The organism is Variovorax sp. ISS6 (genome assembly GCF_056523145.1).
The window spans coordinates 1012420-1463131 of sequence record NZ_JAWRZC010000002.1 but is presented as its reverse complement, the minus strand read 5'-3'; the positions used below and the strand labels follow the sequence as shown (position 1 = coordinate 1463131).

General features: G+C 66.5%; 427 protein-coding genes, 1 tRNA gene and 7 pseudogenes (2 of these 435 running past the window's edge). 205 read left to right on the top strand and 230 right to left on the bottom strand.

The window, feature by feature from the left end; all coding sequences use genetic code 11:
* Positions 1–1208, top strand: partial view of a PAS domain-containing protein gene (locus tag AC1HIL_RS38485; protein WP_479669604.1) — the 3' end only. Its footprint begins 1945 nt before the window's first position; 1208 of the gene's 3153 nt are visible here — the last part of the coding sequence; the start codon falls outside the window, past its left edge; its stop codon occupies positions 1206–1208.
* A 22-nt stretch (positions 1209–1230) separates the two neighbouring features.
* Here AC1HIL_RS38485 and AC1HIL_RS38480 read toward each other — a convergent pair whose 3' ends face one another.
* The 7 genes from AC1HIL_RS38480 to AC1HIL_RS38450 form a co-directional block, all read right to left on the bottom strand.
* Positions 1231–2844 carry a patatin-like phospholipase family protein gene (locus AC1HIL_RS38480; RefSeq protein WP_479669605.1) on the bottom strand — a complete coding sequence of 538 codons (1614 nt, stop codon included), beginning with the start codon at positions 2842–2844 and terminating at the stop codon, positions 1231–1233.
* Between the two features lie 273 nt (positions 2845–3117).
* Positions 3118–4767 carry an ankyrin repeat domain-containing protein gene (locus AC1HIL_RS38475; protein ID WP_479669606.1) on the bottom strand — a complete coding sequence of 550 codons (1650 nt, stop codon included), beginning with the start codon at positions 4765–4767 and terminating at the stop codon, positions 3118–3120.
* A gap of 148 nt (positions 4768–4915) precedes the next feature.
* On the bottom strand, positions 4916–5461 hold the full coding sequence (locus AC1HIL_RS38470) for a nucleotidyltransferase family protein (RefSeq protein WP_479669607.1): 546 nt from the start codon (positions 5459–5461) through the stop codon (positions 4916–4918).
* Positions 5462–5534: 73 nt separating this feature from the next.
* On the bottom strand, positions 5535–7910 hold the full coding sequence (locus tag AC1HIL_RS38465) for a TonB-dependent siderophore receptor (RefSeq protein WP_479669608.1): 2376 nt from the start codon (positions 7908–7910) through the stop codon (positions 5535–5537).
* A 102-nt stretch (positions 7911–8012) separates the two neighbouring features.
* Positions 8013–8975, bottom strand: coding sequence for a FecR domain-containing protein (locus tag AC1HIL_RS38460; RefSeq protein WP_479669609.1), 963 nt, complete (start codon positions 8973–8975; stop codon positions 8013–8015).
* A 5-nt stretch (positions 8976–8980) separates the two neighbouring features.
* Entirely contained in the window at positions 8981–9466 is a 486-nt protein-coding gene (locus tag AC1HIL_RS38455; protein ID WP_261206237.1) for a sigma-70 family RNA polymerase sigma factor, read from the bottom strand.
* 131 nt (positions 9467–9597) lie between these two features.
* A complete protein-coding gene (locus AC1HIL_RS38450) occupies positions 9598–10497 on the bottom strand; it encodes a LysR family transcriptional regulator (protein ID WP_057589988.1) in 900 nt (299 codons plus the stop codon).
* A gap of 93 nt (positions 10498–10590) precedes the next feature.
* Here AC1HIL_RS38450 and AC1HIL_RS38445 point away from each other — a divergent pair, with 93 nt between their 5' ends.
* The 4 genes from AC1HIL_RS38445 (at position 10591) to AC1HIL_RS38430 (ending at position 17097) form a co-directional block, all read left to right on the top strand.
* Positions 10591–11367, top strand: a complete 777-nt coding sequence (locus AC1HIL_RS38445) for an enoyl-CoA hydratase-related protein (RefSeq protein ID WP_479669610.1) — start codon at positions 10591–10593, stop codon at positions 11365–11367.
* Positions 11368–11407: 40 nt separating this feature from the next.
* The gene (locus AC1HIL_RS38440) at positions 11408–12388 is read left to right on the top strand and encodes a Bug family tripartite tricarboxylate transporter substrate binding protein (protein WP_479669611.1); all 981 of its coding nucleotides are present in this window, start codon (positions 11408–11410) and stop codon (positions 12386–12388) included.
* The gene (locus AC1HIL_RS38435) at positions 12385–13575 is read left to right on the top strand and encodes a CaiB/BaiF CoA transferase family protein (protein WP_479669613.1); all 1191 of its coding nucleotides are present in this window, start codon (positions 12385–12387) and stop codon (positions 13573–13575) included. The genes AC1HIL_RS38440 and AC1HIL_RS38435 overlap by 4 nt, the downstream gene beginning before the upstream one ends.
* Positions 13576–13869: 294 nt before the next feature.
* Positions 13870–17097 (top strand): amidohydrolase family protein, encoded by a 3228-nt coding sequence (locus tag AC1HIL_RS38430; protein ID WP_479669614.1) that lies wholly within the window; start codon positions 13870–13872, stop codon positions 17095–17097.
* Between the two features lie 40 nt (positions 17098–17137).
* Here the strand turns inward: AC1HIL_RS38430 and AC1HIL_RS38425 are convergent, their stop codons facing one another.
* Positions 17138–18580, bottom strand: a complete 1443-nt coding sequence (locus AC1HIL_RS38425) for an N-acyl-D-amino-acid deacylase family protein (RefSeq protein ID WP_479669615.1) — start codon at positions 18578–18580, stop codon at positions 17138–17140.
* Complete coding sequence (locus AC1HIL_RS38420; RefSeq protein ID WP_479669616.1) at positions 18580–19572, bottom strand: Bug family tripartite tricarboxylate transporter substrate binding protein; 993 nt, start codon at positions 19570–19572, stop codon at positions 18580–18582. Before AC1HIL_RS38420 ends, AC1HIL_RS38425 begins: the two co-directional genes overlap by 1 nt.
* 95 nt (positions 19573–19667) lie before the next feature.
* Between AC1HIL_RS38420 and AC1HIL_RS38415 the strand changes: the two genes are divergently transcribed.
* From AC1HIL_RS38415 to AC1HIL_RS38400, 4 genes are all read left to right on the top strand, one after another.
* On the top strand, positions 19668–20603 hold the full coding sequence (locus AC1HIL_RS38415) for a LysR substrate-binding domain-containing protein (protein ID WP_479669617.1): 936 nt from the start codon (positions 19668–19670) through the stop codon (positions 20601–20603).
* 174 nt (positions 20604–20777) lie between these two features.
* Complete coding sequence (locus AC1HIL_RS38410) at positions 20778–21188, top strand: hypothetical protein (protein WP_479669618.1); 411 nt, start codon at positions 20778–20780, stop codon at positions 21186–21188.
* A gap of 573 nt (positions 21189–21761) precedes the next feature.
* On the top strand, positions 21762–22487 hold the full coding sequence (gene gph, locus AC1HIL_RS38405) for a phosphoglycolate phosphatase (RefSeq protein ID WP_479669619.1): 726 nt from the start codon (positions 21762–21764) through the stop codon (positions 22485–22487).
* Positions 22488–22615: 128 nt separating this feature from the next.
* The gene (locus AC1HIL_RS38400; protein WP_208509366.1) at positions 22616–23110 is read left to right on the top strand and encodes an arsenate-mycothiol transferase ArsC; all 495 of its coding nucleotides are present in this window, start codon (positions 22616–22618) and stop codon (positions 23108–23110) included.
* Between the two features lie 9 nt (positions 23111–23119).
* Here AC1HIL_RS38400 and AC1HIL_RS38395 read toward each other — a convergent pair whose 3' ends face one another.
* From AC1HIL_RS38395 to AC1HIL_RS38365, 7 genes are read right to left on the bottom strand one after another with little or no spacing between them, the layout of a single operon-like run.
* Positions 23120–24217, bottom strand: coding sequence for an ABC transporter substrate-binding protein (locus AC1HIL_RS38395; protein WP_479669620.1), 1098 nt, complete (start codon positions 24215–24217; stop codon positions 23120–23122).
* A 49-nt stretch (positions 24218–24266) separates the two neighbouring features.
* Entirely contained in the window at positions 24267–25133 is an 867-nt protein-coding gene (locus AC1HIL_RS38390) for an ABC transporter permease (protein ID WP_479669621.1), read from the bottom strand.
* Positions 25134–25149: 16 nt separating this feature from the next.
* Positions 25150–25968 (bottom strand): ABC transporter ATP-binding protein, encoded by an 819-nt coding sequence (locus tag AC1HIL_RS38385; RefSeq protein WP_261206264.1) that lies wholly within the window; start codon positions 25966–25968, stop codon positions 25150–25152.
* Complete coding sequence (locus AC1HIL_RS38380; RefSeq protein ID WP_479669622.1) at positions 25965–26756, bottom strand: alpha/beta fold hydrolase; 792 nt, start codon at positions 26754–26756, stop codon at positions 25965–25967. The genes AC1HIL_RS38385 and AC1HIL_RS38380 overlap by 4 nt, the downstream gene beginning before the upstream one ends.
* Positions 26753–27169 carry a VOC family protein gene (locus tag AC1HIL_RS38375; protein WP_479669623.1) on the bottom strand — a complete coding sequence of 139 codons (417 nt, stop codon included), beginning with the start codon at positions 27167–27169 and terminating at the stop codon, positions 26753–26755. Before AC1HIL_RS38375 ends, AC1HIL_RS38380 begins: the two co-directional genes overlap by 4 nt.
* A gap of 4 nt (positions 27170–27173) precedes the next feature.
* On the bottom strand, positions 27174–28775 hold the full coding sequence (locus AC1HIL_RS38370; RefSeq protein ID WP_057590000.1) for an FAD-dependent monooxygenase: 1602 nt from the start codon (positions 28773–28775) through the stop codon (positions 27174–27176).
* Between the two features lie 2 nt (positions 28776–28777).
* Positions 28778–29368 carry a GAF domain-containing protein gene (locus AC1HIL_RS38365; RefSeq protein WP_479669624.1) on the bottom strand — a complete coding sequence of 197 codons (591 nt, stop codon included), beginning with the start codon at positions 29366–29368 and terminating at the stop codon, positions 28778–28780.
* Between the two features lie 69 nt (positions 29369–29437).
* Here AC1HIL_RS38365 and AC1HIL_RS38360 point away from each other — a divergent pair, with 69 nt between their 5' ends.
* From AC1HIL_RS38360 to AC1HIL_RS38350, 3 genes are all read left to right on the top strand, one after another.
* Positions 29438–30415 carry a LysR family transcriptional regulator gene (locus AC1HIL_RS38360; protein WP_208509359.1) on the top strand — a complete coding sequence of 326 codons (978 nt, stop codon included), beginning with the start codon at positions 29438–29440 and terminating at the stop codon, positions 30413–30415.
* A gap of 133 nt (positions 30416–30548) precedes the next feature.
* Positions 30549–31709: a FecR domain-containing protein gene (locus AC1HIL_RS38355; protein WP_479669625.1), complete on the top strand. Its 1161-nt coding sequence runs from the start codon at positions 30549–30551 to the stop codon at positions 31707–31709.
* Between the two features lie 80 nt (positions 31710–31789).
* Positions 31790–34231: a TonB-dependent siderophore receptor gene (locus tag AC1HIL_RS38350; RefSeq protein WP_479669626.1), complete on the top strand. Its 2442-nt coding sequence runs from the start codon at positions 31790–31792 to the stop codon at positions 34229–34231.
* Positions 34232–34271: 40 nt separating this feature from the next.
* On the opposite strand, the gene AC1HIL_RS38345 is transcribed toward AC1HIL_RS38350, so the two are convergent.
* Positions 34272–34712 (bottom strand): hypothetical protein, encoded by a 441-nt coding sequence (locus tag AC1HIL_RS38345; protein ID WP_479669627.1) that lies wholly within the window; start codon positions 34710–34712, stop codon positions 34272–34274.
* A gap of 55 nt (positions 34713–34767) precedes the next feature.
* Here AC1HIL_RS38345 and AC1HIL_RS38340 point away from each other — a divergent pair, with 55 nt between their 5' ends.
* Positions 34768–35220, top strand: coding sequence for a PaaI family thioesterase (locus AC1HIL_RS38340; protein ID WP_479669628.1), 453 nt, complete (start codon positions 34768–34770; stop codon positions 35218–35220).
* A gap of 9 nt (positions 35221–35229) precedes the next feature.
* Here AC1HIL_RS38340 and AC1HIL_RS38335 read toward each other — a convergent pair whose 3' ends face one another.
* From AC1HIL_RS38335 to AC1HIL_RS38315, 5 genes are read right to left on the bottom strand one after another with little or no spacing between them, the layout of a single operon-like run.
* Complete coding sequence (locus tag AC1HIL_RS38335) at positions 35230–35712, bottom strand: MarR family winged helix-turn-helix transcriptional regulator (RefSeq protein ID WP_479669629.1); 483 nt, start codon at positions 35710–35712, stop codon at positions 35230–35232.
* A gap of 51 nt (positions 35713–35763) precedes the next feature.
* Positions 35764–38100, bottom strand: a complete 2337-nt coding sequence (locus AC1HIL_RS38330) for a penicillin acylase family protein (protein WP_479669630.1) — start codon at positions 38098–38100, stop codon at positions 35764–35766.
* A complete protein-coding gene (locus tag AC1HIL_RS38325; protein WP_057590009.1) occupies positions 38097–38489 on the bottom strand; it encodes a Rid family hydrolase in 393 nt (130 codons plus the stop codon). The genes AC1HIL_RS38330 and AC1HIL_RS38325 overlap by 4 nt, the downstream gene beginning before the upstream one ends.
* Before the next feature lie 48 nt (positions 38490–38537).
* Complete coding sequence (locus tag AC1HIL_RS38320; RefSeq protein ID WP_296740814.1) at positions 38538–39239, bottom strand: aspartate/glutamate racemase family protein; 702 nt, start codon at positions 39237–39239, stop codon at positions 38538–38540.
* A 13-nt stretch (positions 39240–39252) separates the two neighbouring features.
* Entirely contained in the window at positions 39253–40242 is a 990-nt protein-coding gene (locus tag AC1HIL_RS38315; RefSeq protein WP_422098674.1) for a Bug family tripartite tricarboxylate transporter substrate binding protein, read from the bottom strand.
* Positions 40243–40302: 60 nt separating this feature from the next.
* Here AC1HIL_RS38315 and AC1HIL_RS38310 point away from each other — a divergent pair, with 60 nt between their 5' ends.
* Positions 40303–41382: a helix-turn-helix transcriptional regulator gene (locus tag AC1HIL_RS38310; RefSeq protein ID WP_479672809.1), complete on the top strand. Its 1080-nt coding sequence runs from the start codon at positions 40303–40305 to the stop codon at positions 41380–41382.
* Positions 41383–41401: 19 nt separating this feature from the next.
* On the opposite strand, the gene AC1HIL_RS38305 is transcribed toward AC1HIL_RS38310, so the two are convergent.
* On the bottom strand, positions 41402–41806 hold the full coding sequence (locus AC1HIL_RS38305) for a hypothetical protein (RefSeq protein WP_261206297.1): 405 nt from the start codon (positions 41804–41806) through the stop codon (positions 41402–41404).
* Between the two features lie 245 nt (positions 41807–42051).
* Here AC1HIL_RS38305 and AC1HIL_RS38300 point away from each other — a divergent pair, with 245 nt between their 5' ends.
* A complete protein-coding gene (locus AC1HIL_RS38300; protein WP_479669632.1) occupies positions 42052–42429 on the top strand; it encodes a helix-turn-helix domain-containing protein in 378 nt (125 codons plus the stop codon).
* 74 nt (positions 42430–42503) lie between these two features.
* Here the strand turns inward: AC1HIL_RS38300 and AC1HIL_RS38295 are convergent, their stop codons facing one another.
* Positions 42504–43139, bottom strand: coding sequence for a TetR/AcrR family transcriptional regulator (locus AC1HIL_RS38295; RefSeq protein ID WP_057590036.1), 636 nt, complete (start codon positions 43137–43139; stop codon positions 42504–42506).
* A gap of 96 nt (positions 43140–43235) precedes the next feature.
* Here AC1HIL_RS38295 and AC1HIL_RS38290 point away from each other — a divergent pair, with 96 nt between their 5' ends.
* Positions 43236–43811, top strand: coding sequence for a peroxiredoxin-like family protein (locus AC1HIL_RS38290; RefSeq protein ID WP_479669633.1), 576 nt, complete (start codon positions 43236–43238; stop codon positions 43809–43811).
* A 19-nt stretch (positions 43812–43830) separates the two neighbouring features.
* Here the strand turns inward: AC1HIL_RS38290 and AC1HIL_RS38285 are convergent, their stop codons facing one another.
* The gene (locus AC1HIL_RS38285) at positions 43831–44739 is read right to left on the bottom strand and encodes a LysR family transcriptional regulator (protein ID WP_208512720.1); all 909 of its coding nucleotides are present in this window, start codon (positions 44737–44739) and stop codon (positions 43831–43833) included.
* A 142-nt stretch (positions 44740–44881) separates the two neighbouring features.
* Between AC1HIL_RS38285 and AC1HIL_RS38280 the strand changes: the two genes are divergently transcribed.
* The 4 genes from AC1HIL_RS38280 to AC1HIL_RS38265 all read left to right on the top strand — a co-directional run bounded on the left by AC1HIL_RS38280 (position 44882) and on the right by AC1HIL_RS38265 (position 49069).
* Positions 44882–45433 (top strand): cupin domain-containing protein, encoded by a 552-nt coding sequence (locus AC1HIL_RS38280; protein ID WP_209542178.1) that lies wholly within the window; start codon positions 44882–44884, stop codon positions 45431–45433.
* A 20-nt stretch (positions 45434–45453) separates the two neighbouring features.
* Entirely contained in the window at positions 45454–46287 is an 834-nt protein-coding gene (locus tag AC1HIL_RS38275; protein WP_479672808.1) for an alpha/beta fold hydrolase, read from the top strand.
* Positions 46288–46331: 44 nt separating this feature from the next.
* The gene (locus AC1HIL_RS38270; protein WP_479668568.1) at positions 46332–47318 is read left to right on the top strand and encodes a tripartite tricarboxylate transporter substrate binding protein; all 987 of its coding nucleotides are present in this window, start codon (positions 46332–46334) and stop codon (positions 47316–47318) included.
* A 317-nt stretch (positions 47319–47635) separates the two neighbouring features.
* Positions 47636–49069, top strand: a complete 1434-nt coding sequence (locus tag AC1HIL_RS38265; protein WP_479668569.1) for a hypothetical protein — start codon at positions 47636–47638, stop codon at positions 49067–49069.
* Positions 49070–49116: 47 nt separating this feature from the next.
* Here AC1HIL_RS38265 and AC1HIL_RS38260 read toward each other — a convergent pair.
* Positions 49117–49255 (bottom strand): annotated as a pseudogene (locus AC1HIL_RS38260) (PepSY domain-containing protein); the annotation flags it as partial.
* A gap of 217 nt (positions 49256–49472) precedes the next feature.
* On the opposite strand from AC1HIL_RS38260, the gene AC1HIL_RS38255 reads away from it, so the two are divergent.
* From AC1HIL_RS38255 to AC1HIL_RS38225, 7 genes are all read left to right on the top strand, one after another.
* Positions 49473–50705 (top strand): MFS transporter, encoded by a 1233-nt coding sequence (locus AC1HIL_RS38255; protein WP_479668570.1) that lies wholly within the window; start codon positions 49473–49475, stop codon positions 50703–50705.
* Positions 50706–50908: 203 nt separating this feature from the next.
* Complete coding sequence (locus tag AC1HIL_RS38250; protein WP_479668571.1) at positions 50909–51556, top strand: GspH/FimT family pseudopilin; 648 nt, start codon at positions 50909–50911, stop codon at positions 51554–51556.
* Positions 51553–52122 (top strand): type IV pilus modification protein PilV, encoded by a 570-nt coding sequence (pilV, locus tag AC1HIL_RS38245; protein ID WP_413764806.1) that lies wholly within the window; start codon positions 51553–51555, stop codon positions 52120–52122. The genes AC1HIL_RS38250 and pilV overlap by 4 nt, the downstream gene beginning before the upstream one ends.
* Positions 52122–52901, top strand: coding sequence for a PilW family protein (locus tag AC1HIL_RS38240; RefSeq protein WP_479668572.1), 780 nt, complete (start codon positions 52122–52124; stop codon positions 52899–52901). Before pilV ends, AC1HIL_RS38240 begins: the two co-directional genes overlap by 1 nt.
* Positions 52898–53515, top strand: a complete 618-nt coding sequence (locus AC1HIL_RS38235) for a pilus assembly PilX family protein (RefSeq protein ID WP_479668573.1) — start codon at positions 52898–52900, stop codon at positions 53513–53515. Before AC1HIL_RS38240 ends, AC1HIL_RS38235 begins: the two co-directional genes overlap by 4 nt.
* Entirely contained in the window at positions 53512–56847 is a 3336-nt protein-coding gene (locus AC1HIL_RS38230; RefSeq protein WP_479668574.1) for a pilus assembly protein, read from the top strand. Before AC1HIL_RS38235 ends, AC1HIL_RS38230 begins: the two co-directional genes overlap by 4 nt.
* Positions 56848–56879: 32 nt before the next feature.
* Complete coding sequence (locus AC1HIL_RS38225; RefSeq protein WP_479668575.1) at positions 56880–57332, top strand: type IV pilin protein; 453 nt, start codon at positions 56880–56882, stop codon at positions 57330–57332.
* Between the two features lie 69 nt (positions 57333–57401).
* Here the strand turns inward: AC1HIL_RS38225 and AC1HIL_RS38220 are convergent, their stop codons facing one another.
* The 11 genes from AC1HIL_RS38220 to AC1HIL_RS38170 all read right to left on the bottom strand — a co-directional run bounded on the left by AC1HIL_RS38220 (position 57402) and on the right by AC1HIL_RS38170 (position 69241).
* Complete coding sequence (locus AC1HIL_RS38220) at positions 57402–59066, bottom strand: amidase (protein ID WP_479668576.1); 1665 nt, start codon at positions 59064–59066, stop codon at positions 57402–57404.
* Positions 59066–59689: an ANTAR domain-containing response regulator gene (locus AC1HIL_RS38215; RefSeq protein WP_296731569.1), complete on the bottom strand. Its 624-nt coding sequence runs from the start codon at positions 59687–59689 to the stop codon at positions 59066–59068. Before AC1HIL_RS38215 ends, AC1HIL_RS38220 begins: the two co-directional genes overlap by 1 nt.
* Positions 59689–60807, bottom strand: coding sequence for a transporter substrate-binding domain-containing protein (locus AC1HIL_RS38210; RefSeq protein ID WP_296787004.1), 1119 nt, complete (start codon positions 60805–60807; stop codon positions 59689–59691). Before AC1HIL_RS38210 ends, AC1HIL_RS38215 begins: the two co-directional genes overlap by 1 nt.
* Positions 60797–62233, bottom strand: coding sequence for an amidase (locus AC1HIL_RS38205; RefSeq protein ID WP_479668577.1), 1437 nt, complete (start codon positions 62231–62233; stop codon positions 60797–60799). The genes AC1HIL_RS38210 and AC1HIL_RS38205 overlap by 11 nt, the downstream gene beginning before the upstream one ends.
* Positions 62220–62435: a hypothetical protein gene (locus AC1HIL_RS38200; protein WP_479668578.1), complete on the bottom strand. Its 216-nt coding sequence runs from the start codon at positions 62433–62435 to the stop codon at positions 62220–62222. The genes AC1HIL_RS38205 and AC1HIL_RS38200 overlap by 14 nt, the downstream gene beginning before the upstream one ends.
* 2 nt (positions 62436–62437) lie before the next feature.
* The gene (locus tag AC1HIL_RS38195) at positions 62438–63448 is read right to left on the bottom strand and encodes an alpha/beta fold hydrolase (RefSeq protein WP_057591003.1); all 1011 of its coding nucleotides are present in this window, start codon (positions 63446–63448) and stop codon (positions 62438–62440) included.
* A gap of 43 nt (positions 63449–63491) precedes the next feature.
* Positions 63492–64187, bottom strand: a complete 696-nt coding sequence (locus AC1HIL_RS38190; protein WP_057591004.1) for an ABC transporter ATP-binding protein — start codon at positions 64185–64187, stop codon at positions 63492–63494.
* Positions 64171–66024 carry an ABC transporter permease subunit gene (locus AC1HIL_RS38185; RefSeq protein ID WP_479668579.1) on the bottom strand — a complete coding sequence of 618 codons (1854 nt, stop codon included), beginning with the start codon at positions 66022–66024 and terminating at the stop codon, positions 64171–64173. Before AC1HIL_RS38185 ends, AC1HIL_RS38190 begins: the two co-directional genes overlap by 17 nt.
* A 13-nt stretch (positions 66025–66037) precedes the next feature.
* Entirely contained in the window at positions 66038–66904 is an 867-nt protein-coding gene (locus AC1HIL_RS38180) for a branched-chain amino acid ABC transporter permease (protein ID WP_057591005.1), read from the bottom strand.
* A 12-nt stretch (positions 66905–66916) separates the two neighbouring features.
* Positions 66917–68164, bottom strand: a complete 1248-nt coding sequence (locus AC1HIL_RS38175; RefSeq protein WP_296731588.1) for an urea ABC transporter substrate-binding protein — start codon at positions 68162–68164, stop codon at positions 66917–66919.
* 303 nt (positions 68165–68467) lie between these two features.
* Positions 68468–69241 carry an SDR family NAD(P)-dependent oxidoreductase gene (locus tag AC1HIL_RS38170; RefSeq protein WP_479668580.1) on the bottom strand — a complete coding sequence of 258 codons (774 nt, stop codon included), beginning with the start codon at positions 69239–69241 and terminating at the stop codon, positions 68468–68470.
* Positions 69242–69355: 114 nt separating this feature from the next.
* Here AC1HIL_RS38170 and gcvA (AC1HIL_RS38165) point away from each other — a divergent pair, with 114 nt between their 5' ends.
* The 22 genes from gcvA (AC1HIL_RS38165) (at position 69356) to AC1HIL_RS38060 (ending at position 96871) form a co-directional block, all read left to right on the top strand.
* Positions 69356–70261: a transcriptional regulator GcvA gene (gene gcvA / locus AC1HIL_RS38165; RefSeq protein WP_479668581.1), complete on the top strand. Its 906-nt coding sequence runs from the start codon at positions 69356–69358 to the stop codon at positions 70259–70261.
* Positions 70262–70339: 78 nt separating this feature from the next.
* Positions 70340–71056, top strand: coding sequence for a TetR/AcrR family transcriptional regulator (locus AC1HIL_RS38160; protein ID WP_296731597.1), 717 nt, complete (start codon positions 70340–70342; stop codon positions 71054–71056).
* Between the two features lie 76 nt (positions 71057–71132).
* Positions 71133–73031 carry a hypothetical protein gene (locus AC1HIL_RS38155; RefSeq protein WP_479668582.1) on the top strand — a complete coding sequence of 633 codons (1899 nt, stop codon included), beginning with the start codon at positions 71133–71135 and terminating at the stop codon, positions 73029–73031.
* 49 nt (positions 73032–73080) lie between these two features.
* Complete coding sequence (locus tag AC1HIL_RS38150; protein ID WP_479668583.1) at positions 73081–73587, top strand: hypothetical protein; 507 nt, start codon at positions 73081–73083, stop codon at positions 73585–73587.
* A 62-nt stretch (positions 73588–73649) separates the two neighbouring features.
* Positions 73650–74309, top strand: coding sequence for a hypothetical protein (locus AC1HIL_RS38145; RefSeq protein ID WP_296731607.1), 660 nt, complete (start codon positions 73650–73652; stop codon positions 74307–74309).
* Positions 74310–74777: 468 nt separating this feature from the next.
* Positions 74778–82262, top strand: coding sequence for a non-ribosomal peptide synthetase (locus AC1HIL_RS38140; protein WP_479668584.1), 7485 nt, complete (start codon positions 74778–74780; stop codon positions 82260–82262).
* Between the two features lie 10 nt (positions 82263–82272).
* Positions 82273–83586: a glycosyltransferase gene (locus AC1HIL_RS38135; protein WP_479668585.1), complete on the top strand. Its 1314-nt coding sequence runs from the start codon at positions 82273–82275 to the stop codon at positions 83584–83586.
* Positions 83587–83622: 36 nt separating this feature from the next.
* Positions 83623–83823 carry an MbtH family protein gene (locus AC1HIL_RS38130; protein WP_479668586.1) on the top strand — a complete coding sequence of 67 codons (201 nt, stop codon included), beginning with the start codon at positions 83623–83625 and terminating at the stop codon, positions 83821–83823.
* A gap of 28 nt (positions 83824–83851) precedes the next feature.
* Entirely contained in the window at positions 83852–84019 is a 168-nt protein-coding gene (locus tag AC1HIL_RS38125; RefSeq protein ID WP_479668587.1) for a hypothetical protein, read from the top strand.
* 57 nt (positions 84020–84076) lie between these two features.
* Positions 84077–85012, top strand: coding sequence for a LysR family transcriptional regulator (locus tag AC1HIL_RS38120; RefSeq protein ID WP_209542202.1), 936 nt, complete (start codon positions 84077–84079; stop codon positions 85010–85012).
* Positions 85013–85182: 170 nt separating this feature from the next.
* A complete protein-coding gene (acuI, locus tag AC1HIL_RS38115; protein WP_479668588.1) occupies positions 85183–86190 on the top strand; it encodes an acrylyl-CoA reductase (NADPH) in 1008 nt (335 codons plus the stop codon).
* Entirely contained in the window at positions 86187–88316 is a 2130-nt protein-coding gene (locus tag AC1HIL_RS38110) for an acetate--CoA ligase family protein (RefSeq protein WP_479668589.1), read from the top strand. Before acuI ends, AC1HIL_RS38110 begins: the two co-directional genes overlap by 4 nt.
* A 12-nt stretch (positions 88317–88328) precedes the next feature.
* On the top strand, positions 88329–89147 hold the full coding sequence (locus AC1HIL_RS38105; RefSeq protein WP_479668590.1) for an enoyl-CoA hydratase/isomerase family protein: 819 nt from the start codon (positions 88329–88331) through the stop codon (positions 89145–89147).
* 34 nt (positions 89148–89181) lie between these two features.
* On the top strand, positions 89182–89949 hold the full coding sequence (locus AC1HIL_RS38100) for an ABC transporter ATP-binding protein (protein ID WP_209542205.1): 768 nt from the start codon (positions 89182–89184) through the stop codon (positions 89947–89949).
* Positions 89946–90785, top strand: coding sequence for an ABC transporter permease (locus AC1HIL_RS38095; RefSeq protein WP_479668591.1), 840 nt, complete (start codon positions 89946–89948; stop codon positions 90783–90785). Before AC1HIL_RS38100 ends, AC1HIL_RS38095 begins: the two co-directional genes overlap by 4 nt.
* Positions 90786–90822: 37 nt before the next feature.
* Positions 90823–91926 (top strand): ABC transporter substrate-binding protein, encoded by a 1104-nt coding sequence (locus tag AC1HIL_RS38090; RefSeq protein ID WP_479668592.1) that lies wholly within the window; start codon positions 90823–90825, stop codon positions 91924–91926.
* An 18-nt stretch (positions 91927–91944) separates the two neighbouring features.
* Entirely contained in the window at positions 91945–92730 is a 786-nt protein-coding gene (locus AC1HIL_RS38085) for a class II aldolase/adducin family protein (protein ID WP_479668593.1), read from the top strand.
* Positions 92731–92859: 129 nt separating this feature from the next.
* Complete coding sequence (locus tag AC1HIL_RS38080) at positions 92860–93645, top strand: alpha/beta fold hydrolase (RefSeq protein WP_479668594.1); 786 nt, start codon at positions 92860–92862, stop codon at positions 93643–93645.
* A 40-nt stretch (positions 93646–93685) separates the two neighbouring features.
* Entirely contained in the window at positions 93686–94366 is a 681-nt protein-coding gene (locus AC1HIL_RS38075) for a heavy metal response regulator transcription factor (protein WP_479668595.1), read from the top strand.
* On the top strand, positions 94363–95763 hold the full coding sequence (locus AC1HIL_RS38070; protein WP_479668596.1) for a heavy metal sensor histidine kinase: 1401 nt from the start codon (positions 94363–94365) through the stop codon (positions 95761–95763). The genes AC1HIL_RS38075 and AC1HIL_RS38070 overlap by 4 nt, the downstream gene beginning before the upstream one ends.
* 203 nt (positions 95764–95966) lie before the next feature.
* Positions 95967–96521, top strand: coding sequence for a hypothetical protein (locus AC1HIL_RS38065; RefSeq protein ID WP_479668597.1), 555 nt, complete (start codon positions 95967–95969; stop codon positions 96519–96521).
* Entirely contained in the window at positions 96518–96871 is a 354-nt protein-coding gene (locus AC1HIL_RS38060; protein WP_057591022.1) for a hypothetical protein, read from the top strand. The genes AC1HIL_RS38065 and AC1HIL_RS38060 overlap by 4 nt, the downstream gene beginning before the upstream one ends.
* Positions 96872–96874: 3 nt before the next feature.
* Here AC1HIL_RS38060 and AC1HIL_RS38055 read toward each other — a convergent pair whose 3' ends face one another.
* Genes AC1HIL_RS38055 through AC1HIL_RS38040 form a run of 4 tightly spaced genes read right to left on the bottom strand, consistent with a single transcriptional unit; the run spans position 96875 to position 101389 of the window.
* A complete protein-coding gene (locus AC1HIL_RS38055; protein WP_479668598.1) occupies positions 96875–97870 on the bottom strand; it encodes a quinone oxidoreductase family protein in 996 nt (331 codons plus the stop codon).
* Between the two features lie 14 nt (positions 97871–97884).
* On the bottom strand, positions 97885–98970 hold the full coding sequence (locus AC1HIL_RS38050) for an isocitrate/isopropylmalate dehydrogenase family protein (RefSeq protein ID WP_479668599.1): 1086 nt from the start codon (positions 98968–98970) through the stop codon (positions 97885–97887).
* A gap of 13 nt (positions 98971–98983) precedes the next feature.
* On the bottom strand, positions 98984–100360 hold the full coding sequence (locus AC1HIL_RS38045) for an MmgE/PrpD family protein (RefSeq protein WP_479668600.1): 1377 nt from the start codon (positions 100358–100360) through the stop codon (positions 98984–98986).
* A gap of 51 nt (positions 100361–100411) precedes the next feature.
* Entirely contained in the window at positions 100412–101389 is a 978-nt protein-coding gene (locus AC1HIL_RS38040) for a Bug family tripartite tricarboxylate transporter substrate binding protein (RefSeq protein WP_296724501.1), read from the bottom strand.
* A gap of 103 nt (positions 101390–101492) precedes the next feature.
* Between AC1HIL_RS38040 and AC1HIL_RS38035 the strand changes: the two genes are divergently transcribed.
* Together AC1HIL_RS38035 and AC1HIL_RS38030 are read left to right on the top strand one after the other, a co-directional pair.
* Positions 101493–102440: a LysR family transcriptional regulator gene (locus AC1HIL_RS38035; RefSeq protein WP_479668601.1), complete on the top strand. Its 948-nt coding sequence runs from the start codon at positions 101493–101495 to the stop codon at positions 102438–102440.
* A 175-nt stretch (positions 102441–102615) separates the two neighbouring features.
* Entirely contained in the window at positions 102616–102867 is a 252-nt protein-coding gene (locus AC1HIL_RS38030) for a hypothetical protein (protein ID WP_057591029.1), read from the top strand.
* 40 nt (positions 102868–102907) lie between these two features.
* Here the strand turns inward: AC1HIL_RS38030 and AC1HIL_RS38025 are convergent, their stop codons facing one another.
* Positions 102908–103783 (bottom strand): LysR family transcriptional regulator, encoded by an 876-nt coding sequence (locus AC1HIL_RS38025; protein ID WP_296724515.1) that lies wholly within the window; start codon positions 103781–103783, stop codon positions 102908–102910.
* Between the two features lie 76 nt (positions 103784–103859).
* Here AC1HIL_RS38025 and AC1HIL_RS38020 point away from each other — a divergent pair, with 76 nt between their 5' ends.
* The 5 genes from AC1HIL_RS38020 to AC1HIL_RS38000 are packed head-to-tail and all read left to right on the top strand — an operon-like array spanning position 103860 to position 108762.
* Positions 103860–104729, top strand: coding sequence for an HpcH/HpaI aldolase/citrate lyase family protein (locus AC1HIL_RS38020; protein ID WP_479668602.1), 870 nt, complete (start codon positions 103860–103862; stop codon positions 104727–104729).
* A 31-nt stretch (positions 104730–104760) separates the two neighbouring features.
* Positions 104761–105735 carry a tripartite tricarboxylate transporter substrate binding protein gene (locus AC1HIL_RS38015; protein ID WP_413764835.1) on the top strand — a complete coding sequence of 325 codons (975 nt, stop codon included), beginning with the start codon at positions 104761–104763 and terminating at the stop codon, positions 105733–105735.
* Between the two features lie 8 nt (positions 105736–105743).
* Positions 105744–106901 (top strand): CaiB/BaiF CoA transferase family protein, encoded by a 1158-nt coding sequence (locus AC1HIL_RS38010; protein WP_479668603.1) that lies wholly within the window; start codon positions 105744–105746, stop codon positions 106899–106901.
* Positions 106901–107803: an amidohydrolase family protein gene (locus AC1HIL_RS38005; RefSeq protein WP_296724529.1), complete on the top strand. Its 903-nt coding sequence runs from the start codon at positions 106901–106903 to the stop codon at positions 107801–107803. The genes AC1HIL_RS38010 and AC1HIL_RS38005 overlap by 1 nt, the downstream gene beginning before the upstream one ends.
* The gene (locus tag AC1HIL_RS38000) at positions 107800–108762 is read left to right on the top strand and encodes a Bug family tripartite tricarboxylate transporter substrate binding protein (RefSeq protein WP_479668604.1); all 963 of its coding nucleotides are present in this window, start codon (positions 107800–107802) and stop codon (positions 108760–108762) included. The genes AC1HIL_RS38005 and AC1HIL_RS38000 overlap by 4 nt, the downstream gene beginning before the upstream one ends.
* Positions 108763–109002: 240 nt before the next feature.
* Here AC1HIL_RS38000 and AC1HIL_RS37995 read toward each other — a convergent pair whose 3' ends face one another.
* Together AC1HIL_RS37995 and AC1HIL_RS37990 are read right to left on the bottom strand one after the other, a co-directional pair.
* Positions 109003–110532: a tripartite tricarboxylate transporter permease gene (locus AC1HIL_RS37995; RefSeq protein WP_093354916.1), complete on the bottom strand. Its 1530-nt coding sequence runs from the start codon at positions 110530–110532 to the stop codon at positions 109003–109005.
* Between the two features lie 10 nt (positions 110533–110542).
* Positions 110543–110968: a tripartite tricarboxylate transporter TctB family protein gene (locus tag AC1HIL_RS37990; RefSeq protein ID WP_057591037.1), complete on the bottom strand. Its 426-nt coding sequence runs from the start codon at positions 110966–110968 to the stop codon at positions 110543–110545.
* A 215-nt stretch (positions 110969–111183) separates the two neighbouring features.
* Here AC1HIL_RS37990 and AC1HIL_RS37985 point away from each other — a divergent pair, with 215 nt between their 5' ends.
* A complete protein-coding gene (locus AC1HIL_RS37985) occupies positions 111184–112371 on the top strand; it encodes a hypothetical protein (protein WP_479668605.1) in 1188 nt (395 codons plus the stop codon).
* Between the two features lie 21 nt (positions 112372–112392).
* Here AC1HIL_RS37985 and AC1HIL_RS37980 read toward each other — a convergent pair whose 3' ends face one another.
* Positions 112393–113208, bottom strand: a complete 816-nt coding sequence (locus AC1HIL_RS37980; protein ID WP_057591039.1) for an MmyB family transcriptional regulator — start codon at positions 113206–113208, stop codon at positions 112393–112395.
* A gap of 303 nt (positions 113209–113511) precedes the next feature.
* Between AC1HIL_RS37980 and AC1HIL_RS37975 the strand changes: the two genes are divergently transcribed.
* Positions 113512–114417 carry a helix-turn-helix transcriptional regulator gene (locus tag AC1HIL_RS37975; RefSeq protein WP_479668606.1) on the top strand — a complete coding sequence of 302 codons (906 nt, stop codon included), beginning with the start codon at positions 113512–113514 and terminating at the stop codon, positions 114415–114417.
* Positions 114418–114444: 27 nt separating this feature from the next.
* Here AC1HIL_RS37975 and AC1HIL_RS37970 read toward each other — a convergent pair whose 3' ends face one another.
* Positions 114445–115599, bottom strand: a complete 1155-nt coding sequence (locus AC1HIL_RS37970; RefSeq protein WP_479668607.1) for a helix-turn-helix transcriptional regulator — start codon at positions 115597–115599, stop codon at positions 114445–114447.
* A gap of 196 nt (positions 115600–115795) precedes the next feature.
* Here AC1HIL_RS37970 and AC1HIL_RS37965 point away from each other — a divergent pair, with 196 nt between their 5' ends.
* Both AC1HIL_RS37965 and AC1HIL_RS37960 read left to right on the top strand, forming a co-directional pair.
* The gene (locus AC1HIL_RS37965) at positions 115796–116833 is read left to right on the top strand and encodes a phosphate/phosphite/phosphonate ABC transporter substrate-binding protein (protein WP_479668608.1); all 1038 of its coding nucleotides are present in this window, start codon (positions 115796–115798) and stop codon (positions 116831–116833) included.
* 81 nt (positions 116834–116914) lie between these two features.
* A complete protein-coding gene (locus AC1HIL_RS37960) occupies positions 116915–117553 on the top strand; it encodes a CHAP domain-containing protein (protein ID WP_479668609.1) in 639 nt (212 codons plus the stop codon).
* 23 nt (positions 117554–117576) lie between these two features.
* Here the strand turns inward: AC1HIL_RS37960 and AC1HIL_RS37955 are convergent, their stop codons facing one another.
* Both AC1HIL_RS37955 and AC1HIL_RS37950 read right to left on the bottom strand, forming a co-directional pair.
* The gene (locus tag AC1HIL_RS37955; RefSeq protein WP_422098631.1) at positions 117577–119148 is read right to left on the bottom strand and encodes a lipase family alpha/beta hydrolase; all 1572 of its coding nucleotides are present in this window, start codon (positions 119146–119148) and stop codon (positions 117577–117579) included.
* A gap of 12 nt (positions 119149–119160) precedes the next feature.
* Positions 119161–119955, bottom strand: coding sequence for a CHAP domain-containing protein (locus AC1HIL_RS37950; RefSeq protein WP_413764846.1), 795 nt, complete (start codon positions 119953–119955; stop codon positions 119161–119163).
* Positions 119956–120195: 240 nt separating this feature from the next.
* On the opposite strand from AC1HIL_RS37950, the gene AC1HIL_RS37945 reads away from it, so the two are divergent.
* Complete coding sequence (locus AC1HIL_RS37945; protein WP_422098630.1) at positions 120196–120954, top strand: hypothetical protein; 759 nt, start codon at positions 120196–120198, stop codon at positions 120952–120954.
* Positions 120955–121132: 178 nt separating this feature from the next.
* On the opposite strand, the gene AC1HIL_RS37940 is transcribed toward AC1HIL_RS37945, so the two are convergent.
* The 4 genes from AC1HIL_RS37940 to AC1HIL_RS37925 form a co-directional block, all read right to left on the bottom strand.
* Positions 121133–121510, bottom strand: a complete 378-nt coding sequence (locus AC1HIL_RS37940; RefSeq protein ID WP_422098629.1) for a hypothetical protein — start codon at positions 121508–121510, stop codon at positions 121133–121135.
* On the bottom strand, positions 121507–122079 hold the full coding sequence (locus tag AC1HIL_RS37935; RefSeq protein WP_479668610.1) for a hypothetical protein: 573 nt from the start codon (positions 122077–122079) through the stop codon (positions 121507–121509). The genes AC1HIL_RS37940 and AC1HIL_RS37935 overlap by 4 nt, the downstream gene beginning before the upstream one ends.
* A gap of 141 nt (positions 122080–122220) precedes the next feature.
* Complete coding sequence (locus AC1HIL_RS37930) at positions 122221–123249, bottom strand: hypothetical protein (protein WP_057591047.1); 1029 nt, start codon at positions 123247–123249, stop codon at positions 122221–122223.
* Between the two features lie 281 nt (positions 123250–123530).
* Entirely contained in the window at positions 123531–124463 is a 933-nt protein-coding gene (locus AC1HIL_RS37925) for an AraC family transcriptional regulator (protein ID WP_479668611.1), read from the bottom strand.
* Between the two features lie 19 nt (positions 124464–124482).
* On the opposite strand from AC1HIL_RS37925, the gene AC1HIL_RS37920 reads away from it, so the two are divergent.
* Positions 124483–124635, top strand: a complete 153-nt coding sequence (locus AC1HIL_RS37920; RefSeq protein WP_172705394.1) for a hypothetical protein — start codon at positions 124483–124485, stop codon at positions 124633–124635.
* Between the two features lie 120 nt (positions 124636–124755).
* On the opposite strand, the gene AC1HIL_RS37915 is transcribed toward AC1HIL_RS37920, so the two are convergent.
* From AC1HIL_RS37915 to AC1HIL_RS37880, 8 genes are all read right to left on the bottom strand, one after another.
* The gene (locus AC1HIL_RS37915) at positions 124756–128115 is read right to left on the bottom strand and encodes a glycosyltransferase (protein ID WP_479668612.1); all 3360 of its coding nucleotides are present in this window, start codon (positions 128113–128115) and stop codon (positions 124756–124758) included.
* 132 nt (positions 128116–128247) lie between these two features.
* Positions 128248–128550, bottom strand: a complete 303-nt coding sequence (locus tag AC1HIL_RS37910) for an I78 family peptidase inhibitor (RefSeq protein ID WP_479668613.1) — start codon at positions 128548–128550, stop codon at positions 128248–128250.
* 67 nt (positions 128551–128617) lie between these two features.
* Positions 128618–129028: a hypothetical protein gene (locus tag AC1HIL_RS37905; RefSeq protein ID WP_261206424.1), complete on the bottom strand. Its 411-nt coding sequence runs from the start codon at positions 129026–129028 to the stop codon at positions 128618–128620.
* A 1-nt stretch (position 129029) separates the two neighbouring features.
* Positions 129030–129785 carry a hypothetical protein gene (locus AC1HIL_RS37900; RefSeq protein WP_479668614.1) on the bottom strand — a complete coding sequence of 252 codons (756 nt, stop codon included), beginning with the start codon at positions 129783–129785 and terminating at the stop codon, positions 129030–129032.
* Positions 129786–130086: 301 nt separating this feature from the next.
* Entirely contained in the window at positions 130087–131073 is a 987-nt protein-coding gene (locus AC1HIL_RS37895; protein WP_479668615.1) for a hypothetical protein, read from the bottom strand.
* Between the two features lie 44 nt (positions 131074–131117).
* Positions 131118–132227 (bottom strand): hypothetical protein, encoded by a 1110-nt coding sequence (locus tag AC1HIL_RS37890; protein WP_479668616.1) that lies wholly within the window; start codon positions 132225–132227, stop codon positions 131118–131120.
* Between the two features lie 165 nt (positions 132228–132392).
* The gene (locus tag AC1HIL_RS37885; protein WP_261206432.1) at positions 132393–132533 is read right to left on the bottom strand and encodes a hypothetical protein; all 141 of its coding nucleotides are present in this window, start codon (positions 132531–132533) and stop codon (positions 132393–132395) included.
* 2 nt (positions 132534–132535) lie between these two features.
* Positions 132536–133057 (bottom strand): helix-turn-helix domain-containing protein, encoded by a 522-nt coding sequence (locus AC1HIL_RS37880; protein ID WP_479668617.1) that lies wholly within the window; start codon positions 133055–133057, stop codon positions 132536–132538.
* A 97-nt stretch (positions 133058–133154) separates the two neighbouring features.
* Between AC1HIL_RS37880 and AC1HIL_RS37875 the strand changes: the two genes are divergently transcribed.
* The 6 genes from AC1HIL_RS37875 to AC1HIL_RS37850 all read left to right on the top strand — a co-directional run bounded on the left by AC1HIL_RS37875 (position 133155) and on the right by AC1HIL_RS37850 (position 138762).
* Positions 133155–134138, top strand: coding sequence for a Bug family tripartite tricarboxylate transporter substrate binding protein (locus AC1HIL_RS37875; protein ID WP_479668618.1), 984 nt, complete (start codon positions 133155–133157; stop codon positions 134136–134138).
* A 5-nt stretch (positions 134139–134143) separates the two neighbouring features.
* Complete coding sequence (locus AC1HIL_RS37870) at positions 134144–134794, top strand: glutathione S-transferase family protein (protein WP_479668619.1); 651 nt, start codon at positions 134144–134146, stop codon at positions 134792–134794.
* 17 nt (positions 134795–134811) lie between these two features.
* Entirely contained in the window at positions 134812–135606 is a 795-nt protein-coding gene (locus AC1HIL_RS37865; protein WP_057591087.1) for an aldolase, read from the top strand.
* A gap of 15 nt (positions 135607–135621) precedes the next feature.
* Positions 135622–136314, top strand: coding sequence for a glutamine amidotransferase (locus AC1HIL_RS37860; RefSeq protein ID WP_413764866.1), 693 nt, complete (start codon positions 135622–135624; stop codon positions 136312–136314).
* Positions 136311–137021 carry an MOSC domain-containing protein gene (locus AC1HIL_RS37855; protein ID WP_413764867.1) on the top strand — a complete coding sequence of 237 codons (711 nt, stop codon included), beginning with the start codon at positions 136311–136313 and terminating at the stop codon, positions 137019–137021. Before AC1HIL_RS37860 ends, AC1HIL_RS37855 begins: the two co-directional genes overlap by 4 nt.
* A gap of 100 nt (positions 137022–137121) precedes the next feature.
* Positions 137122–138762, top strand: coding sequence for a hypothetical protein (locus AC1HIL_RS37850; protein WP_479668620.1), 1641 nt, complete (start codon positions 137122–137124; stop codon positions 138760–138762).
* 9 nt (positions 138763–138771) lie between these two features.
* On the opposite strand, the gene AC1HIL_RS37845 is transcribed toward AC1HIL_RS37850, so the two are convergent.
* Positions 138772–140445, bottom strand: a complete 1674-nt coding sequence (locus AC1HIL_RS37845; RefSeq protein ID WP_479668621.1) for a tannase/feruloyl esterase family alpha/beta hydrolase — start codon at positions 140443–140445, stop codon at positions 138772–138774.
* 259 nt (positions 140446–140704) lie between these two features.
* Entirely contained in the window at positions 140705–141352 is a 648-nt protein-coding gene (locus AC1HIL_RS37840) for a TetR/AcrR family transcriptional regulator (protein ID WP_479668622.1), read from the bottom strand.
* 206 nt (positions 141353–141558) lie between these two features.
* On the opposite strand from AC1HIL_RS37840, the gene AC1HIL_RS37835 reads away from it, so the two are divergent.
* From AC1HIL_RS37835 to AC1HIL_RS37810, 6 genes are read left to right on the top strand one after another with little or no spacing between them, the layout of a single operon-like run.
* A complete protein-coding gene (locus AC1HIL_RS37835) occupies positions 141559–143025 on the top strand; it encodes an ABC transporter substrate-binding protein (RefSeq protein WP_479668623.1) in 1467 nt (488 codons plus the stop codon).
* Between the two features lie 5 nt (positions 143026–143030).
* Positions 143031–143996, top strand: coding sequence for an ABC transporter permease (locus AC1HIL_RS37830; protein ID WP_479668624.1), 966 nt, complete (start codon positions 143031–143033; stop codon positions 143994–143996).
* Between the two features lie 11 nt (positions 143997–144007).
* On the top strand, positions 144008–145204 hold the full coding sequence (locus AC1HIL_RS37825) for a M20 aminoacylase family protein (RefSeq protein WP_479668625.1): 1197 nt from the start codon (positions 144008–144010) through the stop codon (positions 145202–145204).
* Positions 145201–146112, top strand: coding sequence for an ABC transporter permease (locus AC1HIL_RS37820; protein WP_479668626.1), 912 nt, complete (start codon positions 145201–145203; stop codon positions 146110–146112). Before AC1HIL_RS37825 ends, AC1HIL_RS37820 begins: the two co-directional genes overlap by 4 nt.
* 20 nt (positions 146113–146132) lie before the next feature.
* Positions 146133–147137, top strand: coding sequence for an ABC transporter ATP-binding protein (locus AC1HIL_RS37815; protein ID WP_479668627.1), 1005 nt, complete (start codon positions 146133–146135; stop codon positions 147135–147137).
* The gene (locus AC1HIL_RS37810; protein ID WP_479668628.1) at positions 147134–148126 is read left to right on the top strand and encodes an ABC transporter ATP-binding protein; all 993 of its coding nucleotides are present in this window, start codon (positions 147134–147136) and stop codon (positions 148124–148126) included. The genes AC1HIL_RS37815 and AC1HIL_RS37810 overlap by 4 nt, the downstream gene beginning before the upstream one ends.
* 13 nt (positions 148127–148139) lie before the next feature.
* Here the strand turns inward: AC1HIL_RS37810 and AC1HIL_RS37805 are convergent, their stop codons facing one another.
* The 3 genes from AC1HIL_RS37805 to AC1HIL_RS37795 are packed head-to-tail and all read right to left on the bottom strand — an operon-like array spanning position 148140 to position 152275.
* Complete coding sequence (locus tag AC1HIL_RS37805; RefSeq protein ID WP_479668629.1) at positions 148140–150089, bottom strand: AMP-binding protein; 1950 nt, start codon at positions 150087–150089, stop codon at positions 148140–148142.
* 24 nt (positions 150090–150113) lie between these two features.
* A complete protein-coding gene (locus AC1HIL_RS37800) occupies positions 150114–150926 on the bottom strand; it encodes an enoyl-CoA hydratase-related protein (RefSeq protein ID WP_057597094.1) in 813 nt (270 codons plus the stop codon).
* Between the two features lie 2 nt (positions 150927–150928).
* Positions 150929–152275, bottom strand: coding sequence for an aminotransferase class III-fold pyridoxal phosphate-dependent enzyme (locus AC1HIL_RS37795; protein WP_057597089.1), 1347 nt, complete (start codon positions 152273–152275; stop codon positions 150929–150931).
* A 176-nt stretch (positions 152276–152451) separates the two neighbouring features.
* On the opposite strand from AC1HIL_RS37795, the gene gcvA (AC1HIL_RS37790) reads away from it, so the two are divergent.
* Complete coding sequence (gene gcvA / locus AC1HIL_RS37790; RefSeq protein WP_479668630.1) at positions 152452–153396, top strand: transcriptional regulator GcvA; 945 nt, start codon at positions 152452–152454, stop codon at positions 153394–153396.
* A gap of 23 nt (positions 153397–153419) precedes the next feature.
* Here the strand turns inward: gcvA (AC1HIL_RS37790) and AC1HIL_RS37785 are convergent, their stop codons facing one another.
* From AC1HIL_RS37785 to AC1HIL_RS37760, 6 genes are read right to left on the bottom strand one after another with little or no spacing between them, the layout of a single operon-like run.
* Entirely contained in the window at positions 153420–154697 is a 1278-nt protein-coding gene (locus AC1HIL_RS37785) for a TRAP transporter large permease subunit (RefSeq protein ID WP_057597086.1), read from the bottom strand.
* 28 nt (positions 154698–154725) lie between these two features.
* Positions 154726–155229: a TRAP transporter small permease gene (locus tag AC1HIL_RS37780; protein ID WP_057597085.1), complete on the bottom strand. Its 504-nt coding sequence runs from the start codon at positions 155227–155229 to the stop codon at positions 154726–154728.
* Between the two features lie 41 nt (positions 155230–155270).
* Positions 155271–156203 carry an amidohydrolase family protein gene (locus AC1HIL_RS37775; RefSeq protein WP_479668631.1) on the bottom strand — a complete coding sequence of 311 codons (933 nt, stop codon included), beginning with the start codon at positions 156201–156203 and terminating at the stop codon, positions 155271–155273.
* The gene (locus AC1HIL_RS37770) at positions 156200–157192 is read right to left on the bottom strand and encodes a TRAP transporter substrate-binding protein (RefSeq protein ID WP_413764873.1); all 993 of its coding nucleotides are present in this window, start codon (positions 157190–157192) and stop codon (positions 156200–156202) included. Before AC1HIL_RS37770 ends, AC1HIL_RS37775 begins: the two co-directional genes overlap by 4 nt.
* Before the next feature lie 58 nt (positions 157193–157250).
* Complete coding sequence (locus AC1HIL_RS37765; RefSeq protein WP_479668632.1) at positions 157251–158228, bottom strand: Bug family tripartite tricarboxylate transporter substrate binding protein; 978 nt, start codon at positions 158226–158228, stop codon at positions 157251–157253.
* A gap of 30 nt (positions 158229–158258) precedes the next feature.
* Positions 158259–159398, bottom strand: a complete 1140-nt coding sequence (locus tag AC1HIL_RS37760; protein WP_479668633.1) for an iron-containing alcohol dehydrogenase — start codon at positions 159396–159398, stop codon at positions 158259–158261.
* Positions 159399–159673: 275 nt separating this feature from the next.
* On the opposite strand from AC1HIL_RS37760, the gene AC1HIL_RS37755 reads away from it, so the two are divergent.
* The 4 genes from AC1HIL_RS37755 to AC1HIL_RS37740 are packed head-to-tail and all read left to right on the top strand — an operon-like array spanning position 159674 to position 163687.
* Positions 159674–160453, top strand: a complete 780-nt coding sequence (locus AC1HIL_RS37755) for an enoyl-CoA hydratase/isomerase family protein (protein ID WP_479668634.1) — start codon at positions 159674–159676, stop codon at positions 160451–160453.
* Positions 160454–160488: 35 nt separating this feature from the next.
* The gene (locus AC1HIL_RS37750) at positions 160489–161715 is read left to right on the top strand and encodes a CaiB/BaiF CoA transferase family protein (protein ID WP_082322222.1); all 1227 of its coding nucleotides are present in this window, start codon (positions 160489–160491) and stop codon (positions 161713–161715) included.
* A gap of 36 nt (positions 161716–161751) precedes the next feature.
* On the top strand, positions 161752–162750 hold the full coding sequence (locus AC1HIL_RS37745) for a Bug family tripartite tricarboxylate transporter substrate binding protein (protein WP_479668635.1): 999 nt from the start codon (positions 161752–161754) through the stop codon (positions 162748–162750).
* Between the two features lie 28 nt (positions 162751–162778).
* Positions 162779–163687: an amidohydrolase family protein gene (locus tag AC1HIL_RS37740; protein ID WP_479668636.1), complete on the top strand. Its 909-nt coding sequence runs from the start codon at positions 162779–162781 to the stop codon at positions 163685–163687.
* Here AC1HIL_RS37740 and AC1HIL_RS37735 read toward each other — a convergent pair.
* Positions 163675–164601 (bottom strand): transcriptional regulator GcvA, encoded by a 927-nt coding sequence (locus tag AC1HIL_RS37735; RefSeq protein ID WP_422098612.1) that lies wholly within the window; start codon positions 164599–164601, stop codon positions 163675–163677. The two genes, AC1HIL_RS37740 and AC1HIL_RS37735, sit on opposite strands and share 13 nt — an antisense overlap.
* Before the next feature lie 184 nt (positions 164602–164785).
* Here AC1HIL_RS37735 and AC1HIL_RS37730 point away from each other — a divergent pair, with 184 nt between their 5' ends.
* The 4 genes from AC1HIL_RS37730 to AC1HIL_RS37715 all read left to right on the top strand — a co-directional run bounded on the left by AC1HIL_RS37730 (position 164786) and on the right by AC1HIL_RS37715 (position 168942).
* Complete coding sequence (locus AC1HIL_RS37730) at positions 164786–165196, top strand: thioesterase family protein (protein ID WP_479668637.1); 411 nt, start codon at positions 164786–164788, stop codon at positions 165194–165196.
* Positions 165197–165351: 155 nt separating this feature from the next.
* On the top strand, positions 165352–165879 hold the full coding sequence (locus AC1HIL_RS37725; RefSeq protein WP_296728988.1) for a PPC domain-containing DNA-binding protein: 528 nt from the start codon (positions 165352–165354) through the stop codon (positions 165877–165879).
* Between the two features lie 121 nt (positions 165880–166000).
* Entirely contained in the window at positions 166001–167575 is a 1575-nt protein-coding gene (locus AC1HIL_RS37720; RefSeq protein ID WP_057598079.1) for a metallophosphoesterase family protein, read from the top strand.
* A complete protein-coding gene (locus AC1HIL_RS37715) occupies positions 167572–168942 on the top strand; it encodes a cytochrome-c peroxidase (RefSeq protein ID WP_479668638.1) in 1371 nt (456 codons plus the stop codon). Before AC1HIL_RS37720 ends, AC1HIL_RS37715 begins: the two co-directional genes overlap by 4 nt.
* A gap of 181 nt (positions 168943–169123) precedes the next feature.
* Here AC1HIL_RS37715 and AC1HIL_RS37710 read toward each other — a convergent pair whose 3' ends face one another.
* Positions 169124–170101, bottom strand: a complete 978-nt coding sequence (locus tag AC1HIL_RS37710) for a DMT family transporter (protein WP_479668639.1) — start codon at positions 170099–170101, stop codon at positions 169124–169126.
* A gap of 72 nt (positions 170102–170173) precedes the next feature.
* On the opposite strand from AC1HIL_RS37710, the gene AC1HIL_RS37705 reads away from it, so the two are divergent.
* A complete protein-coding gene (locus AC1HIL_RS37705; RefSeq protein ID WP_057597190.1) occupies positions 170174–170662 on the top strand; it encodes an Lrp/AsnC family transcriptional regulator in 489 nt (162 codons plus the stop codon).
* 853 nt (positions 170663–171515) lie between these two features.
* Here the strand turns inward: AC1HIL_RS37705 and AC1HIL_RS37700 are convergent.
* The 3 genes from AC1HIL_RS37700 to AC1HIL_RS37690 all read right to left on the bottom strand — a co-directional run bounded on the left by AC1HIL_RS37700 (position 171516) and on the right by AC1HIL_RS37690 (position 176902).
* Complete coding sequence (locus tag AC1HIL_RS37700; protein ID WP_479668640.1) at positions 171516–171884, bottom strand: DUF2958 domain-containing protein; 369 nt, start codon at positions 171882–171884, stop codon at positions 171516–171518.
* A 1109-nt stretch (positions 171885–172993) separates the two neighbouring features.
* Entirely contained in the window at positions 172994–175306 is a 2313-nt protein-coding gene (locus tag AC1HIL_RS37695) for a ParB/RepB/Spo0J family partition protein (RefSeq protein ID WP_479668641.1), read from the bottom strand.
* Between the two features lie 1329 nt (positions 175307–176635).
* Complete coding sequence (locus tag AC1HIL_RS37690) at positions 176636–176902, bottom strand: type II toxin-antitoxin system Phd/YefM family antitoxin (protein WP_057597187.1); 267 nt, start codon at positions 176900–176902, stop codon at positions 176636–176638.
* A 280-nt stretch (positions 176903–177182) separates the two neighbouring features.
* Between AC1HIL_RS37690 and AC1HIL_RS37685 the strand changes: the two are divergent.
* Positions 177183–177431 (top strand): annotated as a pseudogene (locus tag AC1HIL_RS37685) (IS5/IS1182 family transposase); the annotation flags it as partial.
* Here AC1HIL_RS37685 and AC1HIL_RS37680 read toward each other — a convergent pair.
* A complete protein-coding gene (locus tag AC1HIL_RS37680; protein ID WP_413764885.1) occupies positions 177413–177817 on the bottom strand; it encodes a hypothetical protein in 405 nt (134 codons plus the stop codon). The pseudogene AC1HIL_RS37685 and the gene AC1HIL_RS37680 overlap by 19 nt on opposite strands.
* Positions 177817–178200, bottom strand: a complete 384-nt coding sequence (locus AC1HIL_RS37675) for a hypothetical protein (RefSeq protein ID WP_479668642.1) — start codon at positions 178198–178200, stop codon at positions 177817–177819. The genes AC1HIL_RS37680 and AC1HIL_RS37675 overlap by 1 nt, the downstream gene beginning before the upstream one ends.
* Positions 178201–178368: 168 nt before the next feature.
* Between AC1HIL_RS37675 and AC1HIL_RS37670 the strand changes: the two genes are divergently transcribed.
* The gene (locus tag AC1HIL_RS37670; protein ID WP_479668643.1) at positions 178369–178689 is read left to right on the top strand and encodes a hypothetical protein; all 321 of its coding nucleotides are present in this window, start codon (positions 178369–178371) and stop codon (positions 178687–178689) included.
* Positions 178690–178969: 280 nt separating this feature from the next.
* On the opposite strand, the gene AC1HIL_RS37665 is transcribed toward AC1HIL_RS37670, so the two are convergent.
* The 4 genes from AC1HIL_RS37665 to radC all read right to left on the bottom strand — a co-directional run bounded on the left by AC1HIL_RS37665 (position 178970) and on the right by radC (position 181810).
* Complete coding sequence (locus AC1HIL_RS37665; protein ID WP_479668644.1) at positions 178970–179200, bottom strand: hypothetical protein; 231 nt, start codon at positions 179198–179200, stop codon at positions 178970–178972.
* On the bottom strand, positions 179197–179613 hold the full coding sequence (locus AC1HIL_RS37660) for a type II toxin-antitoxin system VapC family toxin (RefSeq protein WP_082322257.1): 417 nt from the start codon (positions 179611–179613) through the stop codon (positions 179197–179199). The genes AC1HIL_RS37665 and AC1HIL_RS37660 overlap by 4 nt, the downstream gene beginning before the upstream one ends.
* Before the next feature lie 2 nt (positions 179614–179615).
* Entirely contained in the window at positions 179616–179885 is a 270-nt protein-coding gene (locus tag AC1HIL_RS37655; RefSeq protein WP_057607292.1) for a type II toxin-antitoxin system Phd/YefM family antitoxin, read from the bottom strand.
* A 1280-nt stretch (positions 179886–181165) separates the two neighbouring features.
* Complete coding sequence (radC, locus tag AC1HIL_RS37650; RefSeq protein WP_261206501.1) at positions 181166–181810, bottom strand: RadC family protein; 645 nt, start codon at positions 181808–181810, stop codon at positions 181166–181168.
* Between the two features lie 380 nt (positions 181811–182190).
* Here radC and AC1HIL_RS37645 point away from each other — a divergent pair, with 380 nt between their 5' ends.
* Positions 182191–182511 (top strand): type II toxin-antitoxin system ParD family antitoxin, encoded by a 321-nt coding sequence (locus AC1HIL_RS37645; RefSeq protein ID WP_064262423.1) that lies wholly within the window; start codon positions 182191–182193, stop codon positions 182509–182511.
* Positions 182508–182843, top strand: coding sequence for a type II toxin-antitoxin system RelE/ParE family toxin (locus AC1HIL_RS37640; protein ID WP_057607293.1), 336 nt, complete (start codon positions 182508–182510; stop codon positions 182841–182843). The genes AC1HIL_RS37645 and AC1HIL_RS37640 overlap by 4 nt, the downstream gene beginning before the upstream one ends.
* 511 nt (positions 182844–183354) lie before the next feature.
* Here the strand turns inward: AC1HIL_RS37640 and AC1HIL_RS37635 are convergent.
* A complete protein-coding gene (locus AC1HIL_RS37635; protein WP_261206508.1) occupies positions 183355–183750 on the bottom strand; it encodes an ATPase in 396 nt (131 codons plus the stop codon).
* A 656-nt stretch (positions 183751–184406) separates the two neighbouring features.
* On the opposite strand from AC1HIL_RS37635, the gene AC1HIL_RS37630 reads away from it, so the two are divergent.
* Positions 184407–185018 (top strand): type IV toxin-antitoxin system AbiEi family antitoxin domain-containing protein, encoded by a 612-nt coding sequence (locus AC1HIL_RS37630; protein WP_057596805.1) that lies wholly within the window; start codon positions 184407–184409, stop codon positions 185016–185018.
* Positions 185015–185860: a nucleotidyl transferase AbiEii/AbiGii toxin family protein gene (locus AC1HIL_RS37625; protein ID WP_261206510.1), complete on the top strand. Its 846-nt coding sequence runs from the start codon at positions 185015–185017 to the stop codon at positions 185858–185860. Before AC1HIL_RS37630 ends, AC1HIL_RS37625 begins: the two co-directional genes overlap by 4 nt.
* Positions 185861–186281: 421 nt before the next feature.
* Here AC1HIL_RS37625 and rraA read toward each other — a convergent pair whose 3' ends face one another.
* The 7 genes from rraA to AC1HIL_RS37590 form a co-directional block, all read right to left on the bottom strand.
* On the bottom strand, positions 186282–186785 hold the full coding sequence (rraA, locus tag AC1HIL_RS37620) for a ribonuclease E activity regulator RraA (RefSeq protein WP_261206512.1): 504 nt from the start codon (positions 186783–186785) through the stop codon (positions 186282–186284).
* Positions 186786–186838: 53 nt separating this feature from the next.
* Positions 186839–187660, bottom strand: a complete 822-nt coding sequence (locus AC1HIL_RS37615; RefSeq protein ID WP_261206514.1) for an SDR family NAD(P)-dependent oxidoreductase — start codon at positions 187658–187660, stop codon at positions 186839–186841.
* Positions 187657–188439 (bottom strand): SDR family NAD(P)-dependent oxidoreductase, encoded by a 783-nt coding sequence (locus AC1HIL_RS37610; protein ID WP_261206516.1) that lies wholly within the window; start codon positions 188437–188439, stop codon positions 187657–187659. Before AC1HIL_RS37610 ends, AC1HIL_RS37615 begins: the two co-directional genes overlap by 4 nt.
* Positions 188436–190070, bottom strand: coding sequence for an AMP-binding protein (locus AC1HIL_RS37605; RefSeq protein ID WP_261206518.1), 1635 nt, complete (start codon positions 190068–190070; stop codon positions 188436–188438). The genes AC1HIL_RS37610 and AC1HIL_RS37605 overlap by 4 nt, the downstream gene beginning before the upstream one ends.
* A 4-nt stretch (positions 190071–190074) precedes the next feature.
* Positions 190075–191340 carry a thiolase family protein gene (locus AC1HIL_RS37600; RefSeq protein WP_261206520.1) on the bottom strand — a complete coding sequence of 422 codons (1266 nt, stop codon included), beginning with the start codon at positions 191338–191340 and terminating at the stop codon, positions 190075–190077.
* A gap of 112 nt (positions 191341–191452) precedes the next feature.
* Positions 191453–192514 (bottom strand): Bug family tripartite tricarboxylate transporter substrate binding protein, encoded by a 1062-nt coding sequence (locus AC1HIL_RS37595; protein ID WP_261206521.1) that lies wholly within the window; start codon positions 192512–192514, stop codon positions 191453–191455.
* Complete coding sequence (locus AC1HIL_RS37590; protein ID WP_057596813.1) at positions 192511–193215, bottom strand: TetR/AcrR family transcriptional regulator; 705 nt, start codon at positions 193213–193215, stop codon at positions 192511–192513. Before AC1HIL_RS37590 ends, AC1HIL_RS37595 begins: the two co-directional genes overlap by 4 nt.
* Before the next feature lie 215 nt (positions 193216–193430).
* Here AC1HIL_RS37590 and AC1HIL_RS37585 point away from each other — a divergent pair, with 215 nt between their 5' ends.
* The 3 genes from AC1HIL_RS37585 to AC1HIL_RS37575 all read left to right on the top strand — a co-directional run bounded on the left by AC1HIL_RS37585 (position 193431) and on the right by AC1HIL_RS37575 (position 195499).
* Complete coding sequence (locus AC1HIL_RS37585) at positions 193431–194204, top strand: 3-hydroxybutyrate dehydrogenase (protein WP_261206525.1); 774 nt, start codon at positions 193431–193433, stop codon at positions 194202–194204.
* A gap of 96 nt (positions 194205–194300) precedes the next feature.
* Positions 194301–194711, top strand: coding sequence for a helix-turn-helix domain-containing protein (locus tag AC1HIL_RS37580; protein ID WP_261206527.1), 411 nt, complete (start codon positions 194301–194303; stop codon positions 194709–194711).
* Complete coding sequence (locus tag AC1HIL_RS37575) at positions 194708–195499, top strand: hypothetical protein (RefSeq protein WP_413764890.1); 792 nt, start codon at positions 194708–194710, stop codon at positions 195497–195499. Before AC1HIL_RS37580 ends, AC1HIL_RS37575 begins: the two co-directional genes overlap by 4 nt.
* A gap of 40 nt (positions 195500–195539) precedes the next feature.
* On the opposite strand, the gene AC1HIL_RS37570 is transcribed toward AC1HIL_RS37575, so the two are convergent.
* Positions 195540–196526: a LysR family transcriptional regulator gene (locus AC1HIL_RS37570; protein ID WP_314733627.1), complete on the bottom strand. Its 987-nt coding sequence runs from the start codon at positions 196524–196526 to the stop codon at positions 195540–195542.
* A gap of 96 nt (positions 196527–196622) precedes the next feature.
* Between AC1HIL_RS37570 and AC1HIL_RS37565 the strand changes: the two genes are divergently transcribed.
* The gene (locus tag AC1HIL_RS37565) at positions 196623–198077 is read left to right on the top strand and encodes an amidase (protein ID WP_479668645.1); all 1455 of its coding nucleotides are present in this window, start codon (positions 196623–196625) and stop codon (positions 198075–198077) included.
* 414 nt (positions 198078–198491) lie between these two features.
* On the opposite strand, the gene AC1HIL_RS37560 is transcribed toward AC1HIL_RS37565, so the two are convergent.
* Complete coding sequence (locus AC1HIL_RS37560; protein WP_057596818.1) at positions 198492–198788, bottom strand: type II toxin-antitoxin system RelE/ParE family toxin; 297 nt, start codon at positions 198786–198788, stop codon at positions 198492–198494.
* Positions 198776–199078: a CopG family ribbon-helix-helix protein gene (locus AC1HIL_RS37555; RefSeq protein WP_261206535.1), complete on the bottom strand. Its 303-nt coding sequence runs from the start codon at positions 199076–199078 to the stop codon at positions 198776–198778. The genes AC1HIL_RS37560 and AC1HIL_RS37555 overlap by 13 nt, the downstream gene beginning before the upstream one ends.
* A gap of 447 nt (positions 199079–199525) precedes the next feature.
* Here AC1HIL_RS37555 and AC1HIL_RS37550 point away from each other — a divergent pair, with 447 nt between their 5' ends.
* From AC1HIL_RS37550 to AC1HIL_RS37540, 3 genes are all read left to right on the top strand, one after another.
* Complete coding sequence (locus AC1HIL_RS37550; RefSeq protein WP_413764892.1) at positions 199526–200035, top strand: sigma-70 family RNA polymerase sigma factor; 510 nt, start codon at positions 199526–199528, stop codon at positions 200033–200035.
* Complete coding sequence (locus AC1HIL_RS37545) at positions 200032–201048, top strand: FecR domain-containing protein (RefSeq protein ID WP_413764893.1); 1017 nt, start codon at positions 200032–200034, stop codon at positions 201046–201048. The genes AC1HIL_RS37550 and AC1HIL_RS37545 overlap by 4 nt, the downstream gene beginning before the upstream one ends.
* Before the next feature lie 118 nt (positions 201049–201166).
* A complete protein-coding gene (locus AC1HIL_RS37540) occupies positions 201167–203686 on the top strand; it encodes a TonB-dependent siderophore receptor (protein ID WP_479668646.1) in 2520 nt (839 codons plus the stop codon).
* 118 nt (positions 203687–203804) lie between these two features.
* On the opposite strand, the gene dmpG is transcribed toward AC1HIL_RS37540, so the two are convergent.
* From dmpG to AC1HIL_RS37480, 12 genes are all read right to left on the bottom strand, one after another.
* A complete protein-coding gene (gene dmpG / locus AC1HIL_RS37535) occupies positions 203805–204857 on the bottom strand; it encodes a 4-hydroxy-2-oxovalerate aldolase (protein WP_203206431.1) in 1053 nt (350 codons plus the stop codon).
* Positions 204858–204867: 10 nt separating this feature from the next.
* Positions 204868–205821: an acetaldehyde dehydrogenase (acetylating) gene (locus AC1HIL_RS37530; RefSeq protein ID WP_209542296.1), complete on the bottom strand. Its 954-nt coding sequence runs from the start codon at positions 205819–205821 to the stop codon at positions 204868–204870.
* Between the two features lie 17 nt (positions 205822–205838).
* Positions 205839–206639: a 2-keto-4-pentenoate hydratase gene (locus AC1HIL_RS37525; RefSeq protein WP_261206547.1), complete on the bottom strand. Its 801-nt coding sequence runs from the start codon at positions 206637–206639 to the stop codon at positions 205839–205841.
* A gap of 488 nt (positions 206640–207127) precedes the next feature.
* Positions 207128–208756 (bottom strand): acyl-CoA synthetase, encoded by a 1629-nt coding sequence (locus AC1HIL_RS37520; protein WP_296734666.1) that lies wholly within the window; start codon positions 208754–208756, stop codon positions 207128–207130.
* A 166-nt stretch (positions 208757–208922) separates the two neighbouring features.
* The gene (locus AC1HIL_RS37515; protein ID WP_261206554.1) at positions 208923–210095 is read right to left on the bottom strand and encodes an alcohol dehydrogenase catalytic domain-containing protein; all 1173 of its coding nucleotides are present in this window, start codon (positions 210093–210095) and stop codon (positions 208923–208925) included.
* Positions 210096–210137: 42 nt separating this feature from the next.
* Positions 210138–210851 (bottom strand): ThuA domain-containing protein, encoded by a 714-nt coding sequence (locus AC1HIL_RS37510; RefSeq protein WP_261206556.1) that lies wholly within the window; start codon positions 210849–210851, stop codon positions 210138–210140.
* A gap of 3 nt (positions 210852–210854) precedes the next feature.
* Positions 210855–211208, bottom strand: coding sequence for an NIPSNAP family protein (locus AC1HIL_RS37505; protein WP_209542299.1), 354 nt, complete (start codon positions 211206–211208; stop codon positions 210855–210857).
* A gap of 1 nt (position 211209) precedes the next feature.
* Entirely contained in the window at positions 211210–211956 is a 747-nt protein-coding gene (locus AC1HIL_RS37500) for an SDR family oxidoreductase (RefSeq protein ID WP_203206425.1), read from the bottom strand.
* Positions 211957–211966: 10 nt separating this feature from the next.
* On the bottom strand, positions 211967–212896 hold the full coding sequence (gene kce, locus AC1HIL_RS37495) for a 3,5-dioxohexanoate:acetyl-CoA acetone transferase (RefSeq protein ID WP_203206424.1): 930 nt from the start codon (positions 212894–212896) through the stop codon (positions 211967–211969).
* A 25-nt stretch (positions 212897–212921) separates the two neighbouring features.
* The gene (locus tag AC1HIL_RS37490) at positions 212922–214679 is read right to left on the bottom strand and encodes a CocE/NonD family hydrolase (RefSeq protein WP_261206564.1); all 1758 of its coding nucleotides are present in this window, start codon (positions 214677–214679) and stop codon (positions 212922–212924) included.
* A gap of 176 nt (positions 214680–214855) precedes the next feature.
* On the bottom strand, positions 214856–215824 hold the full coding sequence (locus AC1HIL_RS37485) for a Bug family tripartite tricarboxylate transporter substrate binding protein (protein WP_203206422.1): 969 nt from the start codon (positions 215822–215824) through the stop codon (positions 214856–214858).
* Between the two features lie 108 nt (positions 215825–215932).
* Complete coding sequence (locus AC1HIL_RS37480) at positions 215933–216898, bottom strand: LysR family transcriptional regulator (protein WP_203206421.1); 966 nt, start codon at positions 216896–216898, stop codon at positions 215933–215935.
* 636 nt (positions 216899–217534) lie between these two features.
* Here AC1HIL_RS37480 and AC1HIL_RS37475 point away from each other — a divergent pair.
* From AC1HIL_RS37475 to AC1HIL_RS37465, 3 genes are all read left to right on the top strand, one after another.
* Entirely contained in the window at positions 217535–218740 is a 1206-nt protein-coding gene (locus AC1HIL_RS37475; RefSeq protein ID WP_413764896.1) for a beta-ketoacyl-[acyl-carrier-protein] synthase family protein, read from the top strand.
* A 61-nt stretch (positions 218741–218801) separates the two neighbouring features.
* Positions 218802–218966, top strand: coding sequence for a hypothetical protein (locus tag AC1HIL_RS37470; RefSeq protein ID WP_203206419.1), 165 nt, complete (start codon positions 218802–218804; stop codon positions 218964–218966).
* 71 nt (positions 218967–219037) lie between these two features.
* Positions 219038–219307, top strand: coding sequence for a type II toxin-antitoxin system Phd/YefM family antitoxin (locus tag AC1HIL_RS37465; protein ID WP_203206418.1), 270 nt, complete (start codon positions 219038–219040; stop codon positions 219305–219307).
* Between the two features lie 303 nt (positions 219308–219610).
* On the opposite strand, the gene AC1HIL_RS37460 is transcribed toward AC1HIL_RS37465, so the two are convergent.
* A complete protein-coding gene (locus tag AC1HIL_RS37460) occupies positions 219611–220360 on the bottom strand; it encodes a glucose 1-dehydrogenase (protein WP_261215279.1) in 750 nt (249 codons plus the stop codon).
* Between the two features lie 101 nt (positions 220361–220461).
* Here AC1HIL_RS37460 and AC1HIL_RS37455 point away from each other — a divergent pair, with 101 nt between their 5' ends.
* Positions 220462–221070: a TetR/AcrR family transcriptional regulator gene (locus AC1HIL_RS37455; RefSeq protein WP_203206416.1), complete on the top strand. Its 609-nt coding sequence runs from the start codon at positions 220462–220464 to the stop codon at positions 221068–221070.
* Between the two features lie 1375 nt (positions 221071–222445).
* Here AC1HIL_RS37455 and AC1HIL_RS37450 read toward each other — a convergent pair.
* Complete coding sequence (locus AC1HIL_RS37450) at positions 222446–223321, bottom strand: helix-turn-helix domain-containing protein (protein ID WP_203206415.1); 876 nt, start codon at positions 223319–223321, stop codon at positions 222446–222448.
* A 207-nt stretch (positions 223322–223528) separates the two neighbouring features.
* On the opposite strand from AC1HIL_RS37450, the gene AC1HIL_RS37445 reads away from it, so the two are divergent.
* The 9 genes from AC1HIL_RS37445 to AC1HIL_RS37405 all read left to right on the top strand — a co-directional run bounded on the left by AC1HIL_RS37445 (position 223529) and on the right by AC1HIL_RS37405 (position 232186).
* Positions 223529–224599 carry a cyclase family protein gene (locus tag AC1HIL_RS37445; protein ID WP_296742506.1) on the top strand — a complete coding sequence of 357 codons (1071 nt, stop codon included), beginning with the start codon at positions 223529–223531 and terminating at the stop codon, positions 224597–224599.
* 6 nt (positions 224600–224605) lie between these two features.
* Positions 224606–225289, top strand: coding sequence for an amino acid ABC transporter permease (locus tag AC1HIL_RS37440; protein ID WP_057595192.1), 684 nt, complete (start codon positions 224606–224608; stop codon positions 225287–225289).
* A 9-nt stretch (positions 225290–225298) separates the two neighbouring features.
* Entirely contained in the window at positions 225299–225967 is a 669-nt protein-coding gene (locus AC1HIL_RS37435) for an amino acid ABC transporter permease (protein WP_479668647.1), read from the top strand.
* A gap of 3 nt (positions 225968–225970) precedes the next feature.
* Positions 225971–226708 carry an amino acid ABC transporter ATP-binding protein gene (locus tag AC1HIL_RS37430; protein ID WP_057595189.1) on the top strand — a complete coding sequence of 246 codons (738 nt, stop codon included), beginning with the start codon at positions 225971–225973 and terminating at the stop codon, positions 226706–226708.
* A gap of 53 nt (positions 226709–226761) precedes the next feature.
* On the top strand, positions 226762–227547 hold the full coding sequence (locus tag AC1HIL_RS37425) for a transporter substrate-binding domain-containing protein (RefSeq protein ID WP_479668648.1): 786 nt from the start codon (positions 226762–226764) through the stop codon (positions 227545–227547).
* Positions 227544–227876 (top strand): NIPSNAP family protein, encoded by a 333-nt coding sequence (locus AC1HIL_RS37420; RefSeq protein WP_057595187.1) that lies wholly within the window; start codon positions 227544–227546, stop codon positions 227874–227876. The genes AC1HIL_RS37425 and AC1HIL_RS37420 overlap by 4 nt, the downstream gene beginning before the upstream one ends.
* A gap of 10 nt (positions 227877–227886) precedes the next feature.
* Positions 227887–229455, top strand: a complete 1569-nt coding sequence (locus AC1HIL_RS37415; protein ID WP_057595185.1) for a UxaA family hydrolase — start codon at positions 227887–227889, stop codon at positions 229453–229455.
* A gap of 68 nt (positions 229456–229523) precedes the next feature.
* On the top strand, positions 229524–230735 hold the full coding sequence (locus tag AC1HIL_RS37410; RefSeq protein WP_479668649.1) for a fumarylacetoacetate hydrolase family protein: 1212 nt from the start codon (positions 229524–229526) through the stop codon (positions 230733–230735).
* Between the two features lie 14 nt (positions 230736–230749).
* A complete protein-coding gene (locus AC1HIL_RS37405) occupies positions 230750–232186 on the top strand; it encodes an aldehyde dehydrogenase family protein (protein ID WP_479668650.1) in 1437 nt (478 codons plus the stop codon).
* 106 nt (positions 232187–232292) lie between these two features.
* On the opposite strand, the gene AC1HIL_RS37400 is transcribed toward AC1HIL_RS37405, so the two are convergent.
* A complete protein-coding gene (locus AC1HIL_RS37400) occupies positions 232293–233144 on the bottom strand; it encodes a DUF5991 domain-containing protein (RefSeq protein WP_479668651.1) in 852 nt (283 codons plus the stop codon).
* Positions 233145–233679: 535 nt separating this feature from the next.
* Here AC1HIL_RS37400 and AC1HIL_RS37395 point away from each other — a divergent pair.
* The 5 genes from AC1HIL_RS37395 (at position 233680) to AC1HIL_RS37375 (ending at position 241417) form a co-directional block, all read left to right on the top strand.
* Entirely contained in the window at positions 233680–235965 is a 2286-nt protein-coding gene (locus AC1HIL_RS37395; RefSeq protein ID WP_479668652.1) for a DUF6351 family protein, read from the top strand.
* 98 nt (positions 235966–236063) lie between these two features.
* Positions 236064–237044: a tripartite tricarboxylate transporter substrate-binding protein gene (locus tag AC1HIL_RS37390; RefSeq protein WP_479669635.1), complete on the top strand. Its 981-nt coding sequence runs from the start codon at positions 236064–236066 to the stop codon at positions 237042–237044.
* Between the two features lie 128 nt (positions 237045–237172).
* Positions 237173–239179: a sensor histidine kinase gene (locus tag AC1HIL_RS37385; RefSeq protein WP_479668653.1), complete on the top strand. Its 2007-nt coding sequence runs from the start codon at positions 237173–237175 to the stop codon at positions 239177–239179.
* Positions 239176–240531, top strand: a complete 1356-nt coding sequence (locus AC1HIL_RS37380; RefSeq protein ID WP_057597126.1) for a sigma-54-dependent transcriptional regulator — start codon at positions 239176–239178, stop codon at positions 240529–240531. The genes AC1HIL_RS37385 and AC1HIL_RS37380 overlap by 4 nt, the downstream gene beginning before the upstream one ends.
* A gap of 202 nt (positions 240532–240733) precedes the next feature.
* On the top strand, positions 240734–241417 hold the full coding sequence (locus AC1HIL_RS37375) for a hypothetical protein (RefSeq protein WP_479668654.1): 684 nt from the start codon (positions 240734–240736) through the stop codon (positions 241415–241417).
* A 77-nt stretch (positions 241418–241494) separates the two neighbouring features.
* On the opposite strand, the gene AC1HIL_RS37370 is transcribed toward AC1HIL_RS37375, so the two are convergent.
* Positions 241495–242370 carry a c-type cytochrome gene (locus tag AC1HIL_RS37370; protein ID WP_479668655.1) on the bottom strand — a complete coding sequence of 292 codons (876 nt, stop codon included), beginning with the start codon at positions 242368–242370 and terminating at the stop codon, positions 241495–241497.
* 74 nt (positions 242371–242444) lie between these two features.
* Here AC1HIL_RS37370 and AC1HIL_RS37365 point away from each other — a divergent pair, with 74 nt between their 5' ends.
* From AC1HIL_RS37365 to AC1HIL_RS37345, 5 genes are all read left to right on the top strand, one after another.
* On the top strand, positions 242445–242891 hold the full coding sequence (locus AC1HIL_RS37365; protein ID WP_479668656.1) for a c-type cytochrome: 447 nt from the start codon (positions 242445–242447) through the stop codon (positions 242889–242891).
* Positions 242888–243856 carry a cytochrome c oxidase subunit II gene (gene coxB / locus AC1HIL_RS37360; protein WP_479668657.1) on the top strand — a complete coding sequence of 323 codons (969 nt, stop codon included), beginning with the start codon at positions 242888–242890 and terminating at the stop codon, positions 243854–243856. The genes AC1HIL_RS37365 and coxB overlap by 4 nt, the downstream gene beginning before the upstream one ends.
* Positions 243857–243864: 8 nt before the next feature.
* Positions 243865–246390, top strand: coding sequence for a cytochrome c oxidase subunit I (ctaD, locus tag AC1HIL_RS37355; protein WP_479668658.1), 2526 nt, complete (start codon positions 243865–243867; stop codon positions 246388–246390).
* Between the two features lie 169 nt (positions 246391–246559).
* On the top strand, positions 246560–246838 hold the full coding sequence (locus AC1HIL_RS37350; RefSeq protein WP_057597130.1) for a CopG family ribbon-helix-helix protein: 279 nt from the start codon (positions 246560–246562) through the stop codon (positions 246836–246838).
* Positions 246838–247113, top strand: a complete 276-nt coding sequence (locus tag AC1HIL_RS37345) for a type II toxin-antitoxin system RelE/ParE family toxin (RefSeq protein WP_057597131.1) — start codon at positions 246838–246840, stop codon at positions 247111–247113. The genes AC1HIL_RS37350 and AC1HIL_RS37345 overlap by 1 nt, the downstream gene beginning before the upstream one ends.
* A gap of 550 nt (positions 247114–247663) precedes the next feature.
* Here the strand turns inward: AC1HIL_RS37345 and AC1HIL_RS37340 are convergent.
* Positions 247664–248752, bottom strand: a complete 1089-nt coding sequence (locus tag AC1HIL_RS37340) for a sensor histidine kinase (RefSeq protein WP_479668659.1) — start codon at positions 248750–248752, stop codon at positions 247664–247666.
* A 470-nt stretch (positions 248753–249222) separates the two neighbouring features.
* On the opposite strand from AC1HIL_RS37340, the gene AC1HIL_RS37335 reads away from it, so the two are divergent.
* On the top strand, positions 249223–251310 hold the full coding sequence (locus AC1HIL_RS37335) for a TonB-dependent receptor (RefSeq protein ID WP_479668660.1): 2088 nt from the start codon (positions 249223–249225) through the stop codon (positions 251308–251310).
* 15 nt (positions 251311–251325) lie between these two features.
* On the opposite strand, the gene AC1HIL_RS37330 is transcribed toward AC1HIL_RS37335, so the two are convergent.
* From AC1HIL_RS37330 to AC1HIL_RS37315, 4 genes are read right to left on the bottom strand one after another with little or no spacing between them, the layout of a single operon-like run.
* On the bottom strand, positions 251326–252522 hold the full coding sequence (locus AC1HIL_RS37330; protein ID WP_479668661.1) for a HupE/UreJ family protein: 1197 nt from the start codon (positions 252520–252522) through the stop codon (positions 251326–251328).
* The gene (locus AC1HIL_RS37325; protein ID WP_479668662.1) at positions 252509–253696 is read right to left on the bottom strand and encodes a hypothetical protein; all 1188 of its coding nucleotides are present in this window, start codon (positions 253694–253696) and stop codon (positions 252509–252511) included. The genes AC1HIL_RS37330 and AC1HIL_RS37325 overlap by 14 nt, the downstream gene beginning before the upstream one ends.
* Positions 253693–253977: a hypothetical protein gene (locus tag AC1HIL_RS37320; RefSeq protein WP_057598174.1), complete on the bottom strand. Its 285-nt coding sequence runs from the start codon at positions 253975–253977 to the stop codon at positions 253693–253695. Before AC1HIL_RS37320 ends, AC1HIL_RS37325 begins: the two co-directional genes overlap by 4 nt.
* A gap of 13 nt (positions 253978–253990) precedes the next feature.
* Entirely contained in the window at positions 253991–255490 is a 1500-nt protein-coding gene (locus AC1HIL_RS37315; RefSeq protein WP_479668663.1) for a DUF4331 domain-containing protein, read from the bottom strand.
* 651 nt (positions 255491–256141) lie between these two features.
* Between AC1HIL_RS37315 and AC1HIL_RS37310 the strand changes: the two genes are divergently transcribed.
* Complete coding sequence (locus AC1HIL_RS37310; protein ID WP_261212828.1) at positions 256142–256657, top strand: fasciclin domain-containing protein; 516 nt, start codon at positions 256142–256144, stop codon at positions 256655–256657.
* 138 nt (positions 256658–256795) lie between these two features.
* Here AC1HIL_RS37310 and AC1HIL_RS37305 read toward each other — a convergent pair whose 3' ends face one another.
* From AC1HIL_RS37305 to AC1HIL_RS37295, 3 genes are all read right to left on the bottom strand, one after another.
* A complete protein-coding gene (locus AC1HIL_RS37305; RefSeq protein ID WP_216087378.1) occupies positions 256796–257068 on the bottom strand; it encodes a hypothetical protein in 273 nt (90 codons plus the stop codon).
* A gap of 112 nt (positions 257069–257180) precedes the next feature.
* A complete protein-coding gene (locus AC1HIL_RS37300; protein ID WP_479668664.1) occupies positions 257181–257459 on the bottom strand; it encodes a hypothetical protein in 279 nt (92 codons plus the stop codon).
* Between the two features lie 117 nt (positions 257460–257576).
* Complete coding sequence (locus AC1HIL_RS37295) at positions 257577–258200, bottom strand: cysteine hydrolase family protein (RefSeq protein ID WP_479668665.1); 624 nt, start codon at positions 258198–258200, stop codon at positions 257577–257579.
* Between the two features lie 150 nt (positions 258201–258350).
* Here AC1HIL_RS37295 and AC1HIL_RS37290 point away from each other — a divergent pair, with 150 nt between their 5' ends.
* From AC1HIL_RS37290 to AC1HIL_RS37280, 3 genes are all read left to right on the top strand, one after another.
* Entirely contained in the window at positions 258351–258908 is a 558-nt protein-coding gene (locus AC1HIL_RS37290; RefSeq protein WP_479668666.1) for a DUF421 domain-containing protein, read from the top strand.
* Positions 258909–259010: 102 nt separating this feature from the next.
* Positions 259011–259775 (top strand): meso-2,3-butanediol dehydrogenase, encoded by a 765-nt coding sequence (gene budC / locus AC1HIL_RS37285; protein WP_479668667.1) that lies wholly within the window; start codon positions 259011–259013, stop codon positions 259773–259775.
* A gap of 40 nt (positions 259776–259815) precedes the next feature.
* The gene (locus AC1HIL_RS37280; RefSeq protein ID WP_057591441.1) at positions 259816–260430 is read left to right on the top strand and encodes a UdgX family uracil-DNA binding protein; all 615 of its coding nucleotides are present in this window, start codon (positions 259816–259818) and stop codon (positions 260428–260430) included.
* A 274-nt stretch (positions 260431–260704) separates the two neighbouring features.
* Here the strand turns inward: AC1HIL_RS37280 and AC1HIL_RS37275 are convergent, their stop codons facing one another.
* From AC1HIL_RS37275 to AC1HIL_RS37245, 7 genes are all read right to left on the bottom strand, one after another.
* Positions 260705–260839, bottom strand: a complete 135-nt coding sequence (locus tag AC1HIL_RS37275) for a DUF4142 domain-containing protein (RefSeq protein WP_172705510.1) — start codon at positions 260837–260839, stop codon at positions 260705–260707.
* An 87-nt stretch (positions 260840–260926) separates the two neighbouring features.
* A complete protein-coding gene (locus AC1HIL_RS37270; RefSeq protein WP_479668668.1) occupies positions 260927–261091 on the bottom strand; it encodes a hypothetical protein in 165 nt (54 codons plus the stop codon).
* A gap of 54 nt (positions 261092–261145) precedes the next feature.
* Positions 261146–262327 (bottom strand): cardiolipin synthase ClsB, encoded by a 1182-nt coding sequence (clsB, locus tag AC1HIL_RS37265; RefSeq protein WP_479668669.1) that lies wholly within the window; start codon positions 262325–262327, stop codon positions 261146–261148.
* Positions 262324–262476, bottom strand: a complete 153-nt coding sequence (locus AC1HIL_RS37260) for a hypothetical protein (protein WP_172705509.1) — start codon at positions 262474–262476, stop codon at positions 262324–262326. Before AC1HIL_RS37260 ends, clsB begins: the two co-directional genes overlap by 4 nt.
* A 115-nt stretch (positions 262477–262591) precedes the next feature.
* The gene (locus AC1HIL_RS37255) at positions 262592–263374 is read right to left on the bottom strand and encodes a MauE/DoxX family redox-associated membrane protein (protein ID WP_479668670.1); all 783 of its coding nucleotides are present in this window, start codon (positions 263372–263374) and stop codon (positions 262592–262594) included.
* Positions 263375–263389: 15 nt separating this feature from the next.
* A complete protein-coding gene (locus AC1HIL_RS37250; RefSeq protein ID WP_479668671.1) occupies positions 263390–265771 on the bottom strand; it encodes a phosphoketolase family protein in 2382 nt (793 codons plus the stop codon).
* A gap of 24 nt (positions 265772–265795) precedes the next feature.
* A complete protein-coding gene (locus tag AC1HIL_RS37245; RefSeq protein WP_479668672.1) occupies positions 265796–266158 on the bottom strand; it encodes a PRC-barrel domain-containing protein in 363 nt (120 codons plus the stop codon).
* Between the two features lie 336 nt (positions 266159–266494).
* Between AC1HIL_RS37245 and AC1HIL_RS37240 the strand changes: the two genes are divergently transcribed.
* Positions 266495–266983 (top strand): hemerythrin domain-containing protein, encoded by a 489-nt coding sequence (locus AC1HIL_RS37240; RefSeq protein ID WP_057591445.1) that lies wholly within the window; start codon positions 266495–266497, stop codon positions 266981–266983.
* Between the two features lie 58 nt (positions 266984–267041).
* Here AC1HIL_RS37240 and AC1HIL_RS37235 read toward each other — a convergent pair whose 3' ends face one another.
* The 4 genes from AC1HIL_RS37235 to AC1HIL_RS37220 form a co-directional block, all read right to left on the bottom strand.
* The gene (locus AC1HIL_RS37235; RefSeq protein ID WP_261212662.1) at positions 267042–267254 is read right to left on the bottom strand and encodes a hypothetical protein; all 213 of its coding nucleotides are present in this window, start codon (positions 267252–267254) and stop codon (positions 267042–267044) included.
* Positions 267255–267376: 122 nt separating this feature from the next.
* Entirely contained in the window at positions 267377–269629 is a 2253-nt protein-coding gene (locus tag AC1HIL_RS37230) for a xanthine dehydrogenase family protein molybdopterin-binding subunit (RefSeq protein ID WP_479668673.1), read from the bottom strand.
* 23 nt (positions 269630–269652) lie between these two features.
* Positions 269653–270693, bottom strand: coding sequence for an FAD binding domain-containing protein (locus AC1HIL_RS37225; RefSeq protein ID WP_479668674.1), 1041 nt, complete (start codon positions 270691–270693; stop codon positions 269653–269655).
* Positions 270690–271214 (bottom strand): (2Fe-2S)-binding protein, encoded by a 525-nt coding sequence (locus AC1HIL_RS37220; protein ID WP_479668675.1) that lies wholly within the window; start codon positions 271212–271214, stop codon positions 270690–270692. The genes AC1HIL_RS37225 and AC1HIL_RS37220 overlap by 4 nt, the downstream gene beginning before the upstream one ends.
* A 269-nt stretch (positions 271215–271483) precedes the next feature.
* Here AC1HIL_RS37220 and AC1HIL_RS37215 point away from each other — a divergent pair, with 269 nt between their 5' ends.
* From AC1HIL_RS37215 to AC1HIL_RS37195, 5 genes are all read left to right on the top strand, one after another.
* Entirely contained in the window at positions 271484–271951 is a 468-nt protein-coding gene (locus AC1HIL_RS37215; RefSeq protein ID WP_479668676.1) for a PA2169 family four-helix-bundle protein, read from the top strand.
* A 2-nt stretch (positions 271952–271953) separates the two neighbouring features.
* Positions 271954–272166 (top strand): hypothetical protein, encoded by a 213-nt coding sequence (locus AC1HIL_RS37210; protein ID WP_479668677.1) that lies wholly within the window; start codon positions 271954–271956, stop codon positions 272164–272166.
* Between the two features lie 148 nt (positions 272167–272314).
* Positions 272315–272458 (top strand): hypothetical protein, encoded by a 144-nt coding sequence (locus AC1HIL_RS37205; RefSeq protein WP_479672807.1) that lies wholly within the window; start codon positions 272315–272317, stop codon positions 272456–272458.
* Positions 272459–272567: 109 nt separating this feature from the next.
* On the top strand, positions 272568–272825 hold the full coding sequence (locus tag AC1HIL_RS37200; protein ID WP_057591451.1) for a hypothetical protein: 258 nt from the start codon (positions 272568–272570) through the stop codon (positions 272823–272825).
* 5 nt (positions 272826–272830) lie between these two features.
* Positions 272831–275125 carry an FdhF/YdeP family oxidoreductase gene (locus AC1HIL_RS37195; protein ID WP_479668678.1) on the top strand — a complete coding sequence of 765 codons (2295 nt, stop codon included), beginning with the start codon at positions 272831–272833 and terminating at the stop codon, positions 275123–275125.
* Positions 275126–275141: 16 nt separating this feature from the next.
* On the opposite strand, the gene AC1HIL_RS37190 is transcribed toward AC1HIL_RS37195, so the two are convergent.
* Both AC1HIL_RS37190 and AC1HIL_RS37185 read right to left on the bottom strand, forming a co-directional pair.
* On the bottom strand, positions 275142–275333 hold the full coding sequence (locus AC1HIL_RS37190) for an aminoglycoside phosphotransferase (RefSeq protein WP_479668679.1): 192 nt from the start codon (positions 275331–275333) through the stop codon (positions 275142–275144).
* Between the two features lie 2 nt (positions 275334–275335).
* On the bottom strand, positions 275336–275749 hold the full coding sequence (locus AC1HIL_RS37185) for a DUF2934 domain-containing protein (protein WP_479668680.1): 414 nt from the start codon (positions 275747–275749) through the stop codon (positions 275336–275338).
* 301 nt (positions 275750–276050) lie between these two features.
* On the opposite strand from AC1HIL_RS37185, the gene AC1HIL_RS37180 reads away from it, so the two are divergent.
* Positions 276051–276533, top strand: a complete 483-nt coding sequence (locus AC1HIL_RS37180) for a low affinity iron permease family protein (protein WP_479669636.1) — start codon at positions 276051–276053, stop codon at positions 276531–276533.
* A gap of 423 nt (positions 276534–276956) precedes the next feature.
* Here the strand turns inward: AC1HIL_RS37180 and AC1HIL_RS37175 are convergent, their stop codons facing one another.
* The 6 genes from AC1HIL_RS37175 to AC1HIL_RS37150 all read right to left on the bottom strand — a co-directional run bounded on the left by AC1HIL_RS37175 (position 276957) and on the right by AC1HIL_RS37150 (position 280610).
* On the bottom strand, positions 276957–277388 hold the full coding sequence (locus tag AC1HIL_RS37175; RefSeq protein WP_479672806.1) for a hypothetical protein: 432 nt from the start codon (positions 277386–277388) through the stop codon (positions 276957–276959).
* Between the two features lie 74 nt (positions 277389–277462).
* Positions 277463–277840, bottom strand: a complete 378-nt coding sequence (locus AC1HIL_RS37170; RefSeq protein ID WP_479668682.1) for a hypothetical protein — start codon at positions 277838–277840, stop codon at positions 277463–277465.
* A gap of 144 nt (positions 277841–277984) precedes the next feature.
* Entirely contained in the window at positions 277985–278194 is a 210-nt protein-coding gene (locus AC1HIL_RS37165) for a DUF3606 domain-containing protein (RefSeq protein WP_261212675.1), read from the bottom strand.
* A 50-nt stretch (positions 278195–278244) separates the two neighbouring features.
* Positions 278245–278481 (bottom strand): hypothetical protein, encoded by a 237-nt coding sequence (locus tag AC1HIL_RS37160; RefSeq protein WP_479668683.1) that lies wholly within the window; start codon positions 278479–278481, stop codon positions 278245–278247.
* A 289-nt stretch (positions 278482–278770) separates the two neighbouring features.
* On the bottom strand, positions 278771–279217 hold the full coding sequence (locus AC1HIL_RS37155) for a response regulator (protein WP_479668684.1): 447 nt from the start codon (positions 279215–279217) through the stop codon (positions 278771–278773).
* A 16-nt stretch (positions 279218–279233) separates the two neighbouring features.
* The gene (locus AC1HIL_RS37150) at positions 279234–280610 is read right to left on the bottom strand and encodes an RAD55 family ATPase (protein ID WP_479668685.1); all 1377 of its coding nucleotides are present in this window, start codon (positions 280608–280610) and stop codon (positions 279234–279236) included.
* Positions 280611–280823: 213 nt separating this feature from the next.
* Between AC1HIL_RS37150 and AC1HIL_RS37145 the strand changes: the two genes are divergently transcribed.
* The gene (locus AC1HIL_RS37145) at positions 280824–281150 is read left to right on the top strand and encodes a hypothetical protein (protein WP_479668686.1); all 327 of its coding nucleotides are present in this window, start codon (positions 280824–280826) and stop codon (positions 281148–281150) included.
* A 33-nt stretch (positions 281151–281183) separates the two neighbouring features.
* On the opposite strand, the gene AC1HIL_RS37140 is transcribed toward AC1HIL_RS37145, so the two are convergent.
* From AC1HIL_RS37140 to AC1HIL_RS37130, 3 genes are read right to left on the bottom strand one after another with little or no spacing between them, the layout of a single operon-like run.
* Positions 281184–281537: a hypothetical protein gene (locus AC1HIL_RS37140; RefSeq protein ID WP_057598656.1), complete on the bottom strand. Its 354-nt coding sequence runs from the start codon at positions 281535–281537 to the stop codon at positions 281184–281186.
* A 7-nt stretch (positions 281538–281544) separates the two neighbouring features.
* Positions 281545–281763, bottom strand: coding sequence for a hypothetical protein (locus AC1HIL_RS37135; RefSeq protein WP_057591464.1), 219 nt, complete (start codon positions 281761–281763; stop codon positions 281545–281547).
* Positions 281760–282509, bottom strand: coding sequence for a Crp/Fnr family transcriptional regulator (locus AC1HIL_RS37130; protein ID WP_057591513.1), 750 nt, complete (start codon positions 282507–282509; stop codon positions 281760–281762). The genes AC1HIL_RS37135 and AC1HIL_RS37130 overlap by 4 nt, the downstream gene beginning before the upstream one ends.
* 184 nt (positions 282510–282693) lie before the next feature.
* On the opposite strand from AC1HIL_RS37130, the gene AC1HIL_RS37125 reads away from it, so the two are divergent.
* From AC1HIL_RS37125 to AC1HIL_RS37115, 3 genes are all read left to right on the top strand, one after another.
* A complete protein-coding gene (locus AC1HIL_RS37125; protein WP_479669638.1) occupies positions 282694–285117 on the top strand; it encodes a catalase in 2424 nt (807 codons plus the stop codon).
* A 71-nt stretch (positions 285118–285188) separates the two neighbouring features.
* A complete protein-coding gene (locus tag AC1HIL_RS37120; protein ID WP_261212683.1) occupies positions 285189–285878 on the top strand; it encodes a glycosyltransferase family 2 protein in 690 nt (229 codons plus the stop codon).
* 580 nt (positions 285879–286458) lie between these two features.
* Complete coding sequence (locus tag AC1HIL_RS37115) at positions 286459–287331, top strand: SDR family oxidoreductase (RefSeq protein ID WP_479668687.1); 873 nt, start codon at positions 286459–286461, stop codon at positions 287329–287331.
* A 245-nt stretch (positions 287332–287576) separates the two neighbouring features.
* On the opposite strand, the gene AC1HIL_RS37110 is transcribed toward AC1HIL_RS37115, so the two are convergent.
* The 4 genes from AC1HIL_RS37110 to imuA form a co-directional block, all read right to left on the bottom strand.
* The gene (locus AC1HIL_RS37110; RefSeq protein ID WP_479668688.1) at positions 287577–287945 is read right to left on the bottom strand and encodes an H-NS histone family protein; all 369 of its coding nucleotides are present in this window, start codon (positions 287943–287945) and stop codon (positions 287577–287579) included.
* A gap of 519 nt (positions 287946–288464) precedes the next feature.
* Entirely contained in the window at positions 288465–291584 is a 3120-nt protein-coding gene (locus AC1HIL_RS37105) for an error-prone DNA polymerase (protein WP_479668689.1), read from the bottom strand.
* 9 nt (positions 291585–291593) lie between these two features.
* Positions 291594–292961: a Y-family DNA polymerase gene (locus AC1HIL_RS37100; protein ID WP_479668690.1), complete on the bottom strand. Its 1368-nt coding sequence runs from the start codon at positions 292959–292961 to the stop codon at positions 291594–291596.
* Positions 292903–293745 (bottom strand): translesion DNA synthesis-associated protein ImuA, encoded by an 843-nt coding sequence (gene imuA / locus AC1HIL_RS37095; RefSeq protein ID WP_479668691.1) that lies wholly within the window; start codon positions 293743–293745, stop codon positions 292903–292905. The genes AC1HIL_RS37100 and imuA overlap by 59 nt, the downstream gene beginning before the upstream one ends.
* Before the next feature lie 463 nt (positions 293746–294208).
* On the opposite strand from imuA, the gene AC1HIL_RS37090 reads away from it, so the two are divergent.
* A complete protein-coding gene (locus tag AC1HIL_RS37090) occupies positions 294209–294661 on the top strand; it encodes a carboxymuconolactone decarboxylase family protein (protein ID WP_057591514.1) in 453 nt (150 codons plus the stop codon).
* A gap of 16 nt (positions 294662–294677) precedes the next feature.
* On the opposite strand, the gene sigJ is transcribed toward AC1HIL_RS37090, so the two are convergent.
* Positions 294678–295616, bottom strand: a complete 939-nt coding sequence (sigJ, locus tag AC1HIL_RS37085) for an RNA polymerase sigma factor SigJ (RefSeq protein ID WP_412179335.1) — start codon at positions 295614–295616, stop codon at positions 294678–294680.
* A gap of 792 nt (positions 295617–296408) precedes the next feature.
* The gene (locus tag AC1HIL_RS37080) at positions 296409–296648 is read right to left on the bottom strand and encodes a hypothetical protein (RefSeq protein WP_057591516.1); all 240 of its coding nucleotides are present in this window, start codon (positions 296646–296648) and stop codon (positions 296409–296411) included.
* Between the two features lie 528 nt (positions 296649–297176).
* Here AC1HIL_RS37080 and AC1HIL_RS37075 point away from each other — a divergent pair.
* Both AC1HIL_RS37075 and AC1HIL_RS37070 read left to right on the top strand, forming a co-directional pair.
* Entirely contained in the window at positions 297177–297461 is a 285-nt protein-coding gene (locus tag AC1HIL_RS37075; protein WP_296732632.1) for a hypothetical protein, read from the top strand.
* A gap of 64 nt (positions 297462–297525) precedes the next feature.
* Positions 297526–298569, top strand: a complete 1044-nt coding sequence (locus AC1HIL_RS37070) for a relaxase/mobilization nuclease domain-containing protein (RefSeq protein WP_296732635.1) — start codon at positions 297526–297528, stop codon at positions 298567–298569.
* A 102-nt stretch (positions 298570–298671) separates the two neighbouring features.
* Here AC1HIL_RS37070 and AC1HIL_RS37065 read toward each other — a convergent pair whose 3' ends face one another.
* On the bottom strand, positions 298672–299451 hold the full coding sequence (locus AC1HIL_RS37065) for a response regulator transcription factor (RefSeq protein WP_296732637.1): 780 nt from the start codon (positions 299449–299451) through the stop codon (positions 298672–298674).
* A 132-nt stretch (positions 299452–299583) separates the two neighbouring features.
* On the opposite strand from AC1HIL_RS37065, the gene AC1HIL_RS37060 reads away from it, so the two are divergent.
* From AC1HIL_RS37060 to AC1HIL_RS37015, 10 genes are all read left to right on the top strand, one after another.
* On the top strand, positions 299584–301236 hold the full coding sequence (locus AC1HIL_RS37060; protein WP_296732640.1) for an FAD-dependent oxidoreductase: 1653 nt from the start codon (positions 299584–299586) through the stop codon (positions 301234–301236).
* Positions 301237–301239: 3 nt separating this feature from the next.
* Positions 301240–301446, top strand: coding sequence for a DUF2783 domain-containing protein (locus AC1HIL_RS37055; protein ID WP_296732642.1), 207 nt, complete (start codon positions 301240–301242; stop codon positions 301444–301446).
* Positions 301447–301465: 19 nt separating this feature from the next.
* Complete coding sequence (locus AC1HIL_RS37050; protein WP_296732645.1) at positions 301466–302044, top strand: VOC family protein; 579 nt, start codon at positions 301466–301468, stop codon at positions 302042–302044.
* A 22-nt stretch (positions 302045–302066) separates the two neighbouring features.
* A complete protein-coding gene (locus AC1HIL_RS37045; RefSeq protein WP_479668692.1) occupies positions 302067–303029 on the top strand; it encodes an MBL fold metallo-hydrolase in 963 nt (320 codons plus the stop codon).
* Between the two features lie 15 nt (positions 303030–303044).
* Positions 303045–304034 carry a fumarylacetoacetate hydrolase family protein gene (locus AC1HIL_RS37040; RefSeq protein ID WP_479668693.1) on the top strand — a complete coding sequence of 330 codons (990 nt, stop codon included), beginning with the start codon at positions 303045–303047 and terminating at the stop codon, positions 304032–304034.
* 14 nt (positions 304035–304048) lie between these two features.
* Complete coding sequence (maiA, locus tag AC1HIL_RS37035) at positions 304049–304699, top strand: maleylacetoacetate isomerase (protein ID WP_479668694.1); 651 nt, start codon at positions 304049–304051, stop codon at positions 304697–304699.
* A 66-nt stretch (positions 304700–304765) separates the two neighbouring features.
* A complete protein-coding gene (locus AC1HIL_RS37030; protein WP_479668695.1) occupies positions 304766–306094 on the top strand; it encodes an MFS transporter in 1329 nt (442 codons plus the stop codon).
* Positions 306095–306141: 47 nt separating this feature from the next.
* Complete coding sequence (locus AC1HIL_RS37025) at positions 306142–307701, top strand: fumarate hydratase (RefSeq protein WP_479668696.1); 1560 nt, start codon at positions 306142–306144, stop codon at positions 307699–307701.
* Positions 307702–308070: 369 nt separating this feature from the next.
* Positions 308071–309276, top strand: coding sequence for an MFS transporter (locus AC1HIL_RS37020; protein ID WP_479669639.1), 1206 nt, complete (start codon positions 308071–308073; stop codon positions 309274–309276).
* A 63-nt stretch (positions 309277–309339) separates the two neighbouring features.
* On the top strand, positions 309340–310101 hold the full coding sequence (locus tag AC1HIL_RS37015) for a glucose 1-dehydrogenase (protein ID WP_261217541.1): 762 nt from the start codon (positions 309340–309342) through the stop codon (positions 310099–310101).
* 7 nt (positions 310102–310108) lie between these two features.
* Here the strand turns inward: AC1HIL_RS37015 and AC1HIL_RS37010 are convergent, their stop codons facing one another.
* The 4 genes from AC1HIL_RS37010 to gcvA (AC1HIL_RS36995) all read right to left on the bottom strand — a co-directional run bounded on the left by AC1HIL_RS37010 (position 310109) and on the right by gcvA (AC1HIL_RS36995) (position 314638).
* Positions 310109–311281, bottom strand: a complete 1173-nt coding sequence (locus AC1HIL_RS37010) for an alpha-D-ribose 1-methylphosphonate 5-triphosphate diphosphatase (RefSeq protein ID WP_479668697.1) — start codon at positions 311279–311281, stop codon at positions 310109–310111.
* A 71-nt stretch (positions 311282–311352) separates the two neighbouring features.
* Positions 311353–312954 (bottom strand): L-lactate permease, encoded by a 1602-nt coding sequence (locus tag AC1HIL_RS37005; RefSeq protein ID WP_479668698.1) that lies wholly within the window; start codon positions 312952–312954, stop codon positions 311353–311355.
* A gap of 50 nt (positions 312955–313004) precedes the next feature.
* Positions 313005–313607, bottom strand: a complete 603-nt coding sequence (locus tag AC1HIL_RS37000; protein WP_479668699.1) for an HD domain-containing protein — start codon at positions 313605–313607, stop codon at positions 313005–313007.
* A gap of 131 nt (positions 313608–313738) precedes the next feature.
* Complete coding sequence (gene gcvA / locus AC1HIL_RS36995) at positions 313739–314638, bottom strand: transcriptional regulator GcvA (protein ID WP_479668700.1); 900 nt, start codon at positions 314636–314638, stop codon at positions 313739–313741.
* Positions 314639–314813: 175 nt separating this feature from the next.
* Here gcvA (AC1HIL_RS36995) and AC1HIL_RS36990 point away from each other — a divergent pair, with 175 nt between their 5' ends.
* The 4 genes from AC1HIL_RS36990 to AC1HIL_RS36975 all read left to right on the top strand — a co-directional run bounded on the left by AC1HIL_RS36990 (position 314814) and on the right by AC1HIL_RS36975 (position 319101).
* Positions 314814–316493, top strand: coding sequence for a Na/Pi cotransporter family protein (locus AC1HIL_RS36990; protein ID WP_479669640.1), 1680 nt, complete (start codon positions 314814–314816; stop codon positions 316491–316493).
* A gap of 34 nt (positions 316494–316527) precedes the next feature.
* Positions 316528–317490, top strand: coding sequence for a bifunctional enoyl-CoA hydratase/phosphate acetyltransferase (locus AC1HIL_RS36985; protein ID WP_479668701.1), 963 nt, complete (start codon positions 316528–316530; stop codon positions 317488–317490).
* Positions 317491–317547: 57 nt separating this feature from the next.
* On the top strand, positions 317548–318225 hold the full coding sequence (locus tag AC1HIL_RS36980) for an SGNH/GDSL hydrolase family protein (protein ID WP_479668702.1): 678 nt from the start codon (positions 317548–317550) through the stop codon (positions 318223–318225).
* Positions 318226–318828: 603 nt separating this feature from the next.
* On the top strand, positions 318829–319101 hold the full coding sequence (locus AC1HIL_RS36975; protein WP_479668703.1) for a hypothetical protein: 273 nt from the start codon (positions 318829–318831) through the stop codon (positions 319099–319101).
* A gap of 675 nt (positions 319102–319776) precedes the next feature.
* On the opposite strand, the gene AC1HIL_RS36970 is transcribed toward AC1HIL_RS36975, so the two are convergent.
* Positions 319777–320079: a putative quinol monooxygenase gene (locus AC1HIL_RS36970; RefSeq protein WP_422099451.1), complete on the bottom strand. Its 303-nt coding sequence runs from the start codon at positions 320077–320079 to the stop codon at positions 319777–319779.
* A gap of 486 nt (positions 320080–320565) precedes the next feature.
* On the opposite strand from AC1HIL_RS36970, the gene AC1HIL_RS36965 reads away from it, so the two are divergent.
* The gene (locus tag AC1HIL_RS36965) at positions 320566–321153 is read left to right on the top strand and encodes a lipocalin family protein (RefSeq protein WP_479668704.1); all 588 of its coding nucleotides are present in this window, start codon (positions 320566–320568) and stop codon (positions 321151–321153) included.
* A 249-nt stretch (positions 321154–321402) separates the two neighbouring features.
* On the opposite strand, the gene AC1HIL_RS36960 is transcribed toward AC1HIL_RS36965, so the two are convergent.
* Positions 321403–322935 (bottom strand): sensor domain-containing diguanylate cyclase, encoded by a 1533-nt coding sequence (locus tag AC1HIL_RS36960; RefSeq protein ID WP_479668705.1) that lies wholly within the window; start codon positions 322933–322935, stop codon positions 321403–321405.
* Positions 322936–323276: 341 nt separating this feature from the next.
* Between AC1HIL_RS36960 and AC1HIL_RS36955 the strand changes: the two genes are divergently transcribed.
* The 3 genes from AC1HIL_RS36955 to AC1HIL_RS36945 all read left to right on the top strand — a co-directional run bounded on the left by AC1HIL_RS36955 (position 323277) and on the right by AC1HIL_RS36945 (position 325904).
* Positions 323277–323933: a sigma-70 family RNA polymerase sigma factor gene (locus AC1HIL_RS36955; RefSeq protein ID WP_479668706.1), complete on the top strand. Its 657-nt coding sequence runs from the start codon at positions 323277–323279 to the stop codon at positions 323931–323933.
* A complete protein-coding gene (locus AC1HIL_RS36950) occupies positions 323933–324598 on the top strand; it encodes a ChrR family anti-sigma-E factor (protein WP_082322163.1) in 666 nt (221 codons plus the stop codon). The genes AC1HIL_RS36955 and AC1HIL_RS36950 overlap by 1 nt, the downstream gene beginning before the upstream one ends.
* Positions 324599–325091: 493 nt before the next feature.
* Positions 325092–325904: a transglutaminase domain-containing protein gene (locus AC1HIL_RS36945; RefSeq protein ID WP_422098568.1), complete on the top strand. Its 813-nt coding sequence runs from the start codon at positions 325092–325094 to the stop codon at positions 325902–325904.
* A 207-nt stretch (positions 325905–326111) separates the two neighbouring features.
* Here AC1HIL_RS36945 and AC1HIL_RS36940 read toward each other — a convergent pair whose 3' ends face one another.
* From AC1HIL_RS36940 to AC1HIL_RS36915, 6 genes are all read right to left on the bottom strand, one after another.
* Positions 326112–327356 carry an MFS transporter gene (locus AC1HIL_RS36940; RefSeq protein ID WP_479668707.1) on the bottom strand — a complete coding sequence of 415 codons (1245 nt, stop codon included), beginning with the start codon at positions 327354–327356 and terminating at the stop codon, positions 326112–326114.
* The gene (locus AC1HIL_RS36935) at positions 327353–327907 is read right to left on the bottom strand and encodes an isochorismatase family protein (protein WP_261217563.1); all 555 of its coding nucleotides are present in this window, start codon (positions 327905–327907) and stop codon (positions 327353–327355) included. Before AC1HIL_RS36935 ends, AC1HIL_RS36940 begins: the two co-directional genes overlap by 4 nt.
* Before the next feature lie 13 nt (positions 327908–327920).
* Positions 327921–328373, bottom strand: coding sequence for a MarR family winged helix-turn-helix transcriptional regulator (locus tag AC1HIL_RS36930; protein ID WP_409976602.1), 453 nt, complete (start codon positions 328371–328373; stop codon positions 327921–327923).
* 291 nt (positions 328374–328664) lie between these two features.
* Entirely contained in the window at positions 328665–329087 is a 423-nt protein-coding gene (locus tag AC1HIL_RS36925; protein WP_261217565.1) for a hypothetical protein, read from the bottom strand.
* 229 nt (positions 329088–329316) lie between these two features.
* On the bottom strand, positions 329317–329583 hold the full coding sequence (locus AC1HIL_RS36920; protein WP_261217566.1) for a hypothetical protein: 267 nt from the start codon (positions 329581–329583) through the stop codon (positions 329317–329319).
* A gap of 407 nt (positions 329584–329990) precedes the next feature.
* The gene (locus tag AC1HIL_RS36915) at positions 329991–330206 is read right to left on the bottom strand and encodes a hypothetical protein (protein WP_261217568.1); all 216 of its coding nucleotides are present in this window, start codon (positions 330204–330206) and stop codon (positions 329991–329993) included.
* Between AC1HIL_RS36915 and AC1HIL_RS36910 the strand changes: the two genes are divergently transcribed.
* The gene (locus AC1HIL_RS36910; protein WP_479668708.1) at positions 330205–330516 is read left to right on the top strand and encodes a hypothetical protein; all 312 of its coding nucleotides are present in this window, start codon (positions 330205–330207) and stop codon (positions 330514–330516) included. The genes AC1HIL_RS36915 and AC1HIL_RS36910 overlap by 2 nt on opposite strands.
* A 368-nt stretch (positions 330517–330884) precedes the next feature.
* On the opposite strand, the gene AC1HIL_RS36905 is transcribed toward AC1HIL_RS36910, so the two are convergent.
* The 3 genes from AC1HIL_RS36905 to AC1HIL_RS36895 form a co-directional block, all read right to left on the bottom strand.
* Positions 330885–331217 carry a hypothetical protein gene (locus AC1HIL_RS36905; RefSeq protein WP_261217573.1) on the bottom strand — a complete coding sequence of 111 codons (333 nt, stop codon included), beginning with the start codon at positions 331215–331217 and terminating at the stop codon, positions 330885–330887.
* Positions 331218–331666: 449 nt separating this feature from the next.
* A complete protein-coding gene (locus AC1HIL_RS36900; RefSeq protein ID WP_261217575.1) occupies positions 331667–332035 on the bottom strand; it encodes a hypothetical protein in 369 nt (122 codons plus the stop codon).
* Between the two features lie 71 nt (positions 332036–332106).
* Positions 332107–332784, bottom strand: coding sequence for a TetR family transcriptional regulator (locus tag AC1HIL_RS36895; RefSeq protein ID WP_057591499.1), 678 nt, complete (start codon positions 332782–332784; stop codon positions 332107–332109).
* Between the two features lie 145 nt (positions 332785–332929).
* Between AC1HIL_RS36895 and AC1HIL_RS36890 the strand changes: the two genes are divergently transcribed.
* Complete coding sequence (locus AC1HIL_RS36890; protein ID WP_479668709.1) at positions 332930–334984, top strand: carboxylesterase/lipase family protein; 2055 nt, start codon at positions 332930–332932, stop codon at positions 334982–334984.
* A 96-nt stretch (positions 334985–335080) separates the two neighbouring features.
* Entirely contained in the window at positions 335081–337150 is a 2070-nt protein-coding gene (locus tag AC1HIL_RS36885; RefSeq protein ID WP_479668710.1) for a carboxylesterase/lipase family protein, read from the top strand.
* A 63-nt stretch (positions 337151–337213) separates the two neighbouring features.
* Here the strand turns inward: AC1HIL_RS36885 and AC1HIL_RS36880 are convergent.
* Positions 337214–337672, bottom strand: a pseudogene (locus AC1HIL_RS36880) (NAD(P)(+) transhydrogenase (Re/Si-specific) subunit beta); the annotation flags it as partial.
* A gap of 34 nt (positions 337673–337706) precedes the next feature.
* Positions 337707–338336, bottom strand: coding sequence for a TetR/AcrR family transcriptional regulator (locus AC1HIL_RS36875; protein ID WP_057591503.1), 630 nt, complete (start codon positions 338334–338336; stop codon positions 337707–337709).
* Positions 338337–338656: 320 nt separating this feature from the next.
* Between AC1HIL_RS36875 and AC1HIL_RS36870 the strand changes: the two genes are divergently transcribed.
* The 3 genes from AC1HIL_RS36870 (at position 338657) to AC1HIL_RS36860 (ending at position 341953) form a co-directional block, all read left to right on the top strand.
* On the top strand, positions 338657–339130 hold the full coding sequence (locus tag AC1HIL_RS36870) for a nuclear transport factor 2 family protein (RefSeq protein WP_057591504.1): 474 nt from the start codon (positions 338657–338659) through the stop codon (positions 339128–339130).
* A 23-nt stretch (positions 339131–339153) separates the two neighbouring features.
* Positions 339154–340590 (top strand): MFS transporter, encoded by a 1437-nt coding sequence (locus AC1HIL_RS36865; protein WP_057591505.1) that lies wholly within the window; start codon positions 339154–339156, stop codon positions 340588–340590.
* 340 nt (positions 340591–340930) lie between these two features.
* Positions 340931–341953 (top strand): alpha/beta hydrolase, encoded by a 1023-nt coding sequence (locus AC1HIL_RS36860; protein WP_479668711.1) that lies wholly within the window; start codon positions 340931–340933, stop codon positions 341951–341953.
* A gap of 62 nt (positions 341954–342015) precedes the next feature.
* On the opposite strand, the gene AC1HIL_RS36855 is transcribed toward AC1HIL_RS36860, so the two are convergent.
* From AC1HIL_RS36855 to AC1HIL_RS36670, 38 genes and pseudogenes are all read right to left on the bottom strand, one after another.
* Positions 342016–342561 carry a cytochrome b gene (locus tag AC1HIL_RS36855; protein WP_479668712.1) on the bottom strand — a complete coding sequence of 182 codons (546 nt, stop codon included), beginning with the start codon at positions 342559–342561 and terminating at the stop codon, positions 342016–342018.
* Positions 342558–343625 (bottom strand): catalase family peroxidase, encoded by a 1068-nt coding sequence (locus tag AC1HIL_RS36850; RefSeq protein ID WP_479668713.1) that lies wholly within the window; start codon positions 343623–343625, stop codon positions 342558–342560. Before AC1HIL_RS36850 ends, AC1HIL_RS36855 begins: the two co-directional genes overlap by 4 nt.
* Before the next feature lie 367 nt (positions 343626–343992).
* Entirely contained in the window at positions 343993–345417 is a 1425-nt protein-coding gene (locus AC1HIL_RS36845) for an NAD(P)(+) transhydrogenase (Re/Si-specific) subunit beta (protein WP_057591509.1), read from the bottom strand.
* Positions 345414–345743, bottom strand: a complete 330-nt coding sequence (locus tag AC1HIL_RS36840) for an NAD(P) transhydrogenase subunit alpha part 2 (RefSeq protein WP_057591510.1) — start codon at positions 345741–345743, stop codon at positions 345414–345416. Before AC1HIL_RS36840 ends, AC1HIL_RS36845 begins: the two co-directional genes overlap by 4 nt.
* A gap of 24 nt (positions 345744–345767) precedes the next feature.
* Positions 345768–346898, bottom strand: coding sequence for a Re/Si-specific NAD(P)(+) transhydrogenase subunit alpha (locus tag AC1HIL_RS36835; RefSeq protein ID WP_479668714.1), 1131 nt, complete (start codon positions 346896–346898; stop codon positions 345768–345770).
* Positions 346899–346972: 74 nt separating this feature from the next.
* Positions 346973–348163 carry a beta-ketothiolase BktB gene (bktB, locus tag AC1HIL_RS36830; protein WP_479668715.1) on the bottom strand — a complete coding sequence of 397 codons (1191 nt, stop codon included), beginning with the start codon at positions 348161–348163 and terminating at the stop codon, positions 346973–346975.
* Between the two features lie 37 nt (positions 348164–348200).
* Positions 348201–349259 (bottom strand): phosphotransferase, encoded by a 1059-nt coding sequence (locus tag AC1HIL_RS36825; protein WP_057590440.1) that lies wholly within the window; start codon positions 349257–349259, stop codon positions 348201–348203.
* Entirely contained in the window at positions 349256–350464 is a 1209-nt protein-coding gene (locus AC1HIL_RS36820) for an acyl-CoA dehydrogenase family protein (RefSeq protein WP_479668716.1), read from the bottom strand. Before AC1HIL_RS36820 ends, AC1HIL_RS36825 begins: the two co-directional genes overlap by 4 nt.
* A gap of 13 nt (positions 350465–350477) precedes the next feature.
* Positions 350478–351224: an SDR family NAD(P)-dependent oxidoreductase gene (locus AC1HIL_RS36815; protein WP_479669641.1), complete on the bottom strand. Its 747-nt coding sequence runs from the start codon at positions 351222–351224 to the stop codon at positions 350478–350480.
* Positions 351225–351227: 3 nt separating this feature from the next.
* Positions 351228–351863: a glutathione S-transferase family protein gene (locus AC1HIL_RS36810; protein WP_479668717.1), complete on the bottom strand. Its 636-nt coding sequence runs from the start codon at positions 351861–351863 to the stop codon at positions 351228–351230.
* Between the two features lie 52 nt (positions 351864–351915).
* Positions 351916–352536: a TetR/AcrR family transcriptional regulator gene (locus AC1HIL_RS36805; protein WP_057590444.1), complete on the bottom strand. Its 621-nt coding sequence runs from the start codon at positions 352534–352536 to the stop codon at positions 351916–351918.
* A 59-nt stretch (positions 352537–352595) separates the two neighbouring features.
* On the bottom strand, positions 352596–353360 hold the full coding sequence (locus AC1HIL_RS36800; protein WP_057590445.1) for an SDR family NAD(P)-dependent oxidoreductase: 765 nt from the start codon (positions 353358–353360) through the stop codon (positions 352596–352598).
* Between the two features lie 19 nt (positions 353361–353379).
* Complete coding sequence (gene kce / locus AC1HIL_RS36795) at positions 353380–354318, bottom strand: 3,5-dioxohexanoate:acetyl-CoA acetone transferase (protein ID WP_057590446.1); 939 nt, start codon at positions 354316–354318, stop codon at positions 353380–353382.
* 48 nt (positions 354319–354366) lie between these two features.
* A complete protein-coding gene (locus AC1HIL_RS36790) occupies positions 354367–354996 on the bottom strand; it encodes an NIPSNAP family protein (RefSeq protein ID WP_057590447.1) in 630 nt (209 codons plus the stop codon).
* 43 nt (positions 354997–355039) lie between these two features.
* Positions 355040–355789 carry an ABC transporter permease gene (locus AC1HIL_RS36785; protein WP_057590448.1) on the bottom strand — a complete coding sequence of 250 codons (750 nt, stop codon included), beginning with the start codon at positions 355787–355789 and terminating at the stop codon, positions 355040–355042.
* A complete protein-coding gene (locus AC1HIL_RS36780; RefSeq protein ID WP_479668718.1) occupies positions 355786–356556 on the bottom strand; it encodes an ABC transporter permease in 771 nt (256 codons plus the stop codon). Before AC1HIL_RS36780 ends, AC1HIL_RS36785 begins: the two co-directional genes overlap by 4 nt.
* Positions 356553–357338 (bottom strand): ABC transporter ATP-binding protein, encoded by a 786-nt coding sequence (locus AC1HIL_RS36775; RefSeq protein WP_479668719.1) that lies wholly within the window; start codon positions 357336–357338, stop codon positions 356553–356555. Before AC1HIL_RS36775 ends, AC1HIL_RS36780 begins: the two co-directional genes overlap by 4 nt.
* Positions 357328–358266, bottom strand: a complete 939-nt coding sequence (locus tag AC1HIL_RS36770) for an ABC transporter substrate-binding protein (RefSeq protein WP_479668720.1) — start codon at positions 358264–358266, stop codon at positions 357328–357330. The genes AC1HIL_RS36775 and AC1HIL_RS36770 overlap by 11 nt, the downstream gene beginning before the upstream one ends.
* Positions 358267–358316: 50 nt before the next feature.
* Positions 358317–359360 (bottom strand): zinc-dependent alcohol dehydrogenase family protein, encoded by a 1044-nt coding sequence (locus AC1HIL_RS36765; protein WP_203208314.1) that lies wholly within the window; start codon positions 359358–359360, stop codon positions 358317–358319.
* Positions 359360–360373: an NADP-dependent oxidoreductase gene (locus AC1HIL_RS36760; RefSeq protein WP_422098551.1), complete on the bottom strand. Its 1014-nt coding sequence runs from the start codon at positions 360371–360373 to the stop codon at positions 359360–359362. The genes AC1HIL_RS36765 and AC1HIL_RS36760 overlap by 1 nt, the downstream gene beginning before the upstream one ends.
* Before the next feature lie 606 nt (positions 360374–360979).
* A complete protein-coding gene (locus AC1HIL_RS36755; RefSeq protein ID WP_203208312.1) occupies positions 360980–361777 on the bottom strand; it encodes an alpha/beta fold hydrolase in 798 nt (265 codons plus the stop codon).
* 15 nt (positions 361778–361792) lie between these two features.
* The gene (locus AC1HIL_RS36750) at positions 361793–362542 is read right to left on the bottom strand and encodes an enoyl-CoA hydratase/isomerase family protein (protein ID WP_479668721.1); all 750 of its coding nucleotides are present in this window, start codon (positions 362540–362542) and stop codon (positions 361793–361795) included.
* Positions 362543–364192, bottom strand: a complete 1650-nt coding sequence (locus AC1HIL_RS36745; protein ID WP_203208310.1) for a GMC family oxidoreductase — start codon at positions 364190–364192, stop codon at positions 362543–362545.
* Positions 364170–365363 (bottom strand): CaiB/BaiF CoA transferase family protein, encoded by a 1194-nt coding sequence (locus tag AC1HIL_RS36740; RefSeq protein ID WP_479668722.1) that lies wholly within the window; start codon positions 365361–365363, stop codon positions 364170–364172. Before AC1HIL_RS36740 ends, AC1HIL_RS36745 begins: the two co-directional genes overlap by 23 nt.
* A complete protein-coding gene (locus AC1HIL_RS36735; RefSeq protein WP_479668723.1) occupies positions 365360–366220 on the bottom strand; it encodes an IclR family transcriptional regulator in 861 nt (286 codons plus the stop codon). Before AC1HIL_RS36735 ends, AC1HIL_RS36740 begins: the two co-directional genes overlap by 4 nt.
* The gene (locus tag AC1HIL_RS36730) at positions 366217–368595 is read right to left on the bottom strand and encodes a molybdopterin cofactor-binding domain-containing protein (protein WP_479668724.1); all 2379 of its coding nucleotides are present in this window, start codon (positions 368593–368595) and stop codon (positions 366217–366219) included. The genes AC1HIL_RS36735 and AC1HIL_RS36730 overlap by 4 nt, the downstream gene beginning before the upstream one ends.
* Positions 368596–368606: 11 nt before the next feature.
* Entirely contained in the window at positions 368607–369113 is a 507-nt protein-coding gene (locus AC1HIL_RS36725) for a (2Fe-2S)-binding protein (RefSeq protein WP_479668725.1), read from the bottom strand.
* Entirely contained in the window at positions 369110–369994 is an 885-nt protein-coding gene (locus AC1HIL_RS36720) for an FAD binding domain-containing protein (RefSeq protein ID WP_479668726.1), read from the bottom strand. Before AC1HIL_RS36720 ends, AC1HIL_RS36725 begins: the two co-directional genes overlap by 4 nt.
* 41 nt (positions 369995–370035) lie before the next feature.
* Positions 370036–371190 carry a thiolase family protein gene (locus AC1HIL_RS36715; RefSeq protein WP_203208304.1) on the bottom strand — a complete coding sequence of 385 codons (1155 nt, stop codon included), beginning with the start codon at positions 371188–371190 and terminating at the stop codon, positions 370036–370038.
* Entirely contained in the window at positions 371187–371594 is a 408-nt protein-coding gene (locus tag AC1HIL_RS36710; protein ID WP_395347268.1) for a Zn-ribbon domain-containing OB-fold protein, read from the bottom strand. Before AC1HIL_RS36710 ends, AC1HIL_RS36715 begins: the two co-directional genes overlap by 4 nt.
* Positions 371595–371630: 36 nt before the next feature.
* Entirely contained in the window at positions 371631–372260 is a 630-nt protein-coding gene (locus tag AC1HIL_RS36705; protein ID WP_479668727.1) for an SRPBCC family protein, read from the bottom strand.
* Positions 372261–372267: 7 nt separating this feature from the next.
* Entirely contained in the window at positions 372268–373512 is a 1245-nt protein-coding gene (locus AC1HIL_RS36700) for an ABC transporter substrate-binding protein (protein ID WP_479668728.1), read from the bottom strand.
* 37 nt (positions 373513–373549) lie between these two features.
* Positions 373550–374680 (bottom strand): branched-chain amino acid ABC transporter permease, encoded by a 1131-nt coding sequence (locus AC1HIL_RS36695; RefSeq protein WP_209547304.1) that lies wholly within the window; start codon positions 374678–374680, stop codon positions 373550–373552.
* 1 nt (position 374681) lies between these two features.
* Entirely contained in the window at positions 374682–375578 is an 897-nt protein-coding gene (locus AC1HIL_RS36690) for a branched-chain amino acid ABC transporter permease (protein ID WP_479668729.1), read from the bottom strand.
* A gap of 18 nt (positions 375579–375596) precedes the next feature.
* Positions 375597–376388 carry an ABC transporter ATP-binding protein gene (locus AC1HIL_RS36685; RefSeq protein ID WP_479668730.1) on the bottom strand — a complete coding sequence of 264 codons (792 nt, stop codon included), beginning with the start codon at positions 376386–376388 and terminating at the stop codon, positions 375597–375599.
* Positions 376385–377209, bottom strand: a complete 825-nt coding sequence (locus tag AC1HIL_RS36680; protein WP_479668731.1) for an ABC transporter ATP-binding protein — start codon at positions 377207–377209, stop codon at positions 376385–376387. Before AC1HIL_RS36680 ends, AC1HIL_RS36685 begins: the two co-directional genes overlap by 4 nt.
* Before the next feature lie 7 nt (positions 377210–377216).
* Complete coding sequence (locus AC1HIL_RS36675; protein WP_203208296.1) at positions 377217–378680, bottom strand: aldehyde dehydrogenase; 1464 nt, start codon at positions 378678–378680, stop codon at positions 377217–377219.
* Positions 378681–379116: 436 nt separating this feature from the next.
* Positions 379117–380179, bottom strand: a pseudogene (locus AC1HIL_RS36670) (aldo/keto reductase).
* A gap of 201 nt (positions 380180–380380) precedes the next feature.
* On the opposite strand from AC1HIL_RS36670, the gene AC1HIL_RS36665 reads away from it, so the two are divergent.
* Positions 380381–381268 (top strand): LysR family transcriptional regulator, encoded by an 888-nt coding sequence (locus AC1HIL_RS36665; RefSeq protein WP_479668732.1) that lies wholly within the window; start codon positions 380381–380383, stop codon positions 381266–381268.
* Between the two features lie 452 nt (positions 381269–381720).
* Here AC1HIL_RS36665 and AC1HIL_RS36660 read toward each other — a convergent pair whose 3' ends face one another.
* Genes AC1HIL_RS36660 through AC1HIL_RS36635 form a run of 6 tightly spaced genes read right to left on the bottom strand, consistent with a single transcriptional unit; the run spans position 381721 to position 388372 of the window.
* Positions 381721–382497 carry an enoyl-CoA hydratase/isomerase family protein gene (locus AC1HIL_RS36660; protein ID WP_479668733.1) on the bottom strand — a complete coding sequence of 259 codons (777 nt, stop codon included), beginning with the start codon at positions 382495–382497 and terminating at the stop codon, positions 381721–381723.
* The gene (locus AC1HIL_RS36655; protein WP_479668734.1) at positions 382494–383312 is read right to left on the bottom strand and encodes an enoyl-CoA hydratase; all 819 of its coding nucleotides are present in this window, start codon (positions 383310–383312) and stop codon (positions 382494–382496) included. The genes AC1HIL_RS36660 and AC1HIL_RS36655 overlap by 4 nt, the downstream gene beginning before the upstream one ends.
* The gene (locus tag AC1HIL_RS36650) at positions 383309–384502 is read right to left on the bottom strand and encodes a CaiB/BaiF CoA transferase family protein (RefSeq protein ID WP_479668735.1); all 1194 of its coding nucleotides are present in this window, start codon (positions 384500–384502) and stop codon (positions 383309–383311) included. Before AC1HIL_RS36650 ends, AC1HIL_RS36655 begins: the two co-directional genes overlap by 4 nt.
* A gap of 23 nt (positions 384503–384525) precedes the next feature.
* Complete coding sequence (locus AC1HIL_RS36645; protein WP_057590457.1) at positions 384526–385584, bottom strand: ABC transporter ATP-binding protein; 1059 nt, start codon at positions 385582–385584, stop codon at positions 384526–384528.
* 30 nt (positions 385585–385614) lie between these two features.
* On the bottom strand, positions 385615–387345 hold the full coding sequence (locus tag AC1HIL_RS36640) for an ABC transporter permease (RefSeq protein ID WP_261211891.1): 1731 nt from the start codon (positions 387343–387345) through the stop codon (positions 385615–385617).
* Entirely contained in the window at positions 387329–388372 is a 1044-nt protein-coding gene (locus AC1HIL_RS36635) for an ABC transporter substrate-binding protein (protein ID WP_208507283.1), read from the bottom strand. Before AC1HIL_RS36635 ends, AC1HIL_RS36640 begins: the two co-directional genes overlap by 17 nt.
* Positions 388373–388497: 125 nt before the next feature.
* Here AC1HIL_RS36635 and AC1HIL_RS36630 point away from each other — a divergent pair, with 125 nt between their 5' ends.
* From AC1HIL_RS36630 to AC1HIL_RS36615, 4 genes and pseudogenes are all read left to right on the top strand, one after another.
* Positions 388498–389481, top strand: a complete 984-nt coding sequence (locus AC1HIL_RS36630) for a quinone oxidoreductase family protein (protein ID WP_479668736.1) — start codon at positions 388498–388500, stop codon at positions 389479–389481.
* Positions 389482–389498: 17 nt separating this feature from the next.
* Positions 389499–390278 carry a glutathione S-transferase family protein gene (locus AC1HIL_RS36625; RefSeq protein WP_479668737.1) on the top strand — a complete coding sequence of 260 codons (780 nt, stop codon included), beginning with the start codon at positions 389499–389501 and terminating at the stop codon, positions 390276–390278.
* A 49-nt stretch (positions 390279–390327) separates the two neighbouring features.
* Complete coding sequence (locus AC1HIL_RS36620) at positions 390328–391011, top strand: GntR family transcriptional regulator (protein ID WP_057590462.1); 684 nt, start codon at positions 390328–390330, stop codon at positions 391009–391011.
* Between the two features lie 165 nt (positions 391012–391176).
* Positions 391177–391386, top strand: a pseudogene (locus AC1HIL_RS36615) (acetyl-CoA hydrolase/transferase C-terminal domain-containing protein); the annotation flags it as partial.
* 278 nt (positions 391387–391664) lie between these two features.
* Here AC1HIL_RS36615 and AC1HIL_RS36610 read toward each other — a convergent pair.
* Positions 391665–391868: a hypothetical protein gene (locus tag AC1HIL_RS36610; protein ID WP_479668738.1), complete on the bottom strand. Its 204-nt coding sequence runs from the start codon at positions 391866–391868 to the stop codon at positions 391665–391667.
* Between the two features lie 43 nt (positions 391869–391911).
* Positions 391912–392130 (bottom strand): type II toxin-antitoxin system VapB family antitoxin, encoded by a 219-nt coding sequence (locus tag AC1HIL_RS36605; protein WP_479668739.1) that lies wholly within the window; start codon positions 392128–392130, stop codon positions 391912–391914.
* Positions 392131–392585: 455 nt separating this feature from the next.
* On the opposite strand from AC1HIL_RS36605, the gene AC1HIL_RS36600 reads away from it, so the two are divergent.
* The 6 genes and pseudogenes from AC1HIL_RS36600 (at position 392586) to AC1HIL_RS36575 (ending at position 397099) form a co-directional block, all read left to right on the top strand.
* A complete protein-coding gene (locus AC1HIL_RS36600; RefSeq protein ID WP_479668740.1) occupies positions 392586–393953 on the top strand; it encodes a type II toxin-antitoxin system HipA family toxin in 1368 nt (455 codons plus the stop codon).
* Positions 393946–394314, top strand: coding sequence for a helix-turn-helix domain-containing protein (locus AC1HIL_RS36595; protein WP_479668741.1), 369 nt, complete (start codon positions 393946–393948; stop codon positions 394312–394314). Before AC1HIL_RS36600 ends, AC1HIL_RS36595 begins: the two co-directional genes overlap by 8 nt.
* Positions 394315–395074: 760 nt before the next feature.
* Positions 395075–395299 (top strand): annotated as a pseudogene (locus tag AC1HIL_RS36590) (YXWGXW repeat-containing protein); the annotation flags it as partial.
* Positions 395300–395426: 127 nt separating this feature from the next.
* Positions 395427–395552 (top strand): hypothetical protein, encoded by a 126-nt coding sequence (locus AC1HIL_RS36585; RefSeq protein ID WP_479669666.1) that lies wholly within the window; start codon positions 395427–395429, stop codon positions 395550–395552.
* Positions 395553–395873: 321 nt separating this feature from the next.
* On the top strand, positions 395874–396122 hold the full coding sequence (locus AC1HIL_RS36580; RefSeq protein ID WP_413764958.1) for a GlsB/YeaQ/YmgE family stress response membrane protein: 249 nt from the start codon (positions 395874–395876) through the stop codon (positions 396120–396122).
* A 110-nt stretch (positions 396123–396232) separates the two neighbouring features.
* The gene (locus AC1HIL_RS36575) at positions 396233–397099 is read left to right on the top strand and encodes an alpha/beta fold hydrolase (protein ID WP_479668742.1); all 867 of its coding nucleotides are present in this window, start codon (positions 396233–396235) and stop codon (positions 397097–397099) included.
* A 567-nt stretch (positions 397100–397666) separates the two neighbouring features.
* Here the strand turns inward: AC1HIL_RS36575 and AC1HIL_RS36570 are convergent.
* Positions 397667–397843, bottom strand: a complete 177-nt coding sequence (locus AC1HIL_RS36570; RefSeq protein WP_216087313.1) for a hypothetical protein — start codon at positions 397841–397843, stop codon at positions 397667–397669.
* A gap of 331 nt (positions 397844–398174) precedes the next feature.
* Here AC1HIL_RS36570 and AC1HIL_RS36565 point away from each other — a divergent pair, with 331 nt between their 5' ends.
* Entirely contained in the window at positions 398175–398663 is a 489-nt protein-coding gene (locus AC1HIL_RS36565) for a hemerythrin domain-containing protein (protein ID WP_261211787.1), read from the top strand.
* An 860-nt stretch (positions 398664–399523) separates the two neighbouring features.
* The gene (locus AC1HIL_RS36560) at positions 399524–399856 is read left to right on the top strand and encodes a hypothetical protein (RefSeq protein ID WP_479668743.1); all 333 of its coding nucleotides are present in this window, start codon (positions 399524–399526) and stop codon (positions 399854–399856) included.
* Between the two features lie 241 nt (positions 399857–400097).
* Here the strand turns inward: AC1HIL_RS36560 and AC1HIL_RS36555 are convergent, their stop codons facing one another.
* Both AC1HIL_RS36555 and AC1HIL_RS36550 read right to left on the bottom strand, forming a co-directional pair.
* A complete protein-coding gene (locus AC1HIL_RS36555; RefSeq protein ID WP_296736420.1) occupies positions 400098–401006 on the bottom strand; it encodes a ParB/RepB/Spo0J family partition protein in 909 nt (302 codons plus the stop codon).
* Entirely contained in the window at positions 401003–401929 is a 927-nt protein-coding gene (locus tag AC1HIL_RS36550) for a ParA family protein (RefSeq protein WP_479668744.1), read from the bottom strand. The genes AC1HIL_RS36555 and AC1HIL_RS36550 overlap by 4 nt, the downstream gene beginning before the upstream one ends.
* A gap of 753 nt (positions 401930–402682) precedes the next feature.
* Here AC1HIL_RS36550 and AC1HIL_RS36545 point away from each other — a divergent pair.
* The 13 genes from AC1HIL_RS36545 (at position 402683) to AC1HIL_RS36485 (ending at position 416078) form a co-directional block, all read left to right on the top strand.
* A complete protein-coding gene (locus AC1HIL_RS36545) occupies positions 402683–403018 on the top strand; it encodes a TrbC/VirB2 family protein (protein ID WP_479668745.1) in 336 nt (111 codons plus the stop codon).
* Positions 403019–403027: 9 nt separating this feature from the next.
* Positions 403028–403417, top strand: coding sequence for a VirB3 family type IV secretion system protein (locus tag AC1HIL_RS36540; RefSeq protein WP_479668746.1), 390 nt, complete (start codon positions 403028–403030; stop codon positions 403415–403417).
* On the top strand, positions 403414–405915 hold the full coding sequence (locus AC1HIL_RS36535; RefSeq protein WP_479668747.1) for a VirB4 family type IV secretion/conjugal transfer ATPase: 2502 nt from the start codon (positions 403414–403416) through the stop codon (positions 405913–405915). Before AC1HIL_RS36540 ends, AC1HIL_RS36535 begins: the two co-directional genes overlap by 4 nt.
* Positions 405908–406642, top strand: coding sequence for a TrbJ/VirB5 family protein (locus AC1HIL_RS36530; protein ID WP_479668748.1), 735 nt, complete (start codon positions 405908–405910; stop codon positions 406640–406642). Before AC1HIL_RS36535 ends, AC1HIL_RS36530 begins: the two co-directional genes overlap by 8 nt.
* Positions 406643–406903: 261 nt before the next feature.
* Positions 406904–407950, top strand: a complete 1047-nt coding sequence (locus AC1HIL_RS36525; protein WP_479668749.1) for a TrbL/VirB6 family protein — start codon at positions 406904–406906, stop codon at positions 407948–407950.
* A 167-nt stretch (positions 407951–408117) separates the two neighbouring features.
* A complete protein-coding gene (locus AC1HIL_RS36520) occupies positions 408118–408846 on the top strand; it encodes a VirB8 family type IV secretion system protein (RefSeq protein ID WP_479668750.1) in 729 nt (242 codons plus the stop codon).
* Positions 408846–409685 carry a TrbG/VirB9 family P-type conjugative transfer protein gene (locus AC1HIL_RS36515; RefSeq protein ID WP_479668751.1) on the top strand — a complete coding sequence of 280 codons (840 nt, stop codon included), beginning with the start codon at positions 408846–408848 and terminating at the stop codon, positions 409683–409685. Before AC1HIL_RS36520 ends, AC1HIL_RS36515 begins: the two co-directional genes overlap by 1 nt.
* The gene (gene virB10, locus AC1HIL_RS36510) at positions 409682–411031 is read left to right on the top strand and encodes a type IV secretion system protein VirB10 (protein ID WP_479668752.1); all 1350 of its coding nucleotides are present in this window, start codon (positions 409682–409684) and stop codon (positions 411029–411031) included. The genes AC1HIL_RS36515 and virB10 overlap by 4 nt, the downstream gene beginning before the upstream one ends.
* Entirely contained in the window at positions 410994–412139 is a 1146-nt protein-coding gene (gene virB11 / locus AC1HIL_RS36505) for a P-type DNA transfer ATPase VirB11 (protein ID WP_479668753.1), read from the top strand. The genes virB10 and virB11 overlap by 38 nt, the downstream gene beginning before the upstream one ends.
* Positions 412105–414048 carry a type IV secretory system conjugative DNA transfer family protein gene (locus AC1HIL_RS36500; protein WP_479668754.1) on the top strand — a complete coding sequence of 648 codons (1944 nt, stop codon included), beginning with the start codon at positions 412105–412107 and terminating at the stop codon, positions 414046–414048. The genes virB11 and AC1HIL_RS36500 overlap by 35 nt, the downstream gene beginning before the upstream one ends.
* A gap of 27 nt (positions 414049–414075) precedes the next feature.
* A complete protein-coding gene (locus AC1HIL_RS36495) occupies positions 414076–414825 on the top strand; it encodes a hypothetical protein (RefSeq protein WP_479668755.1) in 750 nt (249 codons plus the stop codon).
* 63 nt (positions 414826–414888) lie between these two features.
* Positions 414889–415800, top strand: coding sequence for a TraX family protein (locus AC1HIL_RS36490; protein ID WP_479668756.1), 912 nt, complete (start codon positions 414889–414891; stop codon positions 415798–415800).
* The gene (locus AC1HIL_RS36485) at positions 415797–416078 is read left to right on the top strand and encodes a YlcI/YnfO family protein (protein WP_479668757.1); all 282 of its coding nucleotides are present in this window, start codon (positions 415797–415799) and stop codon (positions 416076–416078) included. Before AC1HIL_RS36490 ends, AC1HIL_RS36485 begins: the two co-directional genes overlap by 4 nt.
* 203 nt (positions 416079–416281) lie before the next feature.
* Here AC1HIL_RS36485 and AC1HIL_RS36480 read toward each other — a convergent pair whose 3' ends face one another.
* Genes AC1HIL_RS36480 through AC1HIL_RS36470 form a run of 3 tightly spaced genes read right to left on the bottom strand, consistent with a single transcriptional unit; the run spans position 416282 to position 419170 of the window.
* On the bottom strand, positions 416282–417367 hold the full coding sequence (locus AC1HIL_RS36480) for a carbon-nitrogen hydrolase family protein (RefSeq protein ID WP_479668758.1): 1086 nt from the start codon (positions 417365–417367) through the stop codon (positions 416282–416284).
* A gap of 53 nt (positions 417368–417420) precedes the next feature.
* On the bottom strand, positions 417421–418938 hold the full coding sequence (locus AC1HIL_RS36475; RefSeq protein ID WP_479668759.1) for a sodium:solute symporter family protein: 1518 nt from the start codon (positions 418936–418938) through the stop codon (positions 417421–417423).
* A 4-nt stretch (positions 418939–418942) separates the two neighbouring features.
* Positions 418943–419170: a hypothetical protein gene (locus tag AC1HIL_RS36470; protein WP_479668760.1), complete on the bottom strand. Its 228-nt coding sequence runs from the start codon at positions 419168–419170 to the stop codon at positions 418943–418945.
* A 251-nt stretch (positions 419171–419421) separates the two neighbouring features.
* On the opposite strand from AC1HIL_RS36470, the gene AC1HIL_RS36465 reads away from it, so the two are divergent.
* Entirely contained in the window at positions 419422–420393 is a 972-nt protein-coding gene (locus AC1HIL_RS36465; RefSeq protein ID WP_479668761.1) for a helix-turn-helix transcriptional regulator, read from the top strand.
* Positions 420394–420412: 19 nt separating this feature from the next.
* Here AC1HIL_RS36465 and AC1HIL_RS36460 read toward each other — a convergent pair whose 3' ends face one another.
* Positions 420413–420538: a hypothetical protein gene (locus tag AC1HIL_RS36460; protein ID WP_479668762.1), complete on the bottom strand. Its 126-nt coding sequence runs from the start codon at positions 420536–420538 to the stop codon at positions 420413–420415.
* 21 nt (positions 420539–420559) lie between these two features.
* On the opposite strand from AC1HIL_RS36460, the gene AC1HIL_RS36455 reads away from it, so the two are divergent.
* Positions 420560–422404, top strand: a complete 1845-nt coding sequence (locus tag AC1HIL_RS36455) for an ATP-binding protein (RefSeq protein WP_479668763.1) — start codon at positions 420560–420562, stop codon at positions 422402–422404.
* Between the two features lie 55 nt (positions 422405–422459).
* Here the strand turns inward: AC1HIL_RS36455 and AC1HIL_RS36450 are convergent, their stop codons facing one another.
* From AC1HIL_RS36450 to AC1HIL_RS36440, 3 genes are read right to left on the bottom strand one after another with little or no spacing between them, the layout of a single operon-like run.
* Positions 422460–422810, bottom strand: a complete 351-nt coding sequence (locus AC1HIL_RS36450) for a hypothetical protein (protein WP_479668764.1) — start codon at positions 422808–422810, stop codon at positions 422460–422462.
* Complete coding sequence (locus AC1HIL_RS36445; RefSeq protein WP_479668765.1) at positions 422807–423097, bottom strand: DUF3253 domain-containing protein; 291 nt, start codon at positions 423095–423097, stop codon at positions 422807–422809. The genes AC1HIL_RS36450 and AC1HIL_RS36445 overlap by 4 nt, the downstream gene beginning before the upstream one ends.
* Before the next feature lie 18 nt (positions 423098–423115).
* On the bottom strand, positions 423116–423721 hold the full coding sequence (locus AC1HIL_RS36440; RefSeq protein ID WP_422098469.1) for a DNA-3-methyladenine glycosylase: 606 nt from the start codon (positions 423719–423721) through the stop codon (positions 423116–423118).
* A 148-nt stretch (positions 423722–423869) separates the two neighbouring features.
* On the opposite strand from AC1HIL_RS36440, the gene AC1HIL_RS36435 reads away from it, so the two are divergent.
* Positions 423870–424091 (top strand): hypothetical protein, encoded by a 222-nt coding sequence (locus AC1HIL_RS36435; RefSeq protein ID WP_261211759.1) that lies wholly within the window; start codon positions 423870–423872, stop codon positions 424089–424091.
* Positions 424092–424201: 110 nt separating this feature from the next.
* Here the strand turns inward: AC1HIL_RS36435 and mltA are convergent, their stop codons facing one another.
* Positions 424202–425593 carry a murein transglycosylase A gene (mltA, locus tag AC1HIL_RS36430; RefSeq protein ID WP_422098467.1) on the bottom strand — a complete coding sequence of 464 codons (1392 nt, stop codon included), beginning with the start codon at positions 425591–425593 and terminating at the stop codon, positions 424202–424204.
* 744 nt (positions 425594–426337) lie between these two features.
* Positions 426338–427123 (bottom strand): hypothetical protein, encoded by a 786-nt coding sequence (locus tag AC1HIL_RS36425; protein ID WP_479668766.1) that lies wholly within the window; start codon positions 427121–427123, stop codon positions 426338–426340.
* 169 nt (positions 427124–427292) lie between these two features.
* Here AC1HIL_RS36425 and AC1HIL_RS36420 point away from each other — a divergent pair, with 169 nt between their 5' ends.
* Positions 427293–427703 (top strand): hypothetical protein, encoded by a 411-nt coding sequence (locus AC1HIL_RS36420; protein ID WP_057596354.1) that lies wholly within the window; start codon positions 427293–427295, stop codon positions 427701–427703.
* A gap of 470 nt (positions 427704–428173) precedes the next feature.
* The gene (locus AC1HIL_RS36415; RefSeq protein WP_479668767.1) at positions 428174–428728 is read left to right on the top strand and encodes an Rrf2 family transcriptional regulator; all 555 of its coding nucleotides are present in this window, start codon (positions 428174–428176) and stop codon (positions 428726–428728) included.
* A 264-nt stretch (positions 428729–428992) separates the two neighbouring features.
* On the opposite strand, the gene AC1HIL_RS36410 is transcribed toward AC1HIL_RS36415, so the two are convergent.
* From AC1HIL_RS36410 to AC1HIL_RS36400, 3 genes are all read right to left on the bottom strand, one after another.
* Positions 428993–429295 carry a hypothetical protein gene (locus AC1HIL_RS36410; RefSeq protein WP_479668768.1) on the bottom strand — a complete coding sequence of 101 codons (303 nt, stop codon included), beginning with the start codon at positions 429293–429295 and terminating at the stop codon, positions 428993–428995.
* Positions 429296–429580: 285 nt separating this feature from the next.
* A complete protein-coding gene (locus AC1HIL_RS36405; RefSeq protein WP_479672822.1) occupies positions 429581–430309 on the bottom strand; it encodes a hypothetical protein in 729 nt (242 codons plus the stop codon).
* A complete protein-coding gene (locus AC1HIL_RS36400) occupies positions 430224–430967 on the bottom strand; it encodes a hypothetical protein (RefSeq protein WP_479672805.1) in 744 nt (247 codons plus the stop codon). Before AC1HIL_RS36400 ends, AC1HIL_RS36405 begins: the two co-directional genes overlap by 86 nt.
* 617 nt (positions 430968–431584) lie before the next feature.
* Here AC1HIL_RS36400 and AC1HIL_RS36395 point away from each other — a divergent pair.
* From AC1HIL_RS36395 to AC1HIL_RS36385, 3 genes are all read left to right on the top strand, one after another.
* Positions 431585–432781, top strand: a complete 1197-nt coding sequence (locus AC1HIL_RS36395) for a ParA family protein (protein WP_261211752.1) — start codon at positions 431585–431587, stop codon at positions 432779–432781.
* Position 432782: 1 nt separating this feature from the next.
* Complete coding sequence (locus AC1HIL_RS36390; protein ID WP_479668770.1) at positions 432783–433823, top strand: ParB/RepB/Spo0J family partition protein; 1041 nt, start codon at positions 432783–432785, stop codon at positions 433821–433823.
* 2896 nt (positions 433824–436719) lie between these two features.
* Positions 436720–436974, top strand: a complete 255-nt coding sequence (locus tag AC1HIL_RS36385) for a hypothetical protein (RefSeq protein ID WP_479668771.1) — start codon at positions 436720–436722, stop codon at positions 436972–436974.
* Between the two features lie 391 nt (positions 436975–437365).
* Here AC1HIL_RS36385 and AC1HIL_RS36380 read toward each other — a convergent pair.
* Both AC1HIL_RS36380 and AC1HIL_RS36375 read right to left on the bottom strand, forming a co-directional pair.
* Positions 437366–437506 (bottom strand): annotated as a pseudogene (locus AC1HIL_RS36380) (DapH/DapD/GlmU-related protein); the annotation flags it as partial.
* Between the two features lie 1282 nt (positions 437507–438788).
* Positions 438789–439298, bottom strand: coding sequence for a hypothetical protein (locus tag AC1HIL_RS36375; protein ID WP_479668772.1), 510 nt, complete (start codon positions 439296–439298; stop codon positions 438789–438791).
* A 201-nt stretch (positions 439299–439499) separates the two neighbouring features.
* Here AC1HIL_RS36375 and istA point away from each other — a divergent pair, with 201 nt between their 5' ends.
* From istA to AC1HIL_RS36355, 4 genes are all read left to right on the top strand, one after another.
* Positions 439500–440993 carry an IS21 family transposase gene (gene istA, locus AC1HIL_RS36370; RefSeq protein WP_479668773.1) on the top strand — a complete coding sequence of 498 codons (1494 nt, stop codon included), beginning with the start codon at positions 439500–439502 and terminating at the stop codon, positions 440991–440993.
* On the top strand, positions 440990–441793 hold the full coding sequence (gene istB, locus AC1HIL_RS36365) for an IS21-like element helper ATPase IstB (RefSeq protein WP_479668774.1): 804 nt from the start codon (positions 440990–440992) through the stop codon (positions 441791–441793). Before istA ends, istB begins: the two co-directional genes overlap by 4 nt.
* Before the next feature lie 734 nt (positions 441794–442527).
* Positions 442528–442824 (top strand): hypothetical protein, encoded by a 297-nt coding sequence (locus AC1HIL_RS36360; RefSeq protein ID WP_479668775.1) that lies wholly within the window; start codon positions 442528–442530, stop codon positions 442822–442824.
* A 636-nt stretch (positions 442825–443460) separates the two neighbouring features.
* On the top strand, positions 443461–443970 hold the full coding sequence (locus AC1HIL_RS36355; protein ID WP_479668776.1) for a type II toxin-antitoxin system RelE/ParE family toxin: 510 nt from the start codon (positions 443461–443463) through the stop codon (positions 443968–443970).
* Between the two features lie 446 nt (positions 443971–444416).
* On the opposite strand, the gene AC1HIL_RS36350 is transcribed toward AC1HIL_RS36355, so the two are convergent.
* Positions 444417–445223 carry a hypothetical protein gene (locus tag AC1HIL_RS36350; RefSeq protein ID WP_479672804.1) on the bottom strand — a complete coding sequence of 269 codons (807 nt, stop codon included), beginning with the start codon at positions 445221–445223 and terminating at the stop codon, positions 444417–444419.
* A gap of 273 nt (positions 445224–445496) precedes the next feature.
* On the bottom strand, positions 445497–445970 hold the full coding sequence (locus AC1HIL_RS36345) for a hypothetical protein (protein ID WP_479668778.1): 474 nt from the start codon (positions 445968–445970) through the stop codon (positions 445497–445499).
* A 91-nt stretch (positions 445971–446061) separates the two neighbouring features.
* On the opposite strand from AC1HIL_RS36345, the gene AC1HIL_RS36340 reads away from it, so the two are divergent.
* From AC1HIL_RS36340 to AC1HIL_RS36330, 3 genes are all read left to right on the top strand, one after another.
* Positions 446062–446847: an SOS response-associated peptidase gene (locus AC1HIL_RS36340; protein WP_479668779.1), complete on the top strand. Its 786-nt coding sequence runs from the start codon at positions 446062–446064 to the stop codon at positions 446845–446847.
* A gap of 889 nt (positions 446848–447736) precedes the next feature.
* The gene (locus tag AC1HIL_RS36335; protein WP_479668780.1) at positions 447737–448540 is read left to right on the top strand and encodes a helix-turn-helix transcriptional regulator; all 804 of its coding nucleotides are present in this window, start codon (positions 447737–447739) and stop codon (positions 448538–448540) included.
* Positions 448541–448629: 89 nt separating this feature from the next.
* A tRNA-Ile gene (locus tag AC1HIL_RS36330) sits at positions 448630–448698 on the top strand.
* Here AC1HIL_RS36330 and AC1HIL_RS36325 read toward each other — a convergent pair.
* On the bottom strand, positions 448677–449153 hold the full coding sequence (locus tag AC1HIL_RS36325) for a hypothetical protein (RefSeq protein ID WP_479668781.1): 477 nt from the start codon (positions 449151–449153) through the stop codon (positions 448677–448679). The genes AC1HIL_RS36330 and AC1HIL_RS36325 overlap by 22 nt on opposite strands.
* A gap of 14 nt (positions 449154–449167) precedes the next feature.
* Complete coding sequence (locus tag AC1HIL_RS36320) at positions 449168–450670, bottom strand: type IV secretory system conjugative DNA transfer family protein (protein WP_479669643.1); 1503 nt, start codon at positions 450668–450670, stop codon at positions 449168–449170.
* On the opposite strand from AC1HIL_RS36320, the gene AC1HIL_RS36315 reads away from it, so the two are divergent.
* A protein-coding gene (locus AC1HIL_RS36315) for a hypothetical protein (RefSeq protein ID WP_479669667.1) crosses the window boundary here: on the top strand, positions 450555–450712 show its 5' portion. It continues 793 nt past the right edge of the window; the window shows 158 of its 951 coding nt (coding positions 1–158); its start codon is at positions 450555–450557; its stop codon lies off the right edge, out of view. The two genes, AC1HIL_RS36320 and AC1HIL_RS36315, sit on opposite strands and share 116 nt — an antisense overlap.

The following is a 450712-nucleotide window of genomic DNA, read 5'->3' as shown; positions in this document are numbered from 1 at the left end:
CCAACACCCAGCTCGAGGAGCGCGTGAAGGCGCGCACCGCCGAGCTCGAGCTCGCGCACGAGCGGTTGCACCAGTCGCAGAAGATGGAGGCCGTGGGCCAGCTCACCGGCGGCATCGCGCACGACTTCAACAACATGCTGGCGGTGGTCATGGGCTCGCTCGAGCTGCTCAAGCGCCGCATGGGCGACAGCGACCCGCGCGCCCAGCGCTACACCGAATCGGCCATGGACGGCGCGCGCCGCGCCGCCGTGCTGACCCAGCGGCTGCTCGCCTTCTCGCGCCAGCAGCCGCTGCGGCCCGAGGCCATCGACGCCAACAAGCTGGTGGCCGGCATGTCCGACCTGCTGCGCCGCGCGCTCGGCGCCGAGGTGCAGCTCGAGACCGTGCTGGCCGGCGGCCTGTGGCGCGCGCACGCCGACCCGAACCAGCTCGAGAACGTCATCCTCAACCTCGCGGTGAACGCGCGCGACGCCATGCCCGAGGGCGGCCGCCTCACCATCGAGACCCAGAACGCCCACCTCGACGGCCACTATGCGACCACCCACCTGGGCGTGCCCTCGGGCCAGTACGTGATGATCGCCGTGACCGACACCGGCATGGGCATGAGCGAGGAGGTCATCGCCAAGGCCTTCGATCCCTTCTTCACCACCAAGGGCGTCGGCAAGGGCACCGGCCTCGGCCTGAGCCAGGTCTACGGCTTCGTCAAGCAGACCGGCGGCCACGTCAAGATCTATTCGGAGGTCGGCCATGGCACCACCGTCAAGGTCTACCTGCCGCGCTTCGCCGGCGCCGGCGCGGACGATCCCGATGCCGAGCGCGCCGACGAGGTGCCGCTCGGCGAGATGCAGGAGGTGGTGCTGGTGGTGGAGGACGAGCCGGCCGTGCGGCAGTTCAGCGTCGACGCGCTGACCGAGCTCGGCTACCGCGTGCTCGAGGCCGACGGTGCCGCCGCCGCCCTGCGCCAGCTCGAGGCCCATCCCGAGATCGCGCTGCTGTTCACCGACGTCGTCATGCCCGAGGTCAACGGCGCCAGGCTCGCCGAGGAAGTGCGCCGCCGCTGGCCCGCGGTGAAGATCCTGTTCACCACCGGCTACACGCGCAACGCGGTGGTGCACAACGGGGTGCTCGACGCGGGGGTGGAGCTGATCGGGAAGCCGTTCACGCTGGAGGCGCTGGCGGTGAAGGTGCGGCAGGTGCTGGAGGGCTGAACCCGCCAGCACCCCGCTCGCGCTAGCGAGCGGCCGACAGCTGCTGGTCGCCCGGCGGCAGGAAGCAGAACGCCATCGGCGTGTCGTGCTCGTAGTCCAGCGGCACCCCGTAGCAGTCCTCGGTGTGGTCGATCTCGACGCCGATGCAGATGGGCACGTACGAGTCCGGATTCACGCTCGGCACGTCGGCGGGCGCGGCCTTGTTCTGGATGAAGAAGTAGCCGAGCTCCTCGGTCGACACCAGGCTCCAGAGCTGGCGGTCCCGTGCGGCGTCCTGGCGCGCCTGGACGATCAGCTTCGGCGCGACGCCGGTATCGCCGCCCGACAACGTCATGACGAAGCCCGTTCCCATCGCCGTCTCCAGGTACCACCAGTCCTTTTCGGTGGAGGGCACGAACTTCCAGAGCTGGTTCTTCACGCTCGGGTCCGTCATGGGTTTGCGGCTGTAGGCGATGACCTGCGCCCCGGACGCATTCGATGCGTCCTTGATGTCGAGCACGCGAACGATGTTGCCCTTGTGGCGGATGAAGAACTCCGTCTTCAGCGGATCGATGTGGCTGGCCTTCTGCGCCGCCGTCTTCGCGGGCGCCGACGAAGAGCGGCCCACGGCCGGGCCTGACGCCACCACGTCCCGCTTCCAGTAGGCATCGATCAGCGCCAGCGCGCCCGTGATGTCCACGCTGTTGCCATGGCGCTGCAGCAGCGAGAGCGCCTGGTCGTTGGTCGAGTTCTCGGGAATGAAGCACGGCAGCCTCGGATTGAGGTTCACGTAGCGGTCGCCCAGCAGCATCTTGGCGATGTTCGGCATGAGCTCCGTGGAAGTCCCGTTGAGGCTCATGTCCAGCACCGGCGACGCGCCCTTCTGGTTCATGAGGAAGGGCGTGATGTTGTCGAAGGGGTTGCCGTCGCCATTCATCCACTGCGAGGCGCCCCAGTCGTGGGTATCGCTCTGCAGCCAGTAGGGCATGTAGCCGGTTCCGATCGTGATCGCGGCGATCTGGTCGAGCGTGTAGCCGTTGCGCACCGCGAGGGCGATCGCGGCGACCGTGGGGTCGTGGTTGAAGAAGGCGCCATCGACATTGCCGTTCATCGAGCCGAGCTGCCCCGGCATGGCGCCGCTCGAGGTCGCCGCATGCGCGATCAGGGTCTCGGCATTGCCCTCGAGGCCGTCGAGCCTGTCCCGCTCCGTGCCGAGCATGTTGGTGAACATCATCGGCTTCCACGGGGTGGGCATCATCTTGCCGTCATGCTGGTCCGGCTCGACGCCGCCGACATTGAACGAGACGAGCAGCACGTCGTGCCGCGCATTGGCGATCGGTGTCGTGCCATGGAGCTCCTCCTGGCTGGCCAGCACCTCGTCGATCGAGTAGGCGGGCTTTCTCGGATCGGGATTCATGGCGTTGTAGAAACTCAATTCCTTGCCGGTGAACAGCTTGATCAGATGCTCGGGCTTCTTGCCCGCCAGCAATTCGCTGCTGATGATCGCGCCGGTCGAGCAGCCCGCGAACATCTTGGTCTGGTCCAGCAGCGCCGTGTCGGCGTTGTACAGGCGCTGCAGGATGGTGGCCGAGAGCAGACCACGGATACCGCCACCGACAAACGAGATGATTGTGTAGAAGCCAGGTTTAGTCGACATCACGAATCTCCTTTGAGTTGACCCCAATTGGGGAATCGCAGTGTCGATTTCCGATATTGGATTTGCACCTTACTTTTTCTTGCAACCGCCCTTCGAATACCGCTGGCTCGCGCCTTCGATGAGGACAAACGTATAGCTACGGATTCCGGTGAAATTGCGTGCAATTGCCTCTGGCATTCGCACGCGAAATCTATTTCAGCGAGCTATCGGGTGTAAGAAGTTTCCAATAGCCGCTCTTTCGGAAAGGGCCATCTCGTTCCCGATCTTCGTCACTCATCCGGGCGTCGCGGCGAGCAGGAATTCCGTGACCTCTTCCGAGAACGCCTTGCGCGTCCCGTCGATCAGCACCGTATCGGCACTGGCCGGATCGGGTCGCGCGGTCGGCATGCCATGCGCGACCAGGGCCTCGGCGCAACCCAGCCAATCGCCGCCCTCGACGGGCTGGTTGTACGAGGCCCATGACAGCGAGCCGATGGCGTTGTCGCCATAGCCGTGCTTCTCGGTCCAGCTCGCGCCGTGCTCGAGCAGGAAGCGCGCGAGCGCGGCATCGCCACGGAACACGGCCTGGTTCAGCGCCGAGGCATCCCAGTCGCCGCCGCGCGCGGCGATCGGCCAGCCGCAGCGCACCATGGTCCGCACCGCATCGCCGCAGCCTTCCTGCGCCGCGAGTTCGGACAGGAGGCGAAGCTGCGATTCCGACAGCGTGTCGACGAGGCCGGGATGCACGGCCTGCAGCGCGCGGGCGGCCGGCTCGTCGGCGCGCGCGCAGGCCGCGATGAAAGCTTCCTGCGGCGCGTCCTGTGCCTCGCCACCGGTGCCTTCGAGCAGGCGCGCCACCTCCACCAGCCCGAAGCGTAACGCCAGCGTGCGCGCATCGATGCCCTCGCGCGTGCGCGCCGAGGTATCGGCACCCGCGGCCAGCAGGGCTTCGATGTGGGCCGGCGAACGGCGACGGCGAATCGCCCACAGCAACGGCGTGCCCCACTCATGGGTCGGCGCGCTGCCGGCGCCCTCGTTGGCATCGCCGCCATGGGCGAGCAGCAGCTTCAGCGCCTCGACATCGTCGAGGTCGAGCACGCGGTAGAGCGCGTTGGTGCCGGTCACGCGCGCGCCCGCCGCGAGCAGCAGCGCGGTGCAGGCGCGGTTCTCGAGCGAGTGGTAGAGCGACTCGTTGTCGTCGGGATCGGCGCCGGCATCGAGCAGCAGCCGCGTGGTTTGCGGATCGCGTTGCTGGCCGGCCGCGCCGAACAGCGCCGTGAGCCGCTCGTCCTCGTTCGGCGCGGCCAGCGAGGCGGGCGGCCAGCGGTTGCCGATGGACTGGTCGGCATCCGCGCCGGCCTCGAGCAGCAGGCGCACGCAGGCGCGCATGCGGTCGCGGTACGCCGGCAATTGCAGGAAGGCCGAGTGCGTGACGGCCACCAGCGGCGGCAGCTTCAGCGGCCCGCCCGCGCGATGCACCCATGAGGGATCGCGCGCGATCGCGGCGCGCAACGCGGCCTCGTCGCCGACGGCGCAGGCCAGCCAGGGATCGTCGCCGAGCAACCGCGGCGTCTCGGCGAGCAATCGCTCGGCCACCGCGGGCCGCGCTGCGTTGTTGCCGCCGGCCACGTCGCCCGCATAGACCAGGGCCAGCCAGTGCCGCAGCGCCCTCGCGGGATCGGCCACGGCGGCCTGGCGCGCGAGCACGAAGCCCTGCAGGTCGGCCCAGGAGACGAAGCCGTATTCGCGCGCGATGCACGACTGCGCGTCGTGCAATCGCAGGTCCATCGCGGCAATGGCCGCGTCGCTCCTCGCGGCCGCGGCCGGCAGGTGCGCGCGGAACTGCGCGATGGCCGCCGCGTCGCCCTGGCGGTAGGACGACAGCAGCGTCTTGGCTTGCTTCTTGAGATGGCCCAGGTCGGGCCGAGGGGGGATGCGCTTCACAGGAACCTCCGTGCATCGACGCCGAAGACCCGCAAATTCGGCTGCACAAAGGACTGCTGGTTGCTCAGCGTGCGAAAGCAAGTGGGTTCAACCCTTCCCGCGGGCCCGGGCGCGGCTTGCAACCGCGGGCCGCATGTTAGCGCATCGCTCAGGGCTCGATGCGAAGCCAAGGCCAGCGTGCGAGGTACGAGGCCGCCTTGCGCTCGAACAGTTCGCGGTGCGGCACCAGCGGATTGATCGTGAGCACGCCCTCGTACAGCAGTTCCAGGCCGTTCGGCGCATAAAGCTCGCCGGGCCGCACGCCGACGCAGGTGGCGGGCACGAGGAAGCGGTCGATGCCGTCGCGCGCGCTGTGCAATGCGTCGTAGCGCTCGCCGAAGTGCGACTCGTACCAGAGATGCACGCGCGCCTGGTTCGCCACCTCGACCTCGATGCCGAGGTCGCCGAGCAGCGCATCGGCACGCGCCTGCACGCGCGCCTCGCCGGCCTGGCTCAGGTCCTCGGCATCGAAGTAGAACAGGTCGTAGTCCTTGATCCGCGCTTCCGGCGCGTCGCCCGAGCGCAGGTTCCAGACGGTCTGGAACAGGCAACCCGCGACCAGCCAGCCGTCGGGCAGGGCCAGCGCATCCCAGCGCTCGAGGATGGCGCGGTTGTTCGGGTTGCGGCGGATGTCGTCGAGGAAGCGGTCGTGCATGGAAACGGGGAATCGGCTGCGATCGGAAGCCCGGCATTCTGCGCCGTCCCGTGCACCGGATCCGCGCGCGACCTCAATAGCTCGCGCGCAAGGTCAGCCGCACATTGCGCGGATCGCCATACACGCTGTAGAAGCGCGAAGGCAGCCGCGCGTAGTAGACGCGATCGAACAGGTTGTGCACGTCGAGCGTCAGCGACAGGTTCCTGTTGAAGCGGTAGCCGACCTGCGCATCGGCCACGGCATAGCCGCCCTGCACGGCCGCGCCGCGGTCGGTCTTGCTGACGGCGCGCACGCCCAGGCCCACATGCAGGCCCGCGACCGAAGGCTGCTGGAACTCGTAGCGCGTCCAGAGCTTGACGGTGTGCTTGGGCTCCTCGCTCGAGAAGGGCTTGCCGGCGTTGCTCGGGTCGTCGGCGTAGCGCGTGTCGAGCCGGGTGTAGCCCGCGTAGAGGTCCCAGCCGCGCGCGAGGCTGCCCGAGACCTCGGCCTCCCAGCCCTTGCTGCGGACTTTGCCCTCGGCGACGAAGAAGCCGGGGTTGTCGGGATCGGTGACGGCGCGGTTGCGGTCCTCGATGCGGAAGGCGGCCAGCGAGGCGTTGAGGCGGCCGTCCATGAAGCTGCCCTTGGTGCCGATCTCGAACTGCCGGCCCACGCGCGGCAGCAAGGCGGCATTGCCGACCGCGAGCTGGGTCTGCGGAATGAAGATGTCGCTGTAGCTGCCGTAGACCGAGATGTCGGGCCGCAGTTCGTAGACCAGGCCGCCATAGGGCGAGAACTTGTGATTCACGCCGCCGGCATCGCGTTTCCACGTGCCGGGCGTGGGCAGCAGCGTCTGGCTCTCGCTCTGGTAATGGCTCACGCGGCCGCCGAGCACCAGCGTGAGCGGGTCGGCGAGCCGCAGCCGCGTCTGGCCGTAGAGGCCGCTCTGCTCGCTGCGCATGTTGCTGCCGAAGCGGAACGGGATCGGGCGGTCGGGGACGTAGAGGTTGTAGATGTCGACCTGCGGGATGCCGACCGAGCCCGAGAGCGAGGTCTCGTCGCGCTTCGAGTGGTTGGCGCCGATCAGCAGGTCGTGCTTGCGGCCCCACAACTTGAAGCTGCCCGCGAGGTTCAGGTCCAGCCCCTGCCAGGTGGTCTCGCCGCTCTGGGCCTGCAGCGTGTAGGCCGCGCGGTTGTCGAGGCGCACCAGGCCGTTGATGTAGCCGTAGCGCGAGTCGCCGTCGATGCTGCGCCGGATGTAGGCGGCCTTCGCGACCCAGTCGTCGTCGAAGCGGTGCACGAACTCGGCATAGACCTCCTTGGCGGTGCCCGAGCTGCCGCTCCAGTCGGTGCCGAAGAAGGTCTTGCGCGGCGCATTGAGGAAGCTGCCATTGGTGTAGGTGCCCGGGCCGTAGTCGATGCCGCGGTCGTGCTGTGGCTGCACGCTGCCCGACAGGCTCAGCGTCGAGCGCGGACCGAGGTCTGCCTCGACGATCGCATAGCCCAGCGTGTGGCGGCTCGTGCCCTGGGTGCGGAAGCTGTCGCCGCCCTCGGAGGACAGCAGCGCGCGGCCGCGCACCGTGCCGGCCTCGTTGAGCGGGCGGCTGATGTCGATCTCGCCGCGGTGCTGGTTCCACGAGCCGGCCGACAGCAGGCCCGAGATCGCGGGCTCGGCCAGCGGCCGCTTGCGCACCAGGTTCACGGTGCCGGCCGGCGTGCCCGATCCCTGCAGCACGCCGGCGGGGCCGCGGAACACCTCGACGCGGTCGTACATCGAGAGGTCGAACTGGCGCAGGTACTGGATGCCGTTGTTGAACGGCAGGCCGTCGTACTGCACCTCGGAGGCATAGCCGCGCGACTGGAAATAGGCGGTGCCGTCGCCGTAGGGAATGGCGGTGACGCCGACGGTCTGGCGCAGCGCGTCCTCGACCGTGGTCATGTTCTGGTCGTCCATCTGCTGGCGCGTGATGACCGAGACCGAGTTCGGCACGTCCTTCCACGGCGTGGGCGTCTTGCCGGCCACGGTCACGGCGCGGGCGGCATAGGAGCCGCTGCCTTCGGTGAGCGCGCTGCGCTCGCCGCGCGCGGTCACCACCACGGGGGCGAGGCCGCCGTCGCCCGATGCCGCGGCGCCATCGGTGGCCGCCTTGCGCAGGCGGTAGTTGCCGGGCGCGACCGGCACCGCCTCGAGGCCGCTGCCGGCCAGCAGGCGCCGCAGGCCCTGCTCGATGCCCTGGCCGCCTTCGAGGCCGGGCGAGCGCAGGCCCTCGGTCAGCGCGGGATCGAAGGACAGCGTGATGCCGTTCGCGCTCGCGAAGCCGTAGAGCGCCTGGCTCAATGGCCCGGGCGCGATGGCCTGGGTGGATGGCGCGTCGGCGGCCCGGGCGATGGCGGGCGGCAGCGCGGCGGCGAGCGCCGCGGCGAAGGCGATGGCGGTGAAGCGATGGCGCGAAGCGAAGGAGGAAGGCATGGCGGGTCCGGTCGACAAGTCGGTGAAAAGGTGTTGCTTTCTGACTTGTCGAACGAGCGCAGAAAAAGGGACACGCAGCGCCGCGATGCGCGCGCGCCGCCCTTACCCCGGTGCGCGCGCCCCGACCGTGACCCAGTAGCGCGTGCGCGTTCGGACCTGCACCGGCAGCGTCTGCGCCAGGGTGGCGAGCACTTGGTCGGTGTCGGCGACCTGGAACACGCCCGAGATGCGCAGGTTCGCGACCTCGGGCGCGCAGTGCAGCACGCCGGAGCGGTAGCGCGAGAGCTCGGCGAGGAAGTCCTCGAGCCGTTGCCGGTCGGCCACCAGCGCGCCCTGCGACCAGGCATCGGCACCGGCCGCGATGGCGCGCGGCGTGCCGGCGGCGTCGCGCGTGAAGTCGACCTCCTGGCCGGCGCGCACGACGACGCGGGTCGCGTCGGTTGCGCGCGGCGCGATCTCGACCGCGTGCTCGAGCACCGCCACGCGCGTGCGCTCGTCGCCGCCGCGCACCGTGAAGCGCGTGCCGAGCGCGCGCACCCGGCCCTGCGCGGTCTGCACGAAGAACGGCCGCGCGGGCAGCCCGGCGGCATGGCTGGTCTCGACCAGGATCCGGCCCGCGCGCAGCAGCACCACCCGCTCGCGCTCGTCGAACACCACGTCGGCCGCGCTGCCGGTGTCGAGCAGCAGCCGGGTGCCATCGGCCAGCACGAAGCCGCGCCGTTCGCCGACAGCCGTGCGGTACTCGGCGGCGAGCTCGACGCCCCAGGTGCGCCAGGCCAGCCAGGCGGCAGGACCGCCGGTGGCCAGCAGCACCGTGGAGCGCAGCAGCACGCGGCGGCGCAGGCGGCGCGCGCTCTCGAGCGTGGGCACGCCGAGTCCCGTCGGCACGCGACCGAAGGTGCGCGCCAGTTCGTCGGCGGCCTGCCAGGCGCGTTCGTGCTCGGGCGCCTGCGCGCGCCAGGCATGCAGGGCGCGGTGCCCGGCCTCGTCCATCTCGCCGGCATGCAGCTTCACGAGCCAGTCCGCGGCCTGCAGCACCACCGGGTCGGCGCTGCGCGGGCGCATGGCGTTCAAAGCATCGAGGCGATGCATTGGGCAAAACCCGCGCGCATGTCGCGCTTGACGGTACGCACCGACACCTCGAGGCGCTGCGCGATCTCCTCGTAGCCCAGGCCCTCGAGCTGCGACAGCAGGAACACGGTGCGCGTGCGCGCGGGCAGCGCGTCGAGCATGGCGTCGATGCGGTGCAGCGCCTCGATCACGAGCAGGCGGTCCTCGGGCGAGGGCGCCAGCGGCTCGGGCATGGCGGCCAGTTGCTCGAGGTAGGCCTGCTCGAGCGCGCGGCGGCGGAAGTGATCGACCAGCAGCCCGTGCGCGACGGTGCGCAGGTAGGCGCGCGGCTCGTGCAGCTGCTGCGCCTTCGAGGGCGCGGCGACCAGCGCGAGGAAGGTGTCGTGCGCCAGGTCGGCCGCGTGGTGGATGTCGCCGAGCTTCCTGCGCAGCAGGGCCTGGAGCCAGCCGTGGTGGTCGGCATAGAAGGCCTCGACGGCTTGCATTGGAGTGGCGCGCGGGCCCATGGCGACGGTGTCTACACAAGAGAGGGCGCGAGGGCCCTACGATGCAAATGAGAACTATTATTATAAACAGACACCTGGCACCGGCGGCATGGAAGCGCGCGAGCGCCCGCTCACTTCAGCAACGGAAAGCTCTGCGGCAACACCGCGAGCCAATGCCGCGCGGCCACCGACAGCCGCGTGGTGCGGCGACGGATCAGCGAGATCCGGTGGCGGAAGCTCGCGAGGTCGGAGATCGCGATCCGCCGCATGCCCCACTGCTGCGCGATGTCGGCGGCATAGCCCGGCACGATCAGGAAGCCGGCGCCCTGCCGCGCGAAGCCCAGCGCCGCCGTGAGCGAACCGACCTCGATGTGGTTCTCGAAGCGCAGCTGCGTGCGCGCGAAGATCTGGTCGAGCGTGCGGCGGATGCTGTAGGAATCGCGCAGCGAGATGTAGTTGTAGGGCAGCAGCTCCGCGGCCCGGATCGAACGCCGGCGCGCGAGCGGATGCGCGTCGTCGACGATGGCATACATCGCGTCCTCGATCGCCACGGTGGCCTCGAGGCCGCTGATCTCGGAATCCGTGGCGCAGAAGCCGATGTCCACCACGCCCGAACGCACGCGGTCGAGCGTCTCGTCGGTCGAGCATTCGTGGATCTCGAAGTCGATGCCGGGATAGCGCTGGCGGTAGCTCGCGATCGGCCCCGCGAGCAGGCCGTAGTGCATCAGCGGCGAGGCGGCCACGCTGACCTTGCCGCGCTCCAGCGTGATCAGCTCGGTGATGCTGCGCTTGGCGGTCGCCATGGTGGCCGTCACGTCCTGGGCGAACTCGAAGAACTCGCGCGCCGCATCGTTGGGCACCACGGTGCGCGTGGTGCGCTCGAACAGGGGCATGCCGAGCTGGTTCTCGAGCTCGGCGACCATCTTGCTCGCCGCGGACTGCGAGATGTGCAGGCCGTTCGCCGCCACGGTGAAGCTGCCGGCCTCGTAGACGGCGAGGAAGACCTGCAACTGGCGAAAGGAGATATTCATTCCGTCTTCTACTGAATGCAGTAGAAAAATTCCATTGTGGCATGGGACTTCGCCGCGCAAGATGCGCCGGCTCACACAGACCAGAGACATCCCATGCATCCCTCCGACACCCGTCCCCAATGCCATGTCGCCCGCACCGCCGAAGGCGTCGTCACGGTCCGTTTCGACAACGGCCGGCTGAACCTGCTGACCGGGGATGCCGCCCACATCTACGCCGACACGCTGCAGGAACTGGCCGCCGACGAGACCACGAAGCTGCTCGTGATCCGCGGCGGCGACAGCGCCTTCCTCGGCGGCGCCGACATCAAGTTCCTGAAGGACGCCTCCAGGCGCGACATCGATGCCTACATCCGCAGCGTGTGGCGGCTGTGCGAGACCATCCGCGACATCCCCTTCGCCACGATGTCGGTGATCTCGGGCTACTGCCTGGGCGCCGGCATGGAGGTGGCCGCCGTCTGCGACATCAAGCTGGCCGCGCGCGACGCCAGGTTCGGCATGCCCGAGGTCAAGCTCGGCGTGCCCTCGGTGATCCACGGCGCGATGCTGCCCGGCATGATCGGCGTCACGCGCACGCGCGACCTGCTGCTCAGCGGCCGCATCATCCCGGCCGCGCTGGCGCTCGACTGGGGCCTGATCACCGACGTCGCGGGCGAGGACGACCTCGATGCCGCCCTCGCGCACTGGCAGGCCGAGATCGAGGCCAACGGCCCGCTCGCGATGCGCATCCAGAAGAAGCTGATCCGCGACTGGGAGCGCATGCCGCTGCAGGAAGCCATCAACGTCGGCATCGCCGGCCTCGTGAGCGCCTACGAGAGCGACGAGCCCAAGCGCTACATGGAAGCCTTCCTCGCGAACCGCAAGCGCCGCTGAGACGGCACCGGCGAGCCCACGAGACATCCAAGGAGACACCATGAAGTTCAAGCCCCTGCGCCGCGCCCTGTGCGCCCTGTGCGCCCTGTTCGCGCTGCCCTTCGCCCTCGGCGCCGCGCATGCCGACGACTATCCCTCGCAACCGCTCACGCTGGTGGTGCCCTTCGCGGCCGGCGGCATGACCGACATCCTGGCCCGGCAGTTCGCGAAGACGGTGCAGGAGAAGCTGCGGCAGACCGCCATCGTCGACAACAAGCCCGGTGCCGGCGGCGTGATCGGCGCGACCCGGGTCGCGCGCGCCAGGCCCGACGGCTACACGCTGCTGATCACCACCACGGCGCACGTGGTGAACCCCTCGATCACGAAGAACCTGCCCTACGACACCGAGAAGGACTTCGCGCCCATCGCCATGCTGGCGCGCACGCCCAACGTGCTGCTGGTGAACCCGTCGCTGCCGGTGGCGACGGTGCCCGAGCTGCTGGACTACGCGCGCAAGAACAAGGGCGTCACCTACGGCTCCTCGGGCACGGGCGGCACCACGCACCTGTCGGGCGAGCTGCTCGCGAGCCGCACCGGTGCGCCGCTGATCCACGTGCCCTACAAGGGCACGGCGCTCGCGGTGAACGACCTGCTCGGCGGCCAGATTCAGGCCTCCTTCGTCGACGGCCTGAGCGCGCTGAAGTACGTGAAGGTCGGCAGCCTGCGCGCCATCGGCGTCTCGACGCGCGAACGCAATCCCGCGCTGGCCGAGGTGCCGACCATCGCCGAGCAGGGCGTGCCCGGCTACGAAACCGAGATCTGGATCGGGCTCTACGCGCCCGCGGGCACGCCGCCGGCCATCCTCGAGAAGCTCAATGCGCTGGCGCTGCAATCGATGGGCGAGCCCGGCTTCCGCAGGACGCTCGACGAGCAGGCGACCACGCCGGGCACCATGGACGTGGCCGCGACGCGGCGCTACGTGGCGAGCGAGATCCGCAAGTGGGGCGACATCGTCAAGAAAGCCGGCATCGAGGCCCAATGACGACCGCCGCGACGCGCAACGCCGAACTGCCGCTGTCCGGCATCCGGATCCTCGACCTCACCAGCGTCATCATGGGTCCGTTCGCGACCCAGATGCTGGCGGAGTACGGCGCCGACGTGGTCAAGCTCGAGCCGCCCGAGGGCGACATCATGCGCGAGATGGGCCCGCACCTCGAGCCGGGCATGGGGCCGGTCTACCTGAACCTCAACCGCGGCAAGCGCAGCGTCTGCCTGGACCTCAAGCGGCCCGAATCGCGCGAGGTGATCGCGCGTGCCGCGCAGGCCAGCGACGTGTTCGTCACCAACATGCGCAAGAAGGCGCTCGCCAAACTGGGGCTGGACTGGGACACCCTGCACCGCCACAACCCGCGGCTGGTCTACGTCTTCCTGGCCGGCTTCGCCGAGCACGGCCCCGACGCGGGCAAGCCGGCCTACGACGACCTGATCCAGGGCATGGTCGGACTGCCGGGCCTGGTGGCCCGCGCCGCGGACGGACGCCCGCGCTACCTGCCGCTCAACATCGCCGACAAGACGGTGGGCCTGTACGTGGTGCAGACGGTGCTCGCCGCGCTGCTGCAGCAGCGCCGGGCCGAGCAAGGCCAGTACATCGAGGTGCCGATGTACGAGACCATGGCCTCCTTCATGCTCAGCGACCACCTGGGCGCCGCCACCTTCGCGGCCAACGATGCCGCGCTGGCCGGCAACCCGCGCCTGCTGTCGGCCTACCGCCGGCCCTACCGGACGGTCGACGGCTGGATCTGCACCATCGTCTACACCGACCGCCACTGGGAGTCGTTCATGCGCCTGGTGGGCGACGGCGAACTCTGGGACCGCGATGCGCGCTTTCGCAGCATGGCGAACCGCACGAAGCACATCGATGCCGTGTATGCCTATGTGGAAAGCCGGCTCGCCACGCGCAGCACCGCAACCTGGCTGCAATTGCTGGCGGACGCGGACATTCCCGTGGCCGCCTGCCCCGAGCTCGGCGAATTGATCGATTCGCTGGAGAACGCCGAGCGCGGCGTCGTGCATCGTTACCAGGATGCCGCAGGCCGCTGGTACCGGGGCCTGTCGCCGACCGTGCGATGGACGCGCACCCCGCTGGCCGCCGGCGCGATGGCGCCGCGCCTGGGCGAGCACACCGACGAGGTGCTGCGCGAGTGGATGGGCGTGGCGGCTCCGCTTTGATGCCGCCCTCTCTTTGAATTGGCGCGCGTCATCGCGCCCATTCATTGCGCCATTGCAGCATCGCTGCGCGCAATTCATCGATCCGAATTGGCAACGCCCTTCGCGAATGCCAAACCCTCATGGCGCCATGCAAAAAAATCGACCCGCACCAGGGCCGATGCACGCCTGTACAGAGGGCCAGGGTAAGTAATCGGTAAGGAAGATTTCCAACACTGGTTTCGACATTGGCGATCGCGCCGATGTGCAGATCGGCCGCATCCGCGGACCGCAATAACACCTCATTGGAGACAGACCATGAACAAGCGCCATGCAGCGTTGGCTTCGTCACGCCCGTCGTTTTCGCATCCCTCTTCATCGCGACCGCGGCGCCATGCGCTGGCGGCCGTTGCCGTGGCCGCGTTGCTCGCCACGGCCTGCGGCGGCGGGGGTGGTGGCAGCGGCTTCCTGCCGATCGCGGGCGGCGGCGGCCCGGGCGGCGGCGATGGCGGCAACAACGAACCGCCCGTGAAGATCCAGGCACTGAGCACGCTGCAGGGCAGCACCAAGGACGTCGCGATCGAGTTCCACGAGGGCACCAACATGGCGGCCGCGCCCTCGCCCGACGGCCAGCGCGTGGCCTTCACCGCGCAGGGCGTGCTGTGGGTGGTGCCGATCGCCGGCGGCAAGGCCACGCGCATCACGGGCTGGGACATGGAGCCGACCTCGCCCGTGTGGTCGCCCGACGGCAGCAGCATCGCGTTCCAGAACTACGATGCCGAAGGCAATTTCCACATCTGGACCGTGCGGCCCAATGGCGCGGACCTCACGCGCATCACCAGCGGCCCGTTCGACGACCGCGAGCCGGCCTGGACGCCCGATGGCCGCACGCTGGTCTTCGCCTCCGACCGCAGCCAGGACCGCCAGTACAAGATCTGGCAGGTGGAGCTCGGCTCGCGCAAGTACTCGGCGCTCACGCAGGGCGCGGGCACCGAGAGCAATCCGGTGGTCTCGCCCGACGGCACGCAGCTCGCGTTCGTCAGCGCGCGGCGCATCTTCACGCAGCCGATGGGCAGCACCGAGGCACCGAAACTCGTCGGTGCCGGCGTGCTGCCGGTGTGGCTGCCCGACGGCTCGGGCCTGGCCTACCAGGGCACGACCAAGTCGATCGTGGTCGCCGGCAAGGAGGTGGTGGCGCCCAACGAGGACATGTTCGCCTTCCCGCCGCGCTGGCTGCCCGGCGGGCGCTTTCTCTACACGGCCGACGGCAAGATCAAGATCCGCAACGCGGGCGGCGACGGCCTCGCCGAAGTGCCGTTCAGCGCCACGCTCGAGGTGCGCCGTCCGGTGTTCGCCAAGTCGCGCGAACGCGGTTTCGGCGTGCTCGGCGACCAGCCGGTGCGCGGCATCAGCAGCCCGGTGATCTCGCCCGACGGCCGCCGCATCGCCTTCGTCGCGCTCAACGACATCTGGGTGATGCCGATCGGCGGCACGCCGGTGCGCCTGACCAACGACAAGGACCGCGACGGCAATCCGCAGTTCACGCCCGACGGTAGCGCGGTCTACTTCTCGACCGAGAAGGGCAACGGCGGCGCGCTCGCGATCGACCGCATCGACATCGCGAGCCGCGCGCGCACGCGGCTCGGCGCGCAAACCGGCAAGTCGATGGTGATGCCGAAGATGTCGCCCGCGGGCGACCGCATCGCCTACACCACGGGCTCGGGCACGCTCGAGGTCTGGGACATCGCCTCGAAGACCGCGCAGAAGGTGGTCGAGGCGGTGGGCTCGCAGATCAGCACGCCGCAGTGGACGCGCGACGGCAAGAAAATCGTGGTGGTCGACAACGACTCGGTCAGCAGCCGTTCCTTCGAGGGCTACAACAAGCTGCGCGTGATCGACCTCGGCACGAAGAGCGGCACCTTCTACCCGGTGGGCGACGCGCCGCGCCAGATCTCGGACCGCGAGGAAGGCGCGGCCGTGGTCTCGCCCGACGGCAGCAAGGTGGCTTTCGTGATGGACTCGGTGCTGCACGTGATGCCGCTGAAGGCCGACGGTTCGCCCGACGGCCCGGCCAAGGCCATCACCACCGAAGCCGCCGACCTGCCCTCGTGGGCCGGCGACTCGCGCACCCTGCTCTACAAGGCCGCCGACAAGCTCAAGACCATCGGCGCCGACGGCGCGGGCGCGACCGAGGTGCCCGTGAGCCTGACGTGGAAGCAGGCAGCGTCCCAGGGCACGACCGTGGTGCGCGCGGGCCAGCTCTGGAGCGGCAAGGACGGCCAATTGCAGAACGACGTCGACATCGTCATCAAGGGCAACCGCATCACCGCGATCCAGCCGCACGACGAGGCGGTGGCCAAGGCCGCGGACAAGTACGTCGATGCCTCGGGCCTCACCGTGATGCCCGGCCTGTGGGATGCCCACTCGCATCCGCTGACGCTCTACCAGGGCGGCCAGTACGGCCAGGGCTCGGCCTCGATGCTGGCCTACGGCGTCACCTCGACGCAATCGGTCGGCGGGCCGCTGCACCAGAGCATCGAGATGCGCGAGGCGCTCGAGGCCGGGAACCTGCTGGGTCCGCGCCTGTTCGTCTCGCCGCCGCTGTGGGACGGCAACCGCATCACCTGGAGCTTCGCGCGCAGCGTGCGCACGCCCGAGGCGGCCGACCTCGAGATCGCGAAGGTGCGCACGCTCGGCGTGGACTACCTCAAGGCCTACATGCGCGCACCGATCCCGCTGATGCACAAGATCGCGCAGGCGGCGCTCGACATCGGCATCCCGAGCGGCACGCACAACCTGTCGCCGGGCGCGGCCTCGGGCCTGGCCGAGACCACGCACCTGTCGGCACCGCAGCGCCTGGGCTACGGCTGGTCGCGCTCGGCCGGCGGCACCACCTACCAGGACGCCTACGACCTGCACGGCAAGGGCGACTTCCGGCTGATCCACACCGCCCTGTTCGCCTATCCCTTCGTCGGCGCGGACCTGACCGGCGGCGACCGCTTCGAGCTGCTGACCTCGCCGAACTTCCTCGATGTGCTGCGCGGCAATCCGCAGCCGCCGACCGAGGCGGCCGTGGCCAGCGCGCGGCTGCAGGAGGACCAGGTGAGCAAGCTGCGCACGGCCGGCGCCATGATCGCCATCGGCACCGACTCGCCGCTGGTGCCGCCGGGCATCGCGCTGCACAACAACATGCGCGCCGCCGCGCTGACCAACTCGAATCTGCAGGTGCTGCAGGACGTGACGGTCAATGCCGCGCGCATGAGCCTGGTCGACAAGGACCTGGGCACGGTGGAGGTGGGCAAGCTGGCCGACCTGGCCATCGTGCGCGGCAACCCGCTGCAGGACTTGAAGGCCGCGGCCGACGTGCGCTACGTGGTGAAGAACGGCGTGAGCTACTCGCTCGCGGAGATCCTCGCGCCGTTCCGCACCCCGGCCGCGCTGGCCGAGCGGCGCAGGACGGTGCTGGCCTACCAGCGCCTGTGCCGGACCGCGCCGCACGAATGCGGCGAGGTCGCGAGCGGCTATGGGCATGACCACCACCACTGAGGTGGCACGCGGCCGGAGCGCGGGGCCGCGGCCCCGCGCTTCAGCCGCGGCGCAGCACCATGCCCGCGTGCGCGTCCATCAGCACGCCGTGCGCGACGGCCACGCGGCCGTTGACCAGCACGGCGTCGATGCCGGCGGGCGCGGCCAGCGGATCGTCGTAGCTCGCGCGGTCGGCGATGCGCGCGGCATCGAAGACCACGAGGTCGGCCGCGCAGCCCGCCGCGATGCGGCCGCGGCCCGCGAGGCCGAAGCGCGCGGCCGGCAGGCCGGTCATCTTGTGCACCGCGGTCTCGAGCGCGAACAGCTTCAGGTCGCGTGCATAGTGGCCCAGCACGCGCGGAAAGGCGCCCCACAGCCGCGGGTGCGGCTGCACGTCGTTCGGCAGCCCGTCCGATCCGACCATGGTGCCGGGCGCCGCGAGTATGCGCTGCACGTCGGCCTCGTCCATCGAGAAGTAGACCGCGCCGGCCGGGCAGAGGCGCTGCGCGGCCTGCTCGAGGCCCAGACCCATCTCGGCGGCGATGTCCGCGAGCTCGCGCCCGGTGTGCTGCGGCATCGGCTCGGACCAGGTGATGCGCACGCGCGCCGACTGGCCCACGCGCGCCGGAATCAGCAGGGTCGAGGAGGCGGCATAGGGATAGCAGTCGATGCACACCGGTTGCCCCTGAGCGGCCCGCGCGAGCAGGTGCAGCGTGGCCGCGGAACGCCCGTGGTTCGCCAGGCCCGTGAGCTTGTGGTGCGAGATCACGAGCGGCACGCCGAGCGCGCGGCCCACGCCGAGCGCCTCGTGCAGCGCTTCGTCGATCGCATCGGACTCGTCGCGGATGTGCATCGCGATCAGGCCGCCGTGCGCGCGCAGCGGCGCGCCCACCGCCGTCATCTCGTGCGCCGTGGCGGCGCGCGCGGGTGCATAGAAGACGCCGGTCGACAGGCCGATCGCGCCCGCCTCGAGCGCCTCCTCGACCTCGCGCGCCATGGCCGCGGTCTCGGCGGGCGTGGCGGCGCGATCCAGGTCCCGCACATGCTGCGCACGCAGCGTGGTGTGTCCGACCAGGAACGCGGCATTGGTCGCGGGACCGATCCCGCGCACCGCCGCGAGGTAGTCGCCGAAGCGCGCGAAGCGGCGGTCGTCGCGCCCGATGAATTCGCGCAGCGGCGGCGGCACCCGCTCGAAGGGAATACGCAGCGGCGCCAGGCTCCAGCCGCAGTTGCCGGCCACCACGGTGGTCACGCCCTGCATCAGCTTCGGATGGCGATCGGCAGGCGGCTCGAGCAGCAACCGGTCGTCGTGCGAGTGCGCATCGATGAAGCCCGGCGCGACGATGCGACCGCGCGCATCGATGCGCCGGTGCGCGGGCACGGCGCGCAGGTCGCCCAGGCCCTCGATCACGCCATCGCGCACGCCCACGTCCTGCCGCACGCGCGGCGCCGCGCTGCCATCGATGACGTCGCCGCCCTCGATGACCAGGTCGAGCGGTGGCATCAGTCGACGCGGGCGTTCGCGCGCCGGATCACCGCGGCCCACACCGGCGTCTCGCGCCGCGCCAGCTCGAACAGCCGCTCGGGCGGCCCGCTCGCGGTCTCGAGCGACAGCCGCGCGAGCCGCTCGCGCACCTCGGCGTCGTTCATCATCGCGTTGAACTCGGCATTGAGCCGCGCCACCACCTCGGCGGGCGTGCCCGCCGGCACCACCACGCCGCCCCAGGCCACGCTCTCGTATCCCGGCACGCCGGCCTCCTGCACCGTCGGCAGCGCCGGAAAGAGCGGCGAGCGATGAGCCCCCGTGACCGCCAGCGCGCGCACCCGGCCCGAGGCGATGAAGGGGCTGATCGAGGACAGGTTGTCGAACATCACGTCGACCCCGCCGCCGATCAGGTCCTGGATCGCCGCCAGGCTGCCGCGGAAAGGCACGTGCAGCATGAAGGTGCCGGTCATGCTCTTGAACAATTCGCCGCCCAGGTGGCTGGTGGTGCCGTTGCCGGCCGAGGCCAGCGTCAGCTTGCCAGGATGCGCGCGCAGGTGGGCGATCAGTTCCGCCACGGTCTTCACCGGCAGCTCGTTGCGCACCACCAGCGCGTTCTGCACGAAGCCGGTCATCGCGACCGGCGCGAGCTGGCGATCGGGGTCGTAGGGCAGCCTCGCGTAGAGCGACTTGTTGATCGCGAGCGTGCCCACGTTGGCATAGCCGATCGTGTAGCCGTCGGGCGCCGCGCGCGCCACCTCGGAGATGCCGACGATGCCGCCCGCGCCCGGCCGGTTCTCGATCACCACCGCCTGCCCGAGTCCCTTGGCCAGCGCCGCGCCCATCACGCGGCACAGCAGGTCGGGCGCGCCACCCGCCCCGCCGGGCACGACGAAGCGCAGCGGCCGCTCGGGGTAGGCGGCGGCGCGCGCGCTGCGCCAAGGCCCGGCCGCCAGCGCGGCCGCCGACAGCAGCGCGCGGCGCCGGCCGCGATCGATCCCGGTCTCCAACATGGCCTGCATCCTTCCAGAAAGCACGATGCCCGAGGATCGACGCCCGCGGCGAGCGCCACAATCGAAAATAACTCCTGCTCGCATGCAAAAAGCTGATGCCGCTTCGCCTCCCCTCCACCATCGCGCTGCAATGCCTGGAAGCCAGTGAAAGGCTGGGCAGCTTCACGCGCGCCGCCAAGGCGCTCAACCTCACGCAGGGCGCCATCAGCCGCCAGGTCATCGGCCTCGAGCAGCGGCTCGGCGCGCAACTGCTCGAGCGCCGGCGCGAATCGCTGGTGGCCACGCCCGCGGGGCAAGCCTACCTGGCCGAGGTCCGGCCCCTGCTGCTGCGGCTCGAGCGCGCCACCACCGACATCGCGCTGCACCAGGGCCGCGGCGGCCGCCTGCAGCTCTCCGCCCCTTCCTCGTTCTGCAATTACTGGCTCGCGCCACGGCTGTCGGGTTTCGTGAACGCGCATCCGCACATCACGCTCGACCTCTCCACTTACCTCGGCCCGGTCGATTTCACCGCGAGCAGGATCGACGCGGCCATCATGGTGGTGGGCGCGCCGGTGCCGGGCCTGCATGCCATCCCCGTGCTCGACCTGACCGTGCGGCCCTATGCCAGTCCTGGCCTGGCGGCGCGCTGGAGCGGCGACGATTTCGCCACCGTGCTGCGGCAGGCGCCGCCCGACCTCACGCTGATCCACAACAGCTCGCTGCCCGGTGCGTGGGCGCTGTGGCTGCGGCAGGCCGCGGGGGCGGACGAGGTCCTGCCGGAGCTGCATGCCGGTCCGAGCTATGACCTGCTGTCGATGTCGCTGCATGCGGCGATCGCGGGCATCGGGGTGGCGTTGCTGCCGGCCTTCATGGTGCGCGCGGCGCTCGATGCGGGGCAGCTGGTGGCGCTGTCGGACATCGAGTCGGCGACGGGGCGGTCGTATCAGCTGTGCTATCCGGAGCACAGTGCGGGCTTGCCGGCGCTTGGGCAGTTCAGTGAGTGGCTTTTGCGGGTGAGGAATGACGCTGGGCGTGCGCTTGCAGGTCAATGAACATGGGATCGTGTCGGAACGGTCGGCATACGCTGGATAGCGATGGACGCATCGGCAGCGCTACGATGCTCGACGGTCGCTATCGGCCAGGAGCGGTCACTTGGAAGCGGCCCACGGTTTTGACCATGAGACCAAGAACGGGCGCCGAGTCCGGTAACTAAAGGGAGAACAAACATGATTGGCTCGATGCTTCTACTAGTTCCCAACATCGGGATTTCTTCACTTGCAGACCATGTTGAGAGCGAAGAGATCCCCTACGAGGTGCACGAAGTCAATGGACTGGACTTCGGATACTGGGAGCTCTTCGCGCGGCGATTGGCCGATGTCTCGGTCTTCGGCGACATCGTGTTCTCGGAAAATCCGTCGGGTAGCTTCGCGTTTCAGTGGTCAACACCGTTCCTGAAGGTTTTGCGCGAGGCCGATGAACCAGCACTTCTCGCTGCAATCCGTGACCTCCTCTCGGATAGCTCTTGTGGTGGTATGAATGAGGATGCTGTGATGAACGAATGTCGTGCGCTGCGGCTTCTGCTTGACCGAATCGACTCGGATCGAACGGCCCTGGTCGAGGTTGCGCCGCAACTTTGATGAGTAGGCTCAAATTCGTATCTGGCAAGAATCGCCAATACCGGTCATCCAGCATGGAACTCCTACCATGACGCTTACGCTTGACGCAGTGAATGCAAGGCGGCCTCGCTGCAAGCAGTGCGGATGCCTATCCGACTTCGCTGTCGTTCATTTGGACGAACACAAGGCCGACCTAGCGAGCTTCCTGCCTCGCGATGACTTAATCGGATTTGTAAAGCGATGCCGTGAATTGATTGGATGCGAAATTGGACCTGCCAAGGCGACATACCAGCACTTTTCCAAGGACGGATTCCGATGCCACTACTGCCGTCAAGAACTCACAGATGGCGAGGTTGTTGAGTGTTCAACATGCGGCGCAGTGAACATCTCCTGGGTCGTCTGAACTGCTCATCAGGCGGCGTCTAACAATCAGCTTTGGAGCAAGGCGTAAGTCGCCTCTGGGCCCGAAACTGTAGTTCGCCCTGCGCCACTACGGACGTTGCGAACGCGGATGGTCGAGGCACGTTCGACCCGGTCGTAGACTCATAACCAAGCTCTGCTTTCAAATTGCTTAGCCAGAAAAAGAACCGGACAGTGACCGACCTCGCTGCCCTTCACGGGTCGACCATCGCGTTCGACCTCGACGGAACCCTTGTCGAATCGGCTCCCGACCTGATCGGTGCCGTGAACGCGGTCCTGATGGCGGAGGGCTTCAGGCCCATGGCCTACGACCAGGGCCGGCCCTTCATCAGTCGCGGCGCCCGTTGGCTGCTGCAGTGGGGTCTTGCCGAGGCCGGTGCGGAGGATCCGTCTGCCCGCGCAGCTGCACTGTTTGGTCGATTCATCAGCCACTACGGCGCTCATGTTGCAGATGAGAGCCGTCCGTTTCCGGGCGTCATCGACGCCCTGAAGACCTTGAAGGCAGCTGGCGCCAAGCTTGTCGTCTGCACGAACAAGCCCACCGATCTGTCGCGCAGCTTGTTGACCAAGCTCGACATGGTGGGATTGTTCGACGGCGTGGTGGGGATGGACGCAGTCTCCGCGATGAAACCCGATCCGGCCCACTTGATCGAAGCTGTGGCGGCAGTGGGCGGCGATCTCGCTCGCACCGTCATGGTCGGCGATGCGGACACCGACGCCGGCGCCGCGCGGGCGGCCGGGACACCGCTGATTCTGGTCGACTTTGGTTACACCGAAATTCCGGCGGCCGAACTCGCGCCAGATACCTTGCTGCATCATTTCGACGACTTGGTGGACGCCTGCGCCGGCCTGCTCAATGGGGTGCGTCCTACCAGTTCGCGTTGCAAAGCAACGTCTTAGCTCGGCTGGCGCGCCCACTGAGGCGCCGAGGCCGCGCGATGGACAAGACCCGGCACGGTCCGCCGCACAAGCGACCATCGAATAGCGCTCCGAGCAAACCAGCCAAGCCCGCGCTACATTCCGCAGTCATGCACAGAAAAATCAACGTGCTCTTCGTCTCCCGACGAAACACGCTGCGCAGCGTCATGGCGCAGGCCTGTCTCACCCACATCGCCGAGAAACGCTTCCACGCCCGCTCCTGCGGCCAGCCCCTGCGCGTCGGCGCGGTGGTGGATCCGGCGGCCGTGTCGGCGCTGCGCACTGCGGGTATTCCCCTACCCGAGATCAAGCCGCGCGGCTGGAACGAGTTCGTGCCCGCGCGCGGGTTCCAGGCCGAGTTCGTGATCGCGCTCGACGCCGACATCGATCGCCTCCAGCCTGCCTGGCCCGGCCAGCCGCACACCGCGCTGTGGGCCTATCCCGACACCGCCGTCATCGACGATCCCGAGGAGGCGGCGCACAAGGCACTGCAGATCCTCTATTCGCTGCGGCGGCGCCTCGAGCTGCTGGCCAGCCTGCCGCTGTACGGCTCCGACCGCGAGTCGGTGCGCGCGGACATCCGGGACCTCGGGTACATGAATTGAGCGGCGAGGCTACAGCTTGAACGTCTTCGCCATCTCCACCACCGCCTGCCTGTCGAAGGCATTGACCTCGTCGATCAGCTCGTTGGTGAACAGCCGGCTCGGGTCGCCGAGTTCGTCGGCCAGCTTCGGGTTTCGGCTGCCGTCCACGGCCATCTCGATGTTGGACTTCCACTCGGCCAGCGACGACGCGCCGATGCGCTGATCGGGATCGTCGGGCCGACGCATCCAGCTGTTGCGGCGGTCCTTGAGGATGAAGGCCAGCTCCTTGCGCGCCTCGTCCTCGCTGCGCCCCTTGGGCCGGCTCTCGGGATACACGGCCCAGTGCAGGTCGATGCCGGCCTCGAGGTTGTGGTGCGCGAACAGGGTGGACTTTGCCATGCCACGGAACAGGCCCACCAAGGCCTTGCGTTCCTTCTTCAGCAGTTCGCGCGGCACGCACAGCCAGCCCGAGCCGAACTGCGCGAACTTCGGCGTGAGCGGCACATAGCGCAGCTTGGTGCCGACCAACTCGACGCGCGCGGCCGCGGTGTCGAAGGCAACCATCGCATCGACGCGGTCGTTGTCGATCGCCGCGCCGGCCGGCGCGCCGTCGCCGATGGCGATGTACTCGCATCGGTCGTCCTTCAGGCCCAGCTCGGCCAGCATGGTGCGGGTGACGACGATGCCGGTGTCGCCCTGGCTGCGCACGCCGATACGCTTGCCCGCGAGATCGGCCACCGAGCGGATCGGGCTGCCGGGCTTCACGACGACGACGTTGGCATTGCGCGGCAGCCACTTGTAGACGCTCACGAGGTCGAGCCCCGGGTCCTTGGCCATCGCGGGCAGCAGGATGCCGGGCACGGCCGGCCCGTAGTCGACGTGGCCGGCGCGCAGGCTCTGCAGCGCCTGCGTCATGCTCGACATGTTGACGTACTCGACGTCCACGCCCTCGGGCTTGTAGAAGTTCAGCCGCGGATGCTGGCCCGCGGTCACGAAGCACTGCTGCGGATCGTTGACGCCGGCGGTGTTCGCCACCTTCATCACGCGCAGCTTCTGCGCCAGGGCCGGCAGGCTGCCCGTCAATCCCAGGGCGCCGAGGCCCAGGCCGAAATCGCGTCGTGTCCACATGGTTCGCTCCTCGCCGGCGTCGCGGCTGAAATGTCTCGGGGGAAAAGAATCAGACGTTGACCGTGCGCTGCGAGGCATCGGCCGGCATCCAGTGCAGCACGCGTTGCTGCACGCGGCGCAAGGCAGTGGTCAGCGCGATGCCGATCACCGAGAGCACGACGCAGACGGCGAAGCTGCCGCCGCTGTCGGCCTGGGCTTCCATCTGCAGGATCAGCACGCCGAGCCCGGCCTGGGCACCGACGAACTCGCCCACCACGGCGCCGACCACGCTAAAGGCCGCGGCCATGTTGAGGCCCGCGAAGATGTAGGGCAGCGCGCTCGGAAACTTGGCCTTGCGGAAGATTTGCCACGGCGTGGCCGACAGCGAGCGCAGCAGGTCGATGCGGTCCGGGTCCACGGCCTTGAAGCCCGCGATGCTGGTCACCAGCACCGGGAAGAAGGTCAAGAGGCAGATGATCATCACCTTGGAGCTGATGCCGAAGCCCAGCCAGACCACGATGATCGGCGCCACCGCCACCTTGGGCACGCTCTGCAACGCGGCCACGTAGGGCTCGAGCAGGCGCTCGAGCCGCGGCATCTGCGAGACCACGATGCCGATCGCCAGCCCGATGCCGCCGCCGACGAAGAAGCCCAGCAGGATCTCGGCCAGCGTGATGCCGCCGTGGTACCAGAAGCCGTCCTTCGCGAACGGCCCGGTGGCGAGGCCGCGCCACAGCGCGATCGCGATGTCGCTGACCGGCGGCACCAGGTGCCTGGGCACCTTGAACAGCCGCACGGCCCCTTCCCACGAACCGAGCAGCGTGATCAGCAAGAGGATCGACTGCACGCGCGGCGAGGCCAGCGGGTTGGTGCGGCGCGCTCGCGGCGGCTTCGCCGCCAGCGGTGCGGCCTCGGAACTCAACAGGGCGGTGGTCATGGCGTCGGCCTTTCTCTCAATCGAAGGAAGCGGCATGCGAGAAGCGCTCGCGGATCGAGGCGGCCGCGGCGGCGAAGGCCGGATGCGACATCGCCTCCATGCCGCGCGGGCGCGGCAGGTCGATGGGCAACACGCGCTCGAGCATGCCGGGGCGCGGCGACATCACGAACACGCGGTCGCCGAGGAACACGGCCTCGGGAATGGAGTGCGTGATCAGCACCACGGTCTTGCCGCTCTCCATCCAGATGCGCTGCAGCTCGAGGTTCATGCGCTCGCGCGTCATCGCGTCGAGCGCGCCGAAGGGCTCGTCCATCAGCAGGATCTTGGGGTCGTGCAGCAGCGCCCGCGCGATGGAAGCGCGCTGCTGCATGCCGCCGCTGAGCTGGCGCGGCAGCTTGTGCTCGAAGCCCTCGAGCCGCACCATCGCGAGCAGCTGCATCGCGCGCTCGCGCGCCTTCGCCTTGTCGAGGCCCAGCACCTCGGCCGGCAGCATCACGTTCTCGAGGATGCTGCGCCAGGGCAGCAGGATCGAGCTCTGGAACACCACGCCCACGTCGCGCCGCGTGCCGCGGATCGGCTGGCCGTCGAGCAGCACGGTGCCGACCTCGTAGTCGAGCAGGCCGGCCAGGATGCGCAGCAGCGTGCTCTTGCCGCAGCCGCTCGGGCCGACGATGGTGACGAAGGAGCCCTGGCGGATGCCGAAGTCGATCTGCTTCAGTGCGAGCACGCCTTCGCTGCCGCCGCCGAAGGTCTTCGACAGGCCCTCGACGCGGATGTAGTCCTCCTTGCCGGCGGGTGCGGCGGGGACGGTCTCGGGCTCCAGGACGGCATTCATGCGTGGACTCCTTCGGGGTTCAGGAAACGGACCATGTGGCGCGCGAGCACCTCGGGCGCCTGCATCGCGGTCACGTGGCCGATGGCGGGCAGCAGCACGGCATCGGCGCCGCGGATGCGGCCGGCCATCGCGAGCGTCACGGTCGGCGGCACCACGCGGTCGAGTTCGCCGGCGAGCACCAGGGTCGGCGCGACGATGTCGGCCACGCCCTGCGGCAAGGTGGTGGCGACGGTCGCCATGCGTCGCGCCGAGCGTGCGGTCTCGGGCCGCGCGGCGGCGAACACGCGGCGCAGCTCGGGACGCTGCGCGAGAAAGGCCTCGGGAAAGAACCAGGTCGCGAGCTCCTCGGCCGTGCCCGGAAGGCCGCGGCGCAGCTCGGCCAGGCGGCGCGCATCGGGGCACAGCTCTTCATAGGGGCGCGGCAGCGGCCAGGTGCTGCCGAGCACGAGCCGGTCGACCGCGCGCGGATGCAGCAGCGCCAGCGCCTGCGCCACGCGGCCGCCGAAAGAGGAGCCGAACACATGCGCGCGCTTGAGGCCCAGCGCCTTCACGAGCTGCTGCGCGTCGTTCGCGAGGTCCGCGAGCGTGACGGCGCGCTCGGGCGCCTCGGTCTCGCCGCAGTCGCGCTGGTCGTAGGCGATCACGGTGAACTGCTTCGCCAGATGCGGCACCAGCGCGGCGAACATCTGGCGCGAGGCTTCCGCGCCATGCATCAGCAGCAGCGCCGGACCCTGGCCCACGCGGTCGAAGGCGATGCGGACCTCGCCGGCCTGCACGAATTCGGTCATGCCGCGTCCTCCCACGGTTCTTCCTCGCGGTCCAGCCAGAAGGTCATCTCGATCTTCAGTCCGCGCGGGTCGTGCAGAAAGAGCTGGTGGATGTCCCAGCCCGGGATCGGCGCCTCGGCAAAGGGCACGCCGAGCGCGCGCAGGTGCGCTCGCATCTCGCGCAGCCCGTGGGCGCGGAACGAGATGTGGTCGACATGGCCCGTGGGCGGCTGCGGCGGCGCATCGGCCGTCGCGAGATGGGCGAACAGGTGCACGATGGGCTGGCCTTCGGCATAGAGCCAGGCGCCGGGCGCGGGAATCTCGGGCCGGGCGCCGGCTTCCAGGCGCAGCACGCGCGTGTAGAAGTCCAGCAGCGGCGGCAGCTCCGCGGGCGTGCAGCGGATCGTGAAGTGGTGCAGCGCGGTGACGGGCATGGCGTCAGTCCAGCAGCTTCGACAGCACGGCCGACAGCTCGGCGGCCGGGTCCGTCGGCGTCCACGGCATGCGGAAGGCGACGTGGCCGTCGGGCCGTACCAGCACCGCGCCGTGCTGGCCCAGCAGCAGGCCATCCTTCTCGTGCGCGTCCTCGAGCTGGCGCGCCTGCACCACGCGGCCGTTGCGGCCCGACACCTGGCGCGCCGCCTCCATCCAGGCATCGGCGCGCGGACCGGCCACGAGCACGAACTCGCGGTCGAACCAGTCGAGCGTGCTGTGGCGTCGCGCGAGGTCCAGCCACAGGTGCGGAAAGCGCATGCCGGGCTTGTCGGCCGGCTCGTACCAGCGCGCGCGCATCACGTGGCGGCCGGTGCCGTCGGGGATCACGGCGCCGTCCTCGTAACAGAAGCCCAGCGACTGGCCGATGCTGTGGATGTGGTTGTCGCTGTCGCGGATCCAGAACTCGATGCGCTCGCGGTTGCCCGAGCGCAGCGCCTCGTCGCAATGGTTGAAGCGCATCGCGTTGTGCAGGCTGAAGTCGGCGTTCGATTCGGCGATCGGCCGGCGCTCGCTCTCGTAGCTGTCGAGCAGCCGCGCGCTGGCGCGCCCGCTGAGCACGAAGGCCAGCTTCCAGGCCAGGTTGTGCGCGTCCTGGATGCCCGAGTTCATGCCGTAGCCCCCATTGGGCGGAAAGCGGTGCGCCGAATCGCCGACCAGCAGCACGCGGCCGCGCCGGAAGTTCGCGGCCACCTGGCGGCTCATGCGCCACACCGAGCGGTTGATGACCTTCACCTCGAGGTTGGGCACGCCCGAGACGGTGCGCGCGAGCTGCACCACCTCGGCGTCGCTGCGCGCGCCGGTGCGCTCGTCGGTCTCGCGGCCCACGGGCAGCAGGTTGAGCCAGCGGTCCTTTCCGTTGGTGTTGAGCACGGTGGTGATCGGGTACGGCGACTCCTTGGCATAGACGCGCCAGCCGGCACAGGTGGCCGAGTCGCGCACCTGCGAGAGATCGGCCTGCCAGAACTCGTTGGCCATCACGGCCAGCGTGGCCGGCCCGCGCATCTCGATGTCGGCCTGGCGCCGCACCGAGCTCGCGGCGCCGTCGGCCGCGATCAGGTATCGGGCCTGCCAGGTCAGGGTCTCGCCGGTGTCGAGCCGGCGCCCCGTCACGGCGATGCCGTCGGCGCTCTCGGCGTAGTGCAGGAACTCGTGGCCGAACAGGAAGCGGCCGACCTCGCTCTTCTTGGCATGGGCGAGCAGCTCCTGCTCCACCGTGTCCTGCGACTGGATGATCTTCCAGCACGGCGAATGGCCGAGGTTCGGCTCGGGGTTGGTGCGGCCCCATTCGTGGCCGGTCATCGATTCGCAGAAGGCGAAGAAGTCGGCGCCGTCGGGCAGCGCATGGCGCTTCATCAGGCCGTCGATGCCCCACTGCCTAAAGATCTCCATCGTGCGCGTGTAGGTACCGCGCGCCTTCGGATGGTCGGTGGTGGTCGGGCTGCGCTCGAGCAGCACGAAGTCGACGCCGAAGCGCTGCAGCAGGATCGCCATCGACAGGCCCACGGGGCCGCCGCCGACGATCACGACGAGGTTCTTGGATTGCATGGTCAGGCCTTCACTTCAGGAGAGAGAGCGGGGAGATCGATCGGCACCGCGTCGGTGGCAAAGCGGTAGGCGAGGCCCGGCGCGACCGGCACCCAGCGCGCGGCGGCCAGCGCCAGCAGGCGGATGCCGAGCACCTCCTCGGGCTGCCAGCGCTCGCGGACGCCGAACACGTTGAAAGTGGCGAAGCACAGCGCGCCTTGCAGCAGCGGCACGTTGACCACGCTGCACAGGCCCGCGGGCCGCATCTGCTCGAAGTCGTCGAAGTGGCGCGCCAGCACCTGCGCGCCCTCGCCCACGAACACGCGGCCCTCGCGGAACAGGCGGTCGGTCCAGCTCGTGTGCGTCTTGCGCTTGGCGCCATTGACCGGGTAGCGGTGCGCCTCCGACGAATAGAAGCGGCGCAGCCGGATCTCGCCGGCCGGGTCGTCTTCGGTCGTCACGTTCTGCTGGATGCTGAAGATGCTGCCGGGCACGAGCTCGCGCCGGCAGCGATCGATCCGGCGCAGCGCCTCGTCGGCATCGCGCGCTGCGTCGAGCGCGCCGAGGAGATCGGCCAAGGTGGCCATGAGCGTCGTGGCGGTGGCTGCGGGCATGGAGAAAAGTCTAGGCCTCGCGATTCACCAAAGTGGACTAAATTCTGATCGGGCGATAACCTGACGGTTATGGCCTCCCCGACCGCCCGCGACCCCGCCGCCGACCTGCAGCACGCGCTGCTCTCGCGCCTCAAGCTGCGCCAGCTCTCGCTGCTGCAGGCCATCGACCGGCACCGCACGCTGGGCCGCGTGGCCGCCGAGATGCGGCTGAGCCAGCCCGCGATCACCAAGGCGCTGCGCGAAACCGAGGACATCTTCGGCAACCGGCTGTTCGAGCGCAGCAGCCGCGGCCTGGTGCCCACCGCGGCCGGCGAGGCGGTGCTGCACTACGCGCGGCGCTGGCTCGCCGAGCTCGAGGCCACCACGCGCGTGCTGACCTCGCTCGAGGCGGGCCGCGGCGGCCGGCTGCGCCTGGGCCTCACGCAGCAGGTGCCGCAGCAACTGCTGTCGGCCGCGCTCGCGCACCTGCTCGACCGCACGCCGCGCATGGCGGTGATGACGCGCGAGGGCACCACCGACGAACTGGTGGCCGGCCTGCTCGCGCGCGAGCTCGACTGCGCGATCGGCCGTTCGTACGACGGCGACGCCACCGGCCTGGTGCAGGAGGCGATCCACCAGCAGGAGCCCTGCCTGGTGGTGTCGGCCAAGAGCGCGAAGCGGCTCTCGCGCGGGCCGCTCGACTGGGCCCGGCTCGCGCAGCTCGACTGGATCCTGCCGCCGCCGAACACGCCGATGCGCCGCACCTACAACGCGATCTTCGTCGGCGCCGGCGTGCAGCCGCCGGTGCCGATGCTCGAGACCACCGCCATCCGCAGCATGGAAACCGTGCTGCGCACCGAGCCCAATGCCATCGCGATCCTCGCGCGCGACGTGGTGGCCGAGATGGAACAGGCCGGCCACTGGGCCGCGCTGCCCTACCGGCTGAGCTGGAACCTGCCGCCGGTGAGCTTCTTCACGCTGAAGGAACTGGAGGGGCAGCCGATGGTGCAGTCGCTGCGCGCGGTGGTGGTGGAGACGGCGCGCAAGATGCAGCGCAAGACGGGCTGACACGGCCGCTCCCTATAATTTCCGCTCCCTCTCCCGCGCCACGGATCAGCCGCCGCCACATCTCAGCCAAGACGGGAGTTCCCTGTTTCCACACCGGCTGAGGTGTACCGTGCTCGAGCGCTACCACAGAGAATTGCTGCGCTATTTCACCCGCAAGGCCGGCGATGGCGACACCGCCGCCGACCTCGTGCAGGAAGCCTACGCACGCGTGCTCGGCCACCAGGACGCGGGCGGCCTGATGCTCGAACCGCGCGCGCTGCTCTACCAGACCGGCCGCAACCTGCTCGGCGCCGACGAACGGCGCGCGCCGCGCGCGCTGGTCGAGCATGCATTGACGCTCATCGGCCGCATCCACCGCGGCAGCCCCGAGGCCGCCGACGCCGCGCAGGCCGAGCTGGGCCGCTGGCGCGCGCTGTCGCCCGCCAACGCCGATGCCGCGGCGAGCGCGCACCGGATCTGGAACGCGGTCGACGACGGCGCGCTGCGCGGCCAGTTGCCGATGCCGCCGAGCGCCGCGCAGGAACGGCGTGCGCGGCGCCGCACCATCGGCCTGCTGGGCGTGGCCGGCCTGGCCGCGCTGGCCAGTGCCGGCGGACGCTGGTACTGGCAGCAGCCGGTTTATGAGGCCGCCCCGAGCACCGGCCAGGCCCAGACCCTGGCCCATGCGCTGCCGGACGGCAGCACGCTCGACCTGGCGGCCAACACGGCGCTGCGTGTCGCGCTCTACCGCGACCGCCGCACGGTGCACCTGGCGCGCGGCGAGGCGCGCTTCGCGGTCGCGCGCGATGCCGAGCGCCCCTTCACCGTGAGCACCGACTGGGGCCGCGTGCGCGTGCTCGGCACCGTGTTCACGGTGTCGGTGCGCGAGGGCCGCATGCGCCTCGCGGTGGCCGAGGGCCGGGTCGCGGTCTGGGGGGCCGGGCAGGATGAGGCGGACGCCCCCAGCACCGTGCTGCAGGCCGGCGAGGCCATCGAGGCCGATGCGCGCGGGCTGGGCCCGCGCAGCAGCGTCGACGTCGGCGAGGTGGCCGACTGGCAGCAGGGCTGGCTGGTGTTCCGCAACACGCGCCTGCCCGAGGCCGTGGCGCGCTGGAACGACTACCTGCGCCAGCCGCTGCAGCTGGCCGACGACCCCGCGCTGCGCGAGCTGCGCGTGACCGGCAGCTACCGGCTGCGCGATCCGCAGGCCTTCGTGGGCGCGCTGCCGGTGATGCTGCCGGTGCGCACGCAGCGCCTGGCCGACGGCGGCACGCGGATCGTGGGCCATGCCGCCGGCACGGCGCGGCGGCCCTGAAAAAAAGTTTTGATTATTTTTGGGGGGTACGCGGCGTCTCGCTGGTCTTCTGTAGCAAACCAGCTCCAGGACCTTCGGACATGAACCAGCAGACCCCGCGGCGCCCCCGCATCGATTCCCTCCAGGCCGCGGCGCTCGCCTGCGCCATCGCCTCGGCCCTGCTCGCGATGGGCGGCCCCGCGCATGCGCAGGGCGCGCCGGCGGCATCGTCCGCCACCTTGCAGCTCGCACTGCCGGCCCAGCCGCTGGCCCAGAGCCTGGGCGTGCTGTCGCGCCAGTACGGCATCGCCATCGGCGGCGAGAGCTCGCTGCTCGAGGGCCGCACCGCGCCCGCGGTGCGCGGCGCCGTCACACTGCAGCAGGCGCTCGAGCGCGTGCTCGCGGGCAGCGGCCTGGGCTACGTGCGCAACGGCGACGCGGCCTTCACCGTGGTGCGCGCCTCGGCCGGCGACACCGGCGCGCTGCCGCCGATCGTGGTCACGGCCGGCGCCGAGGAAACCGCCACCGGCCATGTTCCCGGCTACAGCGCGCGGCGCGCCACCGCCGGCAGCAAGACCGACACGCCGATCATCGAGACGCCGCAATCGATCTCGGTGGTCACCTCCGACTTCATCGAGGCCACGGGCGCCACCCGGCTCAAGGAATCGCTGGCCTACACGCCGGGCATCAACGTCTCGCCCTGGGGCGCCGACTCGCGTTTCGACTGGACCATCCTGCGCGGCTTCGACGCGCAGGCGCCCGGCTACTACCTCGACGGCCTGCAGCTGCGCAACAACAACGGCTGGGCCATCTGGCAGACCGAGAGCTACGGCACCGAGCGCGTGGAGGTGCTGCGCGGCCCGAGCTCGGTGCTCTACGGGCAGAACGGCCCGGGCGGCATGATCAACGTGGTCAGCAAGCGCCCCACCGCGCAGCCGCTGCGCGAGCTGCAGCTGCAGTTCGGCGACAACGCGCGGCGCCAGATCGCGGGCGATTTCTCGGGTCCGCTCGATGCCGAAGGCAAGCTGCTCTACCGCCTCACGGGCCTGCTGCGCGATGCCAGCCTGCCGGCCAGCGGCCTGCCGAACGACCGCAGCTTCATCGCGCCCTCGCTGACCTGGAAGCCGTCGGGCGACACCTCGCTGACCCTGCTGTCGCACTACCTGCGCATCCGCGACGGCAGTTCCTACGGCAGCTTCCCCGAGGTCGGCACCCTGCTGCCCAATCCCAACGGCCAGTTCTCGCGCAAGACCTACGTCGGCGACCCGAACTTCGACCGCTTCAACCAGGACCAGTGGATGGTCGGCTACCTGTTCGAGCATCGCCTGAACGACACGCTGAGCTTTCGCCAGAACGCGCGCTACGGCTCGATCAAGGTCGACTACGGGCAGGTCTACAACCAGCCCAGCTTCGTCACCGTCGATGCCGACAACCCGGCCAGCCCCGCCAACTACCGCGTGCTGAGCCGCTTCCCGTTCGCGAGCAAGGAGGCCGCGCGCATCGCCTCGATCGACAACCAGCTGCAGGCGAAGCTGCGCTGGGGCGACTGGCAGCACACGCTGCTGGTCGGCCTCGACTACCAGCGCTCGCGCAACGACCAGCGCACCTCCAACAGCGGCACCGTGAGCGACATCGACGGCTACCTGCCGGTGAGCACCGGCCTCACCACCACCGCCGACCCGTGGTTCGATGCCCGCACCACGCTGTCGCAGACCGGCTTCTACCTGCAGGACCAGATCAAGTGGGGCGACTGGGTGGCCACGCTGGGCGGCCGCTACGACAGCGCGCGCGCCGTGTCCTTCAGCCACATCGACGGCTCGACCACGCGCATCGACGACCACAAGTTCACCAGCCGCGCGGGCCTGGTCTACCTGCATCCGAGCGGCTGGGCGCCCTACTTCAGCTACTCGGAGTCGTTCTCGCCCACGGTCACGGTCGACCCGCAGACCAACCAGCCCCTGAAGCCCGAGACCGGCCGCCAGTACGAGGTGGGCGTGCGCTACCAGCCCGCGGACCGCAAGGACAAGTACAGCGCCGCCGTGTTCGACCTGCGGCGCCAGAACTACATCACCTACGACGCCGACTACACGCCGCGCCAGACCGGCGAGATCCTGGTGCGCGGCCTCGAGCTCGAGGCCTCGTTCGAGCCCCTGCCGCGCATGAACGTGACGGCCGCCTACACCTACACACCCAAGGCCGAGGTCACGGCCAGCAGCACGCCCAGCGAGATCGGCAAGCAGATGCAGGCGGTGTCGCGCAACCAGCTCTCGGTGTGGGCCGACTACCGCTTCGCCAACGGCGTGAAGCTCGGCCTGGGCGCACGCTTCATGGGCTCGAACCGCGGCTACCAGCAGAGCACGCCGGTGCCCGTGCCCTCGTACACCGTGCTCGACGCGCTGCTGGGCTACGACTTCGAGCGCTGGAGCCTCGCGCTCAACCTGCGCAACCTGGGCAACCGCAACTACGTCGCGAACTGCAGCTCGGGCAGCTGTTACTACGGGGAGCCGCGCAAGGTGCTGGCGACGGCGACGTATCGCTGGTAGGTCGCGCCCTTCGCGGCGTTGACGGCACGATGCGGATCACTCAGCCAAGAACCCAGACCGCGAACGCCGCATCCGCCACCGCGAACGCCAGATCGACGAAGAAGATGAGCCGCATCGGCCCACGCAGCACCACCCAGCTGCCGGGCCGGCCGCGGCGATGCTGGCCCAGCATTTGGGCATTGACCGCGAACTGCGCCGCATGCACCAGCGCGAGCACGGCGGCCATCGAAGCGCGTTGCGCCGGCGTCTCGAACAGGCCGTGTCCCGCCAGCAGCATGAGGCACAACGCCAGCCAGGCCAGGTTCATCGCGCCGAGAAAACGCACGGCGCCGGCGATCGCGGGCAGCAGCGGCGATGCACGGTCCGTCTTCGCCACGAGCAGCCGCGCGGCACGCTGCGAGTCGAGGCAGAAGAAGCGCGCGCCCAGCGCGAACCAGGCGGCATTGAGCAGCAGAAGAACTGTCCAGACCGTGGATTGCACCGCAACGCCTTTGAGCTTGTTCGCGAAGCCGCGACTTTAGGTCAATAATGTTGACATGAAAAATCCACCCGCATCGACCCCTTCCTCGCCCGCCAAGGGCCTCGACGTCCTGCAAGCCATGATGGACGGACGCATCGAGCGCTCGGGCATCGCCCACACCATGCCGATGCAGCTCTCGGCAATCGAGGCCGGCAAGGTCAGCATGCGCGTCGCGCCCGACGAGCGGCATCTCAATCCCGCGGGCATGGTGCACGGTGGCTTCGCGGCCACCTGCCTCGACGGCGCCGCGGCGCTCGCGCTGTATTCGGCACTCGATGCGGGCACGGCCTATTCCACCGTCGACCTCAGCGTGAAGTACCTGCGGCCGCTGGCGCCGCACACCGAATACCTGGCCAGCGCCACCTTGGTCGAGCGCACGCGCTCACTGGGCATCTGCAATGCCGAGCTGCGCGGTGCGGATGGCAAGCTGCATGCGATGGCTTCCGCCACGCTGATGGTGAAGGGCTGAAAAAAAGGCCTAGATCTGCCGCGCCAATTCGAGCATGACCGTGCGCCAGGCCTGGCGTTCGCTTTCGCCGACCGACTTCAGCGCGCGCTCCATCGCCGCCGCCTCGTGCGCGGAAGCCTGCCGCTCGATGCGCGCGCCCTCGCGCGTGAGCCGCAGCAGCTTGCTGCGATGCTCGTGCGGGCTGCGCTCGGCCAGCACCAGCCCCCGTTCCTGCAGATGCTTGAGCGGCCGGTGCATCGCCTGCTTCGACACGCCCAGCAGCGCGATCAGCTGGCCGACCGCGATGCCGTCGGTGCGCGCGATCGCATAGAGCATGCGGTGATGGACGCGCGACAGGCCATGGCCGGCCAGGAACAGGTCGGCCTTCGCGACCAGGCCGCGGAACGCGAAATGCATCAGCAGCAGCGCGCCGTCGTCGGCGCGCGCTTCCTTGAGGCCGGCTTGCGCCACCTGCAGCAGATCGAAGATGTTCTCGGGGCGGGGGGCTGCCATGGGCTGGGCGATCGGAACGAAGAGACGACGGCCCGCCAGTCTAACGACGCCTCACTCGCGCAACACCAGCCGCTCGAGCTTCGGATCGGCCACGATCTCCGCCTCGGTGAAAGGCGGCGTCACGAGCTGCTTGCGCGAGAACAGCTGCAGCTGGTCGTCGTGGTGCGGCGAGGCCGGGTCGGTTGATTGACCGGCCGCCATCATCAGCTTCGCCACCAGCCGGCCCTGGTCCCAGGTCACGAGGTGCACGTAGGAGGTGCCGGCGATGATGTCGCCGAAGCCCTCGCGACCGAGCGGCGCGCCGTCGAGCGCGTTGAGCACGCCCTGCTCGCCCGAGCCGCCGTGCAGCGGCACGCGGCCTTGCGGCGTGGGACGCGCGAGCATGTCGCCCCAGCGCTCGTCGCCACGCAGGCCCAGCGCCGCCAGCGCCTGCGCCGTGTCGCGCACTGCGGCGACGAGGGCCGCGCTCACGGCCGGCGCGGTGGAGACCGCCCGCACGCGGTAGGGCCGCGCGCTGTCATAGGGCTCGGCGTAGAGGCCAGGCACCGATGCGAGCCGCGGGCCCAGCTCATGGAACAGCAGCGCGCCGCGGCTGTCCACGTCGTGCCGCCGGTCCCAGGCCGAGAGGATGCCGCAGGCCGCCTGCACCTGGGCATCGCCCTTCGCGCCCGCGCAGGCCCCGAGCACCGCATCGAGCGTGGTTTCCGCCAGGTAGTTGCGGTTGTCGAACACCATGCCGAGCGCCTCGGCGCTGTCGATGCGGCCGTCGCGCAGGCTCTCCTGGATCTGGCGCTGCGACATCAGCGTGCGCATGCCGGGCGGTGCCTTCGGGCTGCCGAGCAGCAGCGAATAGCCGTCGAGCTGCTGCCCCACCAGCGACAGGCTGTAGCTGTCGTTCGCGTTCTGCACGATGCCGCGCGTGGCGAGCGCGGGAATGCGGCTCGCGGGCGCGAGCTTCGGCCGGCCCTGCGCATCGCGCACGGCGCAGGCGCCTCGGCGGCCGTCGAGCGCGACCGGCACCGTCATGTCGTCGGGCGGCGGCACGGTCGCGCAGTCGCGCAGTGCCGCGTCGGCGATGTCCAGCAGCGGCCCCGACTCGATGTACATCGCGCGGCCCTGGCTGTCGCCCGCGATCAGGTGGGCGGTGATGCCGCGGTGGCCGGCCACCGCCTGCTCGAAGCCCGCGATGTCGCGCGCCTTCGCGACCGCGAGGATCTGGTCGAGCGCGCGCGCGTTCGCGACGCTCGGGTCGGTGATCGCATACCAGCCCGCGGCGCGCTCGCCATCGGCCGGCAGCCGGTAGAGCGGGCCGAGGTGCGACACGGGCAACTCGTGCTGTTGCGTGGCCACGCTGCCGTCGGCCTGGCGCACGCGCAGCGCCACGCGCTTCGTGCTCAGTTCGCGGCGCTGGCCGTCGACCGTGTACGAGGGCTTGTCGCCGTTGCGCACGTCGAGCGCGATCAGCAACGGATAGGTCACGGTCGACGGCGCCTCGATGCTCCACGCCAGGTGCTGCGTGAAACCCGAGAGCGGCAGCGGCAGGCCGAGGAAATCGGCGCCCATCACGTCGATCTCGCCGGGGATGCTCAGGTGCATCTGGTGCATCAGCAGCCAATGGCCCTGCCACAGCGTGTGCGGATTCGCGACCATGATCGATGCGCCCGTGCCCGTGGCCTCGGAGCCATAGGCCCAGGCATTGCTCGCCATGCGCTGCGCGGGCGGACGGTCTTCGGCGGCCTTGGCAACGGCCGGGGCGCCTAGGTGGTCCCAGGTCGAGGCGGCGGCATAGGGCGCGACGGCCAGCGCCTTCCACAGCGAGTTGACCTGCATGGTGGCGCGCACCACGTCGCTGGCGCGCATCTGCGGCGGCGCCGCGCCCTGGCAGGCAGTGGTGGCGGCCTCGGCGCCGATGTCGCGCAGCCGGCGGTTGAAACCGGCCGCATAGCCCTCGGCGAGGCCGCGCGCATCGGCCGAGAGATCGCGCCATGCGGCATCGACTTCTTCGTCGGACAGTTGCACGCGGTAGAACAGGTCGCTGTTCAAGTTCGAGGTCTGCAGGAACGCGACCAGCGATGCCCCGTCGGGCCCGAAGCGTTCCGACCGCTCGCCGCGCAAGGTGACCACGCGATCGGCCAGCAGGCACAGATGGTCGCGCGCGACCGCATAGCCGTAGCCATAGCCGAGCCCCGCGTAGTCGGCGGCCTTCACATGCGACAGGCCGTACTGCGTCCAGCGAATCTCCGCGTTGTATCTGTCCGGCGTTGCGGGCGGATTGCCGCCGACGGGGCCGGGCAGAAAACCGCCGCCGCCCCCATCGCCACCGCAGGCCGCGATCGCACTCGCGACCACGGCACCGCACGCCAGCGCGCGCAGCAGCGGCGCCTTCACCGCACGCCTCCGCCGGCGCCGTGGCTCTTGCGCGCGATCACCTGCATCTCGACCCAGGCCTTGGGCACCGCGATGCCGGCCAGCATCGCGGTGCCGGTGGGCTTGGTCGGCAGCACTTCGGACAACGTACGCACCACCGCGCCCAGGTGCTCGGCGCCCGCGATGATCAAGGTGTAATTGACGATCTGGTCGAGCCGCCCGCCGCAGGCCGCGAGGTAGCGCTCGATGTTGCGCATCATCAGCCGGGTCTGGTCCTCGGCGCTCTCGGCGAGCTGCTGCGTGTCGTAGTCCATGCCGATGGTGCCCGACACGAAGATCCAGTCGTCGTCGAACATCGCGCGGCTGTACGGTGCATTGACGAAGGGCAGCGGGAACTCGGCGGTCTGCATGCGGTGTCTCTCTTTCTGGCGATGGAATGAACGAAGGGAAGAAAAAAATCAGGCGCACAGCATCTCGCGCACGATGGCGCGCGCATGGATCTCGGTCGCATCGAAGATCGGTGCGCGGCAGCGCAGCCACGGCCTGGCGTAGCTCAGTTCGGAGCAGCCCAGTACCACGCCCTCGGCGCCGCGCGCCACCAACGCGTTGCACAAGGTCGAGACCATCAGGCCCTCGTCGCGGCCGGCCTCGCCGCGTGCCAGCGGCCCGAAGATCGCGGCATCGAGGGTGCGGCGCTGGGCCGCGTCGGGAAGCACCAGTTCGAAGCCCGTGCCCTCGCCGAGCAGGCGGCCGAAGAAGGGCGCGTCGAGCGCGAAGCTGGTGGCCAGCACACCCAGACGGCGCAGGCCCGGTCGCTCGGCGGCGACGGCATCGCCGGTCTCGCGCGCCACGTGCACCAGCGGCACGCCGGCCGCGGCCTGTACCTCGTCGGCCGCGAAATGGCCGGTGTTGGCGAGGATCGCGATCAGCTCGGCGCCCGCGGCGCGCGCCTGCCGCGCGGCCGTCTCCATCTGCGCGCGCGCATCGGCCGGCCGGCCCGCGGCCATGGCCGCGTGGATGCAGGCGAAGTCCAGGCTCACGATCACGCAGCGCGCCGAGTGCAGGCCGCCGAGTTCGCGCTGCACGCCTTCGTTGAGCAGCTTGTAGTAGCCGAGCGTGGAGGGCCACGCGACGCCTCCGATCAGGCCCGCGACTTTCATGATGGGAAGGCCCTCAGTCGAGCTTGAAGCCGAGCCGGCGGATCACCGGCGCATAGCGCGCGAGGTCGGCGTCGATGCGCGTCGCGAGCGCCTGCGGCCCGGTCTGGGCGGCCGGCTCGAAACCGAACACCAGCAGCTTCTCGACCACGTCGGGTTGATGCAGCGCCCAGTCCACGCCTTCGCTCACGCGCGCCACGATCTCGGGCGGCAGTCCTCGGGGCCCGACGATGCCGAACCAGACCGAGAAGTCCACGCCCTTGTAGCCCAGCTCCTCGAGCGTGGGCACCTCGGGCTGGCCCGAGAAGCGCCGCGACGACGCGAAGGCCAGGATCTTCGCGCGGCCCGCCTTCGCGAACTGCACATAGGGTGCGATACCGTCGAAGGCGGCGTCGATGTCGCCCGCGACCGTGGCCTGCGCAACCTCGGCGCTGCCCTTGTAGGGCACGCGCGTGCTCTGGATGCCGGCGCTGCGGTTGAACTCCTCGAGCGCCATCTGCGACAGGATCGCCGCCGCGCCGATGTTGACCTTGCCCGGCTCGGCCCGGGCGCGCTTCACGAGCTCGTGCACGTCGGCCACCGCGCCCGGCACGCCGGCGCGCACGATCACCGCGTTGGGCGAGGTGATCGCGAGCGCCACCGGCGTGAAGTCCTTGCGCGGGTCGTAGGGCAGGCGGTTGTAGAGCGAGGGGTTGAGCACGAAGGTCTGGTCGATCGACCACAGCAGCGTGTAGCCGTCGGGCTGCGCCTTCATCAGCTCCTGCGCGCCGATCAGCGTGTTGCCGCCGGGCTTGTTGTCGACCACGATCTGCTGGCCGAGCCGCTCCTGCAACTTCGCTGCGATGAGCCGTGCAGTCACGTCGGCGCCGCCACCCGCCACGAAGGGCACCACCAACCGGATCGGCCGCACGGGCCAGGCGGCCTGGGCCGCCGACAACGTCGGCAGCACCAGCGCCAGGGAGGCCGCCGCAAGCCCCAGAAACCGGCAGACACGTCGCACATTCATACCTAAACTCCGCGCTCGATCAAAGTGTTGCAACGCTAACGCCGCAGGGCAGGGTTTTCTATGCCGATCCGCTCGCAGACTGTGCCGATCCCGTCGCTGCTCCCGGCCATGCCCCCGGGTGCGCTGCCCGAGGACGACTTCAACGCCGCCCTGGTGCGGCTGCCGGTCGAGCGGCCGCTCGCGCTCGCGGGCCTGCATGACGGCGCGAGCCGCGAGGTGCGCTGGCCGCGCGACGGCGGCCGCATCCTGCGGCTGCGCACCACGCCCTGGGAGGGCGCGAGCGCGCTGTACTTCGACTTCCGACTCAACGACGACCTGCACGTGCAGCTGCCGCCTGGCGACGAACTGCTGGTCACCTTCTTCCTGGCCGGCCACGTCACGGGCCAGATCGGCAGCGCGCAGGGCCGCGCGCTCGACTTCCGCGTCGACCGCGCGCTGCTGCGCACGCCCAACCGCGACGGCGGCTACCTGATCCACATCCCGGGTGCCTGCCGCAACAACTTCGTGCAGTTCCGGCTGCGCCGCGCGCTGCTGCCGCGCTGGCTGCAGGCGTTGGGCGTGCAACTGCCGGCGCGGCAGATGGCCGAGCTGGTGGACCGCGACGACGGCCGCGTGCTGTGCAACGCGGCGCTCACGCCGCGCGTGCGCGACTGCCTCGCGCGCATCCGCGACGAACCCGCCGACCAGCCGGCCTTCGTGCCGCTGTTCCATGCGCGCGCCACCGAGCTGCTGACCTGCGTGCTGCTCGACCTGCACCAGTTGCTGCGTCCCGCGCGCTCGGGCGCCGAGGAAGGCGCCGACGACGCCGAGGCCACGGTGCGCCGGCTGCGCGCGCTGGTCGGCGAGGCGCCGGCACGCGCCTGGTCGGTCGACGAACTCGCGCGGCGCGTCGGCCTGCGCACGACCCGGCTGCAGGCGCAGGTGCGCGCGGCCGCGGGGCTTTCAGTGCATGGCCTGCTCGTCGACGAACGGCTCGCGCTCGCGGCGCGGCTGCTGCGCGACACGCAACTCGGCGTGCAGGCAGTGGCGGCCGAGGCCGGGTGGGAATGCCACGGGCGCTTCACGGCCGCGTTCCGGCGCCGGCACGGCATGACGCCGCGCGACTACCGGTTGCGTCATGCTGCGCCGCGAACGCACTGAGTGCGTCCAGCGACCAGCCTCAGATCTTGAACGACCGCAGCGCCTTCAAAGGCTGCGACTTCAAGGGCACGGCCTTCACCGCCCGCGCCTTGAACGGCAGCACCTTCGAAGGCAGCGCCTGGAGCGCTTGCCAACGCGAGGGCGGCGAGCGGCGCGCATAGACCAGCGCCGCTATCAGGCCAAGGCCCGTCAGGGCGGCGCCGCCCCAGGCAACGGCGGGACTGTGCAGCGCGCGGCCGAGGGCCGAGCGCTGGCGCTCGGGCTTCGCCGACGTGCCCGAGGCGGCGCGTTCCAGCGGGGTGATAGCGCGTGCAGTGTTGGGGTTTTCCTCGCCTTCCAAGACAGCTTGAGAGATCTCCAGCGGCGTGAGCGCATCGCCATTCGGTTCATTCGAAGCCTGGGTGGTGTGCGGTTGGATGGTCATGGGAAATCCTTTGCTTGTTCGATGATGGAGGAATCTGCTCCAAAACAAGACTCGCCCCTTCCCATCCATGCCGCGTACAGCGACGGCCCGACATTGGCGTAGGCCAAACGCCCGCCCGACGCCAGACCGTTCCGACGAGCATCGAGATGCTTGGAGGTATTTCCTGGAAAAACCTGGACCTCGGGCTCATGCACCCCTGAAGATCTCTGCCCGACGCTGCCAGAGCCTCGTGGATGCCAAGCTCGATGCGCAACACCTACAAGAATGGCATTTGGCACTCTTTAATCCGGTCAAGGATCAGGAAAATGGCATTTGGCCTGGCGCTCGCCACTGAGATCCTCCAAGCCCTGGGCCAGCGCATCCGTGCTCAGCGGCTTGCTCAAGAACTCCCCCAGCTTGAGCTGGCGCAGATGGCGGGGCTTTCGCTGGGCGCGCTGCGCAAGCTGGAAAGCAGCGGCCAGTCTTCATTGGAGACCCTGGTTCGCACGGTGTACGCGCTCGGGCTGGTGGACGAACTCGAAGATCTTTTCGTTCTCAAGCGCCAAACCATTGCGCAGATGGCGCAGGCGGAAGCGCTCGGCCAACGACGGCGTGCAACACGCCGAAGGCGGGGAAGCTCATGAAACATCCGACCATTCGCTACTGTGGCTGGAATGAGCGCTGATGACTGGCCCCGTTGGCCGCGGTGCCCGCACACTCAACCCGCTTCCAACCCCGCCAGCAACAACTGAAGACTCGCCTGGAATTCATCCTCCGCCGTGCTCCGCATCGCGGCGGAAGCCACGCCGATCAGTTGTGGAAAGCGATCGGCCGGTAGCGCGCGGAAGCGCGCAATGGTGTCCTCGGCCGATTCCGCCGCCTGCAGCGACAGCGGACCCGCCAGCTCGGCCTGCGCCATGCCCGTAACCAGCGCGGAGATCGCCCGGAAGGCCACCAGCAACCGCGTGTCCGAACGGCCGCTGCGCGCCAACGCGGCCAGCAGCGCCTCGGCCACCTCGAAGGCCGCCGGTGCTCGGCTGCGGCGGGTCAGGATCAGCGGAATCGCGTGGGGATGCGCACGCACCGCGCGCCACAGCGCGGTGGCGATGGCGCGCACCTCGTCGGCCCATGCGGCGTACGGCCCGCGATCCCAGGCCACCTCGGCGAGCACCGCCTCGATCACCAGCAGATCGATCGCCTCGCGCTGCGGCACGTAGTTGTAGAGCGTCATCGCACCCGTGCCCAGTTCGGCCGCGAGCGAGCGCATCGAGAGACCGGCGAGGCCCTCCCTGTCGAGCAAGCGCAGGGCGGCAGCCTGCAATTGCGCATGCGTGAATCTGGCGGGTCGGCCCATCGCTGCTCCATTGACTTTCTTCGGACGGGACGATTATAGTCGTTTACGTACATCGTACGTATTTGAATCTTTCACCGCCTTCCAGCAAGGAATCACATGAAGCTCACCCCGGGTTCCATCGCGCTGGCACTCGTTGCCCGGACGATCCTCGGCCAGTCCGTCCGCATCCCGAGCGACGGCGCGCCCTACCTGCACCTGCAGTTCCGCCGCTTCGCCGGCTGCCCGGTGTGCAACTTCCACCTGCGCACGATGAGCCTGCGCCAGCCGGAGATCGCCGCGGCCGGCGTGCGGCAGATCGTTTTCTTCCATTCGTCGCCCGAGGAGATGCTCGAGTACCAGGCCCAGCTTCCCTTCGACTGCATCGCGGATCCGACGAAGCGGTACTACCGCGCCTATGGCGTCGAGACCTCGTGGCGCGCGGTGCTGCATCCCGGGGTGTTCTGGAGCGGGCTGCGCTGGGTGCTGTCCACCGGCCGCTTCTACCGCAAGGCCGAGAACGGCATCCAGGGCCTGCCGGCGGACTTCCTGATCGACGCACGGGGCCGCGTGGTGGCCTGCAAGTACGGCCAGCATGCGGACGATCACTGGGAGGTGGACGACCTGCTGAAGCGGGTCGGCGATGCCGTGGCCCTGCCGGCGTCCGGCGCGCCGCGCCCGGGCACCGTCGGCTGAGCATCGCCCGGAGCGCGGCTCAGGCGTCGCGCGCGCAAGCCAGCATCAGCTCGCGCAGCCACTCGTGCGCCGGCGAGTGGTCGGTGCGCGGATGCCAGACCATGCGCACGTCGAACAGCGGCAGGTCCAGCGGCAGGTCGAAAGCCTCCACCTCGGCCATGCGCGACATGCGGCGCGCGAGCCGCGCCGGCACGCTGGCCACCATGTCGGAGGTCTCGAGCACGAAGGGCAGCGCGAGGAAGCTCGGCTTGATCATCTGCACGCGCCGGCGCAGGCCGTGCGGCTCGAGTGCGGCATCGATCTGCACGTTGTAGATCTGCGAGGCATCGGGCTCGATCGTCACGTGCGGCAGCGCGCAGAACGAAGGCACGTCGAGCGCCGCGCCATGCACGGGGTGCGAGCGCGCGGCCAGGCCCAGGAAGCGGTCGGAGAACAGCTTGCGGCCCTTGACGTAGGTGGGCGCGTTCGGGAAGTAGGTCAGCGCCAGGTCGAGCTCGCCGGCCGCCATCATCTCGCCGAAGTGGTGCGGGTTGGTCTGCAGCATGTGCACCCGCACGCCCGGCGCCTCCTGGCGGATGCGGCGCATGACCGAGGGCATCATCAGCAGGTCGATGTAGTCGATGACGATGAGCCGGAACACCTGCGTGGAGGTCGCGGGGTCGAAGCGCACGGGCTCGGTCAGGCGCTCGAGCGCGGCGATCGCCTCCTGCACGCGCGGCCACAGCACGAGCGCGAGTTCGGTCGGCATCCAGCCGGTGCCGGCGCGCATCAGCAGCTCGTCGCCCAGCAGGTCGCGCAGCTTGGCGAGCGACACGCTCATCGAAGACTGGCTCATCTCGAGCCGCTCGCCCGCGCGCGTGACGTGCCGCTCGCGCATCAGCGCATCGAAGGCACGCAGCAGGTTCAGGTCGAGGTCTTGCAGCTTCATCGGAGGCGATAGCGGGGGCGCAGGCGGGTAAACCCGCATGGATCATCACGAACGCGATGCCGGGCATCGGCGGCTTCGATGGACCGCGCGGCCGCGGCCTCGAATACTGGTGGCCATTATTCACTCCGCCAGAAAGATCGCCATGGCCATTCCCCAGATCCGTGTCACCCGCGAAGAGATGCGCCAGCGCGTCGCCTACTTCAAGGACCTCAAGGGTTTCGACGGCGGGCTGCCCGACAGCCGCCATCCGAGCGCCGAGCGCAAGCTCTACAACGCGGTGGGCTTCCAGCCGCCGCGCGGCAAGGGCGGCGACGAGGTGGTCTCGCCGGTCGGCGCGCAGGCGGCCGAGAACGCCGCCATCCGCATCAGCGAGGGCTTCAACCTCGGCTTCTGCGAAGCGAAGCCCGGCAAGGGCCCGATGATGCACAACCACGACACCAACGAGACCTTCATGCCGCTCACGGGCCGCTGGCGCTGTTCGTGGGAGCTCGACGGCCGCGAGGAGTATTTCGACGTCGGGCCGTGGGACATCTTCTCGTTCCCGGCCGGCGTCAACCGCCGCTTCGAGAACATCACGCACGAGGAGCCGGGCAAGACGCACTTCCTGATGTTCGTGATCGGCGGCAACGCGCCCGAGGCGGACTTCACCGAAGAAGCAAAGAAGACGCTGCGCGAAGAGGGCCTGCTGGCCTGATGCGCGCGACGGCCCACCGCATGACAACGATCGCCGAAGACCTGCCCGCGATGCCCGAGGCCCTGCGCCGCTTCGTCGCCGCGCAGCCCCTGCACCGCTTCACCGACACGCGGGGTTTGTCCTGGTCGCTGCGCGACAGCGGCGCGCGCGGCGACACGGCCACCGCCGAGCCGCCGCCGCTGGTCCTGCTGCCGGGCGCGCTGGGCAGCGGCGACAGCGCCTGGCGCATCGCGCAGGCCTTCGCCGCCGAGCGCCGCGTGCTGAGCATCACCTACCCGGGCGGCGTCGCGCCCGAGCTGCTCGCGCTCGGGCTCGAGGAACTGCTGCGCGAACGGCGCACCGGCGCGGTCGCACTCTGGGCCTCGTCGTACGGCGCCTGGTGGGCGCAGGCCTTCGCGTTGCGTTTCCCTGGCCGGGTGACGGCGCTGTGGCTCGGCAACACCTTCGTCGACGGACGTGACGTGGCGCAGCATCCGCTGTTCGATGCGCTCTGGCTCGCGGCCAGCGACAGCGCCACCGTGATCGCGCGCTGGGACCAGACGCTGCGCGCGCGGCCCGACGACCTGCTGCGCGCGGTGCAGCTGCACATGCTGCATGCCGGCCTGCCCGCTTCGGACTTCCATGGGCGGCTGCGCCAGGTGGCAGGCGCGGGCGAGCTGCCGGCACCGCATGCGATCGCCAACACCGTGGTCTTCGAGTGCGAGGACGACGCGATCATCGCGCCCGCGACCCGTGCCCGCGTGCGGGCGCGCTATCCGAAGGCTCGCCATCTCGCGCAGGCGCAGGGCGGCCACTACCCGCACATCGTCAAGGCCGAGCTGCTGGTCGAGCGCATGCGCGACTGGCTGCAATGACCACACCCATCACACCTGCATCGACCCACGCTGAGGAGTTCCCCATGCCCGTCTCTCGTTCCCGGCGCCTCGCGCTCCAGCGCCTGGGCCTCGCGGCCCTGGCCGCCACCACGGGCCGCGCGGCCTTCGCGCAGGCCGCCTGGCCCGCCAAGCCGATCAAGCTCGTCGTGCCGTTCTCGGCCGGCGTGTCGCCCGACGTGGTGGCGCGCATCCTCAGCGAGCCGCTGGGCCAGGCGCTCGGGCAGCCGATCGTCATCGACAACCGCGCCGGCGCGGCCGGCATCATCGGCGCCGAGGTCGCGGCGCGCAGTCCCGGCGATGGCTACACCCTCTTCATGACCGTCAACTCGATCATGGGGATCAACCCCAACGTCTACGCCAAGCTGCCCTACGACACCTTCCGCGACTTCGCGCCCGTGACGCAGGTCGCGCTGGTGCCCTACGTGCTGATCACCGGCCCGGGCCAGCCCGATGCCAGCCTGCGCGACCTGCTGGCGCGCGCCAAGGCGAAGCCGGGCTCGATCGACTACGGCTCGCTCGGCGTGGGCTCGGGCCCGCACGTGGTGATGGAGATGATGAACAACATGGCCGGCGTGCAGATGGTGCATGTGCCCTACAAGGGCAGCCCGCTGGCCGACGTGATGGCCGGCCAGATGCCGATCGCCTTCGAGCCCGCGACCACGGCGATCCCGCTGGTGCGCAGCGGCAAGCTCCGCGCGCTCGCGGTGACGAGCCCCAGGCGCAGCGCGCTGCTGCCCGAGGTGCCGGCCGTGGCCGAGCTGCTGCCCGGCTACGACGGCGACGGCTGGCAGGGCTTCTACGTGCCGGCCGCCACGCCCCAACCCATCGTCGCGCGCTACAACCAGGAGCTGGTGAAGATCCTGCGCAACCCCGAGGTGCAGCGCAAGCTCACCGAGCTGGGGCTGGTGCCGGTGGGCAATTCGGTCGAGCAGTTCGGCGCGATCTCGCGCAGCGAGTTCGAGAAGTGGGGGCGCATTGCGAAGGCGAACCGGATACGCATCGACGGTTAGCGTCCGCTGCGGCGCTCGCAATCCGAGTACGTCCGTGTTGTCAAGCCACCAACGAAGGAGTCTTTGGTCATGCCAGCGACTTCTTCTGGAAGTTCGTCAGTCGGTCGCAACACAGTGGCGCGAAGAACAGCGAACGCGGTCTTATGATCACTTCTCCATTAACGAGGAGGAGAGAGATCATGGGCCCAGTTTGGGAGGGGTTGTCGCGCCTGCGCGGCGCTGCGATCTGCACCGCAGTTGCGGTTGTCGTCACTGCATGTGGCGGTGGTGGGGGCGGGGGCGGAGGCGGTGGGGGCTTTCCGATAGGACCTGGGTCCGTGGCACCGCCGTCGCAACCGCCGGCGCCCGGTGGAACCGACACGCCAACCCCCACGTCGCCACTGAAGCTGGAGATCAAGATCAACGGGCAAGGGCCGAATGCCGTGACTCAGGGCCAGACCCTCGTCTTGACGGCCGGCGACGCGGTCGAAATCTCCGCGGACCAGGACGTGACATGGAGCGGCGTCAGCAATACGAGCCCCACCGTCGACACGACGGTGGGTACGGTGACTGTCGCCGATCTGCAGACTTCGCCGAGGAAGTGGTCGGGACAGATCGTCAGCGCCACCAACGACTCGGGCTCCTACACGATCACCGCGAAAGCGGCCGGTGCATCGGCGTCGAGCAAGATCGACCTCCAGCTGCGGATCACTCCGCAGGACCGCCGCAATGGCGACTACCAGGTGTTTGCGACCAACGGTGCGCAGCAGACGCTGAAGCTGGACTTCAACCGCAAGACCTACAAGATGACCGATGCGGCCGGGGTCGCGGAGTCAGGCGCGATCGGCGCGGACGCGACCTCGAGCGACACCTTCGTTTTCTCCAACGCTCGCACCGGCGGCTCGACCAACAACGCACGCTTCCGGGTGTCCTTGGTCTCCGACCACATCGTCGTGGGCGGGTATCCGTTCGCGATGCCGGGCGGAACGACCGCCGTGCGTCCTTTCGTCGCATCGCGCGCACCGATCAAGTCGGCCACGGATCTCGATGGCAGTTTCAACGGCTTCGGAACCAGCATGGCTGGAACGACCGCCGACTCTTCGATCAACAGCCTCAGGATTTCCAGCCAGGGCACCAAGCTCGAGGTCTGCACGGATGACGTGATCTACAGCGTGGACAGCTGCCCGCCCGCCTCCCTCAAGACCTACTCGGTGTCCAAGGGCGCGACCGACGGTGCGTGGCATGCCGTCAATAACGCCGATCCCGGAGACGCCCACAACTTCAGCGTGGTGAAGTTCGACAACGACAGGGCCTATCTGGAAGCCGAGAAGCCGTCGGCCAACGCGTTCCGATTCCGCATCGGTCTCAACATCAGCAGCAGCCTGCCGACGTCCGTGATCACCGCCTACGGCGCGGCCACGGATGGTTCGTGGGGAAGCTCGGTGACGAAGCCGGTGAGCCGGGTGCTGATCGACTACACGCTCGCACGTCAGAGTTCGGCGGGCCCGGGCCTTCCCACCGGCGACGTGGTGCGTGGCTACGCCCGCAACGCCATCGGCCTCGACGGTGCAGCGTTGGAAACGACAGCCTTTGTCGGACAGTTCTACGCCCTCGCGCCAGTGCCGGTGCTTCCCTTCGCGCTGGGCCTCAACTACGCGCTGACCACCCCCACGAGCTACTTCATGGCGTACAGCCCGCAGCTCTTCGCCCGGGTCGGACCGCGCGTTCCGGGTGCCGCGGGTTATCTGGAAATCGGGTTGATCGAGCGCTGATCGCTCGTACGAGGCAGGCCTTGCGGCAAGGCGATCAGCTCGCCGCAAGCGCCTCGTTACCCACAGGTACACCCCGCTGGCCAGCACCACGATCGTGACCAGATCGAGCGCCCCCAAGATCAGCTTCAACGGCAGCCCGCCGTAGTCCCCGAAGTGCAGCGACCTCGACACCTCGAGCGCGCGCAGACGCGAGACGAGCGTCGCCGGAACAAGGACGGGAGCCTCAAGCGCCGCACCACGCAAGGCGGCACGCCCCAGCAGCGCCGATAGGGCCGCAGGCTTCGCCCAGGCAAGCCGGATCCGCTTCGGCGATTGACGCCGCCAATCGCGCCATGTTTGTTACTCCCCCCACCGCGCGCACGGGGGTAACCTGAGGCCTCGTTGAACCCCTCGAGGACGCACCATGACTTCCTGGCCCGATGCACTGCGCACCCACTACCGCTGGATCATCGTGGCCGCGGGCGGCGCCCTCGGCTGCGTGGCGATCGGCGGGCTGTTCTCGCTGCCGGTGTTCCTGCGGCCGATCGCGCAGGACACCGGCTGGTCGAGCACCGGCATCTCCACCGCGATGACGCTCGCCTTCGTGGCGCTGGCGCTCGGCAGCATCGCCTGGGGTTCCCTCAGCGACCGCGTGGGCCCGCGCCTCGTGGTGCTGGCGGGCGCCGTGCTGCTCGCCCTCGGGCTCGCACTGGCCAGCCTCGCGACATCGCTGCTCGCCTTCCAGCTGCTGTTCGGCGTGGTCGTCGGCATCGGCGCGGCGGCGATCTTCGCGCCGATGATGGCCTGCGTGACCGGCTGGTTCGACACGCATCGCAGCCTGGCGGTGTCGCTGGTGTCGGCCGGCATGGGCGTGGCGCCGATGACCATGTCGCCGCTGGCCGCATGGCTGGTCCAGACGCACGACTGGCGCGGCGCGCTGCAGCTCATCGCGGCACTGGCGGCGGTCACCATGATTCCGCTGGCCCTGCTGGTGCGTCGTCCGCCCGCGTTGCAGCAAGCCGCCTCCGCCGCGGCACCGGAGGCCTCGCGCGAATCGTCGCTGTCCGTCGCGCAGGCGCTGCGCTCGCCCCCCTTCCTGATCCTGGTGCTGACCAGCTTCCTGAGTTGCGCCACCCACTCGGGGCCGATCTTCCACACCGTGAGCTATGCGGTCACCTGCGGCATTCCGTTGATGGCGGCCGTGTCGATCTACAGCATGGAAGGGCTCGCGGGCCTCGGCGGCCGGCTCGTTTTCGGGCTGCTGGGCGATCGCTTCGGCGCGGCGCGCGTGCTGGTGCTGGCGCTGCTGGCCCAGGCGATCGTGGTGCTGGGCTACGTGTTCGCGCGGCAGCTGGGCAGCTTCTACACGGTGGCCGCGCTGTTCGGATTCACCTACGCGGGCGTGATGCCGCTGTTCGCGGTGATCGCGCGCGACAACTTCCCGCTGCGCATGATGGGAACGGTGATCGGGAGCACCACGATGGCCAGCAGCCTCGGCATGGCGCTGGGCCCCGTGCTGGGCGGGCTGATCTACGACACGTACTCGAGCTACGCGTGGCTCTTCATCGGCGCGTTCGCGTTGGGCATCGGGGCCTTCCTGGCGGCGTTCGCGTTCACGCGGCTGCCGCGGCAGCGAGCGATCGCCGCGGCCGCTTGAACGGCGTCAGGCCGGCCTCCCGAACCCCGATCGCGATCAGGCCGAGCGCGCCTCGGAGGCCAAAACATTGCGATGGCTTCATCGGCAATTGGATACATAACATTAACAAATAGACCTCCGTCCCGGCGACACAGGCGCAATTCGGTTCCATTGCTCGACAATCGCAACACGGCATTACCGACGTTACTTGTTGACAGGTCCGGGTGCATGCCGTCCCTGAACTTCGACGTGAACGAGGGACTCGCTTGTTTCTCCGCGCCCGGCTTTCGAAGCCCCTTTGCACCGATCGCCCCAGTGGCAATGGCCCCCGCAAGAGCGGCGGAGTGACGCTCATCGAATTGATGACGGTTCTTGTCGTGCTGGGGATCCTGGCGTCGATGGCGGCGCCATCGCTTCTCGACATGTTGCAGCGCAATCGCGTGGCGACACGAATCAATGCATTTGTCGGCGATCTGCAATTCGCCCGCTCCGAAGCAATTCGACAAGGCATTCCAGTGACGGTCTGTGCGTCGTCCGACGGCAGGTCGTGCATCGGCCGCGCCACCTGGAACACGGGATGGATCATCTTCGCGGATCCGGACAGCAACGGGACACGGGACGAGGACGGAACCGCCGAGCAGGTACTGCGCGTGCAGGCTGCCTGGAAGGGCAGCGACAGCTTCACCGCGAGCACGGGCATTGGCGCCATCACGTATGGCAGGGATGGTCTGGCGATCGGATTGCCGGCCAGCGCGAGTGCGCTCCTCACGCTGCGCACCTCGCCGGTCAACGATTCCGCGACCCGCTGCGTGCAGATCAACTTCGCCGGGCACCAGAAGGTTCTCCGTGCGAACGAAGGCGGTTGCGCATGAGGGCCGTGGAAGCGGCCCGCGGCCGAGGCGCGCAGGCCGGCTTCACGCTGCTGGAGGTGCTGATCTCGATCCTCCTGGTGTCGATCGGAATCTTCGGATTCGCGAAGATGCAGGCACTGGCGCTGTCCGATACCCACGTCGCATCCTCGCGGTCGGTGGTGGCGCTGCAGGCGGCCAGCCTGGCCGGCACCTTGCAAGGCAACCGTGCCTACTGGGCGAGTGCCAGCGCCCCCGCGAGCGTGACGATCAAGGGAAGCTCGATCGCGAACGGCACCGGCACGGCCCCCGCCACGGCGGCGAGTTGCGATGCGGACCGGGCACCGCCGGCGCCGCAGTGCACGGCAGCCCAGCTGGCCTTGTCCGATCTGCAGCAATGGGCCATCCACATGAACGACCTGTTGCCAAGCTACGAGGCCACGGTGGGTTGCAGCCCCGGCGGCGAGCCGGTGACCTGCACCATCACGGTGAAGTGGGTCGAGAAGTACGTGGCCTCGACGAAGGCTTCCGTCTCCGACAGCACCGCCACCGGCGGAACGCGTTCGTACACCCTCCACGTCAAGCCCTGATGAACCGTGCGTCCGCGACTCGCCGCACCTCTCCCGCTTCCCTGCCGACGCGGCAGACCGGCATCGGCCTCGTCGAGCTGATGGTCGCCATCGTGATCGCGTTGTTCCTGGTACTGGCCGTGGCGAGCATCTACCTGAACGTGCGGGCGACTTCCGCCGCCCAGGACAACCTGGCGCAACTGCAGGACAGCGAGCGGCTCGCGCTGACCCTGATCACGACCACCCTGCAGTCGGCCGGCTACTTCGTCGATCCCACCAAGGACACCGCCGCGACTGCCTTGCCGGCAACCACGGTCTCGCGCGAGGACGGCGGCAGCAACGCCTTCGAGGCCGGCCAGCCGGTGGTCGGTACCGGGGACGGAAAAGGACGGGGATCGAATGGCGACACCATCGCCGTGCAATACCAGACCGCCCGCAACGACGGCCTGATGAATTGCCTGGGCGGCACCAATACGACCCAGGAGACCGCCGTGTTCTCGAACTATTTCGCCGTCAATGCGAACAGCGAATTGACCTGCACCGTGGGCAACGGCAGCCCCCAGGTATTGAGCGGCAACATCGACAGGATGAGCGTGGCCTACGGAACGGACACCGACGGCGATGGTGCCCTCGATACCTATCTGCCCGCGTCGGCGGTCCAGGCCGCCGGCCTCTGGGGCGGCGTCCACACGGTCCGGGTGTCGGTCTGGTTCCTCGACACGACCAAGTCGTTGCCGGGCAAGCCCGTGCCGCTGGCCTTCCCGGTCGTGCAGACCATCGACCTGATGAACAGATCATGATCCGGCCACCCCGGTCCTCGACGACCCGCCCCCGAACCCGCGCCTCGCGCTCGCGGCGCCAGCACGCGGGCGTGGTGATGGTGACCTGCCTGTTCATCCTTCTCGTCATCACCCTGCTGGCTGTCGCGATGTACCGCAGCACGGGGCTCCACGAGAAGATCGCGGGCAACACCCTCGAGAAGGAGCGGTCGTTCCATGCGGCCGAAAGCGCCGTCCGGTACGGCGAATGGTGGCTCGCGCAGGATCTTCGGGGAGCCGGCGGTGCGTGCGAAGGCATCGTCGACGGCAACACCGCCAGCAACATGCGCGTCTGCACGGCCGCGCTCGCGACACCGGCCGCGGTCCCGTGGGCGAACCGGGTCAGCTATGCGCCGCCGAAGCTGGTCGTGAAACCCGGCGGCGGCCTGATCGCCGGCAGCGCGGGTGTCGCGGGCGACGTGAACTACGCCGGGGGTCCGGGCCTGTACATCCAGTACCTCGGCCTCGGGCCCGACCCCAGGCAATCGATCTACCGCGTGACCGGCGCCGCATATGGCGGCGTCGCCTCGACCATCAGCGTGGTGCAGAGCACCTATGCGATATCGGCCCGGACACTCGACCTGGGAGGGCTATGAAGACATTCGGGTTCACGTCCATCGAGCGCGCGGTCCGTCCGGCCATGCTGCTGGCGGGCGCCGCCTTCATCCACGCGGCACAGGCGCAACTCGTCATCAGCGACACGTTGAGCGGGACCTCTTCCTCGTACGACTGGATCAGCCTCAACGGTGCCTGTCTCACCGCGGGCAACCAGGATCCCGGCGGCGCCACGAAGATTCCCGGTTGCAAGAACCTCAAGGACAAAGGCGTCTACTACAAGAGCAACACGCTGGTCGGCGGCAAGGACGGCGCCATGCCGGACAGCATGGGCAACGGCGCGCTTCGCCTGACCAACGGCGACACGACCAGCGGCTCGAACGGCGACTACCAATCCGGCGCCGTCGTCTCCAACTTCACCTTTCCGGTCAGCCAGGGCCTGGACGTCACCTTCAAGACCGTGACGTACGGCGGCGACAACCTGAACAACCACGGTGCAGACGGCATCAGCTTCTTTCTGGCCGACGGCGCGCTTCCGCCCAGCATCGGCGGCCTGGGGGGCAGCCTGGGCTACAGCTGCTCCAACGGGAATCCGCAATACGACGGCGTGCGCGGCGGCTACATCGGGATCGGCATCGACGAGTACGGAAACTTCTCCAATTCGGGCGACAACACCAACACCGGGCCCGGCTTCGGCGCGGGGCGCATCACCGTTCGGGGCGCCGGCAGCACGAACTTCGCCGATCTCTCCACGAACGCCACGACCAAGGCCTCCTATCCCACCAGCCTCAGCGCCAGCCAGCGGGAATCCGCCGTCAAGACGACCTGCCAGACTGGAACGATCCGGAACACGAGCACCAAGCTGACCTACAACTATCCGTACCTGACACACAAGGATGTCGGCGAGGTGATCGCCAACCAGCAAGCCACGAGCGTGCCCAAGCGCAGCAGCGCCAGGCCGATCACCTACTCCCTGCGAATCACGCAGGACGGCTTCCTCAGTTTCCTCTACAGCATCAACGGCGGCGTTTCGCAGACGGTTTTCGACAAGTACAAGATCACCGACAACAACGGTCCGCTTCCCGCCAGCTTCCGGTTCGGCTTCAGTGCGGGCACGGGACTGGGCAGCAATGTCCACGAGATCATGTGCTTCAAGGCGGCACAGATCGGGACGTCCGCCAGTTCGGTGGGATTGAATGCCCAGCAATCCGCCAAGGTGCAGGTCGGATCGCAGGTCTACCTGGCCTACTACAACCCGCAGAACTGGTGGGGCCAGCTCGCGGCCAGGAACCTGGTGCTCGATCCGTCGACCGACATCGTGTCGATCAACCCCGTGGCCAACTGGGACGCCAGCTGCGTCCTCACGGGCGGTGCATGCGGTGCCACGAACAAGACCAGCGGCGATGCGCAGGCCTCGGCGAACCGCGGCCTGCTGAGCTGGAACGGCAGCACCGGTATCGCGCTGCAATGGGGCAGCCTCTCCGCCACGCAGAAGTCCGCGCTGGATGCATCGGCGGCGAGCGCGACCAGTTCGACGCGACTGAACTATCTGCGCGGGGTGCGCAGCGACGAGATCCAGACACCGACCACGGGCAAGTTCAGGAAACGCACCGGGGTGCTGGGCGACATCGTCAACGCGAGCCCGGCCTGGGTCGGACCGCCCAGCTCGCCCTACGAAGGCCGGTGGCAGGACAGGCTCTATCCGAGCGCGCAGCCGCCGGAAGGCACGAGCTACGCCGCGTTCTCGGCAGGGAATGCCGCGCGGACCAACGTGGTCTACGCCGGCGCCAACGACGGCTTCATGCACGCTTTCCGCGCCGGCGCCTACAAGGCGGATGGCTCCTTCGACAAGGATGCCGCCAACGACGGGCGCGAACTGCTCGCCTACATGCCGGCCCGGGTCGTCGAGACCATCTATTCGGCCGGCACGCCCGCGCTGGATTTCTCGTCGACACAGTACGCGCACAACGCCTATGTCGATGCCACACCGGGCACGGGCGACCTCTACTACCAGGGCGCATGGCATACGTGGCTGGTGGGCGGCCTGGGCGCGGGCGGCAACGCCGCCGGCGTGATCGGCGACAAGACGAGCATCGCCACCGGCACGCTCTTCGCGCTGGAGATCACCGATCCGGGCAACTTCGCCGAAGCCAACGCGGCCGGCATCGTGCTGGGCGAGTGGAACTCGGCCAACCTGAACTGCACCGGCGACTCGATCGCATCGATGTGCCGGGACAGCCTGGGCAGCATCTACGGAACGCCGATCATCCGTCGGTTGCACGACGGACACTGGGCCGTGATCTTCGGCAACGGTCTCAACAGCAAGTCCGGCAAGGCGGGCATCTACGTGATGACCGTCGACCAGAACACCGGCGGCAAGAGCTTCCGCTTCCTGCCCACCAGCGCGGGAGCGGCACTCGCAGGCACGGCCGTGACCATGCGAAACGGCATCGTGCAGCTGACCTCCGCCGACCTGGACGGCGATCACGTCACGGACTATGTCTATGCCGGCGACGCGCGAGGCAATCTCTGGCGCTTCGATCTGACGAGCAACGATCCGGCCCGCTGGGCGGCGGGAGATTCCGCGCTGTTCACCACCCCGTCGGGCCAACCCATCACCACGCGCCCCACGGTGATCGCCAGCTCGGACGGCAACGACCTCGATCGCATCGTCGTGAGTTTCGGCACGGGACAGATCCTTCCACAGACCTTGACCGCGGCGGCGGTTCCCGAACCCGCGGGCCAGTCGATCTACGGCGTCTGGGATTGGGACATGGGCACATGGAATGCCAAGTCCTCCCGGCGCTATGTCTCGCTCGCAGCGCCTCAACGATTCACCGACGCGGACCTGACGGCACAGACGATGTCCGATGTCGCCTACGCCAATGGCGACATCTTCGGCGCGCGCACCGTGACCCGGAACGCTGTGTGCTGGAAAGGCCGCCCGGCCTGCGGCTCCGGCAATGCCAGGTTCGGATGGAAGCTCGCGCTCACGGGGGCGAAGGAACAGATCGTCTACAACCCCATCTTCGTCGACGGCCTGTTCGTCGTGAACACCACGATCCCGGCCACGACGCAGGTGCTGTCGTGCGAACAGCAACCCGCATCCGGCTACACCATGGCCATCTCGCCGGACACGGGCGGTGCACCGTCGAGCTCCTACTTCAAGAGCGCGACCACCGGTGCGAATGTCGCCGCCGACGCGGTGATCGCGGGCATCGGCCTGAGCGGCGTGGGTTCACCGGGGACCGTGACCGGCGAGAAGAAGAAGTTCCTGGTCACGCAGAACCGGGACGGCGATGGCTCGACGGTTCAGGTGGACCCCCAGGGCAATGTGAAGGGCAAGCGCCTGACCTGGATCAAGCTGCGCTGACCATGAAAGCCATGACTCGACAGGCCCCATGCATGCCGCTCGTCCGCGGGCAACGCAGGCCGCGGGGCTTCACGCTGATCGAACTGATGATCATCGTCGCGATCGTCGCGATCCTGGCCGCCATCGCCTTTCCTTCCTACAGCGCCTATGTCCGGAAGGCGCGGCGCGTCGATGCCAAGAATGCCGTCCTCGACCTGGCCAGCCGCGAGGAGAAGTTTTTCAGCATCAACAACAGATACACGGCCCAGGCCTCCGACCTGGGCTACGCCGCGCTGCCGTCGAGCGTGAATTCGGGTGGATCGAGCTACTACGACCTGAGCGTCAGCGTCGCGAGCGGCGCGACAGGCTTCGTCGCGCAGGCAACGCCCAAAGGCGGCCAGCGCGACGATACCGCCTGCTACAGCTTCAGGCTCGATCAACTCGGCGTTCAATCCAACGTGGGGAGCGATGGCACCACGGTGCTGGCCGATCCCGGTTGCTGGTAGGAGCAAAGGCCGCGCGGTCGCATCGGGCAAGGCCTGTGCAACGCCTCATCGACGGCCGCCTCCCAGGTCTCAGGGCGCACCCGCGCGCGATCTGTAGAGCCCGGCGTGCGCCATCGTGTATTCCGCCAGCGGCCCCAGCCTCGCCTGCGCCACGTCGAATTGCGCCGGCGGCTTGACGTAGGCGTGAACGATCCTTTGCGGCCCACCGGCATCGCCAACGCCTTCGACGACGATCGGGACACGCCGATAGCCATCCACCTCGCCGACCCGCTCGAGCAGGTCCATGGCCGCCAGCGCCGCGTCGTCGACCTCGAACAATTGGCCGGCGATTCGCTCCCCTTCGCCGGGCTGGAAAACCAGCCATGGCGAGAAGCGTTCGCCCATCAGGTACAGCGGATAGCGCTCCTGCGTGACGAAGTCGCCGGGGATGCGGCGGCCGCGGTTGGTGGCGAAGTTGGGGTAACCCTCTTTCAGGGTGCCGAAGACAAAAACGATGTTTGGCATGGAGGATGCGCCTTCAGCCAAATGTAGACCAAGCCTCGCCGCCTTGTTCCCATCGTCGGATGCGATCCGCCCAGCCAACGCCAGCAGATCCCGATCCCTCCCCCGCCCCCCGATCAACCCCAGCCCCACGGGCAGCCCGTCGACCGTCCCCAGCGGCAGGCTGACCTGCGGCAAGCCGCACAGCCCCGCGATGCAGGTATGGGCCAGCACGCGCATGCGGGTCTGCGCATCGGGCTGCGCCGAAGCGCCCAGCAGCGGCGCCACGTCGGGCGCGGTCGGCAGGCACAGCACGCCGTCGTGCGCGAGCAGGTCGTCGATCCTCGCGCGCAGCGCGTCGGCCTCGCGCCGCGCGGCCTCGATCTCCCGGGCCGTGACCTGCGACGCGGCGCGCAGCCGCGCCGCGATCTCGGGTGCCATCGACGGCCGCGTGCGCTCGAACCATTCGCCATGCGTGCGCCAGACCTCGGCGCTCTGCAGCACGCGGTAGGCCTGTGCCGCAGCGGCCAGCGACAGGCCTTGCGCGGGCGCATCGAAGGCCAGGCCCAGCGATGCCAGACGGTCCAACGCAGGACGCAGCGCGGCGGCCACGCCCGGCACGGCATCGTCGAAGGCATCGGCCATCGGCACGATGCGCCGCAATGGTCGTATCTCGCCCGGCGGCAGCAGCACCGCGCCCACGCGCTCGAGCACCGCCGCGGTCACGGCGAACCAGCCCACCGTGTCGAAGGCCGGCGCCAGCGGCGTCACGCCACGCGCATCGATCGCGCCATGCGTGGGCCGCAGTCCGTACAGACCGCAGTAGCTGGCCGGGATGCGCACCGAGCCCGAGGTGTCGGTGCCCAGCGCGAAGTCGACGCAGCCAGCGGCCACGGCGGAAGCCGAGCCGCTCGACGAACCGCCGGGCACGCGGCCGGGCGCGCGCGGGTTCAGCGGCGTGCCGTAGTGCAGGTTTTCGCCCGCGAGCGAGAACGCGAGTTCGTCGCTGAGCGTTCGGCCTTGCAACCGCGCGCCGGCCTCGAGCAGGCGCGCGACCGCAGGTGCATCGGCCGTGGCCGGCGCATGCGTGCGCAGCCAGTCGGGATTGCCCGAGCGCGTAACGTGGCCCGCGAGGTCGAACACCTCCTTGGCGGCGAAGCCGAGGCCGCTCAACGGGCCACCGCCGCAAGGATCGCGCGCAAACGAAGGATCGAGCCCGAAGCGTTCCGGACTCTCGAAGGGAGCGCGGGCCATCACTCGGCCCGGTCCGGCGCGCCGCGATCGGGCGGCAAACCGTAGATCGCTTCCGCATGCACGATCGACTCGGCCATCGACGACACCGGCAACTGCTTGCGCATGGCCTCGCGCCGGATGATGGCGTAGGCCTCGTCCTCCGAGATGCCCTGGCGCGTGGCGAGGATCTTCATCGCGCGCTCGACGATGCGGCGCGTGCGCAGGGTCTCGTCGAGCTTGGCGATGCGGTTGAGCAGCCGCTCTTCGTAGCGGAACAGCATGCGCGCGACGTACAGCGTGGCGAGCACGCCGAAGGGACGGATCGGCTTGGGCAGCACGCCGTGCACGTTGGCGGCCGCGGCGGCCTCGAGCACGGCCGGGTTCTCGTAGGCCAGCAGCGCGATCAGCACCGCGTGCGAGGAACCGGCCAGCCAGGGATGCGCGGCGTCGCGCTCCGACTGGATGCTGAAGAACACGGCCTCGGTGCCCTCGGGCAGGTGGTTCGGCTCGGGCCACAGCGCGGTGACGCGGCAGCCGAAGCGGCGCAGCTGCTCGCACAGCACGCGGGCGTCCTCGTCGTCGGGATGGATGACGGCGACCCGGATGTCACGCAGGGAGCGCAGCTGGATCGGATCGGGCGTCATCAGAGGATCTTCCGTTCGTAGGCGACGAGGTAGGGATCGGGGCGGACGATGGACGCATCCTCCCACAGCAGGTCGAAACCGCCATCCTCGCGCGAGCGCCCGATACGGGCCTTGAGCGCGGTGTGGTTGGTGTCGGCGTCGATCTCGACCTCGCCCTGGGCCGAAGCATGGCGCGTGCCACCGAGGCTGCGCACGATGCGGTCGGGGTCGGGCGCGCCCTCGCGCGGCACCGCGCGCGCGAACAGGTGCACCTGCAGGTAGCCGGCCTCGGCATACATGTTGGGCCGGCGGCCGGCGCCGTAACGCTTCTCGTAGAGCGCGGTGAAGCGCGCGCTGGCCGGGCTCTCGATGCCCGCGAAGTAGGGCGCGACCGTGAGGTGGCCCGCGCGCGCGGCCGGGCTCAATGCCGCGATCTCGGCCTCGCTCGCGGTGAGGCTCGCGATCGGATGCCCGGCCGAGGTGGCGCCGATGGCGTGGCAGGCCGCATAGAGCCGCGCGGTGTCGGCGCCCACCACGGTGCTGAGCACCACGTCGGGCCGCGCGGCGGCGATGCGTTCGGCCACCTCGGCGAAGGCGCTGTCGGGCGCGCCCATGGGCAGGTAGGTCTCGCCCGCCACGCTGCCCGCGCTCTCGAGCAGAAACTCCTTCGCGATGCGCGAGATCTCGCGCGCGAACACGTACTCGGAACCGACCAGGAAGAAGCGCCGTCCGTGATGCGCGAACAGGTACTTGATCAGCGGCACGATGGTCTGCGCGGGCGTGGGCCCGGTGTAGATCACGTTGGGCGAATACTCGAAGCCCTCGTACACCGAGGGATAGAACAGCACCGCACCGTGGCGCTCGACCACCGGCAGCACGGCCTTGCGGCTGGCCGACGAGCAGCAGCCGAAGATCACCGGCACCTGGTGGTGCAGCACCATGCGGCGCGCGATGTCGCGATAGCTCGCGGGATCGGGGCCCGGGTCCTCGATGATCGGCACGATGGGCCGGCCCGCCACGCCGCCGCCCGAGTTGATCTCGTCGATGGCGACCAGCGTGCCGCTCAGCAGCGCCTGCTCGGTCACGGCCATGTTGCCGGTCTGGGCGAACAGCACGCCCACGCCGATCTCATCGGACATGCGCGCCCTCCTCCTGACCCGTGGCCATCGCATGGCCGGGCCGCATGGCATGCCAGGCGGTGTCGTCCTGGAAGGCCGCGGCCAGGCCGAGCAGCGCGAACTCGCCGCCGGGATGGCCGATCAGCGTGAGGCCCACCGGCAGGCTCGTGTCGCCGAAGCCGCAAGGCAGGCTCACCGCCGGCAGGCCGGTGAAGTTGGCGAGGCAGGGCATGGCGGTCATGGCGTCCTGGACGGTGGTCGTGCGGCCGGCGAATTCGATGCGCGATTCTGCCAAGGGCGGCGCGGTCACGGGCAGCGTCGGCAGCACGAGCGCGTCGAGCCCCGCCAGGTCGCGCGCGAACGCGGCGCAGAAGGCGCCGCGGAACTGCTGCGCCGCGAGGTAGTCGACGGCCGACACGCTCTCGCCCGCATGCAGCAGCGCGCGCACGTCGGGTGCGTAGCGCTGCGCCCGATCGTGCATCAGCGGACGGTGGAAAGTGCTGGCCTCGGCGTACATGATGGCCTTCCAGGCCGCGAACACCGCCGCCATGCCGCGCACCGCCACGGGCACGAGATCGCTGCCGCGCTGGCCGAAGACCTCGAGCGCCGCCTCGAAGGCCCGGCCCACGTCGGGCGCGGTCTCGAAGCCATCGCCCGCCAGCATGCCGATGCGCAGCCGGGCGCGGCCGCGCGCCTCGCGGAACTGCGCGGCATGGCGCGACGAATCGCTGGCCGAGCCTGGCAGCATCGCGTCGAGCCCCAGCCACAGGTCCTCGGCGCTGCGCGCCATCGGCCCGGCGGCATCGAAGCTCCAGGCCAGCGGCAGCACGCCCTCGCCTTCGACGCGGCCGGTGCCCGGCTTGATGCCCGAGATGCCGCAGGCCGCGGCGGGAATGCGGATCGAGCCGCCGGTGTCGGTGCCGATGGCCAGCGGCAGCAGCCCGTCGGCCACGCAGGCGGCCGAGCCGCCGCTGGAGCCGCCGGTGATCGCGCGCGGATCCCAGGGGTTGCGCGTGGCGCCATGGTGCGATCCCTTGTTGGTCGCGCCGTAGGCCCACTCGTGCATGTTGGTCTTGGCCACCACGATGGCGCCGGCCCGGCGCAGCCGCGCGACCAGCGGCGCCTCGCCCTGCAGCGGCGCGTCGGCCAGCACGGCCGAGGCCGCGCTGCTGCCGAGGCCGGCGGTCAGCACGTTGTCCTTCACCGCGATCGGCACGCCGTGCAGCGGCCCCAGGGGCAGGCCGCGCGCCAGCGCGAGGTCGGCCTCGCGCGCCTGCGCCAGCGCGCCTTCGCGATCGACGGCCACGAAGGCGTTGGTGCGCGCGGCGCGGCGTTCGATGTCGGCCAGCCGGCGTTCGGCGAGCTGGACCGCGCCGAGCTCGCCGCGGCGGATCAGCGCGGCCAATTGCGCCACGCCCGCGCCGTCGATGGTCTCAGCGATGGACATGATCGGTCTCCGTCGACGGTGGAACGAGCGCGAACCAGGCACGCCCGGGCATCTCGCGCAGGCCCGTGCGCAGGTCCTCGAGGATCGCCGCGACCTCGTCGCACAGCGCGGGGTCGAGCGCCGCGAGGCCCGCGGCGCGGCGATGCGCGGCCACGCTGTCGGCGTTCCAGGCTGCGGCGGGCTGGGTGGGAACGGTTGCCATGGTCATGCCGCCAGCAGTTCGCGCAGCGCGTTGTCGATGAACGCGTTGTCGGGTTCGTGCAGGCCCTTGCCCGCCAGGTGGCCCCAGTCGGAAGGCAGCACGCGCAGCTCGGCATTGGGCATGTGTGCGACCTCGAAGGCCGAATCCTCGGGCGGGAAGTAGAGATCGCTCGACGAGGGCATGACGATGGCGCGCGCCTTGATCGCCGACAGCGCCGCGACAAAGTCGCCCCGGTAGACCGGGTTGTCCGCGATGTCGCCGTGCTGCCCGGTCCACAGCGACGCGACCAGGTTGTTGGCATCCTTCGACAGCAGCCAGCCTTCCCAGAACTCGATCAGGAAGTCCTCGAGCGAGGCGAAGCCCAGCGCCTCGATGTCGAGCCGGTCGCGCAGGAACTTCTGCGAGAAGCCCCAGCCCGCGTACACCCGGCCGGCGGCGCGCAGGCCGCGCTCGGGCTGGCGTTCGTAGAAGCCCTCGCGCCATTCGGCGTCGGCCTGCAACGCGGCCTTCACGCCCGCGAAGAAGACCTGGAAGTGGCGCGACGCGCGCGCCGCGCCCTGGAACGGCAGCAGCCGCTGCACCATGTCCGGGTACAGCGCGGCCCAGTGGAACGCATGCACCGCGCCCAGCGACCAGCCCGTGACCAGCCGCAGGGTGTCGATGCCCAGGTGCTCGGTCACCAGCCGGTGCTGCTGCACCACGTTGTCGTAGACGGTCACATTGGGGAAGCGGCCGCGGTCGTTGGGCGCGGGCTGGTTGCTCGGCGAGCTCGAGACGCCGTTGCCGAAGGAGTTCGGCACGACGATGAAGTACTCCGACGGATCGAGCGCCTTGCCGGGCCCGATCAGCCATTCGTTGTCGGCGTGCGTGCTCGCGAACCAGGTCGGGTAGACGATGGCGTTGTCGCGCTTCGCATTGAGCTTGCCGTAGGTCTTGTAGGCCAGCTTCGCGTTGCGCAGCATGCGGCCCGATTGCAGGGCGATGTCGCCCGCCTCGAAAATCTCGTGGTCCATGGTGTTCGTTCCTCTCTTTGGATGTGTGCGTGGATGTGGGGGCTCAGACGCCGAGCAGTTCTTGCAACAGCGCGCGGTCGCCCTCGAGCTCGGCCTTGCGCGTCTCGCGCACGATGCGGCCCTGGTCCATGACGTAGGCGCGCTCGGCGATCGAGAGGCAGAAGTTCAGGTCCTGCTCGGCGACCAGCACCGACAGGCCGTCGCGGCGCAGCCGCAGCAGCACCTCGGCGATCTCGTCGACGATCGAGGGCTGCACGCCCTCGGTCGGCTCGTCGAGCAGCAGCAGCTTCGGCCGCGTGGCCAGCGCGCGCGCCATCGCGAGGATCTGCTGCTGGCCTCCGCTGAGCCGGCCCGCGAGGTCGTTGGCCTTGGGCACCAGCGCCGGGAAGTCGGCGAAGGCGCGCGCGATCGCCTCGGCGCGCGGATGGCCGCAGGCCACGGCAGCCAGCGCGATGTTCTCGCTGACCGACAGCCGCGGGAACACGAAGCGCCCCTGCGGCACGTAGCCCAGGCCGCAGCGTGCGCGGTCGTCGGTTCGTTCGGGCAGCGGCCGGCCGTCGAGCCGCGCGTTGCCGCCCATGGGCGTGGCCTGGCCGACCAGCAGGCGCATCAGCGTGGACTTGCCCACGCCGTTGCGGCCCAGCAGCGCGACGATCTCGCCGCGCCCCACGCTCAGGCTGGCGCGCTCGACGATCGATGTCTTGCCGTAGCCGCCGCCGATCTCAATGGCTTCGAACATGCTGCTGTCTCCCGAGATAGATGTCCAGGATGCGTTCGTCCTGGCGCAGGGTGTCGAGGTCGCCCTGGGCGAAGACCTCGCCGCGGTGCAGGACGGTCACTTCGGCGTCGAGCGTGCGCACGAAGGCCATGTCGTGCTCGACCACGACCACGGCCGCCGTTTCGGCCAGCACGCGCACCAGCTGCGAGAGTTCGCGGCGCTCGTCGCCGGTCATGCCCGCGGCCGGCTCGTCGAGCAGCACCACCGAAGGCTGCAGGCACAGCACCATGCCGAGGTCCAGCCATTGCTGCTCGCCATGCGAGAGGTCGGCCGCGTCGCGCTCGGCCAGCGCCTCGAGGCCGAGCGCGCGCAGCGTGCGTTCGCTGAGCCGGTCGGCCACCGCGGCATCGCGGTCGCGGCTGTAGGCGGCGATCCAGAGGTTGATGCGCACGCTCAGTTCGCCGAACACCTGTGCCACCTGCATCTTGATGCCCACGCCGGCCTGCACGCGGCGGTACGGCATCCAGCGCGTGACGGGTCGCCCGTCGAGCACGATCTCGCCCGCGTCGAGCAGGTGCGTGCCCGTGAGGCAGCGCAGCAGCGAGCTCTTGCCCGCGCCGTTCGGCCCGATCAGACAGCGCACGCGGCCCGGCGCGAAGCGCTGGGTGACGCGGTTGACGGGCACCACGCCGCCGAAGCGCTTGACTCCGTCGCGGATCTCGAGCACCGGCGCCGGCACGGCCGCGCCCTCGCGCAGGCCGCGCACCAGGTCCACGTCCATCGCGGTCTTGGCTTGTCGCGCCTTGCCCTGCGCGCCCTCCGGCCCTCGCAGCGCCCGCAGCCGCCCGAGGCCGCCGAGCAGCCCGCCGCGCAGGAACAGCACGAGCAGGATCAGCGCCACGCCCATGATCAGCGTGGTCTGCCCGCCGACCACGCCGCCGCCCAGCCAGTACGACAGGCCGCCGACCGCCACCGCGCCCACAAAGGGGCCGGCCAGCGTGCCGAGCCCGCCCACCAGCACGTAGATCGGCACCAGCAGCGCCTGCTGCGCGCTGAACAGCGAGGGGTTGAGGTAGTTGGCCCAGGCACCGTAGAGCGCACCGGCCAGGCCCGCGATGCCGCCGGCCAGCGTGAACACCACGAGCTGGCAGCGCCGCACGTCGTAGCCCAGCAGCTCGGTCTTGGGGCCGTCGAGGCGCACGCAGTCGACCACCGTGCCGAAGGGCGAGCGCAGCAGCGCGCGCACGCCCAGCAGCACCAGCGCCGAGACCGCCAGCACGCAGGCGAAGGTGCCCTGCGGCCCGAGCCCCTGCGCATCGGCCCCGAAGCCCAGCACGATGCCCGGGATGTTCGACAGGCCGTTGTCGCCGCCCACCACCGCGTCGCCGAAGCGCGCCGAGAACGAGATGCTGCCGGTCCACAGCAGCAGGGTGACGGTGTAGGTCAGGATGGTGGCCTGCAGCGCGCCGAGGCGGCCGTGGAACAGCAGCCAGCCGACCGCGCCGGCGGCCGCCGCGCCCACGATCGCGCCGACCGGCAGCGACCACACCAGCGTGTTGCCGGTGACGCTCGCGAGGTTGATCGCCGCCACGCTGCCGGCGTAGCCGCCGAGGCCGAAGAAGGCCGTCTGCCCGAGGCTCAGCATGCCGCCGCGGCCCCACACCATGTCCAGGCTCAGGCCCAGCAGGCCGAAGATCAGCCAGGAGCTCGCGAGGTAGGCGAGGTACTCGTCGACGAAGAAGGCGCCGGCGCCCAGCACCACGGTGCCGGCGACGGTGGCCAGCCACCAGGGTGCCGCACGGCGCGCCGCGGTGCGGGTTGCGGTCGCGGGCGCCGCCAGGGTTCTGCTCATGTTCATGCGTGGCCTCCGTTCAGAGCTTCAGGCGCCAGCGCTCGGAGATGCCCTGCGGCCAAGCGCGCAGGGCCACGAGCGTGATCACGAAGAACACCACGTCGCCCGCGACGGTGGACCAGACGCTGGCCACCGCGCTCGCGGCCGAGCCCAGGATGCCGCCCGCGGCGATGGTGCCCGCGAGCGTGACCGGGCCCGCGACCACCACCGCCAGGAAGGCCTTGATGCCGAAGGCGAAGCCCATGCTGGGCGTGGCCGGCACGGCCGGCACCAGGATCGCGCCGGCCAGGCCCGCGAGACCGCAGCCCAGGGCGAAGGTGAGGTTGTTGATGCGCACCGTGCGCACGCCCATCGCGGCCGCGGTGGCCGGGTCCTGGATCGCGGCGCGCGCCATCAGGCCGTAGTTCGTGCGCGTGAGCAGCGCATACACGGCCGCGATCAGCACCGCCGCCACCACGATCAGGAACAGCAGGTAGCTCGAGATCGTGTAGTCGCCGATGCGCACGTTCGACGCCGGCATGCCGATGCCGGGCGTGACCGTGCCGAACAGCAGCACCGCGCTCTGGTAGAGCGCGAGGCTCAGGCCCCACATGGCCAGCAGCGTGTCGAAGGGCCGGCCGTGCAGGCGCCGCACGATCAGCCATTCGACCAGCGCGCCGAAGGCCGCGGCCGCCAGCGCGGCCAGCGCCACCGCGAGCGGAAACGGCACGCCGGCACGCACCGCGGTCAGCGCCGCGTAGGCGCCGAACATGATGAATTCGCCATGCGCGAGGTTCACCACGCCCATCAGCCCGAACACCACGGCCAGGCCGAGCGTCGCGATCAGCAGCACCGAGCCGCTGGCGACCGACGAGAGCACGCCGGTCAGCAATTGATCCCATGCCATCGGGGGCCTCGCTCAGTTCGACGCGCCGGGCGTGAAGTGCTGCGCCGTCTGCGGCCTGGCGACCAGGTCGCAGACCTGGTCCTCGAACTTCGGCGCCACCGAGGCATAGGTCTCGACGATGTCGAAGCTCTGCGTCTTCGTGCCCACGCCGATGTAGATGTTCTGGCGCACGTGGTGCGACTTCGGCTGCATCGACACAGGGCCGGCCGGCGAGTCGAAGGCCACGCCCTCGCCCTCCTCGAAGGCCTGGATCACCTTCGCGGGCTCGGCCGACTTCGCCTTGTTCGCGGCCTTGGCCCACAGGTGCACCGCGTTGTAGACATCGACCGCGACCGCGGTCACCGGCTCCTTGTTGCCGTAGGCCTTCTCCCAGGAGGCCTTGAAGGCCTTGTTGCGCGGCGTGTCGAGCCAGGCGAAGTATTCGAGCGCCGCCACGATGCCCTCGCCGGCCTGCGGCGACACCACCACCTGCTGGTTGCCGCCGCCGTAGTTGGTCGACACCACGCCCACGCGGCTCTTCAGGCCCGCGGCCGCCATCTGCTCGAGGAAGCCGGTCTGGTTCGCGCCCACCGGCAGCGCGACCACGAAGTCGGGTTTGGCCTGCTGGATCTTGTTGATGGTGGGCGAGTAGTCGGTCAGCGTGAGCGGCAGGAAGTCGGCACCGACCACCTCGCCACCGAACTCCTTCGCGTAGAGCTTGACCCACTGCGCCGAGATGGTGCCGAAGTTGTAGTCGGGCGCCATGATGTAGACCTTGGGCCCGTACTTCTTGATCGCCCACTTCACGAGCACGCTGAGCTGCTGCGAGGCCGTGGCGCCGGTCACGAAGGTCTGCCGGTCGCAGGCGCCGCCCTCGTAGAGCGAGGAATAGAAGTAGGGGATCTTCGAGCGCCGCACGATCGGGCGGATCGCCTCGCGGCTCGAGCTCGTGAGGCCCGCGAACAGCGCCTGCACCTTGTCCTTGAGGATCAGCGTGGTCGTGTACTGCGTGTACTTGGCGTCCTCCGACTGCGCGTCGGCCTCGGCCACCTCGACCCTGGCGCCGGCCACGCCGCCCGCCGCGTTGATCTCGTCGACCGCGAGCCGCAGCGCCCGGCTCTGCTGGATGCCGTAGATGTTGAGGCCGCCGGTCTTGTCGAAGATGGCGCCGATGCGCACGGGCTCGCCGGCGGCGAAGGCGTGGGTGCCGAAGGCGGCGAGGCCCGCGACGAGGAAGAGTCCGGCAAGCCGCGCGAAGGGACGCGAAGAAGGGATATGCATGGTGGCTGTCTCCTGGGGGTGTCTGGGTGGATCGACGTGCCCGGGACGCCATGCCGATGCATGCGCCGGCACGCGCGCATGGCCAAGCCATGCGAAGCGCGCGCAGGCGCGTCGGCAATGCGGTGCGACCGCGGACACGAGGGGGACGGCAGAACTGCCGAGGGGAGAACCAGCGAAGCTGCCGGTTGCGCCGCGAGGGCGCCGAGGAAATCCGGCAAAGCTGCCGGAGAAGGGAACGGCGGCGAGGTTAACGCAGCGCGAACGCGGGTGTCAACGGGATGACACCCGATCTTGCGCTTCGGATCAGATCCGGCCCGCGGTCACGCCGCCGTCGACCGGCAGCACCGTGCCCGTGATCCAGGCCGCCTGGTCCGAAGCCAGGAACAGGATCGCCTGCGCCACGTCGGCCGGCTGGCCATTGCGGCCCAGCGGATGGAAGGCGTTGAAGCCCGGCAGCGTCTCGCGCACCTGCGCCTCGCTCATGAAGGTGTTGTAGACCGGCGTCTCGACCACCGCGGGTGCCACCGTGTTGATGCGGATCTTCAGCGGCGCCAGTTCGATCGCGAGGTTGCGCGTCAGCGCGTGCACGCCCGCATTGGCCGCCGAGTAGGCGGCCGACGGCGTGGCGCCGATGGCCTGGATCGCCCACAGCGAACCGGTCTGCACGATGGCGCCGCCGCCGCGTTCGCGCATCGCGCGTGCCGCGGCCTGCGCCATGAAGAACTTGCCCTTGAGGATGGTGTCGAGGAAGGCGTCGTACTCGGCGGCCTCGACCTCGAGGAAGGGCTTGGGGCTGAAGATGCCGGCGTTGTTGACCAGGATGTCGACGCCGCCGAAGGCGCGGGTGGCTTCGTCGACGAGGCGCTGCGCGGTGGCCGGGTCGGCGATGTCGCCGGCCACCGCGCGCACGCGCTCGCCGCCGACATCGATCGCGGCCGCGGCACGCGCGAGCTTGTCGGCGTCGCGCCCGCCGATCACCACGCGCGCACCTTGTGCCACGAGCTGGCGGGCCACCTCCTGGCCGATGCCGGAGCCGCCGCCGGTGACGATGGCGACCTTGGAAGAAAAACTGTTCATGAAAGTCCTTGCTGGATGGATGGAATGAGCGCAGTCTTCCTCGCCGAGGGTCCGCGGGCAAATGAGAAGATCTGTCGCTGCGGCAAAGAAAAACTTTTCCGAAAGGACGACGGCATGAAGACTCCCGCCTATCTCAACGCCCTCAAGGCCTTCGAGGCCGCGGCGCGCCACCAGGGCTTCTCGGCCGCGGCCGAGGAACTCAGCGTGACGCCGGCCGCGGTCGGCCAGCTGGTGCGCAGCCTCGAGGCCTGGCTCGGCGTGCCGCTGTTCGTGCGCGCGAGCAGCGGCAGCGCGCGCCTCATGCCCACCGAGGCGGCGCGGCGCGCGTTGCCCGACATCCGCGAGGGCTTCGACCGCCTGGGCCTCGGTGTCGCAAGGCTCAAGGAGGCCACGCCGAATCCCGCCCTCACCGTGACGCTCAGCCCGGCTTTCGCGGCCAAGTGGCTGCTGCCGCGCATCGAGCGCTTCCAGGCCCGCCATCCGGGCACCGACCTGCTGCTCGACACCAACACGCGCACGGTGGACTTCCTCGCCGAGCACATCGACGTCGGCGTGCGCTATGGCGGTGGCGACTGGCCCGGGCTCGTCGCCACCAAGCTCATGGACGAGCAGGTCTTCCCGGTCTGCGCGCCCACGCTCAAGGGCTTGCGCCGGCCATCGGACCTCGCGCGCCGCACGCTCATCCACGACCTCTCGCTGCCCGCGCGCTCGGGTTTCCCGAGCTGGCGCAGCTGGTTCGACGGCATGTCGCTCGGCGCGGTGCCGGCCACGCGCGGGCTGCGCATCAACAACTCGGCCGCGGTGCTGCAGGCCGCGATCGATGGCCTGGGCGTGGCGCTGGGCCGCAGCGTGATGGTGCGCGACGACCTCGCCGCCGGGCGCCTCGTGCGCCCCTTCGGCGACAGGGGCAGCGTGCCCGCACTGGCGTACTACGTCGTGCACCGGCCCGAGGCCGGGGCGATGCCGCAGGTGGCGGCCTTTCGCGACTGGCTGCGCGAGGAGGCCGCGCGCGACGCGTGAGACACCGCGCCGGGCGGCCCCGGCCGGCCGAGGGTATGCACTAATGCAGGTAGATTAATCAACTTGCATTATCCGGCCATGCCCGCCGCCGCACGCCGCCATCCCAAGCCCGCCGAGCACCCGCCGCACACCGACGCGCCCGGCGACACCACGCATGCGCGGCTGCTCGCCGAGGCCATGAAGCTGATGGCGCGCGAAGGCATGAACGCGGTCTCGCTGCGCCGCATCGTGGTGGCGGCCGGTGCCAACAACGCCTCCGCGTTGCACTACCACTTCGGCAGCCGCGAGGGCCTGGTGGGCGAGATCACCGCGATGCTGCAGCACTGGCTGGAGCCGCGATCCTGCGCGGGCCTGGAGGCGCTGCGCGGGCGGCCGCACGGCGTGCGCGACATCATGGAGGCCGCCTTCGGCCCGATGATCGAGATGCTGCAGACGCCGGCCTTCGGCCGCGACGCGGTCTGCTTCATCGGCCGGCTCGGCTGGGACTTCGGCGAGGCCGGCCAGCGGCTGTCCGCGAAGCTGCACCGCAAGCTGCTGGGCCTCGCGGTCGAACTGCTCGAGGCGCAGTTGCCGCACACCTCGCGCGAGACGATCCAGTACCGGCTCATCCTCAGCATGAACGTCGTGTACTACGGCATCTCCTACCGCAGCTACCTCAAGCGTTCGCCCTTCGGCGTGATGCCGATGTCGGAGCGCGGCAACGAGGCGCGCGAGCGCCAGGAGTTCATGGACTACCTGGAGGCCGGCGTGCGCAACGTGCCGGGCCCCGGCACCCCACGCCTCGACGCCGGCTGAGCCGCGCCTCGGGTGTACCCGGACCCGCCGGATGGACGGGTCGTCTTTCGAGAAAACCAAGACGGAGACATTCCCCATGCCCAGAAATTTCAGGCCACGCCTGCGCCCGGTCGCATCGCTGCTGGCACTCGGCCTCGTGCTCGCCTCATGCGGAGGCGGCGGCAACGGCAATCCCGCGCTCTGGCTCGCACCGCCGCCCGCGGGTGCCGGCTCCCCGGACAGCGCCCCGCCACCACCACCGCCGGCCGCGGTGGGCCAGGCGCTCTCGATCTCCACGCACGAGATCGCGAGCAAGGCCAAGGCCCTGCGCACGCCTGGCACGGCCGGCGTCAAGGTCGACGCCTCGAGCAAGCTCGCCACGCAGTTCGGCGGCACCGAGGTGGACCTGAACCGTGTGCGCTACACGCGCTACGGCCTCGAGGGCAACGCAGGCAAGCCGGTCGACGCGGTGCTGATCGCCGTGCCCGGCACGCTGGCCGCGTCGCACAGCTACCTGGTGCTGGCGGAGAACCTGGTCTGGCGCATGTGGAAGGACCACGGCAAGGTGGTCGAGCTCTGGGGCATCGACCGGCGTTCGGTGCTGCTGGAGGACACCAAGGGCCTGCAGATCGCCGAGCGCGAGCGCAAGGCCGAGATCGGCCTCGACTTCCTCTACGGCGCCGAGCTCGGCCTGTCGCTCGATCCCAGACTCGACCGGCGCGCGGTCTTCCACGACAGCACCGACGTGCCCTTCATCGCCGACTGGACGCCACAGGTGCATTCGATCGACATCGACGCGGTGGTCGACGTGGCGCTCACGGTCGCGCGCAACCGCAACGTCTTCCTCGGCGGCCACTCGGCCGGCACCGGCTTCGTCGCGCGCTACGCGGCCACCGACTTCAACCTCTCGGGCAGCGGCCCCGCGCAGCCCGGCTACGCCAAGCTCAAGGGCCTGGTGCTGTTCGAGGGCGCGGGTGCCTCGCTGGCGGCGACGCCGCCCACCGATGCCCAGCTCGACGCGGTCATCGCCGCGGCGGAAGGCGGCCTGCACGACGCGGTCGCGACCGGCAAGGTGCAGGCCTTCGTCTCGGTACCGGGCCTGACGCCGCGCGTGAACGCCTCGACCGAGGTCACGGGCATGCAGATCGCGTTCGAGGGCACGATCAACGGCACGCAGGCGCTGCTGCAGACCGACCAGCGCGGCATCGCGGACAACAACGTCTACAGCGTCGTCACCGACTTCACCAAGCGCGCGTTCCCGGTCACGGCCGGCGCGGCGCTCGGCACCTTCATGGACGACGACAACCTCGCGCGCACCGTCTTCTATTCGATCTCGCTCGGAGCATTGGGCGATGCGCGCGCCGACGGCGTGCGCGTCTGGCTCGACAACGACGCGGCGCTGCCGGCCTCGGCTTTCCGCGACTTCGGTCCCATGCCGGCCACCATCGCGGGCTCGCTGCCGGCCTGGGGCAAGGAGCTCGAGCCGACCAATCTCAAGCGCTTCTCGCGCGCGCTGTTCCTCGGCGACACCACCTACAGCGACTGGTACTACCCGAGCTCGGGCCTGCTGATCGGCAACTCCGCCGCCGGCGGCGGCGCCAACCTCGGACTGGACACCAGCGCCCTCTCGCTGCCCGTGAGCCAGGGCGGGCGCGGGCGCGCCGACATCGTCAACCAGACCCAGGCCCGCAGGATCGACATTCCGGTGATCGCCTTCGGCGGCTCGAACGGACTCTCGCCCGTGCCTGGCGTGTGGCGCGGCTTCGCCGAGGCGATCGCGCCCTGCGCGGCTCCGAGCTGCGTGGCCGGCACGCCGCGCACGCCGGCCGGGCAGGCGGCCAACCTCGCCGACCGCAAGTTCGGCGACGTGGCGGGCGGCTTCGAGGTGCACATCAGCGAGGGCTACACCCACGTCGACATCCTGACCGCCGACGACGGCGACAGCAACAAGGTGGTGCGGCCGCTGGCCGACTTCATCGAGCGCAACATCCTTTGACTGGAGCGCCCGGCCGCGGGCGATGGAGTTCCGAAGCGTGACGCATGCCATGAGCTTTTCCATGCCGGCCTTCGGCGCCGCGGCACCGACCGCACCCGCGAAGGCCAGGCGCCCGGCCATGCCACGGCAGCTGGCATTGCAGCTGCGCGGCAGCTACGAGAGGCTGCGCGAATGCCGCTGCGCCTGCGCGCGCGGCGAGGCACTGATCTTCCATTGCCGGCAGCAGATCCTCGAATACGAAGCCGATCCGCGGCAGTTCGCGCGCACCTACTTCGCGGGCAGCGCGCCCGATGCGTTTGCGGTGCTCGCGAGCATGCGGCGCGCGCACGAAACCCTGGCGCGCTACCAGGGCGAGATCGCCGGCTTGCAGGCGGAACTCGGCGCGGCCGAGGCCGAATGCGCGCGCACCGAGCAGTCGGTCGAGGCACGGCTGGCCACGCTCGGCGCGCCGCGGCCGAACTGGTGCCGCTGGCCCGAGGCGCCGCATGCGCTCGAGAAGATGCGCAGGAGCCACCTGAGCCACTTCCGGCTGCGGCCGCAGCCCGCACCTTCATAGGCCAGGGTTCGGCGCGCTTCGATAATCCGAGGCTTTCCCCCGCACCGGACCCCATCGCCCCCATGAGCGCCGCCGACTTCCTCCTCTCCCCCTCCGTCCAGAAGCTCCTGCAGGTGCTCTACGGAAATCCCGAGGAACCCTTCACCACGAACGAACTGGCGCAGAAGACAAAGCTCGACGCGGCCGAGGTGGAGGGCACGCTCGCGCACCTCGTCGGCAGCGGCATGCTGTCGCGGCATGCCGCGAAGGAGGAACTGCCCGAAACCTTCACGCTCGATCGCGGCTTCGTGTTCCACCGCGAGCTGCGCCGCATCGCGCTGAAGTCCTTCGCGGCGGCCGAGCCGGTGCGCGCGATGCTGCGCACCAGGTTCAAGGATTCGGTGGTGCGTGCCTTCGTGCTCGGCGAGGACGCGAACGGCATCGTGGAGGTGCTTGTCGTGCATGGCGCGGTGACGCCCGACGAAGCGGCGATGACCGCCGCCTGCCGCAAGCTGTCGAAGGCCATCCATCGCCATCTGCAGGTGCATGTGATCTCGAACGCGCGCTTCGAGGGCCTCGCGCCGCGTGATGCACTGGCCGCCAAGCTCGGGGCCGAGACGGCCTTCGAGATCATCGCGCCGGGCGACACCAAGGCGCGCCTGAAGCCCGAGCGCGCGGGCCTGTTGCACAGCGCGAAGAAGACGCTGGCGGCGCTGTCCAGGTCGGCGCGACGCGGCGAATGACCGGTGCGAATTAGAGCGTGCCCAATTAGCTCAAAAGTCCTCGCAATACTTTTCTATTCACCACGGAATTCCGTGGGAATTAGGCAGTTTTTATTCACGCAATGCGCTTTCCGGCATCTCCAACATATTTGCCATACCCCTGCTGCGCGTATTGAAGTTGCTGCGGCGCAACAAACTTTTTCCTCCTGCTTCTCCCTCTGAAAGTAAGCCGAACCGCCTCGAAAATGAGGCTTTCTGGGTGCAGTGCGAAAAACCCCAGGAAACCTTTCTTGCTCAATTGAGAGCGTGAAATATTGCCGCACTCGAAACTGCCATCGAAGTGACTGCAACCGCTTGTACATTTGGTTTTGAAATGTCAACGGAATGTCAATTCGACCCGCTGCGGACGTGCGAGAAGGCAGCTTCTGGCAATTCGCTTCGCGCCTGCAATGCCCCGTTGGCAACCCCATGTCCAACTTGGAGCAGCGCATGCAAGGCAGTGGTCCCCTGAGCAGTTCGGCGCCTCTCACCTCGGGTCAGATGGCGATGTGGCTGGGCGCGAAGTTCGCGTCGCCCGACACCAATTTCAACCTCGCGGAAGCCATCGACATCGAGGGCCCGATCGATCCCGCAATCTTCCTCGCGGCCATGCGCCGCATCACCGAGGAGGTCGAGGCCACGCGGCTCAACTTCGTCGACGCAGGCCAGGGGCCGCGCCAGGTGGTGGCGAGCAGCTTCGAGGGCGAGATCCCCTACCTCGACCTCAGCGCCGAGGCCGATCCCGCGGCGCGGGCCGAGCGCTGGATGCGCGCGGACTTCGAACGCAACATCGACCTCGCGCACGGCCAGCTGTGGCTGTCGGCGCTGATCCGCCTCGCGCCCGGGCGCCACATCTGGTACCACCGCAGCCACCACATCGTGCTCGACGGCTTCGGCGGCGGGCTGATCGCGCGGCGCTTCGCCGACATCTACAGCGCGATGGCCGAAGGCGCCGCCGAGGTGCCCGAGGCCTCGCGCCTGGCACCGCTGTCGCAGTTGGCCGAGGAAGACCGCGCCTACCGCGAATCGGGCCGCTTCCCGCGCGACCGCCAGTACTGGACCGAGCGCTTCGCCGACGCGCCCGATCCGCTGAGCCTCGCCTCGCAGCGCTCGGTCAACATCGGCGGCCTGCTGCGCCAGACGGTGCACCTGCCCGCGGCCAGCGTGCAGGCGCTGCAGCAGATCGCGCAGGAGCTCGGCACCACGCTGCCGCAGATCCTGATCGCCACCACCGCGGCCTATCTCTACCGCGCCACCGGCATCGAGGACATGGCGATCGGCATCCCGGTCACCGCGCGCCACAACGATCGCATGCGGCGCGTGCCCGCGATGGTGGCCAATGCCGTTCCGCTGCGCCTCGCGATGCGCGCCGACCTGCCGATCCCCGAACTGATCCGCGAAGTGGGCCGCCAGATGCGGCAGGTGCTGCGCCACCAGTCGTACCGCTACGAGCATCTGCGCAGCGACCTCAACATGCTGGTCAACAACCGGCAGCTGTTCACCACCGTGGTCAACGTCGAGCCCTTCGACTACGACTTCCGTTTCGCCGGCCATGCGGCGCGGCCGCGCAACCTCTCGAACGGTACGGCCGAGGACCTGGGCATCTTCCTCTACGAGCGCGGCAACGGACAGGACCTGCAGATCGACTTCGACGCCAATCCCGCGGTGCACACCGCGCAGGGGCTGGCCGATCACCAGCGCCGGCTGATCGCCTTCATCGATGCCGTGATCCGGCAACCGCAGCAGGCCGTCGGCCATGTCGACCTGCTCGGTGCCGAGGAGCGCCGGCAGTTGCTGTTCGGCTGGAACGACACCGAACACGCCGTGCCCGACACGCACCTGGTCGCGCTGATCGAGGCCCAGTTCGCCGAGCGGCCCGAGGCGATCGCACTGCGCTTCGAGGGCGAGGCGATGTCCAACGCCGAACTCAACCGCCGTGCCAACCGCCTCGCGCAATTGCTGCGCGCACGCGGCGCGGGCCCCGAGCACACGGTGGCGCTCGCGATCCCGCGTTCGATGGAACTGATGGTGGCGCTGCTCGCCACCTTGAAGACCGGCGCGGCCTACCTGCCGGTCGACCCCGATTTCCCGGCCGACCGCATCGCCTTCATGCTCGGCGACGCTGCGCCCGTGTGCCTGGTCACCACCGAAGCGCTCGCGCAGGTGCTGCCCGCCGACGCCCCGCGCCTGTTGATCGATGGGGCGCAAACGATTGCCGATCTGGCGAATTGCGACGAGGCCAACTTCGCAGTCGCGATCGATCCCGCGCACCCGGCCTACGTGATCTACACCTCGGGCTCGACCGGCCGGCCCAAGGGCGCGGTGGTGTCGCATCGCGCCATCGTCAACCGCCTGCTGTGGATGCAGGCCCGCTACGGCCTCGCGGCCGACGACCGCGTGCTGCAGAAGACGCCCTCGAGCTTCGACGTGTCGGTGTGGGAGTTCTTCTGGCCGCTGATCGACGGCGCCACGCTGGTGCTCGCCAGGCCCGGCGGCCACAAGGACGCGGCCTATCTCGCGGGCCTGATCGCCGACGAAGGCATCACGACGCTGCATTTCGTGCCCTCGATGCTCGAGGTCTTCCTGCGCGAGCCCGCGGCCGCCGGCTGCACCAGCCTGCGCCGCGTGATCTGCAGCGGCGAGGCGCTGTCGCCCGCGCTGCAGGCGCAATGCCACGAGCGCCTGGGCGCCGAGCTGCACAACCTCTACGGCCCGACCGAGGCCGCGGTCGACGTCACCGCGTGGGAATGCGAACGCTCGCAGGCCGCGCCGAAGAGCGTGCCGATCGGCAGGCCGATCTGGAACACGCAGATGTACGTGCTCGACAGCGGCCTGCAGCCAGTGCCGGCCGGCGTGGCCGGCGAGCTCTACATCGCGGGCACGGGCCTGGCGCGCGGCTACCTGGACCGGCCGCTGCTCAGTGCCGAGCGCTTCGTCGCCAATCCGCATGGCGCGCCCGGCAGCCGCATGTACCGCACCGGCGACCTCGCGAGTTGGCGCGCCGACGGCAGCCTGGACTACCTGGGCCGCGCCGACCAGCAGGTGAAGATCCGCGGCCTGCGCATCGAGCCCGGCGAGATCGAGGCGGTGCTGCTCCAGCACCCGCAGATCGCACAGGCCGCGGTGGTGGCGCGCGAGGACGCTCCCGGCGAGAAGCGCCTGGTGGCCTACCTCGTGCCGGCCGAGGCCGCCGATCCACAGACGGCCGAGCTGCGCACGCACCTCGCGCAGGCGCTGCCCGACTACATGGTGCCCTCGGCCTTCGTGAGCCTGCCCGCGCTGCCGCTGGGCCCGAGCGGCAAGCTCGATCGCAAGGCGCTGCCGCCGCCCGAGGTGCAGGCCGCCACGCCCTATGCCGCGCCACGCACGCCCACCGAGAAGATCCTGGCCGGCCTCTGGGCCGAAACGCTGCACCTGCAGCGCGTGGGCATCCACGACAACTTCTTCGAGCTCGGCGGCCACTCGCTGATGATCGTGCAGCTGGTCTCGATGATCCGCCAGCAGTTCATGATCGACCTGCCGCTGGACACGCTGTTCCAGGTCTCGACCATCGCCGGCCTCGCCGAGCTGCTCGACCAGGAATCGGTGGCGCGGCCCAGCCTGGTGCCGATGCCGCGCCCGGCGCGCATCCCGCTGTCCTTCGCGCAGCGCCGCCTGTGGCTGATGAACCAGCTCGAGGGCGCCAACCCGGCCTACAACATGCCGCTGGCGCTGCGCCTGTCGGGCACGCTCGACCGCGCGGCCCTGCATGCGGCGCTCGACGACCTGGTGCAGCGCCACGAGAGCCTGCGCACCATCTACCCGAACGAGGACGGGCTGCCGTGGCAGCAGGTGCTCGACGGCGCGCAGGCGCGCCCCGCCGTGCTCGAGGCCGACAGCAGCGAGGACGAGATCGCCGCGCAGCTGCACGCGGCCGCGGGCCATGCCTTCGACCTCGGCAGCACGGCGCCGCTGCGCGTCTCGCTGTTCAGGCTGGCCGACGACGAGCACGTGCTGCTGCTGCTCACGCACCACATCGCCGGCGACGGCGCCTCGCTGCTGCCGCTGGCGCGCGACCTCAGCGTGGCCTACGCGGCGCGCTGCGAGGGCAAGGCGCCGGGCTGGACGCCACTGCCGCTGCAGTACGCCGACTACGCGCTGTGGCAGCAGGAGCTGCTGGGCAGCGAGGACGATGCCGAGAGCATGGCCGGGCGCCAGCGCGCGTTCTGGCAGGCCACGCTGCAGGACCTGCCCGAGCAGCTCGCGCTGCCGGCCGACCATCCGCGCCCGCTGGCGCCGAGCTACCGCGGCGACGTGGTGCCGCTGCAGATCGCGCCGCAGGTGCACGAGCGCATCCTGCAGCTGGCGCGCGACGGGCAGGCCAGCGTCTTCATGGTGCTGCAGGCCGCGCTCGCAGGCCTCTTGAGCCGGCTCGGCGCGGGCGACGACATCGTGATCGGCAGCCCGGTCGCGGGCCGCAGCGACCACGCGCTCGACGAGCTGATCGGCTGCTTCGTCAACACGCTGGTGCTGCGCACCGACGCCTCGGGCCGGCCCAGCCTGCGCGAGCTGGTTTCGCGCGTGCGCGCCACCAACCTCGCGGCCTATGCCAACCAGGAGTTCCCGTACGACCGCCTGGTGGAGCTGCAGCGCAGCGGCGCGGGCCGCGCGCGCACCAACCAGCCGCTGTTCCAGGTGATGCTGGGCTTCCAGAACAGCAGCCGGCTGTCGTTCAGCCTGCCGGGCCTGTCGATCACGCCGCAGCCGGTGGAGATCGACACCGCGAAGTTCGACCTGTCCTTCATCCTCAGCGAACAGCGCGGCGCCGACGGCCTGCCGGGCGGCATCGGCGGCGGCATCCAGTACAGCAGCGACCTGTTCGAGCGCGCCACCGTCGAGGCCATGGCCGCGCGGCTGGCCCGGCTGCTCGAGGAGGCCTGCGACGCGCCCGACGCGCCGATCGCCGAGCTCGCGATCCTGAGCGCCGAGGAACAGCACCGGCTGCTCGCGCAATGGAGCGGCCAGCCGCGCGAACTCGCGCCGCGTTCGCTGGCCGCCATGGTGGCCGCGCATGCCGCCGAGCGCCCGCAGGCGCCCGCCGTGGTGCTCGACGACGCGACCGTCGGCTATGCCGAACTCGACGCGCGCGCCAACCGGCTCGCGCAGTTGCTGCGCGCACGCGGCATCGCGCCCGGCGCCATCGTCGCCACGGTGCTGCCGCGCTCGCTCGACCTGGTCGTGGCCCACCTGGCGATCGTCAAGGCCGGCGCCGCCTACCTGCCGATCGATCCGAACCACATGGCGGCCCGTAGCGCCTTCGTGTTCCAGGAAGCCGCGCCCGCGGCGGTGCTCACGCACGAGGCGCTGCTGCCCCAGTTGGCCGACATCGCCCATTGCATCGCGCTCGACGCTGCCGACACGCGCGAGGCGATCGCGGCCCAGTCCGAGGTCGCGCCCTCGGCACCGCCCGCCGATCCACGCGAGGCCGCCTACGTCATCTACACCTCGGGCTCCACCGGCCTGCCCAAGGGCGTGGTCGTGCCGCATGCGGGCCTGGCCAGCCTCGGCGCCGCGATGCAGGAGCGGCTGGCGATCGCGCCCGACTCGCGCGTGCTGCAGTTCTCCTCCTGCGGCTTCGATGCCTCGGTGATGGACCAGCTCATGGCCTTCCACGCGGGCGCCGCGCTGGTGGTGCCGGGCGCGCAGCAGCTGCTGGGCAGCGACCTCGCCGAGCTGCTCGAGGCCCGGGCCGTGAGCCATGCGCTGATTCCGCCGGCCGCGCTCTCGACGCTGCCGCCCGGCGAGTTCGCGACGCTGCGGACGCTGGTGGTCGGCGGCGATGCCTGCTCGGCCGAGCTGGCCGCGCGCTGGGCGCCGGGGCGTCGCATGGTCAACGCCTACGGCCCGACCGAGATCACCATCTGCGCGAGCATGAGCGCGCCGATGGAAGCCGGCCGCCAGCCCTCGATCGGCCAGCCGATCTGGAACACGCGCATGTACGTGCTCGACGAGCTGCTGCAGCCGGTGCCGCCCGGCGTCGCGGGCGAGCTCTACATCGCGGGCGCCGGCGTGGCACGCGGCTACCTGAACCGCGCCGCGCTCAGCGCCGAGCGCTTCGTGGCCGATCCGCACGGCGCGCCCGGCAGCCGCATGTACCGCAGCGGCGACCTCGCGCGCTGGCGCGCCGACGGCAGCCTCGATTTCCTCGGCCGTGCCGACCAGCAGGTGAAGATCCGCGGCTACCGCATCGAGCCCGGCGAGATCGAATCGGCGCTGCTGCAGCATCCGCAGGTGACGCAGGCCGCGGTGATCGCGCGCGAGGACACGCCCGGCGACAAGCGCCTGGTGGCCTACTTCGTCGCCGCCGCCGATCCGCAGCCGACCGAGCTGCGCGCCCACATGGCGCGCGCCCTGCCCGACTACATGGTGCCCTCGGCCTTCGTGCACCTGCCCGCGCTGCCGCTCACGCCAAGCGGCAAGCTCGACCGCAAGGCGCTGCCCGTGCCCGAGCAGCAGGCCGCGGTGCAGTACGTCGCGCCGCGCACGCCCACCGAGGAACTGCTGGCCGGCCTGTGGCGCGAAACGCTGCGGCTGGAACGCGTGGGCATCCACGACAACTTCTTCGAGATCGGCGGCCATTCGCTGATGGCGATCCAGCTCGGCATGCGCATCCGCCAGCAGGTGCGCGCGGACTTCCCACATGCCGAGGTCTACAACCGGCCCTCGATCGCCGAGCTCGCCGCCTGGATCGACGACAACGCGGGCACGACCGAGGCGCTCGACCTGTCGCGCGAGGTGGTGCTGCCCGCGCATGTTCAGGCGCAGGCGATCGCGCCCACGCTGGCACCGCGACGCGTGTTCCTCACCGGCGCCAGCGGCTTCGTCGGCAGCCACCTGCTGGCCGCGCTGCTGCGCGACACCGAAGCCCGCGTGGTCTGCCACGTGCGTGCGGCCGACCCCGAAGCCGGCGCGCTGCGGCTGAAGCGCACGCTGGCCACGCGCCAGCTCGAATCGATCTGGGACGACGCGCGCATCGAGGTCGTCACGGGCGACCTCGGCAAGCCGCGCCTGGGCCTCGACGACGACGCGGTGCGGCTGGTGCGCGACGGCTGCGACGCGCTCTACCACTGCGCCGCGCAGGTCGACTTCCTGCATCCCTACGCCAGCCTCAAGCCGGCCAACGTCGACAGCGTGGTCACGCTGCTCGAATGGACCGCGCAGGGCTGCGCGAAGACGCTGCACTACGTCTCCACGCTGGCCGTGATCGACCAGGGCAACAACCAGGAGGGCACGGTCACCGAGCGCTCGGCGCTCAGCTCGTGGCGCGGCCTGGTCGACGGCTACAGCCAGAGCAAGTGGGTCGGCGACGCGATCGCGCGCGAGGCGCAGGCGCGCGGCATGCCGGTCGCGATCTACCGGCTGGGCGCGGTCACCGGCGACCACACGCATGCGATCTGCAACGCCGACGACCTGATCTGGCGCGTGGCCCATCTCTACGCCGACCTGGAAGCCATCCCCGACATGGACCTGCCGCTGAACCTCACGCCGGTGGACGACGTGGCGCGCGCCATCCTCGGCCTCGCGGCGCAGCGCGCCTCGTGGGGCCAGGTGTTCCACCTGATGGGCCAGGCGCCGCTGCGCGTGCGCGACATACCGCCGGTGTTCGAGCGGCTCGGCATGCGCCTCGAGCCTGTGGGACTCGACCCCTGGCTCGAGCGCGCGCATGCGCGGCTGGCGGTGGGGCAGGACCGCGACCTCGCGGCGGTGCTTGCCATCCTCGACCGCTACGACACCTCGGCCACGCCGCCGCAGGTGTGCGGCGCGGCCACGCAGGCGCAGCTCGAGGCGATCGGCACGCCGATCCGCCCGGTCAACCGCGAGCTGCTGCAGCGCTATTTCGTCGACCTCGGCATCCACACCAAGGCGCGCCGCGCCCTGGAAACCACCGCCTCCTGAGGAACATCCCATGGCACGCTATCTCATCGCGGCAACCGCCCTGCCCGGCCACGTCCTGCCGATGCTGGCCATCGCCCAGCACCTCACGGGCCTCGGCCACGAGGTGCGGGTGCACACCGCGAGCCAGTTCAGGGCCCAGGTCGAAGCGACCGGCGCGAGCTTCACGCCCTTCGCGCGCGCCATCGACGGCGACTACCGCGATCTCGACGAACGCTTTCCCGAGCGCCGCCGGCTGAACTCGCCGCATGCCCAGCTGTGCTTCGGCCTCAAGCATTTCTTCGCCGACGCGATCGAGGCGCAGCATGCGGGCCTGCGCGCGATCCTCGAGGACTTCGAGGCCGATGCCATCGTGGTCGACACCATGTTCTGCGGCACCTTCCCGCTGCTGCTGGGGCCGCGCGAAGAGCGGCCCGCGGTGGTCGCGATCGGCATCTCGGCGCTGCCGCTGTCGAGCTGCGACACCGCCTTCTTCGGCACCGCGCTGCCGCCGTCTTCCACGCCCGAGGGCCGCGCGCGCAACAAGGCGATGAACGCCAACCTGCAGCAGGCGATGTTCGGCGACGTGCAGCGCCACTTCGACACCGTGCTGCGGCGCCTCGGCGCCGGCGCGCTGCCGGCCTTCTTCGTCGATGCGATGGTGCGCATGCCCGACCTCTACCTGCAGCTCACCGGCCCGTCCTTCGAATACCCGCGCAGCGACCTGCCGGCCTCGGTGCGCTTCGTCGGCCCGCTGCTCGCGCCGGCCAGCCGCGACTTCACGCCGCCCGAGTGGTGGGACGAACTCGACGACGGCCGCTCGGTCGTGCTGGTCACGCAGGGCACGCTGGCCAACCAGAATCCCGCGCAGCTGATCGTCCCCACGCTCCAGGCGCTGGCCGGCGATCCGAACCTGCTCGTGATCGCCACCACCGGCGGCCCGGTGCCGCCCGCCCTGTCGGCCAACGTGCCGGCCAATGCGCGCGTGCTTCCTTTCCTGCCCTACGACCGCCTGCTGCCCAAGCTGCATGCGATGGTCACCAACGGCGGCTACGGCTCGGTCAACCATGCGCTGAGCCTCGGCGTGCCGCTGGTGGTGGCCGGCAGCTCGGAGGAGAAGCCCGAGATCGCCGCGCGCGTGGCCTGGTCGGGCGTGGGCATCAACCTCGGCACCGCGCAGCCGGCCGCGCGCCAGGTCGGCGATGCGGTGCGCAAGCTGCTCGCCACCCCCGGCTACCGCGAACGCGCGAACGCCCTGCGCGAGGAGTTCGCGCGCCACCGCGCGCTGCACGGCATCGCGCAGGCGCTCGAGGCCCTGCCGCGCGTCGAATCCCTGGAAGCGGCCTGAGCGCCGGCCCCTTCGCATCCCATCGAAAGAACCGCCATGACCAATCCCTTCGACGACAAAAACGCCAGCTTCCAGGTGCTGGTCAACGACGAGGGCCAGCACTCGCTGTGGCCCGCCTTCATCGCCGTGCCCGCCGGCTGGCGCGTGGCCCTGCCCACCACCGACCGCGCCGCGTGCAGCGCCTACATCGAGGCGAACTGGCGGGACATGCGGCCGCTCTCGCTGGCGGGGCGTTGAGCGCGTCCATCGCATCGGGCCCCCGGCCATGATCTTCCTGTTCCTGCGCAGCCGCAGCGCCGCCGCGGTCCACGTGCGGCGGCTGCGGGCCCTCGGCCCCGAGGCCGCGGGCATGGCCTCGGCCGTGGAGAAGCGCCGCGCCGACAAGCCCCGCCGCCAGAAGGCCCAGGCCGGAAAGAAACGGCTCGCGGAATAGCGCCCGGACGTCTGCGCATAGCATCGGCCTCGCCACAGGATTTCCAGGAGGCCCGCGATGTCCCGCGAATTTTCCGCCCAGCTCAAGAACCCGACCGCGCTCCACTACTTCCGCGAGGTGGCGAAGGCCGGCTCGTTCCGCAAGGCCGCCGAGGTCACGCATGTCGCGGCCTCGGCCATCAACCGGCAGGTGAAGAACCTCGAGGACGAGGTCGAGGCGCCGCTGTTCGAACGCGGCCGCGGCCGCTCGGGGCTCAAGCTCACGGCCGCCGGCGAGATCCTGCTGCTGCACGTGCGCACCATCGCGAACGAGCTCAATGCGGCGAAGACCCAGATCGATGCCCTCAAGGGCCTGAAGCGCGGCAACATCCGCATGGGCGTGAACGAGGGCTTCGCGCGCGAGCTGCTGCGCGAGACGCTGACGCCGTTCAACCAGCGGCATCCGCAGGTCACCTTCGAATTGCTGGTGGCCGCGTCGCCCCGATTGGTGGAGATGGTGATGGCCGACGAGGTCGATCTCATCATCGCCTACAACGTCGCGCCGCATGCGGGCCTGCAGGTGCAGGCGCGCTGCCTCGTGGGCTCCTGCATCATGGTGCCGCGCCAGCATCCGCTGGCCTCGAAGAGCTCGGTGCGGCTGGCCGATTGCGCGCCCTACGGTTTCATCATGCCGCACGAGAGCATGGCGCTGCGCCCGACCATCGACCGCATGTTCGCCAGCGTCGGCATCCAGCCGCGCATCGCGCTCACCACCGACTCCTACGAAATGATGCGCAGCGCGGCCTCGGCGGGACTGGGCATCGCGATCGTGAGCCAGTACCTGCACGGGCTCGATCCCAACTATCCGCATGCGGTGTTCGTGCCGATCCGCGACACGCGCGTGAAGAAGCAGGCGGTGTCGTGCTGCGTGCGCAAGGGACGCCATCTGTCGGTGGCCAGCCTCACGCTGCTCGAGAGCGTGGCCGCGGTGCTGCAGGCGCGCAGCGAACGCTGAACGGGGCCGGCATGCGGCGCCGAGCCGCGCCTTCAATGCGCTAATAAAGAGAACGCGTATCGACGTTTATTGATCTTGAGTAGAGCGGACCTCGCTCATAGAGTGGCGCTTCCCATCGCGCTGTGTCCATCGAGTTTTTCGATGCAGTGCAGCAAAAAGCAGGAGCCCACGTGTTCAAAGCCATCCATCTGTCCCGGCCTGAAGGCGGCTTCGCAGCCGCCGAGGTCGAGCTCGACCGGTCCGTCCTGCCGCAGGCCGACGTGACCGTGCGCATCGAGCATTCCTCGCTCAACTACAAGGACGCGCTGGCCATCGCGAACCGCGGTCCGGTGGTGCGCCAGTGGCCGATGATTCCCGGCATCGACGGCGCCGGCGTGGTCGAGGCCAGCGACAGCGAGGAGTTCCGCGTCGGCGACCGCGTGATCCTCAACGGCTGGGGCGTGGGCGAACACTGGTTCGGCTGCCTCGCGCAGTACGCACGGCTGAAGAGCGACTGGCTGATCCCGATGCCCGACCGGCTCGATTCGCGCTCGGCCATGGCCCTGGGCACCGCCGGCTACACCGCGATGCTCTGCGTGCAGGCCATCGAGCGCCATCACGTGCGGCCCGGCGCGGGCGAGGTGCTGGTGACCGGCGCCGCGGGCGGCGTGGGCAGCATCGCCGTCGCGCTGCTGGCCCACCTCGGCTATCGCGTGGTGGCCTCGACCGGCCGTGCCGCCGAGGCCGACTACCTGAAAAGCCTGGGCGCCGCCGAAGTGATCGACCGCGCCGAACTCGCCGCACCCGGCAAGCCATTGGCGCGCGAACGCTGGGCCGCAGCGGTCGACACGGTCGGCAGCCACACGCTGGCCAATGCCTGCGCGGCCACGCGCTACGGCGGCGTGGTGGCGGCCTGCGGCATGGCGCAGGGGCTGGACTTCCCGGCCTCGGTCGCGCCCTTCATCCTGCGCGGCGTGACCTTGCGCGGCGTGGACTCGGTGATGGCGCCGCGCGCGGAGCGCATCAGCGCCTGGCAGCGGCTGTCGCATGTGCTCGATGCGCTGCGGCTCGACGACATCGTCCACGAGATCGGCCTGTCGCAGGTGATCGCGCATGCGCACAAGCTGATGGCCGGCGAGGTGCGCGGCCGCATCTGCGTCGACGTCAATGCGTCGCACATCGCCGGGAGCCGCGCATGAGCATGAACCTGCAGGCGCTGTTCCGACCCGCCGCCGTCGCGGTGCTGGGCGCCTCGCCGCGCGCCGACGCCATGGGCACCTATGTCGCGCGCAACCTGCGCGACGGTGGTTACGCGGGCGAGATCTACCCGATCCATCCGACGGCCACCGAGGTCGAGGGGATGCGCTGCTACCCCGACCTGGCTTCGCTGCCGCGCGTGCCCGATTGCGCCGTGGTCGCGCTGTCGGCCGACAAGGTGATGGGCGCGCTGCGCGATGCCGCGGCCCAGGGCGTGAAGTCGGCGGTGGTGTTCGCGAGCGGCTTCGCCGAACTCGGCGCCGAGGGCGCGGCGCTGCAGCGGCAGTTCGCCGAGCTGCATGCGCGGACCGGCCTGCTGGTGTGCGGCCCCAACTGCCTCGGCCTGATCGACGTGCATGCGCGCACCGCGCTCTACAGCGCGCCGCCGCCCGACCCGCTGCCCGCCGGTGGCGTGGCGGTGGTGTCGCATTCGGGCTCGGCCTGCATCGCGCTCGGCGGCACCGGGCGCCTGGGCCTGAGCCACATGGTCTCGGTCGGCAACGCGGCGGTGCTCGATATCCACGACTACCTCGCCCACTTCGCGGGCGAAGCCAAGGTGAAGCTCGCCGCGGTGTTCATGGAGACCGTGCGCGACCCCGAAGGCTTCGCGCGTGCCGCACGGCTGATGCGCGCGGCCGGCAAGCCCATCGTGCTGCTGCGCGTGGGCCGCTCGAGCCAGGGCGCCGCGGCCACCGCCGCGCACACCGGCTCGCTGGCCGGCTCCGATGAGGCCTACCTCGACTTCTTCCACGGCCTCGGCGTGGTGGTGGCGAACGACATGGACGAGTTCGTCGAGACCTGCGTGCTGTTCGAGAGCGGCGCCCGGGCGCCACGGGGCGACGGCGTGGCGGTGCTCAACGTGAGCGGCGGCGAGATCGCGCTGACCTGCGACCTCGGCGAAGCCGCCGGCCTGCGCTTCGCCAGGCCGGCCGCGACCACGCTGCAACGCCTGGCCGCGGTGCTGCCCTCGTTCGCCACGCCGAGCAATCCGCTCGACGTGACCGGCGCAGCGGTGTCCGATGGCAGCCTGTACCGGCAATGCGTCGACATCCTCGCGGCCGATCCCGACGTGGCGGTGCTCGCGATCTCGCAGGACTGCCCGCCGGGCATCGGCGAACGCGCGGCCGGCAACTACCGGCTGATCGCGCAGGCGGCGGCGCAGGCAGCCCAGGCACTTTCGAAGCCCGTGCTGTTCTACAGCAACGTCGGCGGCGGCATGCATGCGGAGGTGGTTGCGCCGCTGCATGCATCGCGCGTCGCGGCGCTGCAGGGCGCGCGCCCCGCGCTGCAGGCGATCGCGCACTGGCTCGCCTGGCATCGCTGGCAGCCCGAGCCGGCCTTCGAGCCCGCGTTCTCGCAGCCGCAGCCCGCCTGGCGCGACCGCTTCGCGAGCGGCGAGCCCCTGTCGGAAGGCGAGGCCAAGCGCTTCCTCGCCGACCACGGCATCGCGACGACGCGCGAGCGCCTGTGCACCAGCGCCGAGCAGGCGGTCTCCGCCGCGCGCGAGATCGGCCATCCGGTGGTGATGAAGATCGAGTCGCCCGACATCGCCCACAAGACCGAGGCCGGCGGCGTGGCGCTGGGCCTGGCCGACGACGCCGCGGTGCGCGCGGCCTTCGACCGCATCCTGGCCGACGTGAGCCGCCACCAGCCGCAGGCGCGCCTGCGCGGCGTGGCCGTGCAGGAGATGGTGCGCGGCGGCATCGAGATGATCGCCGGCACCTCGCGGCGCGCGCCCTTCGGTCCCGCGCTGGTGGTCGGCACCGGCGGCATCTGGGTCGAGCTGGTGCGCGATTCGGTGCTGGCGCTGGCACCGGTGAGCCCGGCACGCGCGCACCGGATGCTGCGCGCGACGCGGGCGGCGGCGCTGCTCGACGGCTTCAGGGGCGCGGCACCCGCGGACGCCGCGGCCCTCGAGGCCCTGATGGTGCGGCTGTCGGAGATCGCCGCGGCCTATGCGGACCTCGTGGAGGCCATCGAAATCAACCCGGTCGCCGTGCTTGCCGCGGGACAGGGCGTGCGCGTGCTCGACGCCCTGGTCGAGCTGCGCGGACCGACGCTCAACTGAAAGGAAGTACCCATGGACTACCAGGCCATCCAGCTCGCCATCGACGGCACCATCGCGACGCTCACGCTCGACCGTCCCGAGAAGATGAACGCGCTCGACGACCAGTTGCTGCTCGAGATGCAGCATGCGCTCGACAGCCTCGAGGCGAACCCGGCCGTGCGCGCCCTCATCGTCACCGGTGCCGGTCGCGCCTTCAGCGCGGGCTTCGACCTCAGCCCGCGCGAGGAGCCGTTCACCACCGTGCAGGACTGGCGCGAGCACGTGAAGCTGGGCAACGACACCTGGTCGCGCATCTGGCGCTCGCGGCTGCCGGTGATCGCGGCGGTCAACGGCTTCTGCCTCGGCGGCGCCTGCGACCTCTCGATGGTCTGCGACATCACGCTGGCCGCCGACACCGCGCAGTTCGGCGAGCCCGAGATCCAGTTCAAGTCGGCCCCGCCCTACGCGATCATGCCCTGGGTGCTGGGCATGAAGAAGACCAAGGAACTGCTGCTGACCGGCGACCGCGTGGATGCGCAGGAGGCGCAGCGCATCGGCCTGGCCAATCGCGTAGTGCCGGCCGACCAGCTGCTGGCCGAGGCCCGGCGGCTGGCGACCAGGCTGTCGATGATTCCGCCGCCCGCGATGCAGCTCAACAAGATGGGGTTGAACCGCGCCTACGAGATGCGCGGCTTCCAGTCCACCATCGACTACGGCGCCGAGGTCTTCACGCTGGTGCTGATGGCGGAATCGGCCGAGGCCGACGAGTTCTTCCAGGTGGCCGGCGCGCAGGGCCTGAAGGCCGCCTTCAAGTGGCGCGACGCGCGCTTCGCGCTCGAAGGCCCGCAGTGAGGCCGGGCCGGGCGCACCTCGAAAGGCACGCACCATGATCGAGATCTCTGGACTCAACAAACGCTACCTCACGCGCGACGGCGTGGACATCGACGCGCTGAAGGACGTGAACCTCTCGGTGGCCGACGGCGAGTTCGTCACCGTGGTCGGGCCCAGCGGCTGCGGCAAGTCCACCCTGCTCAAGATCCTGGCCGGCACGCTGCGACGCAGCTCGGGCTCGGTGAAGGCGCGCGACATCCCGCTCGACGGACCGAGCCGCGACGTCGGCGTGGTGCTGCAGGCACCGGTGCTGCTGCCCTGGCGCACGGTGCTCGAGAACGTGATGGTGCCGGTCGAGATCCAGCGCCTGGACCGCAAGGTCTACGAGCCGCGCGCCCGTGCGCTGCTCAAGCTGGTGGGCCTCGAGGGTTTCGAGGGCAAGTACCCGTCCGAGCTCTCGGGCGGCATGCAGCAGCGCGTGGGCATCTCGCGCGGGCTGGTGCACGACCCGGCCTTCGTGCTGATGGACGAACCCTTCGGCGCGCTCGACGCGATGACGCGCGAGACCATGAACCTCGAGCTGCTGCGTATCTGGAAGGAGAGCGGCAAGACGGTGGTGCTGGTCACGCACAGCATCCCCGAGGCCGTGTTCCTCGCCGACCGCGTGGTCGTGATGTCGCCGCGGCCGGGCCGCATCACCGAGATCCTGCCGATCGACCTGCCGCGCCCGCGGCGGCTCGAGATGATCAATTCGGAACGCTTCGGCGGCTACGTCTCGGCCATCCGCAGGCACTTCCATTCGCTCGGAGCACTCGACGCATGAACACCCGCACCGCTTCCACCGTGCTGCCCGCCGTGCCTTCGGCGCCTCCCGCGCGGCGCATCGCCCGCCCCGAGATCCCGCTGGCCATCGCACTGTTCGTCGTCGTGGTCGGCGGCTGGGAGCTCGCGGTGCGCGCGCTCGACGTCTCCGCGCTCGTGGTGCCGCCGCCCTCGGCGGTCGCGCTGGCGCTGTGGAGCGGGCTGATCTCCAACGCCTTCACCTACCACTTCGGCGTGACCGCCTACGAGACGCTCGCGGGCTTCGCGGTCGGCGCGGGCCTCGGGCTGGTGCTGGGCTCGCTGGTGTCGCAGTTCGTGCTGGTCGAGAAGACGCTCTATCCCTACATCGTCGCGTTCCAGACCATCCCCAAGGTGGCGATCGCGCCGCTGTTCGTGATCTGGTTCGGCTACGGCATGACCTCGAAGGTGATCATCACCGCCACCATCGCCTTCTTTCCGGCGCTGGCCAACACCATCGTCGGGCTGCGCGCGGCGCCGGCGGACCAGATCGAGCTGCTGCGGGCCTTCACCGCGACGCGCTGGCAGATCTTCCGCATGGCGCGCGTGCCGCATGCGCTGCCCTACGTCTTCGCGGGCCTCGACGTGTCGATCGTGCTGTCGGTGATCGGTGCGGTGGTCGGCGAGTTCGTCGGCGCGCAGGCGGGGCTGGGCTACCTGATCCTGCAGCGCACCTTCTCGATGGACACGGCGGGCATGTTCGCCATCCTCATCCTGCTGTCGGCCATGGGCATCGTGCTGCATGCGGTCATGAAGTACGCCCGCAAGCGGGTCGTGTTCTGGCTTGAGACGCAGCAGGACGCCACGCTCGGCGCCTGAGCCCCGGTTTCCCTTCGCACTTCACCCTGGAGTTCTCATGACCACTCGCATCCTCGCCAGCGGCCTGCGCGCCTTCCTGCTGCTGCTCCTGGCCTGCGCGCTGCACGCATCGGCCCAGAGCACCAAGCCCCTGAAGAAGGTCACGCTGGCCGTCGGCGGCGTGAGCGTGCTCAACGCGGCCTATCCCTGGCTCATGATGCCGCTGGCGCTCGGCTACTGGCGCGACGAGGGCTACGACGTCGAGGTGGTGGCCACGCCCGGCTCGCTGCAGACGGTGCAGCAGCTCGCCGCGGGCAGCATCGCGCTGTCGCAGATGAGCGCGGGCGCCCTGATCCAGGCCAACGTGACGAACAACCTGCCGATCCGCGCGATCAGCGTGAACAACGTGCTCGACTGGGCCGTGGGCGTGCAGGCCGACGGACCGGTCGCGAAGGTGGCCGACCTCAAGGGCAAGAACATCGGCATCGTGAGCCTGGCCAGCGGCGGCCTGCCGATGCTCAAGGCGCTGCTGCGCGCCGGCGGCCTCGATCCCGACAAGGACGTGACCATCGTCGCCGTGGGCACCGGCGCGCCCGCGCTGGAGGCGCTGCGCGCCAACCGGGTGCAGGGGCTGATGTTCTGGCACACGGCGCTGGTGGGCTTCGAGAATGCCGGCGGCCGGCTGCGCTACCTGTCGGACCCCGCCTGGGAGACCTTCGCCGACTTCAGCCTCGCGACCACGCAGCGCACCATCGACAGCGACCCGGCGATGGTCGAGGCCATCGCGCGCGGCGTGGCCAAGGCCAGCCTGTTCACCGCCACCAATCCGCAGTGCGCGCGCCAGCTGCACTGGAAGCGCTTCCCGCAGAGCAAGCCCACCGGCGCCGACGAGGCCACGCTGGCGCGCAACGACGATCGGCTGGTGGCGGCGGTGGTCGGGTCGATGGACAAGGCACGGCGGCTCGACGGCGGCCAGGCCTGGGGCCGCGTCGATGCGGCCGCCTTCCAGCGCATGCAGGACTTCCTGTTCGACAACAAGGTGATCGACAGGAAGGTGGCGCCCGAGACCTTCGTGATCCGCACGCCCGGCTTCGCCGAACGCGTGGACCGCTACGACCACGAGGCGGTGATCCGCCAGGCCAAGGCCTGCGCCATCTCCTGAGACGAAGGAGCGCGAACGATGACACCCCTGCATGGTGCCTATGCGGCGGACGCGGCGGCGGCAGGCCGCTCGCAGGCCGAGATCGCGGTGCGCCGCGACCTCGCGGCCGCCTACCGGCTGATCGCTCTGCACGGCCTGGACGACAGCATCTACACGCACATCTCCGCGCGCGTGCCCGACGCCGAGAACCAGTTCCTGATCAATCCCTTCGGCCTGCTGTTTCGCGACGTCACGGCCGGCTCGCTGGTGAAGATCGACCTCGAGGGCCGCCAGCTCGAGGACTCGCCGCACGACGTGAATCCCGCGGGCTTCACCATCCACAGCGCGATCCATGCGGCGCGCCACGATGCCGCCTGCGTGCTGCACACCCACACGGTGGCCGGCGTGGCGGTGTCGACGCTCGAGGAAGGGCTGCTGCCGCTCAACCAGTGGTCGCTGCTGTTCCACCAGCGCGTGGCCTATCACGACTTCGAGGGCATCGCGCTCGACCTCGACGAGCGCGAGCGGCTGGTGGCCGATCTCGGCGCCACCGCCAAGGTGCTGATCCTGCGCAACCACGGCCTGCTGACCGTGGGGCGCAGCGTGGCGGATGCGGTGCTGACCATGCTCGCGCTCGAGAAGGCCTGCCGGGCGCAGATCGCGGTGCTCTCGACCGGGCGGCCCGTGCGCGCGATCCCCGAGGCCATCCGCCAGAAGACGCTGCGACAGCTCGAGAGCGGCGACGGCAACCGCATGAAGGGGCAGACCGATCCCGACCAGCGGGCCTGGCACGCGATGCTGCAGCGGCTGGCACCGGCCAGATGACATTTTTGTAATCGAAATGTGCGATCCAGGTCGATGGCCTGGCGCCACAGTCCGCTCCAGAGCAGTGCCGGTCGTCACTGCATGACCCCGCGGCGCCGCAACCGGCGCCGCCAGAACCTGGAGCCTTTCATGCATCGCAGAACCCTCATGGGCCGCATCGCGGCCATCGCCCTCGCCGGTGTCTTCTCCGTGGCCGCCGCCAGTGCGCAGACCGCGCCCCCGGCGCCGGTCGCCGTCCACAACGTGGTGCTGGTGCACGGCCTCTATGCCGACGGCTCGAGCTGGGGCAAGGTGATTCCGCTGCTGCAGGCCCAGGGCCTGCACGTGACCTCGGTGCAGAACCCGCTGAGCGGCTTCCAGGACGACGTCGACGCGGTCAAACGCGTGCTGGCGCAGCAGGACGGCCCCACGCTGCTGGTCGGCCATTCGTACGCCGGCATGGTGATCAGCGAGGCCGGCACCGACCCGCACGTGGCAGGCCTGGTCTACATCGCGGCGCGCGCGCCCGATGCCGGCGAGGACTACCCGGCTCTCACGCGCAAGTTCGCCGCCGCGCCCGCCGGTGCCGGCCTGCAGTGGGACACCAACGGCTGGGGTTCGCTGAGCCAACCGGCCTTCCTGAAGGACTTCGCGGGCGACCTGCCGCCGGCCGAGGCGCTGGCCTACTACGCGGTGCAGCAGCCCTTCGCGCGCGCCATCACCACCGCCAGGACCACCGTGGCGGCCTGGCACGACAAGCCGACCTGGTACGCCGTCTCGCGCCAGGACCGCACCATCGACCCCGAGCTGCAGCGCTTCATGGCCCAGCGCATGAAGGCCAGCACCGTCGAGCTCGACGCCAGCCACGTGTCGCTGCTGTCGCAGCCCCGGGCCGTGGCCGATCTGATCGTGCAGGCGGCGCAGGGCCGGCGCTAGACTGCGGCACCGCGGCGACGCCCCCGCGGAAGGACACCCCATGCGCGTGCTCGTCGTCGAAGATCATCCCAAGCTGGCGGACTACCTGCGCAAGGGACTCACCGAGAACGGCTACGTCGTCGACGTCGCGGCCGACGGCATCGACGGCCGTCATCTCGCGGTGAACGGCGAGTACGACATCGTGGTGCTCGACGTGATGCTGCCCGGCCTCGACGGCTTCGCGGTGCTCAAGGCGATCCGCGCCACCAAGGACGTGGCGGTGCTCATGCTGACGGCGCGCTACCAGGTCGAGGACCGCGTGCGCGGCCTGCAGGACGGCGCCGACGACTACCTGGTCAAGCCCTTCGCGTTCTCGGAGCTGCTGGCGCGCCTGACCGCGCTGCGCCGCCGCGGCGTGCGCTCGGGCGGCACCTCGGAACCCACCACGCTGACCCTGGGCGACCTGCAGCTGGACCTTGCGCGGCGCAAGGCCTCGCGCGGCGGCCAGGCGCTCGAGCTCACCAACAAGGAGTTCCTGATCCTGGCGCTGCTGATGCGGCGCCGCGGCGAGGTGCTGTCGCGCACCGTGATCGCCGAGCAGGTGTGGGACATGAACTTCGACAGCGACACCAACGTGGTCGAAGTGGCGGTGCGCCGCCTGCGCGCCAAGCTCGACGATCCCTTCGAGACCCCGATGCTGCGCACCGTGCGCGGCATGGGCTACGTGCTGGAGTCCGCGTGAAGGCTCCGCGGGTGCGCTTCGGGTCGATCTCCGCGCGCCTGGTGCTGATGCTGGCGGTGGTCGCGGTCGCTGTGTTCGCCGCCACCGGCTACCTGCTGCACAAGGCGCTCGAGCAGGTGCTGATCGCCGACGAGCGCTCGGACCTCAGCGGCAAGACCGAGGTGGTGCAGCACTTCATCGACGAGGTGCGCACGCCGGCCGACCTGCCGATGCTGCGGCGCCACCTCGCGGCCACCAGCGTGGGCGGGCGCTACCGCTGGAACGTGTGGCTGATCGCGCGCGACGGCGAGATGCTCTACGGCGCCGAGCCGATGCCGCCCACGCTGCGCGGCGAGGGCAACAAGGTCTGGCTGCAGCGGCAGGACGGCGTGGTGCTGCGCGGCGCGCACTATCGGCTCGACGAGCACGCCATCTTCCCCGGTGCGCAGGTGCTGATCGGCATGGACCCGCGGCCGCGCGCCGAGATGCTCGAGCGCTACGACAACTACGGCCTGCTGGTCGGCGCGCTCGGCGTGCTGTGCACCGTGGCGCTCGGTGCCATCGCCACGCGGCGCGGCCTGCGCGCGCTCGCGGACCTGTCGCGCGAGGCCTCGGTGATACACCCCGGCGGGCTGTCGCAGCGTCTGACCCTGCCGGCCGACAGCACCGAGCTGCTGCCGCTGGCCCTGCGTTTCAACGAGGTGCTGGCGCGCATGGAGGATGCATGGACCCAGCTCGAGGGCTTCAATGCCGACGTGGCGCACGAGCTGCGCACGCCGCTGGCCATCATGATCAACGGTGCCGAGCTCGCGCTCGCGCGCGACCGGCCCCGGGACGAGATGCGCGAGGTGCTCGAGTCGCACCTCGAGGAGCTGCGCACGCTGGGCTCGATGGTCAACGACATGCTGTTCCTCGCGCGCGCCGACCGCGGCGACGCGGCCGAGGACCTGCGCGAGCTCTCGCTGGGCGAGCAGGCGCGGCAGGTCGGCGAGTTCGTCGAGGTCTTCCTCGAGGAGAAGCGCCAGCGGCTCGAGATCGAGGGCGATGCCTCGGTGCCGGTCAACCGCGTGCTGCTGCGCCGCGCGCTCGTGAACCTGCTGACGAACGCATCGCGGCATGCGCCGCAGGAGGCCGTGATCGGGCTGCGGATCGAGGCGCTGCCGGAGGGCGCGCGCATCACCGTCTCCAACCCCGGCGATGCGATCGCGGAAGAAGTGCGGCAGCACATGTTCGAGCGCTTCTGGCGCGGCGACAGCTCGCGGCCCCGGACGGGCGAGCGCTTCGGGCTCGGGCTGGCGATCGTGCGGGCCATTGCGCGCATGCATGGGGGCGAGACCTTCGTGCGTCGCACGGCGGGCCGCAACGAGATCGGCTTCACATTGGGCCGCCGCGTCGCCGCATCGATGTCGATCGCGTAGGTCTCGCCCCACCCGCCCGGGCCTTTACTTGGTTTCGGGGATTCCCCGCATCGACCGGCCTGCCTACGCTTGCCGCGATGTCCCGGCGAGTTCCTCGGCCACTCACCGGGACCGGCGCAATGCCGCGCTCCCTCACGAGAGAAAAGCGGGCCCGCGCTTCGCACCATCGCACTGGCCGATTGCAGAGCAGGAGGAGCAATTCCATGACCGACATGCATCTATCGCCCGACATCGTCGCCAACGCGGCCTTGGTCCCGAGCGCGGCCGTCGACAGCGGCGAGATCAAGATCACTTTCGTCAATTACTCGAAGTTCGAGCTCCGGCGCGACGTCACCGGCTACACCAAGGACTTCGCGTTCGGCAGCGTGACCTCCTCGCCGGGGCCGGTGCTCAAGGCCCGTTCGGGCATGGAGACGCTCGACATCTGCCAGATCGCGTTCTCGTGGATCGCCGACGGCGCCAACAACGCCTACGTCACCTGGTACAGCCCCGAGATCCCGGTGCGCTTCGGCGTGCGGATCGTCGCGCCGGTGCAGGTCTTCGGCATGGGCAAGCGTCCGTACTGGGACGTGTGCTGGGACAACAACCCCGGCAGGGATCCGCAATGGGCGCGCTCGGGGTCGGATCCGTCGGACCCCAGGACCTTCTTCGCCGACGGGCACGTCGGCGGCCTCGCGGCCATCGGCCGCGCGCAGTCGTGGCACACGGCGCTCGACCTGACCGTGACCATCAGCGACTACACGGGAGGCAAGTCATGAACGACCTGCTGATTCTCGAGATCGGGCAAGGACGATGGGTCGCGCGGGTCGCGAACACCGACATCGAGTACGCCTTCAAGTACCTGGCGGAGGAACCCGACCTGAGCAGCCTCTGCGTCCAGTCTCTCGCCCTGGCCATGCAGTCGGGGCGCCAGCAGGTCATCGACAGCATCGCGGGCAACGGCATCTTCGATCTTCCCGCCGGCACGCAGGCCGATGCCGTGGTCGCCGAGCTGTTCGACGCGACCGCGGCCCTGCGCTTCGAGGAAGCCACGATCTTCGTGGCGCAAGTCGTCCTGGCCGACGAACTGGAAGGGGCCGGCGTGGCGCTGCTCGCCGCCGTGCCCTGAGTCTCAGTCCGCTCCCGGCAGGCGCAGCACGATCTTCCCGATGTGCGCGCCGGCCTCCATGCGCGCCTTGGCCGCCGGCAGCTCGGCGAACGCCACCACCTGATCGATGCGCGGCCGGATGCGGCCGGCCGCGAACAGCGGCAGCACCTCGGCGACGAAACGCGGCACGCCCGAGGCGCGCTGGGCCTTGGTGCGCAGCTTGTTCGAGACGCCGAACAGCGTGAGCCGCCGCGCATGCAGGGCCTCGAGGTCGAGCTCGGCATGCAGCACGCCGTCGACATGGCCCACGGTCGCGTGCCGCCCCTCGAAGGCCATCGCGCGCAGGTTCTCGGCGAACACCGAGCCGCCGACCGTGTTGACGACGAGGTTCGCGCCCTTTTCGCCGGTGGCCCGCAGCACGGCCGGCGCGAAATCGGCGGCGCGGGTGGGCAGCGCGACATCGAGCCCCAGCGGCGCGAGGGCCGCGAGCTTGTCGGCCGACCCCGAGGTGCCGATGACGCGCGCGCCGAGCGCCTTGCCCAGTTGCAGCGACGCCACCCCGACGCCCGAGGACACGCCGTTGACCAGCAGCCATTCGCCGGGCTGCAGCCGGCCCTGCAGCACCAGCATGTCGAACGCGACCAGGAAGGCCAGCGGAATGCTCGCGGCCTCTTCCCACGACAGCGCCTGCGGCACGGCCATGGCCTCAGCCGCTTCCATCAGCGCGTACTCCGCGAAGGCCCCGGCGCAGCGGCCCATCACGCGATCGCCGACTTGAAATCCACTAACGGCATTTCCAACATCGACCACCCTGCCCGCACCCTCCCCGCCGGCCGGGCGCCAGGCACCCGAAGCGCCGTGGCCGGCCAGGAACTCGCCGCGGTTGAGCGATGCCGCATGCAGGCGCACCAGCAACTGTCCCGGGCCCGCGGTGGGCACCGGCACCTCGCGTTGCTCGAGCACGCCGCCCGCCTCGCTCATCCGCATCCAGAAGGACTGCATGGTGGTCGTTTCGGTCATCGAGAGATTTCCCTTCAAGCACTCAGGTTGCGCAGCACGGCCTGCGTGAACGCCACCGTGTTGCCGCTGCCGCGGATGTCGCCGGTGCGCGCCGCGCGATCGGCGAGCGCGGCCGTGGTGGCGCGCGACATCGATGCGGCCATACGCACCGCGCCCTCGTTGCCGCGGCTGTGGCCCAGCCAGTCGAACAGCATGCGCGTCGACTCGATCATCGCGTAGGGATTGGCGATGCCCTGGCCCGCGATGTCGGGTGCCGAGCCGTGCGTGGCCTGCGCCATCGCGATGTCGCCGTCGCCGATGCACAGCCCCGGCGCCATGCCCAGGCCACCCACCAGGCCGGCCGCCTCGTCCGACAGGATGTCGCCGAACATGTTGGTCGTGACCACCACGTCGAAGCTCTGCGGATCGCGCACCAGCCGCATCGCGAAGGTGTCGACGATCACATCGTCGACGCGCACGTCGGGGTACTCCTCGGCGAGCTTCCTGCACTCCTCGACGAACATGCCGCAGCCGAGCTTGAACACGGTGTCCTTGTGCACATAGGTCAGGTGCTTGCGGCGCTGGCGCGCGAGTTCGAAGGCCGCGCGCGCCACGCGCCGGCTGCCGGTGCGGGTGATCACGCGCACCGACAGCGTCACTTCGTCGTTGGGCCGGAACTCGCCCGAGCCCGCGACCATGTTGCGGTCGGGCTGGAAGCCCTCGTTGTTCTCGCGCACGATCACCAGGTCGACGCCGTCGTGCAGGCAACCGATGTCCGGGTACGAGCGCGTGGGCCGCACGTTGGCGAACAGGTTGAAGGTCTTGCGCAGGATCGGGTGCGGATTGATCGCGTTCGGTCCCTTGGGATAGGCGCGGTGGCCGATGGGCCCGAGGAGCCAGCCGTCGAGCGTGCGCAGGGTCTCGAGCGTGCCGGGCGGCAGGGTGTGGCCGTGGGTCTGGAGCGCGCGCGCGCCGATCGGCAACGGATGCCAGTCGATGGCCACGCCGTGCAGCTCGGCGGCCGCGCGCGCGATGTCGACCGAGGCCGGCACGATCTCGTGGCCGATGTCGTCGCCGTCGAGGATACCGATGCGAAGCGATGCAATGCTCTGGTTCGTCATGCGTGCCTCCCGTTCAAGCCGACGGCGCGGTCAATGCCGTCAGCGTGCGCAGGTCGGGCAGCGCGGCCAGCGTGCGGCACACCTCGGTGATCCGGCCCGAGCGCTGTGCGCCGAGCAGCGGCACCGCGAGCGCGTCGAACTTGGCCTCGAGCTGCGCATCGGAGAGCGGGTTGTGCATCGAGCCGATCGCATGATCGACCTGCACCTCGACGCGCCGGCCGTCGCGCAGCAGCGCGCTCACGTGCACCGATTCTTCCGCGATGCCGTCGTCGACCACCGCCTGCACCCGGTTGCGCAGCGCGACCACGCGCGGGTCGTTGACCACTGCATCCGAGAACTCCTCCTCGCCGGCGCGGCCATGGATCAGGCCGACGGCGCAGCCGTGGTAGACGCTGAACTTGCCCTGCAGCCCATCCTTCGGTTCCTTCTTGCCCGTGAGCTCGAGCACCAGCGAATGCACGCGCAGCTCGATGCGCTCCACGTCCTCGGGCGCGATGCCCTGCGCGCGCAGCCGCACGCAGGCGTCGATGCTCGGATGGATCACGATGCCGCAGGCGAAGGGCTTGTAGGTGTTGAAGGAGATCTCGAAGCGCTCGCCGAGTTCGTCGGTGACCTCGTGCCAGGCCCGCTTGTCGGAGGCCACCTGCACGAAGCCGCGCGGCGCCTCGAGCGCCCGCTCGCTGGCCGTGAAGCCCTGGCTCGCGAGCAGCGCCGACATCAGGCCCGCGCGCGCCGCGGCGCCCGGATGGAAGGGCTTGGTCATGGTGCCGAACTGCTCGCGCAGCCCCACGGGCTGCGAGGCCGCGATGCCGATCGCCATCGCCGTGCGGTGTTCGTCCAGCCCCAGCAGCCGCGCGCAACCCGCGGCCGCGCCGAGCATGCCGGTCGAGCCCGTGATGTGCCAGCCGCGGTCGTAGTGGTCGGGGTACATGGTGTTGCCGATGCGGCAGGCCACGTCGATGCCGAGCACCAGCGCGTCGATCAGCTGGCGGCCCGAGGCCCCGCGGTGCTCGCCGAGCGCAAGCAGTGCCGAGGCGACCGGGCCGGCCGGATGGATGATGGTCTTGAGGTGCGTATCGTCGAAGTCGAAGGTGTGCGAGGTGATGCCGTTGAGCAGCGCGGCACTCGCCATGTCGACCTTGTCGGCGCGGCCCGGCACGCTGGCCTGCGGCGCCGGCTCGAGCATGCGCACGGCGGCGATCGCGGCCTCGGCCGCCTCGTGGCGCGCGGCGCCGATGGCGCAGCCGAGCCAGTTGTAGAAAGTGCGGTGCGCCTCGCGCTCGACCGCGTCGCTCCAGCCGCGCGACGGGTGCGTGGCGACGAAGCGGGCCAGGATGGCGGTGACGGGAGGGGCCGAGGTGTCGGCGGAAACGTGCGTGTTGCGGGCCACTGGAGTTCTTGCTGGTTGCGTTGAGAAAGAGAAAGGGGAAGCCGGCCGGACCTACTCGTCGAGCTGGATGTTCCGGGCCTTGGCGAGCGCGGTCCAGCGCGCGATCTCCGAGCCGATGTACTTGCCGAACTGGTCGGGCGTCATCGGCCAGGGCTCGACGGCCTCGCTGGCGAGCTTCTCGGCCAGGTCGGGCGCCTTGAGCACCGCGACCTGGGTCTCGTTGAGGCGGCGCACCACGTCGGCCGGCATGCCCGCGGGGCCGACCGAGCCGTACCACTGCATCGCGTCGAAGCCCTTGAAGCCGACCTCGTCCATGGTCGGCACGTCCTTGAGCTGCGCGCTGCGCTTGCTGCCGGTGACGGCCAGCGCGCGCATGCGGCCCGAGCGCAGGTGCGGCAGCGCCGCCGCGAGCCCCGGGAACATGGCCTGGGTCTGGCCGCCGAGCACGTCGTTGATGGCCGGCGCGATGCCGCGGTACGGCACGTGCACCATGACCGCGCCGGTCTCCTGCTTGAACAGCTCCATCGTCATGTGCGTGAGCGAGCCCGCGCCGGCCGAGCCGTAGCTCACCTTGCCGGGGTTGCGCTTCACGTAGTCGACGAACTCGGCCACCGTCTTGGCGGGCACGTCGGCATTGATGGCCAGCACATTGGGCGTGGCGCCGATCATGCCGATCGGCGTGAAGTCCTTGATCGCGTTGTAGCTCACGCGGCGCGTCGCGGGCGTGGTGCCGTGGGTCGCGACATAGCCCTGCATCAGCGTGTAGCCGTCGGCCGCGGCGCGCGCGGTGTTCTGGCAGGCCACCACGCCGCCGCCGCCGCTCTGGTTGTCGATCACGAATGGCTGGCCCAGCGCGCGGCCCCAGCGTTCGGCGACCACGCGGGCGATCATGTCGTTGCCGCCGCCAGCGGCGACCGGCACGATGTAGCGGATCGGCTTGCTCGGAAAGTCCTGCGCGATCGCGAAGCGGGGCATCGCGAGGGTGGCCGAGGCCGCGGAAGCGGTCAGCAGCAGTTGGCGGCGTTGCATGTCGGTGTCTCCTTGTTCTGCCGCGCATCTTCTGCCTGGGCGTCATTGCAGTAAATTGCAAGTTTTTGGGGGTTTATTGCATGAACTGCATGAGTGATCCGAAATGCTGAAGCCCTCGCTGGCCGACCTGCGCGCCTTCGTCACCGTGGGCGAGCTGCAGAGCTTCGCCGCGGCGGCGCGCACCCTGCACCTGTCGCAGCCCGCGCTGTCGCGGCGCATCTCGCACCTGGAGGAGCTGCTGGGCGTGCGCCTGTTCGACCGCACCACGCGCAGCGTCGAGCTCACCCTGCTGGGCCGGCGCTTCCTCGGCCAGATCCGCGGCCTGGTCGACGACCTCGACCGCTCGGTGCTGAGCCTGCGCGACGCGGCCGAGCTCGAGGCCGGCGACGTCACCATCGGCTGCGTGCTGTCGACCGTGCACCACTTCATGCCACCGGTGATCCAGGCCTTCCGCGCGCGCCATCCGCACGTGCTGGTGCGCATCATCGAGGAGGGTGCCGACGAGGTGCTTGCCAGCGTGAAGCAGGGCGAGGCCGATTTCGCGCTCAACTACATCGGCATGCAGGACCCCGAAGTGGAGTTCACGCCGCTGCTCAAGGAGCCCTACGTGCTGGCCTGCCCCGCGGACCATCCGCTGGCGCGGCGCAAGTCCGTGGGCTGGGAGGAGCTCGCCCAGTACCCGCATGCGCGGGTCTCGCAGGCCAGCCGCAACCGCCTGTTCATCGACCAGGCCCTGGCCGAGCTGCCGCCGCTGCCGCGCCCGGTGTGCGAGGTGCGCCACGTCTCCACGCTGATCGGCATGGTCGAGAACGGCCTCGGCGTGGCCGTGGTGCCGCAGCTCACGCTGCCGCGCAAGCCGGCCGCGGTGGTCGGGGTGCGGCTCGAGCGGCCCGAGATCGGGCGCACCATCGGCGTGATCCGGCGCGCGGGGCGCAGCCTGTCGCCGGCGGCGGCGGCGTTTCTGGAGATGCTGGCGCTTGCGAGCCGCTCGAGCGTGAAGCCGGCCAGGGCGCCGAAGGCCCGGGCGCAGCAACGGCGGCGAGCGTCATGAAAAACCTCGAGAACACCATCGACGAGCTGCTCCGACGCAGGTTTCATGGGGGTCACATCGAGATGGCGCATCATCGGACGGCGTCGGATTCTTCCCCCAGTCCAGAACCTCGCCATGGCGATCGCCAACGGGCAGGAAAACCGCCAGGAGCCCGCATGAACAGGCGCTGCATCCCATGATCGCCAGGGTCATCGCGAACCTGTCGTGGGCCGCGCTGGGCTTTGCCATGCTGGCCGGCGTCTTCGCCGCCTTCGGGGCGCTGCTCCACCTGCTCGCGCTCGCCAACGGCCTGCTGCGTGGCTTCCGGCACGACGACGCCGCCGATGACCGCCGCCATGCGACGCACATGCTGGCGGCCGCCGGCATCTGCGCGCTGATCGCCGCTGCCGTGGGCGGTCTCGTGCTTCTCATCGCGTCATTCCAGTGAACGAGGCTTTGGCTTCGCGTGGAACGCGGGCGCCCGACGATCACCGGGCATCGACCAGTGTGCCGGCGGCATCGACCAGGGCTCGTATCAGCCTCTCGCGCGGCGACGCACGCTGCCAGAGCACGCCGAAGCGCCGCGGCTCGGATGCCAGCGGCAACGGCAGCTTGGCCACGCGCTGGCCGTCCAGCAGCGGAGAAGCGATGTCCGGCACCACGGACACTCCCAACCCACGGTCCACCATCATCGCAATGGCAAGCAACGAGCTGAGCTCGAAGCGCTCCTGCGGCACGATGCCGGCGTCCCGCAGGTAGCGGTCGGCCTGCTTTCCTCCGCCCAGGCTGCGGTCGTAGCGAATCAGGGGCGAGCTGCGCAGCAGCGCGTGCGGGTCCTTGCGCGCCAGCCGCGCGGGCACCAGCAGCACCAGCGGTTCCTCGCGCAGCAGATGCCAGTCGAAGGTCTTGGCCAGCGCGAACGGAGGGTGCAGGCAGACCGCCGCGTCCAGTTCGCCCTGCTGGATACCCTTGTACAAGGTGGCCGTCGTGCCCGAGCGCAGGAACACCTGCACGCCAGGATGCTGCTGGACGAAGGCCGCCAGGATGTCCGGCAGCATGCTGTGCAACGCCGTGTTGATGGTGCCGATGACGAGTTCGCCGCCCGTGTCCTCGCTGGCCAGCACGGCCTTGATGGCACCGACCTCGCGCAGCAACGCCCGCGCGCGGTGCAGCAGCTTGTGGCCGGCTTCGGTGGGCTGCACGGTGCGGCCGGCGCGGGCCATCAACGGCGCGCCCAGCGAACGCTCCAGCGCGCGGATCTGCTGCGTCACGGCCGCGGGCGTCAGGTCGAGCCGGCGGGCGGCCTCGGACACCGAGCCCGACTCCACGACCAGCAGAAAGCTCTCCAGGTATCCGGTTTCTATGAAATCACATTTTCTATCGTTTGATCATAGAGTGCCTATGTACTTCTAACTTCATGCGGCGCACACACTGCGTCCCATGAGAAGCAAGCTGTTTGTTCCGGCCTCGCGCCCCGAGCTGTTTTCCAAGGCCCTTGCCAGCGCCGCCGACGGGCTGTGCTTCGACCTGGAAGACGCCGTCGTGCCCACCCGCAAGGCCGAGGCGCGCGACCGGCTGGCCGCTTTCCTGCGCAGCGGCGGCCTGGCCGGCGCGCGTCAGAAGATCATCGTGCGCATCAACGCCGCGAGCACGCCGCACTTCGCGGACGACGTCCGGGCCGTGGCGCAGGCCGGCGTCGACGTGGTCAACCTGCCCAAGCCGCGCAGCGTCGATGATGTGCGCGCTGCCGCAGCCGCGTTGCAACAGGCCGAGCAGACGAATGGCATGCTGGCCCCCATCGGCCTGTTGCTGAACATCGAGGAGCCCGTTGCCCTGCGCCTGGCGGCCGAGCTGGCCGCCGCCTCGCCGCGCGTCGTGGGTTTGCAGATGGGCCTGGGCGACATGTTCGAGCCGCTGGGAATGGCCCGGCGCGACGCGATCTCGGTGCAGGCCACGATGTTCGCGCTGCGCATGGCGGCCGGCGAGGCGGGCGTGTACGCCTACGACAGCGCCTTCGCCGACATCGCCGATGCGGCCGGCTACCGCGCCGAGGCCGAACTGGCGCGGCGCATGGGCTTTCTCGGCAAGACCTGCATCCATCCCAGCCAGGTCGCCATCGCCAACGACGTGTTCCGCCCCACGGACGCCGAGATCGCGCATGCCCGCAAGGTGCTGCAGGCTGCCCGCGAGGCCGATGCCAGCGGCACCGGCGCGTACGTGGTCGACGGGAAGATGGTCGATGCGCCCTTCGTCGCCCGGGCCGAGCGGATCGTCGCCAGCGCCCGCGCGCTGGACCTGCCGGCCGGCTGAGCAAGCCATTTCAACTCCAGGAGACACACACATGATCCAGCGCTTGCTGCCGCGCGCCGGTGCGCTCGCCGCCCTGGCCCTGCTGTCCGCGACGGCGTTCGCCCAGGCCGGCTATCCGTCCAGGACGATCACCATCGTCGTGCCCTATCCGGCCGGCGGTTCCAACGACACCTTCGCGCGCCAGATCGCCAAGGAGCTCGGCGACGAGCTCAGGCAGCCGGTCATCATCGACAACCGTCCCGGCGCCAGCGGCAACACCGGCACCGGCCAGGTCGGCAAGGCCGCGCCCGATGGCTACACCCTGGTCGCGGTCTCGTCCAGCATGACGACCAACGCGGCCATCCAGCCCAGGCTGCCGTACGACCCGATCAAGAGCTTCGCGCCCGTGGCCATGTTCGCCCGGGGCCCGTTCATCGTCGCGGTCAACAACGAGTTCCCGGCCCGGACACCGGCCGAGCTGATCGCCGCCATCAAGGCCAGGCCCGGCCAGTACAACTACGCCTCGTCGGGCACCGGCAGCGTGAACCAGTTCGGCACCGAACTGCTGAAGTCCCTGGTGCCCGGCATGGCCATCACGCACATCCCGTACAAGGGCATGGGCCCGGCCGTGACCGACCTCGTGGGCAACCAGACCCAGCTGCTGATCTCCAGCGGCCCTTCGCTGCTGCCCATGGTGCGAAGCGGCAAGCTGCGCGCCATCGGCATCACGAGTGCGAAGCCCAGCCCGATCGCACCCGACCTCACGCCGATCGCCACGGCCGTGCCCGGCTACGACTTCGAACTCTGGTGGGGCTTGCTGGCGCCAGCCGGTACGCCGCCCGAGATCGTGGACAAGCTCAATGCGACGGTCAACAAGATCCTGGCCAAGCCGGCCCTGGCGGGCAATTTCCTCAAGGAAGGCGCCATCGCCACCCCGCTGTCGGTGCCGCAGTTCACCGCGCTCATCGCCACCGATGTGGAGCGCTGGAAGAAGCTGGCCCAGCAGCAGAACATCACCGCCGAGTGAAATCCGCCATGGCAACCCAATCCTTCGTGGAGCGGCACGGCCCGCGAGGCCCCTTGAGCGGCGTGCGCGTGCTCGACCTCAGTGCCTACATCGCGGGCCCCTACGGCTGCGCGCTGCTGGCCGACCAGGGCGCCGAAGTCATCAAGATCGAACCGCCCGCGGGCGACAACCTGCGCAAGTACCCTTCGACGCTGGAGGCCGAGAGCCGCGCCTTCGTCGGCGTCAACCGCAGCAAGCTCGGCGTGGTGCTGGACCTGAAGGATCCGGCCGACCAGGCGGCGCTGCTGGACCTGGTTCGCGAGGCCGACGTGCTGGTGCACAACTTCCGGCCCGGCGTGCCCGAGCGCCTGGGCATCGGCCATGCGCAACTGCAGGCCGTCAATCCGCGCCTGATCTATTGCAATGTGACCGGGTATGGCGAGACCGGGCCGCTCAAGCAAAAGGCTGGCTACGACCAGGTGCTCCAGACCATGACCGGCATGTGCGCCTTGCAGGGCAAGCGCGGCGAGCCGCCCGAGATCCTGTATGGCTCGGTGGTGGACTACTACGCGGCCTCGCTGGTCGCGGCCGGTGTCGCTTCGGCGCTGTACGAGCGCGAGAAAAGCGGCCAGGGCCAGTTCGTGGGCGTCTCCTTGCTGCGCGCGGCCATGGCCATGCAGTCGGCGCGGCTGGTCTGGGCCGAGGGCGAACCCAGGGACGTGGGGCGCGACATGCGCTCGGGCGGCATCACCGGAATCCATCCCACGCGCGAGGGCCACATCTACATCTCGGCCAACACCCCGCACTTCTGGCAGGCGCTGTGCGAGAAGATCGGCTTGCCCGAACTGGCCCGCGACGAGCGCTACGACAGCGTGCGCAAGCGCGCCCGGCACCATGCCGACATCGTGCCCAGGCTGCATGCCGCACTGGCAGCGCGCAGCGCGCTCGAATGGGAAGAGCTGTTCGGCGAGGAAGTGCCCTGCGCGGCGGCCCGCACGGTGGAGGACATGTTCGATCACCCCCAGGTGCTGGCCGAGGACATGGTGACCCGCTTCGAGCACCCGATCCTGGGCAGCTACCGCGGCTTCACGCGGCCCGTCGCCTACGGCCGCACGCCCGGCCCCGAACCGTTCGCCGCGCCCACGCTGGGCCAGCACAACGACCGGGTGCGCGCGCGGCCCCGCTGATGCACGCCGGATCGATCGTTCCCAACAGCGCCGGAACACGGCGGCCCCGGACATCGGCGCCGGCCCTGGCCTGCGACGCGCACATGCACGTCTACGACGGACGCTTCGCTGCCGTGGCCGCGCCACGGGCCATGGTGGACGACGCCACGGCCGATGACTACCGGCTGCTGCGGGCCCGCACGGGCACGCAGCGCACGGTCGTCGTGCAGCCGCGCGCGCACGGCACCGACAACGCCACCACGCTCGCGGCGATCCGCGCGCTGGGGCCGGACCGGACACGCGGCGTGGCCGTTCTCGCGCCGGAAGCCACGGACGCGGAACTCGAACGCCTGCACGCGGGCGGCATCCGCGGCATCCGCTTCAGCCTTCACACGGCGACCCACGCCGCCACGCGCTTCGATGCGGTCGAGACGCTGGCGCACCGCGTGGTCGGGTTGGGCTGGCATCTGCAACTGCACTGGACCGCCGAGCAGGTGGTCGCGCATGCGGATCTGCTGCGGCGGCTGCCGTGCACGCTGGTGTTCGATCATCTGGGCCGGCTGCCCTTGCCCGCCGGCACGGCGCACCCGGCCTTCGCGGTCCTGCGAGGGCTGTGCGCTGGCGGCAGGGCCTGGATCAAGTTGTCGGGGGCCTACCTCGACTCCACCGTGGGTGCAGCAGGCGGCTACCGCGACACCGATGCCGTCGCGCAGGCCTGGCTGGCCGAACGACCCGACCGCCTGGTCTGGGGCAGCGACTGGCCCCATCCCACCGAGGCGCCGGCCAAGCCCGACGACGCCGACCTGTTCGACCTGCTGGCGCGCTGGGTCCCGGACGAGGCCGCGCGCCATCGCGTGCTGGTCGCCAACCCGGCGGCCCTCTACGACTTTTCAACAACCGACTCCGACGAGACAACACCGTGAACAAGACCCTTCTGCGCGGCATCGCCGCCATCTCCACGTGCCTGCCGTTGCTGGCGGGGGCATCGGACTGGCCGGCGCGGCCGGTACGCATGGTCGTACCGTACGCCGCGGGCGGCGGTGCGGACAACACGGCCCGCATCGTCGGCCAGCGCCTGAGCGCATTGCTGGGCCAGCCCATCCTGATCGACAACAAGCCGGGCGCTGGCGGCGTGATCGGCGCGGACAACGTGGCCAAGGCACCGGCCGACGGATACACCGTGCTCTACGACGCCTCGGCTTTCGGCGTGAACGGCGCGTTGCGCAAGCTGCCCTACGACCCGGCGAAGGACTTCATTCCGGTGTCGCTGGTGGCCACGGCGCCGCAGATCCTGGTGGTGGGTGCCGGCGCGCCGTACCAGAACCTCGCCGAACTGATCGCCGCCGCGAAGAAGGCACCGCGCAAGTTGACCTACGCTTCGGCCGGCGCCGGCACGGGGTCGCACCTGGCCGCGGAGATGTTCAACGACCAGGCGAGGATCGAGACCGTGCACGTGCCCTACAAGGGCGGTGCGCCGGCACTGACCGATGTGATGGGCGGGCAGGTCGACCTGTACTTCGGCAACGCGGCATCGACCTTGCCGTCCCTGGCCGGTGGCAAGCTGCGCGCGCTGGCCGTCACTTCGCGCAAGCGCGTAGAAGGCCTGGACGCGGTGCCCACGCTGCGCGAGAGCGGCATGCCCGACTACGAGGTGCTGGAATGGAACGGCGTCTTCCTGCCCAAGAACACGCCCGCCGACATCGTGGCCAAGCTCGCCAAAGCCACGCGCGAGGCCGTCGCCGATCCGGTCGTGCGCGAAAGGCTGCTGAAGGCCGGCCTGGAACCGGTGGGCAACACGCCCGAGGAGTTCGCCAGCTTCGTGAAGGCCGAGAACACCCGCTGGCAGGCGGTCGTCAAGGCGCGCAACATCACGCTGGACTGATCGCCGTACTGCACGATCGGCGCTCGCCGAGACGGTTCCCGGCCGAATCCCGTCTTAGCCTGCACATGTCCCAGGCCATCGAGCCGGCGAAGCTCCTCGGCCCCCTCCCGCGAAAATGAAAACGCCCGATGAAATTCATCGGGCGTCCATCGCCGGCTTCAACGGACCGGCTCCGTGTCCTTCCCAGGCCTCAGCGCGTGAACGACGGCTCAGCGCGAGCTTGCCAGGCGAAACCGCCCCTCAAGCCCCATGCGCCTCGCTCGCCGGCACCACCGCCGGCCCTTCGCGCCGCGCCTTCTGGATCGAGCGCACGAAGGCCACGAGCTGCCACACCACGAACACGCCGATCAGGCCCAGCAGCGTGGCGCTGATCGGGCGGTTCACGAACACGCCGAAGCTGCCGCGGCTGATCAGCATGGCGCGCCGGAAGTTCTCCTCCAGCATCGGCCCGAGGATGAAGCCCAGCATCAGCGGCGCGGCGTCCAGCTCCAATCGCATGAAGGCGTAGCCGAGGCAGCCGAACACGGCGGTGATGAAGATGTCGTCGAGGCTGTTGTTGACGCTGTAGGTGCCGATGCAGCAGAAGAACAGGATCGACGGGAACAGCACGGCGTACGGGATCTTGAACACCGACAGCCAGTAGCGCACCAGCGGCACGTTGAGCGCGAGCAGGAAGCAGTTGCCGACCCACATGCTGGCCACCAGGCCCCAGAACAGGTCGGGGTGGCTGGCGATCATGTTCGGACCGGGCTGGATGCCCTTGATCACGAACGCGGCCAGCATCAGCGCCATCACCGGGTTCTCGGGGATGCCGATGCTCATCAGCGGGATGAAGCTGGTGCGCGCGGCGGCTTCGTCGGCCGCGGCCTGGCCGGCCACGCCTTCGATGCAGCCGGTGCCGATCTCGTGCTTGTACTTGCTGACCTTCTTGTCGATGGCATAGGCCGCGAACTGGGCGATCGAGGGACCGCCGCCGGGCAGGATGCCCAGGAAGGAACCGATGGCACCGCCGCGCAGCGCGCTCGGGATGATCCGCTTGAACTCGGCCCAGGTCGGGATCAGGTTGATCTTGCCGTTGAAGGGCGAGCGCTCCTCGCGCGCGTCGAGGTTCTTGGTGATCTCGGCGATGCCGAAGCAGCCCAGCGCGATGCTCACCAGGCCCACGCCGTCGGCGAGGAAGGGCAGGTCCATGGTGTAGCGCTGCATGCCGCTGTTGACGTCGGTGCCGATCTGGCCGAGCAGCACGCCGATGAAGCACATCGCGAGGCCGTTGAGCAGGCTGCCGGTGGTCACGAAGCTCACGCAGACGAAGCCCACGAGCATCATCGAGCAGTAGTCGGCCGGGCCGAACAGGAAGGCCACCTCGCCGAGCATCGGCGCCATCCACGCCAGCACGACGATCGCGATGGTGCCGCCCACGAAGCTCGAGAAGCCCGCGGTGAACAGCGCCAGGCCGGTCTGGCCCTTGAGCGTCATCGCGTACCCGTCGATACAGGCCACGATGCTGCTGGCATGCGGGATCTTCATCGTGATCGCACTCACGCTGTCGCCGTACTGGGCGCCGTAGTAGATGCCGGCCAGCATGATCAGCGCGCCGCCGGTGGGGATCGAGTAAGTCAGCGGCAGCAGCAGGCTGATGGTGGCCAGCGGGCCCAGGCCCGGCAGCAGGCCCACCAGGGTGCCCACGGTACAGCCGATGGCGCAGAACAGCAGGTTCTGCATCGTGAGCGCGTGCGAGAAACCGAACGCGAGATTGTTCAAGACTTCCATGGCGTCGTCCTCAGAGCAGGGGCAGGTTCAGGCCCAGCAGCTTCTGGAGCGCGAAAGCCATCGCGACCAGGCCGAGGGAAATCTTGACGTTGCGCACCCACGAGTACGAGAGGCCGGCAGCCGTCGAGGCGAACACCATGAACACGATGCCCGCGACCATGTTGATGTGCTCCGAGATCAGCGCGAAGCCGCAGAGGCTGCCGATCACGATGCCGATGTTGCGCAGGTTGAGCTCCATCGGCTGGCGCGCGACGAAGCGCGAGCGGATCACGGTCGCCACGCCGATCAGGCCGAGCAGGATGCTGACGATGAACGGGAACATGCCCGGGCCCGCGCGCGAGAAGTCGCCGATGGGGTAGTTGCGCGCGGCGGTGATGCCGAACAGGAGGGAAATGGCGATGAGGAAGAGCCCTCTGCCTAGGTTGCGGTCGTTCATGTCTGTCTCTGTGGGCGTGCCTGCGCAGCGCGCTTGCGGCCTGTTGTGATGGAGGCAGGGATGCTCGGCGTCGGCGGCTGACCGAAAACTGACACGCAGGCCTCGGGAACTACGTACGGCCGACTACGCCGCAGGTAATCGACGGCCCGCGCCGACGCGGCGAGGATGCGCGCCTTGCGCTTCTTCTACGCGTTTACCCGAATACCGGAGTCCGCTTGAATCCAACCCGAACCACCGCCCCGATCCGCCCCGCCTGGCTGCTGCTGGCCGGCGCGGTCCACGTTGCCGCTCTCGCGCAGACCGCGACCGTGACTGCACCGCCCTCTCCCCTGGCCGCGAGCGCGCCCGATGCCTGCCGGCTGATGCCGCGCGCCGACATCGAGGCGCTGTTCCCCGGGCGCCCGGTCACCGACAAGGGCCCGACCTTGAGCCCCCTGAGCCGCGGCCCGCAGTACGCCGAGGGCTGCACCTACGTGGTGCGCCTGCCGAGCCCGACCTCGAAGACCGATGTCGCGCGTTTCGCGAACCTGACCGTGATCCGCTGGGGCGACTCGCCCGTGGTCGGCCGCGGCACGGCCCGGGACAGCTTCGCCTCGATCCGCACCACGCGCGAACGCGTGGCCGCCGATCCCAAGGTCAGCCTGCGCATCGAGTCGCTGGCCGATGTGGGCGAGGAGGCCTTCATCGAGACCAGCACGCACCGGGTCGCGGTCTATGCGCGCAAGGGCGACCTGATCGTTTCGGCCAGCCTCGATCCCTACTCGAGCCAGACGCCCGGCAACGCGGGCGCGCTCGCGCGCCAGGCGTTGTCGCGCTGGCAACCGGGCACCGGCATGGTGGCGGCCGCGGCGCCGATCGCCACCCAGGCGGCGGTGGCAGTGCCGGCCGACACGCGCGTGTCGCAGACCGCGCCCGCCGACCAGTGGCCCGATGCCTGCGCGCTGATGACGACCGAGGACGTGAAGGCCGTGTTCCCCGACATGACGATCGCAGCGCCGGTGCAGTTCAAGGGAAAGATCACGCACGAGTCGCGCGAGAACCGCATCGAGGAGATCCCCAGGCCGATCGGCTGCATCTACAACCTGCGCCGCACCGACATCGTCGACGGCAAGCGCGTGACCGTCTCGCACCAGGTACAGATGAGCGTGCGCAACCTCGCGTCGACGCCCGCGTTCTCGCAGCGCTACTTCGAGGTCTCGCGCAAGGTGGGCGAACCCAAGACGCCGGTGGCGGGCCTCGGCGACGAGGCCTTCATCGACATCCTCAACCGCCTCCAGATCCGCAAGGGCCTGCTGAGCGTGGAGGTGCGCGTGGGCGGCGGCGAACGCGACGCGGCGCTGCACGCGGTGGCGCGCGAACGCGTCAACGCGCTGGCCGCGCGCGTGGCGGCGAAGCTGCCCTGAGGCCGCGCCGGCGTCACGCCCTCAGCAACAGGCCTCCGCTTCGGCATCGGCGTCGCTCATCACCTCGCGCGTGTGCGCATCGGCCGCGAACCACAGCTCGATGCGCAGCGACGAGGAGTTGATGTCCTGCGGAATGCCGAAGGCGCTCTGGAAGGTGGAGAAGCTCAGCACGCCCAGCGGCGTGTCGAAGCTGAGGTTGAGGCTCGGCGTGGCGAGCCCCAGCGAGGGCACCTCGGGCAGCCGGCCGTAGCGCCGGTGCAGCGACTCGGCCAGCCTATCGACACGCGGGCGCAGCGACGGGCGCAGCCAGCTCTCGGTCTGCAACTGCGCGAGCAGGCTGGCACCGACCTGCGCCGCGTTGCGCGAATGGCTCAGCAGGCCGTCGTCGTGCGCCACGCAGTCGATCATGTCCAGGCCCTCGAACCTGTGGCCGATGGCCTCGCAGTAGGCCGGCATCACGACCGTGCAGAGCCATTGGCCCGCGCAGTTGGTCGCGAGCATCTTCCAGTCGGGATCGAACACCAGGCCCGGCAGCGGGTTGTGCAGCTGCACCATGCGTTGCAGCGCGGCCTCGTTGGCGTCGGTCATGCCGATCCACGACGCGCCCTCCTCGCTGGCGACGGTGGTGAAGCCGCCGAGCGACAGCGCCGCGTTGCGCAGCGAGGTCGGCGCCTCGACCTCGTTCATCCAGGCCAGCAGCAGGTCGCGGCTCGGCGCGGCGCGGCCGGTCTCGAGGAAGCTGACGTGCCGCTGGGAGACGCCCAGGCGCAGCGACAGGTCGAGTTGGGAGATGTTCTTGCTCGCCCTCGTATGGCGCAGCAGCAGAGGCAGGCTCATGGGATCGGAATCCAGGGATCGAAAAGCCCGCCATTGGACCTGAACGAGGGGCGAAACGCTTCGTCGCGAACGCAACAAACATGCGTAATCCGGGTAACAGGCGGTAGCGCCCCTTGCACATCGTGCACGGCCATTATCTGGAAGGTTATCGACGCCCTCCAGCCACGGCGGCAACATGCCCTTCGCACCGGTGCCAGAGGCCTCTCGCGCACGGGTCGCAGCGCCGGTCCGGCGTTCCCCGGGCCGCACGCTCGCCGCGCGACATGCGCGGCCTCCAGCCTCCTCGTCCACCGCATCGAACCCTTGCCCGCCGCCCATGTCTTCCTGCCGTACCGACGCAGCGCGCGCTCGTCCGAGCTGCCGCAGCCGAGCGCCGAAGCGCCACTGTCCGCCATGCCATCGGGAGGCCCGCCGGTGCGCTTCGTGACGGATGGTCCGATGCCGCAGGCCATCGATGGCGGCGACGACGATCCGCTGCGGCGCATGCGCCCGATGCTGCAGGCGCTGGGCTTCCAGTGGTTCGCCTACGGCACCGTGGCGCTGGCACAGGGCCGGTGGCGGCCCTCGAGCTTCTTCACCGGCCATGCCAATCCCCGCTGGACCGAACGCTATTTCTCGCAGCAATACCAGGAGGTCGACCCGCGCGTCGAGGCCGCGCAGCGCAGTGCCGGCCCCTGGGTGTGGGACCGCGACGGCCTGGCGCGCCAGCGGCCGCCCGAGGACACCCGCTTCGCGCTGCACGAACGCTTTCTCGACGATCTGCGCGCCAGCGGCATCGGCAGCGGCGTGCTGTTCCGCCTGCCGGCGCCGCCGCTGTCGGTGCCGCTCGGCGAACACACGCTGGTGAGCCTGCAGTCGGAGCGCACGGACAGCGCATGGATCGGCGCCGGCATCGTCGCGCTGGCCCGCATGCTGGCCGAGGACTTCCACCGGCGCGTGCAGTCCTGCGGCCTTGCGTCGGCGCCGGCCGTGGACCGGCCCGGCGACATCGGCAGCGCTTCGAGGATGCTCAGCGCGATGCAGCTGCGCATCCTCGAGGAACTGCGACAGGGCCGCGGCGACAAGGAGATCGCGCACCGGCTGCAGATGTCGGGCCATGCGGTCGACTACCACCTGCGGCAGCTGCGCGCGCGCTTCAAGGTGCGCAACCGCGTGCAGCTCGTGAACGCGGCCGCGCGCGCGATGCCGCCGGGCGCGCCGGCCGCCTGAGCGCGATGCGCGCGAGGCCTTTCGGCCTCACTCCTGCGGAAAGCTCGCCACGAGCAATCGCACCAGCTCGGCCTGTCGCTGCACGCCCAGCTTGGCGAAGATCTGCTTGAGGTATTGGCGCGCGGTGCCCGCCGACAATGCCATCTGCACGGCCGCGCCGGCCAGGTCCTCGCCCTTGCCGAGCAGCACGGCCAGTTCGGCCTCGCGTGCGGTGAGCCCGTAGGCCTCGACCAGCCGGGCCGCGGCGATGGTGCCGTCGGTGCCGGCGTTGTGCACCATCACCGCGACGCGCGCGCTGCCGAACTCGGCCTGCGCCGAGAGGCTGGCCGCCGGCACGATCGACAGGATCAGCGGCCGCAGCGGCAGCGCGCGCCGGATGGTGACCGGCAGGCCCTGCGCCGCCACCGCGCCATCGCTGAGCGCCGCGCGGCGCGACTCGGGCGCGAGCTCGGCCGCGAGCCGCACCGCCTGCTGCAGCCGGCGGTCCTCCGCGCCGTCGCGCGCGCGCAGGCCTTCGCGGTCGGCGCGCAAACCGCAACCGGGCTGCGCCAGCAGCGCGCTCGCGCTGCGGTTGAGGAACACCACGCGGCCCGCGGCATCGAGCAGCACCACCGCCTGCGGCGCCAGGTTCAGCATGTCGTGCGCCGCATCGACGCTGGCGCGCGTGCGCTGCCGCAGTTGCGCATGCAGCTGCTCGATGGTTCGCAGGTGCGGCACCAGCGCCTGGATCGAGGCCAGCTCGTCCTCGCGGAAATCGTGGCCCGACTCGAGCGAGCGGCAATAGCTGAGGCCGCGCCAGCCGTCGTGCTCGCGCCAGTACGACACCGCGGCCAGGCCACCGTTGAGCGGCCGCAGCACCTCCTGGTAGAGCTCGGTGCTGGCCATCGCCCGCCGGCTCAGGAAGGTGGAGGTGCGCACCGGCAGGCCCGAGGCCGTGAGCCGGACCAGCGACTCGTGGTCGGCCATCGTGAGCCACTGGCCGAGCTCGCGTTCCTCGACCTGGCCGAACTGCGTGCAGGCGCGCCACTCGGTGTCGCCGTCGCGCATGCTCGTCATCACCACGTGCTCGGCGCCGATGCACTCGCGCAGCACGTTGAGGTCGATGCCGCCGGCACCCGCCGCCGCCACCTCGGCATACAGCCGCCGGACCGCGTCGGCCAGCGCCGTGGATTCCAGACCCATGTTCCCTCCTGTTCGGGAGTAGCGCGCGCGGGCGCGGATGCGCAGACTCCAAACCCTGCTGTCATTGGTTGGACGGCGGTCGCGCCTCGACGCGCCGCGGCACGTCGGAGCCCTGCCAGCGTTTTCGTGAATCCGCATGGCACCGTCTTTCCTCGACCCTTCGAATGCACCCCCGGGTGCCACTCGCCGCGACGCATTGCTGCGTGTCGCGCGCGGCAGCGCCGGCGTGCTCCTGTTGTCGGGCCCGCGTCTCGCGCCAGCCTCGGCGGCCTCGAGCGAGGCCTTCTCCCCTGTGTCTTCCGCCCGGTTGCGCTTCGCCCTGCCGCTGCTCGACGAGGCCCTGGCCTCGCGCGCCGCGTGGGAACCGCTGCTGCACCCGCTGTGCGCCGCCGTCGGCTGCGCGCTCGAGACGGCCACGCTGTCCAGCCTCGAATCGCTGGCACGGGCCGTCGCGCACGCCGAGGTCGACGCCGGCTTCCTGGCCCCCGAGGCCGCGCTGCAGGCGGTGGTCGAGGGGCGGATGCGGATTCTCGCCCAACCGAAGCGCCCGGCGGCGCAAGACCCCAATCGCGCGGTGCTGCTGGTGCGCCGCGCGGCCCCGCCCGATGCGCTCGACCGGCTGCTGGCCGAACCGCAGGACTGGCGCATCGCCTACGGCGAGCGGCGCTCCATCGCGGGCTACGTGCTGCCGCAGGCACGGCTGTTCCTGCCGCGCGGCATCGACATGGAGACCGCCTTCCGCACCGAGACCGTCGGCTCCATCTTCGCGAACAGCCTCGCGCTGGCCAACGGCGACGTCGACATCGCGACCGGCACGCTCGACGACCACCGCCTGTTCTGCCGGCGCTTTCCGCCCGAGGGCCGGCAGCTCAAGATCGTCTGGCAATCGGAGCCCCTGCCCGCCGAGCGCTTCGCCATCCGCGCCGACTGGCCGCGCGCCACGCGCCAGGAGGTCCGCCGCTTCCTGCTGCGCTATGGCGCCGCCGCCGGGCCGCGCAGCGCCCAGGAGCGCGCCGTGCTGCGCGCGCTGAACGCGCCGGCCGGCTACGAGGCGGCGCCCCACGCGACGCTGCTGCCGGTGGCGCAGCTGCAGCGCGACCTGGCGCTGCAGCGCGTGCGCGCCGCCCAGTGGACCAGCGACGCCGCGCGCGGACGCCGGCTGGCGCAGATCGCGGCCGAGTACGAGCGGCAGAAGGCGGTGCTGCTGCGCGACGAGGAGCGGGCGGCGGGCTGAGCGCCGGTGCGTCATGGCCACCGGTTTCGGTGGCCCTTGCCACTGCCCGGCGCGGGCTTCGTGCGAGGATGGCGGCCGTTCATGTCCGCCACCGTTCCCTCGCCACCGATGCGCCTTCGCCGCCCCGCCCTTCTGCTCGCCACCCTCGCCGGCATCGCCGCGCTGGCCGTCGCCGGCTACTGGGGCGCCACCTACTTCAACCTCAACCCCGCGCGCGAGGTCGGCGCGGTGGTCGACGAGTTCAACGGCGTGAAGGTCTACTACAACGGCGGCGTGAACAACGCCGAGGGCCGCGCGCTGTCGAGCGACGGCTACAACCTCGGCATCCAGTACCAGTGCGTGGAGTTCGTCAAGCGCTACTACTTCGAGCGCTTCGGCCACCGCATGCCCGACGCCTACGGCCACGCCAGGGACTTCTACGACGCGGCCACGCCGCAGGGCATGCCGAACACGAAGCGCGCACTGCTGCAGTACCGCAACGGCCAGGCCGAGAAGCCGCGGGTCGACGACCTGATCGTGTTCGCGCCGACGCTGCTCAACCGCTACGGCCATGTCGCGATCGTGGCGGCCGTGGGCGAGCGGGAGATCGAGATCGTGCAGCAGAACCCCGGCCCGTTCGGCGAGAGCCGCGCGCGGCTCTCGCTCGAGGCGCGGGACGGCAACTGGCAGGTGGAGGGCGGCACCCTGGGCTGGTTGCGGCGCGCGCAGACGCCGTCCTGAGTCCTGAGTCGCGCGCAGGCAGCTCAACGCCAGGGCCGCATCTCCACGCGCAGGGTGCCCGTCAGGCCGGGCCGCACGTCCTGGATGATCGTCATGTCGAAGGCATAGCCGTCGGCGCCCTGCAGCGGATACAGCGTGGCCTCGATGCCGGGCTTGCCCGGATGAACGTCCTGCGCGCCATAGAAGACGCGCCACCCGTACTTGGCGGCGGCATCCGGAAAGGCCTCGACGATGATCAGGTCGCGATAGACGAAGCCGCCTTCGTAGTGGCGCTTGAGGAACAGCAGTCCGTCGATCTCGTAGTCGGGCACCAGCACCTTGATGTCGAAGGCGAAGCTCACCGAGCCCGAGGCCACCACGCTCTTGGTCGGGTCCAGGAACAGCGAGAACAGGTGCGGGCTCTTGCTGCGGTCGGGCGTGCGCGCTCCGCCCGCGGCCGGGAACAGCTCGTCGTAGCCGCGGAAGATGGCCGAGTTCTCGCGCGCCTCGCGCCGCGTGATCTGCCACTGGGCACCGCGCACGCTGGCCACCACCTCGAACTGGTAGGAGGCCTTCACGCTCTTGCCGGCGTCGAGCGCCGCCTGCACCTCCTCCGGCAGCGTGATGTCGTCGATGTCGAGGATGCCGTCGGCGCGCAGCTGACCGAACAGGAAGCGCGTGAGGTTCTGGTAGCCCTCTTCCGAGTTGACGATGCCGTAGTGCCCCGAATGACTGCGATTGACGAAGGCGCGTGGCGATCCGACGTCCGTTCCGTCGGCCGCCAGCCCGTGGGTGGTGGCGTTCTCGATGCGCACCAGGCCATCGCTGGCATCGCCCGCGGCCCATGACGAGAGGCCGCCCGCCACCGCGTAGTCGCGCGCGTTGGTGCCCACCAGGTTGAACACCCGCTCGGGCGGGAAGTTCGTCACCAGCGACACGTCGTCGCCCTTGGGAACGGCCATGTAGCCGGCCATGCGCTCGCGGTTGAAGTTGTTGACGTCGCCGAAGGACAGCCAGCCCGGCACGTTGCGCACGATGCGCATGTCGATGCCGTTGTGCGGCGTGGCATAGGTGAAGAGCTTGTCGACCGCCGCGCGCGCCGCGGCCGAGCCCAGCCTGGGGTTCTGCAGGAAGGCGCGGCAGACCAGCCCGCCCATCGAATGCGCCACCAGGTAGACCTTGAAGTCGGCCGGCGTCATCGCGTTGTTCGGATTGGCGCACACCCGGTCGCGCAGGCGCAGGATCAGCTGGTCGAGCCCCTGGGCGAAGGTCTCGATCGCCGGTGTCTTGCCGTTGCCGAAGTCCTTCGAGGCATCGTCGTAGTAGCGGTAGATGACGATGCTGCGGTAAGGCACGGCCTGGTCGGCGCGCGAGGCGGCCATCAGGTCGTCGCCATCGACGAACACGTCCTCGTAGCGGTGGTCGCCCATCAGCCGGACCAGCGGCGACTCGAAGTAGAAACGGCGCATGTCGCCGGTCCAGGCCATGCGCGTCTTGGTCGAGCCGATGTTGAAACCCATGTAGGGGTCGGCCACGGTCTCCTCGATCTCGCCCTGCGTGGCGGCGAAGCCGCGCACGTAGATGATCGGGTGATAGGGATGCTGTGCGTTGCTCATGGCCGGTGTTCCTCAGAGACCCGCGTAGTCGATGAAGCCCTTGTTCACGCTGTTGACCTTGCGGGTCAGCCTGAACACGCCGATCCCTTCGCGCGATCCGCCCACATTCGAATTGCCCTCGAGCGTCGTCATGATCCCGCCCGTCACGCTCTCGACCAGGCCGGTGTGACCCAGGCCGCCACCATGGTCCATGATGAAGATCATGCCGGGCTGCAGCACGGCCGGGTCGGCCTTGGCCGCGGATGCGTTGATGCGGCGCGCGCCCTTGGAAGGCGCGCCGTTCCAGTGCGCGAGGCAGCCCGCGGTCTTGAACAGGGGGTTGGCACGGCCGAGCTGCCGGGCCGCCTGCTCGAAGCACCAGTAGACGTAGGCCGCGCACCACGAGTGTCCGCCGCCGAGCCCGGTGCTGCGCAGGTAGGCCTCCACGTCCGGCCCCCGGTTGGAGCCGGGCGGCACTTCGCGCACCTGGCGCGCTTCCTCGCCCGACGCAACCACCAGTGCGACCTTCAGCAGATCGTCCGTGGTGCTGGTGGCCACGGGCACCTGGTCGTCGCCGAACAGGGCCGCCCAGGTGATGCTGCCGACCTCGCCGTCGATCTTCAGCGCATTGCCTTCGCTGTCCACGCTGCGCGACTGGAACAGCTTGACCGCGCTCTTCATCATCGGACCGAAGCTCGGCTGCTGGGGATCGAGCCTGACCGCTTCGCCACCCTTCAGGACCAGCACCCTGTTCAACCGGTTCTTGAGTTCCTTGACGATGCGGGCATCGGTTTCGCCCTGCTTGATGACGCGGCCGGGATATTGCATGGCATGGACCCCCAAGTTGATCGAATCGACATCGAATCCACCGTGCGACTGACCTGCTCGCCGTTGCATGCAGGTCATGTTCTTGTCGTTGTGGGTTCGAGTCTTTCACCGTCGCCATCCCACGCCAATATCCCGCTTGCTCTACTTCCTCGGGAGGATGGTCGGTGCCGGGCGCGCGCCTTACCGTCGCGCCCATCGGCAGGTTCCCTGCGGCACGGCGGACTTCGCGTCCGGTTCCCCATGAGCGATCTTCCTTCCCAGAAATCGTGGCTGGAACGGGCCACCACCGCGGTGGGCATTGCGGGGTCGCTGGTCACCGTCGCGCTCACGGCCTGGAACGCCCAGACCAAGCAGCAGATCGATCAGCGCGAGGCGGACCTCAAGATGCAGACCGCCGCGCTCGACGCCGAACTGCGCCGGCGCAGCACCAGCGTGGAGGAATCCAAGGAGCGGGTCGAGCGCTACAAGTGGGTCTATGGCCTCGTGCCCGAACTCAGTGCGACCGACGGCTCCAAGCGCAACGCGGCACTGGCCATGGTGCGGCTCGCGCTCTCCAAGGAAGAAGCCGAGGGCCTGCTCGCCGGGCTGCAGCAGTCGCCCGATGAACAGGTCCGCAAGGCCGCGGCGCAGGGCGTGGCCACCATCGCCAACATCGAGAACGCCGAACTCGTGCGGCTGGTGTCGCAGGTGAATGCCGCCGGTGCCGACGAGCGCCGCCGCGCGACCGGTCGCCTGCAGCGCGACTTCAACGATTCGGCCGAGGCCATTTCGCTGGCGTTGAAGCTGCTCGATGCGAGCCAGGTCGACAAGCTGTCGCCGAGCGGGTTGATCAACGTTCTCTATTTCCTGTCGCGCACGGATCCGCGCGCGTGGACGCCGACGGAAATCGCCGCGGCCAACCGGGTGCTGCCCGGCGTGCGTGCGCGCAATGCCGGGCCGCAGACGCAGGCCGAACTGGGGCGGGTGGAGGACACGGTGAAGGCGGCGGGGCGGCCATAGCCGGGCTCGCCAATCGCTGCATCGGCGCTGCAAGCGTCCGTGGGCAATGGGTGGTGAGACGAGCGGCGGCTCATCAAGCCGTCATCGCGGGGCCTCGACAATGAACTTCACGGACACCGCACCTGCGTTGTTGACAGCCGCTGAAACAAGGACCACCGCCCCGTTGAACAACGGACTTCTACGGCCCGCCCGATCGCTTCGGCGGAAACGTGCGCCAGATGGCTCGGGCATTGAGAGATCCCGTCAGGACCAGCGCCGCGCCGAAGGCGAAACCCAGGACATTGCCCCAGACATCCAACCGCTCCACCGACATGGCCGAGAACAGGAGCGCGAAGGCACCCGCGATCACGAGGAAGCCGTTGAACACGATGGCGATGCCACCGATGGAGCGGCGGGCGCCCGGCCGCAACGCGATGGCCGCCAAGGCGGTCGGCAGGAAACCACAAGCCACGTTCCAGTGAAAGCTCCCGGTCCAGATCAACAGCCGGGCCAGGGAAAAGAACAGCGCCACGACGACGATGGCATTCGCAATCACGAGGTTCCTGTCGTATCTCATGGTCCCTCCAGCCAGGTCGCGAGTCCGGGCTCACCCGATGCCTGCGGAAGCAGCCTCAGGCCTTGCGCGTCATGGGCGAGAAGGCTGTCCGCGATGGCACCGCCCAGCGCCGCATTCGCTGGATTCACCGTGCCGGAATTGATGGCTCCCTGGGCCTGGAGCTGACCCAAGGTCAAGTCCAAAGGCGGCGCGGCCTCCGTGCCCGAAGAATCCGAGACGAGCCATAGCTTCTCGGTGGAAGCGATCATGAAAATCGCGGGCTGGTCCTCGGGCTTCAGAGGCATGAGCACGCCTCCCGTATAGCTCGCGAGGAGGCGCTTCCCATCGCTTCTCTTCTTTTCGGTATAGAAGATCCGCAGGTTGCCCGCCTCCCCCACGTACCAGATGCCGCTCGCGTTTCGACCGAGGGGTCTGTAAACCCCGGGCAAGAGCGTGATCGTCGTGGCAACTCGCAGGGTGCTGCCCGCATCCGCATGAACGTAGGCGACCTTCGGGGACTTGGCCGAATACCCCGTGCTTGGCTCCAGCGCCGAAATTTGCGTGCTGCAGTTGGTGAGCACCAGCGTCATGCTCAAGAGGAGCGCGCGCAACGCGATGGAAGGCCTGGAGGAGGGTTTGCAAGGTCTCATGGACATAGGTGAGAGTCGGGAGTCCTTCGAGGAGCCGAAGCCCTGCGGGGGCCTATCGCAGCCGGGTCTACAAAAGCACGGTCAGCAAAGCAGCCCACGGCAATCGAATGCCGTCATGAAGACCATGTAGGGACGGCCACCATCGTCGTAGCTCCGCCAGGGCCTGGCCCCCGTCGCGCCTTCGCGGTTGAGGATGGCCATCAGCTCCGCCGCTTGTTCGATGGTGTTCGGCCTGGCCGCCGTCGTCACGTCCACCGCCTTGAACTTGAAGCTCGACGCCTGCGCCTCGTCTCGAACGTAGAGGTTCGCCAGCTTCTCGGCGACGAGGGCCGATGTCACGAACACAGAACCCTTGGCGCCCTGCTCGTTCTGCTCCGCGACGAAGCCGGTGCTCCCGCCGGACTTGGCGGTCACCAGCTCGAAGACGCAGCGAGCGGTCGATGGCGTCTCCTTGACCAAGGCAAGGCCCGCGCCCCGAACCTGGGTGCCGCAATAGCCCAGCTTGCCCAGGTCGTTGAGCGGCCGGAGCAACTCCTCCGGGCTTCCGGCCATGAGAGGGACCTTGATCGCGTCCACGTACTCGTACTGGATCGCCTCACCCGTCACCTTGCTGAAGACGTTCTTCGGCGAGGTACCGCCGCTGGGCGTGAGGCGATAGCCCTCCGCGCCCTGCGCCTGGAAGTCGGCCAGCGTCAGCGGCGCGCCCGTCGAGACGAAGCGATGGTCGTAGCGGGCCGTCTGGCCCTTGCGCTGGTAGATCGCTCGCCATTGGCCGCGCGCCGAGGCATCGACGAAGACGATCCGATCCAGCAGGTAGCCGGCGAAAGCGGGACTCGTGAGTTCCGTCGTGAAGGCATCGAAGCCGCTTGCATCGACGTTCCCCAACAGGAAGGTGTAGGGCGTCGTCTGCATCGGGCGGGTGGCCGGTTGTTCCGTGGCGGGATCGGGCACGGTCGCAGGCGGGTTGCGAGCCCCCTCGATGCCCGCCAGCGCGGCCGCCGTGGCCGGCGGCAGTCCGGCATAGCCGTCGCTTCCGCCTCCACCGCACGACGAGGCCAGGATGGCCGAGATTCCGAGCACGGTCGGCAGCAGACGAAGCGATCTGTTCATTGATTTCTTGTCGGGGCGGGAAAGCGACTCGGCGGTGCATGCGCTTGCGGTCGCAAGGGACGCCCATGCCGCTGGCACGACCAGCGCGAGCCTGCGGGCTCCGTGCGTCGACCTCTCTCCTCGTCCCCTGTGTAGTTTTGTATGTAAACCGAATCTTACGTGGGAGACGCGCGGTCCCGGAGGGCGTCGATCGACCGGCAGAAGAATTTCTTCTTACCGTTGCACGAATCGCACGCCTCGTCCCCTGCGTGGTCCCGCACGGCAGGCGAGGTGCCGCGCCCTCAGCCCGCCTGCGACGGCCAGGTCCCGAGTTCGCGCTTGTAGGCACGCGCGAGGATCGCGCCGGTCGAGTAGCCCACAGCGTCGGCCGCCTGCTGCAGGGTCAGCCGGCGTTCGCGCAGCAGCCGCGACGCCAGGTGGATGCGCCAGCGCGCCAGGTACTGCATCGGCGAGAGATTCATCTGCGCGCGGAATCGCGTGGCGAAGGCCGTGCGGCTCATGTGGCACAGCGCCGCGAGCGATTCCAGCGTCCATGGGTCCGCGGGCCGGGCGTGGATTGCCTCGAGCGCCGTGAGCAACCTCGCATCGGAAAGGTCGGGGCCCGAGGCACCCACGATGGGCATGGCCACCTCCGGCCTGCGCAACCAGGCCAGCACGGCGTGCTGCATCAACGCACCCAACAGCTCGGTCACGCCCACGCCGTTGCCGCCGACCCTGCGGTCGGCCATCCAGCGCACCGCGTCCGCCATGGCGCGCAGCCAGGGCGCGGCGTCCGCGGCGCGCAGATGCAGCACGGGAGGCAGCGATGCCACCAGCGGATGGGCGGCCAGTTCCACCGATCGGTAGAAGCCGCCGCTCCACACGCTGTGCTCGCCGCCCGCCGGCGCGTGCCGCTCGGCACTGGTGGCGCCGGCGGAATGCGTCAGCAGTTCATCGAGGCTCGATGCGGGGAGGCCGGGGTCCGAGAAGACACGGTGCGCATCGCCGTGCGGCAGGAAGACGACGTCGCCATGCCGCAGGTGCAGCGCCGGCTCCCCGCCGACCTGCAGCCAGCAATCGCGGCCGCCGACCACGTACAGCGGCGTGCGCCGCCGGCTCTCGACGCGAACGCAGAAGCGGGGACCGAGCTCGACCTGGAAATGCAGGGCCGGCTCGAAGCGCATGCTCTGGACCAGGGACTCGGGCGCGGGCTCGATGGGTGCGTCATCGGGCACCGGGAGACGAAGCGCCTCCTTGGCCATCAAGGCCGCGAGCGCCGCCGAGTCCCCGTGCCGCCAGCGCTCCGATGCCCGCTCGGGCCGACGCGACGCGGCACGCGGCGACGGCGAGGACGGGTTCTGTCCGCGCCGGCAGGAGAAGGACATCCAGAGCATGAATTCGTGGTGAAAGGATGGTGGCATGGGCCTGAGGAACCCACCCGCGATTTGTAAGCCCTTCCCCTGCCGCCGGCCCCCTCCCATCCGTGAGTACCGCCCCGGTTTTCGGATCGGCCATTCGGTCTACGCCTCAGGCGCCGGAGCCGTGGGCGGCGATCGGGATCACCGATGGGCGCCATGCGCGCCGGGTGGTGCCCACGACGCGAGCCGCGGCCGGCGCGGCGGCGATGCGCTGCAGGTAGGCCTTGAGCTCGGCCGCCTGCTCGTCGTAGCCGCGGATGCGCGGCAGCATCGCGTTGACGCCGCCGGCCGGCAGGCGATCGGGGCTGGCCAGCGCGTCTTCGATCGCACCCCGGAAAGCGTCGGTGTCGCCGATCTCGACCACGCGCCCGTTGACACCGTCCACGATGTCCTCGACCACCCCACCCGCCGCGGTCGCGATCACCCAGATGCCGCGGGCCAGTGCCTCGCGCACCACCAGGCCGAAGCTCTCCTTCCACAGCGAGGGCACCAGCAGCACGTCGATGTCGTCGTAGAACGCGTCCATCCCGGCCTGCTCGAAGGGCGCCACCACGCGCACCTGGCCCGACACGCGCCACTCGGTGGCGGCGACGGACGCCGCCCCGGTACGCAACGCGATGTCGGTGATGACCAGTTCGTAGCCGCCCACGCGCATGCCCTCCAGCACCTGCTGGAGCCAGAAGTAGCCCTTGTGCACCGCGCGGCCGCCGAGGTAGGCCATGCGCGGCGGCGATCCGGGCCGACGCGCCGGCCGCGGGCGCGCAGGCAGCGGCACGCCATTGCGGTTCACCGCGATCTGCTGCGGCGCGACGCCGTTCGCCACGTAGAGATCGCGCTGGAATTCGCTGGGCGCCAGCAGCAGGCTCGCACGGTCGAGCACGTCGCCGAGGAAGAACCTGCGCTTGAAGGTGAAGCCGCTGTCCGGCACGCACTTGGAACAGGCGCGCAGGTCGATCGCCTTCTGGTTGCAGTACACGCCGTTGTCCTGCACCATGAACTGGCGCTCGCACAGCCACCAGGCGTCGTGCAGCGTGATGGCGTAGGGCACGCCGGCCTCCACGCAGGCATGGGCCATCGTCGCGCCGAGCCGCTGCACCGAATGGAAATGCACGACATCGGGCCGCAGCGACTTCAGCAGCCGCGCGAAGATCTCGCCCATTTGCGGATCGTCGTAGTCGAGCGCGCGCTGCGTGTCGTCGGCCACCTGCACGGCGATCACCGGCAATCCGTCGACCTCGTAGCGCATCACGCTGTACGGCTCGAGCTCCGAGCCCAGGATGGCGGTGAAGACGGTGACGTCGCAGCCGTCGGCCTGCAGCCGGCGGCACAGCTGCTCCGCGACCACGGTCGCGCCGCCGAAGCTCACCGGGGCGAACAGCACGTTCACGGCCAGCACCTTGAGGCGCGTGGCGGGCGCCGGCAGCAGCGGCCCGACCACCTGCTGCAGCTGCCGCGCGGCCACCACCTGCGGGTGATAGCGCGACAGCACGCTGCGGCGGGCTTCCTCCGCGATGCCGTGGCGCAGGCCGGCATCGAGCACCAGCCGGGTCAGGGCCGCCTCCCATTCCTCGGGCGTGTCGGCGATCAGGCCCGTGCGGCCATGCTCGATGCCTTCGCGGAACGGCCCCGTGCCCGAGCAGATGCTCGGCACGCCGAGGATCGCCGCCTCGATGAACTTGATGTTGCTCTTGGCTTCGTTGAACAGGCTGTCCTCGAGCGGCGCGATGCTGATCTGCCACGAGGCGAGCGCGCGCAGGTAGTCGTCGCCCTGCAGGAACGGGATCTGGAACACCCGGTCGGCGAAGCGCCGGAACGGCGCCGGCAGCTCGAGCGGGCCGTGGATGGCGAGCCGCACCTGCGGGTGGCGCTGCATCACGGCCAGCAGCGCGGACGCCACGACGCCGAAGTCGCCGTCGTGCGTGCGCGAGCCGCTGCCGTAGCCGATGGTGACGAAGCGCGGGTCGGTCCTGACCGGACGCCGCTCGAGTTCCGCGGCGAGCGCGAGGATGCCCTCGTCCAGGGCATTCGGCACCACGTGCGTCTTGCCCGGAACGATCTCGCCCATGCTGCGCGCGATCGCGGCCGTGCTTCCGATGCCGTGCTGGCAGTGGCTCAGCATCTGCCGGTACTGCGCCGTCGTCTCCTTCGACGATGCCATGCGATCGGACGGAGCGCCCGAGGCGAGCAGTTGCCGGCGATAGGCGTCCCAATCGAAGATCAGGTCGTCCACGTCGAAGAAGCTGGGCACGCCCAGCCGCCGGGCCTCGGTCGCCAGCAGCACCATGTGCGGCGCGGCCGGCACGCGATAGAAGATCAGCAGGCCATGGAACGGCAGGGCCGCGCGGCAGGCCTCGGCGTCGCGCCAGCTGAGCACCGTGGTCTCGAGGCCCAGGTGCTCGAACATGTCGACCTTCTGGTCGACGCGGTAGCGCTTGCAGGCCGGTATCGACAGCTCGGCGACGATGAGGATGCGCGCGCCCAGGCTCTGGCGCGACAAGGGCGTGAGCGGCGCGAGCCAGGGCCGGTGCCGCGCGGGATCGCGCGACGGCAGCGCGGCGATGGTGTCGAGCGACGGGCGGGCGCGCCCGGTCGATCGATGCGCGACCCAGTGCCGGGTCCACCGCAGCAGCTGCGCGCGGCGCCGCTCGTAGAAATCGCCGTGGCGGGTACCCGCCGGAAAGACGCGCAGCCGCATCCTTCCGTAGAACAGCACCAGCTGCAATCCGAGGCTGGCTTCGAAGCCGTCGATGCGCGCGGCCTGCGCCGCGGCGTGCACCTTCAGCGCGAGGATGCGTGCATCGCGCTCGGCGATCTCCACGTCCTTCTCGAACGATTCGAAATGCCGGGTCTCGAGCATTTCCTCGGCCCGCTCGCGCTTGGCCGTGACTTCCGCGGCATGGCTGCGCAGCCGTTCCAGCTCCTGCACCAGGCCCTCGATCCTGCGCGCGAGCACGCCGTCGAGCGGCGGCACGCGCGGCCCGAGGCACAGCACGCCGAGCCCCAGGCCCTGTTCGAATTCGAAGGACGGATGGCGTTGCCGCAGCAGCGCCCAGAGGCGGCGCAGCTTGCGGCCGGCGCGGGTTCCGTGCACCAGCACGAGCGCCCGCGGGCCGAGCTTGGCGCGCCACGGCGCGAGGTCCAGCGTGGCGAGGCGCGCCGGGTCGCCGGCATCGACATGCAGCAGGTCGATGCTGCCGTCCGCGAAGGCCGCGGCCGCCTCGCGGTGGCCCGCGAGCCGCGTGTCCACCGTATGGCAGGCCGTGCCGCGCGCGGTGGAATGCCTGAAGGTGGCACCCGGCACGCCGCCCTCCGCGCCGAGGTCGACGACGACGGCGGGCCGGGTGTGCTCGAGCAGCAGCGCGACGAAGGGCGCATGCACGCTCCAGGCGCGCGATGCCTGGGCTTGGGACGCGGGAGAGGCCTTGGGTGCGAGGCCGCAGGCGGCGGTGAAGGTGGGGAGCGTGGACATCGGAAGGCTTTGCGCGGGCGAACTCGGAGCCCGACGATTCTTCCGACAGGCGGCGCCACGGACTACAGCCGGCAGGACTGAAATCGCAGCCCGGCGTTCAGTCGTGCGGGGACGATGCGCGCAGCCCCTGCCCTAGCCGCAGGCGGCACGAACGATCTTGCCGGTGGCCGGGTCCGTCTCGATCGTCACGCGCTCGCGCCGGTAGTCCATCGTCGCGGGCTGTCCGGGTTGAAGCTGGCGCACGAGGGAGGCACCGGTCGACTGCCGGGCCTCGGCATCGCCGATGCGGTTCTTGCCCGCGAGGGCGCTCGCCGCCTCCGGCCGGCAGATGCCGGTTGCACTGTCTTCACGCGCCTGCGGCGCGCTGCAGGCGGCGATCGACAGGACGGCCAGCGCCAGGGTCGCGGTCGGTATCAGTTTCGAGGTGGAAGCCAAGGCACATCCTTTCCTGGAACACGAAGCAATGTCAGCGTATTCCACCACGGCCGCCGCGCCGCGGCGGCTAAGGCATCGGGCTGACCTGCCCGGTCACGGGTTCGGGCTCGGATTTGCGTATCAGGATGCCGGTCTTGTCGAAAACGTACTCCGCCCCGTTCTTAACGATCGAGTCGTTGACCAGAAGCGGGAGGGCGCCAGGCGAAGCAGCCGCATTGCCGCAACCCACGCAAAGCCCTGTCAGCCTCGCACCGCCCTCATACATCAGGCGCGAGTTTCCGTCGGCATCCTCGATGGACTTCTGGGGCAAGCCCAGCCGTGCGATCACCTCTTTGCGGCTGGTCTTGCCGATCTCGAACTGCGCTGCCTTGAAATCGGTTTTCAGGCCGATGTTCGCCCCGGTGCATGCCACGAGAAAAAGCGCGCCGACGTACATCCACCAGCGAAGGAATACCGCCAACCGAAAGCTGCTCGACATCTCAGTCTCCCCGCTGAAAACCTATCGCTTGCCCGATGCTGACCATCGGCTTTCCGTCGAAGGTTTTCGTGCGATAGCGCTGGCGGGCCAGCTTTTCGGTTTCGGACTTCAATCCGGCCAGATCGTTTTCTTCCAGGAACGACTTGCCAGTGTTCTTGGGCAAGGTCACGGTTTGCGCCACCGGAAATTCCCCCGACCAGAGCGGCAGGTCCTTACGCAGGTCGTAGACCCAGAAGGAGTTGTTGATCGAGTGACGAGGTGCCAGTCCCAAAGTGGGGATGTGCATGAAGTAGCCAGACCAGCTCACCAGAATCAGATTGGCATAGCCGTGCGCTCGCAGGCTTTCCTTGAACTCGGGCGCGATGCCTGGCCCGCCTTCGGGCTTCGACCTCGACGCATGAAACGCCTTCATCAGCGACTTCTGGCGTGCGACGGCTTCCCTGGGCACATCGATACCGGCTTCGCCGTTCAGCGGCGCGACATTGAGGCCCAGCTTGGAAAACTCGTCGGCATGCACCCGGGTCAGCGCCGAGTCGCTATCCCAGATGCCCGCGTAGTCGGAGTCGGACGAGACCTGGGCAACGGCCAGCACCAGATATACGTCCTCCGAGTAATGAATGGACCCCACCGGATCGAAGAAGGCAACCGCGGTCTTCTCGCGCTTGAACTGGGTCGAGACCTCGGGCTGGATCGGCGGCTGGAGGGTCGTGCATCCCGTCAGCACGGCGACGATCAACGCAAGAAAGATGTTCCGCATGTAGCTTGGTCCTCTGCACCTTCAGGTGCGGTTTCGGTGAACGGTGGTGTTTCGCATTCGCTGTCTACGGATGCCGGAACGACGCGGCAATACGGCCCCTTGCCATCGCGGAAAGTGCTCGTTCATCGACCTCTCCTCGTCCCATCCGGGTTTGTAAGCAAATCCTACGCGGCGGACACGCTTCTTCTGGTGGGGACGGTCGCCCGCAGGCGGAATTTCTTGGGGGGTGTTGCATGCACGGCACGGCTCCCCCTACTGGGGGATATTCAGCGCCGCGATCTCGTCGCGGGCCGGCGGCCGCTCACCCGATCGCGGTGCGACGGCGCTTCCATATGACGCCGTCCACCAGGTAGTGATGGAAGTTCAGGACGAAGTGCGCAATGAGAATGGTGGGAAGCCCGAGCCACAGCAGGCTCTCGCCGATGCGGCTGGCGGCGAGGTACAGGAGGGCACCGCCGATCGCGCAGGGCAGGAAGAAGCACATCGGCGGCATCAGGACGGCGCGCCATGGCGTTGCGCGCGCCGCCGAACTTCTCGCCATCTCGCCGTCCTCCTTGCCCGTCGTGTCGTCGCGCTGCCGTTGGCGGTAGACGAACACCAGGTACTGGATGTTGTGCCAGACGTTGACCACCAGCCAGCCGATGGTGATGTCGTCGATCCAGACATAGCCGACCAGCGAAACGATCAGGTGGGACAGCACGAGGCTGTCGAACGGTCCCGCCGCCTGCCTCATGCGCCTCGAATACGCCAGGCATGCCAGCCAGCACGCGGCGCCGACGAGGGCTGCGATTCCCGCGGCCAGGGCCCACGCCTGCGGAACCGGCGGCAGCCAGATCGGGTAGCCGAGAAAGCTGTCGGCGCCCTGTGCACTGCGATGCAGATAGCCCCACGCGGGGAACAGATAGATCAGCCCATAGGGCAGGCTGCGCCAGGGCACCTGGGGCCGCCGGTCGCAGCGCCTCGCGATGCCGTAGCACTGGCGGGAGACATGGAAGGACTGGGCCAGGAAATAGACGGCGAACAGTCCGGCCACTTCATAGGCGAGCGCGACGATGGTCAGGCCCGCCAGGATCAGGACCGGCGCGACGAAGACCAGCGCCTGGCGCATGCGGGGACGCGAGGCCATCGCGCTCAGGCGGGCGTAGGTCGCGACGATATGGGGATTGGCCAGCAACCAGACATCGACGTAGAGAATGGCCAGCATCATCGGCGCGGACCACGATGCCAGCGCGCCGGCCGCCAGCGCCGCGAGCAGGTTGCCGACGACCAGCCACTGCTCGCGTCGCATCGAGCCGGCTGCGACGGTCCCCGACCAGGGCCCCCCATGCGCCGTCATGTCACGGGCATCGGCATGGGCCGCGGCCGGGGCGATCCGAGGGCGGCCTGCGTGGGCGGGATCGAAAACACCGAGCCGGGCCGCAGATGGCGCTCGAGATCCGCCCGCATGGTTTCGTAGGCCGCGCTCCGGGCTGCCGTGAATCTCGAATCGAGGGTCGCGCGGCTCGCGATGCCCGACAAGCCGGCCGGCGGAAGCTGCTGGTAGGGGTCGTACTGTTCGGTGATCTCACAGGGGTGGCAGCGTCCGTCCACGTCGTACTGGCTGTCGATCCTCACCGTGTAGAGGGCACCGCCCTCCTTGGCCGGGTCCACGGGAAAATTGAAAGTCAGAAGCTGTGCGGACGCCCTGGTGCCGGCCGTGGTTTCAACGGGGATGAAACCGGCATTCCTGTAGGCCCCAACGATGGCCTCCTTGAGACTGGACTCATCGATGCCGGTGAAGGAGTTGCCGAAGAGATTCCGCTCGCCGGCCCACTGCCGCTTGTAGTTGAAGCCTCCCCACGCGGGATCCCTGTGCTCGCGCCCGCTGGACTCGATGGTCGCGTACGCGTTGTCGATGGCCGGCACGAGCAGCGCGCTCAGCTCGTACTGCGTCATCCACGGAAGCGCCTGGAACTCGGACGCGTTCCTGATCTCGGCGAACCGCAGGAAGCAGGGATTGCACCGCTTTCTTTCGTCGAACAGCTCGTCGGCCGAAATGAAGATCATCGGCTTCGGCTCGACCTTCGGATAGGCATCGAACCTGAACTGGAAGATCGTCGACTTGTTCTTCTGCGCGTCCACGGCGACGAGAGAGAAGCCCGACTTCTGAAAAGCCTTGCTCACCATCGACCGGAATTCCGTGACGGTGATCTTCTGATAGGCCGCGGCCGGAACGGAGGGCCTTCCGATCTTGTAGCTGAGGCCCAGAACGCCCTGCAACGGCTGCTGGGCGAAGGCAGCCAATCCGGCAAGCAGGCAGCAGCAGCCCATCAGGGCCTTGCAAAAACGGTAGATATCCATCACGCATGCTTTCTGTAAAAAGCGCGCCGCGCGCGCCGCGTCGATCGGGGTGGAAACCAGCTTCGGGGACCAGGCCGAACACGCCGTGATGGGCGCAGCCACACGGCCCTCCTCGTCCCGCGTGTGCCTGCGGGACGCATCTTAGGTGCGGGAACAAGCGCGCCGATGACGCAGCGATCCCATTCCGACGGAATTTCGCCGCGGCGTTGCGTCCAACGCACGCCTCATCCAAGCGGGGGATATCCGGCGGGTGCGCGACTCCGGCGTTCAGTCGACGTGGTCGTAGCGCTCGACCTGGCAGGCCTCGGTCCCCGGCTGCGTCGCGCACACCGAGTACGCATGCGGCGGCGCGCTCGCGCAGCCGGCGAGCAGCAACGCGACGAACGCCAGGAGAAGCTTCGCCCGCACGCTCATTCCGCCTGCGCGATCACCAGCAGCACCGACGCCGGCGTCTTGCCCACCGAGGTGATCTTGTGCGGGATGCCCGCGTTGAAATGCGCGGTGTCACCGGCCGCCAGGGTTTCCGTGCGGCTCGCGAGCTGCAGCGTGATGCGGCCCTTGAGCACATGGAGGATCTCCTCGCCCTCGTGATGGCTCATCGGGTGGTTGCGCACCGGCTCGTCGGTAGGGTGCAGCACGAAGGCCACCATGCGATGGCCCGGCAGCGAGCCCGACACCAGCCGCGCCGCGCCGCCCACGGCCGCCGGCTGCTGGCGATGGATGACCACCGGGTCCTCCTCGGACGACTCGGCGAACAGCTCCTCGACCTGCACGCCCAGCGCCTTCGACAGCTTGAGCGCCGCGCCCACCGAGGGCGTGGACACGCCGCGCTCGAGCTTGGACACGTAGCTCTTGGTCAACCCGGTGGCCTGCGCCAACCCCTCCAGCGTGAGCCCCGACTGGACCCGCAGCAACTTCAACTTGATGGACATGACTTTTCTTTATGACACTTGTGTCCTAAAATAAATTTGTTTCTGGATCCCGATCGCCCACGCAACGCGGCCCGATCTCGCCGCACAGGAGTATGGTATGTCCGCACGTTCGCCGTTCCGCCGCTGGATCGCCCCTGTCCTCGCCCTGACGCTGGCCTGCATCGGCGCGGCGGCCCAGGCCCAGCCCTACCCCGCCAAGCCGATCCGGCTCGTGATCCCGTTCGGCGCCGGCGGCATCACCGACATGGCCGGCCGGCTCATCGGCCAGGCGCTCGGCGAGGAACTCAAGCAGCAGGTGGTGATCGACAACCGCCCCGGCGCGGGCGGCTCGATCGCGGCGCAGGCCGTGGCGCAGGCGCAGCCCGATGGCTACACGCTGCTGCTCGGCACGGTGGGCACGCAGGTGGTCAACAAGATGATCTATGCGCGGCTCGGCTACGACCCGGCGGCGCTCACGCCCGTTTCGCTGGTGAGCAACTCGCCCTATGTGCTCGCGGTCGCCGGTCTCGACGGCGTGAAGGACCTGCCCGCGCTGGCCGCTTACGCGAAAAGCAAGCCCGGCACGCTGAACTTCGGCTCGGCCGGCAACGGCAGCTCGCCGCACCTCGGGCTCGAACTGTTCAAGCTCGCGACCCACAGCGACATCCTCCACGTGCCGTTCAAGAGCGGCGCCGAGGCGGTGAACGCCGCGCTCGGCGGCCAGGTCCAGATCGTGATCGATGCGATTCCCGTGATCCAGCCGCAGGCCAGGGCCGGCAAGCTGCGCATGCTCGCGATCGCCGCCGACCATCGCAACCCCGCCGTGCCCGACCTGCCCACCAGCAAGGAACAGGGCCTGGGCGAATTCCAGATCGGCTCGTGGAATGCGCTGCTGGCGCCGCCCGGCACGCCATCGGCGCAGGTCGCGCTGCTCGACGAGGCACTGGCGCGCGCGCTCAAGCGCCCTGCCCTGGTGGCGCGCCTGGCCGAGATGGGCATCGAGCCGCTGCCCACGGGCGCCGCCGCCTACGGCAAGCACCTGCGCGCCGAGACCGAGAAGTGGACCCGCGTGGTGCGCGCCGCGGGCACCAAGGTCGATTGATGGTCATGAAGCTGCACGACACCCTGCGCTCGGGCAATGCCTGGAAGGTGCGGCTGATGGCCGGCCTGCTCGGCATGCCGCTCGAGCGGCACACGCGCTCGATCGACCGCGGCGACCTGCGCCGGCCCGACTTCCTCGCGATCGCGCCGCTCGCGCAGGTGCCGGTGCTCGAGCTCGACGACGGCCACTGCATCGCCGAATCGATGGCGATCCTTCATTTCCTCGCGCAGGGCTCGCCGTGGTGGCCCGCCGAACGGCTCGCGCAGGCGCGCGTGCTGACCTGGCTTTCCTTCGAGCAGGAGCGCCACATGAAGCCGCTCGCGAAGCTGCGCCTGCACCTGGCGCTGCACCGCGACGGCGATCCCGAGAGCGCCGAATTCCGCGCCCACCGGCACGAGGCCCTGGCCGCGCTCGCGCTGCTCGAAGCACGGCTCGAACGGCAAGGCCCCGACGGCTGGGTCGCCACCGACAGGCACCCGAGCATCGCCGACGTGGCGCTGTACCCTTACACGCGGCTCGCGCCCATGGGCGGCATCGCGCTGCAGGACTTCGCGGCGATCCGCGCCTGGCTCGCGCGCATCGAAGGCCTCGACGGCTACCAGCCTCTTTTTCCCGGACATCCCGAGAAGAACTTCTCGACCAGCGAAACCCCCTAGGAGACCGACCCATGGCATTGCAAGACACCTTCGAGCTCGCGAAAGAAGAGCTCATCGCCCAATCCCACGTGCAGATGGACCAGCACTTCAGCGAGAGCCGCTACACGCACCGCCAGAAGCTCGCGCTGACCTGCCGCATCCTGTTCGACAACGGACACGACTCGGGCCTCGCGGGCCAGATCACCGCGCGCACCGGCACGCCGGGCCAGTACCTCACGCAGCGGCTGGGCCTGGGCTTCGACGAGATCGCCGAGGACAACTTGCTGACCGTCGACGAGGACCTCAACGTGCTCGACGGGGCCGGCATGCCCAATCCCGCGAACCGCTTCCACTCGTGGGTGTACCGCGCGCGGCCCGACGTGAACTGCATCATCCACACCCATGCGCTGCATGCCTCGGCGCTCGGCATGCTCGAGCAGCCGCTGCAGATCAGCCACATGGACAACTGCGTGCTCTACGACGACGTGGCCTTCGTCGGCGAATGGCCCGGCGTGCCCGTGGGCAACGAGGAGGGCGAGTTCATCTCGGCCGCGCTGGGCAGCAAGCGCGCGCTGCTGCTGTCGCACCACGGCCTGCTGGTGGCGGCCACGAGCATCGAGGAGGCCTGCGTGCTGTCGATCGCCTTCGAACGCGCCGCGAAGATGCACCTGCTGGCCGCCTCCGCCGGCACCATCCGGCCGATCGACCATCGCCTCGCGACCGAGGCCCACGACTGGATCCTGCGGCCGCGCCGCAACACGGTGGCCTTCGAGTACTACGCGCGCCGTTCGCTCAAGGATCCGCGCAACGCGGACTGCCTGCGCGCGGCCTGACAGGAGCCTCCCGCCATGCGATGCATCGCGCTGCAGCACCTGGCCTTCGAGGACCTCGGCCTGTTCGCGCCGGTCCTGCGGGAGGCCGGCTGGGAGATCGAACACCGGCAGGCCGGCGTCGCGCCGCTGCGCCCCGACGAATGGCAGGACGCCGACCTCGTCGTCGTGCTCGGCGGCCCCATCGCCGCCTACGACACCGCCCTCTATCCCTTCCTGCACGACGAGATCGCGGGCCTGCGTTCGCGCCTCGCGCTGCGCCGGCCCACGCTGGGCCTGTGCCTTGGCGCGCAACTGATGGCCGGCGCGCTCGGCGCGCGCGTGTACCCGTCGGGCCACAAGGAGATCGGCTGGGCACCGGTCGACCTGAGCGCGGCCGGCCAGGCATCCTGCCTCGCGCCGCTGGCCGGCGTGCCGGTGCTGCACTGGCATGGCGACACCTTCGAGCTGCCCGAGGGGGCCGAGCTGCTCGCGAGCACGCCGCTCACGCCGCACCAGGCCTTCAGCCATGGCCGCCACGCGCTCGCCTTGCAGTTCCATCCCGAGGCCGATCCCGCGCGCATCGAACCCTGGCTCATCGGCCATGCTTGCGAGCTCGCGCAGGCCGGCATCGATGTTCCGGCCCTGCGCGCCCAAAGCGCGGCACAGGGCAACGCGCCGCAAGCCAGCGCCTCGGCGATGCTGCGCGCCTGGCTGGACCAGCTCGCATGACGCTGGCGCCGGTGCGCATCGACGCATTGCTCGTCGGTCCCATCGCGCCGCTGCCCGATGGCCGCACACCCAGCGGCATCGTCAAGTCGCCTAGCGACGATGCGCTGTGGCTCTCGGCCACCGGCCTCGCGGGCGACGCGCAGGCCGACCTGCGCATCCACGGCGGCCCCGAGAAGGCGGTGCACCACTATCCGCGCGAGCACTACGGCGCCTGGGCCGCATGGAGCCGCCGCCACGACCTGCTGGCCGCGCCCGGCGCCTTCGGCGAGAACCTCTCGACCGTGGGCTGGGACGAAGCCAGCGTCTGCATCGGCGACGTGCTGCGGCTCGGCGAGGCGCTGGTGCAGGTGTCGCAGGGCCGCCAGCCCTGCTGGAAGCTCGACCTGCGCTTCGGCGAACGGGGCATGGCGCGCGAGATGCAGGACAGCGGCCGCACCGGCTGGTACTACCGCGTGCTGCGGCCCGGCGCGGTGCAACGCGGCGCAGCGATCATGCTGGTCGAGCGGCCGCATCCCGAGTGGCCGCTGTCGCGCCTGATCGCCTTGCTGTTCGCGCGAGACGAACGCCATGCGCCCGAATGGGAACGCGCGGCCGAACTGCCGACGCTCGCCGAACGCTGGCGCGCCACTTTCCGGCGCCGCGCGGCCTCGCGGCAGGTCGAGGACTGGACGCCGCGCCTGTGCGTGCCGGACGCCGACCCGGCCTGATGCAAGGCGGGAATACCCGCAGCCCATGGACAGCCGACTGACAGCGCCGTCCGCGAACATGCGGGATCGACCGCGGGAGCCACCCGCGCACAGGAGACACATGCCCTTCCCGACCTTCCGGCCGGCCGCCGCCGCCATCGCCGCGTGCATCGCCCTGGCCGCCTGCACCACCGCCCCCACCTCCTCCACTTCATCCCCGCCCGTCGCGCGCGCCGTGCCGCCCACCGACTGCAAGGCCTGGGTCGGCACCGACCGCAACGCCGAGCTGCCCGGCTACACCTTGCGCCAGGCCGACGGCACCTCGCGCTGCGTGCCCCTGCTGCTCACGGCGGCCCACGCGCCCGCCGGCTACGCGGGCGACTTTCATGTGCAGGAGTTCACCGACGCCAAGCTCAAGGAACGCTGGGCCGCGTGCAAGAGCGACGCGGCCTGCTTCAAGCGCATCAACGACCAGATGCAGCGCTGGTTGCCGCCGAACAAGGAGCGCGCGACGCGCGTCACCGGCATGGTCGACCCGGTCGGCAAGATCGATTCGGACGGGCAGGTGAACCTGCGCGACATCCGCAAGCCGGGCTTCTTCGCGAAGGCGCCCTATAACGAAGCCGTGGCCGAGGCGAACAACCGCACGCACGTGGTGGAGTTCACCGTGCCGCGCGATCCGCTCGAGCGCCTCAAGCTCGGCATGCAGGGCGACATCAAGCTGCGCGGCTGGTACGTGGAAGGCGCGGGCGTCGACGACGGACGCGGCGGCCGCAAGCGCGCGCTGGTGATCATGAGCCCGGGCGGCGGCGGCCAGCTCACGGCCATCGACCATCCCGACGAGGTGACGGTGCGCGTCGATCCCACCACGCGCCGCGCGACGTCCGTGCGCTTCCCCAACGCGACCACCGAAGGCCCCGGCATGCGCTTCTGGCGCGACCACCTGCATGCGCTGAACCGCGCGGGCTTCGACGTGCTGGCTTACGACCGGCGTGGCGAAGGCCTGTCGGGCGGCTTCAGCGACACCAACACGCTCGAGCAGAGCGAGGACATCTTCCGCGTGCTCGAGCAGATGGACAGCGGCCGCGGCCTGCGCGTGCTGATGGCCTCGGGCCAGGAGTTCGAGGGCGCGCCGGCGGCCGGCAAGCTGATGGCCGGCATGAAGTCGCGCGAGATCCCGCTGCTGCTGCTGGGCTACTCGCGCGGCTCGATGACCACCGGCTGGGCCATGACCAAGAACTACGCCGGTGGCTGCAGCTACGACATGCCGACCGTGCGGTGCAGCGCGCCCAAGGGCTACGCCAACATCAAGGGCGCGATCCTCTACGCCTCGTTCGTGAGCGGCGCGGGCTACCTGCCCGAGGCGCCGGACCTCGCGGACCGCAACCTCTTCCTCGGCGGCATGGCGGCCGACAACTACGTCGCCTTCTATCCCAACTCGGCGGTGCTCGCGAACATGCCGAAGTGGCCCGCCGTGTTCTTCGCCAAGGGCCTGTGGGACCGCGCCGAAAGCCTCGAGGGCACGGTCGCGGCCTACGACCGCGTGCGCGGGCTCAAGGACATCGTCGTCTCGCGCGGCCCGCACTCGATGGAGACCTGGCCGAAGCAGGAACTCGACCGCGTGCGCGGCCGCATGGTCGCATTCGCGACGGCCGCCGTGCAGGGCCGCACCGCGCTGCCGCAGGCTCAGCAATGGACCGACCTCAAGGGCCTCGTCGCGACCACGCCGGACGTGTGGGAGATGTCGTCGAAGCCGCGCTAGGAGCACCGGCTAGCTCGTGGCGCAGCGATAGCTGGACGCGGCGTTCAATTCGCCGGAGCCGTTGTACTTCGGCCAGCTCGGGTAGATGCAAAGCGGCCGGGTGCGACCGGCCGTCGCGGGGTTCGCATCGGTCGCCATGAGCTCTCCCGGCGCCTTGCCGCGCTCCACCCAGGCCTCCAGTGCGTCCAGCACCGGCACGCCGCCGGTCGCATTGAAGTGCCCGGTGCCGTGGCCGTATCCCGGCACCTGATAGAAGCGCAGGAACGCGTCGACCTGGGGCCGGCCCAGCTTCAGCAGCAGCGCGTTGTAGTAGTCGACCGAGCCCTGGAAGGGGATCAGCGGATCGGAGGTGCCGTGCACCAGCAGCCATTTGCCGCCACGCGCGACGAAGGGCTCGATGCTCGTGCTCGTGGCGTCCATGACCTCGGACAGTTCCTGAATGCGTGGCAGGTAGCTTCCCGGTGACGCACCATCGAGGCCGATCGACAGACCCAGAGGATCCATCAACACCGCATTGCGGATGAAGGCGTCGGGCAACGCCCCCAGGCTGCCCAGCACCAGCGGATTCGGCGGAACCGGAAAGGTCGCGGTCGCCCCGAGCACCGAGGCGTAGTCCGTGGACGGCAGGAAGCCGGGATTGCTGGTCGCGCCGTTCTTGAACGCGTAGGAGAACGCGGTGCGCGATTGCAGCGTGTCGACCGTCCTGATCTGGGCATCGGACAGGCAGTCGTCTCCCGTATCCGCCCCGCCCTTGCAGCGCAGGTTCTGCGGCTTGAACGTGCATGCGGCGACGTTGCCGACAATGCCGTCGACGGCGCCATCGAGCGCATCGCAGGCCGCGAGTTCGGCCGTGCGCAGCGCCTGCAGCTTCTTCGGGTTGAGGAAGCCAACACCGCCATCGCCCCACAACGCACGCGTGGCAACCTGGATGGTCATCATCTGCGGCATGTAGGCATAGGCCGGAAAGTACGTGACCACGCCGTCGTAGTCGGAAGGCCATTTCTGCATCACCTGCATGCCTTCGTGGCCGCCCTTCGATCCGCCCATGAAATAGGTCCTGGCCGGTGCCTTCCCGTAGCGCAGGCCGATCAGCTTCATCGCCACGTCGCGCGTCTTCTTCAAGGCGTCGCCGGCGTAGTTCCGGAGCATTTCGTCGTTCGATGCAAAGGCCGTATAGAAAGGGTCGGTGGGAGGTGCCTGATGTCCCGAGTCGCCGGCGAAAGTGGCGTATCCGCGCTGCAGCGGACTCGCGCCCGATGTCAGCGGCGTGGCCACGAGATCCGGGACCACGCCGTCGAATCCGCCGCCACCGAAGTGCATCGCGTTGCCGTTCCAGTTCGTGGGAAGCACGAGGGCGAACATGATGTCCTGCGCCCCTTCGGAGACGGGAGCGATGCGGCCCTTGAGCATGCAATGCTCGCCCGTCTGCCCCGCGCTCGGCACGAGGGCCGCTTCGGTGACCGTTGCGCCCTGGGTCGGCAGTCCGATCGCGGCACTGTCCACCTTGGCACCCCGCAGTGCCGCGCATGCCGTGCCTGCCGAAGGCGGCGGTGGCGGCTGCGGCGTGGCGAGCGCCGACGGATCGATCTGGATGGCGCCGCCGCCTCCTCCACCGCCGCCACACGCTTGAAGAAGCAGGACAGCCAGCAATGGTAAGACGCGTCTTTTCTTGAATCCCCGCATGGATCTTTGTCTCCGTTGAAGTTTTGGATGCGACCCTGGACCTCGTCGCAACCGGTGCCTCTCACTTGCAAGGCAGTTGCGAAAAGTCCGCGGATGCTACGGGGCGTTTTCGCGTCTAGCGATTGCGAAAGACCGCATCCGCATGGCAAAAACAATCATGTGGCGCGCGGTGCAAGCCGACGAGATCGGCGCACGGAGGTGCCGCCCTGCGCATGAGCGGCAACTTCGCCTCGCGAGGCGATGAAGAACACGGAGGCTGCTAGGCCCCTCGCGCAGCCTTGCCCGCGGCTTTGGGCACGAACAGCATCTGCTCGACCTGCGCGAGCAACCGCGCCGCGAAATCGGCATCGAGCTCGGCATGCTCGAACAGCAGGCGATACCAGACCGGCCCGAACAGCAGGTCGAGCACGATGTCGTGGTCGACATCGGCCGCGATCTCGCCGCGCTCCTGCGCCTTGCGCAGCAGGCGCAGGCCCGATTCGCGCCGCGGCAACACCACCTTGTCGCGCAGCAAGGTGGCGGTGGCCTGGTCGTACTGCGCCTCCGCGACGAGCGAACTGAGGATCGTGCGCCATTCACGGTCCTGCACGCGCTCCACCGTCGACACCAGGTAGCGGCGCAATTCGCTCTTGAGCGAGGCCGCGTCCTCCACGATGGCCGTGTCGGGCAGACCCTCCATGTAGAGCTCGATCAGCAGCGCTCCCTTGTTCGGCCAGCGGCGGTAGATCGAGGTCTTCGAGACGCCGGCCAGCGCCGCGACCTGCTCCATCGCGAAACGCGCATAGCCGTGCACGCGCAGCACCTCGCGGGCCGCTTCGAGGATGGCGTCGTGCGTCTGCTGCCGGCGGCGCCGGGCGCGCGGTCCCTGCTCCACGGGCTCGGAACTCTCGGCGGGGGTGTCCTTCATGGTCATGACGCGATTCTGACATTCCGATGCCTGTTGACATACGGTACGTACCGTTCTAAAGTTTTAGATACGGTGCGTACCGTTTACTGGAGACAATCATGCCGCCTCGGGCCCTTCGCCGCTTCGCCGGCCTTCTCGCCCTCGTGCTTTGCTGTTCCGCGCACGCCGTTGCGTTCAAGTGGGCGTCGCAGGACGACGCCGCGACCATGGACCCGGATGCCTTCAACCACGGGCCGACCATGACCGTGCTGGGCCACATCTACGAGGGACTGGTGCGGCGCGACCGCGAGCAGCGCATCGAGCCCGCGCTCGCGCAGTCGTGGACCCAGCCGGCACCGACCGTCTGGCGCTTCCGCCTGCGCGAAGGCGTGCGCTTCCACGACGGCAGCCTGCTGACCGCCGAGGACGTGGTGTTCTCGCTCAAGCGCGCGATGACGCCCGAATCGGACATGAAGGTGTTCGCCGCCTCGATCGCCGACGTGAAGGCGGTGGACGCCACGACCGTCGATGTCGTCACCGAATTCCCCAACGCGGCGCTGCTGCAGTCGCTGCCCGAGCTCAAAGTGATGTCCAAGGCATGGGCCGAGAAGAACGGCGCGCTGCGCCCGGCCGACATGCGGCAGAAGAGCGAGAACTTCGCGACCCGCAACACCAACGGCACCGGCCCCTTCAAGCTCTCGGTGCGCGAACCCGACGTGCGCACGGTGCTGGTGGCGCACACGGGCTGGTGGGACAAGCCCGGCACCAACATCACCGAGGCGACGATGGTGAAGATCTCGTCGGCGGCCACCCGCGTGGCGGCGCTGCTGTCGGGCGAGCTCGACTTCGCCTACCCGATCCCGCTGCAGGACATTCCGCGCGTCGAGGCCTCGACCGGCTACAAGGTGCTGCAGGGGCCCGAGATCCGCAACCTGTTCCTCTCGATGGACCAGGCCAGCCCCGAACTGCGCTACGCGAGCGTCAAGGGCAGGAATCCCTTCGCCGATCGCCGCGTGCGGCTGGCGATCTACCAGGCGATCGACATCGAGGCGATCGGCAAGCGCATCCTGCGCGACTCGGCGGTGCCCACGGGCATCCTCGTGCCGCGCGGCGTGAACTCGGTCGACGCCGCCATGGTGGCGCGACCCTTTCCCTACGACCTCGCGGCCGCGAAGAAGCTGCTCGCCGAGGCCGGCTATCCGACGGGCTTCGAAGTCACGCTCGACTGCACCAACGACCGCTACGTCAACGACGAGCAGGTCTGCACCGCGATCGCCGGCATGCTCTCGCGCATCGGCGTGAAGGTGGCGGTCAACGCATTGCCGGGCGCGCGCTTCTTCACCAAGGTGGGCGCGGGCGACTCGAGCTTCAATTTCTTCGGCTACACGCCCGTCAACCTCGACGCCTACAACACCCTCAACGTGATGATGGCGACGCGCGACGGCAAGGCCGGCCAGTGGAACGTCGGGCGCTACAGCAATCCCGAGGTCGACCGGCTGATCGGCCAGGTGCTGACCGAGATGGACCCGCAGGCGCGCACGCGGCTGGTCACGCAGGCGATGACCCTGCACCGCAACGACGTGGGCCACATCCCGCTCTACCAGCAGGGCCTGGCCTGGGGCATGCGCAAGAACGTCGAGGCGGCGCTGCAGAGCGACAACCGCGTCAACCTGCGCTTCATCAGCGTCCGGTAGGCCCGATGCTCGCGTTCTTCATCCGCCGGCTGCTGGCGGCCGTCGGGGTGCTGGCCACCGTCGCGTTCATCGCCTTCGGGCTGTTCAAGCACGTGGGCGACCCGGTCACGCAGATGCTGGGGCCCGATGCGAGCGATGCCGACCGCGCGCGCGTGCGCCAGGAGCTGCGGCTGGATGACCCCTTCGTGCTGCAGTTCGCGCGCTTCTCGGCGCGGCTCGCGCAAGGCGATCTCGGCGTGTCGCTGCGCCAGGGCAGGCCGGTGCGCGAACTGCTGGCCGAGCGCCTGCCGGCCACGCTCGAGCTCAGCCTGGTCGCCGCCGTGGTCTCGGTGGTGGCCGGCCTGTTCCTGGGCGTCGCGTGCGCGGTGCGCCCGCGGAGCTGGTTCGCGCGCAGCACCATGGCGCTGTCGCTGGTGGGCGCCTCGCTGCCCACCTTCCTGATCGGCATCCTGCTGATCCTGGTCTTTTCCGTCACGCTCGGCCTCCTGCCTTCCTACGGCCGCGGCGAGGTGGTGGCCATCGGCTGGTGGAAGAGCGGGCTGCTCACGCGCGACGGCTGGCTGCACCTCGCGATGCCGGCCGTCACGCTCGCGCTGTTCCAGCTCGCCCTGATCGTGCGGCTCGCGCGCGCCGAGATGATGGAGGTGCTGCGCGCCGACTACATCCGCTTCGCCCGCGCGCGCGGCATCCGCGAGCGCGCGATCCTCTACCGCCATGCGCTGCGCAATGCGCTGGTGCCGGTCGTGACGATCGTGGGGCTGCAGCTGGGCGCGGTCATCGCCTTCGCCGTGGTCACCGAAACCGTCTTCCAGTGGCCCGGCCTCGGCGCCCTGTTCGTCGATGCGATCGGCTTCGCCGACACGCCCGTCATCGCCGCGTACCTGTGCTTCGTCGCGGCCATGTACGTGTGCATCAACCTGGTCGTGGACATCCTCTATGTCGCGATCGATCCCCGTCTCGAGACAGCCTGAAAGCGGCCCGCATGAATCCCACGCCTCCCATGGCGCGCACCGTCGAAGCGGTGCGCGCGTTCCACGACGACCTGGCCCGGCTGCGGCAGGACCTCCACGCGCATCCCGAGCTCGGCTTCGAGGAGGAACGCACCGCCGCGCGCATCGCCGCCTTCCTGCAGGCGCTCGGCATCGAGGTGCACCGCCACGTGGGCCGCACCGGCGTGGTCGGCGTGCTGCACGGCCGTTCCACGGCTAGCGGGCGCAGCATCGGCCTGCGTGCCGACATGGACGCACTGCCGATCCAGGAACTCGGCGATCCGGCCTACCGCTCGTGCATCCCCGGCCGCATGCACGGCTGCGGGCACGACGGGCACTGCGCGATCCTGCTGGGCGCCGCGAAGTACCTGGCGCAGACCCGCGACTTCGACGGCACCGTCTACTTCTTCTTCCAGCCGGGCGAGGAAGGACATGCCGGCGCGCGCGAGATGATCCGCGACGGCCTGTTCGAGCGCTTCCCCGCGCAGCAGGTGTTCGCGCTGCACAACTGGCCCTCGCTGCCCGCGGGCACCATCGCGCTGAACCCCGGGCCGATGATGGCGGCGATCGACCGCTTCTCGATCCGCGTGCAGGGTCGCGGCGGGCACGGCGCCCATCCGCAGCAGGCCATCGATCCGATCCTCGTGGCCTCCGGGATCGTCTCGGCGGTGCACACCATCGTGAGCCGCAACGTCAATCCGGTCGATGCGGCGGTCATCAGCTTCCAGTCCTTCCAGTCCGGCGCGCCCGAGGCCCTGTCGGTCATTCCGGACCACGCGCAGCTGTACGGCATGGTCAAGTGGTTCAAGCCCCAGGTGCAGGCCGTGCTGCGCGAACGCCTGATCGAGACCGCGCAGCGCGTGGCACTGGCCTTCGGCGCCCAAGCCGAGGTGCACTACGAGGAGCTCTACCCACCGACCGTCAACCACCCCGAGGCGGCCGAAGCGCTCGCGCGCGTCGCATGCCGGGTGGTCGGCGAGGCCCACGTGGTCCGCGACATGGAGCCCAGCATGGGATCGGAGGATTTCGCCTTCATGCTGCAGCAGCGGCCGGGCGCCTACTTCCGGCTCGGCCAGGGCATGACCGACGGCCGCTTCCTGCATCACCCGCGCTACGACTTCAACGACGCCACCATTCCGGTCGGCAGCGGCGTGTTCGCGGCACTCGCCGAGGACCTGCTCGCGCCATGAAACAGCTCTGGACCCGATGGCTCGACAGCGATGTCGGCCACAGCTTTCGCAGCTCGCCGGTCGCCATGGCGGCGGCGGTGGTCGCACTCGGCTGCCTGCTGGCAGCCGTCTTCGCGGGCTGGGTGTCGCCGCACGATCCCTTCGACCTGACCCGGCTCGAGCTGCTCGATGCGCGGCTGCCGCCGGCATGGGCGCCGGAAGGCAGTGCCAACTACCCGCTGGGCACCGACGACCAGGGACGCGACATGCTGTCGGCCGTGATCCATGGCCTGCGCATCTCGCTGGTCGTGGGCCTGGCCTCGGTCGCGGCCTCCGCCGTGGTCGGCGTCGCGCTCGGATTGCTGGCCGGCTTCGCGGGCGGCTGGGTCGACGCGCTGCTCATGCGCGTGTGCGACGTCATGCTGTCGTTCCCGCCGATCCTCACCGCGCTGCTGATCGCCGGGGTGGCGCGCTCGCTGCTGCCGAACGCGCACGCCTCGGTGGCCTTCGCCGTGCTGGTGCTCGCGATCTCGCTGAGCGGCTGGGTGCAATACGCGCGCACCGTGCGCGGCGCCACCCTGTCCGAGCGCCACAAGGAATACGTGCAGGCCGCGCAGGTCACGGGCGTCGCGCCCTTTCGCATCATGCGGCGCCATGTGCTGCCCAACGTGCTCGGGCCGGTGCTGGTGCTCGCAACCATCCAGGTCTCGACCGCCATCGTGACCGAGGCGACCCTGTCCTTCCTCGGCGTCGGCGCGCCGCCCACCTCGCCCTCGCTCGGCACCTTGATCCGCGTGGGCAACAACTACCTGTTCTCGGGAGAATGGTGGATCGCGCTCTTCCCCGGCCTGATGCTGATCGCGGTCGCGCTCAGCGTGAATCTGCTGGGCGACTGGCTGCGCGATGCGCTCAACCCGAGGCTGCGATGAGCACGCCAGGAACGGACTCCATGAACATCCTCGACGTCGAAGACCTGGTGGTCGAATTTCCCGGGCGCCGCGGCACCCTGCGCGCGCTCGACGCGGTCAGCTTCTCCATCGCACCGGGCGAGATTCTCGGCGTGGTCGGCGAGTCGGGCGCCGGCAAGTCGCTGACGGGCGCCTCGATCATCGGCCTGCTCGAACCGCCCGGACGCATCGCGGGCGGCCGCATACGGCTGCAGGGCGAGCGCATCGACCAGCTCGATCACGAGGCCATGCGCGACATCCGCGGCCGCCGCATCGGCTCGATCTTCCAGGACCCGCTGACCTCGCTCAATCCGCTGTTCACCGTCGGCCAGCAACTGACCGAGGCCATCCGCACCCATCTGCGGCTCGATGCCCGGCAGGCCCGTGCCCGCGCGATCGCGCTGCTCGACGAGACCGGCATCCCGGCCGCGGCACAGCGCATCGATCACTTCCCGCACCAGTTCTCGGGCGGCATGCGCCAGCGCGTGGTGATCGCGCTCGCGCTGGCGGCCGAGCCCGTGCTGATCGTGGCCGACGAACCGACCACCGCGCTCGACGTGTCGGTGCAGGCGCAGATCGTCGCGCTGCTGCAGCGCATCTGCCGCGAGCGCGGCGCCGCCGTGATGCTGATCACCCACGACATGGGCGTGATCGCCGAGGCCTGCGACCGCGTGGCCGTGCTCTATGCCGGCCGCGTGGCAGAGATCGGGCCGGTGCACGACGTGGTGCGGCACGCCGCCCATCCCTACGCAGCCGGACTGATGGCCTCGATTCCCGACATGGACTCGTCGCCCGACCGGCTCGCGCAGATCGACGGCGCGATGCCGCGCCTGAACCGGATTCCTCCCGGCTGCGCCTTCCATCCGCGCTGCGGCCAGGCCTTCGCGCGCTGCACGCAGGAGCGGCCCGAACTGATCGCCGCGGGCGCGACGCATGCCGCTTGCTGGCTGCATGCGCGCACCAAGGCAAGCCCTCTCCTCCCCCACCCTTCCCTCGCCCTCCCATGACAGCCCTCGTCCAAGCCCACGACCTCGCGCGCACCTTCGACGTTTCGCCGCCCTGGCTCAACCGCGTGCTCGAGCGCAAGCCGCGCGTGCTGCTGCATGCGGTCGACGGCGTGAGCTTCTCGATCGAGCGCGGCAAGACGCTCGCGCTGGTCGGCGAGTCGGGCTGCGGCAAGAGCACGGTCGCGCGCCTGCTCGTGGGCCTGTACGCGCCCACGCGCGGTGGGCTGCAGTTCGACGGCCAGGACGCGCACGCGGCCTTCAAGACCGCCGAGGGCCGCAAGCTGCGCCGCCGCATCCAGATGATCTTCCAGGACCCCTACGCGAGCCTCAACCCGCGCTGGATCGTCGAGGACATCATCGGCGAGCCGCTGCGCGAACACGGCATCTTGAGCGACAAGGCCCAGCTGCGCGAGCGCGTGGGCCAACTGCTGCAGTCGGTGGGCCTGTCGCCGCTGGACATGAGCAAGTACCCGCACCAGTTCTCGGGCGGCCAGCGACAACGCATCTCGATCGCGCGCGCGCTGGCCACGCAGCCGGAGTTCCTGGTCTGCGACGAGCCCACCTCGGCGCTGGACGTGAGCGTGCAGGCGCAGGTGCTCAACATCATGAAGGACCTGCAGCGCGAGCAGGGCCTGACCTACCTGTTCATCTCGCACAACCTCGCGGTGGTGCGCCACGTGGCCGACCAGGTGGGCGTGATGTACCTGGGGCGGCTGGTGGAGGTGGCGGACAAGCAGAAGCTGTTTTCGACGCCGCAGCATCCGTACACGCGCATGCTGCTCGACGCGATCCCGCAGATGAAGCACACGGGGCGCGCGCGCACGCCGGTGCAGGGCGAGGTGCCGAATCCGCTCAATCCGCCCGCGGGCTGCGCCTTCCATCCGCGCTGCCCGCATGCCAATGCGCGCTGCTCGGCCGAGCGGCCGAAGCTCCAGAGCATCCGTGGCGTGCAGGTGGCCTGCCATGCGGTGGAAGAGGGCCGTGCCTGAACGGCCCCCGCCCTCAGGGCGCGCCGGCGAGCCGCCGGATCGCCTCGACCGCGCCGGGATTCTCGAGCGCCGAGAGATCGCCCGGCGGCTGTCCCGCGAGCACGCGGCGGATGACCCGGCGCATCGCCTTGCCATTGCGCGTACGCGGCAGGTCGTCGACGCAATGCACGGTCGCGGGCCGAAAGGGCTTGCCGAGAGCGGCTTCGATGGCAGCCGCCGCGCGCGCCGCCAGGTCGTCGCCGTCCGGGGCCCCATCCCCCGCCGCCTGCGGTACCAGCACCAGCACCAGCTTCTGTCCCTTCACCGGATCGGGCAGGCCGACCGCGGCGGCGTCCTTCAGCGGGAGCGCGGCCAGCAGCACGGCCTCGACCTCGGCCGGCCCGAGCCGCTTGCCCGCGATCTTGAGCGTGTCGTCCGAGCGGCCGAGCACGAAGAAGTGGCCTTCGCCATCCTCGTAGACCAGGTCGCCATGCACCCAGCGGCCCGGCACCGCCTGCCAGTAGGCCTCGAGGTAGCGTGCATCGTCGCGCCAGAAGCCCTGCGTCATGCCCACGAAGGGCTGCGCGATCGTCAGTTCGCCGGGCACCCCGACCACCCGCGCGCCGGTGTCGTCGGCCGCGAAGGCCTGCACGCCCGGCGAGGCGCTGTTGAAGCCCGAGGCCTTGATCGGCCGCACCGGCACGTTGGCGAGGATGGCGCCCGACGCCTCCGTCCCGCCCGTGTAGTTGATGAGCGGCAGCGCGCCGCGACCGAAGCGGCGGAAGAACCACTCGAAATGCTCGGGGTCGAGCACCTCGCCGGCCGCCATCAGCATGCGCAGGCTGCGCAGGTCACCTCGCGTGGCCGCGTCCGCCTGCGCCGCCAGGCTGCGGATCAGGGTGGGCGAGGCGCCGAAATGCGTCACGCCATGCCGCTCGATCATCGACGCGAAGCGCGACCAGTCGGGGAAGTCGGGCGCCCCGTCGTAGCACAGCAGCGTGGCGCCGGCGATCAGCGCGCCGATGACCGTGATCGGCCCGACGATCCAGCCCATGTCCGAAGGCCAGCACCAGGTGTCGCCGGCCCGCAGCTCGAAATGGAAGGCGCTGTCGTGCGCGATCTTGAGCGGGAAGCCGCCATGCACATGCACCGTGCCCTTGGGTGCGCCCGTGGTGCCCGAGGTGAAAACGATCATGAAGGGATCGTTGGGATCCATCGAGACGAAGTCCGCGACCGGCTCGGCGCAGGCGACCTCTTCCCATCGCCGAAGCTCGCGGCGGCCCTCGATGGCGTCGCCGTCGCCGAGCACCACCACCTGCGCCAGCAGTGGCAGGCGCCCCAGCGCCTCGTTGACGGCCGCAGCCGCCGACACCCGGCGGCCGCGCCGCATGAAAGCCTCGGCCGCGATCAGCATGCGCGCCTGCGCGAGCTCGAGCCGCGAGACGATGGCCTCGGCACCGAAGCCGGTGAACAACGGCACGCACACGGCCCCCAGCGCGGCGATAGCGAGAAAGGCGATGGCCGCTTCCGCACCCATCGGCAGCATCAGCCCGATGCGGTCGCCGGGCGCGATGCCCATCGCGCGCAGGCCACCGGCGAAGCGGCGCACGCGCAGCGCGAGTTCGGCGTGGCTGATCCTTTCGACGCGACCGTCCTCGGCCTCCGCGATCAGCGCGGGCTGCGTCGCGCGCTCGGGATCGCAGGACCAGCGCAATGCGCTGCGCACCCAGTTCAGCCGGCCGCCGTCGAACCAGCGCGGATGCGCGGCATCGGGTGCGTCGGTGCGAAAGCGCTGCCAGGGCGCATCCCAGACGATGTCGAGCTGCGCCAGCACGTGGCGCCAGTAGCTCGCCGGATCGTCCGCCGAGGCACGGTGCAGTTCGTCATAACCCGCCAGGCCCATGCGATGGGCGAGCGCGGTGAGTGGCGCCGAGGCGATGCGTTCGGCATCGGGCCGCCAGAGCGTGAGATCGGGGAATTCCATGCCTCGTCCTCCGTTCCTGCCGGCTCAGCCGCCGCGCCGGCGCGCGGCACGGAAATCGGGCTCGCGCTTCGCGAGAAAGGCTTCCACGCCTTCGCGCGATTCCGCCGTGCCGTAGTAGAGCGCCAGCGCCTCGAAGCCCAGGGCGCCGATGGCGCGGATGTTCTCGGAGTCCGCATTGAACGAGCGCTTCGCGATTGCGATGGCGGTCGGGCTCTTCGCGAGGATCTCGGCACACCAGCGCTCCACCTCCGCATCGAGTTCGTCGGGCGGAACGACGCGGTTGACCAGGCCCATGGCCAGCGCCTCGTCGGCGCCGTAGCGGCGACACAGAAACCACATCTCGCGCGCGCGCTTCTCGCCGGCCACGCGCGCGAGCAGCGCGGTGCCGAAGCCCGGATCGACCGAGCCCACCTTCGGTCCGACCTGGCCGAAGACCGCGTCGGTGCTCGCGATGGCGAGGTCGCACACCGTGACCAGCACGTTGCCGCCGCCGATCGCATAGCCCTGCACGCGCGCGATCACCGGCTTGGGGATGTCGCGGATCAGGCTTTGCAGCTCGTCCATCGGCAGGCCGATGGTGCCGCGCCCGCCATAGCCGCCTTGCCCTTCGCCATGGTCGGACTGGTCGCCTCCCGTGCAGAAGGCCTTGTCGCCGGCACCGGCGAGCACGACCGCGCCGATGTCGCGGCTCCACCCGGCGCGGCCGATCGCGTGCAGCAGCTCTTCCACCGTGCGGCCACGCAGCGCGTTGTAGCGCGCGGGGCGATCGATGGTGATGCGCGCGACGCCGTCCCTCTCTTCATAGCGGATGTCTTCGTAGTCTGCGTTCGAAACGATGCTCACAGCGCTGCCTCCACCACGGACAACGCGGCATCGAAGGCTTCCAGGCCCTGCGACAGTTCCTCGCGGGTGATCACGAACGGTGGCGACACCATCGCCACGTTGTAGCGGCCATAGGCATGGACACCGCGCTTCATCAGCTCGCCGTAGAACAGCTTCATCGGCGCCGAGCCCCCGGGATGGTGCCATTCCACCAGCGGCTCGCGCGTCTCGCGGTCCTTCACCAGTTCGAGGCCGAAATGCGCGCCGAGCCCGCGCACGTCGCCCACCACCGGGTGCCTGCGCTGCAGTTCGCCGAGCCCCTCGCGCAGCCAGCCCTCGATCTCGAGGGCACGCTCGAACAATCCCTCCTCCAGGTAGACCCGCAGCGCGGCGACGCCGCCCGCGACGGCCAGCACATGGCCCGCATGCGTGTGGCCCACGTCGAACAGCTCGGTGTCGAAGTGGCTCGCCACGCCTTCGCGCACCAGCACCCCGCCCAGCGGCGTGTACGAGGAGCTGGCGCCCTTGGCGAAGGACATGAGGTCGGGCAGCACGCCGAGCCGCGTCGCGGCGAAGGCGGCGCCGGTGCGGCCGAAGCCGGTCATCACCTCGTCGTAGACCAGCAGGATGCCGTGGCGGTCGCACAGCGCGCGCACGCCCTGCAGGTAGCCCTCGGGATAGATCACCATGCCGCTCGATCCCGTCATCGGCTCGAGCACGATGGCCGCGACGTTGTGCGCGCCCTCGTGCGACAGCACCTGCTCGAGATGCTGCAGCGCGCGCCGCGATTCCTCGGCCGGCTCGCGCGTGTGGAACGGACTGCGGTAAGGATAGGGAGTGAAGAACTTCACCATGCCCGGCAGGTTCGGCAGCGGGTCGCGCCAGCGGTCCACGCCCGTCAGCGCGCTGCCGCCGATGGTGCTGCCATGGTAGGAGCGGTAGGCGGTCAGCACCTTGGGCCGCCGCGTGACGAGGCGCGCGATCTTCACCGCATCGTCGTTGGCCTCGCCACCGCCGCTCGCGAAGTGCACGCGCAGCCCCTCGCTCCACGGCGAGATGCGGTTCAGCAACTCGGCGTATTCGGCGCGCACGTCGTTGAAGTAGCTCGAAGCCACCCAGCACAGCCGTTCGGCCTGCTGCTGGATCGCGCGCACCACCTTCGGATGCCCGTGGCCCAGCGGCACCGCCACGTAGCCGCTGGTCATGTCGAGATAGGCCTTGCCGTTCGTGTCGTGGAAATGGCAGCCCTTGGCATGCGTGATGACGGGCGGGTTGAGCCCGCCCTGTACCGACCACGACACCAGCACCTGCCGGTAGGCGGCGGGCAGGCTCGCGTTGGCCTGGCCATGGATCTGAAGGTCCATCGTCTGTCCTCTGTGTTGTTGCGTGAAGAAAAGTTGAAGCGGATCACTGCGATGAAGCATAGGAATGCAGGTCCACGCGGACAAACCAAAGCTTTGGGGCCTCAGCCGCAAAGCGATTCGCGCTCGCCATGTCCCGCCGATCGTTCTTCCCCACCCCTGAACCTGGAGAGATAGCCATGGCACGCCAGCTTCCACCCATGCTGTCGGTGCGCGTGTTCGAGGCCGCCGCGCGCCATGGCAGCTTCGCCAAGGCCGCGTCGGAACTCTTCGTCTCGGCCGGCGCGGTGGCCCATCAGGTGCGGCAGCTCGAGGACTGGCTCGGCCTGCCGCTGTTCCTGCGCACGCCCCGCTCGGTCGAACTCACCGACATCGGGCAGGCCTACCTGCGCGGCGTCGCGCCGCTGCTCGAGGAACTCGAGCGCGTATCGATGCGCTGGCGCCAGCATGCGGAAGGCGCCAGCGAAGTGACGGTGAGCGCCATGCCCTCGTTCGTGACGCGCTGGCTGATGCCGCGGCTCGGCGAGTTCCGCGCCGCGCATCCGGCGGTCGAGGTGCGCGTGCTCGCCGCGGTGGCCCCGGTGGACTTCGCGCGCGATCGCGTCGACGTGGCGATCCGGCTCGGCACCGGCCCCTATCCTGGAATGGAGGCGCAGCCGCTGCTGCACGAGGCCTTCTATCCCGTCGCGAGCCCGCGCTGGCTGGAACGGCATGGCATGCCCGCGTCGCCGCACGATCTGCTGGGCAGCGTGCTGTTGCACGACGAGTTCGAACCGCGCATTCCCGAGCAGATCAGCTGGGAAGCGTGGTTCGCGGCCCACGGCGTGGCACCCGGTGCATCGCTGCGGCCAGCGCCCGCCTTGCGCTTCTCGCACAGCTATCTCGCGCTCGATGCCGCGGCCACGGGGCAGGGCGTGGCGCTCGCTTCCGACGTTCTGGCGCGCGATGCGCTGCAGCGCGGCGAACTGGCACGGGCCTGGCCCGACGATCTGGCCGGCCCGTACCGCTACCACCTGCTGTGCCAGCGCGGCGCGGGCGACCGGCCCGCGGTCGCGGCGTTCACGCAATGGCTTCGCTCGGCGGCCGATGCTTTCGCGGGCATCGTGCCGCTGGCCAGGCCCTGAGCCATGGCCTGTCGCTCACCTTGTCAGCGCAGCCAGCTTGCCGGCACGGTGATGAGCTGCGGGAACAGCACGAACAGGAACATCAGCGCGGTGAGCGACAGCAGGAAGGGCCACACGCCCCGGATCACCTGGTCGAGGCTCACGCGCGAAGTACCCGCCACCACGTTGAGCACGGTGCCCACCGGCGGCGTGAGCAGGCCGATGGCATTGTTCATGATGAACATCACGCCGAAGTACACGGGGTCGATGCCGGCCTTGTGGATCACGGGCATCAGGATCGGCGTCATGATCAGCACGGTGGGCATCAGGTCGAGCGCGGTGCCCACGATGATCACCAGCACCATGATCACGAACATCAAGAGGATCTTGTTGTCGACGAAGGGCTCGAGCAGTTCGCTCACCTGGGCCGGGATGTTGGCGATGGTGATGAGCCAGGCCGACACCAGCGCCGAGGCCACGAGGAACAGAACGGTGCTCGAGGTCTTGGCGGCGCTGAGCACCAGCTCGGGCAGGCGCGGCATCTCGAGCTCGCGGTAGACGAAGCGGCCCACCACGAAGGCATAGACCACCGCCACCACGGCGGCCTCGGTGGGCGTGAACACGCCGAACTTCATGCCACCGATGATCACCAGCGGCAGCACCAGCGCCCACACGCCGTCGAGCAGCGCGCGGCCCAGGCCGCCCGCGCTGAAGCTGCGCACCGCGACGTTCTTCTCCTTCTTCGCGCACAACCACCAGGTGGCGGTGAGCGTGAGCGCCATCATGATCCCGGGGAACAGGCCGGCGAGGAACAGCTTGGTGATCGATATCTGCGCCACCACGCCGAACACCACGATGGCGATCGAGGGCGGGATCACGGGCGCGATGATGCCGCCGGCGGCGATCAGGCCGGCCGCGCGCGGCACGTCGTAGCCGGCCTTGCGCATCATCGGTATCAAGAGCGCCGCGACCGCGGCGGTGTCGGCCACGGCGGAGCCCGAGATGCTCGCGACCACGGTGGCAGCGATGATCGCCACGTAGCCCAGGCCGCCGCGCACGTGGCCGACCAGCGCGTCGGCCACCTTGACGATGCGCGCCGACAGGCCGCCCGCGTTCATCAGCTCGCCCGCCAGCATGAAGAAGGGCACCGCCATCAGCGGATAGTTGTTGACGCCCTCGAGCATGTTCTGCGCGAGGATCTGGGTGTCGAAGTTGCCCAGGTGCACCATCAGCGCGACGCCGCAGACGAGCAGCGCGAAGGCGATGGGCATGCCGAAGGCCATGGCCCCGAGCAGCGAGGCGATGAAGACGAAGATGGTCATGGATGTCCCGTGTTCTTTTAGTTCGCGCTCACTCGCCCGCGCTGCCGGTGTCGTTGACCAGTTCCTCGCGCGCCATGCGGCCCGTGCAGAGGCGCCACAGCGAGCCGACCAGCATCAGCGCCATGCCCACGCTGCTGACCAGCAGGCAGGCATAGACCAGGCCGATCGGCACGCCGGTGACCGGTGCGCGGTCGTCCATGCCGATCACCACCAGCTTCCAGCTGCCGTGCGCGAGCAGCAGGCAGCAGGCCAGCGCGCCGAGGTCGGCCACGCCTCGACAGAAGCGCTGGCCGCGCTCGCCGAGCCGCGCGACGACGGTCGACATGCCCAGGTGCGCGTTGTCCTTCATCACCAGCAGCGCGCCGACCAGCGTGAGCCACATGAAGACGAAGCGCGAGGCTTCCTCCGAGAACACGATGCCGGAGTTGAAGGCGTAGCGCAGCACGACGTTGCCGAACACGAGCGCGACCATCACGGCCATCATCGCGATCATCAACACGTTGGCGCCGCGCTCGAAGAGGCGGGAAAGCATGGGGGGTCTCCTGTTGTGGTTGGTTCTTGCACCCGGCCGCCTCAGCGCCCCGGGCCGGCCGTGTCGATGCGGTAGAAGCGCAAGACGTTGCCGCGCCAGACCGCGTCGCGCGCCGCGTCGTCGAGGCCGTTCAGCCCCTCGGCCACCGCGCGCACCACCTCGGCCATGGACGCGCGCAGGCCCGACACCGGCAGGTTGCTCGCGAACATGCAACGCCCGGCGCCGAAGATCTCGACCGTCTCGCGCACCACGCGCACGTTGCTGTCCGCGCTCCAGGGCGCATCGGGCAGACCGAACTCCGAGAGCTTGACCATCACCTCGGGCAGCGCCGCGAGCGCGCGCATGCCGCGCCGCCAGTGCGCGAGGCCGGCCTCGCTGCGGTCCCAGGGCAGGCCCGCATGCTCGATCGCCACGCGCAGGCCCGGAAAGCGCGCGACGGCCTCGGCCGCTTCCTCCAGGTGCCAGTAGGGCACGCGCACGTCCCACAGCAGGCCGTTGTCGCGCAAGAGGCCCAGGCCCGCGCACCAGCGTTCGTCCTGCAGGGTGCCGGGCTCGCCGCGCACGCTGTGATCGGGGCCGCGCGAGATGCGCGGCTTGCAGCGCACGCCGCGCACCAGCGGCCATTCGGCCTGCGCGCGCATCTGCGCTTCGGCATCGCTCGCGAGGAATTCGACATTGGCCACCACGGCATTCGGAAAGCCGTGCGTCGCGTGGACGGCATGCAGCCAGCGCGTCTCGGCCAGCGACTCGGCGCGCGAGCGCTCGGCCTCCACATGCACCGTGGCCACCACCGGCAGGCCTTCGGTGGCGGCGCGGTAGTCGGCCACGCCGAAGTCGCGCCGCAGCACCGCGTAGTCGCCGAGGAAGAAGGCCCCGGCGTCGTAGCCGTCCTGCAGCCACGGGAAGTGGCCCTCGCCCAGGTGCCACAGGTGGTGGTGCGCGTCGACGATGGCGGCGGGAAGCACGGCGCTCACGGCTGCGCGTCCATCGCCTTGAGCACCGCGTCGCCGTTCTTCTCGACGTACATCCTGCGCGTCTCCTCGCGCACCACCTGGCGGATGCTCGCGACGTCGGGCGTCTCGTTGATCTGCATGCCCTTGGCGCGCAGCTGGGCGATCGCGTCCTTCTCGCCGTCGTTGTTGAGCTTGCGCTGGAAGTTCGCGGCCGCTGCGGCCTCCTCGAGCATCGCCTTCTGGAACTCGGGCTTGAGCGCATCGAAGCGCGCCTTGTTCATGATCACCACCAGCGGCGTGTAGGCATGGCGCGTGAGCGAGAGATACTTCTGCACCTCGTACATCTTCGACGACAGCATCAGCGTGGGCGGGTTCTCCTGCCCGTCGACCGCGCCCGACTCGAGCGCGCCGAACACTTCGGCGAAGGGCATCGGCTGCGGGTTCGCGCCCAGCAGCTGGAAGGCCTTGAGGTGCGAGGGATTGGGCGTGGTTCGGATCTTCAGGCCCTTGATGTCGGCCGCGCCGTTGATCGGCCGCTTGTTGTTGCCCAGGCTGCGAAAGCCGATCTCCCAGAAGGCCAGGCCCTTGATCTGGTGCGTGCCGAGCTCGTCGAGCAGCGAGCGGCCGACCGGGCCGTCGAGCGTGCGGTAGGCCTGCTGCGCATCGGCGAACTGGTAGGGCAGGTCGAGCGCATTGAGCTTGGGCGCGAGGCCGGTCACGAAGGGGTTGCCGGTGGCGCCGATGTCGATGGTGCCGCTGCGCACGCCGGTCACCAGCGTCACGTCGTTGCCGAGCTGGCTGTTGGCGAAGACCTGGATCTCCACCGCGCCCCCGGTGCGCTCCTTCACGCGCTTCGCGAACTCGAGCGCGGCCTTGTGCTGCGAATCGCTCTCGGGCACGGTGTGGCTGAAGCGCAGCTTGACCGGCGCCTGCGCGGCGGCGCCGCCGGCGCCGAGGCCGAGCAGCGCGGCCAGCAGCACGCCGGCCAGGGACCTGAAATTCCTGTGCATGGTTGTCGTCTCCTGTCGTTGAAATTCGGGGAAGGCGCGTGCCTTCCGGGGCCGCCGCTCAGACCGTGACCTTGGCTTCCTTGACCACCTTGGCCCACTTGTCCTTCTCGGTGCCGATGAACTCGGCGAACTTCGCGGCGCTGCCGCCGCCGTCCTCGGCGCCGTAGCTCGCGAGCTTCTCCGCCACGTCGGGCATGGCGAGCACGCGGTTGAAGTCCTGGCTCATGCGCTGCACCATCGCGGCGTTCATCTGCGCCGGCCCGACCAGGCCATACCAGGTGCTGGCATCGAAGCCCGGGTAGCCGAGCTCGGCCACGGTGGGCACCTCGGGATGCGCCTTCGAGCGCCGCGGCCGCGTCTGCGCGATCGCCACCAGCTTGCCGCTGGCCACGTGCGGCGTGGCCGAGGTCATGGTCTCGAAGCTGTAGTCGATCTGGCCGCCGATCAGGTCGGTGAGCATCGGGCCCGAGCCGCGGTAGGGCACGTGCAGCGCATCGACGCCCGCGCGCAGCTTGAAGAGTTCGATCGCCAGGTGCTGCGAGGCGCCCGCGCCCGAGGAGCCGAAGGTCACGGTGCCCGGCTTGTCGCGGCACAGCGCCACCAGGTCCTTGACCGTGCGCGCGGGCTTCGAGGGGTTGCAGATCAGCAGGTTCGGCGTGACGCCCACCAGCACCAGCGGCGTGAAGTCGCGCTCCACCACATAGCCCAGCGTGGGATAGAGCGCGGGCGCGATCGCATGGTTGCTGATGTTGGTCATCAAGAGCGTGGTGCCGTTGTTCGGCTGCTTCGCGACGTACTCGGCGGCGATCACGCCGCCCGCGCCGGCCTTGTTCTCGACCGTGACCGGCACGCCCCACAGGGTGGCGAGCTTCTGCGCCATCACGCGCGCCATCACGTCGGTGCCGCCGCCCGGCGGAAAGCCGACGACGATGCGCACGGGCGCGGTGGGCAGCGGCGCGGTCTGCGCGCGCACGGTGGCGAAAGGCAGGGCCGCGCCGGCGGCCAGTGTCGATGCGATGAAGCGGCGGCGTTGCATGGCGTTGTCTCCTTGTGTTCTTTTCGAGGCCTACATCGACTCGGCCAGCAGGGCCTGGTAGTCGGCCACGCTGGCTTCGCGCGGATTGGTCTTGTGGCAGTGGTCCTTGAGCGCGCCTTCGATCACGCGCGGGAACAGGTCGGGCGAGACGTCGAGCGCGGCCAGGCCGGTGGGCAGGCCGAGGCGCGCGCTCATGGCCGCGACGGCCGGTGCCACCTCGTCGCCGCGGCCCAGGCCCATGGCCTGCGCCATGCGCGCGAGGCGCTCGTCCCTGCGCATCGACTCGGCCTGCGCGTTGAAGCGGATCACGGCCGGCAGCAGGATCGCGTTGAGCGTGCCGTGGTGCAGGCGCGGCGCGATGCCGCCGAGCGAATGGCTGAGGCTGTGCACGCAGCCCAGCCCCTTCTGGAACGCGAGCGCGCCCTGCATCGAGGCGCTCATCATGTTCAGGCGCGCCTCGCGGTCGCCGGGCGTGGCGGTGGCGCGCTCGATATGGCGCCAGGCGCGGCGCAGGCCGTCGAGCGCGATGCCGTCGGCCGGCGGGTTGAAGGCCGGCGCCATGAAGGTCTCCATGCAGTGCGCGATCGCGTCCATGCCGGTGGCGGCGGTCAGCATCGGCGGCAGGCCCAGCGTGAGTTCGGGATCGCACAGCGCGACGCGCGGCACCAGGTGCGGCGAGAGCACGCCGACCTTGCGGCCGTCGTCGAGGATCAGCACCGCGCCGCGGCCCACCTCGCTGCCGGTGCCGGCCGTGGTGGGCACGGCGATCACCGGCGCGGTGGCCGCGGTGATGCGCGCCACGCCGCCCTCGATGGCCGCGAAGGACTTCAGCGGCCCCTCGTGCGTGGCGCACACGGCCACGCCCTTGGCGAGGTCGATCGGCGAGCCGCCACCGACAGCGACGATGCCGTCGCAGCGGTGCTCGGCATAGAGCGCCACGGCCGCGCGCATCGCGCGCTCGGTGGGGTTGGAGGGCGTGCCGTCGAACACGACGAATTCACGGCCCGCGCCGAGCTGCGCGGTCACGCGTTCGAGCACGCCCGCGGCGCGCACGCCGGCGTCGGTCACGACCAGCGCTCGGCGGATGCCGAGGCGGTCGCACTCCTGCGCCAGCAGCTGCACGGCGCCGAAGTCGATCTGGATCTGGGTGATGTAGTTGATGAGCGCCATGCGCTGGCTCCTTGTCTCGGCGGTTGTCCGGAGTGCCGACGTATCGCTCGAAGCGGTGCCGGTCGTCGTGGGCCGCGAGTCTAGGAACGGGTGCCGGGGGCGGCAACGTGGATTTACTTGAAGTCCGGGCGAGAAAAATTCACAAGCCGACACCCCCTGCCAGGGCCGAGTTTTTCTTGAAGACCGCCCCAGTTTTTTTCGTTTGGCCGCGCGCGGACCGCTCCCTAGACTTCGGCCCGTTCGCAACCCGCCCCCTACGAAAGAGACAAGCCGACATGACCTCGCTCATCCTGGTCGAGCGCGACGACCGCATCGCGACCGTGACCCTCAACAAGCCCGACAAGATGAATGCCATGGACCAGGTCATGTGGCAGGGCCTGGCCGATGCCTTCGCCGAACTCTCGGCCGACGACGCGCTGCGCTGCGTGGTGCTGCGCGGCGCCGGCGGCAAGGCCTTCTCGGCCGGCGCCGACATCGAGGAGTTCCAGCGCAGCCGCGCCAATGCGGCGCAGGCCGCCGCCTATGCCGAGGTCACGCACCGCGCGATGCATGCGATCGCCACCAGCAAGCACCCCACGCTCGCAGTGATCGAGGGCGCCTGCGTGGGCGGCGGGCTCGAGATCGCCACCGTCTGCGACATGCGCATCTGCGGCAGCTCGAGCCGCTTCGGCGTGCCGGTCAACAAGCTCGGCCTGGTGATGTCGTACGGCGAGCTCGGCGGGCTGGTCGACCTGGTCGGCGGCGCGACCGCGCTCGAGATCGTGCTCGAGGGCCGCGTGTTCGATGCCAGGGAGGCCTTCGAGAAGCGCCTGGTGAACCGCGTGGTCGACGACGCCGCGGTGCTCGAGCAGGGCTACGCCACCGCGCGGCGCATCGCCAACGGCGCGCCGCTGGTGGCGCGCTGGCACAAGAAGTTCGTGCGCCGGCTCGCGCAGCCCGCGCCGCTGTCGGCCGAGGAGAACGCCGAGGCCTACGCCTGCTTCGACACCGAGGACTTCCGCATCGGCTTCCAGGCCTTCCTGGCCAAGGGCAAGCCGGTCTTCACGGGCCGCTGAGCCCGCCACCCTCCTTTCAGATCCGGAGTCCCCGCGTGACCCTTCCCCTTTCCCGCATCAAGGTCCTCGACGTCAGCCAGATCATGGCCGGCCCCTTCTGCTGCATGCTGCTCGGCGACATGGGCGCGGACGTCATCAAGGTCGAGACGCCCGGCATCGGCGACCAGACCCGCCGCTCGATGGGCTTTCGCCTCAAGGGCGCCGACAGCGGCGGCTTCCTCGCGCTCAACCGCAACAAGCGCAGCATCGAGATCGACCTCAAGAACCCGGCCGGCCTCGAGGCCTTCTACGCCCTCGTGAAGGAGGCCGACGTGCTGGTCGAGAACAACCGCCCCGGCGTGGCCGCGCGGCTGAAGATCGACTACGAGACCCTGCGCCAGCTCAACCCGCGGCTGGTGTACGCGAGCATCTCGGGCTTCGGCCAGACCGGCCCCTGGGCCAGGCGCCCGGGCCTGGACCTGATCGCGCAGGCCATGACCGGCGTGATGAGCGTGATGGGCCATCCGGGCGAGCCGCCGGTGAAGTCGGCGATACCGCTGGCCGACCTGGGCGCGGGCCTGTTCGCGGCCTACGGCATCCTCAGCGCGGTGATCGGCCGCGGCCTCACGGGCGAGGGCCAGTTCGTCGATGCCTCGCTGTTCGAGACCGCGCTGGGCCTGTCGGTGTGGGAGTCGGCCGAATACTGGGGCACGGGCCAGGTGCCCACGCCGATCGGCAGCGCCAACCGCATGAGCGCGCCCTACCAGGCGGTGCGCGCCTCCGACCGGCCCTTCGTCATCGGCGCGGCCAACCCCAAGCTCTGGACCGCGCTGTGCGGCGTGATCGGGCGCGAGGACCTGGTGCGCGACGCGCGCTTCACCGACAACGTGCTGCGCATCCGCAACCGCGTGGTGCTGATCGAGGAGCTGGAACGCGAGTTCGCGCGCCGCACCGCCACCGAATGGGTCGACGCGCTGCTGGCCGCGGGCGTGCCGGCCGCGCCGATCTACGACTACGCCGAAGCCCTGGCAAGCGAACAGGCGGTGGCGCGCAACATGGTGCTGAAGATCCAGCATCCTGTGGAGGGCGAGACACGCGCCCTGGGCTTTCCGGTCAAACTCGGCGGCACGCCGCAGCAGGTGCGGCATCCGGCGCCGCTGCTGGGCCAGCACACCGAGCAGGTGCTCGGCGAGATCGGCATGACGGCCGAGCACATCGCCGTGCTGCGAAGCAGCGGCGCGTTCGGCGCGGCGCATGCCGCGGCCGATGCGACGGCGGACTGAGACACGCAAGAAACACAACGAGACGGAGACAAGACCATGCAAACGAGCACCATCGACCTCTCGCGCCGCCGCTGGCTCGGCGCCATCCCCGCGCTCTCGGGTGCGCTGCTGTTCGCGCCGGGCTTCGCACGGGCGCAGGGCAGCGCCTATCCGCACAGGCCGATCGAGCTGGTCGTGCCCTGGCAGGCCGGTGGCGGCGCCGACGTGGTGGGCCGGGCCTTCGGCGCGGCGGTCGCCAAGTACCTGCCGCAGCCGGTGGTCGTCATCAACAAGCCCGGCGCCAGCGGCGTGCTCGGGCTGGGCGACGTGGTCAACGCCAAACCCGATGGCTACCGCATCGTGCTGTCGTCGACCGAGCTGACCTTTCTCAACCACCTGGGCCTGGCCAAGTTCTCGTACAAGGACCTGCGCCCGATCGCGCGGCTCAATGCCGACCCGGCCGCGGTGGTGGTGCGCGCCGATGCGCCCTACGCCACGCTCGAGCAGTTCCTCGAGGCCGCGCGCAAGGGCGACGCAAACATCCGCGTGGGCAATGCGGGCCATGGCTCGACCTGGCACATGGCGGCCGCCGCGCTGGCCGAGAAGACCGGCGCGAAGTTCAACCACATTCCCTATGCCGGCGGCGCGCCCGCGGTGCTGGCGCTGCTCGGCGGCCACATCGACGCGGTGACCGTGAGCACGGCCGAGGTGTCGAGCTACGTGGCCGCGGGCAAGCTCAAGGCGCTGGCCGTGATGGCCGACCGGCGCGTGGCCGACGGCTTCGAGAAGATCCCGACGCTCAAGGAACGCAACATCGACCTGTCGATCGGCATCTGGCGCGGCCTGTCGGCGCCGCGCGGCACGCCCGACGACGTGATCGCGGTGCTCACGGGCGCGGTCGCGAAGGCCGTGAAGGAGCCCGCCTGGCTCGAGGCGCTGACCAAGCTGCACTTCAGCACCGACACCTATGCCGACGACGCGGCGCTCGAGGCGGTGATGGCCAGGGAGAGCGAGTTCTTCAAGGCGCTCGCGGGCAAGATCAACCTGTCGAGCTGAGGCGCGGCGCACGGCAGAGAATCGCGCGATGGCTTTCGAATTCAGCGAACCCTTCGTCGACGCGCACCAGCATTTCTGGAACCTCGATGCACATCCCTATCCCTGGCTGCAGGGCGAGGCGGTGCCGAACTTCCGCTACGGCGACTATTCGGCGCTGAAGCGCAACTACCTGCCGGCCGATCTCGCGCGCGACACGCGCGGCTTCGCGCCGGCGCGCACGGTGCACATCGAGGCCGAATGGGAGCGTGCCGATCCGGTGGCCGAGACCCGCTGGCTCACCGGCCTCGCGGCCACCGAGGGCCGGCCCTCGGCGATCGTCGCGCATGCGGCGCTCGATCGTGGCGACGCGGCCGAGGTGCTCGCGGCGCAGGCCGCGTTCGCGCTGGTGCGCGGCATCCGCCACAAGCCGGTGACGGCCGCGTCGGCCGCCGAGGCCGCACGCGGCGTGGCCGGCTCGATGGACGATGCGCGCTGGCGCGCGGGCTATGCGCTGCTCGAGAGGCATGGGCTCTCCTTCGACCTGCAGGCACCCTGGTGGAACCTCGACCAGGCCACGCAGCTCGCGCGCGACTTTCCGCGCACGCTGCTGATCCTCAACCACAGCGGCCTGCCGGCGGACCGCGGCGCCGAGGGCCTCGCGGGCTGGCGCCGCGCGCTCGAGCGGCTGGCCGATGCACCCAATACCGCGATCAAGATCTCGGGCCTGGGCCAACGCGGCCTGCCATGGACCGAGGAGGCCAACGTGCCGCTGATGCGCGACGCGATCGCGATCTTCGGCACGTCGCGCTGCATGTTCGCGAGCAACTTCCCGGTCGACAGCCTCGTGGCCAGCTACGAGACCCTCCTGCGCGGCTTCCTCGCGGCCATCGCCGGGCACTCCGAGGCCGAACGCCGGCAGCTGCTGCACGACAACGCCGAGCGGCTCTACAGGCTCTGAGCAGCCGCCTCGTCCTTCGCGCGTTCCTCGTGCACCCATGACACGAAGGCCGCGATGCGCGCATCGGCGGCGCGGTCCTGCGGATAGACCATGAAGTAGGAGAACTCCACCGGCAGCGTGACGTCGAAGGGCTTCACCAGCAGGCCGTCGGCCAGGTCCTTCATCACCCAGTTCTTCTTCACCAGCGCCACGCCGAGCCCGTCGACCGCCGCGGCGATCACCAGGTGGCTGGGCCAGAACGAGGGGCCGCGCGTCACGTCCACGTCGCTCACGCCCGCATGCTCGAGCCACATGCCCCAGTCGGGGTTGCTCACGTCGCTGTAGGTGCTGTTGTCGTGCAGCAGCACGTGGTGCCGGAGGTCAGCCGGCGTGCGCAGCGGATGCTCTCCCTGCATCAGCGCGGGGCTGCAGACCGGGAACACTTCGACCGGCAGGCACAGCTCGGAGTGCAGGCCCGGGTAGATGCCGCGGCCGTAGCGCACCGCCATGTCGAAGTCCTCGCGCGTGAAGTCGACCATGTGCTTGGAGGTCGATATCTCGAGGTCGATGTCGGGGTAGGCCTGCATGAAGCGGCGCATGCGCGGGATCAGCCACTTGACTGCGAAGGTCGGCGGCAGGTTGATCTTGAGCGAGGGCGTGCCCTGCGACTGGCGCAGCTGCTGCGTCGCATACATCACCTGCTTGAAGGCTTCCTGGATGCCCGGCAGGTAGGCCTTGCCGGCGGCGGTGAGCGCGAGCGACTTGGTGTCGCGCACGAACAGCGCGATGCCGAGGTTCTCCTCGAGCGTCTTGATCTGGTGGCTCACGGCCGAGGGCGTGACGAAGAGCTCGTCGGCCGCGCGCGTGAAGCTCAGGTGCCGCGCCGCGACCTCGAAGGCACGCAGCGGATTGAGCGGGGGAATGGGGCGCGACATGGTGGACGTATTCCTTCGGGAGCGGGCACGGGACGGGGGCGCAAGGCCTTCAATATTTTCTACGCAATGCTTCGAGAAAAACTCGTTTGCCGCTCGGCGCCGCAATTCCTAGACTGCCCTTCGCGCCGACGCACAGCCAGTCGGGACAACGTCAATTGACGCTCAACGCTTTCGGACGAACCCCATGAATTCAGAACTGCGCGCAGGCGCCCTCACCCGCCGCGAACTCGTGATCGACCGGCCGCGCACCGTCGACTTCCTCGGCGAGGACCTGCGCATCTATGCCACGCCCGAGCTCGTGCGCGACGTCGAGCAGACCTGCCTCGACTTCCTGCTCGACCACGTGGGCGCCGGCGAATCCTCGGTCGGCACCGCGATCGCGCTCAAGCACGTGGGCGCCACGTTGCTGGGCCAGCCGGTGCGCATCGAGGCACGCGTGCACGCGGTCGACGGCCGCGGCGTGGACTTCGAGTTCACGGTACACGAAGGCGACAAGGAAGTCGCGAGCGGCACTCACAGCCGCTTCGTCGTCGACATCGCGCGGCTGCGCGCCAAGGTGCACGCGGCCGTCGCCCAGGGCACGAGCGCCTCGTGAGTTCCTGATCTTCCGCGGGCCTCGGCCCGCGGCTCCCCGTGCCGGACAGCGGCGCGCCAGCACTTTCGGTGCGGGCGTGCGGCCGTTCCTCACCCGTGCGGCGCAAGCCGAATCCGCAACCTGGTTGCATCTTCAAAAAGAAACGAGACAGACCGATGTTCAAGACCCTCGCATCCGCCCTCTTCGCACTGGCCACCGCCTGTGCCTCGCTCGCCTTCAGCGCCTCGGCCGGCGCGCAGGACCTGACCGGCAAGGTCACGCGCACGCCCACCGGCTACCTGATGGTGCTGCGCAACGGCGACGACGTGCTCGCGCACCTCGAGCGCCTCGCCGTGGTCGAGCAGATACCGAGCGCCAGCATCGTGGGCATCGGCTTCATGCGCGAGGCCACCTTCGGCTTCTACGACTTCTCGAGGAAGGTCTTCGACCCGAAGACCTTCAAGAACGTGGAACTCGCCAACCTCACGGGCTCGATCGCCTGGAAGGAGGGCAAGCCCTCGATCCATGCGCACGGCATCGTGACCGACGGCAGCTTCATCGGCGCGGGCGGCCACCTGCTGGGCCTGACGGTGGGCACGGGCTCGTGCGAGATCACGGTGATCCTGCATCCGCAGCGGCTCGAGCGCTTCGTCGATCCGGCCATCGGGGCGAATGTGCTGGGGTTGCATCCGGGCGCGAAGTGAGCGGAATGCGGGTGCGAAAGGAACTGGCGCGCGCCACTGACACGGCGCTGTAACACGGCTTGCATGTTCGCTTCGTATCGTCCGGGGACCCACGACAACAACCCACAACAGAGGGATCCCCATGCACGCCACTCCCACGACGCCGCGCGCGCGGCTCGACGCACGCCGCTTGCGCTGGCTCGCCGCCTTCGCCGCGCTCGCTTCCATCGCCGCCCTGCAAGCCTGCAACGGCGGCGGCTCCTCGAGCAGCTTCGTGCCGGTGCCCGGCGCGCCCGCCGCGCCGCCGGCTTCGGCGCCGCCGCCCGCCCCGGCGCCCGACGCGGCCACGGCCGACGCCAACCTGCAGGCCGCCTGGGTCGAGGTCGGCGAGGGCAACGCGGCCTTCGCGCGCGTCATCACCAGCTACGCCGCGCCGGCCGCCGACACGGCGGCCGATGCGAACGCCACCTGCCCGCAGATCACGGTCGACGGCAAGGCCAGCCGCATGAGCCTGCGCATCGGCGCGGGCTCGATGCCGCTGCGCACCACGGCCAGCGATCCCGCCGATTCGAAGCCGTCCGAATTCCCGGTGTCGACCTGCGAGGCCACCCTTCCCTCGGGCGCGAAGCAGGTCGCCGTCGGCAGCCGCTCGCTGCCGCTGCCCAAGGCCGAGCCGCAGCGCATCCTGGTGCTGGCCGACACCGGCTGCCGCCTGAAGAAGGCCGACAACGCCTACCAGCCCTGCAACGACAGCAGCGTGTGGCCGTTCGCGCCGCTGGCCGCCACCGCCGCCGGCTTCGATCCCGACCTGGTGCTGCACATTGGCGACTACCACTACCGCGAGAACGCCTGCCCGGCCGACGTGGCCGGCTGCAAGGACAGCCCCTGGGGCTACGGCTGGGACACCTGGCAGGCCGACTTCTTCAGGCCCGCCGCGCCTCTGCTCGCGAAAGCCCCCTGGGTGCTGGTGCGCGGCAACCACGAGGAGTGCGCGCGCGGCGGCCAGGGCTGGTACCGCTTCCTCGACACGCGCGCCTATGCCGACAAGCGCTCGTGCAACGACCCGGCCAACGACAGCACGGGCAACTATGCCGAGCCCTATGCCGTGTCGCTGGGTGGCGGCTCGCAGGTCATCGTGTTCGACTCGGCCAAGGCCGGCAAGGCGGCGCTGAAGACCGACGACCCGCAGTTCATCGCCTACCAGAAGCAGTTCCAGACCGTGGCGACGCTGGCGGCGAAGCCGGGCATGAGCACCACCATCTTCACCAACCACCACCCGATCCTGGCCTTCGCGCCGGTGGCGGGCGCGACGCCCGCGCCGGGCAACCTCGCGCTGCAGTCGGTGATGAACAACCTCTATGCGAAGGCCTACTACCCGAGCGGCGTGCATATCGCGCTGCATGGCCACGTGCATGATTTCCAGGCGCTGAACTTCGCCACCGACCATCCGGCCACCGTGGTGTCGGGCAACGGCGGCGACAACCTCGACGTGGCGCTGCCCGACCCGCTGCCCGCCGGCACCACGCCCGCGCCGGGCGTGACGATCGACCGCATCACGCACCACAACACCTTCGGCTTCATGCTGATGGAGCGCAAGAAGTCGCCCGACGTGGGCTGGACCTTCAAGGCCTACACCGTGGCCGGCAAGCTGCTCGCCACCTGCGGGCAGACCGGTCGGGCGCTGAGCTGCGACAAGACCGGCTTCCTGACGCCGTGACGCGGCGCTCGACGCGCTTCCCCCCGCTCGCGGGCGCCGCGCTCGCCCTGGGCGCGGCCTGCCTCGGATGGATCGTGGGTGCCGCGGGCGCCGCCCCGGGATCGATGCAGGTCATCGGCCCGGGCAGCCCGGCGAGCCAGGTGATCGAGCACATCGGCGCCACGCCGAAGCTGGCCGCGCGCGTCGATCCCACGGCGGCCGTGTTCCGGCCCGATCCCGCGCTGGCGGCGCTGGGCAAGCGCCTCTTCTTCGACACCCGGCTGTCGCAGCCGCAAGGCCTGTCGTGCGCCGGTTGCCACGACCCGCTGCGCGCCTTCACCTCGACGCTGAATGCGCCCTCGCTCGCGGGGCCGCGCACGCCGCAAGGCAGCCGCGCGGGCCGCTTCAGCGCGCGCACCGCGCCCTCGCTGCTGTACGTGCGCTACGTGCCGCGGCGCCACTTCTACCAGGACGACGACGCACCCTATGCCTCGCCGTTCGGCGGCCTGTTCGCCGACGGCCGCGCCGACACGCTGGCCGAGCAGGTCCGCGGCCCGCTGTTCGATCCCGACGAGATGAACAACGCCTCGCCGCGCAGCCTGTTGCGCAAGGTGCGCGCCACCGAACTCGCGCCGGCGCTGTCGCAGGCGCTGGGACCCGAGGTGCTGCGCGATCCGCAGCGCATGGTCCAGGGCATCGGCCTGGCGCTGCAGGCCTACCTGCAGAGCGACGAGATGGCGCCCTTCAGCTCGCGCTTCGACGACTACCTGCGCCTGCGCACGCCGCTGAGCCCGCAGGAGATGCGCGGCCTGGCGCTGTTCAAGAATCCGGACAAGGGCAACTGCATGTCCTGCCACACGCTCTCGGACACCGCGAGCCGGCCCGAGCGCTCGCTGTTCACCGATTTCGGCTACGACGCGATCGCCGTGCCGCGCAACCTGGCGTTGCCCGCGAACCGCGATGCGCGCCACTTCGACAACGGCCTGTGCCGCACGGCCTCGCAGCTGCGCTGGCCCGATCCCGGCCAGTGGTGCGGCTACTTCCGCACCCCGGGCCTGCGCAACGTCGCGGTGCGCCAGAGCTTCATGCACAACGGCACCTTCGCCACGCTGCGCGAGGCGGTGGCCTTCTACGCCACGCGATCGACCGATCCGGCCAAGTGGTACCACGGCCGCTCCACCTTCGACGACGTGCCCGCCGCGCATCGCGCGAACATCAACGTGAACTCGACGCCGATGAACCGCCGCCCGGGCAGCACGCCGGGGCTGAGCGACGAGGAGATCGACGCGATCAGCGCCTTCCTCGGCACCCTGACCGATGCGCGCTACGAGGCGGCCATGCGCGCGCCCGGCGTGGCCGCGGTGACGAACGCGCCAGCAGCCCGGTAAAAGCGAGGCGCTTACCACTGGAAACCAGGTTTCCACGCTCATGTGAGCGTCCGACCTCGCCAGCGGCGAGCCCCTCGCCCCCTCTTCGACCGGTGTTCGGCATGCCGAACACCCGCGATCAGGTTGACCGGGGGTGAAGGCGCCAGTCAGCGCCGTGCAATCGCCTTGCCCGAGCGTCCGCTCAAGCGAGCTCTCTTTTCTCGGGCAAGCTGCGATGCGCGGCGAGGCAAGCCAGCACGCTCGAGACCACGAAGACGAGCGCGAGCGTCTCGAACACGCTCGGCAGCCTGCGCTCCCATGCAAGGCCATAGACGAGCGCGAAAACGGTCTCAAAAAGAATCATCTGTCCGACCACCGTGAGGGGAAGCAGGCGACTCATCCGGTTCCACAACGCATTGCCTGCGATGGAAGCCACCAGAGCCAGGGCCAGCGACACCGAGGCGAATCGCACCCACTGATGCGCGTCGTGCTGCGTCGTCGCCAGGAGCAGGGCCAGCGGCAGCAAGAGCAGACTCTGCGCGCCCGTGACGATCCCCGTCAACAGGCTCCAGTCGTGTCCAGAGACGACGTGCATCCGCTTCAGGGCACGCGCATTGCCCACCGCAAACGCTGTCCAGGACGCCAGCGCGCCAACGGCACACACAAGCCCGAGCCCGCTCGACCCCGGCGCCGCCGCATTCGAAGCGGCCAAGGCCTCCCACCCAATGCAAAGCGCGCCGGCGCCACTCAGCAGGAGCGACGGCACAAGCGCCTTGAAGGGCGCCGCGCCGGTGTCGCGACTGCCGATGACGGTCACAGCCACCGGAAGGAACCCGATCACCAGTGAGGTCATGGCGATGCCTCCCAACTGCACCGCACTCGACAACAAGATGTAGTAAACGATGTTCCCAGTCAGGGCGAGCCAGGACAAGGTGAACCAGTGCGATCGCGACAAGCTCGTCGCCACCTGCCGCCAGCGCGGCGCAAGCATCAGCGCGGCGAGGACGCCATAGCACAAGTATCGACCGATGCTCAATTGCAGCGGATCGAAGTCCTTGACCAAGGCCGGTGCCAGAAAAACCAGACCCCACAGTGCGCCGGCACCCGCGCCGCAGGCCACCCCCAGGAGGGGGTGGGAGGGGGCCGCGCCGACAGGCCGTGCGTTGGAGAGGGAGGTCATCCGCGCACTTTATATTCGCCGCCCTGATTAAATCACCCGAAAATCACCACCCGGACGCACTTTTCACTCGACATGGCACCCAAGCCCCCGGCCACCGAATTCGCGCTCGACCGCCAGGACCGCGAGATCCTGCGCATCCTGCAACGTGACAACAAGACACCGCAGCGGGTGATCGCCGAGGAGGTCCATCTGTCCGCGGCAGCCGTGCAGCGGCGCATCGCGGCCATGGAGGCGGCGGGCGTGATCATGAAAAACGTGGCGATCGTCGACCCGGAGGCGGTGTCGGCCACCATCACCTCCATCGTCGAGGTACAACTCGTCGACGAGCGAGCGTCGACGGTGGATCGCGCCAAAGCGCTTTTTCGGGACACGCCCGAAGTCCAACAATGCTTCTACGTGACGGGTGGCGTCAGCTGTGTGCTCATCATCGTCGCACCCAACATGCGCAGTTACGAAGGTCTCACGCGGCGCTTGTTCGCGCAGAACGAGGCCGTCAAGAGTTTTCGCTCGCTCGTGGCACTCGATCGCGTGAAGACCGACACATCGATCGTGATTCCCTGAGCAAAAAGAGACCGCATACGATCGCATGGCCCCGCCGCCGCCAGCCAACGACAAGGGCGGCCGCGTCGGCGAGACAGCTACCCCAGCTCCGCCAGGAGCGCGCGGGCACGGGCCAAGCACCCATCTTGCGCACGGGACGCGGGCACGTCGGCGCCACCAGCTGCGACGATCTCCTGCAGCAGCGTGCGCATGCGCGGCGCCGCACACATCAGACGCACGACTTGCTCGAAAGTAAGGAGCCGGCCATCAGGCCCCGCGGCCAGGGCGGGACGATGAACTTCCCCAAGATTGCGCCCCTGCGCATCGAAAACCAGCGCCCAGCGGCGATCAACGCTGAGGGCATAGCGCCACACTATCGAAGCCTGTGGTTCGCGCGGACCGCCGGCACCAGGCGCGCCGCCCGCGACGGCGGGGGGTGTGACGAATGGCGTACGAGGATCGGAGCTGTCCATGGGGAGTCTGCCTTTCTGAGGTGACGGGCCGGCTCCCGCGGAGCCGCCTCGACGCCATGACGGCGAGGACCGCGCGGGCGCCAGGGCCCGCCCGCAAGCCGCAGCCCGCAGCAAAGCGCAGGGACCGGGTGAGGACGGGGGCGCAGCCGCACCCTGGCGGCCGCAAGGCCCGCAGCCAGGCGTCGGAAAGAGGCGGTCCCGGGGCCGGCCTGACCACAAGGCAGCGACCTGAGCGCCGCCCCGGACACCCCGGTGAGCACCCCCCAGACCGTCCTTCCAAGGACGCAAAAGGCAGCGCCCCTCACAACGAAAGAAGGAAAGAAGGAAAGGAGGAAAGAACAAGAGAAGGAAAGAAGCACAAACAAATGCCGGCAGCGCAGCTGCCGGCACAGGCCGACCGCTCAGGCCTCGATCCGGCCCGCCAGGCGCGCAGCGACTGCATAGGCACTGAGCGGTCGCGTCGCCTGGAATCCCACGTCCTGCTCGATCGGCAGGCGCAACGGCCCCCTCAGACAAGCCAGCGTGTCAAGACTCACGCATCCCAATTCGGGATAGCCCTGCCCCAAATCGCACAGACCGAAGGCGATCGTCGGATCGTCGGGATCGATCTCGCTCAGCAACCACGTCGCGCCGGCATCCGGTGTGAAGAGCTTGACCACCGGTGACGGATCGAAGAGTTCGTCGCGCGCATCAAATTCGCGCGATGCGCGGCCATTCGCGACAAGTCGCCGAACCTGTTCGTCGCTCAAAAAGAAGTACGAGAAAGTCATGTGACGCTCCAAGAAAAGGGCGGGATTGCCCAGGACCGTCACGGTCACGCCGAAGCGCAGCGGTCAAGGCTCGAAGACGGCCGCAGGCCGCCAGCGCGCAGAGCGCGCGCAGGCCTTGACAGCGAGAACGGCGTGGCACGCTGAAGGTCACGCGAGCCAGCCCCGCCACGCCACCTCGCGCCCCTGCCAGCACGAGGTGCAGCGAGTCGTGCGCTCCACACAACAAGACCCGCGGGCCCAAGCCCGCGCTGACCAGCGACCCGCGCACAGCGCGCTGGCCGCCCCCCCAAAAAAAAGACCCGGCCACCGCGACACGCCCTCCCCCACGCCACCCGCCCCCTGCCAGCACGAGGCGAAGCGAGTCGTGCGCTCCACACAACACGGCCCGCGGGCCCGAAGCCCGCGCTGACCAGCAACCCGCGCACAGCGCGCTGGCCACCGCCCCAAAAAAAGACCCAGCCACCGCGACACGCCCTCCCCCACGCCACCCGCCCCCTGCCAGCACGAGGCGAAGCGAGTCGTGCGCTCCACACAACACGGCCCGCGGGCCCGAAGCCCGCGCTGACCAGCAACCCGCGCACAGCGCGCTGGCCACCGCGCCAAAAAAAGACCCAGCCACCGCGACACGCCCTCCCCCACGCCACCCGCCCCCTGCCAGCACGAGGCGAAGCGAGTCGTGCGCTCCACACAACACGGCCCGCGGGCCCGAAGCCCGCGCTGACCAGCAACCCGCGCACAGCGCGCTGGCCACCGCGCCAAAAAAAGACCCAGCCACCGCGACACGCCCTCCCCCACGCCACCCGCCCCCTGCCAGCACGAGGCGCAGCGAGTCGTGCGCCCCCCGCAACACGGCCCGCGGGCCCAAAGCCCGCGCTGACCAGCGACCCGCGCACAGCGCGCTGGCCACCGCCCCCTGCGCACGACGCCAGTGGAAGCGGATTGCTGCAGCGACATGCCATCGCTCGTTGTTCGTGAGGTCATGCATCCGCGCAGTCCGTCATGCGTCAGAGCACAAGCGCAGGCAAAAAAAGCCCGCCGCCCGCACATTCGCGGGCGACAGGCTCAGGCCTGCTCTGCGCAGGCTGGATGCTCGGTATCAATCCAGCCGGCTAGGCCTCATGGTCCGGTTGGTCACGACCAGCGTCCGAGACCGGATCGCCATCCGGCCCAGCCCGGTTCAGGGCTTCTTCTGCCCCATCGTTCTTCTCCCGCTCGGCTTGGGCGTCCTCGCAGGCGCACGAGATACCGGCAACCAGCGGCCGCAACGGAACAGGCAACCAACGCGTGCCTTCGAGCTTGGCTGCGCAATAGTCCGCGGCCTCGGACTTCTTCATGGCAGCGACTTCCTTGGTGCAATCGACGCCACTGGCTTCCCTGACCGCCTCTACCGCCTTGGCCTTGCTCACGCTGTGCAGGTAGTTCGCAGCACTTGGCGTCCACCAGTCGGCCATGTCCAGGCCGAGCGCCTCGGCGATTGCATCGCTCTGGTTGCGCCGGCGTTCACGGCCCTGGATCGCATCGATGCTGCGCGCCGTGCAATAGGCCAGCAGCTGCAGCAAGGTCTGACGCTCCTGCGAAAGCAGCCAACGGAAGGTCGCGGCCGGATCACGAGGCAGGCGCTCGCCCCAATCGCTCGCGGCGCGTTCCAGCAGCGCGGCGGCGGGTGTATGGACGTAGTCGCTCGCATGCTCGGCGAGCGCGAGATCTCCTGTTGGGCGCACCGTCACCCTCACGATGTTATTGCCCCGGTCATAGAGATCGAACACCGTCTCGACCATGCGGTGCACCAGCGTCGCGAGTGCCACGTCGACGTCCTGCGTGAGCGCGGCCTGCAAGGCGGCGGTGCGATGGGCCGTGAGGTCGCGCATCAGCTTCTCGCTGAAGACGGCGCGTCGTTTGCCGGCCTCGGCCGCCTCATCGCTCTCGCTGCCCCGCCCTGCCCTGCTGACCAACCCTTCGCCGTCTTCGGTGCCAGCGCCGCAGGCTCCATCATGGGCGGGCTCGCGCCGCAGCAGCCCACGATGCACGACGAGCGTTCCGTCGCTGTCGATGCGCAGCATCGCACCACACCGTCCCATCTGCTCGGGCGTCCAGACCCGCAGCGAGGCGCGCGCCGCATCGATCCGGTCGTCGAGGTCACTCAACAGACCCGACAGCCGCACTTCCTCGGCCTCGTAGGCTTCGTCGCCATCGCCATCGCCATCGAATTGCAGTGACTTCGCCTCGTTCTGACCGTAGGCCGCGTCGAGCCGCTCGCGCTCGGTCTCCAGCGCGGCCAACATGCCAGCCTCCGCGTCGCTGGGTGCACGTTCGGACGGCGCCTGCTGCCCATAGGCGCGCAAAGCCAGCCGATCTGCATCGATCAAGCCTTCGACCCATGCCCAGCCCTCGGCGCGCACTTCTTCGGCGGCCGCCTGCAGCTTCTCCGTGGCGAGCTGGCGCAGCAGCCCCGGTGCCTCCAGATAGATGCCCGAGCGGCCGGCATCGTAGTCAGCGAACAGGTCGCGCCGGACCTTGCCACCGCGTGCCTCATAGGTCTCGACGCCCACGAAGCGCGCGAGATGGCTTTCCGCGGTGGCCGCGCCTTCGGTCAGGAGGCGTCGGATGGTCCAGGCGTCCCGGCGATAGGTGGGCAGGCCGTCCCACACGGCCTCCTGGGCCTTGTGGTTGTCGGTCAGTGCCAGCGCATGCAGGATGTCCGACTCGATACTCCCTTCCCGGTACATCGCGAGGAAACGTGGCGCAAGCCGGGCGAGCTTGAGACGGCGCTCGACGGTCAGCGGTGCCACGCCGAAGCGCACAGCGATCTGGGCCACGCTCTGCCCCGCGTCGACCCGCGCCAGAAAGGCCTCGGCCTCGTCGGCTGGGTGCATCGCTTCGCGCCCCGAGTTCTCCGCCAGCGAAATCTCCGCCGCCTGCGCGCTGTCGTACAGCCGGCACTCGACGGGCCGGGCGGCCGACCATCGCCCGTCGCTGGCGAGCTTGTGCAATGCCAGCAGACGTCGCCCCCCGGCGATGACGCCGAACCGACCATCGGCCAGGGCGACCACGGCAAGGCGATGCAACAGGCCCTGCGCATCGATGAGCGCGGCGAGTTCCTCCACGCCACCCGCGCTGCGGACCTTGCGGACATTGGCGTCGTCGAGCACCAGTTGATGCAGCGGCACGTCGATGTCGCGCGCCGGCGCGGCGGCAATGGCACCGGACTCGTTCGCAACCGGTTTCTCGTGGGTGGGATTTTGCGGCGGGGCAGCCTTCGAAGGCTGCGCCTGGGTCGTGTCGCCGGCGTGCTTGGGCCTTTCGACCCGCGGCGTCTTCGTGGCGGCACCATCGCTGGCAGCGGCGGGCGCCACCTTGGCCCGGACGGTGGCTGTGCTCGCAGTGGTATCCGCAGGGGTCCGTGCAGTCGCTCTGGCAGTCATGTGCGTTTCCTTTCGATCGCTTCAGTGCGCGAATCAGTGAATGAATGGATGGATGGGTGCATGGACGAAGCCCTGCCGGATTCCTAGATTCAGAGCCCCTCGTGAAAGGGTTCCGCATCGCATCGGCCGAGCTGCCGAGCCTGGCCGCCGTCTTCCTGAGTTCTTCGCCCGGTGACACAGCGCGCACGCCCGGACGGGAGAGCAAGGGGGAAGCATTCGTAACGCGCAGCGTTATGAACACCCCCTTGCAGGCGCAGCCGGTCGCCCGGTCGCGCGGGTGCACGGTCGCCGAGAAGGTGAAGCACTCAGGAAGACGGCAGCCCCCAGACGCCGGGCCGAGGCGCACCGGAACCGCCGCGCGGCGAGCGCCCCCACCTGCCGCAGACAGGTCTGATCGAGGATGTCAGGGGCCGCAGGCCCCGCGCCAGGGATGCGCAAGGCGGCTGCAAGCCGTCCCCGCAGGGGATGAGCGCGAAGGCGCGAACCTGGAGCAGCCCGACAGCAGCGAAGCCGCTGGGGCGCCCTGCATGGCATCACCCGTGGCCCTGGCGTTCTCGCTGCATTACCGATCGCATCCGGCGCCAGCAACCCGCGAGCGCTTTGTCCGCCGAACGCCGGCACAACATGGCACACACGACATCGCGACACACACGCCCAGCGCAGGCGCAAACTAGCCAACCCACATGTCGGCGCCTCAAAAGGGAGAAGCAAGAACCCGCCTGCTGTTGGCAGTTGCAGTTGCAGTTGCAGTTGCTGAGCTTGAGCTATTTAAAGATCGACAGCCTGCGCGGTACCTTTTATCGGCTGGGACACCGTCGAACGCAAGGTGCCTGGGCCCGGTCTACCGGCGGAGCGACTACATGAGATCTTCCAACGAGGCCGCGACCGAGGACTGTCGGAGCATGTACCGGCTGTACCCTTGAAGCCATCGTGGTTCGGGGCTCTGGACGGTCGGGCAAGGCTTCGCTGACGTTTTGACGTTTTGACGTTTTGACGTTCAGGCGTCTATCACTTGCCAAAGGCAAGCCTATCAGCGCTATTCGCTATTCGCGAATAGCGAATGCCATACAAAATGGATCTCAAACCGCAAGGCCTTATCGTATTGCTCAAGGGGGTGGCATTTCGACGCCGAGGTTTGCACTTTCTGGGGGTGAATGCGTGATCGGAGAAACAGTGACGACGACTCGATTTTCGACTTCTTCGACGGCTGTGATGATGACGCAAGGTCGATTCTTAACTCCCTCCGTCTGCCCTTTTTTTTCTTCGTGATTCCACAAGTAGGCAAACGAGACGACGAGACCTACCTCGGGTTTCGGAAAAGTCATGCACTTAGTCGCGCAGCAGTGCGTTCAAGGCATCGTGACTCGAATCCATAGCGCTCCTTGATAGCGCTTGAATCGCCTCAGCTGGCAGGTCTTGGACCTCATATGACTTTGTCGCGCGGGCCTTCAGGCGTTCGAACTCGTCGAACTCCTTTCTCGAAATAAAGTACCCAGTCACGCGGTTATGGCTAGTGACTGCCACAGATTCAGCTTGAACCATCTCGCGGTAGTGGCCGAAATTCTTCGCGAACTCGCTTGCGGAAACAGTGATCATGAGGAAATCTCCGTAGAAGCACCATTTTCGTGAATTACGTAAAGCGTCAAGTTCCCTCCAAGGGGTAGTCGCTTGGTGATAGGAAGCTCCCGCAGACAGCGCGCTTTTTTGAACGAAGTCAAAGCGCGCAGCCCACGGCAGGGCACGTAGCCAGTCGGACATGCAAAACCCTGCCACCCCACATGAGCACTGGGTGCTGCAGTTTGGTGTGAGATCCCCTGACAACTAACGCACCACGATGTGATTCCTGGCCGATTTCTTCCGGCAGCCGCCGGCCGAGATGATTGATGCACGCCACCGCTGGTGATGCTGGCCAGCCAGTTGCCCTGGGCGCAGATGGAGACCGCGCTGGTACCGGAGTTTGCCCGCCAGGTATGCGAAGGCCGGACCGTTGCGCAGGGCGAACTGTCTGGCCCCAGCGTGCGGGTCGCCAGCGCAGGTGCTGCCGCCGCCGGGCGCCCGCGACTCCCCCTGCGTCTGAGGGGCCAACCTGATATACCTCAAGCATGCCTACAACCTCAGCGATGAGGGGATGTCATGGCCACCGGCGGCGACCCGCCACCGCACGCGCGCAACATGAAGTTCGGGCGAGGCCAGTCCAGCGTACCAAAGACGAACCTGGGCGCCCTGGCGCGCACCGTCGGCGAGCATCTGAGGGATCGTCCTCGCGCCCAGGGTTGTCTCGAAGGCAAAGTTGCGTCCCTGCGCCAGGGCTCGCTCCAGACCCTTGCGTCCGAACTCCCAGGCCCGGGCGTTGGCCTCCTCGGCCGTCAGGCCCGGATTGGCATCCAGCACCACGCGGGCTGCCAGGTCGGGGTTGAAGTAGTCGACCTTTTTCTGGAGCAACGCGGCGCCGCCCACACTGCTCGTGCCGGCGCCGTTGACGCCGGCCAGCACAAAGATCCTTGCCGGCATCAGCCGCGCGTAGCAGGCGCGGCCGGGGTAGCCGCAGCCGCGGCGACCGCCGCCTCACCCAGCGCCGAAGAATCCATGGCAAATGCATCGTCCATCGCGCGTGCAGCCGCCTCGCCCTGCATGCGCGCAAACATATCGTCAAAACGGTGCGTGAGGGCCTCGAGGTCCGGCTCCGACGCCTGCTCCATCTGCAGGTAGCGCTCCACCGACATCAGCACCATGGCGGGCTTCTCGTGGCGCGTGATCACCACCGCGCCGCGCGCCATCACCGTGCTGGCGACCGCCTGCATGCCCGAAGCCAGCTTCGTCGCAGAAAACGACGGCAGATCGCGCGCCAAGCGCTCGATGTCGGAGGAGCCGACGGTCGCGGAAATGGCAGCCATGGAAGATCCTTCGAAACCAGAGTTTTACCCATTTGATGGACTTCGGAAAACACCGCCGACCATACCTCACCGGTGGATCAGGAGCGATCGAGCACCACCACCATCGCGCCATCCGAACTTCCGCAGTCGCGCCAGCCCAACTTCGCACCAGGGAGCCACAATCCCCCGATGACCATGCGCACCAAGCCGTCCTCGCCCATCACCTCGCAGCTCGCCAACCACCCGTGGGTGCTTGCGCTGGCAGCTGACGGCTACACGGACATATGCGAGCGCGAAGGCCAGTTATGCGGCATTCGCCGATTCAACTTCACCACCGCCGTGGTCGTCGGCGTAGACCCGGTCGGCTATCACCGTCGCTACTGCTACGAACATGCACACGAGGCGCGCCAAGCACTGGCCGCCTGGGATGGCAAGGTGCATCCTGGTGGCCCCTGGATCAAGTGCAAGGGTGCTGGCATCGAACTGTTGAATCCTGCTCTGACCTGTTGAGGACCACGCCAATCCCAAGGGGCTCGCTTCAGGCGAGCAATGCTTCGCGCAAACAATGCACCGCGCGAAGCGCGATCTCCGCCCAGGGCTGCACACCGACGCATGCGCACACCCTCCATCGCCTCAGCGACAGCCACGCTGCCGCTCAACCCATGGCATTGCGCCCAGCAGCACCACCAGATGGTCAGGCTCCAGACCGTCGTTTCCGGGCGACAACGGCTGGTAGGCACTCTCGAGAGATCTGCGCTCTCATAAAACAACACCCAAACAGATCGCGCTGCTACGCGCGCGTGGCCGGAGCGCGCTTGCCGCGGGACAGAACTGCAAATTCACTCAAGATCCATGCAATGGCCGTTGGGACCTTGCGCGCGTCGATGCTCTGGCTTTCCTGGCCCAAGTAGATTCTCAGCTCTTGAGCGGGTCCACCTCCCGTGCGATCACTCAAATGAATGCGAAATGCTTTACGCGCAGCGACTTGCAAGGTATGGCGAAATCCTTGATTGAGCTTCATGCGTTCCAGGGGTCCAACACTTTCAGCCCTCGGATGCTGACGAAATCGCTGGTGTTGCGGGTGACCACAGTGAAACCGTGCGAAAGCGCAGTGGCGGCGATCATCGAATCGCGTCGAGCTCTTGGATCGGGGACATGCATGGGCGCGCACAACAGCGCCTCACGCTCGCCAAAAGCTAGGATCCGCCCAGCGAATGCCTTATGGACGGCCGTGGCCCACCGACGCAGCGCTTGTCCCTGGGGCGGTGAACGGCGCTCCAGGCGCACAATGCCTTCCTCCTGTTCGAGAATGGTGATGGCCGAAAGGAAAAACTGATTCTGTGGAACTGTTCCAGCCCAGCGCCGGACCTCTTCTGATTGGCCGAGCTTTCCTGGACGCAGTTCGGCCAGCACATTGGAGTCGAGCAGGTACACCCTTAGACCTCCGGGCGCAGCTGGATGGCCGTCGGAGTGATCTCGAAGTCTTCGACTTCCGACGTATCGGGCATGCTGTCCATCAGCTCGAGCAGCGACACCGTACTATCGCCGTCGCCTCGGGAGAGCGCTCGATAGTCGCCGATGTTGAGGAGCACGAAGGCAGGTTCGCCGTGGTCGGTGATAAAGAGCGGACCTTCCTTGGCCAGGTGCTTCGCGCTGCTGACGTTGTGGCCGAACTCGCGGCTCGTGATCACGTGGGGGGCATTCATTTCCATCTCTCCTGAAACCTATAGGGCCACTGTTTGCAGGTCTTCAACACCTGATAGTCGCATTCCTGCAGCAGGGTCCGAACGTCTTCGGCCGCCTACAGCGCGTGCTCACCCGATTCAGCATGAACGCGGTCGCCATCGAGCATGCAGAAATACCAGCCAAAAGGCACGCCCACGCGCCGATCGAGTCTGCAGCTTGACGTAAAAGTTGTAGACATCGCCGGCCCGGGCTCGCACCTCAGCGAGCTTCTCCCGAAGGGTCCAGGCTGAAAAGTTAGACGCCTTCCCTGCTCGCCAGTTCTCGCCGGTTTTTAGATTAGTCCAGCCGTCGAGCTCCATGATCCAGTGATCGCGCGGTGGCGCGACGCTGCGCCCAGCGCTCCTGGTAGCCCGTCGTTGAAGATGTGCCCCAACTCCCGCCGGCAAGCCGCAGCGACCTGCGCCAGACCGGCATCTCGATGTCGTATTCCTCGCGCAGACTCATGACTGCCCTTGACCAAATCGAGCGATGCTACGGGACCGCGGTCGCCAAACAGTAAATGTAGCTACCGAAGCCACAAATGTCAAGACACAGCCGTTTGCTTGCTAACGGCGATAGCCATCAAGCGGTTTTTCCGCGTAACTGGAGAAAACGGCGTCTATTCGTGGAAATGCGTTCGCCTAAAGTGCAGGAAGGTGTTTCTGAATTCGCGTGCCCCTCAGCCACGTCACGAACCTGGGCCCTGGTGTGCATCTTGGCCGTGGTATCAATCTTGGCGAGCAGCCATTGATGACGGGGGCGCTCGCGCCGGCCGCGGCGTCGACCGCCAGGCCGTGATGAGCCTGACGCTGGGCGACTGGATCGACTCCAGACACAGCGTGCTGATCACCGGGCCGACCGGCGGGGTCAAGTCGTGACTTGCCTGCGCGCTGGCGCAGTCCCTGAAACGCACAAAGGGGTTCGCCATCCTCCATCGCGCTCACGCTGCGTAGCACGACATCCCTTTCTCGTTCGATGACGCCTTGCCTTCACGAGAGAAGACTTCCGACTCGCAGCACGCGTGCTGCGCAATCCAGTGACATGTCTCGAGGCGCCGGCCAAGCGCTGGAGCTGGATGCTGTTGTGTATGGCGACGCGCTGCGCTCACCGAGCGCCGAACGGCAAGGCCGTGCGCGACGCTACGGCGTCCGCCCACCGAAAGCATCGAGGCTTGCCTTTCATCCGTCCGCCGGGCTCGAAGCGCGCAACCGCTGCAGCGGCGCAGTCTCAAAGAATGGGGCGCGCAGCGCCCCGGCCTCGTTCAGACGAGGCCACGCTCGGCCATGGACACCGTGCGACTTCCAGCGACGACGACGTGATCCAGCACCCGCACATCGATGAACGCCAGCGCGTCCTTCAGCGCCGCCGTCAACGCCAGGTCCGCTCGTGACGGCTCTACCATGCCCGATGGATGGTTGTGCGCCAGGATGACGGCCCCGGCGTTGTACCGCAGCGCACGACGCAGCACCTCGCGCGGATAGACGCTGGTCTGCGTGAGCGTGCCGCGAAACAGGTCCTCGAACGCGATCAGCCCATGCTGCGCATTCAGAAACAGCACCGCGAAGCTTTCGTGCCCCTGCCCTGCGAAGTGCAGCTTCAGATAGTCCGCTACCGCCTTCGGCGAACCGAAGGTCTCGCCCGGCAGCATCTCCTCGACAAGCAGCGCACGCGCCAGGCGAAGACCGCACAGCAACGGTTCGCACCCCGGCAGTGATGCATCCCGCGCGGCACCCACCAGCCGATGCAGCGAGCGCCCATGCGCCTCGTAGAGCTGCCCTGCGTCAGCGCCAAGCAACGCATGCAACGCTTCGAGCACCTCGCACTCGGTGTGCGCGGCCGTAGAAGACGATGCCAAGGATTCGGACGATTTCGCACCAGCGGATGCGAAGAAAGCGGGTGTGTTCATGAGGAAGAACTCCTGTGGATGACACAGGCGGGATTGCCTGCGAGACCCCGCCACCCCGTCGCAGCGCAGCGCTCAAGGCCGCCGCAGGCGCGCGGCACGCGCCGAGCACGCGAAGCGCGCGCAGGGCCTTGAACGCGAGAACGATGGGGTAGCCTCAGGGCTCACAGGCAAGCCCTCCACACCCTCCACGACGATCACCAAGGTGTCCTCTTCTGCAGGGAGAGGCCGTTGCGGGACGCCATCGACCACATCGCCCATGGGCCATCCTGAGTCCAGTGGGCACGCCGTCAAACCAAGGCTTGCGCAGGTCACGCAAGACGCTCATCGTTGGAATGTCCACGTTATGGCAAAGTTTGCCATATTGTTATAGAGTACCTTGCATGACGACGATGAACATTTCACTTCCGGAAGAGATGAAGGCATTCGTCGATGCACAGGTCGCGGAGCGCCGTTATGGCAATGCGAGCGAATACATGCGAGACCTGATCCGCCGCGACTTGGCACGCGAGCAATTTCGGGCTGTCATTCTTTCCAGCCTTGAATCCGGGCCCTCCGTGGAATGGACACCAGCCCACTTCGACGCACTGCGCGACGAGATCGCACAGGCCGAATCGACACAGACGAGTCAGCCAGCGGCGTCCGCAAGGCGCAGGACCGGGGAGGCTGCCTCCAAAACTGGCAGGAAGAAGAAGGCGGATTGAGCTTGAAAGGCGCCAAGAGGTTTCTTGTCCGTCCTCGCGCCAGCGCGCAGATTGCCGCCGTGATTCGGTACTACGCCGTCACCATGCGGGCTCCGAACGCGGCCAGGGGTTTCGTGGATGAGTTGCAGAAGGCCTACGAACTCATCAGACGCAACCCTGATGCCGGCTCGCCACGGCTCGAGACCGAACTCGGGATGCCTGGCCTACGTTCATGGGGACTGCCCAAGTACCCCTACCTGATCATCTATTTCCGGCACCCGAACTTGGTGGATGTGGTGGACGTGCCGCACACACGCACCAACTATGTCGCCGCGCTGATTGACCACCTGTGATTCGATGAGGTCGCCCAGGGAACCTTGTCAGCTTCTTGGATCGGTGGGGCGTTTGACGTCCGAATCTCCTTCGAAAAGCGGAACAGTCTGGGCCGAGATGGACTTGCCGTGTTGATCAAGGCGACAAGACAGTTTTCTTCGACCAACCGCCGCATGCCTCAGGATGCGCGCGCAGGGCCTTGAACGCGAGAACGATGGGGTAGCCTCAGGGCTCACAGGCAAGCCCTCCCCAGCCTCCCCAACGCCAACGAAGGGGTTCAAAGCATTGCGCTCACGGTCGCGGTCGCCTGCGCCCCACCGTCGTCATGCGCTGCAAAGCACCGGGACATGCGTCAATCAAGCTGCCACACCATGGCGTGGCGCAGCGTGCAAGCGCTCGTTCCGGCCACGCCCCCAGGTGCACGGCACGTGAGCAACGCTCACGCCCCGCGCACGAGGGTCGCGTTGCGACCCTGAGGAAGCGCCTGACGCATCCATGCGCGTCGATGCGCTTCCGAGCGCCGACGGCGCTTCAGTCGGCCTGGGGCCCGACCATGGCCTGCAGCTGCTCGATCAACCCAGGCTCCACGAACACGCAAGGCTTGTCAGCCGCCAGCCGGACGTCGAACAGCCGATCGAACACTTCGCGCTTCAGGTGCGCGATCTGACCGGTGCGATACGCCTGCTCCGGACGGAGATTGCCTTGGACCGACGCAGCCCCGCTGCGTTGCGGATCGCATTCGACCAAGGCCACGAACCCCTCGTCGAACATCTTGCGATGCTCGGCGCACAGACCCCAGCCAGTCAGCGTGTGACGCCCCATGCTCGCGCGCAAACGTCGATCGAGCAGCAGGTTGCCGGTTTCGAAACTGACGCCGCACACCAGGCAGACATGCTGCTCCATCGACACGTGCGATTTCTCATTCATGATGATCTCCGGTTGTCGGGCGGGATTGCCCGAAACCGTGGCCTGCACGGCGCAGCGCAGCGGTCAGGGGTCCAGGACGGCCGCAGGCCGCCAGCGCCGCACAGCGGCGCGCAGCCCTTGACGGCGAGAACGCCGTGCTACGGTGAAGGTGCCAGCAAGACCGCACACACTCGCCCTGCACCCCTCAACCCTCCAACGGTTCCTGACGCAGCGCTTGATGCGAACTCGGGCTGCTGAGCACGCGCCGACTCGCCAAGGCCGATGCCACTTGGCCGCAACAGCGGCTTCTACCGTGCTGCGAACCGGGCCAGTCACACAACAAGTGGCACGCGCATCCCGGATGCCCACAAGAGGAAAGCAAAAAAGCCCGATTCGTCCGAGTCAGGCTGACTTGCTCATCCGGAATGAGAAATTTGGTGGCCGGGGCTGGTTCAAAAAGCCTCTGCAACTCGCACCAACACCAGCTTTCACTTGACTGTTCTGGTTCCCGAGCACACGGTTGGGCACACCAGACCCATAGCAGCGATCGATTCCGCTTTGGGGCCTGATCGCTACTTGCGATCCAGCCCACCCCGCCCGGGTGATGGGGTGGTCGCCCTCGTTGGATTTTTTCTTGTTTTATTGACAAGTAACTAGCAAATGCAACAAACTCCAGCATGCTCTCTGCCTCGACAAGTGAACAAGCCGTCCTGGCCTTGGCCAAACAGCGGCCGCTGCTGCGCGCGCGGGATCTGGCAGCGCATGGCCTTCCAACGATGGCGCTCAGCCGGCTGGTCGCCGCTGGCGAGCTCGAGCGGGTCGCCCGTGGTATTTACAGCCTGCCGGGGCGCCCGCTGAGCGAGCACCGCTCGCTGGCAGAGGTCGCGCTCCGCGTGCCGCAGGGCATCGTCTGCCTGCTGTCAGCGCTGCGCGTCCACGGGATCGGCACGCAAGCGCCATTCGAAGTGTGGATCGCGATTCCACGCAACTCGCCAACACCCAGGCTCGACCAGCCCGCCTTGCGCGCCATCCGCATGTCCGGCCCCGCACTGTCCGAAGGCGTCGAACCCATGCAGATCGACGGTGTCAGCGTGCCAATCTTCAACGCGGCCAAGACCATTACCGACTGCTTCAAGTTTCGCCACAAGATCGGCCTTGACGTGGGGCTCGAAGCGCTGCGCGACGGCTGGACGCAACGCAAGGTGACGATCGATGCACTCTGGCACTACGCCACGATCGACCGCGTATCCAATGTGATGCGACCCTACCTCGAAAGCGTCACGACGTGAGCCGCAACATCGCAGCCTCGATACGCGCCCGCTTGAAGCAACATGCGGATGCAAGGAAGCGGGACTTCAACCTGACGCTCACCCACTATGGCCTGGAGCGTCTGCTGTATCGTTTGTCCATCTCACCGCACGCCTCCAACTACGTGCTCAAGGGCGCACTGCTGTTTTCGCTCTGGTACGACCAGCCCCATCGCCCAACCCGAGATGCCGACCTGCTGGGATTCGGTCAGGACGATGTGGAATCGGCAGTGAACGCCTTTCGAGAGATCTGCCAGATCGCCGTGGAGGATGGGATCGCTTTCGATGCTGCGTCGGTACACGGCGTCGTCATTCGCAAGGAAGCCGGCTACGGCGGCGTGCGAGTCGACCTGCGAGCGACACTGGACGGCGCGCGCATCGCACTACAGGTAGATATCGGCTTCGGCGATGTGGTGACGCCAGCCGCGGAAGCGATCAGCTATCCAATCCTGCTCGATGACTTGCCCGCTCCACAGTTGCGCAGCTACCCGAAGTACACCGTCGTGGCCGAGAAGTTCCATGCAGTCTGTCTCCTGGGCATGGCCAATACCCGGATGAAGGACTACTTCGATCTCTGGATACTGATGAGCGAAGGCACGCTGGATCCAACCGACTTGCACCACGCCATTTCCGCCACCTTCGAACGCCGGAAGTTCGCAATGATCAGCAGTCTTCCTGATGGATTGAGCGACAGCTTTTCTGGCGATACGACGAAGCAAAAGCAGTGGGCAGCCTTCTTGAAGAAGAACCGGCTTGAAGCCATGGACCTGGCGGATGTCGTGAAACGGCTGCGCGAAGAATTCCAGAAGCTCGGCATCTTCTGATGCTGCCGCCAGGAGGCAAAGTGTCTCTCTCGTCCGAGTGATCTGCCCCGGTCAGGCGTATCAATGTTGAGTTTGCGAGTCCAAGGTTGTGAAACTACTTGCTCTCCGGTGATTGCCCTGCATCCCCAACGCGCTGGCGATGCACAACGTCCCCGTGATGGCAAAGTTTGCCATATCGTCATAAAGTACCTTGCATGGCCGCTTGCTGTCCACCGCAAGACTTGCCGGCGCGGCGATCGCGCAGGCTTTGGAACCATGAATACCTGAGCGAGGGCGCCGCATCCACGAGGCGGCACTGTGCGAGCACCTTCGACTCCGGCAAGCAGCATCCGAGGCCCGTGAGCCTCTTTCTCGGATGCAGTTGTTCAGAAGCTGAACTAGCGCAAATTCGCTTTTTGCCGTCGCGCTTTTTTGAGCGCTGTCAAACCTGATAGGCGACGACGGGCGGTTCGTACCGAGTCTGGCGCACCAGCACGCCGTCAGCGTCCGCATAGATCCATGCACCCGGCTTGATCGTGACGTCGCCGAAAGACACTGCGACGTCGCGCTCATGGGGAGATTGCACCGCCGAACTTCGTGGCGTCGTGCACAGCGCCTTGACGCCGAGATCGTAGGTAGCGATCTCCTCGGCGTCGCGGATCGCCCCGAAGACGATAGCGCCCGCCCAACCGTTTCGCACGGCGATGGATGCCATGGTTCCGCCGAACAGCGCGACAGCACGCGAGCCGCTGCCATCGATGACCAGAATCCTTCCATGGCCAGGCTCTAGGCAGGCTTGGACGCCGGCGCGGTGGTCATCACGGACCTTGAGCGTCACCGCCTGACCCCAGAATGTGCGCCGCCGTCCGAAATCGCGGAAGGGGGCATCGCAGAGCTCGCAGGCAAGCGGGTCGTCATCGGAAATATCCGCGGTCGCGAATGTCATGGTCGAATCCTTGCGTTCTCTCGCTTGATGGCCGGGCTCAATGCCTGCACGGCTCAGGCGCCGGACTTGAAGACCGGCGCGGTGATCTGGTTGTGCAGTCCCCCATCCACGAAGATGTCCGTGCCATTGATGTAGCGTGCAGCGTCGCTGGCAAGGAAGGCAGCGGCTTCCGCCGCATCCCACGGTGATCCCATCGCGCCCGGCGGACAAGTCGCGTTGCGCGTCTTCAGCAGATGGTCCAGTCCTTGCGCATGGGCTTCCGCCAACTGCTCTCGCACGAGCGCGGTATCCATCAGTCCGAGCAGGATGTTGTTGCACCGGATGCCACGGGCCGCATAGTGCATCGCCACGGTCATCCCGAGCGCATTCAGCGCCGCCTTGCTCGCGTGGTAGGCACAGGCGCCCGATACGCCAGCACGCGTGCTCGCGATGGACGACACCTGCACGATGGCCCCTCGCCCCGAACGGCTCATGATCGGAAGCACGTGCTTGAGGGCCAGGAAGGCCGACCGCGCGTTCAACGCGAACGAGCGGTCCCAATCTTCGACACTGAGCTCCTCGGGCCCGCCCTGGATCACGACGCCGACGTTGTTCACGAGAATATCGATGCTCCCGTTGACTTCCTGCGCCCGGCTCACCGCTTCGCGAATCGCGGACTCGCTGCACACGTCGGCCTCGATCACTTCACAGAGTCCTCCCTGCTCGCGCGCGAACCGCTGGGTGCGGCGCGCGGCCTCCAGGTCTCTGTCGGCGGCGAACACCACCGCGCCCTGGCTTGCCATCCTGATGGCGATTGCCGCGCCGTTTCCGGGGCCGCTTTCGGCGGCACCCGCGCCGAAGATCAACGCGGTTCTGGACTGGAGAGGTTGGCTCATCTCGGACTCATCCTTACTGCGCCATCGAGGCGCACGCATTCACCATTCATGTAGTCATTGGTCAAGAGAAACTCGACCAGATGAGCGAACTCCCCGGGCTCACCGACGCGCTTCGGAAACGGCACGGAGGCCTCCAGTGCGCGCCTCACATGTTCGGGTCCTGTCCGCAGCATCGGCGTGTCGAAGAAGCCGGGCTTGATCGCGTTGACCCGTATGCCCTCGCCCGCGAAGTCCCTCGCAATGGGCAGGGTCATGCCCGCGACGCCAGCCTTCGATGCGGCGTACGCAGCCTGCCCCATCTGGCCTTCGTCCGCCGAGATCGAAGCGGTATTGACGATCGCGCCGCGCTCGCCGCTGGGCAAGCGGTCCAGCGCCAGCATGCCGGCCGCCGACTTCGCGATGCAACGAAAGGTCCCGAGCAAATTGACCTGGACCACCCGCTCGTACTCGGCCATCGGGTAGTGCCGCACCGCGCCGGTGAGCTTGTCGCGTCCCGCGGACTTGTGGGCATGCACGACGCCCGCGCAGTTGACCAGGATGCGTTCCTGGCCATTGGCCTGGCGGGCTCGGGCAAGCGCCCGTTCGACGCTTTCGTCCGAAGTCACGTCGGCAGCGCAGAAGACGCCCCCTATCTGTCGGGCCAGCGACTCGCCAGCCTCCGCGTCCAGGTCGAGCAGCGTCACCTTGACACCCAGGGACGCCAGTCGAATCGCGGTTGCCGCACCCAGGCCCTTGCTCGCACCGGTCACGACGGCCGACACGTTGGCGTCCAGCTTCACGACGTCGCCCTCGCACTGTCCGTCAGGGCCTTGCGCTCGGCGTGAACGTTGTCGGGGTGATCGGTCAGGGCCTGAGCAAGCAGGCGTTCCAGGGGCTTTTCGGATGCCGTCTTCGGGATCTCCGGCACCACCTGGATGAAGCTCGGCACGAAGTTCGCCTCGAGCGCCGTGCGACAGCAGCGGAAGAGCGCCTGGACATCGAGTTGTGCATCCGGTGCGAACACGACGGCAGCCACGACATCCTTTTCACCGGCCGCACCCGAGGCGGCCGGAATGCCATACACGAACACATCGCAGACCAGGCCCGAATCCACGATGGCCTTCTCGACATAGGCGGTGCTGATGAAGTCTCCATTGCGGCGCACGCCCCCGCCCTTGCGGTACTCGAAGAAAAGCCATCCGTCGGCGTCTTCACGAACCACGTCACCCATGTGCAGCCACCCGCCTTCGCCCTTGCGGGCGGAAGCCTCGGGATCGCCGACGTACTCGATCTGAAAGGGCGAGCCATCTACGGGGCGCAGCCAGAGCTCGCCCGGCTGGCCTTGCTGCACATCCATGCCCGCGTCGTCGACGATGCGATGGATGAAGTGCGGCGCGATGCGTCCGATGCTGCCGACGGGGCCTTCATTCAATGGCTTGATCGCGAGGCCTCCTTCGGCCGATCCGTAGAACTCGAGGATCCGTACGTCGAAGCGACGCTCGAACCGCTCCCACAGCGCGGCCGGCATACCGGCCGAGACGACGAGCCGCACCGGGTTGTCCGCATCGTTGGCCTTCGCCGGCTCGGCGTAGATCGAAGTCGGCATGCCACCGAGCACCGTGAAGGTCGTGCATCCGTATCTGCGCGTGAGGTCCCACAGCCTGGAGCGCGTGAAGCGACGCGAGAACACCACCGGCAGGCCGCCCAGGAGCGCCGGCGCCAGGGTCACCTGCAGCGCGTTGGCATGGGTCAGCGACAGTCCGGAATAGAGCCGGTCGTTCGCCTGGTAGCCGAATCCCCGCAGCGCGGCAGCGGCGGTCTCGCAGAAGCGCCTCTGCGTCATGACGATCCCCTTGGGGTCGCCCGTGGTGCCGGAGGTGTGAAGGATCAACATCCTGTCGGCGCCGTTGGACTCCGGAAGCGGCAGGTCCTCACCCGCGTCCAGGCAAAGATCGGCGTAGCACTCCACGCGCGGCCCCCACAGGGCGCGGCCCGGGCCCTCGTCGGTGGGGAGCGCGGCGACCCTTGCCACGGCAGCCGCGCCATCCAGCGCATCTTCGACGTGACGCAGCGCGTAATCGGCCGCGACCAGTCCGGTCGCCTTTGCGTTGGCGACCATGAAGGCGAGTTTCTCCCCCTTGGTGCGCGGATCGATCGGAACCAGGACCGCGCGCAGCAACGATGCAGCGACCAGCAGGTCGACGAATTCGGCGTGGTTGGCCATCAGGAGCGCCAGCACGCTGCCCGGCCCCACGCCGCGGCGACGCAGGCCGCGCGCCAGGGCCTGGCCGTTTCGCCATAGTTGGCCATAGGTGCGCGTGACATCGGGCAGCGCCGTACCGCCTTCGAACACGAGCGCTTCGCGCTCTGGCTGCGAGCGGGCAAACTCCCAAATGATCGAAGCCAGGTTGTCGTGGGACTTGCTGCTCATTGCATCACGCCTTCTGAAGCACGCTGATGACGATCGCCGCCGCATCGTCGCCGATCCAGCCTCCGCCGTTCTCCGCCAGCGCGGTACGGGCACCGATCACCTGACGCGCGCCGCAACGCCCGCGCAACTGGTCGGTGAGCTCGACCAGCTGCGCGCATCCCGAAGCGCCGATCGGATGGCCTTTGCGCAGCAGCCCGCCCGACGGGTTCACGGGAACACGACCTCCCAGCCGAGTCGCGCCGCTGTCGAGCAACGCAGCAGCATCGCCAGAAGCCGCGAGTCCCAGGTGCTCGTAGTAGATCAGCTCGGCCGGGGCGCCGGCATCGTGCAGCTCGACAAGGTCGAGATCGGCCGGCCCCACACCCGCCAATTCATAGGCCTGGGACGCAACAGCCGGAGCCAGCCGTGCGTGGTCATCGTCGGTGTAGTCCCAGCCAGAGGCCAGCACGGATGAGAGAACACGAACTCTTTGCTGGATGCCGAGCCTCTTCACCGCGCTTTCGGACATCAGGACGAGCGCCGCGGCGCCGTCTCCGACCGGCGCACACATCGGCCGCGTCATGGGATCGACGATGAGAGGTGCGGCGAGTACCTGCTCAACGGTGAGGACTTCCTGAAACTGCGCCTTCGGGTTGAGGCTCCCATGGAACGAGTTCTTGGCGGCGACCGCGGCAAAGTCGCGCTGCGTCACTCCGCTTCGCGCCATGTAGTCACGCGCCATGCTCGCGTACAGGTCCATGAAGAGCGATCGCGACTTTCCCGCTTCCGCGAGATTGGCATCGGACTTGGTCTCGCGGAGGCTTCGGGACAACCTTTCATAGACCTCGTCGATGGCCTCGAGGTCGACGGCGCCCTGGAAGACGGAGAACGTGCGGGCCTTGTCCTCGCTGTAGAGCTTCTCGAAGCCAGCGACGAGCACGATGTCGTAGGCGCCCAGTCCGATCATCTGGAAAGCCTGTTGAAAAGCCGTCGCCGACGTGGCGCAGGCGTTCTCGACGTTGACCACGGGAATGCGGCCGATTCCCAGGCCGCGAAGCACCACCTGACCCGGAACCAGCACCTGGCCTGTCATCACGCCTGCTGCCGCGTTCCCCATGTAGGCGGCCTGGAGTTGCGATGCTTCGATTCCGGCATCGGACAACGCCGCGGTGATTGCCTCCGCCGCGAGCGACTTCAGTCCGCGATCGAGAAACTTGCCGAAGCGGGTCATGCCCGTGCCGGTGATGAATACAGGTTGCATGGAATAGGGTTTGATCCAGGGAGCGTTCAAGGCGCACACCTGCGCCGAGCTCGGTTGTTGATGCGGCGCTCGGGCTCTCGAGCCGCGAGGCGCCGCGCATCTACAGTGCCCGCCCGCGCTTTCGCGGGCGGCACCGCGACGATTACTCGGGCTTGAAGTTGATGGCCCGCAGCATCTCGCCGTTCTTCTCGAAGTCGGCTTGCAAGGAACTCACCAGTTCCTCCGGGGTGCGCGGCTGACCGACGCCGAAGCCGTATTCGATGAGTCGGTCGCGCACGGCCTTTTGTTCCATCACCTTGAGCGTTGCCTGGCGCAGTCGCGCCTGCGCGTCGGCCGGCATGCTCGGCGTGACCCAGAGGCCGATCCAGACCACCGTCTCGATGCCCGGATAGCCGAGCTCGCGAAACGTCGGCACGTTGGGCAACGCCGGCGAACGCTCCGGAAGAGTCACCGCGAATGCTTTCAGTTTGTTCGCCTTGATCATCGGCAGTGCCGTCGACATGCCGTCGAACATCAGCGGCACGTGCCCGCCCATGACGTCGGTGAGGCCGGGCGCCGATCCCTTGTAGCCAACGTGCGTCATGTCCAGACCGGCGGCCTGATTCAGCTTCAGGCCCGCCACGTGCGCGACCGTTCCGGCGCTGTACGAGGCGTAGCTGACCTTGCCCGGATTCGCCTTCACGTAGCTGACGAGCTCGGGCACGGTTCGGGCAGGCACGGATGGGTGGCCGACCAGCACCAGGCCAAAGCGCGCGAATTCCGCGAGCGGCTTGATCTCCTTCGCCATATCGATCTTCAGCTTCAGGATATGCGGCACCTCGGAGACCATGCCACTGATGCCGACCAGCACCGTCGATCCATCCTGCGGTGAGTGCATCAGGTCGTTGACCGCGATCGCGCCACCGGCACCCGGCTTGGGATCGACCACGACCGCCTGGCGCAATTCCTTCTGAAGCCCGTCGCCCAGGATGCGAGCGACGATGTCCGAGCCTCCGCCCGCGGGGGCGGAGACGATGATGCGCAGCGGCTTGTCGGATGCGGGTTGCGCGCGCACTTCGGGTGCGCCGAGAACGATCGCTCCCGCGAGCGCCATCAGCGCCGCCGAGAGGTGTCGTCGGGAGAAATCGAAACTCGATGCTTTCATGTATGTCTCCTGTTTTTCTTTGGGGTTGATTGCGCGATGCGGCTGGGTGCCGGTCTTCACTTCACCGTCTTCTTTCGCGCAGGTGCTTTCGCCGGGAGCGGTGATGCCGAGTCCGGTCTCTTGACCGGCGCCATGATTCCGCCCCAGAGGATCGACATCAGCGGCGCCGCTTGCGCCGAAAGGGAATAGCTTCGACGGCGGTATTCCCACATCAGGAAGGCCCGGTTGAAGATGGCGTTGAAGGCATCGAGCATCACTCGGCTGTCGATGTCGCTTCGAAGTTCGCCTTGCCGTTGCGCCTCATTGATCGTGTGCAGCAGGCGCTTCATCATCCCGGGCTGCGCGTAGCTCGGGTCGCGCATCCAGCGCTCGAGCGGAACGGTCATGAAGATGATGCGGCCGACACCGGGGTTCCTCTCGTAGAACTCCAGATGCATCTGCAGCACGCCGAGCAGCCTCGTCCTGACGTCACCCTCTCCTTCGAGCGGCTCGAATGACGCCGGATACAGACCTTCGAGCCAATGCTGGATAAACCAGAACAGCAGCGACTCCTTGTCCCCGAAGTAGCTGTAGATCGTTCTGAAACTCATCCCGGCTTCGCGTGCGATCGTTCGCATATCGGCACGGTGGAAATCGCCGGCGGCGTACGTCTCCATCACGACGGGCGACAGCCGATCGCGCAGATGATCGGGAATGATGCGTTCGCTCGCAAAGGGTGTCGGCCCTTGCGTCTTCGCCTTCGCGTCGATGTTTTTGGTCATGTCTCGAGTCGTGAGTAACGTTGTTACCCGGCATGGTAACGAAGTTACCTTCTGCCTATCTAGGGTCAAACCCTTACCCGTTTCGACCTCCCTAAGTTCGACACCTCGCTTAGGATAACGATGTTACCTAGGTCGTTTTTGCCGGTGTTTGGCGAGGGAAAGATGCCCGCGGAAACACCTCTTCAACTCGGCTGCGCGTGCAATAGGAGAAGCAATTGAAGCTCGAAGGAAAGACAGCCCTGGTCACGGGTTCGACCAGCGGCATTGGCCTGGCCATCGCGAAGGCGCTCGCGCGTCAAGGCGCGAACATCGTTCTCAACGGGCTCGGCGACATCGACGCCGCCCAACGCGAACTTTTGGCAAGCGGTGCCAGAGCGATGCGCCATGAGGCCGACATGCGAGACCCCGCACAGATCGAAGACCTGATGAAGTTTTGCGCTTCCAGCTTCGGTCGCGTCGACGTACTGGTCAACAACGCGGGGATCCAGCATGTGGCGAACGTCGAGGCGTTCCCAGTCCAACGATGGGACGAAATCATCGCGGTGAATCTTTCGAGCGCCTTTCACACCACGCGACTGGCACTTCCAGCCATGCGCGCCGCCAACTGGGGAAGAATCATCAACGTGGCATCGACCCACGGCCTGGTGGCCTCGGCGCAGAAGTCGGCCTATGTGGCGGCGAAGCATGGCATCGTCGGATTGACCAAGGCCGTTGCGCTTGAGACCGCAACGACCGGCATCACCTGCAACGCGATCTGCCCTGGGGCAACGCTCACGCCTCTGGCACAAAAGCAGATCGACGATCGAGCCCGGCTCGACAGCGCCTCGGTCGATGAGACGCGGGTCAGGATGGTCGGCGAGAAGCAACCTTCGCTGGACTTCGTCACCGTCGAGCAGTTGGCCGAACTTGCCGTGTTCATGTGTTCGCCCAGCGCGGATCAAGTCCGCGGCGCTGCCTGGGCCATGGATGGGGGCTGGACGGCCCAGTAGTCGTCCTGTGCTTACCAGACTCGATGAGCTAGAAAAACCAAAGTGTGTTCACTATTTTAGACAAATTATAAGGCTTTGACTAAAATAATGGACACCATGCCCGCTGCGATCCAACTTGATTCCCCGACTTCCAGTGAACTGCTGCGCCAGTTCGGCGAGCGGTTGGCGTCTGTGCGCCGTGCCCGCGGGCTGACAGCGCTGAGCTTTTCTCGCGAACTTGGCATTTCTCGCACGACGCTCGGTGCGGCCGAGCGTGGCGAGCCCGCCGTGACAATGGGAACCTACATGCGCATCCTTGCGCAACTGGGCATGGCGGCGGACATTGCCCTTCTTGCAGCACAGACGGAAAACTCTGCCAGCATCATGCGCCGTCACCAGCGTTTCGCACGCGAGGTCGAGCGTGGCCAGCGTCACCCGCAGACTCTGTTTGCGTTTCCGGCCGAACTTGTCGCGCGAGCCGAGTTGGAGTTTCCTGAGAATGCGTTCGGTGAGCCGCAGCCGTGGTGATCGATATCAAGGGCAAGAAGGAGGCCATCACTCCGCCTGACATCGTCAACCGGTTGCTTGCAGCGGCCGGCGAAGACATGGTGCTCGTGGGCGGCCAAGCGTTGGCATTTTGGGTCTTGCGATACGAGTTGGTCATACCGAGCGGGCACGCTGCGATCTCCAGCGACACGGATTTCCTTGCGGTCGCGACCCATGGGCGTGCACTGGTTGAGCGGATGGCCGAAGTCATCCACGGACAAGCACTGTTTCCGAGCCGTCGAGCCTTGACGGCCCTTGTCGGGCAAGCCGTTCGCCCCATCAGCGACGACGAGTTCGTCAATGTCGACGTCATCGACAGTGTGATCGGGATTGCCGAGGAAGACGTTCGATCGCGCGCCGTACATGCGGCGGTGGACGGCCAATCTTTTCTAGTGATGCACCCTTTGCACGTTCTTAGATCGCGCTTGGCCAACATCTACGCGTTGACGGAGAAGCAGGGCATCAAAGGTGAAATGCAGTTGGCCTTGGCGATAGACGTGGCGCGCGAATTCGTACGGACAGAGGCCCGGGACAAGCAAGGTCACGGCGAGTCGACGCGAAGTCCCATACAGCCGTACATCACCGAGATTGAGCGCATGGCGTTGGATGACGCAGGCAGAAAAGTGGCGCAAAGATTCGGCATCCGTGTCGCCGATGCAATCGATCCGTCAAGCATTCCCGCCGGTCCATTCTGGGATCGAAAATGGCCGACACTCGTGACGCTGATGTCAGCGGACTATGCCAACCGATATCAGCCACCGAAGCCTTGAGTGATCGTGCCCTTGGCGTTCTCTCTTCTTGGCGGGTCGCTCAGGTGATGAGTCGTGGAGGTCTGCGCAAAGCACTGGACTGGCCTGCATCGGCCAAAGGGAAGCGCAGTTGCTCCTTCAGGTAGGCAATGAATGCCTGCACCTTTGGCGACGGCAAATGCTCGCGTGACGACAGGGCATTGAGTTCCTGCGGCGGTCCCCACCACCCGGGAAGCACGCGCACAAGCCGGCGCGCCTTCACGTCGGCCGCCATGCTCATCTCCATCGCCAAGGAAATTCCTTCGCCCTGCAGCAGCGCGGGATGCAGGAAAAATGGATCGCTCGCGACGATGACGGGATGGACGAGAAACCCGCGCGGCTTGCCCGTGCCCTTGCGCATGGGCCACACATACCCCACGTCACGACGCGCCTGATGCAACGTGAGTGTGCGGTGGTCGCACAGTTGCTCCGGCGATGGGGGAAGACCGGCGCGCTTGACGTAGGCAGGGCTCGCGAAAGCACCCGACGGAAAGCTCGCGAGCCGGCGCGCGACGAGACTGGAGTCGGGCAGTTCGCCCAGGCGCAGCGCGATGTCGATCTCGGACTCGACCAGGTCGAGCGTCGCATGCGATGCCACGATCTCGATCTTCACGTCTGGGTAGCGCGCACGAAAGCCTGGCAGCAGCGGAGCAATCCAGTCGACGCCGAATGAATAGGGCATCGTCAAGCGGAGCCAGCCGCGCGGGCCGTCGCGCAGCTTGTGGACCTCTCCCTCTGCATGCTCCAGCGTCGCTGCAATGCCTCGACAGTGTTCGTAGTAGATCGCACCGGCCTCGGTGAGGCTGAGCTTGCGCGTGGTGCGCCTCAGCAACTGCGCGCCCACATGCTTTTCGAGCTCGAGGACCCGTCGGCTGACCGTCGTCTTCGGTATCTGCAGCGCATGCGCCGCCGCGGTGAAACTGCCTTCCTGCACAACCCGCACGAACACGAGGGTGTCGTTCACATCTCTTCTCATGGCGGCGATCTCTTCAATGGCATCGGTGCACATTGTCCCATCCATGGGCCAATTCTTGCCACTTCGATGGGCTAATCAAACTGGCCGCCCCTGCTTATCTTCGGTGCTTCACTGCCACGGAAGAACACCATGAACTTGAGCGAATACGCGAATTTCGACGCTGTCGACCTGGCCCGCCTGGTGGCCAAGGGCGACGTCCGGCCGGCCGAACTCGCCGCCCTGGCCCTCGCGGCGGCCGATGCGGTCAACCCCGCCGTCAATGCCGTCGTCGAGCAGTGGACGCCCGAAGAGGTGGATCTCGCCACGGCTAAGGCCACGAACGGTCCGCTCGCAGGCGTGCCGTTTCTCATCAAGGACCTTGCGATCCAGATGGCCGGACGGCGCTGCGAACTTGGCAGCCGTCTCGCCGATGGGCTGGTCGCCGCGGACGATTCGCTGCTGATGCGCCACTACCGGCGTGCCGGTCTGGTCACCGTCGGGCGCACGACCACACCCGAGATGGCCTTCAGCACCGAAACCGAGTCGGTGCAGCAAGGCGCCACCCGCAATCCGTGGAACCCCACCTTGAGCGCGGGCGGCTCCAGTGGCGGCTCGGGCGCCGCGGTGGCGGCAGGTATCGTGCCGATCGCGCACGCAACCGATGCGGCCGGCTCGATCCGGGTTCCAGCCGCCTACAACGGGCTTTTCGGTCTCAAGCCGACGCGCGGGCGCACCTCAAACGGGCCGGCGCTTGATGAAGTCTTTGGCGGTCTGGGCGTGCAACTGGGTCTGAGCCGCTCCGTGCGCGACAGCGCCGCGCTGATGGATGCCGTACAGGGCTATTCCCAAGGCGATCCGTACTACACGCCGGCGCCTGCCGAAGGCTTCCTGCCTCAGGTCGGGCGCGATCCCGGCAGGCTTCGCATCGGGCTCATGCTGCATCCTTGGAATGGCGTACAGACGGCCGACCCCATCGCGCAGGCCGCGCGCGACGTCGCAGCCCATCTGCAGTCGCTCGGTCATCGCGTCGAGGAGGTGGCGCCCGTGCTGGGGGTCTCGTGGGAAGCCTTCGTGCATGCCAACGCGCAGATCTGGTGCGCAACGCTCGTACGCTGGATCGACGGGCTCGCCGCCGCCACGGGGCGCCCGATCGCTGCGAGCACCCTGGAGCCTTCGACGCTTGCCAACTACCGCTACGGCCAGGAGGCAAGTGCTGTCGATTTCGCGGCGGCTTTCGAGGTCCGCAACACCGTATCGCGCGCGGTGGGCGCCTGGTTCGACGACATGGACGTGCTCATGACCCCCACGCTGCCCGAGATGCCGGGCGCGCTCGGCAACTACAGCGAAGGCGCCGAGCGCATGAGCGGCCTCGACTGGACCGCGCGGGTCTTCCGCCATACGCCCTTCACGCCGCCAGCCAATGTCGCAGGTACGCCGGCCATGTCGGTGCCGCTGTGCGTCGACCCCGATACCGGACTGCCGATCGGAATCCAGTTCATGGGAGGGTTTGCGCGCGAAGACCTGCTGCTGCGGCTGGCCGGGCAACTGGAACAGACGATGCCTTGGGCCGCGCGCCGACCCGCGGTGTGGGCTGGTGCGGCTTAAGGGAATCACAAGAAGGCGATGGTACAACCCGCCGGCTTTGCACGGATCGCGGGGCTGTATTGACCGCCGCCGCCCCGATGGCGACAGCACGCGCTGCGTATCGGTCACCGCGAAGAACTGCGAGGTCGCGCGCATCCAGCGCGAGATGGTTTGATCGCTCGCGTCAGATGGGGAGGCCTGGTTCGGCGCAGCGAGATCTCACACGATTGATGAGTTCTGAGCGAGCTCGTGAGGTGCTGATGCCACTGCCGCCAAGGCAGGGCACCTCATTCCAATGCCGCTATCCACTCCCGTCATGCCCCCGTAACCAGCGGGAGCAAACAGTCGTGGACAAGAGGCAGGCCTTGCCGACGGCCCAAACAACATCCAAGATTCACTGAGTCAGCAAGTCGCCCTAAACCAGAATTCGCTGGGTCAGTAGCCGGCCTCGCGCTGATGACGCAGAGCCAGTACCGTGACCACATCAATGTCTTCGTCGTACCGGTAAAGCGATACGTAACCGCCGCTACCGAAGTCGATCACCCACTCGCGATACTCAGACGGCAAATCCTCCAGCGGCCGTCCGATCAACGGCTGCAAACCCAGCACCTTCACGCCCTGCAGAATGCTTAGAGCAGCGCGCCGCGCTGCTTGCGGGTTTTTCGGACGCAAGAACTCACGCAAACGCTGCAGGTCGCGCAGCGCCGCAGGCGCGAACCTCACTTGTGGCATTCAGGCTCAGGCTGCTCGTTGTCCGTGCCCCAACTGTCCAACCAAGCACTCACTTCTTCGGCCGTGACGTGCAGACCCGTCTGCTGAAACTCATCCCAGGCGGCCACCGCTTGTTCATGAAGCTCCTGACGCTTTTCCTCCCGCTCCACATACTGCGCGATCGCCTCGCGCATGAGCCAGTGCGGCGCGCGGTGGCGCGCCTCGGCCAGACGCTTGAGCCGGCCCTTGAGCTGGGGGTCGAGTTTGACCGGCGTGGGCGCGATGGACGAAGAAGAACTCGCGGTAGTCATGGGTAATACTTTATCAACTTTCAGCGCATCCGGGCAGTTGCACCAGCGTTCCCGCGGAGTTCCCATGGCCCCCCGCGCGTCCGGTGATTGGGGGCGGCCGAAATCTCGCCGAACGCCGGCACCTCTTGGTGGGCATGGCAGCCTAAACGATGCAATCGCGATAAATGCAGTACTCGAATACGACACGCGTAGTCGATTGCGCTTTAAGTACGCTTGCGGCCTGACGTCACCGGGTGAGACTGCAATCTGAACGGCGCGTGTCGGCGACAGCCGATCCTGCCCCCCCCTTTGGCGGCAAGAGGTACTGGCGCAACGGTGATCGAGCCCGATGCGCTAACGCGCCACGCCGTTAGTTGATTTTCAACCTTCGACGACGGCATCGGCATGCCGGTGGATGTAATTCTTTAGAATAAGAACCATTCCTATTTGTCACGCCTTCGTGCTCCCATGTCCGCCCCCCTGCCAGCCCCCGCGCTGATCGACAGCATCTACCGCGAGCACCATGGGTGGCTGCTCGGCTGGTTCCTGCGCAGGCTGAGCGGCAGTTCCCAGGCCGCGGACCTGGCGCACGACACCTTCGTACGGCTCATCACCTCGCGCGAGCTGGCGCAGGTGCGCGAGCCACGCGCATTCCTGCGCACGCTCGCCCACGGCGTGATCGTCAACCACTGGCGCCGCGCCGACGTGGAGCGCGCCTGGGCGGAAGCGGTCGCCGCACAGCCCGAGCTCTTCGCCCCCTCCCCCGAGGAGCGAATGATCGCGGTGGAAATGCTGTGCCGCATCGACGCCATGCTGAACACGCTGAGCGACAAGGCGCGCAAGGCCTTTCTGCTGTCGCAGATCGACGGTCGGACCTACGCGGAGATCGCGCTCGAACTCGGCGTGTCGGATCGGATGGTCAAGAAATACATGGCCCAGGCGATGTTGCAGTGCCTTCTTCTCGCGCAGGAGCCATGACCGCGGTCTCGGCGCACCCGGAACAGCCCCGGGCGACGTTCGAACATCTGCAGCAGGCGGCAACCTGGTTCGCCCTGCTGCAGTCCGAATCGGCCACCGCGAGCGACCGGCTGCGCTGGGAAGCATGGCTGCGCAAGGATGGCGGTGCGCGTGCCGCTTGGCAGCAGGTCGAGGCCGTGTCCCGGGACTTCTCGTCCGTGCGCCATCTCCCCGCGCGCCAGATCCTCGAAGACACGCGGGCCACGGCCACGCGCCGCCGTCGCAGCGCGCTGCGCGTGCTGGCCTTGCTGCCCGTTGCCGGCGTGGCCGGCTGGCTGCTCGAACGCGAACTGCCCTGGCGCGCATGGGTGGCGACGTACCGCACGCAGACCGGCGAACGCCGCGAAATCGCGCTGGAAGACGGCAGCCGGCTCTGGCTCAACACCGCGTCGGCGGTCGATGTCGACTTCACGGCCACCCATCGGCGCATCCTCCTGCATGCCGGCGAAGTGCTGGTGTCCACGGGACACGACCCAGCCTGGGAGGACCGACCGCTCGTGGTCGAGGTCGCCCAAGGACGGCTCACGGCGCTGGGCACGCGCTTCACCGTGCAGGGCGAGGGCGACGCTGCCGGCTCGGCACTCGTCACGGTCTTCGAAGGCGCGGTGCGCGCCCAGCCCGCCCAGGGCGGGCCGTCGCTCACGCTGCGCGCCAATGAACAGACCCGGCTGTTCGCCGACCGCGTCGAAGCACCTGCGGCGGCGGACGCGGGCAGCGACAGCTGGACGCGCGGCCAGCTTGTCGCCAACGACATGCGTCTGGGCGACTTCATCGATGCGCTGGCCCGCCACCGGCGCGGCCACCTCGCCTGCGCCCCGGCCGTTCGCGACCTGCGGATCGTGGGCAGCTATCCGCTGGCGGACACCGACCGGATCCTCGCGGCGCTTCAAGCCACCCTCCCGGTACGGGTGAACCGCGTGCTGCCATGGTGGGTGACCATCGAGCCCGCGCAGGGCCCCGACAACCGCCACTGAAAAAAAGAATCGCGGCGGAGGTTCCCCTTTTGCGACCGTCGTGTGGCAAGGAAGGTACCAACCCTTCCATTTGCTCAAAGCCTCCATGCGCGACCTTTCGACTCCTTCCCTCCATGGCGTGCGCTCCGCACGACCGCCCCGCTCGCGCCTGCGTCGCACCACCCTCGCGGCGCGCGCACTGGGCACGGCGCTCGCCATCCTGCCCGCCGCCATCGTCCTGCATGCCAACCCGGCGCTCGCCCAGTCGCCCGCGGAACAGGCCGCGCGCGACTACGCCCTCGCGCCCGGCCCGCTGGCCGGCGTCCTCACGCAGCTCGCCAGCCAGTCGGGCATCCTGCTGTCGGTCGATGCATCCCTCACCGCCGGGCTCGACAGCCCCGGCCTGCGCGGACGCTTCACCCTGCAGGAGTCGCTCGCCACGGCCCTCCAGGGCAGCGGCCTGCGGGCGACTCGCACGGGCGACAACATCTACTCCCTGCAGCGCGATGCGTCGCGCCCCGCCAGCCCGTCGGCCGCGGGTCAGCCATCGGCCGGGTCGCTGCCGGCGGTCGTCGTGGAGCCCCAGGCGAGCCGGGAGACCGGCACCGGCCCGGTGTCCGGCTTCATCGCGCGGCGCAGCGTCTCGGGCACCAAGACCGACACGCCCCTGATGGAGACGCCGCAGTCGGTGTCCGTCGTGACGCGCGACCAGATGGACGCGCAGGGCGCGACCACGCTGGTCGAGAGCCTTCGCTATACGCCGGGCATCGTCGCTCAATACGGCAACACCGACCTGCGCCTGGACTGGCTCACCTTGCGAGGCTTCACGCCGCCCGCGCGCTACCTCGACAACCTGCGCCTGCCTTTCGGCGCGCGCGGCTACTCGCAGCCGCGCATCGAGCCCTGGGGGCTGGAACGCGTCGAGGTCGTCAAGGGGCCGTCGTCGGTGCTCTACGGGCAGGCTACGCCTGGCGGGCTGGTGAACATGGTCAGCAAGCGCCCCACGCTCGAGCCGGTGCGCGAGGTGGAGCTGCAGTTCGGCAGCCACAACCGGCGCCAGGCCGCGCTCGATCTCGGCGGTGCCATCGATGCCGATGGCGTCTGGAGCTACCGGCTGGTCGCGCTGCACCGAGAGGCCAACACGTCCTACGACCACGTTTCCGAGCGCAAGACCTACTTCGCCCCGTCGCTGACCTTCCGCCCTTCCAGCGCAACGCGTCTCACGGTGCTCGGCCAATGGCAGTCGCTCGACTCTCCCGGCGGCGGCGGCGCGCCGGCACTGCCCGCCGCGAGCACCCTCGACACCAGCCGCTACGCTGCGCTGCCCACGCGCACCTTCGTCGGCGAGCCAGGCTACGACCGCTTCAGCAACCGGCAGCGCTTCGTGGGCTACGAATTCGAACACCGCTTCAACGACACCTTCACCGTGCGCCAGAACCTGCGCTACGGCAAGGTCGACGCGTACACCCAACGCATTCAGGCCGTCTGCCTGGCGGCCTGCAACCCGTCCTCGCTGCTGCGCTACGCATGGGCATTCCCCGAGGAAGCCAGCCTGCTGACCGCTGACACGCAGCTGCAGGCGGACTTCGCCACCGGCACGTTGCGGCACACGCTGCTCGCCGGCGTGGACTTCTCCAATGAGAAGTCCGCGTTCGACGAAACCAACCTGCGCATCATCACGCGGCCCTTCAACGCCTACCTCCCGGTCTTCGGCACCGATTCCGGCGCGGTGCCCAGCGTCGCGACCCACATCGACCAGAAGCGTCGCCAGACCGGCTTCTACCTGCAGGACCAGATCCACTTGGACCGCTGGAGCCTCGTGCTGGCCGGCCGCTACGACAAGGCCGACACCGACACCCGCACGCTGACGACCGCGACGGCGCGCATTGCACGCGTCGACCAGCACGACGACAAGTTCACCGGGCGCGCCGCGCTCATGTACAACTTCGACAGTGGCTTCGCGCCCTACCTGAGCTACAGCACCTCGTTCCAGCCGGCCGCCGGCACCGACCGGCAGGGCAATCCCTTCGAGCCCACCACGGGCCGGCAGATCGAGGCCGGCCTGAAGTACCAACCGGCCGGATCCAAGGCCATGGTGACGGCAGCCGTCTACGAGCTGACGCAGCGCAATGTGCTGACCCCGGATCCACTGAGCCGATCGTTCAGCGAGCAGACCGGCGAGGTGCGTGTGCGCGGCCTCGAGCTGGAAGCCAAGGCACCGCTGGCGCGCGGCCTGGATGTCATCGCCTCCTATGCCTACACCGACAGCCGGGTCACGCGTGCCAACGCCAACGCGTCGGGTGCCAGCACCCTGGGCAAGCGCTTCCCCTATGTGCCCGAGCACCAGGCGGCCCTGTGGCTGGACTACGCCTTTCCGATGGAGATCGCGCCCGGGCTGTCGCTGGGCGCGGGCGTGCGCCGCATCAGCACCACCTACGGCGATGCCGCGAACCAGTTCCGCGTGCCCGGTGTGACCCTCATGGATGCGGCCCTGCGCTGGGACCTCGGGCGCTGGCGCCCGTCGCTCAAGGGCCTACGCCTGGCGCTGAACGTGTCCAACCTTGCGGACAAGACCTATGTGGCGACCTGCCTGTCGTCGACCGGCTGCTACTACGGCGAGCGTCGCAGCGTCTATGTGACCGCTGGGTACAGTTGGTAGCGTGCCGCGCGGCCACATGCAAATGACCTGCTCGGCTTGCTCGAGACAGCCACTCGTGGAAGAGAGCGTGACGCAGGCCCAGGGAATGGACAGAAAGTCGTGCGGGAATCTCCGGCAATCAGGCGACTGCCGCAGCGACATCGGTAGCGGAGTCGGCGTCACGCGACCGCGCGAGGTCGAGCGCGACGTCCACAATCATGTCTTCTTGACCGCCAACCATACGGCGCCGTCCAAGTTCGAGCAGAATCTCGACGGCCGGCAGGCCGTAACGTGACGCGGCGGCTTCCGCATGCCGCAGGAAGCTGGAGTAGACACCGGCATAGCCAAGCGACAGAGTCTCCCGGTCTACCCGAACGGGCCGATCTTGCAATGGCCGCACGATATCGTCGGCCGCATCCATCAGCGCCTTGACGTCGCAGCCATGATCCCAATTCAGCCGCTCGGCCGCGGCCACGAAGACCTCGAGCGGCGCGTTACCGGCGCCGGCGCCCATTCCAGCCAGGCTCGCGTCTACGCGATCGCAGCCTTCCTCCACGGCTACGATGCTGTTGGCTACGCCGAGGCTGAGGTTGTGGTGGGCATGCATACCGGTCGCCGTCTCCGTGCGCAATACGTCTTTGAGGGCGCGGAAGCGGTCACGCACGTCCTGCATGCCCAAGGCTCCGCCCGAGTCGACGACGTAAACGCAGGTGGCACCGTAGCTTTCCATCTTCAGCGCCTGCTGCGCGAGCTCTGCCGCGCTGGTCATGTGACTCATCATGAGGAAGCCGACGGTGTCCATGCCAAGCTCGCGCGCGGTCTCGATGTGCTGCTTTGCGACGTCGGCTTCCGTGCAATGCGTCGCCACGCGCACCACGCTGGCACCGGCCGCGTGGGCGGCCTTCAGGTCGTGCACGGTGCCGATGCCTGGCACGAGCAGGGTGGCGATGCGCGCCCGACGAACGGCATTGCGCGCCGCGGCGATCCACTCGACGTCGGTGTGTGCGCCAAAGCCGTAATTGAAGCTGGAGCCGGCGAGCCCGTCGCCGTGGGCGACCTCGATGGAGTCAACGCCCGCTGCATCGAGCGCGGCCGCGATCTGCGCCACCTGCTCCACGGTGTACCGGTGCCGGATGGCGTGACTGCCATCGCGCAGGGTCACATCAGAAATGTAGATCTTTTTGTCATTCATGGAATTCTCCTCACGCGTTCGCCATGGCACGGGTGGCCAGCAGGCGCGCCGCGATGCGGTCGCCGCTCGCGAGCGCGGCACTGGTCATGATGTCGAGGTTGCCCGCATACGCCGGCAGGTAGTGCGCCGCGCCTTCAACCTGTAGGAACACGGAAGTCTTCAGTCCGGCGAGCCCTCCCACGCCGGGAATCTGCAGCGCCTGCCCGGGCGGAATGTGTTCGAACTGCACGGCTTGCTTGAGGCGGTAGCCCGGCACGTACCCCTCCACGGCCGCCACCATGGCCTGCACCGAGTCTTCGATTGCGGCCTCGTCACCGCCCACGCTCAGCGTGTAGACGGTGTCGCGCATCAGCAGTGGCGGCTCTGCAGGGTTAAGAATAATGATGGCCTTGCCCCGCCTCGCCCCTCCCACAACTTCGATAGCGCGGGCCGTGGTCTCCGTGAACTCGTCGATGTTGGCCCGCGTGCCCGGGCCCGCAGAGCGGCTCGACACCGACGCGACGATCTCGGCATAGTGCACGGTCGCCACTTGCGAGACAGCATGCACGATGGGAATGGTCGCCTGACCGCCACATGTGACCATGTTGAGGTTTAGCGCGTCCAGGTGTTCTTCAAGGTTCACCACAGGGACACAGTAGGGACCGATGGCGGCCGGCGTGAGGTCCACCATGCGGAGGGCCGGCTTGCGCTCGCGCAGGAAGGCGTCGTTGCGGACGTGCGCGGCAGCCGAGGTTGCGTCGAACACAATGTCGATGTCGCCGAAGGCGGGATGTCGCGCGAGGCCCTCGACCCCCTGGTCGGTAGTTGCCACGCCGAGGCGGCGCCCACGCGCGAGGCCGTCGGAGTTTGCATCGATGCCGGCTAGCACGACCACCTCGAGGTTCCGTGCGCCGCGCAGGGCCTTGATCATCAGATCGGTGCCGATGTTTCCACTGCCGATGATGGCAGCTTTGATCTTGTTCATGAAGGTTCCTTGCATGTTCACGCGAACCGCGCCGCGACGCGGCCGAGACCTTCAATATGCGCCTCGAAGAACGAGGGCGCAGTGATCGTCACCATCGGTCCGAGCGCCCCGGTCAGTACGACATCGCCGGCGCGCAGCGGGGTGCCGAGCCGGGCCAGTTGCCGCGTCAGCCAGACAGCAGCATTCAAGGGATGGCCCATGCACTCGCCGCCGCTGCCCTGGCTCACGCTGCGGCCGTCTTCGGTCAGTGTCATGCCGGCATCGCGCAGACTCAGCCGATCCAGTCGTTTCGGGTCCGCGCCCAGTACGTAGCCGGCGGCCGATGCGTTATCGGCGATGGTGTCGAACAGGTGTATGTCCCAGGCCGCGATGCGACTGTCCACGATTTCGAGCGCAGGCACCGCATAGGCCGTGGCCGCGAAGAGGTCGGCCAAGGTTGCGTCGGCGGCCGTCACATCCTTGTCGAGCACGATCGCGACTTCGGCTTCCAGCTTGGGCCGAATAAAGCCGGTCAGCGGAATCTCCGCGCCGTCGCCAAAGGCCGTGGAGCTCCAGAGCGCGCCGTAGTCCGGCTGGTCTACGCCAAGCTGTCGCTGCACGCTGGCGGCAGTAAGCCCGATCTTGCGGCCCGTGACGCGATCGCCGCTCGATATGCGGCGCGCCTCGTTGATGCGCTGCACGGTATAGGCGTTCTCCTGAGTCACCGACCAGCCGAGGGACTCGGCTTGGTGCCGCAACGGCGTGCAGGGGGAGCGCTGATGCTCGGCGTCGCGCAGCGCCGCCGCTAAGGCTTCGGCGGGGTCGGATAGATGTTGCATGGATGATCTCTGTTGGTGGGGGGTTGGGTGGGGCAGCGCATCGCGCCGGGTTGCGTCAAGTCGTCGAGAGGAGGCCCCGAACAAGAGCGAAGGACGGCAATTTCATCTGGCCTCTTCTCAAGATGTCGAGACGAAGAAAGCAGCTCGGCGATGAACTGGCCGCGCAGGCAATGTCGCTCATCGCGACGATGTTTCGCCTGTTCATGCGACCGTCTTCGCCATTGATGATGTGACTGAAGCAAAGGTTAGCGACGAGGGAATAGCGGCGGAAATGCTTTCTCGGCATGGAGGCCATGCCGATCCGGGTGTCACGATCCCGGAACTGAGGTGGGCGGCAGCGCGGGTGAACGACTCGAACTTCGCACGGTCAACCGCAACCGGCGCGGTGTGCTAAAGACAGGCCGCAGTCCAGGGGCGACGCCAGAACCGCGGCCCCAGGCGCTCGACGGTCAACGAGCTTCGCGACCATCTTCGAGCTCGGCGCCGGTTCATTCGAGCAGCCGTCGCAGCTCAAACTTCTGGATCTTGCCGGTGGAGGTCTTGGGCAGTTCGCCGAAGACCACAGCTCGCGGTACTTTGAACCCGGCCAAGTGCTTCTTGCAGTGCGCGATGATGTCTTCGGGCACGAGCTTCGCGCTCGCCTTGAGCTCGACGAAAGCGCACGGTGACTCGCCCCATTTGAGATCAGGCTTGGCCACCACCGCGGCAGCCAGCACGTCTGGATGCCGGTACAGGACATCCTCCACTTCGATCGAGGAGATGTTCTCCCCGCCGGAGATAATGATGTCCTTGCTGCGGTCCTTGATTTTGATATAGCCGTCCGGGTACTGCACAGCGAGGTCGCCCGTGTGGAACCAACCGCCGGCGAACACCTCTTGCGTTGCCTTCGGGTTCCGAAGGTAGCCCTTCATCGTAATGTTGCCGCGGAACATGATTTCGCCCATGGTGACGCCGTCCCATGGTACGGGCACCATCGTCTGCGGATCCATCACGATGGCGCCCTGCTGCAGGTGGTAGCGCATGCCCTGGCGGGCGTTCAGCCGCGCGCGCTCGCCGATGTCCATTCCGTCCCATTCAGGGTGCTTCGGGCAGACCATTGCCGGGCCGTAAACCTCGGTCAGGCCGTACACGTGGGTGAGGTCGAAGCCGAGCCGCTCCATGCCCTCGATCATCGAGGCAGGCGGCGCCGCGCCGGCCACCATCGCCTTGACCCCGCGCGGCAGTTTTCTCGTCAGTTCGTCGGGCGCGTTGACGAGCATCGAATGCACGATCGGCGCGCCGCAGTAGTGCGTGACCCCGTGCTCGCGGATCGCGTCCACCATCGCGTCGACATCGACCTTTCGCAGGCACACGTTAACCCCGGCGCGCGCCGCGATAGTCCAGGGAAAGCACCAGCCATTGCAGTGGAACATCGGCAGCGTCCAGAGGTAGACTGCGTGCTTGGGCATGTCCCACTCGAGAATATTCGACACGGCGTTCAATGCCGCGCCACGGTGGTGGTAGACGACGCCCTTGGGGTTACCGGTGGTGCCGCTGGTGTAGTTCAGGGCGATGGCATCCCACTCGTCTTGCGGCAGATCCCAGGCGAAGTGTGGATCGCCCTCGGCAACGAACACGTCATAGGTCAACTCGCCGATGCGCTCCACTGGTCCGGCGTAGAGTGGGTCATCGACGTCCACCAGCAGCAGCGGCGAGTGACTCTTACGCAATGCCAATGCCTTCTTTAGCACCGGCGCGAACTCCATATCAACAATGACCGCTTGGGCCTCGCCGTGGTCCAGCATGAAGGCGATGCTTTGGGGATCCAGCCGCGTGTTGAGGGTGTTGAGTACCGCGCCGGCCATGGGCACGCCGAAGTGCGCCTCGACCATCGCAGGCGTGTTGGGCAGCATGACCGCCACCGTCTGCCCTTTGCCGATGCCGCGCCGCTGAAGCGCAGAGGCCAACCGTCGGCATCGGACGTACACCTCGGACCAGGTGCGGCGCAGGTTCCCGTGCACGATGGCCAAGCGCTGTGGATATGCCTCGGCGCTTCGTTGGAGGAATGGCAAGGGAGAAAGCGACGCGTAGTTCGCGGAGGTCCGGGGAAGGTCCCGGTCGAAGAGCGGAGTGTCCATGGATGTCACCTATTCAGTCGCAAGGAAGTTGAGCCCGGTCGTGATCTCCGAAGGACTTCGACCAACGCGTGGCGCGCCCGGACGCGGAGAATTCCCATCTCAAGTTGACGGAGGCCGTGCACTCTTGCGGCCAGCGGATCCGAGCTCGGCATTTCCGACGGCTCGGTCAACAGTTTTTCCAGGGCTCGATCAGGAATTTCATTCCTGTCGCGGGATGTGCGCAGACCTTGAGGACCTCCGGTGAGATGACCTCCTTCAGCGAAATGCCTCGGGCGTAGTGGCTCGCAAACGTGGTCTTGACTTCTGCGGCAACCCGAGCTTTGAGCCTGTCGAGGATTTGCGGCTGCGTCACCTTGAGGTACCGCAGAAGAAGCCATCCGCCAGCGGCCCATGCAGCACCGATGTCGCGCGGTATCTCGATGGGGCGAGGATCGAGAGCGCCGTACACATACAACTGTTTAAGAACTTCGGAGCCGTAGCGGGAGGCTGCCTGACCGGGACGGCGGCTGATGGCCACCTCCATGCAGCTCAAAATCTGCCCGCCGCTACCCCCTCCAATGGGGTCCAAGACAATCGTTGCCCCCGTGGCCGCAATGGCGTCAACAAGTCGATCTCTGAAATCGCCGGAACTCGAGTTGCACACGTAGCGGGCGCCCTGCGCGCGCAAGAGTTCCTCTTGCTGCTGCGACCGCACCACGTTGACGAGCGGGACACCATCAGCAAGGCAGATTCGAAGAAGGATCTGTCCGAGATTCGAGGCAGCAGCCGTTTGGACAATCGCCGTGTGGCCCTCCCTGCGAGCCGTCTCCACCATCCCTAACGCGGCGAGGGGATTGACGAAGCAGGAGGCAGCCTCTACCGCACTGGTGCCCTCGGGGAGCACGAGACATTCTGCCGCCGCTACACAACGATAGCGCGCGTACATGCCCCCGGCCATCGCTGCAACCGTTTTCCCCATCAAGGACTGCGCAGCCTGTGAACTTCCTGCCGCCACGACCGTACCTGCCCCTTCGAGACCGACCGGCATGGAAGCAGCCCTGCTCGATCGCATCGCCGGCAGGGATGCTGCAGGTACAGGCGCCACAAGTTCCGGCCCAGCAGCACCGTCTGCAGTCCACGCCAGACTGAGGTCCGCGGCGCCAAGCATCGCGCCAATGTCGGACGGGTTGATTGGAGCGGCCTCGACGCGAATGAGCACATCTTCAGGCTTCAGGGCTGCCAGCGGCTCTCTGACAAGGGAAAGCACAACCTGTCCTCCATGAGTGACGACAGAGCGCAGTTGGAGCGACTCATCCGAGATTTTTTCTTCCACGTTGAACGCCGAGTTGAATGGTTGCAAGGTTCGCCGCTCGAAAGACCGGGCACGAGCGGCGGGGTGTGATCAGAACGGGCGCCGCTGTGCCGCCCATTCGACGCCACGCTTCACCAGCTCTTGGAACATCGGCAGGTCCCAGGGGCCCCGATGGTCGAGCTGATCGGGCAGGTGCGGGAAAGGCTTGTCATAGGGCCGGTTGGCGTGGCCGAGCGCGAGATAGAGTACGCCGCCATCGCCGACTGCCCGGCGGTAGAGGATCGGGCGATCGGCCTCCTCGAAATGAATGCCGCCGAACGCTTCACCGCCCCAGTTCGCGTGGAGCAACACGTCGAGGTCTCTGGTGACATCCTCGATGCAATACAGCTCGTCGGACACGTCGAAATCGCGGATGCCTTGTAGCAGCGGCTCTTCCTGCCGCGTCACTTTGACCGGGAAGGTCATGTACTTCGGGTGTGAGATGAAGCGTGTGCCGAGGATGCTCGGCATCGCCTGATTGCCCGCGACCGAATTGGTCGCATGCAACGCGAACCAGCGCCCGCCTCGATCGAGGAAGCGCCGGATCGCTGCACTCGCTTTTTCACTCACCGGTACCTGCGACGTGTAGCTGACGAGCAGGTCAACTCCGAGGAGGTCGGCCGACTCCTCATAGTCGTTGTAGCAATCGGTGCGAATGCCGTGAGCGTCGTAGAGAGCCTGGGCGAGCCGCAGCCGCGCGAAATCAAAATCGTGGTTACGGTGGGGACTGCCGCACACCAGTGCGGCGACAAGCGGGCGCGGCATCGCTTAACCGACGTCCCGCGAATGCCGCATCTCGTCCTTCATCGGCGCAGCCTCGCCGAAAGCTGCCGGCATCAGCAGCCTGCTCTCCTGACGGACGAAGAGAGGAGCGACCTGTGCGACGTACGCTTGCCACGCAGGAAGCGCGGCGAGCGCGCCACGCCGGCGCACACGGTCCTCGAACGAACTGAACCCCCAAATGAAGATCACCTGGTTCAGGTCACCGACCTCGGTCATGTAGCACCCGGCCAAGTGCCCAAGGACTTCACACTGAAGCGACTTGCCCTTCTCTGCGTAGATGCTGAGGTAGTCCTTCAGGCGGGACGGCAGCACCTGGTAGGTCCGCATCTCGAAGAGCATCTTATCTTCCGCCCGTGATATCGATGACAGCACCATGGACGTACGATGAGCGTTCCGACGCCAGCCAAAGCACAGCCTCAGCGACTTCGTCCACCGTGCCCGGGCGTTGCATCGGAATCGTAGGCGCAATGCTTTCGATGAGTTTTGCGCCTCCGAACTCATCGTGCATTTCGGTGACGATCACACCCGGTCGAAGGCTGTTGACCCGAACGCCCTGCGGCCCGAGCTCCTTGGCCAGCGCGATGGTCATGCCGTCCAACGCGGCTTTGGTGGACGCATAGTGAGCAAGTTCGGGCATACCGCCGTGCCGTGCCGCAGCCGATGAGATGTTCACGATCGATCCGCCTTCGCCTCCGCTGGTGCGGCTCATGCGCCTGACCGCTTCGCGGGAGCAGAAGAAGGCGGAAAACACGTTCGTCTCGAAGATCCGCTGCAGCCTGTCCTCGTCGATTGCATCGATAGCGCACCGGCTGCCGGAGATGCCGGCGTTGTTCACCAGCACGGAGACGCTGCCCAATGTCTGATCGACTTCGGCGAAAAGCTTCGCGGCTCCGGCACTGGTCGACACATCCGCACAGACCGCAGCGGCCCTGCCTCCTTGGCGCGCAATATTTCGGACGAGCGCTTCCGCGCCATCACGATCACTGCGGTAGTTCACCGCAACCCCGTACCCCTCTTTCGCCCCGAGGAGCGCAATCGCGGCACCGATACCCCGGCTGGAACCGGTCACAACAAGCACTTTCGACACATTCGTTCCTTCAGAAGTTGACACCTGCAGCGCCCTTGAGGTGCAGGCGCTCGCGGGCCTCCTCGGCAGACGCGATCTCCAGCCCCAATCCTTCGATCAGCTTTCTCACGGCCCGGACCTGATCCACATTCGACTCAGCCAGCTTGCCGGGGCCAAGCCAGATCGAGTCCTCCAGGCCGACGCGCACATTTGCGCCCATCGTTGCCGCCTGCGCCGCCACTCGCATCTGCGCGGCGCCTGCTCCGATCACTGACCAGTGGTACTGATCGCCGAACAGCCGGTCGGCTGTCCGCTTCATGTGCATCACATCCTCCGGGTGCGTCCCCGCCCCTCCCAGAATGCCGAGGACAGATTGAATGAAGAGAGGGGCCTTCAACATTCCACGGTCCAGAAAATGTCGAAGGTTGTACAGGTGCGCGGTGTCGTAGCACTCAAACTCGAAACGCGTGCCCGCCTCGGACCCCACCCCCAGGATGTGCTCGATATCTTTGAAGGTGTTCCTGAACACGAGGTCGCGGGTGCTCTCCAGGAACGGAGCCTCCCAATCGAACCTGAAGTTGCTGAAGCGCTCCAGCATGGGATACATGCCGAAGTTCATCGACCCCATGTTCAGCGAGGCGACTTCCGGCTTGAACTCGATCACAGGCCGAATGCGCTCGCTTACAGCCATGCCGGGCGCACCGCCCGTGGTGATGTTGATCACCGCGTCGCATCGCTCCTTGATCTGCGGCAAGAACTTGCCGAATGCTTCCGGCGACTGGTCCGGCCGCCCCGTAACGGGGTCTCGCGCGTGCAAGTGGATGATGGCGGCGCCAGCCTCGGCAGCGCCCACGGCTGCATCCGCGATTTGTTGGGGGGTGATCGGCAGGTGCGGCGTCATTGTGGGCGTATGCACGCCGCCTGTCACCGCGCAGCTGATGATTACTCGCTGTTGCTTCACAAAAGTAGTCTCCAGGACAGATGAATCACGCCCGCGTCGGGATCACGGGCAGAAGGACAGATGACGGGTGCGACGGGCCGGTGTGGATCGTTACCTTCCCCCCGAAAACTGACCGCGGACGGTCCCGCTCGTTGTCATGAACGAACGCTCCACAGCCTCGCATTTCGTGTGCGGGGTGCAACGCCATCACGGGTGGGCCCGCGTACTCGAAGTCCTTGCCACGGATGCTCAGCGCCAATCGGTAGCCCGGGGGGACGACGATGCTGGTCGGCCAGATCTCCACGTCGACTGGATAAACTTCGCCGGGCACGAGTGGAAGGATCTCGTCGTGCGCATGCCAGGGGCGCCAGGGTTTGGAACGATCCGCGTCCAGCTTCCGGTGCGACGCACGCAGCCACCCTTGCGCGATCGGCGTGTTAGGGTCGTTGGCGCCCTGGAAGGTGACCTCCTTCATGTCGGGCGTGAACAGGCGAACGGTGAGAAAGAGATCCGCGTCGGTGGTCTCGGAAGAAATGTAGAGGCGAGCTGCCAAGGGGCCCGTTACCTCGAGTTCACTGGTCGAGGGCGGCAGCATGAATACCAAGCCCGGCCCAAGGGCCTCGTAGGTGACGGAAGCGTTGTCCACCGGGACGGAGCTGCCAAGGGCCGCCTGCCCCGGCTCCAGGTAATACGGGGTCCATCGCGTGTCCGGAATGGGCCATGCCTGCTCCTTCCGAGCGACGAACCGGTCCACGTGCCGGATGTTCAGATTCACCGGAGGTTCGGCGTCCCAGCCGTTGTCAGCTCCTTTTAGGAAGTGATCAAAGAACCTCTTTTGCAGAGCGACCGAACTGGCGATGTAGAACGAAGACCAGTGATCGCCGCCATGCAGCTCGAGCCACTTCTGCTTCGAGCTCGCTTGCGTGAACCCTTCGATATTGCCTCGCAGATGCAGGCCGAGCCCTCCCCAATTGCCCGCCGAGAGGAGCGGTACGTCAACGCAGTCCCATCGTCCCGACCGCGCCTCGAAATACGAGTCCGGGAGGGGTCGGCTCGTCAGCTCGTGCTCAAGGTCCACTCGGTTAGAGCGAAGAGTCTCGTCATCCAGTGTCTCCGGACCCGCAACCAGCTCACTTGTCACGCGACTGCGCGGCCCGCGGTCACCGGCGCCGTGCTGGACGTTCACGACCTGCGGTCCGTACCAGGACTTCCACAACGCCGTGCAAGGGATGCCACCGTGGCGCACTGCGTCCCGATAGATGTCGGCTGCACCTTCCCAGACACAGATCGCCGACAGCGACGGAGGACGGCGCGATGCAGTGAACCACTGGTTCACGCCGTAGTAGGAGATCCCGTTCATGCCGACCTTGCCGCTGCTCCATGGCTGTGCTGCAGCCCAAGCAATCGACTCGCAAATGTCGCTGATCTCTCGCTCTGACCAGGGATCCAACAATCCGGGGGAGCGACCGGCGCCGCGGCTGTCGATGCGGATGCACACATAACCATCGCACACCCATTTCTCGGGGTCGACCGTCTCCCAGTTCTGGTACCGGCCACTGGATCCCTCTGCCACATCGGGGTGGCTGCGGACCATGCCCTCCCAAGCAGCCGGATAGCCCTCCTGGAAGGCCAGTCCTTTGCCGTAGGGTCCATAGCTCAGCAGTACGGGATAGCGCCCTTCCTCCACCGGACGAAAAACATCGGCACGCAGAACCGTTCCATCATCCATCGTGATGGGGACGTCCCAGTCCACAACGATGGCGTCGATGATCGCGGCAGCTTCAGTCTCTTTCATTGGGTTCATTGCGTCGTCCTTTTTTGTCTTTCCATGCCGGCAAGAATAGGAATTGCATGCCCGCTCGGGAAATACTGTCGTGGCATGGCTGGCATGCCCTGGACAGTGGCGTGTATGCGATGGGCGGAAAGGCAAAAAAAAGCGGGCGACCAAAAGGTCGCCCGCTGTATTCGGACTCGAAACTCTCAAGTCTGGATGTTCAACGACCTGATGAGCGGCCGCCACTGCGCCTCGTCTGCCGCAACCTGACGCGCAAATTCCTGGGGCGTGCTCGGAGTCGGCTCTATCCCCCTCGCAAGCAACTTTGAACGCACGTCCGCGTCGCGCAGATAGTCGCTCGCGCATAGCGCCCATTGATCCAGCACCGAGCGAGGCGTCCCTTTCGGCGCAAACAACCCGAGCCACACCCCGAGTACCAATTTGAGTCCGGTCTCAGTGAGTGTCGGGACATCAGGCAACTGTGACAGGCGCTTGCTGGTTGCCACCGCCAGCGGACGAACCCTTCCAGCGTCGATGAGGCCGCCGGCTGACGCCACACTGTCCGCGAGAAAGTCGATTTCTCCGGCAACCAGCGCCTGCAAGGCCTGCGGTGTTCCCTTGTACGCGACAGGCGTCGCCTTCGCGCCAACGGTCCGCAGGTAGAGCTCGCCGATCAGGTGCGACATCGAGCCGGGCCCGATCGTGCCGTAGTTCAACTTGCCTGGATTTGCCTTGAGCGCTTCGGCAAGCTCCTGCGCCGTGTGGTACTTGGAATTGGCCGGCACAACCAGGAGCCCGTCGATCCGCCCGATTCCCGTGAGCGGCTCAAAGTCGGTTGTCCCGCTATAGGGGGACTTCATGGTGACGGCGGGTCCCGTCACGATCGATGTCGTCGAGCCGTACAGCAGCGTGTAGCCGTCCGGTGCAGCTCGCTGGGCGAGCTGCGTGCCGATAATGCCGCTTGCGCCGGGGCGATAGTCCATGACGAGCGGCTGACCAGTCGCCTTCTGCATCGAGATGCCGATCTCTCGCGCTTCCGCATCCCCCGGCGATCCAGGGGGAAAGGGGAAAATGAGCGTTACCGGACGGTGCGGATAGCCGTTGCCGCCCTGCGCGCGCAGTTGGGTTCCCAGCATCGACGCCAGCGACCCGGCGATCATGTTTCGCCTGTTCATACGACTGTCTCCTCTAGTAGTAATTAGACTGGAGAAGAGGTTAGCAACGAGGCAATGGCGGCGGAAATGCTTTCTCGGCATGGCGACCATGCCGATCCCGGTGTAACGTCAAGGCAGGCGAGCAACGTCCGTCCCTGACGGGATGAACCCCTTCAGTCTGGCAAGTGGCCAGCGACCGCCTGATATCTGCTCATGGGCGACTTGCCGCAGCATGAGTTGCATGCGCTGGCCCGCAACGGACAAACCTTGTTCGCGGCCTTTTATCAGAAGCCAGGAGATCATCACGTCCTTGATGGGTGCCATGGAGATGGCACCACGCTCAAGCAGGTCGCTCCCGGAGCACACCGGCAGGGTCGTGAACCCCAAGCCCGATTCCACCGCCCTCAACACCAGTTGCCGAGTGTTGACCTCCATCGCAATGTTGAGGCGCAAATTCCGTTCGGCCATCGCGCTTTCCACGATCATGCGTCCCACATTCGGGCGGCTCATCGCAACCATTGGCCGATCGACAAGATCTTCCAGGGCCAACGGCTTGTCCATGGAAAGACCTGATTCGGCTGGGCCGATCAGACACATTGGCTCTTCGATGAAAGGGAAGGCCTCAAGACTGGCGAGGGGTTCCCCGGAGGCGACCACTGCCAGGTCGGCCCTGCCCTGTGCGACCATTGACCAGGCGTCGAGGACTCCGCTTGATCCTTCGAATACCCTCAGCAAGACGTTAGGAAAACTGGTCCTGAATCGCTGTACGACCGGAAACGCGAGCAACTCCGACATGGACGGAGGCAGCGCGATCGTGAGCTCACCGCTGGCGTCACCGGACCGATCTCGGACCTCGGAGCGGACCCGATCGAAATGGCGCAGCAGTTCGACGGCACTTCCGCGAAGACATTCCCCAGCCTCCGTAAGCGTGATACCACGTTCGGAACGGTGTAGCAGCGTCGCATCGAGGTCTTCTTCGAGCGAGCGCATCTGACGCGACAGCGCCGGCTGGGCGATGTGCAAGACCTCCGCAGCGCGCGTCACGCTGCCGAGTTCGGCGATTTGGAGAAAGTAGCGCAGTTGCCTAACGTTCATGGCTTCACAAGAGCCGTGCGTCGGTGGTACCGAGGGGCGGCATTGCGCGCTGGCGGCGCAACCTAAGACGGGGGCCGACTGCAGTTTACTCTGCAACAGCTGCAGCGTGCCCAGACCGTCCCCCCGTCAATCAAAGGTTCTGACTGGCGAAGCCATCGGCCGGGGCGCTGGCCAGGAATGCGCGAGCGATGGTGAGCTTTTGGGACCATCACAATTGTCCGCCGCGTGCGCGAGCTTCGAAGAGCGCTCCGATCCTTTCTGAGTCGGCGCACCCGGGGAACAGGCTGCCCCCTCCTCCCCCCTCCTCGCCCGTACCTGAGTCTCAGGAACAAGTCTCGCCGTACGCGCGGTTCAGCCCGCGGATGCGACCGTCGCGAAGCTCCTCGCAAGCTCCGGCATGTTCGTCGCCGTCTTTGACCTCGCTCCGATCGCATGTCGCAACCTGCTCGCGCGCCGATGCCCACGGCGCTGACGGCGGCTACTTCGCGGTGCGCCACGATGACGGCTCTTCGGGAGACGACACCCATAGCCCACCACTGACAGGAGTCCTCACCCTCAATTGTTAAGCTTTGCATATCGTCGACAAGTCTCGGAAGAAGTGCGACCCACGATCTCTTGCCCCGCCCAGCCAGCGCCATGCCCGCCCGCATTCCCCCCCTCCAGATCAGCGCCTACACGGCCACCTCGGCCGTCGGCGTCGGCAAGGAGCCGCTTGCCGAAGCGCTCGAACATTCGCGCAGCGGCCTGCGCGCCAACGACTTCGGCCCCGCGCCGCTGCCGACCTGGATCGGCCGCGTCGACGGCCTCGAAGAGCTCCGCCTGCCCGACGCCCTCGCGCACTGGGACTGCCGCAACAACCGGCTGGCCTGGCTCGGCCTGCAAGCCGACGGCTTCCTCGAGGCCGTGGCCGAGGCGCGCGGGCGCCATGGCGCGGCGCGCATCGCGCTGATCCTCGGCACCTCGACCTCGAGCATCGGTGAGGCCGAGCTTGCTTATACCCAACTCGACGCCAGCGGCGCCTTTCCGACCGCACAGCGACGCCCCAAGGTGCACACGCCGCATTCGCTCGCGATGTTCGTGCAGGAGGTGCTGGGCCTCGAGGGGCCGAGCGAGACCATCTCCACCGCCTGCTCCTCGAGCGCCAAGGTGTTCGCCTCGGCCGAGCGGCTGATCCGCCTGGGCCTGGTCGACGCGGCCGTGGTCGGCGGCGTCGACACGCTGTGCGGCAGCGTGCTGTTCGGCTTCAACTCGCTCGAGCTGGTGTCCGGCGGACCGTGCCGGCCCTTCGATCCGGAGCGCGACGGCATCAGCCTGGGCGAGGCCGCGGGCTTCGCGCTGCTCGAGCGCGCCGACGCGGCTTCCGCCACAGGATTGCAGCTGCTGGGCTACGGCGAGGCCAGCGACGCGCACCACATGTCGACGCCGCACCCCGAGGGCCTGGGCGCCGAGCGCGCGCTCGACGAGGCGCTGGCGCGCGCCGGCCTCGCGCCCGAGGCGATCGACTACATCAACATGCACGGCACCGCGAGCCAGAAGAACGACGAGGTCGAGGGCGCGCTGGTGGCGCGCCGCTTCCCGGCGCGCACGCATGCGAGCTCGACCAAGGGCTTCACGGGCCACACGCTGGGCGCCGCGGGCATCGTCGAGGCGGTGATCAGCCTGCTGGCGATCGAGCGCGGCCTGATGCCGGGCACGGTCAACTCGGCCGCGCTCGACCCGGGCTTCGGCCCGCAGATCCGGCTCGCGCCGGCGCACGGCGAGGTGCGCTACGCGCTCTCCAACTCCTTCGGCTTCGGCGGCAACAACTGCGCACTGGTGTTCGGTAAGGCGGCGCAGGCATGAGCACCGCCCCAGGCCGCCCCAAGCAAGCTCGGACCGCGGTGCGAAGCACGAAGGTACTTCCATGAGCACCACGCCGACGATCTACATCGAGGGCTTGGCCTTCTGGAGCCTCACCCGCTCGGCTGGGAGGCCGCGAGCGGCCTACCGCGGCGAGGGCGTGCTCGCCAGTCCGCCGACGCTGGTGCTCGAGGGGGAGACCACGGCGATCCACGGCTCTGGCTACTAAGCAGACGCTTGCACCTCGGCAATTCATGACATACGCCAGCTAAACTGTATTTAGCCAATTTGGGAATGTTCATGCTCAATGTCACCTCGGCCGAAGCACAAAATCGCTTCGGGCAACTGCTGGGCTCTGCTCAACGCGAGCCCGTCGCCATCACCCAACGCGGCCGTCCCGCGGCTTACATCATTTCTCCTCAAGAGATAAATGAATTGCAGGAAGCTCCCCGTGCACGCGGCGAGGAACGGATCCAGCAACAGCGCCATTGGGCCGATGCATGCGCTGACGGCTGGAACGCCGTACAGGCCCAGTGGGGCTCTTTCGCAGACGAACACTCGCCCCTCTGAGGCATGGCGCAGTTCGATCTGCATCGAAACAGCGGCGAACAACAGCGCGCCATCCCCTATGTCTTGGGAAACTACAGATAGGTGTCCACAAGGCCCACCTAGAGCGTTCGCGTGACTCTCAGGGCACCTCGATCAATCGACCGGAGGCCGCGCCCTGCGTCTAGCGCACACCGAACAGACGTGGCGCTCGCAATCAGCGCGAAGCATGGGTACGCCGATCCTGGCGTTCGACACCGTCGGCAAGGACTTGTTCCCGTGACCTAGCGCTGCGCAGCTTGTAGGAAGTCTTCGTCGGAAAGAGTCTCAAACAGCGATCGAGCCGCCATCCACGAAGAGTTCAATGCCGGCAATGTAGCTGCTCTCATTTGATGCAAGGAACAGCACGGCGCGCGCGATCTCGTCTGGCTGACCCAGGCGACCGAGAGGCACGACCTGCTTCAGCATGTCTTCGACGCCCGGTCGCGAATCAAGGTAGCTACGCATCAGGCTGGTCTCAGTGCCGCCCGGCGATACCACGTTGACGCGGATTCCGCGCTCCTTCAGGTCGGCCGTCCAGGTTCGCGCGAACGAACGCACTGCCGCCTTGCTCGCGTTGTAGAGCGTTTGGTCGGGAAAGCCTTTACTGCCGGCGACCGAGCCGTTCAGGATGACTGCGGCGCCAGCGGTCATCAGTGGCAATGCCTTCTGCACGGTAAAAAGCACGCCGCGTACATTCAAGTCGAATAGGCGGTCAAAGCCGGCTTCGTCAATCGTGCCCAGCGGGCGCGGCTCGCCCTCGGCGATGCCAGCGTTGGCAAACACAACATCCAGCTTGCCGCTCTCGCGCTGAATGCGCTCGTAGAGGCGATCGAGGTCGGTGAGGTTCGCGGCATCTCCCTGTACGCCGATAGCACCGTTGCCAATTTCCCGGACGGCGTCGTTGAGTCGCTCCTGTCTGCGTCCGGTGACGTAGACCCGCGCGCCCTCTGCGGCGAAGAGCTTGGCAGTTGCCAGTCCAATGCCTTCGCTGCCACCGGTAATCGCTACAACTTTGTCTACAAATCGCTTGCCCATGCGTACCTCATCTCTAAAGTGGAGTGTTCCTCCACTTATTATATGGAGGAACCATCCACTTTTGAAGCGGAGCTATCATCCACTTGTAACCAAGACCGGATATGAAAGAAAGTCCTGCCACCGATGAGGCGCCACTACGCGCCGATGCAGCGCGCAATCGGGAGCGTATCCTTGCAGCTGCCGAAGAGGTGTTTCTCGAGCGTGGTGCTGATGCCTCGCTCGACGATGTTGCCAAGCGTGCGAAGGTGGGGATCGGGACGCTTTATCGCCGCTTCCCGACGCGCGAGGCCCTGCTTGCCGCACTAAGCGATGAGCGCCTGTTGTCGCTCGCAGCGGCGAGTCGAGCCGCAGACCCTGCGCCCGAACCCACAGCCTCCATACGCGCTTTCGTTCGAGCGCTCGTGATGCATGCCAGCCACTATCACGGACTAGCTGCATCGCTGGGCGCGGTACTTAAAAGCGGCACTCCCGGCTGCAAAGCGGGGAGCGATGAGGGTCTGCGGCTGCTCCAGCGTGCGCAAGAAGCGGGAGCGATTCGCGAGGATCTGTCCCTGGACGATCTGTTGTGCATGGTCACGGCGATCTCTCTTGCTGTCGAGCAGTCCCACAGCGGAAAAGCGCGTATCGCGCACTTGGTAGATCTGTTCTTTGACGGAATTGGGTTGCACCGAGCTGACGATCAACTGCTCCCCGAAAAAGTCGCGAACTAACCGATCCAGTCCTGGACGTGCTCAAAATGGTGAGCACAACCAAATCTTCACGCTGGCGGTAATTCCGGGCGGGCGTTGATTTCGATCGAGTTGGTCGAGTGGCGCTCTAGAAACAATCCCATTGAATCTCGACGGCGCATCATTGCGCCAGCAACTTCTTTTGCCGCGGCTCTTGTATCAGCCAGTCAGCTTCCTTGAATCAACATCCATCGCATGTTCACTTCCTCGTCGTGCAAGGTATGTAGCGGATAAATCTCGAGCCTGCATCCGAGCGCGCGTCTGAGGTGCCCCGTCGGCGCCGAACTCCGCACAGCAACCAGACCATCGCACCAATCGCATCAGCGGAAACGAAGTTGCCCGAGGTCGACCCCAGCCGAGGACATTCCGCGTGAAGGCTTGGCTCAAAGGTTCGAGAGCGATGCCGAGGCATTTTGAGGTGCCGCAGACGGTGAGTACTGCAAGCATGTCTGACGCCCGTAACTCCCGCAGGACCGAACCCTCGACAAAAGACGTGGTGACGTCTGGCCACTCCTTTTCATCGCAAAAGGTACATCATTACATCGACGAAAGTCGCCCTGCGCGGCGCATACAAGAAAAACTACGTGCGGATGCTCGTCCTCAAGCGCAGCTGTTCTGCCGCCCGGTGGAAGCTCCCTTGCTCCTGCACTGCGACAAATGCCCTCAGTACGAAATACTCGGCTTCTCGCATGGCGGGTCCCGCTGATGTGCGGCTGAGCATATCTGAGCGGAGATGAACCACGATCCTTGTGCCCCTTGAAGCCGCTGCCAAGGATATCGTGTCGTAGTTCCCTGGCCCAAGCTGCCCGAAGTACTTGCAGGCCTTACAGCAAGGCTTACAGAGAAGGCATCCAGGGCAACGGCGCCAAAGCCGCGGGATCGATGCCGCACGTCGATCACCGCCGCAAGCCCGCTGCACGACGCCTCGTCCAGCGCGTCCGGCGGATCGCGGTGGCGGTCGACTGGCAGACCCAGGCATCCGAAGTTGCGGGCGATCTCCGCAAAGTCCCGCTGGATGAATTTGGTAGCAGTCCTGCATCCGCTCGCCATCGATCTGCGCCTTGCGCAAGCTCGTGAGTCCTTGCGCGAGGCAACCGTTGTTGTTGCCGACCATGATCGTGTTCAAGGCGCGCGATTTGCTCCTCGAATCGGGGGACGATGCCGAAGGCCTTGGGGTCGAGCGCCCCCTCGAGAGAGCTCTCGGCAAGCCGGCCGACGTCGACCGCGCAGATGGCTGGTGGGCTTCGGCCGGTTCCTGGAGAGCAGGCCGGCAGCTTTCTTCAAAGAGCGCTAGATGACGTCACGCGATGTGGCAAATGGGATTGCCACAGGCTCGCTGGAAGGACGTTCGCCACGCTCAATCGAGCAGTTCTTCCAACAGCCTGGCGCCATCGGTCCCACGCTTGCAACGGCTCCATAGCCGATCGAACAGCTGCACGTGCAGGTCGACAGCCTCCTTCGCGGAAGTGATCATCGCCACGCCCACGTCCAGGTTCGGCAATTCGCCGATCCGAAAGGGACTCGTGCCGAGAACCACCGCATCGGATTGGTAGAACAGCTGGAATGCCACGTTCGGCACCACGTTTTCAACCAGGCCGATCTGGATGCCCAGCGGTTCCGTGCGCATCAGCCTGGCCAGGTGTTCCACCTGGCGCTGAGCTGCCTGCCTGCGCTTCGCGACCGTGGCAGCCGGCAGTCCAAGGCGCCCGACCAAACCTAGGGTCAGCAGTCGCCGCAGCTCCTCGAGCGAATAGAGACAGGTGATCGACGGCGAGTGCTCGCGGGCCTGGATCCGACGCTGCCCGAGGGTCTCCAGCAGCGCGGTCCCGCGGTCGCTTCGGGCACCAGCGCGCACGCGGCTGACGGGCGCTTCCGCCTCCTCGATCATGAGTGCAAGGTACTCGTCGTACTCCTCGGTGGTCAACAGGTATGACAGCGGACTGAAGAGCGCGACGATGTGACTCGCATTCTTCTCGAGCTGCTGCATGCGTGCCTGGTAGCTCGCGGCGTTCGCGTGGTACTCGGCCCCCGCCCCGAGCAGCGAGGCCAGACTGGTACCGAGGATGGAGGCGATGTTCTGGATCACGTCGATCTTGACGATCTCCCCTTGCTCGATGCGATAGAGCGCGGCACGCGACACCCCCAGTCGCGCAGCGAGCTCGTCTGCGTTGTAACCAGCACCAAGTCGGTAGGCACGCACCCGCGCGCCGATGTCGGCCAAGTCAAAGGCCATACGGCTGCCTCGTTGTTTCAAAAATTAGACATCTGCTCATTATCGACCGTGTCGCTCCCCAGTGCGCGGCGCCTCTGCATCCAGGGGCGGGAGCCACGGCTGACACGCGACTGCCTAGGGATAGCCCTATGTGAGTCCAAAAGGTTTAGAACCAATAATTGGATATTGTCTCAAAATTTAGTCACTCTTGCAGCGGCATCCCCTCTCATGATCGAACACACGACGCCAGCCTCGCCGCGCTGGCGACAACGCCCACCCGGCTCCAACTGGGGCGACTTCGGCCCCGACGACCAGGCGGGCCGGATGAATCTGCTGACGCCGAGCAAGGTCCTCGAGGGCCTGGCGGAGGTGCGCGATGGGCGCACCTTCTGCCTGAGCCTGCCGCTCGATTTCCCCGGCGGCAACGTGCTCAACGAGAAGCGCCGGCCCCCGATCCTGCGTCCCACGCTGCGCAATGGCCGGCCGAACATGAACTACAAGATGTTCACGGAGCTGCTCAACCTGACCGACGTGCTCTGCGACGACCTGGCCGTGCTTTACCTGCAGTACTCCACGCAGTGGGATTCGCTGGCGCATGTCGGCCAGATGTTCGACGCGAACGGAGACGGGGTGCCGGTGCCTGTCTTTTACAACGGCTACCGTGCGCACATCGACATGATCGGCCCGGAAGACCCCGCGGATGCGGGGCCGCCGATCGCGGGCGTGACGCACTCCACTTCGCATGCCAAGGCGCTGGGCATCGAGAACATGGCCGAGCGCTGCGTGCAGGGCCGCGCGGTGATGATCGACCTGCGCGCGCACCTGGGCGACGACCGCGTGAACGTCGGATACGACACCCTCATGCGCATCCTGGATGCCGACCGCGTCGAGGTGGAGAGCGGCGACATGGTGTGCCTGCACACCGGTTACGCGCAGCGCCTGCTCGACATGAACCGGCAGCCGGATGCCACGGTTCTGGACCGCAGTTGCGCGGTGCTGGATGGGCGCGACGAGCGCCTGCTGCAATGGATCACGGACTCGGGCCTGTCCGCCCTGATCGCGGACAACTACGCGGTCGAAGCCCAACCCGCGCGCGCCTTCGACGGATGCTGCGCGGCACTGCCGCTGCACGAGCATTGCCTGTTCAAGCTGGGCGTGCACCTGGGCGAGCTGTGGCACCTCACGCCGTTGGCCGAATGGCTGCGCGCGCGCGGGCGCAACCGCTTTCTGCTGACAGCGCCTCCCTTGCGGCTTCCCGGCGCGGTCGGCTCCCCGGCCACACCGGTCGCCACGGTCTGACGGCCCATGAACTACAAGTTCGACTTCAGCAGCGTCGCGGCATTCTGGCCGGACTTCCTGCACGGCGCCTGGCTCACGATCCAGCTCTCGTTCGCGGCCACGCTGCTAGGCTTCGTGCTCGGCTCGCTGTGCGCGATCGGCCGCCGCAGCCAGCTCGCGTGGCTGCGGCGCACCTGCGGCATCTATGTGGAAGTGATCCGCAACACGCCGCTGCTGGTGCAGGTCTTCCTCTTCTACTTCGGCTTCGCGAGCCTCGGGCTGACGATGCATGCCGCGGTCGCATCGCTGCTGGTCCTCGTGATCAACGTCGGCTCCTACACCACCGAGATCATGCGCGCCGGTTTCGAGTCGGTGCATCCGGGCCAGATCGAGGCCGCCGAATGCCTCGGCCTTTCGCGCATCCAGACCTACTGGTACGTGGTGCTCCAGCCGGCCATGGAGCGCGTCTACCCGGCCCTGACCAGCCAGTTCATCCTGCTCATGCTGGCCACCTCGATCATGTCGCAGATCTCGGCCGAGGAACTCACCGCCGTCGCGAACCGCGTGCAGTCGATGACCTTTCGCGCCTTCGAGACCTACCTCGTGGTCGCCTGCTGCTATCTCCTGCTGTCGCTCGCGATGCGTGCCGGGTTCTGGCTCCTGGGCCTCCTCATCTTCCCTCGTCGACGCAGGCTCGGCACCGCGATTTGAGTCGACCCGATGAACAACGAATTCAACACCAACCACCTGCTCTTCCTGCTCCACGGCGCAGCCTGGACGCTCGGCCTGTCGGCCACCGGCTTCGTGGGCGGCGGTCTGCTCGGGTTCCTCGTGGCCCTGGGCCGCATCGCGCCCAGCCGGCCGTGCCGCGGACTCGTGGGCATCTACGTGCAACTGATCCAGGGAACGCCGCTGCTGATCCTGATGTTCCTGGCGTACTTCGGCCTCGGCATCATGGGCTTCGACGTTCCACCGCTCGCGGCCGCCGGCCTGGCGATGACGATCTACACCAGCGCCTACCTCGGGGAGATCTGGCGCGGGGCGCTGCAGTCCGTGCCCCGGACGCAGTGGGAAGCCGCCGAGTGCCTGTCCTTCAGTGCCTCGCAGCGCCTGTTCCTGATCATCGTGCCCCAAGCCCTGCGCATCGCCACGCCGCCAACGGTCGGCTTTCTCGTGCAGATCGTGAAGAACACCTCGCTGGCTTCGGTGGTGGGTTTCATCGAGCTCGCGCGGGCCGGCCAGGTCATCAACAACGCCCTGTTCGAACCCTTCCTGGTGTTCTCGATCATGGCGCTTCTGTACTTCGCGCTGTGCTACCCGCTCTCGCTGTGGGCACACGCGCTCGAAACGCGTCTGCGCGTCGGTCGACGCGCCTCTCCTGGAACCTGAGACATGAACGACAACACAGCACTGGTTCGACTGGACCAGGTTCGGAAAAGCTTCGGCACGGCGAGAGTGCTCGATGGCGTGTCCTTCGACGTGCACCGCGGCCAGGTCGTGGCCATCATCGGCCGCAGCGGCTCCGGCAAGAGCACGGCGCTGCGCTGCATCGACCGCCTCGAGACCATCGATGGCGGCGAGATCACCGTGTGCGGCCAGTCGCTGAGCAGCGCCTCGCTGGACCTGCGCCGCCTGCGCCGCGAGGTTGGCATCGTCTTCCAGAGCTACAACCTCTTTCCGCACCTCACGGTGGCCCAGAACGTCTCGCTCGCACTCAGGAAGGTGCGCGGCAAGTCCGCCGCCGAAGCCACCGGCATCACCGATCGCGTGCTGCGCCAGGTCGGCATGCACGACAAGCTGCAGGCCTATCCCGAACAGCTTTCGGGCGGGCAGCAGCAGCGCGTGGCCATCGCCCGGTCCCTGGCGATGGAACCGCAGCTGATGCTCTTCGACGAGGTGACCTCCGCACTGGATCCGCAATTGACGGGCGAGGTGCTGCAGGTCATGGAATCGCTCGCCAGGGGCGGAATGACCATGATCCTCGTGACCCATGAGATGGCATTTGCCGCCAAGGTGGCGGACAAGATCGTCTTCATGCATGCCGGACGGGTGCATGAGATGGGCGGCGCGGACATCCTGGCCGCACCCCGCACACCGGAGCTCGCGCAATTCGTCGGCAACGGACTCTGACCTGCACCGTCCCTCTTTCTTCCCCATCCACATCCACATCAGGAGACATGACCATGATCAAGCCAACCCTCGGGCGCATCGCGCTGGCTTTCTCGCTGCTGGCCGCCGCGGGCGCAGCACAGGCCGACCTGCTCGACAACATCAAGCAGGCCAGGAAGCTACGCGTCGCCATCGAGCTGGCGCTGCCGCCCTACGGCATGACCAACGACAAGATGCAACCCTACGGCTCCGATGTGGAGACCGCGCAGCTCCTGGCGAAGGACCTCGGCGTCGAACTGGAGATCGTTCCGGCCACCGGTCCCACACGCATCCCGTTCCTGCAGACCAACAAGGCGGACCTCGCGATCGCGACGCTGTCGATCAGTCCCGATCGCCAGAAGGTGATCGACTTCTCCGTGCCGTACTCGGTCGTGCAGATCGTGGTCGCCGCGCCCAAGTCGATGAACATCAAGGGCTATGGCGACCTCGTCGGCAAGAAGATCGCCATCACCCGCGGCAACGTGCAGGAGATGGAACTCGTGCAGAAGGCCGTGGGCGCGCAGATCGTGCGCTACGACGATGACGCGACGCTGGTGACCGCTGGCGTGAGCGGGCAGGCGCCGATCGTCTCCACTGCGACCACCCTGCTGCAGGCGATCCAGACCAAGGCGCCCGGCAGGGAACTCGAAACCAAGTTCGTCGTGAAGGAGTTCAACCTGGGCATCGGCATGCGCAAGGAAGAACCAAAGCTCCTGGCGTGGATCAACGACTGGGTCAAGGCCAACCGCGCCAATGGCAAGCTCAACGATATCTTCAAGAAGTATCACCACAGCGAACTGCCGCCGCTGCCCGCGCAATGAGCGCCGTTCACGAACTGCGCATCTACCACTGCGCCCAGGGCCGCCTCGCGGCACTGCACCGACGCTTCGAGGAAGCCACGCTCCCGCTGTGGCGCCGCCACGGCATCGAGGCGGTAGGTTTCTGGACCACCGAGGTCGGCTCGAGCAACCAGGCGCTGACGTTCATGATCCGCTGGGACAGCCTGGCCGCGCGCGAACGCATCTGGAGCGCGTTCTCCAACGATCCGGAATGGCTGGACGCGCGGGAGCGCTTCGAGTCCGAAGGGCCCATCGTCGCGCGGATCGAGAACCAATTGCTCGTTCCCACGCGCTACTCGCCGCTGCAGTGAGGACCAGCGAATGAATGATCGCCATGGCCTCGCGCCGACTGCCTCGTTCTCGGCCGCGCCGCGCGTGATACGACTGCATCCCGAAGACAACGTGGTGGTCGCACTCGACCAGCTGCTGTCGGGCACGCTCGTGCGCGGCGAGAACGTGGTCGTCTCCGGACTGGTTCCACCCGGCCACAAGATGGCAACCCGCGAAATCGCCGTGGGCGAGGTCGTGCGCCGCTATGGCCAGATCATCGGCTTCGCCAGCGTGGCGATCCGCGCGGGCCAGCATGTGCATACGCACAACGTGACGATGGGCGAGTTCAGCCGCGACTACGCGCACGCGGCCGAGACCCGGGCCACCCCGGCCGCCTCGCAGCCAGCCACGTTCCAGGGGATCGTGCGCAAGGACGGGCGCGTCGGCACCCGCAACTACATCGGCATCCTGACGACGGTCAATTGCTCCGCCACCGTTGCGCGGGCCATCGCCGACCGATTTCGCCGCGACATTCATCCGGATGCCCTGGGCGCCTACCCCGACATCGACGGCGTCGTGGCGCTGACCCATGACGCGGGGTGCGCCATCGATGCGAAGGGTGAAGGCCTGCGGATCCTGCAACGCACGTTGGGAGGCTATGCCTGCCACCCTAACTTCGCCGCGGTGGTCGTCGTCGGACTGGGCTGCGAGACCAATCAGATCTCCGGGCTGCTGGCCAGCCAGGGATTGACGCACGACGATCGCGTGCACAGCTACACCATCCAGGACGTGGGCGGGACCACGAACGCCGTCGAGCGCGGCGTGGATCTGGTGCGCAGCCTCTTGCCGGCGGCCAACGCCGTGCAGCGGCAGAGCGTTCCCGCGAGCCATCTGGTGGTGGGCTTGCAGTGCGGCGGCTCCGACGGTTATTCCGGCATCTCGGCCAACCCGGTGCTGGGTGCCGCCGTGGACCTGCTGGTACGGCACGGCGGCACGGCGATCCTGTCGGAGACGCCGGAGATCTACGGAGCCGAGCACCTGCTCACGCGACGCGCGCGCGCGCCGGACATCGGCCGCAAGCTGGTGGCGCGCATCCAGTGGTGGGAAGAATTCTGCGCCCGCAACGGCGCGGAGATGAACAACAACCCGTCCGCGGGCAACAAGGCCGGCGGGCTCACCACGGTCCTCGAGAAATCGATGGGTGGCATCGCCAAGGGCGGAACGACCTCACTCAACGAGGTCTACGAATATGCGCAGCCGGTCGCCGCCAAAGGGCTGGTCTTCATGGACACCCCGGGCTACGACCCCGTGTCGGCCACCGGGCAGGTCGCCGGCGGAGCGAACCTGATCTGCTTCACCACCGGCCGCGGCTCGGCCTACGGTTGCGCGCCATCGCCGTCGATCAAGCTCGCTACCAACACCGCCCTGTGGGAACGGCAGGCCGACGACATGGACTTGAACTGCGGAACCGTGCTGTCCGGCGAGCGCTCGATCGCCGAGCTCGGCGAGGAACTGTTTCGCATGATGCTGTCGGTTGCCTCCGGTGAGCGCTCGCGCAGCGAGCAGCACGGCTATGGGCAGAACGAATTCGTGCCCTGGCAGATCAGCGTGGTCACCTAGCCGCCGGCTGCATTCCCTTCTTCAGCCATCTTTCTCGAATTTTCCGAATACCGATCGAATGGAACGGCATGACGCTTGATCCTGTTTCCTCCCCGTCCCTGAAACTTGCCGCCTCCGCGGTGCTGCCGGACGACGGCTACGCAGGCACCCTGGTCGGACGCGCCTGGCTGACCGGCGAGGTGCCCGGTCCCGCGGTGGTCGCGATCCGCGCTGACGGGGTCTATGACCTGTCGAGAGCCTTCCCGACGATGTCCACCTTGCTCGATGCCGACGACCCGGCACGGCGGGTGCGCGAGACCGCCGGATCGCGCATAGGAAGCCTCGAGGAACTGCTGTCGAACAGCGTCCACCCTGGATGCGACATGCGCCGCCCCTACCTTCTGACGCCATGCGACCTGCAGGTCATCAAGGCCGCGGGCGTGACATTCGCGGCCAGCCTGATCGAGCGCGTGATCGAGGAGCAGGCCGGGGGCGATCCATCGCGCGCGGAAGAGGCCCGCGCGCAGGTGCGCGAGACCGTGGGCGACGACCTGTCGCTCATCAAGCCCGGCTCCGAGCAGGCCATGGCGCTCAAGCGCCTGCTGCAGGAACGTGGCGTGTGGTCGCAATACCTCGAGGTCGGCATCGGCCCGGACGCCGAGGTGTTCACCAAGGCGCCGGTACTGTCCGCCGTCGGCACGGGCCAGGAGATCGGCATCCGCAGCGACTCGGCCTGGAACAACCCGGAGCCTGAAGTCGTGCTGGCGATCAGCAGCGAGGGGGCGATCGTTGGCGCCACGCTCGGAAACGACGTCAACCTGCGCGACATCGAAGGCCGCAGCGCCCTCCTGCTGGGCAAAGCCAAGGACAACAACGCCTCGTGCGCGATCGGCCCGTTCATCCGGCTCTTCGACGCCTCCTTCGGGCTGGATGCCGTTCGCGGCGAAACGGTGCATCTGACCGTGCGAGGGCCCGAGGGTTTCGAGCTGGCGGGCATCAGCTCGATGTCGCAGATCAGCCGGGATCCGCTGGACCTGGTGGCGCAGACCATGGCGGCTCACCAGTATCCCGATGGCTTCATGCTTTTTCTCGGCACCTTGTTCGCACCCATTCAGGATCGCTCGCAGCCGGGCAGCGGCTTCACCCACCTTGTCGGCGACGTGGTGAGCATTCGCAGCGCGCGACTGGGCGAATTGCGCAATCGCGTCGCTCACAGCGAGGACGCGGCGCCATGGCGGTTCGGCCTGCGCGCCTTCATCGCCAACCTCGCGCGCCGCGGACTGCTCGCCCACGACCTCTGAAGAAACGAAGAAGCATGCAGAACCACGACAACCTGATCGGCGGCGAATGGCGCGCCGGCGCGAGCTACAGCCCCAACGTCAACCCCAGCAACCTCGGCGACGTGCTGGGCCACTACACGCAGGGCGACGCGAGCCATGTCGAGGCGGCCGTGGCCGCCGCCACCGCCGCCTTCCCGGCCTGGGCCACGGGCAGCGTGCAGGCACGCTCCGACGCGCTCGACAAGATCGGCAACGAGATCCTCGCGCGCAAGGAGGAACTCGGCACGCTGCTCGCGCGCGAGGAAGGCAAGACCAAGGCCGAAGGCATCGGCGAGGCCACGCGCGCTGGCCAGATCTTCAAGTTCTTCGCGGGCGAGTGCCTGCGCCTGTCGGGCGAGCTGCTGCCCTCGGTGCGGCCCAACATCGGCGTGGAGATCACGCGCGAACCCGTGGGCGTGGTCGGCCTGATCACGCCGTGGAACTTCCCGATCGCCATTCCCGCCTGGAAGATCGCGCCCGCGCTGGCGTTCGGCAACTGCGTGGTGCTCAAGCCCGCCGACCTGGTGCCGGGCTGCGCCTGGGCGTTGGCCGAGATCATCAGCCGCTCGGGCATTCCGGCCGGCGTGTTCAACCTCGTGATGGGCCGCGGCAGCGTGATCGGCGATGCGCTGGTCAACCACCCGGGCATCCATGCGATCAGCTTCACCGGCTCGGTGGGCGTGGGCCGCAACATCGCGGTGCAGTGCGTGAAGAACGGCAAGAAGGTGCAGCTCGAGATGGGCGGCAAGAACCCGCAGGTGGTGCTCGACGATGCCGACCTCGCGCAGGCGGTGGAACTGAGCACGCAGAGCGCCTTCTATTCGACCGGCCAGCGGTGCACGGCCTCGAGCCGGCTGATCGTCACCGAAGGCATCTACCCGAAGTTCATCGCGGCGATGAAGGAACGCATGGCCAAGATCAAGGTCGGCGACGCGCTCGCGCAGGGCACCGACGTGGGCCCGGTGTCCTCGAAGTCGCAGCTCGAGCAGGACCTGGAATACGTCGACATCGGCAAGGCCGAGGGCGCGGTGCTGGCCGCCGGCGGCGAACGGCTGAAGCTCGAGACCGACGGCTACTACATGTCGCCCGCGCTGTTCAGCGAATCGGCCGCGGCCATGCGCATCAACAAGGAAGAGATCTTCGGCCCGGTCGCGAGCGTGATCCGCGTGAAGAACTACGAGGAGGCGCTGGCCACGGCCAACGACACCGAGTTCGGCCTGTCGGCCGGCATCGCGACCACGTCGCTCAAGCACGCCACGCACTTCAAGCGCCACAGCCAGGCCGGCATGGTGATGGTGAACCTGCCGACTGCGGGCGTGGACTACCACGTGCCCTTCGGCGGGCGCAAGGGTTCGAGCTACGGTCCGCGCGAGCAGGGGCGCTATGCGCAGGAGTTCTTCACCACGATGAAGACGGCCTACACGCTGGCCTGAAGAGCCAGGAAGCCGCGAGTCGAAGTCGCTGTGGCGCGAGTGCGCGAGACCGCCGACCGCGCACCCGAGCGTCGATCTGCTCGCGGGAATGGCCCAGGCATGTCCCTCAGCGCGTCGACCTGAAAAGCACGCCGCTGCGCGGCATATTGTCGACGGCCCGCCCCAGGCCCTCCAATCGGGTCGTGAGCCCCTCGGGTCCTCGCGTCAACGTGAACAGGCGCTCGCCGACCTGATGGCGCCCCAGCGCGTTGCCGGGAGCGAAGTTGTAGAACTTGATCGCGAGCGACTGTCCCTCGGGAGTCGCCGTGCAAATGATGCGTCGATGGGTCTGGTAGCCATCGCCGTTGAGCGCGCAACTCGTCGCGCCCGCGGAAGGCCCGAGCACCAGGGTGTGTTCGATGAACGCGGCCACGCCCTCGGAGGGCGCCGAGCCGCCGATGCGGCCGACCGACTCTTCCCAGACGTAGCGGCCGTGCCATGCGGAAGAAGACGCGGTGGACGGAACAGGACGCGCAGCGGCTGCGCCCGCCCCCGAGGGAGCCGACGCGAGAGCCAGCGGAGTCACCGCGAAATCGCTGCCTCCGCGCTGCGCGGGCCACATGCCGATCTGGAACAGCTGGCGCTCGCCGCAGGCGTTCACGCTCCAGCGTTCGAAGTGGCCCCCACGCGAGTTGGCAGACACGGCGGGCTGCACCGGCACATAGCCGCGCGGCATCACCTCCATGCGCACCTCGGACAGCGTTTGGCAACCCTTGACCGTACGAACATGGCCTGCGATGCGGTTGAGGATGTCCGTCGCCAGTCTGGAGCTGGCGAGCGTGCGCCCCGATGAGGCAACCTGGGTCGTCCCTGGAGAGGGTTGGCTGGACGCCGGGGGCTGCTGGGCATGAGCCGCCGCGTTCCAGACAATGAGCGCGCCGGCCCCGACGGTACCGGCAACAAGGCGAGCAAGGTTCATCGTCGACTCCCTCCAATTCGAATGATCTCGTGGCCCGGGATCGGGCTGCCAAAGATTGCAGGCCCTCGGCACGGGCGCGATGTCTGTATCGAGCGCAACGCTCTGTCGGCGATTTGCCTGGAGGGGCCGTGTGCGAATTCCCGGCCACCCCATGCCCGCCGCGGCTGGACTTCCAGCCGAAAAACCGCGGGAAAACCTGGGGGCGAGCCAGAAAACCCCATTCATTTCAACGACTTGCAGCGCAAGGCCGGCGTGGCACACGCGTTGCTATTCCAGAGCGCATCCCCGAGACAGAGGACGGAGACAACCATGCGCGACATCCCCTTGCACAGCCCTTCCACGCGGCCTCCCGGTTCACGGCCTGAGCGCCCGCGTCCACACCCGCCTCTGCCCCTGCGCTGACATGCGCCACTCGGCCCAACGGCCCGGCTTCGCCGGGTCGCGCCGCCGCATGGCCATCCCATGGCGGGCGCGCCCGGCCACCCGCTTCCCGCTTTTCTTCCCTGCAACCAGAACCACAACGGAGACCGAGACAATGACTGCGAGACCCGAGATCGAGACCCGCTTCGCCAAGGCGAAAGCGCCACTGCGCATCAGCACCCTGCTGGCCGCCCTGATCCTTGCCGCCTGCGGCGGCGGAAGCGATGGGGGCGGTGGATTCATACCGCCCATCGCCGGCGGCGGTGGTGGTGGCAATCCCACGGACCCCGGCAACCCCGATCCGGGTACGCCGCCGGCGGGGGCAACGCTGAAGGTCGGTGTGCTGTCGTCGCCGCCTCAGTTGGTGACCGGAGACGACGCACTCGTCGAGCTCGAGTTGCTGAGCGAGCAGTCGCCCGACAGCCTGTCGGTGACGGTCGACGGGCGCGATGTCACGGCCGCCTTCGCGCCCAATCCCGCGAATGGAAGACTGGTGGGCAAGGTCACGGGACTGAAGACCGGCGCCAACGAACTGGTCGCGAGCTACGGCGGCTACAAGGCAACGCTCGCGTTGACGGCCTATCCGATCACCGGCCCCGTGATCTCGGGACCGCACGAGGAGCCCTTCGTGTGTGGCTACGAGACCTTCACGCGCATGGGCGGCCAGAAGCTCAAGTCGCTCGATGATGGCAAATGCTCGGTCGAGACGCGCGTGGACTACTACTACCGGACCACCGCGGGCACCAACACGCGCTTCGAACCCGGCAGCCTGAGCGCCTATCCGGCCAACATCGCCTACCTAACGATCGACGGCAAGCAGGTGCCGTACGTAATCCGGCTGGAGAGCGGCACCATCAACCGCGGCCTGTACCAGTCGGCGATCCTGCACGACGTGCTTAACGAGCCGGCCCCATCTCCAACATACCGTACCGCGGGCTGGAAGGGCGGACTGATCTATCCGCTCGGCGGCGGCTGCCAGGGCGGCTGGTTCCAGCAGGGCAACGACTTCGCCACGCTGATCAATCCGACCTACCAAAGCCGCGGGCTCGCGGTGACCACCTCCACGTTGAACGTCTTCGGCACGAACTGCAACGACCAGCTGTCGTCCGAGACCATCGCCATGGTCAAGGAGCGCTTCATCGAAAACTTCGGCACGCCCACCTACACCATCGGCACCGGTGGCTCCGGCGGCTCCTACCAGAGCCACCAGACCAGCGACAACTATCCCGGCCTCTTCGACGGCGTGGTGGTAAGCCAGGTGTTCGCCGACGTCACCTCGTCCACGATCTTCAAGTTGCACGACTCGCGCGTGCTCAACAACTACTTCAACGACCCGGCCACCGCGGCGCTGAACTACACCGCGGCCGAGAAGCAGGCGATCTCGGGCTACCTTCAGATCGGCAACATCTCCAACATGAGCGGACAGGCCGGGCGGCTCGATCCCACCGTGTCGTTCCCCGCTGGCGTGCCGGTGGAGAAGCGCTACAACGCCGCGACGAACCCGACGGGTGCGCGCGCCACGGTGTTCGACCACACGGTGAACGTCTACGGCAAGACCGCCGAAGGCTTCGCGCTGCGCCCGATCGACAATGTGGGCATCCAGTACGGCCTGAACGCGCTCAACGAGGGCAAGCTCGGCATCGACAAGTTCATCGACCTCAACGAGCGCGCCGGTGGCGTGGACCGCGACATGAATCGCACCACGACGCGCACCGTGGGCGACCTCGATGCGCTGACGCGGGCCTACCAGTCGGGGCGCATCGTCAATGGCGCGGGCGGACTGGCCTCCACCGCCATCATCGACCTGCGCGACTACAACGACGGCACGGTGGGTGGAGACATCCACACCAAGATCCATTCGTTCTCGATGCGGGAACGGCTGCGCCGCGCCAACGGCAACATCGACAACCACGTGATGTGGACCAAGGGCGCGAGCAGCGCCGAGGCCTTCGATGCAATGGACGTCTGGCTGCGCGCCACCAAGGCCGACCGCTCGGACCGTCCGCTTGCGCAGAAGATCGCCGCCGCACGGCCGGCCGACCTGAAGGACGCGTGCTGGAACAACGGCCTGAAGTACACGGAAGAGCAGACCGCCTTCGGCGCGAGCGCCTGCAACACCTTCTACCCGGCCGGCACGACACCGCGCATGGCCGCCGGGGGCCCGTTGACCGACGACATCGCCAAGTGCCAGCTCAAGCCGCTGAACCCCTCGGACTACCGCGTGTTCTTCACGCCCACGCAATGGGCCCGCCTGAGTGCTGCGTTCCCCGACGGCGTGTGCGACTGGACCAAGCCCGGCGTGGGCCAGCAACCGCTGAGCGGTACCTGGCTGTCCTTCGGTCCCTCGCCGCTGAACCTGCTGTTCGACGTCACCAAGCAGATCACGCCGTCGATGCTCTGACATCGCCGGCCTGACCCGCGAAGACCGCCGTCGACCTCGCGGCGGCGGTCCGACCGACCTCTTTTCTTTCCACCGGAGCCATTTCCTTGAACCGATCGATCGTCAAACAAAGCCTGGCCGTGCTCGCGGCAGTCGCCACATCCCTGAGCGTGCACGCGCAGGACTTTCCGGGCGGCAAACCCATCACCATCGTCGTGCCCTTCGCCGCGGGCGGCCCCACCGACCGCGTGGCGCGCGACCTCGCCGAAGCGCTGCGCAAGCCGCTGGACGGCGCAACGATCGTGATCGACAACGCCGCGGGCGCGGGCAGCACCATCGGCAATGCGAAGGTCGCGCGCGCCAAGGCCGACGGCTACACGCTGTTGCTCACGCACGTCGGCATGGCCACGACCCCCGTGCTCTATCGCAAGCTGCCCTACAACTACGAGACCGACTTCGAGTACCTGGGCATGATCAACGACGTGCCGATGACCGTGATCGGCAAGCCGCAGCTCGAGGCCAACAGCTTCAAGGAACTGCGGGACTGGATCGGCAAGAACGCCGGCAAGACCAATCTTGGCAACGCCGGCATCGGCTCGGCCTCGCACCTGTGCGGCCTGTTGTTGCAGAGCGAGCTCAAGGCGGAGATGACCACCGTGCCCTACAAGGGAACGGCACCGGCCATCGCGGACTTGCTCGGCGGCCAGATCGACCTGCTCTGCGACCAGACCACCAACACCACAGGCCAGATCGAAGCCAGGAAGGTCAAGGCCTATGCGGTCACGACGCTCAAGCGCCTGAGCACGCCAGCATTGAAGGATCTGCCCACGCTCGACGAGTCGGGCTTGAAGAACTTCCAGGTCACGATCTGGCATGGGCTGTATGCGCCCAAGGGCACGCCGGCGCCAGTCCTCAAGAAGCTCAATGACGCACTGAAGGTCGCACTCAAGGACGCGGAGTTCATCAAGAAGGAGGAAGGCCTGGGCGCGGTGGTCGTGACCGACAAGCGCGTGGAGCCGGCGGAGCACAAGAAGTTCGTGCAGGCAGAGGTCGCGCGTTTCGGCCCCGTCATCAAGGCTGCGGGCGTCTACGCGGATTGATGCACCGCGGTGATGCACGAGAGAACGCCGATGCAGGGTAATTCCGCCTCGGCGAATCACGAGCGCCTGCGTACGATCGTCGGCTGTTTGCGTATTCGCGCGGCCCTCCGCCCCCCACTCTCGTGTCAATGCTGCTTTCGGCAGGTCGCGCCGTGCTGAAGCTGTCTGCACCGTACCGCCATGGCTTCGCCGGCTCCCCCGACGATCTGCGAGACCAGGCCGTGCTGGCGCGCTTCAAGGGTACGACAGCCTCCTCGACCACCACACGCTGGCGCCGCTGGGCCGCGGTGGGGGCGTGGCTGTGCCTGATCGCCGCGGGCGGTGCGCTGGCGTACCTGATCGGAGAGCGCACGGGCATCCGTGCACTCCAGCAAGGGACCTTGCACCGGCTCGACATCTATTCCACCAGCCTGCGCAGCGAGCTCAGCCGCTACGAGTACCTGCCGCAGGTCGTTGCACTCAGCCCCGATGTGCTCGATCTGCTGCGCGCGCCGAACAACCGGACCCTGCAGCTCGAAGCGAATGTGTACCTCGAGACGGTCAATGCGCATGCGCAGGCCTCCGCGGTCTACGTGATGGACACCACGGGCCTGACGCTCGCGGCCAGCAACTGGAACCAGCCCGGCAGCAGCTTCGTGGACATGAACTTCTCCTACCGCCCGTACTTCAAGGACGCTGTGCGGGGCATGCCCGGACGCTTCTACGGGATCGGGACGGTCAGCCGCGAGCCCGGGTACTATTTCTCGCACGGCATCGTCGACGGCAACCGCCAGCTCGGCGTGGCCACCGTCAAGGTCAATCTCGACAAGCTCGATGCCGCCTGGTCGCGCTCCACCGACAAGGTGCTGGCCATCGATGGGAACGGGGTCGTGTTCCTCGCGTCCGAAGCGGCCTGGAAATTCCGCGCCTTGCGTCCGTTGTCGAGCGAGACCCTTCAGCAGCTCGCGCAGACCCGGCAGTACACGGAAGCGGGCGCGCTGCGCCCCATCGACATGCGCGAGCACCGGCCGCTGTCGGGTGGCGACGCGATGGTGGTGCAGCTGGACGCCGACGGTGCTCGCCGGTTCGCGACGCACGAACCCTTCGGGCCCGACTACCTGCTGGACAGCCGGCCGGTCGAAGGCACGGACTGGAAGCTGATCATCCTGTCCGACATGAAGCCCGTGCACGCGATCGCGCGCACATCGGCCGTGGGCACGGTGTTCGCGCTGGTGTTCCTCACGCTGCTGGTGCTCTACATCCAGCAGCGCCGGCGCATCGTGCACCAACGGCTCGCGGCACGAGAGGCGCTGCAAGGCGCCTACGACGAGCTCGAGCAGATGGTGCAGGTCCGCACCGAAGCACTGAGCCATGCCAACGAGCACCTGCAGACGGAAATCACGGAGCGCCAGCGCGCCGAGGACATCCTCAAGAGCACGCTGGACGACTTGGTGCAGACCGGCAAGATGGCCGTGCTGGGCCAGATGTCTGCGGGCATCACGCACGAACTCAACCAGCCGCTCGCCGCGCTGCGCACGCTGTCGGCCAATGCCGTCGTCTTTCTCGAGCGCGGACACACCGAGCAGGTCGATCTCAACCTTCGCACCATCTGCGAGCTGACGGACCGCATGGGCCAGATCACCTCACAGCTGAAGAAGTTCGCGCGACGGTCGACGGTTCAGCTCCAATCGGTGCCGCTGGCCGACACCGTCGCCGACGCGCTGTTTCTGCTCAGCCAGCGCATCCGCCAGGAGCGCATCGCGTTGTCGCAGGAGATCGAACCCGGCCTGCGTGCCCTGTGCGAAGGCAATCGGCTCGAACAGGTGCTGGTCAACCTGCTGGTGAACGCCTTCGACGCCACGGCCTCCGCAGGCGTCGATCCGCGCCGCGTGCGCGTGGTGGCGCGAAACGCGCCCGAGGGTGTCGTGCTCGAAGTTCACGACAACGGCACCGGCATCGCGCCGGAGGTCATGCCACGGCTGTTCGAGCCATTTTTCACCACCAAGGAGCAAGGCCTCGGATTGGGCCTCGGGTTGGCGATCTCCGCCGGCATCGTGCGCGACTTCGGTGGCCTGCTGCGTGCCGCTCGCAGCGATCTCGGCGGGGCGGTCTTCTGCGTCACGTTGCGAAAAAGCAGAGGAACGGACACTTCATGATTGAAACGCGCAACCTCGAAGTTCTCTATGTCGAAGACGATCCGCCCGTGCGCCTGGGCAGCACGCAGGCGCTGCAGCTCGCCGGCATTCGCGTCACCGGCTTCGGCTCGGCCGAGCAGGTGCTTCAGAAACTAACGCCAGGGTTCGCGGGCGTGCTGGTCACGGACGTCAAGCTGCCGGGCATCGACGGCCTGGCGCTGCTTTCGCGCGCGCTGAAGCTCGATCCGAGCCTGCCTGTGATCCTCGTGACCGGCCATGGCGACATCACGATGGCGGTGCAGGCCATGCGCCTGGGGGCCTACGATTTCCTCGAGAAACCCTTCTCCCCAGACCAGCTGACCGAAGTCGTCCAGCGCGCGCTGGACAAGCGCGCGCTGAGCCTGGAAGTCGAGCATCTGCGGCGCAGGATCGCGGGCTTCGAATCGATCGAGGCGAAGCTCATCGGTCGCTCTTCTCCCATGCAAAAGTTACGCCGTCTGGTGTTGGACGTGGCCAACTCCGATGCCGATGTCCTGATTCTCGGAGAGACCGGGACCGGCAAGGAATTGGTGGCGCGTTGCCTGCACGATTGCAGCCGGCGTAAGGATGCCAACTTCGCGGCCATCAACTGCGGCGGCATGCCCGAGGCGTTGTTCGAAAGCGAGATGTTCGGCCACGAGGCCGGCGCCTTCACCGGCGCGGCGAAGCGGCGCATCGGCAAGATCGAACACGCGCGCGGCGGGACGCTGTTCCTCGACGAGATCGAGACGATGCCGATGAACCTGCAGGTCAAAATGCTGCGGTGCCTCCAGGAGCGCCAGTTCGAGCGCCTGGGGTCGAACGAACTGCGGCCGATGGACAGCCGGGTGATCGCCGCGACCAAGGCCGACCTGCTGGCCGCAGCGCGCGAAGGCAAGTTCCGCGACGACCTCTACTACCGCCTGGGCGTCGTGGTCTTGAATCTGCCGCCGCTGCGCGAAAGACGCGAGGACATTCCGCTACTGTTCACCCACTTCGCCATGCAGGCCGCGCTGCGCCATGAGCGAGAGCTGCCGGTCGTGGCACCCCACCATCTCGATGCGCTCATGGCGCATGCCTGGCCCGGCAACGTGCGGGAGTTGCGCAACATCGCCGATCGCTTCGTGCTCGGACTCTGGGAAGGCAACGAGGCCACGCGCGGCATGACGCAAGGCGAACGTTCGCTCGAGGAGCAGATGGCCCGGTTCGAACGCTACCTGATCCACGAGGCGCTCGAGGCTTGCAACGGCTCGGCCGCGGCCGCAGCGGAGCGGCTGGGCGTGCCACGCAAAACCTTGTACGACAAAATGCGTCGATTGGGCCCTCTTGAGCCGATCGAGGCGCGCAGAGCCTGAGTGCGCCACGGCCTGACGGCCGTGGCGCGGGCGCGGGCGCGGTAGCTTCATCTTCCTGAATCGTCAGCATTGCTGCGACCACGAGCGGAAAGCGGCCGGAAAGCCGGACGTTTCGCCCGCACCAACAGGCCACAGCCCCGCTTCGCCGTTGGGCTTGATGTAAGCGAATGCCATCACACCTTGATTCACTGACAATCGCGGCATGAGCAACGCCAGCGAAGCCTTCGTCCTCGATCCAAAAAAGACGCGAGACCTCGCGCACCTTCTGTTGGATGCCAAGGGTCAGCTTCTGGTTCGCGATGCCCGCGAGCTTGCGCAGACCACGGCCGAAGAACGGCTGTTGTTTGGGGTACGTCATGGCATCTACGGCTTGCCTACGACGGAACTTCTGAAGTTTCTGCGCGCGCGTCTTGCCGGTCGCAGCGCGATAGAGATCGGTGCGGGTCATGGGATGCTGGCTCAGGCGCTCTCCATCCCCGCCACCGACAACCGCCAGCAGGAAGACCCGACGATTGGCGCGTACTATCAATCGATCGGTCAGCCGACGATTCGCTATGGGAATCACGTCGAAAAACTTGATGCCGAGCGTGCGGTCGCCACGTACCGGCCGCAGGTGGTCATCGCCTGCTGGGTCACGCACCGCTTCGATGAAGCCGCTCCCCAACGAGGGGGGAGCGTCACAGGCGTGGACGAGGCTGCCATCCTCCGAAATTGTGAAGAGTACATCTTCATCGGCAACGAACAGGTACATCGGTGCAAGCCCATCTTGTCGCTTCCGCACGAGAAGATCACGCCGCCCTGGCTGTACTCCCGCGCGCTCAACGGAAGCCCGGATTTCATCGCCATCTGGCGCAACACGTCGCCGTCCATCCCGGCAATGGGCTGAAGCAAGGCGCAATACGGCCCCGGCGAGGCGGCGGCCAGCCATCCGCGCGGGGTGTGTTTGCCCTGAGCAGCGACGGTTCAGTTCAAGGTGCCCAGGTAGGCCGCGATGTCGCGCGCATCCTGCTCTGCCACGCCCATCTCAGGCATGGCCGTAAGCGGATCGATTTCGCGCGTGTGGCGCAGCCAGCGCACCATGTTCTCGGGCGTGTTGGCGAGCCGGCCCGCGATCAGGCCGCGCTGGCCGATGCCGGCCAGCGGCGGGCCGACGTTCGGCTGCGAGCTCGTGACGCCGGGGATCGCATGGCAAGCATTGCAGGCGTACTGCGTCAGCGCGGTGCGCCCGCGAAATGCATCGCCTGGCCGCGTCGCGGGACGGCTGGCCAACGCATTGCAGCCGATCGGTGCACCTGTCGCCCCGCTGCGCGGCGTGCCGGGCACGGGCTCGAAGGCCGTGGCCTGCGCATAGGCCCGCGGCGTCATGTCGGGCAGCCGCTCGACGAAGGCCACCACGGCCCACAGCTCCTCGTCGGAGAGCCGGTACTCCCACGCCGGCATGCCGCTCATCTTGATGCCGTTGCGCGTGAGCCAGTAGAGCTCGCGCGCGCTCCAGCGCTGGCGCGCGTCGACCAGCGGACCGGGCAGCGGCTGCATGCTCTTGCCGATGTCGTCCTGCGCCACGCCCGGCGCGCCATGGCATTGCACGCAGCGCGCGCGATAGCAGGCGGCGCCCTGCGCGAGCTGCCGCGCATCGCCCAGCGGTGGCGCCTCGATGCCGCGCGCGCGCCAGCGCACCGACTGGCGCATCGCGGTCTCGAGCAGCGAATACACGGGTTGCGTGTGCTGCACGTTCGAGGCCACGTCGTAGACGCCGCCCCATACCATGACCGCCGCGCCGATCGCGGCGCCGCCGGCCAGCGCGGCCAGGGTCAGCGCGACGGTCTTGGGCGCATTCATGTGGCGGCATTGTCCGACGCGGGTGCGGGCCGCTCTGTCGGCGCAAACCGCGTCCGCCCCAGCAAGAATCGGCCATGCCCCATGCGTCGCCCGCCTGCCCGCCGCCTCGCGCACGCCGCGGCCGCGCCGCGCTGGCCGCGCTATCGGTGGCGGCCGTCGGGCTCGCGGGCGGCTGCGAACTCTCGGGCCGCGGCCTGCCCGCGTTCGGGCCCACGCCGCTGCCTCACGGCGATGCGCCCGCGGCCCAACTCGAACGCGGGCGCGAACTGCTCGCGCAATACCAGTGCGGCAGCTGCCATGCGATCCCGAAGGTGCCGGCCGCGCGCGCCAGCCTCGCGCCGCCACTCGATGCTTTCGGCCGCCGCAGCTACATCGCGGGCCACCTGCCGAACCGGCCCGAGACGCTCGCGCGCTGGATCGAGGCACCGGCCGCGCTGGTGCCCGGCACCGCGATGCCGTCGATGGGCGTGTCGCCGCGCGATGCGCGCGACATGGCGGCCTACCTGCTGGCGCTCGAATGAGCCGACCCACCGCCGCGCCGCCCTCGCCTTCGGCCTTCGATGCCGCGGGACCGGTGGCCGACATGCTGCTCGAGGTCAGTTGGGTGCTGATCGGCGGCGCCGCCGCGATCTTCGTGCTCGTGATGGCGCTGCTCGCGCTCGCGGTGCGGCGCGCGCGCCGGAACGCGCCACGTGCGATGCCACGCGCGCAAACCCGCTGGTGGCTCTATGGCGGCGGCCTCGCGTTTCCGGCCGTGGTGCTGGTCGCATTGTTCTTCTACGGCGAGCGCCATCGCCCCGCGTGGCGCCCGGTACCACCGGCCGATGCGCTGGTGATCGGCATCACCGGCCACATGTGGTGGTGGGAGGTGCGCTACCGCGACCCGGCCAGCGGCGCCGAGATCCGCACCGCGAACGAGGTGCGCATACCCGCGGGCCGGCCGGTGTACTTCGGCCTCACGAGCGCCGACGTGATCCACAGCTTTTGGGTGCCAGCGCTCGGCGGCAAGATGGACATGCTGCCGGGCCGCGTACAGCACCTGCTGCTGCAGGCCGACCGGCCCGGCGCCTGGCGCGGCCAATGCGCCGAGTACTGTGGCGAGCAGCACGCGCGCATGGCGCTGCACGTGGTGGCCGAGGAACCCGCGGCCTTCGAGGCCTGGCTCGCGGCGCAGGCGCGGCCGGCAGGCACCGACCTGACGCCCGACCTCGCGCGCGGGCGCGACGCCTTCCTCGCGAACCGCTGCAATGCCTGCCACACGGTGCGCGGCGTGAGCGAAGAGAGCCGGCTCGGCCCCGACCTCACGCACGTCGGCAGCCGGCTCTACCTCGGCGCCGGCACCGTGCCCAACACGCCCGACCAGCTCGCGGCCTGGGTCGCGCACACGCAGCAGGCCAAGCCGGGCGCGCGCATGCCTTCCTCCCACGAACGGATCGACGAGCCCACGCTGCAATCGATCGCGCGCTGGCTCGCGCAGCTGCAATGAGCACCGCCATGAACGCCCCCTTGGACCCGGCGGCCAACGCGCCGCAACCCGAAGCCGGGCGCGACGCGCTCGAGCGCGCCTGGCGCCCGCCCTCGGGCTGGCGCCGGCTCTCGGCCGTCAACAACACGCAGATCGGCGTGTTCTACATCGCGACCGCGATGCTATTCTTCGTGCTCGCCGGCGTGCTCGCGCTGGTGATGCGCGCGCAGCTCGCCGTGCCCGACAACGACCTGGTCGACCCCAAGACCTACAACCAACTCTTCACCATGCATGGCACGGTGATGATGTTCCTGTTCGCGGTGCCGATCGTCGAGGCGATCGCGGTCTACCTGCTGCCGGGCATGCTGGGCGCGCGCGACCTGCCCTTTCCGCGCCTGTCGGCCTATGCGTTCTGGGCCTATGCGATCGGCGGCCTGGTGTTCTTCGGCACGCTGTTCTTCGGCGAGGCGCCCGATGGCGGCTGGTTCATGTACCCACCGCTCACCGGCAAGGAGTTCTCGCCGGGACGCGGCGCCGACTGGTGGCTGCTGGGCATCGGCTTCATCGAGATCTCGGCGATCGCGGGCGCGATCGAGCTGATCATCGGCATCCTGTTCACGCGCGCGCCGGGCATGACGCTCGCGCGCATGCCGATCTTCGCGTGGGCGATGCTGGTCAGCGCGCTGATGATCGTGTTCGCGTTCCCGGCCGTGATCGCGGCCACGCTGCTGCTCGAGATGGAGCGCGCCTTTGACTGGCCCTTCTTCATCGCCGCGCGCGGCGGCGATCCCGTGCTGTGGCAGCACCTGTTCTGGTTCTTCGGCCACCCCGAGGTCTACATCATCTTCCTGCCGGCCGCTGGCCTGGTCTCGATGATGGCCGCCACGCTCGCGGGCACGCCGCTGGTGGGCCACCGCGCGGTGGTGATCGCGCTGATGGCCGTGGGCGCCCTGAGCTTCCTGCTGTGGGTGCACCACATGTTCACGGCCGGCCTGGGGACCTGGTCGCTGCGGCTGGTGTCGGCCGCGAGCTTCGCGGTGGCGCTGCCCAGCGGCCTGCAGGTGTTCTCGTGGATCGCCACCTTCTGGAGCGGCCGCATCCGGCTCGACACGCCCACCCTGTTCCTGCTGGGCTTCCACTTCATCTTCGTGCTGGGCGGACTCACCGGCGTGATGGTGGCGGTGCTGCCCTTCGACTGGCAGGCGCATGACAGCTACTTCATCGTCGCGCACCTGCACTACGTGCTGATCGGCGGCATGGTGTTCCCGGTGTTCGCGGGCCTCTACCACTGGGCGCCGCTGTTCAACGGCCACCGGCTCTCGGAACGGTGCGGGCGCTGGGTCTTCGGCCTGATGTTCGGCGGCTTCAACCTCGCCTTCTTCCCGATGCACATCGCCGGGCTGATGGGCATGCCCCGGCGCGTCTACACCTACCCGGGCGACCTCGGCTGGAACGCGCTCAACCTGCTGTCGACCGTCGGCGCCTTCGTGTTCGCCGCGGGCGTGCTGCTGTTCGTCGTCGACGTGGTGCGCACGCTGCGCAAGCCCGAGCGCGAGCACGGCAACCCCTGGAGCGCGGGCACGCTCGAATGGCTGCCCGCGCGCGAGTACGCGGTGCGCAGCATTCCCGAGATCGCCTCGCGCTATCCACTGTGGCGCCGGCCCACGCTGGCGCGCGAGGTCGAGGAAGGCCGCCACTGGCTGCCGGGCACGGTCTTCGGCGGCCGCGAGACGCTGGTCACGAGCCCGCGCGATGCGCGGCCGCTGCACCTGCTGCGCCTGCCCACCGACGGCTGGTCGCCGCTGGTGGCGGCCGCGGGCACGGCCGGCTTCTTCCTGCTGCTGACGGTCGAGCAGGTGCTGCTCGCGGGGCTGTGCGGCGTGCTCGCGGTGGGGGCCATCGTGTTCTGGCTCTGGGGGTCGGACCGCCCGCCGCCCGTGTCCACGGCCGACGTGGGGCATGGCCGACGGCTGCCGGTCGGCGCGGTCGGCCGCGCCTCGCACTCATGGTGGGGCATGGTGGTGCTGGTCGCGGTCGACATGAGCATCTTCGCCTCGCTGTTGTGGGCGCACGTCCATGTGTCGATGGCGGCCCAGGTCTGCCCGCCGCCCGGTGCCGCGCTGCCGGCGTTGCGCTGGCCCGCCGCGGCCGTGCTGCTGATGCTCGCGGGCTCGCTCGCGCTGGTGTTCGCGACGCGCGGCCTGCGCCATGACGACGCAGCGCGACAACGTGGCCTGCGTTGGCTGGTCATGCTCGCGATGGCCTGTGCGGCCGCGGGCTTCGGCGTCGACCTCTGGAGCCATGCGCAAACCGGCCTCGATCCGCGCGCGCAGGCATGGAGCGCGAGCGTGGCGATGCTGCTGGGCTACCAGGGCTTCCACCTCGCGGTGCTGCTGTTGATGGGAGGCTATGTGCTCGCGCGCTCGTGGAGCGGCCGGCTTCGCACCGATGCGCGCGCGACGATCGACAACACGCAGCCGCTGTGGCATGGCGCGAGCGCGCAGACGGCGATCGGCGCGCTCGCGGTGCAATGGATGCCGCTGCTCGCGACGTGAAGCAGCGCAGCAGCGGTCCGCATCGATGTGGATCGGCTCGCGCGAGGAATGCGGAATCTCTGCCGCGCCGCGCTTCCTGTGTAACCACTCTGCGTTGAGCCAGGGACGTCTGAGCGTCGAAACCCTACCCATACTTGATCGAGTCGTCTTGATTCGATATGATTTACTTATGACTCAATCTGCATCGACCAAGGTGATCACGGCCCACGTGTCGACTGAACTCGCAGACCAGATCGACGGCTACGCTGCGGAACTCGATCGATCGCGCGCGTGGGTGGTCAAACAGGCGCTTTCGGCATGGGTCGAGCAGGAGAACGAGCGCCGGCGCCTCACCTTGGAAGGTCTTGCCGACATCAGAGCAGGACGCACCGTGGAGCATGGTGAGGTTCATCGGTGGGCGCAATCCTTGGGGACTGCCCAGCCGTTGCCTGTTCCGAAATCCAGGTAATGGAAGTCCGTTGGACCTCGAAGGCGTTGTCCGACCTCCAGCGCCTGCATGAATTTCTCGAGCCGGCCAACCCGGACGCCGCAGCGCGCACGGTGCAGATGCTCGCAGCGGCGCCGGCTACCCTGCTGGCGAATCCTCGCATCGGCCGTCTGCTCGAAGGCTTTCAGCCGCACGAAGTCCGACGCCTGCTGGTGGGAACTTACGAACTCCGCTACCACATTGATGCGGACACGATCTACATCGTTCGCATGTTTCATACACGCGAAGATCGCTAGCCTCCAAATTGCCGGCATATCCCAAGCAGCGGACTTGCCCGCCGAAATCGAACTGACGGCAGGTGCGCGCTGGAAGACTCGTATCTCACGGAGGAGATTGCCTCCACGGTATGACTCGTTGGCCTGCAAAAAACTTGACGGGTTGTACGAAAAAAACCGGCCCATCTTTGTCCACCGGCTGGACATCCAGAGGTGACCGATGAGGAACTCGAAGCCGCCTTCACGAATGCTGCCGAGCGACTGCATGCCCTCCGCATCATGTGCACGCTACCTTTCGACGACGACAAGCTACGGGCATGAGGTGCAGAGCGATCCCCTCCGAGGTACAACCTGAAATCCCGGCAACATCCCCTATGTGTCCGATGGATGGGCATGCGCTGAGCGCGCAGTCTCAGAGGCGAAGGAGTCCGACAGAGTCCATCTAGGTGCCATAGACCAGACGTTGCCTGGCGCTCGACAAAAATACCCGCGCGGGGGAGCCCGGCGGGCGAAGTGCAGCCGAGGCTGCTTGAGGAGACGACCTGAAGTTACAAGGCCGACTCTCTCGCTGTCAAGCAGCGAGCGATGCAAATCCCCACAAAATCCCCACAGGAAATGCATGCAGACAATGCTGTATTTGGGCTTGAAGTCCGGCCAGCTCGGTGCATTGCGCGGTCGTCCGCCAGAGGCAGGGTGATGCGAACTCGCTACCCGTTCCGGGACCATTGCTGTGCGCCTCAATGGTTCCTCCGTGAAGCTGAGCCACGCTTCGAGCCACGGCCAAACCTATGCCAAGCCCTCCTTCCGAGCGGTGCCGAGTGGCATCGATCTGGGAGAACAGGTCGAAGATGTCTGCGAGACGGTTGGCGGGAATGCCTGCCCCGTTGTCTTTGACCTTTATGACCGCGGCTCTTCCTTCAACGCTGATGCTCGCTACGAGCTTGCCAGTTGTGGGCGTGTATTTCGATGCGTTGAGAAGCAGGTTGGAAACCGCTTGCACCAACCGGCGCACGTCACCCCGGACCATGACACTCTCATGGGGCAAATGCTTCTTGTAGGTCTGCGATCGTGACTCGATCGAATTTCTAGCCATGTCTGATGCCAGCTCGACGACCTGTCTTAGGTCGCACAGCGTCATGCCAAGCTTGAGATCACCGCGCGCGATCTCTCCGAGATCGCTGAGGTCGGTGATAAGCGCCTCCTGATGCGTGATCTGCCGGTCAATCATGTCGAGAGCGCTGGTCACGTCGTCCTTGCCTGGCGCCATGCGAGCCAGCCGGACGGCGAGACGCATGGGCGAAAGAGCATTGCGTAGTTCGTGCGCGAGGATGGCCATGAACTCGTCCTTCCGCCGAGCCGCATTTCCCGCAGCAGTCCGAGCCCGAACTTCATGGGAGATGTCTCGAAACAAGAGTGCAACCTGCCATTCGATGGGGCGGCCTACCCGGAACGCGAACACGTCATACCAGCGGTCCAGTGCCTCTGCCTGATGCTCGAATCTGGTCGGCACCCCGGTTTGCGCGACGCGTCCGTAGGTCTCGGCCCAGAACGGTTCGTGTGCCGGCGCGAGCTCGTACATCCGCCTTCCGATTGCCTGGCGCAGCCCGGTTTCCGTCTCGAATCTCCGATTCACTTCCAAGAACGTGTAGTCGGCCCCCACTCCCTGGTCGTTGAAGATCGGTCGAATGACGCAGAACCCTTCGTCGATGAAGTCGGCCAGGGTTCGGTACTTGGACGGCGCATCCTATTCAGGGGGCAGCGAATCGGCTGGGTGTCCGCTTCCGGCCCGCGGTGGCTCGACCTGTGGACTTGGATTCATTGCTTCTCCTGGACAGTAACGTTCAGCAGCCTCGACGCCGACGTCTAGGGCTGCAAGCAAAGCCCATGCAAAACCCGCATGTTACGTTGGACCGCCATAGCGTAGGCGCCGCGCAGCACGCGAAGCACGCGCAGCACGCGCAAAGTGTCGGCGCGGTCGACCGGCGGGCCGACACCGTCGGAGTGTCGTCCAGACCCTGGCAGCGATGGTCTCTCTCCCGCCGAATCTGAAAATTGTTTCTCTGCGTATCAGCGTGGCGTCCCTGCGAGAGGTATTCCGCTTCTCCAGAACTTTGAAGACGCGGGAGACCCATGAAAGCTTCGATCCGCCTCGCGCGCCAACCCTGGATGTTCGGCGCCCTGCTCGGCAGCGCCGCGGCCTGGGCCCAACCCGTGCACCTGCCACCGATCGAGGTCAGCGGCCCGCGCGACGCGGCCATCGGCACGGCCGACAGCGCGAGCGAAGGCGCGGTGGAGAAAGCCTCTTTCCAGGCCCGCCCCAAGCTGCGCCCGGGCGACATCGTCGAGGCCGTGCCGGGCGTGGTCGCCACCCAGCACTCGGGCGACGGCAAGGCCAACCAGTACTTCCTGCGCGGCTTCAACCTCGACCACGGCACCGACTTCGCGGTCACGGTCGACGGCATGCCGGTCAACATGCCTTCGCACGGCCACGGCCAGGGCTTCGCGGACCTCAACTTCCTGATCCCCGACCTGGTCTCGGGCGTGCGCTACCGCAAGGGCCCCTACTTCGCCGATGGCGGCGACTTCGCGCTCGCGGGCAGTGCCTCGCTCGACTACGTGAGCGCGCTCGACGCGCCCTTCACCGAAGTCACGCTGGGCGCCAACAACTTCCGCCGCCTGCTCGCGGCAGGCTCGCGCACCGTGCAGGACCAGACCTGGCTCGGTGCCATCGAGCTCGAAGGCAACAACGGACCCTGGGACACGCCCGAGCGACTGCGCAAGCTGAACGCGGTACTGCGCTATTCGCAAGGCTCGCCGGTGCGCGGCTTCAGCCTCACGGCCATGGCCTACCAGAGCCGCTGGAATTCGACCGACCAGATCCCCGAGCGCCTGGTCGACAGCGGCGAGCTCTCGCGCTTCGGCTCGCTCAACACCACCGATGGCGGCAGGACACGGCGCATCAGCCTGTCGGGCAAGTGGTTCGACAACAGTCTCGAGGGGCAGACGCAACTCAGTGGCTATGTCATCGACTACCGCTTCGGCCTGTTCTCGGACTTCACCTACTTCCTCAACAACCCCGAGCAGGGCGACCAGTTCGAGCAGACCGACCGCCGTCGGGTCTTCGGGCTGCAGGGCACGCACAGCCGTCCCAACTCGATCGGCGGACTGGACGGCGTGCTGAGCTTCGGCGGCAGCTGGCGCGGTGATCGCATCGGCGAGGTCGGGCTCTACAACACCGTGGCCCGCGAACGGATCTCGACCGTACGCAACGACAAGGTGCAACAGGACCTGTTCTCCGTGCACGCCCAGCAGCTCGTAAACCTCAGCGAGCGCTGGCGCGGCTACGTGGGCCTGCGCGGCGACCTGCTGCGCTACGGCGTGCAGGGGCGCGAACCGCTCTACGGCCCGATCAACAGCGGACGCGGCCACGACTCGCTCGTGAGCCCCAAGGCCGGCCTGGCCTTCACCGTGACGCCGGCCCACGAGCTCTACCTCAACGTAGGCACCGGCTTCCACAGCAACGACGTGCGCGGCGCGACGATCAACGTCGACCCGACGAGCGGCCTGCCCGCCGAGCGCGTGCCCGCGCTCGTGAAGGGGCGCGGCGCCGAGATCGGCTGGCGCTTCCAGCCCGGCGAGGATTTCAGCTTCACCACCGCGCTGTGGCAGCTGCGGCTCGACTCGGAGCTGGTCTATGTCGGCGACGCCGGCACCACCGAGCCCGGCCGCGCCAGCAGCCGCCGCGGCATCGAAGCCACGCTGCGCTGGAAGCTCGGTTCGCGCTGGCGCTTCGAGGCCGATGCGGCGATCTCGCGCGCGCGCTTCCGGGGCCTCGCGCCCGAGGGCGAAGGCAACCACATCGACAACGCGGTGGAGCGCGTGTTCGCGGCCGGCGTCATCTACACGGAAGGCCCGCTGACTGCCTCGCTTCGCCTGCGCTACATGGGCCCGCGCGCGCTCGACACGCTCAACACGATGCGCTCGCGCGCCACCACGCTGCTGAACTTCGGCGCGCGCTACGCAGTGAACAAGCAGCTCACCTTGGGCCTGGACGTGTTCAACCTCGCGGGCCGCAAGGGCAACGACATCGAATACTTTTACGCCTCGTGCAGCGCGAGTGAAGTGGCACGCGGTGCCTGCGGCGACGGCATCGATGGGCGCCACATCCATCCGATGGAGCCGCGCAGCGCGCGGGTCAGCGCGCGCTGGACCTTCTAGATCGGACGCCCCCGCTCAAGCGAACGGCAGGATCTTCACGTCGAACACGCGCTCGCAGAACCAGATGGCCGCCACCGCCACGGCCACGACCGAGCCGCCGCGCAGCACCACCGGCGCATAGCATCGCCAGCCGCGCAGCGACAGCAGCACGACCAGCGCCACGGCCACCACCATGAGCTGGCCCGCTTCGACGCCGAGGTTGAACTGCAGCAGCGCGAGCACGAAGCCGCGCAGCGGCAGCTCGAGTTCGCCGAGCGCGCCCGCGAAGCCGAAGCCATGGATCAGGCCGAACAGGAAGCTGAAGAGCTTGCGCCTGCCGCGCAGCAACGGCCGCAGGTTGTCCACGGCCGCGAGGATGATCGTGATCGCGATGCCCGGCTCGACGATGCGCGGCGACAGGCTCACGATCTTGAGCCCGGCCAGCGCCAGCGTGATCGAGTGCGCGATGGTGAACATGGTGACGATGCCCAGCATCGGCCAGATCGCGTCGCGCCAATGCCTCACCGGTGTCCAGCCGCCATCGCCGCGCCGCAGCAGTACCGCGGGCAGCAACAGGCACAGCAGGAACAGGATGTGGTCGTAGCCGATCAGGATGTGATGGATGCCGTCGCGGAAGAAGCCGGGGCTGTCGCTCTCGGCGTTCGGGGCAGGCGTGGAAGATCCCGCCGCCGCGCCCGGCCATGGCAACGTCACGCTGCCGGCCGCGGGATCGAGCGAGTGCACGGCGGGCGAAGCGCCGCCGTCCGAAGCCAAGCGCAGCAGTCCCCGGTGCGTCGGATCGATCTCGCGAAACAGCCGGTAGTCGATCTCTAGCGCGGGCCCCGTATCGCAGCGCGCGTGCAGTTGCAGCACGAGGTAGGCACCGTCGACGCGGTCCTCGACTGCCGGCGGCCGCGTCTCGGCCAGTGCGCAGCGTCCCTGCTGCAGCTGGAGCCGCGCGAGCGCGTAGGCGCGGATGTCGTCGAGCCGCGCGCGCAACTCGCCCCAGCGCAGTTGGCGGTCGCCGTCGCGGTCGAGCTCGAGCGTCGCGTCGAGATCGCGCAGCGCGATGTCCCAGCGCAGGTCGACGCCCTCGGCATCGCGCTGGATCTGCAGGTAGGCATCGCTGGCCTTGTGGGCGCGCGCGGCGCCCGGCGCGAGCGCCAGCAGCAGCGCCAGCACGAACAGCAAGGCGGAGGCCAGCCCGATGCGGCGTGGCTCAGGGAATGGCATCGACACGGGCGTCCTTCAGTCCGATCTCACGCATCAGCGCCCTCGCCTCCTCGCGCGCGGCCGCATCGCCGGCGGCCGAGGCCGCGCGCGCGAACACCAGCAGGTCGATCGGCTCGCGCTGCAGGCGCAGGTTGAGGCGCGCCAGCTCGACGGCGCGCTTCGCATCGCCCTGCACATCGAGCGCGAACATCGCCTCCTCGCGCGCATGCTGTGCGGTGGTGCCTGGGCGCAGTGCCGCGGCCTCGAAGCGTTCGCGCAGCTCCTCGGCCTCGGGGACCACGGCGCGCGGTGCTTGCGGCTTGCCCGCCTGCGTGTGCGCAATGGCCAGCCGCAGCAGCACCGCATCGCTGCGCGCTTCCTTCGCGAGCAGTGACGGGATCTCGCCGGACCGCCCGGCACGCTGCAGGAAATCGCTGTACGCCAGCAGCAGATAGCCGGAGCGCTCGGCCGCGAGCGCCTTGCGGTACGCGGCATCCGCCTCGGCGGGCCGGCCCGCGAGTTCCTCGATCTCGGCGATCGAGGTCCACAGCCACTGCCGCGTTCCGGCCTGTGGTGCGCCGGCCAGCCCGGGATCGGCCAGCAGGCCGCGCAGCGCGTCGCGCGCGGCGGCATGGTTGCCGCGCAGGCCCGCGTTCTCCGCCAGGCAGGCCACGCCATAGAGCGCCGGCCCCACGCGGCCGAGCGCGCGGCAGGCGGCATCGGATTCGTCGTAGCGTCCGCGCACGCGCAGCACGGTCGCGAGCGTGATCCAGCCCTGCGGATCGGCGGGCCGGCGCGCGAGCGCGGCCTTCAAGAGGGACTCGGCACCGTCGAAATCGTGCAGGAACTGGGCCACGGTGGCGCGCATCACGAGCACCGCGGGCGGCGTCCGGGCGATGGGCGTGGCGTCCCAGGCCTGCAACGCGGCCGCGGCCTGGCCGGCGTAGCGCGCGTCGCCCTGCGAGCGCGCGAGGTCGAGGTAGGCGGTCGCGGCCTCGATCGCAGTGGCCTCGTCGCCGGGCCGCTGCGCCAGTTCGCGGCGCAGCTTGCGCTGCGCATCGAGCCAGCCGGCGATCGCGGGCAGCTTCTCGACCACCTCGTCGTCGCTGGCCGGCACCCGTGGCGCCGCTAGCGCGGCTCCGGCCGCGGCCAGCGACAGCAGCAGCGCCGCCGCGGCCCGCTGCGCCTGCTTCATTGCGTGGCGACGGGGTCCTTGGTCTCCGACGTCGGCGCCGGATCGAAGGCAGCCACGTTGGCCGGCTCCGCCGTGTCGAGCACCGAGGCGACCAGCGACTGCACGTAGGCGATGAAGCTGTCGTACGCGTCGGCCTGCGGCGGCGGGTTCTCGGGCGGGTTGTTGCCGCTCACCGGCGGGAACGGATAGAACACGGCGCCACCGCCGCCGCCCCCGCCGCAGCCGGCGAGGAAAGCGGCCACCAGCAGCAGGCCGGCGATGCGAGGAATGTTGCGGTTCATGCCGGCATCCTCCTCAGCGCGCGGCCGAGGCCGAGGTCGAACCTGGCAGCGGCGTGTTGAGGTACGGGAAGGCATCGGGGAACTCCGTGGGGCTCTGCGCCGCGCCGTCGGTCAGAGGGGCACTACCCGCGGGCGCGTCGGCCGGCTTGCAGCCGACCTTGAGCGTGTCGCTGGCACCGGTGGCCACGCACAGCACGCCCATCGCCACGCGCAGTTCGGCATCGACCACGTCGTCGCCCGGCCGGCGTCCGTTCGGGAAGCCCGCGAGGTCGTTGCCGAGCACGCCGAGGTTGCTCTGGTTCGCCTTGATCGTGGGCGCGATCGAGGTGTTCAGCCGCAGCATCTCCGAGGCCTTGACGTTGGCCGGCTTGTTCACCCCCTCGACGCCCGTGAGGAAGGCCGCGACCAGGTCGGTGCGCGGGAAGTTCGTGGGCGCGGGCGCCTGGAACAGCGTCTGCACCAGCGCCGGCAGGGTCGGGTTGGTCACGTAGTCGGCGAACTGCGCGTCGTCCTGCGGCTTGGAGCTGTTGAAGCGATCCTTGTCCTTCAGGCCGATCACCACCTCGTTGACCAGCGGCATGCCCAGGCGCGAGACCTGGGCCCAGGCGCCACCGTTGATCGCGGTGGTGCCGTGGCCGCTCTTGGGCGGGCTGGCGATCAGTCGGCCCTGGCGCACGCTGGCCGTGGTCCAGCCACCCACGATCGGCTGGCCGGCCGTGGTGATGCACGAGATCGGCACCTCGAGCGCCAGCGTCGTCACGTTCTTGCCGGCCAGCGCGTCGGGGTTGGCCGAGCTCGAGCCCAGCGGATTGAGGTTGATCAGGTCGAACACCTGGCCCAGGGCCACGCTGAACGGGTCCTTGCGCTGGCCGACGAACACGCGGCCCTGCGTGGCGCAGCCCGGGATGTTGACCGTGTAGAGGTGCTGGTTCGCATAGCTGGCATAGCCGGTCGGGCCGCCGAAGGTCTTGTCGCCGATGTTGTCGGTGGGCTTGTCGAACTCGGTGCCGCCGCCGGCCTTGGTCACGGCCTCCACCTTGCCCTTGCGACGGTCGCCGCGCACGATGTTGAGCGTGTAGGTCTCGCGCAGATTGCTGGTGGCCTGGTTCGGCCCGCTGATGCCGCCGGCCTGCACCAGCGGAATCGACACCTGCTTGCCCGCGATCGGCAGCTGGATGTCGCGCAGCGTGTTCTTGAACCTGAACTGGAAGGTGATGTCCTCGACCGCGTTGCCGTCGGTGTCGAGGTGGATCTCGTACAGGCCGTTCGGGTCCATGGTGAAGTAGTTCGGGCCGCCGTACGGGCTCTGGTCGGGCTGGTAGTTCGCGATCAGCGTCACGAAGTCCTGGCGGCCGGCTTCGTAGCTGCGGAACATGTAGAAGTCGGTGGCATCGAGCTTGGGCATGCCCGCGATCGACGGCGCCTCGCGGTGGCTGGATGCGATGGCACCCACGGCGGTCACGGCAGTCAGCACGAAGACGCAGGCCCTCGCGGGCGGCAGGGAGAATTTCATCGGCATCACCTCGGTGTAAATGGTGGATTCGGCAGGCACGACTCGCCGACGCGAACGTCGGCTCTGGATGAGTACGGGCCGGAAGTTCAACCGGATGCGATTTTTTTACCGAGGGTTTTCACCATGCCCGGGCGCCGTCTATGCACCGGCAAAGCGCCTCGAGAGGCAGGCTACGTCGCGTCAAGTTCAATCCATTCACATCGGCTTCGCCAAGCAAATCCCGGAGGCCAGCAACCGCCGGTCGTTCCTCTTTTCTTCGTGGACACACGCAGGCCGCACAAAGAAAAGCGCCCGGCAGAAGCCGAGCGCAAGCCCGTTAGCTGTCACACTTTTGGGTACGAGAAGCATGGCGCGATGTCATGGGCCACGGGGTCGGAAAAAGAAGAAGCGTACTGTCGGAAAAGTTCGAACCGGCTAGCAGCCAGCTGGGACTAACCGCGGGACTTGACAGTGCCAAGGGCACAGGCTCGCGCTACGCAGTCGCCACGATGCCGGATTCATGCCCATGCGGCGCGCTCACCATCCTCATCCACCTTTTCAGGGCATCCGTAGAAGAGTGACCTGCTGCAGTCTGCTCAGGCCAACACCTTCAAGGAGCTATTCATGCTTTCTTTTACCCTGCCCCGCCTGCTTTCCTCGTGCCTTGTCGCGATGGCGATGCTCGGAACCGCCGCGGTCGCGACTGCACAAGTCATGGTCGGCGGTGCTCCCATGTACGCGGCCAAGGACATCGTGGACAACGCCGTCAACTCGAAGGATCACACCACGCTTGTCGCGGCCGTCAAGGCTGCCGGATTGGTGGACACGCTCAAGAGTCCGGGACCGTTCACTGTCTTTGCACCGACCAACAACGCCTTTGCGGCCCTTCCAGCCGGCACCGTCGATACGCTTCTGAAACCGGAGAACAAAGGTACCCTCACCACGGTTTTGACGTACCACGTAGTTCCCGGCAAGCTCGACGCGGCAGCGCTGATGAACATGATTAAGGACGGCAATGGCTCGGCAACACTCAAGACCGCCGCCGGCGGAAACTTGATCGCCAAGTCAGCAGGTGGCAAGGTCATGATCACCGATGAGAAGGGTGGCACGGCCACGGTGACGATCGCTGATGTCTACCAATCGAATGGTGTGATCCACGTCGTCGACAAAGTGCTACTTCCCAAGTAACGGGACGATCAAAGGCCCGCAACGCATGCCTCTCGTCTTCATGGGAAGAACCAGCGGTAGCGCAGGATCGGCATTGCGCCGCGCCACTACGGGCGAATAAACGCGCGACCCATGAGCGGAGCACCGGCTCACACGGGGCTATTGCGTACCGGTCTGGCTCTGCCCCCCGCCACCGCCATTGCCCGTGACCCCTCCAACGCCTGCAGCACCGCCACCGTTCGGGCTTGCTGGCGCCGACTGTGGCGCGGGCTGGGAAATGCCCTGGCCACCCGCGGGTGCCGCGTCATTGCGGCGGTGGGACATGACGTTGTAGAAGACAACCAGCAAGACCACCACGATCACTGCACCGATACCCCAGCGAAAGACCCGTCGTCCGTCGCGCTCGTCGTTTCTGGCTTGTTCAAGTCTCATGGTCGCTTCCTTTCGAGAATGGCTGGAAGGCATCCAACTTGCGATCTCGCGCAGGAGCTGCCTGTCGGACGTCGACGCGTACCAATGCAGTCACTCGGACGGCGGCAGCGGGCTACTTCGGCAGACCGAATCCAAAGCCGAACATGCCCGAAGCCGCTTTTGCTGCAGGCGCATCCGCCTCTTCCTCGCGCGGTCCGACACTCAAGTCTTCGACCATACCCTGCAACCGAACCAGACCGGCCGCCATCGCGGCACTGTAGCTCTTCACCGCAGAAGCCTGCTCTTCGATGACGCTCCACTGTCCGTCTGGCAAGAGCTCCACCAATCGCCACCGAAAGGCGTTGGCGCTGGCCTGGAGGACGGTGACGGCAAGGTGGCGAAGCGGAGCCATGGGGCGACGGTGCCGCGAGCAACGGCCGGCGACGGTCAGACAGGAGCGCTATAGGCTGCCCGTCAAAGAACTGCTTCCCGGCAAATCCTTCAGGCAGGCGGCTGCCAGACGGGCAGCTCAGTCTCGCCTGCGTCCTTGCCGACCGCGCGCATTTGGGATCAGCCGCAACCGCGTGCTGGGTGTCGTGGGCAGCTTCTGAAACTCTTCGATTTGCCGTAGCACCAGCGCATTGCGGGCCGTCGATTGGGATGCCACGCAGTCGCGCGGCACCACCACCGCGAGATCGCGCATGCCGGCCTCGGTCGCAGTAACGAGAACGCACTGGTCGCTGGCGACACCGGTCAGGATCAGGCGGCTCGCCTTCAAATGCTGCAGCAGCAGTTCCAGCGGCGTGCCGAAGAATGCCGACTGCTTGGGCTTCAGCACGAAGTAGTCGTCGGCGTCGGGCTTCAGAGCACTCGCGATTTCCGCGCCTGGACCACCTTGGCGCAACGCCTCTTGCGCCAACGCTGGAAAGTCCGATCGCCATCGGCCACGGTTGTCGTTCGCATAGATCACAGGAACACCCGACCGGCGGCATCGCGCCTTCAATGCTGCGATGTACGGGGCGATCGACGCGGCGCAAGGCAGCAACTTCTCAGCATCGGGAAAATCCCAGCAGTTGATCATGTCGATGATCAGAAGTGCTGTCTGTCCCGCCGCGCGCTCGGGTGCGAGCAGACCTGAGGATCGTGAAGGCATGGCAAAGGCTCACTGCTTGGTAAGAAAGAGCATCGCTATTCTTCATTGCGAGGCGACTGCCGCGAGCGCACCACATCCCAATTCGCGGCTTCGTCCGACACTGTTGTCGCATCCGGCTCGGTCCCCTCATTAATCCGGCGCACTCGCGTCATGCCGGCCTACACGCAACGTCTGAAACCTCCCCGGAGAGTAAACATCCTCAGCTTCTTCCGCGATGAACTCATGGATTCGCTGTTGGATGTTCTACATCTCGAGACACCGCCATGGCAAATGGTGCTGCGAGGTACCGCCGTTTACTGGTTTCTGCTGATCGTGTTCCGCTTCTTACTGCGGCGCGACGTCGGGTCGTTGGGCGTGGCGGACCTGCTCTTCGTCGTATTGATCGCCGATGCTTCGAGCAATGCCATGCAGGGCGACTACAAGACCATCGGCGATGGGCTCGTGCTCATTTCGACGCTGATCGCGTGGAACTATGCGCTCGACTGGGTCAGCTATCGATCGCCGACCGTCTCGCGCCTTCTTGAGCCACCGGCCGAGCCGCTGGTCAAGCACGGCCGGATCATGCACCGGACGCTGCGCCGCGAACTCATCACCACGGAGGAACTGATGTCCAAGCTTCGCGAAAAAGGCGTCTCCGATCTCTCCGAGGTGCGCATTGCGCGATTGGAGCCCGGCGGAGAACTGAGCGTGCTCAAGTATCAGCATTGAGAGTGCGCAGGCTCGCATCCGACAACGCAATCGCTGCGCGCCGACATCGAGAACCGGTTCAACCGCGCAAGCTGCGGCGCTTCCATGTCCAGGAGCAGCAGCATGCAACGTTTCACCGATCGCGTCGTCATCGTCACGGGCGCCGGTTCCGGCATCGGCGAGGCCACCGCCCGCCGTTTCTCGCAGGAGGGCGCCAGCGTCGTGCTCGCCGGCGACACCAAGGCCAAGCTCGAGCGCGTCGCCGCCGACCTGCCGCCGGAGCGCACGCTGGTGAAGGTGGCCGACGTGTCGAGCTACAAGCAGGTGCAGGCATTGGTCGCGGCCACCGTCAAGCGCTTTGGCGCGCTCCACGTGCTGTTCAACAATGCCGGCATCGCAGTCGAGGGCACAGTGACCGAGGCGCCGTTCGATGGCTGGAGCAAGACCATGGCGACCAACATCGGCGGCGTGTTCCACGGCTGCCGCGCGGCGATGCCGCACCTGATCGAGAGCCGCGGCTGCATCGTCAACACGGGCTCGGTCTCCGGACTCGGCGGCGATTGGGGCATGGGCTTCTACAACGCCTCGAAAGGCGCGATCGTCAACTTCACAAAGGCGCTTGCGCTCGACCATGGCAAGGACGGGGTGCGCGTCAATGCCGTCTGCCCGAGCCTGACCTTCACGCCGATGACCGAGGACATGAAGAGCAATCGAAAGCTGATGGCGAAATTCCGCGAGCGCATTCCCTTGGGGCGCGGCGCCGACCCCTCGGAGATCGCAGCGGTGGTGGCCTTCCTGGCCAGCGACGACGCGAGCTTCGTCTCGGGCGTGGCGCTGCCGGTGGACGGTGGCCTCATGGCTTCAAACGGGCAGCCCGACATGGCGTGACGGGCCTCAGATCGCGACCGATCCCGGGAAACGCATCCCCATGTCTACACGGCTCTCCATCGCGCACGCCCAGAAGGCGCTCGCCGATTTGAAGCACGCCACGGACCGTTGCCGGGAATGCCCGCTTGGCGCCCGAGCCACGCAAGCGGTGTGCGGTGAGGGAAGGCCGCGTCCTGCTGTGATGGTCGTCGGCGAGCAGCCAGGCGACAAGGAAGACCGGGACGGGCACCCCTTCGTGGGTCCGGCAGGCAAGCTTTTCGATCGCGCACTGGAGGAACTGGGCTGGCGAAGAGAACAACTTTACGTCACCAACGCGGTCAAGCACTTCAAGTTCGAGTTACGAGGCAAACGCCGTCTGCACAAAACACCGGCACAGCGCGAAGCGGCAGCCTGCCACCACTGGCTCGAGGACGAGATCGACCTGGTACGTCCGCACTCATTTCTCGCGCTCGGCGCGACTGCCGCGCGCGCGCTTCTGGGCCGCCCGGTGGCAGTGACCCGCGAGCGAGGTCGATGGCAGGAGGATCCCACTGGAAGGCCTGTGCTGGTGACGCTCCATCCCTCGGCCCTGTTGCGCGGCGATCCCGCGCAGCGCGAGGACGCATGGAAAGCTTGGCTGGAGGACCTCCGAATCGCGTTGCCACGCAAGGCCTAGGACGACTACGAGAGAGGCCCGCCTTGCTCAGCTTTCGCAGCTGGCGGGCTCCGCCCGCGACGCTGCTCGGCAAGCTCCCGTGCCGGCGAGGCCTTGCCCATCGCATCATTCAGCTTGCTTTCCAACCGGTCACCACTTCCGTCTCGTCATCCAGCATGGCCTGGAAAGCCCGTGCCAATCCCGTGCACGCTTTGGGATTTTCAACCTCTGCTTGACATGATCAAGCCTCGCGAATCACCCTCTCTTTTTGAGTGCGTGTTGCTTCGCCTCTCTCTCACTTTCCGACAGAGGTGGCCAACTGCCGGGCATATTGGAGATGCCCCTGTACTACAGGAAGTATCTTGCGGGCCAAGTCCTTGAGGTCGGCATCTTTGGCATCCGCTTGCACCTTCTTCAAGAGCTTTTTCAGTTCGCCCTGGGCGGATCGTAAGCGCCTGCATGCGTCTCAGCGCGACGTCTGAACAGCGAAAGTCGCACGTATTCGGCTGCCTGTCCCTCAGGCGCTCGGCTCGGCGCAAGGCTCGAACGGGTTGTCCCGGCCTTCTTGCGCCAGGACGATCGCACCATCGAAGAAGGTGATCAGCTCGTCTGTCGATCTTCGGGCATGGAGTCCGAACTTGTCTCCTGTGAACTCTTCAAGAAATTCAAGGATGAGAAGCATCAGACCCGGTCCGTCTCGAAAGGTCCCACGCACCAATGGCGGCAAGTGGGAGATTCAATGTCCCAGGCGTTGAAGCCGCTGGCTCCATCGCGGCAGCCACTCTCCGATTCGCGACACCCATCGCAGCATATGGAAGACAACGAAGCTGCCCAACGGCGGCCATCGGCTCCAGACAGGTAGCTCGTCACGTGCCACGAGGCGACACTCGCCCTGCAGCTTCGCCATGGCCCCCGCGATCTGCGCATTGAGTTCTTCGCTGAGTACCACCACGTTGGCTTCCATGTTGAGCGCGAGGCTCAGCGGATCGAGGTTGCTCGACCCGACCGTGCTCCACGCGTCGTCCACGATCGCGATCTTGCCGTGCATGGGGCGGGCGCAATACTCGAGTACCTCCACCCCAGCATCCAGCAAATGGGCATACAGGAAGCGGGTCGCGAAACGCACCGATTTCATGTCGGGCATGCCTTGCAAGAACAACTGGACGTGGACGCCGCGCCGAGCCGCCTGGCAGAGATCGCGAAACAGGCGATAGCCCGGAAAGAAGTAGGCATTCGCGATGCACACCCGTGCACGTGCCGAGCGAATTGCCTGCCGATAAATCGCTTCGATACCGTCGGGCGACGCCTTGTCGTCGCGCGGGACGAACAGCACGGCCGCGGACCCTGACCCCGCTTGCGGCGTAGTGGATTCGGCCGCGGGGATGTCGGCGCCCACCGCGCCTCGCATGAAATCTCGCACATCCCGCACGATGGGACCGTGCAACTCCACGGCGTAGTCCTGCTTGGCCAACTCTCCGAAACCCAGCAACTGGTCCGCGCAGAAGTTGATCCCGCCGACGAAGGCCACGGTCTCGTCGACGACCACGAGCTTGCGGTGCATTCGGCGCAGAAGATTGAGCTGCTGGCCGAACAAGGACCGCCCGGGGTCATACATGTTCACCGCGACGCCTGCATCCGAGAGCCGCTTGACGAACGCGCAGGAGAGTCGAGCGGAGCCGAACCCGTCGATCGACAAGACGGTTTGCACGCCTCGCTCCGCGCAACTGCACAAGCAGCCGGCCAGCGCCATGCCCACCTTGTCCTCTTCGAGGATGAAGGTCTCCACGGCAACGAAGCGGCGCGCCTGGCCGATGGCCTCGAAGACACGCGGAAAGAACTCATCGCCGTTCTCGAGCAACCGCCCGGCGTTGCCATGCGTCCAGGCCCAACCCTTCGTTCCAGGATGGCCAATGCTCATCCGCGGCGCTTGAAGTACTGCACCTCCCGCTCGTGCTGCTGTGCCGCTTCGCGGGAGTCGAAGGTACCGAGGTTTCGCCGCTTTCCGGTCTTCGGATCGACTTTTCGGGCATAGAGGCGGTACTGCCCCGAGGCGAGCTTGCGGATCATCGCGCGCTCCTCGTTCGCTCGCCGAGCATCATCCATTCATTGGCTTGAATCACGGGAATCTCCTTCCATGAAAGCAGCCGACCCACCCTCGAGCTGCCGCTGCGTCATCCTTCTGTCAAGGCATCCACTGCGCGCCATGAGCCGCCAACGCCCACACGCTCATCGCCACCATCGCCAGGCTCTCCGTCAATGAGACGAAGCCCAACGGCACATTGCTGCTGCCGCCCACGCACGCGCACTTGAGCTCGCGTCGATCGATATAGACCGCCTTGATGACCGATACCGCACCGATGCTTCCGACGACGAGCGCCAAAGGCACCCAGACCCGCTGCAGCCTGCCGCTCGCCATCAGCACGCCCGCCAGCAATTCGGCGAACGGATAGATGTAGGCATAAACCACCCAACGCCTGGCCAGCAGGTCGTAGTTGAGGAACATGGTGGAGAAGCTCTCGACGTCCTGCAGCTTGAGCAGCGCCAGGATGCACATGCTGAACGCGACGAACGCAGACACCAGTTGCGAGCTGAACACGGGTCGACCCGCCGCCAGCAGGCTGGCACCGGCCATCAGCAGTGCCACCAGAAACACCGCCAGCACTGGCCGGTACGAAGGCGCGTCCGGGTCTCGCACCGCGAGACCGAAGTGACGTCGCAGATCGTCGTAGCCGCCGATCCTGCGGCCGTCGATGAAGATCTGCGGCGTGGTCTGAACATGCTGCTCGGCCTTGAAGGCTTTGGTCTGATCGCGCGTATGCAGCCACCGATCGTCGACGCGGTACCCCTTGCGTCGCAAAAGGAAGCGGGCCTTCAGGCCATAGGGACAGACATGCTCGGGCATCACCATGCGATAGAGCGTGGCGGTCTTTCCGGTGTCGGCGTTCTCGACGGCGTGCACGGACATGGTGGCGAACCTCGTTCAACTCATGCGCGGTGTGGAGCCGCCCGAGCCCCAGCGCCACTGGGCGATCTCGGGCATGTCGATCCCGTGCTCCCGCACATACGCACGGTGATCGAGCAAGCGGTCGCGCAACCGCTGCTGCAAATGACCCGCCTGCTCGCGCAGCCGTTGCACCCGGTCGATCGCATCGGACGCGAGGCTGAAGCGATCGATCCGGTTGAGCACGGTCATGTCGAAAGGCGTGGTCGTCGTCCCTTCTTCCCGATAGCCGTGCACATGGAAGTTGCCGTGATTCGCGCGCTTGTAGATCAGTTGGTGGATCAGCCAGGGATACCCATGAAAGGCGAAGATCACAGGCCGGTCGCTCGTGAACAGGGAGTCGAAGACAGCGTCGGACAGCCCGTGCGGGTGTTCCGTCGGTGACTGGAGCGCCAGCAGGTCCACCACGTTGACCACGCGCACTCGCAGTTGCGGCAAATGCTCGCGCAAGAGCTCGACCGCCGCCAGGGTTTCCAGCGTGGGGACATCGCCGGCACAGGCCAGCACCACGTCCGGGGATTCGCCCTCGTCGCTGCTGGCCCAGCACCAGATGCCCGCGCCGACGCTGCAATGCCGGATGGCTGCCTCCATGTCCAGCCACTGGGGCTGCGGCGGCTTTCCCGCGACGATCACGTTGACGTAGTCACGACTGCGCAAGCAGTGGTCCGTTACCGACAGCAGCGTGTTCGCATCCGGGGGCAGGTAGATGCGGACCACCCGCGACTTCTTGCTCGCCACGTGATCGATGAAACCTGGGTCCTGGTGGCTGAAACCGTTGTGGTCCTGCTGCCAGACGTGGCTGGTCAGCAGGTAATTGAGGGAGGCGATCGGCCGGCGCCAGCCGATCTCGCGCGACACCTTGAGCCACTTGGCGTGCTGGTTGAACATCGAGTCGACGATATGGATAAAGGCCTCGTAACACGAGAAGAATCCATGCCTGCCGGTGAGCAGGTAGCCTTCGAGCCAGCCCTGGCACATGTGCTCGCTCAACACTTCCATGACGCGCCCCTCGGGACTTACGTGGTCGTCACCCGGAAGAATCCGCGCCGTCGACATCCGGTCCGTCACGTCGAAGACGGCACCGAGGCGATTGGAACTCGTTTCATCGGGTCCCATGAGCCGGAAGTTGGCCTGGGCCTGGTTCAGCCGCATGACCTCCCGCAAGAACTCGCCCGTCACACGGGTGGCCTCGGCATCGACGGCGCCGGGCACGGGCACCTCCACGGCATGGTCGCGAAAGTCCGGCATGCGCAGCTCCTTCAGCAGAAGGCCGCCATTCGCATGCGGGCTGGCGCTCATCCGCCTCGTGCCGCGAGGCGCCAGTGCCGCGATCTCGCCACGCAGAGCACCATCGGCGTCGAACAACTCTTGTGGCCGGTAGCTGCGCATCCATGCCTCGAGCTGTTCGATGCGCTCGGGATGCTCTGGGAATCCGGCAAGCGGCACTTGGTGCGCGCGCTGCGTTCCCTCCACGGGGATCCCGTCCACCTCTCTGGGGCCGGTCCATCCCTTGGGAGAACGCAGCACGAGCACGGGCCACGGACGCCGTCGCGCCGCCGCGCCACCGCCGCGCGCCTCGCGCTGGATGTCTGCAATCTCATCGAGCGAGGCATCGAGCGCAGCGATCATCTCGCGGTGCATTGCCGCCGGCTCCGTGCCGGAGACGAAGCGTGGTGCATAACCGCAGCCTCGCAGCAGCGCGGAGAGCTCTTCGTCGCCGATGCGTGCCAGTACCGTCGGCCCCGCGATCTTGTAGCCATTCAGATGCAGGATCGGCAGCACCGCGCCGTCGCGCTTCGGATTGAGAAACTTGCTCGAGTGCCAACTGGCGGCCAGCGCACCCGTTTCGGCCTCCCCGTCCCCGATCACACAACATGCCAGCAGATCGGGGTTGTCGAAGACCGCGCCATAGGCGTGCAGCAGCGAGTAGCCCAGCTCCCCACCTTCGTGGATGGAACCCGGCGTTTCGGCGGCCACATGGCTCGGGATGCCGCCGGGAAAGGAGAACTGCTTGAACAGCCGGCGCATGCCCTGCGCGTCGCGGCCGACGTGCGGATACACCTCGCTGTAGGTCCCCTCGAGGTAGGTGTTCGCGACAACGCCCGGTCCGCCGTGCCCAGGCCCTGCGATGAAGATCGCATCGATCTCTCGCGCCACGATCGCGCGGTTCATGTGCGCGTAGATGAAATTCAGACCGGGGGTCGTGCCCCAATGACCCAGCAGCCGCGGCTTGATGTGCGCAAGGGTCAGAGGCTCGCGCAGCAGTGGGTTGTCCAGCAGGTAGATCTGGCCCACGGACAGGTAGTTGGCCGCGCGCCACCAGGCGTCGATCCCTTCGATGACCTTCGGATCGGACGCCACGGTCGCTTCCTTCGCGCTCGCCGCTCAAAGACCGTAGTACTTGTTGATCGAGCTGCTGTAGACGTCGTCGTAGTCCGGCACGCTATCCGAGGCATAGCGCGGAGCACCTTCGATCGCGGCCTTGTCGATCGGCACGACATAGCCTCCTTGCGAGGTGTCGTACTTCAGGACGGACCACGGAATCGGATAGCGGTCCGTCCCGATGCCCAGGAAACCGCCAAACTCCATGACGGCGTACTGGACCTGCCCGCTGAGCTTGTCGATCATCAAGTCATCGATGGTGCCGAGCTTGTCGCCCGCGGTGTTGTAGACGGCCGTTCCCTCGACGCGCTCCGACGAGATGACGTTGCTGGTGGAGACGGGGGTGCCGGTTGAAGTGAGTGCCATGAGAAATCTCCTGTGAGGAAGGGATGGAAAAAGGCCGCCACAGCGCGCATGAGCTTGATGTCGGCGCACGGATCGACTCCTGTGTCTCTCGGCCAGACATGGCCGCGGATCGGCGATCGCAACCTCACCCTGTAGGAAATGGTGCCGCCCATTTGGCGAGGTCGATCAGGGCCTGCGCTCCTCGAAGCCGACGCCCCGCACCCGCAACACGCGCTAGCTGCGCTAGCCGTCGGATCGTCGGAGCAGTTCCTTCGACGCGATGCGCAACGCGCCTACGAGACATTCACGAGCCTTGGCTGAACTTACGGCTCCCACGAATCAATCAGGAGCTACTCCATGACTACCAAACGCGCCGAACCCGATGCGTGCAGCCTGCTCGACACCGACCACAAGAACGTGAAGAAGATGTTTACGGCCTACGAGGAACTCGCGGGCTCGAAGGCCGCCAGCGCCGCCAGCAAAAAGCGAGACCTTGCCCAGCAGATCTGCGCCGAACTCACCGTGCACACACAGATCGAGGAAGAGATCTTCTACCCCGCGTTGCGCGAGGCCCTGAAAGAGACCGACCTCCTCGACGAGGCCGAGGTCGAGCACGCGAGCGCCAAGGACCTGATCGCCCAGATCCAGGACGCCGCGGAGATCGACGAGATGTTCGACGCCAAGGTCAAGGTCCTGGGCGAGTACATTGACCACCACGTCAAGGAAGAGCGCAACGAGATGTTCCCCAAGGCGCGCGCGGCCAAGGGCCTCGATCTCGTGACCATGCGTGAGTTGCTCGCAACGCGCAAGGAAGAACTGATGGCGGAGCTGACAGCGTCTGCCTGACCCGGTTGACCCGGTTGGCCCGGTGCCCGTGACAGCACCGCCCTGGCGCACTTTTCTACTATCCCGAGCGTTTTGCCTTGGCCAGGGCGGCTCTACCCTCAGCTGTCACACGGTAGATGACCGATGCGCCTTCGGTCAAAGGCACGCCAACCGGTGGAAGCTGTGCCTCGATCAGCCCGGCGGCTTCAAGGACGATCGCGTTGCGGATGTCAGCTTCGTCATGTAGCGCCAGCGGGAACTGGCAATCCTCGATCCGTCTCAAAAAATCCATTGGCATACTCGACCCTCGGCGGGCGCCGATCTTAACGAAAGCCCGCGTCAGGCAACAAGATTTCCCTTGCTGCACGTGCCGGATCGAAGGTCGCTCCTGGCCTAAATCGTCTCTGCAGAGGGTCAGCGCATGACTTTTTCGGGTGTCATGGGTGTGCTGCGAATGCGCTTTCCGGTCGCGTGAAAGATTGCATTGCTGACGGCGGCGGCCACGCCGACGATCCCGATCTCGCCGACGCCCTTGGCGCCCAGTTCGCTGACCACGCGGTCATCCTCCTGCACGAAGATCACGTCGATGTCGTGGATGTCCGCGTTCACCGCCACGTGGTATTCGGCAAAGCTGTGGTTCATGAAGCGGCCCAGCCGGTGATCCGAATGCGTCTCTTCGTGCAGGGCCTGGCTGATGCCCCAGACGACGGCGCCGGTCACCTGGCTGCGCGCGGTCTTCGCGCTCATGATCCGGCCTGCGGCGATCGCGCTGACCACGCGTGTCACCCGCACCGTGCCGAGTTCCTCGTCGACCTTCACCTCGCAGAACACCGCCGAGTGCGTGGCGCGAACGTACTTGCGCTGCTTGAGCATGCTCGGCAGCAACAGATACTTGTCCTCGACCGGACGGGCGCCGTTCGCGGCGAGCACGGCCTCGAACGCCACACTCGTCGACGGCGCATTCACCAGCCGGATCGTGCCATCGGCGAATTCCACCTCGGAGAACTTCGCCCGGGCCAGGGGCGATCCCGCGATACCGCGCGCGAGCCGGAACAGCCGGCGTTTGAGCTTGTCGCAAACGCCCTGCACCGCCGACCCCACCGTGGTCACATGCGAGGAGCCGCCCTCGATGGGCGCCACCGGCAGCGTGGAGTCGCCGAGTTCGAAGCGCACGCGCTCGAGCGGTAGTCCCATTGCCGCCGCCGCGATCATGGCCATGACCGTGTAGGTGCCGGTGCCGATGTCGGTCGCGGCGCTGCTCACCACCAAGTGGCCATCGGGCTTCAGTACCGCCCGGGCGCGCGCGAACATCTGCAGCGCATCCCAGGTGCCGGTCGCCATGCCCCAGCCCACCCACTCGTGGCCCGCGCGCGTGGCGCGCGGCAGCGGTGCACGGCGTTCCCAGCCGAAGCGGCGTGCGCCCTGCTCGTAGCAGGCGCGCAGTTCCTTGGTCGAGTAGGGCATGTCGTCCATCGGGTTGCGCTCGGCGTAGTTGTGCAGCCGCAGCGCCAGCGGATCCATGCGCAACTTGTGCGCCAGCTCGTCCATCGCCACCTCGAGCGCGTGCACGCCATGCGCCGCACCGGGTGCGCGCATGTCGATCGGACTGTACTGGTCGAGCGGCACCACCTTGTAGTCGAGCTGGATGTTGTCGCAGCGGTAGAGCTGTCCCGACCAGTTGACCACAACTTCCACGTAGTCCTCGAAGCGCGAGGTCTCGGCGATCGCGGTATGCCGTATGGCGCGCAGCGTGCCCTCACGCTCGGCAGCGAGTTGGACTCGCTGCAGCGTCTCGGGGCGATGGCCGAAGGTGAACATCTGCTGACGCGTGAGCACGACCCGCACCGAGCGTTTCAGGTGCAGCGCAGCCATCATCGCGAGGAAGAGTTGGTACTGCGGCCGCAGTGCAGAGCCGAAGGCGCCACCGACGTACGGATTGCGCACCGTCAGTTTCTTCTTGGAAAGCCCGAAGACGCGCGACAGATACCAACGGCTGTTCTGCGAACTCTGGGTCTTGTCGTAGACCGTGAAGTGGCCGTCCTCGCCGCGGATCACGGTGGTGGCGAACATCTCCATCGGGTTGTGGTGCTCGACGCCGCTGTAGTAGTCCGATGCGATCTTGACCGGCGCGGCCTCGAATGCGGCCTGCGCATTGCCTTTCTCTTCGGGCGGTGGCGAATATCCGGCTTTCAGGCGGCTCGGCTTGCGGGCGCGATCGGTGTGGTCGAGCAAGCCGGTCTGGTGCGGTTCGACGACGCACTCGACCTCGATCAGCCGGGCCGCATGACGCGCGACCTCGAAGCTCTCGGCCAGCACCAGGGCCACGGGCTGGCCGCTGTAGCGGATCTGCGCGTCGTGCAGCGGCTTGAAGGGCGTGCCCCCCGGCGAGGTCATGTCCTTGTAGAAGATGCCGAGCGAGCGAGCGTGAGGGCGCCGCTCGTGCGTGAGCACGTCCAGCACACCGTCCACCGCGAGTGCCCGGCTCGCATCGATGCGCACGATGCGGCCCTTGGCAATGGTGCTGTTCACGACCATCCCGTGCACCAAGCCTTCGGCCGGGTGTTCCGCCGCGTAGCGCGCCTCGCCTGTGACCTTGGCCCGGCCGTCGATGCGCGAGACCGGCTCGCCGATGCGCACGTCGCCCGTGCCAGGTTCGGCCACCGGCATGCGGCACGCCTGAGGTATGCGCGTCATCGCGGCTCCTTCAGGTCGGGGCGGCCCGGGCCGTCGTTGCGTCCGGCGCGCGGCGTTCCCGCCGTCGCGGTGGAAAGGGCTCTTGTGATCGCGCGTCGTGCCATGGTGATCTTGAATCCGTTCTGTCCTTGCGAGGTCGCGCCTTCGAGCAGCAAGTCGGCGGCCGCCTCGAAGAGAGCGTCGGACGGGCGCTGCCCGACCAGCACCGCCTCGGTGTCGGTTCTCCGCCAGGGCTTGTGGGCCACGCCGCCCAGCGCGACCCGCACCGCGCCGATCGCGCCGGCGGCGTCAAACTCAAGCGCCGCCGCCACGGATACCAGCGCGAAGGCATAAGAAGCGCGGTCGCGCACCTTGATGTAAGCGCTGTGATTCGCGAACCGTTTCGCCGGGGGCAGTTCGATGTGCACGACAAGCTCGCCGTCCTCGAGCGTGGAATCGCGCTGCGGGTCATCGCCCGGCAGCCGATGAAACTCCCCGAAGGGAATCGCCCGTGCGCCCGCGGCCGAACGCACATGCACCACGGCATCGAGCGCGGCGAGCGCCACGCACATATCGGACGGGTGCGTGGCGATGCAACGCTCGCTCGCACCCAGCACCGCATGCTGGCGGCTGAGACCGCCGATGGCTGGACAGCCGGTGCCGGGTTCGCGCTTGTTGCAGGGTGCACCCAGGTCGTAGAAGTAGACGCAGCGGGTGCGTTGCAGCAGGTTGCCACCGTTGGTCGCCATGTTGCGGATCTGCGGCGAGGCGCCGGCGAGAATCGCCGCGCTCAGCAACGGGTAGCCCTCCCGCACCAGCGGGTGCCAGGCGGTGTCGGCGTTGGGCGCCAGCGCGCCGAGGCGCAGACCGCCACCCTCCGTGGTCTCGATGCGGTCCAGCCCCAGCCCGGTGATGTCGATCAGCCTGCCGGGCCGCGCCACGCCTTCCTTCATCAGATCGAGAACATTGGTGCCGCCAGCGATCCATTGGCTGCCGGGCGCGAACTCGTGCAATGCCCGCTCGATGCTCGGGGGAGAGATGAGGGTGAAGGGATTCATCGTTCCTGCACCTGAAGCACCACCTCGGAAACAGCGGCCACGATCTGCGGGTAGGCGCCGCAGCGGCACAGGTTGCCGCTCATCAGTTCCCGCACCTCATCGGCGCTCGAGGCCTGGCCCTCGTTGCGCAGCCCCATCGCGGAACAGATCTGGCCGGGCGTGCAGTAGCCGCACTGGAGCGCGTCGTGGTCGATGAACGCCTGCTGCAGGGGGTGCAGCGTCGAACCTTGCCCCACACCCTCGATCGTCGTGATCTCCGCGCCCTCGCACATGGCGGCGAGCCGCAGGCAGGCATTGATGCGACGCCCATCGACAAGCACGGTACAGGCACCGCACTGCCCATGATCGCAGCCCTTCTTGGTGCCCGTCAGGCCAAGCCGATCGCGCAGCAGGTCCAACAGGCTGACCCAGGCCTCAAGGTCAAGCGTCTCCGTCTGACCATTCACTTTCAGCGAAACGATGTGGCGCGATGGGCCCGTGTTCGCAGGAGTGGGCGGATCCGGGGCATGGCTATGGCTCATCGGGGACCTTTTTGCGTTGTTCGCGATGGCTCGCGGGACCGGTTGTTCGGGTGGTGAGGCACAGTTCGAGGGGTTTAAGCAGGGGCCTGTCCTGGGCACGTCGGACGGCAGCCCGCCACTCTGTGCGTAAGCCAAACGTCCAGCCGAGTGCATCTCATGGCTTCGCCATGACGGGCGCGCGCGGCCCTTGCCTACACGCCTCCAACGACCGACGCGGGATGTTCACGCCTCCTTTTTCCAACCACCAACCGACCAGGAGCAACAGCACCATGACCACCGCCACTCGCACCAACGACGAAGTCGTTTCGATCCTGTCCGACCTGCTCGAAAACTCCCGCGATGGCGAGTACGGTTTCCGTGCCTGCGCGGACGAGGTCGACGACGCACAGGTCAAGCAGGTCTTCGCGAGCCGGTCAGCCCAGTGCGCAGAGGCAGCCGCCGAACTGGCGACGCTGATCCGCTCGCTCGGCGGAGAGACCGACACGGGCGGCACCGCCAGCGGGGCGCTGCATCGCGGCTGGGTTCACGTCAAGGGAACGCTGGGCGCGGACAGCGCGCTGTCCATGCTCGAGGAATGCGAGCGTGGCGAGGATGCAGCCGTCGCCCGCTATCGCAAGGCGCTGAAGTCCGAACTGCCGCCTGCGGTGCGCACGCTGGTCGAGCGCCAGGCCGAGGGCGCCCAGCGCAACCACGATCAGATCCGTGATCTGCGCGATCAGTACAAGGCCAAGGGTTGAACATGTCCACACGCAAGTCGATGTCGCCTGTGAACGTTGATCAGAATGGCGAGGCGGGCATCGACACGCCCGCGGACGGCAGTCGCATCGGCCGCGAGGCCAAGAAGCCTTCGGGAGACCCGGGCGAGCGCGGTCATGACCCCGCGCCCGCCGCGAGCGCCGCGAGCGCCGCCAAGCAGTCTGCCCCGCCCGCCGCGGGCAAGGACAACGCTTAGGTGCGCCGGTACCTGGCCAAGAATTTGAAATGACCCGCTTCGACGCATCGCCGTATTCGTCGAGGAGGTGGGCGCGGGAAACTTTCATTGGGTCCTGCACGAGCAAGGCGCCGATGCCTCGGAATGGATCGAGCTGTCCGCCAGCCCGATGGCCTACGACCTGTGGCTCGACGCCTTCGAGGACGGATGCGCCGAACTCGTGCGCATGGTGCCCGACGAACGCTCCGGCCCGCGTACCGGCGGCGAGGACGAGGGCGTGCCGCCTGTCGGCCCCATCGATGACACGGCCTGAGGAGAGCGCAGACGGCAGCGCAACAGTGCCGCGCACAGTGACGGCACCGGTTCCTACAAGCACGCCGCAGCGCGCTGTTTAGGTTGAGGTGCTTGAAAAGGAGCATTCCATGACCCAACCCAGCATCGCGGGCAGCGGCGACGGCACGCGGCCCACCACCAGCGGCGGTGCCGACAACATCGGTGGCGGCGAACGCTTCTCGAACCAGCGCACGGCCGCCGGCGAGGACGTGGCCTCGCCCGCCCCGAACGAGCGCATGCGGGACAAGCGCAAAAACGTCGAGAGCACCCGACACGACGATTCGGCCGCCTTCGGTCTGCACGAAGACCTCGCGCAGCAACCTAATCCCGGTCCCGGCCAGCGTTAGACGACGTGAACGACGCGGCGACACCGGAGCCCTACCAACACCCGGCCGGCGGCTGGGGTTCGCTGAAGGCGGTGGGCGGCATCCTGCTGCGCGAGCACATTCCGATCGCGGGAACGCAGGCCCTGCTCAAGCAGAACAAGCCCGGCGGCTTCGCCTGCGTGAGCTGTGCCTGGGCCAAGCCCGGTCATCCGCGCCCGGCCGAGTTCTGCGAAAACGGCGCCAAGGCCACGGCCTGGGAGCTCACGGCCAAGCGTATGCCGCCGGCCTTCTTCGAGCAGCACACGGTCACGCAACTGCTCGGCTGGAGCGACCACGAACTCGAGGCCGGGGGACGTCTCACGCGGCCAATGCGCTGGGACGCGGCAAGCGACCGGTACCTCGAGGTCTCGTGGGATGACGCTTTCGCGGAGATCGGTGCCGAACTGCGCGCGCTGCGCCGCGAGGACCCGGCCTCGGTGGTGTTCTATGCCTCGGGCCGCGCCTCGCTCGAGACCAGCTACCTCTACCAGCTGCTGGCGCGCCTGTACGGCAACAACAACCTGCCCGACAGCTCGAACATGTGCCACGAGACCACCTCGGTGGCGCTGCCGGAGACCATCGGCGTGCCCGTGGGCACGGTGCGGCTCGATGACTTCGAGCATTGCGACGCAATCTTCATCTTCGGCCACAACACCGGCGTGAGCAGCCCGCGCATGCTGCACCAACTGCAGGAGGCCCGCCAGCGCGGTGCGCGGATCGTGACCTTCAACCCGCTGCGCGAGCCGGGGCTGGTGCACTTCGCCAATCCGCAGTCGCCGGTGCAGATGCTCACGCCCGCCGAGACGCAGGTCAGCACCCAGTACCTGCAGGTGCGCAACGGCGGCGACCTGGCGGCGCTGGCGGGCCTGTGCAAGGCGCTGGTGGCGGCCGACGACGCCGCCATTGCGCAAGGGGCGCCGCGCGTGCTCGATGCCGGCTTCCTCTCCGAGCACACCGAGGGCTTCGAAGAATTCGCCGCCTGGCTGCGCGGGGCCTCGTGGGCCTCGATTGCCGAAGAATCGGGTTTGTCGCGCGAGGCGCTGGAACAGGCTGCCGCCACCTTCGCCGAATCGCGCGCCGTGATCGGCATCTATGGCATGGGCCTGACCCAGCATGTCGAGGGTGTGGCGGCCGTGCAGATGGTGTCGAACCTGCTGCTGCTGGGCGGCCACATCGGACGCCGCGGCGCGGGCATCTGCCCGGTGCGCGGCCATTCGAACGTGCAGGGCCAACGCACCGTGGGCATCACCGAGAAGCCCGAACTCGCGCCGCTCGGCGCGATGGCGAAGCTCTACCGTTTCGAGCCGCCGCGCGAGAAGGGTCTGAACACGGTCGAGGCCTGCCGCGGCGTGCTCGACGGCTCGGTGCGCGCCTTCGTCGCGCTCGGCGGCAACTTCACGCGGGCCGTGCCCGACACCGACCGCATCGAACCGGCGTGGAAGAAGCTGCGGCTCACGGTCAACATCGCCACCAAGCTCAACCGCAGCCACCTGGTGCACGGCGAGGTGTCGTACCTGCTGCCCTGCCTGGGCCGCATCGAGATCGACCGTCAGGCGGGCGGCGAGCAGATGGTGTCGGTCGAGGACTCGACCGGCGTGATGCATGCCTCGCGCGGCGTCGCCGAACCGGCCGCGAACACGCTGCGTTCCGAGGTCGCGATCGTCGCGGGCATCGCGCTCGCCACCTTGCCGCCGAACCCGGCCGTGCCGTGGGAGGCCTGGGTCGAGAACTATGCGCGCATCCGCGAGCACATCGCGCAGGTGCTGCCCGAGGTGTTCCATGACTTCAATGCGCGGCTCGAAGATCCGGCGGGCTTTGCGCGGCCGCTGCCCGCGCGCGAACGCGTGTGGAAGACGAAGAACGGCAAAGCCAACTTCAAGGGCCATGGTTTGTTGCGCGAGGGCGCGGCACCATCCTCGCACGCGCTACGACTCATGACCTTGCGCAGCGACGACCAGTTCAACACCTCCATCTACAGCCTCGACGACCGCTTCCGCGGCATCCACGGCACGCGTCGCGTACTGCTGATGAACACCAGTGACATGGCCCGGCTGTTGCTGGCCGACGGCGACATGGTCGACGTGTGCGCCGAAGGCTTCGAGGACGCCGAGCGACAAGTGAGGGGTCTCCGCGTCATGTGCTTCGATCTGCCCGAAGGCAGCGTAGGCGGCTACTACCCCGAGTGCAATCCGCTGATTCCCCTCGAGCACTTCGCGCGCGAAAGCATGGTGCCCGCGGCGAAAGCGATTCCCGTGCGCGTGAGGCGCAGCGCGATCGCCTGAACGACGTTGCCTGGATTTAGCGCAGCGGCTCGAAGGGACTCTCGCGGTCCTGCCGCTGCAGCGCGATCACGCCCTCCGCGAAGGCCACCAGTTCCTCGGTCAACGGCGAGCCGGGGACGAGCACACCGACACGCTCGGCGAGCGCCTGCCATTGCGCGCGCCGCGACTCGGCATTGTTGGGGACGGGGATCTTGGGGTCCTGGGGCATGGTCATTCCTTGCCGGTGGCGTCGGTACGCTCGGCATTCGTGGTGCTGCGCGTACCCTTGAGGTGAAGTTCGATGTCCGAGGCATTCGGGCCAACGGCCCGGATGGCCTCCTCGACCTGCTCGGGTGTGGCATCGAGCTTGCGGGCGAGTTCCGCGACTTTCGAAGAATTCCTCGCATTGACCTCTGCCTCTGCAGCCAGCCAGTCCTGTACGGCATCGCCTTCAGTCTTGCCGCGCCGCTCGTAGGCGGCATAGGCCGCCTCACGTATCACTCGTTCCTGATCAGCTTGATCCGTCTTCTTCGGCGACGCCGCCGCGGTGGCGTCCAGTCCTTCAGTGAGCGGTTCGACGGGTGGATTTGCACCGCCCGCAGGCGCGACCAAAGGTTGGTCGCCGCCGTTGTTTGAACTTGCCATCAGAAGCTCCTACGCTGTTGTGTTGGAAGAACGGTAGGTGCGCCGAGCGGCGGCGGCGTCTCGTGCTGGCGAAGAATCTCGTAGGAGCATGCCCTGCCCACACAGGACACGACGGCAAACGCGCGGGGAGGTGGGGCAGGAAGACTCCTGCAAGAGGATGCGCGCAGAGATGTCGCAGTCAAGCTGCCTTCACGTGCACGCTATACGAGTTCGTAGGAGCACTTTCGCTTTCCACATGTCAGACATCCAGCGCAGCCAACACACATACCCTGAAGAAGACGAGGATGGCCCCGTGGGCGGAATGCCAAACACCGCGACCGTCGCCTACGCCGGCAGGTCGCGCTGGCTGGCGCGCTTCGACCGCTTCGCCAGCCGCGTCACGCGCTGGGCTGGCACGCCGACAGCCTTCTGCGTCGCACTGATGGCGGTGGCGCTGTGGGCGATCTGCGGACCGCTGTTCGGCTTCTCGGAGAACTGGCAGCTGGTGATCAACACCGGCACGACGATCGTGACCTTCCTGATGGTTTTCCTGATCCAGCAGAGCCAGAACAAGGACAGCGTTGCCATGCACCTCAAGCTGGACGAACTGCTGGCGGCCCACAAGCGCGCCAGCAACCGCATGATCGGCATCGAGGATCTCGACGAACAGGAATTGCAGCGCGTGGCCGCCTTCTATGCGCGGCTGGCGGAGCGGGCGAAGACCGGCAGCCTGGCGAACGAGGCCGCGCAGAAAGTGGCGCTGGGCCGGGATATGGCCAAGTGCGCTGATCGGGCGGAGCCGTAACGCGGTAAGGCAAGGCTGGTTGCTTCACAAGCCCCTCCCGTCGGCGTGTTCCGCCGGACACGTCAAGAATACAAGCGGCGTCGACTGCAAAAATACTCGGAAGTCTTCGCAGCGACTCAACGGTTGAGAACCAGAACGCCGAGTGCGAACTGTAGGACGAAGCGCCTGAAAAATCTCATTGGGCTTGCGCGGTGGGCTGAGCGGAACATGATGCGTGATGCGCGCCTCCGATTCGGACCTCAAAGCCCGGCTGGTCGCCCAGATGGCCTGGGAGGCTGCGTGCGAGCGCCTTCGCAAGGCGCTACACCCGCCCGCCGGTTATCCGTCCATGTCAGCGGAGGATCTGAACGCGGCTTTCTCAAACGCGGCCGAGCGCTTGCACACACTGCGCGTCCTTTCGACGACGCCTGACGATCGGCCTGATCAACCCTCAAGCCGGTCGAGGGACTGCACGTAAATCGCAGCCTCCGCGGGACTCATGGCATCCTCGAGCTGAGCCAGTTCGAGTTTTTCGCAATCGTGCGAGACCCACTCGAAAAGATGCGACGCGGGCATCCGGTCCATGCTCGAAGCATCGCTCCACGAACCCAGCCGCCGGTGAGCGCTTTCCAGGAGACGCTGCAGATCGAGCGCTCTCAAAACACGCAATGCCGCCAAGTCTGCCGCAGCCAAGCCCTCGCGGCATCGAGCCCAACGCCGCTCGCACTCCGTCATTCGCCGAAAGCTCTTCGCGATTTCGGCGCTCGAAGGTGACACGCGACCACAGCGCTCGCACAATCGCTGGAACTCGCAAAGGATGTGCGCATAGCTCAACTGCTGCAACAGCAGCAAAGCATGGGTCAGGCGACGCGCCATGGACACAAGGAGGATCGAGCAGGGGCCGGCACGACGCAGCAGCACCGCATGCACCTACGTGGCCCGCCCGCCCCTCACCGATTGCGTTCGCGTTCCTTCGATTCCGAGGACGGCACCGGCCGCGCCGACGATCCCTGGGCGCTGCGCCCATTGTCCGAAGGCGCGGTGTCCTGAGGATTGGTGCGCGTCAGCCCGCCGTTCGGACCGCCGCCGGGTGGACGATTCTGGCCGGTGCGCGCCTCGGCGGGGCCGTGCTCGCTGCTCAACGGCTCGGTGCCGCGTCCTGTGTCAACGCGCGGACCCGTGGCCCCCTGGGCCTTGGGCGTGGAGTTTCCCGTAGCAGGAGCGACCGATCCCTTCGGATTTCCGGTGGACGATTGCTGCGCACCTGCGAAGGGTGTTGCAAGAACCAGCGAGAGTGAAAGAAGCGCAAGCGGCTTTCGAATGTGCATGGTAGGCCTCCAGAAAGAGAACGATTCTTGAAGCCCGCGACGGCATGGACGTAGGACAAGCGCGTCCCTGTTCGCGAATAAGGAAGCCGAGCGCACTTCGACGCAGGGCAGTACATTCAGTCCCCCAGCGCCAACTCCACAAGGTCAGCCCTTGCCAGCCTCGTCCGTTCGCTCGGCATTGGTGGTACTGCGCGATCCCTTGAGATGAAGTTCGATGTCAGAGGCGTTCGTACCCACGGCGCGGATGGCTTCTTCGACCTGCTCGTGCGTGGCGTCGAGCTTGCGGGCCAGTTGCTCGATGTCCGAAGCGCTTTTCGCATCGATGGACTGGGATGGCGGATTCGTGGATGGCATGGTGTCTCCTGTGGAAAAAAATGGATGGAAAAGTCCTGCAGAGCAGCCTTCTAGGTCTGCCCCTGTCCGTCGCCCGTGCGGTCATGGACCCACCGCATGGCTTGCTGCTGGCCGTGCCGCAGGGCCTCTTCGGCGGTCGCGTAAGGATCGGCGTCCTGCGGCAGCCGCGTGGCCTGGTCGGGCTGCGCCATCCAGTCCACCGTGACCTGGTATTGCCCGCGCGAGTCGGGCTCAAGCATCAGCCGGAACGCATGGCCCCTGTAGACAAAAGCATGTTCGTTGGTCATTCGGATCTCCAGGTAGTTGACCGGCGACGGATCGAGCACCACGGTGCACACCAGGTTCGAGCCATCGCCAACGGCAGCTGCACCACTGCGCTCGCAACATAAAAAGAGCCCGATGAGAGCACCATGCGGAAGGAAGAAGCTGCGTGCATGAGGAGGCCTCGGAAAGCCCCGGAAGTGATCGCCTCGACAAGCTAGGAGGCCGGCGGGCCCGGCGACGCGCGAGGTTCGCTCGAACGGTCGTAGGACGTTCAGCCGGCGGTCATCGGTCCGGCGAGCAAAGGAACCGTGCTCAGTCCGAAGACCCGGGCAGCTTGATCCCGCGCATCAGCTGCTTCATCGACTCCCCGATCTCTTCGCTGCGCGGCGGAGGCGGACGTCCGCTCGCGACAAGGCGCTCGATCAACAGAAGCAGGGGATCGATTTCGAAAGGCTTGACGAGAAACGCGTCGTAGCCACGAAAGACCCTGCGCACCACCTCTTCATCGGTGGCGCTCATGATCACGAAGGGTATGCGGCACAGCGATGGATTGCGGCGCACCGCTTCGCCGAGTTCGCCCCCGTTCATGATCGGCATCATGAAGTCCGAAAGAATCAAGGCCGGGGCCTCGCCCGAGAGAAGCTCCAGCGCGGCCTTGCCATTGGAGGCCGAAGCAACGCGGTAGCCCTCCGATTCCAGCAGGAGCCGAAGAATCTGAGCGTTGCCATGTTCGTCCTCGACAACCAGGATGAGTTTCATCGGGACGGACTTTCGATCAGGCGCTCGGCTGCCCGCCGGCAACGAGCAGGTTCAGGTTCACATCCACTGTCGCTTGCGAGGCCTGGCTGCCGCGAACCTTCGAGATCGACAGGATTCGCGCGCCATGCGTGTCGTACGGGAGAAACTCGAACGCGTTGTCAAACCAGCCGACCACGCCTTCGGCCAGCGGCGAGGCGGCCGCCGCCGACAGCGCCGCGGGATCCACGGTGAACAGCGATGTCACGCCTCGAGACTTGAGCTCCCCGAGCAGGCGCCCCAGGAAGCGATAGCCCCGTTCGGAGAAAGCCAGGGTGTCGGCCATGCCAGCCAGACCGTCCACGACCAATCGGCGGACCTTCAACTCGTCGACCAGTCGCAGCAGCTTGTGCCCCATCTCATCCATGGATTCGTCTTCGTGACCGAGCGGTTGAACGGTGAGCGCACCGGAATCAGCGGCTTGCGCGACGGCCAGACCCAACTCCTGCCCCATGCGCTTCAAGTCCCCCACCAATTCCGTGCACGGCAGGAGAAGACCGGGCGCGTCGTCAGTTGCTGCTGCAGCAAACGCGAGCGCCAGAGTGGTCTTGCCAGCTCCACTCTGACCGATGACCACCGAAGCGCTGCCGGAAAGAACCCCGCCGGCCCGTAGGACTGCATCGAGCGCCGGTATTCCGGACGAGAGGGCTTCCGGCCCCAGGGTTCCAGGCGATGCCGTGACAGGAAGACTTTCCAGGCGCGGAAAAAATTGAAGGCCGCTCGAAGAAATGCAGAAGGTATGCCGGCCGCGGATGACCTGGCTGCCGCGAAACTTCCGCACCTGCATGCGGCGCTCGGCGCGCCAGTGGAAACCGTAGTCCTCGAAGGAAAAAATGCCATCGACCATCGTCTGCTCGGCACTCAGGGCATTCCCGTTGCCGCTCGTCAGCACGAGGCATGTGCACGACATCGCGCTCACGAGGCTTTGGAGTTCATGCACGAACTGCCTCACCGAGTCGTCCGACATGGAGACCGGCCCGCCCACTACGAGACCGTCGATGACGAGCAAGCCGGCGCGGTGGCGAACCAGCTCGCCTTGCAGCAAGGCAACCACCGATTTCAGGCCGCCTTGCTCGAGCTCTCGATAGCCGCTGACATAGAAGACCTTGGCGTTGACCTCGCGCTGTTCGAAGAAAACTTGCCCTTCCATGTGCTGGAGCATTCTCGAATGCGATTCCGCGAGCATGGTGACGTAGAGCGTGCGGGTCTCGCAGCGAGCCAGCGTGTAGGCGATCTGATTCGCCAGCGTCGTCTTTCCCACGCCCGGTGGCCCCTCGAAGATGTAGACGCCTCCTTCGAACAAGCCGCCGTTGAGGATGCTGTCGAAGCCGTCGACATGGGTGGGCAGTCTTTTCATTCTGGGGACATACGGAGAGTGAGGAGATGGCGCTCGAGTTCACCTCTGCGCCGCCGCATATTGTGCAACGCTTCGCCAGCGAGGCGGCGTCCCGGCCGGAACCGCACGCGCCGGAACTCCCTTGCCGCTGAAAGCGCGGCCCGCCTACGTGCCGCGGCGACGAAAGAACGGAGGGTTCCCGCTTTCTTGTCGAAACCGCCCCAGGAGATATACATGGCCGAGGATGCCCAAGGCACGGGAGACGAACGTTCAGGGATGCGCAATGGGCTCGCCGCGAATCGCTTGCGGCACATTTCCGTGCACGTGATCGAGCCCGCCCCGGGCCGTTACTTCTGGGTGCTGCTCGAGCAGGGCACCGAGGGGGCGGCCTGGGTCGACATGCTCGAGAGCCAGAAGCCATGCAAGCACTGGAACCATGCATTGACCGATGGCATGGCCGCGCTGATCGACCTGGCGGGCGACGTGCGCGAAGGGCCGCGAGCAGTAAATGCGCATGAAAATCCTTCCAGCGGGATGGACGTGTCGTTGCGCAACTGGTAGCGCGCAGCAGCACCACGCGCTGTCAGCGTCAGCTCAAGCGGGCCCGGCCTTCTCTTCACCCGCGGCGTCGCCGATCTTCGGCAATCGCCTCGCGCGCGGCCGCCGCGGCGACCTGTCATCGAAATGTTCCGGCTGCTGGCGTCGGGCGCGCGCGAGGGCCGAAAAGCCTTCCGCCGTCACCTCCGACACGCATGCGCGCGCGATGTAGACCTCCCCCGAAAGTTCGCGGATCGGAGGGTCGAAGCTTGCCTTGAGCAGCTTGGCCGCGTGCAGCCCGAGCAGCCGCTCGACGTCATCCCTAGAGGTGCACTCAGCGGGGAGCTGCTGCTGTTCGAAGAACGCCAGCAGCTTCATGCTGGCCAGCACGCGCAGCTCGCGTTCGCTCAATGCCTTCCTACGCACTCGACGGACCTTCGCTTTCGGGCGTCGAGGCGGCCAGTTGCTCGCGCGCCAGCAACGAGGCCGCGTGCAGACGCTCCGCCGTCAAGGCCGCGGCATCCGCCGTCATCGTCACGGCCACGCCATTGGGTCCATCGAGAATCACCACGCCATCCTCCGCGGTGGCGTGGCCGGCATCTTCGCGCAGCCCGGGCACGGTGCGGCGATCGGTCATGGGGAACTCCCAGTTCGTGCGACCGCGCGTGCCGCGGTCTGCTGGTTCAGGTAGAGGTATTGGGGGTCGAACCGCGCTCTCTCGACCAGGCTCTTCAAGTCCAGGATCTGCACGCTTGCGCCGCGGACATTGCACAGCCCGGCTTCTCGCAGTTCGCGCAGCACGCGATTGACGTGGACATTCGTGAGGCTGCAGACCTCGCCGATATCGGCCTGCGTCATCGGCAGCGAGAAGGCATGCCCGTCGGATGCGCCGATCGCCAGCAGGCGGGCGTGCGTCTCGCAAAGGAAGTGCGACACGCGCTGCAGCGCGTTGAGGCTCGACAAGCGGTAGATCCACTGCCGGTGCATCGCCGCGTCCAGCAGCGTGAGGAACCACAGCCGCCTCGCGAGGCCGGGCTCCGCTGCCTGCATCTCTTCCAGCGCGGCATGCCGAAAGACTGCGACGGTAACGTCGGTCAATGCGGCGACATCGTGGTCGAGCTCCTTCAGGGCATAAGCGTGCAAGTCGACGAAATCTCCCGGCACATGCAGCGCGACGGGATGGCGCCTGCCATCGGGTGCATCAACATGACGTGTCATGAATCCCTCGACGAGCAGCGTGCTGATGTCGACTGGCACGCCCTGGCGAACGACCACACTGCCGGCCGCGTAGGTCTGTGTATGGGAGATGGCACCTTCGAGCAGGTTGCGCTCGGCATCTGAGATTTCTGCAGCGCGGTTGCGAAGTACGTCATCGGTCAGCATGGAGAATTCCTTGAGTCGGATGGTGCACCGCATCGCCGAGTGCTGCATTAACCTGGATCAAGTTTGCAGCTGCGCGAGCGCTATGCGACGAATATGGGTCAAAGAGGGCTTTGTCCTACGCACGGGATCCCCGCCCGTCCTCAGAGTCGCGCTCCTCCCACGACCCATCTCCATGCGAGGCCTCATGTCCAAGAAAAAAGTCACCCCTTCCGTTGCCACCCTGGATGCGGCGCGTGCGGCGGCACGCAACACCGACAGCGGACCCGCCGCACCGGCACCGGCGGCCGCCGGAAGCAACGACCTTCCGGCGCAGAAGGCGATCGATGCGCAGGCCCTTGCCGCCGCCATGCCCGGCAATCCGAACAAGGCGCTCGAGCATGGCATCGCGAACGCGCAGTCCGCGCCCGTGGGCGCGACCGCCACACCGGCATCGCGCCTGGCCACCGGCAGCACGCTCTCGGAGGCCAATGCCTCGGCGAAGACGGGAACCGCAGCCCCCGAGGGCGTGAACGCGACCATCGATTCGCTGGACCGCGTGCGAGTGGACTCTTCGGGCCAGATGCTCACCACCAACCAGGGCGTGCCGATCGCCGACAACCAGAACTCCCTGAAGGCCGGCGCGCGCGGGCCGGCGCTGCTCGAGGACTTCATCCTGCGCGAGAAGCTCACGCACTTCGACCACGAGCGCATCCCCGAGCGCATCGTGCATGCGCGTGGCTCGGGCGCGCACGGTTTCTTCGAAGCCTACGAGCCGCTGACGAAGTACACCAAGGCCGCGCCCTTCAAGGAGGCCGGAAAAATCACGCCGGTGTTTGTCCGCTTCTCGACCGTCGCGGGCGAACGCGGTTCCAAGGACACGGCGCGCGACGTGCGCGGCTTCGCCGTCAAGTTCTACACCGACGAAGGCAACTGGGACCTGGTCGGCAACAACATGCCGGTGTTCTTCATCCAGGACGCGATCAAGTTCCCCGACCTCGTCCACGCGGTGAAGCCCGAGCCCCATCACCAGATGCCGCAGGCCGCGAGCGCGCACGACACCTTCTGGGACTTCGTCTCGCTGATGCCCGAGTCGACCCACATGCTGATGTGGCAGATGTCGGACCGCGCGATCCCGCGCAGCTACCGGATGATGCAGGGCTTCGGCGTCCACACCTTCCGCCTCGTCAACGACGCGGGCGAGTCCTTCCTCGTCAAGTTTCACTGGCAGCCCAAGCTCGGCACCCACTCGCTGGTGTGGGAAGAGGCGGTGAAGATCTCGGGCGCCGACCCGGACTTCCATCGCCGCGACCTGTGGGAGGCAATCGAGGCCGGCGAGTACCCGGAGTGGGAACTGGGCTTGCAGATCTTCACGGAGGAACAGGCCGAGCAGTTCAGCTTCGACATCCTCGACGCGACCAAGCTGATCCCCGAGGAGCTGGTGCCAGTGCAGATCGTCGGGCGCATGGTGCTCAACCGCAACCCCGACAACTTCTTCGCCGAGACCGAGCAAGTGGCTTTCTGCACCGCGCACATCGTGCCCGGCCTGGACTTCACCAACGACCCTCTGCTGGCGGGCCGGATCCACTCCTACGTGGACACGCAGATCAGCCGCCTGGGCGGGCCGAACTTCCACGAGCTGCCGATCAATGCCCCGGTCGCGCAGGTGCACAACAACCAGCGCGACGGCATGCACCGCCAGGCCATCCACCGCGGCCGCGTCGCCTACGAGCCCAACTCGCTCGCTGGCGGCTGCCCGTTCCAGGCCGGCGCCGCGCAGGGTTTTACGAGCGTCGCCAGGCGCCTCGATGCGAAGGAGAGCGCGGACAAAGTGCGTATCAAGCCCGAGAAGTTCGCCGACCATTACACCCAGGCGCGGCTCTTCTTCGAGAGCCAGTCGGAGGTCGAGAAGGCCCACATCGGCAACGCCTTCCGTTTCGAGTTGTCGAAGGTGACGGTCCCCGCCATCCGCGAACGCGTGGTCGCGAGCCTCGCGAATGCATCGCCCGAACTGGCGGCGCGGCTTGCGCAGGACCTGGGCATGGCACTGCCCGCGCCTCTGCCCAAGGCACTCGAGAACCCGCCCCGGCCCGAAGTCGAGGTCTCGCCGCCGCTGTCCCTGCTGGCCCGGCCGGGCGATGGCGGCATCCGCACGCGCAAGGTGGCGATCCTGATCGCGCATGGCGTGGAAGGAACGTCGCTCGCGAAGCTCATCAGTGCGCTGGTCGAGGCTGGCGCGGTGCCGCGCCTCGTCGCCGCCAGACTCGGGACCTACAGCGGTGCCGCGGGCGAAAGCTTCGAAGCGGACGCCACGATGGAGAACTCGCCGGGCTTCCTGTTCGACGCGCTTGTCCTGCCCGATGGCGCCGCGGCGGTGGAAGCGCTGGACGCCGATGCCCACACGCTGGAGTTCCTGCGCGCGCAGTACTGGCACTGCAAGACGATCCTGGCCTTCGGCGCCTCGGAAGCCCTGCTGGCCGAAGCGCAAATCCCGCTGGCGCTGCCCGATGGCTCGCCGGATGCGGGGCTGGTGCTCGCGGATGCTTCCGATGCCGATGCGGCGATCGCGGCATTCATCGCGGCCATGCCGTTGCGCCATTTCGATCGAGAGAACGATCCGCCGAAGAACTGATGCGCTCCTCTCGCGTCGCGCTGGCGCGCCAGTTCCTTGTTGCCTCCTTCCAGGCCTTCTGAGGCAGAACCATGATCGGAATCGTCATCCCCGCGCACGACGAAGAGTCGGTGATCGAGCCTTGCATGGCGCACGCACTGGCCTGTGCCAGCGATCCGCTGCTCGGAGGAGAGCGCGTGGAGATCATGGTGGTCGCGGATCGCTGCAGCGATGCGACGGCCGCGATCGCCGCGCGTTCGGGCGCGAACGTTCTGGCTATCGACGCGCGCAACGTGGGGTGGGCACGGGCGGCCGGTGCCAACGCGCTGCTCGCGCTCGGCGCACGCTGGCTCGCCTTCACCGATGCCGACACCCTGGTCGCCGAGGACTGGTTGTCGCAGCAGCTCGCGCTCGACGCCGATGCGGTGTGCGGCACGGTCGCGGTGGACGACTGGACGCCTCATGGCGAGAACGCTCTTTTTCTGTCACGGCACTTCGCCACGAGCTACCGCGATGCCGATGGGCACCGCCATGTGCACGGCGCGAACCTCGGCGTGGCGGCGCATGCCTATCTGCGTGCCGGAGGCTTTCAGGAGCTCGCCTGCAGCGAGGACGTGGCCCTGGTCACCGAACTGGAGCGCACCGGCTCGAAGATCTGCTGGAGCGCGCGGCCGCGCGTTCGCACGAGCGCGAGAAAGGTGGGGCGTGCACCGGGAGGTTTCGCCGATGCGCTGCTGAACGCGGTGGCCTCGCAATTCCTGGGCAAGCCGGCGGCCGCCTGATGGCCAGCGACGCCCAGGAGGTGGGAACGTGCCGTTCAGGAGGGCGCGTCCTTCGTCCTTGTGCCTGGCACAGTACTGCGCAATGGCTCAAAGGGCTCTCGCGGGCAGTCTTGCCACTCCGGCGCAATCAGCGCAATCACGCCCTCGGCAAAAAAAGCCACCATGTCTTCGGTCAACAGCGAGCCGGGAACAGGCACGCCCAGGCGCTTGGCTGGCGCCGTCAATTGAGCGCGCCGCAACTCGGCATTGTTCGGGACAGGATGGCTCGATGCACTCGCATTGGTGCCGCCCGTAGGCGGCTTCGCGGATTCTCCGCTCCCGATGGGATTGGGCCGTCTTCTTTGCGAGCAATCTCGTAGAAACAGGCGCACCCGCCTGGGCTTCGACCATCGCTCGAGACCAAGAGCAAAGGCTTGCGCCCGCGCATGTGGAACCTTTGAAGCCAGTGGCGCCGCACGCGTGCATGCGCGTTACGCCTACCGTGGCGGGAGCATCGGCGATCACTACTTCGGCAGGCACCCCGACTCCGCATGCGGCGGGCGCAACACCGAATCCCTTCCCTTGGCACAGAGGAACAGCAATGACCGATCCACGCGACGCGGGCCCCTGGCCTCCCTTCTCCACCTCCCAGCAACAACCGCCCGGCCTCGAGTCCGAGATGTCGCCGCGCCCCGATTTCGGCGAACACTCGTACGTGGGCGCTGGCAAGCTGCTCGGCAAGGCAGCCCTGATCACGGGCGGCGACAGCGGCATCGGCCGCGCCGTCGCGCTGGCCTTCGCACGCGAAGGCGCTGACGTGGTGATCTCCTACCTGGCCGATGAAGAGTCCGATGCCCAGGTCACCCGCGGCCTGGTCGAGGGCGCCGGTCGCCGCTGCGTGCTCGCGCCCGGCGATATCCGTGAGGAGGCGCACTGCCAGGCCCTCGTGGCCAGCACGCTCGAACACTTCGGCCGCATCGACGTGTTGGTGAACAACGCCGCCTTCCAGATGTCGCACAAGTCGCTCGAGGACATCAGCGCCGGAGAGTTCGATCGCACCTTCCGCACCAACGTCTACGCGAATTTCTATCTCTGCAAGGCCGCGGTGCCCCATATGAAGCCCGGCAGCTCGATCATCAGCACCGCCTCGGTCAACGCCGACAAGCCCAACGCCACGCTCGTGGCCTATGCCGCGACCAAGGGCGCGATCCAGAACCTGTCGGGCGGCATGGCGCAGCTGCTCGCCGACAAGGGCATTCGCGTGAACTGCGTGGCGCCCGGCCCCTTCTGGACACCCCTGATCCCCTCAACCTTGCCGGAAGACAACGTCAAGGAGTTCGGCACGCAGACGCCCATGAAGCGCCCGGGCCAGCCGCGCGAGTTGCAGGCCGTCTATGTGTTGCTAGCCTCCGACGAGGGCAGCTACATCTCGGGCGCGACGATTCCCGTGACCGGTGGCGTGCCGTTCCTTTGAATCGGTCCCAGACGTTTACCTTTTCTCCGGCGCCGCTCGTTCCTGTGCCTTGCGTAACGCGCTCCGGGCAGGATCGGGAGGTCGCCCTCCACTTAGGGGCCACGCGTGTTTGCGGTCGCATGAGGCACTTCAACCACGCGTTGGTTGACGGCTGATGGCGCGCTTCATGAGCTTCAGGCGCGAGGGGCAAACCCCAGGGTCCGGTTTTGACAGTTGCCACCTTCTGCAGGCGGCAGTCCCGAGTGCTACTTGGCGAGAAAGTCTTCTGCCGACTTGCCGGCGTCCAAAGCGGCCTTGAACCAAGCCGGGCGCGGACCGCGGCCGCTCCACACATTGCCGTTCGGATCACGATACTTCGGTGCCGAGGCACCCGCTTTGCCAGAGGCCTTGCGACCCGCTTTACCTGATACGGCCTTCGGTGTGCGACCGCGCTTGGCGCCCCCCGCGACGCCGAGTTCCGCAGCGGTGAAACCGTACACGGCGATGGCTTCTTTGATCCGCGCGAGCACCTCATTGGACTCCTGTTTGCGCAACTGATCGGCTTCTTGCTGAAGCTGTTCGATTTGCTTTTGAATCTCGAGGAAAGTCTTTTTTGCCATTGCTTGGTGGTTCATTTAATTTTGAGGTGTCGATTTTTATCATAGATATCGACGCTCTCAAAAAGTGACGATTTCCATTTTCTTGAAATACATCGAAAGAATCCAATCTGCACACATCGGGTTGTTTCCGAGAAACGGACTGTCAAGCGATCAAGGAAGAGCCATCGACCTAACCTGATCTCAGCCTGATTGAACTTATCCCTTGCGCGGTCATCGCCAGATCTGATGATCTTCGAAATTTTCCGACGCAACCAACGTAATCCTCAATTCAAGAGCTCGAAAGAGGTGCCGGCACCAGGAATGAGCCACCGTGATCCAAAAGACTGACCACAGCTGGCGTTCCGGGTCGTGCACGCTCGCGTGAGAGCAACGCGATGCCACATCAACCGTTGCCTGCCGCGCACAGCGTCACTCGCAAGTCTCGCCGGTTTCGTTGCTCATTCATTCCATCGGACTGTTCCTCCAACTCGATGGCATTTTTCTGATCGAGGCGGCCTCGGCACACGTGCGCAGGAGGTTCTGGCTGAAGTCCGCCTACCGAAAATCCCGACTTTCGGTTGCCTTCGCTAGCCTTCCCAACAAAGGCGTCAGGTCCTCCAGCCGAGAGGCGATGAGATTCTTGACCTCTCCTTCGCGCTGCCAGATTCCGTGCACCGCCATCAGTTTGGAGGCCAGGAGTTCGCTTCGCTGCAACTCCCTCAAGCCTTTCCACACGATCACCTGCACGACGCCCGTTTCATCCTCCAAGGAAACAAAGATTGTTCCCTTGGCTGTGTCGGGCTGCTGCCGCAACGTCACGACGCCGCAATGGCTGACCTGCGCTCCGTTGCCCACGGTATCGAGTTCTTCCGCGGTCATCATTCCTCGATGCGCCAAGCGCTCCCGTAGCAAGGACAAAGGGTGTCTGCGCAGCGTCAAGCCTATCGACGCATAGTCAAACACGATTTCCTCGCCTTCTGGCGCAGGAGCGAGCTCGAGCAAGTCTTCGTCGATCGGCGCGTCGCGCAGGAGTCCGGGCCCCGCTTGCAGCCCTGCCGCGTCCCACACCTGCTGCCGCCGATGTCCCGAAAGACTCATCAGCGCATCCGCGGCAGCCAACAGCTTCATTTCATGACGCTCCAGCCCTGCGCGCAGCGCGAGGTCCTCGGCGCTGTCGAAAGGACATTGCGCGCGAGCATCGACAACACGCTGCGCCGAAGCAGTCTGAAAGCCAGCGATCATGCGCAGTCCCAGGCGCACCGCCGGTTCATGCACCAGGTCCTCGAGCGTGCAGTCGATATCGCTGTGCATGACATCGACCGCTCGTACTTCCACGCCATGGCGGCGCGCATCCTGCACGAGTTGCGAAGGGGAGTAGAAGCCCAGTGGCTGCGAGTTGAGCATCGCCGCCAGGAACTCAGCCGGGTGGTGGCACTTGATCCAGCAACTCGTGTAGACCAAGAGGGCGAACGAAGCGGCATGGCTCTCGGGAAAGCCGTATTCGCTGAAACCCTTGATCTGCTCGAAGATGGCGCGCGCGAAGCCCTCGTCGTAGCCACGCGCCTTCATGCCTTCGACGATTCTCGTGTGATAGTGCTCCAGGCCACCCTTGCGGCGCCACGCTGCCATCGCGCGACGCAAACCGTCGGCCTCCCCAGGGGTGAAGCCTGCTGCCAGGATCGAGATCTGCATCACCTGCTCCTGGAACACAGGAACGCCCAGCGTGCGACCCAGTGCTTCGCGCAGCGCCTCGCTCGGGTAGACCACGGGCTCTTTGCCCTGGCGCCGGTTGAGGTACGGATGCACCATGCCTCCTTGAATCGGCCCCGGCCGAACGATGGCCACCTCGATCACCAGATCGTAGAAGCATCGAGGTCTGAGTCTGGGCAGCATGCTCATCTGTGCGCGACTCTCAATCTGGAAAACGCCCACCGTGTCTGCCTTGCAGATCATGTCGTACGTGGCAGGGTCTTCGGCGGGGACGTCCTGCACGCTGAACACGCAGCCCTTGCGCTGCCCGATGAAGTCCAGCGCCTTGCGTATCGCAGTCAGCATGCCCAGCGCCAGACAGTCGACCTTGAGCAGGCCGAGTGCATCCAGGTCATCCTTGTCCCATTCGATCACGGTGCGATCTGGCATCGCGGCGTTCTCGATTGGCACCATGCGGCACAGCGGTCCCTTGGTGAGCACGAAGCCGCCGGTGTGCTGGCTCAGGTGCCGAGGAAAACCAATGAGCTCGCCCGTCAGATGCATCAGTTGCTGAACCTGCAACGAATCCAGCGCGAGGCCGCTTTCCCGCAACCGCTCGGGGTGAACCTGGGCGCCATCCCACCATTGATGCCCCTTGGCCAGCGCGTCCACTGTCTCCAGTGACATCCCCAGCGCCTTGCCGACATCGCGAATGGCGCTCTTGGGACGGTAGCTGATCACCACCCCCGTGAGCGCTGCGCGATCACGTCCATATTTCCGATACAGGTACTGCAGCACCTCCTCCCTGCGCTCGTGCTCGAAATCGACATCGATGTCGGGCGGCTCATTGCGCTCTTTGGAGATGAATCGCTCGAACAGCACGCTCATGCGGCCCGGATCGACTTCCGTGACACCCGTGCAGTAGCAGACCACGCTGTTGGCGGCGCTGCCGCGGCCCTGGCACAAGATGTGCCGCGACCGTGCGAAGGCCACGATGTCGGCCACCGTGAGGAAGTAGTGTTCGTAGCCCAGGTCTGCAATCAGCGCAAGCTCGTGCTCGATCTGCGTGTGCATCGCGGCCGGAATGCCGTCGGGCCAGCGGCGGCCCGCCCCTTCATAGGTAATTCGGCGCAGGTAGCTGGCGGGTGTTTCCCCTGCGGGCACCACCTCGTCAGGGTACTGGTAACGCAACTCGTCCAGGCTGAAGCTGCATCGCTGGGCGACCTCGAGCGTGCGCGCGAGCAGCTCTACGCTGTAGGTCTGGGCGAGGCGCAAACGGGTTCGCAAGTGCCGCTCGGCATTGGGCTGCAGGTCGAGCCCGCATTCGGTCAATGGCTTGCCCAGCCGCGTGGCGGTCATCACGTCCTGGAGCGGTTTGCGAGAGCGAACATGAAAATGCACATCGCCGGCAGCCACCAGCGGAATCGCCGTGTCCTGGCCGACGCGCTCCAATCGGTGCAGCCACATCTCGTCGTCCAGCAATCGCAGCTTCTCCACCGCGAACCAGCAACGTCCTGTGAACTCGGCCAGCAGCCAGCGCCCGATCCATTCGAGCTGGACGGCAGTGGCCATGCGCTGTGGCGAAGCCAAGACGACACAGCCGTCCAGCTCGGCCCCCCTGATGTCCTGCAGATCAAGGCGATAGCTTCCCTTCGCGCAAGCACGGCGCAGTTTGGTGATGAACTGCGACAGGTTGCCATAACCGTCCAGATGGCACGCAAGCACGGTGAGCGTGAAGGAAACCGCGTCGGGATGCGCCCCCTCCGTGTCCACTCGGAACTGGCTGCCGATCAGCAGCTTCATATCGTGCTCCTTGGCGGCAACATGGGCGCGAACCACGCCCGCCAGGCTGCACTCGTCCGTGATCGCCAAGGCCGAGTAGCCAAGCTTCTTCGCGCGCTCGACCAGTTCCTCTGGGCGGCTTGCCCCACGAAGAAAGCTGAAGTTGCTCAAGCACTTCAGCTCGGCATAGAGGGGCAGTTGCATTTCGAGCCCTCAAGCGAAGGTGCCATGGAGAAACCAGGCGGTCTCTTCCCGGGCCAGGCGCATCTGAAAAATCCATAGCACACCGGCATGCTCGCTCACGGCCACCCAGTAGTCGCGTGCGACATGGCGAGTGGTCTCCGGCGGCGGAACGGCGGAAAACGCTCCCTCGTTGTTGCCGGCCTCGACACCTGTTGTGCGATCCCACCAGCCGCCCTCCACGCGATGGGGGCCCGCCAGCAGTTGAAGCACACCCTGGTAGATCGGCCGGTTGTCCTGAACGGCCAGACGCAGCGGCTTGGCGAGCATGAAGGTCGGCTGCGGCACGTCGAGCGGCCTGCACCCGATGCGAGGCGCGCGTTCGGGCGCCGGTCGCCAACGACACATCCATTCCATCCGGTGGTCCTCGACGAGGACCGGGCGCAACACGCGGTCCGGCCCCAGGCGTGCGGCGATGCGCTCGAGGACGAGCGCCAGGCTCTCACCCGACTGCTTCGTCTCGGGCAGCATGGAGAAGCTTTTTTCTTCCAACGGCTGCACCTCGTTGGTCACCAGCTCCAGATCGCCCACTGGCGCCAGCAGTTCGACCTTGACCAAGTGCTCAGCCAGAAGCCGCATCAGGTGTTCGGTGTCGCGCGTGGCATGGGCTGTTCGCACGGTCATTTCGCCGCCATCACCTGCCGCCTTCGAGCGCATGGCGTCATGGCACCAGCGCAAGGTGAAGGCAGTCACGCCTGAGCGCCGTGCCAGAAGCCATCCCGCCATCTGCAGCATCAGTCGACGAGCACCGAAAATCATCGCCGGCGCATGCTCCACACGCGCCATCAACTCGAGCTTCGCATGGAAAGTTTCCGACAGCTGGGTCCACGCATGACCGTCAGGGCGCAAGCCATACGCCTGATCCAGGGCTCCAAGCAACTGCGCGTCAAAGCGCCGGCTCAGGCCACCGCGCGGTAGGGCTCGAACCTGTCCCAAGGTCTGGCAACCCAGGCGTGCCAGTGTGGCTTGGTGCACGGCGACCTGCGTGAGTGTCTCCAACGGCAATGCATCCAACAGTTGCGCCAAGGGCTTCGCAAAGCCATTGGACAGGCCCGCTCGCGCGAGTGCGAGCGCGGCCAAGCTTGTGGGCGCCCAAGCGAGGTGTCGCACGCCAAGATCGACGCACTCTTCGCGCACCCGCTCCACCAACCGGCGCTTGCCGCCAAACAGTCGCAAACTTTGCTCGAGTTCCATCACGACGCCGGGACACGACAAAAGCGCTTCGAGGACGGCAACGCGCGGGGTGAACTGCAGGCACCAGGTCGCCAGACCGTCGAGCGCTTCAGTGCGCGGCTTCGGATCGTCCGGCAGGTTGCCCGGGAGCAATGCTGCCCACAGCATGAGGGAACTCTCTGGAATGACGCGCCGCGATCAGACGGCTCGGGTGTTGCAGGCGCGGCGTGAGGATGTCCGCCAGACCACCGGGGATCGATGGCAGACGCAGCTCCGTATCGTGCGCGGGCCCCTTGCGCTTGAGCAGTTGCACTCGCAGTTCCCAATCGATGCCGAATCGCGCTTGCAGGCGCAGCGGCGCGGCCGACGCCTCGTGCGCGGCCGCAGCCGGTCGAAAGAGGATGATCGGCGCATCGCAGCTCTGCGCGCCAACCTGCAGGCGACGAATCTGCTCCTGACGAGCCTGCGGCACCCATCCCAGCACCATGCCCGCTGCGTTGGCCCTGAGCAGCTGTTCGATCGCCCACAGCCGCTCCACGGGCTTGTCCGCGTGAATCCAGACCAGATGACGCTCGTCGAGTCCCAGATGAACAAGCCCTGGGATATGCGGAGCCTTGGGAGGCCCCACCACCACGATCTGCTTGCCTTGCAAGACCAGCGCACGCACGGCGGGCGCGAAGAGCCGCCATTCGAGAACCGTCGCCTGCACCTGCAGAACTTCGGTCAGCGAACCGCAAGGCCACCCACCACCGGGCAGTTCTGCGTCCAGGGCCTCGAAGCCACTGCTGACGATGCGGGTCACGGGGCTACCCAGGGCATCCCCCCGCCAGATCGCGGATTCCACCGCGGGCGGAAGGAGCAGCGGACGGCCTTTCGGGTCGCGCGGCGCATGGGAAGCGAAACGGGCAGGGGGCGCTTCGTCGCCACCCACCCACGACAGGGAGGCGGCCATGTGGACTCCAATACTGTATGGAAATACAGTATCCTTGAGCCTCCAGCCGTTTAGCAAGAAGGTTTACAAATTTGGCGGGTTTTTGAGGTGCGAACGCAGCACCCCTGGAGTTTCTGTGCGTTGCATCAGGCCCCAGAGGCGTACTGCCACAACGCAACGCCTAGCGAACATCAGGAGCAAGTCTTCGAGTGACGCGACGGCACGTGGGAGGTACAAGGGGAGCGCGACTGGCGGCCGAACTGGGGCGGAATGTCGCGCCCGCAGCCTTCGTTCAACTTCCAGGCGCCGGACCAAGAAAAGCCTGCTGACACATGACTGGCAACGCGACAACGATCGCAGCCACGACTTCAAGGTAGGAATGCCGGAATGCTCCGGCGGGCATGTCACAACAAGTCGATGTCGGCCGTCTTACAAGCGAAGGCTGGTGATGTTGCCAGTCTTCACACAAAAGGAAAGAAAGATCATGCAACGCGCAAATTGGTTTCAAGTCTCGCCCGAAGGTGCGAAGGCCATTGGGGGCCTTCATCACTTCGTCACCAAGGACACTGACCTTCCGGCTCAGCTCATCGACTTGGTTTTTCTCCGGGTCTCCCAGATCAATGGCTGCGCCCATTGCATCGACATCCACACACGCGATTTGATCAAGTCGGGTATGTCGGTCGACAAGGCTGTGCTGGTCCCGGTGTGGCACGAAGCGGCCTACCTGTTTTCGGATCAAGAGCGCGCAGCCCTCGCGTGGGCCGAAGAAGTGACCCTGGTCAGTGAAACGCATGCGTCCGATGAAGCTTATGCAGCCGCAGCGGCCGTCTTCAGCGAGAAGGAACTGGTCGACCTTACCCTCACGATCGCAACCATGAACGCCATCAACCGCCTCGGCGTCAGTTTCCGTCTAAAACCCCGTGCGAAAGTCGAATAACGGCCAGCCCTTGCCATCACACGACTGCAGGCAAGCGAACCAGAGTGGCGGCAAGACGCGCCAGCTTTTCTGGGTTGCGCTGCACATGGATCTTTTGGATCTGCTGGTCGCCGATCTCAAAGGACTGCGCCGATTCCAATTGCCCGTCGATGTAGCGCAATAGGCCCCATCGACCATTGAGCTTCACCAGTTGGACCTGCATCGCCCCGCCATAACGGCGGTGTGATGCAAAGTACATCAAAGCGATGCGACGTGCGCCCAGAAGAGGCGTACCAAAGCTCGGGACCAAGCCACCGCCGTCACTGAACAGCTTAGCGTGTTCGCCAAGAAGAGCTTGCAGCCCCGCGAAGTCGCCACGTGAAATCGCATGAGCGAAGTCCCGCAGCACCTGGTGTTGGTGCTCGTTGCGTACGGGCAATGCCGGCGGGCGCGGATCTTTTGCGCGAGCTTTCTCCAGTTCGCGCCGTGCACGGTGCACGATCTGTCGCGCTGCCGCTTCTGTTTTCCCTAAGATTTGAGCTACTTGGTCATAGTCAACATCGAAGACCTCGCGCAGAAGAAATGCGGCGCGGGCCTCTGGTGAGAGATGGTCAAGAAGAATCAGAAATGCTACAGAAACGTCGTCGGCCAGCGAGTAGATTTCCTCCGGATTGGTGTGGTCATCCTCAAGCAGCGGTTCGGGCAACCAATAGCCTGGATAGGTCTCGCGCCTTAGCTTCGCCGCGCGCAGCCGGTCGATTGCCATCCGAGTCGTCATCGTCACGAGCCAAGCCTCGGCATTGAGCACCTTGTTTTGGCTCTCCCTGCGGAATTCATGCCATCGCAGCCAGGCGTCTTGAACCAGATCTTCTGCCTCGTGCGCGGAAGCCAACATTCGATACCCGATGGAATAGAGACGATGCCGCACCTGTTCAAAAACGTCGGACAAATCCTGCCTACCAGTCAGAAGGTTCAAGAACTCATCAATCGTATCCCAGACATCTGCGAATGCGCTGCAGCGCTGGCCTACGGATCTGCATCTCGCACCCAGAACTGCTGCCCAATGGCTTGCGACCGCGTTTGGACTGCCTCAGAAAGCGGCCATTGCTGAGCGCTTGGACGCTCACTCACCGAGCATAAGTGAGCCAATCTGAACAGGATGGCAACGGCTGTAGCGCATGGGACGGGATCTCAACCGAGCCCCCAGAACCGCACGCCGTTTGTCGAGTTGATCCAAGAATTACACCCCAACCCCACTGCATGAGCTCGCTGCCAAGGCAGCGCGGCGGTTTTAGGGCACGTGTCTGGCCACACCGGCAATAATTGGACGACTGACCGTCATCCGTCCTGTCTGCAGGTCACGCAAAGGGTAAAAAACTTCTCCAGTGTTTGATTTGCCAAGCACGCCCGCCGTGCTCTCAGTCACGTACACGCCTGGCAGTTCTGTGTTCAGGCTGACACGGACTCGGCAAGACATGTGTGGAATCCAGAGCTGCAGTTGCTAACCGTCTGGGACATACAGAGCATCCGCTTCAACGGAGGGAAAGTTTTCGCCATCCTCGATGTTGACAATGATTTTTGACCCGCTTATGTACTGGAGCTGGCTCGCCGTGATGTACCAGTAGGCTTGACCATTGAAGCGAATTCAACGGTGCCTCTGAGCGGCTTGATGCTGGCAATTCCACATGGAAAACCATCAGAGGCCGCCGCTCCTGACGCAAAGAGGGCGGTGAGCATGCACAGAGTCTGATCCTCATGCCGGCACCTCTCATGCCTCCAGATCGAACTTCAACTGGAGTTCGCGGATGGCACGAGCGATGTCATTGCGATGCGTACCTCGATCGCTCATGACGCGGACGGTCCAGTTCGGGTACCCCTCGCCGGCCTCCATCCAGATCACGCCGCCTCTGTAGACGTCCGTGTCTTCGCCTCGAAGACCTGGGATTCGACTGATTCTCTCCAGTAGCAGCTCTTGCAGCTGCTCAGCAGTTCGGGTGGCTTTCGGCATTCTGGGCATCACGGCGAGCTCGTTCAGGCCGCGAGCTTGGGGTGGGAGCACATTTTGAACCACTACCATTAAGTGCCAGAGCGATACGCTATCAACACTTAGCTCGAACCGCGCGGTACCTCGCCCAGCAGCGTCGTTGGCGCGAGCGCTTCCGCGCACGCCTTCGAGGGTTCGACCGCAAAGTCCTTGTCCGTCGACAGAGAATCGATAGAGTTCAACTGAACTATCGAACGTTGTCGTCGCGCAATGACTTCCAACTGTCGCCCCAGCATGATCCGAACCCGCGTGTCATCGGAAACTCGGGCACGCTTTTCCGCGCTGGCAGCACTTCATGGCCTCTGCGAGTCACACCTGCTCGCACGGATGGTGAACGAGGTTCTCAAGAGTTCGAACTCAGACGAACAGGACCACTCCGAAAACGATGCAACGCCTGCACTCGAGGCGGACGATTCAACCCTGCCTCGCGTCGCACTTCGCCTTCGGCCGGGTGACCGCGCCTTGGCAACACTACGTGCCGAAGCATGCAGCATGAAGCTCAGCAGCTATTTGGTCCTGCTGGTGCGCAACCATGTACGCCGCTCGGCGGTGCCACCCCCTTGCGAACTGACACAGCTCAAGGTCCTCTGCGCGCACCTGGCCGCGCTAAGACGACAACTCGAGTCGTTCGGCACGCCGAACACGCCGGTAGGAGTGCCCACGGTAGTGGGCGAGTTGCTTGAGGAGGTCCGAAGCCAGGTGGAAACAGCGCGCGAAGAAGTGGCGGCCGTTGTTCGCAAAAACCTGATTTGCTGGGAAACCGGCGCGCAGGACTGAAATGCCCGCGAGAAACGCGCAAGCCAGTCGGCAAGGTGCCGCACCGTTCGGGACCACCCCCGACATGTCGCTGGACATCGTGAGCTATGGCCGCAAGGGGCCAGGCGACGTCTTGCGCTTCAGTTCCGACGAGATCGCGCAGATCCGACGTACGGTCGATCGTGCACCAGAGGTGATGGTGAAAGTGACCGGCGGCGGACGTGACGCCTCCAGCGTTCAGGTCCATCTGGACTACATCGGCCGGCAGGGGAAACTCCCCCTCGAAGACGACGAAGGACGCACCCATCAAGGAAGAAACGCCGCTCGCGAACTCGCAAGCGACTGGCAGTTGGATCTCTGCAAAGGTCAGTACAAGTCCAAGCCGCGCAAAGGTCAAACGGACAGCCGTCCCAAGGTCGCTCACAACATCGTGCTATCGATGCCGCAAGGTACGCCGTCGGACAAGCTGCTGAGGACCGTGCGCGCATTCGCACGCACGAACTTCGGGCAGCGCCACCGATACGCCATGGCCTTGCATGTCGACCAGGCGCATCCGCACGTCCATCTGGTCGTCAAAAGCGAGCAGGAGTACGAGCCAACGAAGCGGCTGTGCATCTACAAAGCCACGCTCAGGCAGTGGCGTGAGCAGTTCGCGGCACTCCTGCGCGAGGAAGGCGTGACGGCGAACGCGACCGCCAGGCAGGTGCGTGGACAGATGCGCACCCCCTACAGTACGGCAGTCCATCACCGCCTGCAGGCGCTCCAGGCGGCCGCTCGGTTACCACCGGGAGAGAAAAGCCAGCATCAGGCGCCAAAGACTTCCACCTTCATGCAAGCCAAGATCGAAAAAGTGCTTCGTCTCCTCGGCACCCAGGAGCACGTCATCGATCAAGGTCTCGAGGCGATGCAACGCACGCGACAAGGAGTACTCCATGATTGGCGCGCCACGGCTCAGCAGCTGCGCCAGCAGGGCGAGGCCGAACTGGCAGTGCAGGTCGATCGCTTTGTCGCGAGCATGCCTGCGGTGCAGACCGACGCCAGATGGCTCGCAGAACGTTGGAAGACGCAGGCCGAGCGCCGCCCGGACCCGACGGCTCTGGCCCATGACAAAGGACCCCGGACGCGATGAACCCCAACTTCGGCGCTTTGACGCCTCCTTCGGGCTCAACACCATGCACGGGGAGACAGCGATTCTCGAGGCTTGCCGAACCAGCAGGATGCGAAGTCCGGGCTAGTGAACTGCGCCGTGAACTCGACCGGGCGAGCGAAGCAGGAATTCCTTGAGGTTGGCGGAGTTCGTCTTCTCGAAGAGACGGGACTTGTAGGTCAGCACAGTGGTGGGCGAGAGGTGCAGCGCGCGGGCGACCTCCTTGGCCGTGTGGCCGCGCCAAAGAAGTTCGGCGACCTGCCGTTCACGCACAGAGAGTGACGCCATGTCGATGGTCGCCGCGGAAATCGACGGCGACGGCGGCGTGGCGAACTCGTCGTGGCGCTGTGCCAGGGCGATCAACGAAGGGCCACAGTAGCGCAGCAGCGCCGTGGTTCTGCTCGACACTGCGCGCGAGAAGTACAGGTTGATGTAGCAAGTCCGCTCGCCCCAGGTACCGAACAACGAGATCTTGCTTGCGAAGCCAGGCTTCTCGAACAACTGCTGACGGTACTCGCGATCTCGAATGCTCTCGGGCGAGACAGATACCAGTTGCACGTCCGAGACAGGATCGCGTATGGACTCGCACACGCGCTGGTAGTTGGGATCGCGCTGATAGAGCCGATTCACATAGACGTCCGTGGTCCATTCGATCATCGACTGATCGAGCAGGCTCGCGCAACGCGCATAGCCGATGCGGCCCGTGCGGTCGTAGCGCAGGTGGGACATGTGATCCACACCCACCACCTCGTGGAGGCCACGCAGCAAGGTCGCGTGAAACATCGGCCGCCCCAGGTCGAGGATCGCCTGGGGTGCCCAGACATCCCGCATCGGGGCCAAGGTGGCCAGTTCGTTCGTCTCCATCGTTCTGATTCTCCTGCCGCGGCGACGGGCCTCGTCCCTTGTCGATGTCCTCACTCGACAGGACAGACCGAAAAGGGGCCGGCTCCTAAATTCGTGCCGGTCACCTTGAGCGGCACGAACCGCAGTCCTTGAATGTTAGAACTTCCCGTCTATTCCTACAAACGCCCCGGCGAGCTCGACCGCCCCCAAGACACGCCGCACCCTGTCATCGTGGTCGGCGGCGGACTCAGCGGCCTCAGTGCGGCGCTCGACCTGGCGCGACGCGGCATCCGCGTCGTGGTCCTGGACGATGACAACACCGTGGGCGTGCGCGGGTTGGCCTCGCGCGGCATGGTCTGGGCCCAGCGCACGCTGGACATCTTCGAGCGCCTGGGCATCGCGCACGAAGTCGTCGCCAAGGGCGTGCGCTGGAATCTCGGCCGGGTCCTGTGCCGCGATGCCGCCGTCACCTCGTTCAGCCTGCAGGCGCAACCCGACATGCGTCACAACGGATTTGCGAATCTGCAGCAGTACTACGTCGAGAAGTTTCTCGTCGAAGCCCTGCAACGCGAGCCACTGGCCGAGTTGCGCTGGTTGAACGAGGTCGTCGCCGTCCGTCCGGCCGAGGACCACGTCGAACTCGACGTGACGACGCCCGAGGGCGCCTACACCACCCGTGCCCAATGGATTCTGGCCTGCGATGGCGCCAACAGCCGGGTGCGCACGGCCCTGGGGATCGCGCCCCGGCTTCACGACCGCACCGAAGACCGCTGGATCATCATCGATGTCATCCTGCGCACGGGTGAATGGCCCGAGGAGCGCTGGACCTGGCTGGATGCGAGCGCCAACGATGGACGCGCGGTCTGGCGGCACAAGATGGCGGACGATACCTGGCGCCTCGACTTCCAGCTGGCACCGGATGAAGACACCGCGATCGCGACAACGGAATCAGCGATGCGCGAGCGGGTCGCCAAGCTCGTGGGACCGGACGTTGCGTTCGACATCGCCTGGTCAGGCGCCTGGGGCTATCGCCACGAGTGCCTGGACGATCTGCGCACGGGACGGGTCCTCTTCGTGGGCGACGCCGCCCACCTGGTGGCGCCTTTTGGCGCACGTGGCGGCAATAGCGGCATTCAGGATGCCGACAACCTCGGCTGGAAACTGGCGCTGCATCTGCAAGGGCTCGCTGGCGAGGCCGTGCTGGACAGCTACGGCCACGAGCGCAAGCACGCGGCGCAGGAGAACATTCGCCAGGCACGCCGGTCTTCGCGCTTCGTCTACCCGGGGGCGCACAGCTCGGCCGCGCTGTGGCGCGACGCCATCATCGCGCTGGCGCCGGACCACGATTGGGCGGCCCGCATGATCAACACCGGACGCCTTTGCACGCCCGCCATCTACCCCGCGTCAGCGCTCGCAGCCGGCAGGCATGCGCAGACCGGCGCGGCGCTTCCGAATGTGGTGCTCTCCAGCGAAGACGTTGGCGCGTCGCGGCCGCGCACAACGCTGCACCAGGTCCTCGGCCCTTGGTTCACCGCACTGGTGCTCTCGGACGAGCTGCCCTCGCATCGCGCAGCGCATCCGCTGTTGCACTGGGTCGCCGTCGGACGGTACTGCGACGGGGCAGGCCGCGCGGCGCTGGCCCGTCAGTTGGGCCCGCACGCCGCAACCGGTGCGGTGTGGCTCATTCGACCCGATCAGCACGTCATGGCCGTGCTGGCGATCGACGAGACCGATGCCATGGAGAGACTTCCCGCTGTGCTGCAGGCAGCGCTGGATGCAACCCCTATCGTCTGTGAGGAGGCTTGAGACGTGCCCGCAACGCAACAACAACTGGACGATGTCCTGGAACACCTGGTCGCATTGACCGACCTGCCCGACGTCACCGCTCAACGCGATCGCCTTGCATGCCTGGTGCTGCTGCTGGCGGAGTCCCTCGATGACCCTCAAGCCGTGCATGTAGCCATCGAAGAAGTCCTGCGTCATGACACACAAGGCTTCGCGCTCGCCATCCCCTGATCCATTTCGAGGACCCGCCATGACACCCGCCATCCAGGCCCGCGGCCTGCATCACTTCGCCTGGCGTTGCCGAGACGCCGAAGAAACCCGGCATTTCTATGAAGACATCCTCGGCCTGCCGCTGGTGCATGTCGTCAAGGAGGAAATCGTGCCGTCCACGGGAGAGCATTGCCCCTTCGTGCACTTGTTCTTCGAATTCGCCGACCACTCCCACATCGCCTTTTTCGACCTGGGCGACAACGCCGTCACCCGGCAGGACCCGCACACACCGGGCTGGGTCAATCACTTCGCGATGGAGCTGGCCAGCGAGGCGGAGGTGGCGCAGATGCGCGAGAGGCTGCTCGCGCACGGCGTGGAGGTGGTGGGCGTCACCGACCACCATTTCATCCGCTCCATCTACTTCTTCGACCCCAACGGTCTGCGTCTGGAGCTGACCGTGCGCCTGGATGCGGCACCCATCGCCGACTACGTCGAGCAAAAGCGCCGCATCGCGCACGAAGAACTCGCCGCGTGGACACGCGACAAGGCCCGAGGCCTGCGCCCGGGACAAAGCGGCACCAGCAGCCGGGCGCGACACGACAACCCCACTTCCCATTGACGACGAATTCCACCCCAGCACCATGAACAACAAAGCCTTCGCCTCGCACGCCGACCTCGCCAAGAAAACGATCTCCTTCGAGCGCCTGTCCGACAACGCCTATGCCTACACCGCCGAGGGAGATCCGAACTCGGGCGTGATCATTGGCGACGACAGCGTCATGGTGATCGACGCCACCGCCACGCCCGCCATGGCGCAAGGCCTGATCCAGGCCATCCGCGGCGTCACCGACAAGCCCATCCGCCATGTGATGCTCACCCACTATCACGCGGTGCGCGTGCTGGGCGCTTCGGCCTATGCGGCGCACGGTGCGGTCAACGTCTTCGCCAGTCGCGGCACCCTCGAGCTGATCATCGAACGCGGCCAAGCCGACATGGACTCGGAGATCGGGCGCTTTCCTCGTCTTTTCCAGTCGGCCGAAGACATTCCGGGGCTGACCTGGCCGACGATCGTCTTCGAGCGCGAGCTGACGCTGCACCTGGGCAGTCTCGAAGTGAAGCTGATGCACCTGGGCGCCGGGCATACGAAGGGCGATGCGGTGGCGTGGATCCCTTCGCAAGGCATCTGCTTCTCAGGCGATCTGGTCGAGTACAACGCCGGCGTCTACACGGGCGACGCCCAACTGGCGCAATGGCCCGCCACCCTGGACGCGCTCGAAGCGCTGCAACCCCGCCAGCTGGTGCCGGGCCGCGGCCCCGCATTGAAGACGCCCGAGGACAGCCGCGCCGGCATCGCGTACACGCGCCGCTGGGTGCAAACGCTCTACGGCTGCGCCCAGCAAGGCGTGCGCGAGGGCAAATCGCTGCGCGAGGTCTATGCAGCGACACGCCAGGCGATGGACCCGGAATTCGGCCACGTCTTCATCTACGAGCATTGCATTCCCTTCGATGTGTCACGCGCCTACGACGAAGCGAGCGGCATCGAGGTGCCGCGCGTATGGACCGCGCAACGCGATCGGGACATGTGGAGCGCCCTCAACGACTGAACGCAGACGCCCATCATGAAACTCGCCACCCTCAAGAACGGCACACGCGACGGACAGTTGGTCATCGTGAGCCGCGATCTGCAACGCATGACCGCGGCGCCCGCATCGGTGAACACCATGCAGCAAGCGCTGGACCGCTGGCCTGAAGTTCAGGCCGACCTCCAGGCGCGTTACGAAGCGCTCAACGCGCGCATCGACGCGGGAGAGGCCTTCGACGCATCCCGCTGCGCCGCCGCGCTGCCACGCGCCTATCAGTGGCTGGACGCTTCCGCCTACCTCAACCATGTCGAGATGACGCGCCGCGCGCGCGGCGGCGAAATGCCGCCGTCCTTTCTCACCGATCCCGTGATGTACCAGGGCGCCTCGGACGACTTCATTGGCCCGCACGATGACATCGTGGCGGCCAGCGAGGAACTGGGGGTGGACCTCGAAGCGGAGGTGATCGTGGTGACCGGTGACGTTCCGCTGGGCGTCGACGCACAGGACGCCTTGGGGCATATCCGGCTGCTGGGTTTGGTCAACGACGTCACGCTGCGCTCGCTGGTGGTGCCCGAACTGGCCAAGGGCTTCGGCTTCATCCAGTCCAAGCCGGCCTCCGCGCTGTCTCCGGTGCTCGTCACGCCCGACGAACTGGGCAGCCATTGGCGCGGCGGCAAGCTGCACCGCACGATGGAAGTCTGGCTCAACGACAGGCAGCTCGGGCGTCCACAGGCCGGCGAGGAGATGCAATTCCATTTCGGCGAACTGATCGCCCATGCAGCGCGCACGCGGCGACTGATCGCCGGAACCGTCCTGGGCAGCGGCACCGTGTCCAACCGCAGCGACGAGGCAGGTGTGTGCTGCCTCGTCGAGGCACGCGTGCGCGAGCAGCTGCGCGAAGGCCGGATGCACACACCGTTCCTCAAGCATGGGGACCGTGTCCGCATCGAGATGCGCGATGACGGGGGCGCCAGCATCTTCGGCGCGATCGATCAGGTCGTGCGTATCGAAGGGGCATCGCCGTGAGTTCCGCCTCCACCGTGCGCCTGCACAGCTACTGGCGCAGCTCCGCCGCCTATCGCGTGCGAATCGCGCTGGGCCTCAAAGGCATCGCCTTCGAATCTGTCTGCTGGCACATGGCGAATGGCGAGCACCTGCAGCAGCGCTACCGCGATCTTGCGTCCTTCGGCCTGGTGCCCATGCTGGAGATCGATGGCCTGCGGCTGCAGCAGTCGCTCGCCATCATCGAGTACCTCGAGGAGCGCCATTCCGCGCCCCGGCTTCTTCCGGGCGACCGGGCTCAGCGCGCGCAGGCACGGGCACTGGCCCAGCTCGTGGCGTGCGAAATCCATCCCCTCAACAACCTGCGCGTCCTCAAGCGGCTGCGCGGTTCGCTGCACGCGGACGATGCCCAGGTTGCCGACTGGTACCGGCATTGGTGCCACGAAGGCTTTCAGGCCCTCGAGTCCGCGCTGACGCCTTTCGAGGCCGGCCCGTTCGCGCTGGGCGCGCAACCCTCGATCGTCGAGTGCTGCCTGATACCGCAGATCTACAACGCGAGGCGCTACGAAGTGCCGATGGCGGCCTACCCGCGCATCCTGGCGATCGCCGCAGCCTGCGAGAGCCTCGCAGCCTTCGATGCGGCGCGCCCCGAGCGCCAGCCCGATGCGCCGACGTCGTCGCCTTCCTGACTCGCCCCCTCATAACGACAACCGGACGTCGCCCTGAAGGACGTTCACATTCCCTCGGAGACAACCGTGCCCCCTACCGCCTCTCTCCCGATCTCACAGGACCCGCCCGCGACGCGCGAGGACAAGAAAGTCCTGACCGCCACCCTCGTCGGCACCGCCATCGAGTGGTACGACTATTTCATCTACGCCCAGGCGGCGGGCCTGGTGCTCGGGCCGCTGTTCTTCGCACCCTTCGCACAGAACAATCCGGGGCTGTCGCTGCTGCTGGCGTTCGCCACCATCGGTGTGGCCTTCCTGTTCCGGCCGCTGGGCGCGATCATCTGCGGCCACCTGGGCGACCGCTTCGGACGCAAGGCCGTGCTGGCCGCCACGCTGATTCTCATGGGCGCGGCAACCACCCTGATCGGCGTGCTCCCCGGTTACGCCCAGATCGGCGTCTGGGCACCCGTGCTGCTGATCCTGCTGCGCATCCTGCAGGGCTTTTCGGCCGGTGGCGAATGGGGCGGTGCCGCATTGATGTCGGTCGAACACGCGCCGGCCGACAAGCGTTCGTTCTTCGGTGCCTTCCCCCAGATCGGGGTGCCGATCGGCATGATCGTCGCCACGGGTGTGCTCTGGGCCGTCACCTCGGTGCTTGGCAAGGAGCGGTTTCTCGACTGGGGATGGCGCCTTCCGTTTCTGTTCTCGATCGCGCTCGTGGTGGTCGGCGGACTGATCCGCCGTTCGGTGGAGGAGTCGCCCGTCTTCTTGCGCATGCACGAGCGGCGCCGCGAATCCGCTGCGCCGCTGGGGCAGCTCTTTCGCCATCACCGCAGGCAGGTATGGCAGACGGCGTTGATCTTCGTGGGCAACAATGCCGCGGGCTACCTGCTCGTCGCCTTCTTTCTGAGCTACGGTCAGCGCGTGCTTCAGTTGCCGTCGCAGCAACTGTTGGCCGCCTGTACGGTGGCAGCTGTGGGATGGTTGGTCTCGACGTTGATCGGCGGGGTGCTCGGTGACCGGATCGGGCGCGTGCGAACCTTCCAGATCGGCTATGTGATGCTCGCCGTGTGGGCGATCCCCATGTGGTTCCTGATCGACACGGCGCAAATTGGCCTGTTCCTGGTGGCCTTGTTGGTCCTGTCCATCCCGCTCGGACTGACCTATGGACCACAGGCTGCGCTTTACGCGGAGATGTTCCCGGCCAAGGTCCGCTATTCGGGTGTGTCCGTGGGCTACGCGCTGGGCTCCATCCTGGGTGGTGCATTCGCGGCCACGATCGCTCAGTGGATCATCTCCACGTGGGGCCAGTCCTGGCTGGTCGGCGTCTACATCGCCTTGATGGCTGCCGTGTCCTTCGTCGCGGTGTCGAGCGTGCACGATCGTCCTGGCCTCGACCTCGATGACCAAGGCTGACCACGTCCGGCGCGAGATCGCGTCGCCGCTTTGAACGCTTCCTCACCATGACCACCACGATCCAGCAGGCCGACCTGATCGAATCGATCAGCGCCGCGCTGCAGTACATCAGCTGCTACCACCCTGCCGACTACATCGCCCACCTGGCCAAGGCCTACGAGCGCGAGCGCAGTCCCGCCGCCAAGGACGCGATGGCGCAGATCCTCACCAACAGCAAGATGAGCGCGACCGGCCAGCGCCCGATCTGCCAGGACACCGGCATCGTCAACGTGTTCCTCAAGGTGGGCATGGACGTGCGCTGGGGCGGCTTCACCGGCAGCCTCGACGACGCCATCAACGAAGGCGTGCGCCGCGGCTACAGCCACCCCGACAACACGCTGCGCGCCTCGGTCGTCGCCGACGCACAGTTCGATCGCCGCAACACCCGCGACAACACGCCCGCGGTGATCTCGGTGGAGATCGTGCCGGGAAGCACGGTCGAAGTCACCGTGGCCGCCAAGGGCGGCGGCAGCGAGAACAAGAGCAAATTCGCCATCCTCAATCCCGCGGACAGCGTGGTGGACTGGGTGCTGAAGACCGTGCCGACCATGGGCGCCGGCTGGTGCCCGCCGGGCATGCTGGGCATCGGCATCGGCGGCACCGCCGAGAAGGCAATGCTCATGGCCAAGCAAAGCCTGATGGATCCCTTGGACATGCACCAGCTTCAAGCCAAGGCCGGATCGGCAAGAGCGGGTGCGCTGACGGAGTTGGAGGCATTGCGAATCGAGATCCACGACAAGGTCAATGCATTGGGCATCGGCGCGCAGGGCCTGGGCGGCTTGACCTGCGTCCTGGACGTGAAGATCAGGAGCTACGCCACCCACGCGGCCAGCAAGCCGGTGGCGATGATCCCGAACTGCGCCGCCACGCGCCATGCGCACTTCGTGATGGACGGCAGCGGTCCGGTCTACCTCGAGGCTCCCTCGCTCGACCTGTGGCCCAGGATCGACTGGGCACCCGACGAGAAGAAGAGCAAGCGCGTCGACCTCGACCAGCTCACGCCGGCCGAAGTCGCGAGCTGGAAGCCCGGCGACACGCTGCTGCTCAACGGCAAGATGCTCACCGGCCGCGACGCCGCGCACAAGCGCATCCAGGACATGCTGGCCAAGGGCGAGAAGCTGCCGGTGGACTTCACCAACCGCGTCATCTACTACGTGGGCCCGGTCGATCCGGTGAAGGGCGAGGCCGTGGGCCCGGCCGGCCCGACCACCGCCACGCGCATGGACGGCTTCACCGAGATGATGCTGGCCCAGACCGGCCTGATCGCGATGATCGGCAAGGCCGAGCGCGGCCCGGTCGCGATCGAGGCGATCAAGAAGCACAAGAGCGCCTACCTGATGGCCGTGGGCGGCGCCGCCTACCTCGTGAGCAAGGCGATCAAGACCGCCAAGGTGGTGGGCTTCGAGGACCTGGGCATGGAAGCCATCTACGAATTCGACGTGGTCGACATGCCGGTGACGGTGGCGGTCGACGCCGGCGGCACCAGCGCGCACATCACCGGCCCGGCCGAGTGGCAGAAGCGCATCGCCAGCGGCGAGTTCAAGACCATCACGCTGGAACCCGCTTGAGCCTCGTCGCGCGTCCGCAGCCGCCCGCTTCCGCTTCCGCTTCGCCCGTTGGCGTGTTCGACAGCGGCGTGGGCGGGCTGAGCGTGCTGGGTGCTCGCTCTCAAGGAATGTCACAAAGTCATTGGCGGGAAACGTCGGGGCGCCCCAACATGACCAGCCGCTCAACACCGTACGGCGCAAAGCGTTTCCAGGTGCAAGCAGATTGGGCCTCAACCGGCGCAGCCATCATCGGGTCTGTTTCACCACAGGTTGAGGTCTGCCTAGCGCTCCAGATTCTCCCAGGTGGCCGATGTGAGTTTTCCTAGCAGCTGATGTGACATATCGTCGATGGTGTCTGCGAAGGCGGCGCCCTAGCATCGTTCCATGACGATGCCTACCGCAGTTTCGCAGCCAACTGAGGCGAAAAAGGCATCCAGCAGTCGCACCCGCGTGTTATGGGCGACCTGTGCTGCACATGCACTGCACGACGGCTACGGCGACATGATTTACGCGCTGCTGCCGATCTGGCAGGCGGAGTTCCAACTCGGCTATGCCTCGCTGGCGTTGGTGCGGAGCGTCTACACCGGCACGATGGCTATGCTCCAACTCTCCGCAGGTCGTCTGGCGAGTTGGATCGGAGGCCGTGCCACGCTGGCGCTCGGGACGCTGCTCGCCGCGCTGGGTTATGCAGCGGCGGGCCTGTCCGGTGGCCTGCTTGGCTTGTGCGTCGCACTGGCCCTGTCGGGCAGCGGTTCAAGTACCCAGCATCCGTTGGCTTCCGGTGCCGTGTCGCGCGCCTATGGGCGCAACGCCCGCGGCCCCCTCGGTATCTACAACTTTGCCGGAGATCTGGGCAAGGCCGCCCTGCCTGCGGCGATCTCGCTGCTGGCCACCATGATGCCGTGGCGTCATGCACTGTGGGCCATGTCCATGCTCGGTGGATTGGTCGCTGCAGGCCTGGCACTTTGGCTTCCGTCAACACCTCGCGACCCGGCGATCGAAGACGTTGACGGCGCCGATGGAAAGAATCCGTCAGCCACCGGCTTCCGGCTCCTTCTGGCGATCGGTGTGCTGGACAGCGCCGTGCGCATGGGGCTGCTGACCTTCTTGCCGTTCCTGCTCAAAGGCAAGGGCATATCGACGTCGATGCTGGGCACAGCTCTGGCGATGGTCTTCATCGGCGGGGCCTCCGGGAAGTTCATTTGCGGCTGGCTCGGCCAGCGCATGGGCGTCATCGGCACCGTGCTCGCAACCGAATGCGGGACTGCGGTGTGCATCCTATCCGTGATGCTGTGTCCCCTGGTTCCCGCGCTGGTCTTGCTGCCGTTGCTGGGCGCGCTCATGAACGGAACTTCCTCCGTACTGTACGGCACAGTACCCGAACTGGCCCCCGGTGGAAATGACGAACGTGCCTTTGCGCTCTTCTACACAGGCACCATCGGCTCGAGCGCGATTTCACCGGTGATGTACGGTCTCCTGGGGGATCGGGTCGGCATCCAGTGGGCTACATGCGCGACGGCACTGACTGCCATCACCGTGGTCCCATTGGCACTGGCGTTGCGCGCGCGTTTGACGCTCACCCAGCAAACGATCTGACGGCAGCCACTCGACGACGAGCCGGACCATCCTGCCTTCTTCTCACTCTCTGGAACTTCACCCATGGAAAATGCTTCTCAGGCACCCGTCATCTTGATCACAGGCGGCAGCCGCGGCGTCGGTGCGGCCACAGCGCGTCTCGCAGCCGCGCAAGGCTATGACGTGGTGATCAGCTATCTCTCAGACGAATCGGCTGCCGATACCGTCATCGCGGACGTGCGAGCCGCGGGCCGGCAGGGGTTGGCGGTGCGAGCTGATAGCGCAGATCCCGCGCAAGTCGCTCGTCTGTTCGCGCAGCTCGACCGGACATTCGGACGCCTCGATGTGCTCGTGAACAACGCCGCCATCTTGCAAAAGCAATGTCGACTGGAAGATCTCGACTTCGAGCGGATGCACCGCATCTTTGCGGTCAACGCCATCGGCCCGATCCTTTGCGCACAGCAAGCGATCAAGCGCATGTCAAGCCGCCACGACGCGCGAGGTGGATCGGTGATCAATGTCTCGTCGGCAGCCGCGCGGCTCGGCAGTCCCAACGAATATGTCGACTACGCCGCATCGAAGGGCGCGCTCGAAACCTTCACGACCGGGTTCGCCAAGGAGGTCGCTCGCGAGGGCATCCGCGTCAACTGCGTTCGCCCGGGTCATATCTACACACAGATGCATGCCAGTGGCGGCGAGCCCGGCAGAGTGGATCGTGTCAAGGACTCGATCCCGATGGGCCGAGGCGGCCAGCCAGAAGAAGTGGCGCGAGCGATCCTGTGGCTGGCCAGCGCCGAAGCCTCCTTCGTCACCGGCACCTTCCTCGACGTGACGGGCGGGAAGTAGCGGCTGTTCAACGCGGCGTGCCGCTTTCGAAGGCACGCAACGCGAAGCGCAACGCTCCCGCCACCACGCTCGCAACGACACGCGGCTGCCCGGGAACTGCGTCATCCACCAGCAGAAAGTCTGCCCGCTGCCCAGTCTCCAAGCGCCCCCGGTCCGTCAACCCCACCGCCGTGGCGGCATGGCGCGAGACCATGCTCCACGCCTCGGAGAACGAAAGCACCTCTCGACGTGCAAGGTCGAATGCAGCGAGCAAAGGCGACGGATAGTAGTAGTCGGACGCCAGCACATCGCACAGGCCCTTGCGGACCATGTCCTCAGCTCCTGGCGCCCCCACGTGACTGCCACCGCGCAACACGTTGGGCGCACCGAACACGATGAGGTCACCCGACGCCCTCGCCTCTTTCGCCGCACCCTCGCTCAGAGGAAACTCGGCCACATTGCAGCCCCAGAGGCTTAGCTGCCGCCGCTGCGTCGCATCCGTATCGTCATGCGACGCGACACTCAGTCCGGCTCGCCTGGCCTGTGCCACGAGCTGTGCCAACCCCGGCGCTTCGGGCACTGCCTGACTGGCCGCCTCTACGCGCTGAACAAAGGTCTGCACATCGCATTCCGCGCGCTCCGCGTACCGGGCGAGATGCACGGGATCGTCCAGCTTGGCCGCCAGCTGCGGCCAATGGTCATTGATGGACAGGAAGTGAACATGGCCAGCTTCGATCCATCGACTTGCGGCAGCCCACCCCTCCACGAATCTGGCTTCCAGTCGCAAGTGAAATCGGTGGTCGGCGCCCCATCGAACGCCGCGCTCCTGCAAGGCGTGAATCATTTGCTCGGCAACGGCCAAGCTGCGCAGCCCGCCTTCCCACGAAATGGTCACGCCGTGATAGGCCGTGGTGATGCCGTTGGCCAACAGCTGGGCGTCGACATCCGTGAGCGCCGTCACATGCGGCACTTGAACTCCTCCCCGGGGCCTGAGTGCCCGCTCGAAGGCATCGCCATGGATGTCAACGATGCCAGGCAGGACGAGCAGGTCGCCGGCATCCAGGAACGCATCGGACGACGCGGCCCTGCGCAGCAGCGTTTCGTCCACGGCGAAGGAGGCCGGCGCCAAGCCTTCAGGCGTGAGCACGCGCGCCCCTCGAATGCCAGCCAGCGGAGGATCGGTAGGAGTCGCGCGCAACATGCGGCGATGCTACCCGAGCTCCGCAAGCGAGGCGGGACAGCACCAAGCGCATCACGTCGTCGTGCGGGGAGTCAGTGACCAGGGATCATCCAGTGAAGATGGTTCTGTTGCAGCCATACCAACACACCCAGCAGAAGGGTCAGGAAGATGCTGTGCTTGAACGTGCGCGCGACGATGGCCCCCTCTTTGCCGTGCATCCCCGTGGTTGCAACGCCGCACGCGATGCTCTGCGGGGAGATCATCTTGCCGAAGACGCCCCCGGTCGAGTTCGTGGCTGCCATCAGCGTGGGGCTGAGCCCCAGCTGGTTCGCTGCCACCACCTGCATATTGCCGAACAGGGCATTGCCAGAGGTATCGCTGCCGGTAAGGAAGACCGCGATCCACCCAAGAAAGGCAGACACGAAGGGGAACCATGGACCCACCGCCACGATGCCCAGGCCGAGGCTGTACGTCATCCCGGAATAGTTCATGAGGTAGGCCAGGCCGATGATCATGGCGACGGTGGCCACGGGCACCGCTGTTTGCCGCAAGGTGTCCTTCGCGGCGCCGAAGAAGTCCTTGACTGACAAGCGCATGACAAGAGCCGAGACCAGCGCAGCAACCAGCACCGCCGTACCGGTCGTCAGCGGCTGGAAGCTCCAAACCGCCGGGTAAGCCTTCTGGTAGACCGTGATGTACACCGCCTTGTCGAGCCCGGGCCAGGGGATCGAGACTTCCCCGATCTTTCCGAGATTCGCGACGGTCCATCCCACGGCAATCACTGCGACGATCAGCCATGGATACCAGCTTTGCCGACCTGTCACGCTCGTTCGGGCAATGCTCGCCCTGTCGATGTTGACATGGTAGTGAGCATCGGGTGCCGGCTTCCAGTACCGCAGAAAGGTCATCGTCACCACGATCGCCACAATCGCGGCCAGCACATCACAGATCGCATAGCTCAAGAAGTTGGCGGCAAGGAATTGAGTGATCGCGAAGCTTCCCCCCGCCACGAGTGCCAGCGGCCAGACGGCGCGCAAGCCTTTCACGCCGCTGTAGATCGTCAGCACATAAAAGGGCAGCAGGAAAGCGAAAAAGGGGAGCTGGCGCCCTGCCATCTGACCGAGCTCCGCGGCAGGCAGCCCGGTGACGGCAGCCAGAACCGTGATCGGCAGGCCCATGGCGCCGAACGCGACCGGAACCGTGTCGAAGATCAGCATGAATACCAGCGCATCGAGCACCGGAAAGCCGAGCGTGACGAGCAAAGCGGACGTGATGGCAATGGGCGTACCAGTCCCCGCCACGGCCTCCAAGAGCGAGCCGAAGAGAAAACCCACCACCAGGAGCACAACCCGTCGGTCGTTGGGTACGTTGTCCAGCACCCAGACACGAAAGGCGTCGAGCCGTCCCGCTCGTATCGTCATGTTGAACAAAAAGATCGCCGCGACCACCACCCACATCACGGGCCACACCGCCAACACTGCGCCGAGGGCCACGGCGTTGAATGCCATGCCGACAGGAAACTGCCAGCCGTAGACCGCAACGGCCAGACCTACGCCCAGGCCAGCGAGACCCGCCTGCCAGCCAGGTCGCCGTAGGACGCCGAGCACCAGCAGCACGGTCGTGATCGGAAGTGCCGCCACGATGAAGGTGGGCAGCAGTGCGCCGCCGATCGGCATCGTCAATTGATGAAACATCTTGTCTCCTGCACTCGCGCGCTCGCGCGAGCTTGATTTTTGGTTTTTGTTCAGTGCGCCGCGCGCGTTTCGCTGTGCTGCGCGTAGATTTGCGACAGCATGGAAAAGTAGTGCTCGAACGGCGGCGTCTTGACGCCGGGCACCTTGGCCGCGTCATCCCAGCGGCGCAGCCGCATGGCGTCGAGGGCGAAGGGGCGATGCTGGAAAGCATCTGCCTCCTCCTTCGTATAGATGCCGCCCTGCAGTTTCAGCGTGTGAATGGACAGCGGGCTCAGCTTCGCGCGGTATGTCGGATCGATCGCGCACAGACAGCGCTTGGCCTCGACGTGCAGACCGATGGGATCGACCACTGCGCTTGGGAGAACGGGGCGCAAGAACGGCAGCGCCACGTACTGATGCAGGTCGTCACCCGTTCCAAAAGGCGATCCGTCGTCCGAACTCGGCGCCCCTTCTTCATGGTGCTTGCTCAGGCCGATCAGATGCCCCAGGTCGTGCAGGAATGCCGCGACGATCAGTTCCTGCTCGGCGCCTTCGGATTCGCCCAGATGGGCCGTCTGCAGTGCGTGCTCCAGTTGCGTGACTGCTTCCTTGCCGTATGCCCTTGAGCCGTACGCGTCAAATAACGCCCGAATATCTTCAAGCTCCAAAGCCATGCTCGCTCCTTGTTCTCAGGTGTATGAAACGAGCGATGCTATTTTTCGGAGCCGTCTGGTATCAATCGATTTAAGTTGAGACAGGCCTGTGAGTTTTTTTGAACTCGCCCCTGGACCCGGCCTGGTTCCAGCTAGCTCGCAACCACTGGCCCCGTGTTGCCGACATCCACGAGCCAGGCACAGAACGCCTCCACCGCGGCGTCACCCTTGGTTCGCTCCGGGCAGTACCAAAAATAGCTTCTGGCCGGCAGCGCGTACTGCGGCATGACGTACTGCAGCCGCCCTTCGTTGATGTCATCGGCCACCAGGGCCGTCGGACCGATGGCAACGCCCACGGCGTTGACGGCGGCCTGAATGGACAGGTAGAGGTGCTCGAAGGTCAGTTCGCTGCGGCATTGGATCGTCTGGTTGCCCACGGCCGAAAACCAGTTGGACCAAAGCGCCGGCAGGCTGCTGGTGTGAAGCAGCACATGCTGCTTCAGGTCACTGGGCTGCTGGATCGGTGAACGCAGCAACAACTCCGGCGCTGCGACGGCGATCCGTTGCTCATCAAGGAATCGCCCCGAGCGAAAGCCATGATGGCTTTCCGGTCCGCCGGTCAGGAACACTTCGAAGTCGTTGACGCGCGGCGGCATGGCATCGGCCGCGATCGACAGCCGGATCTCGACATCGGGATACCTTCTCTGGAAATCCGGCAACCTGGGGATGAGCCAACGCATCGTGAACGTCGGCAGGGACTGAACGCGGATGATGCGGGTCGTCTGCGGCCGTCGGATCTGGTCGGCCACGGAGGCCAGGCTGTTCAGCATGGCATTGACCTCGGTGTGAAAGCGCATGCCATCGGCCGTGAGCTGCAGTCCGCGCGGCAGCCGCAGGAACAAAGCGGTGCCCAGCCATTGTTCGAGCACCTGAATCTGCCGGCTGATCGCGCCATGCGTCACGCACAGCTCATCGCCAGCCTTCGTGAAGCTGAGGTGGCGCGCGGCGGCGTCGAAGGCCTTGACCGAATTCAGCGGAGGAAGGGCTCGCATGGCATGCATCAGAACTGAGGAGAACGATCAAAAAGCATACATCCGTTGGTCTGCATAAAAACTCACCCGGCATGTGAGCAATGGTCGATTGATCGTCAAGCCCGCCCAAACCCACAATCGCGGCCTCCTTCACTGCGCCTCGCGCCGGCCCGACGCCTCCCGTCGTGTCACCTCGATGATCCACTTGCTCAACCTTCTTGCTGCTATCGCTCTGCTCGTGTGGGGCACCGGGATCGTACGCACCGGCGTCATTCAACTCTTTGGTGCCAACCTGCGCGATGTTCTCTCGCGCAGCCTGAGAAATCGCTTTCTGGCGATGTTCGCGGGCGTGACGGTGACAGGCATCGTCCAGTCGAGCACGGCCACGGCGGTACTCGTCTCATCGTTCGTCGGCAGCGGCCTGGTCGGCCTGCCCGCTGGATTGGCCGTGATGCTCGGCGCGGAGGTCGGCACCAGCCTGATGGCGGTGGTGTTCTCCTTCGACCTGTCCTGGCTTTCACCGCTGCTCGTGCTTGCGGGGGTCGTGCTCGTCACCGGCTCAGACAAGCGACCGCGCGCCCGCGTGGGCCATGTGCTGATTGGCTTCGGGCTGATCACGCTCGGGCTGCAACTGATCGTCAGTGCGACCCAGCCCCTGCTCGCCTCTGCAACGTTCCGCAGCTTGGTGCTCGCGCTGCCCGACGATGTGCTTCTGGAGATCGCCGTCGGCGCCCTGCTGACGATGGCGACCTATTCAAGTCTCGCCTTTGTGCTCCTGACCGCGACATTGACGGCTTCGGGCGTCCTGCCGATGCCAATGGCAATGTGCCTCGTGTTAGGCGCGAACATCGGTAGCGGAATTCTGGCGCTGCTCACCAGCTCGGGACCACGTGCGATCCGCATGCGGCTCCCGCTCGGCAGCCTGCTGTTCAAGCTGCTCGGATGCGCCCTGGCAGTGGTCATGCTCCCCCAGATTGAACATCTGCTGCAACAGAACTTCTCGAGCTTGCATACCCAGGTGATTGCCTTTCACCTGGGGTTCAACCTCACGCGGGCCGTGCTTCTGATCGGACTGACGGGACCGATGGCGAAGGTTGTCGAAACGCTGCTGCCCACCCCTGCCGCGCCGCTCGGCGAGATTCGCCCGCAACATCTCGATCCTGCCGCCTTGGCGACCCCTTCCCTTGCGATCAGCTGTGCGGCTCGCGAGGCCCTGCACCAAGCAGATCTGGTTGAAGCCATGCTCACAGGCATTCTCCCGGTGCTTCGCAACGCCGACCTCACGCTGGCCGAGCAGCTGCGCAAGATGGACGACCGCGTCGACGAAATCTGCTCGTCGATCAAGTTCTACCTCACACAGATCCCTCGCGATGCGTTGCCGGAGAAAGAAGGACGCCGCTGGTCGAACATTGTCTCGTTCACCATCCACATGGAACAGGTTGGTGACCTCATCGAGCATGTGATCCAAGACCTCGAAGACAAGCAGATCCGCAAGGCCAGCCGCTTCTCGGATGCCGGGATGGGAGAAATCGCGGATCTGCACTCGCGATTGATCGCCAACCTGAGACTGGCGATGAGCGTTTTCCTCGACGGCCAGGTGCACGATGCAAGAGCACTGCTCGAGGAGAAGGCTCGGTTCCGCGAGCTGGAACACGCGTATGCCGCCAACCATCTTGCACGTCTCCAGATGCAGACGAGCCAAAGCATCGAAACGAGCTCACTGCACCTCGATCTCATCAGCGATCTCAAGCGCATCAACTCCCTCATCTGCTCCATCGCGTATCCGATCCTCGAGACAGCCGGCGCATTGACAAAGACACGGCTGCGTCATTCGAGCGCAGTGCCGGCGACCTCCGCACAGGAACCCGCCGCCTGACCGGCACTCCCGGCCATCTTCAACGTCGCACTCTATGACCACCCCCAATTCATCGCCTCCCTGCGTCGTCGGGCAAAGCAGCAGCACCTTTCTCGACGACCTGCTCGCGACCGCGCGTCAGAGCGGCCGGCGGAAGATCGCCATGGTGTTTCCCTGCGACGCAGCCGCGCTCGAAACCGGTTCTCGACTGACGGAAGAAAACATCGCCGACGTGAGCTTGTTCGGCCCGCGCGATCGTCTGCTTGAGCTCGGGGCGCGCGAAGGCATTGATCTGGAGCGATTTGAGTTGATCGACACCGGCGCCGACGCTGCGTCGGCTGCTCAGAAAGCTTGCAAGCTTGCCGCCGCAGGAAGCCTCGACATGTTGATGAAGGGCTCACTCCATACCGACGAACTGATGCGCGCGGTGGTCGCACGCAACGACGGGCTGCGCACGCAGCGGCGCATTTCTCATGCCTTCGTGCTTCAGGTGCCGGGCCGCCCATCGCCGCTGATCATCTCCGACTGCGTCGTGAATGTGGCACCGACCTTGGGCGAGAAAGTGGAAATTCTTGAACATGCCATTCATCTGGCAAGAGCACTCGGCATCGTCCGGCCAAGAGCTGCCGTCATCTCCTTCACCGAATCAGTCTTGCAGGGCGCCCCGAGCACGCTCGATGCCGCAGCCATCGCAATGATGGCGCAGCGTGGTCAGATCTTCGATGCGGCTGTGGATGGTCCGCTTGCCTTCGACAACGCGGTGTCTATGGCATCCGCGGCCGCCAAGGGCATCGACTCATCCGTCGCCGGCAGAGCAGACATTCTTCTGATGCCGAACCTCGAAGCTGGCAACGCCCTCTACAAGTCCCTCGTTTACATGGCCGGTGCGTCATGCGCCGGTGTCGTGCTGGGAACGAAAAGGCCTGTAGTCCTCACCAGCCGCACGGACAGTCTCGAATCTAAGGTGTACTCGGCGGCGCTGGCAAGCGTGCTGCTGCGCGACGAATGCACGCCCTGATGAGCTGGGCGCCCATGCTCGTGAGGCAACACCCGCTTTGACAAAAACGGTCAGACCATGAAGCAAATCCTTGTGTACGGGGACAGCATAAGTTGGGGCATGGTCCCCGGCACCCGCGAACGTTACGCCTTCGACCAACGGTGGCCGGGTGTTCTGGAAGCCGCACTTCACAGCGCCGGCTTGCGGGAGATTCGCGTCGTGGAGAACTGCCTTCCCGGCCGAAAAACAATCTGGGACGATCCATTTCGTCCGGGCCGAAATGGCGCGACAGGTCTCGGCGAGGTGATCGAGATGTGCTCGCCACTGGAGTTGGTGATCATTCAATTGGGAACCAACGACTTCCAGGCCCCGTTCGGCATCAAGGCCTGGGCAGCCGCCTCCGGCGTCGGAAAGCTGGTTGAGACCGTACGCCAAGCCCCGGTGGAGCCCGGCATGCCCCGGCCTCGCATCCTGGTCGTCGCGCCGCCGGAGATCATTCAGCCAAAGGGCGGCAACGAGAAGAAGTTCGAGGGTGCGGTCGAGCGAAGCAAAGGGCTCGCCGCGGCGTTGGCGGAGATGGCGGCGACGAAATCTGTTCACTTCTTCGACCTGAACCCCATCACGGGCCGCAGCGAAATCGACGGAATCCATCTTGGTGCCGACCAACATGACGTCGTCGGAAAGGCGGCCGCGTCGGTCGTGCGTGAGCTGATCGTTCAAGCAAAGGACATATCTGGCTCCGCGTGCGCGAGATGAGGAGTTGCCCTTGCCAGCCAGCCCGTCCGGCGCTTCAACTTCCCTGAAAGCATGAGCCCGCAGTCGGATGCGAATCGAACCACCGCAACGGCAAGGCTCACCTCGACCTTGCAAGCCGATCCTTCAAAAGGACTCGCCCATCACCGCGTGATGCGGTCAAAATTGGGGGGTGTGGAAGTCCAGAGCGCCGAAACGCGAGCATTCAAGAGCCGGCGAGACGAAGACGGCCTAGAGAGAGTTCGATCGCGCAGCTCTTGACATTTCCCTGCAGCTTCGGCGTTCGCATACGAAGGTCGCGGGTCACGGGCGACACGGGATGTCGCACAGCCCTCACGGCTGCCCTCGCCGCATCACAAATCACGAGCAACAAGGGCAGGCGCAGCATGAAATTCATGTCGACGGGCGCCGTGCAAGATCGGCAGCTCATCTCGCATGTGGCGGTCTCGCCTTCGGCACCACTGCGCGAGTGGGTACCACAGACCCGAGTATCTTCGTCAGCTCAGACGAAAGAAGATGGGCCGGGCCCTGGCGTGTTCAGAACGTGGGCCCCCCTTGCAGTAAAGTCGGAGTTCCTCAACACGGAACCCGCAAGGCAGGCACACAATGGCCACACCGGATGAGGCAACAGAAAACGCGTCAGCGGCCAGCGTTCTTGGAACGGAGATCGCGCTGACTGCCGCTCTACGCGCTCTGATCAAGGCGCATCCGCATCCAACCCTTCTCGCTGACGAGTTCGTGCAGCAGCGACAGTTTTCGCAAGCACAACTCGAAGCGAGCTCGCTCCCTGAGAAAGCTCTACAAGGGTTCGAGTTGACTTGGGCGCTGATACTTCATCAGGACCCGACGCAGGAACTACGTCTCGTCTCGGAGCTGTAGAGCAAGCGGGCATCTGGTGACCCGTCCTCAGGCTTCCGCTCAGCGGAGGGACGGCTGACGCCTCTCATGGAAGAATCGCATGCGACCGCAGCGGGAGCGAAATCGCTCGGCCGCACCAAGAGCCCTGGACGGAGCAAAGTCTCGTCCAGCAGTTGCAGCCATTCCTCAGGTGTGCGTTGGCTCAGACGCTTTTTCATCGGACAACCGCTGTACCCTATCGATTTTTGCGTTTGGCGTCGGCATGGAGCTAACTGGCCTGCAGCGAACATGACTGCCGGCACCTTCCTTCGCGATCCCCAACGGGATGGGCTTACGCCTCTACCTTCGCCATAAGAGCCCGCCGTGGCGGATCGATCATGCAGCGATCGCTTGTAACCCCAAAATCCCGCAACTTGCCGTAGAGAATGGCCTGATCGTGATTTTTCCTTGCCGCCACCATGGGCGTCCTGCGATGAGCCGCATCGATGCGCTGTCACACTGTGCATAAAGCCGGTGTAGCTACGCTCCGGCGCACAGCGACTGCGTGCGCACGTAGTCCGCGCACTGGGAGGCGGAAACGCCCACCACGGCCACTTGTTCTCCAATACGCCTGCGCATCAACATTCCTATGCACGACGGCTTCAGCGTGTAGTGCGCGGCGAAGGTCTCTCGACCATCGATTTCCGGGAGAGATATTCAGCCGGGTAACTTTGCCGCGAGCACGTCAACTCTCTGAATGGACGGCGGTTCGGAGAACAGCTCACCTGCCTGTGCCATCAAAGCCGCCGCAACCTTGCCAGAAAGATGGGCTTGGCGGCCTGCTTCGTCCGGAAAGGCGTCGAAGATTCCGAAGGTTGTTGGCCCCAGGCGAATGCCAAACCAAGCGGTAGTGGCAGGCTCTTGCATGACGAGGGGAAGACCGCTCAGAAGAAAATCTTCGACGTCTTTCTCCTTCCCGGGCTTCGCTTCCAGGCGAACGAATAACGCGACTGCGACCATAAGAGGCTTTCTTTCGTTAAACGCGACTGGTGTGGGCGCGTTGGGCAGAGCAGTCTGCGCCATTTGATTGACCATGTCGCGAACAACCTTTCTTCCATGTCAGCTTCACGGCATCGAGAGCCGGTGCTGACACCCACTGGGGTGGCATAAAGTGATGATTCACGCGGACAGCCGATGCGTCGTTACTAGCGGGGCTGATGGGGACGTGCGCAGGTCAAGCGCCTTATCGTCGGGCTGATCGATGGCCGTGCGTAAGGCCTCCAGCGCGAGCCGCCTTACCCGCTAGACAGGTTCTGGTAATGGCCTCATCTTCTGGAAGGCTACCCCTCCCGACGACCTCGGCAGGGCAGGACACGGGATTCGCCCCAGGTTGATGGAGCGTACCAGGCCAATGCGCTGAGCGGGCTTGCAAAGCCGCGGGGCGCCGTCCGACGTATCCAGCGCGCACCGACCCGTACTTTGCACCAAACTTCCGGACCCGCCCCTATGCAGCGCCTCTCTCCGCGGCTGGTCAAGCCGACCGTACTGCTTGTTGCAGCCTTGTTCGCGACGCTATTCGTCGCCAGCTGTGCTGTCTCACCGAATGTCAAGATCCGGCCGGTGCCGCAGGTCGACCTGCACCGCTTCGTTGGCGACTGGTATGTCATCGGGAACATCCCTACGCGTCCCGAGCGCAACGCATTCAACGCGGTCGAGTCGTATACGCTGCAGCCCGACGGCAGAATCGCCACTCGGTTCCGCTATCGTGAAGGCGCCTTTGACGGCGAGCTCAAGACGATGAACCCGATTGCCACTGTAGTGCCCGGGACCAACAATGCGGTTTGGGGCATGCAGTTCGTCTGGCCGATCAAGGCCGAATACGTGATCGTCGACATCGACAGCGATTACCAGCTGACCATCATAGGTCGCAGCGACCGCGACTACGCTTGGATCATGGCGCGCACGCCGCAAATCTCCGAGACGTCCTACCAGAATGCGGTGGCGCGTCTGAAGGAACTCGGCTATTCGGTGGACAGCCTCCGCCGTGTGCCGCAGCGCTGGCCGGAGACGCCTTCAGCGGTTGCGCGGCCGTAGCGCCTCAGGAGTTCCCTGCCAGCAACAATCTCAGCTCGCGCCACGAAGCCAAAACTGCACTCACCGACTGGACTTGCCAGCTCGACGAATGGGCAGCTTCAGCCAACGGCCGATGTTTAGCCCGTGGATTTCAGAGTCATCTAATCGTCCAGTCGATGCGACCACCTTCATCCAGTCAAAGCGCCCGAAGGAGGATCGACAAATCGCGTCGTCCAATCCTACCGACAACGTGGCACCGATGGACGCTGCTCACTGGTCTTGGCTTCGCGCTTCTATCTTGTAGCTGACCCATCCCCAATAGTCGTCTACGGTTTCTCTGCGCCGTACGGCTTCTTGCCAATGCGGCCGAGTGAATATAGGATGCTGATTGACCGGCAGAGCATACTTGTCACGCAAGGCTTCCGGACTGAGAGGCTCATCGTCGGCCCGGATATCCGTGACAACTTGGAGATCGTCGACTCCGTCACGGACATAGGGCCAGCTCAACTCAAACATGACACAGTCGCGACCGGCCGACTTTGCTTTCCATAGCGAGTCATCTGCTTTTTTCAAAGAAACTGACTGATTCCGATATTCGGTCAATGGAGCAACCCCAACCGAGACGGTGACACGCAAACGCTGCGCTCCGATCCTAAAATGGCCTTGAGAGAACGCGCGACGCAATTCCTCGCAAACCGCTAGCACCTTGGCAACCTCCATGCCGCGAAACACCATTCCGAACTCCTCTCCACCAAGTCTGGCAACACAGATGTCGTCACCTTGATGAACCTGGAGCATTTTTGCGGCTTCGACCAATACGACATCTCCTGCATCATGCCCATAGCGATCGTTGACGGCCTTGAAGAAGTCAAGGTCGAATATTGCGACAGCCGCTTGCGCACCTTCAACGACTGCTTGCTGAGCACGTTCAAGCTGTACTCCAAATCGTCTTCTATTGGCCAAACCTGTCAGCGAATCCGTTTCCGACAGCTCGACCAACTGGCGATTTAGCGCCGAAAGCTCTGAGTGCGCCTGCTGCAGCGCTCTCTTCCGAGAAATCACGTCGGTCACATCAGTCCAGATGCTGACCAGTTCATCTTCCCACCATTGTTCTTGGATACGGTAGAAGCGACCTGACCGCGCCTGAAGTGTCACCGGGTGATGCAGCGGCCCTTCAACTTCGCTCAGGCACAACTTTTCGAACTCAGCGTCGCGCTCGAATATCTCGTGAAACTTCTTCCAGTAGCTCGCTTGGGTAACTCTTCGTTCAATTGCTGGAACACCCCGAATTAGACTGAGAAAGTGTTCCGAGAAAAATCTCGTATTCACGTAGCGCAGACTTCCATCGGCATCATGGACCGTGATGCCCACGTTCACCGCCGCAATAAGTCGATGCAGAAGTTCGCTGTCCGTGCCGGGTGCGATTTGGGTACTGATGTCTCTCCATAACTTGAAGCGCCCACCTTCCGGCAGCAAGAACATGCGAAGCTCGAGCCATCGGCCGTCGGCCCGCTGATACTGGATCGGTCCCTGTTCGTTCAGGTGCCTCGACATACCATTTTCCGTCGCCTCAACCATCTGCTCCGGCGTCGACGCCGGATGCTGTAGCCGCAGAAACGCCTTCAACGTTTCCTCGAACGTCGTTCCCACCCGGATCCAGGAAGCGACTTCCGGAAAGAACTCCGTATAGAGAGCGTTCCAACCGGTGATGCGATTCTGAGCGTCGTAACAGCACACGGCGCATCCGCCATGAACCAACAACGCCTGCAGCAGTGCATCAGGAGGGGCTTGAAGAGACGACATTGAGGGATTCCAAGCAGAGGGCCGCCAGGGCCGCGACGCCAAATCTTCCCAGATTCCCAGCGACACTCAACCTCGGCGCAACGGCGTTTCAAGCAGCTTCGGCCTGGCGACACCCGGCCGGTTTTCATGTCAGGGCGCGGCACGCGCCCAGCGCACCGCCACAAAGGCGCGGCTGCCGCGCCGTTGATGGTGCGCGTACAAGCGCTGAAACGACGGCCACCGGAAGTTCGGGCGCGGTCAGCCTCTCCGGAAAATGGCTTGCGCAGCTCGGTTGTTACAATTTCCGCCTGCCGTCATGGCTCACTTGTGATCCAAGTAAGCTTAAGGGGCGTATATGAGGCATGAGCGCCGTTCAAGAAGTCGTAGTGCCCGAACCCGACACGGGCGTGTCCAAGCTGCCTTGGCTGTCTGTCGTAACCAAGGTGCAACGACGAGGTACCGTGCCAACCAGCGAACAACTCAATGAGTGGGTGGAGGCGGTAGCGGCGACCAATAGCCGACAGGCGTTTGCCGCTCTCTTTAAGCATTTTGCCCCTAGGGTCAAGGCTTACATGATGCTCTGTGGCTCTTCGGAGACGTCCGCCGAGGAGTTGGCGCAGGAAACGATGGTGAGCCTTTGGCGAAAGGCCAAGCTCTTCGACCCGAAGCGAGCGGCATTGTCCACATGGATCTTCGCGATCGCAAGGAATCTTCGGGTGGATTCATTACGGCGCGACAGCGTCCCCTTGGTGCCAGACGAAGAGGATCTGGCGACGCAGTTGGTTGACCCGGGTCCGGCCCTGGAAGAAGGTGTGTGGACTGGAGAGAATGCAGTACGCATTCGACTGGCTATGTCGCAGCTTTCTCCAGAGCAGAAGCATCTGCTGAGCCTGTCATTTTTCAAAGATCACCCCCATCCAGAGATCGCGCAAGAGCTTGGGCTTCCGTTAGGCACTGTGAAGTCGCGCATTCGAAGGGCGCTTGCGCGCCTGCGCGAGTTGCTTGAAGGAATGCAATAATGATCCGCCATCATCCCGCTGACGACCTCTTGCTTTCACTCGCCGCGGGAACGCTCTCCATCGGCGCAACGCTCGTAGTGCGCACTCACATCGAGACCTGCGCTCAATGCCAGGAGCGCCTTGGACTCTTCGAAGCAGTCGGCGGGGTCATAGTTGAGGACCTGCCGCCTGCATCTCTTTCGGCGCAAGCACTGGCACGAACACTCGCGGCGATTGATCAGCCAGCGTCGGTTCACAAGACGCCATCTTCGCGCACCTTCGAACGAGGTGAGCGGCCCTCGCTGCCTGCCGGCATGGCGTGGCCTCGCGCCCTAGAGGCCTGCACCTCAACCCCCTGGAGATTTCTCGCTCCTGGCATGCGATGGAGCAGACTTCGCCTTCCTTCACATCCGGATGCAAAGCTATTCCTGTTGCGCATCGGCTCGGGCCGCAGCTTACCTTTTCATACCCACAATGGCACCGAGCTAACCCAGGTGCTTCACGGCGCTTTTGCAGACGGACGTGAGGTATTTGGCACCGGTGACTTTGATGCCGCAGATCACAGCATCCATCATTGTCCAACCGTCGCACCCGGGACCGACTGCATCTGCTTCGCCGCAGTCGAAGGCAAGATGCGATTTGATAGTCCGATTGCACGCGCAATGGCCAGCCTGATCGGGATGTAAGTTTCGGCAATAGTGGGAGGGCAAATGGATTTCAAATTTTTGCCTTCTCCTTTGCATTGATTTCCCAAAGTACAAACGACCTCTTGTTCTGGCGACAGCCTCGACAGCTTGAAGCAAGCCAGCGCAGTAGATCACGGGGGAGATTTTCCGACGCCCCCATCAGTGACCGGTGCGGTGCGTGTCTATCTCGCATACTCGCCTCCTCATCGTCTCGTGCGAGAGGGATCTCCAGGCTTCAGCGGCCGACATCACATCGGCCTCTAGCGATCCATCGCGCGACGGCTTCACCTGGCAGGGCACGAGTTTTGCTCTGGCAATGCGTAGGTTAATAACCGCGCGCATGGCGGATGAACTAGATGCCCAAGCTTTTGCGAATCAAAACGCTGGTGAAAACTCGATCTTCGCTGACAGAAGCAGCACCCTGCAAAGGCTACAACCAGGGCTGATTCCCGCGCGCCCAACTTTCAAATCCACTCTCCACTGAGAAAGAACTATGCGACTTCACGCCACATGCAAGATGAGAGTGCAAGCAAGTAGTGACTGCCCTGTCGTCGCGATGCTTCGCCCCCGCAGTGGCGATGCGCAGTGGATGGTCAGTGAGCGCTACGAACTTCAGCCGTGGGTGACAACCACGGAATACGTCGACGTGTTTGGCAACCTGTGTCAGCGCCTCACCGTGCCAAAAGGCGAGATGCGCATCGAGGTTGAGATGATCATGGAAGCCGAGGCTGCGATCGCCGTCGCGCCCGATGCAGAAGCAGTAGCGGTCCGCGACCTGCCCTCGGACACGCTGCAATACTTGCTTCAAAGCCGCTACTGCCCTTCTGACAAGATGGAGGACCGTGCGCTCCAGATCGTCGGGGACACCAAATCGGGCTATGCCCAAGTCGAAGTCATTCGACGCTGGATCCACGAACACCTTGAGTACAGGTATGGCGTGAGCGATGGATCCACGGATGCGCTCGACACCCTTTCTGATGGCGCAGGCGTGTGTCGTGACTTCTCACACGTGGCTATCGGCATGTGCCGTGCCCTGCGCATCCCCGCCCGCATGGTGGTCGGTTACTTGTACCAACTCGAGCCCATGGACATGCACGCCTGGTTCGAGGCTTTCGTCGGCGGGCGGTGGTATACCTTCGACGCGACGCAGGCAGAACCGCAAGGCGGTCGAATCGTCTTGGCCTATGGGCGCGATGCGGCTGATGTCGCGTTCCTCTCGAACTATGGGCCGCTTGAAGTCACCGAGATGGCAATCTCAGTCGACGAACTGAAAGCAAATACTTCTACCGCGGCGTTGTCGAGCTAGCAACAGCGCGCTTTTCTTACCAAGGTGTGCAACACATGCTGAAGCAGCGGACACTTCGCAGATCAGTTGTTATGCAGGCCGGAGGTTGACAGGACACCAGCTCGCCGCACCTCAGCGAACCTGCGTGGGTAGACATCGGGCGACCACGCGAAGCACCCGCGCCACAAGCTCCGCCCTGACGGCGGCGCAGCATTGCTTCCACTTGTCCTATGGCTCGGGGTTTTCCTGGGAAGCACCCACCTGCGAGGACCGGTGGTACAGCGACAGGTAGCGCCACCCGACGATAGCCGCGGCCAGCCCCGACAGCGCCGCCACTCCCATCGCCCAACGCGCCCCAAACGCGTCGGCCACCCAGCCGACCAGGGGCGCACCCATCGGCGTGCAACCGAGCAGGATCGCCAGCAGGATCGCCAGCACGCGCCCGCGCATGGCGGGCTCGGTCGACAGCTGCACCCAACTGTTGACCGTGGTGGTGAAGGTTTGCGCGGCCACACCCACCACGATCAACGTCATGCCGAAGAGCCAGTAGCCGGGCATCAGCGCGGCCAGCGCGCAGCCCGCGCCGAAAACGGAAGCACCCACCACGAGCACGCCCATGCGCGGCTTGTCGCGCCGCGCGGCCAGCAGTGCGCCCATGACGGAGCCGATCGCCATGATCGAAGACAGCAGGCCGTACTGGTGAGCGCCCGCATGAAAGACGGTGACCGACATCGTGGAGATGAAGATCGGGAAGTTCAAGCCGAAGGTGCCGATCAAAAAAAGCATGAACAGCACGGCCTTCAGGTCGGGGCGCCGCCAAACGTAGCGAAAGCCCTCGAGAAAACTGCCACGGGTGCGCACCGCGCGCTGGCGCAGATGGAGCTCGTGCACGCGCAGCATCCTCATCGCGCCGATGACGGCCACGTACGACGCCGCGTTGATCACGAAGACCCAGCCCGTGCCGACCGCGGCAATGAGCACGCCTGCGACCGCCGGGCCGATCATGCGCGCGGCATTGAACGACGTGGAGTTCAGCGCCACCGCATTCTGCAGATCGATCTCGGTGACCAGTTCCGACACGAAAGTCTGGCGCGCCGGCGCATCGAAGGCGGCCACGCACCCCAGCAGCAGCGCGAACACGTACACATGCCACAGCTGCACGAGGCCGGTGAGTGTCAGCAGACCCAATCCGAGCGCCAACGCACCCATGGTGGCCTGCGTGACCATCAGCAGCTTGCGCCGGTCGAGATGGTCGGCCGCCCAGCCGGTGAGCGGCAGCAACAGCAATTGCGGGCCGAACTGCAGCGCCATCACGATGCCGACCGCGGCGGCGTTGTGGCGCGTGAGCTGCGTGAGCACGATCCAGTCCTGCGCGGTGCGCTGCATCCAGGTGCCCACGTTGGACACCGCCGCGCCACCGGCCCACACGCGGTAGTTGTAGCCACGGAGCGAACGGAAAGTGCTGCTGCTCACCGAGCAAGCAGGTCGATGATTTCCTGCGTGGTGCCGGTTTCGCCCAGGCGCGGAAAGATGCGGGCGATGCTGTTGGCGTGAGCATCGGCGTTCATGTCGGTCATGGCGTCGATGCCGAGCGTGACGTTGAAACCCAGTTCGTAGGCCTGGCGTGCGGTCGACTCCACGCCGATGCTGGTGGCGATGCCGACTATCACGACCTGCGTGACGCCCAGCGCCTTCAGGTGCGATTCGAGCCCGGTATTCGTGAAGGCACCCCACGTGTGCTTGGTGACCAGGTGGTCCCCGGTCTGGCGGTCGAGTTCGGCGGCCAGCTCGGCCCAGTCGGCGGGCAGTTCGCCACCGGGGCGCTGCTGCTGGGTGCGGCCCTTGGCACCGCCTGCCACGTTGACGAGCACCACGGGCAGCGCACGTTGGCGGAAGGCAGACGCCAGGGCGCTGGCGCGCTGCACGATCTCGCCGGTGGCATGCGCGACGGGCAGTGCGAGGATGCCCTTTTGCAGGTCGATGACGATGAGGGCGGTTTGGGGATCGAGGGTGGTGACGGGCATGGTGGGTTCGCTTTCAATCTTCGGCGAGGCGTTTGAAGAGTTCGATGGAGGCCGCGAGCGCTTCCTGCTCGCGCGGGGCGAGCCTGGTCTGGATCACCTGGAACAGCCAGTCCTCGCGCGCGGCGCGGGCGTCCTTGATCCATTGGCGAAAGACCGGCGTGACCGACCAGATGGTCTGGCGTCCATCGGCCGGGTCGGGCGCACCGCTGACGAGTCCCGCCCCTTGCAGCGCGGCCACGGTCGCGCCCATGGATTGAGGGCGCACACCCACGGTACGCGCGAGGGTCGTGACCGTGGCCGGACCTTCGCGCTCGAGATGCAGAAGCACGGTCTTCTGGGAACCCGTGAGATCGCCGGCATGCGACTGCTCGCGCAGTCGCCGGTTGAGCTTTGCCACCAGCATGCGCAGTTCCGCAGCGAGGGTGTGCGCGCGTAGATCGTGAGGGGCGCTTACCGGCTCATTCATCAAGCCATGCTAGCCGATACAAAGTCAAACTACAAAGTTTTACTTCATAGATTTCTTAGCCTTTGATGAGGAGCATTAAGGTGAAGGACCGCTGTTCAACTCGACGAGCCTGCCAAGCTCAAGCCCGACGCCGAGGGCTTCAGTGACGCGGTCAGCACCCGAAAAGCGTTCTCTGACTGGTGCATCGGCGCGGCTCGGGTGCGCCGCAGTTCCTCAAATCAAGGCCTGTCCCCTTCCCCTCGTCTTTTGTCGTAAAAAAGGGGGCCATCACCCGAGGCAGGATCGCCAGATCTATTCCCAGGCCGGAATCGGAGATGCAGACAGCAGCATACGGGCCTGGCGCCAGTCCCTCGAGCGCCGTCGGACTGCCAAGCGCAACCTCAACGGGTGCGTACGCAGCTTGATCGACCCTCCGCCGGGCATTGCATCGCGTGAGTTGACCAACACATTCAAGCTCGCCACCTCAAGTTGCGTCACGTCGATCTCCAAATTCCCCGCGTTGGGCGCCAGGTCGAATTCGACATAGATCAAATCACCGAGAGTGCGCGCGGCCAACTCGGACATTCCTTGTGCCACCGCGTTGATCCCTACCACTCGGCCGCGCAGTCTTTGGCACCTCGAGAAAGCAAGCAGCTGCTGGGTCAGCGTTGATGCTTTAAAGATTGTCGAACGCAGGCTCTCAACCCCTCGACGAACGGTGCCCTCTTCGAGCATGCCCCTTTCCAACTTCACCTCCGTATGTCCAGATGACCTGACATCACCTGAAGCAGGTTACTGAAGTCGTGCGAGATACCGCCTGTGAGTGCCCGAGAGCCTCCATCTTGTGCGCTTGTGCGAGTGCTTCCTCGGCGTCGCGGCGACGGCTGGCATCGAGCTGGGACGCAAAAAAGAAGACCGCCGCGGCGCGCTCGACAATCGACCGCGCCGTTTCAGGCCGCAGCATTCAAATCGAAGGGCGGGCTTCTTCCTTGTGCCTGATGCAGTATTCCAAAGCGGCCTCAAGCATCGGCCAACTGGCGAAAACGTACACACGTTCCACCTTGTCCCAACGCCCCCCAAATTCCTTGAGCGTCAGCGCGAGCCCTGAGAAGCTGCCCAGAAGAGCGGGCTTGAATTGCCCATAGAGTTCACAGTGATCGGCCACGGTGCACCCGAGGCGCGCCGCGAGGCCCTGCACACGGTCCGTACCGTTCGGAGGAGGAAGAAGCATGTATCCATTCTCGCAAATGCTTTGTCTGCTGGCTTGTCTCGCTGCGTCTCCCCACGGAGGACCTACCGAGCAACGCGAACGGGTGCTGCGAACGCCAATGAGAGCCTGCAGAAAAAAGACGACAGCGAACTTCCTTTGGTGTCACCTCGAAAAGCGTCTGCACGTGCGAGCGTCCACGCTGCTGCCGGCACAAGGCTGAGCAGCGCTAACCGCGCTCGCCAAGCACTCAGACTCGTGCATCGAACTACGCCCCTGCGCGTCGAGAAAGGCCTGTCCCTTTCGCATCCGACCGGCGGAAGAGCGCCCTTTCGAGCTGGCTGGACACTCAGAGTAACGACGCATGGAGCGACCGACCATGATGATCTCGAGTCGAGAGCAGATGGGGGCCCAAGCATTCTCCGACCAAGCTATATCGGCTTGCCCATGGACAGGGCGGCTCTTCCTTGAGGCGTGATGCGGAAAATGATGACGCTGGCGTCCGCAGGCGGGGCGCCGACGCCTGGCAACTGGGCTTTGATCAATTCGGCCGCTTCGAGAACAATCGAATTTCGAATATCTGCTTCGTCATGAAGCTCGAGCGGAAACCTGGCGTCCTTGATGCGACGCAAAAAATCCATTGGCATGCCAGCCTTCTCCAACGGGCACGAAAATCTACTAAATCCCTGTGCGCTCAGCGATGTCATTTTACGTATGCCGTCTCTCTATCTCTCAATGACCGAAAAGCTGTCGGCCCATTGGAAGGCCCACGCCAATGCTTACCCGCAAAAATTTCTGATGACGCGCGCACAGCACGCGGAATACGTGCGCGTGCTGAAGCTCTGCGGCTCGAACAAGAGCGACTTTTTCACCCACATGGGAGTGCCGATCGAGATCGCTGAGGACACTCCCGGGTTGATGGTGGCGGCCGACGGCGTCGAGGTCTCGTTGCTGTGATGGCGCTTTCCTTTTGCTGGAAGCATTCGCGCGTGCTCACAAGGTCCTCACCCGAACAGCGTGAATGACCGTTGGTAGACATCGCGGCCGATAGTTAAGAGTGAATCTGCAGGCACATCGCTGCGATTGATGTTTCCGAGCAGGGCGAACCCTAGGGTCAGCATGGCCGGCAGGCTCGCAGTGACCTACGGTCCATGAAGGCTCCGAGGCCATCGTTGCGACACGGGCAGAATAGCCACACGACGTCTGAATCGAAATCCAAGAACCCGACAAACACGGCGAAGCTACAAGCTCGGCCGTCGAGACGGCACGCGCTGCCGTGAATGATCAAAGCAGCGCGCGCTCGAGCGGACTCATCTTTTCTTGTGCTACTGCATTCGTGCAGAAGTGGGTGAGTCGGAAGACGGTGATCTGCGACGCCGCGTGACGATGCGTGACATTCGTTGGCGCCACAGCGGCGGCCGCGACGGCGACTGCGGGTAGTCGAATTTGGCGAGCTCTTCACGCCCCTTTTGCGTGACTGCGAGCACCTGAGCAGCCAAGCCGTCGCCCGCCAGCGTGAGCGGATTGGTTGGCGCCGGAACCAGCGCCACAACCAGCCCCGCCGCTCTGAGGATGCGGACTTGATCGATGTCTTCGGGTCGATAGAACGAGACCGGCAGGCGGGACGTCGCGATCTGCCGCAACAAGTTCATGGTCATGAAAACCTCCTTTTTAGTTGACCAAAACTTCGACGGTGATCAATCTAGGTCCCACTCGGCAAGATTTCAAGAGACGTTCGACTTGTCACAGCGATCCTAAAAAAAGAGCCCGGCACTGGGCCGGGCTGAGGTTTACAGCAAGGTGCCACGACGCAGCCGTGGCGTCAGAAATGTAGGGTTCCCGCGCTTTACGCCATGTCAGACAGCTTTGATTCTTTTCACGTCGAAGGCGCGGCGGCGCGAGGACGCGGGAACGCGAAGAGCAAGAGGAACGCGGGTGACGCCGAGAACGTGAACAGAAGCTGGCGGCGACCGAGCGCCTACTGCAACCTGGCGCTCCCAGCCGGAGGCGAGAGGAACGCCTCGATGAGATCTTGTTTCCCAACCGGTGGTCCGGCCAAAGATCACGCTGCCGGAGGCAAGCTTGCCGCTGATCTCAACACGGGCACCTAGACAGCCCGCGAGGCATGCGCAAACTCAAACTGATCGCGGGACTCGCTGATGGCCTCAAAGAGATCTGGTTCTTCCCAGAGTTCGCGCAGCAGCTCATCGGCCCGCACACGCAAAGGCGTGACCTCCGCATGGCCGAGCGGACCGAGCCGAATCATCGCCTCATAGACCGCCGCCTCAGCTGCAGCCCACGCCTCATAGCGTTTATCGAATGCAATGGTGGTCATTCCGAACTCCTGGGTCATCGTTTCTACCCTGGGGCCTGCAAGATCGATGTAGGACTTTTGACTATCCGCAAGACAAGCCGTTCGCCAACGGGTGCGCGGTGTCGGTCGGCGCCACGAGCCATGGTCGATGAAGCTGATCATGGAAGCCGTGGCGTCTGGTCGGGCGCACTGCATTCAACGGCACGCCTGCCGATCCTGCTCAAGCTCGAGCGTCACGGATGCCGGATACCGGCTTCGAGATAGTCCATGAACAGCGCCCGCTCCTGTACTTCGTTGCCACGTCGCCCGATCGACAGCGGCCCGAAGGGTGAGCGCATGGCGTAGCTGCGGTACGAGATGCCGTAGTACAACGAGTTCATCGTCAGGAGGAGGCGGAACTTCAGAACTTCGAGGGGTACCGCCGGGATCAGCGCGGCAAGCCTGTCCAGTGCGAGCGTCAGTATGTCGCGGTGCATGTCGGCCGAAATTTTCTGGCCTTCCTCGCCGAAATCCCAGCCGAGCCGGCCGATGAAGCACACGGCGTCGCGGCCCAGCCCGGCCTCGGACAGCATGTCGATCATCGGACCGAAGGCTGCGTCCAGCACGTCGCGCACGGTGTGCGGTCCCCGGTCCAGCGCCTCGAGCCGCGCGCGGCAGCGCGGCTCGAGGATACGCTGGAGCATCCGCGCCACCTCGGTCACCACACTCTCGCGATTTCCGAAGTGGTAGTGCAGCGCCGACAGGTTGCCCGCGCCCGCGGCCGCGACGATCCTGCGCAGCGACACGGCATTCATGCCCTCGCGCGCGAACAACCGCATGGCTTCCAGCAGCAGGCGCTCGCGCGTGGCGGCGGCCGACGCCGCCAGCGCGGGTGGGCGTTTTTCCTTCGGGCTCGTTGCAGGACTGGGCATGGGACGCAGATTGTGACCGCTGGCCGGGCTAGGGTTAGTTCTAATTCGATTGAATTAATTCAATGGAATTATTCACCCGTTCCATCTGGGCCGGCTCGGCCCCGCGCGGGGACCCCCGTACGTCAAATAACCGAAGGAGATATGGATGATCAAAGGCATGGCATCGCCCGAGGGGCGCCGTTGCGGCACGCGGTGGATGGCCGCTTGCGCCGCTACCGCCTTCTTGCTGGGCTGTGGCGGCGGAGGAGGGAGCAGCGCCAGTTTCATATCGTGGCCCACGGTGCCGGCGCCCGACGGCAGCCATGAGCCTGCACCGGACAACCAGCCCCGGCTCATCGGCGTGTTCGCAGGCGGACCGGTTGTTGGCCTCGACTACCGTGGCTCCGTCACAGGGGCGCGTAAGACAGACGCGCAGGGGCGCTACGACTATGCGCCAGGCGAAACGCTGAGCTTTTCGATTGGTGAATTGCCGCTGGGCACCGCGCCCGCCGCGGACGCGCTGTCGCCGCTGAGCATCGGCGGCGCCAGCTCGCCGGCCGACCCCCGCGCCACCAATCGCCTCGTACTGCTGCAGACGCTCGATGCCGACGGCGACCTCAACAACGGCATTCAGGTCACCGGCGCAATTCGCGACATCGTGTCCCGGCATGCCGCGGCCATCGATTTCTCCCAAACGGCCACGGCCTTCCGCGCAAGCCTCGCACCATTGCTCGCAGCGCTCGATGCGGCCGGCGCCTTCACGGATCTCGATCCGCGTCCGCGCAGCGCGCGCGGCGCCGTCGCCGCGCAGGAGCACTACACCCGCGCCACCGCCGCGCGCAACCTCGTGATCACCACCGGCGGTCCGCTGCGCGGCTTCGAGTCCAGCGCCACGACCTGGCAATACCTTGGCATTCCCTACGCGCAGCCGCCGGTCGGCGCGCTGCGCTGGCGCGCGCCGCAAGCGCCCCAGCCCTGGAGCGGGGTGCGTGAGGCGGTGGCCTGGGCAGATCAGGCCGCACAGGTCCAAGCGCTCGAGCGCTTCGGCGAAGGCGGCATGAGCGAAGACTCGCTCTACCTCAACGTGACGGCACCCAAGGCCGCGTCGAAGCTGCCGGTGATGGTGTGGTTCCACGGCGGCGGGTTCACTTCGCTCACGAGCAACACCAAGCCTTTCAACAACCCGAATGCCCTCGCCAGCAAGGGCGTGGTGCAAGTCTCGGTGAACCATCGCCTCGGCGCCCTCGGCTACATCGCGCACCCCGCGCTCAGCGCCGAGAGCGGTCACGGCGGCTCGGGCAACTACGGGCAGATGGACCTGGTGATGGCACTGCAGTGGGTCAAGGCGAACATCGCGGCCTTCGGCGGCGACCCCGACAACGTGACCGTCTTCGGCGAGTCCGGTGGCGGGCGCAAGGTGCTTTCACTCATGGCATCGCCGAGCGCGGCCGGCCTTTTCCACAAGGCGATCAGCCAGAGCGGCACGCTGATTCCCGACACCCGCACGCTGGCCTCGGCCGAGGCGGTCGGACTCGCGCTCCAGACGCGGCTGGGCGCGGCCTCGCTCGAGGAGATGCGCAGCCGCCCCTGGACCGAGGTGGTCGCAGCGGCTTCCGTGCTCGTGCCCTACACCAACATCGACAACGGCTATCTGCCGTACAGCGAGCGCGTGAGTTTCGAGTCGCGCCGACACAACGACGTGCCCTTCATGATCGTGGTCAACACCAACGACACCCCCGACCCGATCGAGACGGTGAAGAACGTGTTTCCCTGGATGACGACGCACAGCGCCAGCCGGCACTATGCGGCCCTCTTCAGCCAGGTGCCGGGCGGCTGGCGCGCCAGGGGCGTGAAAACGTATCACGCGGGCGAGCTGGCCTACGTCTTCAATGCGCCTGAGAGCGTCGTCACCCACTACCTGCTCGACCTGGTGATCGACCCGGCCACCGGCAGCAAGCTCGCAATTGGAGACCTCAACGGCAACGGCGTCAGCGGCTCCGCGGGCGACACGCAGGACATCCTTGCCTCGGCCGGTTTCGACAGCGCTGATGCGAAGGCCATCGAGAACAGCATGGCGATCTGGACCCAGTTCGCCAAAACCGGCAACCCAAGCGTCGCGGGATTGGTTGACTGGCCTGCCTACACGCCCGCGAACGACCGCTTCGTCGAACTCGGCGCCGCGCCCGTGGTCCGCACCGGCCTGTCGAGCGTCTTTCCCTGAGCGCGCTGCCGGAGCGCCGCGTCGCCAGATCGCGAGGAGGCGCGGCGGCGCGGCCACGCCTTTCGTTCCCGCACACCACACCACAAGGAGACCTTCATGCACTCACACACGGCCCGCGCCGAACGGCGCCGCTCGCGCGTCCTTTGCCTCGCAGCCTGGGCGAGCACCGTCGCCCTGCTCGGCTGCGGAGGCGGCGGCAATGGCACCAGCCTCGCGTTCGTCGCGCCGCCTGCGGGCGACACCGCGCCCGATACTCAGCCCAAGCTCACGGGCACGTTCATGGGTGACCCTGTGTCGGGACTCGATTACCGCGGCTCACTGAGCGGCGCGCGCACCACCGATGCCGAAGGCCGGTACCGCTATGCGGCCGGCGAGACCTTGAGCTTCTCGATCGGTACATTGCCGCTGGGCTCGACGCCGGCATCGGCCGCCGTCTCGCCGCTCGCCTGGGTCGGGGCCGACAGCACGACCAGTGACGTGCGTGTGAGCAACCGCCTGGTGCTGCTGCAATCCCTCGATGCCGACGGTGATCTCAACAACGGCATACAGATCACCGAAGCGATCCGCCAAGCGGTCTCGCGTCAAGCCGCCGCGATCGATTTCGCACAGCCCGCGGCCGCGTTCCGTGCCAGCATTGCGCCCCTGCTCGCAGCGATCGAGACGGCAGGCGCCTTCTCCGACCTCGACCCGCGACCGCGCACGGCCAGGACCACCGCAGCCGCACAGGAACACTACACGCGCAGCACGCGCACGCGCCACCTCGTGGCCACCACGGGCGGTTCGCTGCGGGGCTTCGAGGCAAATGCCGGCACGTGGCAGTACCTCGGTATTCCGTACGCGCAACCGCCAGTCGGTCCGTTGCGTTGGCGCGCACCGCAATCGCCCGCACCCTGGAGCGGTGTGCGCCAGGCCATCGCCTGGCCCGACCAGTCGGCGCAGAACCCGACGATGGAGGCCCTGGGCGAAGGCGGCATGAGCGAGGATTCGCTGTACCTGCACGTGACGGCGCCCAAAAGCGCGTCGAAGCTGCCGGTGATGGTGTGGTTCCACGGTGGCTCGTTCGCAATTCTCACAGCCAACTCCAAGCAGTACAACAATCCCGATGGCCTGACCACCAAGGGTGTCGTGCTGGTCACCGTCAACCACCGACTGGGGCCGTTCGGCTATCTCGCGCATCCGCTGCTCAGCGCGGAAAGCGGCCACGGCGGCTCGGGAAACTACGGCCAGATGGACCTGGTGAAGGCGCTCCAATGGGTGAAGTCGAACATCGCTGCTTTCGGCGGCGATCCCGACAACGTGACCATCTTCGGCCAATCGGGTGGCGGCGGTAAGGTCTATGGCCTCATGAACGCGCCCGAGGCTGCCGGCTTGTTCCACAAGGCCATTGTGCAGAGCGGCGCCAATGCCATCGCGACGGGCGGAACACCCGCGAGCTCGCTGGCCGGCGGCGAAGCAATCGGCAAGGCCGTGTTCGAGCGCGTCGGCGCGACCACGCTGGCACAGGCGCGCGCCCTGCCGTGGACCGCCTACACCCAAGCCGACCTCGACGCGGGCATTCCGCGCGAGACCTACCGACCCAATGTGGATCATCGCCACATGGTGAAGACCTACGGCCAGAACATGGCGGAGGGCATGCCCAGCGACGTGCCGCTGATGGTGGGTGCGACCTCGGGCGACTATCCCTCGCTGCGCGCGTCGCTGCCGGTGTTCATGGCGCAGCGCGCGCCAACCTATCGCTCGCCCCAATACGTCTACCGGTTCAGCCGCGTGCCGGACGGCTGGTCGGCGATGGGCCTGCTCAGCGGCCACAGCGGCGAGTTGCCCTACCTGTTCGGCTACCCGCAGGGCATGGTGACGAACTACGTGATGGGTCTCGTGCTCACGCCGGCCGGCGCGAAGGCGCCCATCGGTGACCTCAATGGCAATGGCATCACCGGCACCGCTGGGGACGCGGCCGATGTCCAGGCGTCGATGGGCTGGGGACCGAACGACGAAGCCATCACTGAAACCACCATGACGCTATGGACCCGTTTCGCGAAGGATGGCAATCCCAGCATGGTCGCGCCGGAGTGGAAAGCCTACACGCCTGCCAGCGACGCCTACTTGGAAATCGGGCCGGGCGGCGGTGCCACGCCGCGCACCGGCTTGGCCAGCGCCTTTCCCTGAACGCCACGCCACCCGGGCCTGCCCAAGGTCTCGCCTCGCGCGCAGCCGCCGGCGGGGGGCGCTGCCGAGGGCAATCATCGGGCCACTGAAGGTGATGGCGCCGATCGCGGCGCCCAGGAAAAGCTCCAGGCGGTTGCCCACGGGGATCGGATCGCCCTTGAGCGCGATGTTGAAGGCAGGCGGCTCGGCCACGGCGGCCACCGCAATGAACACGGCCGCCAGGCCGATCATGCTGTGCATGAAGGCCACCAGCTTGGGCATCTTGGTCATCTCGACCTTGTTGGCCATATAGGCCCCGAGGTCCCCGCCGACGACCCGCGCGACCAGCGCGACCAGCACGACCAGCACGTAGGCCAGGCCCTCGAGGTTGCCGCTGGCGAGCTTGTAGATCAGCGCGCCGGTGGTCAGCACGGCGATCGCCATGCCGGTCATGCCGAAGACGTTGCCGCGGATCGAGGTGGTCGGGTGGCGCAGGCCTTGGCTAGCCGACCGTTCGCCAGAGCGTGGCGCACGGCAGCGCAATGCTCTGCGCGTTCATTGCCAGTCGACCGAAAGCTCAGGCTGGATGATCGGATCGATCCAGCGCGGCATCCCAGATGCCCATGGCTTCGACCACGGATTCCTCGACGACCGCGAGCCGCACACGATCGCGGGCCAGGACGGAGAGACCCAAGAAGAAACTGTCGAACGCCGCGGCCATCGAAGCCGGGTTCGTGGACTTGCGCAGTTCCCCGCTTTTGATGGCCCGCTCGACGCAGGCACGGAATCCAGCGCGGGTGCGACTGCGCACGTCTCGGAGCATTGCGGTGATGGTTTCGCTGCCCGACGAGCAGGCTCCCATCACGCCCAACGCAACCATGCAACCCTTGGGGTGCCCTCCCTCCCACTGCATCTTTGCCGAGCGCTTCAGTGCGAGGAACACCGCTTCTCGCGGCTCTATGGAAGGATCGTGGAGGCTTCTGGTCAAGTGGCCATAGATCTCCATGTATCGATCCAGCGCCTCTTTGTATAAGGATTCCTTGGACTCGAAGGCCGCGTAGAAGCTGGGCGCGGATATGCCACTGCCCATCGCCGCCTTCAGTTGAGACAGCGAGGTCGATTCGAAGCCATGCTCCCAGAACAGGTGCATGGCCGAGGTAAGGGCCGCGTCGCGGTCGAATGCGCGCGGTCGGCCTCGCTGAGCCATGAAGATCTCCGCCAGTTCAAAATTACATACTAGTCGATACACAATAAATCGGCAAGCAAAGACCTGCTGCCCCTTCTGGCAAATCGACGTGTCGAACCGTTCCGTTGACAGCCTTCGAGCGCCGCCATATATTTGTACCGATCGATATTTAAATCGACGCGTTTGAAGACTGCGCTTGGACACCAGGCGCCCGCGCAGGAAGCGGGCTTCATGCCCCGGTCGCGCCAGTCACGCTTTTTTTTACTCATTTTTGTACCACTTGGTATATTTTATTGGTGCGCTCACAGATCGCTCGCACCGCTCACTCACGGAGAACCCGCATGTCCAAAGAACTTGAAGCCCGCCTAGACGCCATCGAGAGCCGCTTCGCCATCGATGCCCTGATCGCCAACTACGCGGAAGCGTTCGACACGATGGATGTGGAACTGCTCGCCACCCTATGGCATCCCGACTCTCGGCTGCTGCTCGGCGCCAATGGAAACTCGGAGGGACTCGATGCGATCCTGGCGCAAGCACGCGTCAACATGAAACGCATGCCGCACATGCATCACTGGATGGCGAACGCGATCATCACGCTCGACGGCGACAACGGCCATGGCCTGGTTGCGGCGGACTGCCTCTTCTACGACGTCGAGAAGGGACCGCTGCAAGTAAGCGGCCAGTACAAGGACCTCTACCAGCGAAGAGACGGGCGATGGGCGTTCCAGCAGCGCATCTTCGAGATGCATTTCGCCACGCCGCTGCAGAACTGGACCCCCATCATGGGCACGGAACGCTTCGGTCGCCCCATCTGATCCGCGCCGCCGCAACCGAAATCATGAAAGAAACAAGTTCAGATTCGCGTCGGTGGCTCGCATTCGCGGTGTTGCTGGTGGGGGCGTTCCTGCCTCCGCTCGACTTCTTCATCGTCAATGTTGCGTTGCCGTCCATTCAGGGCGACCTCGGCACGAGTGCTGCTGAATTGCAACTGGTGATCTCCGGATATGCGGCGGCTTACGCGGTCTTCCTCATCACCGGTGGGCGGCTTGGCGACCTCTTCGGCCGACGGCGCATGTTCCTGCTCGGCATCAGCGGCTTCGGACTCACGTCCTTACTGTGCGGCCTCGCAAGCTCGCCTTCCATGCTCATCGTGGGACGCATACTCCAAGGTCTCAGCGCAGCCGCCATGGCCCCACAAGGGCTGGCCTCCGTTCATGCGCTGTTCCCGGTGCGGGAGCGCTCGCGTGCGCTGGGCCTTTATGGCGCCACCGTCGGGCTGGCGGCAGTGATCGCGCAAGCCCTGGGCGGCGCATTGATCTCCGCAGACGTCTTTCACCTTCAGTGGCGAATCATCTTCCTGATCAATCTGCCCGTGGTGGCTGCGGTCCTGATCGGTGGATTGCCTTTGCTGCCGAACGTTCGTGGCGATAGCCCCGCGCCCATCGACTGGGGCGGTGTTCTGCTCTGCGCGCTCACGCTGAGCCTGCTGATCGTGCCGCTGGTAGAGGGGCGCGAAAGGGGCTGGCCATGGTGGGCATGCGCCATGCTCATCGCGACACCTGTCGCCGCGCTCGGTTTCTGGCGCTATGAAAAGGCGTTTTCTCGACGAGGCGGCGTCCCGCTCGTCAGCATCGACCTGGTCCGCATGCCGGGATTGATGAGCGGTCTCGCCGGCGTCCTCTTTTTCTACGTCGTCTCTGCCTTCTTCCTGGTGTTCTCCGTCTACCTACAGTCGGCGCTGGGACTGGATCCTTTGGCAACGGGACTGGTGTTCCTGCCCTTCGGCGTCGGCTTCTTCATCGGTCCGTTGACGACACCGCTGGCCGTCCGCCTCTTCGGCAGTTGGGTTCCCGCCATCGGCATGCTGCTCGAGGTGGCCGGGTGCCTGTACCTTGCGGCGCTGGTTGCTGGCGCCCCCGCACGAATGCCCGCCCAGTTTCCGCTCATCGTCGCGGTTGGACTTCTGGGTTTCGGGCAGGGATGGGCACTGCCTACCCTCGTGCGCTCGGTCATCGACCGTGCACCCGTGAGCGGCTCCGGAATGATTGCCGGCATCACCAACTCAGCCTTGCAGATCAGCGCCGCCCTCGGCGTCGCGGTCATCGGCGGCGTCTTCTTCAGCGTCGCGGGTACTTCGCCGAGCGCGAGCTCCATGGCCAAGGGACTGATTGCCGCCATGCTCTGCATCGGGGCCAGTCTGACCGTTGCGGCCATCCTGTCCGTTGTGGCTTCGAGGTCGGGAATCAGCGTCGCTCCCCGGCCGGCACCCAATTAAGGGCTGTTGGCACCACCCAATTCCGGACGGGATGGTTGAAGCTGCTTGGCCTGGAGAGCACGGCAGAGCAGTTCCACTGGGTTGCTGCGAATGCCCGAACGGCCGTGGCGTTCAGTCGGCCGCCTGGACAGACCCACCATGGACCGGAACGGAGGCGGCTGCTTCAAAGCTCGCGGTGGTCATGGATCGGGTCTCGCGGTGAGACCATGAGACATGAAGGCGCCGCAACGAGGTCAACAGGGAAGTCGTCCTTCGCGTTCTTCGATGTGGGGCGGCGATGGTGGCCTTATAGACTTGGCCGACCCGCTCGTGCGGGATCGAGTCAAAGGTCCATGAAGAAATGAAAGCCTGCCTCCTCCATCTGCTGGCGAGGGCCGCAGTCGCCGTAACTGTCGTCAGCGCAGCTGCCGCCGAACCGCGCGAGAAGCCGCTGGAGGCGCCCGGGCCGCTGGGTCCGCTGCGTGGCACCCTGCTGTCGCCGGCTGCTCCGGATACGCCGCTCGCTCCGGTGCTACTGATCGTGCCCGGCTCTGGCCCCACGGACCGCGACGACAACAGCCCGCTGGGAGTGAAGGCCTCGACGTACCGGCTCCTGGCCGAAGGCCTCGCAGCGAAAGGGATCGCCACAGTGCGGATCGACAAGCGCGGCTTGTACGGCAGCGCCGGCGCGGTTGCCGACGCCGACCCGGTCACCATCAAGGACTACGCGGGGGACGTGCGCCGCTGGGTCGACACGATCCGTGAGGCCTCCGGCGCCGGATGCGTCTGGGTGCTGGGCCACAGCGAGGGCGGACTGGTCGCGCTGGCGGCGGCAACCGCGCGGCAGGATCCGACCGTCTGCGGCGTGGTCCTGGTGGCGAGCACGGGCCGGCCGATGGGACAGGTACTGCGTGAGCAGTTGCGGGCCAATCCCGCCAACGCGCCGCTGCTCGACCAGGCCATGGCCGCCATCGATGCGCTTGAAGCCGGCCGCCGGGTGGAGATGGCCGATGTGCAACCGGCGCTGCGGCCTGTGTTCCACCCGAAAGTGCAAGGGTTCCTGATCAGCGCATTCGCCATCGACCCCGCGGAGTTGGCCGGCCGGTACACGAAACCCCTGCTGATCGTGCAGGGCGGGCGCGACCTTCAAGTCGGCGTCGCGGACGCACAGCGGCTGCGTCAGGCAGCGGCGCAGTCGAAGCTGGTGCTGCTTCCGGAGGCGAACCATGTGCTGAAAGCTGTCGAGACCGACGATCGGGCCGCCAATCTTGCCACCTACGGTCGTGCTGACCTTCCACTAGCACCCGGGGTCGTCGACGCGATCGCCGACTTCGTCCTGACGCGGCGATTGCAGCAAGCGCCTCAGGCTGGTGCGGCACGCTGAACGGTCACAACGGCGCCGCCTCGGTCCCGGAACCCGCGCGCCTTCACGATCTGTCGAATGAATCAGCGACCACCCCGACGACCGAACGTCATGGTCTCGAAGACGCCATCCCTTCGCACCCAGGCATGAAGAAGCGCAGCCGCGAAGTGCAGCAGGAACAAAGCGAACAAGCAGAACGCCAGAAAGCGATGGGCGCTCCACAGGATGCTGTGCAACTCGGCACTGGCCGGAACGATCGGGGGGAGCCGCATCCCGGCCAAGGTCACGGGATAGTCGGCAGCCGACAACATGGACCACCCGAGCAAAGGCATCGCAATCATCAGCGCGTAGAACGCGACATGCGACAACCTGGCCGCAAGCTTCATGGGCTCGCTCATGCTCGCCGGCAGCGACGGTGCCCCGCTGCGCCATCGCACGACGAGACGCAGCAGCGCCAGGACAAGTATCGCAATGCCGATTTGCTTGTGGATGCCCACCAGCACCAGGTAAGCGCGATCGATCGTGGACATCATGCCGACCCCGATGAACAGCATCGCGAGGATGCCGATGGCCATGACCCAATGGAGCACGCGCTGCAGCTTCGAGAATTTCATGTGTTGATGGCTCATGGCTTGGCTTCGGCTTGGACGCGCGGGTAATGTTCCGACTCCGAGGTGCGGCGGTCATAGGACACCGCATAGGCCGCCGAGCGCGCCGCGGGGAACGGATCGTCGGAGGTCTGCATTCCCTCGGGCAGAACCGTGGGATCGAAGTTGATGTCGCGGCACGGTCCGTTGGCCTCGGCTTCGATCCGGGTCACCACGAGCGTGCCCGCTTCAATCTGCCGGCGATCGGCTGGCCAAACCAGGGTAGGGTCGGCCGTGGGATCGCCCGGATTGGCGAGCGTCAGCACCAGCCTCCACTTTTGCGGGGCATTCGCGACCCGTTGGAAGAGTTCCTTGAAGAGGAAGTCGGGATCGCGCTTCTTCAGGTCCTCCGAAGGCACCGGAACCATCGCGGCGGTCGGAATGAATGACCAGCGCACGGTCTGCTTCTGACCCTGTGCATTGGTCAGCACGAAACTGTTGAGGCTGTTGAAGCGATCCTCAGCATAGGACTCGGCATACGGAGCGCTGCCAGCCCACGCACCGAATGCGCGAAGCGAAGGGTGACTGGCTGCGAACTGCTTGATTGCGCCGGGGTCATCCTTGTTCGCACTGGCGCGTTGGAGTTCATAGAACTCCTTCGGCGTCTCGATCGGAAAGAACGGCGCATTGATCATCGCAGTGCGCCACTCCTGCTGGTCTGGCGCCTCGATTCGAACACTCAATCCACGTACACGACCCGTGCCATCCGCCATGGTCGGAATGGGGCCCGCGAGGTTGAAGCGACCCATGACCGGGTAGCTTCCGGCCTTGAAGATGGACGCTCGCGAAACCGCGACCGCCTCGCCGTTCGCCTCGAAATTTCCTGCGAAGCAGATGCCTTTCGCATGATTGCGTCGGAAGCCTTTGACCGGTCCGCTGGCCGGCGCGAGCGAATCCACGATTTTGGCGGGCGTCAGGCGCGAAGGTGTCAGCCACCCAGCCGCATAGGCAAAGGCACAAGCCACGGCCCCGACCGAAAGAGCGATCGCGGCGAATCGGCCGACAGTGGGTCGCCCGGTCGCAGTTTGATCCTGAGGGGTCTTCATCCGCCTACGCTCCCGTGCCAGTGTGGGAGGCTGTCAGCGAAAGATCGCTGATGTGTAGGTACACCCCCCAGCGCGGAGCCGATCGCGACCCGTTGTGAGTCGACTCGCTGCGTGAACCACGGAAGGCACCGCGATCAGACAGCAGGTAGTGCGTGTGTTTAGAACTTTTCATCTCATGCCCTTTCAACGGCTTGGCAAGCAGCCAGACAACGCCGGCCTGGCGCTTGCTCAGGGCTTAGTTCGACAAGAGATGACTGCTGGTTACACGCCCTTCGAAGAATTCTACGGAAACACGGTCCGCCGCGTAGACGTCGACAAGAGGCAAGCTTGGGTGATGCCGCAACGCAAGTGATTGGCGCCGGATTCTCTATTCGACCGCCTTGCCCATCTCCTCGACCACCTTCTTGGCGTCGCCGAACACCATCATGGTCTTGTCCATGTAGAACAGCTCGTTGTCCAGGCCCGCGTAGCCGGCGGCCATGGAGCGCTTGTTCACGATCACCGTCTTGGCCTTGTAGGCCTCCAGGATCGGCATGCCGTAGATCGGGCTGCCCTTGGTGTGCGCGGCCGGGTTCACCACGTCGTTGGCGCCCAGGATGATCGCCACGTCGGCCTGGCCGAACTCGCCGTTGATGTCCTCCATCTCGAACACCTGGTCGTACGGCACCTCGGCCTCGGCCAGCAGCACGTTCATGTGCCCGGGCATGCGACCGGCCACCGGATGGATCGCGTACTTCACCGTGATGCCCTTCTCGGTGAGCTTGGCCGCGAGCTCCTTGACCGCATGCTGCGCACGCGCCACCGCCAGGCCGTAGCCCGGCACGATCACCACCGTCTCGGCATTGCCCAGCACGAAGGCCGCGTCGTCGGCGCTGCCGCTCTTGACCGGGCGCTGCTCCTTCGCGCCGCCCGTGGCCGCGGCCGCGTCGCCGCCGAAGCCGCCCAGGATCACGTTGAAGAACGAGCGGTTCATCGCCTTGCACATGATGTAGCTCAGGATCGCGCCCGAGCTGCCCACCAGCGAGCCCGCCACGATCAGCATCGCGTTGTTCAGGCTGAAGCCAATGCCCGCGGCCGCCCAGCCCGAGTAGCTGTTGAGCATCGACACCACCACCGGCATGTCCGCGCCGCCGATCGGGATGATGATCAGCACGCCCATCACGAAGGCCAGCGCGAGCATCGCGAAGAAGGCGGTCCAGTTCTCCGTCGCCATGAACACGAGGCCCAGGCCCACGGTCGCCAGGCCCAGCACGAGGTTGAGCATGTGCTGGCCCGCGAACTGCACCGGCGCGCCCTGGAACAGGCGGAACTTGTACTTGCCCGAGAGCTTGCCGAAGGCGATCACCGAGCCGCTGAAGGTGATGGCGCCGATGGCCGCGCCCAGGAACAGCTCCAGGCGGTTGCCCGCGGGGATCGGGTCGCCCTTGAGCGCGATGTTGAAGGCATGCGGCTCGGCCACGGCGGCCACCGCGATGAACACGGCCGCCAGGCCGATCATGCTGTGCATGAAGGCCACGAGCTCGGGCATCTTGGTCATCTCGACCTTGTTGGCCATGTAGGCGCCGAGACCGCCGCCCACGACCAGCGCGACCAGCACGTAGCCCAGGCCGGCCGGGTTGCCGTTGGCCAGCTTCCAGATCAGCGCGCCGGTGGTCAGCACGGCGATCGCCATGCCGGTCATGCCGAAGACGTTGCCGCGGATCGAGGTGGTGGGATGGCTCAGGCCCTTGAGCGCCTGGATGAAGCAGATGCTGGCCAGCAGGTACAGCAGGGTGACGAGGTTCATGCTCACTTGGAAGCTCCCTCGGCGGCTGCGGGCGCGGCCTTCTTTTCCTTCTTCTTGAACATCTCCAGCATGCGCCGCGTGACCAGGAAGCCGCCGAAGACGTTGACCGCCGCCAGCGCGACGGCCAGCACGCCCATGGTCTTGCCCAGGCCGGTCTCGGTGAGCGCGGCGGCCAGCATGGCGCCCACGATGACGATCGCCGAGATGGCGTTGGTCACGGCCATCAGCGGCGTGTGCAGCGCGGGCGTGACGGTCCACACCACGTGGTAGCCCACGTAGATGGCCAGCACGAAGATGATGAGGTTGATGACGGTGTGAGAGACGATGTCCATGGTTTCTTCTCCTCGCGTGTTCGCTTACTTCTTCGTGACCTGGCCGTCCTGCGTGACGCGGCAGGCGGCGACGATGTCGTCCTCGAGGTCGATCTTCAGCGTGCCCTCCTTGGTCAGCACGAGCTTGAGGAAGTCGAGCACGTTGCGCGCGTACAGCGCAGAGGCGTCGGCAGCCACCAGCGCGGCGAGGTTCGTTTCGCCGACGATGGTCACGCCGTGCTTGACCACCGTCTTGTCGGCTTCGGACAGCGGGCAGTTGCCGCCCACGCCATCCGGGCCCTTGCCGGCGGCGATGTCGACGATGACGCTGCCGGGCTTCATGGACTTGACCATGTCCTCGGTGATGAGGGTCGGCGCGGCACGGCCCGGGATCAGCGCGGTGCTGATGACGACGTCGGCCAGCGCCACGCGCTTGGCGACCTCGGCCTGCTGGCGCGTGAGCCAGCTCGCGGGCATCGGGCGCGCATAGCCGCCCACGCCCTCGGCGGCGTCCTTCTCTTCCTGGGTCTCGTACGGCACGTCGATGAACTTGCCGCCCAGCGATTCGATCTGTTCCTTGACGCTGGGGCGAACGTCCGAGGCCTCGATGACCGCGCCCAGGCGCTTGGCCGTGGCGATGGCCTGCAGGCCCGCGACGCCCACGCCGAGGATCACGACCCGCGCAGCCTTCACGGTGCCGGCGGCGGTCATCAGCATCGGGAAGAAGCGCTGGTACTTGTCGGCCGCGATCATCACGGCCTTGTAGCCGGCGATGTTGGCCTGGGAGCTGAGCACGTCCATGCTCTGGGCACGCGTCGTGCGCGGCGCCGCCTCGAGCGCGAAGCCGGTGAGGCCGGCGGCGGCCACGCGCTGCAGGCCGGCGACGTCGAAGGGATTGAGCATGCCCACGAGCACGCTGCCGGACTTGGCGAGCGCGCATTCGGCGTCGCTCGGGGCGCGCACCTTGAGCACGATGTCGGCACCGAAGGCGCCGGCCTGGTCGGTGATCTCGGCACCGGCCGCCTGGTAGGCCGCGTCGGTCACGCTGGCCGCCACGCCCGCGCCGCTCTGCACACGCACCGTGTGCCCCAACGCCACCAGTTTCTTCGCCGTCTCCGGCGTGACGGCAACACGAGTCTCACCCGCCGAGGTTTCGGCAGGTACGCCAATCAACATGACTTGTCCTTTGGTGGAAATGGGCCGGTCCAAGGCCAGCCCGAAGATGGAAAGGGGTCCAACGACCCCGCCGCTCACTCGATGTTCTCGAAGATCGCGGCAATGCCCTGTCCGCCCCCGATGCACATCGTGACCAGGGCATAGCGCCCACCGATCCGCTGGAGTTCGTGCAACGCCTTCACCGTGATGATGGCGCCAGTCGCGCCGATGGGATGGCCCAGGGAGATGCCCGAGCCGTTGGGGTTCACCTTGGCTGGATCGAGCGCCAGCTCCGCGCTGACGGCGCAGGCCTGGGCGGCGAACGCCTCGTTGGCCTCGATCACATCGAGGTCCTTCACCGACAGTCCGGCGCGCTCGAGCGCCGCCCTGCTCGCCGGTACGGGACCGATGCCCATGAACCGGGGGTCGACACCGGCATGGGCATAGCTCACCAGCCGTGCCATCGGCTTCAACCCGCGCGTTCTGGCGGCCGAAGCTTCCATCAGCACCAGTGCCGCCGCCGCATCGTTGATTCCGGATGCATTGCCAGCGGTCACAGTCCCGTTCTCTCTGAGAAAGACCGGCTTGAGCTTGCTCATGTCCGCCAATACCGCCCCGGTGCGGAAGTGCTCATCCTTGTCAAAGACGACATCGCCCTTGCGGCCCTTTTGGATGATGGGGACGATCTGGTCCCTGAACACATCCGTCGCCCAGGCGCGCTCCGCGCGGTGATGGCTTTCCACCGCCAACCTGTCCTGAGCGTCCCGGTCGATGCCCCACTTTCTGGCCACGTTCTCTGCCGTCACACCCATATGGATGCGCTCGAAGGGATCGTGCAGGGCGCCCAGCATCATGTCAGTCATCGAGGTGTCGCCCATGCGTGCTCCCCATCGCGAGGTCGATGACACATAGGGCGCGCGGCTCATGTTCTCGGCCCCTCCCCCAATCGCGATTTCCGTATCGCCCAACAGGATCGCTTGACTGGCGGAAACGACCGCCTGCAATCCAGACCCGCACAGGCGATTCACGTTGAAGGCAGGCGTCGTCTCTGCGCACCCCCCCTCGATGGCCGCAACCCGTGACAGATACATGTCGCGAGGCTCGGTGTTGATCACATGGCCAAACATCACGTGCCCCACATCCGAACCCGGGACGCCGGCCTTGGAGAGAGCTGCTTTGACGACTTCGGCGGCCAGGGTGGTGGGAGGAACATCCTTGAGCGCACCATCGAAGGTACCGATGGCGGTGCGCACACCGCTGAGGACAACGACTTCACGATGGGACATGGAAGACTTTCAAAAAACGGGGATCCTGATGCGCCGGTCACAGGCGCTGCACCTGCTGCCAAGCAAGATCGGCCACCAGCGCGAAGCGGTCTCCAACCTCCTGCGCATTGGCGCTGGATGCAGTGCCTCGGAGATTGCGGCCGCGAATGCCGTGAAGGATGGCTGCGAAGCGGAACATGTTGAACACCACGTAGAACTCGAGGTCGGGGAGATGATGGCGGCCCGACTCGCGGCAGTAGGTCCGCACGTAATCCGCCTCGGACAGGAGTGCCATGCCCGCCAGGTCGGCGCCGAGCAAGCCGTTGTGGATCTCCTGCGGAACCCGATACATCATCAGGTTGTAGGCAAAGTCCGCCAGGGGATGCCCCAGGGTCGAGAGTTCCCAATCGAGCACCGCAACAACGCGAGGCTCCACGGGATGGAAGATCATGTTGTCGATCCGGAAGTCGCCGTGCGTGACGGCAACCTCGTCGTTGGCGGGAATGTGCTCGGGCAGCCATTCCACCAAGCGATCCATCGATGCATGCCGACCCGCGACTTCGTCCTGGAGGTACTGCTGCGACCAGCGCTCGATCTGCCTGGCGATGTAGCCGCCCGCCCTGCCGTAGTCCGACAGGCCCAGCGCGACCGGGTCGTACCGATGCAACTGCGCCAGCGTGGCGTTCATCGCTTCCAGATAGCCGCGCCGGTCCGCTGCGGCTACATCGGGCAGGCGTGCGTCCCAGAAGATTCGGCCCTCGACCAGATTCATCACATAGAACCAGCTGCCGATGACCGTGTCGTCCAGGCAGAGGCCATGAACCCTCGGCACCGGAAAGCCGGCCTGCCCCAGGGCCGTCATGACCCGCGCCTCACGCTCGATGGCATGGGCGCCCTTGAGGAGCACACCCGGCGGCTTGCGGCGCAATACATAGGATGCGCGCGGCGTGCGCAACCGGTAGGTCGGGTTCGACTGCCCACCCTGGAACTGGTCGACCCGCATGACGCCCCCGTAGCCGTCCACGTTTTCCGCCATCCAGCGCGCCAGCGCTTCTTCGTCGAACCGGTGCTGTGCGCGAACAGGACGAATGCCCTCCTCTTCGAGAACCGACGTCATTGCCCACCCCCCTGGAGCGCATCCCGCTTGATTTTCTTTGCAAGCGACCACTTGTGGGTCTCGGTCGGACCGTCGTAGATCCGGAAGGCGCGTGTCTCCCGAAAAATCTGCTCAACCACTGAATCGCCCGAAACGCCGCTGGCGCCCATGACCTGCACGCAGCGGTCGGCGATCCGAAACAGCAAGTCCGACACCGCAACCTTGGCCATCGAGCTTTCAGCCGTTCCGGCCGATCCCGCATCCAGCACTCCCGCGCACCAGTCGATCATCAACTCCGCCTGCTTGAGATCGATCAGGTTGTCCGCGAGCATGAAGCCCACGCCCTCATGGTCCACCAGCAGTTTCCCGAAAGCCGAGCGCGAGGTCGCGTAGCGCACGGCGATCTCATGGGCCCTGGCCGCACCGCCCAGCCAGCGCATGCAATGGGACAGCCGCGCGGGGGACAGGCGGACCTGGGCATACCGGAAGCCCTCATGGGCCGAGCCGAGGACATGGGCGTCAGGCACCTGCAAGCCATCGATCAAAACCTGGGCATGGCCGCCGGGCATGGAGCTGTCGAGCGTGTCGATGACGCGCTCGATCTTGACCGCCGGATGCGGCAAGTCCACGAGGAACATCGTGGCGCGCGCGGGTGTGCCCTGACCGGTGCGCGCCATGACGATGCCGACCTTGGCGCCGACCGCTCCGGTGATGAACATCTTGCGGCCATGGATGTGCCAATCTCCGCCGGCACCCCCGTGTTGGACCGCAGTGGTCATCAGCATCGACGGATCGGAGCCCGCACCGCCCTCCGCCGCCGGCTCCGTCATGAAGAAGGCTGAGCGCTGCTGGCCGGACACCAGGGGCACCAGAAAGCGCTCTTTCTGCTGCGGCGTTCCGATCCTAGACAACAGGAACATGTTGCCTTCGTCCGGCGCCATGGTGTTGACCGCCACCGGCCCAAGTGGAGAAAGGCCGGAGCGTTCGAGCACGGCCGCGGTCTCGCGCTGGCTCAGGTGGTGTCCATCCGGCAGGATGTGAGGCGTCAAGACGCCTGCCGCACGCGCCAGGCTTCGCAACTCCAGCACCAGATCTTCCGAGGGCCCATGGGCACCGCAGCGTGGATCCGATTCGTAAGGGATGACGGTCTGGCGGACAAAGGCTTCGACCCGCTCGGCGATCTGCCGGCTGCGTTCGGTGGGAGAAAGACCGAAGGTTTGGTTCATGCTCAAGACGATTTCAAAGGGTGCTGACTAAATGGCCGCCATCGACCACGAGTTCCGCGCCGGTCATGTAGCGCGAGGCATCCGAAGCGAGCAGCAGCAAAGGTCCGTCGAGATCCTCCAGTCGCCCCAGGCGCCGCTGCGGTATGCGTCGCACCAGCGCCCGACCCGCGTCCGACGTCCAGAATTCGCCGTTCAACTCGGTGTGGAGGTAGCCGGGCGCGAGGGCGTTGACGCGCGTGCCCTGCCGCGCCAGCTCGAGGGCGAGGCATTTCGTCATCTGCACGACGCCAGCCTTGGACACCGCATACGAAAGCACCCCGCCGGCTTGCCGCAGACCTAGGATCGAGGCGATGTTGATGATGGCGCCGCCGGGGTTGGGCGCCATCAGCCGCGCCGCGGCCTGCGCGACGAAGAACATGCCCTTGAGGTTGGTGTCGATGACGTCGTCCCAGGCCACCTCGTTCTGATCGAGCGCGGCGCCCTCCCGCACAATGCCCGCGTTGTTCACCAGGATGCTCAGCGTTCCGAGCTCCGAGATCGCGCGGCTGCTGGCCTCGATGTCGCGCACGTCGAGCCGCATCGCGCTGGCCGCCCCGCCTTGCTGGCGGATCTCTGCCACGATGCCGGACAGCGTCTCGGCGCGCCGGGCCGCCAGCACCACCTCGACACCCTGGCGGGCCAGCAACCGCGCGAAATGGGCACCGAGGCCCGAAGAAGCGCCCGTGACAAGCGCACGCTTGCCGTGAAGGTCGTGGGCCATCATTCAGTTTCCTTCGCGGATCGCTCGCGGCATGAGTTCATAGGGATGCTTCCAGCGCGGCAGCTCGCTGATACGTCCTGCCCAGGCCTGGACGTTGGCAAACTGCAATCTGTCGAACCGCGCATCCTCGTCGTAGTAGAGGTAGCCCGCCATCGAGATGTCCGCCACGGTCGGTGCGTCACCGACCATGAAGCGACGCCCGGCCAGATGCGCGTCGACGATCTCGTAGGCGGCCTGCGCCTGCGCCCGCAGATAGCCCGTGAGCTGGTTCTCTTCAGCGCCGCGGATGCCGACCATGAAGCGCAGGGTGGCGAACGCCGGCGTGAAACGGTGGTTGTCGAACAGCAGCCAGCGCAGGACCTCTTGCCTGTCCTCGTCGCTCGCCGGTGCGAATCGGCCCGTCGCCCGCGAAAGGTAGTCCAGGATCGCGCCGCTCTGGGTCAGCAACTTGCCGTCCGGCCGTTGCAGCACAGGCAGTTCTCCCTGTGGATTGACGGTGTGGATGAACGCCGCCTTGGAGTTGGGATTGAAGAAGTCGACGAACTCGGCTTCCCAGTCGGCCTCGACAAGGTTGAGCATGAGCGCCACCTTGTAGCAGTTGCCGGATTCGCCTCGGCAGTAGAGCTTGTAGGCGCTCATGGCCGCTCCTCGAGGAGCGACCGTCCCGACGGCTGCGCGCCGCCCGGCAGACTTACTTCTGGCGCCCCGATCGCAGCAGGGTGGCTGCCATGGCCGCCAGGTCCTTGCCAAAGCGCGCGTCCAGGTTCTTGTGCCCCATGAGCAGCCGGAAATACACGGCCCCGTACATCATGTCGAGCGCGGTATCCACATCCAGCTCCGCGGAGAACTCCCCCGTCTCCTGGCCGCGCACGACGACCGCGCGCACATCGGCGCGGCGCTGCCGGAAAAAGCGTTCGCGAAACGCGTCGCGCAGCACGGGATCCGACTGGCCTTCCGCCAGTATCTCCGCCACCATCTTCCCCACTTCGCCGCGGTACTGCCTGACCAGAAGGATCAGGTGCTCGGACATGGCCTCCATCGCCGAATCCGCATCGCGCACCGGCGTGCTGGGAAGCATGAGGTCGATGAACGTGTCGATGACCACCGCATTGCGATTGGCCCACCAACGATAGATTGTCATCTTGGCCACGCCGGATTCCCGCGCGATCGCATCGATCGTCAAGTCGCCCACCCGCGTGGTGGCGAGCAGATTGCGCGTGGCATCCAGCACAGCGGTGCGGGACTGCTCGCTGCGCGGACGTCCAGTGTTGCGCGTGCCCTGACGGTTGGCGACGGTGGGAGCGGTGCTCATCGGAGAGGCTGATTCCAAGACATTGGGTCATAGTTTAGTGTCCGTGGTGGAGGGACGGATCAGCCGCCGGGCGGGCGCACGAATAGCGTGGTGCCGCTCACATGCCGGGAAGCGTCGGTCATGAGGAAGTGCGCCAGGCCGATGATGTCCTCGGGCTGACCCAGGCGTCCTCCCGGATAAGAAGCTGCAATGCGCTCCATGTATTCCGACGTCATGTGGTCGTTGGCCATGGGCGTGTTGGTAAGCCCCGGGGCAATGGCGGTCACGGAAATGCCCTCTCCACACACTTCCTGATGCAAGGTGTTGGTGAAGCTGGTGACCGCCGCTTTGGTGGCACCGTAGGCGGCGCCGCCAGGCATGCTCCTGACACCCAGTGCGGAGGTGAAGTTCACGATTCGCCCGTTCCGTTGGCGGATCATCTGCGGCAGTACCGCCCGTGCGAAGAGAAAGGTTCCCATCACATTGACCTCGAAGATGCGCTGCCAGTCGGCCAGCGTGTGGTCCTTGACGAGGCACCGGTGCAGCTGGCCCGCGTTGTTGATCAGCCCGTCGATGCGTCCCCATTGGTCCAACGTCGTTTCCACCGTCCGCGCCACGGCTTCCTCGTCGGTGACATCGCATTCGACGGCCGCGGCCCGCTGCATGCCGATCTCGTTGGCGACCTGATGCGCCGATTCGAAGTCACGATCGATGACGGCGATCCTCGCGCCAGCATCGGCCAGGCCGATGGCCATGGCCCTGCCGATTCCGCTGCCGGCACCCGTGATGAGCACCACCTTGTCCTCGACGGAGAAGTTGGCGGCTTGATAGCTTTGCTGCTTCATGGAAATCCTTGTGCGTGGGTCAGAACGCCGTCTGCGAAGAGCCCTTCAGGCCGAGTCGTTGCCGCGCCTCGGACGGCGTGGCCACCTCCAGACCCAGCGATTCGATCGTCGCGCGGACCTTCGAGACCTGGGCGGCGTTGGATGGTGCGAGTTGCCCCTTGCCGATGTAGAGGCTGTCCTCCAGGCCCACACGCACGTTGCCGCCCGAGATCGCGCCCGCAGTGGCAAAAGGCATCTGGTGGCGCCCCGCCGCCATGACCGACCACTCGTAATCGTCGCCGAACAGCTTGTCGGCGATATGCCGGGCATGGTTCAGGTTGTCGATGTCCGCGCCGATCCCGCCGAGGATGCCGAAGACCGTCTGCACGAAGAGCGGCGGCTTCACGAGCTTGCGGTCCAGGAAATGCGCCAGCGAGTACAGGTGGCCGATGTCGTAGCACTCGAACTCGAAGCGAGTGCCATGCCCTTCGCCGAGTTCATGCAGGATGTACTGGATGTCCTTGAAGGTGTTCCTGAAGATGCCGTCGCGGGAGTTCTCCAGGTAAGGGGCCTCCCAGGCGTGCTGGAAGTCCTTGTACTTCTCCAGCATGGGGAACAACGCGAAGTTCATGGAGCCCATGTTCAGCGAGCACATCTCCGGCGACGCCCGCCGGGCGGCCGCGATCCGTGCATCCAGCGTCATCCACTGGGCGCCGCCCGTCGTGATGTTCACCACCGCGTCGGTCGACTGCTTGATCTCTGGAAGAAACTGCATGAAGGTGTCCGGATCGGCGGTCGGCTCGCCATTACTCGGATCCCGCGCATGCAGGTGAAGGATCGCAGCGCCCGCCTCGTACGCCTGCCTCGCGCTTGCCGCGATTTCGGCCGGTGTGATCGGCAGGTGCGGACTCATGCTCGGGGTGTGGATGCTGCCGGTCACCGCACAGCTGATGATCACTTTGCCCTTGCTGTTTTTCATTCTGAGATCTCCTGTTATGAAGGATCGCGTCGTCGCTGTTCCGCCGGTTCACCGAAGCGGAGAGAAAGGCGCGGGGATGTAGATCGAGGACCTGGCGCCATCGAGCCATTGCAGCGAACCGCGCGGCGGCCACAGCCCTTTCTGGAAGGCATCGGCACGCACGGCCTGACGCTGGTCCAGCGTTTCGAACGGCCAGATATGGACGATGCGCGGAGGTCCCGACAGCGACCGCATGACCGCGACCAGCGGCGACAGCGCAACGCGCTCCGGCACGGCTTCCTGCCAGGCGGCGATAGTGCCGGGCATGGCCTGCGGCGCATCCTTCAGCGCATAGGTGCGGATCTCATAGAAGCCGCCGAGCTTGCCGCCCGCATGCACCGGCAGCCCAGGAAAGCTCGCGAAGAGACCCTGGTCCAGCCCGACGAGGCTGCCGATGGCGTCGGGCTGGGGCGCCAGTTCGGCTTCCCCGAGCGGCTGCTCATCGAGTGCCTGGGCGGAGGGAAAGCTCCGCAGCACCACGATCTCGTTGAGCGAGCCAATCTCCGAGATCCAGCAGCCCAGCAGCGCTGGCGCCCGCGGGCCGGACAATGACTTGTGGATGCCGTCGAGCACGGCGGCGACGCCACCCGGGATGCATTGGAGCGTGGTGAGGTTGAGAACGGTTGGATCCTGCGCCATGGGTCTGGAGAGGTTGGAAGTCTTGGAGGCTGCGACCACGGCTTCAGCGCCAGCGCAGCAGATAGTTCTCGCAACGCTGGAGCACGCTGTTGCTGACGAGACCGATCAGCCCGAGCACCACGATCCCGGCGAAGAGGTCGGCCGACTGGAAGGCTCGGCCGGCCAGCAGGATGGCGGTACCCAGACCGGGCTGGCCGGTCAGCATTTCCCCCACGATGGAAAGGATCAGGGCCACCGTCATCGAGAGCTTCATGCCCGACACGATGTCGGGCACCGCATTCGGCAGGCCCACCTTCATGACGAAGGACAGTTTTCCGAGGCCCAGGACATGTGCGACCTCCTTGAGCCTTGGCTCCACGGTCGCGAAGCCATGGACCGTCGCGAGCAGCGTGGGCCACAGCGAGCCGAAAGCCACCACTCCGATGACCATGGCTGGCGTCAGGCCGAAGAAAACGATGGCAACCGGCACCACCGCCGAAGCCGGCAGTGGCCGGATGAACTCGAGCAACGGTCCGACGTACACACGGCCCTGCGACCAGACGCCCAAGGTGGCGCCCAGAATGATCGCGATCAGGCTGGCCAGCAGCCAGCCCCACAGCATGCGCAGGGTCGTCTGCATCGTCTGATCCGCGAGCTCCCCCTCACGAAACCCCCAGACCAGCGCCTCGACGGCGGCCCTTGGGGTTGGCAGATAGATCTTGCCCACCAGCCCGGTCACGGTGACCGCGTGCCACAGCAATCCAAGCAGGAACAACCCTGCGATCGCATGGAGCGAACGGGAAGCAACGCTCATGACGGCAATCCCTCTTGTGGACTGCTCAAGCCGAGGCCTGCCATCAGGCGCCCTTGCGTCTTCACGAGAATGAGGTTCAGCGCCCAGCCAAGCACACCCACCCAGAGCAGATAGCCGAACATTTCCGCCGGCTTGAGCGCGACCTGCGCGGTGACCAGTCCATAGCCCAGTCCATACGGATTGGCCACGATCTCCACCGTCACCGCGACCACCAGGGCGATGCCGATCGCCAACCGCAGCGCCACGATCAGCCGCGGCGCCACCGAGGGCAGAACGATCTTGAGCACGCGCGCCAGGTAGCCCAGCTGCAGCACGTCCGCGACTTCGATCAGCCGTCGATCGACACTTGCGACGGCGCCCTGGACAAGGATCAAGATCGGCCAGAAGGTGGCAAATCCGACGACGGCGCTTTCCATGTGAATGCCGAAACCGAAGGCCATCATCGCCAGCGGAATGAGCGCCACAGACGGCATGGGTCGCAGCAACTCGATGGGCGCATCCAGCAAGCGCGCAACCCTTGGCGACAGCCCCAGCACCAGCCCTCCTGCAAAACCGAGGACCGCGCCATAAACCAGGCCCATGCTCGCGCTGGCCAAGGTCTGGGCCGTCTTGTCGAGCAGAATTCCGCTCGAGAGCATTCCCCACAGCGCCCGCAGCACCGTGCTGGGCGGGACCACGTTGTCGCTCAGCGAGCCAGATACGTTGGCCGCGATCTCCCAGATGCCGAGCAGGCAGACGGGCACGATCAGTCCCTTGCCGGCATTCATGCGGCCTCCTTGTGCATGAGACCGTGGAGTTCCCGCCGCAAACGAACAAACTGGGCGTCCTCACGCGTCGTCAACTGATCGCGTGGCGTCGGCAACGCGACGTCGATGACGCGATCGACGCGTCCAGGGTTCGCGTCGAGCGCAATCACCTGATCGCCCAGGTAGATCGCTTCTTCCAGGTCATGGGTCACGAACAGCACCGTCATATCTCGGCTGGCGGCGATGGACAGGATCTCGTCCTGAAGGGACTGACGCGTCATGGCATCCAGTGCGCCGAAAGGCTCGTCCATCAGCAGCAGACGAGGCTCCTGCGCCAAGCAACGCGCGATCTGCAGGCGCTGCTGCATGCCACCCGACATCTGGCCGGGGTACTTGCGGGCATGGTCCCGAAGACCTACGGTCTTCAGAAGCTCGTGAATGCGATCGGCGCGCTCCGGGCGGGGAATGCCCGCGGCCTCCAACGCCAGGGAAACGTTACCGGCCACGCTGCGCCATGGCAGCAACGCGCGGCCGTAGTCCTGGAACACCACCGCCATGTCGCGCCGTGGCCTGCCAAGCGCCTGATCCGCGAAATGAACAGTTCCGCTCGAGGGCGTGACGAGCCCGGCGGCGACTCGCAGGACCGTCGTCTTGCCGCAGCCGGATGGACCGATGATGCAGGCGAACCCGCCGGCAGGAATCGTGAACGACACGCCGCTGAAGACCGGGCGTCCCGCATAGGACACCGAGACGTCCCGGAAGGTCAGTCCGGAAGATTTTTGGGGGATGCAGTCACTGCGCATACAGCCGTCCCACCTCCGGGTTGGTGCGCAACATGCCTTGCTCGCGCATCATGGCGATCGTGGCGGCCAGCGTTGCGGGGTCACGCGCCGTCACCAGCTGGGGCATGGGAATCTTCGCGGCCACGTCCGTGGGCAGGCCCGTGAACCTGGCGATCTGAACCTTGGTCTGATCCGGATTCGCTTCGGCGAAGGCAATGCCCTTCTTCAAGGCCTCCCGGAACTTCGCAATGACATCGGGATTCGCTTTCGCATAGTCTCGGGTCGAGACGTAGTAGAAGATCGGCATCGGCTGCTCGAAGTTGGACACCATGGAAGTGACGACGTAGCCGGTATTGCTCTCCAGCATGCGTCCCAGCATGGGCTCGGCGGTGACGACCGCATCCACGCTGCCTCCGCGGATCAGGTCCGGGTGCTGCGGAAACCCGCTCTCCACGAAGGTCACCCGCTTGGCGTCGACGCCATTGAGCGCGAGCCACTTGCGAAACCACACATGGAGGATGGCGCCAACGCCAGGCACGCCCACCTTCTTGCCCACGAAATCCTGCGGCTTCTGGATTCCGGAGCCGTTGCGAGCGAAGGCCGCGAAGTTCTTGCTGGTCTTGGCGCCCACGCTGCCTTCGGCAATGACAACAAGATCCAGGCCGCCATCCACCGCCTGCAGGAAAGTCGTGGACGTGATCGTTGCGACCTGTACCGCACCCGACTGGAGCGCCGGCGGCATCGAGGGATTCAGCGGAATGAGCTTGAGCTCCACGGGCAGTCCAGCGTCCTTGAAGTAACCCTCTGAGGAAGCCATGAACGCCCCAGCGATCTCCGCCGTTGCGACATGGCCCAGCACGAGCGGTTTGGGCTGAGCCAGTGCCGGACCTGCCATCAGCGAGGCGGTCAATGCCAGCGCGATCACTTTTGGAAAGATCTTGAATGTCATGGGTGTCTCCTGTTTTTTGAGGGTGCGAGCGTGTAAACCGGATGCGGCAGTCAAAGAAGGTCGGGGTTGGGCAGCAGGATCACCTTTCCTGCACGGCCGGTACGCGCCGCGTGTGCGACGGCGGTCTTGACGTCGTCCATGGGATAAATCGCCTCCACCCGGACGTCGATCACCCCCTGCTCGATCAGCTTCGCAATCACGTCGTACACGGCGTTGCGCTCTTCGACAGACGCGTTCTCGAACCAGTGCGTGAACCAGTAGCCGCGAAGCGCGATGTTGCGGAACACGAGGTCCGATGCGTCGACACGGCAGGATGCGGAAGACAACAGGCCGTAGGTCACGACAGTCCCGCCGTCCACCAGACAGCGGCCCAGGGCGGCAGTACCCTCACCCGCGACTGCATCGAATGCCAGTCGAATCGGTGCACCACCCACGGCTGCCTGAATGCGTTCAGTCAGATCGGGCCCATCCGCAACCACGGCATCGGCGCCGCTGGCCATCACGGCTTCGATCTGGCTCTCACTGCGCACGATGCTCACCGTACGCACGCGCATGTGCTTGGCCAGCTTGATGACGTTGTGCGCCACGGCCGAGTTGCCGGCGTTCTGTAGAACCCATTCACCCGGCTCGAGTGCGACGAAGCCCTTGAGCATGTGCCATGCAGTTGCCGGATTCACCGCCATCATGGCGAGTTGGTGGATGTCGGCGGTCTTCGGCAGCGGCCGAAGCCCTGCCGCGGGCGCTGTGACCTGCTGGCACCAGTTGCCGCGGCCCGCGAACAGCGCCAGCACCCGGTCACCGATCCGAAGATGCCGGACATCCTTGCCGAGCTTGCGGACCTGTCCCACCGCCTCGCCGCCAGCCAAGCAAGGCAACGGCGGCGGACGCGCGCCGAACCGGCCCTGGAAGTTGAGAAGGTCGGAAGGATTGATCGGGGCGGCCAGGATGTCGAGAACCACCTCATTCGCACCGGGTTCATCTGGTTCTGGCACGTCGACCAGCGCCACGAGGTCGGGATCCGAGCCGAATCCCAGGATATGTACAGCTTTCATCCGCCGCTCCATCGTGTTCAGGCTTAGGGCCGCCGCGCGCATCAGCGGGCGACGTTCACGATGGTCTTGCCCAGGTTGGCCCCCTTGAGCATCCCGATGAAAGCGGCCGGTGCGTTTTCCAGACCGTCTACGGCATGCTCGGCGTAGCGCAGCTTTCCTTCCTTGAGCCAGGCGGAGAGGCGCGCCAGCGCCTCGGCATTGCGAGGGGCCCAGTCACCTACGATGAAACCCTCCATGCGGGCGCGGCTGGTGAGAAAGTAGCGCATGCTGCGCGGCCCCATGTCGGGCTCGGTGAGGTTCGATTGGGAGATCTGGCCGATCACCACCACGCGCGCTTTGAAAGACAGGTGATTGAAGACGGCTTGCGAGATCGCGCCGCCCACGCCATCCAGATAGACGTTCACGCCATTCGGGCAAACGGCAGTGAGCGCGGCTTGAAGATCGCCCACGGTCTTGTAGTTGATGGCGTGATCAAAGCCCAGTTCGTTCACGCAGTAGGCGAGCTTGTCGTCGTCGCCTGCAATGCCGACGACGGTGCATCCGGCGAGCTTCGCGATCTGGCCAGCGATCTGGCCCACCGCGCCCGCCGCACCGGAGATCACCACCACGTCACCAGGAACAGGTTGAGCGACGTGAAGCAGCGAGAAGTAGGCGGTCAGACCCGGCATGCCAAGCACACCGAGCGCGGTCGATGGCGGAGCCAGCTCGGGGTCGATCTTGCGCAATTGAGAGGCGGCAATCGCTGCGAACTCCTGCCAGCCACCAGGTCCCTCGACGATGTCGCCGGGCGCGAATCCCGGCGCATGGCTTTCGACAACCCGGCCCACTGTGCCGCCTACCACGACCTCACCGATGGCCACAGGGGCCGCGTAGTTTTTGGCGTCGCTGATACGACCGCGCATGTAGGGATCCAGTGAGAGAACCAGCGTCTGGACCAGCACTTGCCCGGCGGACGCGATGGGCATGTCTGCGCTCGTGAGCTCAAAGTTTTCCGGTGCCGGCATGCCAGTGGGGCGGCTCTTGAGGGTGATCTGGCGGTTTCGCGGATGTGACATGGGTTGATGCGGCTGTTTGTACAAAAAGGTTCGGCCGACCTGCTATCCGAGAAGAAGATCAGGAGCCGACGCTTTCGATACTATACGTCTAGTATCGAAACTAGCGCAGGGATTACCCTTGGCTGTCCAGGCAAGCTTGCAGCAAGGTTGAATGGGCTACTGGAAAGTGAGGGAGCGTTCGCTGTGGCGGCGTTCGCAGCCACCGATGGCAGTCATCTGCCGAGCCGCGAAGAGATTTCTCGGAAAGGCTCAGACCGATGAGAAAAAATTGGAAAAAAAGATCAAATCGCTTGTGCCGCCACCGATGATGTGCATTGAGCTCAAGTCTTCTCGCGCAAATTGGATGCTCAACCGAACGTAAGTTCGACCACTTTTAAGTGCTGCACCACCAACGGTACCGTTGAACGTGCGGGCTTCCCCGCTCAGTCCCTGCTCGCACCCGTTTCGCGTGCGCCCTGGTCGGGGGATGGACGACTCCACAGGCCAGTCACCACGTGAGAATAGGCTTCGCAACTTGTCCCGCCTGCATGGCGAGTCGTCCTTGACATCGCCAGTCCATCAAGTGCCGAAGGACAAAGATTGAGATTGTCAATGGGGGTGAGCGCCTCACCCGGGCGCCGTGGACCAAAAGTCCGCCAGCGTGCGGTTGAACAGTTCAGGATCCTCGAGATTGGCCAGGTGGCCGGCCCTATCCAATTCCACCACGCTGGCATGAGGGACTGCGTTCTTGAGCATCTGCAGCGCGGCCGGCGTGACTCGCCGATCGAGCCTGCCGCTGAGCACCAGCGTTCGCACGCCTGACGCGCGCGACAACGCAGGCCTCGCGTCGTCGTTCAGGATGCTCTGAAGCGTTTGCAGATAGTCATCCATCTTCATGGTGGCGATGAGAGCAACCATCTCTGATTTCACCGCAGGCTCCATAGACGCGCAGGCCGTGCCGTCCATGTACATCTGAGCGAATGCGGCTATACCTCTGTCGCGCAGGAACTCACGTGTGGACTCGATGCGGGCTTGAGCCTCCGGGCCAGCCAAAGTGCAGTAGCTGCATGCCAGCACCATGCTGCGGCAAGCGCCGTCCAGGCGGGCGGCCAATTCAGCGGCCATCAGTCCCCCCATCGACAGGCCGACCAGATGGGCCCGCCGAACACCCAATACGTTCATGACCGCCGCAGCGTCGTCCACGCAATTTCCGATCGAAAAGCCGCCCCGGTTGCTGGAGCGCCCGTGGCCTCTGCAATCCATGGCCACCAGGTGGTAACGGTCTCGCAGGGCATCGAACTGTGACGCCCACATGGCGGACGAAAGACCCAGGCTGTGGAAGAAGACGACGCTGGGCAGCTCAGGCGTGCCTTCCACGCGCACATGCAGCCGCTCACCGTTGAGGTCGAAGTCGTGCAGGGTCATGATCGGACGCCCGGATCAGTGGGCGGCACCGGCACGAATCGCAGGCATGGCGCCGGCGAGCATGCTGGCCGCCATCTCTGCGCACATGTCGAAATCCGCGGCCTGCGCTGCACGCAAGTAGCGCTTGACGGTGGCCAACGCCACCGGGTGGCGCGCACCAAGCAGAGCGACGATCTCATCAACACGTCCTGGCAAAGCGGCATGCTCCACGACTTCGCCGACGATGCCGCCGCGTACCGCTTCGTCGGCGCTCAATGTCGCCAAGCCCAGCACCATGCTGGCGGCGACCTTGGGCTGCACCTTGCGCGCCAGCGCAGACAGCGCCAGTGTCGGCGGCAAGTCCTTGCTCATCTCGGGCAGACTGAAACGCGCGGTGCGCGATGCCACAGCGATGTCGCAGGCAGCAACCAGCGCGCAGCCTAAGCCGTGCGCATCGCCCTGCACCTGTGCCACAGACACGATGTCCAGCGTATGCAATGCACGGTAGAGAGCAAGGATCGGTCCGACCAGACGCACACGCAAGTCTTCGGAGGTCGCCTGTCCCGCAGCGGGTGCGCCGCCCTCGGGCGCTCGGCCCACGCAGAACTGATCGCCCTCCGCACAAATACGCAGCACGCGGACCTCTGGTCTTGATCCGGCCTGGGCGATGGCATCCCGCGCCTCCCGTATGTCCGGCAAGGTCAAGGCATTGCCAGTCGCGGCCCGCGACAGCGTAAGGCGGGCCTCGGCACCGTGGTAGTCAAGGCGGATGGCGGAATGGGTCATTCAGGGTCTCCTGGTTTCCGAAAGCACGAGATCGGCGCCCTTCTCAGCGATCATGAGCGTAGCGGCGTTGGTGTTGCCAGCGATGATGCGCGGCATGATGGATGCGTCGATCACACGCAGGCGAGACGCACCGCGCACGCGCAGATCGAGGTCGACCACGCTGCGCTCGTCTGCGCCCATGCGGCAGGCGCCTACGGGATGGTGCACGGAGTCGCCCTTTAGGCGACAGAATGCCAGCAGGTCTTCGTCGCTTTGCAACTGCGCACCAGGCGCCAGCTCGAATGTTCCGTAGTCCTGCCAGACTGGTTGCTCGAAGAACTTCCTCACCCAGCGCAAGCCGTTGAGCATCAACGCGCGGTCGTACTCGTGGTTCATGTAGTGACCCACGATCGCCGGATGCTGATCCGCGTCTGCGCTCCTGATGTGAATGCTGCCGCGCGAGCGCGGAGCCAGCGCGCACATGATGGCGGTGACGCCTGGCACTTTCGAAAGCCGCCTGGGGTGCTTGGATGGATCGAGCGAGCCGGGTGCAAACAACATCTGCAAGTCAGGGCGGTCCACCGCGTCCGATGATCGAAAAAATCCACCGGCAGGCGCAGCGTTGCTCGCCAACAGACCATTGCGGCGTGTGTAGTAGCGAAGCACCTGGCTTGCAAGGCCCAAACCCGATGCATAGCGATTCAGCGTATCGAGGTTCCTGACGCCCACCACTACGGGCGCCTGGTAGTGGTCCTGCACGTTCTCGCCCACAGAGGGACGGTGCACATGGACGTCGATCCCCAAGGCCTGTAAGCGCGCCCCATCCCCCACACCCGACAGTTCGAGGATCTGGGTACTGCCTACCGTTCCGGCCGAAAGAATGACCTCGCGACGCGCACGGGCAGTGCACACGCGGCCGTCGGCTGCGCGGAACGTGAGTCCGCTCGCCACATTGCCATGCCACGCAATACGCTGAACGACCACGCCGGTAAGCAGGGTGAGCTTGGATCGCTGGCGCGCGCGCTTGAGGTAGGTACGTGCCGCACTCATACGCCGTCCGCCCTCCACCGGTTGGTGGTAGTAGCCAGCCCCCTCCTGGCTTGGTCCGTCGAAGTCGTCGCTAGGCGGAATACCCGCTTGCACCATCGACCGAATGAATACATCACAAGCGGGATGGCTTGGCGCGCGCGTTACGGGCACTGGCCCCTCGTCGCCGTGCAACTCGCTCGGCCCACGCACATGGCGCTCGCTGCGTTTGAAATAAGGCAGCACGCTCTGCCAGTCCCACCCCGTGCAGCCGGCTTCGGCCCAGCCGTCGTAGTCCGCGGAATGTCCCCGCACGTGAACCATGGCGTTGATGCTGCTCGATCCGCCGAGCACGCGCCCCCGCATATAGGTGATCTGCCGTCCCGCGAGGCCCGGCTCAGGGTCCGTGCGGTAGTCCCAGATCACGCGAGGATCGAAGGCGACATAGTTAAAACCCGCAGGAACGTGTAGCAACTCCATCGAGTCTTTCGGTCCCGCTTCAAGCAGGAGCACGCTGTGGCGGCCGTCTTCGGTCAGACGGTCGGCTAACACGCAACCGGCCGTCCCGGCCCCTGCAACGATGTAGTCGAATTCCAGTTCGCTCCCGGTCATCGGCGGCCCCTCAGATGACTGCAGTGGATTCATGCAACCAGTCATTCACCACTGTTTCGGTGTGCTCACCGAGTGCAGGGGGGAACGTGGGCGTGGCTTCGCTGGCACCCACGAATTTCAGCGGATTCCCAGCCACGCTTGCCTGAAGCTTGCCGCGCGGGCTGTGATCGGGAGTCTGAAGGTTCAGCACCATGCCACGCGCCTGCGCCTGATCACTGAGCAGCGCCCGATCCAGCGTATTCACAACGCCAGCCGGAATGCCGTCTGCGATGAGCAGCGACATCCATTCGGCCGCAGTGCGCGCAAGAAAGGCCTTCTCCAGAAGCGGCCAGAGAGCATCCCTGTTTGAAAAGCGTGCGGCATTGGTCACGAAGCGCGGGTCGTGCACGAGCCTTTCCACGTTCAATACTTTGGCGAGAGATCGCCACATCTTCTCGGTGTTGGCCGTCACGACCACGCTCGCGCCGTCGCCTGCGATGAAGCTCCTGTACGTGGGAATGGAGTCATGGCCCGCACCCTGTCGTCCAGGAATCTGCCCGGAGTGCAGGAAGGCTGCCGCTTGATAGCTCAGCATCGCGAGCTGGCAGTCAAGCATAGCCACATCGACCCAGCGGCCCTTGCCGGTGAGGGTGCGCTCATGCAAGGCCGCCAGCAAGCCGATCACGGCGTAAAGGCCCGCCGACAGGTCGCCAAGCGGAATCCCGGCGCGAACAGGCTCGCCATCCGGCTGTCCCGTCATACTCATTCCGCCCGAGAGCGCCTGGACCACCATGTCATATGCGGGCCAGTCGCGCCAGGGTCCGTCCTGGCCGAAGCCGGAGATCGAGCACCAGATGAGCCCGGGCTTCTCGAGGACGAGGCCTTCGTAGTCCAAACCCAATCGCGGCAGCACGCCCGGGCGGAAATTCTCCACCACCACGTCAGCACGCATGGCGAGCGAGCGCACAAGCGCGACGCCTTCGGCCGTCTTCATGTCGGCGACGACGCTGCGCTTGTTACGGTTGACGCTCAAGTAGTAGCTGCTATCGCCATCTACGAAGTTCGGCGGGATGGTCCGCGAAAGTTCACCTGTCGGCGGCTCCACCTTGATCACGTCCGCGCCGAGGTCGGCGAGGATCATGGTTCCGTACGGACCTGACAGGAACTGCGTCAGGTCAAGGACACGCACACCTTTCAAGGGCTGCGCAGGCTTGGCATCGATCATAATTTTTCGTCTCTGGTCGTATCTTGGTAGGTGGATGCCGGCCTGGGCCAGATGCCCGGGTAGCCCAGCGTGCGCGACAGCTCGCCGGCGTAGTGCATTGCCAGGCCGGCAAGCCGCGCGCGGTCCTTTTTCTGGAAGCGGGTCTCGGGAACGGTGTAGCCGAGGGTTCCGACAATCTGTTCGCGGCCGTCGAAGACCGGAGAAAACGTGCCGACCGCTCCGGAGATGCGCTGGCCTCGGGTGTGCGAGTAACCCTGGTCGCGTATCTCGATCAGCATGCGCCGGATCGCCCGGTGATCGCGCCGGTTCAATGGGTCATCGTTCGCCAGCACGCGGTCGACCTTGTCGCTACCCAACCAGGCCAGCGCGGCCAGTCCAGACGAACCCGTCGAAAGCGCGTAGGGCACATTGAGCGGTACGCGGTAGTCGAGCATCTGGCCAGACTCCACGCCGGAGATGAAAACCAGCTTCAAGGCGCGCTGGTCGAGCATGGCCAGATAGCTGGACTCGCCCGCTTCCCGCGCGGCGCCATCGAGAAACGGCCGCGCAACGGCCTGGAGCGGCATGCGATGCGTCACCAACGATCCGAGCCGGAAGAATTCGAAGCCGGGTCGGAACGTGCGGGTGATGTCATCGCGCTCGACCATGCCCTCTTGCATCAGCAACTCGAGCAAGCGGTGCATCGTCGAGATTGGAAGATTGACCGTGTCAGCCAGCTCTTTCATGGTGGGCTCCTGGCGCGCTTGCGCCACCGCACGCAGGACGAGCACGGTGCGCGCGATCGTGCCGGTCTCACGTTCCGCGCCGCTACCCTGCTTCGCTGCCGACAGCGTGCCGGGGCGGGGAAGCGGTGTCATGCAGCGCTCCCTTCGCTGTAAGCCCCGGCGGCCAGCAGTTGCTCGAAGAGGTCCTGAGGAACTGTCGGCGAGTTTTTGAGCTCCAGACGGAATTCACCGAGGGCGTTCTCGATGGCGCTGATGATCGCCGCCGCAGCCGGAATAGTCCCACCTTCGCCTGCGCCCTTGACACCCAGTGGATTGAGGGGCGAAGGCGTTTCAAGGTGCACGGTGTCCACGCGTGGCACATCCGTCGCCATGGGCATCAGGTACTCGCCGAAGTTGGTGGTGACCGGCTGTGCGTTCTCGTCGTACTGCATCCACTCCAGCGTCGCGTTGCCGATACCATGGGCCACCGCCCCCTGCACCTGCCCATCAACGATAAGGGGATTGATGAGGTTGCCGCAGTCGTGCGCCATCACGTAGTTGATGATCCGCGTCTGGCCGGTGTGCTTGTCGACTTCGAGTTCCACCACCGCCGTGCCGTTGCAGAAGGTGCTTTGCGCGGGCGAGAAATACTGAGTCTCCTCCAGCCCGCCTTTAAGCCCTTCTGGGAACGAGAATCCAGGCATGCCCTGCGCGATGCGCGCCAGTTCGCCGAAGCCCATGCTCTTGGCAGGATCGGCAACCAGATGCACGCGAGCCTCACCCAAAGCAAGCGAGGACACGTCGCACTGCATGATGAATGCTGCCAAGCTCAGCAAGCGTTCACGCACCTTGCGAGCAGCCAAGTAGACAGAGTTTCCAGCGGTCACGGTGATGCGGCTTGCAAACGTGCCGACACCCATCGAAATGACGCCCGTGTCGGCGGTGATGACGTCCACCCGGTCCATTGGAAGGTTGAGCTCTTGCGCGCAGATCTGCATGAAGGTGGTGTGATGGCCCTGTCCCTGCGGCGCGGCTCCGGTCAGCACGCTTACCCGGCCGTTCTGCTGAACGCGCACCGTAGCGCCCTCGAAAGGCCCGAGACCTGTGCCTTCAACGTAGTTCGCCACTCCGATGCCGATGTAGCGACCCTCGGCGCGCGCCTGGCGCTGACGCTCGGAAAACCCTGCGTAGTTCGCCCGCGCCAGCGCGGCGGCTTGGGTGGCTGGATAGTCGCCACTGTCATAGCGCATGGGTTTGCCGTCGCGATAGATGAACCCTACGTCATAGGGCATCTGCTCAGGCTGGATGAAGTTGCGTTCGCGGATTTGGGCGCGGTCCATGCCGAGCCGTGCGGCGGCGCGATCCAGGATTCGCTCCATGGCGAACACGGCCTGGGGACGGGCCGCGCCCCTTACAGGCGACGTCCCGCCTTTGTTGGTGAGCACCACCTTAAGATCCACCGACATCGACGGAATGACATAGGGACCGGGAGTCGTGGTCACACCGATCCACGGCATGATGATGCCCCACGGCAGGTAGGCCCCGTTGTCATGCACCATCTCGAGCTTGGCACCGCGAATTCCGCCGTCTGATTCGAGCGCGAGGGAGATCGTCCACCACTGGTCGCGTTCCTGCATCGCGGTGAGAAAGTGTTCGCGCCGGTCTTCGATCCACTTCACCGGCCGGCGCAGGTCCCGCGCGGCGATGCACACCAGGGCCTCTTCGGGATAGAACATCCCCTTTGGCCCAAACCCGCCGCCGACATCGTTCATGATGACGCGCAGCTTTTCGGGATCCCATTCCAACAGGTCCACGAGGACTCGCTTTTCCAAGTGGGGTGCCTGGCCCGACGACCACACCGTGAGCTGACCCGTGCTGGCGTGCGACTCTGCCATGTAGCCGCGTGCTTCCATAGGATGAGCGGAGCCGCGGTTTTGCCAAAAGGTGTCGGTGACCACCACCGGAGCATTTTCGAAAGCGGCGGCAGCATCGCCGTAGGCCATGGTCACGTGCGCTGCGATGTTATCGGGCGCGCCGGCATGGGCCAGCGCGGCACCGGGCTTGAGCGCGTCGATGGCGTTGGCCGATACTGGAAGTTCTTCGTATTCCACCTCGATGAGCGCACACGCGTCCTCGGCGAGGTAGCGGTTGTCCGCCACCACGAAAGCCACTGGATCACCGACGGTGAACACTTCCTCGTACGCGAGCAGCCGCTGCGCGTGCATCTGGCGAATGGCCGGGTTGGGCACGAGGATCGGGATGCCTCCACGAGCGGACTCGGGCAACTCGGCAAAGGTGTAGACCGCCACCACGCCGGCCATGGTCCTGGCCGCAGAAACGTCGATGCGCAACACCCGGGCGTGCGCGAAGGGGCTGCGCAACACTGCTGCGTGCAGCGTGCCGGGGATCTTGAGGTCGTCGACAAAACTGCCCTGGCCTTGCAGCAGCTTCCGATCTTCGGTGCGTTGCACGCGTTTGCCCACGTAGTCGTGGCCGGTGCCGATCTGTTTGGCGTCGGTGATGTCCATCGCAGCCTCCTTCAATTCACTTCTTGGTGGGCCGGCGCGGCCGCTGCGCGCAGGCGGCGCGCCGCCAACTGAGCCGCCTCGACGATCGGTTGGTAGCCCGTGCAGCGGCACAGGTTGCCGGTGAGCGCGTCGCGGATCTGTGCCTCGCTGGGATCCGCGTGGTCGGCGAGCAATTCGGTCAACGTGGCCAGCATGCCGGGCGTGCAGAAGCCGCACTGCAGCGCATGGCACTCATGAAAGGCCTGTTGCAGTACCGAGAGCGTTCCGTCGGGAGCAGAAAGCCCCTCCACGGTGGTGATTTCGTGGCCATCGACCTGCACGGCGAGCGTGAGGCACGACCGCGCGGTTCGCCCGTCGAGCAGCACGGTGCAGGCGCCACAGACGCCATGCTCGCAACCATAGTGCGTGCCGGTCATTCCACAGTCATGGCGCAGGAAATCACCGAGCGTTCGGCGTACTTCCACGCTACGCTCCATGGTCTTGCCGTTGATCTGGCAGCGAATGCTTTTTTCGTTCATGATGTTCCTTCATCTTCGGACGGTTGCATCCGCTCGAAGGCGGTGCGCAGGGCTCTGCTGCTCAAGACACCCGCGAGGTGGCGTCGGTACTCGGCGCTCACGTGCGCGTCGCCCACGGTGTCCTGCGCGCGTGCCGCCGCCGCTACCTCCCCTACCAGCGCTTCGTTGGCCTCGCGCCCCAGGGCACCGGCCTCTACTTCCGAGAGGCGTACGGGTCCGGCGGCAATGCCGCACAAAGCCACCGCCAATCGGGTGATACGTCGGTGGGCATCGCAGGAGGCGAGCACCGCCACGCCGACAATGGCGTAGTCGCCCTGACGGCGCGCGTACTCGGTAAAGGACCAGCCATGTCCACGTGGCCAAAGATCGATGTCGATGCGCGCGAGCACCTCGCCATCCTCAAGGTTGGGTGTCAGATAACCCAATGCCCAGTCGGCCATGGACACGCGCCGCTCGCCGCGCTGGCTGCGCAGCACGAGTTCCGCTCCTTGTGCGGCCAGGAAGCAGGGCTGTTCTGACGCTGGGTCGAGATGGCACAGGCTGCCACCCAGCGTGCCGCGGTTGCGAATCTGCGGATGGCTGACGAGCTCGTAGGCTTCGGGTATCAGAGGTGCAACGCGGCGCACCAGCTCCGATCGCTCGATGTCGCGCTGACGGGTCATCGAGCCGATTTGCAATCTGCCTTTCTGCAGATCGATGCCTTGCAGCTCGCTGACCGTGTTGAGATCGATGACATGGTCGGGCTGCACGAAGCGAAAGTTCATCATTGGCATCAGGGTCTGCCCCCCAGCCAGGAGCTTGGCGTTGTCCAGCGTCGAGGCCAGGTCCATGGCTTCGGCAATCGTGGTCGGCGCGTGGTAGGCGAATGCAGAGGGTTTCATCCGGAATCCTTGAGTGCTTGGCGGGTCGTGCAAGCGAGGGTTCAAGCCTCGAAGACGTGGATGCAACAAGCGCCATGGTCAAAGCCAGCCGTGCCCCCACCTGTGACGTGCGTGAGACCCAGTCGCGCACCCCGCACCTGCCGCGCGTCGCACCTGCCCTGCAGTTGCCGGACGATCTCCACGATCTGTGCGGTTCCGCTGGCGCCTACTGGGTGCCCTTTGGACAACATCCCACCGCTGGGATTGACAACGTTGCGCCCTCCCAGCGATGTGACACCGCCGTGCAGCAAGCGCGGCGCTTCGCCTTGCGGGCAGAGCCCCAACGCTTCGTAGTACAGCAGCTCGGCAATGGTGAAGGCGTCATGGCATTCGAGCACGTCGATGTCCCGCGGATCCAGCGCAATCTCCTCGTAAAGCTCGCCTGCGCAGCGCAGCGTGATCTCTGGAATCGTCATATCGCGAAATCCGCTGAGGTAGCGCCCCGAAGCCAGATGCGAGCCGCGCACCTTCACGGCCGGATGCAGGGCCGAGCGAGCGCCGTCGGCCGGCCCGATGACGACTGCGGCCGCGCCATCGCCTGTGGGACAGCACTGCATGAGGGTCAGCGGGTCGGCGATGGGACGCGAGGCCAGCACTTCCTCGACTGTCGTTGGGGCACGGAACTGGGCATAAGGCGTGAGCGCGCCGTGTCGTCGGGACTTCACCGCCACCATCGCCAAGTCCCGGGCGCTGTGGCCATGGTCATGCAGGTAGCGCTGCGCGCGCATTGCGTACAGCCCGGGCATCACCTGGCCATTCGCCACTTCGATGTCTTCTTCGTCCAGTGGCAGCGTGCCGCCACCGAGGCGCGTGAGTTTCTCGACGCCCACCACCATGGCATAGTCGATCTGACCGCTGCCGACTGCGATGAACGCCTCACGGAACGCCGTTGCGCCAGACGAGCATGCGTTCTCGTTGTTGACGATGGGTATGCCCGTGAGCCCTGTTTCGCGTGCCACGCGCTGGCCTGCCATCATGCCGGACAGGGCTGAGCCGCAGTACATGGCCTCGATGTCGCTGCGTACCAAGCCCGACTCTTTCAGCGCGTCGATGACGGCGGGACGGGCTAGGTGAGGTACCGAGACCGCACGATGCTTGCCGAATGGAATGATGCCGGTGCCCAGCACCGCCACATCACGAAGTTTGGCGTGGCTCATGCCGCGGCTCCTTCCAGGAAATAACGAAAGCCCTCTCCCGCAGCGACCACCTTCAGCACGACAGGCTGGTCCGCACGCCAGTCGGTGGTGGCATCGGCGAGCTTCGCGAGCAGACGCAACCCGTTGGGAAAGTCCGCATAACCGAGCGCGTAGGGCGTCTGCCAGTTGACCGGGGCAGCGTGTACACGCGTAAAGCTGTAAAGCGATGCCTTGCCCACCAGGGGCAGATCCCGCAGCGACTCATGAAGACAGAACGGGCAGATGGTGGAGGCCGGAAATGTGCATTTGCCGCAGGCCATGCATTGGCTGGCGCGCAACGCCAGACCGTGCTCCTGCGTCATTACTTCGGTGGCGGCCAGACGCGCCCCCTCGTTGGGGGCCAGAGTTTCGGAAGGGGGATTCATTGGTTGTCCGTCGATATCGGAGTGGAAAAAGCGGCGTCAGGAGCGGCGGCCTGTGAGGCGCGCGAACCAGCCCTTGACGGACGCTGCTAGGGCCCGCCACATCAGGGACCCCGCATCCAGACTTGCGACGGCTGGTGGCGCTGCAGCTGAGGGCAGGGCCAACGATCCGGCCTGCGCAGGACCGTGTGACTCGGGTTCGGTCTTTGGTATCTCGCCAATGCTTTGCTGCAGATTGGCGGCGAACTGGTCCATCAATTGGCGCGACAAGGCCTCGATCATTCCGGCGCCGCGGCCGAACTGAGCCACCGCGCCCGAGAGATCAACCGAGGAAATGATCTCGGCGCGAGTGCCGGCACCCTCCGGCCGGAGACGCATGTTCACATCGGCTTTCGCGCCGCCACGTCCCTTGGTATCTGAACCCTGCGCTTTCACGACCACGCGGCTGGACGCCGCGTCGACATCATCGAGGTGAAACTTGCCCGCGAAGCTGAAGTTCATAGGTCCGAGCTTGACGCCGAAGCTGGCGCGCCAACTGCCGTCGTCGTTGCGCCCAAGCAGCTGCGCACCCGGGAAACAAGGGGCAGCTCGCTCAATGTCCGTCAGGATCGTCCAGGCAGTGGCGAGCGGTGCGGCGATCACGAAGGAGGACTGGATGGTCAATGCCATGTACAGCTCACTTCTTCGCCACGTCTTCGAAGACGAAGTCCTTCGTCATCGGCGAGGTGTAGTTGCTCTCCAGGCTTTCCAGACCGAAGGGCTTGTTGCGATTGATCCTGAAGACCGAGCCGGCCATGGCCGGTGCACGGCCTGCAATGGGGCCGTAGGTGTAGTTCCCTGAAAGACCGAGGTTGTCCACCATACCGAGCTGCGTGAGTGCCCTCATCACGCCTTCACGGGAAAGGTCGTTGTTGGCCACCGCCTTCTCCAGCAATGCTGTCATGGCGCGCGCCTGGTTGTAGCCCACCACGGCCCAGAGATCCGGCTTCTGATCGGGCCGGAAACGCTTGAGGTCATTGAGCATCGGTGCCACGCCCGACACGCCGGTGCTGGCCCATTCCACGCCTTCTCCCGCGATCAACACATTCTTTTCAAGGTAGTCGATCGCCGGAGTGCCCAGCAGCGAACCGTGCCACGACGGCCACTGGCCCACCCACTGCGGAGCGTAGCTTGCGCGCGCTGAACTTCCCACGATGTTGACGAGCTGGGCCGGCACCGTGGTGACGAGAACGACTTCACATCGTGCGTTCTTCATCTGATTGATCTGACCTGTGAAGTCGCGATCCTGAGGCCCGAAATACGTGGTCTCGACAACCTTCTTGCCGCTCTTCTCGAGCGCGAACTTCCAGCCCTTGAGGCCCGCCAGGCCGTACGGGTCATCGCGCACCATGGCGCAAAAGTTGGCGTCCTTTTTGTTGCCCTTTCGCAGCAGGTAATCCACCGAGTTGATGGCCATCAACTCATACGTGGATCCGATAGGCAGCAGATTCGGGTCCCTGATCATGAAGCCCTCGAACCCGCCCGGCGCCACCACGAACTTGTCGCGGCGAAGCTCGGGCAGGATGGCTTTGGTGGTGTGCGTGCCAAACACCGACGCGGTCACCACCTCGCCTTTTTGCTTGGCGTAACGCTGCACCGCCTGACTCTCGGTGTTCTGATGATCCTCTGTCAGAACTTTCACCTTGTACTTCCGCGCGATGCCACCATTCGCATTCACGCCGTCGAACCACACTTGCATCCCCGTGAGCACAGGTTGCCCGAGCACCGCCACGGGCCCGGTGAGAGGGCCGATGTAGCCAACGCTGATGGTCTGGCCGTCGAAGCCCGGGGCGGGCTTGGGATCGGCGAGCGCGGGGCCGCACAGCAGCGCGAAAACCGGCACGGCCGTCGCGGCGAGGCGGCAGGCAAATGCTTTGGTCATGAATGTCTCCAGTGATTTGATAGAAGGAAGGCCGAAGTCAACTGCCACGTACGCGTTGCTCGAGGCGGCGCCAGAGGCCGCCTAACAGCGCGGACAGGCCACGGGGCGCGACCGTCAGGAATATGACGATGAGCACACCGAAGAGAACCTGGATCAGGGCGAAGACTGAGATCAACCCGCCGTCACCCGGCATTTGCGACACGATGCGCCCGGTGTTGGGTATCACCCCGAGGATGGCCTGCGTGGCGTGCGGCAGACTGATGATCACGGCCGCGCCAACGATGGAGCCAAGCACGCTGCCCACACCTCCGACGATGATCATGGCGAGGTATTGGATGGAGAGCACCAAGGTCCATTCCGCAGGACTTGCGAAGCCGACGTAGGCGCCGTAAAGCCCGCCGCTGAACGCGGCCAGCATGCTCGACATGGCAAACGCGGCCACCTTGTAGCGTGCGATGTCGATACCCAGCACCTCGGCCGTGAGGTCGCGATCACGGATGGCTTGCAGCGCGCGTCCAGGCCTTGACCGCAAGATGTTCACCAAACCCAGCCCGACCACCGCCACCATTGGCCAGACAACCCACGCGAAGCGCCTGTCCTTCAGCGTCGGATCGCCCATGTCCCAACCCAGGATCGCCAGCGTCGGCGTGATCGCACGACCGCCCACTCCGCCAGTCACCGATGACCAATTGTTGAAGATGTGCAGACCGATAAAGACCAGCGCGATGGTTACCATCACGAGATAGTTGCCGCGAAGGCGCAGCGCGAAAGGTCCCGTGGCCGCGCCCACGGCACCGCCCAGGAGCGCGCAGGCGGCCAGCCAGACCGGCAGCGGCAAGCCCCAATCCCCGCCGACCACGGCTGCGCAGTAGGCACCCATGCCGATGAAAAATGGATGGCCCAGCGACACCTGCCCCGCATTGCCGGAGAGAAGGTTCAAGCCCATTGCGGCGATGGCGGCGATGCCGATGTACACGTACAACTTCAGAAGAAAGCCGGTCAGCACCAGAGGTAGCGCGAACCAAGCCACCAGCAGCCCGATCATCAAGAGCCAGCGCAGCGGATGACCCAGCAGATCGAGTCGATGCACGATGGCCGCCCGATGGATCGCACGAGTAGAGTCGGTCCAATCAACCCAAGAGCGCGAAGAAGGAGGGGTGGTGCTCATGTCAGCCTCTGCGCACGCTGCGCGTTCCAAGCAGCCCATACGGCCGCACCAACAGAATGGCGATCAGCACGATGTAGGGCATGACCAGGTGAAAGTTCTTGCCGAGCCATGGCGCGTACACCGGGACGTAATACGCGGTGAGCACCTCGGCGATGCCGATCAGAACGCCTCCAAGCACAGCGCCGGCCGGACTCTCCAGGCCACCGACGATTACAGCGGGAATGGCGGCCAGCGCGATCAGCGACAGCTCGGGGCTCACCACGCGAGCCCCACCCCCCAGGAAGATGCCGGCGACACCGGCGACCGCGCCAGCAAGGCACCAGGCCGTGTTGAAGACCGTGTTGGGCGAAATGCCCTGGGCCATGGCCGCTTCGCGATCGATCGCCGTGGCCCGCATGGCGATCCCAAGACGGGAAAAGCGGAAGAAAAGATACAGCGCGACGACGATCACCACTGCAAGCAGCACCGCCCAGAGGTCGATGGTGAACACTGATAGTGGGCCGATCGAGGTCATCGAGATACCCCAGGGATCGCCCATCGTGAGCACGTCGTAGCCCCAGATTGCCGGCGGAATCTGCTCGAGCACGATGAGCACCGCCCACGTCAGCATGATCAGGGTGAAGTGCGGCTTTCCAGCCATCCGCGACAGCACGAGGGTCTGCACCAGTATCCCAACCGCGCCGGTGGCGAACGCTCCTAACAGCAAGGCCAGCCCGAAATGAAGGCCCCATCCGCCCACCGCATGGTGTGCCAGGTAGGCGCCAAACATGAGTATGCCGCCGGTCGTGAAGTTCAGCACGCCGGTGGCCTTGTAGACGATGACGAAGCCGATGGCGATGAGCGCGTACATCGTCCCCTGCGCGAAGCCCGCGAAGAGAATCTGGAAAAAATCAATCATGCTGTGCGTCCCGATCGGTCATTGATGCGCCACCGCACCGAGGTAAGCCTCGATCACGCGCGGGTCGTTGCGCACGGTGTCCGGGTCGCCGAACTGAATCACGCGACCAAACTCGAGCACCATCACGCGGTCGGCCAGATCCATCACGAACCCGACGTCGTGCTCGACGAGCACGATCGTGGTTCCCAGCACCTGACGCACCTGATGGATCGTCAGCGCCATGTGGTCGCGCTCTTCACGGTTCATGCCAGCCACTGGCTCATCCATCAGCAACACGCTCGGCTCCATGGCGAGCGCGCGGCCGAGCTCCACGAGCTTGCGCGTGCCGTAAGGCAGAAGACCGACGGGACGCCCGCAAGCCTCACGCAGCTTGAGCAGGTCGACCAATTCGTCCACGCGTTCGCGGTGAGCGATTTCCTCGTCGCGCGCCTTCCCACGCCATAGCGCCGCCGAGAGAAAGCCGGTCTTCATCAAGGGATGCCGGCCCAGCATCAAATTGGTTTCCACATCCGCGTTGTCGAACAGGCCCAGGTTCTGGAACGTTCGCCCCAAGCCCAGGCTTACGCCATAGGACGTGGGGCGACCCACCAGTTCATGACCGTTCAAGCGGATGCTCCCCCTCTGCGGGGCATAGATGGACGAGAGGCAGTTGAAGAGAGACGACTTGCCGGCGCCATTGGGTCCGATGATGGCCAGCAGCTCCGCAGCCTTCACGTCGAAGCTCACGTCGGCCAGCGCCTGCACGCCACCGAACGCCAATGACAGACCTTGCACATCAAGCACGCGCTGTTCAGCCTCGAGCCCGCTCATGCAACGCCCCCAGCTGCGACCGCATCGGCCACCCGAAAGCTGCGGCGCCCCTGGTCCGACATGCCGAGGTAGATCTCACGCACGCGAGGGTCGCTTTGCAAGGCGCTGGCCGTCCCGCTCACAGCCACCCGACCGTTCTCAAGCACCAAGGCGTGGTGGCACAGATCGAGTGCCACACTGGCATTCTGCTCCACCAGAAGCACACTGACGCCGCTCTGGTTGATGCGCAGCAGGATCTCTGAGATCTGCGCCACGATCTTCGGTGCCACGCCAAGCGATGGCTCGTCGAGCAAGAGAAGGCGCGGTGCGGCCATGAGCGCACGACCAATCGCCAGCATCTGCTGCTCGCCGCCGGAGAGGTAACCGGCGATGGCATCGAGGCGCTGCTTCAGAATTGGGAAGTAGTCGAGCACGCGATCCAGCGTGTCTTTGAGTTCGGCACGCCTTGCGCCGATGCGCCGACGGGTGTGAGCACCCGCCATGAGATTCTCGGCCACGGTCATCTCGCCGAAGATCCGGCGGCCTTCCATGACTTGCGCCAGACCTTGTCGCACGCGCCCGGCGGCATTCAGTCGTTCCATCGCGTGGCCATCGAAGCGAAGGCTGCCGGATTCGACCTGACCATGGTGCACGGGAAGCAGCCCGGAGACGGCACGCAGCACCGTGGTCTTGCCCGCGCCATTGGGTCCGAGAATGGCGACGATCTCACCGACCGCGAGGGAGTACGAAACGTCCGTCAGCGCGCGCGAGCCGCTGCCATAGCGCACGCTGAGATCGCACACCTCCAGCAGTGGCGGCGCCTTGGAGCTACCGGTTTGCATGTCCGACTCAACCAATGGTGAATGGATCGCGCGTGGCGCCCGACAACTCGATCCAGACCGTTTTGGTCTCTAGGAAATCGAGCATGCCTTCGCGCCCGTTTTCTCGGCCTAGCCCGCTGTGGCCAAATCCGCCGAAAGGGGCGAACGGCGCAGCCACGCGGTAGGCATTGATCCATACGGTTCCCGCGCGCAACTTGGCGGCCATACGGTGGGCCAAGCGCACATCGGTGGTCCATATGCCCGCTGCCAGCCCGTAGTCGGTGCCGTTGGCCAACGCCACCGCCTCGTCCTCCGTGTCAAAAGGCATCACGGCTAGCACGGGACCAAAAACTTCCTCCTGCGCAATGCGCATGTCCTGTGTGACGTCCGTGAGCACCGTGGGCCGCACGAAGAAGCCTCCTGCTTCGCCGGCGACCCCGCCACAAGCGACTTTCGCGCCCTGCGATTTCGCCGTCTCCACCATCGAGAGAATCTTCTGGTGCTGGGCGGCCGTGGCCGCCGGCCCCATCTCGGTTGCCGGATCCATCGGGTCGCCCAAGCGGATGGTGGCGGCGCGCGCCACCAGCGCATCGACGATCGCCTGTTGCACGCTGCGATGCACGATGAGCCGCGAGCCAGCCATGCAGCTTTGGCCCGTGGCCGCGAAGACTCCGCTCATGATGCCGTTGACCGTGGCAGGTATCTCGCAATCGCCAAAGACCACCTGCGCCGATTTGCCTCCCAGCTCGAGCGTGATTCGTTTGAAGCCACTCGCCACCGACTGGGCGATCGCAGCACCCACTCCATCGGAGCCGGTAAACGCCACCTTGTTCACGCGGGGGTCGGTTACCAGCGCGCGGCCGACCTCGGCACCGCCGGTCACCACGTTGAACACACCGGGTGGAACGCCCGCCTCTTCCACCAGCCTGGCGAACACCAATGTGGAGACCGGTGTGTATTCCGATGGCTTCACGACAAAAGTGCAGCCCGCCGCCAGGGCAGGTGCCAATTTCCACACCATCAGCAGACCCGGCGAATTCCAGGGTGTGATGGCAGCGACCACTCCCACCGGCTCTCGTCGCGTGAATGCCATAAAGTTCGGCCGGTCGCTGGGCAGGACATCACCCCATGGCTGTACGGCCTGCCCCGCATGGAAATAGAACCACTCGGGGATGTAGCGCCATTGCGCCAGCATTTCCTTGTAGAGCTTGCCGTTGTCCCGGCTCTCCAGCAACGCCATCTTCTCGGCATCGCGTGCCACCAGATCGCCCAGCTTGCGCAATAAGCCCGCGCGTTGCTGCGGTGTGGTAGCAGGCCAAGCACCGCGGGCAAAGGCATCAGCCGCGGCCCCCACAGCAGCGGCGACGTCCTTCGGGGAAGCATCTGGCACTCGGGCCCAGGGCTGCTGGGTATATGGATTCAGGCTTTCGATCCAGCCGCCGGTACCCGGCGTGGCCTGACCGTTGATCCACATGTCGAAGGTCTCAAGCATGGTGTCTCTTTCGTTTTTTTGCATTCCGATCAACGGAAGCGACTACTGATTAACAGAATTAGAAAGCGCGACCACGCCTGCAAATGAGAGGCGAAACCCGGAAGTCGATTCCGTTAAACGGAAGTTGCCGATGCTGCGACATGGAGAGACTCGCATCACGAATTCATGACGCGCGTCGCCTCATTCGTCCTGCTCATTGCTAAAAATTCAATGAGTCAATGGCTCAGGAAGACAACTTCCATGCCAGGCGGCCTCGCGCTGCCGGCAGCAATTGAGCAGCCCCAGCTTCGGGAGAGGAATCGTGCCCGGTGCTTGGGCGCTCGGCAGTGCCTCGCGCTACGTTGGCCGTGCGCTCCGGCGGCCAACCACAAGGCGAGCGCGGCAAACCGCATTGCGCGGCACATGCAACTGCTTGTTGCCGCGCCCGATCCGTGCTTCAGGAAACTGAAGCGGTCTTCCCGGCCCAAAGGTCGACAGGACCGAGCCGATCAGCACCTTGTGTAGCAAGCATCCAGCCCGGATATTCGAGCGGCAGTTCGCTGACCGCGTCGAGTTGGCGGATCTCCTCCTCGCTGAGCGTCAGCGTGGTGGCTGCAATGTTGTCCTCGAGCTGGCTGAGCCGCTTGGCGCCAACCAGAACAGAGGTCACCACCGCTTTGGACAAGAGCCAAGCCAAGGCGACTCTCGCCACACTGCACCCGTGCGCAGTCGCGATCGGGCGCAGCGTGTCAATCACCCTCCATGCACGCTCTTTGTCCACGACGGGAAAGTCGAACTCGGCGCGTCGGGAATCCTCTGGCGACTGCTCGTCGCGGCTGAACTTCCCGGACAGAAGGCCACCTGCGAGTGGACTCCAGACGAGCAGGCCCATTTTTTCCTCTGCGAGAAGCGGAGCGAGCTCGCGCTCCAGAATCTCGGCCGGCCAGTGAGTAGTAGGCCTGAAGCGTATTGAAACGCGAAAGATGAAGGCGGGCGGAGATTCCAAGCGCAGTTGCGATGCGCCAGGCTTGCCAGTTCGAGACGCCCAGGTAGCGAACCTTGCCTTGTCGCACCAGATCGTCCAACGCGCGCAGCGTCTCCTCGATGGGTGTGAGGCTGTCGCTTGCGTGAATCTGGTAAAGATCGATGTAGTCCGTTTGCAGCCGTTTAAGGCTACCTTCCACAGCGTCCATGATGTGGCCGCGAGAAGCGCCAACATCGTTTCGGCCCTTGCCGACGCGGCTGTACACTTTGGTCGCAAGCACATAGTCCTTGCGCGCGATGCCAAGATTTCTGAATGCTTGCCCCAACGTGCGCTCGCTCTCACCTGCAGAGTACACATCGGCGGTGTCGAAGAAATTGATGCCCGATTCATAGCTCGCTTTGACGAGCTCATCTGCACCTTCTTGGCCCACGTTCCCGATGTGCTTATAGACGCCGCCCCCATCGCTGAAAGTCATGGTTCCAAGGCAAAGCTGCGAGACGAGCAACCCAGTGTTTCCAAGAGTTCGATACTTCATGATGAATTTGAAGAAGTTTTGCGTTGTGTGAAGGCAAGGAAATGCCAGCGCTGGGCCAGTGTCGACCTGCTCGATCAAGACGAGAAGAGCTAAAGATGCAATATCGTTTTCTGTTTTTGCAGCGTCGATCGGGCATAGCGGGTAGGGGCCTGGTTCACCCTTAACGCTGTTCAAGAGCTCTAACAAACCACAAGAAATCGCATGGACTGGAACGACCTGAAGTACTTTCTGGCTGTATCCCGCACCGGCAGCCTCACACAGGCCGCGCTCGAGCTCGCGGTGAGTCAATCCACTGTGAGTCGGCGCATCGGAGAGTTGGAGTCAAGTCTCGGCTTCAGCGTTTTCGTGCGCCATCAGACAGGCTATTTGCTCACGGATGGAGGGCTTGAGATACTGAAGCACGCTGAGCAGGTCGAAGACGAGGTTCTTGCATTGGAGCGCAACGCAGCTGGCCTCGATGGATCTCCTACAGGAACGGTTCGCATCGCGACATCGGAGAACTTTGCCACTGACCTTGTCATCCCCGCCATGCCTGCGCTTCGCAAGCGGTATCCGGGCATCTGCCTGGAGATCATCACCGGGACTGCGACTACTGCGCTCGGTCGCCGAGAGGCAGACATCGCATTGCGTGTAACCAGGCCGAGCAGGGGAAATCTCAAGGTCAGACGTGTGGGCCACATGACCTATTCCGTCTATGCGACCCGCAGCTACCTCGAAGAGAACCCGCCTGTTGAGGGTCTGCCGCTAGCAGGTCGTCAATTTGTGACTTGGGATGCCGGCCACGCGCACTTGCCTGCCGCTGTCTGGCTCGCACGCGAGCACCCAGGCTGCAAGATTGCGCTGATCACGAACAACTTGCCGTCGCAGATCGCGGCAGTTCGCGCAGGATTAGGATTGGCTGTCATTCCGGATTTTCTCGCCGCGCGGGAAGGTTTTGTTCAAGTCATACCCGCAGAGCAACTGTTCAGCAACGATGTTTGGTTGGTCATCCATGCCGATCTCGCCGATTCGCTGAAAGTGCGCGCAGTCAGCGACTTTCTGGCCGAAGAGGTTGTCAATCGAGACCCAACCCTTTCGACGTATGAATGAATGAACGCCTACCGGACGAGCTTGCTGCGTGTAACGCCGTCTTCCGACCGAGCTCGCGATGCGCTGTCGCGGTGGCTGCGCGAGCTTAGGGAGATCCGCGCGATCCTCTCAAGCCGACATCCGCTCTTGACGCCGGCCTCAGTGTGCTGCGACGGAGCATTTCCATTGCATGCTGCGAGATCAATCGCGGCGCCTGAGGCGAAACTCGACTTCTCTCAGCAGTCGGATCGACCGAAGCGGCCTTGTGACCTCGGCCTGGGATTTCGCAATAAATTTGCGCTTAGATCGAGTCATGACCATGTCCACCTGGGGATGATCGAACGCGTGCCGGGAGTGAACGATATATACCGGCGTATGCCCATGCTGCAGTGCCCCCATCATGAAGCAAAAGCACATCACACTGAGTCGGCAGCGGCCGCACTCGAGACCGTGGTTTCCGGTGCCGCTGCTCTCTACCTCCCCTGGAACTTCGCAGCTCTCTTCTGCGCCCAGGCCGATTGCCCCTCGCGCAGATCTTCCGAGAGGTAGGCGCTGCGGATGCTCGCGTCGAGCGCCTGCGGGTCGAGCGTGCCGCGCGCGATGCGGTTGAGGTGATGCTTCATGCCGGTCAGCGCGATCGGCGCCATCGATGCGCAGTCGCGCACCAGGGCACTGACCTCCTCTTCCAGTCGCTCGGGTTCCGCGAGCTGCGTCAGGTAGCCGATTCGCTTCATCTCCACGGCATCGATCTTGCGCGCCGTCAGGAACAGCAGCTTGGCGTTGTCCAGCCCGAGGCGGCTCACGTAGCGCTCTAGGCCCGAGCGGTAGTAGTGCAAGCCGAGGCGCGCGGCCGGCATGAACATGTCGATGCCCGTGGCCCCGACGCGGAAATCGCAGGCGAGCGCGAGATCGGTCGCGCCGCCGTACACGCCACCATGCAGCACCGCCACCGTGACTGCACGCGCCATCTCCAGCGCATCGACCACCCCCTCGAAGTCGACCTTGCGCTCTGCGCCGATGCTGCCGATGTCGTAGCCGCTGCAAAAGTACTTGCCGCTGCCGCGCAACAGCAGCACCAGCACTTCCGGCCGCGCGTCGACCTCGGCGATCAGCGCGGCCAGCCGCTCGAGGTCGTCGGCGCTCAGGCGGTTGGCCTGTGCGGGGCGCCGCAGGCGAATGGTCGCGACCGCGCCCTCGATGCGAAGCTCGGGCAGGTCGGAGGAATCGGTGGGTTCGGTGATCGCGTTCATCGGCCTTGAAAAATGGGAGGACGTTTGGCGAGGAAGGCGCGGCGGCCCTCCCTATAGTCTTCGCTGTCGAAGCATTGCAGCACGAGCGGCGCGATCTCGTCGGCCGCAGCGCTGTCCGAGTAGCGTTCGAACGCCTGGATGGCTTTCTTGGCGGCGTTCACCGTGAGCGGCGCATTCGCGGCGATCTTCTGCGCATAGGCGCTCACGGCTTCATTGAGCGCGACATCCTCGACCACCGTGTTGACCAGGCCGAGCCGCAAGGCCTCGGGGGCCTCGAGGAAGCGTGCGCTGAAGAGGATGTCCTTCGCGGCCGACGGCCCGACCAGCCGCGCCAGCGCGGCCACGCCACGGTAGTCGTAGCCCAGGCCGAGCCTGGCGGCCGGAATGGCGAAGCGCGAGGACGACGCCGCGATCCGGATGTCGGCAGCCAGCGCGATGGCCAGGCCGCCGCCCACGCAGTAGCCCTGGATCATCGCGACCAGCGGCTTGCTCAACGCGGCCAGGCCGGCATGGCCGCGAGCGGCCACCTCGTCGTAGCTCTTCTTCTGCGCCGCGTCGGCGCGGTGCTGCTCGAACTCGGAAATGTCGGCGCCCGAGACGAAGGCCTTGCCGCCCGCGCCCTTCATCACGACCACCCGCACGCCCGGATCGCGCTCGAAGGCCTCCGCCACCGCGCCCAGTCCCTGCCACATGTCCAGCGACATCGCGTTGCGGCGCTCGGGATGGTTGAAGGTGATCCAGCCGATGCCCTCGCGGACCTCGCCGAGGATGCGGCCCGTGCCCAGCGACTGGAGGACTCGGTCTTGCGCCTTCATGCCACCACCCCTTCCTTGCGCAGCGACGCGACGGACTCGTCGCCGTAGCCGAGCTCGCGCAGCACTTCATCGGTGTGCTCGCCCGCATCGGGCGCCGCGCGATGGAAGGCCTCGGCGTGCGGGCAGTCCGACAGGTTGATCGGCGAGCGCAGCAGTTCCAGCGTACCCAGCGCCGCATGGGGCGCCGGACGCGTCATGCGCAGGTGCCGGGCCTGCGCATCCTCGAAGGCCTGGCCGATGTCGTAGACGGGGCCGCAGGGCACGCCCGCGTCGTTCAGCCGCTCCACCAGTTCGCGCACGCCGAAGCCGCGCGTGATGGCGCCGATGGCCTCCTCGAGCTCGCGCCGGTGCGCGAGACGCGAGGGCTGGTCCTTGTAGCGCTCGTCCTGCGCCAGATGCGGGGCGCCGAGCACTTCGCACAGCCGGGCCCACATCGCGGCGCCAGGCCCGCAGATGTTGACCTTTCCGTCGCGGGCATCGAACGTGCCCATCGGCACCAGCGTGGGATGCGAATTGCCCTCCTGCCGCGGCACCTCGCCCTCGACCGTGTAGCGCGCGCCCTGGAAGTCGAGCTTGTTGAGCATGGCCTCCAGCAGCGAGGTATGCACCCACTGGCCGCGGCCCGTGCGTTGGCGGTGCAGCAAGGCCAGCAGGATGCCCTGGCCCAGGAACATGCCCGAGGTGGTGTCGGAGATCGCGATGCCGGTGCGGTAGGGACCACGCCCGGGTTCGCCCGTCACCGAACTCAGCCCGCTCATGCCCTGCACGATCTGGTCGAGGCCCGGGCGGCCCGCGTACGGGCCGGTCTGGCCGAAGCCCGAGATGCTGGCCAGGATGATCCGCGGATTGATCGCGCGCAACGCCTCGTAGCTCAGGCCCAAGCGCTCCTTGACCGAGGCGCGGAAATTCTCGACCACGACGTCGCTGCGCTCGACGAGCTGGCGCAGCACGCGCATGCCTTCGGGGGTCTTGAGGTTGACGCTCAGGCTGCGCTTGTTGCGGTGCAGATTCTGTTCGTCGGAGCCGCGGCGCGGCCCGAGCGTGGGCTTGCGGTCGGGCGGGTCGATGCGCACCACGTCGGCGCCCCAGTCGGCCAGCAGGCGCACCGCGACCGGGCCCGCGCGCGCGATGGTGAGGTCGAGCACGCGGCAGCCCGTGAGCGGCAGGTCGGATTCGATGGAATGGGGCATGGTGGACTCGTGCGGTGGATGCATCACTGGATGGCGGCCACGGCGCCGGGGTCGACATAGATCGTCGAGCGCTGGCCGATCTCGAGCACCGTGGACGGCGCCGCGTGCACCTTGAGCGACGCCCCGCCTCCGCTGGGTCGCACCAGGTAGTTCCAGTACTCACCGAGGTAGGTGCGTCCGACGACCGAGACGTCGCCCAGCGCCACCGCGCCCGCGGGCGCGGCATCGAGGTACAGCGACTGGGGCCGGATCGAGGCCAGCAGGCGGGCGCCGCCGGCCGCGCCCCCGGGCAGCGCGAAGCCCGCCGCCAGCCCGTCGAGCCGCAGGCGGTCGCCGTCGAGCTCGCCCTCGACCAGGTTGGTCTTGCCGATGAAGCCCGCGACGAAGGGCGTTCGCGGGCGGTTGTAGAGGTTCCACGGGGTGTCGATCTGCTCGAGCCGGCCCTGGTGCAACACCGCGATGCGGTCGGAGATCGCCATCGCCTCGGCCTGGTCGTGCGTCACGTAGACCGTGGTGAAGTGGAACTGGTCGTGCAGCCGGCGGATCTCGGTGGCCATCTCTTCGCGCAGATTTGCGTCGAGATTGGACAGCGGCTCGTCGAGCAGCAGCACTTCGGGCCGCACGATCATCGCGCGCGCCAGCGCCACGCGCTGCTGCTGTCCGCCCGAGAGCTCGGCCGGATAACGCTGCGCGAGGGCGCCGAGCTTGACCACGTCGAGCATCTCCGCCACGCGCCGCGCGATCTCCGCATCGGGTGTCTTGCGCACCCGCAGGCCGAAGCCCACGTTCTGCGCCACCGTCATGTTCGGCCAGATCGCGTAGCTCTGAAAGATCATCGACATGCCGCGGTGCTCGGGCGACACCGAGCGCGCGGGCGACGAGATCTCGGCGCCGTCGACCACGATCGTGCCGTCCGACGGCTCGATGAAGCCCGCGATCATGCGCAGCGTGGTGGTCTTGCCGCAGCCCGAGGGGCCCAGCAGCGTGACCAGTTCGCCGCGCTGCAGCTGCAGCGAGACCGCATCGACCACCGGCGTCGCGCCGTAGCGCTTGCTGAGGTTCCTGAGTTCGAGTTTGGACATGCGTCGGTTCTCTTTTGTGTGCATGCGGGTTCAGGAGCGGCGCAGCATGAAGTCGCGGCCCGCGAGCCTCATGCCGATTCCCACGACGATGGTCACGATCACCACCAGCACCACGCCCATCGCGGCGAGCGTCTCGTAGTTGCCCTGTTCGCTGAGGTCGAGCGTCAGCACCGACACCACGCGTGATTCGGGACCGGTGAGGAAGACCGCGGTCGACAGCTCCTTCGTGCAGATGACGAACACCAGGATGAAGGCCCCCACCAGCGTCTTCTTGAGCAGCGGCGCCACCACCTGCGTGAGCACCGTGAGGCGTCCGCCGCCGAGGATGCGCACCGCCTCCTCGAGCTCCGGGTTGAGTGCGCGCACGCCGGCCGAACTCGCCGCCACCGAGATCGGCAGGAAGCGCGTTGTGAAGGCGATCACGATCAGCACGCCCATGCCGTAGAGGCTGAACGGCGGCCCGGCGTAAGCCGCATACAGGCCGATGGCCAGGATCAACCCCGGGACCGCCACCGGTGCCAGCGCCATGAACTGCACGAAGGTGGGAAAAGGGGTGATGCGCCGCTGCGTGGCGTAGGCGATGCAGATGCCCATGCCCACGCACACCAGCGCGGTGGCGCCGGAGTACAGCACGGTGTTGAGGATGGCCGCGCGCACGGTCAGCTGCTCGAAGAAGATGCTGTGGAAGTTCGCCAGCGTCAGGTTGTCCAGCGACAGCCCGCGGCCCCAGGCCTTGGACAGCGACGCCAGGATCAGGATGGCCAGCGGCAGGATCACCGTGAGCAGCGCGACCAGCACCGAATAGCCCAGCAGCAGCCACTTCCACGAGCCGATGTCGAAGGGCCGGCGCTCGCCGCCCTTGCCCGACACCGACACGTAACCGCGGCGCGCGAGCAGCTTGCGCTGCAGCATCAGCAGCACGATGGTCAACAGCAGGATCGGCATCGAGAAGGCCGCGGCGCGCTCGACCTGCAGCGGATACTGGAAGAACGACACGATCTGCGTCGTCGCGAGGTTGATGCGCGCCGGAATCGCGATCAGCGCCGGCGTTCCGTAGAGCGCGATCGCCTCGAGAAAGATCAGGATCGCCGCGCCCACGATCGAGGGCAGCACCAGCGGCAGCGTCACCCGCGCCATGGTCTGGAACTTGCCGGCGCCATGGATCGATGCCGCATCCTCGAGCTCGGTCGACACCAGGTCGAGCGCCGACTTCGTGAACACGTAGATCAGCGGGTAGGTGTACAGCGCGATGACGAAGGCCAGGCCCCAGAAGCTGAAGATGTTGAAGGGCCCCTTGGCGGTGCCCAGGAGCTCGACCACCAGTCGGTTGAGCCAACCCGCGTTCGGGCCCGCGAGCAGGATCCAGGCGATGGCGCCGAGGAAGTTGGGCATCACGAAGGCCGCGAGCACGCTCAGGTGCGTGAAGCCTCGGCCCGGCATGTTGGTGCGCGAGACCGCGAGCGCCAGCGGCACGCCCAGCAGCAACGCCAGCGCGGTGACCGCCGCGCCGAGATAGAGCGAATTGAGCAGCGCCTGCAGATTGCGGCTGCGGCCGAGTGCCTGGGCGTAGCTCTGCAGCGACCATTGGCCCTCGGCGGTATGGAAGCTGTCCCACACCAGCCGCAGGATCGGGTTGGCCACCAGCAGCAACAGCACCGCGATCAGCACGGCGAAGAACCAGATCGCCGGGTCGCCCAGGCGATGCGGCGTGCGGCGCGCCACCGGCAGCGCGAGAACGACGGCCTTAGACACCGAAGGCATCCCGCCAGAGCTCGATCACCTTGGGAATCTGCGCCACCATCTGCGGCGGCGTGGGCGCCAGCAGCGGGCTCGCGTCGCTCAGGCCGAGCACGCCGGGCGCGGGCTTGGCATTGGCGCGCAGCGGCACGCTGAATTCCTCGACCGAGATGCGCTCCGTGTCCTCGCTACCGAGCAGCCATTCCATGAACAGCCGCGAGGCGTTCGGCCGACGGGTGTTGGCCATGATCGCCGATGGCGAAAGGATCAGCACCGGGCCCTCTTTCGGCGCCAGCGTGGCCACGGGGTTGCCGCGCGAGGCCGAGCGCGCGGCCAGGCTCATCGGGCCGGCCGAGATCGACGCCTCGCCGGAGATCACGGTGGTCACCGCATCGATGGTGGAGCGGCTCACGTGCGCCTTGGCGGCCGCGAGCTTGGCGAACCAGCCCTCTCCGAAGAGCTTGCGCATCTCGATGCACCAGGCGCCTGCCGCGCCGCTGTAGGCCGGGTGCGCCACCAGCGCGGCACCGCTCCACTTCGCATCGAGCAGGTCGTTCCAGCTCTTGGGCGCGGCTGCGGCCTGCACCTTCTGCGTGTTGTAGATCAGGCCCATCATGAAACAGCTGGAAGCGTGAAAGTACGCATCCGGGTCCATGTTCTGCACCCGCTTGTCCTGCCGCGCGACCGCGGCCGGCAGGTACTTCAGCAGCAGGTTGCGGCCCTTGAGGTCGACGTAGTGCGCCAGATCGGTGGAGGTGAACACGTCGCAGTTGGGCGTGCCGGCTTTCAGGTCCTGGTTCAGGCGCTGGAACGCCACCTGGGCGGTGGTGCGCACGACGTTGACCTTCACGCCCGGATAGCGGGTGCTGAAAGTTCGACCCATCTTCTCGGCCACCTCGGAGGTCTGCGGCACCGTGTACCAGGTGAGTTCGCCCTCCTTGCGCGCCGCCTCGTGCAGCGTGGCCAGGTTGATGGGCTGGGCTCGCACGACATAGGGGGCGGCCAGGGCACCGGCGGCCAGGAGGCCGAACTCTCGTCTGCGCAACTGCATGGATGTCTCCTTGAATCGGGACCGATCGGCGTCGGCCAACAAAGTATGCACAACATCAAACAATAAATACACTAGGTGTTTGTATGAATCCATTGACGGCGATCATGGCCGTCTAATCGCGGCCCATGACACAAAGCGTCGCCATCCACATCCATCGCCACGGCGATGCCGAGGTTCTGTCAGACACGACGGTCGAGGTGCCGCCGCCCGCCGCGGGCGAGCTGCAGATCCGCCAGAGCGCTATCGGGCTGAACTTCGCCGACATCTACCAGCGCCGCGGTTCGCACGGCCCGCACGCGGCGACCCCGTTCCCGATCACGCTGGGCGCGCAGGGCGCGGGCGTGATCGAGGCGATCGGGTCGGGCTTGACGGGTTTCGCGCGCGGGCAGGCGGTGGCTTACGTCCATGCCGGCGCCTACCAGGTGACGCGCAACCTCCCGGCGCACCGCGTGGTGCCGCTGCCGGACACCGTGTCCCAGGAACTGGCCGGCGCCACCTTGCTGCGCGGTCTTACCGCCGAGTACCTGCTGCGACGGCTGCACGTGGTGCGACCCGGCCAGACCGTGCTCGTGCATGCGGCCGCCGGCGGCATGGGCGTGATCCTGTCGCAATGGGCGCGCGCGCTCGGCGCGACCGTGATCGGCACCGTGGGCTCGCCCGAGAAGGCGCGCGTCGCGCTCTCGCACGGCTGCCACCATGCGATCGACTACCGCCGCGAAGACTTCGCGGCACGCACCCTGGCGCTCACCGGTGGCGGGGGCGTCGACGTGGTCTACGACGCGGTCGGCAAGGACGTCTTCCTGCCCTCGCTGCAATGCACGCGTCCGCGCGGCATCGTGATCAGCTACGGCACCGCCTCGGGCGACGTCGAGGCCTTCGACCTGCAGCTGCTCCACGCAAAGTCGCTGAGCGTATGCCGTCCGACCCTGCGCAGCTTCATCGCCGATCCCCAGGAACTGCGCGATGCGGCGCGGGCCTTCTTCCGCGCCCTGACCGAGGGGCAGGTGCGGCTGGAGATCGGTCACCGCTATGCGCTGGCCGACGTGCGGCGCGCCCACCGCGAACTCGAAGGCCGCGCCACCACTGGCGCGACCGTGCTCATTCCCTGAAGGAGAGGACGACCGCCATGCGACTTTTTCATGCCTGGCTGTCCAGCGCCTCGCGCCGCGTGCGCCTGTGCCTGGCCGAGAAGCAGATCGACTATGAAAGCGTTGCCGTCGATCTCGGCAAGCAGGAGCAGCACGCGCCCACATTTCTCGCGATGAACCCGAACGGCGTGGTGCCCGCGCTGGAGATCGCGCCGGGTCGCTTTCTTCACGAGAGCTCGACCATCTGCGAGTTCCTCGACGACATCCAGCCCACGCCGCCCCTGCGTCCCGTCGATCCCTACGCGCTCGCCCAATTGCGCAACTTCGTGCGCTGGACCGACGAGAAAGCGCTGCCGAACCTGCTGATCCTCAACTGGAGCCTGATGCTGCAGCCGATGGCCCGGCAGTGGAGCGATGAGGAACTGCAGCAGAAGATCGCCCGCATCCCCACGGCCGAGCGGCGCGAAGCCTGGGTCCGAATCGCGCGCCAGCCCTATTCCGACGAGGAGAAGGCCGAGGCCCGGCGCAAGCTGCTGCTGCTCGTCGACAAGATGGAGGCCATGCTCGCCGGCTCGGCGTCGCCCGCACCTTCGGCCTGGCTGATCGGCGAGCACTACTCGCTGGCCGACATCGCCGCCGTGCCCTTCATCGCCCGCATCGCCGAGATCGCGCCCGAGGCGCTCGATGCGTCAGCCAGCCCGCGCGTGCATGCCTGGTGGGAGGCCGTGCGGCAACGGCCGGCCTTCGCGGCCGCGCGGCTGCAGGCCTTCGGCGAGGTGCTCCAGCAACGCGAACACGCCAGCACGGCCGGCCACTGAAGCGAGACCGACGCACCAGGCCCGCGTACTATCATCCGGGCGACACAACATGGCCACCACTTCCCGCGTCAACCTCAGCGACAAGATTCGCGAAGCCCTCGAGGACGAGATCGTTTCCGGCAAGCTCTACGCCGGCTGCCGCCTCGACGAACAGGAACTGATGGAGCGCTTCAACGTCTCGCGCACGCCCGCGCGCGAAGCGCTGCAGCAACTGGCGACCGCTGGCCTGGTCGACATCGTGCCGCGGCACGGCGCCGTGGTCGCGACGCTCTCGCTCACGGAGTACGTCGCGATGCTCGAGATGCTCACCGAGCTGGAAGGCCTGGCCGCCCGCCTGTCGGCGCGCCGCATGCCCGCGGCGCTGCGCAAGGACCTCGAGGCCTCGATGCGGGCCTGCGAGGAGGCCGCGGCCCAGGACGATCCTGTTGCCTACGAGCGCGCCAACCGCTGGTTCCACGAGACCGTGTACGACGGCAGCCTCAACGAGGTGCTCGCGCGCCAGTTGCGACTCATGCGCCTGCGCATGCGGCATCCACAGCGCTCGCTGTTCGACCGGCCCAACCGGGTGCGCAACTCGATGGTCGAACACCGAGCGATCGTGCAGGCGATCCTGAATGGGGACGAAGACGGCGCCGACCGCGCCATGTCGATGCACATCTCCAGCGGTGGAAATGTATATGTCGATGCCGTCGCCAAGGGCGCGTCGAAAAAGCACACCGTTCCCTCCGCTTAGCGCCTCCACGGCGACCCGATCGCAGGCAAGGGGGCATCTCTTTTCAGGCTTGCCACGCCGCATCGAGGGCGACCACATCGGCGCGGTCGCGGGCTAGGTCGATTTCGTGCGCGCCGCATTGCAATCTGACGGTGGGGTCTCGATCATCGTGCTGCCTCCACCGGGAAGGACGGCCGCTCGAAGATCGCCAGCCGGCTCCATGGACCGGTGACGACGGCCCGCGGCGATGTCGACGTGATCGCCACCGAGCACAGCATGGCCCGGCTGCGAGGGCTGACGATCCGCGAGCGCGTGGAGGCCATGGTGTCGATCGCGGCGCCCGAGCACCGCGAGGCGTTGCGGTACGAAGCCAGGCCGCTGCTTCGCACTGTTTAGAAATGCATCCTCAAGACCATGGCGAGTCAACGACGGAACCAAGGGGGGCAACGAGCACACTGCCTATCGTGCAGGGCCGCCCAAAGGGCATTGCTCAACGAACTGTCGATTCCGACACCTGTTCATCAGCGATCGCATCCGCACGCCGCGGGATGTTGGAAATCCAACGTTGAATGGACGTCGGTACCCGACCTCGAACCTTTGCGTCATATCGTTCAGGCGCTTGTCTAGAGACCACAGTTCGGTGCCAGGCGTCATCAGCGTCGATGCCACAAGCGTCAGGTCCACGAGGCCACACCCCATCCAAAGAGACGCTCTTTTTCGATGAAGAGGAGCACTTCGCGCAGGCAGGCTGGCTGCACATGTTGCAGGCGATGCAGATATCCGAGCGTCTGGGTACGCGCTGGTGGGGTACCGCATGCAAGCTCCCCTATCACCATCGGATGAATCAATACTTGGTCAAGCCCGAGCAGCTGCTCCAAGGTGGAGTTCCGCGCGCGAAAATGATCAACTCAAACCGAGGTATCAATTTGCACCAGCGTCATGAACAGGTGCCGTGTCCCGACGAGGAACATCGGAGATCTCGGGCATCCGTCCCCCAAGCGCCGCAAGCCGTTTTGCGCACTGCACTCTCACAAAAGTTTTGATCGCTTCCCTGAATAGATCCGCCTTGTTCATACTCGGATCCGCTACTTTGAGCGCCTCCTCATACAACGTGTCGTCGATCGTGACGGTCGTTCTCATAAGCTCCTTGTTCTCGGACTCGACGCCATCGATCGTCCACCCCGGCGCGACAACCGTCAACGGACATGCTTGATCACGGCAGCAGGTTTGCATTCCCGCGAATGGTCAAGGACACCAAGCTTCGCCAGCCGTACCAGCGATGCGTGGTCACGGATCTGTACCCAGGTGTCGCACCTTCAATGCCCCAATGCTCCTCCGACGCGTCGCCGCGCCCTGCAGCCGAAGAACCGGAAAGAAAGGTGACGATGCGCAGGGGTGCCCCACAGCGGAGACGGGCTCCCACAAAGCCCCGGCGGCAGAGTTGCCCGAAGCTCTCCCTGCGAAGGACATCGAAACGTTGCCGATCCCCCCGGATTTTCTCGGCTCTCGCCTGACGACGCGGACGGATATTTTAGGTACTTCAATGGTTAAATTGAATTGAAACTTTCAAGACTTTATTTATCATGATGGTTAATATGCGGGGACGTTCCATCTCATCCGCTGCCCGCGGCACGACCATCGAAGTGCATGCGAACGGCCGATGGCAAGCCGCCGCCACGATCCAGGCGTTGGGAGCAGATCGCTGCCGTTTCGAGTACCTGCCTGAGTACGTTTTCAGCGAGGAGAATCCGCAGCCGATCGCGTTGGGTCTGCCCGTGGGCATCGAAGCCGACCGATTCGTCGACGGCCCCACAGGCCGTGAGCCGGATCGCCGCCCACCGGCCTTTGTCTACGACTTGGTGCCACAGGGCAGAGGTCGCAGATACCTGCTGGACAGGCTGGGTCTGGCAGACGCCGAAAACATGTTGCTGCCGCTCGTCATGAACGGTGCTTTCAATCCGATCGGCTGTTTGCGATTCGAGAGCGCAATGGAATTCTTCAGCGAGGAGGCCGCACGCGGCGCTGATCCTGGCGCACAACGTGGCTTTTCCATGGAAGAGGTTCTGAACCACAGCGAAGAATTTCTCGAGCATCTGTCCCTGCATGCCATGCTTGCCGCAGGCACCACCGGGGTGCAGGGTGTCGCCCCGAAGTTCCTGCTGACGACCGACGAAGCCGGGCGCTGGTTCGCAGACATGACACTGCCCGACGAACGCGCCACCACACACTGGTTGCTCAAGTTGCCTCGAGGAAGAAGCGAGGCGGACCGCACCGTCCTTCGCAACGAAGCCGGCTACCTTCGCCTCGCTGCTGCATGTGGGTTGCGAATGTCGAGCACGCCGCAACTGCAAGGGGAGGTCCTGTTCGTACGCCGTTTCGATCGGGTCGTCGTCGACGGTCAGGTGCAACGACTGCACCAGGAAAGCCTCGCAAGCATCTGCGACATGAGGGGTTTCGGTTTGCCCAAGAGCCAGCACATCCTGCTCTCAGGCTTGCGCTCGGTCGTGTCAGATCCGTTCACGGAAACTGTGGAATTCATTCGACGCGACGTGCTGAATCTGGCCATGCGCAACACCGACAACCATGCACGCAACACCGCCGTGCAGCGCCTGGTCGACGGCAACGTTCGGCTGACACCCCTCTTCGACTTCGCCCCCATGTTCCTGGATCCGGAGGTCGTGGCGCGAGGCTGTCGCTGGCGCGACGATGCTGGAAAACTTCAGCGCAACTGGAGCGAAGTCATAGAAACGCTTCAAGTGAGCGACCAGGAGAGAGAGCGCATCGCATATGCGCTCCATGCCTTCGCGCCCACTGTCGCGGCGCTGGCTGATACGGCCAGGGAATGCGGCGTGGAGCAGCCGGTCATCGAGGCATGCCGCGGCAGTATCGATGCGCAGGCATTGCAGCTGGATGCGTTGCGGGATCTTCTGCCCAAGACCCCACGGAGCAAGCTTCGTGGATAAGCGACGCAAAGCGCCGGACCTCTCACACGAGCGCAAGCTGCGTCAAGAGATCTACGACGCCATGGCGGCGGGGCGAATGTCTGTGGGACAGGCCGTGGCTGCCATGCGGCGGATCAGCCGCCTGACCCAACCAGAATTCGCCAAGCATCGAGGGCTCAGCGTACAGAGTCTTCGGCTCATCGAGAGCGACAGGACCAATCCAACCATCGACACGCTGGGAAAGATCGCGAGCATCTTTGGATTGCAGGTCGGCTTCGTGCCAAAGACCGGCTCCTGCGTTTCATGGCAGGAACTCGAACACGGCCTGGCAGAGTCGCCCGAAGCGGTACCGCAGCCCTCCTCGGTCGAGCGTCGCGAATGAGCTCAACGCTGCAGATTCCCGTGAAGAATCGTCTGCGCGCTTTCTGCATACGAACCGCTTGACCTCCGGGGCAGGCAGGACGTGCGCCCAGGATCCTTCAGCGTCTTGAACACACCGCTGTACACGTCTCGCCTCTTCGTTGCCCCGGATCAAGCGATTGCCGCGAGCTTCAGAGTTCCTGCTCCTGCAGGAGCCAGCACACCAGTCGCGACTCGCCAGGCGGCAGCGCCTCATGTAGCCCGTCGGCGCACTGAACCTGCGCTTCGTCGCCATCAGAGAGCCCTGATGCAAGGATCCCCGGCGCCCCGCGTCCACCACCACCAGCACCGTTCGACCGCCGCAGGGAACACCAGATGACCGGACCGGTTCTGCGGCCTTTTTTGCACCGGAGTGCCTGGCGAGCTGCCCGGCTGGGCCAACATCTGTTTGACCTCCGAGAGAATGGCGAGCATGTTGCGCTCGCATGCGGCCCAACGCCTCGGGCTAGCGCCCCCAGGCCCAGCTCTTGGCCACGGCTTGTGCATTCTCCTGCCCGGTACGCAACGCGATTGCAGCTGACCGCTTCATCCCTTGCGGCCGCGCTATCCCGTTTCATCCACCGACCCGGGATTGGGCGAGGGCGCGAGCGCCCGCAGGTGCCCCGCGTTCTACGAGAATCAACGAACAACCTTGTCAGCTTGCACATCGCCCTGCCGCGGGGCGAAGATCGGCATGCGGCTCGCGTTGAAACGAAGCCCCACTAACAAGGAACGCTGAGCCCATGAAACTCCATCTCAATGCACTTGCCCTGGGAGGCGCCCTGTCCTTCCTCGGCATCTGCCCGCCTGCAACCGCACAGGTTGCCGTCAACATCAACGTACCCGGTCTGGTCATCATGGCGCCGCCGGCTCCGCGCTATGAAGCGCCACCTGCACCGCGAGGCGGCTTTGTCTGGGTACCGGGACGATGGGCATGGAATGGTCAAGACTACGCCTGGCGCCCAGGTCGGTGGGTGAAGGCCCGCGCAGGTTACGACTACGCGCCGGGTCGTTGGGTCGAGGATCGTGGAGGATGGCGCTGGAGCGAAGGGAACTGGCGACGGCGTGAAGGGTGGCGCGAGAGGCACGAGCACCATGAAAGACACGAGCGCCGTCGCGATCGGGACGCTCATCGCCATCATGAACACGGTCCGTATCACTGCCCGCCGGGACAAGCGAAGAAGGGCCGTTGCTGAGCAGGACTTCGGGGCGTGGTGCTGACGGCATGCCCGCCGATGCCGTGTAGAGCACCACGCCGCGGCATCGGTGAACCCGAAGAGAAACGCCAACCCTTATCAGCGGCCTCAGGGCCGGCCGACGAAATGCCGGGTTGGAGATTTGACATCCGACCCGCTTCTCGGATTGCGCCTACAAGCAACACCACCGCTCAGCCTCAATGTTTGGATCATTCGCGGCGACGGCTCCCGGGCCTACGGGATCTTGCACTCGGCTTCCTGAACATCGGCCTTGGCTATCGCAGCGACCGCTTGGGGCGCGACTGAACTGTGCGCTTGTTGTTCCTCCACAAATATCGAAGTGCTTATGTCACTCCTCTGGACCATTTTGATCGGCTTCGTCGCAGGCTTGGTCGCGCGTGCCGTGTTGCCTGGGCGCCAAGCTCTTGGCTTCATATGGACCACCGTCCTGGGCATCGTCGGCGCCCTGCTCGCGACTTATCTCGGACGCGCCCTGGGGTGGTATGAAGCGGGCGCCGGAGCAGGCTTCGTGGCTTCCGTCGTCGGTGCAGTGGTCGTGCTGGCCATCTACGGCGCCGTCCGCAAGCGCTCCTGAACAGGAGCGAAGAGCGCAGCAGGCGCACATGAAGGGGAGACAGGGCAGCCAGGGCGGGCCGGCTTGAAACACCAACACCCAGAGGCCTGCCTTGCCGATCGAAACTAACCATGTCGAGCCTAGCCACCCTCACGCATCGCACCATTCACGTGAACGGCATCGCCTTGCACGTGGCTCTCGCAGGCAGTGAGGATGCGCCTTTGGTCATCCTGCTGCATGGCTTTCCAGAATACTGGGGTGCTTGGCGCAAGCAGATCGGTCCCCTGGTCGATGCAGGCTTTCGCGTCGCGATCCCTGATCAGCGCGGCTACGGAAACTCGGACAAACCCGGTTCGATCTCTGCCTACGCCCTCGACACCCTGGCCGACGACATTCGCGATCTGGCCGAGCATCTTCGGGCGCCTCGATTCAGCCTGGTGGGCCACGATTGGGGCGGCATGGTGGCTTGGCATCTGGCCGCTCGCGACAAGACGGCCGTCGATCGTCTCGTCATCCTCAACGCGCCTCACCCGGCCAGCACGTTCTTGTACACGCTCAGCCATCCTCTTCAAATGCTGCGCAGCAGCTACATCGCATTTTTCCAAGTGCCCTTTGTGCCAGACGCTGTGCTCGCAGCACGGAACTTCGCGCTGCTGGAGAAGGCGCTGACTCGCAGTGCACGCCCCCACACCTTCAAGGATGCCGAACTGCGCGCTTATCGTGAGGCTTGGGCGCAGCCGGGAGCGGTCGCCGCGATGCTGCGGTGGTATCGCGCGCTGCCGCTCGCGCGACCACATCAAGGCTTGATCGACGCGAAGGTGCGCATCATCTGGGGTGAAGCGGATGCTGCGCTTGAACCGGGGCTTGCCGCCGCAGCTCTGCCGTTTTGCCGAGATGCGGACATTGTGCGGCTCGAGAAGGCCACGCACTGGCTGCATCACGAAGAACCCGGACGAGTGAATGCGGCGCTCATCGAATTTCTTTCTCCGGCGAGCTGACAGCGCGCGACGCCAGCCGCCCACCAGGGGATACACGTCCTTGCCCGCTTCGGCAGCGGTGCTGTACGGCCCCACCCATCGCCGGGGATGAAATCCCTGCGCTCCCCCTCAGCAGATCGACCTGCTTTCCGTCGCGCTCGACGGTTACAGGAGGCGTCAAACGGCGATGCTTGATCGCCTGGCCTACGCCGCCTCCTCACGCGCTGACAGGCGCTGCCAACCATGCCTCGAGGCGCGTTCAGTTCGAACGAGTCGCTGCGGGAATCAAATTTCCTCGCCAACGGGCCGAAAGAAACTCGGACCTGTTCACCTTGAGTGCCGCAGGCAGACCCAGGCTTGCCCCCACTACACGGTTCGCTCCCCAAGCCCTAGGCAATTCCTCTTGCGGCCGAGAAGGGCAGCAGGTCGGGCGCCGCGCTACTGCAGCGTGCGGATGAAGAGTTGCTCGAGGACGGCGGCGTGGTGCGGTGCCGCGTGAAGATGCGCGGCATGCGCTGTCGCCAAAGCGGCGCCCGAGCGCCGGGATACTCAATCGATCCAATTCCTCACGACCCTTCTGCGTCACGGTCAGCACCTGCGCTGCGAGACCTTCACCGAACGGACCGGCGAATCCGCCGGATCGGGAAGAGCCGCGACGACAAGCCCGGCAGCCCGCAAGATGCGGAGTTGATCGAGCTCTTCGTTTCGATAGATCGGCATCGGTAGACGAGAAGTCACGATCTGTTGAAGCAAGCTTGTGGTCATACAAACCTCCTCTTCGTCGATCCAAACTTCGACGGGTTCAAGTTAGCGGCAGCGGCAAAAAATTTCAAGAGCGTCCGCAATCAACCCGCTCAGCCTCATTCGCCGTTGCAGCGGTGCCCACGCACGCCTGGCGCAGCGCATCTTGGCCGAACGCAAGTGCTGTCGGGATTCGATGTGCTCGTCGCACCAACGAATCGGACCTTTCTGACTGCCATAGCGTTTGGCGGGCTTTCGAGAATTCTGGCGAAGCGATGCGCCTATCGCCTACGGCCCTATCGAGACGAGGATCCGATCTTGAGCTCCCCATGACCCATATCACAGGAGCTATGCCATGACCACGAATCGTTCCCAGCCCGATGCCTGCAGCCTGCTGGACACCGACCACAAGAACGTCAAGAAGATGTTCACCGCCTACGACGAAGTCGCCAGCTCGAAGTCGGCCCGCGCAACCGCACAAAAGCGCGAGCTTGCGCAGCAGATCTGCGCAGAACTCACAGTACACACCCAGCTCGAGGAAGAAATCTTCTACCCCGCGGTGCGGGAGGCCATCAAGGAGACCGACTTGCTGGACGAGGCTGAGGTCGAACACGCGAGCGCCAAGGATCTCATCGCTCAGATCCAGGAAGCCGAGGACATCGACGAGATGTTCGATGCCAAGGTGAAGGTGCTCGGCGAGTACATCGACCACCATGTGAAGGAAGAGCGCAACGAGATGTTCCCGAAGGCCCGTGCCGCCAAGGGTCTGGACCTCGTGGCCATGCGCGAGCAGTTGATGGCGCGCAAGGAAGAATTGATGGCCGAGGTGATGGCCGGCGCATGAGCTTCGTCGCGCCCGTAAGAGCCCGCCTTTCGGCGGGCTTTCTTTTGAGCCATGCATGGGCCATCAAACATTCCAGCAAGCCTGCGGGGCTGCGTCGCTGAGCATGTTGACGCACCGCGAGACGCACTCGCCTGAATGCGCGCCCCTCCACCGAGGCCACAAGTCGTCCAGGCGTCCAGGCGTCCAGGCGTCCAGGCGTCGAAGCATCCTCACTCGATCGCCTGAAAGCTCCCCGCTGCAGGAGCGCCGTCTCACGCAACAACGCACTCGGCGCATGCCGATACTCTACATACAAAATATAACCGATCAGTCACAAATACGACCCTTCGCCCAAGAAATCGGCGGATGGTATGCATTTCCCCGTTCAAATGCGACAATCGATGGCTCCACCCATACCCTCGGATTGAGCATGACAGTTCTCAACAGCTGCTCCTGCAGCATCGTCCATTTGAAGAGCGTAGAGCGCCGTCCCTGGATGCGAGTGTTCCCGTGGTTAGAGGCCTACCAGTGTGGGAACTGCGCAAAGGTGCAGTTGCTCCGCAAGGATGCGGTCGACCAAGCGCTGGTCGACTATGCATCTAGGCTTCTTCGCGTCCATCCGAGATCGCATCGACCTGCGCCGTGGTCCAAGGCAAAAGACAGCACCGCAAGCTTCAACAAGCGGCACTGATGCCCGCTGGACCGTCGGTGGCGTCCGGCCACCCGTTCCAGCAAATCGGCGAGTGCCGCCGCACGCCCCCCTGTGCCGGGCCACCCGCCGCACGACAGTGCGGACAAGCCACCGAGCCCCGCAGAAGCAAGCGTCTGCCCGTCGTCAAAATGAGCCATGCGGCTAGCAGCCGAACCGCACCGCTTGGCTCTTGAAGCCCGATGTCAGAGTCGCCAACTGCTGGCCCGCCGCGCCGAGAATTTCCAGCAGCGACGTCCTTGCCGCAAGTGCAGCGGAAGCGTCCTACGGAATCGGCCTCGGCTCAAGAGAAACTTTGCGCCTTTCTCCACCTATGAGTGTGCTCAGAACCTTCATCGGAATCGCGGTGTTCCCATTTCTAGCCGTCATCGTCATGGTCATCGGCTTCGCCTGCGCCGCCGCTCATGCCATCGCCCTTCCAGCCCTGTATTGGTGGGACCGCTACAGGGAGCGAAATCCGACGCCCATCGGACGAAAGAAATCCAGGGCTGAGCCCCAAGGCTGAGCCGCCTGCACCGCCGCGCCGGCAGCTTAAAGATGGCGGGCGATAGCCGCGAAGGGCCTCCGCTCGCAAGAGAGTACGGCGGCTCAGCGCCTGCAAGTGCCGGACCATCTGATGGCAACGCGTGGATTGCCTGCGCACTCAAGCAGTTGGTGCCCCTTCGCTGAGCGCTCCCGGTCCCAGGAAAATTGCTTACTTCGGCCGGCGCCGGATGGAATGCCAATCAGCTGCTGCGATGCGACCACTACTCCTGCGCGGCCCAGCACACCAAACGCAGCTCACTCAGTGGCAGCGCCACATGACTCCCGTCGGCAAAGCGCACCTCGCCCTTGTCGGCGTCGTGGGCCTTGATGCGCAATGTCCCCCGGCGCCCGCCGTGTTCGACCACCAGCACCGTACGGCCCGCGCTGCGCGTCGCTGTCGCCCGGGCAACAGAGCGCTCGGCCTTCTCCGTCGGAGCAGGCTCTGGCGCTTCCTGCGTGGCCAGCATCGCTTCAACCTCCGCGCGGGTGGTCGGTGCGTCCCGCTCAAAGGCGGCCGCCACCGTTTCTGGCGCGCGGCGCCAGGCCGTAACAAGTCGGTAGAGCCCACGAAGGTCAAGGCCGATGCGCCCTTCGTCGATCGCTTGCCTGAGCGGCGGCGGCATATCGTTCAGCGCGGCCGCCTCCGTGACGAAAGATCGGGACTTGGCCAGCCTGCGAGCGATGTCCGCGCGCGACATTCCCTCGGCCTCGCGCAGTTGGACGAACAGCGCGAGGTCCAGTGGGGACATGTCCTCGCGATGCAGGTTCTCCACCGCCTGAGCGAAGGGGTCCGCTCGATCGTCCAGAAAGGCGGGCACCGTGATCAAGCCTGCCTGTCGAGCGGCACGCACGCGCCGCTCGCCGCGGTTGATCAGATAGCGTCCAGCTGCAGCCCGGTTCGCTCGCACGGATACCGGCTCGAGCACCCCGTGCACTCGAATCGATTCGCTCAGCTCGACCAGAGCCTGCTCGCCAACGCGACGACGCGGCTGGTCGGGATCGGGATCGATCAACGCGAGCGCGATCTCCAGGGGCGCTTGCAGCGCACTTGCAGTGCCAGCTGAATCGAGAAGCTCGGAAGCCCGAAACTTGTGGAGCCCGCTGAGGTCGAGTGGCTTGATGTCCTTCATGATGGCATGCCCGAAGATGCCAGGTCTTGCGCGTCCATGCGACGCTGTAGCAGCTCGAAAACCTCCCTTACCTCCAAGCACGCGTCACGTGCTGAGCCCTTGGCCAGCGCCCAGACCGACACACCCTGCGACAACGCTTCCGGAATGGCCGAGCGCGTCGAGATGTGTGCGGGAACGATGTATTCGGCGAAGCTTTGGACGAGTTGCCGCATCGCTGCCTTTTGCCGCACGGAGTGAGGGTTGAAGCGATTGAGCACGATGCCGGCGAGGCGCAGCCGAGGGTTATAGCGCTGCCGCACACCGAAGACCGTCTTGAGCATGTCGGTCACCCCATCGATGCTGTACTCCTCCAACTCGATCGGACAGACCACATCGGTGGCGGCGATCAGTGAGGCGCTCATTCGCAAGCCGAGCGCGGGTGGCGTGTCGATGATCACCACGTCAAAAAGCGAGCTCAGAGCCTCGACGTTCCGGCGAAAGAGCGGGATGGCAACTTCCGCCTTGGCAAGTTCGACGTCTGCAAGGTTCTTCGAGGCCGGCGCCAATGCAAGCCGGCCTTGTCCTGCGAGCTGATCCTTCACCTCGGTCCCTTGCACAAAAAGCCCGGCTGCGCCCACACCCTGGGCATATGCACGCAGCGTCTTGGAGGCGTTGCCCTGCGTGTCAAGGTCGATGAGGCACACGGATCTGTCGTGCTTCTCGCGTTGCCAGAACGCGTAAAGCACAGCGAGAGTGGTCTTCCCCACCCCGCCCTTCTGATTGCTGAAGACCACCACCTTGCCCATGCCATCCCCTTGGTCGAAGGTTTGTTCGACGCAAGCGTGCAGCCACCGCAGCGTGCGGAGCAGTTCGCCGGCCTGAAAGGACCCGTGCGTCGACGCCGGTCGACGGCGTCGAGAACGCCTGCCGGCAAAGGTGCGCATTGGAGACCAGAGGTGCCCGGCCGATGACTACCCGAACTGATAGTGGCGTGGTAGCCCTCGCGCACAGACATTGCACCCGATGCAAATCTCCACCAACTTCTCGAACCCTCCTCTTGGGGTGCAACGGCCCATCCAGCGTTGCATGCGATGCAATACGCGCGTAGCGAAGGCATCTGCGGCACCGCGCTTGACGGCATGGCCAGAAAGGCCCCAGGGAACGTGCCAAGGAACGCGCCTTCAGATGTTCCCAGGAGCGCTCCCAAAGACGCTCCTGGGAACAATCCTCGCTGCAGTGGCTTGCCTATCCGCCAGCGCCGAGATCGGCGTGCCGCCCGTTGTGCAAGCAACACGCGATAGCGAGCGCGTCGCCATCCTTAGGCAGGAACTCCAGAACACCAAAGCGTCCATCGACGCTTTGACTCGCCGTCATGCGGCGCGCCTCAAAGCCGCAGATGCCGAGGGCGCGGCGGACGTCGAACTGGAGCGCTCACGCGCGTTCGGGGATCTGGTCGCGCTCGAGCGAGAGCTCGCAACGGCCTCCCAAGCAAGCCCGTCGGCGCCGCGGCAGCGCAGCGTGGACGGTCCACGGTCAACCGACATGAAGCCCCCCGCGCGCCGCTCGGATGCGGCAGCACCCGTGCGCTGGTGGGATGTGTATCAGCAACGCATCGGCAGCGCGGACACATGGGCGCCAACGCCCGCGGGATCGCCTTCCCCTGTCCCGCACAGCCTGAGAAACGAAGGAAGTGGCACATGAACCTCCACACACGCGATGCGCATCGTCCGGCGATGCACCATTCGAAAGCAGCAACGCTTGCCCTGCGCGCGCTGCTGACCGCCGCCCTCTGTGCGCTGTGGCCCCTCATGGCGAATGCGGGCAGCCCGTTTGCGACAGGCGCCAACGCCGCGCAGCAGCAGCTCGTTGCGATCCTGACACCCATTGCGGCCGTGGCGGTGATGGTCTCGGGCGCGATGGCCTGGTTCGGTCGGCTGAGCTGGTGGTGGCTGGTGGCCGTGGTGATCGGTACGGTGCTGGTGTTCGGGGGCCCACAGATCGTTTCCTGGATCCGAGGCCTCTTCGGCGTCTGAGGGGTGGCCATGCATCGCAACCACGGCATCACGGCCGACTCTCTGTTCGTCGGCATGACCCGGCCCTCCATGGTCTGGGGCGTGACCTACTCCGCCATGATGTTCAACATCGTCGTGACCATCGAATCCTTCATCGTCACGAAGAACCTCGCTTGGCTGCTCGCCTTCGTCCCGATTCATGGCGTGCTCTACCTGGTGTGCCTCTACGAGCCACGCTTCTTCGACCTGCTGCAGTTGTGGGGTCGCACGCGCTTGCCAGCAGCGCTCAACGGGAACCTGCGCTTCTGGCGCGCCAACTCCTACAGCCCGCTCGCCCTGACCTTGCCGAGTGCCCGCGGTCGCCGCCGGAACCGACATGTACAAGTGTTGATTGCCATGGAGGGTGCACTGTGCGATTGACCACCCGCTCTGAATCGACACTGCGCCGCGAAGCGAGTGCGGCCGCGATGATCCCGTTCTCCTCGCACGTGGACGCCCATGTGGTTCGCTTGCGCTCAGGCGACTACGTCCAAACCCTGCGCCTGGGGGGCGCAAGCTTCGAGAGCGCTGACGACGAGGATCTCAACAACTGGCATGAACGTCTGAACGTGTTGCTGCGCAACATCGCATCACCACACCTGGCGCTGTGGACTCACGTCGTGCGCCGTCGCGAGACAGGCTACCCCGCCGGTCGCACGGTCCCGGGTTTTGCCGATGAGTTCGAGCAGCGCTACCGCCGCAAGATGGCCGGGGAGCGGCTCATGGTCAACGAGCTCTATCTGTCCATCGTCTACCGCCCCCAGTCCACCCGTGTCGGCAATGCGGCGCTGGCCTTCCTGAAGCGATCGGACGCGCAGGGCGCCCTGGCAGAGCTCAAGGACTCCCTGGACACCTGCACCAAGCTTCGCCAGGAGTTGCTGGCTTCGCTGGAGCGCTACGACCCCGAGCCACTGGGCATCTACCGGCCGATGGGCACACAGAAGCCGTTCTCCTCCTTGCTCGAATTCTTCGCAATGCTGATCAATGGGGAGTGGCAGCGCATGCCGCTGCCACGATCGCCGCTCAACGAGGTACTGGCTACATCCCGCCCCTTCTTCGGCAACGAAGCCATGGAGTACCGCTCGGGGACGCAAAGCCGCGTCGGTGCCTTCCTCGGCATCAAGGAGTACCCCACGCCCACGGCGCCCGGCATGTTCAGCGGCCTTCTCACGGCCGACTTTCCGTTCATCCTCGCGCAGAGCTTCACGTTCCTGGCCAAAGGCACCGCCGTGGACATGATGCGTCGGCAGCACAACCGCATGGCGGCGGCAGGCGATCTGGCTGTCTCGCAGGCCGACGAGCTCGCAGACGCGCTGGATGACCTGGTCAGCAACCGTTTCGTCGTCGGAGATCATCACTTCAGCCTGCATGTGCTCGCCGATGCCGAGGAAGGCGCGGGCGCTCTCGAAGGCATGCCGCGGCTCAAGCAACTCAACGACCACATTGCGCGGGCCCGCTACCTGCTCGGAGACACCGGGATGGTTGTCGCACGCGAGGACCTGGCACTCGAGGCCGCGTTCTGGGCGCAGTTGCCGGGTAACTTCGGCTACCGCACGCGCAAGGCGCCAATCACCAGCCGCAACTTCGCGGCCATGTCGCCTTTTCATAACTTCCCGACGGGTCGCGCGCGCGGAAACTTTTGGGGCGATGCGCTGGCGATGCTCACGACACGCGCAGGCTCGCCCTACTACTTCTCATTGCATGCGAGCGATCCGCGCAGCCCCGACGGCGGTAGCCGTCGCGATGTGGGCCATGTCACGGGCGTCGGGCCCGTTGGTACGGGCAAGACGACCTTCCTCGGGTTTTGCATCGTCGCGATCTGCAACCGGCTGGACGCCACCCAGATCATCTTCGACAAGGACGAGGGCCTCCACATCCTCGTGCGGGCATTGGGAGGTCAGTACCTTCCGTTGAAGAACGGAAGTCCCACCGGCTGCAATCCGCTGCAGCTCGACGCAGGGGTGCCCACGAACCTCGAGTTCCTGCGGCAATGGCTGCGCCGCCTCGTGATGCGCTCGCCTCACGAGCTCCTGAGCGTGCGACAGGAAGACGACCTGGATCAGGCCCTGCACGGGACGCTCGCACTCGCGCCGCCCTACCGCCGCTTGTCGCGCCTGCTGGCTTTCCTGGACGTCACCGATCCGGAAGGTGTCCATGCGCGGCTGCGCAAATGGTGCGCCTCGGAGCGCGGTGACTACGCGTGGGTGTTCGACAACGACCACGACGTCGTCGCGCCACTGCTCGAGGCCCATGCGTTGGTCGGCTTCGACGTCACCGATTTCCTCGACAACGACGTGGTGCGCGCCCCGTTGACCATGTACCTCTTCCATCTCGTCAACCGCATGGTCGATGGCCGGCCACTGGTGTGCTGGATGGACGAATTCGCCAAGCTGCTCGATGACCCCGCATTCGCGAGCTTCGCGAAGAACGGCCTGGAGACGTGGCGCAAGAAGAACGCGAACATCGTGACCTTCACGCAAAGCACGCACCATGTGCTGGGCTCGAGCATCGCGCGAGCCATCGTGGAGCAGACGCCCACCAAGATCCTCTTTCCGAACCCCGAGGCCAACCACGCGGATTGCACAGAGGGTTTCAACCTCACCGAGCGTGAGTTCGCGCTGGTCAAGCAGGAACTCGTGCCCGGATCGCGTCAGTTCCTCATCAAGCAGAACCGCGACAGCGTCGTGGCCCAGTTGGACCTCCGGCATCTGGACGATGCGCTGGGCGTCATCTCGGGCCGTACCAGCAACGTCCGGCTCATGCAGGCGCTGATGAAGCGCCATGGCAACGTCCCCACCCAGTGGCTCGCCCCTTTTCGCGAGGCGCTGCTACAGCACGGCTCGCAACGACCGTCGCCCCAGGAGTTTCCACATGCCTAGAAAGCTGCTTCTCTCGCTTGTCACCTGCGCTGCGCTGCTCGCTCCACTGCATGCGCGTGCGGGGATTCCGGTCATCGATTTCGCGGCCATCGCTAACCTGATCCAGCAGATCATGTACTGGCAACAGCAGATCTCCGCCATGCAAAAACAGTTCGACGAGCTCAAGGCCTCCAAGGAGCAGCTCAAGCAGACCTACGAGTCGATGAGCGGCTCGCGCGGCATGGAGCAGCTTCTCCCGACCTCCGATGCGGCCCGCAATTACTTGCCGAGCAGCTACGCCGATCTGAGGAAGTCACTCGACACGCCCGTGCCAGGCTATGCAGGCCTGTCGGAGCAGGTGCGATCGATCGTGAGTGCCAACAGCGTGCTCTCGACGACACAGCTGGACGCGCTGAGCCCGGAGCTCAGGCAACTCGTCGAGCAGGGCCGTCAATCTGCCGCCTTGCTGGACGGCATGACCCAGACGGCTTTTCAGAACACCAGCCAGAGGTTCTCTGCACTGCAGATGCTGATCACCGCCATCGCGCGTGCCCGAGACCCCAAGGCCATTCAGGAGCTGCAAGCGCGAATCCAGGCGGAGCAAAACATGCTGACGAACGAGCAGACCAAGCTCCAGGCGCTCTACCAGTTGTCCCAGGCCGACGAGGCGAGGCTCCGTCAGCGAACCCGAGAGCGTGTGGTGTCGGGCCACGGTGAGTTTTCCAGGCGATTCACACCGACACCCTAGCCACGCCTGAGGCCCCTGCCGCCCCTGTCATCCCTTCGACGCATCGCCTCGGCGCGCCGTCGCTGCGGTCATCGCCATGGCGTTTTCAGCATGACGCCGCTTGTTTCTCAAACGGCGAGCGGGCTGGCCATCACCCGATGCGCTTGCAGCATGCGCACCGAGTTCGAGCCATGAAATCCCTCGGATGACGCCGGCCGGCGCATTCAGTGGTCGATATCGAAACAGCCTCACGCGATCTTTTGAACCTTCAGGAGCCAAGCCATGTTCTTTCGGCAGCTTTGGACACAGCTCGTCTCGCAGCTCACTGAATTCATCGGCGCGAAGTCCGCCGCGCTGGCGTCTGCGGTCGAGCCCGCGGTGATCACGTTGGCAACGCTCTACGTGATGATCTGGGGATACCTTTCGCTCACCGGCAAGATTCAGGAACCCATTCTGGAGGGGATCAAACGGATCTTCTTCATCGCGGTCATCCTCGGCGTGGCTTTGAGACTGTGGGCTTTCAACGAGCTCATCGTCGACACCTTCTTCAACGCCCCGACCCAACTTGCGGCAGCGATCGTCGGCGCCACGGATCCCGTCTCGACCATCGACACGATCTGGGAGAAGGGGGGAGAAGTCGCATTCAGCCTGTGGAGCAGGGGCGGTGTGCTCAATGGGGATGTGGGCTTCTACATCGCCGGCGCCGTCATCTACCTCATCATCGGTGCCGTCGCGGTCTATGCGCTCTTCCTCTTCGCCCTATCGAAGATTGCGCTGTCCGTCGTGCTGGCGCTGGGTCCGATTTTCATCTCCCTGCTCTTCTTCGAAGCGACACGGCGCTTCTTCGAGGCATGGGTCGCCCAGCTCTCGAACTACGCGCTGGTCGCGGTGCTCGCAAGCATGGTCGCCTCGCTCATGCTGCAGGTCGTTGCGAACTACGCCGCTCAAACCGCGGAACGAGGCGCGGCGCTCACGACGGTGGATGCCATCAACATGGCCTTGATCGCCGCGGTTGTGCTGCTCGTGATGTGCCAGGTGATGCCGATCGCCGCCGGGCTTGCCAGCGGCGTTGCGCTCAGCTCCTTCAGCGCTGTCGGTGGGCTCACCAAGTGGGCGCTTGGTGGCACCAAGCGCAGCGCCTACGAATTCGGCCGCGGCGTGCTCGACGGCCTGCACGGCGAACGCGGCAGCCGATGGGACTCCTTCCGTCGCCTGGGAGGCAACCGGGTCGGATCGTCGATCGCTTCGCTGGCCGGCAGGGGCGCAAGCGCGCAGCGCCCCACCCTGCCCAGAGACCGAGTGATGAACCCCTCTTCCTCTCGGACTTGACCTTCCAAAACGACTTTATAGGAGCTCTCACGTGAGATTCATGGTCGCACTCTTGCTCACTCTGGCGCTTGGCGGCTGCGGCACGCGAGCACCCCGTCCTCCGACCTGCGAAGGCGCCCTCACACCCATCAATGGCTCCCCGGCACCCCTTCCTGCAGGAGGCTCCGATGCATGGTGACGAGGCGCTCGAGCGCTACGCGCTCGAAGCTCAGAGCTGGGAGCTCGATCGCGCACGTCGCGCCCAAGGGTCGGCCAAGACCGCCTGGGTCGTGGCCGCGGCCGCCACGGCCGTCGCGGTATTCGCCGTGGCCGCTGTCGCTGGACTCACGCCCCTCAAGCAGCCGGTGCCGGTGGTCATTCGCGTGGACAGCAGCAGCGGCATCGTCGACATCGTGCCGACCTACGAAGGTACCACCGACATTCAAGAGGTCGTGACGCGCAACCTGCTGCAGAACTACGTCATTGCACGCGAGCGCTACTTCTACGCGACCGCCGAAGCCGACTACGAGTTGGTCGCCTCCCAGAACTCGCCTCGCCTGAACCAGGCCTGGGCGGCGTCGTGGGCTGCCAACAATCCACTCTCGCCGCTCAACACCTTCAAGGACGGCACCGCCATTCGCGCGCAGGTGCGTTCGGTGACCTTCCTGAAGCTGGAAAGCGGCAAGGACAAGCTCGCACAGGTTCGCTTCAGCCGCTACGCCCGAGCCGGTGGCACCGGCGATGAGCAGACAACCCATTGGGTGGCGACGATCGAGTTCGCCTACGTGCCGCCTTCGAAGGATGACAAATGGCGCTCGCTCAATCCCCTGGGCTTCAGGGTGGTCGAATACCGTCGCGAGCCCGAAGTCGCACCGACCGTCGCCGTCCCCCTCTCCCCCGCAAAGCAGGCGCGCTGATGAACCATCGTCTCGCATCTTTTCGCCAGCCCGCGCTCGTGCTGGTGCTCGCCATCGGCTGGCTGTGCACCACCCACTCGGCGGTGCGCGCTGCAACGATCCCGCCCGAGGGGCACGTGGATGCGCGCGTGCGCACCATCGACTACGACGCGGAGGACGTCATCAGCCTGCATGGCTATGTGGGCTACCAGATCCACCTGCAGTTCGCCGAGGGCGAGACTTTCGTGAACCTGGGCTCCGGCGACAACGGCTCCTTCGACGTCGGTGCGCTGCGCAACCACCTCTTCCTCAAGCCGAAGGAAGCGCAGGCCAATACGAACCTCACGATCCTCACCGACCGTCGCACCTATCACTTCGACTACATCGTCTCAGCCCGGGCGCCCGCCGGGGCTGCAGCGCGACGGATGATCTATTCGATCCGGTTCAACTATCCGGCCGACACGCGGCGCGCTGCCGAAGAGGCGGCCCAGCGTGCTGAGGTGGACGCGAAGCTCGCCCGCCCGGCAGCCCCGCGCAACTGGGACTACTGGTTCTGCGGAAGTGAGTCGCTCAGGCCGATCCGCGCCTCCGACGACGGTCACCACACCCGGCTTCGTTTCGCCGACCAGGCGGAACTGCCGGCGATGTTCGTTCAGAACGACGACGGCACCGAGTCGTTGCTGAACTTCAACATCGACGCCGACGAGATCGTGATCCATCGCCTCGCGCGTCGCCTCGTGCTGCGCCGGGGGCAGCTCGTGGGATGCGTGGTCAACAAGGCACTCGCAAGCGGTGCGCGCGCGCCCGGCGCCACGGTGGCGCCCGATGTCCAACGCACAACCGTGGGAGAACAGCCATGAGCGGCGCATCGAATCCGGAGCGCGAACCGCCAGCGAATTCATCCGCCGACGACGAAGCGCTCGAAGGGAGCCGCCGCGCGAGCGCGGTCGACCCCGACACCGGCGAGCTTTTTTCCGTTCCCCGCCGCCCCGAACGCGCGCATGCCTCCCACACCGAGCGCGGCCATGCGATCGATGGTGAGCGGACCATTCCGTCCGTAAATCGGGAACGGACGATCCAGTCGAGGATCAGCAGCTTCGTGGCGATCGGCACCATGCTGCTGCTGGGTACCGGCTTCCTGTTCTGGTACTACAGCACCCAATATGCCAAGGGCCGCGAGGCGCAGTTGGCCGCGCAGAAGGCCTCGGCCGCCCGCGCCGGCGGCGAAACCAAGGTGCCGCCGCTGGGCCGGATCGACCCGCCGCCGACGCCACCCCAGGCCTCCGCATCGCCACCCAGCACTTCACCGGCCGCAGCGGCGGCGTCCCCCCCGGGCGGCCCCCCGTCAAAGACACCGGCCCAGCTTGCGCTTGAGCGCAAGCTCGGAACGCCCGTGATGCGGCACGCGCCGTCGCCTGACGCAGCCGCAGCAGCGGCCGCTTTCGTCGGCGGCCCCGCCGTGCCGCCGGCAAGCGGCATACCCAACATGGCGCAGATCCTGGGGGCCTTGCAGCCACCACCCTCCGGCCCCTCCGCCCCTCCCAGCCCTCCCGGCCTCGAGGGCAGTCTCCGGCCGACCCGCACCCCCGCCGTTACAGCACAGCTTCTGCCGACGCGCCGTTTTCTTCTGCCCAAGGGCGCGTTCATCGATTGCACATTGGAGACCGCGATCGATTCGACCTACGAAGGTCTCACCACCTGCATCGGGGCCAGCGACATCTACAGTGCCGACGGCAAGGTGGTGCTGCTCGAGCGCGGCACGAAGTACGTGGGTGAGCAGCGCGGCTCGCCCCGCCAAGGGCAGGGCCGTGTTTTCGTGCTTTGGAGCGAGGCGAGAACGCCCACCGGGGTGGTCGTCCAGCTGGCATCGCCTGGCACCGACGAACTGGGGCGCAACGGCTTGCCGGGTTTCGTGGACACCCACTTCTGGGAGCGTTTCGGCGCGGCGATGCTGCTGTCGGTCATCGACGGCACGATGCAGGCACTGACAGCGCAGCAGCAAGGCGACGCCGGCCCGGCCAACCGCGGTGCGCTGGTGATCGGTCCCCAAGGCAGCCGGGACATCCTGACCGAGGTACTGCGCGGCACCATTGCGATCCCTCCGACCGTGATCAAGAACCAAGGCGAACGCATCCAGATCCTGGTGGCCCGGGACGTGGACTTCCGCGATGTCTATGCCCTACGCGTCGCGCCAGCCCAACCCTGAGGGAGCGGAGGCCTCGCGCCCCGCCTGCCTTGCGGCCGATGACCTCTCTGGCTCGTCGACAGAAGCCACGCCAACGCCGCCCTCCTCGCTGGCGCTGTTCCTCGACCCGCTGATGCCGCTGCTCGAGGACACCGAGGTCACGGAGATCTGCATCAACGAACCGGGAATCGCCTTCGTGGAACGGCAGACGGGATGGACACGCGAGATCCTCGCGTTCGCGAGCTTCGAATGGTGCATGTCGATCGCCAAGCTCGTTGCCAACTTCACGAAGCAGCGCGTCTCGGCCCAAGAACCGTTGTTGTCGGCCACCTTGCCTGGTGGCGAACGCATACAGATCGTGCTGCCGCCGGCGACCTCCGAGCAGACCGTCTCCATCACGATTCGTCGTCCCTCCAGTGCACTGTGGTCGCTCGATCAACTTGAATCGATGGGCGTGTTCGAGGCGACACGCTACAACGAAGCGGCATTGAAGGCAGCGTCGGAGGCGGGCTCGGCGGGCCTCGAAGACTGCGAGCTTGCGGGCCTGCTTCGCGAACGCAGGTTCGGAGACTTCCTGCGCCGCGCAGTTCAACTGCGCCGCAACATCTTGCTGTCGGGCGCCACCGGCTCGGGCAAGACCACGCTGAGCAAGGCGTTGATCCTCGAAGTGCCCGCCGAGGACCGGCTGATCACCATCGAAGACGTCAGGGAGCTGTCCCTTCGCAACCAGCCCAATCACGTGCGTCTGTTCTACTCCCAGGGTGCTCAGGGACAGGCGATCGTGACGCCTGGGCAGCTCCTGGCTGGTGCCAAGCGCCAGCGTCCCGACCGCATCTTCCTGTCCGAGCTGCGAACCGGCGATGAAGTCTATGACTACCTCGTCTCGGTGAACACGGGCCATCCGGGTTCGATCACCAGCGTCCATGCCGACAGTGCCCAGATGGCCTTCGTGGCACTCGCGCAGCTGATGAAACGCAGCGCCGCGGGCCAAGGCATGACCACGCGTGAAGGCGTGGAGCTTTCGCAGCTGAGCGTGGACGTCGTCATCCAATGCGCACGTGTGCGGCAGCGACGCATCGTGCAGGAGATCTGGCATGACCCCAGCACCAAGCGTCGAGCCTTGGCCTAGTGCTTACAGGATCGCCGGTGCCTTGCTCGTCGCGGCCGTGGTCGGCCTGTGGGCGGCCGGCTACGCCTTCTTGATGCTCATGAAGCTGCCGCCCGAGAGCGCCACGCTGTCGACGATCGTTGACTACTGGCTTGCTTACGGTGACCACCCCGAAGTTCGCCGATCGCTGCTGGCCGCTTTGGTGGGAGCACAAGGGATCACGCTCGGTGGCGTCGCCATCGCGATGGTCCCGCGCCGACGCGCGCTGCATGGCGAGGCCCGCTTCGCCACGCACCGCGAGATCCGGAAGGCCGGGCTGCTTGCAGACAACGGCATCGTTCTCGGGCGCCTGGGCGCGCGCTACCTCGTGCTCGCCGGTCAGCAAGGCGCCGAGGTCGAGGCACCTCCTCGCAGCGGCAAGGGCGTGGGCGTGGTGGTGCCCAACCTGCTGAACTGGCCCGGCTCCACCATCGTGAGCGACGTGAAGGGCGAGAACTTCATGCGTACGGCGGGATTCCGGCTTTCCAAGGGTCAGGAAGTGCACCTGTTCGATCCCCTGTCCGAGCAGGAGCGCTCCTCGCGCTGGAATCCGCTGGGCTATGTGTCGCAGATGCCTTACCGCTGCATCGACGACCTGCAGCGCATCGGAACGATGCTGTTCCCGGATCCCCTGGCGGGCGATCCCTTCTGGACCTCGTCCGCGCGATCGCTGTTCCTCGGGATCGCGCTGTACCTGTTCGAGACACCCGGGGCGACACGCACCTTGGGTGAAGTCCTGCGCCAGGGCATGGCAAGCGACGCGGAGGGCTTCCAGAAACATTGGAAGCGCGTCATCGAATCGTGCGAGCGCGCCGGCTACCCGCTTTCGCAGGAGGCTGTGCGCAGTCTCTACGACGTCATCGACCTCGCACCAACGACCGCCTCGAGCATTCGCAAGACCTTCACGAGTCGACTTGATCTTTGGCTCAACCCCATGATCGACGCGGCCACTTCGGCCAACGACTTCGATCTTCGCGACCTGCGCAAGCGTCCGATCTCGATCTATGTGCAGATCAACCCAGACAACATCGCGCGTCTGCAGCCCTTGCTCAACCTGTTCTTCCAGCAGGCCATCGGTTTGCAGACACGTGAACTGCCCGAGAGCAACCCGGCCCTGAAGCACCAGTTGCTGCTCATGCTCGACGAGTTCCCCGCGCTTGGACGCATTCCGGTGATCGCGGAATCCACGGCGTTCCTGCCCGGCTACAACGTGCGCACCGTGGTGATCGTCCAGTCCAACTCGCAGCTGATCGAGAAGTACGGTGTGGAAGGTGCCAAGTCGATTCGAAAGATGCTCGCCGCGCGCATCGTTTTTCCGCCCAAAGAGTACGAGGATGCCGAGGCCATCTCGCGCGAGCTCGGCACCTACACGGTCCGCCAGAGGAGCGTCAGCCGACCGATGTGGGGCGGCTCAGGCACATCGGGCAGCGTCAGCATCAGCGAACAGCCGCGCCGGCTGCTGCTGCCCCAGGAAGTCAAGGAGCTCGACCCGGCGCGCATGATCCTTTTCTACGAAGGACTCCGGCCCGTCCTCGCTCACCGCATCATCTACTTCAAGGACAAATCCTTTGCCCGGCGGGAAATCGCTCCACCCGAAGTCCCGAAGCTTGAGATGGCCGCTCGTGCAACCACGGCACCTGCCGGGAATGCGATGCCTGCGCCTGCGCCACCGGCAGGATCGAGCGCTGCGAGTTCGACAACGCCCGCCACGGCCACGGGCCATGCGCGGGCGAAGGACGACCTGCAGATGGCCCATGCCGTGCTCGACGGCAGCTTGGATCTGAAGGACTTCTCTTTCGACTTCGACGACGTGGACATCCCCACCGAGCCGCTCAGTGAGGCGGAGATGAAGCGGCGCACCGACGAGTTCATGGCCCGCCTGCTGGTCTGAGCGGTCCATTCCAACCAAGGTCATCGCATGCACTCCTCATCCAACGCCGGCTCACTCGGCGCGCAGCCGCCAGGGGCCGCGCCACCGCCGCCATCGGGATCCGATGATCCGCAGGAGACCGCCGACACAAGGCGCCCGCGCGGTGGCCGCGCGCCCGTGCGCGGCGTGTTGCTGGAGGCCGCCGCAGCGCCTTATCGGTTCGATCCGGCAGCACGACGCTCGTTCTACGTGCTCCTGCGCACGGAGGTTGGAGAGCGCAGGCTTTGGGGCGCCGACCTGAAAGCAGCCCTCCAGCGAGCGGTCTCCCAGCCACGCATCGGAGACGAGGTCGTCGTCCTGCCCCTGGACACGAAACCCGTCCGGCTTCGCGTTCCCGCCCAGGATGGCCATGCAGACGCTGTCGGCGAAGAGCGGGTGCTTGCGCAGCGGCGTCACTGGCGCATCGAGACGCAAGACCATATGCACATGCTCGCGCAAGAGGCCCAGCAGCTGCGCGTTGAACGAACGCTGCCGCCAGGGAACATGGAGCGCGACCCCCGTCTGACGTACGCCATGGCCGGGCTCCAATTGGCTGCACAGTATGTGCGACGCCTCACCGCCGATCCGCGCTCTCAGCAGCGGTTGCTCGCATCCATTCGCCATCGCATCGCTGATGCGCTCGTGGATGGACTGGACATCCATCTCCCAGACAAGCGGGTGACGATGGCGCGAGCACCCAGCCTGCCAGCACCGGGACGCGCCGCCGAGTGGGACAGGCATGCCCATGAGCGGACGTGAACTCGCAAGACAGAGGCGCGCGCGCTTCGGCTGGCCCGGCAGGCTCGCCCCGTACATTGCCTGATGACCATGCGTCGTGATGCTCGCACCAGGACGTCGATACCCACGACACGTGGAGACGGCACCGGCGAAGCGGCGGCCAGCGGCCGCTGGCACATCGCGGACGGATCGCTCGAGGCGCTCAAGTGGCTCGCGCTGGCATTGATGGTGGGGGACCACGTCAACAAGTACCTTCTGGGCGGGCAGGTCGCCACGCTCTACCTGCTCGGTCGCATGGCGATGCCGCTCTTTGGCTTTGTGCTCATGTACAACCTCGCGCGCCCTCGCGTGGAGGCCGCGAGTGTTCATCGACGTGTAGTGAAGCGGCTCGCGGCCTTCGGTGTGCTCGCAACGCCCGCGTTCCTGCTGCTGGTCGGATGGTGGCCACTGAACATCATGGCGACGTTGCTCGTCGCGACCTTGATCGCCTGGTTGCTGGAACTCCGGACCGTTGGCCATCGATGTCTGGCACTGGTCGCCTTTGTGGTTGGTGGCACGGTGGTTGAATTCTGGTGGCCGGGACTGCTGTGCTGCCTGGGCGCGCGCTCCTTCACTCGTCGTCCGAGCATCAAGACCGCGATCGCCTGGCTGCTTGCAACCGCGTCCCTATGGCTCGTCAACGGCAACTTCGCTGCCATGGCCGCGCTGCCGCTGATCTTGGGGTTCAGCCGCATTCATGTCCCCCTTGAACGGCAGCGATGGGTCTTCTATGCCTTCTACCCCGTACACCTGTTCGTTCTTGCTCTTGTGCTGCATCTCGCCAGCACACCGCGCTGTGCGCGGGCATGCTCACAAGTTGCAACGAACCTCATAAGGGCCCCTGAAGTGCAGTCACTCGCTGGCGCAGCCGAATCGGCCCGACTCAAAGCTATCGAAGGTGTCAGCGCGGCCGGAGGTGGCGATTCAAGTACAAACGTGACAAAGTGGCCACCATGAATTCACGCATCGTGACTACCTTTGACGTCAATCCTGAACTGCGTGCCGAACTCGAATCGGTTGCGGATGCTGACAGACCCGTCAGCACTTCTGCCGCCGATGGGACGTGCCGAGCCGTCGAACTCTGCCGTGTTCAAGGTGAGTTCTACGCGCGTGGGGATACCGCTTGGCAAGAATATCTACGAACTGGTGTTTCGCACCCTGTGGGCGAAGTGTTCGATCGCATCCAGGCTCGCATTGATGCACGACGTCGCGAGCTTCGAGACCCAAACACATGACCGGGGTTCGCGGGGTAGAGATGACCCCCGCGAAATCCTTCCCGCCCGACAGATGAAGGTGTTGGCCGTTCATCATCAGCGCGAAGCGGACTACCGCTGAGACGACGCGGCCTTGGGTCTGCGACCCGGGCTTGCGGACCGAGTCACCGCGCAGATGAAGTGGGGCGAGCGTCGATGACCCGCCGAGTGGGCGGGAAGCCTCATCAAGCCGGACTGTTCGCGCCGAACGCGTGCTCGGTCACCGAATCGGTGTCGAGGCGCGGCGCCTGCCCGGACGCGCTGCTCTCGGCTTGAAGCGCCAGATCGAAGGCATGGACCCGGTGGTTCGGTGCCCGGTTGATCATCAGCCGCATGACATCGGCGCGCGCATAGTGGCCCGCAGGATCGGCGGCCGCCTTGGCCACCGCGATTTCGCCCAGGTCGATCTCGGCGCAGATGACGCCCTCCCAGGTGTCCGGCATGCGTTCGGACAGCGGGTTGCCATGCGGCCCGTAGATGACGGAGTGCCCGCCACCGACCGTGAACAGCGCATGCTTGGCCGGCGTATCGCAGATCTGCGACACCATCGACGCCGAGGTCACGGCCGAGGGGGCCAGCACGAAGCAGCCGCCCTCCAGCGCATAGGTCTGCGTTGCCGCGAGGCTGACCTCCGCGCCCAGCGCGTAGGCGTTCTCCTTGTAGAGGCTGAAGCCGGGCCAGGCGGCGATGTGCAGCTGCTCGTTCTGGCTGTACATCGCAAACTTCGTGAGGGGCTGCAGATGCTCCCAGCAGGAGAGCGCGCCGATGCGGCCCAGCGGCGTGTCGCTCACCACGAGGTCGCTGCCATCGCCTTCGCCGAAGACGGTGCGCTCCATGTGCGTCGGCTTGAGCTTGCGCCGGCGCGAAACGGTCTCGCCCTGGTCGTCGATGATCCAGTTGCCGACGTACAGGCTCGCGCCCAGTCGCTCGACGACGCCGAGCGACACGAAGATGCCGAACTGCTTCGCGGCCGCGGCGATGCGCCGCGCGCCCTCGCCGTCGTAGCTGAAGGCGTTCTCGAAGAAGCGCCGCACCCAGCCCTTGCCGAAGCCCCAGGCCGGCGCGTCGAGCCACACCCACCAGGGGTAGCCCGGAATCCAGTCCTCCGGAAAGGCCACGATGGCGGCGCCCTTGCCGGCCGCCTCCTCGATGTAGCGCACGGTGAGATCGATGGCGGCGTCGTGGTCGCAGAAACCCGGCGCGGCCTGCACCACGGCCGCGAGGAACTTGGGAGGGAAAAGTGGCGACGACGCGCCAGTGGATGCTTTCATGGACGAAGCGCTCCTCGAAGGATGAGTGAATGGGTGGATGGATGGAGGGAAGCTCAGGCGCGCGCGGAGGCACCGACGCTCGCCGCAGGCGGCACCGGCTCGGCCACGGCCTCGCGGGTCAGCCCGAACAGGCCGTCGATGCGCTGGCGCTCGGCCGCGCCGTGGGGCCGCAGCCATGCGAAGCCGGCGTAGATGGCCAGGTTCACGGCCAGCGCGATCACGCCCGAGGTCAGGCCCCAGGCGGCTTCGAGCTGCCGGGCGAAGAAGCTCTCTAGCACGATGACGAGCACGAAGCCCACGACCATGCCCGCGATCGCCCCTTCCTTGGTGCCGCGCTTCCAGAAGATGCCCAGGAACTGCGGCACCGCGAGCTGGATGACGCCCTGGTAGGCCAGCACCGCGAGCGCGAACAGCGCCGGCAGCTTGAGGCAGGCGACCCAGGCGGCCAGGGCCGTGAGGACCACCATGCCGATCTTCGACACCGTGACCAGCTGCCGCTGGCTCAGCGTGGCGTAGTTCCCGACCAGGTCGTTGGCGATCTGCGCGCCCGTCGCCTGGATGCTGCCGTCGGTGTGGCCGATCGATGCAGCCAGCAGCACCACGCCGGCCAGCCCGAGCAGCAGCAGGCCACCCGCTTCCTGGCTCACGATGAACCACACGTCCTCGGGGTGGCTGGCCACGGAGGGAAGCTGCGAGGCGAGCATGCCGAAGATCAGCAACGGGATGCAGAACACCAGCGACGCGGGCATCGCGATGGCCGCCGATTTCTTCAGCGCCGCCACGCCGTCGGCGGTGAACAGGCGCACAAAAATGAACGGCAGGCACCAGCCGCCGATGGTGCTCGTGAACAGCAGGCTGAACAGGTAGAGCGGCCCCTCCTTCGAGCCGAAGGACGGCAGCGAGAACATCGCGGGATCGAGCGACTGCAGCCGCACGCCCTTGCTGGTCCACAGCCACACGACCAGGCCGCACAGCATCAGGCTGCCGAAGATGTAGGCCACGATGCCCTGGTACATGTCCGAGATGATCACGCCGCGCATGCCCATGCGAACGGCCCAGATCTGGCGGATCGCGACCACCACCACGCCGAGGATCACTGCCTCCGAGAAGGGTAGCGCACCGAGCGACATTAAGTGGAAGAGGCCGCCCATCGCCTGCATCGCGAGCACCAGCCAGGGGAAGCCCGACACGATGCCGATCAGCGCCGCGATGGTGCGGATGTGCCTGGAGTCGTAGCGCAGGGCGAACAGGTCGGGCTGCGTGCGCAGGTCGAAGCGCTGGCCCCAGGTCCACACGCGCTGCGACATGGCGTACATCAGCACCACCGTCATCAGGCTGTAGGCCAGCACGTAGAACGAGATCACGCCGGCACTGACGGCCAGGCCCGCGAAGGCAGTGAACATCGCGCCCGGATACCAGGTGTTGAGGAAGGACATGGCCTGGTAGTTGGCCCCGAACGAGCGGCCGCCCACGGCGTAGTCGGTGAAGGACCGGTCCTTGCGGTAGCTGCGGTGCAGCACGTAGATGATGACGAGGAAGAAGGCCAGCTGGAGGCCGAATGTCAGCGCCATGGCTTCACCCCCTTTCCGCTTCGCCGTATTCGGCGACATAGGCGGCCACCACGCTGGCCGCGATCGACACGCTGAGCGCGAGGAAATAGAACAGGGTCAGCGGCAGGCCGAGGACCGGCGCCCGGTGGTCGTTGACGAGCCAGTGCACGGGCGGCAGCAGGAGCAGCAGCGCATTGAGCAGGAACCACCACCGGATCGAGGCCGGTAGCCGTGGAAGTGTCGCGAGGGGCATGGGAGGCTTTCGGGAAGGCCGCGGGCTGCGGAAGGGAAAAGGGCCGGTACGAGGTCTGCGAGGCGGATCCATCGCATCGCGACGGACTCTAGGAGCGCCGTCCTTCGGCGTGCACCGTTCAAATGAACGGGGTCGGTTCGCGAGGGCGGGCAAGCCGCATTGGCAAGGCGGAGACGCAAGGCTAGGATGGCCCACCACACCATGCGATGGCATATGGCTTGCTTGTTGGAACGCCCCCAGTTGGAACTCCCATGCTGAACAACCTTCAGGAGTGCGGCAATCTGATCCTTCGGATCAACGAGGCGGCCTACGAGACGCGCGAGGAGGACTTCCAGGCGCGCGTGCTGAGCGACATCGATCGCGTGATCGGTTTCGATCGCGCGTGGTGGGGGATCATGTCGCCCGTCGCCGCAGGCGGCTTTCGTCTGCTGAGCTCCTACCGGGCCAACCTGCCCGCGTCCTACGTCGAGACCTGGGACACCTGCACGCCCGACGATCGCCTGGCCAGCAGCGTCAGCGACGCGCCCACCCACACCGTGCGCTTCGACACCCACCAGCTCCACAGCACGCCCGGCCTGTACGAGATCAACGCGGGGGTCGGCAACCGGCATGCGCTGTGCACCGCGATCAAGCTCGCGGAGCGTCCCGGGGACTTCCTGTTCGTCTCGCTGTTCCGCGGCGGCCGCAGCCCCGCGTTCGACACCTCCGAGGCCTGGGCCAAGCAGTTCCTCATGCCGCATGTCTTCATGGGCTGGCGGCACAACCTCGGGCTCAATCAGGAGCGCGCCGATACGCAGCCGTCCGGCGGACTGCTGGCGTCGGCCTTCGTCGACCTCCAGTGGGGCGTGATCGAGAAGTCGGCGAGCTTCCAGGACTGCGTGACCCGGATCTGGCCCGCGTGGGCGCCGCCAGCGCTGCCGCCGGCGCTCGTTTCGGCCTTGCGCCGCGACGGCGCGCGCAGCGTTTTCTCGGACCTGGTCTTCTCGATCGAGGCCGCGGGAGCACTCCAGCGGCTTTCGGTTCGCAGGCTGCGCGCCATCGATCGCCTCACGCCGCGCGAGTCCGACGTGGCGCGCGCGTTCTCCTCGGGCCAGTCGTACAAGGAAGTCGCCCGCGCGCTGCAGCTGTCGCCAGCCACCGTCAGGCACTACCTGCGCGAGATATACATCAAGCTCGGGCTGACGGACAAGGCGGAACTGGCGAGCCTGTTGAACGCGCCGTGATTCGCCGCCGTCGACGCCCTCAGGCGACGACCGCCTTGCCTATCTCCTCGATCACCTTTTTTCCGTCGCCGACCAGCATCATGGTCATTCCCATGCAGGACAGCTGTCTGCCCAAACCCGAGATCTCCGGGGCAGCTTGGCGCATGTTTGCCGGCAGGGCTGGACAATGCGCGTCGACGCTGGGCAGTTCAGCGGTCGCTGGTCCCTCCTACGCCAGCTCGCCTCAGGCTGTGATAGCTTTCGTTTTCACCGAATCCCGATCGAAAGCACCGTGGCGCCTGCTTCCATCTCAGCGGCATTTTTGCCACCCGACTCGGCACTCGCCGCGCTGATTGCCCAGCTTGATTGGGCGTCTACGCCCTTGGGCCCGATCGATCAATGGCCTCAGCATCTGTGCTGCGCCGTGGGCATCGTGCTGCATTCGCCGAAGCCCATCGCGCTTCTTTGGGGCGAAGCCGGCATCATGATCTACAACGATGCCTATGCCGTCGTCGCAGGCGGGCGGCATCCAGCTTGCCTGGGTCAACCCTTGCGCGAAGCGTGGCCGGAAGTGTCCGAGTTCAACGATCGCCTCATGAAGACGGTGCTGGCCGGCAAACCTCAATCCTTCGAAGACCACGAGTTCACCTTCTTGCGCAACGGTTCGCCGGAAAGTGTGTGGCTCACTCTCGACTATTCGCCGGTGCCGGATGCCGGCGGAGGGTTCGCTGGAGTGATGGCAACGGTGACCGAAACCACGGGCAAGGTGATGGCAGAGCGCGAGCTGCGCAAGGCCAATCAAACGCTGGAGGCGAGGATCGAGGAGCGCACGCGCGCGCTCGTGGAAGCCGAGGATGCGCTGCGCCAAGCTCAGAAGATGGAGGCGATTGGCCAGCTCACCGGAGGCATCGCACATGATTTCAACAACCTGCTCGGCACCCTGAAGGTCAGCTTCGAGCTGCTCGAACTGCGCATGCGTTCCGGCGACACGCAGCAAGCGCAGCGCTATATCACCGTGGGCAAGGAAACAGTGGAGCGGGCGGCTTCACTGACCCAGCGTCTTTTGGCCTTCTCTCGCCGCCAGACCTTGGATCCGCGGCGAATTGAGCTTCGCCCTCGCCTGGCCCAGTTCGAGGAACTCGTTCGCCGCAGCGTCGGGCCCTCGATCGCCGTTCAGTTCAATCTCCCGGAAGACCTCTGGCCTGTGCGCGCAGACAGCGCGCAACTCGAGAACGCGCTGCTCAACCTGTGCATCAATGCACGCGACGCGATGCAGCCCGGTGGGGGAAGCTTGACGGTGACGGGCACCAACTGTTCATTTCCCCGCGACGCAAGCACGCCCATCGGGAACGCGCCTGGTGACTACGTGTGCCTCGAGGTGCGCGACACGGGTTGCGGCATGGATGCGCAAACCAAGGCTCATGCCACGGAGCCGTTCTTCACAACCAAACCCTTGGGCCAGGGCACCGGCCTGGGTTTGTCGATGGTGTACGGATTCGCCCGCCAATCGGGTGGCCAAATGCGCATCGAGTCGGCATTGGGTCAAGGCACCACCGTCAGTATCTATATGCCCCGTATCGACGGCGATGCGAACGACGCGGAGGCTGCGGTTGGTCAGCGCAACCCAACAAGCGATACGGCGGCATTCTCAGCACCGAGGTCGGCGCGCGTGCTTCTGATCGAGGACGAGGCACCGCTTCGAGCCCTGCTCCAGGAAGAACTTGTCGCCGCGGGCTACGAAGTCACTGCCGCGGCAGACGGCCGGGAAGGCCTTGCGTGCCTGGATGACGGGCCAAACAACGACCTCCAGATCCTGATCACCGATGTCGGACTTCCCGGTGGCATGAATGGACGCCAGGTCGCCGATGTCATGCGCCTGCGCAAACCCGACCTCAAGGTGCTGTTCATCACGGGCTACGCGGCCGGCGCCGCCGTGGGCAATGGTCTTCTGGAGCCTGGGATGGAAGTGATGACCAAGCCTTTCGAGCTGGGCGAATTCAAGCGGCGCATTGCCCGGATGCTCGACACCTGAGCCAACGGTCGGCAGACAGCAATGCCAGCGGCCGTTCATGAACGCGCGGGGTCGATCAAGGCGCTTCCTCATTCAGACGGCGAAACCATTCGCCATACGGTGTGTTCTTGACCAGCTTGCGATTCATATCGGGGGAGCCGTCGGTCCACCACGGCGGGCCGCGCTCGCCCAGCCGACGCTTCGCATGGTCGACAAGGGCGCGCGCGTCCGCGCGCCTCTCGACGGAGGCAGATGCGCGCAGCGCGCGCCGTGCCGCCATCAGTTGGCAAACCCAGAAGTCTTTTTCGTCTTCCGGCAGTCCGGGGTTCGTTGCGCGCCACAGACGTCCACGTATCACCAGATAGCGGCCATCGGGTGTCACAAGGGGGCCGTCGACGGCCTGCGATCGGCTGTTGCTCCCGCTCACTTGCGCTCCTTCTCAAAGAGCAACGAGAGACGAATGGGCCCACCTTGCCCCATCGCGTCGACACGCGCCCCTTTGCGGGAGACGAGCAGTCGCCGGCGAAGGGCGAGTTCCTGGGCCACCTCGCGCACCTGCGGCATCAGGGCCCGCCAGTCCGACGGCGCGTTCGCCAGGGCTCGCGCAACCTCCGAAGGGCAGATGCTGGCTCCAGGCGCACGACGGGCCAGCAGCTCGAAGATTTCCGCTTCGACGGCCTCGTTCGTCACGACCGTCCGTGAGGCAACGCTCATGGCTGCTGGCCTCCCGCGTCAACCAAACCTGCGACTGACAAAGCGCGATCCTTTCAACCCAAAACGCCAAGGCGCATCGATCGCCTTCGAAATGCCGATGCGGACGCCGACCACCACATCCTGTGCCACGCTCGGCCCCTTCAGCTCGAAAGGCGCGCGGTCGAGCGGCAGGCCATCGTGCGAACCGGTGATCCCCAGCGCCTGGGCGACCCGCCCCGGCCCCGCGCACAAGAGCCGCGGCTCGAGAAGCCCTCGGCGTGCCTGCATCGCATCGAGACCGTCCGTCGGCTCCAGCGCGCGAATCAGGACACCGGCGCCGTGGCCCTCCTCCCGGCAGACGAAGTTCAAGCACCAATGCAAGCCGTAGGAGCGGTACACATAAGCGCGGCCTGGCGGACCGAACATCGTGGCGTTGCGCACCGATCGGCCGCCATAGCTGTGCGAGGCCGGGTCCAAGACGTCATAGGCTTCCGTCTCGACGATGCGCCCCCCGACCCCTTCCACCCAAAACGACGCACCGATCAATGCCCGCGCGAGCTCGGGCGACGAAACGCCAAAGTCGATGGAAGGCGAAGAGCACATGCCGGCAGCGTGCTGCCGGTGGCTGCCCAGCGATGTCGCCATCCCTCTGGCGCAGCTGTAGTCGCACGGCGCATCCAAGGCCTAGGCAGATGCCGGAGCAAGCTCACGGCAGCGCATCCAGGGCCTCGACATTGCACTCTTCGAGAACAAGGTGCACATTGGACTTTTTCTTCGCAAAAGGTGGTGACCGATGGCACTCGCTTTGCTTTCTGAAATTGCTGCAATCAAGCTGCCGCTCACTGTCATCGCGAGAGCGGACGTGCAGAAGGTGTCTCGCCTGGTTTACGCTGGCCTTGTGGAAGCGAGGTTTCGCACGCTCAGCGGGCAGTCGACGGGCTACTGCGATCCGCTCGAGGCGACGGTCACCGCGATCACGCCCGAGGGCTGGCTATCTCTCGGCCGCCGACAGTGAACCACGCAGTGGCTGCGGCGCGGCCTGTGTCCGCTGCCGTGGGCAATTCCTGAGAAGCTGCGAGACGCCCTGCGGCCCCGCATCCGGAATGGTGCCTCTTCCTCCGCGCTTCAATCGTTGACGCAGCTGTTCTCGTCCGCGACAAGGCATTCGGGAAGATCTTCCCCGACGGCACCGCCGCGCGTGCGCACCGCTGTGGAGGCCGCCTGTGCCACTGCCAAGTCGCGCGGCAGGAGGACCCAGAGTTGTCCTCGCTCCTTCATGCGCCGAGCCTGCGTCGCAGCTTGCTGGCCATTGCCGAAGAAGTAGTCCGCGCGCACTGCACCGCGAATGGCACCGCCCGTGTCCTGCGCGATCGTCAAACGGCGCATTGGCGCCCCGCTGCCTGGCGCGCGCGTGGACACGAACACGGGATACCCGAGCGGCGTGCTTCGCGGATCCACTGCGATCGAGCGTCCAGGCGATAGCGGCACCCCCAGCGCGCCAACCGGTCCTCCGCCAGGCGCATTGGCCTCCTTGAAAAACACGTAGCTTGGATCCTCGATGCCCGAGCCAGTCACCCGCTGTGCGGCGCGGCGTCCGGGCACCGCAACAGCGCCATTGACCTTGGGCAGGGCGAGTGTGAAGCCACGCGTGCGAACCACGGAGACGTCGGCGCTGCTGGCGGCCGCGGGTTGCACTGCTTCGTCCTCCTCATCGTCATTGTCGAGCTCGAGTTCCAGCGAGGAGCCGCGCACTTTCACGGGGCTGCGAGGTTTGCCGGACGCCGCCTGGGCCAGCGTGGGCCTGAACGGCTGACCGTTCTGCTCCGCGTAAGCAATGCGAATCACCTCGCCCGAGTCCAGACGAATGCGGCCAGAGCCCTGGATCTGCATCTCGTAGAGCGCAGAAGCGCTGTTCACAAAGGCGATGACCTTGGCATTCGGCGCACCCTTGGTTTCGATTTCTTTGCGTGTGTAGTAGGGCAGGAGCCGCTTTCCCTCGACACGAAGACGCACCTTGCGATCCAACGTGTCTCTGGTGATGCGCGAGAGATCGAGCGCGTACAGCCCTGCGCGGCCCATGTCACGCGTACTCAGTCCCGCTTGCACCACAACACTGCGCCCCGTCACACGCGCAGCGACGATCCCATCGCCTTTGGGAAGTTTTCGCGCGTCCGCAAACAGCATGTCTTGGGGCTGTGCATACACGGGGTAGATGTTGGGCGCGCCGTAGTGCCGACTGCCGCTGATCTCAGGCTCGAAGTAGCCGGTGACGACGCCGTCAGGGCGCCGATCATCGTCGCGGATCTGATAGGCCGAGAAATCGCGCTCGAAAAAATGGCGGATGGCCAAGTCATCGGCACGATCTACTTTTCGTGCACGATCGCAGACTTGCCGCCACGCCTGTGCTCGCCCCGACAAGACCTTGCAGCTGCCGAGAAACGCCGGCCATGTCTCCGAGAAATCATCCTGCCGCCAGCCGGGCAAGAGCTCGAAGCCCACCGAGGTATAGGTGGCCAATCGAGTGGAAAAAGTACGCGCTCGACCCGCGATCGCACCCGCGCTGCTCAATCCGGGTCCGCCGGCGAGGGATGCCTGCGACCCGCTCGATGGCGCTTGCCCTGTTGAGCGCGATGGAGAAGCCGGACGAGGACCCGGCAGCGGCGCTGATGCACGCGGTGTTGACGTTGCCGAGCGCTGCGCCGATGGGTTTGCCGACCACTCAGGTATCGCGCCGGGGCCTCCTGCACTGTCGACCGAATGGGAGTCACCCATCGTGCACGCTGCCAGTGTCACTGCGCCCAAGGCACTCAGGGCGACCCAGCGAGCAAGGGTCTTGTCTCGCAGTTGCATGCCGATTCCTCGCGAAGGAGCTTGCTGATGCGCCACGTGACCGACGAAGTGGCGCTGCGAACGGCCAAGCTTAATGCCGGCCAGGTGTTTGCGAATCGGGGCGACTGCCTAGCGCAAACGACGTAGGAACGCCGCACACGCGAGGACAAGGCTCGCCGCCGGGCCTTGCTTGGGCGCTGCAATGCGCAGGCAGCTGGCGCCTTGCTGTGGATGTACCTTCGCTGCCGATCCACTGCGGCGATAAACGATCTGCAGGCGGCTTGTTGAATCAAGCAGACGTCGTCAGCACTTCGATCGTGAGGTGGCCGCATTCGCCATGAAGCTCACCTTGATCCACAGGTCTCGACCTGACGCCTTCGCCGATGATGGATGGGAAGGTTGACGCCCCGCGCTGCAACGCTTCCTGGCTTCTCAAAGGACCATCCGGTCCCACGCCCGATTTGCCCACTCATACTTTCCGCAAGCATAGGAGACGAGCGTGTCCACCGCGGCTTCGCTGCTCATCGGCTGCGCAGCCCGATAGTGACAGCCCGTCGTGACCAGCTGGTGCTCGAGATGAAAACCCCGATCGTCGGCGTAGACCTGCATGTAGGTTCCATCGCGTCGCTCCACGATCGCGAAGGCATCGGGCGCTTCGGCCAGTCGAGGAATCCAGTGGCGCAGATTGTCCTCCGTCGCCTCCTTGCCGACACCAAAGTCGGGGCACTCCAGGAAGGGGCGCTGGTACTCTGCGCCGATATCGAAGACCAGGTGGGCATGCGCGCTCGATGCGTCCTGGTGGTACATCGCGATGAAGAAGCAATCCTTGGCAGCGAGCGGGACATGAACGAGGGAGATTCGTTGCACCTTGCAGCGCCTCGCGAGCACCAACTCAAGACTGGGTTCCGGTCCGAGCGGCAAGCGAAGCTCTTCGCGAAGACGCTGCGCAAGCGAAAGGGCATCGCGCTTGATGCGTTCCCCTGCCGCGAACTCCTCAGTGCCCTCCTGGAGAAGCGCCAGGTATTCGTGGAGTTGCATCAAACGCGAAGGCGTCGGCGCCGCGGAGCGGGAGGCGAACAAGGAGGCGATCTTGCGTGCGAGCATGCTGGCGACAGGATGAGTCAAGACGATCTGCGGCGATAGGATGCCGGCGAGCAAACGGCCTGTCCAGTTCACCGATGTCTTTCCGCTCGCCTTGAGCGACTTCGCGCCGACCACGCCGCAAGCGGCAGTGCGCTCACACTTGCGCTTGCAAGCAAGTGCGGTCCTTACCTAATGACCCGACGGACATCGTCCTACTTTGGGTCCGCACGTGGGTTCCTAGATTGACAGTCATTGGAGACGCACGGGGCGACTCCATCAATCATCAAGCCCAGGGGACTCATCCATGAAAAAGCATCTTCTCGTTCTCGCCATCGCATCCACCTGCTTCGCCATGAGCGCGGCCAACGCCGCCGAAGGCATGACCAAGGACCAGTACAACGTGGCCAAGGAAAAGATCGAGGCCGACTACAAGGTCGCCAAGGCCAAGTGCGACACGATGAAGGACAACGCCAAGGACGTCTGCGAGAAGGAAGCCAAGGGCACGGAGAACGTGGCGAAGGCGCAGCTGGAGCAGGACTACAAGCCCAGCGCCGCACACGCGAAGAAGGTCGCCGAGGAAAAGGCCAACATGACCTACGACGTTGCCAAGGAAAAGTGCGACGACCAATCGGGCGATGCCAAGAACTCTTGCGTGAGCCAAGCCAAGGCCGACCATGACAAGGCCAAGGCCGACATCAAAGCGATGAAGGGCTAAACCCATCCCGAGACGGCAAGACAAGGGGTACGCAATCAGGCGTACCCCCCTGCCTTCCTCTGTGCCCCGCCTTGCGCGGGGCATTCTTTTTCTGGCTTCAACCGGTTCCCAGGCGCCGGTCGCGCCTAACGGAGCGCACGAAAATATGCTAACGGCGCGTGTGAGATCGCACTGCTAGGTCAACACCCGCTGGCGCCGTAGACCGAGCTCTACACCAGAAGCACCCGACAGGTTTCACGCCTGCTTGGTCCCCAGCTTTGCACGGGAAAGCCCGTAGCGCCTCATCTGACGGCTGATCGCTCTGATGTCTTGGGTCCTGCACTGAGAGCGCAAGTAGCTTCGACCAAAACGTCGTGTTAGCAAACAGAGGCTGGTGCCACCGGACTCGAGTTGATGGCCGTCAAGTCACGGCGGCCCGTTTGTCGACGTGACGTGTTCCAACGAACAGAATCGATGAGAAGGAGCTTGTGATGCGATTGACCACCAAGGGTCGCTTTGCCGTGACCGCGATGATCGACATCGGGCTGCGTCGACAGCTGGGGCCTGTGAATCTGGCCGCCATCAGCCAGCGACAGCAGATTTCGCTGTCATACCTCGAGCAGCTCTTCGGCAAACTCCGCAAGCACAACCTGGTTGAATCGGTCCGTGGGCCCGGCGGGGGCTACCGTCTTGCTCGCCACAGCGCGGACATCTCGGTGGCCGACATCATTGCGGCCGTCGATGAGAGAGCCGCCCTCGGCAACGATGCGGATGATGCTGACGACCTGAGCGCGCCGGGTGCCTCGTCGTCGTCACTGGCGCGAAGCACCGAAGAACTCTGGGCTTCGCTGAATCAGCGCATGCTTGATTTTCTGCGCACAGTCACTTTGCAAAAGCTGGTCGAAGATCAAGTCGCCAAGGGCGCGCAGCTCGAAGCACCCACCCCGGCCAAGCGTGCGATCACCTCGCCAGCCCCCGTGAAACCCTTGCGCACCCGCGCCCCCAATTCGGTCTTCGCACTGGCCAATGCGATGTCGAAGCACTGATGCTGTCGCTCCAGTACTGCAAGCGCTGATCCAGCTGCAATCCACCATCACAAGCTTCACCTCATGCGCCGCGCGGTCGGCCATGAGAAGCCGTGAACCGGCTGGCCGCGAGCCGAAAGGGCATCCCGTTCACGAGTAAGCACGAGACGAGCTGAACAGGTTGCGCGAAACGCAATTTGATGTGCGCGTGCGCCTGGGCGCCACCCTTTCGGGGCATCTATCCCAACATACTCAGCGCTCGAACAGGTGCACCACACACGCCTTTCATGCCGCTGGCAGCTGCGACGTGGGCCGGCGCAGCCATGGCAAGTTCTTGCGTTCGCGCCAAGCAACCCAACCCAGTGGCAGGTCCGCGAGTTCAGCGAGCGTCTGGTCCAACTGCACCAGCTGACCCAGCCCGACGATCATCGCCTCCGACGCGGCGGCACCGCTGGCGGGCAGCATCTGCCAAGCACCGTCGTCCTCGTCGTGGAACACCTGCAGGATTGGCTCAGTGCCATTCATGATGGACTTCACGGTGAAGCAGGCAACGTTCGGGGCATCTTCGAAAGCCCAGGTATCAGACATATCTCTGCAGGCAGTTGTTGAATCACTGGCACCAGTGAAGTTAGAAGTTCGCTGTCGGACCTCGGCCGAGGTCACGGTACTGAAAGTGGCTGCACCTGGCCGATGGCGGCTGCTCGGCATCGTAGCGAAGCCGCTGCTTTCAACGCCGCATGCCCGGCATTTTCCGCCCCCAGCATGACCTCATCCTCGAGTGCTGTGGCGGATCAGAATGATCTGACGGGCAGTTGTCTGCTCGGCTTTGCACCACCGGCCGCGAGATGCACACGGCGAGCCGTCCAGGGGCGTCTACGCCGTGTTCCAGTCGGCGCCGTACGTGGCGGCCGCATAGGTCTGGACCACCATCGAGCCGAGCAGGCCGTGCATCACGTCACCTTGCGCCGCGCGCCGGCTCACGATCGCGGTCAACAGTCCCTTGGCGGCCAACGCCTGCAGCGCGCGATCCACCCATACCTGACGTTGTGCCTGCGGCAACGCCTCGATCTCTCTACGCATCGTGCGGATCCGCTCGCCGGCGGAATCGACGGGAGGGGTCGGGGTCGCGGATGGTGTGGCAACCGTGACGGCCGTCGTGGCGGCAGCAGCGCCCGACGATGCGACAGCTTCCGCGGCGGCCTGTGCCGGCGGCGACTCGAGATCCGGCTCTTCGTCTACGTCCGCCGGCGCAGGCGCCTCGCGCTCGTTGCGCAGCAACGAGCGAAGATAGGAATAGGCGTTGTCCACGGCGCGCAGCGAGTTGTTGGCCGCACGCCTCTCCAATGCATCGAGCTGCTCGCGCACCCGATCGTCGCCGAACTCTTTGATCAGGCCATCGAGCTTGATCTCTCGAATGCCCAGGGTTTCTGCGCGGAGCACAAGATTGGCGTCGACCGGCTTGTCCGCGCTTGTCGCAAAGGGCGAACGGGCACGACGGCGAACCGCAAACTGCACTTCATCGACCACCCTGCCCTGGCGATGCTCGATGAGCTCGATCTCCAGGTCGGTCTCCTGGTTGATCTCGGCCACCGCCTCCTTCACGCGCTCGTTCTTGAACTTGCGCCATTCGCGGCGGTCGCCACCAGGCAGATTGCTCAGCGCGTCGGTCCACCACCCCACCGGCTTGCGGCTCGTCACGCCGCCGGGATTGTCCCGGTAGCGCACGCAGAATCTCGTACAGGGCGATCGCGGCATAGGTGCTCAAGCGGGCAAGCACGTCGAGTTCGATGCGGGCCCAGCGCGAGGGCTCGCGCAGCGCCGTCATGATGGACGGGGGGAAGGACCAGCTGACCCAGGTCTCGCCGCGACGAACCTCCAGCGCGACTTCCGACAGCATGGAGAAACCGCGCCATTTGACCCCGTCGCCTGGCGCCGTGGATTCCCAGTCGACCTCCAGGCTTCTCATTTCGCCGAGGTAGCGTTTGGCGGCCGTACGATCGGCCCCATCGGACCCGGTGGTGCGCAGCACGGCCGCCAGGGGCGCCTCGAACATGAAGTCCGCCAACGGCATCGAGGCCATGGCGGTAAGGCGAGCCTGTGACACCTGCAGCAGCACCGTGTAAATGCGCCGGGCGGTCAACGTCACCCGTGCGGAGCGCGGGACCATCACGATCATCTCGTGTGGCTTGCGCAGTTCGAGCCCGTCGGTGCCCACGACGCGGGTGGGCCCCGAGGACGAAAGCGGGCTGGAAGCTGTCATCTCGCGATCATATGTCCAAGTCGCGCTGGACACCAAGCGGGCCTGCCTACCAATTTTGGCGTTGGCAAGTGTCCGAAGCTTGGTTAAACCGCGGACACTTCGCCTGCCGACGCACTTTTAGCCCGAGTAAAACACGGACAGGGGGCGAATTCGAAGACAGCCCAGCGCCTCATGCCCGCGAGTAAATCGCGGACACGAGACCGATTCCTCCTCCATTTTGGGTCGATTTGCCCCTGGTTAGATCACGGACGCGTGCCAAGAACGCGGCTTGAGGGCGGCCAAGTCGTCCTGTGGACAACCCGGCGGGGTGCTGTTAGACCACGGACGACTTCCGAGCAGGGCACGGACGGATCCGAGTAAAGCGCGGACGGATCCGCGTAAAGCACAGACAATTTGCCTCTAAAAATCATCATAAGTCGTTGATTTTAAAGGGGAAACTACGAATGGAAGTCTCTGCTAACTTCTTTAAAGGTATTAATACCTTCTTAAACTCGGGAGAAGTTATCCACAATCGAAGAGAACTTCAGCGAAACCTCTGCTGGTGGATTGCAGATTCTTCGAATTTCGACGAGTGCTGGGCATAATCGCATGACATCAGCAATTTGAGAGTTTCGCTCGTGGATATCAAACAAACCATCAAACGTCAGTCCCTCGAAGATATCGAGGCACAGGCGCAACGCATCGCCGGCATGATGGATCACATCCGCACGGCGATGCTGGCGCCGACCGCCACCAAGCTTGCACCGGCATTGGGTTCTGCGCAACTGGCAGACCTGTGTGGCGTCGACAAATCGAAGATCGCCTATCGCCTCACCCGCGGTGATCTGCCGGCGGGTTCGATCCAGGGAAATCGCCGCGAATGGTCGATGGGCGAAGCCCAACTGTGGTCGCGCGATTTCCGCAGTGAGCACATGCGCCCCAAGGGTGCCGCCGGCATCACCATCACGGTGGCCAACTTCAAGGGTGGCGTCGCCAAAACCACCTCCGCAGTGACCCTTGCCCAAGGTTTGTCGATGCGGGGTCACAAAGTCCTGCTACTCGATCTGGATCCCCAGGGATCGGCGACCACCCTCTTTGGCGTGCTGCCCGATGCCGAGGTCGACACCGAACACACAGCGATGCCGCTGTTTGCCGGCGACCAGGACGATCTGGCGTACGCGATCCGCACGACCTACTGGCCGAGCATTGACCTGGTCTGCGCGGCTCCCCTGCTCTACGGCGCCGAATTCGTGCTGCCAGCGCGGCAAGCCAAGGACCCGGGCTTCGAGTTCTGGCGCGTGCTCGACCGTGGCCTCGACACCCTGCGCGAGGCCTACGATGTGATCGTCATCGACACCCCACCCTCGCTGAGCTACGTCACCATCAACGCACTCATGGCCGCGGATGGTGTGATCATGCCCTTGCCGCCGTCTGCATTGGACTTCGCGAGCTCGGCCCAGTTCTGGGATCTGTTCTCCGACCTGTGCAACCAACTGATCCGCAGCCGCGGCAAGAACAAGAGCTTCGAGTTCATCGACGTGCTGCTCTCGCGGGTGGAGGCCTCCGACGCCGCGAGCTCGGTGGTTCGGCAATGGGTGCTCGAGGGCTACGGCGACAAGGTGCTGCCGATCGAGATTCCGAAGACGGCCGTCGCGGCCACGGCGAGCGCCGAGTTCGGGACGGTGTACGACCTTCCGCGTGGATCGGTGAGTTCGAAGACCTTCGCGCGGGCGCGCGATGCGTACGACAGGATGTGCGAGTTGGTGGAGCAACAGATACGGGCAGTCTGGGCACGTCAGCTGTCCGAAAACGCCATGCTGGTGGCAGGAGATTGATATGGGCTTGAGAGACAAAGCTTCCAAGATCGACTTTGCTTCGCTGACTGCCCCTGTTTCGGTGACGCCCGAAACCAAGCAGCCCAAGACGGCGCCTGGCGCCATGATGGCTTTTGCGAACGACGCGCGATCGGACCTGCTGCGCGAGAACGAGATCCTCAAGGAGGCCGCGGACAAGGCCGCGGGCCTCGAGGCGCAGCTGCAGGAAGTCCGCACAGAACTCGAAGGCTGGGAGGGCGCTCGCGCCACGCGCCACCTGGACCCCAAGCGCATTGGACGCAGCCGGTACGCGAACCGGCACGAGAGCAGTTTTGCGGGTGAGGATTTCGAACGGCTCAAGCGCGAGATCCAGGAGTCGGGCGGCAATGTGCAGCCGATCAAGGTGCGTCCGGCCAGCAAGCCGGGCGGCGAGTTCGACTACGAAGTGGTCTTCGGCCATCGCCGTCTCGAGGCGTGCACGCAGCTCGGTCTTCCCGTCCTGGCCGTCATCGACAACCTCGATGATCGGTCGCTCTTCGTCGAGATGGAGCGCGAGAACCGTGAGCGCCAGGATCTGTCGCCGTGGGAGCAGGGGATGATGTACCGGCGCGCGCTGGACCTGGGTCTCTTCACCTCGAACCGCGCCTTGGCCACGGCGCTGGGCATCGATCACAGCAACGTGGGCAAGTCGCTCGCGTTGGCGCGGCTTCCGGACGAAGTAGTCGCTGCCTTCCGGTCGCCACTTGAGATCCAACTGCGCTGGGCGCCCTTGCTCAATCGCGCGCTCGAGTCGGACGCGGAAGGCGTGCGAGCCCGGGCCGAAAAGTTGTTGACCCAAGCGGCGCGACCGGCTGCCAAGGAAGTGCTGGCCAAGCTTCTGGTCGCCGATACCGAACTTCAGGTCGATGCGAAACCCCACACGCTGACGGTCAAGAACAAGAAGGCAGCAACGCTAAGCTTCGATGCGGACGGCCGGGCGAATGTGCGCATCCACGTGCCGCTGTCTGTCGAGCGCCGCGCGTCCCTGGAGAAGCTGTTAGCGGAGTTCCTGCATAACGAGTAAGCAGACTGCCCAGCGGCAGTAGTGCAGAGACGAAAGAGGGGTGTGGTTCGGAACCACACCCCTTTTTCTTGGCCTGTTCGTTGCGCTTGTCGAACCGAGCCCAATCAATACCTGGATGGAATGCGCGCCCCCTCGATAGATAGGCAATTCGAACGAAGAGAAAGTAGCGCCAGTCTCTGAGGAAGGAGTCGCCCGAGGGCAGGGCGCTGCGCGCAGATCCCACGCCAGGCGTTGTTCGTCCCCGCGGATGCTGCCCGGATCAGTGTTGGTTGGAGGGCTTTGCAGGAGTCCGCGCCGAGCGGGTCAAAGTGCGAGGCGTCAGCTTGCCGCGGCTTTTCTCTTGGTCCCTCTTGGGCTCGTAAACCGCAGGGGGTGTGGTTCGGAACCACACCCCTTTGCTTTTTCTCTCCTCGCGCCGGCTGAGTACGAGCGATTGATCTTGGCTCTACCCTCGGAAGGGGCGAAAAGGGATTAAAGAAAAGCCCCTTGTCACCAGCGACGTGGGATCGCCGCTGATCGGCGCCGCTCCTCCGAAGCCGCTAGACCGCACCGGTCCCGCGGGAAAGGACCACCGGCTACAGGAGATCCGCTGAGGGAGATTCAGGCAGTCGCCCTGACCAGTTTTCTCTGACGCGAGGTGAACTCGAGGCTTGGAGGAGGCGGGCGGGAAAGCGAACAGGTGTGGTTCCGAACCACACCCCCTTTTTCCATCCAATGGACCGGCAATATCGGCGCCTTCGTAAAGGCCGCGCAGGTTACACAGAAGCTGTTTGATGACAACTAAAGTGATCGAGCGCGAGTTGCTCAACTCGCTGCACAGGGGCCCAGCGAGAAATTCAGCCCATCAGGAAAAAGAACGTGGGACGGTCGTGTCATCTTTGCGAACGCGACTCGGAAGCCATCCGGCCAGTGGGCAATCAGAATCAACATGCCTGCGACACCGTCCGGCTGACAAACGCGTCAGCCGACGCAGATCCGACCGGTGCCTCGATCAGGGTGAGTAGCAGAAACGACGACACCGGTGACCCGCGCTATTCCCAAATCCTTGTCAGCCGTCCGAGCTGCCGCAAGGAACATTGAGGGGTGGTTCCGAACCACACCCTCTCAACCCATTCTCAGGGCGGCGATACTATAGAAGCGATTTGCAGGTTCCGGAGGGGGACACCTCGGAAATCCCTCGTCCTTTTGTGAGCGGCTGGGACTGTCCGTACGGCTGCTGAAAGTGTCTCGGCCGGGTGTGGTTCGGAACCACCCCCCAACCTAAGAACATTCCATGGATGATTTTGGGGCGAGTGGCATCGCAGGGGGAAACATCTCCAAGATCGATCCCCGCCGTGAGGGAGGTTGAGCTACTCATACCGTCTGGGCCGTAACCCGAGAATCCACTTAAGAAGCTCGGCACCGATTTTGTGGAATCCTGGGAAACCAAACTGTCCGTGCTTTACTCGCTTCCCAGTTGGCTGGGTCGACGGAGCCGGGCCTGCTGGTGGGCTCGAGGACGCATCGTCGGGCACCTCAGCTTCAGCACGCACCGCAAGCCTTTCTTCACAGCGCAGGCTTGTTGTTGGGGCCACGCTGGAGCCAGTAGATTGAGGCTACGCCTAAGCACCTGTCCCTTGCGACAGACATCGGCTTCGCCGCCGTGCAGCCCATCCTGAACCCCCAGGCTAGAGCGGCGGCAGGGGCAGCTAGCGACACTTTTCGCCAATCAAGCTTGTCGAGCAGCGCTCGGTTTCTTACCCTGGAAGCTCAGGTCACGTCGTGCATCACCGATCGCAAGTCCGAAGGCGAAGGGTCAACCCCACACATGCTGTTGAAGGCCAACAGTTCCGATTCAAATACAAGTATGCGCACACTTGATATTGAAACTCCGTATTAGTGCGATAGGAGATTCGAAGATCATTGCCGGATTCACTTGGTCCTTGCGCTCTGCCTTATGGCAGTCAGCGAGGCTCATGACCTGGCCGCAACGACCTGTCCAAAAGCCGGGGAAGCGGACTACGGGGGGTCGCACATTCCCATCAGTAAAGCCAGAAAAGCTGGCGGTACAGCAGCCTAGAGAAGTAGTTCTAAAGGCCTCCAGGGACACTCGCTGCGGCGCCGACATGGGATTAGGGCAAAGTGAGCCTCCACTCGTCGGCATCAAAAGTAGACGCTAAGTCGTTGATCTTTATAAAGATTCAGCTAACCTGCTTTTGCATGAGGGGTTTGTGCATCGAAAAATAACATGGATGATTATTGAGCGCGACGTGCAGCTCGAATGAGGAGAGAAGACGGCCCAGGCGTTCGGGGCAGTTGTCGAGGCTGGGCGGACACGCCCCCAGACAGCGCTCGCGCGCATACGAGTGGAGCGACCGCATGGTCGACATGCGTCGTTCAGGCGACCATGCAGCTGCGGAGAAACCAGACCGTCTGAGACCGCGCCTTCTTCCTCAAGTCAGCGGCCAGTGTCGGGTCGGCTCTGTCCGAGCTCAGCGATCAGCGCCGGGCAGTAGTTGCCGGACAGCCAGCGAACCTCGGCGGCTGGCACCCCGGGGGGGCCGCCGACCATTTCCCCGCTGGCGCCGTCCGACCTTCGCGCAGCGCGCCGTCGAACCCGCGCGAATCTTGCTTCTCGCCATCAGATCCGCCTGTGGGATCGCGACCGCTCGCGCTGGGCACGAAGCTGCCGACGCCAAATCCGCAGGAGGACGTTCGAGTACAGTCGTTTTGCCCGCCAGCATCAACGAACTGCCATGCCGAAGACATTGTCCCAACCGATCTGCCTTCTATCTGGGGACACGCGTGGGCTGACCGGGCGACATTCCTTTGGGAATCGCTGGACCTTTGCCGACTCAGTGAGTACGTGACGGCCCGTCCGGATGCTCCGGGCCGTCGACGGCCGTGGCTACAGTCGATGGCGGCCCTCGTGGTCGCGGCCTTGATCGGCTGGGGTTGCCTTGTGGGCGCGATCGAGGTGGTGGAAAGCCTGCGCACCGGGGTGCTCAACGACCGCAAAGGACCTGACGTCCTTGCAGCCGAGCAGCCTGTCGTGTACTGGGCCCTGATCGGGTTCTACACGGTGGCAACCCTGACTGCGGCCGGCTTGGCGCTGTTGCTGCTGGCCATTGCCGTGCGCGATCTCGTTGGTGCAAGAGACGCTGGCCGATAAATGCGCGATGGACGCACCCGGCTACCTGCTGGCCGGCGGCGACCAGCCCGTTGTGGCTCGTTCGTGCGGCCCAGCTTTCCTGGCCGACGCACAAACGCCTGCGTGGCGACGCCGAAGGACCGCCTCTGGCAGATTCTGCCTCTTGGTCATTCTTCCCGCAGCCAGGCGGCACGACGGAGTGCTCAGGGACGAGCTATCGCACGAACTGGGGATAGTTCGATGACGGTGGGCGATGGAGCGGTGTCGTTCCACAGCAGCGGCCTGCGCTCTAAGACGACATCCACCCGCGGCCGTCCTGGCTTTGCGGAAAGCCACGCTCCGGGCGCGACGGCACTGGGCTGCCAAATGCCCGCGAAGGCTATGAGCGAGAGGGCGAGACTTGGGCTTTGACGCGCGCTGGGTTACCGAACACCGTCGCGCCTTGCGGCACGTCACGCGTGACCACGCTCCCGGCTCCGATGACCGCGTCATCGCCTACCGTGATGCCGGGCAACAGAATGGCGCCGCCCCCGATCCACACGTTGCGCCCGATCCGGATAGGGCGCCCGAACTCGAGCCCGGTCTCGCGTTCTGCTGCGGTGCGCGGGTGGTCCGCCGTCAGGATCTGCACGTTCGGCCCGATTTGCGTCTTGTCCCCGATATGGACCTCCACCACATCCAGGATGACACAGCCGAAATTGAGGAATGCGCCAGACCCCAGATGGATGTTGAAGCCGTAGTCGCAGTGGAAGGGCGGCCGGATCGTCGAGCCATCTCCCACAGTGCCCAACCGCTCGGCCAGCAGCACGCGTCGATCGGCAGTGGCCATGCCCAGCGCGGCGTTGTAGCGCACCAGCCATTCCCGGGTCGCCGCCAGGTCGCCCTGGAGCTCGGCATTCGCCTGGGTCATAAAGCTCGCCAGCCAGCATCTTCTGTTTCTCAGATCTCATCGAAGGCACTCCATGTCGTCGGTCGTGCCAGCCATGCAGGCCATGGCCGGCTGATCGCAAGCCTAAGCGCCCGGAGCAGCTGTTGATGTAGGAGCCCGGGCGCAGTCAACCGGCCGATCGAAGGAGAGGACAGCCTTGATCTCGGCGTTGAGGGCATGAACATCTCCCTGGTGCAACTGGCCCGTTCCCAAGGTGCTCAAAGACCTGCTTCAAGGCGCACAAAACGTCGGCGCCCCCCCAACTGTTATCATGACCACTCAAAGACAGTTCGAGAGCGAGTGCGTATACGAACTAGCTGCCTGGAAACAGGTCCTGCACACCAGCAGGGGTAACAGAGCCTCGCAGCGATAGCCCTCGGGCTGTCAAGGGAAGGGCCTTCGGGCCCTTTTTCTTTGGCCGCGCCGATCCCAGCACCCTCCCCAAAAGAAACCCGACCAGGCATGGCCTGGGCGAGATTAAGACCCTGGCGCTCACACCAGTGCGAGGTCTCACAGTGGCGACACCGTGAGGGGTAAGGCCGCTGTTGGGGCCTCATGCCTCACGGTACTGCGCGCGCAATTTGTCGAGTTCTGAATTGTTAGCGTATCTGCTTGGCGACCGGCGGGCTCCGTGGAGGCGAATCCCTTGATGAACACCTCGGACATGCTGTCCAACCGGGAGTCAGCATTCGAAGGAAAATCAACAACCTGTCCATGAGGCGAGAGGCCGTCGGCACCTGCGCCCTCCGCAGGAGTCAGCGCGAAACGCGAGCCACTGCCCATGGTGAACTGACTGGATTCGCCCGACCATGGGCGCTGAACGAGCCGGCGATCCAGCATGCCGTGTCTCGACGCCTTCCCGGACGCAACTGGCTCGCGGCACAAACCGGTGGAACTCGTCGCGGGCTCAGACAAAGAGGGCGTTCGTGCCTGGCGAGGCGGTCTTGGCTCGCGCGGAAAACCCCTCGTAGAAGAAAACGATGTTGTTCGCCGGGTCACCCGAAAGTCGCCCCCGAACCTTGTCGAACGTCATCATCGCCACGCTGAACTTCGGTGGCCCGACGACCAGGACGGGCTGCGATCGAGCTTCATGCCACTGGTAGGTGCCACCGTGTTGTCGACGTCCAACTTCGAGGATGTAAGACCCCATCAGTTCGACCAAGGCCTTCACATCCGCAGGCGGCATTTCCTTGGCATATGGCGACGCCTCCGCCAGCATCTCCTCCACGATGGAAAGACTCTGCTCGGAGTAATCGAGCCGTCCTCCGGCGCGCGCCTGGAACTGGGACACGGCCAGTGCGGCCTTCTCGCGGACCTGCGCCGCGAGGTCGGGGCCTTGGGCCGACGCCGGCGAAGGCTCCACCATAGTCAGAGCGAGCAACGCTGCGAGGGCCGGGACAAATCGAAAAATGGTCATGCTGCGCGTCGGATGGGCGGGCAGGGGGAAGGCCCGCGATAGCGCGGAACACCAACCCTGCCCGGAGTCCCTCTTTGGGCTGGCCAGCGACAATTATCTTGAGCGCTCGACGACAACTATCGTGAGCGGTTGACGCACGCAGTCCGGGGTGCGTTTGCGGTCGGGTTCTACAGTGGATTGCCTCTTCAGGAGGCAGCCACAGTGCCCGGCGATCGCATATCGGATCTTCAAGTGACCAAGTACAAGCAATTGCGCGGCAAGCACACCCAGGAGGTTGCAGCAGCCAAGACCGGCATCAGCGTGGCCAGCGCGCGGAGGATCGAATCCGCGGTGCTGTTGCCATCCCAGAGGCCGCCGCGCAATTGGCGCACGCGTGCTGACCCGCTGCAGGATGTATGGCAGTCGGAGGTGGTGCCGATGCTCGAGTCGGCACTTAGCCTGATGGCCGTCACGGTGCTGGAGGAATTGCAGCTTCGTTACCCGCAGCGCTTCGATGGTGCGGTGCTGCGCACGCTGCAGCGACGGGTGCGCCAGTGGCGTGCCGAACACGGTGGAGATCGTGAGATCTTCTTTGCCCAGGTACACCCGCCGGGCCGACTTGGCCTGTCGGACTTCACGGTATGCGATAGCCTGGGCGTCACCATTGCCGGAGTTGTCTTGCCGCATCGGCTGTACCAGTTCGCCTTCGCCCACAGTGGCTGGCGCCACGCCCGCATCGTGCTCGGCGGCGAGAGCTTCCAGGCGCTGTCCAGCGGTCTGCAGGAGGCGTTGTGGATGGCTGGCGGCGGGCCTGAAGAGCATCGCACCGACAGCTTGTCGGCGGCCTTCAACAATCTGGCCGAACAGCAGGAACTCACGGCCCGTTACCGCGAGCTGTGCGAGCACTACGGGCTGCGCGGCAGCCGCAACAACCCCGGCGAGAGCCATGAGAACGGCGCCATCGAATCGCGTCAGGGCAGCCTGAAGGTCGCGCTCGAGCAGGCCTTGCTGCTGCGTGGCACGAGGGAGTTCGCTGACATGGAGGCGTACGGTCAGTTCGTCGCCGAGACGGTGCGCAGGTTGAACGCACGCTGTGCACGAGCTTGGGAAGTCGAGCGCGCGAGCCTACGGCCGTTGCCGGTGCGACGCACCGTCGACTTCGAGGAGGTCGACGCGCGCGTCAGCAAGTACGGCGTCTTCACCGCCAAGGGCGTGACCTACAGCGTCCCCTCACGCCTGATCGGCCACCGGCTGAAGGTTCGGCTGCACAGCGCACACATCGAAGCCTGGCTGGGCGGCGTGAAGGTGTTCGAGTGCGAGCGACTTCGCGGCAGCGTCCAGGACCGGCATCCCAAGCGGATCGACTGGCGACACATGATGCCCTCGCTTCGACGCAAGCCGGGCGCCTTCGCACGGTGGGTGATGCGAGACGCCATGTTCCCGCGCAGCGAATATGCCCAGGCCTGGCAACGCATCAGCCAACGGTTGAGCGAGCGCGAGGCCTGCCGGTTGATGGTCAACCTGCTGGATCTGGCCGACCGGGCCAACGTCGTGGTTGAGCTCGCCCGCGTGCTCGCGGCATTGGGTGAGCGCGATGAACTGCCCGACATCGACGTATTGCGGGCACAGTTCGCGCCGCGCCCAACGTTGATGCCGGTGGTCGAGGTGATGCTGCCGCCAGCAGCGGTGTATGACGAACTGCTGGAAGCCGCATGAATACGACGGCCACCACGCGCACCGCGGCCGATGCCGCGCGGCTGCCTCTGATGCTGGGGGAGTTGAGGCTTCCCACGATGAAGCGGCTGTGGGCCGATCTGGCCGAGCAGTCCAACCGTGATGGGTGGACGGCCGAGCGCTTCCTCGGCACCCTGCTCGAGCAGGAGGTGAACGAGCGCGAGACGCGCCGGCTTGCACGAGCCCGGGTCGACAGCCATCTGCCGCCAGACAAGAGCCTGGCGAGCTTCGACTTCGACGCCGTCGCGACGATCTCCAAGGCGCACATCACCGCGTTGGCCGAGGCCGACGGGTGGATCGCACAGGGGCACAACCTGCTCGCCTTCGGGCCGCCAGGCGTAGGCAAGACGCACCTGATTGCCGGCATCGGCCACGCGCTGATCGATCAAGGCTACAAGGTGCTCTTCGTGCGCACGAGCGAGCTCGTGCAGCGGCTGCAAGCTGCGCGCCGCGATCTGCGTCTACCGGCCGAGTTGGCCAAGCTCGACCGCTTCGATCTGCTCGTGTTGGACGACCTTAGCTATGCCAGGAAAGACCAGGCCGAGACCTCGGTGTTGTTCGAGCTGATTGCCGAGCGCTACGAGCGCAAGAGCATCGCCATCACGGCCAACGCACCGTTCTCGGCGTGGGACGAGGTGTTCGCGGACAAGGCCATGACGGTGGCGGCCGTGGATCGGCTGGTGCACCAATCGACGATCCTGGAGATGAACGTGGACAGCTACCGCCGCCGCGCTGCGTTGCCGGCTCGCCGGCAACGCAGCGCAACGACAACGACTCAATGACCACACTCGACCGCACCGCTCAAGATAGTTGACGCTGACCGCTCAGAATAGTTGACGCCGGGCACTTTGGGCTGCTGGGCGCAGCCGCTCAGCATCGTAACGGCCCCGTGTCGATCCAGCGTGACTTCGCCCAAGGCACATCTCAGGGCCGGCACCAGCACGCACATGCGAGGGTCACAGCCGGTGAGCACTCACCCCCAGCGGTACGCGGGCAAGACCCGCCAGCCTTGACGATCAAGCCGCCGCGGAACGCGGACGTCGATTCGGCATGGCTTCGCGCGATGCGTATTCCGCCTTGGCCCGGTTGACTGCCTCTTCCGGGAGCAGCTGCAGCTTTCGGCAGCTCGAACACTGATACAGGCGACGTTGGGAGAACAAGCGCATCCACCCTCGTCGCTCCACGCGTCCCAGGTGATTGGCAGTGCAGTCGCAGGCAGAGAAGAAAGACATGTTCGCAAAGAGAAGAGTTGCGTCCATCGTTGCCGGCAAGCGTGACGGATCCCTCGCTTGTCGTGGCCATGGTGAGGCGCATCACACATGGCGCGCTTTTCTTCCCTTGATGCCGGTCGCGAGGCGCAGCACCTGTGATTTGATTGCATTTTGTTTCATTGGGCCTAGCATTGCAACCAAATGATTACATTGTCTCGGCGTGGGGGTTGATACCAGCGGTAGAAGTGCGCCTCAGGTGCGTGACCGTTTGGACCGGCCGGCAACGCCCTCTGGTGAGGTTGCTCATGACAGACACCATCTCGCAGGTTTTCGAGTTGCCAAGGCAGTTGGACGACCGCGTGCGCGTGTCACGTCCGGTCCGTGCCGTGTTCCGCGTGGCTTCCCGGGAAGAGGTGAACCGATGGCTCCTCGGGAAAAGCGGGGAGGCCATGACCGATCAAGACCTGGTGCTGAAGTACGTCGTCGAAGTTCGCGATCTCTCGCACGACGACGAACCCCGCCTGTCCGTCGAGGACCTCGCGAGTGACGGGCGAGCCGCGGCGATGCTCGCCGCCGTCTTCCTCCGCAACATCGAAGGGTGAGGACTAACTTCACGAGCCCAAGGACATAGGCAGGTCAGCGCTGGAAGGGGGCGATGCCAACATGAGATTCGGACCACTTCGACCCTCAGCGCTGGAGCGCTGTCCGGCCACGTTGTTCCGTTGGGCAGAAGGCAGCAACTCTGGACCAACGGCGATCGCCAAGGCTCACCCAGTCCGACCACAGGTTTCGTTGTTCACGTCCAACCGTTGCCTCCTTGGTAGAAATCGCGGAGCAGACTCGGCGCAGCCCACTATCGATGGCGACTTGAGCGAGCAAAAAAAGAAGACTTCGGCCACCTGCGCAACAAGAGGTTCTTCCGGTGCTTGGATGGTCTGGACGGCTCCTACACCCATTTCGCACGGCCGAGGCCGTGCCCGCTGACTAGCGGCATTTCGATTTGCTTCTCCAGAATGTCGCGTCCAGGCAGGGAGGCCTATGGCTCGAGCCGCTCAGTCCGCGAGCAGGACTGGGCCAACCACACGACCCTGCCAGGCCATACTCAGGCCCGAGATAATTTTAAAGTGATATCACGTTAAAATTGTATAGCGGGAAAATTCAAGAAATCGTCCTCTAAGGTCGCGATTGCTGCACAGACCTCTTCAAAGCAGTGGGAAGTCTTCTTTCATGAAAAATTCTTGCCGGAGTTCCGTGCGTTCGATCCGGATGTGCGTCTCGAACTGACCGCCGCTGCCAAGGCCATCGAGTTGGCGGGACCGAAGACGGGACGACCCCATGTCGACACGCTCAATGGATCGAAGCATGCCAACATGAAGGAGCTGCGCTTCAAGGCTCACAACGGCTCGGAGATCTGGCGGGCGGCCTTCGCCTTCGATCCGCAGCGAAAAGCGTATGTGCTGGTAGCCGGCGGCAAGCAGGGGCAGGACGAGGCGGCGTTCTACAAGGCTCTGATCAACACGGCCGACAAGAGGTTCGACGCCCACCTGAAGAAACTCGCCAAGGACAAGAAGGAATCAACATTAGCACCACGCTGCGAAGCATCATCGAAGAGTTTTCCGTCGAGGATCAGAAGCTCATCCAGAGCAAAGCGACCGTCTTGGCAGAGGAGATGGTTCGTCATGCGGATTCATTGGCGGAGGTCCGCGCTGCGTTGGTCAAGACCCAGGAGGAAGTGGCGCGCGTTCTGAATGTCAGACAAAACGCTGTAGCTCAGCTGGAGAAGCGTTCGGACCTGCTGCTCTCTACATTGCGCAAGTACATAGAAGCAATGGGCGGAGAACTGGCCGTAGCTGTCAGAACTGAAACGGGCACTGTGATCATGCTTGATAGTCTGAGCTCCCTTGCCAAACCGTCGGCGCCGCGTCGCACGCGCGCGTCTGGCGTTGCGCGCAAGCGGCAGACTCGTCCTGCCGGCAAGGCCAAGGTCGAGCGCGGAGGGGCCGCTGTCGCCTGACGACCCGTTCGGGCAAGAATGCATCGATATGCTAGATGCAACCTGGCCAGTGCAGCGTGGGTGGGAGCCGCGGCTCGCGGCCGCTTCCTGAGCGAAGCCTGCGGCTAAGGACGAAGGCCGTTAGCTTGCCTCCTGCGCAACAAGTCTCTCAATCAAGAGAGACTCATCGGCTCAATGGGATCACGCGCCGTTGGCGCGTCGAATCACCACAGGACCGATGCCCTCGTAAACCGTCGCACCGTCCTTGAGCGACGTGACAGACCAACGCGCACCAGGCGTCACCTTGTAGTCGCCCGGCGCCATCGGCAGCTCGCGCATGTCTTGCACCTCGTCGCTGTACCAGACGGGTGTGACCAGCACCGAGGTCTCGGACAGGAAAAAATCAGCTTGGCTCATCCGGCGATTGTCGAGGTGGGGGGAGAAGACCGGGCACGTCGTACATGACCGCCCGGATGTGATCGCCAGCGTTGCGGTCCCAGTCACCATAGTGTTGGCCGATTTCGGCACACATGCCGACCACAAGTTCGGCAAATTCAAGGAGGGTAGGGCGCAGCGGCTCGTCCGGCGCCAGCTCGCCGGCCCGTCTGGCCATGGCCGCGTACTCGGCCTGGATGTCCACTTCAAACCGGCCGAACTTCGAAGAACGCCTCGTCGGTGTCCCCGAGATTCTCGAAAGCCCGCGGTTCGTGCGGCGTCATAGGCCTTGGCCCAGCGCTGCGCCAGCGCAAGCTCGTCCTTCGTGAGGTCCGCACCGCTGGACTCATAAGCGTTCTGGTAGGCACGCAGCGCCGGTACCACATCCTCGCCGAGCTGGCGCTCGAGCTCACGCGTGAAGCGCTGCTCGGACACATGCACGACATCGGCCGTGGCGTGCGGGTAGTCCAGGAGCTTGGTGATGAAGGCAACGCGGTGCGGCTGCAGCAGGATGTCGAAGTTCAGCGGCGTGTCGACCACCGCCTCGACCTCAAAAAGTTCAGTGTTGTTCATGGCGCATCCAGTCAAGGCTTCGTGCCTTCTGTGTGGTCCGGTTGTCGATGAAGAAGGTTGAGGTCAACACGGCGGGCCGCGGGGGAATGAGGCCCTTACTGCGATCGCGAAGCAACGACGTCCGCCCGCCCGCGCCGCGCCAGCGGCAAACGACGGATCGCTCGCGTCGAAAGGAAACACCCGCTAAGCGGTGGCAAGCGTGGACTCTTTGGAACGACGCCCTTCAGGCCGGCCGCCGGGTTCGCAGACAAGGAGAAGGCGCCAATTTGTCCATCAAAAGGGCAGCGCACAGAAGGTCGCCCGGATGTGATCGCCAGCGCTGCCGTCTCGCGGATGGCGGTACTGCTCCGCGGAGGCTGCGCACAACTCCGCGACGCCGTGGGCAAATTCCTTGAGATCTTCCGGAAGCGGCTGCCCGTGATCGATCAGGCCGATGTTGCCGGCCAGCGTGCGGAATTTCTGCTCCGCTTGGACTTCGAAGCGGTCCGCGCCCGAGTCGAAGCCGAAGCGCTGACGCGCACACTCTTCGGGAGGCCGATGGCTCAGGAAGGGGTACACCGCATCGGCTTCGAGCGTCAGGTATTCGATGTCGACGCGGCCCTGATGCAGGCGTTGGTACTCGTCGCTGAAGCGCCGGGTCCAGTCGCGCTTGGCGTCACGTCGCGTCGCAAGGCGGATGAACTCCCCATTGGAAACGGGGTCGTCGAGCGCCGACTCGGCGCCGGGCAGGGGCGGGGGGATGTCCATGGATAATCTCCAATAACTGTATAAAAATACAGTATCAACCCGCCACAACCTGACCGTCAATGGGTTTCCGAGCGCAGAATTCAGCCGAGCCATGTGCACCCGCTACATCACCCCCGAAGACCGCGAAATCGAGGCTGCCTGGTACATCGGCGCTCGCAGCGCGGAGCGCTGGATGCGCAGCATGCGGCCGCTCTCCACCGGCGTCTTCATCCGCCGTGATCGCGAGCGGACCGAGTACGCGCGTGAGTTGGTGGCAGGGCAATGGGGGCTGATCCCAGCGCACTCGCCGAGCCATATCCCCCAAAACAAGCCGCGAAGAGGCGAGACGAAGTCCAAGCGGCTGTCGACCTACAACGCCCGATTCGACGGAATCGAGAAGAAGCCGACCTTCAAGGATGCCTGGGCCCACAGCCGGCGGTGCGTGATCCTGGCCGACAGCTTCGATGAGCCCTGCTGGGAAACTGGTGCCAACGTGTGGTGGCGCTTCAAACGCACGGATGGCCGCCCTTGGGCGCTCGCGGGCTTGTGGAGCCCATGGCTGGACCGCGAGACCGGTGAGATGTGGGAGAGCTTCACCATGATCACGATCAACGCCAACCTGCACCCGATCATGGCCAGGATGCACAAGCCAGAGCTCGACAAGGCGACGAAGAGGCCACTTGAGGTGCAAGACAAGCGCTCGGTCGTCGCCATCGAGGAGCACGACATCGACCGCTGGCTCACCTGCTCACCGCAGGAGGCCCGAGAGATGGTCGAACTCATCCCCGTACATCTCATCGACGCGGCACCGGCACCGGCACCGGCACCGGCACCGACCGAGCCCGAGGCGGCCGAGGCAGGTCAACAGCGAGAAGTCGAATCCTCGGAAGAAGGCTAAGCTTCCACCGCGGCCCATGGCGGAAACTGACGAGCCGAGGGCCGTGCTACTGTCCAGTGGATGGCATTCGAGACACGGAGTCCAGTGGGCACTCGGTGCGACCGCAGAGTGCCAGGCAAAGCAACACATCGGTGCTGACTCCTGCGCTACTTGGCCTCAGCAGTAGTGAGAGCGCCGACGGCTGTGATCGCGTTGCCTGACTCGTTCGCCATACCTGGCTCGACATCACGCCATTGTTTCGGGGTTGTAGAGCGAACTTCCTCCCTTGAGGATGTAGGGCAGGAAACAGCGGCGTGTTTACGTGCGCGGAACGTACGAGTCGCTCAGAACATTTCCGAGCCTCTGGATGTCATGCACGAATGGCCGTGCTCAGCATGGTGGAAGGTGCTGTACGAGCTGGTGAACCGTCGCTGGTTTTAGGCATGACGCGGCGTACAGCGTGATGAGTCTGTCAGTACGAACGGCGTTAGCGCATTTACGTGCCGTGTGATCCCCCGGTGAAATGGCTCAGGCATTGTTTGCTCGACCCGGCTGATCCTGCGCGTTTGTTGCTCGGGCTCGTGCAGTTCCCCGTGGTGGAGCCCTGAGAAAGAGCATGGCGCGATGCGCCCGCTTCGCGCGGTCCGCCGTGGTGAGAGCTTTTCTGCCACGTCGATATTGGCTTTCTTGCCTATTTCCTCATCGGCAGTTGCACAAAGGTATTCATCGCGCGCAGCGCAACTTTTCGACGCGTGGCCCCCGCTTAAGCATTGGCGGAAAGGGTGGAAGTTTTGTCGCTGCGTTGCGAGAACGCCCTTTCTAGACTGCGCTCGAGTAAACCGAGAAAGCAACGGCCTCACTGCAGCACGTCACAAAAAGCCCGGCATCACCTTCGATAAGGAAACCATTCATGCGCAAGAAAAGGAATCGGCCATTCCTTGAGCGACGCCCAGGCGGCAGCCTTCGGCTCTACAAGCCTCGAGTGAATGAGGACTTTGCCTCACCTTTCGAATTTATCCTGAACATGGAGAGGGCACTGGTCCGCGCCAACAATCTACAGACCAAGTTCGACGTGATCGCGCGGTACGCGCGACGGCTTGGCTTCGAACGTTGCGCCTACGGCGTCAGAATTTTTGACTCGTTCACGCGCCCGAAGACGCGCATGATCAACAACTACAGTACAGCCTGGCAGCAACGTTACCAGGAAGCGGGCTACCTCGCCATCGACCCAAGCGTGGCGCACGGCTTGCGATCCCATGCACCGCTCGTCTGGAATGCCGAGCTCTTCAGAAGCGTCCCTCAGTTCTGGGACGAGGCGCGCGAAAGCGGGCTGCGCTACGGATGGGCCAAATCATTCTTCGATCCTGACGGATCCGTGGGCATGATGACAGTTGCTCGATCCCACGAAAAGCTCACGTCCACCGAACTTGCAATCCTTGGCTACCAACTTCACTTGCTGGCCGATGCCGCTCACCGGCACTTGTCGGCTCAGGTTCGAAGGGACGAGCCTGACGACTTTCCGTTCTTGTCAGATCGTGAGCTCGAGGTGTTACGTTGGACGGCGGATGGTAAGACGTCGGAAGAAGCCGGCATCCTGCTCGAGGTCTCTCCCAACACGATCAAGTTCCACATGAAGAAGGTGATCGAGAAACTTTCGGTGGCCAACAAGGTAGCCGCTATTGCACGCGTTGTGGGCCGCGGTCTGCTTGTGTAACTACGTGGCACGCCCATTAGACCCAGCGTGCCATTTGCCTAAGCACAACGAAACTCGCCGCGTGTGCCTCGAACCAACTGTTTCTCGTGGGGCGAACTTAGTGGTTCTACGGACTCATACTCCGTTGGTCGCTGGTTCAAGCCCAGCACGGCCTACCACCAAATACCGCGCTCTTACTCGAGAGTGTGCTATGAAAAATATAGCATACGTTGCTCGATCGGTTGAATGTTTGCTTCTTTGTCACGATGCATGTCACGATACACGTGAGATCGTCTGAGACATTTTGAGTCGTCGTGCGGTCGTTCGCGCTGTTCAACGTCGGCGGCTGGTAGTCGAAATGCTGGAAATTCGGTCGAGTGCCGAGCGGTCCAGCGGTCCAGCGGTCCAGCGGTCCAGCGGTCCAGCGGTCCAGCGGTCCAGCGGTCCAGCGGTCGAGTACCCGAAGGGCGATGCCGAATTCATCTGGGCCAAGCAATTCCTGCGCGAGCTGGAAGGGGGCTTCGGCCACTGGCGCGGTCACCTTGACCTGATCGACGAAGTCGCCGACGACATCGAGCGCAGCCGCGCTGTCGGAGGCAACGGCAAGTTTCAATGATGGCGTGAAGGTCCGCATGGCGCTTGTCCCGGTCACGCGGGCCGGTAGCCCTCGATATAAGACCACTCTCCCGTCTGATGCTGCGGCCAGTGCGCGAGCGACGCAGGCACGCGCTCGGTGATGACGCGTGCCCAGCCCGGTTTGCGACCGGCAATCGGCACCCGATCATGGGGAGCGTGATAGGGGTTCGGCAAATACCCACCTGCCATCTCCGGACGGGTGAAATACGGGTACTTGTTCGCCCGGATGGCCCCGCCCAGCCCGAGGCCCGAGATGAACAGGAGCTGTTCGCTCTCCGGCATGTTGAGTACTTCGTCCGGCGTCATCAGCGGGCGCTGTTGCCTGCTGCGATAGCGCGCGGCGTAGGCGGTTTGCGCGATGGCGATGCCGTAGGAAACAGGGTCGCCGCCCGAGAGCAGTTGATCGACGTATTGCGCGGTCTGAATCCGCGCCTCGTGCTGCTGAAGCCTCTCGTCGTAGAAGAGCGTCTGTTGCCCCAGCATGTCCGACACCATCTGCGCCGTGTCGAGATCGCGCACGCCGAAGAACTGGCGGCACTGGCTGGAGCCGATGAAGGTGGACAGCGCGGCACGGCCATAGGCGCGTTCGATCTGCCCTATGTCCTGCCAGTAGGACCAGGTGCGCAGCCCCATGCCGCGACCGTAGCTGTACGAGCGGAGCAGCGTCTCGAAATTGCCGAGCTGCGCCGCCTCGTCAACGGCAAGCAGGACGCCGGGCGCTGCCGGGTGCCGGTTCTTGTAGAGAATCGCCGTGCCGAAGATCGCGCGCTGCACCGGGGCCAGGAGGCCGAGATATTCGGCGGGGATGATCAGGTAGACGTTGCAGTCCTGCTGGCACAGCACTTCGAGCGAGAAGTCCGATGCGCTCAACGCATCGCGGATCTTCGGATCGCTCAGGGGCTGGACGGCCTCGTAGATGCTGCTGATGATGCCGCTGTATTCCTTTGGTGCCTCCCGGCGCTTGCTGTCCATCTCCTGTGCGATGCGCCGGATGTCGGCATCCGGCATCGACATCATCTGGTCCTTGAGCGCGGCCCAGCCTGACGGGTCGTCCAGCATGTTGACGAGGGTCCAGAAGACCGCGAGGCTGATCGCGTCGCGGGTCTGACTCGCACCCGTCAACGCGACGTATGTGCGGATGAGGGCTTCCGCGACCTCGCGACCCCGCCGCGCCCAGAACTGATCGCCCGTCGCGGGCAACGGAATCAGATCGGCGACGAGCAGCTTTACATCGGCGTGGAGGGTGGGCGAATCCTTCTTGAGAACGTTCCATGCGTTGACGCGGTGACGCGGCAGGCCATGCAGCCCGAACGGGTTGAAGCAGTAAGTGAGGTTGCGGTCACGAAATTCTGGGCATACCCGTTGGAATCGGTTGGAAGCGGGAACAGGAGGGCCTAGCGTGGCGGATGCAAAAGCAGGCGACGATTGGGTGGACCCGACGGTGGCCAGGCGACTGCTGCTCGAATACCGAGAAAAGCTTGGGGTCGAGGGCGGATCAGAGATCGCACGCCGCATTCGAGAGCACACCGGTGGCTTGATAAATGGCTTCAAAATCAG

Coding starts and splice junctions, on each gene's coding strand:
- AC1HIL_RS37735 (WP_422098612.1), bottom strand. CDS start 164,601: ATGTCGCGCCCCATTCCCCCGCTCAATCCGCTGCGTGCCTTCGAGGTC.
- AC1HIL_RS38185 (WP_479668579.1), bottom strand. CDS start 66,024: ATGAACATGAGCAGAACCCTGGCGGCGCCCGCGACCGCAACCCGCACC.
- AC1HIL_RS37915 (WP_479668612.1), bottom strand. CDS start 128,115: ATGTCCACGCTCCCCACCTTCACCGCCGCCTGCGGCCTCGCACCCAAG.
- AC1HIL_RS37010 (WP_479668697.1), bottom strand. CDS start 311,281: ATGTTGCGCGCGACTCCTACCGATCCTCCGCTGGCTGGCATTCGAGGG.
- AC1HIL_RS37365 (WP_479668656.1), top strand. CDS start 242,445: ATGCCCCATGCGTCGCCCGCCTGCCCGCCGCCTCGCGCACGCCGCGGC.
- AC1HIL_RS38235 (WP_479668573.1), top strand. CDS start 52,898: ATGATCCGGCCACCCCGGTCCTCGACGACCCGCCCCCGAACCCGCGCC.
- AC1HIL_RS38255 (WP_479668570.1), top strand. CDS start 49,473: ATGACTTCCTGGCCCGATGCACTGCGCACCCACTACCGCTGGATCATC.
- AC1HIL_RS36695 (WP_209547304.1), bottom strand. CDS start 374,680: ATGAGCACCACCCCTCCTTCTTCGCGCTCTTGGGTTGATTGGACCGAC.
- virB10 (WP_479668752.1), top strand. CDS start 409,682: ATGAGCGGCGCATCGAATCCGGAGCGCGAACCGCCAGCGAATTCATCC.
- AC1HIL_RS37000 (WP_479668699.1), bottom strand. CDS start 313,607: ATGGCTTTGGAGCTTGAAGATATTCGGGCGTTATTTGACGCGTACGGC.
- AC1HIL_RS37645 (WP_064262423.1), top strand. CDS start 182,191: ATGACGACGATGAACATTTCACTTCCGGAAGAGATGAAGGCATTCGTC.
- AC1HIL_RS37860 (WP_413764866.1), top strand. CDS start 135,622: ATGCGATGCATCGCGCTGCAGCACCTGGCCTTCGAGGACCTCGGCCTG.
- AC1HIL_RS38050 (WP_479668599.1), bottom strand. CDS start 98,970: ATGACGAACCAGAGCATTGCATCGCTTCGCATCGGTATCCTCGACGGC.
- AC1HIL_RS37880 (WP_479668617.1), bottom strand. CDS start 133,057: ATGTCCATCAAGTTGAAGTTGCTGCGGGTCCAGTCGGGGCTCACGCTG.
- AC1HIL_RS36665 (WP_479668732.1), top strand. CDS start 380,381: ATGGACTGGAACGACCTGAAGTACTTTCTGGCTGTATCCCGCACCGGC.
- AC1HIL_RS36415 (WP_479668767.1), top strand. CDS start 428,174: ATGCGATTGACCACCAAGGGTCGCTTTGCCGTGACCGCGATGATCGAC.
- AC1HIL_RS36990 (WP_479669640.1), top strand. CDS start 314,814: ATGATCCACTTGCTCAACCTTCTTGCTGCTATCGCTCTGCTCGTGTGG.
- gcvA (WP_479668700.1), bottom strand. CDS start 314,638: ATGCGAGCCCTTCCTCCGCTGAATTCGGTCAAGGCCTTCGACGCCGCC.
- AC1HIL_RS37150 (WP_479668685.1), bottom strand. CDS start 280,610: ATGAAAAGACTGCCCACCCATGTCGACGGCTTCGACAGCATCCTCAAC.
- AC1HIL_RS37180 (WP_479669636.1), top strand. CDS start 276,051: ATGCCAAACACCGCGACCGTCGCCTACGCCGGCAGGTCGCGCTGGCTG.
- AC1HIL_RS36570 (WP_216087313.1), bottom strand. CDS start 397,843: ATGACCACAAGCTTGCTTCAACAGATCGTGACTTCTCGTCTACCGATG.
- AC1HIL_RS37970 (WP_479668607.1), bottom strand. CDS start 115,599: ATGGGTCTGGAATCCACGGCGCTGGCCGACGCGGTCCGGCGGCTGTAT.
- AC1HIL_RS38210 (WP_296787004.1), bottom strand. CDS start 60,807: ATGTCCGATGAGATCGGCGTGGGCGTGCTGTTCGCCCAGACCGGCAAC.
- AC1HIL_RS38340 (WP_479669628.1), top strand. CDS start 34,768: ATGAAAAATCCACCCGCATCGACCCCTTCCTCGCCCGCCAAGGGCCTC.
- AC1HIL_RS36740 (WP_479668722.1), bottom strand. CDS start 365,363: ATGATCGATGCCAAGCCTGCGCAGCCCTTGAAAGGTGTGCGTGTCCTT.
- AC1HIL_RS36725 (WP_479668725.1), bottom strand. CDS start 369,113: ATGAACGAAAAAAGCATTCGCTGCCAGATCAACGGCAAGACCATGGAG.
- AC1HIL_RS36815 (WP_479669641.1), bottom strand. CDS start 351,224: ATGGCCCACGACCTTCACGGCAAGCGTGCGCTTGTCACGGGCGCTTCT.
- AC1HIL_RS36420 (WP_057596354.1), top strand. CDS start 427,293: ATGAAAAAGCATCTTCTCGTTCTCGCCATCGCATCCACCTGCTTCGCC.
- AC1HIL_RS36925 (WP_261217565.1), bottom strand. CDS start 329,087: ATGCTCGAAGAGGGCACCGTTCGTCGAGGGGTTGAGAGCCTGCGTTCG.
- AC1HIL_RS37550 (WP_413764892.1), top strand. CDS start 199,526: ATGTCCGCCCCCCTGCCAGCCCCCGCGCTGATCGACAGCATCTACCGC.
- AC1HIL_RS36800 (WP_057590445.1), bottom strand. CDS start 353,360: ATGAAGCAGCAAAGCTATCAAGCCGCCAACTTCTCCGTCGAGGACAAG.
- AC1HIL_RS37505 (WP_209542299.1), bottom strand. CDS start 211,208: ATGCTCTTCGAGATGCGGACCTACCAGGTGCTGCCGTCCCGCCTGAAG.
- AC1HIL_RS37840 (WP_479668622.1), bottom strand. CDS start 141,352: ATGAAGGACACCCCCGCCGAGAGTTCCGAGCCCGTGGAGCAGGGACCG.
- AC1HIL_RS38480 (WP_479669605.1), bottom strand. CDS start 2,844: ATGTCGACTAAACCTGGCTTCTACACAATCATCTCGTTTGTCGGTGGC.
- AC1HIL_RS37135 (WP_057591464.1), bottom strand. CDS start 281,763: ATGACCGATCGCCGCACCGTGCCCGGGCTGCGCGAAGATGCCGGCCAC.
- AC1HIL_RS37530 (WP_209542296.1), bottom strand. CDS start 205,821: ATGAACAAGATCAAAGCTGCCATCATCGGCAGTGGAAACATCGGCACC.
- AC1HIL_RS37110 (WP_479668688.1), bottom strand. CDS start 287,945: ATGAACCACCAAGCAATGGCAAAAAAGACTTTCCTCGAGATTCAAAAG.
- AC1HIL_RS37425 (WP_479668648.1), top strand. CDS start 226,762: ATGATCAAGCCAACCCTCGGGCGCATCGCGCTGGCTTTCTCGCTGCTG.
- AC1HIL_RS36600 (WP_479668740.1), top strand. CDS start 392,586: ATGCGGGGACGTTCCATCTCATCCGCTGCCCGCGGCACGACCATCGAA.
- AC1HIL_RS37170 (WP_479668682.1), bottom strand. CDS start 277,840: ATGCACATTCGAAAGCCGCTTGCGCTTCTTTCACTCTCGCTGGTTCTT.
- AC1HIL_RS37520 (WP_296734666.1), bottom strand. CDS start 208,756: ATGGACACTCCGCTCTTCGACCGGGACCTTCCCCGGACCTCCGCGAAC.
- AC1HIL_RS37555 (WP_261206535.1), bottom strand. CDS start 199,078: ATGACTACCGCGAGTTCTTCTTCGTCCATCGCGCCCACGCCGGTCAAA.
- AC1HIL_RS37615 (WP_261206514.1), bottom strand. CDS start 187,660: ATGAGCCAACCTCTCCAGTCCAGAACCGCGTTGATCTTCGGCGCGGGT.
- AC1HIL_RS38315 (WP_422098674.1), bottom strand. CDS start 40,242: ATGAATGTGCGACGTGTCTGCCGGTTTCTGGGGCTTGCGGCGGCCTCC.
- AC1HIL_RS37580 (WP_261206527.1), top strand. CDS start 194,301: ATGCCCGCTGCGATCCAACTTGATTCCCCGACTTCCAGTGAACTGCTG.
- AC1HIL_RS38085 (WP_479668593.1), top strand. CDS start 91,945: ATGACACCCCTGCATGGTGCCTATGCGGCGGACGCGGCGGCGGCAGGC.
- AC1HIL_RS38435 (WP_479669613.1), top strand. CDS start 12,385: ATGACGACCGCCGCGACGCGCAACGCCGAACTGCCGCTGTCCGGCATC.
- AC1HIL_RS36340 (WP_479668779.1), top strand. CDS start 446,062: ATGTGCACCCGCTACATCACCCCCGAAGACCGCGAAATCGAGGCTGCC.
- AC1HIL_RS37470 (WP_203206419.1), top strand. CDS start 218,802: ATGAGCACCACGCCGACGATCTACATCGAGGGCTTGGCCTTCTGGAGC.
- AC1HIL_RS36850 (WP_479668713.1), bottom strand. CDS start 343,625: ATGAAGACCCCTCAGGATCAAACTGCGACCGGGCGACCCACTGTCGGC.
- AC1HIL_RS36935 (WP_261217563.1), bottom strand. CDS start 327,907: ATGCCCGTCACCACCCTCGATCCCCAAACCGCCCTCATCGTCATCGAC.
- AC1HIL_RS38080 (WP_479668594.1), top strand. CDS start 92,860: ATGCATCGCAGAACCCTCATGGGCCGCATCGCGGCCATCGCCCTCGCC.
- AC1HIL_RS38440 (WP_479669611.1), top strand. CDS start 11,408: ATGAAGTTCAAGCCCCTGCGCCGCGCCCTGTGCGCCCTGTGCGCCCTG.
- AC1HIL_RS37795 (WP_057597089.1), bottom strand. CDS start 152,275: ATGGACCTTCAGATCCATGGCCAGGCCAACGCGAGCCTGCCCGCCGCC.
- AC1HIL_RS36765 (WP_203208314.1), bottom strand. CDS start 359,360: ATGCGCGCGGCGGCCCTAAGCCTGAACACGATGGAGCGGCGGATGAAA.
- AC1HIL_RS37330 (WP_479668661.1), bottom strand. CDS start 252,522: ATGCCATTCCCTGAGCCACGCCGCATCGGGCTGGCCTCCGCCTTGCTG.
- AC1HIL_RS38325 (WP_057590009.1), bottom strand. CDS start 38,489: ATGCAGACCGCCGAGTTCCCGCTGCCCTTCGTCAATGCACCGTACAGC.
- AC1HIL_RS37940 (WP_422098629.1), bottom strand. CDS start 121,510: ATGAGATACGACAGGAACCTCGTGATTGCGAATGCCATCGTCGTCGTG.
- ctaD (WP_479668658.1), top strand. CDS start 243,865: ATGAACGCCCCCTTGGACCCGGCGGCCAACGCGCCGCAACCCGAAGCC.
- AC1HIL_RS38065 (WP_479668597.1), top strand. CDS start 95,967: ATGACCGACATGCATCTATCGCCCGACATCGTCGCCAACGCGGCCTTG.
- AC1HIL_RS36475 (WP_479668759.1), bottom strand. CDS start 418,938: ATGGCGCTGACATTCGGCCTCCAGCTGGCCTTCTTCCTCGTCATCATC.
- AC1HIL_RS36890 (WP_479668709.1), top strand. CDS start 332,930: ATGATCAAAGGCATGGCATCGCCCGAGGGGCGCCGTTGCGGCACGCGG.
- AC1HIL_RS36660 (WP_479668733.1), bottom strand. CDS start 382,497: ATGAACGCGATCACCGAACCCACCGATTCCTCCGACCTGCCCGAGCTT.
- AC1HIL_RS36440 (WP_422098469.1), bottom strand. CDS start 423,721: ATGGCGACATCGCTGGGCAGCCACCGGCAGCACGCTGCCGGCATGTGC.
- AC1HIL_RS37525 (WP_261206547.1), bottom strand. CDS start 206,639: ATGCAACATCTATCCGACCCCGCCGAAGCCTTAGCGGCGGCGCTGCGC.
- AC1HIL_RS38275 (WP_479672808.1), top strand. CDS start 45,454: ATGACAACGATCGCCGAAGACCTGCCCGCGATGCCCGAGGCCCTGCGC.
- AC1HIL_RS37040 (WP_479668693.1), top strand. CDS start 303,045: ATGAAACTCGCCACCCTCAAGAACGGCACACGCGACGGACAGTTGGTC.
- AC1HIL_RS37665 (WP_479668644.1), bottom strand. CDS start 179,200: ATGAAGCTCAATCAAGGATTTCGCCATACCTTGCAAGTCGCTGCGCGT.
- AC1HIL_RS36390 (WP_479668770.1), top strand. CDS start 432,783: ATGGGCTTGAGAGACAAAGCTTCCAAGATCGACTTTGCTTCGCTGACT.
- AC1HIL_RS36755 (WP_203208312.1), bottom strand. CDS start 361,777: ATGACCCTGCACGACTTCGACCTCAACGGTGAGCGGCTGCATGTGCGC.
- AC1HIL_RS38205 (WP_479668577.1), bottom strand. CDS start 62,233: ATGTCCATCGCTGAGACCATCGACGGCGCGGGCGTGGCGCAATTGGCC.
- AC1HIL_RS36690 (WP_479668729.1), bottom strand. CDS start 375,578: ATGATTGATTTTTTCCAGATTCTCTTCGCGGGCTTCGCGCAGGGGACG.
- AC1HIL_RS38375 (WP_479669623.1), bottom strand. CDS start 27,169: ATGCCCGTCACCGCGCTGCACCACTTCACGATCCGCTGCACGCCCGCG.
- AC1HIL_RS36780 (WP_479668718.1), bottom strand. CDS start 356,556: ATGAATGCCGGCAAGGGACTGATCGTGCCCGTCTGCCTGCTCGGCATC.
- AC1HIL_RS36875 (WP_057591503.1), bottom strand. CDS start 338,336: ATGGCTCAGCGAGGCCGACCGCGCGCATTCGACCGCGACGCGGCCCTT.
- AC1HIL_RS36335 (WP_479668780.1), top strand. CDS start 447,737: ATGCGCAAGAAAAGGAATCGGCCATTCCTTGAGCGACGCCCAGGCGGC.
- AC1HIL_RS38385 (WP_261206264.1), bottom strand. CDS start 25,968: ATGAATGCCGTCCTGGAGCCCGAGACCGTCCCCGCCGCACCCGCCGGC.
- AC1HIL_RS38200 (WP_479668578.1), bottom strand. CDS start 62,435: ATGGCAACCGTTCCCACCCAGCCCGCCGCAGCCTGGAACGCCGACAGC.
- AC1HIL_RS36840 (WP_057591510.1), bottom strand. CDS start 345,743: ATGGACATCGTCTCTCACACCGTCATCAACCTCATCATCTTCGTGCTG.
- AC1HIL_RS37710 (WP_479668639.1), bottom strand. CDS start 170,101: ATGACCTCCCTCTCCAACGCACGGCCTGTCGGCGCGGCCCCCTCCCAC.
- AC1HIL_RS36585 (WP_479669666.1), top strand. CDS start 395,427: ATGAAAGACACGAGCGCCGTCGCGATCGGGACGCTCATCGCCATCATG.
- AC1HIL_RS37160 (WP_479668683.1), bottom strand. CDS start 278,481: ATGACCAACGAACATGCTTTTGTCTACAGGGGCCATGCGTTCCGGCTG.
- dmpG (WP_203206431.1), bottom strand. CDS start 204,857: ATGAATGACAAAAAGATCTACATTTCTGATGTGACCCTGCGCGATGGC.
- AC1HIL_RS36715 (WP_203208304.1), bottom strand. CDS start 371,190: ATGAGCCACGCCAAACTTCGTGATGTGGCGGTGCTGGGCACCGGCATC.
- AC1HIL_RS37845 (WP_479668621.1), bottom strand. CDS start 140,445: ATGCGGGGATTCAAGAAAAGACGCGTCTTACCATTGCTGGCTGTCCTG.
- AC1HIL_RS37415 (WP_057595185.1), top strand. CDS start 227,887: ATGAATGATCGCCATGGCCTCGCGCCGACTGCCTCGTTCTCGGCCGCG.
- AC1HIL_RS37050 (WP_296732645.1), top strand. CDS start 301,466: ATGACACCCGCCATCCAGGCCCGCGGCCTGCATCACTTCGCCTGGCGT.
- AC1HIL_RS37190 (WP_479668679.1), bottom strand. CDS start 275,333: ATGCCCCAGGACCCCAAGATCCCCGTCCCCAACAATGCCGAGTCGCGG.
- gcvA (WP_479668581.1), top strand. CDS start 69,356: ATGAAGACTCCCGCCTATCTCAACGCCCTCAAGGCCTTCGAGGCCGCG.
- AC1HIL_RS38160 (WP_296731597.1), top strand. CDS start 70,340: ATGCCCGCCGCCGCACGCCGCCATCCCAAGCCCGCCGAGCACCCGCCG.
- AC1HIL_RS36855 (WP_479668712.1), bottom strand. CDS start 342,561: ATGAGCCATCAACACATGAAATTCTCGAAGCTGCAGCGCGTGCTCCAT.
- AC1HIL_RS37590 (WP_057596813.1), bottom strand. CDS start 193,215: ATGACCAAAAACATCGACGCGAAGGCGAAGACGCAAGGGCCGACACCC.
- AC1HIL_RS37760 (WP_479668633.1), bottom strand. CDS start 159,398: ATGGCGCTCATCAACTACATCACCCAGATCCAGATCGACTTCGGCGCC.
- AC1HIL_RS38290 (WP_479669633.1), top strand. CDS start 43,236: ATGAAGCTCACCCCGGGTTCCATCGCGCTGGCACTCGTTGCCCGGACG.
- AC1HIL_RS37875 (WP_479668618.1), top strand. CDS start 133,155: ATGTCCGCACGTTCGCCGTTCCGCCGCTGGATCGCCCCTGTCCTCGCC.
- AC1HIL_RS37115 (WP_479668687.1), top strand. CDS start 286,459: ATGACCGATCCACGCGACGCGGGCCCCTGGCCTCCCTTCTCCACCTCC.
- AC1HIL_RS38470 (WP_479669607.1), bottom strand. CDS start 5,461: ATGCACGACCGCTTCCTCGACGACATCCGCCGCAACCCGAACAACCGC.
- rraA (WP_261206512.1), bottom strand. CDS start 186,785: ATGACATTCGCGACCGCGGATATTTCCGATGACGACCCGCTTGCCTGC.
- AC1HIL_RS37430 (WP_057595189.1), top strand. CDS start 225,971: ATGAACGACAACACAGCACTGGTTCGACTGGACCAGGTTCGGAAAAGC.
- AC1HIL_RS36460 (WP_479668762.1), bottom strand. CDS start 420,538: ATGCGCCAAGCTGCCCCGGAGATCTCGGGTTTGGGCAGACAGCTGTCC.
- AC1HIL_RS37125 (WP_479669638.1), top strand. CDS start 282,694: ATGTCCAAGAAAAAAGTCACCCCTTCCGTTGCCACCCTGGATGCGGCG.
- AC1HIL_RS36905 (WP_261217573.1), bottom strand. CDS start 331,217: ATGACCATGAACTTGTTGCGGCAGATCGCGACGTCCCGCCTGCCGGTC.
- AC1HIL_RS37165 (WP_261212675.1), bottom strand. CDS start 278,194: ATGCCATCCACGAATCCGCCATCCCAGTCCATCGATGCGAAAAGCGCT.
- AC1HIL_RS36965 (WP_479668704.1), top strand. CDS start 320,566: ATGCAGCGCCTCTCTCCGCGGCTGGTCAAGCCGACCGTACTGCTTGTT.
- AC1HIL_RS38015 (WP_413764835.1), top strand. CDS start 104,761: ATGATCCAGCGCTTGCTGCCGCGCGCCGGTGCGCTCGCCGCCCTGGCC.
- AC1HIL_RS37025 (WP_479668696.1), top strand. CDS start 306,142: ATGACCACCACGATCCAGCAGGCCGACCTGATCGAATCGATCAGCGCC.
- AC1HIL_RS37350 (WP_057597130.1), top strand. CDS start 246,560: ATGACTCAATCTGCATCGACCAAGGTGATCACGGCCCACGTGTCGACT.
- AC1HIL_RS37815 (WP_479668627.1), top strand. CDS start 146,133: ATGAACATCCTCGACGTCGAAGACCTGGTGGTCGAATTTCCCGGGCGC.
- AC1HIL_RS38215 (WP_296731569.1), bottom strand. CDS start 59,689: ATGACGCCCGATCCGATCCAGCTGCGCTCCCTGCGTGACATCCGGGTC.
- AC1HIL_RS38390 (WP_479669621.1), bottom strand. CDS start 25,133: ATGACCACCGCCCTGTTGAGTTCCGAGGCCGCACCGCTGGCGGCGAAG.
- AC1HIL_RS36970 (WP_422099451.1), bottom strand. CDS start 320,079: ATGGTCGCAGTCGCGTTATTCGTTCGCCTGGAAGCGAAGCCCGGGAAG.
- AC1HIL_RS38425 (WP_479669615.1), bottom strand. CDS start 18,580: ATGCCACCGCTCGACCTGGTCATCGAGGGCGGCGACGTCATCGATGGC.
- AC1HIL_RS37130 (WP_057591513.1), bottom strand. CDS start 282,509: ATGCTGACCGATGACGTACTTCGCAACCGCGCTGCAGAAATCTCAGAT.
- AC1HIL_RS37850 (WP_479668620.1), top strand. CDS start 137,122: ATGCCCTTCCCGACCTTCCGGCCGGCCGCCGCCGCCATCGCCGCGTGC.
- AC1HIL_RS37980 (WP_057591039.1), bottom strand. CDS start 113,208: ATGAGCCTGCCTCTGCTGCTGCGCCATACGAGGGCGAGCAAGAACATC.
- AC1HIL_RS38155 (WP_479668582.1), top strand. CDS start 71,133: ATGCCCAGAAATTTCAGGCCACGCCTGCGCCCGGTCGCATCGCTGCTG.
- AC1HIL_RS36770 (WP_479668720.1), bottom strand. CDS start 358,266: ATGACATTCAAGATCTTTCCAAAAGTGATCGCGCTGGCATTGACCGCC.
- AC1HIL_RS37810 (WP_479668628.1), top strand. CDS start 147,134: ATGACAGCCCTCGTCCAAGCCCACGACCTCGCGCGCACCTTCGACGTT.
- AC1HIL_RS37935 (WP_479668610.1), bottom strand. CDS start 122,079: ATGACGCTGGTGCTCACCAACTGCAGCACGCAAATTTCGGCGCTGGAG.
- AC1HIL_RS38320 (WP_296740814.1), bottom strand. CDS start 39,239: ATGAAAGTCGCGGGCCTGATCGGAGGCGTCGCGTGGCCCTCCACGCTC.
- radC (WP_261206501.1), bottom strand. CDS start 181,810: ATGAACACACCCGCTTTCTTCGCATCCGCTGGTGCGAAATCGTCCGAA.
- AC1HIL_RS37185 (WP_479668680.1), bottom strand. CDS start 275,749: ATGGCAAGTTCAAACAACGGCGGCGACCAACCTTTGGTCGCGCCTGCG.
- AC1HIL_RS37145 (WP_479668686.1), top strand. CDS start 280,824: ATGGCCGAGGATGCCCAAGGCACGGGAGACGAACGTTCAGGGATGCGC.
- AC1HIL_RS36810 (WP_479668717.1), bottom strand. CDS start 351,863: ATGAGCGCCTACAAGCTCTACTGCCGAGGCGAATCCGGCAACTGCTAC.
- AC1HIL_RS36515 (WP_479668751.1), top strand. CDS start 408,846: ATGAACCATCGTCTCGCATCTTTTCGCCAGCCCGCGCTCGTGCTGGTG.
- AC1HIL_RS36730 (WP_479668724.1), bottom strand. CDS start 368,595: ATGGACATCACCGACGCCAAACAGATCGGCACCGGCCACGACTACGTG.
- AC1HIL_RS37905 (WP_261206424.1), bottom strand. CDS start 129,028: ATGTCGAGCAGCTTTCGGTTGGCGGTATTCCTTCGCTGGTGGATGTAC.
- AC1HIL_RS37510 (WP_261206556.1), bottom strand. CDS start 210,851: ATGCCGCGCCCGCTTGTCGCCGCACTGGTGTGCGGCAGTCCCCACCGT.
- AC1HIL_RS37465 (WP_203206418.1), top strand. CDS start 219,038: ATGCTCAATGTCACCTCGGCCGAAGCACAAAATCGCTTCGGGCAACTG.
- AC1HIL_RS37200 (WP_057591451.1), top strand. CDS start 272,568: ATGACCCAACCCAGCATCGCGGGCAGCGGCGACGGCACGCGGCCCACC.
- AC1HIL_RS37015 (WP_261217541.1), top strand. CDS start 309,340: ATGGAAAATGCTTCTCAGGCACCCGTCATCTTGATCACAGGCGGCAGC.
- AC1HIL_RS36835 (WP_479668714.1), bottom strand. CDS start 346,898: ATGTTGATTGGCGTACCTGCCGAAACCTCGGCGGGTGAGACTCGTGTT.
- AC1HIL_RS37300 (WP_479668664.1), bottom strand. CDS start 257,459: ATGGCTCCGCTTCGCCACCTTGCCGTCACCGTCCTCCAGGCCAGCGCC.
- AC1HIL_RS38125 (WP_479668587.1), top strand. CDS start 83,852: ATGATCTTCCTGTTCCTGCGCAGCCGCAGCGCCGCCGCGGTCCACGTG.
- AC1HIL_RS36735 (WP_479668723.1), bottom strand. CDS start 366,220: ATGACACCGCTTCCCCGCCCCGGCACGCTGTCGGCAGCGAAGCAGGGT.
- AC1HIL_RS37855 (WP_413764867.1), top strand. CDS start 136,311: ATGACGCTGGCGCCGGTGCGCATCGACGCATTGCTCGTCGGTCCCATC.
- AC1HIL_RS38120 (WP_209542202.1), top strand. CDS start 84,077: ATGTCCCGCGAATTTTCCGCCCAGCTCAAGAACCCGACCGCGCTCCAC.
- kce (WP_057590446.1), bottom strand. CDS start 354,318: ATGAAAAACAGCAAGGGCAAAGTGATCATCAGCTGTGCGGTGACCGGC.
- AC1HIL_RS36520 (WP_479668750.1), top strand. CDS start 408,118: ATGCATGGTGACGAGGCGCTCGAGCGCTACGCGCTCGAAGCTCAGAGC.
- AC1HIL_RS37670 (WP_479668643.1), top strand. CDS start 178,369: ATGACCATGCGCACCAAGCCGTCCTCGCCCATCACCTCGCAGCTCGCC.
- AC1HIL_RS36485 (WP_479668757.1), top strand. CDS start 415,797: ATGAATTCACGCATCGTGACTACCTTTGACGTCAATCCTGAACTGCGT.
- AC1HIL_RS37900 (WP_479668614.1), bottom strand. CDS start 129,785: ATGCGGAACATCTTTCTTGCGTTGATCGTCGCCGTGCTGACGGGATGC.
- AC1HIL_RS37405 (WP_479668650.1), top strand. CDS start 230,750: ATGCAGAACCACGACAACCTGATCGGCGGCGAATGGCGCGCCGGCGCG.
- AC1HIL_RS38230 (WP_479668574.1), top strand. CDS start 53,512: ATGAAGACATTCGGGTTCACGTCCATCGAGCGCGCGGTCCGTCCGGCC.
- AC1HIL_RS37100 (WP_479668690.1), bottom strand. CDS start 292,961: ATGCTGTGGGCAGCATTGCTCCCGGGCAACCTGCCGGACGATCCGAAG.
- AC1HIL_RS36480 (WP_479668758.1), bottom strand. CDS start 417,367: ATGAAAGCATCCACTGGCGCGTCGTCGCCACTTTTCCCTCCCAAGTTC.
- AC1HIL_RS37075 (WP_296732632.1), top strand. CDS start 297,177: ATGAAGCTCAGCAGCTATTTGGTCCTGCTGGTGCGCAACCATGTACGC.
- AC1HIL_RS37080 (WP_057591516.1), bottom strand. CDS start 296,648: ATGCCGAAAGCCACCCGAACTGCTGAGCAGCTGCAAGAGCTGCTACTG.
- AC1HIL_RS36915 (WP_261217568.1), bottom strand. CDS start 330,206: ATGCCAATGGATTTTTTGCGTCGCATCAAGGACGCCAGGTTTCCGCTC.
- AC1HIL_RS38075 (WP_479668595.1), top strand. CDS start 93,686: ATGCGCGTGCTCGTCGTCGAAGATCATCCCAAGCTGGCGGACTACCTG.
- AC1HIL_RS37070 (WP_296732635.1), top strand. CDS start 297,526: ATGTCGCTGGACATCGTGAGCTATGGCCGCAAGGGGCCAGGCGACGTC.
- AC1HIL_RS37305 (WP_216087378.1), bottom strand. CDS start 257,068: ATGAGACTTGAACAAGCCAGAAACGACGAGCGCGACGGACGACGGGTC.
- pilV (WP_413764806.1), top strand. CDS start 51,553: ATGAGGGCCGTGGAAGCGGCCCGCGGCCGAGGCGCGCAGGCCGGCTTC.
- AC1HIL_RS37345 (WP_057597131.1), top strand. CDS start 246,838: ATGGAAGTCCGTTGGACCTCGAAGGCGTTGTCCGACCTCCAGCGCCTG.
- AC1HIL_RS38365 (WP_479669624.1), bottom strand. CDS start 29,368: ATGCCCGCAGCCACCGCCACGACGCTCATGGCCACCTTGGCCGATCTC.
- AC1HIL_RS36445 (WP_479668765.1), bottom strand. CDS start 423,097: ATGAGCGTTGCCTCACGGACGGTCGTGACGAACGAGGCCGTCGAAGCG.
- AC1HIL_RS38370 (WP_057590000.1), bottom strand. CDS start 28,775: ATGCAATCCAAGAACCTCGTCGTGATCGTCGGCGGCGGCCCCGTGGGC.
- AC1HIL_RS37730 (WP_479668637.1), top strand. CDS start 164,786: ATGAATTCAGAACTGCGCGCAGGCGCCCTCACCCGCCGCGAACTCGTG.
- AC1HIL_RS36555 (WP_296736420.1), bottom strand. CDS start 401,006: ATGAAGGACATCAAGCCACTCGACCTCAGCGGGCTCCACAAGTTTCGG.
- AC1HIL_RS38005 (WP_296724529.1), top strand. CDS start 106,901: ATGCACGCCGGATCGATCGTTCCCAACAGCGCCGGAACACGGCGGCCC.
- AC1HIL_RS37675 (WP_479668642.1), bottom strand. CDS start 178,200: ATGGCTGCCATTTCCGCGACCGTCGGCTCCTCCGACATCGAGCGCTTG.
- AC1HIL_RS36685 (WP_479668730.1), bottom strand. CDS start 376,388: ATGAGCGGGCTCGAGGCTGAACAGCGCGTGCTTGATGTGCAAGGTCTG.
- AC1HIL_RS37690 (WP_057597187.1), bottom strand. CDS start 176,902: ATGATCACTGTTTCCGCAAGCGAGTTCGCGAAGAATTTCGGCCACTAC.
- AC1HIL_RS36375 (WP_479668772.1), bottom strand. CDS start 439,298: ATGACCATTTTTCGATTTGTCCCGGCCCTCGCAGCGTTGCTCGCTCTG.
- AC1HIL_RS36790 (WP_057590447.1), bottom strand. CDS start 354,996: ATGGCGCAGGATCCAACCGTTCTCAACCTCACCACGCTCCAATGCATC.
- AC1HIL_RS37570 (WP_314733627.1), bottom strand. CDS start 196,526: ATGTGCACCGATGCCATTGAAGAGATCGCCGCCATGAGAAGAGATGTG.
- AC1HIL_RS38310 (WP_479672809.1), top strand. CDS start 40,303: ATGCCGATCCGCTCGCAGACTGTGCCGATCCCGTCGCTGCTCCCGGCC.
- AC1HIL_RS37820 (WP_479668626.1), top strand. CDS start 145,201: ATGAAACAGCTCTGGACCCGATGGCTCGACAGCGATGTCGGCCACAGC.
- AC1HIL_RS38280 (WP_209542178.1), top strand. CDS start 44,882: ATGGCCATTCCCCAGATCCGTGTCACCCGCGAAGAGATGCGCCAGCGC.
- AC1HIL_RS37420 (WP_057595187.1), top strand. CDS start 227,544: ATGAGCGCCGTTCACGAACTGCGCATCTACCACTGCGCCCAGGGCCGC.
- AC1HIL_RS38240 (WP_479668572.1), top strand. CDS start 52,122: ATGAACCGTGCGTCCGCGACTCGCCGCACCTCTCCCGCTTCCCTGCCG.
- AC1HIL_RS37450 (WP_203206415.1), bottom strand. CDS start 223,321: ATGGCCTTTGACTTGGCCGACATCGGCGCGCGGGTGCGTGCCTACCGA.
- AC1HIL_RS37895 (WP_479668615.1), bottom strand. CDS start 131,073: ATGCGACGCGAGCAGTGGCTGGTCGTCGGCAACCTGCTCGCGGCGCTG.
- AC1HIL_RS37400 (WP_479668651.1), bottom strand. CDS start 233,144: ATGAACCTTGCTCGCCTTGTTGCCGGTACCGTCGGGGCCGGCGCGCTC.
- AC1HIL_RS37245 (WP_479668672.1), bottom strand. CDS start 266,158: ATGGCACTCACTTCAACCGGCACCCCCGTCTCCACCAGCAACGTCATC.
- AC1HIL_RS37630 (WP_057596805.1), top strand. CDS start 184,407: ATGCTCTCTGCCTCGACAAGTGAACAAGCCGTCCTGGCCTTGGCCAAA.
- AC1HIL_RS37460 (WP_261215279.1), bottom strand. CDS start 220,360: ATGGGCAAGCGATTTGTAGACAAAGTTGTAGCGATTACCGGTGGCAGC.
- AC1HIL_RS37835 (WP_479668623.1), top strand. CDS start 141,559: ATGGACCCGGATGCCTTCAACCACGGGCCGACCATGACCGTGCTGGGC.
- AC1HIL_RS37785 (WP_057597086.1), bottom strand. CDS start 154,697: ATGACCATCTTCGTCTTCATCGCCTCGCTGCTCGGGGCCATGGCCTTC.
- AC1HIL_RS37045 (WP_479668692.1), top strand. CDS start 302,067: ATGAACAACAAAGCCTTCGCCTCGCACGCCGACCTCGCCAAGAAAACG.
- AC1HIL_RS38010 (WP_479668603.1), top strand. CDS start 105,744: ATGGCAACCCAATCCTTCGTGGAGCGGCACGGCCCGCGAGGCCCCTTG.
- AC1HIL_RS38285 (WP_208512720.1), bottom strand. CDS start 44,739: ATGAAGCTGCAAGACCTCGACCTGAACCTGCTGCGTGCCTTCGATGCG.
- AC1HIL_RS38400 (WP_208509366.1), top strand. CDS start 22,616: ATGCACAGAAAAATCAACGTGCTCTTCGTCTCCCGACGAAACACGCTG.
- AC1HIL_RS37695 (WP_479668641.1), bottom strand. CDS start 175,306: ATGACTGCCAGAGCGACTGCACGGACCCCTGCGGATACCACTGCGAGC.
- AC1HIL_RS36650 (WP_479668735.1), bottom strand. CDS start 384,502: ATGCCCCATTCCATCGAATCCGACCTGCCGCTCACGGGCTGCCGCGTG.
- AC1HIL_RS38110 (WP_479668589.1), top strand. CDS start 86,187: ATGAGCATGAACCTGCAGGCGCTGTTCCGACCCGCCGCCGTCGCGGTG.
- AC1HIL_RS37230 (WP_479668673.1), bottom strand. CDS start 269,629: ATGCCGGTGGCCGAACCTGGCACGGGCGACGTGCGCATCGGCGAGCCG.
- istB (WP_479668774.1), top strand. CDS start 440,990: ATGAATACGACGGCCACCACGCGCACCGCGGCCGATGCCGCGCGGCTG.
- AC1HIL_RS37725 (WP_296728988.1), top strand. CDS start 165,352: ATGTTCAAGACCCTCGCATCCGCCCTCTTCGCACTGGCCACCGCCTGT.
- AC1HIL_RS36960 (WP_479668705.1), bottom strand. CDS start 322,935: ATGTCGTCTCTTCAAGCCCCTCCTGATGCACTGCTGCAGGCGTTGTTG.
- AC1HIL_RS36500 (WP_479668754.1), top strand. CDS start 412,105: ATGACCCCAGCACCAAGCGTCGAGCCTTGGCCTAGTGCTTACAGGATC.
- AC1HIL_RS36495 (WP_479668755.1), top strand. CDS start 414,076: ATGCACTCCTCATCCAACGCCGGCTCACTCGGCGCGCAGCCGCCAGGG.
- AC1HIL_RS38190 (WP_057591004.1), bottom strand. CDS start 64,187: ATGTTCGAAGCCATTGAGATCGGCGGCGGCTACGGCAAGACATCGATC.
- AC1HIL_RS37215 (WP_479668676.1), top strand. CDS start 271,484: ATGACCACCGCCACTCGCACCAACGACGAAGTCGTTTCGATCCTGTCC.
- AC1HIL_RS38465 (WP_479669608.1), bottom strand. CDS start 7,910: ATGCCTTCCTCCTTCGCTTCGCGCCATCGCTTCACCGCCATCGCCTTC.
- AC1HIL_RS37565 (WP_479668645.1), top strand. CDS start 196,623: ATGAACTTGAGCGAATACGCGAATTTCGACGCTGTCGACCTGGCCCGC.
- AC1HIL_RS37020 (WP_479669639.1), top strand. CDS start 308,071: ATGCCTACCGCAGTTTCGCAGCCAACTGAGGCGAAAAAGGCATCCAGC.
- AC1HIL_RS37765 (WP_479668632.1), bottom strand. CDS start 158,228: ATGCAACGCCGCCGCTTCATCGCATCGACACTGGCCGCCGGCGCGGCC.
- AC1HIL_RS36675 (WP_203208296.1), bottom strand. CDS start 378,680: ATGCTTGAGACCTTCGACATGTGGATCAACGGTCAGGCCACGCCGGGT.
- AC1HIL_RS37605 (WP_261206518.1), bottom strand. CDS start 190,070: ATGAGCAGCAAGTCCCACGACAACCTGGCTTCGATCATTTGGGAGTTT.
- AC1HIL_RS37175 (WP_479672806.1), bottom strand. CDS start 277,388: ATGGCGCGTCGCCTGACCCATGCTTTGCTGCTGTTGCAGCAGTTGAGC.
- AC1HIL_RS38145 (WP_296731607.1), top strand. CDS start 73,650: ATGAGCGCCGCCGACTTCCTCCTCTCCCCCTCCGTCCAGAAGCTCCTG.
- AC1HIL_RS36400 (WP_479672805.1), bottom strand. CDS start 430,967: ATGACAGCTTCCAGCCCGCTTTCGTCCTCGGGGCCCACCCGCGTCGTG.
- AC1HIL_RS37480 (WP_203206421.1), bottom strand. CDS start 216,898: ATGAACGTTAGGCAACTGCGCTACTTTCTCCAAATCGCCGAACTCGGC.
- AC1HIL_RS38395 (WP_479669620.1), bottom strand. CDS start 24,217: ATGTGGACACGACGCGATTTCGGCCTGGGCCTCGGCGCCCTGGGATTG.
- AC1HIL_RS37060 (WP_296732640.1), top strand. CDS start 299,584: ATGTTAGAACTTCCCGTCTATTCCTACAAACGCCCCGGCGAGCTCGAC.
- AC1HIL_RS36530 (WP_479668748.1), top strand. CDS start 405,908: ATGCCTAGAAAGCTGCTTCTCTCGCTTGTCACCTGCGCTGCGCTGCTC.
- AC1HIL_RS38100 (WP_209542205.1), top strand. CDS start 89,182: ATGATCGAGATCTCTGGACTCAACAAACGCTACCTCACGCGCGACGGC.
- AC1HIL_RS37220 (WP_479668675.1), bottom strand. CDS start 271,214: ATGAGCCATAGCCATGCCCCGGATCCGCCCACTCCTGCGAACACGGGC.
- AC1HIL_RS36900 (WP_261217575.1), bottom strand. CDS start 332,035: ATGATCAGCTTCATCGACCATGGCTCGTGGCGCCGACCGACACCGCGC.
- AC1HIL_RS37995 (WP_093354916.1), bottom strand. CDS start 110,532: ATGGAAGTCTTGAACAATCTCGCGTTCGGTTTCTCGCACGCGCTCACG.
- AC1HIL_RS37780 (WP_057597085.1), bottom strand. CDS start 155,229: ATGCTTTCCCGCCTCTTCGAGCGCGGCGCCAACGTGTTGATGATCGCG.
- AC1HIL_RS36750 (WP_479668721.1), bottom strand. CDS start 362,542: ATGACCCATTCCGCCATCCGCCTTGACTACCACGGTGCCGAGGCCCGC.
- AC1HIL_RS36620 (WP_057590462.1), top strand. CDS start 390,328: ATGGCCACCACTTCCCGCGTCAACCTCAGCGACAAGATTCGCGAAGCC.
- AC1HIL_RS38170 (WP_479668580.1), bottom strand. CDS start 69,241: ATGAACAGTTTTTCTTCCAAGGTCGCCATCGTCACCGGCGGCGGCTCC.
- AC1HIL_RS37410 (WP_479668649.1), top strand. CDS start 229,524: ATGACGCTTGATCCTGTTTCCTCCCCGTCCCTGAAACTTGCCGCCTCC.
- AC1HIL_RS37655 (WP_057607292.1), bottom strand. CDS start 179,885: ATGAATGCCCCCCACGTGATCACGAGCCGCGAGTTCGGCCACAACGTC.
- AC1HIL_RS38415 (WP_479669617.1), top strand. CDS start 19,668: ATGCCGCTTCGCCTCCCCTCCACCATCGCGCTGCAATGCCTGGAAGCC.
- AC1HIL_RS37065 (WP_296732637.1), bottom strand. CDS start 299,451: ATGGAGACGAACGAACTGGCCACCTTGGCCCCGATGCGGGATGTCTGG.
- AC1HIL_RS37705 (WP_057597190.1), top strand. CDS start 170,174: ATGGCACCCAAGCCCCCGGCCACCGAATTCGCGCTCGACCGCCAGGAC.
- AC1HIL_RS38140 (WP_479668584.1), top strand. CDS start 74,778: ATGCAAGGCAGTGGTCCCCTGAGCAGTTCGGCGCCTCTCACCTCGGGT.
- AC1HIL_RS36710 (WP_395347268.1), bottom strand. CDS start 371,594: ATGAATCCCCCTTCCGAAACTCTGGCCCCCAACGAGGGGGCGCGTCTG.
- AC1HIL_RS36645 (WP_057590457.1), bottom strand. CDS start 385,584: ATGTCCAAACTCGAACTCAGGAACCTCAGCAAGCGCTACGGCGCGACG.
- AC1HIL_RS38130 (WP_479668586.1), top strand. CDS start 83,623: ATGACCAATCCCTTCGACGACAAAAACGCCAGCTTCCAGGTGCTGGTC.
- AC1HIL_RS36545 (WP_479668745.1), top strand. CDS start 402,683: ATGAACCTCCACACACGCGATGCGCATCGTCCGGCGATGCACCATTCG.
- AC1HIL_RS38450 (WP_057589988.1), bottom strand. CDS start 10,497: ATGAATATCTCCTTTCGCCAGTTGCAGGTCTTCCTCGCCGTCTACGAG.
- AC1HIL_RS36865 (WP_057591505.1), top strand. CDS start 339,154: ATGAAAGAAACAAGTTCAGATTCGCGTCGGTGGCTCGCATTCGCGGTG.
- AC1HIL_RS37315 (WP_479668663.1), bottom strand. CDS start 255,490: ATGAAATTCTCCCTGCCGCCCGCGAGGGCCTGCGTCTTCGTGCTGACT.
- AC1HIL_RS37475 (WP_413764896.1), top strand. CDS start 217,535: ATGCCCGCCCGCATTCCCCCCCTCCAGATCAGCGCCTACACGGCCACC.
- AC1HIL_RS36630 (WP_479668736.1), top strand. CDS start 388,498: ATGACACAAAGCGTCGCCATCCACATCCATCGCCACGGCGATGCCGAG.
- AC1HIL_RS37105 (WP_479668689.1), bottom strand. CDS start 291,584: ATGCAACTGCCCCTCTATGCCGAGCTGAAGTGCTTGAGCAACTTCAGC.
- AC1HIL_RS37440 (WP_057595192.1), top strand. CDS start 224,606: ATGAACTACAAGTTCGACTTCAGCAGCGTCGCGGCATTCTGGCCGGAC.
- AC1HIL_RS37635 (WP_261206508.1), bottom strand. CDS start 183,750: ATGAATGAGAAATCGCACGTGTCGATGGAGCAGCATGTCTGCCTGGTG.
- AC1HIL_RS36565 (WP_261211787.1), top strand. CDS start 398,175: ATGACCACGAATCGTTCCCAGCCCGATGCCTGCAGCCTGCTGGACACC.
- AC1HIL_RS36745 (WP_203208310.1), bottom strand. CDS start 364,192: ATGAATCCACTGCAGTCATCTGAGGGGCCGCCGATGACCGGGAGCGAA.
- AC1HIL_RS36945 (WP_422098568.1), top strand. CDS start 325,092: ATGCGACTTCACGCCACATGCAAGATGAGAGTGCAAGCAAGTAGTGAC.
- AC1HIL_RS37385 (WP_479668653.1), top strand. CDS start 237,173: ATGCTGCTTTCGGCAGGTCGCGCCGTGCTGAAGCTGTCTGCACCGTAC.
- AC1HIL_RS38175 (WP_296731588.1), bottom strand. CDS start 68,164: ATGCATATCCCTTCTTCGCGTCCCTTCGCGCGGCTTGCCGGACTCTTC.
- AC1HIL_RS37120 (WP_261212683.1), top strand. CDS start 285,189: ATGATCGGAATCGTCATCCCCGCGCACGACGAAGAGTCGGTGATCGAG.
- AC1HIL_RS37990 (WP_057591037.1), bottom strand. CDS start 110,968: ATGAACGACCGCAACCTAGGCAGAGGGCTCTTCCTCATCGCCATTTCC.
- AC1HIL_RS38195 (WP_057591003.1), bottom strand. CDS start 63,448: ATGGACCACGAGATTTTCGAGGCGGGCGACATCGCCCTGCAATCGGGC.
- AC1HIL_RS38095 (WP_479668591.1), top strand. CDS start 89,946: ATGAACACCCGCACCGCTTCCACCGTGCTGCCCGCCGTGCCTTCGGCG.
- AC1HIL_RS36320 (WP_479669643.1), bottom strand. CDS start 450,670: ATGCGGCGTGCGATCTCTGATCCGCCCTCGACCCCAAGCTTTTCTCGG.
- AC1HIL_RS36820 (WP_479668716.1), bottom strand. CDS start 350,464: ATGAACCAAACCTTCGGTCTTTCTCCCACCGAACGCAGCCGGCAGATC.
- AC1HIL_RS37280 (WP_057591441.1), top strand. CDS start 259,816: ATGTCTACACGGCTCTCCATCGCGCACGCCCAGAAGGCGCTCGCCGAT.
- AC1HIL_RS37005 (WP_479668698.1), bottom strand. CDS start 312,954: ATGTTTCATCAATTGACGATGCCGATCGGCGGCGCACTGCTGCCCACC.
- AC1HIL_RS37830 (WP_479668624.1), top strand. CDS start 143,031: ATGCTCGCGTTCTTCATCCGCCGGCTGCTGGCGGCCGTCGGGGTGCTG.
- AC1HIL_RS37560 (WP_057596818.1), bottom strand. CDS start 198,788: ATGCCACAAGTGAGGTTCGCGCCTGCGGCGCTGCGCGACCTGCAGCGT.
- bktB (WP_479668715.1), bottom strand. CDS start 348,163: ATGTCCCATCGTGAAGTCGTTGTCCTCAGCGGTGTGCGCACCGCCATC.
- AC1HIL_RS38060 (WP_057591022.1), top strand. CDS start 96,518: ATGAACGACCTGCTGATTCTCGAGATCGGGCAAGGACGATGGGTCGCG.
- AC1HIL_RS37090 (WP_057591514.1), top strand. CDS start 294,209: ATGCAACGCGCAAATTGGTTTCAAGTCTCGCCCGAAGGTGCGAAGGCC.
- AC1HIL_RS38305 (WP_261206297.1), bottom strand. CDS start 41,806: ATGACCATCCAACCGCACACCACCCAGGCTTCGAATGAACCGAATGGC.
- coxB (WP_479668657.1), top strand. CDS start 242,888: ATGAGCCGACCCACCGCCGCGCCGCCCTCGCCTTCGGCCTTCGATGCC.
- AC1HIL_RS36895 (WP_057591499.1), bottom strand. CDS start 332,784: ATGCCCAGTCCTGCAACGAGCCCGAAGGAAAAACGCCCACCCGCGCTG.
- AC1HIL_RS36910 (WP_479668708.1), top strand. CDS start 330,205: ATGCCAGCCTTCTCCAACGGGCACGAAAATCTACTAAATCCCTGTGCG.
- AC1HIL_RS36985 (WP_479668701.1), top strand. CDS start 316,528: ATGACCACCCCCAATTCATCGCCTCCCTGCGTCGTCGGGCAAAGCAGC.
- AC1HIL_RS37370 (WP_479668655.1), bottom strand. CDS start 242,370: ATGAATGCGCCCAAGACCGTCGCGCTGACCCTGGCCGCGCTGGCCGGC.
- AC1HIL_RS38225 (WP_479668575.1), top strand. CDS start 56,880: ATGCCGCTCGTCCGCGGGCAACGCAGGCCGCGGGGCTTCACGCTGATC.
- AC1HIL_RS38420 (WP_479669616.1), bottom strand. CDS start 19,572: ATGTTGGAGACCGGGATCGATCGCGGCCGGCGCCGCGCGCTGCTGTCG.
- AC1HIL_RS37960 (WP_479668609.1), top strand. CDS start 116,915: ATGTCCGCCACCGTTCCCTCGCCACCGATGCGCCTTCGCCGCCCCGCC.
- AC1HIL_RS37255 (WP_479668670.1), bottom strand. CDS start 263,374: ATGTCCGTGCACGCCGTCGAGAACGCCGACACCGGAAAGACCGCCACG.
- AC1HIL_RS37490 (WP_261206564.1), bottom strand. CDS start 214,679: ATGAACCCAATGAAAGAGACTGAAGCTGCCGCGATCATCGACGCCATC.
- AC1HIL_RS38410 (WP_479669618.1), top strand. CDS start 20,778: ATGATTGGCTCGATGCTTCTACTAGTTCCCAACATCGGGATTTCTTCA.
- AC1HIL_RS37755 (WP_479668634.1), top strand. CDS start 159,674: ATGACCTCGCTCATCCTGGTCGAGCGCGACGACCGCATCGCGACCGTG.
- AC1HIL_RS36350 (WP_479672804.1), bottom strand. CDS start 445,223: ATGAACAACACTGAACTTTTTGAGGTCGAGGCGGTGGTCGACACGCCG.
- AC1HIL_RS38105 (WP_479668590.1), top strand. CDS start 88,329: ATGGACTACCAGGCCATCCAGCTCGCCATCGACGGCACCATCGCGACG.
- AC1HIL_RS37870 (WP_479668619.1), top strand. CDS start 134,144: ATGAAGCTGCACGACACCCTGCGCTCGGGCAATGCCTGGAAGGTGCGG.
- AC1HIL_RS37680 (WP_413764885.1), bottom strand. CDS start 177,817: ATGCCGGCAAGGATCTTTGTGCTGGCCGGCGTCAACGGCGCCGGCACG.
- AC1HIL_RS37270 (WP_479668668.1), bottom strand. CDS start 261,091: ATGCTTCTCATCCTTGAATTTCTTGAAGAGTTCACAGGAGACAAGTTC.
- AC1HIL_RS37545 (WP_413764893.1), top strand. CDS start 200,032: ATGACCGCGGTCTCGGCGCACCCGGAACAGCCCCGGGCGACGTTCGAA.
- AC1HIL_RS37290 (WP_479668666.1), top strand. CDS start 258,351: ATGCCGGCCTACACGCAACGTCTGAAACCTCCCCGGAGAGTAAACATC.
- AC1HIL_RS36575 (WP_479668742.1), top strand. CDS start 396,233: ATGTCGAGCCTAGCCACCCTCACGCATCGCACCATTCACGTGAACGGC.
- AC1HIL_RS36980 (WP_479668702.1), top strand. CDS start 317,548: ATGAAGCAAATCCTTGTGTACGGGGACAGCATAAGTTGGGGCATGGTC.
- AC1HIL_RS38430 (WP_479669614.1), top strand. CDS start 13,870: ATGAACAAGCGCCATGCAGCGTTGGCTTCGTCACGCCCGTCGTTTTCG.
- imuA (WP_479668691.1), bottom strand. CDS start 293,745: ATGGCCGCCTCCCTGTCGTGGGTGGGTGGCGACGAAGCGCCCCCTGCC.
- AC1HIL_RS37210 (WP_479668677.1), top strand. CDS start 271,954: ATGTCCACACGCAAGTCGATGTCGCCTGTGAACGTTGATCAGAATGGC.
- AC1HIL_RS38040 (WP_296724501.1), bottom strand. CDS start 101,389: ATGCAACGCCGCCAACTGCTGCTGACCGCTTCCGCGGCCTCGGCCACC.
- AC1HIL_RS36975 (WP_479668703.1), top strand. CDS start 318,829: ATGGCCACACCGGATGAGGCAACAGAAAACGCGTCAGCGGCCAGCGTT.
- AC1HIL_RS37320 (WP_057598174.1), bottom strand. CDS start 253,977: ATGAACCGCAACATTCCTCGCATCGCCGGCCTGCTGCTGGTGGCCGCT.
- virB11 (WP_479668753.1), top strand. CDS start 410,994: ATGTCTATGCCCTACGCGTCGCGCCAGCCCAACCCTGAGGGAGCGGAG.
- AC1HIL_RS36885 (WP_479668710.1), top strand. CDS start 335,081: ATGCACTCACACACGGCCCGCGCCGAACGGCGCCGCTCGCGCGTCCTT.
- AC1HIL_RS37485 (WP_203206422.1), bottom strand. CDS start 215,824: ATGAACAGGCGAAACATGATCGCCGGGTCGCTGGCGTCGATGCTGGGA.
- AC1HIL_RS37435 (WP_479668647.1), top strand. CDS start 225,299: ATGAACAACGAATTCAACACCAACCACCTGCTCTTCCTGCTCCACGGC.
- AC1HIL_RS37240 (WP_057591445.1), top strand. CDS start 266,495: ATGACTACCAAACGCGCCGAACCCGATGCGTGCAGCCTGCTCGACACC.
- AC1HIL_RS37720 (WP_057598079.1), top strand. CDS start 166,001: ATGCACGCCACTCCCACGACGCCGCGCGCGCGGCTCGACGCACGCCGC.
- AC1HIL_RS36550 (WP_479668744.1), bottom strand. CDS start 401,929: ATGCGCACCTTTGCCGGCAGGCGTTCTCGACGCCGTCGACCGGCGTCG.
- AC1HIL_RS36385 (WP_479668771.1), top strand. CDS start 436,720: ATGGCGGCCCTCGTGGTCGCGGCCTTGATCGGCTGGGGTTGCCTTGTG.
- AC1HIL_RS36920 (WP_261217566.1), bottom strand. CDS start 329,583: ATGCTTCTTCCTCCTCCGAACGGTACGGACCGTGTGCAGGGCCTCGCG.
- AC1HIL_RS37375 (WP_479668654.1), top strand. CDS start 240,734: ATGAGCAACGCCAGCGAAGCCTTCGTCCTCGATCCAAAAAAGACGCGA.
- AC1HIL_RS37310 (WP_261212828.1), top strand. CDS start 256,142: ATGGCGATGCTCGGAACCGCCGCGGTCGCGACTGCACAAGTCATGGTC.
- AC1HIL_RS36700 (WP_479668728.1), bottom strand. CDS start 373,512: ATGACCAAAGCATTTGCCTGCCGCCTCGCCGCGACGGCCGTGCCGGTT.
- AC1HIL_RS36860 (WP_479668711.1), top strand. CDS start 340,931: ATGAAAGCCTGCCTCCTCCATCTGCTGGCGAGGGCCGCAGTCGCCGTA.
- AC1HIL_RS38090 (WP_479668592.1), top strand. CDS start 90,823: ATGACCACTCGCATCCTCGCCAGCGGCCTGCGCGCCTTCCTGCTGCTG.
- AC1HIL_RS36950 (WP_082322163.1), top strand. CDS start 323,933: ATGATCCGCCATCATCCCGCTGACGACCTCTTGCTTTCACTCGCCGCG.
- budC (WP_479668667.1), top strand. CDS start 259,011: ATGCAACGTTTCACCGATCGCGTCGTCATCGTCACGGGCGCCGGTTCC.
- AC1HIL_RS38180 (WP_057591005.1), bottom strand. CDS start 66,904: ATGGCATGGGATCAATTGCTGACCGGCGTGCTCTCGTCGGTCGCCAGC.
- AC1HIL_RS38350 (WP_479669626.1), top strand. CDS start 31,790: ATGAACCAGCAGACCCCGCGGCGCCCCCGCATCGATTCCCTCCAGGCC.
- AC1HIL_RS36825 (WP_057590440.1), bottom strand. CDS start 349,259: ATGACGTCGGTTCTCGAAGAGGAGGGCATTCGTCCTGTTCGCGCACAG.
- clsB (WP_479668669.1), bottom strand. CDS start 262,327: ATGAGCATTGGCCATCCTGGAACGAAGGGTTGGGCCTGGACGCATGGC.
- AC1HIL_RS38460 (WP_479669609.1), bottom strand. CDS start 8,975: ATGCGCCCGCGCAGCGCCGACCCGGTGGTGCTGCAGGCCGCGGACTGG.
- AC1HIL_RS36705 (WP_479668727.1), bottom strand. CDS start 372,260: ATGGCATTGACCATCCAGTCCTCCTTCGTGATCGCCGCACCGCTCGCC.
- AC1HIL_RS37445 (WP_296742506.1), top strand. CDS start 223,529: ATGATCGAACACACGACGCCAGCCTCGCCGCGCTGGCGACAACGCCCA.
- AC1HIL_RS37945 (WP_422098630.1), top strand. CDS start 120,196: ATGAGCGATCTTCCTTCCCAGAAATCGTGGCTGGAACGGGCCACCACC.
- AC1HIL_RS36325 (WP_479668781.1), bottom strand. CDS start 449,153: ATGCGGACCTTCACGCCATCATTGAAACTTGCCGTTGCCTCCGACAGC.
- AC1HIL_RS37825 (WP_479668625.1), top strand. CDS start 144,008: ATGAATCCCACGCCTCCCATGGCGCGCACCGTCGAAGCGGTGCGCGCG.
- AC1HIL_RS38020 (WP_479668602.1), top strand. CDS start 103,860: ATGAGAAGCAAGCTGTTTGTTCCGGCCTCGCGCCCCGAGCTGTTTTCC.
- AC1HIL_RS37455 (WP_203206416.1), top strand. CDS start 220,462: ATGAAAGAAAGTCCTGCCACCGATGAGGCGCCACTACGCGCCGATGCA.
- AC1HIL_RS36720 (WP_479668726.1), bottom strand. CDS start 369,994: ATGAAACCCTCTGCATTCGCCTACCACGCGCCGACCACGATTGCCGAA.
- AC1HIL_RS36785 (WP_057590448.1), bottom strand. CDS start 355,789: ATGAGCGTTGCTTCCCGTTCGCTCCATGCGATCGCAGGGTTGTTCCTG.
- AC1HIL_RS36605 (WP_479668739.1), bottom strand. CDS start 392,130: ATGAGAACGACCGTCACGATCGACGACACGTTGTATGAGGAGGCGCTC.
- AC1HIL_RS36490 (WP_479668756.1), top strand. CDS start 414,889: ATGACCATGCGTCGTGATGCTCGCACCAGGACGTCGATACCCACGACA.
- AC1HIL_RS36640 (WP_261211891.1), bottom strand. CDS start 387,345: ATGCCTTCGGTGTCTAAGGCCGTCGTTCTCGCGCTGCCGGTGGCGCGC.
- AC1HIL_RS37770 (WP_413764873.1), bottom strand. CDS start 157,192: ATGCACAGGAATTTCAGGTCCCTGGCCGGCGTGCTGCTGGCCGCGCTG.
- AC1HIL_RS38295 (WP_057590036.1), bottom strand. CDS start 43,139: ATGGGCCGACCCGCCAGATTCACGCATGCGCAATTGCAGGCTGCCGCC.
- AC1HIL_RS36360 (WP_479668775.1), top strand. CDS start 442,528: ATGACAGACACCATCTCGCAGGTTTTCGAGTTGCCAAGGCAGTTGGAC.
- AC1HIL_RS36680 (WP_479668731.1), bottom strand. CDS start 377,209: ATGCAAACCGGTAGCTCCAAGGCGCCGCCACTGCTGGAGGTGTGCGAT.
- AC1HIL_RS37740 (WP_479668636.1), top strand. CDS start 162,779: ATGGCTTTCGAATTCAGCGAACCCTTCGTCGACGCGCACCAGCATTTC.
- AC1HIL_RS38335 (WP_479669629.1), bottom strand. CDS start 35,712: ATGGCAGCCCCCCGCCCCGAGAACATCTTCGATCTGCTGCAGGTGGCG.
- AC1HIL_RS37335 (WP_479668660.1), top strand. CDS start 249,223: ATGAAAGCTTCGATCCGCCTCGCGCGCCAACCCTGGATGTTCGGCGCC.
- AC1HIL_RS37205 (WP_479672807.1), top strand. CDS start 272,315: ATGGCCTACGACCTGTGGCTCGACGCCTTCGAGGACGGATGCGCCGAA.
- AC1HIL_RS36465 (WP_479668761.1), top strand. CDS start 419,422: ATGCTGAACAACCTTCAGGAGTGCGGCAATCTGATCCTTCGGATCAAC.
- AC1HIL_RS37235 (WP_261212662.1), bottom strand. CDS start 267,254: ATGGATTTTTTGAGACGGATCGAGGATTGCCAGTTCCCGCTGGCGCTA.
- AC1HIL_RS37395 (WP_479668652.1), top strand. CDS start 233,680: ATGACTGCGAGACCCGAGATCGAGACCCGCTTCGCCAAGGCGAAAGCG.
- AC1HIL_RS38455 (WP_261206237.1), bottom strand. CDS start 9,466: ATGCAAGCCGTCGAGGCCTTCTATGCCGACCACCACGGCTGGCTCCAG.
- AC1HIL_RS38360 (WP_208509359.1), top strand. CDS start 29,438: ATGGCCTCCCCGACCGCCCGCGACCCCGCCGCCGACCTGCAGCACGCG.
- AC1HIL_RS37950 (WP_413764846.1), bottom strand. CDS start 119,955: ATGCAATATCCCGGCCGCGTCATCAAGCAGGGCGAAACCGATGCCCGC.
- AC1HIL_RS38300 (WP_479669632.1), top strand. CDS start 42,052: ATGCGCAACACCTACAAGAATGGCATTTGGCACTCTTTAATCCGGTCA.
- AC1HIL_RS37805 (WP_479668629.1), bottom strand. CDS start 150,089: ATGGAATTCCCCGATCTCACGCTCTGGCGGCCCGATGCCGAACGCATC.
- AC1HIL_RS37225 (WP_479668674.1), bottom strand. CDS start 270,693: ATGAATCCCTTCACCCTCATCTCTCCCCCGAGCATCGAGCGGGCATTG.
- AC1HIL_RS38380 (WP_479669622.1), bottom strand. CDS start 26,756: ATGACCGAATTCGTGCAGGCCGGCGAGGTCCGCATCGCCTTCGACCGC.
- AC1HIL_RS36955 (WP_479668706.1), top strand. CDS start 323,277: ATGAGCGCCGTTCAAGAAGTCGTAGTGCCCGAACCCGACACGGGCGTG.
- AC1HIL_RS36410 (WP_479668768.1), bottom strand. CDS start 429,295: ATGTCTGATACCTGGGCTTTCGAAGATGCCCCGAACGTTGCCTGCTTC.
- AC1HIL_RS36525 (WP_479668749.1), top strand. CDS start 406,904: ATGTTCTTTCGGCAGCTTTGGACACAGCTCGTCTCGCAGCTCACTGAA.
- AC1HIL_RS36470 (WP_479668760.1), bottom strand. CDS start 419,170: ATGCCCCTCGCGACACTTCCACGGCTACCGGCCTCGATCCGGTGGTGG.
- AC1HIL_RS36655 (WP_479668734.1), bottom strand. CDS start 383,312: ATGAAGGCGCAAGACCGAGTCCTCCAGTCGCTGGGCACGGGCCGCATC.
- AC1HIL_RS38270 (WP_479668568.1), top strand. CDS start 46,332: ATGCCCGTCTCTCGTTCCCGGCGCCTCGCGCTCCAGCGCCTGGGCCTC.
- AC1HIL_RS36760 (WP_422098551.1), bottom strand. CDS start 360,373: ATGTCACATCCGCGAAACCGCCAGATCACCCTCAAGAGCCGCCCCACT.
- AC1HIL_RS38220 (WP_479668576.1), bottom strand. CDS start 59,066: ATGGCCCGCGCTCCCTTCGAGAGTCCGGAACGCTTCGGGCTCGATCCT.
- AC1HIL_RS36635 (WP_208507283.1), bottom strand. CDS start 388,372: ATGCAGTTGCGCAGACGAGAGTTCGGCCTCCTGGCCGCCGGTGCCCTG.
- AC1HIL_RS37930 (WP_057591047.1), bottom strand. CDS start 123,249: ATGAACAGATCGCTTCGTCTGCTGCCGACCGTGCTCGGAATCTCGGCC.
- AC1HIL_RS37745 (WP_479668635.1), top strand. CDS start 161,752: ATGCAAACGAGCACCATCGACCTCTCGCGCCGCCGCTGGCTCGGCGCC.
- AC1HIL_RS38055 (WP_479668598.1), bottom strand. CDS start 97,870: ATGACCGAAACGACCACCATGCAGTCCTTCTGGATGCGGATGAGCGAG.
- AC1HIL_RS37700 (WP_479668640.1), bottom strand. CDS start 171,884: ATGACTTTCTCGTACTTCTTTTTGAGCGACGAACAGGTTCGGCGACTT.
- AC1HIL_RS37260 (WP_172705509.1), bottom strand. CDS start 262,476: ATGATCCGCAAGCTCGCCTCGGGGCAGTACCGCCTCTATGCCCGAAAA.
- AC1HIL_RS36805 (WP_057590444.1), bottom strand. CDS start 352,536: ATGAGCACCGCTCCCACCGTCGCCAACCGTCAGGGCACGCGCAACACT.
- AC1HIL_RS36455 (WP_479668763.1), top strand. CDS start 420,560: ATGCGCGTCGACGCTGGGCAGTTCAGCGGTCGCTGGTCCCTCCTACGC.
- AC1HIL_RS37295 (WP_479668665.1), bottom strand. CDS start 258,200: ATGCCTTCACGATCCTCAGGTCTGCTCGCACCCGAGCGCGCGGCGGGA.
- AC1HIL_RS36345 (WP_479668778.1), bottom strand. CDS start 445,970: ATGGACATCCCCCCGCCCCTGCCCGGCGCCGAGTCGGCGCTCGACGAC.
- AC1HIL_RS36435 (WP_261211759.1), top strand. CDS start 423,870: ATGGCACTCGCTTTGCTTTCTGAAATTGCTGCAATCAAGCTGCCGCTC.
- AC1HIL_RS38150 (WP_479668583.1), top strand. CDS start 73,081: ATGAGCTTTTCCATGCCGGCCTTCGGCGCCGCGGCACCGACCGCACCC.
- AC1HIL_RS37325 (WP_479668662.1), bottom strand. CDS start 253,696: ATGAAGCAGGCGCAGCGGGCCGCGGCGGCGCTGCTGCTGTCGCTGGCC.
- AC1HIL_RS37380 (WP_057597126.1), top strand. CDS start 239,176: ATGATTGAAACGCGCAACCTCGAAGTTCTCTATGTCGAAGACGATCCG.
- AC1HIL_RS38445 (WP_479669610.1), top strand. CDS start 10,591: ATGCATCCCTCCGACACCCGTCCCCAATGCCATGTCGCCCGCACCGCC.
- AC1HIL_RS36870 (WP_057591504.1), top strand. CDS start 338,657: ATGTCCAAAGAACTTGAAGCCCGCCTAGACGCCATCGAGAGCCGCTTC.
- AC1HIL_RS37155 (WP_479668684.1), bottom strand. CDS start 279,217: ATGAAACTCATCCTGGTTGTCGAGGACGAACATGGCAACGCTCAGATT.
- AC1HIL_RS38035 (WP_479668601.1), top strand. CDS start 101,493: ATGCTGAAGCCCTCGCTGGCCGACCTGCGCGCCTTCGTCACCGTGGGC.
- AC1HIL_RS38030 (WP_057591029.1), top strand. CDS start 102,616: ATGATCGCCAGGGTCATCGCGAACCTGTCGTGGGCCGCGCTGGGCTTT.
- AC1HIL_RS36930 (WP_409976602.1), bottom strand. CDS start 328,373: ATGAATGAGCCGGTAAGCGCCCCTCACGATCTACGCGCGCACACCCTC.
- AC1HIL_RS38135 (WP_479668585.1), top strand. CDS start 82,273: ATGGCACGCTATCTCATCGCGGCAACCGCCCTGCCCGGCCACGTCCTG.
- AC1HIL_RS36775 (WP_479668719.1), bottom strand. CDS start 357,338: ATGCGCAGTGACTGCATCCCCCAAAAATCTTCCGGACTGACCTTCCGG.
- AC1HIL_RS36625 (WP_479668737.1), top strand. CDS start 389,499: ATGCGACTTTTTCATGCCTGGCTGTCCAGCGCCTCGCGCCGCGTGCGC.
- AC1HIL_RS37955 (WP_422098631.1), bottom strand. CDS start 119,148: ATGAGCAACGCACAGCATCCCTATCACCCGATCATCTACGTGCGCGGC.
- AC1HIL_RS36580 (WP_413764958.1), top strand. CDS start 395,874: ATGTCACTCCTCTGGACCATTTTGATCGGCTTCGTCGCAGGCTTGGTC.
- gcvA (WP_479668630.1), top strand. CDS start 152,452: ATGGCACGCCAGCTTCCACCCATGCTGTCGGTGCGCGTGTTCGAGGCC.
- AC1HIL_RS36540 (WP_479668746.1), top strand. CDS start 403,028: ATGCATCGCAACCACGGCATCACGGCCGACTCTCTGTTCGTCGGCATG.